The sequence below is a fragment of the Pseudooceanicola algae genome (assembly GCF_003590145.2).
Classification (GTDB): Bacteria; Pseudomonadota; Alphaproteobacteria; order Rhodobacterales; family Rhodobacteraceae; genus Pseudooceanicola; species Pseudooceanicola algae.
Genome location: NZ_CP060436.1, coordinates 1,298,880 through 1,750,230 on the forward strand (window position 1 = coordinate 1,298,880; position 451,351 = coordinate 1,750,230).

The 451,351-nt window shown below is 64.5% G+C and carries 417 protein-coding genes, 6 tRNA genes and 4 pseudogenes (1 of these 427 running past the window's edge); 193 read left to right on the forward strand and 234 right to left on the reverse strand.

The genetic code is table 11. The features are described from left to right. Nucleotides 1–35: 35 nt before the first annotated feature. Entirely contained in the window at nt 36–203 is a 168-nt protein-coding gene (locus PSAL_RS06140) for a hypothetical protein (RefSeq protein ID WP_196222883.1), read from the reverse strand. Nucleotides 204–529: 326 nt separating this feature from the next. Here PSAL_RS06140 and PSAL_RS06145 point away from each other — a divergent pair, with 326 nt between their 5' ends. Next, on the forward strand, nt 530–937 hold the full coding sequence (locus tag PSAL_RS06145) for a hypothetical protein (RefSeq protein ID WP_147407669.1): 408 nt from the start codon (nt 530–532) through the stop codon (nt 935–937). Nucleotides 938–1,108: 171 nt separating this feature from the next. On the opposite strand, the gene PSAL_RS06150 is transcribed toward PSAL_RS06145, so the two are convergent. Further along, nucleotides 1,109–2,359 (reverse strand): sarcosine oxidase subunit beta family protein, encoded by a 1,251-nt coding sequence (locus PSAL_RS06150; RefSeq protein WP_119840627.1) that lies wholly within the window; start codon nt 2,357–2,359, stop codon nt 1,109–1,111. Nucleotides 2,360–2,817: 458 nt separating this feature from the next. Between PSAL_RS06150 and ccmI the strand changes: the two genes are divergently transcribed. Genes ccmI through PSAL_RS06165 form a run of 3 tightly spaced genes read left to right on the forward strand, consistent with a single transcriptional unit; the run spans nt 2,818 to nt 4,807 of the window. Beyond that, nucleotides 2,818–4,077, forward strand: coding sequence for a c-type cytochrome biogenesis protein CcmI (ccmI, locus tag PSAL_RS06155; protein ID WP_119840628.1), 1,260 nt, complete (start codon nt 2,818–2,820; stop codon nt 4,075–4,077). After that, nucleotides 4,074–4,553 (forward strand): Holliday junction resolvase RuvX, encoded by a 480-nt coding sequence (ruvX, locus tag PSAL_RS06160; protein WP_119840629.1) that lies wholly within the window; start codon nt 4,074–4,076, stop codon nt 4,551–4,553. Before ccmI ends, ruvX begins: the two co-directional genes overlap by 4 nt. Continuing rightward, entirely contained in the window at nt 4,550–4,807 is a 258-nt protein-coding gene (locus PSAL_RS06165) for a DUF1289 domain-containing protein (RefSeq protein WP_269212603.1), read from the forward strand. Before ruvX ends, PSAL_RS06165 begins: the two co-directional genes overlap by 4 nt. A gap of 22 nt (nt 4,808–4,829) precedes the next feature. Here PSAL_RS06165 and PSAL_RS06170 read toward each other — a convergent pair whose 3' ends face one another. After that, entirely contained in the window at nt 4,830–5,654 is an 825-nt protein-coding gene (locus PSAL_RS06170) for a sulfite exporter TauE/SafE family protein (RefSeq protein WP_119840630.1), read from the reverse strand. Nucleotides 5,655–5,871: 217 nt separating this feature from the next. Here PSAL_RS06170 and PSAL_RS06175 point away from each other — a divergent pair, with 217 nt between their 5' ends. Next, nucleotides 5,872–7,050: a multidrug effflux MFS transporter gene (locus PSAL_RS06175; protein WP_119840631.1), complete on the forward strand. Its 1,179-nt coding sequence runs from the start codon at nt 5,872–5,874 to the stop codon at nt 7,048–7,050. 22 nt (nt 7,051–7,072) lie between these two features. Here the strand turns inward: PSAL_RS06175 and dusA are convergent, their stop codons facing one another. The 10 genes and pseudogenes from dusA to PSAL_RS19235 all read right to left on the reverse strand — a co-directional run. Then, nucleotides 7,073–8,071 carry a tRNA dihydrouridine(20/20a) synthase DusA gene (gene dusA, locus PSAL_RS06180; protein ID WP_119840632.1) on the reverse strand — a complete coding sequence of 333 codons (999 nt, stop codon included), beginning with the start codon at nt 8,069–8,071 and terminating at the stop codon, nt 7,073–7,075. 1,249 nt (nt 8,072–9,320) lie between these two features. Further along, nucleotides 9,321–10,007, reverse strand: coding sequence for a cysteine hydrolase family protein (locus PSAL_RS06185; protein ID WP_119840633.1), 687 nt, complete (start codon nt 10,005–10,007; stop codon nt 9,321–9,323). A gap of 50 nt (nt 10,008–10,057) precedes the next feature. Further along, nucleotides 10,058–10,447, reverse strand: a complete 390-nt coding sequence (locus PSAL_RS06190) for a VOC family protein (RefSeq protein WP_147407670.1) — start codon at nt 10,445–10,447, stop codon at nt 10,058–10,060. Between the two features lie 9 nt (nt 10,448–10,456). Further along, nucleotides 10,457–11,440, reverse strand: coding sequence for an isopenicillin N synthase family dioxygenase (locus tag PSAL_RS06195; protein WP_119840635.1), 984 nt, complete (start codon nt 11,438–11,440; stop codon nt 10,457–10,459). 33 nt (nt 11,441–11,473) lie between these two features. Next, entirely contained in the window at nt 11,474–12,361 is an 888-nt protein-coding gene (locus PSAL_RS06200) for an ABC transporter permease (protein WP_119840636.1), read from the reverse strand. After that, nucleotides 12,361–13,467: an ABC transporter permease gene (locus PSAL_RS06205; RefSeq protein WP_196222884.1), complete on the reverse strand. Its 1,107-nt coding sequence runs from the start codon at nt 13,465–13,467 to the stop codon at nt 12,361–12,363. Before PSAL_RS06205 ends, PSAL_RS06200 begins: the two co-directional genes overlap by 1 nt. Nucleotides 13,468–13,477: 10 nt before the next feature. Beyond that, complete coding sequence (locus PSAL_RS06210; RefSeq protein WP_119840638.1) at nt 13,478–14,968, reverse strand: ABC transporter ATP-binding protein; 1,491 nt, start codon at nt 14,966–14,968, stop codon at nt 13,478–13,480. 27 nt (nt 14,969–14,995) lie between these two features. Continuing rightward, nucleotides 14,996–16,081 carry a BMP family ABC transporter substrate-binding protein gene (locus PSAL_RS06215; RefSeq protein WP_119840733.1) on the reverse strand — a complete coding sequence of 362 codons (1,086 nt, stop codon included), beginning with the start codon at nt 16,079–16,081 and terminating at the stop codon, nt 14,996–14,998. A gap of 343 nt (nt 16,082–16,424) precedes the next feature. Beyond that, nucleotides 16,425–16,505, reverse strand: a pseudogene (locus PSAL_RS19415) (IS6 family transposase); the annotation flags it as partial. A gap of 104 nt (nt 16,506–16,609) precedes the next feature. Next, nucleotides 16,610–16,871: pseudogene (locus PSAL_RS19235) on the reverse strand (hypothetical protein); the annotation flags it as partial. A 119-nt stretch (nt 16,872–16,990) separates the two neighbouring features. On the opposite strand from PSAL_RS19235, the gene PSAL_RS06220 reads away from it, so the two are divergent. After that, a complete protein-coding gene (locus PSAL_RS06220) occupies nt 16,991–18,811 on the forward strand; it encodes an SLC13 family permease (RefSeq protein ID WP_119840639.1) in 1,821 nt (606 codons plus the stop codon). Nucleotides 18,812–18,831: 20 nt separating this feature from the next. Here PSAL_RS06220 and PSAL_RS06225 read toward each other — a convergent pair whose 3' ends face one another. After that, entirely contained in the window at nt 18,832–19,662 is an 831-nt protein-coding gene (locus PSAL_RS06225) for an aldo/keto reductase (protein ID WP_119840640.1), read from the reverse strand. Between the two features lie 181 nt (nt 19,663–19,843). On the opposite strand from PSAL_RS06225, the gene PSAL_RS06230 reads away from it, so the two are divergent. The 6 genes from PSAL_RS06230 to PSAL_RS06255 all read left to right on the forward strand — a co-directional run bounded on the left by PSAL_RS06230 (nt 19,844) and on the right by PSAL_RS06255 (nt 25,458). Continuing rightward, nucleotides 19,844–20,296 carry an NUDIX hydrolase gene (locus PSAL_RS06230; protein WP_119840641.1) on the forward strand — a complete coding sequence of 151 codons (453 nt, stop codon included), beginning with the start codon at nt 19,844–19,846 and terminating at the stop codon, nt 20,294–20,296. Nucleotides 20,297–20,826: 530 nt separating this feature from the next. Further along, a complete protein-coding gene (locus PSAL_RS06235; protein WP_119840642.1) occupies nt 20,827–21,741 on the forward strand; it encodes a metal ABC transporter substrate-binding protein in 915 nt (304 codons plus the stop codon). 23 nt (nt 21,742–21,764) lie between these two features. Further along, complete coding sequence (locus PSAL_RS06240) at nt 21,765–22,688, forward strand: manganese/iron ABC transporter ATP-binding protein (protein WP_119840643.1); 924 nt, start codon at nt 21,765–21,767, stop codon at nt 22,686–22,688. Nucleotides 22,689–22,833: 145 nt separating this feature from the next. Then, nucleotides 22,834–23,724 (forward strand): metal ABC transporter permease, encoded by an 891-nt coding sequence (locus PSAL_RS06245; protein WP_119840644.1) that lies wholly within the window; start codon nt 22,834–22,836, stop codon nt 23,722–23,724. Further along, entirely contained in the window at nt 23,721–24,575 is an 855-nt protein-coding gene (locus PSAL_RS06250; RefSeq protein ID WP_119840645.1) for a metal ABC transporter permease, read from the forward strand. Before PSAL_RS06245 ends, PSAL_RS06250 begins: the two co-directional genes overlap by 4 nt. Before the next feature lie 325 nt (nt 24,576–24,900). Further along, nucleotides 24,901–25,458 (forward strand): pseudouridine synthase, encoded by a 558-nt coding sequence (locus PSAL_RS06255; protein WP_119840646.1) that lies wholly within the window; start codon nt 24,901–24,903, stop codon nt 25,456–25,458. A 31-nt stretch (nt 25,459–25,489) separates the two neighbouring features. Here PSAL_RS06255 and PSAL_RS06260 read toward each other — a convergent pair whose 3' ends face one another. The 9 genes from PSAL_RS06260 to phnG all read right to left on the reverse strand — a co-directional run bounded on the left by PSAL_RS06260 (nt 25,490) and on the right by phnG (nt 32,921). Next, complete coding sequence (locus PSAL_RS06260) at nt 25,490–26,302, reverse strand: hypothetical protein (protein ID WP_119840647.1); 813 nt, start codon at nt 26,300–26,302, stop codon at nt 25,490–25,492. A 188-nt stretch (nt 26,303–26,490) separates the two neighbouring features. Next, complete coding sequence (locus PSAL_RS06265) at nt 26,491–27,651, reverse strand: alpha-D-ribose 1-methylphosphonate 5-triphosphate diphosphatase (protein WP_119840648.1); 1,161 nt, start codon at nt 27,649–27,651, stop codon at nt 26,491–26,493. A 42-nt stretch (nt 27,652–27,693) separates the two neighbouring features. Next, nucleotides 27,694–28,245 (reverse strand): phosphonate metabolism protein/1,5-bisphosphokinase (PRPP-forming) PhnN, encoded by a 552-nt coding sequence (phnN, locus tag PSAL_RS06270; protein WP_119840649.1) that lies wholly within the window; start codon nt 28,243–28,245, stop codon nt 27,694–27,696. A gap of 1 nt (nt 28,246) precedes the next feature. Continuing rightward, a complete protein-coding gene (phnL, locus tag PSAL_RS06275) occupies nt 28,247–28,930 on the reverse strand; it encodes a phosphonate C-P lyase system protein PhnL (RefSeq protein ID WP_119840650.1) in 684 nt (227 codons plus the stop codon). A gap of 42 nt (nt 28,931–28,972) precedes the next feature. Continuing rightward, complete coding sequence (gene phnK / locus PSAL_RS06280; RefSeq protein WP_119840651.1) at nt 28,973–29,776, reverse strand: phosphonate C-P lyase system protein PhnK; 804 nt, start codon at nt 29,774–29,776, stop codon at nt 28,973–28,975. Further along, nucleotides 29,773–30,636 carry an alpha-D-ribose 1-methylphosphonate 5-phosphate C-P-lyase PhnJ gene (locus PSAL_RS06285; protein ID WP_119840652.1) on the reverse strand — a complete coding sequence of 288 codons (864 nt, stop codon included), beginning with the start codon at nt 30,634–30,636 and terminating at the stop codon, nt 29,773–29,775. The genes phnK and PSAL_RS06285 overlap by 4 nt, the downstream gene beginning before the upstream one ends. Nucleotides 30,637–30,760: 124 nt before the next feature. Beyond that, a complete protein-coding gene (locus tag PSAL_RS06290) occupies nt 30,761–31,858 on the reverse strand; it encodes a carbon-phosphorus lyase complex subunit PhnI (protein WP_119840653.1) in 1,098 nt (365 codons plus the stop codon). Next, a complete protein-coding gene (phnH, locus tag PSAL_RS06295; protein ID WP_196222889.1) occupies nt 31,858–32,436 on the reverse strand; it encodes a phosphonate C-P lyase system protein PhnH in 579 nt (192 codons plus the stop codon). Before phnH ends, PSAL_RS06290 begins: the two co-directional genes overlap by 1 nt. A gap of 5 nt (nt 32,437–32,441) precedes the next feature. Continuing rightward, nucleotides 32,442–32,921 (reverse strand): phosphonate C-P lyase system protein PhnG, encoded by a 480-nt coding sequence (gene phnG / locus PSAL_RS06300; RefSeq protein ID WP_231388632.1) that lies wholly within the window; start codon nt 32,919–32,921, stop codon nt 32,442–32,444. A 106-nt stretch (nt 32,922–33,027) separates the two neighbouring features. Between phnG and phnF the strand changes: the two genes are divergently transcribed. After that, nucleotides 33,028–33,783, forward strand: coding sequence for a phosphonate metabolism transcriptional regulator PhnF (gene phnF, locus PSAL_RS06305; RefSeq protein WP_119840655.1), 756 nt, complete (start codon nt 33,028–33,030; stop codon nt 33,781–33,783). A gap of 109 nt (nt 33,784–33,892) precedes the next feature. Beyond that, nucleotides 33,893–35,146, forward strand: coding sequence for an alpha-D-ribose 1-methylphosphonate 5-triphosphate diphosphatase (locus tag PSAL_RS06310; protein ID WP_119840656.1), 1,254 nt, complete (start codon nt 33,893–33,895; stop codon nt 35,144–35,146). A gap of 97 nt (nt 35,147–35,243) precedes the next feature. Here PSAL_RS06310 and PSAL_RS06315 read toward each other — a convergent pair whose 3' ends face one another. The 5 genes from PSAL_RS06315 to phnC form a co-directional block, all read right to left on the reverse strand. Continuing rightward, entirely contained in the window at nt 35,244–35,861 is a 618-nt protein-coding gene (locus tag PSAL_RS06315) for an LbetaH domain-containing protein (protein ID WP_119840657.1), read from the reverse strand. Between the two features lie 83 nt (nt 35,862–35,944). Next, nucleotides 35,945–37,267: a phosphonate ABC transporter, permease protein PhnE gene (gene phnE, locus PSAL_RS06320; RefSeq protein ID WP_119840658.1), complete on the reverse strand. Its 1,323-nt coding sequence runs from the start codon at nt 37,265–37,267 to the stop codon at nt 35,945–35,947. Next, a complete protein-coding gene (gene phnE / locus PSAL_RS06325) occupies nt 37,264–38,151 on the reverse strand; it encodes a phosphonate ABC transporter, permease protein PhnE (RefSeq protein ID WP_119840659.1) in 888 nt (295 codons plus the stop codon). Before phnE (PSAL_RS06325) ends, phnE (PSAL_RS06320) begins: the two co-directional genes overlap by 4 nt. A 66-nt stretch (nt 38,152–38,217) precedes the next feature. After that, the gene (gene phnD / locus PSAL_RS06330) at nt 38,218–39,123 is read right to left on the reverse strand and encodes a phosphonate ABC transporter substrate-binding protein (protein ID WP_119840735.1); all 906 of its coding nucleotides are present in this window, start codon (nt 39,121–39,123) and stop codon (nt 38,218–38,220) included. Nucleotides 39,124–39,180: 57 nt separating this feature from the next. Next, the gene (gene phnC, locus PSAL_RS06335) at nt 39,181–39,990 is read right to left on the reverse strand and encodes a phosphonate ABC transporter ATP-binding protein (RefSeq protein WP_119840660.1); all 810 of its coding nucleotides are present in this window, start codon (nt 39,988–39,990) and stop codon (nt 39,181–39,183) included. 442 nt (nt 39,991–40,432) lie between these two features. Here phnC and PSAL_RS06340 point away from each other — a divergent pair, with 442 nt between their 5' ends. Together PSAL_RS06340 and PSAL_RS06345 are read left to right on the forward strand one after the other, a co-directional pair. After that, entirely contained in the window at nt 40,433–41,992 is a 1,560-nt protein-coding gene (locus PSAL_RS06340) for a sensor histidine kinase (protein ID WP_119840661.1), read from the forward strand. Next, the gene (locus PSAL_RS06345) at nt 41,989–42,408 is read left to right on the forward strand and encodes a response regulator (RefSeq protein WP_119840662.1); all 420 of its coding nucleotides are present in this window, start codon (nt 41,989–41,991) and stop codon (nt 42,406–42,408) included. The genes PSAL_RS06340 and PSAL_RS06345 overlap by 4 nt, the downstream gene beginning before the upstream one ends. A 196-nt stretch (nt 42,409–42,604) precedes the next feature. Here the strand turns inward: PSAL_RS06345 and PSAL_RS06350 are convergent, their stop codons facing one another. After that, nucleotides 42,605–43,264 carry a response regulator gene (locus tag PSAL_RS06350; RefSeq protein WP_196222885.1) on the reverse strand — a complete coding sequence of 220 codons (660 nt, stop codon included), beginning with the start codon at nt 43,262–43,264 and terminating at the stop codon, nt 42,605–42,607. Between the two features lie 268 nt (nt 43,265–43,532). Here PSAL_RS06350 and PSAL_RS06355 point away from each other — a divergent pair, with 268 nt between their 5' ends. From PSAL_RS06355 to hisH, 3 genes are all read left to right on the forward strand, one after another. Beyond that, on the forward strand, nt 43,533–44,267 hold the full coding sequence (locus PSAL_RS06355; protein ID WP_119840664.1) for a sensor histidine kinase: 735 nt from the start codon (nt 43,533–43,535) through the stop codon (nt 44,265–44,267). A gap of 159 nt (nt 44,268–44,426) precedes the next feature. After that, on the forward strand, nt 44,427–45,014 hold the full coding sequence (hisB, locus tag PSAL_RS06360; protein ID WP_119840665.1) for an imidazoleglycerol-phosphate dehydratase HisB: 588 nt from the start codon (nt 44,427–44,429) through the stop codon (nt 45,012–45,014). Further along, on the forward strand, nt 45,015–45,659 hold the full coding sequence (hisH, locus tag PSAL_RS06365) for an imidazole glycerol phosphate synthase subunit HisH (RefSeq protein ID WP_119840666.1): 645 nt from the start codon (nt 45,015–45,017) through the stop codon (nt 45,657–45,659). 54 nt (nt 45,660–45,713) lie between these two features. Here the strand turns inward: hisH and PSAL_RS06370 are convergent, their stop codons facing one another. Further along, complete coding sequence (locus PSAL_RS06370; RefSeq protein ID WP_119840667.1) at nt 45,714–46,103, reverse strand: DUF2147 domain-containing protein; 390 nt, start codon at nt 46,101–46,103, stop codon at nt 45,714–45,716. A 195-nt stretch (nt 46,104–46,298) separates the two neighbouring features. Between PSAL_RS06370 and hisA the strand changes: the two genes are divergently transcribed. The 4 genes from hisA to PSAL_RS06390 are packed head-to-tail and all read left to right on the forward strand — an operon-like array spanning nt 46,299 to nt 48,517. Further along, nucleotides 46,299–47,021: a 1-(5-phosphoribosyl)-5-[(5-phosphoribosylamino)methylideneamino]imidazole-4-carboxamide isomerase gene (gene hisA / locus PSAL_RS06375; protein ID WP_119840668.1), complete on the forward strand. Its 723-nt coding sequence runs from the start codon at nt 46,299–46,301 to the stop codon at nt 47,019–47,021. Nucleotides 47,022–47,039: 18 nt separating this feature from the next. Then, nucleotides 47,040–47,381 (forward strand): hypothetical protein, encoded by a 342-nt coding sequence (locus tag PSAL_RS06380; RefSeq protein WP_119840669.1) that lies wholly within the window; start codon nt 47,040–47,042, stop codon nt 47,379–47,381. 57 nt (nt 47,382–47,438) lie between these two features. After that, nucleotides 47,439–48,200, forward strand: a complete 762-nt coding sequence (hisF, locus tag PSAL_RS06385; RefSeq protein WP_119840670.1) for an imidazole glycerol phosphate synthase subunit HisF — start codon at nt 47,439–47,441, stop codon at nt 48,198–48,200. Next, entirely contained in the window at nt 48,197–48,517 is a 321-nt protein-coding gene (locus PSAL_RS06390) for a phosphoribosyl-ATP diphosphatase (protein ID WP_119840671.1), read from the forward strand. The genes hisF and PSAL_RS06390 overlap by 4 nt, the downstream gene beginning before the upstream one ends. Before the next feature lie 28 nt (nt 48,518–48,545). Here PSAL_RS06390 and PSAL_RS06395 read toward each other — a convergent pair whose 3' ends face one another. Next, a complete protein-coding gene (locus tag PSAL_RS06395; protein WP_119840672.1) occupies nt 48,546–48,983 on the reverse strand; it encodes a CoA-binding protein in 438 nt (145 codons plus the stop codon). Between the two features lie 256 nt (nt 48,984–49,239). Beyond that, nucleotides 49,240–50,016, reverse strand: coding sequence for a 23S rRNA (guanosine(2251)-2'-O)-methyltransferase RlmB (gene rlmB, locus PSAL_RS06400; RefSeq protein WP_119840673.1), 777 nt, complete (start codon nt 50,014–50,016; stop codon nt 49,240–49,242). Nucleotides 50,017–50,239: 223 nt separating this feature from the next. Between rlmB and PSAL_RS06405 the strand changes: the two genes are divergently transcribed. The 4 genes from PSAL_RS06405 (at nt 50,240) to PSAL_RS06420 (ending at nt 56,180) form a co-directional block, all read left to right on the forward strand. Continuing rightward, nucleotides 50,240–50,323: transfer RNA gene (locus tag PSAL_RS06405), tRNA-Tyr, on the forward strand. A 272-nt stretch (nt 50,324–50,595) separates the two neighbouring features. Then, entirely contained in the window at nt 50,596–51,582 is a 987-nt protein-coding gene (locus tag PSAL_RS06410) for a hypothetical protein (RefSeq protein WP_119840674.1), read from the forward strand. A 160-nt stretch (nt 51,583–51,742) separates the two neighbouring features. Beyond that, on the forward strand, nt 51,743–54,013 hold the full coding sequence (pilP, locus tag PSAL_RS06415; RefSeq protein ID WP_119840675.1) for a type IV pilus biogenesis protein PilP: 2,271 nt from the start codon (nt 51,743–51,745) through the stop codon (nt 54,011–54,013). A 274-nt stretch (nt 54,014–54,287) separates the two neighbouring features. Next, nucleotides 54,288–56,180, forward strand: a complete 1,893-nt coding sequence (locus PSAL_RS06420) for a monovalent cation:proton antiporter-2 (CPA2) family protein (RefSeq protein WP_119840676.1) — start codon at nt 54,288–54,290, stop codon at nt 56,178–56,180. A gap of 6 nt (nt 56,181–56,186) precedes the next feature. Here PSAL_RS06420 and cobT read toward each other — a convergent pair whose 3' ends face one another. Further along, the gene (cobT, locus tag PSAL_RS06425; protein WP_119840677.1) at nt 56,187–57,197 is read right to left on the reverse strand and encodes a nicotinate-nucleotide--dimethylbenzimidazole phosphoribosyltransferase; all 1,011 of its coding nucleotides are present in this window, start codon (nt 57,195–57,197) and stop codon (nt 56,187–56,189) included. Between the two features lie 67 nt (nt 57,198–57,264). On the opposite strand from cobT, the gene PSAL_RS06430 reads away from it, so the two are divergent. Further along, nucleotides 57,265–58,020, forward strand: a complete 756-nt coding sequence (locus tag PSAL_RS06430) for an adenosylcobinamide-GDP ribazoletransferase (protein ID WP_119840678.1) — start codon at nt 57,265–57,267, stop codon at nt 58,018–58,020. A gap of 64 nt (nt 58,021–58,084) precedes the next feature. Here the strand turns inward: PSAL_RS06430 and PSAL_RS06435 are convergent, their stop codons facing one another. The 5 genes from PSAL_RS06435 to PSAL_RS06455 form a co-directional block, all read right to left on the reverse strand. Continuing rightward, nucleotides 58,085–58,594 (reverse strand): CarD family transcriptional regulator, encoded by a 510-nt coding sequence (locus PSAL_RS06435; RefSeq protein ID WP_119840679.1) that lies wholly within the window; start codon nt 58,592–58,594, stop codon nt 58,085–58,087. 229 nt (nt 58,595–58,823) lie between these two features. Then, nucleotides 58,824–59,162, reverse strand: a complete 339-nt coding sequence (gene fdxA / locus PSAL_RS06440) for a ferredoxin FdxA (RefSeq protein WP_119840680.1) — start codon at nt 59,160–59,162, stop codon at nt 58,824–58,826. Nucleotides 59,163–59,212: 50 nt separating this feature from the next. After that, entirely contained in the window at nt 59,213–59,569 is a 357-nt protein-coding gene (locus PSAL_RS06445) for an RNA-binding S4 domain-containing protein (protein ID WP_231388633.1), read from the reverse strand. A 27-nt stretch (nt 59,570–59,596) separates the two neighbouring features. Next, a complete protein-coding gene (locus tag PSAL_RS06450; RefSeq protein ID WP_119840682.1) occupies nt 59,597–62,608 on the reverse strand; it encodes a helicase-related protein in 3,012 nt (1,003 codons plus the stop codon). 83 nt (nt 62,609–62,691) lie between these two features. After that, nucleotides 62,692–63,267 (reverse strand): tetratricopeptide repeat protein, encoded by a 576-nt coding sequence (locus PSAL_RS06455; protein ID WP_231388634.1) that lies wholly within the window; start codon nt 63,265–63,267, stop codon nt 62,692–62,694. An 81-nt stretch (nt 63,268–63,348) separates the two neighbouring features. Between PSAL_RS06455 and PSAL_RS06460 the strand changes: the two genes are divergently transcribed. Both PSAL_RS06460 and PSAL_RS06465 read left to right on the forward strand, forming a co-directional pair. Further along, nucleotides 63,349–63,645 carry an SCP2 sterol-binding domain-containing protein gene (locus tag PSAL_RS06460; RefSeq protein WP_119840683.1) on the forward strand — a complete coding sequence of 99 codons (297 nt, stop codon included), beginning with the start codon at nt 63,349–63,351 and terminating at the stop codon, nt 63,643–63,645. 158 nt (nt 63,646–63,803) lie between these two features. Further along, complete coding sequence (locus PSAL_RS06465) at nt 63,804–64,742, forward strand: alpha/beta fold hydrolase (protein WP_119840684.1); 939 nt, start codon at nt 63,804–63,806, stop codon at nt 64,740–64,742. A 76-nt stretch (nt 64,743–64,818) separates the two neighbouring features. On the opposite strand, the gene PSAL_RS06470 is transcribed toward PSAL_RS06465, so the two are convergent. Further along, a complete protein-coding gene (locus tag PSAL_RS06470; RefSeq protein WP_119840685.1) occupies nt 64,819–65,646 on the reverse strand; it encodes a fumarylacetoacetate hydrolase family protein in 828 nt (275 codons plus the stop codon). A 168-nt stretch (nt 65,647–65,814) separates the two neighbouring features. Here PSAL_RS06470 and PSAL_RS06475 point away from each other — a divergent pair, with 168 nt between their 5' ends. Together PSAL_RS06475 and PSAL_RS06480 are read left to right on the forward strand one after the other, a co-directional pair. Continuing rightward, nucleotides 65,815–67,668, forward strand: coding sequence for a M3 family oligoendopeptidase (locus PSAL_RS06475; protein ID WP_119840686.1), 1,854 nt, complete (start codon nt 65,815–65,817; stop codon nt 67,666–67,668). Nucleotides 67,669–67,675: 7 nt separating this feature from the next. Next, nucleotides 67,676–67,933: a hypothetical protein gene (locus PSAL_RS06480; protein ID WP_119840687.1), complete on the forward strand. Its 258-nt coding sequence runs from the start codon at nt 67,676–67,678 to the stop codon at nt 67,931–67,933. Here PSAL_RS06480 and PSAL_RS06485 read toward each other — a convergent pair. The 3 genes from PSAL_RS06485 to PSAL_RS06495 form a co-directional block, all read right to left on the reverse strand. Continuing rightward, nucleotides 67,922–68,914 carry a Gfo/Idh/MocA family protein gene (locus PSAL_RS06485; protein ID WP_119840688.1) on the reverse strand — a complete coding sequence of 331 codons (993 nt, stop codon included), beginning with the start codon at nt 68,912–68,914 and terminating at the stop codon, nt 67,922–67,924. The genes PSAL_RS06480 and PSAL_RS06485 overlap by 12 nt on opposite strands. 98 nt (nt 68,915–69,012) lie before the next feature. Then, nucleotides 69,013–69,909, reverse strand: a complete 897-nt coding sequence (gene rpoH / locus PSAL_RS06490; RefSeq protein WP_119840689.1) for an RNA polymerase sigma factor RpoH — start codon at nt 69,907–69,909, stop codon at nt 69,013–69,015. Nucleotides 69,910–70,193: 284 nt separating this feature from the next. Continuing rightward, nucleotides 70,194–71,225 (reverse strand): RluA family pseudouridine synthase, encoded by a 1,032-nt coding sequence (locus tag PSAL_RS06495; RefSeq protein WP_119840690.1) that lies wholly within the window; start codon nt 71,223–71,225, stop codon nt 70,194–70,196. On the opposite strand from PSAL_RS06495, the gene PSAL_RS06500 reads away from it, so the two are divergent. Continuing rightward, a complete protein-coding gene (locus tag PSAL_RS06500) occupies nt 71,224–71,520 on the forward strand; it encodes a DUF6476 family protein (protein WP_119840691.1) in 297 nt (98 codons plus the stop codon). The two genes, PSAL_RS06495 and PSAL_RS06500, sit on opposite strands and share 2 nt — an antisense overlap. A gap of 33 nt (nt 71,521–71,553) precedes the next feature. On the opposite strand, the gene PSAL_RS06505 is transcribed toward PSAL_RS06500, so the two are convergent. The 4 genes from PSAL_RS06505 to PSAL_RS06520 all read right to left on the reverse strand — a co-directional run bounded on the left by PSAL_RS06505 (nt 71,554) and on the right by PSAL_RS06520 (nt 75,156). Next, nucleotides 71,554–72,651, reverse strand: a complete 1,098-nt coding sequence (locus PSAL_RS06505; RefSeq protein WP_119840692.1) for a LuxR C-terminal-related transcriptional regulator — start codon at nt 72,649–72,651, stop codon at nt 71,554–71,556. A 212-nt stretch (nt 72,652–72,863) separates the two neighbouring features. Next, complete coding sequence (locus PSAL_RS06510) at nt 72,864–74,111, reverse strand: surface lipoprotein assembly modifier (RefSeq protein ID WP_119840693.1); 1,248 nt, start codon at nt 74,109–74,111, stop codon at nt 72,864–72,866. An 88-nt stretch (nt 74,112–74,199) separates the two neighbouring features. Continuing rightward, nucleotides 74,200–74,757 (reverse strand): HupA family protein, encoded by a 558-nt coding sequence (locus PSAL_RS06515; protein WP_119840694.1) that lies wholly within the window; start codon nt 74,755–74,757, stop codon nt 74,200–74,202. A gap of 322 nt (nt 74,758–75,079) precedes the next feature. Further along, nucleotides 75,080–75,156 (reverse strand) — tRNA-His (locus PSAL_RS06520). 187 nt (nt 75,157–75,343) lie between these two features. On the opposite strand from PSAL_RS06520, the gene PSAL_RS06525 reads away from it, so the two are divergent. Beyond that, nucleotides 75,344–75,544, forward strand: a complete 201-nt coding sequence (locus PSAL_RS06525; protein WP_119840695.1) for a DUF6324 family protein — start codon at nt 75,344–75,346, stop codon at nt 75,542–75,544. Here PSAL_RS06525 and PSAL_RS06530 read toward each other — a convergent pair. After that, nucleotides 75,541–75,996 (reverse strand): MmcB family DNA repair protein, encoded by a 456-nt coding sequence (locus PSAL_RS06530; protein ID WP_119840696.1) that lies wholly within the window; start codon nt 75,994–75,996, stop codon nt 75,541–75,543. The two genes, PSAL_RS06525 and PSAL_RS06530, sit on opposite strands and share 4 nt — an antisense overlap. Nucleotides 75,997–76,220: 224 nt before the next feature. Here PSAL_RS06530 and PSAL_RS06535 point away from each other — a divergent pair, with 224 nt between their 5' ends. After that, nucleotides 76,221–77,600, forward strand: a complete 1,380-nt coding sequence (locus PSAL_RS06535; RefSeq protein WP_231388676.1) for an AAA family ATPase — start codon at nt 76,221–76,223, stop codon at nt 77,598–77,600. Then, nucleotides 77,597–78,364: a COG3904 family protein gene (locus tag PSAL_RS06540; protein WP_231388635.1), complete on the forward strand. Its 768-nt coding sequence runs from the start codon at nt 77,597–77,599 to the stop codon at nt 78,362–78,364. The genes PSAL_RS06535 and PSAL_RS06540 overlap by 4 nt, the downstream gene beginning before the upstream one ends. 404 nt (nt 78,365–78,768) lie before the next feature. Here the strand turns inward: PSAL_RS06540 and PSAL_RS06545 are convergent, their stop codons facing one another. The 6 genes from PSAL_RS06545 to PSAL_RS06570 all read right to left on the reverse strand — a co-directional run bounded on the left by PSAL_RS06545 (nt 78,769) and on the right by PSAL_RS06570 (nt 82,932). Then, nucleotides 78,769–79,080 carry a hypothetical protein gene (locus PSAL_RS06545; RefSeq protein ID WP_119840697.1) on the reverse strand — a complete coding sequence of 104 codons (312 nt, stop codon included), beginning with the start codon at nt 79,078–79,080 and terminating at the stop codon, nt 78,769–78,771. A 256-nt stretch (nt 79,081–79,336) separates the two neighbouring features. Further along, nucleotides 79,337–79,828, reverse strand: a complete 492-nt coding sequence (gene nusB / locus PSAL_RS06550; protein WP_119840698.1) for a transcription antitermination factor NusB — start codon at nt 79,826–79,828, stop codon at nt 79,337–79,339. 31 nt (nt 79,829–79,859) lie between these two features. Then, the gene (locus PSAL_RS06555) at nt 79,860–80,402 is read right to left on the reverse strand and encodes a 6,7-dimethyl-8-ribityllumazine synthase (protein ID WP_119840699.1); all 543 of its coding nucleotides are present in this window, start codon (nt 80,400–80,402) and stop codon (nt 79,860–79,862) included. A gap of 3 nt (nt 80,403–80,405) precedes the next feature. Beyond that, on the reverse strand, nt 80,406–81,536 hold the full coding sequence (gene ribB / locus PSAL_RS06560; protein WP_119840738.1) for a 3,4-dihydroxy-2-butanone-4-phosphate synthase: 1,131 nt from the start codon (nt 81,534–81,536) through the stop codon (nt 80,406–80,408). 138 nt (nt 81,537–81,674) lie between these two features. After that, the gene (locus tag PSAL_RS06565) at nt 81,675–82,256 is read right to left on the reverse strand and encodes a hypothetical protein (protein ID WP_119840700.1); all 582 of its coding nucleotides are present in this window, start codon (nt 82,254–82,256) and stop codon (nt 81,675–81,677) included. An 85-nt stretch (nt 82,257–82,341) separates the two neighbouring features. Then, entirely contained in the window at nt 82,342–82,932 is a 591-nt protein-coding gene (locus tag PSAL_RS06570) for a riboflavin synthase (RefSeq protein WP_119840701.1), read from the reverse strand. A gap of 266 nt (nt 82,933–83,198) precedes the next feature. On the opposite strand from PSAL_RS06570, the gene PSAL_RS06575 reads away from it, so the two are divergent. From PSAL_RS06575 to PSAL_RS06585, 3 genes are all read left to right on the forward strand, one after another. Next, complete coding sequence (locus PSAL_RS06575; protein WP_231388636.1) at nt 83,199–84,479, forward strand: capsule biosynthesis protein; 1,281 nt, start codon at nt 83,199–83,201, stop codon at nt 84,477–84,479. A 102-nt stretch (nt 84,480–84,581) separates the two neighbouring features. Beyond that, the gene (locus PSAL_RS06580) at nt 84,582–85,706 is read left to right on the forward strand and encodes a polysaccharide biosynthesis/export family protein (RefSeq protein WP_456239197.1); all 1,125 of its coding nucleotides are present in this window, start codon (nt 84,582–84,584) and stop codon (nt 85,704–85,706) included. A gap of 16 nt (nt 85,707–85,722) precedes the next feature. Beyond that, the gene (locus PSAL_RS06585) at nt 85,723–87,810 is read left to right on the forward strand and encodes a capsular polysaccharide biosynthesis protein (protein WP_119840704.1); all 2,088 of its coding nucleotides are present in this window, start codon (nt 85,723–85,725) and stop codon (nt 87,808–87,810) included. A 4-nt stretch (nt 87,811–87,814) separates the two neighbouring features. Here PSAL_RS06585 and ribD read toward each other — a convergent pair whose 3' ends face one another. Continuing rightward, entirely contained in the window at nt 87,815–88,930 is a 1,116-nt protein-coding gene (gene ribD / locus PSAL_RS06590; RefSeq protein WP_269212604.1) for a bifunctional diaminohydroxyphosphoribosylaminopyrimidine deaminase/5-amino-6-(5-phosphoribosylamino)uracil reductase RibD, read from the reverse strand. A 57-nt stretch (nt 88,931–88,987) separates the two neighbouring features. Then, a complete protein-coding gene (gene nrdR, locus PSAL_RS06595) occupies nt 88,988–89,455 on the reverse strand; it encodes a transcriptional regulator NrdR (RefSeq protein ID WP_119840705.1) in 468 nt (155 codons plus the stop codon). 272 nt (nt 89,456–89,727) lie between these two features. Here nrdR and PSAL_RS06600 point away from each other — a divergent pair, with 272 nt between their 5' ends. From PSAL_RS06600 to PSAL_RS06610, 3 genes are all read left to right on the forward strand, one after another. After that, entirely contained in the window at nt 89,728–91,137 is a 1,410-nt protein-coding gene (locus PSAL_RS06600; RefSeq protein WP_119840706.1) for a cytochrome ubiquinol oxidase subunit I, read from the forward strand. 12 nt (nt 91,138–91,149) lie between these two features. Then, nucleotides 91,150–92,154 carry a cytochrome d ubiquinol oxidase subunit II gene (cydB, locus tag PSAL_RS06605; RefSeq protein ID WP_119840707.1) on the forward strand — a complete coding sequence of 335 codons (1,005 nt, stop codon included), beginning with the start codon at nt 91,150–91,152 and terminating at the stop codon, nt 92,152–92,154. 67 nt (nt 92,155–92,221) lie between these two features. Then, the gene (locus PSAL_RS06610; RefSeq protein WP_119840708.1) at nt 92,222–92,329 is read left to right on the forward strand and encodes a DUF2474 family protein; all 108 of its coding nucleotides are present in this window, start codon (nt 92,222–92,224) and stop codon (nt 92,327–92,329) included. A gap of 32 nt (nt 92,330–92,361) precedes the next feature. On the opposite strand, the gene PSAL_RS06615 is transcribed toward PSAL_RS06610, so the two are convergent. The 4 genes from PSAL_RS06615 to PSAL_RS06630 form a co-directional block, all read right to left on the reverse strand. Then, nucleotides 92,362–93,336, reverse strand: a complete 975-nt coding sequence (locus PSAL_RS06615; RefSeq protein WP_231388678.1) for a diguanylate cyclase domain-containing protein — start codon at nt 93,334–93,336, stop codon at nt 92,362–92,364. Between the two features lie 80 nt (nt 93,337–93,416). Beyond that, nucleotides 93,417–94,004 carry a heme NO-binding domain-containing protein gene (locus tag PSAL_RS06620; protein ID WP_119840710.1) on the reverse strand — a complete coding sequence of 196 codons (588 nt, stop codon included), beginning with the start codon at nt 94,002–94,004 and terminating at the stop codon, nt 93,417–93,419. A gap of 164 nt (nt 94,005–94,168) precedes the next feature. Continuing rightward, nucleotides 94,169–95,797, reverse strand: coding sequence for a trimethylamine methyltransferase family protein (locus tag PSAL_RS06625; RefSeq protein WP_119840711.1), 1,629 nt, complete (start codon nt 95,795–95,797; stop codon nt 94,169–94,171). A 132-nt stretch (nt 95,798–95,929) separates the two neighbouring features. Beyond that, nucleotides 95,930–96,643, reverse strand: coding sequence for an HAD family hydrolase (locus PSAL_RS06630; protein WP_119840712.1), 714 nt, complete (start codon nt 96,641–96,643; stop codon nt 95,930–95,932). A gap of 141 nt (nt 96,644–96,784) precedes the next feature. On the opposite strand from PSAL_RS06630, the gene PSAL_RS06635 reads away from it, so the two are divergent. Continuing rightward, complete coding sequence (locus tag PSAL_RS06635) at nt 96,785–97,243, forward strand: MarR family winged helix-turn-helix transcriptional regulator (RefSeq protein WP_119840740.1); 459 nt, start codon at nt 96,785–96,787, stop codon at nt 97,241–97,243. Nucleotides 97,244–97,271: 28 nt separating this feature from the next. On the opposite strand, the gene PSAL_RS06640 is transcribed toward PSAL_RS06635, so the two are convergent. Next, nucleotides 97,272–97,556, reverse strand: coding sequence for a DUF3572 domain-containing protein (locus PSAL_RS06640; protein WP_119840741.1), 285 nt, complete (start codon nt 97,554–97,556; stop codon nt 97,272–97,274). A 115-nt stretch (nt 97,557–97,671) separates the two neighbouring features. Here PSAL_RS06640 and PSAL_RS06645 point away from each other — a divergent pair, with 115 nt between their 5' ends. Continuing rightward, nucleotides 97,672–99,108, forward strand: a complete 1,437-nt coding sequence (locus PSAL_RS06645; RefSeq protein WP_119840713.1) for a GGDEF domain-containing response regulator — start codon at nt 97,672–97,674, stop codon at nt 99,106–99,108. A gap of 137 nt (nt 99,109–99,245) precedes the next feature. Here the strand turns inward: PSAL_RS06645 and PSAL_RS06650 are convergent, their stop codons facing one another. The 4 genes from PSAL_RS06650 to PSAL_RS06665 form a co-directional block, all read right to left on the reverse strand. Continuing rightward, nucleotides 99,246–99,806 (reverse strand): periplasmic heavy metal sensor, encoded by a 561-nt coding sequence (locus PSAL_RS06650; protein ID WP_196222886.1) that lies wholly within the window; start codon nt 99,804–99,806, stop codon nt 99,246–99,248. 4 nt (nt 99,807–99,810) lie between these two features. Then, nucleotides 99,811–100,278 carry a hypothetical protein gene (locus PSAL_RS06655; protein WP_119840715.1) on the reverse strand — a complete coding sequence of 156 codons (468 nt, stop codon included), beginning with the start codon at nt 100,276–100,278 and terminating at the stop codon, nt 99,811–99,813. Next, nucleotides 100,271–100,864 (reverse strand): RNA polymerase sigma factor, encoded by a 594-nt coding sequence (locus tag PSAL_RS06660; protein WP_119840716.1) that lies wholly within the window; start codon nt 100,862–100,864, stop codon nt 100,271–100,273. The genes PSAL_RS06655 and PSAL_RS06660 overlap by 8 nt, the downstream gene beginning before the upstream one ends. Nucleotides 100,865–101,119: 255 nt before the next feature. Beyond that, a complete protein-coding gene (locus tag PSAL_RS06665; RefSeq protein ID WP_196222887.1) occupies nt 101,120–101,782 on the reverse strand; it encodes an EF-hand domain-containing protein in 663 nt (220 codons plus the stop codon). A 277-nt stretch (nt 101,783–102,059) separates the two neighbouring features. Between PSAL_RS06665 and PSAL_RS06670 the strand changes: the two genes are divergently transcribed. Both PSAL_RS06670 and PSAL_RS06675 read left to right on the forward strand, forming a co-directional pair. Beyond that, on the forward strand, nt 102,060–102,524 hold the full coding sequence (locus tag PSAL_RS06670; protein ID WP_119840718.1) for a DUF983 domain-containing protein: 465 nt from the start codon (nt 102,060–102,062) through the stop codon (nt 102,522–102,524). Nucleotides 102,525–102,597: 73 nt separating this feature from the next. Continuing rightward, nucleotides 102,598–103,287, forward strand: a complete 690-nt coding sequence (locus PSAL_RS06675; RefSeq protein ID WP_119840719.1) for an NUDIX hydrolase — start codon at nt 102,598–102,600, stop codon at nt 103,285–103,287. Nucleotides 103,288–103,299: 12 nt separating this feature from the next. Here the strand turns inward: PSAL_RS06675 and PSAL_RS06680 are convergent, their stop codons facing one another. After that, the gene (locus tag PSAL_RS06680; protein ID WP_119840720.1) at nt 103,300–104,247 is read right to left on the reverse strand and encodes a fatty acid desaturase; all 948 of its coding nucleotides are present in this window, start codon (nt 104,245–104,247) and stop codon (nt 103,300–103,302) included. Beyond that, a complete protein-coding gene (locus PSAL_RS06685; protein WP_119840721.1) occupies nt 104,240–104,458 on the reverse strand; it encodes a DUF2061 domain-containing protein in 219 nt (72 codons plus the stop codon). Before PSAL_RS06685 ends, PSAL_RS06680 begins: the two co-directional genes overlap by 8 nt. Before the next feature lie 110 nt (nt 104,459–104,568). Between PSAL_RS06685 and PSAL_RS06690 the strand changes: the two genes are divergently transcribed. Further along, the gene (locus PSAL_RS06690; RefSeq protein ID WP_119840722.1) at nt 104,569–105,429 is read left to right on the forward strand and encodes a helix-turn-helix domain-containing protein; all 861 of its coding nucleotides are present in this window, start codon (nt 104,569–104,571) and stop codon (nt 105,427–105,429) included. A gap of 6 nt (nt 105,430–105,435) precedes the next feature. Here the strand turns inward: PSAL_RS06690 and PSAL_RS06695 are convergent, their stop codons facing one another. Next, the gene (locus tag PSAL_RS06695) at nt 105,436–106,482 is read right to left on the reverse strand and encodes an aldo/keto reductase (RefSeq protein WP_119840723.1); all 1,047 of its coding nucleotides are present in this window, start codon (nt 106,480–106,482) and stop codon (nt 105,436–105,438) included. Nucleotides 106,483–106,682: 200 nt separating this feature from the next. Here PSAL_RS06695 and PSAL_RS06700 point away from each other — a divergent pair, with 200 nt between their 5' ends. From PSAL_RS06700 to metG, 3 genes are all read left to right on the forward strand, one after another. Next, nucleotides 106,683–107,402 (forward strand): hypothetical protein, encoded by a 720-nt coding sequence (locus tag PSAL_RS06700; RefSeq protein ID WP_196222888.1) that lies wholly within the window; start codon nt 106,683–106,685, stop codon nt 107,400–107,402. Nucleotides 107,403–107,423: 21 nt separating this feature from the next. Next, complete coding sequence (locus PSAL_RS06705; protein ID WP_119840724.1) at nt 107,424–108,650, forward strand: MFS transporter; 1,227 nt, start codon at nt 107,424–107,426, stop codon at nt 108,648–108,650. 111 nt (nt 108,651–108,761) lie between these two features. Continuing rightward, a complete protein-coding gene (metG, locus tag PSAL_RS06710) occupies nt 108,762–110,474 on the forward strand; it encodes a methionine--tRNA ligase (RefSeq protein ID WP_119840725.1) in 1,713 nt (570 codons plus the stop codon). 97 nt (nt 110,475–110,571) lie between these two features. Here the strand turns inward: metG and PSAL_RS06715 are convergent, their stop codons facing one another. Continuing rightward, nucleotides 110,572–113,121 (reverse strand): methyl-accepting chemotaxis protein, encoded by a 2,550-nt coding sequence (locus PSAL_RS06715; protein ID WP_119840726.1) that lies wholly within the window; start codon nt 113,119–113,121, stop codon nt 110,572–110,574. Between the two features lie 193 nt (nt 113,122–113,314). Continuing rightward, nucleotides 113,315–113,884, reverse strand: coding sequence for a hypothetical protein (locus tag PSAL_RS06720; protein ID WP_119840727.1), 570 nt, complete (start codon nt 113,882–113,884; stop codon nt 113,315–113,317). 338 nt (nt 113,885–114,222) lie between these two features. On the opposite strand from PSAL_RS06720, the gene PSAL_RS06725 reads away from it, so the two are divergent. Further along, nucleotides 114,223–116,724 carry a cation:proton antiporter gene (locus PSAL_RS06725; RefSeq protein WP_119840728.1) on the forward strand — a complete coding sequence of 834 codons (2,502 nt, stop codon included), beginning with the start codon at nt 114,223–114,225 and terminating at the stop codon, nt 116,722–116,724. A 40-nt stretch (nt 116,725–116,764) separates the two neighbouring features. Here the strand turns inward: PSAL_RS06725 and PSAL_RS06730 are convergent, their stop codons facing one another. Beyond that, entirely contained in the window at nt 116,765–117,310 is a 546-nt protein-coding gene (locus PSAL_RS06730) for a YaeQ family protein (protein WP_119840729.1), read from the reverse strand. A gap of 218 nt (nt 117,311–117,528) precedes the next feature. On the opposite strand from PSAL_RS06730, the pseudogene PSAL_RS06735 reads away from it, so the two are divergent. Continuing rightward, nucleotides 117,529–117,675 (forward strand): annotated as a pseudogene (locus PSAL_RS06735) (IS5/IS1182 family transposase); the annotation flags it as partial. Between the two features lie 305 nt (nt 117,676–117,980). Here PSAL_RS06735 and PSAL_RS06740 read toward each other — a convergent pair. The 8 genes from PSAL_RS06740 to PSAL_RS06775 form a co-directional block, all read right to left on the reverse strand. Next, nucleotides 117,981–119,009 (reverse strand): IS110 family RNA-guided transposase, encoded by a 1,029-nt coding sequence (locus PSAL_RS06740; protein ID WP_119837610.1) that lies wholly within the window; start codon nt 119,007–119,009, stop codon nt 117,981–117,983. A 1,559-nt stretch (nt 119,010–120,568) separates the two neighbouring features. Continuing rightward, on the reverse strand, nt 120,569–120,913 hold the full coding sequence (locus PSAL_RS06745; protein WP_119840824.1) for a hypothetical protein: 345 nt from the start codon (nt 120,911–120,913) through the stop codon (nt 120,569–120,571). A gap of 24 nt (nt 120,914–120,937) precedes the next feature. Further along, nucleotides 120,938–121,474, reverse strand: coding sequence for an N-acetylmuramoyl-L-alanine amidase (locus PSAL_RS06750; RefSeq protein ID WP_196941907.1), 537 nt, complete (start codon nt 121,472–121,474; stop codon nt 120,938–120,940). A 61-nt stretch (nt 121,475–121,535) separates the two neighbouring features. Continuing rightward, complete coding sequence (locus tag PSAL_RS06755) at nt 121,536–121,823, reverse strand: hypothetical protein (protein ID WP_147407626.1); 288 nt, start codon at nt 121,821–121,823, stop codon at nt 121,536–121,538. Further along, nucleotides 121,798–122,238, reverse strand: a complete 441-nt coding sequence (locus PSAL_RS06760) for a hypothetical protein (RefSeq protein WP_196941908.1) — start codon at nt 122,236–122,238, stop codon at nt 121,798–121,800. The genes PSAL_RS06755 and PSAL_RS06760 overlap by 26 nt, the downstream gene beginning before the upstream one ends. A 24-nt stretch (nt 122,239–122,262) precedes the next feature. Next, the gene (locus PSAL_RS06765; RefSeq protein ID WP_196941909.1) at nt 122,263–123,096 is read right to left on the reverse strand and encodes a hypothetical protein; all 834 of its coding nucleotides are present in this window, start codon (nt 123,094–123,096) and stop codon (nt 122,263–122,265) included. 11 nt (nt 123,097–123,107) lie between these two features. Further along, a complete protein-coding gene (locus PSAL_RS06770) occupies nt 123,108–125,435 on the reverse strand; it encodes a hypothetical protein (protein ID WP_196941910.1) in 2,328 nt (775 codons plus the stop codon). A 12-nt stretch (nt 125,436–125,447) separates the two neighbouring features. Next, nucleotides 125,448–127,229 (reverse strand): phage tail protein, encoded by a 1,782-nt coding sequence (locus PSAL_RS06775; protein WP_196941911.1) that lies wholly within the window; start codon nt 127,227–127,229, stop codon nt 125,448–125,450. Here PSAL_RS06775 and PSAL_RS19240 point away from each other — a divergent pair. From PSAL_RS19240 to PSAL_RS06810, 8 genes and pseudogenes are all read left to right on the forward strand, one after another. Continuing rightward, nucleotides 127,189–127,278 (forward strand): annotated as a pseudogene (locus tag PSAL_RS19240) (HNH endonuclease); the annotation flags it as partial. The gene PSAL_RS06775 and the pseudogene PSAL_RS19240 sit on opposite strands and share 41 nt — an antisense overlap. A 69-nt stretch (nt 127,279–127,347) precedes the next feature. Next, a complete protein-coding gene (locus PSAL_RS19310) occupies nt 127,348–127,479 on the forward strand; it encodes a hypothetical protein (RefSeq protein ID WP_269212609.1) in 132 nt (43 codons plus the stop codon). A gap of 277 nt (nt 127,480–127,756) precedes the next feature. Continuing rightward, nucleotides 127,757–127,978, forward strand: coding sequence for a hypothetical protein (locus PSAL_RS06785; protein ID WP_147407608.1), 222 nt, complete (start codon nt 127,757–127,759; stop codon nt 127,976–127,978). Between the two features lie 2 nt (nt 127,979–127,980). After that, complete coding sequence (locus PSAL_RS06790; protein WP_119838307.1) at nt 127,981–128,229, forward strand: helix-turn-helix domain-containing protein; 249 nt, start codon at nt 127,981–127,983, stop codon at nt 128,227–128,229. Between the two features lie 213 nt (nt 128,230–128,442). Further along, nucleotides 128,443–128,685, forward strand: coding sequence for a DUF2188 domain-containing protein (locus PSAL_RS06795; protein WP_119838308.1), 243 nt, complete (start codon nt 128,443–128,445; stop codon nt 128,683–128,685). A gap of 204 nt (nt 128,686–128,889) precedes the next feature. After that, a complete protein-coding gene (locus PSAL_RS06800; protein WP_119838309.1) occupies nt 128,890–129,276 on the forward strand; it encodes a hypothetical protein in 387 nt (128 codons plus the stop codon). 356 nt (nt 129,277–129,632) lie between these two features. Further along, nucleotides 129,633–132,113: a coiled-coil domain-containing protein gene (locus PSAL_RS06805; protein WP_119838310.1), complete on the forward strand. Its 2,481-nt coding sequence runs from the start codon at nt 129,633–129,635 to the stop codon at nt 132,111–132,113. Then, complete coding sequence (locus PSAL_RS06810; protein ID WP_119838311.1) at nt 132,110–133,900, forward strand: nuclease domain-containing protein; 1,791 nt, start codon at nt 132,110–132,112, stop codon at nt 133,898–133,900. Before PSAL_RS06805 ends, PSAL_RS06810 begins: the two co-directional genes overlap by 4 nt. A gap of 340 nt (nt 133,901–134,240) precedes the next feature. On the opposite strand, the gene PSAL_RS06815 is transcribed toward PSAL_RS06810, so the two are convergent. The 6 genes from PSAL_RS06815 to PSAL_RS06840 all read right to left on the reverse strand — a co-directional run bounded on the left by PSAL_RS06815 (nt 134,241) and on the right by PSAL_RS06840 (nt 139,679). Continuing rightward, nucleotides 134,241–135,023: a DpnII family type II restriction endonuclease gene (locus PSAL_RS06815; RefSeq protein WP_196941912.1), complete on the reverse strand. Its 783-nt coding sequence runs from the start codon at nt 135,021–135,023 to the stop codon at nt 134,241–134,243. Between the two features lie 62 nt (nt 135,024–135,085). Beyond that, complete coding sequence (locus PSAL_RS06820) at nt 135,086–136,075, reverse strand: DNA adenine methylase (RefSeq protein ID WP_119838374.1); 990 nt, start codon at nt 136,073–136,075, stop codon at nt 135,086–135,088. A gap of 379 nt (nt 136,076–136,454) precedes the next feature. Next, nucleotides 136,455–137,417, reverse strand: coding sequence for a tyrosine-type recombinase/integrase (locus PSAL_RS06825; RefSeq protein WP_119838313.1), 963 nt, complete (start codon nt 137,415–137,417; stop codon nt 136,455–136,457). A 140-nt stretch (nt 137,418–137,557) separates the two neighbouring features. Next, nucleotides 137,558–137,641: transfer RNA gene (locus PSAL_RS06830), tRNA-Leu, on the reverse strand. Nucleotides 137,642–137,792: 151 nt separating this feature from the next. Beyond that, nucleotides 137,793–138,581, reverse strand: a complete 789-nt coding sequence (locus PSAL_RS06835) for an inositol monophosphatase family protein (protein ID WP_119838314.1) — start codon at nt 138,579–138,581, stop codon at nt 137,793–137,795. A 171-nt stretch (nt 138,582–138,752) separates the two neighbouring features. Further along, complete coding sequence (locus tag PSAL_RS06840; protein ID WP_119838315.1) at nt 138,753–139,679, reverse strand: LysR family transcriptional regulator; 927 nt, start codon at nt 139,677–139,679, stop codon at nt 138,753–138,755. 88 nt (nt 139,680–139,767) lie between these two features. On the opposite strand from PSAL_RS06840, the gene metF reads away from it, so the two are divergent. Continuing rightward, nucleotides 139,768–140,634 carry a methylenetetrahydrofolate reductase [NAD(P)H] gene (gene metF / locus PSAL_RS06845; RefSeq protein ID WP_119838316.1) on the forward strand — a complete coding sequence of 289 codons (867 nt, stop codon included), beginning with the start codon at nt 139,768–139,770 and terminating at the stop codon, nt 140,632–140,634. A 143-nt stretch (nt 140,635–140,777) separates the two neighbouring features. Here the strand turns inward: metF and PSAL_RS06850 are convergent, their stop codons facing one another. Next, nucleotides 140,778–141,839 (reverse strand): DUF2235 domain-containing protein, encoded by a 1,062-nt coding sequence (locus PSAL_RS06850; protein ID WP_119838317.1) that lies wholly within the window; start codon nt 141,837–141,839, stop codon nt 140,778–140,780. Further along, nucleotides 141,820–144,114 carry a xanthine dehydrogenase family protein molybdopterin-binding subunit gene (locus tag PSAL_RS06855; protein WP_119838318.1) on the reverse strand — a complete coding sequence of 765 codons (2,295 nt, stop codon included), beginning with the start codon at nt 144,112–144,114 and terminating at the stop codon, nt 141,820–141,822. The genes PSAL_RS06850 and PSAL_RS06855 overlap by 20 nt, the downstream gene beginning before the upstream one ends. A 334-nt stretch (nt 144,115–144,448) precedes the next feature. Here PSAL_RS06855 and PSAL_RS06860 point away from each other — a divergent pair, with 334 nt between their 5' ends. Then, a complete protein-coding gene (locus tag PSAL_RS06860; RefSeq protein ID WP_119838319.1) occupies nt 144,449–147,607 on the forward strand; it encodes a valine--tRNA ligase in 3,159 nt (1,052 codons plus the stop codon). Between the two features lie 142 nt (nt 147,608–147,749). Here PSAL_RS06860 and PSAL_RS06865 read toward each other — a convergent pair whose 3' ends face one another. Beyond that, nucleotides 147,750–148,016 carry a DUF2842 domain-containing protein gene (locus PSAL_RS06865; RefSeq protein ID WP_119838320.1) on the reverse strand — a complete coding sequence of 89 codons (267 nt, stop codon included), beginning with the start codon at nt 148,014–148,016 and terminating at the stop codon, nt 147,750–147,752. Between the two features lie 110 nt (nt 148,017–148,126). Beyond that, entirely contained in the window at nt 148,127–149,422 is a 1,296-nt protein-coding gene (locus PSAL_RS06870; RefSeq protein WP_119838321.1) for an adenylosuccinate synthase, read from the reverse strand. Nucleotides 149,423–149,693: 271 nt separating this feature from the next. Between PSAL_RS06870 and secG the strand changes: the two genes are divergently transcribed. Together secG and PSAL_RS06880 are read left to right on the forward strand one after the other, a co-directional pair. Continuing rightward, on the forward strand, nt 149,694–150,080 hold the full coding sequence (secG, locus tag PSAL_RS06875; protein WP_119838322.1) for a preprotein translocase subunit SecG: 387 nt from the start codon (nt 149,694–149,696) through the stop codon (nt 150,078–150,080). A gap of 196 nt (nt 150,081–150,276) precedes the next feature. Beyond that, a complete protein-coding gene (locus PSAL_RS06880; protein WP_119838323.1) occupies nt 150,277–151,920 on the forward strand; it encodes a CTP synthase in 1,644 nt (547 codons plus the stop codon). A 444-nt stretch (nt 151,921–152,364) separates the two neighbouring features. On the opposite strand, the gene PSAL_RS06885 is transcribed toward PSAL_RS06880, so the two are convergent. Further along, the gene (locus PSAL_RS06885; RefSeq protein ID WP_119838325.1) at nt 152,365–153,267 is read right to left on the reverse strand and encodes a LysR family transcriptional regulator; all 903 of its coding nucleotides are present in this window, start codon (nt 153,265–153,267) and stop codon (nt 152,365–152,367) included. Between the two features lie 265 nt (nt 153,268–153,532). Between PSAL_RS06885 and PSAL_RS06890 the strand changes: the two genes are divergently transcribed. From PSAL_RS06890 to PSAL_RS06965, 16 genes are all read left to right on the forward strand, one after another. Beyond that, the gene (locus tag PSAL_RS06890) at nt 153,533–154,588 is read left to right on the forward strand and encodes an ABC transporter substrate-binding protein (RefSeq protein ID WP_119838326.1); all 1,056 of its coding nucleotides are present in this window, start codon (nt 153,533–153,535) and stop codon (nt 154,586–154,588) included. After that, complete coding sequence (locus PSAL_RS06895) at nt 154,585–155,412, forward strand: ABC transporter ATP-binding protein (protein WP_119838327.1); 828 nt, start codon at nt 154,585–154,587, stop codon at nt 155,410–155,412. The genes PSAL_RS06890 and PSAL_RS06895 overlap by 4 nt, the downstream gene beginning before the upstream one ends. Next, entirely contained in the window at nt 155,412–156,242 is an 831-nt protein-coding gene (locus PSAL_RS06900; RefSeq protein WP_231388637.1) for an ABC transporter permease, read from the forward strand. Before PSAL_RS06895 ends, PSAL_RS06900 begins: the two co-directional genes overlap by 1 nt. A gap of 94 nt (nt 156,243–156,336) precedes the next feature. Next, the gene (locus PSAL_RS06905) at nt 156,337–157,716 is read left to right on the forward strand and encodes an FAD-dependent oxidoreductase (RefSeq protein WP_119838328.1); all 1,380 of its coding nucleotides are present in this window, start codon (nt 156,337–156,339) and stop codon (nt 157,714–157,716) included. 3 nt (nt 157,717–157,719) lie between these two features. Next, nucleotides 157,720–158,889 carry a CaiB/BaiF CoA transferase family protein gene (locus PSAL_RS06910; RefSeq protein WP_119838329.1) on the forward strand — a complete coding sequence of 390 codons (1,170 nt, stop codon included), beginning with the start codon at nt 157,720–157,722 and terminating at the stop codon, nt 158,887–158,889. Further along, complete coding sequence (locus PSAL_RS06915) at nt 158,886–159,659, forward strand: enoyl-CoA hydratase-related protein (RefSeq protein WP_119838330.1); 774 nt, start codon at nt 158,886–158,888, stop codon at nt 159,657–159,659. The genes PSAL_RS06910 and PSAL_RS06915 overlap by 4 nt, the downstream gene beginning before the upstream one ends. A 16-nt stretch (nt 159,660–159,675) precedes the next feature. Further along, nucleotides 159,676–160,023, forward strand: a complete 348-nt coding sequence (gene fdxA / locus PSAL_RS06920) for a ferredoxin (protein ID WP_119838331.1) — start codon at nt 159,676–159,678, stop codon at nt 160,021–160,023. Between the two features lie 12 nt (nt 160,024–160,035). After that, complete coding sequence (locus PSAL_RS06925; protein ID WP_231388638.1) at nt 160,036–160,506, forward strand: deoxycytidylate deaminase; 471 nt, start codon at nt 160,036–160,038, stop codon at nt 160,504–160,506. A 148-nt stretch (nt 160,507–160,654) separates the two neighbouring features. Continuing rightward, nucleotides 160,655–161,590, forward strand: a complete 936-nt coding sequence (gene ppk2, locus PSAL_RS06930; protein WP_119838332.1) for a polyphosphate kinase 2 — start codon at nt 160,655–160,657, stop codon at nt 161,588–161,590. An 87-nt stretch (nt 161,591–161,677) separates the two neighbouring features. Then, the gene (locus PSAL_RS06935) at nt 161,678–162,121 is read left to right on the forward strand and encodes a tellurite resistance TerB family protein (RefSeq protein ID WP_119838333.1); all 444 of its coding nucleotides are present in this window, start codon (nt 161,678–161,680) and stop codon (nt 162,119–162,121) included. A 70-nt stretch (nt 162,122–162,191) separates the two neighbouring features. After that, on the forward strand, nt 162,192–162,959 hold the full coding sequence (locus tag PSAL_RS06940; protein WP_231388639.1) for a phosphate/phosphite/phosphonate ABC transporter substrate-binding protein: 768 nt from the start codon (nt 162,192–162,194) through the stop codon (nt 162,957–162,959). Between the two features lie 323 nt (nt 162,960–163,282). Continuing rightward, nucleotides 163,283–164,599 (forward strand): glutamine synthetase family protein, encoded by a 1,317-nt coding sequence (locus PSAL_RS06945; RefSeq protein ID WP_119838334.1) that lies wholly within the window; start codon nt 163,283–163,285, stop codon nt 164,597–164,599. Between the two features lie 196 nt (nt 164,600–164,795). Further along, nucleotides 164,796–165,476, forward strand: coding sequence for a type 1 glutamine amidotransferase (locus PSAL_RS06950; protein WP_119838335.1), 681 nt, complete (start codon nt 164,796–164,798; stop codon nt 165,474–165,476). After that, on the forward strand, nt 165,473–166,834 hold the full coding sequence (locus tag PSAL_RS06955; RefSeq protein WP_119838336.1) for a glutamine synthetase family protein: 1,362 nt from the start codon (nt 165,473–165,475) through the stop codon (nt 166,832–166,834). Before PSAL_RS06950 ends, PSAL_RS06955 begins: the two co-directional genes overlap by 4 nt. Nucleotides 166,835–166,989: 155 nt before the next feature. Continuing rightward, on the forward strand, nt 166,990–168,294 hold the full coding sequence (locus tag PSAL_RS06960; RefSeq protein ID WP_119838337.1) for an NAD(P)/FAD-dependent oxidoreductase: 1,305 nt from the start codon (nt 166,990–166,992) through the stop codon (nt 168,292–168,294). Nucleotides 168,295–168,417: 123 nt separating this feature from the next. Next, nucleotides 168,418–169,632: a DegT/DnrJ/EryC1/StrS family aminotransferase gene (locus tag PSAL_RS06965; RefSeq protein ID WP_119838338.1), complete on the forward strand. Its 1,215-nt coding sequence runs from the start codon at nt 168,418–168,420 to the stop codon at nt 169,630–169,632. Between the two features lie 121 nt (nt 169,633–169,753). On the opposite strand, the gene truA is transcribed toward PSAL_RS06965, so the two are convergent. Beyond that, nucleotides 169,754–170,524 carry a tRNA pseudouridine(38-40) synthase TruA gene (gene truA / locus PSAL_RS06970; protein WP_119838378.1) on the reverse strand — a complete coding sequence of 257 codons (771 nt, stop codon included), beginning with the start codon at nt 170,522–170,524 and terminating at the stop codon, nt 169,754–169,756. A gap of 111 nt (nt 170,525–170,635) precedes the next feature. Here truA and PSAL_RS06975 point away from each other — a divergent pair, with 111 nt between their 5' ends. The 4 genes from PSAL_RS06975 (at nt 170,636) to ileS (ending at nt 176,824) form a co-directional block, all read left to right on the forward strand. Then, entirely contained in the window at nt 170,636–172,045 is a 1,410-nt protein-coding gene (locus PSAL_RS06975; protein ID WP_119838379.1) for a YcjX family GTP-binding protein, read from the forward strand. A gap of 29 nt (nt 172,046–172,074) precedes the next feature. Then, nucleotides 172,075–172,521 carry a GNAT family N-acetyltransferase gene (locus PSAL_RS06980; protein WP_196941913.1) on the forward strand — a complete coding sequence of 149 codons (447 nt, stop codon included), beginning with the start codon at nt 172,075–172,077 and terminating at the stop codon, nt 172,519–172,521. Next, complete coding sequence (locus PSAL_RS06985) at nt 172,518–173,546, forward strand: YcjF family protein (RefSeq protein WP_119838340.1); 1,029 nt, start codon at nt 172,518–172,520, stop codon at nt 173,544–173,546. The genes PSAL_RS06980 and PSAL_RS06985 overlap by 4 nt, the downstream gene beginning before the upstream one ends. Before the next feature lie 269 nt (nt 173,547–173,815). Beyond that, a complete protein-coding gene (gene ileS, locus PSAL_RS06990; RefSeq protein ID WP_119838341.1) occupies nt 173,816–176,824 on the forward strand; it encodes an isoleucine--tRNA ligase in 3,009 nt (1,002 codons plus the stop codon). A 142-nt stretch (nt 176,825–176,966) separates the two neighbouring features. On the opposite strand, the gene PSAL_RS06995 is transcribed toward ileS, so the two are convergent. Next, entirely contained in the window at nt 176,967–177,398 is a 432-nt protein-coding gene (locus PSAL_RS06995) for a hypothetical protein (protein ID WP_119838342.1), read from the reverse strand. A gap of 243 nt (nt 177,399–177,641) precedes the next feature. Here PSAL_RS06995 and PSAL_RS07000 point away from each other — a divergent pair, with 243 nt between their 5' ends. After that, the gene (locus tag PSAL_RS07000) at nt 177,642–178,097 is read left to right on the forward strand and encodes a methylated-DNA--[protein]-cysteine S-methyltransferase (protein ID WP_119838343.1); all 456 of its coding nucleotides are present in this window, start codon (nt 177,642–177,644) and stop codon (nt 178,095–178,097) included. Nucleotides 178,098–178,177: 80 nt separating this feature from the next. On the opposite strand, the gene phaZ is transcribed toward PSAL_RS07000, so the two are convergent. Then, complete coding sequence (phaZ, locus tag PSAL_RS07005; protein WP_119838344.1) at nt 178,178–179,494, reverse strand: polyhydroxyalkanoate depolymerase; 1,317 nt, start codon at nt 179,492–179,494, stop codon at nt 178,178–178,180. Nucleotides 179,495–179,637: 143 nt separating this feature from the next. On the opposite strand from phaZ, the gene phaC reads away from it, so the two are divergent. The 4 genes from phaC (at nt 179,638) to PSAL_RS07025 (ending at nt 184,165) form a co-directional block, all read left to right on the forward strand. Further along, nucleotides 179,638–181,446, forward strand: a complete 1,809-nt coding sequence (phaC, locus tag PSAL_RS07010; protein ID WP_119838345.1) for a class I poly(R)-hydroxyalkanoic acid synthase — start codon at nt 179,638–179,640, stop codon at nt 181,444–181,446. Nucleotides 181,447–181,759: 313 nt separating this feature from the next. Further along, on the forward strand, nt 181,760–182,206 hold the full coding sequence (locus PSAL_RS07015) for a phasin family protein (RefSeq protein WP_119838346.1): 447 nt from the start codon (nt 181,760–181,762) through the stop codon (nt 182,204–182,206). Nucleotides 182,207–182,604: 398 nt separating this feature from the next. After that, complete coding sequence (gene phaR / locus PSAL_RS07020) at nt 182,605–183,177, forward strand: polyhydroxyalkanoate synthesis repressor PhaR (protein ID WP_119838347.1); 573 nt, start codon at nt 182,605–182,607, stop codon at nt 183,175–183,177. A gap of 7 nt (nt 183,178–183,184) precedes the next feature. After that, on the forward strand, nt 183,185–184,165 hold the full coding sequence (locus PSAL_RS07025) for a LysR family transcriptional regulator (RefSeq protein ID WP_119838348.1): 981 nt from the start codon (nt 183,185–183,187) through the stop codon (nt 184,163–184,165). Here the strand turns inward: PSAL_RS07025 and PSAL_RS07030 are convergent, their stop codons facing one another. The 4 genes from PSAL_RS07030 to PSAL_RS07045 form a co-directional block, all read right to left on the reverse strand. Beyond that, entirely contained in the window at nt 184,166–185,119 is a 954-nt protein-coding gene (locus tag PSAL_RS07030; RefSeq protein ID WP_119838349.1) for an ABC transporter ATP-binding protein, read from the reverse strand. Continuing rightward, nucleotides 185,116–187,023, reverse strand: a complete 1,908-nt coding sequence (locus PSAL_RS07035; RefSeq protein ID WP_119838350.1) for a dipeptide/oligopeptide/nickel ABC transporter permease/ATP-binding protein — start codon at nt 187,021–187,023, stop codon at nt 185,116–185,118. Before PSAL_RS07035 ends, PSAL_RS07030 begins: the two co-directional genes overlap by 4 nt. Before the next feature lie 12 nt (nt 187,024–187,035). Further along, nucleotides 187,036–187,983 (reverse strand): ABC transporter permease, encoded by a 948-nt coding sequence (locus PSAL_RS07040; protein ID WP_119838351.1) that lies wholly within the window; start codon nt 187,981–187,983, stop codon nt 187,036–187,038. A gap of 198 nt (nt 187,984–188,181) precedes the next feature. Further along, a complete protein-coding gene (locus PSAL_RS07045; RefSeq protein ID WP_119838352.1) occupies nt 188,182–189,762 on the reverse strand; it encodes an ABC transporter substrate-binding protein in 1,581 nt (526 codons plus the stop codon). A gap of 104 nt (nt 189,763–189,866) precedes the next feature. Here PSAL_RS07045 and PSAL_RS07050 point away from each other — a divergent pair, with 104 nt between their 5' ends. Further along, nucleotides 189,867–190,562 carry a DUF1028 domain-containing protein gene (locus PSAL_RS07050; RefSeq protein ID WP_119838353.1) on the forward strand — a complete coding sequence of 232 codons (696 nt, stop codon included), beginning with the start codon at nt 189,867–189,869 and terminating at the stop codon, nt 190,560–190,562. 99 nt (nt 190,563–190,661) lie between these two features. On the opposite strand, the gene PSAL_RS07055 is transcribed toward PSAL_RS07050, so the two are convergent. The 8 genes from PSAL_RS07055 to PSAL_RS07090 form a co-directional block, all read right to left on the reverse strand. Next, the gene (locus PSAL_RS07055; RefSeq protein ID WP_119838354.1) at nt 190,662–191,375 is read right to left on the reverse strand and encodes a FadR/GntR family transcriptional regulator; all 714 of its coding nucleotides are present in this window, start codon (nt 191,373–191,375) and stop codon (nt 190,662–190,664) included. Between the two features lie 220 nt (nt 191,376–191,595). Beyond that, complete coding sequence (locus PSAL_RS07060; protein WP_119838355.1) at nt 191,596–192,594, reverse strand: ABC transporter substrate-binding protein; 999 nt, start codon at nt 192,592–192,594, stop codon at nt 191,596–191,598. Nucleotides 192,595–192,635: 41 nt separating this feature from the next. Then, entirely contained in the window at nt 192,636–193,481 is an 846-nt protein-coding gene (locus PSAL_RS07065) for an ABC transporter permease (RefSeq protein WP_119838356.1), read from the reverse strand. A gap of 79 nt (nt 193,482–193,560) precedes the next feature. Next, complete coding sequence (locus tag PSAL_RS07070) at nt 193,561–194,475, reverse strand: ABC transporter permease (protein ID WP_119838357.1); 915 nt, start codon at nt 194,473–194,475, stop codon at nt 193,561–193,563. Further along, complete coding sequence (locus tag PSAL_RS07075; RefSeq protein ID WP_231388640.1) at nt 194,472–194,894, reverse strand: GNAT family N-acetyltransferase; 423 nt, start codon at nt 194,892–194,894, stop codon at nt 194,472–194,474. The genes PSAL_RS07070 and PSAL_RS07075 overlap by 4 nt, the downstream gene beginning before the upstream one ends. Nucleotides 194,895–194,934: 40 nt before the next feature. Beyond that, nucleotides 194,935–195,717: an ABC transporter ATP-binding protein gene (locus tag PSAL_RS07080; RefSeq protein WP_408004204.1), complete on the reverse strand. Its 783-nt coding sequence runs from the start codon at nt 195,715–195,717 to the stop codon at nt 194,935–194,937. Nucleotides 195,718–195,727: 10 nt separating this feature from the next. Next, complete coding sequence (gene hydA / locus PSAL_RS07085; RefSeq protein ID WP_119838360.1) at nt 195,728–197,188, reverse strand: dihydropyrimidinase; 1,461 nt, start codon at nt 197,186–197,188, stop codon at nt 195,728–195,730. 119 nt (nt 197,189–197,307) lie between these two features. Next, nucleotides 197,308–198,558, reverse strand: coding sequence for a Zn-dependent hydrolase (locus tag PSAL_RS07090; protein ID WP_119838380.1), 1,251 nt, complete (start codon nt 198,556–198,558; stop codon nt 197,308–197,310). 256 nt (nt 198,559–198,814) lie between these two features. On the opposite strand from PSAL_RS07090, the gene PSAL_RS07095 reads away from it, so the two are divergent. Continuing rightward, on the forward strand, nt 198,815–199,432 hold the full coding sequence (locus PSAL_RS07095) for a TetR family transcriptional regulator C-terminal domain-containing protein (RefSeq protein WP_119838361.1): 618 nt from the start codon (nt 198,815–198,817) through the stop codon (nt 199,430–199,432). On the opposite strand, the gene PSAL_RS07100 is transcribed toward PSAL_RS07095, so the two are convergent. The 3 genes from PSAL_RS07100 to PSAL_RS07110 all read right to left on the reverse strand — a co-directional run bounded on the left by PSAL_RS07100 (nt 199,429) and on the right by PSAL_RS07110 (nt 202,791). Next, complete coding sequence (locus tag PSAL_RS07100; RefSeq protein WP_408004205.1) at nt 199,429–199,791, reverse strand: YigZ family protein; 363 nt, start codon at nt 199,789–199,791, stop codon at nt 199,429–199,431. The genes PSAL_RS07095 and PSAL_RS07100 overlap by 4 nt on opposite strands. 230 nt (nt 199,792–200,021) lie before the next feature. After that, entirely contained in the window at nt 200,022–200,342 is a 321-nt protein-coding gene (locus PSAL_RS07105) for an H-NS histone family protein (RefSeq protein ID WP_119838362.1), read from the reverse strand. A 277-nt stretch (nt 200,343–200,619) separates the two neighbouring features. Then, entirely contained in the window at nt 200,620–202,791 is a 2,172-nt protein-coding gene (locus tag PSAL_RS07110; protein WP_119838363.1) for an anthranilate synthase component I, read from the reverse strand. A 351-nt stretch (nt 202,792–203,142) separates the two neighbouring features. Here PSAL_RS07110 and PSAL_RS07115 point away from each other — a divergent pair, with 351 nt between their 5' ends. Further along, complete coding sequence (locus PSAL_RS07115; protein WP_119838364.1) at nt 203,143–204,189, forward strand: ketopantoate reductase family protein; 1,047 nt, start codon at nt 203,143–203,145, stop codon at nt 204,187–204,189. 54 nt (nt 204,190–204,243) lie between these two features. Here the strand turns inward: PSAL_RS07115 and PSAL_RS07120 are convergent, their stop codons facing one another. From PSAL_RS07120 to PSAL_RS07130, 3 genes are read right to left on the reverse strand one after another with little or no spacing between them, the layout of a single operon-like run. Further along, nucleotides 204,244–204,822: an amino acid synthesis family protein gene (locus PSAL_RS07120; RefSeq protein WP_119838365.1), complete on the reverse strand. Its 579-nt coding sequence runs from the start codon at nt 204,820–204,822 to the stop codon at nt 204,244–204,246. Next, the gene (locus tag PSAL_RS07125) at nt 204,815–205,681 is read right to left on the reverse strand and encodes a UPF0280 family protein (RefSeq protein WP_119838366.1); all 867 of its coding nucleotides are present in this window, start codon (nt 205,679–205,681) and stop codon (nt 204,815–204,817) included. Before PSAL_RS07125 ends, PSAL_RS07120 begins: the two co-directional genes overlap by 8 nt. Beyond that, the gene (locus PSAL_RS07130; protein ID WP_119838367.1) at nt 205,681–207,156 is read right to left on the reverse strand and encodes a 6-hydroxynicotinate reductase; all 1,476 of its coding nucleotides are present in this window, start codon (nt 207,154–207,156) and stop codon (nt 205,681–205,683) included. Before PSAL_RS07130 ends, PSAL_RS07125 begins: the two co-directional genes overlap by 1 nt. An 87-nt stretch (nt 207,157–207,243) precedes the next feature. Between PSAL_RS07130 and PSAL_RS07135 the strand changes: the two genes are divergently transcribed. Next, entirely contained in the window at nt 207,244–207,735 is a 492-nt protein-coding gene (locus PSAL_RS07135; protein ID WP_331274421.1) for a MarR family winged helix-turn-helix transcriptional regulator, read from the forward strand. Between the two features lie 8 nt (nt 207,736–207,743). Here the strand turns inward: PSAL_RS07135 and PSAL_RS07140 are convergent, their stop codons facing one another. The 7 genes from PSAL_RS07140 to PSAL_RS07170 form a co-directional block, all read right to left on the reverse strand. Further along, nucleotides 207,744–208,451 (reverse strand): ABC transporter ATP-binding protein, encoded by a 708-nt coding sequence (locus PSAL_RS07140; RefSeq protein ID WP_119838368.1) that lies wholly within the window; start codon nt 208,449–208,451, stop codon nt 207,744–207,746. Beyond that, nucleotides 208,438–209,175, reverse strand: a complete 738-nt coding sequence (locus PSAL_RS07145) for an ABC transporter ATP-binding protein (protein ID WP_119838369.1) — start codon at nt 209,173–209,175, stop codon at nt 208,438–208,440. Before PSAL_RS07145 ends, PSAL_RS07140 begins: the two co-directional genes overlap by 14 nt. After that, entirely contained in the window at nt 209,172–210,107 is a 936-nt protein-coding gene (locus tag PSAL_RS07150) for a branched-chain amino acid ABC transporter permease (protein WP_119838370.1), read from the reverse strand. The genes PSAL_RS07145 and PSAL_RS07150 overlap by 4 nt, the downstream gene beginning before the upstream one ends. Further along, complete coding sequence (locus tag PSAL_RS07155; RefSeq protein WP_119838371.1) at nt 210,104–211,042, reverse strand: branched-chain amino acid ABC transporter permease; 939 nt, start codon at nt 211,040–211,042, stop codon at nt 210,104–210,106. Before PSAL_RS07155 ends, PSAL_RS07150 begins: the two co-directional genes overlap by 4 nt. Before the next feature lie 7 nt (nt 211,043–211,049). Beyond that, entirely contained in the window at nt 211,050–211,430 is a 381-nt protein-coding gene (locus PSAL_RS07160) for a VOC family protein (protein WP_119838372.1), read from the reverse strand. Between the two features lie 52 nt (nt 211,431–211,482). Further along, complete coding sequence (locus tag PSAL_RS07165; protein WP_231388641.1) at nt 211,483–212,844, reverse strand: ABC transporter substrate-binding protein; 1,362 nt, start codon at nt 212,842–212,844, stop codon at nt 211,483–211,485. A 148-nt stretch (nt 212,845–212,992) separates the two neighbouring features. Then, the gene (locus tag PSAL_RS07170; RefSeq protein WP_231388642.1) at nt 212,993–214,285 is read right to left on the reverse strand and encodes a hypothetical protein; all 1,293 of its coding nucleotides are present in this window, start codon (nt 214,283–214,285) and stop codon (nt 212,993–212,995) included. 269 nt (nt 214,286–214,554) lie between these two features. Here PSAL_RS07170 and PSAL_RS07175 point away from each other — a divergent pair, with 269 nt between their 5' ends. The 4 genes from PSAL_RS07175 (at nt 214,555) to PSAL_RS07190 (ending at nt 220,452) form a co-directional block, all read left to right on the forward strand. After that, entirely contained in the window at nt 214,555–216,615 is a 2,061-nt protein-coding gene (locus PSAL_RS07175) for a hydantoinase/oxoprolinase family protein (protein ID WP_119840742.1), read from the forward strand. 46 nt (nt 216,616–216,661) lie between these two features. Then, nucleotides 216,662–218,395, forward strand: coding sequence for a hydantoinase B/oxoprolinase family protein (locus PSAL_RS07180; RefSeq protein WP_196941915.1), 1,734 nt, complete (start codon nt 216,662–216,664; stop codon nt 218,393–218,395). Nucleotides 218,396–218,539: 144 nt separating this feature from the next. Further along, nucleotides 218,540–219,517: an NAD(P)H-dependent flavin oxidoreductase gene (locus PSAL_RS07185; protein WP_119839815.1), complete on the forward strand. Its 978-nt coding sequence runs from the start codon at nt 218,540–218,542 to the stop codon at nt 219,515–219,517. Between the two features lie 320 nt (nt 219,518–219,837). Further along, nucleotides 219,838–220,452, forward strand: coding sequence for a TetR/AcrR family transcriptional regulator (locus PSAL_RS07190; protein WP_119839816.1), 615 nt, complete (start codon nt 219,838–219,840; stop codon nt 220,450–220,452). A gap of 57 nt (nt 220,453–220,509) precedes the next feature. On the opposite strand, the gene PSAL_RS07195 is transcribed toward PSAL_RS07190, so the two are convergent. The 13 genes from PSAL_RS07195 to PSAL_RS07255 all read right to left on the reverse strand — a co-directional run bounded on the left by PSAL_RS07195 (nt 220,510) and on the right by PSAL_RS07255 (nt 234,489). Continuing rightward, nucleotides 220,510–221,580 (reverse strand): DUF1513 domain-containing protein, encoded by a 1,071-nt coding sequence (locus PSAL_RS07195; RefSeq protein ID WP_119839817.1) that lies wholly within the window; start codon nt 221,578–221,580, stop codon nt 220,510–220,512. A gap of 57 nt (nt 221,581–221,637) precedes the next feature. Further along, on the reverse strand, nt 221,638–222,636 hold the full coding sequence (locus tag PSAL_RS07200) for an imelysin family protein (protein ID WP_119839818.1): 999 nt from the start codon (nt 222,634–222,636) through the stop codon (nt 221,638–221,640). After that, the gene (locus tag PSAL_RS07205) at nt 222,636–224,231 is read right to left on the reverse strand and encodes a di-heme oxidoreductase family protein (RefSeq protein WP_231388643.1); all 1,596 of its coding nucleotides are present in this window, start codon (nt 224,229–224,231) and stop codon (nt 222,636–222,638) included. Before PSAL_RS07205 ends, PSAL_RS07200 begins: the two co-directional genes overlap by 1 nt. Before the next feature lie 220 nt (nt 224,232–224,451). After that, entirely contained in the window at nt 224,452–224,937 is a 486-nt protein-coding gene (gene bfr / locus PSAL_RS07210) for a bacterioferritin (RefSeq protein ID WP_119839819.1), read from the reverse strand. Continuing rightward, complete coding sequence (locus PSAL_RS07215) at nt 224,903–225,178, reverse strand: (2Fe-2S)-binding protein (protein ID WP_119839820.1); 276 nt, start codon at nt 225,176–225,178, stop codon at nt 224,903–224,905. The genes bfr and PSAL_RS07215 overlap by 35 nt, the downstream gene beginning before the upstream one ends. A 114-nt stretch (nt 225,179–225,292) precedes the next feature. Next, entirely contained in the window at nt 225,293–226,573 is a 1,281-nt protein-coding gene (locus PSAL_RS07220; protein ID WP_196222822.1) for an imelysin family protein, read from the reverse strand. Between the two features lie 23 nt (nt 226,574–226,596). Further along, nucleotides 226,597–226,953 carry a hypothetical protein gene (locus PSAL_RS07225; RefSeq protein ID WP_119839822.1) on the reverse strand — a complete coding sequence of 119 codons (357 nt, stop codon included), beginning with the start codon at nt 226,951–226,953 and terminating at the stop codon, nt 226,597–226,599. Nucleotides 226,954–227,501: 548 nt separating this feature from the next. Next, nucleotides 227,502–227,720 carry a formate dehydrogenase subunit delta gene (locus PSAL_RS07230; protein WP_119839823.1) on the reverse strand — a complete coding sequence of 73 codons (219 nt, stop codon included), beginning with the start codon at nt 227,718–227,720 and terminating at the stop codon, nt 227,502–227,504. Next, entirely contained in the window at nt 227,710–228,528 is an 819-nt protein-coding gene (fdhD, locus tag PSAL_RS07235) for a formate dehydrogenase accessory sulfurtransferase FdhD (RefSeq protein ID WP_331274422.1), read from the reverse strand. The genes PSAL_RS07230 and fdhD overlap by 11 nt, the downstream gene beginning before the upstream one ends. Then, nucleotides 228,525–231,401 carry a formate dehydrogenase subunit alpha gene (gene fdhF / locus PSAL_RS07240; RefSeq protein ID WP_119839824.1) on the reverse strand — a complete coding sequence of 959 codons (2,877 nt, stop codon included), beginning with the start codon at nt 231,399–231,401 and terminating at the stop codon, nt 228,525–228,527. Before fdhF ends, fdhD begins: the two co-directional genes overlap by 4 nt. A gap of 115 nt (nt 231,402–231,516) precedes the next feature. After that, nucleotides 231,517–233,034 carry a formate dehydrogenase beta subunit gene (locus tag PSAL_RS07245; protein ID WP_119839825.1) on the reverse strand — a complete coding sequence of 506 codons (1,518 nt, stop codon included), beginning with the start codon at nt 233,032–233,034 and terminating at the stop codon, nt 231,517–231,519. After that, nucleotides 233,031–233,495, reverse strand: a complete 465-nt coding sequence (locus PSAL_RS07250; RefSeq protein WP_119839826.1) for a formate dehydrogenase subunit gamma — start codon at nt 233,493–233,495, stop codon at nt 233,031–233,033. The genes PSAL_RS07245 and PSAL_RS07250 overlap by 4 nt, the downstream gene beginning before the upstream one ends. 103 nt (nt 233,496–233,598) lie before the next feature. Continuing rightward, complete coding sequence (locus PSAL_RS07255; RefSeq protein WP_119839835.1) at nt 233,599–234,489, reverse strand: LysR family transcriptional regulator; 891 nt, start codon at nt 234,487–234,489, stop codon at nt 233,599–233,601. A 220-nt stretch (nt 234,490–234,709) separates the two neighbouring features. On the opposite strand from PSAL_RS07255, the gene PSAL_RS07260 reads away from it, so the two are divergent. Continuing rightward, on the forward strand, nt 234,710–236,101 hold the full coding sequence (locus tag PSAL_RS07260) for a bifunctional enoyl-CoA hydratase/phosphate acetyltransferase (RefSeq protein WP_119839827.1): 1,392 nt from the start codon (nt 234,710–234,712) through the stop codon (nt 236,099–236,101). Then, nucleotides 236,098–237,270 (forward strand): acetate/propionate family kinase, encoded by a 1,173-nt coding sequence (locus tag PSAL_RS07265; RefSeq protein WP_119839828.1) that lies wholly within the window; start codon nt 236,098–236,100, stop codon nt 237,268–237,270. The genes PSAL_RS07260 and PSAL_RS07265 overlap by 4 nt, the downstream gene beginning before the upstream one ends. A gap of 84 nt (nt 237,271–237,354) precedes the next feature. Here the strand turns inward: PSAL_RS07265 and hemP are convergent, their stop codons facing one another. Continuing rightward, the gene (gene hemP / locus PSAL_RS07270; protein ID WP_119839829.1) at nt 237,355–237,516 is read right to left on the reverse strand and encodes a hemin uptake protein HemP; all 162 of its coding nucleotides are present in this window, start codon (nt 237,514–237,516) and stop codon (nt 237,355–237,357) included. Between the two features lie 716 nt (nt 237,517–238,232). Between hemP and PSAL_RS07275 the strand changes: the two genes are divergently transcribed. From PSAL_RS07275 to PSAL_RS07295, 5 genes are all read left to right on the forward strand, one after another. Further along, a complete protein-coding gene (locus PSAL_RS07275; RefSeq protein WP_119839830.1) occupies nt 238,233–239,354 on the forward strand; it encodes an extracellular solute-binding protein in 1,122 nt (373 codons plus the stop codon). A 152-nt stretch (nt 239,355–239,506) separates the two neighbouring features. After that, nucleotides 239,507–240,622, forward strand: a complete 1,116-nt coding sequence (locus PSAL_RS07280) for an ABC transporter ATP-binding protein (RefSeq protein ID WP_408004206.1) — start codon at nt 239,507–239,509, stop codon at nt 240,620–240,622. Beyond that, nucleotides 240,619–242,037 (forward strand): ABC transporter permease, encoded by a 1,419-nt coding sequence (locus PSAL_RS07285; RefSeq protein WP_119839831.1) that lies wholly within the window; start codon nt 240,619–240,621, stop codon nt 242,035–242,037. Before PSAL_RS07280 ends, PSAL_RS07285 begins: the two co-directional genes overlap by 4 nt. Then, nucleotides 242,034–242,867, forward strand: coding sequence for an ABC transporter permease (locus PSAL_RS07290; protein ID WP_119839832.1), 834 nt, complete (start codon nt 242,034–242,036; stop codon nt 242,865–242,867). Before PSAL_RS07285 ends, PSAL_RS07290 begins: the two co-directional genes overlap by 4 nt. Before the next feature lie 9 nt (nt 242,868–242,876). After that, the gene (locus PSAL_RS07295) at nt 242,877–243,599 is read left to right on the forward strand and encodes a hypothetical protein (protein WP_196941916.1); all 723 of its coding nucleotides are present in this window, start codon (nt 242,877–242,879) and stop codon (nt 243,597–243,599) included. Between the two features lie 112 nt (nt 243,600–243,711). Here the strand turns inward: PSAL_RS07295 and PSAL_RS07300 are convergent, their stop codons facing one another. Beyond that, nucleotides 243,712–244,260: a tetratricopeptide repeat protein gene (locus tag PSAL_RS07300; protein ID WP_119838849.1), complete on the reverse strand. Its 549-nt coding sequence runs from the start codon at nt 244,258–244,260 to the stop codon at nt 243,712–243,714. Nucleotides 244,261–244,370: 110 nt separating this feature from the next. Between PSAL_RS07300 and PSAL_RS07305 the strand changes: the two genes are divergently transcribed. Beyond that, on the forward strand, nt 244,371–245,303 hold the full coding sequence (locus PSAL_RS07305) for a CehA/McbA family metallohydrolase (protein WP_119838848.1): 933 nt from the start codon (nt 244,371–244,373) through the stop codon (nt 245,301–245,303). Between the two features lie 301 nt (nt 245,304–245,604). Here PSAL_RS07305 and PSAL_RS07310 read toward each other — a convergent pair whose 3' ends face one another. Further along, nucleotides 245,605–246,156 carry a MarR family winged helix-turn-helix transcriptional regulator gene (locus PSAL_RS07310; RefSeq protein ID WP_196222758.1) on the reverse strand — a complete coding sequence of 184 codons (552 nt, stop codon included), beginning with the start codon at nt 246,154–246,156 and terminating at the stop codon, nt 245,605–245,607. Between the two features lie 295 nt (nt 246,157–246,451). On the opposite strand from PSAL_RS07310, the gene PSAL_RS07315 reads away from it, so the two are divergent. Further along, a complete protein-coding gene (locus PSAL_RS07315; protein ID WP_196941917.1) occupies nt 246,452–247,015 on the forward strand; it encodes a hypothetical protein in 564 nt (187 codons plus the stop codon). A 128-nt stretch (nt 247,016–247,143) separates the two neighbouring features. Here PSAL_RS07315 and PSAL_RS07320 read toward each other — a convergent pair whose 3' ends face one another. After that, the gene (locus PSAL_RS07320) at nt 247,144–248,388 is read right to left on the reverse strand and encodes an amidohydrolase family protein (protein WP_119838845.1); all 1,245 of its coding nucleotides are present in this window, start codon (nt 248,386–248,388) and stop codon (nt 247,144–247,146) included. A gap of 168 nt (nt 248,389–248,556) precedes the next feature. Here PSAL_RS07320 and PSAL_RS07325 point away from each other — a divergent pair, with 168 nt between their 5' ends. The 4 genes from PSAL_RS07325 (at nt 248,557) to PSAL_RS07340 (ending at nt 253,096) form a co-directional block, all read left to right on the forward strand. After that, the gene (locus PSAL_RS07325; RefSeq protein ID WP_119838855.1) at nt 248,557–249,759 is read left to right on the forward strand and encodes a M24 family metallopeptidase; all 1,203 of its coding nucleotides are present in this window, start codon (nt 248,557–248,559) and stop codon (nt 249,757–249,759) included. Next, on the forward strand, nt 249,756–250,568 hold the full coding sequence (locus tag PSAL_RS07330; protein WP_119838844.1) for a maleate cis-trans isomerase family protein: 813 nt from the start codon (nt 249,756–249,758) through the stop codon (nt 250,566–250,568). Before PSAL_RS07325 ends, PSAL_RS07330 begins: the two co-directional genes overlap by 4 nt. Nucleotides 250,569–250,704: 136 nt before the next feature. Beyond that, entirely contained in the window at nt 250,705–251,799 is a 1,095-nt protein-coding gene (locus PSAL_RS07335; protein WP_119838854.1) for a carboxynorspermidine decarboxylase, read from the forward strand. A 58-nt stretch (nt 251,800–251,857) separates the two neighbouring features. Further along, nucleotides 251,858–253,096 carry a saccharopine dehydrogenase family protein gene (locus tag PSAL_RS07340; protein WP_119838843.1) on the forward strand — a complete coding sequence of 413 codons (1,239 nt, stop codon included), beginning with the start codon at nt 251,858–251,860 and terminating at the stop codon, nt 253,094–253,096. 45 nt (nt 253,097–253,141) lie between these two features. On the opposite strand, the gene modC is transcribed toward PSAL_RS07340, so the two are convergent. The 4 genes from modC to PSAL_RS07360 all read right to left on the reverse strand — a co-directional run bounded on the left by modC (nt 253,142) and on the right by PSAL_RS07360 (nt 256,121). Continuing rightward, nucleotides 253,142–254,215, reverse strand: coding sequence for a molybdenum ABC transporter ATP-binding protein (modC, locus tag PSAL_RS07345; RefSeq protein ID WP_119838842.1), 1,074 nt, complete (start codon nt 254,213–254,215; stop codon nt 253,142–253,144). Then, nucleotides 254,212–254,904 (reverse strand): molybdate ABC transporter permease subunit, encoded by a 693-nt coding sequence (modB, locus tag PSAL_RS07350; RefSeq protein ID WP_196222760.1) that lies wholly within the window; start codon nt 254,902–254,904, stop codon nt 254,212–254,214. The genes modC and modB overlap by 4 nt, the downstream gene beginning before the upstream one ends. After that, nucleotides 254,900–255,670, reverse strand: a complete 771-nt coding sequence (gene modA, locus PSAL_RS07355; protein ID WP_119838840.1) for a molybdate ABC transporter substrate-binding protein — start codon at nt 255,668–255,670, stop codon at nt 254,900–254,902. Before modA ends, modB begins: the two co-directional genes overlap by 5 nt. 61 nt (nt 255,671–255,731) lie before the next feature. Next, nucleotides 255,732–256,121, reverse strand: a complete 390-nt coding sequence (locus PSAL_RS07360; protein ID WP_119838853.1) for a winged helix-turn-helix domain-containing protein — start codon at nt 256,119–256,121, stop codon at nt 255,732–255,734. 233 nt (nt 256,122–256,354) lie between these two features. Between PSAL_RS07360 and PSAL_RS07365 the strand changes: the two genes are divergently transcribed. After that, nucleotides 256,355–256,732 carry an AtzH-like domain-containing protein gene (locus tag PSAL_RS07365; protein ID WP_119838839.1) on the forward strand — a complete coding sequence of 126 codons (378 nt, stop codon included), beginning with the start codon at nt 256,355–256,357 and terminating at the stop codon, nt 256,730–256,732. Between the two features lie 66 nt (nt 256,733–256,798). Here the strand turns inward: PSAL_RS07365 and PSAL_RS07370 are convergent, their stop codons facing one another. Next, a complete protein-coding gene (locus PSAL_RS07370) occupies nt 256,799–259,312 on the reverse strand; it encodes a calcium-binding protein (protein ID WP_196222757.1) in 2,514 nt (837 codons plus the stop codon). A gap of 480 nt (nt 259,313–259,792) precedes the next feature. Continuing rightward, nucleotides 259,793–260,668, reverse strand: a complete 876-nt coding sequence (locus tag PSAL_RS07375) for an aldose 1-epimerase family protein (protein ID WP_119838837.1) — start codon at nt 260,666–260,668, stop codon at nt 259,793–259,795. Between the two features lie 239 nt (nt 260,669–260,907). Here PSAL_RS07375 and PSAL_RS07380 point away from each other — a divergent pair, with 239 nt between their 5' ends. From PSAL_RS07380 to PSAL_RS07405, 6 genes are all read left to right on the forward strand, one after another. Beyond that, entirely contained in the window at nt 260,908–262,011 is a 1,104-nt protein-coding gene (locus PSAL_RS07380) for a DUF475 domain-containing protein (protein WP_119838836.1), read from the forward strand. A 577-nt stretch (nt 262,012–262,588) separates the two neighbouring features. Then, on the forward strand, nt 262,589–263,656 hold the full coding sequence (cyoA, locus tag PSAL_RS07385) for a ubiquinol oxidase subunit II (protein ID WP_231388645.1): 1,068 nt from the start codon (nt 262,589–262,591) through the stop codon (nt 263,654–263,656). A 1-nt stretch (nt 263,657) separates the two neighbouring features. Beyond that, a complete protein-coding gene (gene cyoB, locus PSAL_RS07390; protein ID WP_119838834.1) occupies nt 263,658–265,652 on the forward strand; it encodes a cytochrome o ubiquinol oxidase subunit I in 1,995 nt (664 codons plus the stop codon). Continuing rightward, on the forward strand, nt 265,649–266,269 hold the full coding sequence (gene cyoC / locus PSAL_RS07395; RefSeq protein WP_119838833.1) for a cytochrome o ubiquinol oxidase subunit III: 621 nt from the start codon (nt 265,649–265,651) through the stop codon (nt 266,267–266,269). The genes cyoB and cyoC overlap by 4 nt, the downstream gene beginning before the upstream one ends. Then, complete coding sequence (gene cyoD, locus PSAL_RS07400; RefSeq protein ID WP_119838832.1) at nt 266,269–266,688, forward strand: cytochrome o ubiquinol oxidase subunit IV; 420 nt, start codon at nt 266,269–266,271, stop codon at nt 266,686–266,688. The genes cyoC and cyoD overlap by 1 nt, the downstream gene beginning before the upstream one ends. 72 nt (nt 266,689–266,760) lie before the next feature. Then, nucleotides 266,761–267,492 (forward strand): SURF1 family protein, encoded by a 732-nt coding sequence (locus tag PSAL_RS07405; RefSeq protein ID WP_119838831.1) that lies wholly within the window; start codon nt 266,761–266,763, stop codon nt 267,490–267,492. Nucleotides 267,493–267,520: 28 nt separating this feature from the next. Here PSAL_RS07405 and PSAL_RS07410 read toward each other — a convergent pair whose 3' ends face one another. From PSAL_RS07410 to PSAL_RS07450, 9 genes are all read right to left on the reverse strand, one after another. Further along, on the reverse strand, nt 267,521–267,970 hold the full coding sequence (locus PSAL_RS07410; RefSeq protein ID WP_119838830.1) for a hypothetical protein: 450 nt from the start codon (nt 267,968–267,970) through the stop codon (nt 267,521–267,523). 157 nt (nt 267,971–268,127) lie between these two features. Further along, nucleotides 268,128–268,364, reverse strand: a complete 237-nt coding sequence (locus tag PSAL_RS07415; protein WP_119838829.1) for a hypothetical protein — start codon at nt 268,362–268,364, stop codon at nt 268,128–268,130. A gap of 93 nt (nt 268,365–268,457) precedes the next feature. Further along, nucleotides 268,458–270,224 carry a PP2C family protein-serine/threonine phosphatase gene (locus PSAL_RS07420; protein WP_119838828.1) on the reverse strand — a complete coding sequence of 589 codons (1,767 nt, stop codon included), beginning with the start codon at nt 270,222–270,224 and terminating at the stop codon, nt 268,458–268,460. Nucleotides 270,225–270,229: 5 nt separating this feature from the next. Next, nucleotides 270,230–270,910, reverse strand: coding sequence for a hypothetical protein (locus tag PSAL_RS07425; RefSeq protein ID WP_119838827.1), 681 nt, complete (start codon nt 270,908–270,910; stop codon nt 270,230–270,232). Beyond that, nucleotides 270,911–271,966 (reverse strand): ABC transporter substrate binding protein, encoded by a 1,056-nt coding sequence (locus PSAL_RS07430; protein WP_119838826.1) that lies wholly within the window; start codon nt 271,964–271,966, stop codon nt 270,911–270,913. It lies immediately after the preceding gene. Then, entirely contained in the window at nt 271,944–274,040 is a 2,097-nt protein-coding gene (locus PSAL_RS07435; protein ID WP_119838825.1) for an MFS transporter, read from the reverse strand. The genes PSAL_RS07430 and PSAL_RS07435 overlap by 23 nt, the downstream gene beginning before the upstream one ends. Continuing rightward, nucleotides 274,037–275,314: an ATP-binding protein gene (locus tag PSAL_RS07440; protein WP_119838824.1), complete on the reverse strand. Its 1,278-nt coding sequence runs from the start codon at nt 275,312–275,314 to the stop codon at nt 274,037–274,039. The genes PSAL_RS07435 and PSAL_RS07440 overlap by 4 nt, the downstream gene beginning before the upstream one ends. A 48-nt stretch (nt 275,315–275,362) precedes the next feature. Continuing rightward, on the reverse strand, nt 275,363–277,042 hold the full coding sequence (locus PSAL_RS07445; RefSeq protein ID WP_196222756.1) for a solute carrier family 23 protein: 1,680 nt from the start codon (nt 277,040–277,042) through the stop codon (nt 275,363–275,365). Between the two features lie 113 nt (nt 277,043–277,155). After that, on the reverse strand, nt 277,156–277,509 hold the full coding sequence (locus tag PSAL_RS07450; RefSeq protein ID WP_119838822.1) for an STAS domain-containing protein: 354 nt from the start codon (nt 277,507–277,509) through the stop codon (nt 277,156–277,158). A gap of 425 nt (nt 277,510–277,934) precedes the next feature. On the opposite strand from PSAL_RS07450, the gene PSAL_RS07455 reads away from it, so the two are divergent. Both PSAL_RS07455 and PSAL_RS07460 read left to right on the forward strand, forming a co-directional pair. Further along, nucleotides 277,935–278,609 carry a hypothetical protein gene (locus PSAL_RS07455; protein ID WP_119838821.1) on the forward strand — a complete coding sequence of 225 codons (675 nt, stop codon included), beginning with the start codon at nt 277,935–277,937 and terminating at the stop codon, nt 278,607–278,609. Between the two features lie 10 nt (nt 278,610–278,619). Then, nucleotides 278,620–280,254, forward strand: a complete 1,635-nt coding sequence (locus PSAL_RS07460; protein ID WP_119838820.1) for a Na/Pi cotransporter family protein — start codon at nt 278,620–278,622, stop codon at nt 280,252–280,254. Nucleotides 280,255–280,274: 20 nt separating this feature from the next. On the opposite strand, the gene PSAL_RS07465 is transcribed toward PSAL_RS07460, so the two are convergent. Next, nucleotides 280,275–280,994, reverse strand: coding sequence for an FCD domain-containing protein (locus PSAL_RS07465; protein WP_119838819.1), 720 nt, complete (start codon nt 280,992–280,994; stop codon nt 280,275–280,277). Nucleotides 280,995–281,191: 197 nt separating this feature from the next. On the opposite strand from PSAL_RS07465, the gene dctP reads away from it, so the two are divergent. Genes dctP through PSAL_RS07490 form a run of 5 tightly spaced genes read left to right on the forward strand, consistent with a single transcriptional unit; the run spans nt 281,192 to nt 285,283 of the window. After that, a complete protein-coding gene (dctP, locus tag PSAL_RS07470) occupies nt 281,192–282,190 on the forward strand; it encodes a TRAP transporter substrate-binding protein DctP (protein ID WP_119838818.1) in 999 nt (332 codons plus the stop codon). Nucleotides 282,191–282,197: 7 nt separating this feature from the next. Next, on the forward strand, nt 282,198–282,716 hold the full coding sequence (locus tag PSAL_RS07475; RefSeq protein ID WP_119838817.1) for a TRAP transporter small permease: 519 nt from the start codon (nt 282,198–282,200) through the stop codon (nt 282,714–282,716). Beyond that, nucleotides 282,713–284,002 carry a TRAP transporter large permease gene (locus PSAL_RS07480; protein ID WP_119838816.1) on the forward strand — a complete coding sequence of 430 codons (1,290 nt, stop codon included), beginning with the start codon at nt 282,713–282,715 and terminating at the stop codon, nt 284,000–284,002. The genes PSAL_RS07475 and PSAL_RS07480 overlap by 4 nt, the downstream gene beginning before the upstream one ends. 19 nt (nt 284,003–284,021) lie before the next feature. Next, on the forward strand, nt 284,022–284,891 hold the full coding sequence (locus tag PSAL_RS07485) for an alpha/beta hydrolase (RefSeq protein WP_119838815.1): 870 nt from the start codon (nt 284,022–284,024) through the stop codon (nt 284,889–284,891). Then, nucleotides 284,888–285,283, forward strand: a complete 396-nt coding sequence (locus tag PSAL_RS07490; protein ID WP_119838814.1) for a RidA family protein — start codon at nt 284,888–284,890, stop codon at nt 285,281–285,283. The genes PSAL_RS07485 and PSAL_RS07490 overlap by 4 nt, the downstream gene beginning before the upstream one ends. Nucleotides 285,284–285,287: 4 nt before the next feature. Here the strand turns inward: PSAL_RS07490 and PSAL_RS07495 are convergent, their stop codons facing one another. The 9 genes from PSAL_RS07495 to PSAL_RS07535 form a co-directional block, all read right to left on the reverse strand. Further along, entirely contained in the window at nt 285,288–286,169 is an 882-nt protein-coding gene (locus PSAL_RS07495) for an alpha/beta hydrolase (RefSeq protein WP_119838852.1), read from the reverse strand. A 16-nt stretch (nt 286,170–286,185) separates the two neighbouring features. Beyond that, entirely contained in the window at nt 286,186–286,887 is a 702-nt protein-coding gene (locus tag PSAL_RS07500; RefSeq protein WP_119838813.1) for an ABC transporter ATP-binding protein, read from the reverse strand. Next, the gene (locus PSAL_RS07505; protein WP_119838812.1) at nt 286,881–287,639 is read right to left on the reverse strand and encodes an ABC transporter ATP-binding protein; all 759 of its coding nucleotides are present in this window, start codon (nt 287,637–287,639) and stop codon (nt 286,881–286,883) included. Before PSAL_RS07505 ends, PSAL_RS07500 begins: the two co-directional genes overlap by 7 nt. Then, complete coding sequence (locus tag PSAL_RS07510) at nt 287,636–288,622, reverse strand: branched-chain amino acid ABC transporter permease (RefSeq protein ID WP_119838811.1); 987 nt, start codon at nt 288,620–288,622, stop codon at nt 287,636–287,638. The genes PSAL_RS07505 and PSAL_RS07510 overlap by 4 nt, the downstream gene beginning before the upstream one ends. A 3-nt stretch (nt 288,623–288,625) precedes the next feature. Continuing rightward, the gene (locus PSAL_RS07515) at nt 288,626–289,540 is read right to left on the reverse strand and encodes a branched-chain amino acid ABC transporter permease (protein WP_119838810.1); all 915 of its coding nucleotides are present in this window, start codon (nt 289,538–289,540) and stop codon (nt 288,626–288,628) included. A gap of 109 nt (nt 289,541–289,649) precedes the next feature. After that, the gene (locus tag PSAL_RS07520) at nt 289,650–290,801 is read right to left on the reverse strand and encodes an ABC transporter substrate-binding protein (RefSeq protein WP_119838809.1); all 1,152 of its coding nucleotides are present in this window, start codon (nt 290,799–290,801) and stop codon (nt 289,650–289,652) included. Nucleotides 290,802–290,911: 110 nt separating this feature from the next. Beyond that, the gene (locus PSAL_RS07525; protein WP_119838808.1) at nt 290,912–291,460 is read right to left on the reverse strand and encodes a 3-hydroxyanthranilate 3,4-dioxygenase; all 549 of its coding nucleotides are present in this window, start codon (nt 291,458–291,460) and stop codon (nt 290,912–290,914) included. A gap of 13 nt (nt 291,461–291,473) precedes the next feature. Continuing rightward, complete coding sequence (locus tag PSAL_RS07530) at nt 291,474–292,430, reverse strand: dihydrodipicolinate synthase family protein (RefSeq protein ID WP_119838807.1); 957 nt, start codon at nt 292,428–292,430, stop codon at nt 291,474–291,476. After that, complete coding sequence (locus PSAL_RS07535) at nt 292,427–294,610, reverse strand: xanthine dehydrogenase family protein molybdopterin-binding subunit (protein ID WP_196941918.1); 2,184 nt, start codon at nt 294,608–294,610, stop codon at nt 292,427–292,429. The genes PSAL_RS07530 and PSAL_RS07535 overlap by 4 nt, the downstream gene beginning before the upstream one ends. A 143-nt stretch (nt 294,611–294,753) precedes the next feature. On the opposite strand from PSAL_RS07535, the gene PSAL_RS07540 reads away from it, so the two are divergent. Further along, complete coding sequence (locus PSAL_RS07540; protein WP_196941919.1) at nt 294,754–295,725, forward strand: LysR family transcriptional regulator; 972 nt, start codon at nt 294,754–294,756, stop codon at nt 295,723–295,725. Nucleotides 295,726–295,742: 17 nt separating this feature from the next. Here the strand turns inward: PSAL_RS07540 and PSAL_RS07545 are convergent, their stop codons facing one another. Then, nucleotides 295,743–296,798 carry a diaminopropionate ammonia-lyase gene (locus PSAL_RS07545; RefSeq protein WP_119838805.1) on the reverse strand — a complete coding sequence of 352 codons (1,056 nt, stop codon included), beginning with the start codon at nt 296,796–296,798 and terminating at the stop codon, nt 295,743–295,745. Nucleotides 296,799–297,031: 233 nt separating this feature from the next. On the opposite strand from PSAL_RS07545, the gene PSAL_RS07550 reads away from it, so the two are divergent. After that, nucleotides 297,032–298,189: a lytic murein transglycosylase gene (locus PSAL_RS07550; protein ID WP_119838804.1), complete on the forward strand. Its 1,158-nt coding sequence runs from the start codon at nt 297,032–297,034 to the stop codon at nt 298,187–298,189. A gap of 47 nt (nt 298,190–298,236) precedes the next feature. Here the strand turns inward: PSAL_RS07550 and PSAL_RS07555 are convergent, their stop codons facing one another. The 10 genes from PSAL_RS07555 to PSAL_RS07600 form a co-directional block, all read right to left on the reverse strand. Beyond that, nucleotides 298,237–298,605 (reverse strand): response regulator transcription factor, encoded by a 369-nt coding sequence (locus PSAL_RS07555; protein ID WP_196222755.1) that lies wholly within the window; start codon nt 298,603–298,605, stop codon nt 298,237–298,239. 62 nt (nt 298,606–298,667) lie between these two features. Continuing rightward, a complete protein-coding gene (locus PSAL_RS07560) occupies nt 298,668–299,291 on the reverse strand; it encodes a response regulator transcription factor (RefSeq protein ID WP_119838802.1) in 624 nt (207 codons plus the stop codon). A gap of 84 nt (nt 299,292–299,375) precedes the next feature. After that, nucleotides 299,376–301,433 carry a sensor histidine kinase gene (locus tag PSAL_RS07565; protein WP_119838801.1) on the reverse strand — a complete coding sequence of 686 codons (2,058 nt, stop codon included), beginning with the start codon at nt 301,431–301,433 and terminating at the stop codon, nt 299,376–299,378. A gap of 109 nt (nt 301,434–301,542) precedes the next feature. After that, nucleotides 301,543–303,024 (reverse strand): tripartite tricarboxylate transporter permease, encoded by a 1,482-nt coding sequence (locus PSAL_RS07570; protein ID WP_119838800.1) that lies wholly within the window; start codon nt 303,022–303,024, stop codon nt 301,543–301,545. A gap of 25 nt (nt 303,025–303,049) precedes the next feature. Then, nucleotides 303,050–303,676, reverse strand: coding sequence for a tripartite tricarboxylate transporter TctB family protein (locus PSAL_RS07575; RefSeq protein ID WP_119838799.1), 627 nt, complete (start codon nt 303,674–303,676; stop codon nt 303,050–303,052). Nucleotides 303,677–303,700: 24 nt separating this feature from the next. After that, on the reverse strand, nt 303,701–304,639 hold the full coding sequence (locus PSAL_RS07580) for a tripartite tricarboxylate transporter substrate binding protein (protein ID WP_119838798.1): 939 nt from the start codon (nt 304,637–304,639) through the stop codon (nt 303,701–303,703). A gap of 65 nt (nt 304,640–304,704) precedes the next feature. After that, nucleotides 304,705–305,223: a hypothetical protein gene (locus PSAL_RS07585; protein ID WP_119838797.1), complete on the reverse strand. Its 519-nt coding sequence runs from the start codon at nt 305,221–305,223 to the stop codon at nt 304,705–304,707. A gap of 21 nt (nt 305,224–305,244) precedes the next feature. Next, the gene (locus PSAL_RS07590; RefSeq protein WP_119838796.1) at nt 305,245–307,212 is read right to left on the reverse strand and encodes a primary-amine oxidase; all 1,968 of its coding nucleotides are present in this window, start codon (nt 307,210–307,212) and stop codon (nt 305,245–305,247) included. Between the two features lie 254 nt (nt 307,213–307,466). Next, a complete protein-coding gene (locus PSAL_RS07595; protein ID WP_119838795.1) occupies nt 307,467–308,492 on the reverse strand; it encodes an AraC family transcriptional regulator in 1,026 nt (341 codons plus the stop codon). 105 nt (nt 308,493–308,597) lie between these two features. Next, nucleotides 308,598–309,464 (reverse strand): MurR/RpiR family transcriptional regulator, encoded by an 867-nt coding sequence (locus PSAL_RS07600; protein ID WP_119838794.1) that lies wholly within the window; start codon nt 309,462–309,464, stop codon nt 308,598–308,600. A gap of 109 nt (nt 309,465–309,573) precedes the next feature. Between PSAL_RS07600 and PSAL_RS07605 the strand changes: the two genes are divergently transcribed. The 5 genes from PSAL_RS07605 to PSAL_RS07625 all read left to right on the forward strand — a co-directional run bounded on the left by PSAL_RS07605 (nt 309,574) and on the right by PSAL_RS07625 (nt 314,594). Further along, the gene (locus PSAL_RS07605; RefSeq protein ID WP_119838793.1) at nt 309,574–310,599 is read left to right on the forward strand and encodes an ABC transporter substrate-binding protein; all 1,026 of its coding nucleotides are present in this window, start codon (nt 309,574–309,576) and stop codon (nt 310,597–310,599) included. Between the two features lie 119 nt (nt 310,600–310,718). Then, nucleotides 310,719–311,783, forward strand: a complete 1,065-nt coding sequence (locus PSAL_RS07610; RefSeq protein WP_119838792.1) for an ABC transporter ATP-binding protein — start codon at nt 310,719–310,721, stop codon at nt 311,781–311,783. Beyond that, nucleotides 311,780–312,670 carry an ABC transporter permease gene (locus PSAL_RS07615; protein ID WP_119838791.1) on the forward strand — a complete coding sequence of 297 codons (891 nt, stop codon included), beginning with the start codon at nt 311,780–311,782 and terminating at the stop codon, nt 312,668–312,670. Before PSAL_RS07610 ends, PSAL_RS07615 begins: the two co-directional genes overlap by 4 nt. After that, nucleotides 312,667–313,485 (forward strand): ABC transporter permease, encoded by an 819-nt coding sequence (locus PSAL_RS07620; protein WP_119838790.1) that lies wholly within the window; start codon nt 312,667–312,669, stop codon nt 313,483–313,485. Before PSAL_RS07615 ends, PSAL_RS07620 begins: the two co-directional genes overlap by 4 nt. Further along, the gene (locus PSAL_RS07625; protein WP_119838789.1) at nt 313,482–314,594 is read left to right on the forward strand and encodes a DmpA family aminopeptidase; all 1,113 of its coding nucleotides are present in this window, start codon (nt 313,482–313,484) and stop codon (nt 314,592–314,594) included. The genes PSAL_RS07620 and PSAL_RS07625 overlap by 4 nt, the downstream gene beginning before the upstream one ends. 69 nt (nt 314,595–314,663) lie before the next feature. Here PSAL_RS07625 and PSAL_RS07630 read toward each other — a convergent pair whose 3' ends face one another. From PSAL_RS07630 to PSAL_RS07655, 6 genes are all read right to left on the reverse strand, one after another. Further along, nucleotides 314,664–316,250, reverse strand: coding sequence for a 5-guanidino-2-oxopentanoate decarboxylase (locus PSAL_RS07630; protein WP_119838788.1), 1,587 nt, complete (start codon nt 316,248–316,250; stop codon nt 314,664–314,666). Then, entirely contained in the window at nt 316,247–317,056 is an 810-nt protein-coding gene (locus PSAL_RS07635; protein WP_119838787.1) for an ABC transporter permease, read from the reverse strand. The genes PSAL_RS07630 and PSAL_RS07635 overlap by 4 nt, the downstream gene beginning before the upstream one ends. Beyond that, nucleotides 317,053–317,847 (reverse strand): ABC transporter permease, encoded by a 795-nt coding sequence (locus PSAL_RS07640; protein WP_119838786.1) that lies wholly within the window; start codon nt 317,845–317,847, stop codon nt 317,053–317,055. The genes PSAL_RS07635 and PSAL_RS07640 overlap by 4 nt, the downstream gene beginning before the upstream one ends. Before the next feature lie 58 nt (nt 317,848–317,905). Continuing rightward, nucleotides 317,906–319,018, reverse strand: a complete 1,113-nt coding sequence (locus PSAL_RS07645) for an ABC transporter substrate-binding protein (RefSeq protein ID WP_119838785.1) — start codon at nt 319,016–319,018, stop codon at nt 317,906–317,908. A gap of 24 nt (nt 319,019–319,042) precedes the next feature. Beyond that, the gene (locus PSAL_RS07650; protein ID WP_231388646.1) at nt 319,043–320,092 is read right to left on the reverse strand and encodes an ABC transporter ATP-binding protein; all 1,050 of its coding nucleotides are present in this window, start codon (nt 320,090–320,092) and stop codon (nt 319,043–319,045) included. 120 nt (nt 320,093–320,212) lie between these two features. Continuing rightward, complete coding sequence (locus PSAL_RS07655) at nt 320,213–321,106, reverse strand: LysR substrate-binding domain-containing protein (protein ID WP_119838783.1); 894 nt, start codon at nt 321,104–321,106, stop codon at nt 320,213–320,215. Between the two features lie 111 nt (nt 321,107–321,217). On the opposite strand from PSAL_RS07655, the gene PSAL_RS07660 reads away from it, so the two are divergent. Beyond that, nucleotides 321,218–322,582: an FAD-binding oxidoreductase gene (locus PSAL_RS07660; RefSeq protein ID WP_119838782.1), complete on the forward strand. Its 1,365-nt coding sequence runs from the start codon at nt 321,218–321,220 to the stop codon at nt 322,580–322,582. A gap of 7 nt (nt 322,583–322,589) precedes the next feature. On the opposite strand, the gene PSAL_RS07665 is transcribed toward PSAL_RS07660, so the two are convergent. Next, a complete protein-coding gene (locus tag PSAL_RS07665) occupies nt 322,590–323,444 on the reverse strand; it encodes a LysR substrate-binding domain-containing protein (protein WP_196222754.1) in 855 nt (284 codons plus the stop codon). Nucleotides 323,445–323,591: 147 nt separating this feature from the next. Between PSAL_RS07665 and PSAL_RS07670 the strand changes: the two genes are divergently transcribed. The 4 genes from PSAL_RS07670 to PSAL_RS07685 all read left to right on the forward strand — a co-directional run bounded on the left by PSAL_RS07670 (nt 323,592) and on the right by PSAL_RS07685 (nt 328,414). After that, the gene (locus tag PSAL_RS07670) at nt 323,592–324,572 is read left to right on the forward strand and encodes a fatty acid desaturase (protein WP_119838780.1); all 981 of its coding nucleotides are present in this window, start codon (nt 323,592–323,594) and stop codon (nt 324,570–324,572) included. Next, the gene (locus PSAL_RS07675) at nt 324,569–325,420 is read left to right on the forward strand and encodes a sugar phosphate isomerase/epimerase family protein (RefSeq protein WP_231388647.1); all 852 of its coding nucleotides are present in this window, start codon (nt 324,569–324,571) and stop codon (nt 325,418–325,420) included. Before PSAL_RS07670 ends, PSAL_RS07675 begins: the two co-directional genes overlap by 4 nt. A gap of 230 nt (nt 325,421–325,650) precedes the next feature. Beyond that, nucleotides 325,651–326,844, forward strand: a complete 1,194-nt coding sequence (locus PSAL_RS07680; protein WP_196222753.1) for a YcjF family protein — start codon at nt 325,651–325,653, stop codon at nt 326,842–326,844. Then, nucleotides 326,837–328,414: a GTPase family protein gene (locus PSAL_RS07685; protein WP_119838778.1), complete on the forward strand. Its 1,578-nt coding sequence runs from the start codon at nt 326,837–326,839 to the stop codon at nt 328,412–328,414. Before PSAL_RS07680 ends, PSAL_RS07685 begins: the two co-directional genes overlap by 8 nt. A gap of 73 nt (nt 328,415–328,487) precedes the next feature. On the opposite strand, the gene PSAL_RS07690 is transcribed toward PSAL_RS07685, so the two are convergent. Next, nucleotides 328,488–329,723, reverse strand: a complete 1,236-nt coding sequence (locus tag PSAL_RS07690) for an HlyD family secretion protein (protein WP_119838777.1) — start codon at nt 329,721–329,723, stop codon at nt 328,488–328,490. A gap of 3 nt (nt 329,724–329,726) precedes the next feature. Continuing rightward, on the reverse strand, nt 329,727–330,137 hold the full coding sequence (locus PSAL_RS07695; protein ID WP_196222752.1) for a hypothetical protein: 411 nt from the start codon (nt 330,135–330,137) through the stop codon (nt 329,727–329,729). 626 nt (nt 330,138–330,763) lie between these two features. Here PSAL_RS07695 and PSAL_RS07700 point away from each other — a divergent pair. Then, the gene (locus PSAL_RS07700) at nt 330,764–331,984 is read left to right on the forward strand and encodes a Hint domain-containing protein (RefSeq protein ID WP_119838776.1); all 1,221 of its coding nucleotides are present in this window, start codon (nt 330,764–330,766) and stop codon (nt 331,982–331,984) included. A gap of 65 nt (nt 331,985–332,049) precedes the next feature. Here PSAL_RS07700 and PSAL_RS07705 read toward each other — a convergent pair whose 3' ends face one another. Further along, nucleotides 332,050–332,694 carry a GntR family transcriptional regulator gene (locus PSAL_RS07705; protein ID WP_196941920.1) on the reverse strand — a complete coding sequence of 215 codons (645 nt, stop codon included), beginning with the start codon at nt 332,692–332,694 and terminating at the stop codon, nt 332,050–332,052. Between the two features lie 332 nt (nt 332,695–333,026). Here PSAL_RS07705 and PSAL_RS07710 point away from each other — a divergent pair, with 332 nt between their 5' ends. The 4 genes from PSAL_RS07710 to PSAL_RS07725 all read left to right on the forward strand — a co-directional run bounded on the left by PSAL_RS07710 (nt 333,027) and on the right by PSAL_RS07725 (nt 339,737). Next, nucleotides 333,027–334,241 carry an NAD-dependent epimerase/dehydratase family protein gene (locus tag PSAL_RS07710; RefSeq protein ID WP_196941836.1) on the forward strand — a complete coding sequence of 405 codons (1,215 nt, stop codon included), beginning with the start codon at nt 333,027–333,029 and terminating at the stop codon, nt 334,239–334,241. 287 nt (nt 334,242–334,528) lie between these two features. Further along, nucleotides 334,529–336,169 (forward strand): hypothetical protein, encoded by a 1,641-nt coding sequence (locus PSAL_RS07715; RefSeq protein ID WP_119839204.1) that lies wholly within the window; start codon nt 334,529–334,531, stop codon nt 336,167–336,169. Further along, entirely contained in the window at nt 336,169–338,112 is a 1,944-nt protein-coding gene (locus PSAL_RS07720) for a glycosyltransferase (protein ID WP_119839205.1), read from the forward strand. The genes PSAL_RS07715 and PSAL_RS07720 overlap by 1 nt, the downstream gene beginning before the upstream one ends. Before the next feature lie 347 nt (nt 338,113–338,459). Continuing rightward, on the forward strand, nt 338,460–339,737 hold the full coding sequence (locus PSAL_RS07725; protein WP_196222761.1) for a Hint domain-containing protein: 1,278 nt from the start codon (nt 338,460–338,462) through the stop codon (nt 339,735–339,737). A gap of 3 nt (nt 339,738–339,740) precedes the next feature. Here PSAL_RS07725 and PSAL_RS07730 read toward each other — a convergent pair whose 3' ends face one another. From PSAL_RS07730 to uraD, 3 genes are all read right to left on the reverse strand, one after another. Then, nucleotides 339,741–341,297: a serine hydrolase domain-containing protein gene (locus PSAL_RS07730; protein WP_119838859.1), complete on the reverse strand. Its 1,557-nt coding sequence runs from the start codon at nt 341,295–341,297 to the stop codon at nt 339,741–339,743. 136 nt (nt 341,298–341,433) lie between these two features. Further along, on the reverse strand, nt 341,434–343,275 hold the full coding sequence (gene ilvD / locus PSAL_RS07735) for a dihydroxy-acid dehydratase (protein ID WP_408004207.1): 1,842 nt from the start codon (nt 343,273–343,275) through the stop codon (nt 341,434–341,436). Between the two features lie 215 nt (nt 343,276–343,490). Beyond that, nucleotides 343,491–344,039, reverse strand: a complete 549-nt coding sequence (gene uraD, locus PSAL_RS07740) for a 2-oxo-4-hydroxy-4-carboxy-5-ureidoimidazoline decarboxylase (protein WP_196222762.1) — start codon at nt 344,037–344,039, stop codon at nt 343,491–343,493. A 305-nt stretch (nt 344,040–344,344) separates the two neighbouring features. On the opposite strand from uraD, the gene PSAL_RS07745 reads away from it, so the two are divergent. Continuing rightward, the gene (locus PSAL_RS07745; protein WP_119838861.1) at nt 344,345–345,010 is read left to right on the forward strand and encodes a class I SAM-dependent methyltransferase; all 666 of its coding nucleotides are present in this window, start codon (nt 344,345–344,347) and stop codon (nt 345,008–345,010) included. Between the two features lie 91 nt (nt 345,011–345,101). On the opposite strand, the gene PSAL_RS07750 is transcribed toward PSAL_RS07745, so the two are convergent. The 14 genes from PSAL_RS07750 to PSAL_RS07815 form a co-directional block, all read right to left on the reverse strand. After that, nucleotides 345,102–345,176: transfer RNA gene (locus tag PSAL_RS07750), tRNA-Phe, on the reverse strand. Nucleotides 345,177–345,306: 130 nt separating this feature from the next. Further along, entirely contained in the window at nt 345,307–345,507 is a 201-nt protein-coding gene (locus tag PSAL_RS07755) for a DNA gyrase inhibitor YacG (RefSeq protein WP_119838862.1), read from the reverse strand. After that, nucleotides 345,504–346,577 (reverse strand): ribonuclease E/G, encoded by a 1,074-nt coding sequence (locus PSAL_RS07760; protein ID WP_119838863.1) that lies wholly within the window; start codon nt 346,575–346,577, stop codon nt 345,504–345,506. Before PSAL_RS07760 ends, PSAL_RS07755 begins: the two co-directional genes overlap by 4 nt. Beyond that, entirely contained in the window at nt 346,574–347,152 is a 579-nt protein-coding gene (locus PSAL_RS07765) for a Maf family protein (RefSeq protein ID WP_119838864.1), read from the reverse strand. The genes PSAL_RS07760 and PSAL_RS07765 overlap by 4 nt, the downstream gene beginning before the upstream one ends. Nucleotides 347,153–347,167: 15 nt before the next feature. Next, nucleotides 347,168–347,386, reverse strand: a complete 219-nt coding sequence (gene infA, locus PSAL_RS07770; RefSeq protein WP_007792573.1) for a translation initiation factor IF-1 — start codon at nt 347,384–347,386, stop codon at nt 347,168–347,170. A gap of 83 nt (nt 347,387–347,469) precedes the next feature. Then, nucleotides 347,470–348,342 (reverse strand): carbon-nitrogen hydrolase family protein, encoded by an 873-nt coding sequence (locus tag PSAL_RS07775; protein ID WP_119838865.1) that lies wholly within the window; start codon nt 348,340–348,342, stop codon nt 347,470–347,472. Continuing rightward, complete coding sequence (locus tag PSAL_RS07780) at nt 348,339–348,923, reverse strand: GNAT family N-acetyltransferase (protein WP_119838866.1); 585 nt, start codon at nt 348,921–348,923, stop codon at nt 348,339–348,341. The genes PSAL_RS07775 and PSAL_RS07780 overlap by 4 nt, the downstream gene beginning before the upstream one ends. Then, the gene (locus tag PSAL_RS07785) at nt 348,920–349,318 is read right to left on the reverse strand and encodes a ketosteroid isomerase-related protein (protein WP_119838867.1); all 399 of its coding nucleotides are present in this window, start codon (nt 349,316–349,318) and stop codon (nt 348,920–348,922) included. Before PSAL_RS07785 ends, PSAL_RS07780 begins: the two co-directional genes overlap by 4 nt. Nucleotides 349,319–349,329: 11 nt before the next feature. Beyond that, nucleotides 349,330–349,791, reverse strand: coding sequence for an arsenate-mycothiol transferase ArsC (locus tag PSAL_RS07790; protein WP_119838868.1), 462 nt, complete (start codon nt 349,789–349,791; stop codon nt 349,330–349,332). A gap of 6 nt (nt 349,792–349,797) precedes the next feature. After that, entirely contained in the window at nt 349,798–350,277 is a 480-nt protein-coding gene (locus PSAL_RS07795; protein ID WP_119839069.1) for a UPF0262 family protein, read from the reverse strand. 123 nt (nt 350,278–350,400) lie between these two features. Further along, nucleotides 350,401–351,705 carry a histidinol dehydrogenase gene (gene hisD / locus PSAL_RS07800; RefSeq protein WP_119838869.1) on the reverse strand — a complete coding sequence of 435 codons (1,305 nt, stop codon included), beginning with the start codon at nt 351,703–351,705 and terminating at the stop codon, nt 350,401–350,403. 131 nt (nt 351,706–351,836) lie between these two features. After that, nucleotides 351,837–352,310: a DUF2948 family protein gene (locus PSAL_RS07805; protein ID WP_119838870.1), complete on the reverse strand. Its 474-nt coding sequence runs from the start codon at nt 352,308–352,310 to the stop codon at nt 351,837–351,839. A 3-nt stretch (nt 352,311–352,313) separates the two neighbouring features. Beyond that, a complete protein-coding gene (gene murA / locus PSAL_RS07810; RefSeq protein WP_119838871.1) occupies nt 352,314–353,585 on the reverse strand; it encodes a UDP-N-acetylglucosamine 1-carboxyvinyltransferase in 1,272 nt (423 codons plus the stop codon). Beyond that, the gene (locus PSAL_RS07815; RefSeq protein ID WP_231388648.1) at nt 353,586–353,828 is read right to left on the reverse strand and encodes a hypothetical protein; all 243 of its coding nucleotides are present in this window, start codon (nt 353,826–353,828) and stop codon (nt 353,586–353,588) included. A gap of 115 nt (nt 353,829–353,943) precedes the next feature. Here PSAL_RS07815 and PSAL_RS07820 point away from each other — a divergent pair. Both PSAL_RS07820 and PSAL_RS07825 read left to right on the forward strand, forming a co-directional pair. Beyond that, a tRNA-Thr gene (locus PSAL_RS07820) sits at nt 353,944–354,018 on the forward strand. 29 nt (nt 354,019–354,047) lie between these two features. Beyond that, the gene (locus PSAL_RS07825; RefSeq protein WP_119838872.1) at nt 354,048–355,010 is read left to right on the forward strand and encodes an O-methyltransferase; all 963 of its coding nucleotides are present in this window, start codon (nt 354,048–354,050) and stop codon (nt 355,008–355,010) included. Between the two features lie 78 nt (nt 355,011–355,088). Here the strand turns inward: PSAL_RS07825 and PSAL_RS07830 are convergent, their stop codons facing one another. The 3 genes from PSAL_RS07830 to PSAL_RS07840 all read right to left on the reverse strand — a co-directional run bounded on the left by PSAL_RS07830 (nt 355,089) and on the right by PSAL_RS07840 (nt 360,738). Further along, a complete protein-coding gene (locus PSAL_RS07830) occupies nt 355,089–356,525 on the reverse strand; it encodes a TrkH family potassium uptake protein (protein WP_119839071.1) in 1,437 nt (478 codons plus the stop codon). 245 nt (nt 356,526–356,770) lie between these two features. After that, a complete protein-coding gene (locus PSAL_RS07835) occupies nt 356,771–358,669 on the reverse strand; it encodes an acyl-CoA synthetase (protein WP_119838873.1) in 1,899 nt (632 codons plus the stop codon). 284 nt (nt 358,670–358,953) lie between these two features. Further along, entirely contained in the window at nt 358,954–360,738 is a 1,785-nt protein-coding gene (locus tag PSAL_RS07840; RefSeq protein ID WP_119839072.1) for an ABC transporter transmembrane domain-containing protein, read from the reverse strand. A gap of 381 nt (nt 360,739–361,119) precedes the next feature. Here PSAL_RS07840 and PSAL_RS07845 point away from each other — a divergent pair, with 381 nt between their 5' ends. From PSAL_RS07845 to PSAL_RS07900, 12 genes are all read left to right on the forward strand, one after another. Next, complete coding sequence (locus PSAL_RS07845) at nt 361,120–361,581, forward strand: (2Fe-2S)-binding protein (protein WP_231388682.1); 462 nt, start codon at nt 361,120–361,122, stop codon at nt 361,579–361,581. Between the two features lie 51 nt (nt 361,582–361,632). Next, nucleotides 361,633–364,992 carry a molybdopterin cofactor-binding domain-containing protein gene (locus tag PSAL_RS07850; protein ID WP_119838875.1) on the forward strand — a complete coding sequence of 1,120 codons (3,360 nt, stop codon included), beginning with the start codon at nt 361,633–361,635 and terminating at the stop codon, nt 364,990–364,992. Between the two features lie 202 nt (nt 364,993–365,194). Next, nucleotides 365,195–366,169, forward strand: a complete 975-nt coding sequence (locus tag PSAL_RS07855) for a ketopantoate reductase family protein (protein WP_196222765.1) — start codon at nt 365,195–365,197, stop codon at nt 366,167–366,169. Further along, the gene (locus PSAL_RS07860) at nt 366,166–366,918 is read left to right on the forward strand and encodes a class II aldolase/adducin family protein (RefSeq protein ID WP_119838877.1); all 753 of its coding nucleotides are present in this window, start codon (nt 366,166–366,168) and stop codon (nt 366,916–366,918) included. The genes PSAL_RS07855 and PSAL_RS07860 overlap by 4 nt, the downstream gene beginning before the upstream one ends. A 163-nt stretch (nt 366,919–367,081) precedes the next feature. Continuing rightward, a complete protein-coding gene (locus PSAL_RS07865) occupies nt 367,082–368,272 on the forward strand; it encodes an amidase (protein WP_119838878.1) in 1,191 nt (396 codons plus the stop codon). After that, on the forward strand, nt 368,272–369,453 hold the full coding sequence (locus PSAL_RS07870; RefSeq protein WP_119838879.1) for an acyl-CoA dehydrogenase family protein: 1,182 nt from the start codon (nt 368,272–368,274) through the stop codon (nt 369,451–369,453). The genes PSAL_RS07865 and PSAL_RS07870 overlap by 1 nt, the downstream gene beginning before the upstream one ends. Before the next feature lie 49 nt (nt 369,454–369,502). Beyond that, a complete protein-coding gene (locus PSAL_RS07875; protein WP_119838880.1) occupies nt 369,503–369,859 on the forward strand; it encodes a hypothetical protein in 357 nt (118 codons plus the stop codon). Nucleotides 369,860–369,880: 21 nt separating this feature from the next. Next, nucleotides 369,881–371,149: an aromatic ring-hydroxylating oxygenase subunit alpha gene (locus PSAL_RS07880; RefSeq protein ID WP_119838881.1), complete on the forward strand. Its 1,269-nt coding sequence runs from the start codon at nt 369,881–369,883 to the stop codon at nt 371,147–371,149. After that, nucleotides 371,146–371,637: an aromatic-ring-hydroxylating dioxygenase subunit beta gene (locus tag PSAL_RS07885; protein WP_196222766.1), complete on the forward strand. Its 492-nt coding sequence runs from the start codon at nt 371,146–371,148 to the stop codon at nt 371,635–371,637. Before PSAL_RS07880 ends, PSAL_RS07885 begins: the two co-directional genes overlap by 4 nt. Nucleotides 371,638–371,654: 17 nt before the next feature. Beyond that, a complete protein-coding gene (locus tag PSAL_RS07890; RefSeq protein WP_231388649.1) occupies nt 371,655–372,398 on the forward strand; it encodes an SDR family NAD(P)-dependent oxidoreductase in 744 nt (247 codons plus the stop codon). Nucleotides 372,399–372,404: 6 nt separating this feature from the next. Then, nucleotides 372,405–373,349 (forward strand): PDR/VanB family oxidoreductase, encoded by a 945-nt coding sequence (locus PSAL_RS07895; RefSeq protein ID WP_119838884.1) that lies wholly within the window; start codon nt 372,405–372,407, stop codon nt 373,347–373,349. Between the two features lie 10 nt (nt 373,350–373,359). After that, complete coding sequence (locus tag PSAL_RS07900; protein ID WP_196222767.1) at nt 373,360–373,860, forward strand: flavin reductase; 501 nt, start codon at nt 373,360–373,362, stop codon at nt 373,858–373,860. Between the two features lie 15 nt (nt 373,861–373,875). Here the strand turns inward: PSAL_RS07900 and PSAL_RS07905 are convergent, their stop codons facing one another. Then, nucleotides 373,876–374,376 (reverse strand): MarR family winged helix-turn-helix transcriptional regulator, encoded by a 501-nt coding sequence (locus tag PSAL_RS07905; RefSeq protein ID WP_119838885.1) that lies wholly within the window; start codon nt 374,374–374,376, stop codon nt 373,876–373,878. A gap of 154 nt (nt 374,377–374,530) precedes the next feature. On the opposite strand from PSAL_RS07905, the gene PSAL_RS07910 reads away from it, so the two are divergent. The 3 genes from PSAL_RS07910 to PSAL_RS07920 are packed head-to-tail and all read left to right on the forward strand — an operon-like array spanning nt 374,531 to nt 377,397. Beyond that, nucleotides 374,531–375,547: a TRAP transporter substrate-binding protein gene (locus PSAL_RS07910; protein WP_119838886.1), complete on the forward strand. Its 1,017-nt coding sequence runs from the start codon at nt 374,531–374,533 to the stop codon at nt 375,545–375,547. Then, nucleotides 375,544–376,083, forward strand: a complete 540-nt coding sequence (locus PSAL_RS07915; RefSeq protein ID WP_119838887.1) for a TRAP transporter small permease — start codon at nt 375,544–375,546, stop codon at nt 376,081–376,083. The genes PSAL_RS07910 and PSAL_RS07915 overlap by 4 nt, the downstream gene beginning before the upstream one ends. A gap of 15 nt (nt 376,084–376,098) precedes the next feature. After that, nucleotides 376,099–377,397, forward strand: coding sequence for a TRAP transporter large permease (locus PSAL_RS07920; RefSeq protein WP_119839074.1), 1,299 nt, complete (start codon nt 376,099–376,101; stop codon nt 377,395–377,397). 97 nt (nt 377,398–377,494) lie between these two features. On the opposite strand, the gene adh is transcribed toward PSAL_RS07920, so the two are convergent. Then, nucleotides 377,495–379,015: an aldehyde dehydrogenase gene (gene adh, locus PSAL_RS07925; RefSeq protein ID WP_119838888.1), complete on the reverse strand. Its 1,521-nt coding sequence runs from the start codon at nt 379,013–379,015 to the stop codon at nt 377,495–377,497. Nucleotides 379,016–379,163: 148 nt separating this feature from the next. Continuing rightward, complete coding sequence (locus PSAL_RS07930; RefSeq protein WP_119838889.1) at nt 379,164–380,093, reverse strand: GAF domain-containing protein; 930 nt, start codon at nt 380,091–380,093, stop codon at nt 379,164–379,166. Between the two features lie 256 nt (nt 380,094–380,349). On the opposite strand from PSAL_RS07930, the gene PSAL_RS07935 reads away from it, so the two are divergent. Then, nucleotides 380,350–380,423 (forward strand) — tRNA-Gly (locus PSAL_RS07935). Between the two features lie 70 nt (nt 380,424–380,493). Here the strand turns inward: PSAL_RS07935 and PSAL_RS07940 are convergent. The 6 genes from PSAL_RS07940 to PSAL_RS07965 all read right to left on the reverse strand — a co-directional run bounded on the left by PSAL_RS07940 (nt 380,494) and on the right by PSAL_RS07965 (nt 385,594). Beyond that, on the reverse strand, nt 380,494–381,738 hold the full coding sequence (locus PSAL_RS07940) for an NAD(P)/FAD-dependent oxidoreductase (RefSeq protein WP_119838890.1): 1,245 nt from the start codon (nt 381,736–381,738) through the stop codon (nt 380,494–380,496). Between the two features lie 273 nt (nt 381,739–382,011). After that, nucleotides 382,012–382,431, reverse strand: a complete 420-nt coding sequence (locus tag PSAL_RS07945; RefSeq protein ID WP_119838891.1) for a phage holin family protein — start codon at nt 382,429–382,431, stop codon at nt 382,012–382,014. A 7-nt stretch (nt 382,432–382,438) separates the two neighbouring features. After that, on the reverse strand, nt 382,439–382,789 hold the full coding sequence (locus PSAL_RS07950; protein WP_119838892.1) for a DUF883 family protein: 351 nt from the start codon (nt 382,787–382,789) through the stop codon (nt 382,439–382,441). A 105-nt stretch (nt 382,790–382,894) separates the two neighbouring features. Further along, the gene (locus PSAL_RS07955) at nt 382,895–383,560 is read right to left on the reverse strand and encodes an SOS response-associated peptidase (protein WP_119838893.1); all 666 of its coding nucleotides are present in this window, start codon (nt 383,558–383,560) and stop codon (nt 382,895–382,897) included. Between the two features lie 5 nt (nt 383,561–383,565). Beyond that, nucleotides 383,566–383,874: a DnaJ family domain-containing protein gene (locus PSAL_RS07960; RefSeq protein ID WP_119838894.1), complete on the reverse strand. Its 309-nt coding sequence runs from the start codon at nt 383,872–383,874 to the stop codon at nt 383,566–383,568. Nucleotides 383,875–384,022: 148 nt separating this feature from the next. After that, the gene (locus PSAL_RS07965) at nt 384,023–385,594 is read right to left on the reverse strand and encodes a bifunctional metallophosphatase/5'-nucleotidase (RefSeq protein WP_119838895.1); all 1,572 of its coding nucleotides are present in this window, start codon (nt 385,592–385,594) and stop codon (nt 384,023–384,025) included. Between the two features lie 397 nt (nt 385,595–385,991). On the opposite strand from PSAL_RS07965, the gene PSAL_RS07970 reads away from it, so the two are divergent. From PSAL_RS07970 to arsC, 3 genes are read left to right on the forward strand one after another with little or no spacing between them, the layout of a single operon-like run. Next, the gene (locus tag PSAL_RS07970) at nt 385,992–386,330 is read left to right on the forward strand and encodes a DUF952 domain-containing protein (RefSeq protein ID WP_119838896.1); all 339 of its coding nucleotides are present in this window, start codon (nt 385,992–385,994) and stop codon (nt 386,328–386,330) included. Further along, entirely contained in the window at nt 386,327–387,409 is a 1,083-nt protein-coding gene (locus tag PSAL_RS07975) for a quinone-dependent dihydroorotate dehydrogenase (protein WP_231388650.1), read from the forward strand. The genes PSAL_RS07970 and PSAL_RS07975 overlap by 4 nt, the downstream gene beginning before the upstream one ends. A 58-nt stretch (nt 387,410–387,467) precedes the next feature. Next, on the forward strand, nt 387,468–387,809 hold the full coding sequence (gene arsC / locus PSAL_RS07980) for an arsenate reductase (glutaredoxin) (protein WP_119838897.1): 342 nt from the start codon (nt 387,468–387,470) through the stop codon (nt 387,807–387,809). A 46-nt stretch (nt 387,810–387,855) separates the two neighbouring features. Here arsC and PSAL_RS07985 read toward each other — a convergent pair whose 3' ends face one another. Genes PSAL_RS07985 through PSAL_RS07995 form a run of 3 tightly spaced genes read right to left on the reverse strand, consistent with a single transcriptional unit; the run spans nt 387,856 to nt 390,175 of the window. Then, entirely contained in the window at nt 387,856–389,208 is a 1,353-nt protein-coding gene (locus tag PSAL_RS07985) for an MATE family efflux transporter (RefSeq protein ID WP_119838898.1), read from the reverse strand. Further along, nucleotides 389,205–389,714, reverse strand: a complete 510-nt coding sequence (locus PSAL_RS07990) for a PaaI family thioesterase (protein ID WP_119838899.1) — start codon at nt 389,712–389,714, stop codon at nt 389,205–389,207. The genes PSAL_RS07985 and PSAL_RS07990 overlap by 4 nt, the downstream gene beginning before the upstream one ends. After that, nucleotides 389,711–390,175 (reverse strand): PaaI family thioesterase, encoded by a 465-nt coding sequence (locus PSAL_RS07995; protein WP_119839076.1) that lies wholly within the window; start codon nt 390,173–390,175, stop codon nt 389,711–389,713. Before PSAL_RS07995 ends, PSAL_RS07990 begins: the two co-directional genes overlap by 4 nt. Nucleotides 390,176–390,396: 221 nt before the next feature. Between PSAL_RS07995 and PSAL_RS08000 the strand changes: the two genes are divergently transcribed. The 10 genes from PSAL_RS08000 (at nt 390,397) to PSAL_RS08045 (ending at nt 401,450) form a co-directional block, all read left to right on the forward strand. Continuing rightward, a complete protein-coding gene (locus PSAL_RS08000) occupies nt 390,397–390,771 on the forward strand; it encodes a MerR family transcriptional regulator (RefSeq protein ID WP_119838900.1) in 375 nt (124 codons plus the stop codon). Nucleotides 390,772–391,281: 510 nt separating this feature from the next. Beyond that, entirely contained in the window at nt 391,282–391,689 is a 408-nt protein-coding gene (locus PSAL_RS08005; RefSeq protein WP_119838901.1) for a MerR family transcriptional regulator, read from the forward strand. Between the two features lie 42 nt (nt 391,690–391,731). Then, complete coding sequence (locus PSAL_RS08010) at nt 391,732–393,510, forward strand: acyl-CoA dehydrogenase C-terminal domain-containing protein (RefSeq protein ID WP_119839077.1); 1,779 nt, start codon at nt 391,732–391,734, stop codon at nt 393,508–393,510. 472 nt (nt 393,511–393,982) lie between these two features. After that, nucleotides 393,983–394,621 carry a glutathione S-transferase family protein gene (locus PSAL_RS08015; RefSeq protein WP_119838902.1) on the forward strand — a complete coding sequence of 213 codons (639 nt, stop codon included), beginning with the start codon at nt 393,983–393,985 and terminating at the stop codon, nt 394,619–394,621. A gap of 103 nt (nt 394,622–394,724) precedes the next feature. Further along, nucleotides 394,725–395,936, forward strand: coding sequence for an acetyl-CoA C-acetyltransferase (locus tag PSAL_RS08020; protein WP_119838903.1), 1,212 nt, complete (start codon nt 394,725–394,727; stop codon nt 395,934–395,936). Beyond that, nucleotides 395,936–396,424 (forward strand): cupin domain-containing protein, encoded by a 489-nt coding sequence (locus PSAL_RS08025; protein WP_119838904.1) that lies wholly within the window; start codon nt 395,936–395,938, stop codon nt 396,422–396,424. The genes PSAL_RS08020 and PSAL_RS08025 overlap by 1 nt, the downstream gene beginning before the upstream one ends. Continuing rightward, nucleotides 396,421–398,610, forward strand: coding sequence for a 3-hydroxyacyl-CoA dehydrogenase NAD-binding domain-containing protein (locus PSAL_RS08030; protein ID WP_119838905.1), 2,190 nt, complete (start codon nt 396,421–396,423; stop codon nt 398,608–398,610). Before PSAL_RS08025 ends, PSAL_RS08030 begins: the two co-directional genes overlap by 4 nt. Before the next feature lie 213 nt (nt 398,611–398,823). Then, nucleotides 398,824–399,204 (forward strand): MFS transporter, encoded by a 381-nt coding sequence (locus tag PSAL_RS08035; RefSeq protein ID WP_119838907.1) that lies wholly within the window; start codon nt 398,824–398,826, stop codon nt 399,202–399,204. A gap of 570 nt (nt 399,205–399,774) precedes the next feature. Continuing rightward, on the forward strand, nt 399,775–400,419 hold the full coding sequence (locus PSAL_RS08040; protein ID WP_231388651.1) for a DUF1007 family protein: 645 nt from the start codon (nt 399,775–399,777) through the stop codon (nt 400,417–400,419). Further along, on the forward strand, nt 400,416–401,450 hold the full coding sequence (locus PSAL_RS08045) for a nickel/cobalt transporter (protein WP_231388652.1): 1,035 nt from the start codon (nt 400,416–400,418) through the stop codon (nt 401,448–401,450). Before PSAL_RS08040 ends, PSAL_RS08045 begins: the two co-directional genes overlap by 4 nt. 114 nt (nt 401,451–401,564) lie before the next feature. Here the strand turns inward: PSAL_RS08045 and PSAL_RS08050 are convergent, their stop codons facing one another. Next, entirely contained in the window at nt 401,565–402,158 is a 594-nt protein-coding gene (locus PSAL_RS08050; RefSeq protein WP_196222769.1) for a Hint domain-containing protein, read from the reverse strand. A 756-nt stretch (nt 402,159–402,914) separates the two neighbouring features. On the opposite strand from PSAL_RS08050, the gene PSAL_RS08055 reads away from it, so the two are divergent. Then, complete coding sequence (locus tag PSAL_RS08055; RefSeq protein WP_119838910.1) at nt 402,915–403,937, forward strand: hypothetical protein; 1,023 nt, start codon at nt 402,915–402,917, stop codon at nt 403,935–403,937. A 66-nt stretch (nt 403,938–404,003) separates the two neighbouring features. On the opposite strand, the gene upp is transcribed toward PSAL_RS08055, so the two are convergent. From upp to PSAL_RS08080, 5 genes are read right to left on the reverse strand one after another with little or no spacing between them, the layout of a single operon-like run. Next, nucleotides 404,004–404,645 carry a uracil phosphoribosyltransferase gene (upp, locus tag PSAL_RS08060; protein WP_119838911.1) on the reverse strand — a complete coding sequence of 214 codons (642 nt, stop codon included), beginning with the start codon at nt 404,643–404,645 and terminating at the stop codon, nt 404,004–404,006. After that, nucleotides 404,642–405,640, reverse strand: coding sequence for an adenosine deaminase (gene add / locus PSAL_RS08065; RefSeq protein ID WP_231388653.1), 999 nt, complete (start codon nt 405,638–405,640; stop codon nt 404,642–404,644). Before add ends, upp begins: the two co-directional genes overlap by 4 nt. Continuing rightward, nucleotides 405,637–406,836 (reverse strand): phosphopentomutase, encoded by a 1,200-nt coding sequence (locus PSAL_RS08070; protein WP_119838912.1) that lies wholly within the window; start codon nt 406,834–406,836, stop codon nt 405,637–405,639. Before PSAL_RS08070 ends, add begins: the two co-directional genes overlap by 4 nt. Beyond that, nucleotides 406,833–408,140 carry a thymidine phosphorylase gene (locus tag PSAL_RS08075; protein ID WP_119838913.1) on the reverse strand — a complete coding sequence of 436 codons (1,308 nt, stop codon included), beginning with the start codon at nt 408,138–408,140 and terminating at the stop codon, nt 406,833–406,835. The genes PSAL_RS08070 and PSAL_RS08075 overlap by 4 nt, the downstream gene beginning before the upstream one ends. An 11-nt stretch (nt 408,141–408,151) precedes the next feature. Beyond that, entirely contained in the window at nt 408,152–408,544 is a 393-nt protein-coding gene (locus PSAL_RS08080) for a cytidine deaminase (protein WP_119838914.1), read from the reverse strand. 476 nt (nt 408,545–409,020) lie between these two features. On the opposite strand from PSAL_RS08080, the gene PSAL_RS08085 reads away from it, so the two are divergent. Together PSAL_RS08085 and PSAL_RS08090 are read left to right on the forward strand one after the other, a co-directional pair. Beyond that, the gene (locus PSAL_RS08085; protein ID WP_119838915.1) at nt 409,021–411,300 is read left to right on the forward strand and encodes an NADP-dependent malic enzyme; all 2,280 of its coding nucleotides are present in this window, start codon (nt 409,021–409,023) and stop codon (nt 411,298–411,300) included. Nucleotides 411,301–411,577: 277 nt separating this feature from the next. After that, the gene (locus PSAL_RS08090; protein ID WP_119838916.1) at nt 411,578–413,488 is read left to right on the forward strand and encodes an AMP-binding protein; all 1,911 of its coding nucleotides are present in this window, start codon (nt 411,578–411,580) and stop codon (nt 413,486–413,488) included. 109 nt (nt 413,489–413,597) lie between these two features. Here the strand turns inward: PSAL_RS08090 and PSAL_RS08095 are convergent, their stop codons facing one another. Together PSAL_RS08095 and PSAL_RS08100 are read right to left on the reverse strand one after the other, a co-directional pair. Further along, nucleotides 413,598–413,798 carry a CsbD family protein gene (locus PSAL_RS08095; protein WP_119838917.1) on the reverse strand — a complete coding sequence of 67 codons (201 nt, stop codon included), beginning with the start codon at nt 413,796–413,798 and terminating at the stop codon, nt 413,598–413,600. 150 nt (nt 413,799–413,948) lie between these two features. Then, on the reverse strand, nt 413,949–414,710 hold the full coding sequence (locus PSAL_RS08100) for an NAD kinase (RefSeq protein WP_119838918.1): 762 nt from the start codon (nt 414,708–414,710) through the stop codon (nt 413,949–413,951). Nucleotides 414,711–414,938: 228 nt separating this feature from the next. On the opposite strand from PSAL_RS08100, the gene glyA reads away from it, so the two are divergent. Genes glyA through PSAL_RS08120 form a run of 4 tightly spaced genes read left to right on the forward strand, consistent with a single transcriptional unit; the run spans nt 414,939 to nt 418,732 of the window. Further along, nucleotides 414,939–416,222 carry a serine hydroxymethyltransferase gene (gene glyA / locus PSAL_RS08105; RefSeq protein WP_119838919.1) on the forward strand — a complete coding sequence of 428 codons (1,284 nt, stop codon included), beginning with the start codon at nt 414,939–414,941 and terminating at the stop codon, nt 416,220–416,222. 46 nt (nt 416,223–416,268) lie between these two features. After that, a complete protein-coding gene (locus PSAL_RS08110) occupies nt 416,269–417,207 on the forward strand; it encodes a bifunctional riboflavin kinase/FAD synthetase (RefSeq protein WP_119838920.1) in 939 nt (312 codons plus the stop codon). Between the two features lie 16 nt (nt 417,208–417,223). After that, nucleotides 417,224–417,691 carry a YcgN family cysteine cluster protein gene (locus PSAL_RS08115; RefSeq protein ID WP_119838921.1) on the forward strand — a complete coding sequence of 156 codons (468 nt, stop codon included), beginning with the start codon at nt 417,224–417,226 and terminating at the stop codon, nt 417,689–417,691. Then, nucleotides 417,692–418,732, forward strand: coding sequence for a threonine aldolase family protein (locus PSAL_RS08120; protein WP_119838922.1), 1,041 nt, complete (start codon nt 417,692–417,694; stop codon nt 418,730–418,732). It abuts the gene before it with no gap. A 67-nt stretch (nt 418,733–418,799) separates the two neighbouring features. Here PSAL_RS08120 and PSAL_RS08125 read toward each other — a convergent pair whose 3' ends face one another. Both PSAL_RS08125 and PSAL_RS08130 read right to left on the reverse strand, forming a co-directional pair. Beyond that, a complete protein-coding gene (locus tag PSAL_RS08125; RefSeq protein WP_119838923.1) occupies nt 418,800–419,624 on the reverse strand; it encodes an alpha/beta fold hydrolase in 825 nt (274 codons plus the stop codon). Further along, nucleotides 419,624–420,226, reverse strand: coding sequence for a 2-hydroxychromene-2-carboxylate isomerase (locus PSAL_RS08130; protein ID WP_119838924.1), 603 nt, complete (start codon nt 420,224–420,226; stop codon nt 419,624–419,626). The genes PSAL_RS08125 and PSAL_RS08130 overlap by 1 nt, the downstream gene beginning before the upstream one ends. A gap of 100 nt (nt 420,227–420,326) precedes the next feature. On the opposite strand from PSAL_RS08130, the gene PSAL_RS08135 reads away from it, so the two are divergent. Continuing rightward, nucleotides 420,327–421,343, forward strand: a complete 1,017-nt coding sequence (locus PSAL_RS08135; protein ID WP_119838925.1) for a ribose-phosphate pyrophosphokinase — start codon at nt 420,327–420,329, stop codon at nt 421,341–421,343. A gap of 183 nt (nt 421,344–421,526) precedes the next feature. Here PSAL_RS08135 and PSAL_RS08140 read toward each other — a convergent pair whose 3' ends face one another. Beyond that, a complete protein-coding gene (locus PSAL_RS08140; protein ID WP_119838926.1) occupies nt 421,527–421,976 on the reverse strand; it encodes a nucleoside deaminase in 450 nt (149 codons plus the stop codon). 61 nt (nt 421,977–422,037) lie between these two features. Here PSAL_RS08140 and PSAL_RS08145 point away from each other — a divergent pair, with 61 nt between their 5' ends. From PSAL_RS08145 to dtd, 6 genes are all read left to right on the forward strand, one after another. Beyond that, complete coding sequence (locus PSAL_RS08145; RefSeq protein WP_119838927.1) at nt 422,038–423,261, forward strand: pseudouridine synthase; 1,224 nt, start codon at nt 422,038–422,040, stop codon at nt 423,259–423,261. Nucleotides 423,262–423,400: 139 nt separating this feature from the next. Further along, nucleotides 423,401–423,607: a hypothetical protein gene (locus PSAL_RS08150; RefSeq protein ID WP_119838928.1), complete on the forward strand. Its 207-nt coding sequence runs from the start codon at nt 423,401–423,403 to the stop codon at nt 423,605–423,607. Beyond that, on the forward strand, nt 423,604–424,485 hold the full coding sequence (locus tag PSAL_RS08155) for a 5-bromo-4-chloroindolyl phosphate hydrolysis family protein (protein WP_119838929.1): 882 nt from the start codon (nt 423,604–423,606) through the stop codon (nt 424,483–424,485). Before PSAL_RS08150 ends, PSAL_RS08155 begins: the two co-directional genes overlap by 4 nt. Beyond that, a complete protein-coding gene (locus PSAL_RS08160) occupies nt 424,482–425,777 on the forward strand; it encodes a toxic anion resistance protein (RefSeq protein ID WP_231388654.1) in 1,296 nt (431 codons plus the stop codon). Before PSAL_RS08155 ends, PSAL_RS08160 begins: the two co-directional genes overlap by 4 nt. 9 nt (nt 425,778–425,786) lie before the next feature. Next, the gene (locus tag PSAL_RS08165; protein WP_119838930.1) at nt 425,787–426,812 is read left to right on the forward strand and encodes a DUF2927 domain-containing protein; all 1,026 of its coding nucleotides are present in this window, start codon (nt 425,787–425,789) and stop codon (nt 426,810–426,812) included. 63 nt (nt 426,813–426,875) lie between these two features. Continuing rightward, nucleotides 426,876–427,313 carry a D-aminoacyl-tRNA deacylase gene (gene dtd / locus PSAL_RS08170; RefSeq protein WP_119838931.1) on the forward strand — a complete coding sequence of 146 codons (438 nt, stop codon included), beginning with the start codon at nt 426,876–426,878 and terminating at the stop codon, nt 427,311–427,313. A 110-nt stretch (nt 427,314–427,423) separates the two neighbouring features. Here the strand turns inward: dtd and urtE are convergent, their stop codons facing one another. The 9 genes from urtE to PSAL_RS08215 form a co-directional block, all read right to left on the reverse strand. Next, nucleotides 427,424–428,119, reverse strand: a complete 696-nt coding sequence (gene urtE, locus PSAL_RS08175) for an urea ABC transporter ATP-binding subunit UrtE (protein WP_119838932.1) — start codon at nt 428,117–428,119, stop codon at nt 427,424–427,426. 2 nt (nt 428,120–428,121) lie between these two features. Beyond that, the gene (gene urtD / locus PSAL_RS08180) at nt 428,122–428,862 is read right to left on the reverse strand and encodes an urea ABC transporter ATP-binding protein UrtD (RefSeq protein ID WP_119838933.1); all 741 of its coding nucleotides are present in this window, start codon (nt 428,860–428,862) and stop codon (nt 428,122–428,124) included. Then, the gene (urtC, locus tag PSAL_RS08185) at nt 428,862–430,091 is read right to left on the reverse strand and encodes an urea ABC transporter permease subunit UrtC (RefSeq protein WP_119838934.1); all 1,230 of its coding nucleotides are present in this window, start codon (nt 430,089–430,091) and stop codon (nt 428,862–428,864) included. Before urtC ends, urtD begins: the two co-directional genes overlap by 1 nt. A gap of 245 nt (nt 430,092–430,336) precedes the next feature. After that, nucleotides 430,337–432,349: an urea ABC transporter permease subunit UrtB gene (urtB, locus tag PSAL_RS08190; protein WP_119838935.1), complete on the reverse strand. Its 2,013-nt coding sequence runs from the start codon at nt 432,347–432,349 to the stop codon at nt 430,337–430,339. 133 nt (nt 432,350–432,482) lie between these two features. Next, nucleotides 432,483–433,745, reverse strand: a complete 1,263-nt coding sequence (gene urtA / locus PSAL_RS08195; RefSeq protein ID WP_231388655.1) for an urea ABC transporter substrate-binding protein — start codon at nt 433,743–433,745, stop codon at nt 432,483–432,485. A gap of 597 nt (nt 433,746–434,342) precedes the next feature. Further along, nucleotides 434,343–435,077, reverse strand: coding sequence for a proteasome-type protease (locus PSAL_RS08200; RefSeq protein ID WP_119838937.1), 735 nt, complete (start codon nt 435,075–435,077; stop codon nt 434,343–434,345). A 51-nt stretch (nt 435,078–435,128) separates the two neighbouring features. Beyond that, the gene (locus PSAL_RS08205; RefSeq protein WP_119838938.1) at nt 435,129–435,932 is read right to left on the reverse strand and encodes a transglutaminase family protein; all 804 of its coding nucleotides are present in this window, start codon (nt 435,930–435,932) and stop codon (nt 435,129–435,131) included. A gap of 3 nt (nt 435,933–435,935) precedes the next feature. Beyond that, nucleotides 435,936–436,880, reverse strand: coding sequence for an alpha-E domain-containing protein (locus PSAL_RS08210; protein ID WP_119838939.1), 945 nt, complete (start codon nt 436,878–436,880; stop codon nt 435,936–435,938). Nucleotides 436,881–436,886: 6 nt separating this feature from the next. Beyond that, nucleotides 436,887–438,314 (reverse strand): circularly permuted type 2 ATP-grasp protein, encoded by a 1,428-nt coding sequence (locus PSAL_RS08215; protein ID WP_119838940.1) that lies wholly within the window; start codon nt 438,312–438,314, stop codon nt 436,887–436,889. A gap of 777 nt (nt 438,315–439,091) precedes the next feature. Between PSAL_RS08215 and PSAL_RS08220 the strand changes: the two genes are divergently transcribed. The 6 genes from PSAL_RS08220 to PSAL_RS08245 all read left to right on the forward strand — a co-directional run bounded on the left by PSAL_RS08220 (nt 439,092) and on the right by PSAL_RS08245 (nt 449,691). Then, nucleotides 439,092–440,786 carry an autotransporter assembly complex protein TamA gene (locus tag PSAL_RS08220; protein WP_196222770.1) on the forward strand — a complete coding sequence of 565 codons (1,695 nt, stop codon included), beginning with the start codon at nt 439,092–439,094 and terminating at the stop codon, nt 440,784–440,786. Between the two features lie 10 nt (nt 440,787–440,796). Continuing rightward, nucleotides 440,797–444,951, forward strand: coding sequence for a translocation/assembly module TamB domain-containing protein (locus PSAL_RS08225; RefSeq protein WP_119838942.1), 4,155 nt, complete (start codon nt 440,797–440,799; stop codon nt 444,949–444,951). Nucleotides 444,952–445,126: 175 nt separating this feature from the next. Beyond that, nucleotides 445,127–446,407 carry an MFS transporter gene (locus PSAL_RS08230; protein ID WP_231388656.1) on the forward strand — a complete coding sequence of 427 codons (1,281 nt, stop codon included), beginning with the start codon at nt 445,127–445,129 and terminating at the stop codon, nt 446,405–446,407. Nucleotides 446,408–446,571: 164 nt separating this feature from the next. Then, nucleotides 446,572–447,006 carry a MarR family winged helix-turn-helix transcriptional regulator gene (locus tag PSAL_RS08235; RefSeq protein WP_119838944.1) on the forward strand — a complete coding sequence of 145 codons (435 nt, stop codon included), beginning with the start codon at nt 446,572–446,574 and terminating at the stop codon, nt 447,004–447,006. After that, on the forward strand, nt 446,996–448,657 hold the full coding sequence (locus PSAL_RS08240) for an efflux MFS transporter permease (RefSeq protein WP_119838945.1): 1,662 nt from the start codon (nt 446,996–446,998) through the stop codon (nt 448,655–448,657). The genes PSAL_RS08235 and PSAL_RS08240 overlap by 11 nt, the downstream gene beginning before the upstream one ends. After that, nucleotides 448,654–449,691: an HlyD family secretion protein gene (locus PSAL_RS08245; RefSeq protein WP_119838946.1), complete on the forward strand. Its 1,038-nt coding sequence runs from the start codon at nt 448,654–448,656 to the stop codon at nt 449,689–449,691. The genes PSAL_RS08240 and PSAL_RS08245 overlap by 4 nt, the downstream gene beginning before the upstream one ends. 140 nt (nt 449,692–449,831) lie before the next feature. Here PSAL_RS08245 and prfB read toward each other — a convergent pair whose 3' ends face one another. Then, nucleotides 449,832–450,953, reverse strand: coding sequence for a peptide chain release factor 2 (prfB, locus tag PSAL_RS08250; RefSeq protein WP_119838947.1), 1,122 nt, complete (start codon nt 450,951–450,953; stop codon nt 449,832–449,834). Nucleotides 450,954–451,087: 134 nt separating this feature from the next. Next, nucleotides 451,088–451,351 carry the 3' portion of a penicillin-binding protein 1A gene (locus PSAL_RS08255; RefSeq protein ID WP_119838948.1) on the reverse strand. Its footprint extends 2,265 nt past the window's final position, so the window shows 264 of its 2,529 coding nt (coding positions 2,266–2,529); the start codon falls outside the window, past its right edge; its stop codon occupies nt 451,088–451,090.

Genomic DNA, 451,351 nt, shown 5'->3' on the forward strand with positions numbered 1-451,351 from the left:
GGCCGAAAGGCAGGGTTGCAGGGGGCGTGAAACGGTCAGGAATCGCCGGGAAGGTCGATCTGGATCTCCGGTTCGGATTCACCCGGAAGCTCACCACCGGAATAGACGTACCAGACGACGCCCGCCAGAACGACGACGACAACGCCGAGGATGAAGGCAATCCCGACGGTGCCCGAGCCGGAGTTTCCAGAGTGATCAGCCATGTTATTTCCCTTTCACAATCATGTGTCGGGGAGAGAACGCGCCGTGGATCAGCCCGGTTCCCGAGCCCAACCATCGGGACGACACTGGCCGTAAACCCGGTGACCGATACAAGCAACGGCGCCTCTGTCAGGGCCTCGGCCTGTTGGGCACTTTTATACAAATGCCGGGAACCCACGGCGATCTTGCCGCGTTTCATAGCATAGAAGGACCGGTTGGCCCTCAAATAGCCTCTATTGCGTGGTGGCGTTAACACCTCCACAAGATTCTGTAGTACTCTTGGACGCACGGCCCTATGGCCGGCCAATTGCGAAAGAAGGTGGGCAGCATGACTGACACGATCGACTTCTCGCTCGACCTGAAGGGTTCGCGGCTGAAAACCGTCCCCTTCCGGGTCCTCGACAGCCTCGACGAACTTCCTGACACATCCGGGCTTTACGTTCTGATGGGCGGACAGCCGGGAAACAGCCCGAAGGCCCTCGCCTTCGGTTATGTCCCGACGGATCTGTCCCGGCATCTGGTTCAGCAACCCGAATTCGCCGCCGCCATCCGCGAAGGGCTGAGCTTTGTCGCCATTGCGGATCCCCTGCCCGGCGCCGATCCGCATCTGCTGGTGGACCGGTTGGGCAGCATCCATCACGCGCCGATCAACGCCTTGCGCGCCGCGATGCGCGACATTGACGACGCGCAGCTTGCGCCCGGTTCGGCCTTCATCGCCCCGCTCGCAGCGGAATAGAAGGGGCGGGACCGATTTCACGCCGGGCCCCGCTACAGGGGCCGGGCGGCAGCCGGCGCGTGCATCACCTTTGCCGGGCCTCGCCGCGCCGCGCGGCGAATACCCATCGCGGCGCAGCGAGGCGCGGCGTATCGTCGTTGCAAGGGGGCCTTCAAACGCCATTGCCGGGCCTCAATGCGCGACGCCGGCGGCGACGCTTTCGTCGATAAAGCGACCCTCACGGAACCGATCAAGGCCAAAGCCCCTGGCAAGCGGCCCCGGTGTGCCCTTGGCCATCATGTCCGCCATGGCCCAGCCCGACCCCGGGATTGCCTTGAAGCCGCCAGTGCCCCAGCCGCAGTTGATATAGCAATTGCCCAGAGGCGTGGACGAGATGATCGGGGAGCGGTCGCCGGTCATGTCGACGATCCCACCCCATTGCCGCAACATCTTGAGCCGCGAGATCATCGGGAAGGTCTCGACCAGCGCCCGCACGGTTTCCTCGACATGGTGGAAGGACCCGCGCTGCGTGTAATTGTTGTAGCCGTCCGCCCCCCCGCCGATGACCATTTCGCCCTTGTCGGATTGCGACATGTAGCCGTGCACGGTGTTGGCCATGACGACCACATCCATGCAGGGCTTGATCGGCTCGCTGACCAGCGCCTGAAGCGCGACGCTTTCGATCGGCAGACGGAAACCCGCCATTTCAGCCAGAACGCCGGAATGCCCGGCGACCACGATCCCGAGGCTGGCGCAGCCGATGGCGCCCTTCGTAGTCTGTACGCCGCTGACAGACCCCGTGGCGTCGCGATCGATGCCCGTCACCTCGCATTGCTGGATGATGTCCATGCCCATGTCCGAACAGGCGCGCGCATAGCCCCAGGCCACCGCATCGTGGCGCGCCGTGCCGCCCCGCGCCTGCCAGAGCGCACCGAGCACCGGATAACGCGGTCCGTCGATGTTGATGATCGGCAGGATTTCCTTGACCTTTTCCGGCCCGATGAATTCGGTCGTGACGCCCTGATGGGCATTGGCATGGGCGGTCCGCAGCCATCCGCGCTTTTCATGTTCGGTCTGGGCCAGCATCAGCACGCCACGTGGACTGAACATGACGTTGTAGTTCAGATCCTGGCTGAGCGTTTCATACAGGCTGCGGGCCTTTTCAAAGATCGCCGCCGAATCGTCCTGCAGGTAGTTGGACCGGATGATCGTGGTGTTGCGGCCCGTGTTGCCGCCGCCAAGCCAGCCCTTTTCGATCACCGCAACATTGGTGATGCCATGGTTCTTGCCGAGGTAATAAGCCGTCGCCAACCCATGCCCGCCGGCGCCCACGATGATAACGTCATAGCGCGGCTTGGGCTGCGGAGAGCGCCAGGCGCGTTCCCAGCCCGTGTGATGGCGGGCGGCTTCCCGGGCAATGGCAAAGGCGGAATAGCGTTTCATCGATACCTCGCGATAGGCATTTGGACAGGGCACGGCCCTGCCATGTTTCGTCGCGAACCTAGACCTTTGCGGCCCGCGCCCACGCCGCAAACCGTCACAATTCGGTGCGCTTGCGACATGTGTCAAAATGGTCCCTGCGGGGCGACGTTGACGTGCGGAAAATGTCGGAAAAGATCCGGCTCCGGCGACATTATGGCCCGCCGTTGCACAAAAATCGCCCCTTTTTCCCGCGCCCCGCAGGTATTAAGTCAGTAGGCAGCCCGTCTCATCACCGGCCCGGCGCAGTGCCATGGCCGGAATGCGACCCCGCCAATTGCCGACCCAGCCAGTTTCCGATCCGGCCAGTTTCCGATCCAGCCAGTTTCCGATCCAGCCCGTCTCCGACCCAGCCCGTCTCCGACCCGCCGCACACCACGATCCCGCTAACCCGTTCTGTTCCAAGCCCCGAGGCCGCCCGCATGTTTTTCTGGATCACCTGCTCTGCCCTAGCGCTTGGCGTGGCCGCTGTACTGGCGCGCACGATGATGACGCGGACGGCGCCGGGCCCGGACTCTCCGGCCAGTTTCGACCTTCAGATCTACCGCGACCAATTGGCCGAGGTCGACCGCGATCTGGCCCGTGGCGTGCTGCCCGAAAGCGAAGCAGGACGGCTGCGCACCGAAATCTCGCGGCGGATCCTGACGGCAGACAGCGCAGACCGCACGCCTGCAACCATCGCCACCGCAAGGGGCCCCGGCCGATGGGCAGCCCTTGCCGGATCCGGTGCCGTTCTGGCATTGGCGGTGGGGCTTTATGCCTGGCTCGGCGTGCCAGGACAGCCGGACCTGCCGCGCGCGCAGCGCATCGCCACCGCCAAGGGGCTGCTCGACTCGCGCCCCAGCCAGGCAGAGGCCGAAGCCGCCATCGGCGGCGCCATGACCTATGCGCCGGCCGTCGAGGTCTCGGAAGACTTCGAGACCCTGATGACGCGGTTGCGCAGTGCCCTGGCCGAACGCCCCGACGATGAACAGGGCCTGCGTCTGCTGGCCCGCAACGAAGCGGCCCTTGGCAACTTCCAGGCAGCCTACGACGCACAGCGCCGCCTGCTTGCGGTCGCCGGCACGCGCGCCACCGCGCAGGACCATGCCGATCACGCCGACATGCTGATCCTGTCGGCCGGTGGCACGATTTCGGCCGAGGCGGCAGAGGCGCTTCAGGCCGCGCTGCGGCTGGATCCCGGCAATGGGGCGGCGACCTATTATTCCGGCCTGCTGATGGCCCAGACCGACCGGCCCGACATTGCCTTCAACCTGTGGAACCGGCTGCTGCGGACCAGCCCCACCGATGCGCCCTGGATGGCGCCACTGCGCGCGCAGCTGCCGCAGGTGGCGCGGATGGCCGGGGAAAGCCGCTTTGAAATGCCCGCGCCGCCGGCCTCGGCCCTGACAGACCCGTCCCTGCCCGGCCCCTCGGCGGGTGATATCGCCGCGGCGCAGGACATGAGTGCGCAGGACCAGCAGGACATGATCCGCGGAATGGTCGACGGGCTGGCCAGCCGTCTGGCCAGTGACGGCGGCGTGGCCTCGGAATGGGCCCGGCTGATTGCCGCACTCGGCGTGCTGGGTGAAACCGACCGCGCCCGCGCGATTTACCAGGAAGCAGAGCAGACCTTTGCAGGCAATCCCGGTGACCTGGCGGTGATTGCCCGCGCCGGCCAGCAAGCAGGGCTTGACCAATGATCCACGAAGACGTTGCAGATTTCGCCACCGCCCTGCCGCCGTTCCGCGCCATCGCCGGGCTGGATCTGGGCGAGCGCACCATCGGCGTCGCGGTCAGCGATACCCTGCTGGGTGTCGCCACACCGCTGGAAACCATCCGGCGCAAGAAATTCGGCGTCGATGCCGCCGCGCTGATGGCGATCCTGTCCAAGCGCAACATCGCCGGGATCGTGCTGGGCCTGCCGCGCAACATGGACGGCTCCGAAGGCCCGCGCTGTCAGAAGACCCGCGCCTTTGCCCGAAACCTGCTGCCCCTGACCGACCTGCCGATTACCTATTGGGACGAACGCCTGTCCACCGTCGCCGCAGAACGTGCGCTGCTGGAAGCCGATGCCTCGCGCAAGCGCCGGGCCGAGGTCATCGACCACGTGGCGGCCTCCTACATCCTGCAAGGGGTGCTGGACCGGCTGGGACATCTGAAACGGGGGGCCTCGTGACCACTGGCAAGGAGATCTGGCATCGCGAAGAGATCGCTTCGCCTTGCGTGAATATCTGCGTGATGCACCCGCAGGCGGGTCTTTGCACCGGCTGCCTGCGCTCGCGCGACGAGATCGCGCAGTGGTCCACCCTGTCGCAGGACGAACGCCGCGCCATCATGGCAGAACTGCCCGAACGCGGCCCGCTGAAGACCAGCCGCCGGGGTGGTCGCGCCGGCCGGCTACAGCGCGAACGCGACGGCAGCGGCAGCTAGACCGCCCCTGCCGCACGGGTTTTCAACCGAACCAGGCCTTGCGCAGCATGTTCAGCGCCACCAGGAACAGGAAGCCCGCAAAGAACCTCTTCAGCGGCTTGGGGTCGGTGGCATGGGCCAGCTTTGCACCAAGCGGCGCGGTCAGGGTCGTCATGCAGATCACGACCAGAAAGGCCGGCAGGTTGACCGCCCCGACAGACCCCGGCGGAAAGGCCCCTTCGGGCACCTTCACCAGCAGGAAACCGATCACCGAAGGCACCGCGATCGTCAGGCCAAATCCCGCCGCGGTGGCCACCGCCCGGTGAATGGGCCGCCCGTACAGCGTCATGATCGGCACGCCGAAGGACCCGCCGCCGATGCCCATCATCGCCGAAAGGAAGCCCACGATCGGCGACAGGACCGAACGTGTCACGATCCCCGGCATCTGGTCCGAGATCTGCCATTCCGATTTCCCGAAGGCCATGTAGAGACTGATCAGCAGCCCGATACAGCCGAACATCACCTGCAATTCGGCCGACCGCAGTTGCGAGGCGACCAGCACCCCCAGCAGGGCCCCGATGATGATCCCCGGCGCCCAGGTCCGCAGGATCGTCCAGTCGACCGCTCCCTTGCGGTTGTGACTTGCGATGGAGCGCATCGAGGTGACGACAATCGTCGCCAGCGAGGTCCCGAGGCAAAGCTGCATCAGGGCCGGGCTGTCATATCCAAGCGACTGGAAGGTGTAGAAGAACGCCGGCACCAAGACGATCCCCCCGCCGACACCCAGCAATCCCGCCAAAACGCCCGCGACCGCGCCGATCACGATCAAGACGCCCAGCAAGGACATCAACAAGCCGATATTTTCCATGGTCTTCCCCGTTCATATTCTGGCGCCGAGCAAAATCAAGTTTCCGGCCGGCGCGCAAGGTGTCGCCGCGGGTTCTGCACCGCAGCAGCCCAAGGATCGGCGGTTGTGTGATTGCGAAGGGAAATTGCGTCGCGGGTCGGACTTGGCCTTGACGTGAAGCACGGCTAGCATCGGGGCTTTCTGAGATCCCCCCATTCCAGTCCCGCGCGGTTACCCCATGCTTCGTTTTGCCCTCGTCCTGGGCGTGCTGTCCCTGACCAGCCCGCTTGCCATCGACATGTACCTGCCCGCCCTGCCCCAGCTGGCGGCCGATTTCGGCGCCAGCGAAGCGGCAGTGCAGGCGACCCTGATCGGCTATTTCATCCCCTTTGGTCTGGCCCAGTTGTTCTACGGCCCGCTCGCCGATGCGACCGGGCGCCGCCTGCCGCTGCTGATCGGCCTGTCGGTGTTTTGCCTGGGCGCCATCGGGTCGGTCTTTGCCCACAGCCTGCCCGCGCTTGTCGCCTGGCGGGTGCTGCAAGGTCTGGGCGGAGCCAGCCTGATGGTCATTCCCCGCGCCGTGATCCGCGATCGCTATACCGGGACCGAGGCGACGCGGCTGATGGCGATGGTGATGCTGGTGATCTCGATCTCGCCCATGCTGGCACCGCTGTTCGGCACGCTGGTGCTGGCGTTCGGCAGCTGGCGGGCAATCTTTGTCAGCCTCGCCGGGCTCAGTCTGCTGGGCATCCTTCTGACGCTGTTCGCGCTGCCCGAAACCCTCGGGACAGCGGCGCGGCGGCCCGTCTCGCTGGCCGAGATGCGGCGCGGCGCGCGGATCCTGTTCACCGATCCGGTGTTCCTCGGGCTGACGCTGGTGGGCGGCTTCGGCATGGCCAGCTTCTTTGTCTTCATCGCCTCGGCCTCTTTCGTCTACATGCAAAGCTTCGGCCTGAGCGAGACGCAGTTTTCCATCGCCTTTGCCTGCAATGCCGTGGGCTTTTTCGGGGCCAGCCAGGTGGCCGCCGGACTGGCGCTGCGGATCGGCATGTCGCGGATGGTGCGGCTGGCGGCGACGGGTTTCTGCGTCTTCACCCTGCTGCTGTTGCTCATCGCGCTGGCCGGTGCGGCGAATGTCTGGACGGTCGGAGCCTGCCTTGTCATCGCCAACAGCTTCCTCGGGCTGATCATCCCGACGACCATGGTTCTGGCCCTTGATGATCACGGAGAGATCGCCGGGCTGGCGTCGTCCATCGGCGGGACATTGCAGATGGTGGTCGGCGGCATGATGATCGCCGCAACCGGCCCCTTCTTTGACGGCACCGCCCTGCCGATGGCCGGGGCAATCGCGATCTGCGGGGTGATGGCCTTGCTGCTGACGACCCTTGTCCTGCGCCGCCGGGCCGAGCTGGCCTGAAGCCCGAGGGGCACGGGACGCATCACCCGACGTTGCGGGCCCCTTCGGTAACGGCGGCAAGCGCCTCCAGCACCAGGGCGGGACCGGCGTCCTTGCGATGCGCGCCTTCGGACAAGATGCGGCGCCAGGCCCGCGCGCCGGGCCGCCCCTGGAACAGCCCCAGCATGTGCCGCGTCACCTGCGCCAGCTTGCCGCCCTGGGCAAGATGGTCCTCGATATAGGGCAGCATCGCCAGAACGGCCTGTTCGGCGTCAAGGCAGGCGGCCTGCGTTCCGTAGATCCTCTGATCCGCACCGCAAAGGATCGTCGCGGGATCATGATAGGCCGAGCGCCCGATCATCACCCCGTCCAGCCCCGCCGCCAGAAAGGCCTCGGCCTGGTCGAGCGAGGTGATCCCGCCGTTGACCGAAAGATGCAGCGCGGGAAACCGGTCGCGCATCCGCAGCACCAGATCGTAATCCAGCGGCGGCACATCGCGGTTTTCCTTCGGGCTGAGCCCTTTCAGCCAGGCCTTGCGCGCATGGATAGTCACACGTTCGCAGCCCGCATCCGCGATCCGCGCCAGGAAATCGGGCAGCACGGTTTCGGGATCCTGATCATCGACCCCGATGCGGCACTTCACCGTCACGTCGACATCGACCGCATCCCGCATCGCCGTGACGCAATCCGCCACCAGGGCCGCGTCCTTCATCAGGACCGCGCCGAAGGTCCCTGATTGCACCCGGTCAGACGGGCAGCCGCAATTGAGGTTGATCTCGTCATAGCCCGCATCCCGCCCCAGTTCGGCGGCCGCGGCGAGTTCCACCGGATCCGATCCGCCCAATTGCAACGCCAATGGATGTTCGTCCGCATTGAAGGCCAGCAGATGCAGCGCCCCGCCCCGCACCAACGCCGGAGACGTTACCATCTCGGTATAAAGCAGGGCCTCGCGGCTGAGCAGCCGATGCAGGTATCGGCAATGGCGGTCGGTCCAGTCCATCATCGGGGCGACGGAAAGCCTAGCGTGTTGACTAATCTTCATTTCTCTTTACATTCAACCTGTTGCGGGGAAATGTTGCTACGCAAGGATACGTCCCAATGTCCCCCGGCTTGCCCCTTTACGACGACCTACTGCACACTCGGCCCACACGATATAGCCACTATAGGCAAGCGCCCCTCCGATGGGTACCGGGTCCGGATCAGGCCGACGGGCGGCTATGCCAACGAGACCTTTCACTGCTCGAGCGACGCCGCCGAACGGGCCCGTCAGGCAGAGACGCGCGTTGCACAGGGCCCGTCGCCAAACAAGCCGTCCGCCGCGCGCCTTGCAGCGTTTGGCGATCTCGTTGACCTGCATATAGACGACATGAGCGCGATTGGGAAACCACCTCGCAGAAGCAGGGCCGCAAGCCTCGCCACCTAGAATAACGATCGCGGCAATTCCCGGCCAGGCCATATAGATCGTGCGATGCTGAACGCCTATGGCCGCAAGCGTGCAAATATGAGGGCCGGTCCCGCGACGCTTGACTGACGATTGGGTGGCATCAAGTTGATCAGCACGCAGGATGAAGCCGTGAAGGGGCGCGATTTTACCTCGAAGCGGGATGACCTCGCGCGCATCGACTTGAAGCGGTTGGAGGGATTGGCAAAGGTCCGGAACGCGACAGACGGCCGGCAAGGGAAGACGTAAACTGCCTGTTCCGGGACATGGATGACAAGGAAGGCCTGTCCCGACCGATGACACGAAGCGTGAAGTTCGCGGTAGTCACGGCCACGCGCCTTGATGAGATCTGCCGCCTTGAATAGCGCGATTTGGACGTCGAACGCCGGATGCTCCTGATCCGGGATCGCAAGGATCCCAAAACAAGACCGGAAATGACCAGTGCATTCCACTGTTTGATGCCACGGGTTTTGACGCTTGGGCCATGGTCAGGGCGCGGGACAAGCATCCGGGGAAGTGTGAGGGCAAGATAATCCCCTAGCGCTCTTGATCCGTTGGCCCGGCCGTCCGTTGCGTTTGCAGGGAGGTCCCCAGGCGGTCGGCCGCAGACCTACAGCGACACCGCCATCCAGAGATGCCCGACCACTGAGCCGCAGGATATTGCGAAGGAATGCCCCTAGAGCGGATGAAGGCTCAGTTCGGCAAGGCGATGCGCCATACGACCGGGTTCGTCGAGCCCCTGATGCGCCTGAAGTGGAAACATGTGAGCGGGCCAGATTTCATCATGACCGAAGGCCAGGGAACCACCCTGCGCGCCTCAACTCGGATCCTTCCGGAAAGACCCCTGTGCCTATTGATCGCAGGCCGACCAAACCGCCAGAATGTCTGCCGCATTCATTACGACACCCGTATGTAGCGACACCATCTTGAGCGCAGCTTCTTCCATTTCGGGAAAACTGCCGCGGACAAGGTCTGCGGCGACACAGACCCGATATCCAAGGTTGGACGCATCAAACGTCGCGTTCAACACACAGCAATCGGCCATGCCACCGTTGAACACGACCCGCTTGATCCCCATCGAACGCAGCAGGAAATCAAGGTCGGTGGGGTAGAACGGCGACAGGCGGCGTTTGGTTTCGACAATCAGGTCACTGTCCAGAACCTCTGTCGCAAACTCTGTCCATCTTGTGCCTTGGATCGCATGTTCATCCATGCCGGGAATATCGCCGACAGTCAGCGGGAACACTGTGCGCCACGCGGCGGGGTGTAGCCCTTTGATGTCATCCTCGCCAGTTCTGCGCAGCACGGAGCGCACGTGGATGATCGGCACGGACAACGCACGGGCTGCGCGATGGAAATCATTCACAGGCGCGATAATCTCGCGCCCACGCGGGGCGGGACAGGGGCACATCGGGTCAGTCGACAAATGACCCTCATGCATGTCAATCGAGACGACGGCGGTATCCGTGCGCGCCACCCATTCGCCGAAGGTTTCATCGGGCAGGTCCCGTTCAACCCCATAGACAATCGCCTTCACATCGCGCCCCCTGATAGGTGTGGGGCGGGAAGACCCCGCCCCACTGTTGCTTACGGATTGGTGCAGGCCAACCGAATGGCGTTGCCATCAGGGTCGCGCAGAACCGCCATGTACCAATGATAATAGGTCATGAACTGCTCCTGAACCATCGTGGCGCCCAGGCCCTTGGCCTTCTCTACAATCTCGTCCAGCGATAGTTTGCTTTCGCATTTGAACGTGAATGCAGTCTGATCCCCTTCGCCGGCCTTGCGCGGGGTGAGGCCCAGCATGTCATACGCGGCCAGCGCGCTAAACCCGACCATGACATCGCCCGCCATATAGCCCCGGAACACATCTGACCTCAGACTTTCGTTTTCGGTCAGATCAAAGCAATCCCGGTAGAATTCGGACAGGGTGACAAAGTCCTCCGAAAAGAGGCTGACCTGCATCAATAAGTTCATAGTCTCGCCCTATGCTGCTGTGCCGAAGGTTTTTTCAAACTGCGCCCGCAGGTGTTCACCAGCGGTCATCGGCGGGTGAACGGCGTGGCCGTCATGCTCCAGGATCGTCGGAGCGACCTCTACCTTGTAGAAATATTCCGGGTCACAGAACGTCGGGCAGGAATAGCGCACCTTGTCGGTCGTGTTGTTGAGCACGCGGTGATAGGTCGCCTTGTAGCGGTCATTGGTGATGACCGGCAGCATTTCCCCGAGGTTGACGATGTAGGCACCGGGGATTGGCGGAGCAGAAATCCACGCACCGTCCGCGTTGCGCACTTCCAGCCCGCCCACGTCGTCTTGCAGCAAGAGGGTGAGCAGACCCCAATCCGTATGCGCGCCCGCGCCCAACTGGTTCTCAGCGGCGTCTTTCGGCATCGGGGGGTATTTCAGGATACGGCAGTAATGCAGCGGCTCTTCCAACGACGCATCAAAGTAGTCCTCAGGCAGATCAAGCGACAACGCCACAAGTCGGGCCAAATGGCGACCCAGATCCAGCGTCTTTTCCACATAGGCCTCATATTGCGGGCGGAAGTCGGGGAAGGTTTCGGGCCATTGGTTCGGTCCGGTGCCCGGGACGTTCATCTTGGTGTAACGGTGATCCGGCCCGGCCTCCACACTCGACATGTACCCCTCTTTCAGATCGGGTGGCGACCCTTCGTCCAGCGTTTGCGCCGCCATCGCCTCATAGCCACGGGTCGAGTCCTGATTCACGCTGTCGAGCTTGGTCTTCTCGTCCATCGGAAGGTCAAAGAACCGCGCGGCAAGCTCCAGTTGGTTGTCCATCACCTCTTGCGGGATCGAGTGGTTCTTCACGTAGAAAAATCCAGTATCGACGCAGGCCTTGTGGATTTCCCACGCCACTTTCCTGCGCTTCTCGATGTCGTCCGAATAGCTGTCGGCGAGGTCGATAACCGGAATTTCCGTGGCGGCGTGTGGGGGTTCATAGATAATCATTGGGTCTCCTTCCCAGTCAGGTGTTCTTGCGCACTAGGTACGCTCTTCTCGGATGTGATGCTGGCCAAGGGCCGCCGGTTGCGACCAACGGTCCGTGCCGCGTGCCGCTGCCCAAACCATGACCACAAGCGTTGCCAGGTAGGGCGTCATCTGCAGGAAGTACTTGGGGATATCGACGCCGAGCGCAGCAACGCGCGGGATCAGCGCTTCGATACAGCCAAAGAGCACCGCGCCGACCAAGACCCGCCACGGATGCCAGCGCGCAAAGATGACCAGCGCAATCGCGATCCAACCGCGCCCGCCAATCACCCCGTCCACCCAAATCCGCGACACGACCACGGTCAGATACCCGCCCGCCAGTCCGATCAGCGCCCCCCCCAGCAAGATGGCCATGAACCGCATCGCGGTCACGTCGATCCCCGCTGCATCCGCCGCCGCCGGGTTTTCGCCGACAGCGCGCAAGCTCAGACCAAAGCGCGTGCGGTTGAGCATCCAGACCACCAGCGCGCAAAGCACCGGTGTCGCATAGACGATGATGTCCTGGCCAAGCAGGATTGGCTGCAAACCCTTGATCGCTTGGTTTGTCCAGCCTTCGGCAGAAGCAATATAGCTCGTCAAGGCCTCTGCGAAGAACACAAGCGCCAGCCCCGCGATTACATGGTTGATCCGCAGGCTCGCCGCCATAATCGCGAAAATGAAGCTCATCGCGACCCCGGCCAAAACCGATCCCGCCAGCGCAACAAACGGGGAATAGCCCACGATCATCAACCCAACCCCCGCAAGCGCACCCGCGAGCATGAACCCTTCGGCGGCGAGGTTCAGGACCCCTGCCCGCTCGCTGATGATCAACCCCATAGCGGCCAGAGCAAAGGGGGTCGCAAATCCCGGAATATTGACGAGCCAGTTCAGCAGGAAATCCATCACACCGCACTCCGCCAATGCATGTTGTACGTCAGGAAAAACTCAGACGCGGCGACGCAGATGATGAAGATGCCCTGCACCAGTTGGACCAGCGCGGAAGGCACGCCAAAGAACACCTGAAGACTTTGGCCAACAAGGATCAGGAGCGCCATCAAGAAGGCCACGATCACCACACCGAACGGCTGGTTGCGCCCAAGGAACGCGATGAGGACGCCGGAAAACAGATAGCCGCTGAAAAAGTCCTGCGTCATGCGGCCCTCGACCCCGGCTGAGATCACAAAACCCGTCAGGCCGCCGACAGCACCGGAGGCCAGGATCGAGGCAACCGAAAGCCCAAGCACGGGCACTCCTACAGCAGTCGCCATCGTCGTGTTGGACCGCAGAATGTCGATCAAGTAGCCGACACGGGATTTCGAAAACACCCACCATAAGACGACCGCCAGGATGATCGCCAACGGCAGCCCCCAGTTGAGATTCTGCCAGCCAAGCTGCGGCAAACGCTCAAACGGCTCAAACTGTGCGGAATGCGGGAACGAACTTACCGGGTCTTTCCACGGGCCGTAAAGCAGATGAAGCAACAGGTTGAACGCTACGTAATTCAGAAGCAGCGTCGTAATGACCTCATTTACCTGCAACCGCAGCTTCAAATACGCCGGCCCGGCGATCCAGATGATCCCGCCCAGACAGGCCGCCAGCGCCATTGACAGCAACCGCAGACTCTCGGGTCCGATATCCCAGACCGCAACCGCCGTTGCAAAGATCGCGCCAAGGATCATCTGCCCCTCCAGCCCGATGTTCCAAAAGCTCGACCGAAACGCGATGGCCGTCGCCAAGCCTGCCACGATCAGTGGCGTGGTCTGTGCCAGTACTGATCCAAGCGCACGGGGGCTGGAAAACGCGGTGGTGGCAATTTCGCGGCCAAGGTCGCTGGGTGCCACGCCCGCCAACCAGAGCAAGCCAACGGACAGGGCCGTCGCAACGGCCAGGCTCGCCATGTAGACCAGAACGTTGAAGCGATCCGACACCCTCTGGCGCGGCTCCAACAAAGGCACCAGTCGCAAACGGGGTTTGGCGGTCGGCGTCACGGGCATCGCCGTCTTGTCCAAGGTTTCCGAATTAGTCATGAGACACCATCGCCCCCCCCACATCACTGCGGTTCGTAGGGGCGTGGAACTCGGCCGAAAGCCGCCCGCCCGTCAGCACGCCGATCCGGTCGGACAGAAGCAACACCTCATCCAGGTCTTCGCTGATCAGGATAACCGCGGCCCCACGATCCCGTGCGCGGCGCAGGTGATCATGCACGGCCGCCCCTGCCCGCACATCCAGGCCGCGCGACGGGCTGTGGGCCAGGATGACACGCGGTTCGCCTTCGAATTCCCGGGCAATAACGAGCTTTTGGGCGTTTCCACCGGACAAGAGCGCTGCCTTCTGCCCAGTGCCCCGAGCACCCTGCACATCGAAGGTTTCAACCGCTGCTGCCGCTGCCGCCCGCGCTTTTTTGCGTGCAAACCAGCCCCAGCCGCCATATTTCCCGGCAAGCACCCCGTTGATTGCGTAATTATCCGAAATTGCAATCCCGCCCGCCAGTCCATGACGATACCGATCCACCGGAATGCTCGCCATCCCGTGTCGTCGCCGATGCGCGGGACCAGCGCGGGTGACATCGCCGAAACCCGCGATCTCGATCGATCCCTCGCTGGGGATGCTCAGTCCCATCAGCAACTCAGCCAGTTCGTTCTGACCATTGCCTGACACACCGGCGATCCCGTAGATCTCGCCATCTTTGACCTCAAAGCTCACATCGACCAGACCCTTGCGCCCGCCTTCGCCTGCAAATCTGAGCTTGTTCATTCGGATACGCGTTCCGCCCACATGCTTGGACGGCTTGGGGGTTTCAACGATGCTTTCCCCCACGATGAGGGTGGTAAGCCGCATCCGGTCCATTTCAGCGGGCCGCGTTTCTGCAATCTTCGATCCCTGCCGCATCACCGTAATCCGGTCGGAGTGCTCCAGCGCCTCATGCAGCTTGTGGGTGACAAGGATTACTGCACTGCCCCCCTCTGCCAGCCCGCGCACCAACGACATGAGCGCGCGACCATCGTCTTCGCTCAGAACCGCTGTGGGTTCGTCAAGGATGATGACGCGGGCGCCCGCGACCAATACCTTCAGAATTTCAACGCGTTGCTGTTCGGAGATACCAAGCAATCCGGCTCGGGCGCTCAGATCGATATCGAACCCCATTTTTGCAGCGATCTCCCCCGCCTGTCGGGCGACTTCGGCGGCGGGACGACCCGGATTAAAGAGCAGAATGTTCTCGAGAACGCTAAAGGCAGGCACCAGTTTGAAGTGTTGATGCACCATGCCGATCCCCATCGCAGCCGCATCCCGCGCGCCAGCAATCGTCACGACCTTGCCGTCCACCTCCACATGCCCCTCATCAGGCGCGTAGAGCCCGCAGGCTATATTCATCAGAGTGGACTTCCCTGCCCCGTTTTCCCCCAAAAGCGCGTGGACTTCGCCGGGTTGCACCGAGAAGTCCACGCTATCAAGGGCCCTGAAGCCCCCGAAGCTTTTAGACACAGAGCACAGGCGCAGAGCGTCTTGCATGTGTAGATCCTTACCGATGAGAGCCGGTTACTGGCCCGAAACACCTTCGACGAACCAATCCATGCCCCAGAGAGCGCCGTCATCGAGCACAGCACCCGCCGCGACACGTTCGGTGCCATCACGGTCCATTAGCGGCCCGGCAAAGATCTGTTTGCCCGCGATGATCGCGTCGCGTTCGGCCATCACTTTTGCTTCAAGCTCTTCCGACACAGCGTCGCCGCAGCACGCGATATCAATCGCGCCTTCGGAGATGGACAGGAAGGCACCGTAAGGCGCGGCCTCAAACGCACCTGCGGAGATGCGCTCAATTTCCGGCTCGAGGAATTCGTCCCATGTCCAGATCGACGAACACTGGGTTGCGGCGCTGAATTCGGACAAATCACGGTGGTGGCCGGTGGCATAGATGCCCTTTTCGGCGGCAACGATTTGCGGTGTCGGCGTGTCAACGTGCTGACCAACGACATCCACGCCCTGCTCGATCAATGCTTCCGTCGCAGCCCGTTCTTTCACCGGATCACCCCAGGCGCCCGTGAACACGACGTTCAGCTCTGCATCCGGGTTCACCTGGCGCGCGCCCAGGAGATAGGCGTTCACAGTCCAGTTCACGAGACCAAAGGGGTTGGCTGCCACAAAACCGATCTTGTTGGATTTGGTCAGGCCGCCCGCCACCATGCCACACAGATACTGTGTTTCGTAGGTGCGCCCATATACGCTTTTGAGGTTCGGGCCATTGGTCGTCCCGGCCGGGTTGATAAAGACGATGTCGGGATATTCTTCCGACAGCTCTTTGAACGTGTCGGAGTAACCAAAGGCCGACCCGATGATGATGTTCGCGCCGCGTTCAATGAACAGTTCCGCCGCGGGACGGATCGCGGTAGCGCTTTCGGGAATTTCGGCAACTTGCGGAATCCGAAGACCCAAATCGCTTTCAATTTTGACACGGGACTCGTCAATCGACTGTGACCAACCGCCGTCATTGGTCGGTCCAAACAGGATAATTGCAGGTTTGGGGTCGCCAACGGCAGCCAACTCAGCCTGCGCGGCACCGGCCATCTGCGCGGCGACAAGAACACCGGCGGCAGCGGCACGGGTAACTGTGCGTAAGAAGTTCATATGTATATCTCTGCTTTTTTCATAGCCCGACGGGCGCGGCCCATACCGGCCGATCAAGGACATCGAAGTGGGTCATGTGACGAGCAGTCCAGACAGAACGTCCCGCGTCCAAAAAATCTATGAACCGGGCCGGAATTCGGTCAAGGCAATTGCGATATGCCAGAAAACAGCCACTCAATAAATTTGACCGTTTGCTCAAAAAGAGGCCGGATGGTCAGACCTGACAGATTTTTCTGCACAAAATGAAACGTGCCTGGACAAAGGTTGAAGGGGTCACCCTTAGTGTCGGAGAGGCGGATGGAGTTCAAATGTCACCTTCGTCCCGTCTGAAAAGAAGCCTTCATCGAAGCGCCAGTGGGAAGCCAACGTACAGCATGACCGCCCGACGGATGATTTCGGGACTGCTGTGAAAATACCTGAACAGGTATTTTTCCCCAACGAAGGCTACGCAGCCGTCCTGCCGCCTCAACCCAATTCGCTCGGACAATCCCTGCGCGATATGTTCGGCTATCTGGAACAGGGTTCAACGATGTGATGGCTGACCTGTCGGTCGGTGATGCACGGGTCGACCGGCCGCCCCTGAGTGTCGCAGAGAGCCTGCAGCTTGGTGTTCATGACGCCCTTGGTGCGCGCCCTCTCGGAACCTTGCTACGCAATGCCCCCTCTCGGGCAGTGGATCAGGCGACAATGCCCCCATTTTGGCGGCCATGCTGAACGCCGCGCGGCCGTCCTTGAGATATGTCGCGTCGATCATCACGGGCTTCTCTTCGCCGTGCTCCACCGCCAAGCCGGGGCCTGTGAACCGACCTCTTGCCACGACTCGAAAAGCCGCGCAAAGACAGCCTTGGAAGGAGCCGAGCGCTGCCCTGGCGGGGCCGCATCCGCCTCCCTCTCATTTGGATCGCCACCATGCTTTTCGATCTCGGCTCTGCCTCGCCCCTTGTTGCCCCGATCCTGGCCACCGCCGTGATCCTGGTGGTCTTCGCGACCTTCATGACGGAACGCTTTCCGGCAGATGTGGTGGCGCTTTGCGGCGCGGCTGCCGCGTTGTTCCTTGGCCTTGCGGATGACGACGACCTGCTGTCGGCGCTGGCAAATCCGGCGCTGGCGACCATCGGCGCGATGTTCCTGATCTCTGCGGGATTGGTGCGGACCGGCGCGTTGGAAGGGCTGATCGTGCTGCTGACGCGCCTGTCTCGGCGCAATGCGCCACTGGCGGTGCTGGCGTTGTTGCTGGTGGCTGCCGGAGCGTCGGCCGTTCTGAACAACACGCCGGTTGCGATGGTACTGATCCCGGTCACCATCGGGCTGGCCCAGCAGATGAAGTCCGCGCCGTCGCGCCTGCTTATGCCGTTGTCCTTCATGGTGATCCTGGGCGGCACGGTGACGCTGATCGGGACCTCGACCAACCTGCTGATCGACGGGGTGGCGCGCGACCTCGGCTTTGCCCCCTTCGGCCTGTTCGAGATCGCGCCGATGGGCCTTATCCTGGCGGCGGTCGGCGGAACATTCCTGGCCATCCTTGCACCCCGCCTGCTGCCCGATCGGCCCACCGTGGCGGCGCATCTGGGCGCGCGCGAAAGCCGGTCCTGGCTGACCGACCTCTTTATCCCCGAAGGCTCTGCCCTGATCGGGGCCAACCCGACGCAGATCCCCGCGCTGCGCCATGGTGGCGGTAGGGTGGTCGACGTGATCCGCGGCGATGCATCCCTGCGGCGCGTGCTGACAGAGGCACGGATCGAGGCGGGTGATATCCTGATCCTGCGCACCCGCGACAGTGAAATCGCCGGGCTGCGCGATGGCGCCGCACGCGGCGCGCATCTGGCCCCGGCCGGTGCACTGCCCCCCGCCGAAGCCGCCCCGGCCCGCCTGCGTCGCGCCAGCATGGCCGAGCTTCTGGTGGCGCCGAGGTCCCGCGCCGAAGGTCAGAGCCTGGGCGCGCTGCGCTGGCGTCGCCGCTTCGGAGTTTATCCGCTGGCCCTGCACCGGCGCGGCGCCGACATCCGCGCGCGGCTGGAAACCACGCCCTTGGCGGCCGGCGACACCCTGCTGATAGACGGCACCGCCGAAGACATCGCGCGGCTGGCAAAGGATCAGGACCTGATCCTGCTGTCCCCCAGCCCGTCCCGTGCCTTTCGCCGGGGCAAGGCCCCGGTGGCAGGGGCGATCCTTCTGGGCACCGTCCTGCTTGCGGCGTTCAACATCGCGCCGATCCTGCCGCTGTCCTTCATCGGAGCGGCGCTTATGCTGGCCACCGGCTGTATCAGCGTCGAAGAAGGGCTTGGCGCCGTGGACGGCCGGCTGTTGCTGCTGATCATGTCGATGCTGGTGCTGGGCAAGGCACTGGACGGCTCCGGCGCGGTCGCAATCGCGGTCAAGGCGCTGGCCCCGCTGCTGCAGGACAGCTCGCCCTGGCTGGCGCTGGCGCTGACCTATGCAGTGACCTCCATCGTGACCGAGATGATCACCAACAACGCGGTGGCCGTGCTGATGACCCCTGTCGCGGCCGGCCTGGCGGTCGGCCTCGGCGTCGATCCCCGGCCCTTCATCGTGGCGGTGATGTTCGCGGCCTCGGCCAGCTTTGCCACCCCCATCGGCTATCAGACCAATACACTGGTCTATAACGCCGGGGGCTACAGGTTCACCGACTTCCTGCGTCTTGGCCTGCCGATGAACCTGGTCTGCGGGATCGTCACCGTGGCGGCGATCCCGCTGTTCTGGCCGTTCTGACCCAATGGGCCGAGGGCCGATCAGGAATCTTCGTAGTCATCCGGATCCGGCGCGATCCGGCTTCCGGTCTCAAGTTCGGCCAGCGACGCCATGTCCGCCGCGCTCAGTTCGAAATCGAACAGGTCGAAGTTCTGCGCCAAGCGCCCGGCATTGGACGACCGCGGGATCACCGAAACGCCGATCTGAAGATGCCAGCGCAGGATGACCTGCGCCGGGGTCTTGCCGGTCCGCTCCGCGATCGCGACGATCTGCGGCGCCTCGAATGTCATGCTGCGCCCAAGCGGCGACCAGCTTTGCGTGACGATGCCATGCCGGTCGTTTTCGGCGCGCATTTCGTCCTGCTGGAACAGCGGATGCAATTCGATCTGGTTCAGCACCGGCGCCTCGCCGGTTTCGGCAACCAGCCGGTCGATATGCGGCCCCTTGAAGTTCGACACACCGGCCGAAAGGATCTGGCCATCGGCCTTTGCCGCCAGAAGCGCCTTCCAGGTCTCGACGTAAAGGTCGTGCTTGGGGCGCGGCCAGTGGATCAGGCAAAGATCAAGCTGATCGACGCCGATGCGCTTCAGGCTGCCATCGATGGCGCGGCGGGCCGCGTCATAGCCCTGGTCCGCATTCCAGACCTTTGAGGTGATGAACAGGTCCTCGCGCGCGACACCCGACTGGGCAATGCCCTTGCCCATGCCCTCTTCGTTGCCATAGACCTTGGCGCCGTCGATCAGGCGATAGCCAAGGCCTATCGCGGTCTTGACGATCTCGGTCACCTCGGGTTCCGGCACCTGCCAGACGCCCAGCCCGAGACGCGGGATGGCATGTCCGTCGTGAAATTTCAGCGGGGATAGATCGGTCATGGGCTTGTCCAGTCTCTGATCGGTGTTTCGAAAAGGGTCGAGGCCGGTCCTGGCCCCGCCCCTATGTAGGGGGACCAGGACCGGAAGAAAACGCCTTGGCCTCAGGTCACCGTCCCTTTCGCCCCGGCGCAGGACTGCTAGCATGCAACGATGCCCCCGAACGCCCGGAAAGGCCCGCGCCATGCTGCCCAAGATCCTGCCCGTCCCCGCCGTGCTTGCCGTGGTGCCCCGGTTGGGCCCCGATGACCTGCCCGAGATCCTGCTGGTCCGGCGCGCCAATCCCCCCGATGCCGGGCTGTGGGGCTTTCCCGGTGGCCATCTTGATCCCGGAGAGCCCCTTGCCACGGCGGCCCTGCGCGAACTGTGCGAGGAAACCGGCGTCTCTGCCAGCGCCGGACCGGTGCTCGACGCCCTCGACGCCCTGGACCGGGACGAAGCCGGGGCGCTGCGGTGTCATTTCGTACTGATCGCGGTGCTCTGCCACTGGCAATCCGGCACCCCGGAGGCCGCCGATGATGCGCTTCAGGCCGCCTGGGTCCCCCTGTCACAGCTTCGTGAAGGCACCCTGCCCGCCAGCGCCGGGGTTCTGGCCCTTTCGGAAACCGCCTGCGCCCGGTTGATCGAGAAAGGCTGATCTCACAGGGACCCATCCCAGCCACGGAAACACCGCACTTTCGCCTTTTCGGGTAAACCCGACCAAATTACTTGCTCCGCCAAATTGACAAAAATAGTCAACTATTTGTTTTTATTAAATTTTATTGCGTACCGGCTTCGAATCGTTCTAAATTCCCATAACGAAAGCCAGCCTTCCGCCAGCAAGCAATCGCCAAGATTACGCCAGCCGAGGCACATCGCCAGGCAGCCCACGGATCCAGGAACCCAGCTCTCGCCAGGTCCCCAGACACGCGCAGCCCCCAAGCCAGAATTTGCCACGCCGCCATCCCCTGCGGGAAAGCCACGTAGCTTGTTGTGCACTCGGTGCCCCCCTCCCGACTTCCTCCTTCACGCGGCGCAATGCTTAAATTGCGCAAGGCGCTCGCGGTGAAATCGCAATTGCACTGGATCTTGCACATTCTTTGTTGCGAATGCTTCTCAGGTGCATTAAAAAACTATTAAATGTTGACGGACTGGACCCGCGCCGAAACCGCATTTGAAGGAGTGATTATGAAACCTGTTACCCAGAAGTACCTCAGCCTTGCCCTGCCGGCCCTGGTCACGGCCGGGCTGTTTGCCGGCCCCGCCTCGGCCGAGGATCGCCTGAAGGTCGTGACCACCTTCACCGTCATCGCCGATATGGCGAGCCATGTGGCAGGCGATGCGGCCGAGGTCGTGTCGATCACCAAGCCCGGCGCCGAAATCCACGGCTATGAACCCACGCCTGGCGATATCGTCGGGGCCCATGATGCCGATCTGCTGCTTTACAACGGGCTGAACCTGGAACTTTGGTTCGACCAGTTCATCCGCAACCTCGGCGATATGCCCTCGGCAACCATCTCGGATGGGATCGACCCGATGCCGATCGCCCTCGGCGCCTATGAGGGCAAGCCGAACCCCCATGCCTGGATGGGCCTCGAAAACGCACAGATCTACATCGACAATATCGCCGCCGCCCTGTCCGAAGCTGACCCGGAGCATGCCGATCTCTATGCGGTCAATGCCGATGAATACAAAGCCGAAATCCGCCAGACCATCGAGCCGCTCAAGGCCCGTGTCGCCGAAATCCCCGAAGGTCAGCGTTGGCTGGTGACCTGTGAAGGGGCGTTCTCCTACCTCGCCCGCGATTTCGGCATGCAGGAGCTTTTCCTCTGGCCGATCAATGCCGACCAGACCGGGACGCCGCAGCAGGTGCGTCAGGTGATCGATGGGGTGCGTGAACATGATATCCCGGTGGTCTTCTGCGAAAGCACCGTCAACACCAAGCCCGCCCAGCAGGTCGCACGTGAAACCGGCGCCCATTATGGCGGCGTTCTCTATGTCGACAGCCTGTCGGAACCGGATGGCCCGGTGCCCAGCTACCTAGATCTGCTGCGGGTGACCTCGCAGACCATTGCGGATGGTCTCGAAGCCGGTATGCAATAGGCCAACAGCAGCCAGGATAAATCATGTCATCCAGCCCAGCCCCCCGGACCAGCACGCCCCCCAACGGGGGCTTGCCCGCGCCTGATGCCCTCGACAGCGGCATCCGCGCCGATCATGTCTCTGTCACCTACCGAAATGGTCACACCGCCCTGCGCGATGCCAGCTTCCAGATCCCCCGTGGCACGATCACCGCACTCGTCGGCGTGAATGGCGCCGGGAAATCCACCCTGTTCAAGGCGATCATGGGCTTCGTTCCCGTGGCAACCGGCGACATCCGCCTGCTTGGCCGGACAGTGCGCGAGGCGTTAAAACAGAACCTGGTCGCCTATGTCCCCCAGTCCGAAGAAGTCGACTGGGCCTTTCCCGTATTGGTCGAAGACGTGGTAATGATGGGACGCTACGGCCACATGGGCTTCTTGCGCCGCGCCTCGAAAGCCGATCACGCCGCCGTCGAAGAGGCCCTCGCAAGGGTCAGCATGACAGACTACCGCCACCGACAGATCGGAGAGCTCTCCGGGGGCCAGAAGAAACGCGTCTTCCTGGCCCGCGCCCTGGCGCAGGAAGGTCAGGTCATCCTGCTCGACGAACCCTTCACCGGTGTCGACGTGAAGACCGAAGAACAGATCATCACCCTGCTGCGCGCCCTGCGCGACGAAGGTCGCGTGATGCTGGTTTCCACCCACAACCTCGGTTCGGTGCCCGAATTTTGCGACCGCACCGTGCTGATCAAGGGCACCGTGCTGGCCTACGGCCCGACCGAGGAAACCTTCAACCACGACAATCTCGAACGCACCTTCGGCGGCGTCCTGCGCCACATCACCCTCGGCGGCACCTACCTGCACGACGACGACGACCCGCGCGAGGTGCGCATCTTCACGGATGACGAACGCCCGCTGGTCCATTACGGCGACCAGTTGCATCGCCGCGAAACCGAGCCCGAAGAATGACCCCCGTCCTCACCCGGCCTCGCGCTGCGCCTCGCACAATCGTTTCCCTGTCCGAAATATCCCGGGGGAGTCTCCGGAAAGGAGACGGGGGCAGCGCCCCCTTCCCCGTCCGCCGGCACCCAGCCGACCAAGGTCCGGCCACCTTATGAATATACTTCTGGAACCCTTTTCCTACGGCTACATGACCAATGCCATGTGGGTCTCGGCCCTGGTCGGCGGCGTCTGCGCGTTTCTTTCAAGCTACCTGATGCTCAAGGGCTGGTCCCTGATCGGCGATGCCCTGTCCCATTCCGTCGTTCCCGGCGTCGCGGGGGCCTACATGCTGGGCCTGCCCTTCGCCCTCGGGGCCTTCCTGTCCGGCGGGCTGGCGGCGGCAGCGATGCTCTTCCTGTCGGACCGTTCGGGACTCAAGATCGACGTCATCATCGGGATGATCTTCACCGCCTTCTTCGGGCTGGGGCTGTTCATGATTTCGGTCAACCCCATGGCGATCTCGATCCAGACCATCACCATGGGCAATATCCTGGCAATCACGCCCGAAGATACGCTGCAACTGGCGTTGATCGGTTTTGTCACCCTGGCCGTGCTGCTGGTCAAGTGGAAGGACCTGATGGTCACCTTTTTCGATGAAAACCACGCCCGCTCGATCGGATTGCGCCCCCGCCTGCTGAAGGCCGTGTTCTTCACATTGCTCTCGGCTTCGGTCGTCGCAGCCATGTCGACGGTGGGCGCCTTTCTGGTGGTCGCCATGGTGGTCACGCCGGGCGCCACGGCCTATCTGCTCTGCGACCGCTTCCCTCGGCTGATCCAGACCTCGGTCCTGATCGGTACCACGACCAGCTTCCTTGGCGCCTATGCCAGCTATTTCCTCGACGGGGCCACGGGGGGCATCATCGTTTCATTGCAGACGCTGATCTTTCTCGTGACCTTCACCTTTGCGCCCAAGCACGGCATCCTCGCCAGCCGCGCCCGCGCCCGGGCCGAGATCGCCGCGGCCGTGCCCACGGACACGGCCCGGCCGGAAGAGAGCTCATGACCGATACCCTGCTATTGCCCTTCCAGTTTCCCTTCATGCAGAATGCCTTCTGGATTTGCCTGATGGTCTCGATCCCGACTGCCCTGCTCAGCTGCTTTCTGGTGCTCAAGGGCTGGGCGCTGATGGGCGATGCGGTCAGCCATGCGGTGCTCCCCGGCATCGTGATCGCCTATGCCGTCGGCTGGCCACTGATCCTGGGCGCCTTTGCCGCCGGGATGTTCACATCACTGCTGACCGGCTTCCTGTCATCCAACAGCCGGGTCAAGCAGGACACCGTGCTGGGTGTCGTCTTTTCCGGCATGTTCGGAATCGGCATCGTTCTTTACACCTCGATCGACACCAACGCGCACCTCGACCACATCCTGTTCGGCAACATGCTGGGCGTCGGCGCCGAGGACCTCTGGACCGCTGGCGTCATCTCGGTCGTCGTCACCCTGGCGCTGAGCCTGAAATGGAAGGACCTGTTGCTGCACGCCTTCGATCCGGCCCAGGCGCGGGCCTCCGGCCTGCCGGTAGGGCTGCTGCACTACGGGCTGCTGACGCTGCTTTCGCTGGTGATCGTCGCGACGCTGTCGGCCACCGGGTTGATCCTGGCGGTGGGACTGCTGATCTCGCCCGGCGCCATCGCGTTCCTGACCGTGCGACGGTTTGGATCGATGCTGATCGTCGCCTGCGTGACCTGCTTTGCGGCCATGATCTCAGGCACCTATCTCAGCTTCTGGATAGATTCCGCGCCAGCCCCGACGATCATTCTGATCCTGACGGCGGTGTTCATCCTGGCCCTGGTGCGCCGACAGTTCCAGACGCGCCGGGCCTCGGCCCGCGCGGCCGAGGCAGAGGCTGGGGCCTAGTCCAGTTGGCCCCGGATGTATCCGATCAACGCTTTTGCGGTTCAGCCGCGCGGCGCGATGCGAAAGCGTCGGCGCAGCCAGGTCATGCGACTGTCCCGGCGCGGCTCGAACAAACAATCCAATACGAAGCGAAAAGCGGAAATCTCGGCCATGGTATCCCCCGAAGCCAACCCCTGTCGCGCAACCGGATACCTTTAGCCGGTAACGCAACCGTGACGCGATTGTGGAGATTTCGTGACCGCCCTTGACGCCGACCGCCCAAGGACCAGGGGCTTTGGGCGCGCGCCAACTGGATTTCCTCCCCGACTTCCTCTAGGTCGAAGCCATGAGCCGGGTGATCCTTTTCAACAAGCCTTTCGACGTCCTGTCCCAGTTCACCGACCGGGGCAGCGGCGATAGCCCGCGCCGCACGCTGAGCGATTTCATCGACTTGCCCGGTGTCTATCCCGCCGGGCGGCTGGATCGTGATAGCGAAGGGCTGATGGTGCTGACCGACGACGGCCGCCTGCAGGCCCGGATCGCCGATCCGAAGCACAAGCTGCCAAAGACCTACTGGGTGCAGGTCGAAGGCCTGCCCGAGGATGCGGCCCTGGAACAGCTGCGCCGGGGCGTCCCCCTGAAGGACGGCCCGACACGCCCCGCCAAGGCCCGCCGGATCGACGCGCCGCCTGCTCTATGGCCGCGCAATCCGCCCATCCGGGTGCGTAAATCCATCCCCGATTGCTGGATCGAGATCACGATCTCCGAGGGGCGCAACCGTCAGGTCCGCCGTATGGTCGCCCATATCGGCCACCCCTGCCTGCGTCTGATCCGGGCCCGGATAGGGGACTGGTCGCTTGGCGACCTGCCCCCCGGCGCATGGACTGACGCCCCGCAGCGCTGACGCCCCGGGCTTTGGCCCGAACTGCCTATACTCACTCTTCGCGGAAATCGTGGCTGTAGCTGATGGCCCGCGCCAGTTTCGGCTGATCGAGGTCATTGGCCCAGGCAATGGCGGCGTCGCGGATCGCCTCCGGTGCCTCGTCCTGCCGGGCAATCGCCTCCTCGACCATCTCGGGCGGGATCGCCTTGATGCAGCGGAACAGCGTCGTGCCGCCGTAATCGACCGTCGCCAGATGCTCGAAGTAGTCGCGCAGCAGGTACATGGTCGAATGCAGCCAGTAGAGGCCCGAATTGATCGCGTAATCCTGATGCACAAGGTAGGAATCCCCCGGGATCAGCGACGGGTAGAACATCCGCATGCAATGATCGTTCAGGGGCTTGGTCTTGGAACAATCCAGCATCAGGATCTCGATCTTGCGGTCGCTCCAGCTGCGCTGCGTGATGTCCCCGGCATAAAGCACCGTCATGAAGTCGTTCTCGCCCAGTTGATCGTGGTAAAGATCGACCGTCGATTGCCCTTCGGCCCGCGCATCCCATTCCTTCAGCTGCGACGGCAGCCAGTTCCCCTTGCGAAACAGGTCATAGCTGTGGATCCGACAATCCTTGCGCGTGACCTTGCGATTGATCCGCAGACCGGCCGCGAAGCAGGCCGCCGAGCCGCCAAGAAAGGCCCCCGCATCGACGATCTCGCCCGCGCCGGTGTAGACGGTCGAGGCCAGCCAGGTCATCAGCTTGCGTTCCTCGGGATGGAGAAGGGCAAGCAGCTTGCCGATCCGGTCGTAATTCACCCGCCCCCAGGGACGACTTGAAAATTCGGGCGGGGGGCTGGTGTCGAAATCGCGCATGCAAGGTCCTGTCTGCCGGGGTTCACTGCGGGCACTCTTGCGGCGATTGGTTGATTTTCGGTGTAGATCCGACCCCGCCGGGCTGGGTCCAAGCCCGCCCGAAGACGCTGGCGCCCACCGAAACCCAAGGGAAGCCCCGCGAAAACAGCGTTTCGCGGGGCCAGAAATTCCAGTCAACAAAGGATCAATCAGCCGACGCGGCTGCCCTGCACATAGACCCCGCGCAGCGCCGGCACGCCGCCGCGCAGCGCAAAGCGGATCATGTCGGCGCGCTGCCCTTGTTCCAGCGCGCCGCGATCCGTCAGACCTGCGGCCCGCGCAGGCGACCTTGTGACCGTGGCGATTCCGCGCGCCATGTCGTCCCAATGCTGGCCCAACCGGACCGCCGCCAAAAGCAATGCCGAGGGCACGTAATCCGAGCTGAGGATATCCAGCAGCCCCAGATCCGCCAGTTCCATGGCCGAGACGTTCCCCGAATGCGATCCCCCCCGCACCAGGTTCGGCGCCCCCATGATCACCGCGATGCCGTGATCACGGCAGGACTGAGCCGCTTCGACCGTGGTCGGGAATTCCGCCACCCGAATACCATGGGCAAATGAGGTCGCGACCTGTTCATGGGTGGAATCATCATGGCTGGCCAGCACGGCGCCAAAGGTCCTGGCCGCCTGAACCGCCGCCGCTTCATGGCGGGCACCGACGCGGTCATTCAGGTCGAACAGGAATTGAACGTATTCCTCAAAGCCTTCCCGGTTCAGCCCGTGCTTGCCGCAGACGTAATCTTCGAACTTCGAAATATCGCGGAACTGGCGCTGTCCGGGCGTGTGGTCCATCAGGCTGACGATGCCGACGCGGTCATCGGGGCCGAATTCCGACAGTTCCTCGATCAGCGTCTCGGAACAGGTCTCAGCGCGCAGGTGCAGCATGTGGCTGATCTTCAGGGCGCCCTGATCACGCATCGACAGGATCTCGTCCGCCATGGGGCGGGCATAGCGCCGATAGTCGCCGCGATGGTTTTCCACGATGGAGCCGACGCGGATGGCGTCGAAGACAGTGGTGATCCCGACCCCGCAAAGCTCTGCGTCATGGGCGACGATGGCGGCGTGATGCGGCCAATGCACCTTGGGGCGCGGCGTGATGTGGCGTTCAAGGTTGTCTGTATGCAGCTCGACCAGACCTGGCGTCAGGAAATCGCCCTCGCAATCCACATCCGGTGTCCGGGTCGCGCCGCTGCCGATCTCGGCGATCTTTCCGTCGCGGATCACCACGTGGCCCTCGATCACCTCGTCCGGCAGGACGACGCGGGCATTGCCGAGGACCAGTTCGCCGGTCTGTTCAGGGTTGTCTTTCATGTCTCGACCTTTGGTTGAATTCTTGTGGGGTACCGGCTGGGGTCAGGGTACCGGGCTCTCTTCCAGCAGGGCAAGCACCGCCGCCACCGCCTGCGCCAAAGCGCCGTCATTTCGGACCACCTCCGCCCGGATCCCGGGCGGCAGGGCGAAACCGGCACGGGCCAGCCGGCCGGCGATTTCCTCGGCGCTTTCCCGTCCGCGGGCGGCCAGACGCGCCGCCAGTACCGGCGCAGGCGCGGTCAGCAGGATGGTGCGAAAGCCCGGTATGCGCGCCTGGGCTTCGGCCAGCACGCTGCGCGACAGGTTGACCAGCAGATCCTCGCCCTGCGCCAGAAGCTCTGTGACCTCGCAAGGGATCCCGTAATGCAGCCCATGCGCGCGCCATGACAGGAGGAACTGACCAGCAGCTTCGCGGTGCAGAAATTCGGCTTCGGTGAGCGAGCTGAAATCCTCGCCCCCCGCATCAGCCGGTCGGGTGATGGCGCGCCGCACCAGACCGATGCCCGGTCGGGCGGCGGCCACGGCCTGCATGACGCTGTCCTTACCGACACCCGAAGGCCCGACGATCCCGATCAGCCGCCCCTGCTGCGCCATCTCAGGCAACCCGCGCAGGGGTGAAGCCGGTCACATCGACGACCCGATCACAGACCCGGTCGCGCGCCGCGTGATCGTGGAAAATCCCGATGATCGCGGCCCCGCGCTGCTTGGCCTCCTCGATCAGCGACATGACCTCTTCGCGGTTGACCGCATCAAGGCTGGCCGTGGGTTCATCCAGCAGCAGCGCAGGGTACTCATGGGCAAAACCGCGCGCGATATTGACCCGCTGCTGTTCGCCGCCAGAAAAGGTCGTCGGGCTCAGCTCCCAAAGTCGTTCGGGGATGTTCAGCCGCGCCAGCAGGGTCTCGGCGCGGGCAAGCGCCTCCGCCCGCCCACAGCCCAGCGCCAGCAGGGGTTCGGCCACGACCACGCGCGTCGGCACGCGGGGCACCACGCGCAGGAACTGGCTGACATAGCCGAGCCGTTCGCGGCGCAGCGCCAGGATCTCGCGCGGCGCGGCACGGGCCACGTCCACGTCGCCGATCATGATCCGCCCAGAGGCGGCCAGGTAATTGCCGTAGATCATCCGCATCAGCGTCGATTTGCCCGCCCCGGAGGCCCCGACAAGCGCCACGCATTCACCCGGCGCCACGGTCAGCGAGGCGCCTTCCATGACCGGGATCACCGCCCCACCCTGATTGTGCAGGGTAAAGGTCTTTGACACGTTCTCGATCGCTATCATCTTGTTCTCGCTCCAATGGTACCGGATAGGATCCGGTGATTGTCAGACCTGCAGGACCGAACTGACCAGCAATTGCGTATACCCGTGCTGCGGATCATCCAGCACCTGATCGGTCAAGCCCGTCTCGACCACATGTCCCGACTTCATCACCATCAAGCGGTCCGCCAGCAGGCGCACGACGGCCAGATCATGGGTCACGATGATGGCGCTCAGCCCCATCTCGCGCACAAGGCCCCGCAACAGGTCCAGAAGGCGTGCCTGCACGCTGACATCCAGCCCGCCGGTCGGTTCATCCATGAAGACCAACCGCGGCCCCGTGACCAGATTGCGTGCGATCTGCAACCGCTGTCGCATGCCCCCGGAAAACGCGGTGGGACGGTCGTCGATCCGATCCGCCTCGATCTCGACCCGGCCAAGCCAGTCCGTCGCCTGATCCCGGATCGCCCCGTAATTTCGCGCACCGATGGCCATCAGCCGTTCACCGACATTCCCCCCGGCGCTGACGTTCATGCGCAACCCGTCCTGGGCATGCTGATGCACAAAGGCCCAATCGGTCCGCCCCAGCAAACGACGCTCGGATTCGCTCATGCGAACAGTGTCCACCATGCCGCGCCCTCGGGTGTCGAACTGCACAGCACCGCTGTCCGGCGCCTGGTGCCCCGCGAGACAATTCAGCAGGGTCGTCTTGCCCGACCCGCTCTCGCCCACGATCCCCATCACCTCTCCGGGATAAAGATCAAAGTTCACCTGCGAACAGCCGATCCGGCTGCCATAGAATTTCGCCAGATCTGTCACCCGCAACAGGGGTCCGGCCTGTGTCACGCTCGAAATGTCCAGGTCCTTCATGCCATGTCCTCCACCGCGGCCAGACGCCCGGCATGTCCATCTGCCCGGCGACCGGCGCAGAAATCCGTATCCGAACAGACGAACATCCGCCCGCCCGCGTCATCGGTGATCACCTCGTCAAGGTAACTCTCGCCCGCCCCGCAAAGATCGCAATCATGCGCCGCCTTGCTGGCCTCGAAGGGATGGTCCTCGAAATCGAGGCTTACCACCTCGCACCAGGGCGGCAGCGCATAGATCCGTTGTTCGCGCCCGGCGCCAAACAGCTGGATTGCGGCCATAGACAACTTCGGGTTGTCGAACTTCGGGATCGGGCTCGGGTCCATCACATACCGCCCCTCGACCTTCACCGGATAGGCATAGCTGGTCGAGATCTCTCCGTGCCGCGCGATATCCTCATACAGCTTCACATGCATGAGGCCATATTCCTCCAGCGCATGCATCTTGCGGGTCTCAACCTCGGACGGCTCGAGGAACCGGAGGGGTTCCGGGATCGGCACCTGGTAGACCAGGATCTGCCCCTCGCCCAGCGGCTCTTCGGGGATCCGGTGCCGTGTCTGGATGACCGTCGCCTCCCGCGTCTTCTCGGTCACCGCAACCCCGGCCGTCTTTTCAAAGAACCGCCGGATCGACACCGCGTTGGTCGTGTCGTCGGCCCCCTGGTCGATAACCTTGAAGCAATCCTCGGGCACCATGACGGCGGCACTCACCTGCACCCCCCCGGTGCCCCAGCCATAGGGCATGGGCATCTCGCGGCTCGCAAAAGGCACCTGGTATCCCGGTACCGCCAGCGCCTTCAGCAGGGCCCGCCGGATCATCCGCTTGGTCTGCTCGTCCAGATAGGCGAAGTTGTACTCTTCCATCACGCGGCTCCCGCCCCGCAGGGTGCCGCGATCAACAGATTGCCCCCTGCCGTTTCCCTGTTCCAAATATCCCCGCCTGAGGCATCGGCGCCCCGCGCCGATCCCCCTGCACAAACTTGCCGGCTCATTCCGCGGCCTCCTGCTGCACACGCCCTTCCGTCTCGCGCCGCAAACGGCGCACCAGTTCCAGCTCGGACTGGAAATCGACGTAATGAGGCAGCTTGATATGTTCGAGGAACCCGGTCGCCTGGATGTTGTCACAATGGTACAGCACGAATTCCTCGTCCTGCGCCGGTGCACCCTTGTCGTCCTCGCCCAATTCCTTCCAGCGCAGCGCCCGGTCCACCAGCGCCATCGAGATCGCCTTGCGCTCGCTCTGCCCGAAGACCAGGCCATAGCCTCGGGTGAATTGCGCCGGCTCCAGCTTGGACCCGGTGAACTGGTTCACCGTCTCGCATTCCGTCAGGACCACTTCGCCGACCTCGACCGCAAAGCCCAACTCGGGGATCTCGACCTCGACCGGAACGGTGCCGATCCGCAGTTCCCCCACGAAGGGGTGGTTCTTGGCATAGCCACGCTGCGTCGAATAGGCCATCGACAGCACAAAGCCCTCGTCCCCCCGGCTCAGCGCCTGAAGACGCAGAGGACGCCCGGCAGGCAGTTCCAGCGGTTCGCGGGTCAGGTCCCTCGGCGCGGTGTCGACATCGGGACGCGGCTCGGTCTGGATCAGACCTTCCTGGTTCAGGAACTCGGTCACCCGCGGCATTCGGGGATGCGCCGCTTCTCCGGCTTCCCGTTCCGGCGCCTCCAGCCCCTCGGCCTCGAGCGCGAAATCCAGCAGGCGGTGCGTGTAATCGAAGGTCGGGCCCAGCACCTGCCCCCCCGGCACATCCTTGAACGTGGCCGAGATCCGGCGATCACAGGCCATCTCGGTGGTTTCCACCGGCAGCGAGGCCCCGAAGCGTGGCAACGTCGTGCGATAGGCCCGGATCAGGAAGATCGCCTCGATCATGTCCCCGCGCGCCTGCTTGATCGCCAGTGCGGCAAGATCGGGATCGTATAGCGAGCCCTCGGCCATCACCCGGTTCACCGCCAGGCTCAGTTGTTCGCGGATCTGGGGCACCGACAGTTCGGCGACATCAGGGTCGCCGCGCCGCTCCTCGGCCATCCAGTCATGGGCGCTGTCGATCGCCTTCTCGCCGCCCTTTACAGCTACATACATCAGTTCGCCTCCCGCAGGGTGATCCGGGTACTGCGCGGCAGCGCCATCAGCGCCGCGCCCTCGGTGAAATAGAAATCAAGTCCCAGCGGATAAAGCGCCGCATTCTCCTGCAGCGCCGCGACGCCCGGCAGGGCAGCCTCGGTCACGCTGCGGATGCCCGGCCCGGCCAGCGTCACCGCCTGCACCGCCCCCGGCCCTTCGACGATCAGCGTAGCCGACCGGTCGGGATATTCCGCCGTGCCGATGGCATAGGCCGAAAGCGGGCCAAGCGCCCCCCAGGTCCCCAGCGCAAAGGTGGCCTGTTCCGGCCCCACGATCGGCGCGCCGGTATGGAAGGTGATCCAGTCCCGCACCGCAGGGCTGTCGTGATCACCCGCCAGATGGACCGGCGTGCCCGGATCGCACAGCACCAGCATCAGCGTCGCCGCCGCCGGGCTGACAGGCGCCGGCGCCGTGGCAAGATCCGTCAATTCATGAACCGACCCCGGACGCCCCATGGCCTCCAATGCCGCCCGGAAGGCGCGGGCCGACTGGCGCGGCGCATCCTCGAAACCGCCGCTCAGGGCCTCTGCTGCCATCGCCATCAGTCTTCTCCCCGTACCATGGTAAAGAAATCCACTTTCGTCTGCTCTGCCCGTGCAGCGCGTCCAGCGGCCCTTGCGGCCATCCCTTCGCGCAGCGGGGTCAGAAGCACCGCCCGCAGCAGATCTGCACGGTCGCCCTGCATCAGCGCGTCGACCAACGCCGCGATACGTGCCTTATCCCGCGCCCGCCCCTGCACCACCGCATGACCGACCTCACCCGAGACCAGCCGCAGCGCACAGCGCGTCACCGTCATCTCGCCCAGATTGAACGCCGTCCCGGTGCCCCCGGCGCGACCACGCAACATCACGCCACCGATCTCGGGGGAGCGTAGCCAAGCGAACTCCGGCTCGCCATCAAGGGCCGGCAAGACCGCTGCCCAAAGCCGCGTCACTTCGCTGGCCGGAGCCTTGGCCAGAAGCGACATCCAGCCCCGCCGGTCCGGGCTTCCCCGGTCTTCTTCCACCGCATCTTTCGCCATTGGACACCTTGCCGATTTGTCTATTCATCTATACAACTAGACAAATGCATACGCCTCGCGCCCCTCAGGCGCAAGACGGCGACCTCTGGCGAATGGTGAAATTTTCATGACAGCAACACCCGTAAATGCCGTCGAGACCCGTGGCGGCAAGACCCCGCTCTGGCGCTCGATCTCGCAGGCCTTGCGCGCCGATATCGCCGCCGGGCGCTACGGCCCCGGTGACCGCCTGCCGACCGAGGCCGAGCTTTCCGCACGGTTCGGCGTCAACCGCCATACGGTCCGCCGGGGCCTTGCCGACCTTGCCGAAGCGGGCCTGACACATGCCCGGCGCGGCGCCGGGGTCTTCGTGGCGCAACAGGCCACCGATTATCCGATCGGGCGCAGGGTCCGCTTTCACCAGAACATCCGTGCGGCGGGACGCCTGCCCTCGCGCTGTATCCTGCTGATCGAGACCCGCACCGCCGACCCCACCGAAGCCGAGATGCTGCAGCTTGCTCCGGGCGGCCGTGTCATTTCCACCGACGGCCTGTCTTCGGCGGATGGTCAACCGCTGGCCCTGGCCCGGTCGGTCTTTCCCGCCGCGCCGTTTCCGGAGCTTGCCACCGCGCTGGAACGGCTGACCTCGATCACCGAGGCGCTGGCCGAAAGCGGTGTGACCGATTACACCCGCGCCTTCACCCGCGTGAATGCAAAGATCGCAACCGCCACCCAGGCACTGCACCTGCAGATCCGCGAAGGCGACCCGATCCTGCGCACCATTTCCCTCAGCCTCGCACCCGACGGGACCCCAATCGAATACGGCCGAACCTGGTTCTCGGGCGACCGTGTGACCCTGACATTGGGCGAAGACGAGGCCCCCTAGACCCGTCCGCAAGCCCAGGCCCCCGGCATTTCGCAAAACCTCCGGCGAACCGTCACGCCTGCGATACAATCCCAAGCTACCCACAGGGCCTGAGGAAAGAGCACAAATCATGCCAGCGACCCAGCCCAGCCTTCGCCTGACCGGCGCCTCCATTTTGCAGGACGGTCAATTCCAGTCCGGTTCCCTGACCTTCGCGGCAGGGCAGATCACCGATCTTGCCTGCGCGGGCCAAGCGACACAGATCAGGGACACATCCGTCCCGATCACGCCGCTGTTCCCGCCCCGCCAGGATACGACGGTGGATCTGTCGGGATACCTCTTACTGCCCGGCATCATCGACCTGCATGGCGATGCCTTCGAACGCCATGTCGCCCCCCGCCCAAGCGCCGAATTCGACCTCTCGATCGCCCTGCGGGCGACGGATCGGGACGCGGCCGTCAACGGTGTTACAACCGCATGGCTCGCCCAGTGCTGGAGTTGGGATGGCGGCGCACGCAGTCCCGAAACGGCGGTCCGCATGGCCGAGGCGCTGCGCGACTACTCTGCCCGCCACGCGCTGACCGATCTGCGACTGCAGATCCGCTGCGAAACCCATATGGTCCCGACCGAAGCCCGCCTGCTCGAAACCGTGCGCAACTTCGGCATCGACTACGTGGTCTTCAACAACCATCTCCAGGAAAGCCATGCCGAGCTTTCCTGCAATACCGAACGCCTCTGCATCGCGGCCCGGCGCGCTGGCCGCACCCCTCAGGATCACCTGCAAAGCCTGCGCGACGCGCGCAAGCAGACCCGCGAGGTCCCGCGCTTCCTCTGCCGCCTCGCCCGCGAATTCGACGCGCTTGGCGTGACCTACGGCAGCCATGACGACCCCGACGGCGAAACCCGAGAGACCTATTCGATGATCGGCGCGAAGATCTGCGAATTCCCCACGGCCCGCGCCGCGGCCGCCCTTGCTCGCACCGTCGGGGACCCGATCCTGATGGGCGCGCCCAACGTGGTGCGCGGCGGCTCGCAAGCCGGAAACATTAGCGCGACGGAACTGATCCGCGCCGATCTCTGCGATGCGCTCGTGTCGGATTACTACTACCCGGCTTTGGCCGAAGCGGCCTTCCGCCTGGCCGATACCGGCACCCGAACGCTTGCTCAGGCCTGGGCTCTGATCTCCTCCGGACCGGCCCGTGTCCTCGGCCTTCACGACCGCGGCACACTCGCGCACGGGAAACGCGCCGACCTGGTCATCCTGAACGAAGAGACCCGCGCAATAGAGGCCACGATCTCCGGGGGGCGCATCGCACATCTGTCCGGCGAAGTCGCACATCGCTTCGCCTTCGCGCCACAGCGACACGCCCTGGCGGCTGAATAAACCAGCCCGTCTCTCTCCAGATGTTTCCCTGTAAAAAATATCCTCGGGGGGAGTCGCCCATTGGGCGACGGGGGGCAGACAGCCCCCCTGCACCGGTTCAACCCCGGTATTTTTCCAAAAAAGCCATGACGCTCAACGTCCGGAAATCCAATAGGGCCGCGCGCAACCGGCCATGATCCCAATCCCACCAGGCCAGCGCCGTCAACCGTTCGGCAACCTCAGCCGATTGGCGCCGGCGCAGGACCCGTGCGGGCATGCCCGCGACGATCGTGTAGGGCGCGACATCTCGGGTGACCACTGCGCCGGAGGCGACGACAGCACCGTTTCCCAGAGAGACGTCGGGCTTGATCATCGCGCCATGGCCGATCCAGGTGTCATGCCCGATATGGGCCGTTCGACCCCGCCGATGCACAAAGAAGTCCTGATCGTTTTCAGCGTCATCCCAATAATCTGCCGACCGATAGAGAAAATGGTGGCAGGCCGCCGTGTCCAGCGGGTGATCCGTGGCGCCGATGCGGACCTGACTCGCAATATTGGAGAACTTGCCGATCTCCGCATTGGCGATATCGGCGTAGCGGTCGCAATAGGAATAATCACCCAAGGTCACGTTCGAAAGACGGCTGCCCCGGCCCACTTCGGTGAAACGACCAAGGGAGGTTTCGGACAACTCGACATCCGCATGCAGAAAGGGGGCTTCTTCGCTCAGACGGGCCATTCAGGGTCCAGTGTTGCGCCGGAAGATTTCAAGCCTCCGGCGGGGATATTTGGCGACAGGGAAACATCAAAAGGGGCGCGCGATCAGTGACCGGCTTCATCCCCCTTGATCAGCTTGCGCCGCAGCCAGCCAGAGAAGCTGTCCATGGCAAAGACCGTCAGGATGATCAGGATGATGAAGTAGGTGACCTCTTCCCAATCCTTCTGGGTGATCATGGCCTGGGTCAGCAGCAGGCCGATGCCGCCGCCGGTGATTGCCCCGATGATCGTCGCCGAGCGCGTGTTGCTTTCGAAAAAGTAGAGCACCTGGCTGAGCAGCACCGGGAAGACCTGCGGCAGCACCCCGAAGCGGTAGCGCTGGATCGGGCTGGCCCCGGTAGAGCGGATGCCTTCGATCTGCTTGTCGTCGACGTTTTCCAGCGCCTCCGAGAACATCTTGCCGAAGCTGCCGGTATCGGTCAGCAGGATCGCCAGGGCACCGGTCAGGGGGCCGGGGCCGAATGCGCGTGACAGGATGATCGTCCAGATCAGCGCATCGACCCCGCGGCAAAGGTCGAAGACCCGGCGCGCGGCCTGGCGCAGAAGCATCAGGGGCGTGAAGTTGCGCGCCGCCAGGAAGGCCAGCGGCAGGGCGATGATCGCGGCGCCGAAGGTACCGAGGAAAGCCATGAGGACCGTCTCGACCATGGCCCAGGCGACATCGGCATGGTGCCACATCTGGTTGTACCAGAAGCCGTTCCAGATCATCGGGTACTCCCCGGCCCAGGCCCGGGTCACGATCTCTCCCAGGCCAAGACCGTGGTAGGGACTGTCGAGGGTGAAGAAGAACAGCTCCCAGCCATAGGAATAACGAAAGACCTCGGTCCGGTTGCGGGTGATGGTGACCCGGCCGGCCTCGGTATCGGTACTGAGGCGATTGGCGCTGGCGTTGATCCAGTCGGGCACCGGACCGGCCGGCAGGATCGCGTTGATCCCGCTGCGCCCCGGTGCGGCGCTGATCGTGCCGTAGTCGGGCACCTCGTATTCCACGTGATCAGGATAATAGCGCACCTGGTGGCCGTGCGGCATGTCGATCACCGTGACATCGCCGTCGATCGTCACCCAGTCGGGATGTTCGCCGGCGGGGTATTGCCCCTTGCGTTCGCCCTCGATCGAGAATGCCACGGCGCCATCGCGGTTGTCGCGCGTCGCATGGGTCTTGTAGCTGTAGGTGTCCTCGATCAGCCGCGCACCGTTCTCGAACCGGGCCGAGGACAGCAGCGAGGCCACGTCGAAGGCGATTGCCGCGTAGATGAGATAGGCCAGCACCAGGATGGGCATGGCCAGCGACCACATCCGCTTGCGCCGGAACAACTCGGTTGCCTGGTCCCGCAGATCTGGCCCCGCCTGGGCCGATGTCATGGTCATAGGAAGACGCCTTTCTTGCGGCCATGGGTCAGCATATCGCGGAAATAGCTGCTGATCTGGTCCACCGCGACGATGGTCAGGAACAACAGCAGGAAGATCGCGGCGGCCTCGTCGAACTTGCCGATGCCCCAGGACATGGAATTCTTGAGCTCGTAGCCAATCCCGCCCGCACCGACGAAGCCGAGGATGGCCGAGGCCCGGATGTTGATTTCAAAGCGAAGCAGCGCATAGCTGAGGTAATTAGGCGCGACCTGCGGCATGACGCCCAGCACCATGCGTTGCGTCCAGTTCGCCCCGACAGACGACAGCCCGTCGACCGGCTTGAGCGAGGCGTTCTCGTTCACTTCGGAGAACATCTTGCCCAGCGCCCCGGAGGTATGGAAGGCAATGGCAATCATAGCCGGGACCGGGCCACCGCCCAGCACGAAGATCAGCACCAGCGCGATGACGATTTCCGGCACCGCCCGCATCACGTCCATCAACCGGCGGAACACCGGGATCAGACGGGGCCAGCGCGCCATGCCCCGGGTGGAGAGCATCGACAGGCCGGTGCCGAACAACGCCCCGATCAGCGTGGCGACGGCGGCGATATTGATCGTCTCGATCAACGCCGGGAAATAGCGGACGAGGTGACCGGGCAGCAGCGCGCGCTTTTCCCAGGCTTCGGAAATCACCAGCGTGGGGAAGACGAAGACCGAACTCAGCCCTTCCCAGAAGCCGCCCGCGTTGCGCGCATCGGCTACCATGAACCCCGACACCATCAGGGCGAAGAAGATCACCAGCAGGATGGTGGAATAACTGCGCTTGCGGCGCATCTGGTCCAGGTAATCCGCGCGGATCTGCGCGACGGGCCCCGTGCCGGGGGAAGCGGTCAGGTCAGCCATGAAAATGCCTTTGGGGGAGACGTGTGAAGGGCCCGCGCAACGCAGGCCCTTCCCGTAGTTTCAGGATCAGTTGCTTTGCGACAGGCGCGCGGCGACGACCGATTCATAGGTCTCGTGGGTGACGGGGATGAAATCCTTGGCGTCGCCCGAGGCCACGCCATAGGCGCAATCGGCGTCGTTTTCCCACAGGTCGGCGGTCAGCTGGGTGACGGTTTCGCGCACATCGGCCGGCAGGGCCTTGCGCACGACCATCGGGCCTTCGGGGATGATGTTGGACTGCCAGATCTGCACCATGTCGTTCATGTCGACCAGGCCGCCGTCAACCGCCTTGCGCAGCGCACCGGAGTTGTAGCCGTCTTCCCAGTCACCCAGGCCGTCGGCCCAGGTCACGCCGCCGTCCACGTCGCCATTGGCCACGGCGACGATGGTCTGCTCATGCCCGCCGGTGAAGACGACATCCTTGAAGTAGTCGCCCGGCTCCATGGTGATCTCTTCGCCCGCCTTGGGGATCTCGATCGAGGGGATCAGGTAGCCCGAGGTCGAATTCGGATCGCCGAAGCCGAAGGTCTTGCCCTTCATGTCCGCCAGCGAGGTGATGCCGCTGTCCTTGCGCGCGAAACCGACCGAGTAGTAGCCGATCGAGCCGTCGAGGTTCTGCTTGACGAGCACCGGCTCGACCGCTTCGGGATCGGCGATATAGGTGGCGGCGTAACCCGAGGCGCCCATCCAGGCGAGGTCGATGGTGCCGCCCAGCAGGCCCTGGATGATGCCGTTGTAGTCGGCCGGGGTAAAGACGCGCACCGGCACGCCCAGCGCGTCGGCAATCTTGTCGGCGTAGCATTGGTTGGAGGCCATGCGGTCCTGGGCGTTTTCGCCGCCGAGGATGCCAAGGCGGAATTCGGTGATCTCCTGGGCGGAAGCGGCTCCGGTCAGGGCAGTGGTGGCCAGCGCGGCCGCGATCAGTTTCTTCATCATGGGAAGCTCCTTTGAAGAAATCCCCGGACGATTGCGACCGGGGCGGGATTGTTTTCAGGCTGTGACGGGGGTGAGGCCGACGCGATCCAGCGCCCCGATCTCGGTCGAGGTCGCGGCTTCGGAAAAGCCGGCGTCCGCGCCGTAGATGTCGCGCGCGACACCGGTGGTCAGCTGCTCGGGCGTGCCGTCAAAGACGATGCGACCGTCGCGCATGCCGATCACGCGGTCGCAATAGCGCCGCGCCGTGTCGAGCGTGTGAAGGTTGGCGATGACCATGCGGCCGTCTTCTTCGTGGATGCGGCGCAGCGCCTCCATGACGACCTGGGCATTCATCGGATCGAGGCTGGCGATGGGTTCATCGGCCAGGATGATCCGGGGATCCTGCATCAGGGCGCGGGCAATGGCGACACGCTGCTGCTGGCCCCCCGAAAGCGCCTCGGCCCGCTTGGGTGCATGTTCGGCAATGCCGAGCCGTTCCAGGATGTCGATGGCACGATGGATGTCTTCCTGCGGATAGAGATTCAGCAGCGAGGCAAAGGTCGAGCGCCGGTTCAGCGTACCATGCAGTACGTTGCTGACCACATCCATGCGCGGCACCAGGTTGAACTGCTGGAAGATCATCGCGCATTGCGCCTGCCAGGCACGCTTTTCGCCGGTCTTGAGGCTGGTGATCTCGCGCCCCTCGAAGTGGATCGCACCCGAGGTGCTGTCCTCGAGCCGGTTGAGCATACGCAGCAGGGTCGACTTCCCCGCGCCGGAGCGCCCGATGATCCCGATCATCATCGATCGATCGATGCTGATCGTGGCATTGTCCACCGCGTTGTTGCGGCCGAAGGTCTTCGTCAGTTGTTCTATCTGAAGCACGCGGCATCCCCCAAGTCCTGTCCGGCGTCGTAGAAGCGGATCGAGACGAGTCTGTATCGTTTTCTTGAAACATTTGTGACGCGGGGCTCGCATGGCCTGCCCCCCTGCGATCAGGACCGACAGCGCCGGAATGCGCGGCAGTGGATATCTGCCGCGCGGTCCCGGCCCGCGGTTCGCAACGCAGTCTCCAAGGTGGGCCGCAAGGTCGCCAAAGGGACGGTCCACCGCAGGCGCGCGGCTCGGGGACCTCACGTCATATCGCCGTGGATGGACCCAATTTGCCCTATCCCGCCCGGCCCGATTAACAGATCGGCAATGCCTGTTGTCTATTTCATAAGCCAGATCAGGGCTTCGGGGGGAGCCATCGGCATAAGATCACGCACTGGCAGGGCAACCGGCCAGGGTGCTGTCGCCCCGGGAGTCCCAGAATAGGGAACCAGGAATGACGCTTGCCTCGTCAACGACAAGTGGAGCCGCGGGTCGCTACCCGCCAGGTGCCCTGCATCAGGGGACGGAAGCCGGTTTTGCGACCGCTGTCGCCCTGACACCGGTGCCCTCGCTGCTTGTCGCTCAGGACGGGCAGATCCTGCTGACCAACGCCCCGCTGGAACACTTGTTCGGCTACCCACCAGAGGCCTTGAACAATGCGCCCCTGGACCAACTTCTGCCCGGCAATATCCGTCAGCGCCATCCTGAGCTGATTCACGCCTTCTGGCGCGATCCGACACCGCGCAGGTTGGGCCAGGGCCGCGAATTGTTCGGCCGTCGCCTCGACGGCAGCCTGATCCCTCTGGAAATCGGCCTGACCCCGGTCCGGGTGGATGGACAGGCCCAGGTCTTTGTCACCATCTTCGACATTTCCGCACGGACGATCAGCGAAACCCGGCTGTTGGCCGCGCTCGACGCCTCGGCGGCGGCGATGGTGATGATCAACGACCAGGGGCGGATCGATCTGGTGAACCGGGCCGCCTGCGACATCTTCGGCCTCGAAGCCGCCGCACTGGCCGGAAGCCAGTTCGACCGCTATGTCGCCGATTCTGCCCTGCAGGTCTTTTATGCCTGCCGCGAAGCCTTTCTCACCCAATCCCGGCCCATTCGGATGAGCCAGGGACGCGTGATCGCGATCCGCCATCCTTCGGGCAAGGAAACGCCGGTCCAGATATCGCTGGCGCCCATCGACGGTGGCACGGACGGCAATGTGATGGTGACGCTTGTGGATATGACCAACCGTTTGGCCCATGAACGCGAGTTGAAAAGCCGCAATGATTCTCTGGCCGCGCTGAACGATGAATTGCGCCAATTTTCTTATTCGGCCAGTCATGACCTGCGCGCGCCCCTGGCGACCATCGCCGGGCTCCTTGACCTCTGCCTTGAGGATTTCGACGCCGGTGACGATGTGGAATGCCGCCGCAATATCGCCGAAGCCCTGGCCACCAGCCACCACAACATTCACAAGGTCGAAGCGGTGCTGACCCTGGCCCGATCCGGGCAGGATCTTGAAAGACCGGAAACATTCGATCTGGCCCAGGCCATCCGCAACTGCTGGGAAGACCTGCGTGCCGACCTTGAAGCCGAAGCCGAGGCGGCCGATGCGATCCACCCGACCGAGGAGACGGGCCCGTTTCCGACCTTCACCTTCACGATCACCGGAGAGGCCGTGGTCCGGACAGATTCCCAGATGCTGATGACCGCCATAGAAAACCTTCTGTCGAATGCCTGGAGGTTTCGGGACCGCAAGAAGCGGCACCAATGGGTGACGGTCCGCCTGCGCCTTCATCCGCTGTCCATCGCCGTTTCGGACAACGGCCTGGGCATTGCGGAGGCCGAAATCCCGCGGGTTTTCGAGCTGTTTCGCCGATCCTCGGGCAGTTCCGGTCATGGGCTTGGCCTTGCGCTGGTCCAGAAACACGTGCGCCGCCTCGGCGGGTCCGTCGCCGTCAACAGCGGCCCGGACGGAACCAGTTTTATCCTGACTTTCCCAAGTATGGAGACCGTTTCATGATTCCGACTTACATCGTCGACGACGTCGGCTCGGATCGATACATCGCGCGTCGCCGGTTGCAGAAGGCCGGTCGGTTTGCACCACTGAACGAGGCGACCGATGGGCTGAATTTCCTGGCGACATTTTTTTCCGACGACAGCTTACCCACCGACTCCGGCATCCCGCCGTTGATCCTGATGGATATCAACATGCCCGAGCTGAACGGCTTCGAAACACTGAATGCCATGAAGATCCGCCTGTCCAAGGGAACCTCTGCCCGCCCGGTGGTTGCAATGTTCTCCTCTTCCGACAATGAACGGGACATCCAGCGGTCTGCCGCAACAGGCGTGGTCGAGCATTACTTCACCAAGCCCATCAATGACGAAGCCATCCAGACGATCCTGGAAACCTTCCGCGCCCGTGGCTTTGCGGTCTGACCACACGATGCGACGCCAGCCCTGCCGAACAGGTGCGCCTGCTTGGCCATGCAGAAAGTCTGCGCCAGCCGAGCGGTAGCGCTTTCAATCTCCGGCCTTGCCGGCGCGCGGACTTGCAAAGGAGATCCGCCCGAAGACCGGCAAGGAAGGGGCTTTGCAGCACGCCCCTGCCCTGACTTCGGTCACAGGTGCGCCCTCAATGGGTTCGGAAAACAAAGTTTGTTGCGGGGTTGCGGAAGATCTCTTCCCAATCCGTATCTCCATCCTCCGCGATCATGCCGTAGCTTTGCAGCACTTCGCGGATCTGGCCGGACTCGCCCTTTTGACCAGAAATGCCCAGTTCCTGCCGGATCACATCGCGCATGGCCGAAACAATGTCCTGGCGCTGCGCATCCAAAGCCTCTTGCAGATTTGCCTTGTTGACCTGGGCCCCGACTTCCAACGCCCGCAGGATCAGCTGTCGCAGGGCATCGGGTGTCAGATCGGACTTTGCCTTGTAGTCGATACAGCCACCCTTCATCGCCTCGACCGCAACGTCATGACGGGCCTCGCCACTGATCATCACAACCGGCGCGGATTCGTTCTGGCTACCGTCTTTCATCATCTCGCGTGCAGCCAGCCCGTCGCCGTCAGGCAGCAGGTAGTCGATGAAGACAAGATGATAGGGCCGTTTGGACAGCATCTCGCGAAACTTGGCCATGTCGGGGGCAATGGATACCCGAACCGGCAATTCGGTCCGGCGGCATTCGCGCTGGATGAACATCGCATCGAACCGGCTATCGTCAAGCACCAGAACGTCGATCACCTGCGGCTGGGGTTCACCCCGCGTGACGGTCACCGAGGTACCGGGGGTCATGGGCAGCACCTGTTTTTCACTTGTCTCACCTTGCAATCGCATCGTCATTCCCTCCTGAATGCCGCCCCTCTGTTCAGGAAGGCGCGTACGCCCGAAAGTGTCCCCAAACCCGCTTTCCGAAAACTTAATCAAAACCTCCCGAATGGTTCGAATTCTCCCTTAATTCTGCAAAATTTTCTTTGGGATGAGCACGTATTCCCGGTCCAACCCCGGCCTTTTCTTCGGGATCTTGAACCAATGTTAGGGAAGTATCGCGCAACCTCGGCGCATGTCGGATCAAATCACCACGTCGCACCAGATCACGCCCGCCGCCTCCGTCACCGCTGACGAGGTGGAAGAGCTGATTTATGTCATCACCCACGACCTGCGCGGCAGTTTCCGCGCCATCCAGCTGATCCCCGACTTCATTCGGGAGGACCTCAGCGGGCTCCCCCCGCTTCAGCAAGAGGTGCTGGATGGGCACGTCGGGATGCTGAAGACAATTGCCGGACGCTGCGACCGCATGCTTGTGGATCTGCGCGATTATTCCCGCATCGGGCGCTGTGCCGATCCCGTATCCGATCATGCAGTCAGCGCATTGCTGGACCACGCACGGGCCGACCTGGCCCTGAGCGAAAGTTTTGATCTGACCTCTGCAGGCAGCGGAATCGTGACCGGACCGCGCAACGAACTCAACCTGCTGTTCGCCTGCCTGATTTCCAACGCGGTCAAACATCACGATCAGGACAGGGGTACGATCCGGGTGGCGATCACGACCTCGGGCCAGATGCAGCAGATCAGCATCAGCGACGATGGCCCCGGCATCCCCGCGCATCTGCGCGAAGAGGCCTTCGGCGTACTCCGTACCCTGAAATCCCGCGATGTCTGCGAAGGCTCGGGCATGGGCCTGCCCATCGCACGCAAGATCATCACGCGCCTTGGCGGCTCCGTCACGATCGGTGACAATCCGGCCGGCCGGGGCACCCGGATCACCCTGACCTTGCCCGGTCATCCCGGACAATAGGTGCGCGTCTCCCATTCGCATCCGCACCAACGGCCGGATCGGCACGCAGGATAGGCTTGGCCGCAGCATTCCGGCCACGTCACGCCGCACGCCTGCCCCGCCCCCTTGGCGGCCTGACCTCCGCAGCCTATAAGCGCCCCAGTCAAACCGGAGACCAGGATGCGCAGCGCCGAGATCACCCGCACCACAGCGGAAACCAAGATTTCCGTCACCATCGACCTTGATGGCAGCGGCACCTACGACAATGACACCGGCGTGGGGTTCTTCGACCACATGCTGGATCAACTGTCGCGCCATTCGCTGATCGACATGACGATCCGTTGCGCCGGCGATACCTTCATCGACGATCACCACAGCGTCGAGGATGTCGGCATCGCCCTTGGTCAGGCCCTGACCCAGGCGCTTGGCGACAAGCGTGGCATCCGGCGGTACGGCGATTGCCATCTTGCCATGGACGACAGCCTTCTGCGCGCCGCCCTCGACCTGTCGGGCCGGCCCTTCCTGGTCTGGAATGTTGATTTCCCGACCCAGAAGATCGGCAATTTCGACACCGAACTGGTGCGTGAATTCTTTCAGGCCTTTTCGACCCACGGTGGGATCACCCTGCATGTCGACAGGCTGCACGGGCTCAATTCCCACCATATCGCCGAGGCCGCTTTCAAGGCCGTCGCCCGCGCCCTGCGTGTCGCGGTCGAAGCCGATCCGCGCAAGGGTGACGCGATCCCGTCGACCAAAGGCACGCTTTGAATGCTGACGGTTCTCATCGATTACGAAAGCGGCAACCTGCATTCCGCCGAAAAGGCCTTCCAGCGCATGGCCCGCGAGGTTGACGGCGGCGAAGTCATCGTCTCGGCCCGCCCCGAGGACGTGGCACGCGCCGACCGCATCGTGCTGCCCGGCGACGGGGCCTTTCCGGCCTGTCGCGGTGCACTCGCCGGAGCCGGTGCCGGGTCTGTCCTGGAAGCGCTGAGCGAAGCCGTGGAAACCCGCGGGCGGCCGTTTCTGGGGATCTGCGTCGGCATGCAGTTGATGGCGCGTCAGGGGCATGAATATGCCGAAACCCCCGGCCTTGGCTGGATCGACGGCGAAGTCGAAAAGATCCGCCCCGGCGATCCCGGCCTGAAGGTGCCGCACATGGGCTGGAACGACCTTGTGATCGACACACCCCATCCGGTGCTAGCGGGCATCGAAACCGGTCAGCATGCCTATTTCGTACATTCCTACCACATGGTGGTGAACAGCCCCGAACAGCGGCTGGCCCATGTCGATTACGGCCAGCCGGTGACGGCCATCGTCGGACGCGACACCATGATCGGCATGCAGTTCCACCCGGAGAAAAGCCAGGCGACGGGCCTGCGCCTGATCGCCAACTTCCTGACCTGGGCGCCCTGAAACCGCACCAGCCGGGCCGCAACCGGCCCGGCCAGAAGACTTCTTGCACCCGGCTTATTGCACCCGGCGCCAGCTCTGGCTCTTGCAGAAGGGCCCGACGCAGCCGGAGACCTCCAGCACATTACCCGTCATTTCCATCTTCGAGCGATAGACCTTGCCGGTCGAAGGTTGCCAGATCTTGCCCTCCGCATAGGCCCCGCCGCCCTTGGGCTGCATATCCCAGACGATGGGTTTACCCTTGTTTTCGCTGGAATATTCGCCGCCTGCATTGAAGGTTCGGCTGATCACGCCGCAATACTTGTCGGCGCATGGCGCGATCGTGACATGGGCATAGGCGCCCTCGTCGACCTCGGTCTGCCAGATGCCTTCGACCGGATCGGCCAAGGCGCCCCCGGCGAAGACGGCCAGACCGGTGGCGGCCAGTATCCTGGTGAATTTTCTCATGCGCGTGTCCTCCCTTGCGCCTCTCCTCGCCAAAAGGCTGCCCGCGCGGGGGCGATGCGGCAAGCAGAGCGCTGCGTCACAAGCACCGGCGCGCCCGTCTCCCGGTGCATTGCAATCCCCTGCCCGGCGTTGCAAAAGTCCTGAAAAGACCAGCCACCATGCCGGTCCCGTCAGACAAGCCGAAAGGGCAAGCCGATGATCCTTTACCCCGCCATCGACCTGAAGGACGGCCAGGCCGTACGACTGTTCAAGGGCGACATGGACAAGGCCACCGTGTTCAACGACGACCCCGCCGCCCAGGCGATGGAGTTTGTCGAGGCGGGTTGCGATTGGCTGCACCTGGTCGATCTGAACGGCGCCTTTGCCGGTGCCCCGGTCAATGCCGCCCCGGTCGAGGCGATCCTTGAGCGCACCAAGGTGCCCGCCCAGCTGGGTGGCGGCATTCGCGACATGGCCACGATCGAGACCTGGCTGAAGAAGGGCCTCGCGCGGGTCATCCTTGGCACCGTTGCGGTCGAGGATCCCGCGCTGGTGAAACAGGCCGCCGCCGCCTTCCCCGGTCAGGTTGCCGTGGGCATCGACGCCCGCAACGGCTTTGTCGCGACCAAGGGCTGGGCGACCGAGACCGAGGTCACGGCGCTCGACCTTGCCCGCCGGTTCGAGGACGCGGGCGTCGCGGCGATCATCTACACAGACATCAACCGCGACGGCGCCATGCAGGGACCCAATACCGAGGCCACCGCCGATCTGGCCCGCGCGGTGTCGATCCCCGTCATCGCCTCGGGCGGGGTGTCGTCGCTGGCCGATCTTCAGGCGCTGAAGGATTGTGGCGCGGCGCTGAACGGCGCAATCTCCGGTCGCGCCCTCTACGATGGCGCCATCGACCTGCGCGAGGCGCTTGCGCTTCTCAAGGCCTGAGCGAAAGGGAACCGCGCAATGAAACCTGTCCTGATCTCTACCCTGATGGTGCTGATCCCGGTGATCGCCTATTTCGCCGCGCGTTTTGCGCAAAGCCGCGTCGCCTGTTGGCTGCTGCGGATCGGCGGGCTGGTCTTTGCGCTGACGGTGGCGCTGTCGGTCATCGCCTCGAACCTCTGCGTCGGGGACCTGATGACCGGTTTCGCCGCCTGCTCCGGCCCCGGTTTCGTCGTGCAGGCCTTCAACATGTTCGCGCCCCTGATCCTGATGGGCATCGTTGCCTACCTGTCGCTGGGTCCGGTACTGCTGGTCGTCGCGCTGATTTTCGAGGCCCTCGCCCGCCGCAATCGGCCGGCCTGAGGGCTGGCCAAGCCCGCCCGACGCCGTTAGACCGCGCAGCAACCCCGAGGAACGCCCATGCTGAAGACCCGCATCATCCCCTGCCTCGACGTGGCCGATGGCCGCGTGGTCAAGGGCGTGAATTTCGTGGATCTGCGCGATGCCGGCGATCCGGTGGACGCGGCCCGCGCCTATGATGCCGCCGGCGCGGATGAACTGTGCTTTCTCGACATCCATGCCACCCATGAAAACCGCGGCACCATGTTCGATGTGGTCACCCGCACGGCCGAGCAATGCTATATCCCGCTGACAGTGGGCGGCGGTGTGCGCAGTGCGGCCGATGTGCGCGCCCTTCTGCTGGCGGGGGCGGACAAGGTCAGCTTCAACTCCGCCGCCGTGGCCGACCCGGACGTGATCGCGCGGTCCGCCGACCAGTTCGGCAGCCAATGCATTGTCTGCGCCATCGACGCCAAGACCGTGGCCCCCGGCAAGTGGGAAATCTTTACCCATGGCGGGCGCAAACCCACGGGTATCGACGCGGTGGAATTCGCCCGCCTGGTTGCCGCCAAGGGCGCGGGGGAAATCCTGCTGACCTCGATGGATCGCGACGGCACGCGGTCTGGATTCAACCTGCCCCTGACCCGTGCGATTTCCGATGCGGTCCCGGTGCCGGTAATCGCCTCGGGCGGGGTCGGCAACCTGGATCACCTGGTCGAAGGGGTCACCGAGGGCGGTGCCTCGGCCGTGCTGGCCGCCTCGATCTTCCATTTCGGCGACTACACCGTCCGGCAGGCCAAGGACCACATGGCCGCCGCCGGCATCCCGATGAGGCTGACATGACCGACACCCTGACCCGCCTTGCCGCCACCATCGACGCCCGCAAGGCCGCTGATCCCGACAGCAGCTGGACCGCCCGGCTGCTGGCCAAGGGACCGGAAAAATGCGCCGAGAAATTCGGCGAAGAGGCCATCGAGGCGATCATCGAGGCCACCAAGGGCGACAGGACGCGCCTGACCTCGGAAGCGGCGGATGTGCTTTACCACCTGCTGGTGATGCTGGCGGCGCGCGACGTGCCGCTTGGCGATGTCCTGGCAGAACTGGACCGCCGTGACGGCACTTCTGGAATCGACGAAAAGGCCTCCCGCCCAAAGGGTTGAGCATCGCTCCTGATGTCTGAAAGCCTGGTTAAGCTGCGCCGAGCAGTCGCGGATATTCGATCTTCGGGCAGCGATCCATCACCACACCCACGTCCCGCAGATGCGCCAGCGCCGCGCCCTCCGGACTGACGACGCCCAGTTGCATCCAGATCGCGGAGAGCTTGGGGAAACGCTCCAACGCCTCGGCGACGAGGTCCGGCACGGCCTCGGGGCGGCGGAAGATATCGATCATATCGACTTCCGGCCCGTGGTCGGCGGCCACCTCTTCCAGCGAGGCATATACTTTTTCCCCGAGGATCTTCTGGCCGGCCTGTCCGGGATTGACCGGCAGAACCCGATACCCCGCCGATTGCAGGAATCCCATGACGCCGTGACTGGGGCGATCCCGGCGCGGCGAGGCCCCGACCATCACGATCACGCGGCTGCGTTGCAGAATCGATTTGAGATATGAATCGCTGTATTCCATTCACCAAATCTGGACTTCCGGACGCAAATGGCAATGCCTGCAGCGCCAAGAACCCGCTCTCAGCAAGCAAAAAAAAGGCGCCCAAGAAACTTGGGCGCCAGTGCGGAACGAGGGACAGTGAAAGAAAGCTTCGGCGTTCCGGGCCGTCGCTTCACAACAATAGGTAATGAAAGCCCATTGGATGTGAATAGGTTGTAATATGAATGTGAACGAAACCTTGCACAAAAGACACGCTTAAGGTGACTTGGCCCGGGAATTAACGAATTGTCGCGTAAAGCGAGACCGCCGCTGCATTGGACACGTTGAGCGATCCGAAAGCCCCGGCAAAGTCGATCCGTACCAGAGCATCACAGGTCTCGCGGGTTTTCTGCCGCAAGCCCGGCCCTTCGGCGCCCAGCACCAGTGCGACAGCGCGGTCCTTCTGACCTTCAAGCGCGGTTTCGATCTCTTGCTCCGCTTCCCCGGCCAGTCCCAGCACCAGATAGCCCATCTTCTGCAACTCGGTGATCGCATCGGACAGGTTGCGCACCTGTAGATAGGGCTGGCGTTCCAGCGCCCCGCTTGCGGTTTTGGCCAGCGCGCCGGTTTCGGGGGCGGAATGATGGCGCGGCGCAATCACGGCACAGGCGCCGAAGACCTCGGCCGACCGCAGGATTGCGCCGACGTTATGCGGATCGGTCACCCGGTCCAGCAACAGCACGCGCGGCGGGCGCGTCCCGTCGCCAAGGCAGCAATCCGCGATTCCACCCCAATCCAGCGGTTTCACTTCCAGCGCGGCGCCCTGGTGCACCGATTGCGGATCAATGGGGGCGGCGAAATTACGCGGGTCGCTGATTTCGGGCTCGATCCCGGCCTGGGCAATCGCCTCGGCCAGCTTGTCGGCGGCGTTGCGGGTCAGCACAAGGCGCAGTTTTTCGCGCGCCGGGTTTTCAAGCGCATCACGCACGGCATGCAATCCGAACAGCCAGACGGTTTCGGCCGCGCCGGCCCGTTTCGCCTGTTCCTTCTCGATCACCCATTTGGGTTTTTTCATCGTCTTCACCCCATGCTGCGCAACGCCGCGATCCTGCCCTTATAACGGTCTGGACCCGGTCGGGTACAGTCGTGGATTTCCCACGATTTCAGGGCGTCTCGCCCTCTACGCGCTGCGCGTTTGCGCTGCAAGCTTCCCAAGTGCGAATTTCCTGTTGACGCCCCCCGGAGGCATCGGTAATCACCCCCCACGGTCGACGGAGGCTGAGGCTTCCGACAGATCAGGGCGACGGGCTGCAAGGTGCGGCAGCGGACTGTAACTCCGCCGGGGAGACCCACGCCTGGTTCGATTCCAGGGTCGCCCACCATTCCCCCAGAATGGTGTCTGATGCAGAAATGGTTCAATCCCATAGGCATTTACGCCGACTTTCCCTTGCGGTTTACAGGCCTGGACAATAGGCGCGCTGCCTTGATCATGACGCGGTTTTGGCCGCCAGGGTCCGGCAGGGGGTAAAATTCTCTGGCAATTCCCTGATCGCGACAAACCGGCACTTTTCACAAGCGCATTCGGCGGATATGCTCGAGCCTGTTAAATGTCTCGCTTTTTCACCGCCTTAGAGACCTGTTCCGGGGAACACGAATGACCTCGAAATTCAACATCGTGATTGTCGGGCAGAGCGGCCGACTGCAATATGAAGCGGTGCTTTTCGCCGCCTCGTTGCGTGCCAGTTCTCCGGGGTTCAAGGGCCGTCTTTTCGTGGCAGAGCCCCAGCCCGGCCCGCTCTGGTCGCGTGATCCGCGGATGAACGACCTGGCCGCGCGCGCGCTTCTTGTCGCCTACGGCGCCGAGATCCTGCCATTCGACACGCATCATTTCGGTGACAGCTATCCCCATGGCAACAAGATCGAATGCCTTTCGGCCCTGCCGCCGGGCGAACCCTTCGTGTTCTTCGACACCGATACGCTGATCCTGGACGACATCACCTCGGTTCCCTTCGATTTCGACCGGCCCACCGCATCGCTCCGGCGTGAAGATACCTGGCCGGAGATCGAACTTTACGGCCCCGGATATACGCAGATCTGGAAAAGCCTTTACGACAAGTTCGGGCTGGATTTCGAAAGCTCGCTGGACCTGTCCTGGCCGGACGAATTCTGGCGACGGTACCTTTATTTCAACGCCGGCTTCTTCTATTTCAGCGATCCGGCGCAGTTCGGTGCCGTGTTCCGCGATTATGCCGTGGCGATCCGCGACGACCGCCCGGACGCGCTGGTCTGCCAGACGCTGCAGCCCTGGCTGGACCAGGTGACGTTGCCGCTGGTGGTGCACAAGCTGGGCGGCGGACGCGATGCCCTGCCCGAAGGCCATCTGGATGGCCGGGTCAGCTGCCATTACCGTCATCTGCCGCTGCTTTATGCGCGGGAATCCGATCAGATCGTCAACTTCCTGCATGAGATCTCGCGCCCCAACAAGATCAAGAAGGTGCTGAAGGCCCATGAGCCGATGAAGCGGATGATCTATCAGGAACGCGGACTGAAGGTCCGGGCGTTGTTCGACCGAAACAACCTGCCCGACAAGGAAAAGGCGATCCGCAACAAGATCCGGCGCGAAGGCTTCTGGATGCGCTGACCCGCGCGTCGGTGCCATGGGCGGAAACCATCCGGCGCAGTTGCGTTTTACTTTCGCGACACCCATCCTTACGCTATCCTCAGCCTTCTTCAGACCCCGCGCGGCCGCCTTACTGTCGGTTGCCTCGCTCGGCGGGTCGCAGCCATTCCGATGATCGAACATGCGCCCTGACCTTGCTCTGAAATTCTCTGAAACCGGCCTTGAGCTTCTGCGTCGCGACGACGCGGGATGGCTCAGCGTGGGCCGCGCCGACTTTGACGCCGCGGGCTTTGACGTCAAGGTCGCCGGCCTGTTGCGCCGTGCCGAGGCCGCCGGGTCCGGTCCGTCACGCAGCAAGGTCGTGATACCGGAAAACCAGGTGCGCTACTTCTCTGTCCCCACCAGCGCAGAGGAAACCGAGGCCCCTGACGAGGGCGCGCAGGCCCGCGCGGCGCTGGTCGGGGCGACCCCCTATGCCGCCGAGGACCTTGTGATCGACTGGGTCCGCGACGGCGCGACCCTGAAGATCGCCGCCGTGGCCCGCGAAACCCTGGCCGAGGCGGAAACCTTCGCGGCCCGCTGGGGCTTTATGCCGGTAGCCTTCGTCGCCGCACCCGAAGATCCCGCCGCCTTCCCGCGAGAGCCGTTTTTCGGCCCCACCAGCCTGGCGGCCGGGCTTCTGGGCGAGACCCCGGTGGAGGGCGACGAAAGTCCCCTGCCCCGGATCACCGAAGACCTGCCCCCCCCGCCCGAGGCGGCGACAATCGCCACCAGTCCGGCGCCGTCGAAAACCGCCGCACTTGCAGCAGACGCGCCGCCCGCGCCACAGGTGCAGCCCGTCTCGCCGACGCGTCCGGCACAGGCCCCTGTGGAAGCGTCCGTGACACCTGTCGCCACCCAAGCGGCTGAACCCGAGACGTCGGAACCAGCCAAGACAGAACCGATTGGGCCCGAAACGATTGGGCCCGAAACGATCGACAATGCTGCCCCCGCAACGGGTCCCGCAGATTCTGTCCCGGCCGAGACACCGACGCCTAGCGCGCCCTATGCCCCCCGCGTGGTGCCGCAGCCGGATAGCGAAAAGGATCGCATGACGATCTTCGGCGCACGCGAGGTCGAAAAGAAGAAAAACCGCCTTCTGCCGATGCTGGTGATCGCTGCGGCTCTGCTTCTGTGCGCCGCCGGGGCCTGGGCCCTGCTCAGCGGTGCGCCGTTGGCGATCTTCGACGAACCAGAGCAGCTGTCGACCCTTCAGCCTGAACCGAACGTGTCGCCGGAAGCATCTGACGGAATCACCCCGGAAATCGGTGCGCCCCCGGAGGCACCTTCAGGGGATCTGCCGCGCCAAACCTTGCCAGAGGCCCGAACGACCGCTCCGGAGGCGCAATCGCCTGCGCCCGAAACGCCCGGCACCCTGGCCAACGCGCCCGCACCGACTGCGCCCGGCACGCCGCCGCAGCCCTCGGTGCCGGCCGCACCCTTTACCGAACCACCCGCCCGCGCCGCGCCTGCCACCCCGGTCGAGGCCGCCGCACGCTACGCCGCGACCGGCATCTGGCAACGCGCGCCCATGCCTAGCATCGCCCCGCCGGGCAGCACGCTGGACGCGCCCGATATCGCTGTCGTCGCGGCTGTGGAACACCCGCCCGTGGTGACCGGTGCCCTGCCCGACCCGCTTGCGGTGCCGACCCCGGAAGCGGCGCTTCAGGAACCACCCCTGCCACCCGCGGCTGATCAAAGCTTTGCGCTGGATGATCGCGGCCTGGTGATTGCGACACCCGACGGGGCGGTCAGTCCGGCAGGGCACATGGTCTACCTAGGCCGCCCGGACAAGGTGCCGCCCGCGCGCTCCGTCCCGGAGGTCCCCGAGCATCAGACCGATCCCGCGACAAGCGCCGACGCGGACCGCGACCCCGAGGACCCGGCCTTCGACGGGCCGGAGACGCAAGTGGCCGAAAGCCCCCTGGGCGATGTCCGCCCCAAGGCCCGCCCGAACGACTTCCTGCCCGAACCGGAGGCCGAAGAGCTGGCCGATGCGGAACCCGATGCCGATGAACCGGAACTGGCCGTTCCGACGATCTTTGCCATCCGCCCCCATGCACGACCCCGGGATTTCGAAACACAGATCGCCGCTGCCCGTGCCGCCGCTGCAGCCGCCGAAGCCACAGCAGTCGCCGTTGCGCCCACGCAGACCACCACCCCGCCGTCCCCGTCGCAGGACAGCGTCACACGCGTGGCGACTGACAAACGTGCGCTGAACCTGAAGGATCTCAACCTGATCGGGATCATGGGAAAAAGCTCTGACCGATCCGCGCTGATCCGGATGCCAAATGGGCGTATCCTGAAGGTGAAGGTCGGCGACCGCCTTGACGGGGGCCGTGTCGCGGCCATCAGCGAGGACCAGTTGAGATACGTGAAATCCAACCGGAACCTTCTGCTGGAAATGCCCTGACACGGCCCGCTGGCCTGTCAGGAACGTGATCGCTCGGCCCTCGGCTGTTGCCAGTTGCCGCCAGATATCTATCATTCAAGACGGATACGTACCGGCGCAGGCATTGCCCCACGGCGCGCGGCGGGTCACGGCGCGGGCAACGAAAACACACAGCGCTGCCGGGGCCGTCAGGCGGCGCGAGATACCAAGCCTGCAGGGAAACCAAGCGGGCATGACGGGTTAGCCGGTGAGGTTAGTAACCTGACCGGAAAGGGAAAAGACAGCAAGGACGCGCATGGAAAGTTTCCTCTATCAGGCCACGATCTATCTGACGGCTGCGGTGATCGCGGTGCCGATTGCCGCGCGGCTCGGGCTTGGCTCGGTCCTGGGTTACCTCGCCGCCGGGATGCTGATCGGCCCGGTGCTGCATCTGGTCGGGCACGAGACCCACAGCCTGCAGCATTTTGCCGAATTCGGCGTCGTGATGATGCTGTTCCTGATCGGGCTGGAGCTTGAACCCCGTGCGCTTTGGGATATGCGGCACAAGTTGGTGGGGCTTGGGGGCCTGCAAGTGGTGCTGACCATGCTGGCGGTCATGGGCACCAGCATGGCCTTCGGTATGGTCTGGAACAGGGCGCTGGCGATCGGGATGATCTTTGCGCTGTCCTCGACGGCCATCGTCCTGCAGACGCTTTCGGAAAAGGGGCTGATGCAGACGCAGGGGGGGCGGTCGGCATTTGCGGTGTTGCTGACCCAGGATATCGCGGTGATCCCGATGATCGCCTTCCTGCCCCTGCTCGCGCTCTCTGCCGCCACCGGCAGCCCGCAGGAGGCCGCAGTCCTGACAGAAGGCGTCGCGCCGGGCCCCGAAATCGTCACCGCCGCAACCGAAGCCGCCTCGCTGATCGGCAACCTGCCGGGCTGGGGCATCACCCTGGTGACGCTGGCGGCTGTCGGTGCGATCATCCTGGCCGGGAATTACCTGGTTGGGCCGGTCTTCCGCTTCATTCATTCCGCCCGCCTGCCAGAGATGTACACGGCCCTTGCCCTGGCAATCCTGATCGGCACCGCGTCACTGATGAACATCGTCGGCCTGTCGCCGGCCCTCGGCGCCTTTTTGGCCGGGGTGGTGCTGGCCAACAGCGAATTCCGCCACGAGCTGGAAAGCGACATCCAGCCCTTCAAGGGTCTGCTGCTGGGGCTGTTCTTCATCACGGTCGGCGCCGGGATCGACTTTGCGATCTTCCTCAATGATCCGGTCAGGATCGTCGGTATCGCGCTTTGCGTCATGGCGCTGAAAGGCGCGATCCTCTGTCTGCTCGGCTACATCTTCAAGCTGCGTCACCGCAATCTGGTGCTGTTCACACTGGGACTGGCGCAGGCCGGTGAATTCGGCTTCGTGCTGATTGCCTTCTCGCGCCAGCTTGAGGTGCTGCCTGCGGATCTGGCGGAATCGGTGCTGTTGTCGATCACCCTGACCATGCTGCTGACTCCGTTGTTCTTCATCATCTACGATCTGATTTCACGCCGGATGGACGAAACCGCCGACCCGACCGAGGATGAGGCCTTTGAAGACGAAGGGATCGTCATCATCGCGGGCATCGGCCGTTTCGGGCAGATCGTGAACCGCATGGTGCAGAATTCGGGGTTCAAGACGGTGATCCTGGACAATGACCTGGAAACCATCGAGGTCATGCGCCGCTTCGGCTTCAAATGCTACTTCGGCGACCCGACCCGCCCCGACATCCTGCATGCCGCCGGGTTGTCCAAGGCGCGGGTGCTGGTCGCGGCGATGGATGACAATGACGCGGTCACCAAGCTGGTCAAATACGCCCGCTCCGAAAGGCCTGAGCTGCATATCATTGCCCGCGCCTATGATCGCAGCCATGTCTACGGCCTGTTCCGCGCCGGTGCGGATGACATCGTGCGCGAGACGTTTGACAGTTCCGTGCGCGCCGGTCGCTATGTGCTGGAAAACATCGGGTTGACGAATTTCGAAGCGGCCGAGGCCGCCAAGATCTTTTACCAGCATGACCGCATGACCATGCGCGAACTGGCCGAGCTTTGGGATCCCGACACGCCCACCAAGCAGAACGCCGAATATATCGCCCGCTCCAACGAACTTGAAAAGGACCTTGAAGCGGCGCTGCTGGCGCGGCTGTCCCCGAACGAGGACGACGCCGCCTGACCGTCCCTATCCGTCGGCAACACCCGCTTCGGCAAAGGTGGCCATACCGGACAGGCAGGCAATCGCAGCGCGGATCAGCGGGATCGCCAGCGCGGCCCCCGACCCTTCGCCAAGGCGCAGACCAAGGCCCAGAAGCGGCGGCTTGCCGAGCTTTTCCAGCAGCGCGGGATGCGCGCTTTCGGCGCTGGCGTGACCGGCAACCGCGTGATCCAGCGCCGTCGGGCTTTCCGCCGCAAGGCAGGCGGCCGCGGCGCAGCAGATGAAGCCATCGAGCAGCACCGGAATGCCCAGTACCCGCGCCCGCGCCATCGCCCCGGCCATCGCCACGATTTCACGCCCTCCCAGACACCGGAGCGTTTCCAGACCGGTCCCGGGGTGATGCAGGGCAACGGCGTCAGTCACCACGGCGGCCTTGCGCGCCACGCCGCTGTCATCCAGACCCGTGCCGCGCCCGACCCAATCAGCGGCCTCTCCGCCGAACAGCGCCAGGGCGATGGCGGCGGCCGAGGTCGTGTTGCCGATGCCCATTTCCCCCGTCACCAGCAGGTCGGCCTGCGGGTCGACGGCGTCCCAGCCGCAGCGCAGGGCTGCAAGCAGTTCATCTTCGTTCATCGCCGGGGCTTCGCAGAAATCCCGCGTGGGTCGGTCGAGATCCAGCGCATGCACGGTCAGTTCCGCGCCTGCAACCGCCGCCAACTGGTTGATCGCTGCGCCACCTACCTTGAAATTCGCCACCATCTGCACCGTCACCTCCGGCGGAAATGCCGAAATACCGCGCGCGGTTACCCCGTGATTCCCTGCAAAGATCAGCACCTGAGGCCGGTTCAGCGCCGGACGCTCGGCGCCCTGCCAGCCAGCGTACCAGATCGCCAGATCCTCAAGCCTGCCAAGCGATCCGGCGGGTTTGGTCAGCTGCGCATTGCGCGCACCCGCCGCCTGTTGCGCGGCGGCATCCGGGCCCGGAGCCTCCGCCAGAAGGCTGCGAAATTCGGCGAGCGAGGTAAAGTCCGGGGTCATGGCAGATCCATTGCAATTCGATGTGCCCCCGTGTCTAAAGCCCGTGAGACAGGGAGCAACCGGAAAGATGACCCCACCCGACAAAGGCCCTTCGCCGGTGCAGGACCTGTTGGCCAGCCTCGGGCTGCTCAGTCGCCTGCCGCTGCCCACCCATGTGTCGCGTGGCGGCGCGGCAGCCTGGGCCTATCCGCTGGCCGGGGCAATCCTCGGGGCGCTGGCCGGAATGGTCGGGCTGATCGCCACAGGGATTGGCCTGCCTGCCGAGGCCGCGGCGCTGCTGGCGCTTCTGACCGCGGTCCTGCTGACCGGTGGCCTGCACGAAGACGGTCTGGCCGATAGCGCCGATGGGCTTTGGGGCGGGATGACAGTCGCGCGGCGGCTGGAAATCATGAAGGACAGCCATATAGGCGCCTATGGCACCATGGCGCTGATCCTTGGCCTGCTGGCGCGCTGGCTGGCCCTGACTGCCCTTTTCGAAGTCGGCGGGACCGAAGGTCTGGCGGCTATGTTCACCGCGGGCGCCCTGTCTCGCGCCGGGATCACCGGCCTGATGGCCCTGATGCCGCATGCGCGACCCGATGGCCTGTCCCGCTCGATCGGGCCCGTGGCGCGCGGGACCAGCGCCCTGGCACTTGGGCTGGGTGCGGTCATTGCGATTTTGCTCTTCGGGGGGGATGCCGTACCGGCCGTGCTGGCGGGCGGGGTCGTACTGTGGCTTTTTGCGCGGCTGGCCAAGGCCAAGATCGGTGGTCAGACTGGCGATATCCTCGGGGCCGGACAGCAGTTGGCCGAGATCGCCGTACTTTTCGCGCTGATCGCCTGAGCCCAAAGAAAAAGGCCGCAGCTTGCACCACGGCCCGATCCTGGTAACGGTTGTCGCGCGCCGATCAGGCGGCGCGGCTGACCAACACTTCGTCAACCTGACGGGCTGCGGCCACTTCGTCGCCACCGGCAACGGCAGCCACTTCGCGGGTCAGGCGTTCCAGCGCGGCTTCGTAAAGCTGACGTTCGGAATAGCTTTGTTCGCGCTGATCGTCGCTGCGGTGCAGGTCGCGCACGACTTCGGCGATGGCGATCAGGTCACCGGAGTTGATCTTCTGTTCGTATTCCTGGGCACGGCGCGACCACATGGCCCGCTTGACCTTGGCCTTGCCTTTCAGGGTCGTCATGGCGCGGCTGACCACATCCGGGCTGGAAAGCGAGCGCATGCCCACCTCGGTCGCCTTGTGGGTGGGGACGCGCAGGGTCATCTTGTCTTTTTCGAAGGAGATCACGAACAATTCCAGTTCGATACCAGCGATTTCCTGGCTTTCGATGGACATGATCTGACCCACACCATGGGCCGGGTAGACAACATATTCGTTCGGGCGAAACTCGGATTTCTTCGTTTTGGTCATTCAGGTTCTTCCTCACAAACCCTCTCTTCCGAGGGCACGAAACCGTCCGGCGCCGACCAGCGGCACCAAACGCGATTCGATTGCTCATCAGATGTTGGTCCGGCGGTCAGCAGCGCCCGCGAACCGGCAAAGGGTCGTCATTGTCATATGTAACGACAATATATACCACAGAATCGGGCATTCTGGAAGGGCACTGCTACGCGGCCCTTACCGATGGGTAAATGTGGCCTCAGCCGCCCTCGCCCGGCGCTTCCGAGAAATACTTTTCCAGCTTGCCGGATTCGCCGTCACGATCGGCAGCATCGGGCATCGGTTCTTTCTTGGAGATGATCACCGGCCAGAGTTCGGCATATTTGCCGTTGAACTCGACCCACTTTTCCATGTCCGGCTCGGTATCCGGGCGGATCGCATCGGCCGGGCATTCCGGTTCACAGACGCCGCAATCAATGCATTCGTCGGGGTGGATCACCAGCGTGTTCTCGCCCTCGTAGAAGCAATCCACCGGGCAGACTTCGACGCAGTCGGTGTATTTGCAGGCGATGCAGTTATCGGTGACAACGTAGGTCATGGCTTACTCTTCAGGCTCGGTCAGAGGTCTAGCTAGACCAGCGCAACGGATCATTCAAGCGCCCCACGGCGATCAAGATCGAGTTTCCTTCGGTCACGCTTGGTCGGACGAGAATTGCCCTCGATCCGGGCAATAGGTGGAACGGGTTTCTTCGGCGGATCTTTCGGGCCGAGGTCTTCGTAAAGGCCCTGGGCTTCGGGCGCGGGACCGCGACGGGTGCCAAGGGCGGTGATACGGATCACCCGCACGGTGTCGCCCTGCGTAAATGTCAGAACATCGCCCAGCCCCACGGCCGAGGCCGCCTTGGTGGCATGGCGGCCATTGATCCGCAGATGGCCCCCGATGGCGCAACTGGCTGCCAGACCGCGGCTCTTGAAGAACCGGGCCTGCCAGAGCCATTTGTCCACGCGGAGCTTCTGCGTTTCAACCAAGGATCAGCTCTTGTCTTTCAGCCCCATCAGCGCCGCGGCGAAGGGGTTGTCGGGGTCGATCCGATCCTTCTTCTTCGGCGGAGCGGATTCAAAGACCTTGGCCTTGTTGCCACCCTGCGGCTTGCCACCGGGTTTGCGCGGCTTGCCCTTGGAGCGGTTGTCGCGCCCGCGATCGCCGGACGCCTTGTCGCCCCCCTGCCGATCGCCACCCTGACCTGCGGATTTGTCGCCGCCGGTTTTCTGACCACGCGCCTGCGGCTTGCCGTCATTGCGGCGATTGCCGCGATCCCGGTTCTGCCGCGCCGCCCGTCCACCCCAGGTGAAGGTAAAGAAGGTCTCGGCTTCGGGCTCCTCAGCTGGAACAGAGGTCGCATCGGCAATGGCGTCGCTCGTCTCCGCAGGGGCCTCGGCCTCTGCGGGGGCTTCGGCGGCGGGCTCTGCTTGCGCAACTTCCGCTTCGGGCTTCGCGGCATCGGCATCGGAAACAGGTGTTTCCGTCGCAGCAACCGGGTCCGTCTCAGCGCCAGCTTCCGCAACCGGATCAGTCGAACCTTCTTCGGCTTGTTCCGTGTCAGGCTTTTCCGATTCCGCTTCGGTCGTGTCGGCTTTGGCGGCCTCGGGCGTCGCAGCCTCGGGTTTCACCTTGGCCCGCTCGCCCTTTTCGGCCTTGTAGCCAAGACCCTGCATGAGGTCGGCGAATTGTTCCAGCGTCATGCCGGTGATCGACAGCATATCGGCCTTGGCTTCGAAACCAGCCCGGCTGTCTTCGGGACGCAGCATGTCGGCCAGACGTTCCAGCATGTCGATGCGGATCGCCCGTTCGCCGGCGGCACGGTAGCCGGCCATGGCGTAATAGCCCTGCGGCAGGGATTTCTGCGCCACGACGGTCACCAGACCGGGGGGCGGCGCTTCGGGGAATTCCTGCAGATCACGGGCCAGCGACCAGAGCACCAGGCGCAGGCGCGTCGGCGCGGGCTTCAGCAGCAGCGGCTGGAAGATCGTGTACTGACCGAAACGCACGCCATGCTTGCGCAGCGCGCCCCGGGCTTCCTGATCCAGCGCCTTCACGTCATCGGCCACCTCGCCACGCGGCAGGATGCCGAGCGCTTCGACCAGCCGGAAGGCAAAGCCGCGCGCCAGACCCGAAAGGGCCTCGTCACGGCCTAGATTCAGCAGCGGTTCGAACAGCGCGGCAATCTTGCGGTCGATGAAGTGCTGCAGGCGGCGCTGCACCTTCTGAGCCACGTCGGGACCGGCTTCGTCATCGACGAAGGCCACGATCTGCGGCTTCAGGGGCTCGTCGCCCTTGGCCAGCTTTCCGACCGCCTGGTCGCCCCACATGAGGCCCCCCTGCTCGGTAAAGTCGATCTCGGTGTCGGGGGCGTTGTAGAAACGGTCCGCGCGCAGGTTGAAATGCGGCACCAAAGCCTGAAGGCTTGCCTGGCGCAGCGTCTTGGCCTCCTGTCCGGAGGCCTCCTTGTCCTGACGGAACCGGAAGCCTTCCAGACGGCCTACGAATTCGCCTTCGACGGTGACCTCTCCGGTCTCACTAACTTCGGCCAAGAGGGCCTCCTTCTGCTTGAGCCGCCGCAACAACACGCTGGTGCGCCGGTCCACAAATCTTTGGGTGAGACGCGCATGAAGCGCGTCCGACAAGCGGTCTTCTACCCCGCGCGTTTCGCCGCGCCAATGACTTTCGTCACGCAGCCAGTCTTTGCGCTGTGCGACATAGGTCCAGGTGCGGATGAAGGCCAGCCGCTTGGACAGCGCATCGATATCTCCGTCGACCCGGTCGATGCGCTTAACCTGCGTGGCAAGCCAATCGTCCGGCACCTGCCCCGATTCGTGCAGGAAACCGAAGATCCGCATCAAAAGGGAGGCGTGTTCACTATGACTGATTCCCCGGAAATCGGGAATGCGGCAGACGTCCCAAAGCAGGCGGACAGACGCCGGATCGCTGGCACGGGCGCTGACTTCGGCATCCGACGCCATGTTCTTGAGCGCCAGAATGTCATCCGCATCGCGGGCGCGCAGCAATCGCTCATGCGCCGGGGGCCGTTCCAGCGAGTCGATCAGCGATGTGATTCCCCCGAAGTTGAGCTTGTGGTTGCGCCACTGCAACTTGCGGATCGGGGTAAAGCGGTGCTCGGTGATCGCCTCGATCACCTCCTCGTCCAGGGGCGAGGCTTCGCCGGTGACGCCGAAGGTGCCGTCGCTCATGCCCCGGCCCGCGCGCCCGGCGATCTGGGCCAGTTCGTTGGGGGCCAACATGCGCATCCCGCGGCCATCGAATTTCGTCAGCGACGAAAAGGCGACATGTTTGACATCAAGGTTCAGCCCCATGCCGATCGCATCGGTGGCCACCAGGTAATCGACATCACCGTTCTGATATAGTTCGACCTGGGCATTGCGGGTGCGGGGCGACAGCGCGCCCATGACGACCGCCGCGCCGCCCTTCTGGCGCCGGATCAGTTCGGCCATGGCATAGATGTTGTCGACCGAGAATCCGACGACCGCGCTGCGCGCCGGCATGCGCGAAATCTTGCGCGACCCGGTATAGCCAAGCTGCGACATCCGCTCTCGTTTCAGGAAAGAGGCCCCGGGGACCAGTTCCGCGATGACGCCGCGCATGGTCTCGGCCCCGAGGAACAGGGTCTCCTTCTGTCCGCGTGCCCGCAGCAACCGGTCGGTGAAGACATGGCCGCGCTCGGGATCAGCGCAAAGCTGGATCTCGTCGATCGCCAGAAAATCGCAGCCCATCCCTTCGGGCATGGCTTCGACGGTGCAGACCCAATACTGGGTGCGCGGCGGAACGATCCGTTCCTCGCCGGTGACCAGCGCCACGACCGAAGGCCCCCGCGCCGCGACGATCTTGTCGTAAACCTCGCGCGCCAGCAAGCGTAGCGGCAAGCCGATGACGCCGGAACGATAGCCCAGCATCCTGTCGATCGCATAATGGGTCTTGCCGGTGTTGGTCGGGCCAAGCACGGCCGTCACGCGGGCCTGTGCCGACATCGAAGCGGACGGGGCCGAAAAAGCTGCTGTCACCTGCTACCTCCCTCTCACCGGGCCACGGGGCGGGCCCTGATTGAGCGGTCTCAGATATCGCTGCCCCCGAGGCCGCGTGCAAGCCGATCCCTTCCGGCAAGGGCCTCTTCATGGGCCGGGTAGATCGCCAGGATCGCGGAATAGCCCGCAAAGGCGGCCTCGACACGGCCGGTCTGTTCCAGGATCAGCGCCATGCCGTAGACCGCCTGAAAGTTACGAGGATTGAGGGCAACGGCGTTTTCCAGGTCCGACAAGGCAAGGCCAAGTTCCTCTTGCTGGAAGAAGGCCTGCGCGCGCAAGTGCCAACCTTCGGCGAAATCCGGCGCATGGTCTATCAGGGCCGACAGATGACCGACAGCGGCCGGCAGATCGCCGGCCTCCAGCGCGTCCTTGCCCTGACGCAACAGCAGATCCATGGTCGGGGAACCGGATCGCGACCAGATCATCCCCAGTTCGCGCACGATTCTGCGCGCCTCAACCGGCTCGGCATCGGCCAGAGCGTCCATCAGGGCGATTTCCGGTTCAGTGGCGGGCGCCTGGCCCGAACCCTGGGCCAGCCCGCCCCCGGTTGAGGCGAGGAGTGACGCAGCGGCACATGCCGCCAGGACAAAATTGCGATATAACAACTGGGCGATCATATTTTAGAAATTACCTTGTTCAGGATCGAATGTGACCCCCGAACACTAATAATTGATGGAAGGCACAAGATGAGCGACGTTATTTCGAAAGTCATTGCTGCTCTGAAGGACAAATTGAGCGGCGAGACCTTGGACGGGTCGGCCAAATTCATGATCGAGGAAGAAGGTGCCGTGATCGTCGACGGCTCCGACATCCGAGCCAGCGACGAGTCGGAGGCCGCAGATGTCACCCTGACGGCCGATGCGGAAACTGTCGAGGACCTGCTTTCAGGGGATCTTAACCCGACCTCTGCATTCATGACCGGCAAGCTGAGCGTCGACGGTGATATGTCCAAGGCCATGCAACTGGCCGCAATCCTCAGCTGACGGGTCCCCTGGGACCGGCCCGGGCTTGCCGGGATGCGGTCCCTCGCCCCGTCCGGACCCTCCGGGCTGCTCGTATGCCCGGATGGCGCCTCAGTCTGCGTGGATTGCGCCCCCGACGCTCTGCCACGACGCCAATTGACCGCAAACCGGATGTTTCCATGGACCCTGCCCCGTTCTTTTCCGATATCGACGACGGCCCCGAAGGCGCTCATGCGGCCTGGTTGAAAACGCCGGACGGTCTACGCCTGCGGGTTGGGATCTGGCCTGTCGAGCAGGCGCGTGGGACAGTTCTGCTGTTCCCCGGCCGCACCGAATATGTCGAGAAGTACGGCCGTGCGGCGCAGGATCTGGCCGGGCGCGGCTACCAGACGCTGGCGATAGACTGGCGTGGCCAGGGCTTGTCGGATCGCGTGGCGGGGGATCCCGCCCTTGGCCATGTGGCGCAATTCGCCGATTACCAGATCGACGTGCAGACCCTGCTGGCCGCGCTGCCCGATCTTGGCATCACCGGCCCCTGCTACCTGCTGGCCCATTCCATGGGCGGCGCCATCGGGCTGCGGGCGCTATATGAAAACCTGCCGGTTCAGGCCGCCGCCTTTACCGCGCCGATGTGGGATATCGAACTGCATCCCCTGCTACGTCCCATCGCCTGGGCGATCAGTTCTGCCTCGACCTCCTTCGGCTTGCCCGAAGCGCTCTCCCCCGGCACGAGGTCCGACACCTATGTGCTTTACGAGGATTTCGCAGACAACAAGCTGACCACCAACGCCGAAATGTACGACTACATGCGAAGGCAGGCCCGCGCGCACCCGGAGCTGATGATCGGTGGGCCGACGATGAAATGGCTGTTCGAGGCGCTGCGGGAGACCCGCGATCTGGCCCAGATGTCCGCCCCACCGGTCCCCGCATTGGCCATCCTCGGCACCGGGGAATCCATCATCTCGTCCGAGCGGGTGGTAAAGCGCATCACCGCCTGGTCCGGGGCGCGGCTTGAATGGGTAAAAGGCGCGCGCCACGAGGTCATGATGGAGGGGCCGGCCATCCGTGCCTTCACCTTTGACCAATGCGCGGCCCTTTTCGACAGCCATCCCGCTTAGGACGGCCCGCCCGACGGGTCAGGCGCCCAAGTCACGCGGGCGGCAGGCCGGACCTGGCCCGCCGCCCGCGCGCGTCCTAATCCTGACGGACCTCCTGGCGCTGATGGCCGAGGCGCTCGATCCGCAAATCCATCACATCGCCTTCCCGCAGATAGCGGGGCGGGGTCATCCCCATGCCGACGCCCGGCGGGGTGCCCGTGGCGATCACGTCGCCGGGTTCCAGCCGCATCATCTGGCTGAGGTAGGACACGATCTGACGGACCGAAAAGATCATCTTGGCGCTCGATCCGGTCTGGGCGCGTTCACCGTTCAGGTCAAGCTCCAGCGCAAGGGACTGCGGGTCACCGACCTCATCCGCACTGACCAGCCAGGGACCGATCGGCCCGAAGGTGTCACAGCTCTTGCCCTTGGTCCAATTGCCACCGCGTTCGATCTGGAAGGCCCGTTCCGAGACATCGTTGACGATGGTGTAACCGGCGACGTAGTCCAACGCGTCCTGTTCCGAGACGTATTTGGCTTCGCGCCCGATCACGATGCCCAGCTCGACTTCCCAATCTCCCTTCAGGGCGCCGCGCGGCAGGTAGACCGGATCATAGGGGCCGGAAATGCAACTGGTCGCCTTCATGAAGACGATGGGTTCGCTGGGTTCGGCCATGCCCGCCTCGGCGGCATGATCGGAGTAGTTCAGGCCGATGGCGACCAGCTTGCCGATCCCGGCAACCGGCACGCCGATCCGCGGGGAACCTTCGACCAGCGGCAGGCTTTCGGGATCGGGTTGGGGCAGCGCGCCCAGAACCTTGCCCGAGAGATCGCCGATCACGCCGGACAGGTCACGGATGCGGCCTTCGCCGTCGAGCAGGCCGGGTTTCTCGGCCCCGATCTCTCCGTATCGCAGATAGCGCATTGATGTCTCCTTCATCACTTCGGCCATAGGTATGCGGCGCAGCTTGGCCATTCTCGGGCCGATGACAAGGCACTTGGCAGGCAGATTGGCCTGCCGCCCTTGCTGGATGACCGGTCAGGGCCTATGTCCAAGACCCGGAATGACTTGATCGGAGTATCCATGCGACCCATGACACTGACCGCCCGCGCCCTGCCCCTTCAGGATCGGGCCCTTCCGGTCCGGGATGCCAATGCAGGTGGCGGCGACGACGCCAGCCCCTTCGGCGCCCTGCCCGAATGGGATCTGACCGACCTTTACGCCGCCCCCGACGCGCCCGAGATGAAGCGCGATCTGGACTGGCTGGAAGAGGCCTGCCGCAGCTTTGCCGAGGATTACGAAGGCAAGCTGGCCGATCTTGGCGCCGAGGCCTTTCTTGATTGCGTCAAGCGCAACGAGCGCATCGACGCCATCGCCGGGCGCATCATGTCCTACGCCGGCCTGCGCTATTACCAGCTGACCACCGCCGGGGACCGGGTCAAGTTCATGTCCGACATGCAGGATCGGATCACCACCTTTACCACTCCGTTGGTCTTCTTCACGCTGGAACTGAACCGCCTGCCCGACGACCATCTGGACGGTCTTTTCGCCGAAAACGCCGAACTGGCACGTTACAAACCGGTTTTCGACCGCATCCGCGCCATGAAGCCCTATCAACTGTCCGATGAGCTGGAAAAATTCCTGCATGACCTCGGCGTGGTCGGGGATGCCTGGCAGAAGCTGTTCGATGAAACCATGGCCGGGCTCAGCTTTTACGTCGACGGCGACGAAATGGGCATCGAATCCATCCTGACCCTGTTCCAGGACCACGACCGCGATACGCGCGAGGCAGCGGCCCGCGAAGTCGCTCGTGTCATGGCCGACAACCTGCGCACCTTTGCCCGCGTTCACAACACGCAGGCCAAGGAGAAGGAGGTCATCGATCGCTGGCGCGGCATGCCGAACGCCCAGACCGGTCGCCACCTGTCGAACCACGTCGAACCCGAGGTGGTCGAGGCCCTGCGCAATGCTGTCGTGAACGCCTATCCCCGCCTCAGCCACCGGTATTACGAGCTGAAGCGCAAGTGGCTCGGGCTGGACCGAATGCAGGTCTGGGACCGCAACGCTCCGCTGCCCGGCGGCGACCAACGGGCCATCGGTTGGGAAGAGGCGCAGGAAACCGTGCTCTCCGCCTATGCGGGCTTTTCGCCCAGGATGGCCGAGATCGCGCAGCCCTTCTTCGACAAGGGCTGGATCGACGCTGCCGTGAAGCCGGGCAAGGCCCCCGGTGCCTTTGCCCACCCCACGGTGACAGAGGTCCATCCCTACGTGATGCTGAACTACCTCGGCAAACCGCGGGACGTGATGACCCTGGCGCATGAACTGGGCCACGGCGTGCACCAGGTGCTGGCTGCCGGGCAAGGCGAAATGCTGTCTTCGACCCCGCTGACCCTGGCCGAAACGGCATCGGTCTTTGGCGAGATGCTGACCTTCCGCGCCCTGCTGGCCAAGGCCGAGACCCAAGCGGAACGCAAGACCATGCTCGCCGCCAAGGTCGAGGACATGATCAACACGGTCGTGCGCCAGATCGCCTTCTACGACTTTGAATGCAAGCTGCACGAGGCCCGGCGCGGCGGCGAACTGACCCCCGAGGATATCAACGCGATCTGGATGTCCGTGCAGGCCGAAAGCCTGGGCCCGGCCTTCGATTTCATGGATGGCTACGAGACCTACTGGGCCTATGTCCCGCACTTCGTGCATTCACCCTTCTATGTCTACGCCTATGCCTTCGGTGACAGCCTTGTAAACGCGCTCTATGCCGTTTACGAAGACCAGCCCGCAGGTTTCCAGGACAAGTACTTCGACATGCTGAAGGCCGGAGGGTCTAAGCACCACAAGGAGCTTCTGGCGCCCTTCGGTCTGGATGCCACCGACCCGGCCTTCTGGGACAAGGGACTGTCGATGATCGAAGGCTTCATCGACGAACTTGAAGCCATGGAAAACTGAGCAGCCCTTGACCGAGACCCCGCGCCGCACGGTCAGATCACGATTACGGCGCGGGCTGGTCAGGCTGCGCCGACGCATCCCGCCGGGCTATCGCGGCCCGGCCGGGGTCCTGCTGGTGATCGGCGGGATCTTCGGGTTCCTGCCGATCCTCGGGTTCTGGATGATCCCGCTAGGCGTCGCGCTGATTGTCATGGATGTAAAGTCGCTTCGGGCGCGCTCTGCCCCGCGCCCGAAACCACTTGAAGATACGCCATCAAGTCCCTGAAACTGCTGCATCAAGTGACGCGATTGCATCGTCGATCATGGCTTGCGTGCCCTTCGCCTTCTCCAGCGGCCAGGGCCATTCCGCCTGCCCCCGGATCGCCGCGCCGAAGGCTTCGACCTGCAGCACATATTGATCCATACCGTTGAACCGCTCGCTGAGAACCGTCTTGTCGGGGCGTATCAGATGCACCTCGGACTGGGCAAAAAGCCCCGGATTGAAGGGGCTCGGCAGCGCGATTTCCCCGTCCGCTCCATGGAAACGAAGCGATTGACGCCGCCCCATCCGCGTGCTGACCAGGGACGACAGGGAAAACCCATCGAAATCAAAAACGTTGTAGGAATAGGTGTCGACGCCATTGACCGTCTCGGCCTTGGTATGGGCCAGACGGATCGGCTCCGCCCCGGTGGCATGGCGAACCGAGCCAAAGGTATAAACGCCCACGTCCCGCAATCCGCCACCACCGGTTTCAGGGCGGTTCCTGATATCCCCCATATCATCATTCATATAGGTAAATTCGGCGCTTACATGGCGAAGCTCACCTATCGCACCATCTTGCAACAAGGCGCGCACGCGGGCCCATTGGGGGTGGTGCACAATCATGAAGGCTTCGGAGATCAGCTTGCCGGTTTCGTCACGCAGGGCGATAAGATCATCAATCTCGGCTGCCTTCATCGCGATCGGTTTCTCGCACAACACATGCTTGCCCGCGCGCAGCGCCTTTCCCGCCCATTCAACATGAAGATGGTTGGGCAGCGGAATATAGACCGCGTCGATACCCGGATCGGCCAACAACGCCTCATAGCTTTCGACATAGCGCGTCGCCGGGGAAAAGGCCTGAAATGGTGCGACCTTGGCCGCGGCGCTGGAAGCGACGGCGACAAGCTCCGCCCCCCTGGCGGCGTGGATTGCCGGTGCCATGGCGCCCAGTGCGAAATTTGCAGCGCCCAGAATGCCCCAGCGGATCGGAGTCGGATTGGCCATGAAAAAGCTCCCTTGCGAAACGGCGTCGCAAGGGAGCTTAGGCAGGCTTGTCACCAAGCGCAAACCGATCCGGTCAGATGGCCCTGACCCGGCTTCTATCAGGCCGAGGCAACCATGCCCTTGTCATCGGCCAATTCGCGCATCCGGCTTTGCAATTTTTCAAAGGCGCGGACCTCGATCTGGCGGATGCGTTCGCGGCTGACCTCGTAGCGCGAACTCAGGTCTTCCAATGTCACGGTTTCCTCGGACAGACGGCGTTGGGTCAGGATGTCCTTCTCGCGCTCGTTCAGCACATCCATTGCCTCAGCCAGCATCGCACGGCGTGCGTCCAGCTCGTCGCGCTCCTCGTAATCCGTGGCCTGGTCGGCATTGTCGTCTTCCAGCCAGTCCTGCCATTGCATCGTGCTGTCGGCATCCGACCCGACGGTGGCATTCAACGAGGCATCGGACCCCGCCATGCGGCGGTTCATCGAAATCACCTCGGCCTCGGTCACGCCAAGGTCGGTGGCGATGCGCTTGACGTTGTCGGGATGCAGGTCGCCTTCTTCCAGCGCGCCGATACGGGCCTTGGCCTTGCGCAGGTTGAAGAACAGCTTTTTCTGACCCGAGGTCGTGCCAAGTTTCACCAGGCTCCAGGACCGCAAGATGTATTCCTGGATCGAGGCGCGGATCCACCACATGGCATATGTCGCCAGGCGGAAACCCTTTTCGGGGTCGAAACGCTTGACCGCCTGCATCAGACCGACATTGGCCTCGGAAATCACTTCGGCCTGCGGCAGACCATAGCCTCGATAGCCCATGGCGATCTTGGCGGCGAGCCGCAGGTGAGAGGTGACCAGCTTGTGTGCGGCCGCGGTATCCTGATCCTCGACCCAACGCTTGGCGAGCATGTATTCCTGCTCCGGTTCAAGCATGGGGAACTTGCGGATCTCCTGCATGTAGCGGTTCAGCCCACCTTCGGGCGTCGGCGCAGGGAGGTTCTTGTAATTGCTCAATTCCTCGTCCTTCCCCTGTATATGGCCTTCATGTAAAGACCGTTAACATAAAGATAGGTGTGGTGGAAAATGCTTTCAAGCACTTGCCATGGTTCATTTAACGAATGCTGTACTGTTTTCCGTCGCGGCGATTTCACGAGACCAGCAAGATGTCGCCGCGGGCCGCAAGACAGGAATACGCCCTCAGGCGGCACCGGCACAAGGACAGAGACCCTGCACATTTGCACAACGGCCCGCGCTTTTTGGTTTAAGTGAGCGAATGCGCAGGGTTAGCGCAAACAACGTCACGCGCTGCGCGGCAGGCTTTTGATCAACGCGGCCATGTCGGAAGGCAGGTTTGCATCAAAGCGCAGCGCCTCGCCCGTCACCGGATGCACGAAACCCAGGGTGGCGGCATGCAGGGCCTGGCGCGGGAATGCATCGACCAAAGCGGCCACATCGGCGCCAAGCGCCCTGGCCGAGGCCTTGCGCCGCCCGCCATAGACAGGGTCACCGACCAGCGCATGACCGGCATGGGCCATATGGACACGGATCTGGTGGGTGCGCCCGGTTTCCAGCCGACATTCCAGCAGCGCCAGCGCCGGAGGCGTCCCGAAACGGTCAAGCGACCGGGAACGGGTCACCGAATGGCGCCCCTGGGTAAAGCTGACCGCCTGTTTCTGGCGGTCGCTGCGGTGGCGCCCCAGCAGCGTGGTGATCTTGAGCACCCCGCCCGGCTCGAACGACGTCCCCTTGATGCCACGCAGGCGTGGATCGCCAGGATCGGGCACCCCGTGGCACAGCGCAAGATAGGCGCGCTCGGCGGTATGCGCCTCGAACTGGGCAGCAAGGGCATGGTGGGCGCGGTCGGATTTCGCGACCACCAGCAGGCCGGAGGTTTCCTTGTCGATGCGGTGCACGATGCCGGGGCGTTTTTCGCCCCCGATCCCCGACAGGGTATCGCCGCAATGGGCCAGCAGCGCGTTCACCAAGGTCCCCGAAGGCGATCCCGGCGCCGGATGCACCACCATGCCGGCGGGCTTGTTGACCACGATCAGCTCGTCGTCCTCGTAGGCGATGTCGAGCGGGATGTTCTGGGCCAGGGTCTCGATCTCGGTGGCTTCGGGCAGCGTGATCTCGATCACGTCCCCCTCGGCCACCCGCGCCTTTGGATCGCTCAGCACCGCGCCGTTCCGCGTCACCTGCCCGTCCCCGATCAGCCGCGCAAGGCGGGTGCGCGACAGGGAGGCCTGCTCTGGCACATCGCGGGAAAGCGCCTTATCAAGGCGGGCGGGCGGATCTTCCGAGATCGTGACGGTAAGGACGTTAAGAGGCATGCAAGATAATCCAGAGGCGGAACCGGCGAATTTGCGGCTGTTGCGGCGGCTGGTGACCGCGCTTATGTTGGTGATGATCTTCGGCCTTCTAAGCCTGGTCGGCCTGATTGTCATCCGCTTTGCGCAAAGCCCCGCCCCGGCCCTGCCCGCGCAGATTTCCCTGCCCGATGGCGTCACCGCCGAGGCCGTGACCATGGGCAGCGGCTGGTTCGCCGTCGTGACGAAGGACCAGCGCATCCTGATTTTCGATGCCGACAGCGGCAAGCTGCGCCAGGAGATCGATATCGCGCAGTAGACAGCGCCAGGCCCGTAACCTGCGAAACCCGGTTCAGGGCCGGACAAGGCCCAGCCTGAAGGCAATCGCGATCACCTCCGGCAAGGTCCGCGCGCCCATCTTGCGGCGCAGGCTGTTGCTGTGGAAATCCACCGTCGGCACGGACACTCCAAGGTCGTGGGCCAACTGGTCCCGGCGGCGCCCCCGGATCAAGCCATTCAGGATGTCGCATTCCCGCCTGGTCAGCCGGATCTGGTCTTCGGGGGTCTCGAAGCTCGCCCGCAGGCCGACCTCTTCCCGCGTGGTGACAATGACCAGCACGCGGCGGCCACCTTCGTAGCGCGGTAAAAAGTTCAGCCGCAGCCCCGGCAGGATCCGACCATCCGCAGCGCGCTGCTGCGCCAGGTCCAGACACCCGGCCGTACATTCCTTTTCGCGCGTTGCACGGCCGACGGATTGGCGAAAAGCCTTCAGCACCGGCCCGCCGATGCTCAGCACGCCGTCGGACTGCAATCTGAGGAGGGGATGCAGCATCAACAGCTTTTCCCCCATGCCATTGACCCGCAGCAGCCGGCAGTCGTGATCCAGTTCGAAGATCGGCACGTCGTCGGCCAAGGTCCGGTCCGCATCGGCAATCGCGCGGATATTGTTGCGCACCAATTCCCGGCGAATGGCATGCAGCCGGCCAAGATCGCGGGCATGGCGATTGACGTATTTCAACTGGGCGTCGGAAAAGTCCCCGGCGCTCTTTCCCTTGTGAAAGGCGCTGACGACCATGCCGTCGCGGGTACCCTGAACCATCCCGAGGCACCAATACCGTTCAAGCCGGTTCTCGACGATGTAATCATTGTACATCGCGCTTTTCTCGAACACCTTCGGCGAGACGTAATCAGTCAGCCGGAAAGCCCCGATCCCCATACGCTCATCCTTGACCTCGGCCATCCAGAGATCCTGACGCAGGAATTCCTCGTAGTGCGAATTGGCCTCGGGCTGGGTGCCGGCCGAGACCTCTTGCACATCGCCCGGATGGATCCAGAAGAACATGGCCGAGGGCACCTGCATCTCTCCGGCCATGCGGAGAGGAAGCAATTGGAACAGGTCGTCATCCAGCGCCGCGTCGTAGATTTCGTGGTGCGAAAGCGATAGGGTCATGCGTTCGATAGCTCGTGTCTTCAGGGCGTCTCAGCCACCGCCAGACGTCTGGCATTCAAAGGTCGGGACCTCACCTTATCCCTGCCAAAGTCAAGTTTTCAATCATTTATGCCAGCCAGGCGCTTGCCTCGTCGCGCCCGACAGGCATGGCACGGCGACCAGCCCGCCCGGCACCGAAGCGAAAAGACGAGACAGAGCGCGGAAACCTCCGGTCAGAACCGGTAGGACCATCCGATACGGCAATTCACGGAAGACATCGTGTAAAGCGCGATGTTGGAGTTCTGAATCTGGTATTCACAGGACAATTTCGGGGTGCCCCCCATCACCTTGATGCGACTGTCGGACAGTGACAGGCCCGGTCGATAGACCACATCCTTGCGGCTGAAGTTCACGGCGGCAAAATCCGTGTCGTATTGCCGAAAACTGGCCCGCATGCTCAGCCCGCCCCGCAGGGTCCGCGTCAGGTTCTGTTCATAACCGGCCCGAAGATCCCCCCCCCAATACCGATGGTAATCCAGCCGGGGGCGCAGCCGCTCGACCGAAGCCCCAAGGGTCAGGGTGCCGCTGTCTCCGATACGCCTGGACCAGTTCAGGCCGACCTTGCCGAAGGGGCCGGTGAAACTGGGTCGGTTCAGGTAGTCGCGAAATTCCGTCAGGCCGTAGACGGCAATCCTGTTTCGCGCGTCCAGCACCCATGACCAGCTGCCATGCACCCCCGTCGCCGTGCGATCCGGGCTGGACCGGGCAATATCGGGATAGAATGTCCGGTCGTAATGCAGCCCTACCCGGCTTTCGCCGACGGGCGTCAAACGCCTTATGTCCACAGTCACCCGGCCCTGCCAGAGCCGCAGTTCGGGGGCATCGTACCATGTATGGGAAACCGCGCCGCCAAGTTCCAGGGACAGCCCATCGTCGAGCGCAAATCGATAGCTGCCCTGCCCGCTCACCTCGACCCCGATACCGGAGACCGCATTGCCACCATTTTCAATCGTGAACCGGCCGAGCAACGTGTCGAAATAGGGGCTGGATGAAGCGTTCGCGACATTCGTACTGGGCAGGATCGCAAAGCTGCCGGCACCGGTGACCGGATAGCGGTCCTGCAAGATGCGGATGGCCGCAAGGTAGGCCGCGGAATTGGCGCGTCGTGCAGGATCCAACAGCAGATGGCGCAGATAGGCTTCGGCCCGGCGGACCTGCTTCTGGCGGGCAAAGGCCTCGGCCAGGGAAAGTTGCGCCCGAAGGCTGCCTGGCGCAAGGCGCAAGGCCTGACTGAAATAGGCTTCGCCCTGTTTCGGGTCACCTTCGGACAGGGACGCCTGCCCCAGTTGCATGAGATCGCTGAAGACCTCGAAAGGCGTCTTGCCGTCCTCGGCCAGAACACCCAGCGGAAAAATCGCCAGTAAAATGACCACGAGCATGCGGTGCGGGGACTGACACCAGGCGAAAAATATACGCAACATGCTCGGGTCTATTCAAAAGGACTTCGCTGAAAATCGCGTGCCGCCGGATTGGGGATGGCGGCACGCGATGGGTTGCGGGATCAGGGGATCAGTCTTCGATGGCCGCAAAGCCCCCCTCGACATCCTCGCCGTCGATGGTGCCGGTGACATCGCCATAGGTCGCCAGATCACCTTCGTAATCATAGAAGCTGCCGTCCAGATGCAGATCGAGCGCGTGGTCTTCATCGTCGCTGAGCGTCCCGATCGCGGTGGCCGCAAGGCCGCTGCCCGAAATCGTGCCTGCCACGTTCAGCGCCCCGGCAAGGCTGGTGTCCAGCTCCTGCGTGTCCTCATCGTAGAGGCCGACATCGGTGACAGATCCCGTCAGGGTCCCGCTGGTGAAATCCGCCGAAAGATCGAGATCGCCCAAGGCGGCCAGACCTTCACCGACATCGCTGACTTCCAGCGCACCGGACAAGGTCGCGGTGCCCGTCATCATCCCGGCATCGGCATGGGCAAGGGAGTCGTCTTCGACCGCTGCCACGAAGCCTTCAAGATAATCATACTTGGCCGGCAGGTCGACCTCCGACATATCATCATCGCTGGAAGAACAAGCCGCGAGGCCGAGCGTGACAACCGAAAGGGCCGCAATGGAGAAATTCCGCATCTTCAAATTCCTATGGCTATGCAACCTCCGGGTGAGGTCGTCCTAGATACACCGGAAGTCTTCCATCGCTCGGAAATTGGAACAACCTATGGAAAGTCATAGGTAGACGAAGGCCCACTGACCTGCCACGGCACAGCGCCCCCTCCCTCGGCAAGGCCAGGTCGCCGTATCGCGGTCGGCCGCGCTTTGGGATGTCATGATGCCGTCGCGCCGCCTCCCGAAGCTTTGGGGAACCGGGCCGCGCGAACCAGGCGCCCCCAGCATCGGAAGCGGCCTCAAGGGAACCGCCATGCGTTTCTGAAAATCCGATGGGGGGGGGAGATGGTACCGCCTTCCCGGTTTGAACGGGAGACCTCTGGATCCACAATCCAGCGCTCTAACCAACTGAGCTAAGGCGGCACTTGGGGGCTCACTTACCGAGGCCGCCCGACGATTGCAAGAGGTCCCTTGGCGAAAAATGACAGTCCTGCGACTTGCCCGGCCAAGCGGCGCGGCGCCGGGGTGGTTCCGGCGCGCCGGCATGGCACGACTTGAAAAAACCCGCGCCAGGTTGTAGCGCAATCCGATCACTCTGGGAGAATGCGCAATGGGAATCGACACAGAACGCGAAATCGAAGCCAACCTGCAGATCGGCCCCACCGATGCGGGCATGGTTCGACTTTTCATCGAAGCCACCGGCATCGAGATCCCGATGGATTTCGAACCCGAAGAAGCCGAAGAGATCGCCGAGGAAATCCGTGCCGCCGCGCAGGCGGCAAGAAGCGCGGGCGGCAAGAAGCGGCGCTAGACCCTCGGGTCGCGCCAGCCCTGCAGCCGGCGGGCCGCGTCGCGGGCAAACTTCAGCGTCAGCGCCTTGCGCCGCGCCCCGGCCAGCTTGCTTTCGTCCGGCATGCGGATGATTTCACCGCCGTAGCTGTCGGCCAGGATCAGGCCGGTGCCCCCGGGCAGCAGATCCAGCGGGAAATCCGCATCCACGGCCCAGAAAAAGCGGTCGCACCAGTCAAGATAGCCCTGCCATTTACCGTCGGACAGGAAATCCGCGCGCGAGCTCTTGCACTCCACGCACCAGATTTCGCCTTTCGGGCCAAGGCCCAGCACATCCATGCGCTTGCCGCGCTCGGGGACAAATTCCTCGAGGCTGGCAAAGCCATGGGTGATCAGCATTCGGCAGACGCCGCGGGCCAGCAACTGGCCCGGTTGCGGCGCGGCGGGGTCGGGAACAAGGGTGGTAATCGGCATGGGCACATTCTGAACATTCCGCGAACAAAGGCAAGACACATGGTGTTTGCCGCCAGAACCCCTATCTTTTACCCCGACGGACCTAAATCCGGCCCGGTCCGGTTCCAGGACCGCACCAGAGTGACAGAGGAGGAGAAACCGACTTGAGCGATCAGGACAGCAATGCCCGGCAAGACCATGACGCCGCGACCGCAGGCAACAGGCGCGGGGCCCCCGGGGCCCGGATGGCGCGGGAACTGGAAGGGCACCTGGGGTTTCTCGAAACCTTCACCGGCACGGCCCTTGGCGTGCTTTCAGTCGCCTCGGGGATCTATACCTACCTCGGCGTATCCTCGCTGCTGGACGGGGACGGCGCCATGCTGGTCTTCGCGGCCATCGCCTATTCGGTGGCGGTCTCGACCGGGATCTTCGTCTTCTGGTCCTACATGATCCGGCTGTTTCCCGCGATGCAGACCGCGCGCGCCCGGGTCGGGCTGCTGGGAGCCATGGGGCTGGGGTCGCTGGCCATCGTCGCCATGTCGTCCTGGCTGAATGCCGCCGCGCTGGCCGGCGGGGCCGCCGTCGAACAGCACCTTGCCGAGACCGTGCAGGACTATCAGGAGGCGCTGGAGCGCACCCATGAGATCGCCCTGTCGGCGCAAGGTCTGGAACGCGACGTGGCCCGCGCGCAACAAAGCTTTGCCGATCTCAGCGAACAGGAGGCGGCGGGCGGGCTGTCGGGTCTTGCCGGACGTGGCGCGGTCTTTCGCGTGCTGCGACAGAAAAGTCAGGAGCTGACCGCGCTTCAGGCCCAGATCGCCGAACAGGCGCCGCTGGTCGACAGCGCCTTCACCGAAGGCAACCGCCTGCTGAGCGAGATGCGCGCCCTGACGGTCGAACCCGGCCCGGTCGAGGCCCGGTCGGTCGAGTTCAGCGAAAAGGCCGTGCGCCTGGCAGGTATCCTTGCAGAACTGCGCCAGCTGAGCGTCGCCCCTCTGGTCGCCCGCGCCGCGCAGGATCTGTCGGCTTCGGTCGTACTGCCCGAACTGGACGGGACGACAGAGGAAATGCGCGGTACTCAGGGCGCTACCATCACTTCGGTCCTTGACGTTCTGGTGCAGCGCGCCGCCACCCTCGACACCGCCGCGCAAGAGGTCATGGCGATGCAACCGGCCGAGGAAACCACCTATACGCCGATCTCCTCGGCGGATGCGGTGATCCGGTATGCCGGGAACTTCATCCCCTCCTGGGCCGGGGCGATTGCCATCGACCTGCTGCCGGCGGTGCTGGTGCTGATCCTTGCGGTGACGCAAAGCGCGATCCGCGCCGGGCGCGATACCGCCCCGATCGAGGAACGGATGACCATCGCCGACCTGCGGGCCGCGCTGGCCGCCGCGCGCGATGTGGATGCCGCCCTGATCGAAGGGCGGCAAAGTGCGCGGGCCGAAGCCGCCTACCCGCCTGCCCCGCAGCCGCCCGCGCCGTCAGAGCCGCCCCTGCGCCCTGACCCAAGCGCGCCGGAGGCACCGGAGACCAGAGAAAGAGACACTGGCCCTGGCAACCGCTCTGGCACTGGCGCAGGCAGTGGCAGTGGCAGTGGCAGTGGCAACGAGGCAAGCTCGTGAGCGCCAGCAAGGAAGGGCGCAATATCGGGCGCATCATGGCCGGGGTGCTGCTGTTTCAGCTGGTGCTTGGCCTGCTGCTGTTCTTCGGGGATCTCGGGCGTGGGTTTTCGCTGCCCAGTCGCGGCCCCGCCGCGCCAGGGTTCGACCTGCCGGTCAGCCCCGGCGACCAGACCCGCAAATACGACCCCGCCGAAATGCCTGTCACCGGCCCCGGCCCATCTGGCCCCATGCCCGACAGGCTGGTGCTGGAGGAATTGACCGGGGCCTGGCGTCTTACCGGACGGATCGCCGAAGGCGACGCGGAGCGGATCGCGGCCCAACTGACCGAGCGCCTGCAACCCGAGACCGCCGCGCAGGCCCCCGACACCCTGTTCCTGAACTCGCCCGGCGGCGCGGTCGCCGAGGCGTTGCAACTGGGCCGGGTGATCCGCGACGCGGGGCTGTCCACCGACATGGGCGCACGCGACATCTGCCTGTCTGCCTGCCCCTACCTGCTGGCCTCCGGCGTGACCCGCAGCGCCGATACGGGCGCCCGCATCGGTGTGCACCAGCATTATTTCGGGGAAAATACGCTGTTGCCCGCCTTCACCGCCGTCAAGGATATCCAGCGCGGACAGGGCCAGGTGATGCGCTACCTTCAGGATATGGGCGTCGACCCCATGCTGATGAGCCACGGCCTGCTGACCCCGCCGGACCAGATCTATCTGCTGTCGCGGGATGAGCTGGAAACCTATGCGTTGCTGACCCCTGATGAGGACGGCTAAGGCCCCATCCAGAGGCGGGGGAGATTTCGCCGAAACCACCCCCGCCCCTTGCCCTGCGCCATGCAAAGCCCTAGATGCAGTCGAGGCGGGTTCTGCCCTTCTCGTGAACGGTTACATTCCAGTGGCCTTAAGCAAATCCGAGGGAGCTGGCTCTGTCCGGGCCCTGGTCCGGTTATCTGGCGCCCACCTGTACAACAGGTCCTCGGGAATGCACTAACCAAACGGCCGCGTGCGGGCCCGCCACTTTCCCCACCCGAATACGGCCGACACCATCAGGCAGGTGCACTGCCGCGCGATGACAGCGGGTGCCTCTGCAAGGCAGCCCCGCCTGCTTTCGCGCCAGCACCTTCTGCGAAGAAGCCCTGGGCGCGGCTATACCGACGCCCGGACCAACCAGCCTGCGATCAGAAGCGGCGCTTGTTTTCGGACTTGGTTTCCACCCGGACCGGCAGAAGTTCATGGGTCATCTCGCGCAGCCCGCTGCGCGGGGTGCCATCGTCGCGCAGCGCCATGACGGCAATCGCGAACTGGACGCCGCCAAAGACGATGCCGTTGAAGAAGAATATCATGAAGGCCGCCAGGGGTCCGTCGCGGGTTTCCAGCACCAGGTGACGCAGCCCAGCCACGTCGAAACCGATCAGCGCCACGGTGAACAGCGCTGAAATCGCGAAGCCGATGGCGATCTGGGTGATGTAGAGACGGACGAGCTTTGGCATCGGGACCTCCCGCAGATGACCTCTGGCCAGCTATCCGAAGTGATTCCGGACGTCGCGCCAGAGAATGCCCCTAGGATAGTCTGTAACGCGCAGATGTCATCCCTTTGCGTCTGATGCGCCTTGTCGCAGGTTGGATTACGTTGCGACACCTTTTACGTGAAGGGGTCGGCGGGGCTGTCTGCCCTGCCGAAACACCGAGAAAGTCACAGAAATTCGCTGAAAACGGGCAAATTCTGCCCCGGTCACCCCGCCCCGATCAGAAGGCTTCGGGCTTGGCCTCGCGGGCCATGTGGTCGAGCACGGCATTGACGAAGGCCGGCTCTTTCGTTTCCGGGAAGAAGGCCTGGGCAACGCCGACATATTCCACGATCACCACCTTGGGCGGGGCATCGCCTTGCAGAAGCTCGGCCCCGGCGGCGCGGAACAGCGCCCGCAGGGTCGGGTCGATCCGGGCGATCGGCCATTTCGCCACCAGCGCGCGGTCGGTCATCTGGTCGATCCGGGCCTGCCAACTGACGGCTTCGCCAAGGATCATGCGGAACAAGGTCACATCGCCTTCGGCAAATTCACCCTCGTCATAGGTGGCGCCGAAACGGTGATCTTCGAATTCCACCTGGATCTTCTCGACCGTCTGACCGGAGGCTTCCATCTGGAACAGCGCCTGCACGGCATAAAGACGCGACGCCGAGCGCATCTTGCGCTTCTGGTTGCCCGAAAGGGGCTGCGGGATCTGGGGTTCGTCGCTCATTACTGGCCTATCGGGTCACGAAGGTGGGGCCTTACGCAGGGGTGCTTCCCCCGGCAAGGCGGTATTCCTCAGTGGCGGGACGAAAGCCCACGCCGCTTTTCGGAGCGCCCCATTTGCGCGAAAGCGCCAGAAGATGCAAGGCCGCAGCGGCCGCGCCCGCACCTTTGTTCTGATCCGCCACACGGGCGCGTACCAGCGCCTGTTCGCGGGTCTCGACCGTCAGGATGCCATTGCCGATGCAGAAGCCCTGCAGGCCCATCAGGGTCAGCGCGCGCGAACTGTCGTTGCAGACCGTGTCGTAATGGGTCGTCTCGCCCCGGATCACGCAGCCAAGCGCGACATAGGCGTCGAAATTCGACATCCGCCCGGCGATGGCGATCGCCGAGGGCACCTCGAGCGCGCCGGGCACTTCGATCAGCTCCTGCGTGGCGCCCCAGGCGTCGATTTCGGCACTGGCGCCTTCGATCAGCTGATCGGCCACGTCCCGGTAATATGGCGCGACGACGATCAGGACCTTCGCGGGCTTGTCGAGGCTGCCGCGCGGCAGGGAATAATGAAGTTCATTGGCAGCCATGTCTCAGTCTCCGATCCGGCGGGTGCCGGTGATTTCCAGCCCGTAGGCCTCCAGCCCGACAACGGTGGGTTGCGGCGAATTGGTCAACAGGATCAGCTGTGACAGCCCGAGCGAAGACAGGATCTGGGCCCCCAGCCCGTATTGGCGCAGGGTGTGGGGCGATACCTCGCCTGCCGTCACCAGCTTCATGTGCAGATCGCGCAGCAGCACGACAACGCCGCGACCTTCGTCGGCCACCGCCATCATCGCATCGCGGAACTCATCCGCCCGCCCTGCCGGGCCCGCGCCAATCACGTCCTTCATCGGGTCCAGCGCATGCATCCGCACCAGCACCGGTTCCGGGGTCGAGATATCGCCCTTGCTCAGCACGATATGTTCGGCCCCCTGGGTTTCGTCGACATAGATCCGCAGATCCCAGTCCCCGCCGAATTCTGTGTTGATGCTGCATTCCTTTTCGATCCGCACCAGATTGTCGTAGCGGCGGCGATAGGCGATCAGATCCGAAATCGTGCCGATCTTCAGCCCGTGCAATTGCGCGAAGGCGATCAGTTCGGGCAGGCGCGACATGGTGCCGTCCTCGTTCATGATCTCGCAGATCACGCCCGAGGGGTTCAGCCCGGCCAACCGCGACACATCGACAGCCGCTTCGGTATGCCCGGCGCGCACCAACACGCCGCCGGTGCGCGAGCGCAGCGGAAAGACGTGGCCCGGCGTCGCGATGTCGGCCGCGCCCTTGCCCCCATCGATGGCCACGGCCACGGTCCGCGCCCGGTCATGGGCCGAAATCCCGGTGGAAACCCCTTCGCGGGCCTCGATGGACACGGTGAAATTGGTCTCGTGGCGCGACGAATTCTGCGACGACATCAGCGGCAGGCCCAACTGGTCGACACGGTCGCCGGTCAGGGACAGGCAGATCAGGCCCCGCCCGTGGGTCGCCATGAAGTTGATCGCCTCAGGCGTTGCCATCTGCGCCGGGATCACCAGATCGCCTTCGTTTTCACGGCTTTCGTGATCGACCAGAATGAACATGCGGCCGTTGCGGGCGTCCTCGATGATGTCCTCGACCGAGGAAATCGCATCGGACCAGCTTTGCTCGACGGGTCCCGGCTGTTCAAATGTATTGTCATTGGGCATGGTATGATCCTCGTGTTGCCCGAGCAGATACCGCAGGCGGATTTGGAAAGCCAGTCCGACGGGGCGTGCATCGTCGGACAGCCTCTGTGCATCGGCCCCATCGGCGCGCGGCACAGCACCGCGCCCGCGGCGCCGCGTTCAACATGCACTGGCCGGGAAAAGGGCCTCTGCCCCCAAAGCGCCGCCCAGGCGGCCTGCAGCGACCCAGTCGCGTTCCAGCGCATGGCCCGAAATCAGCACCAGTCCCGCCGGTGGCAGCCCGCAGCCCGCCCGCGCCAGGGCATCGCGCATCCGCGGGAACGCCCCAAGCAGCGGCGGGGCGGCAAAGACCGCATCCAGGCCGGCCACCCCGTCCAGAAGCGCCTCGGGGCGCAGCGGTGGCAGGGCCAGACCGATACGGCGCACATGGCGCAGGCCTTCGAGCCGCTCGACCGTGCCCTCCTGCGGGGCAGTATGATGGGCATAGACCCCGAGCGCGTTCGAGGAAATCAGGTAGCCCGCGATATCACGCCCCGAGACGGCCCGGATCGCGGCGTAGTCACGATATCTCAGCCCCAGTTCGCGGGCCCGCGCGATCCGCAGACGTACCAGTTCGACCGGCAGGTGGGCCTCAGAGTGCTGCTGACGCGCCTTTGTCCATTGGTGCACGCGCCAGGCGTGCCCGGGATCCATCGAGGGGCCAAGGTTGTGGCCCATGCCATGCAGGGGTTTGTCGGCCATGCCGTCCTTCAGAGAGGTCATCTGCGCAAGGGACCAGCCGGCAAACGGGCGGTGCGCAAGCGGCGCATGCCTGGCCCCGGCCCGCTCAGATCGCGGTCTCTTGCAGGCGGGCGACGTAGCGCGCCATGGTATCGACTTCCAGGTTGATCTGGTCGCCGGTCTTCACCAGCCCCCAGGTCGTGGCGATCTTGGTATGCGGGATCAGGTTGACGCCAAAGACCGCCCCCTGAACCTCGTTCACCGTCAGCGAGGTGCCGTTCAGCGCGACGGACCCTTTGGGGGCGATGAAACGCGCCAGATCTTTGGGCGCGCGGAACCGCACGCGGGTGCTGTCACCGTCCTGCTCCATCGAGATCACCTCGGCGAGGCCATCGACATGACCCGAGACGATATGCCCGCCCAGTTCATCCCCGACCTTCAGGGCGCGTTCCAGGTTGATCTGCTTGCCATCGGACCAGCCGCCAAGACTGGTCTTGGACAGGGTCTCGGCACTAATTTCGACCGCGAACCAGTCGGTGCCCAGTTCGACCACCGTCAGGCAGACCCCGTCGCAGCAGATCGAGGCGCCAAGGTCGATACCGTCGATGTCATAGCTGCACTCGATCTCGGCCCGCAGATCGCCCTGCTGGTCCAGACGGCGGATGGTGCCGATATCAGTGACAATTCCGGTGAACATGGAAAGCCCCGTCGCATTTTCATTTCCTCTGGCCTAGCGTCAATGCATGCGGGTCGCAAGCGGGCTTTACCTTCTGTAAGTATCCGGTACGAAATAGTGATCCTGCCGCGCCGGGGTCCCGCGCGGCACGGCGCCCGGCATGGAACAGGCCCTGCGACGCCCATGAAGCGCAGTCAGACCGGATGGTACCGGGACACGTCAGGTCGCGCCGTGACAAGACGAAACCGGGAGCAATCCCGCAGGAAAGAGGCGAAAGGCGGCATGAATTGACGACGAAACGTGTGTTTCTGTTCCTTCAAGGGCCCCATGGCCCCTATTTCCGCCAGCTTGCCCATGTGCTGCGCCTGGCCGGTGCCGACGCCTGGCGCGTGGGGTTCAATACCGGGGATGCCATGTTCTGGGGCCAGAAGGACAGCTACATCCCCTTTCCCGGCCCGTTAGAGGACTGGGACGCCACCCTGATCGGCATCCTTGAAGACAAATCCGTCACGGACATCGTCCTTTATGGCGATTCCCGCCCCATTCACGCCCGCGCCCTTGCCTGTGCCCGCGAACGGGGTCTGGGTATCCACGTCTTCGAAGAAGGTTATCTGCGGCCCTATTGGGTCAGCTATGAACGGGATGGTTCCAACGGGAATTCCCGCCTGATGCAGATGCAGGTGCCGGACATGCGCGCGGTGCTGGCCAGTACTGCGGCCGAACCCCCTGTATCCCCTGCGCGGTGGGGCGACATGCGCCAGCATATCTTCTATGGCGCGCTCTACCATTTCTTCGTCATGGTCGCCAATCGCCGCTACGGCGCGCTTCCGCCGCATCGCGGAGTGCCCGTCAGCCGGGAATTCCTGGGCTATCTGAAGGGTCTGCTGCTCATGCCGGTCAGCGGGGCGGAGCGGCGCATCGCCTCCTGGCGCATCCGAAGGGGGCGCTTTCCCTATCACCTGGCGCTGCTGCAACTGGATCACGATTCCTCGTTCCAGATGCATTCGCCCTTTGCCACTTCGATGGAGTTCCTGACCGAGGTGCTGCAGGCCTTTGCGGCAGGCGCACCGCAACACCATCACCTTGTCATCAAGACCCATCCGCTGGACGACGGCGGCGCCGGCCTGCGCCGCGACATCCGCCGCCTGACCCGGCAGGTCGGGTTGACCGGGCGGGTGCATTTCCTGCGCGGGGGCAAGTTGGCGCAATTGCTGGCCGATACCCGAAGCGCGGTCACGGTGAATTCCACCTCCGGACAGCAGGTGCTGTATCGCGGCATCCCGTTGCGCAGCTTCGGGGCTGCGGTCTACAACAAGCCGGAATTCATCTCGACCCAACCCCTGCCGGACTTCTTTGCCGGGGCGCTGCGGCCCGACCGTCAGGCCTATGGCGATTACCGGCGCTATCTTCTGGAAACCAGCCAGGTCGCCGGAGGGTTCTATTCCGCCCGCGCACGCCGCCAGCTTTTGCGTCAGATCGTCGACATGATGCTGGCCCCGGAAGACCCCTACGACGCCCTCAAATCAGGCAAAGCCGCGCCACGCCAACAATTGCGGCTTCTACCCTGACAAGAGCAAGCAGCACACTAGTCAAGACGACGACGCTCTGACAGGATACAGTCAGTGGCGCGCCGCCCCAGGCCGGCTACGTCCTGCAAGGGAGAGATTACATTGACAAATTCCAGAACCGCTTGGGTCAAGTCCGCGACGATGCTCGCCACGACTTTGCTGCTGGCGTCCTGCGCGGCACTACCTCAGGTTGGGCCGAACAAGGACCAGATCTATTCCGGTTCCACCCTGGAACAGGGCAATGCCCATATCGTTGCCGTCGACAGCCGCATCGCCAAGGTCACGGACACCACGCCGGCGCTCGGGTTTTCCAGCGGGTTCCGCAATGTCGACGTTCTCGGCCCGGACACGATCCGCCCCGGCGACATCCTGAGCCTGACCATCTGGGAAAATGTCGATGACGGCCTGCTTGTGGGCGAAGGCCTGAACGCCACGCAGCTTACCGGCGTGCAGGTGGATGGGGACGGCTTCATCTTCGTTCCCTATGCCGGCCGTATCGAGGCAGCCGGAAATACCCCCGAAGCCATCCGCCGGATCATCACCGAGAAACTGCAGGAACAGACCCCCGAACCGCAGGTCGAAGTGCGGCGCGATTCCGGCGACGGGGCCACGGTGACCATCACCGGGTCCGTCGGTGCGCAGGGGGTCTATCCGATCGAACGACCGACCCGCACCCTGTCGTCGATGATCGCGGCCTCGGGCGGTGTACTAATCGATCCGCAGACCGCCATCGTCACCATCCTGCGCAGCAACCAGCGCTCGGCGATCTGGTACGAGGATATCTTTGAAATCCCCGACTACGACATCGCCCTGCGCGATGGCGACCGCATCAACATCAAGGAGGACGAACGCGAATTCACCGTGCTCGGCGCCATTGGCGCGCAATCGGTGATCCGCTTCCAAAGCCCGGACCTGACCGCGATCGAAGCCCTGGCACAGGCCGGTGGCCTGCGCACCAACGCCGCCGATCCGACCGGCATCTTCATCCTGCGCAAGGAAGATCAGGCCGTCGCCCAGGCCGTGCTGGGTCAGGCCACCACGGGCGAGCAGAACATGGTCTACGTCCTGAACCTGACCGAGCCCAACGGGTTGTTCACCGCACGCGATTTCAAGATGCGGGACGGAGACCTCGTCTACGTGACCGAAGCGCCCTTCACCCAGTGGGACAAGGCCATCTCGGCAATCTTCGGATCCCTGGCAACCGCCGGGTCGATCTCCAGCCTGTAACCGCCGGGACCGGGCCATGTCCAAGCCCCCGCGCGCCCCCGCCCCGCCAGAGGCCGTCTTGCCTGAAGGCGGCCCCTGGGGGCGCGACGGACGTGGCACCGGGGCCCTGATTCCCCTGCATGTCCGCTCGGCCGGCTTCCTGACCCAGGCGCCCCTGCGCCGGATGCTGCGACTGGCGGGCTACCGCGTCACGCTCGGCAAGCCCGGTCCCGGCGATCTGGTGGCGGTCTGGGGCCATGCGCCCTCGGCCCGGCGGGCCGAAGCGCTGGCCAAGCGAACCGGAGCCAAGCTGCTGCGCATCGAAGACAGCTTCCTGCGCTCGCTGTTTCCGGGGCGGGCCAGGGGCTCGGCAGGGGATCCCCCCGTGGGGCTGACCCTGGCGCGGCAGGGCTGCCATTTCGACGCCACCGGCCCGTCTGACCTGGAAACACTGCTGCGCGACCATCCTCTGGACGACCCTGCACTGCTGGCCCGCGCAGAAGGCCTTTGCGCCCGCCTTCAAGACGCCCATCTGTCGAAATACGCCGCCACCCTGCCCGCCGGAGATCCCGGCGCGGGCGACCTGCCGGCGCCCGGCTATGTGCTGGTCATCGACCAGACCCGCGGCGATGCTTCGATACGGCTGGGCGGCGCGGATGCCGGGACCTTCACGACCATGCTCGCCGCCGCCCGTGCCGAACATCCGGGCCGTGACATCCTGCTGCGCGGTCACCCCGAAACCGCCGCCGGCCTGCGCCCCGGTCATTTCGACGACATCCCCGGCGTTATCCGGCACAGCGCGCCCATAAGTCCCCGGGACCTGATGCGCGGCGCCCATGCGATTTATTGCGTGACCTCCCAGATGGGGTTCGAGGCGATCCTGGCGGGCCACCGCCCGCAGGTCTTCGGCCGGCCCTTCTACGCCGGCTGGGGGCTGAGCGATGATCGCCACCCAAGCCCGCTGACGCGCCGCAACCGACTGCTCGGCCGCGCGCAACTGGTGGCCGGGGCCCTGATCCTTTACCCGCTGTGGTATGACCCCGCACGGGACCGGCTTTGCAGCCCCGAAGAGGCGGTCGAGGGCCTTGCCGCCCGGGCCCGCGCCTGGCGCGAGGATCACCAGGGCTGGAACGGCGACAACATCCGCCTGTGGAAGCGGGGGCATTTCCAGGCCTTCTTCGGCGGTACAAAGCGGATGACCTTCGAGAGGGAGACAGCCCGCCGAACGCTCCACTGGGGGCCAAGCGAGGCACCGGTCACACGGGTCGAGGACGGCTTCCTGCGCTCGCGCGGGCTTGGCGCCGAACTGGTGCCGCCGCTGTCGCTGGTGCTTGACGATCTTGGCGTGCACTACGATCCGAACCGCGAAAGCCGGCTGGAGCGCTTGATCGCGGATCGCGCCGTTCTGCGCCCCGATCAACTGGTCCGCATCCGTGCGGTGATCGACCGGCTGATCCGCGACGGGCTGACCAAGTACAATACCGGCGGCCCGCCCCCGGATCTGCCACAAGGGCAGCGCATTCTGGTGCCGGGTCAGGTCGAAGACGATGCCTCGATCCGGTTCGGCGCCGGACAGATCGCCACCAATGCCGCGTTGCTGCGCCGTGTGCGGCAGGCCAATCCGGGCGCCGTGATCCTGTTCAAGCCCCATCCGGACGTCGAAGCCGGCTTGCGCCCCGGCGCGGTAGACCGCCCCGGCGACTGGGCCGACATGGTGCTGAGCGACACGGATACCGGCGCGCTTCTGGCCGAGGTGCAGGAGGTATGGACCATGACCTCAGGCCTGGGGTTCGAGGCGCTGATCCGCGGCCTGCCCATCACCGTGACCGGCCGGCCCTTCTACGCGGGTTGGGGACTGACCCGCGACCTCGGCGCGTCGATCCCGCGTCGGGCCGCGCTTGTGCAGGGACCTTCCGGAAGCCTGTCGCTGGAAAGCCTGGCCCATGCGGTGCTGATCGATTACCCACGCTATCGCGATCCGGTCAGCGGTTTGGCATGTCCGGTCGAAACGGTTCTGGATCGGCTGGCCAGCGGCAAGACAGGTCGCCGGGGACCTGCCCTGCGCCTGTTGGCAAAGACCCAGGGGGTGTTGGCCTCGCGCCCGGGCCTCTGGCGCCGAGGGTAGCCTGTCAGGCGATGGGCCGGCGCCAGCGGGTCATCACGTCCGGGCCGATGATCCGGCTTTCCACCAGATCCAGGCGCGGGGCTTCGGCCAGCCGGTCAATCCCCATGGCGCCAAGCGCCGGGCGCCCTTCGGCCCCCAGCAGCAGGCCGGCGGACATCACGACAAGCTCATCGACCAGATCGGCGCCGAGCAGGGTCGCGGCCAGCGCCCCGCCGCCTTCGCAAAAGACCCGCGTCAACCCCGCCGTACCAAGCGCGCCCAGGACCGAGGCAACTTCAAGCTGCCGCCCCGAAACCTCGCAGGGCAGCAACGTCGCGCCCAGGCCCTGCCAGGCCTCGACAAGGCTTGGATCGGCGTCGCGACCATGGCAGATCCAGACCGGGATATCCTTCGCGGTGCGGGCCAGATGGCCCATCAACGGCAGGTCGATCCGGCGCGAGACCACCACGCGCACGGGCTGCCGGGTGACGCCAAGGCCGCGCACGGTCAGCGACGGGTCGTCGATCCGCGCGGTGCCGGCCCCGACCATCACCGCGTCATGGCGCGCGCGCATGGCATGGACCTGACGGCGGGCTTCGGGGCCGGTAATCCACTGGCTTTCGCCGGTCGCGGTGGCGATCCGGCCATCCAGCGTCAGCGCCAGTTTCAGTGTCAGCAGGGGCCGCCCCTGTTCCCGATTCAAAAAGAACCCGGCGTGATCCTGCGCTGCTTCCGCCGCCCGGACGCCGGTGGTGACAGCGATCCCGGCGGCGCGCAGCATGGCAAATCCCTTGCCTTCGACACGAGGGTCCACATCTTCCAGCGGGGCCACGACACGGACAATACCCGCCGCGATCAGGGCCTCGGCACAGGGCGGTGTGCGACCATGATGGGCGCAGGGTTCAAGACTGACGTAAGCGGTGGCGCCGCGGGCGTTCGGCCCGGCCTGGGCCAGCGCCTGTACTTCGGCATGGGGACGCCCGCCCGGGCTGGTCCAGCCGCGGCCCACGACGCGCCCATTTGCGACGATGACGCACCCAACCGCCGGATTGGGCCAGGTCTGCCCCTGCCCGCGCCGCCCCAGCGACAGGGCCAGCGCCAGATAGCGGTCGTCCTCGGCCTTGGTGGCTCCGACAATCACGGATGCGCCCCCCTCCCTGCCGGCCCCGATGCGTTCACCGGGCCGGATGCATTGCGATCATTCGTCTTTCGGCAGGTTCGGGCGCAATTCACTGACGAACTTGTCGAAATCATCGGCCGCCTGGAAATTCTTGTAGACGCTCGCGAAACGGACATAGGCCACGGTATCGATCCGCGCCAGCGCCTCCATCACGATTTCACCGATGGCCTTGGACGGAATATCGGTTTCGCCCATGCTTTCCAGCCGCCGCACGATCCCCGAGATCATCTGATCGATCCGTTCCTGTTCGACGGGCCGTTTCTGCATCGAGATCCGGATCGAACGTTCCAGCTTGCTGCGGTCGAAATCCTCGCGCCGGCCATTGGACTTTATGACCACGAGGTCGCGCAGCTGCACCCGTTCATAGGTGGTAAAGCGCCCGCCGCAAGCCGGGCAGAACCGGCGCCGACGGATGGAAACATGATCCTCCGCTGGTCGCGAATCCTTAACCTGCGTGTCGATATTGCCGCAAAATGGACAGCGCATCGCCTGGCACCCCTTTTCGTCCGACCCCGCCGATAGGGGGCCTCCCCGATTTATCCACAGCCACTATAGGGGGTCTACCGTAAATTGGGTAGCAGGGAATTCCCCTGGCCAGATATATGAAAAATAGCCTGAATTCCCCCCGAATTGCCTGAATACCACCAGGAAAGCACAGTGTTCCGGGCCGCTACAATCTGTCCTGTCGCCCTTGCCCGTCAGAGGGTTAAGATTACCATGATGACAAACGATACAGTCAAGCTGGCAAGGATCCACCGATGCTCGAAAGCTTCTCCGCCGAGACCCTGGCGCGAATGCAATTCGCCTTCACCGTTTCGTTCCATATCATCTTTCCCGCCTTTTCAATCGGTCTGGCCAGCTACCTGGCCGTGCTGAATGCGCTCTGGCTGAAGACCCGGGACGAGACCTATCTGCATCTGTTCACCTATTGGAAAAAAATCTTCGCCATGGCCTTCGGCATGGGCGTCGTCTCGGGCATCGTGATGTCCTACCAGTTCGGAACCAACTGGGCGGTCTTTTCGGACAAGGCCGGCCCGGTGATCGGCCCATTGATGGGATACGAAGTCCTGTCGGCCTTCTTCCTGGAGGCCGGTTTCCTTGGCATCATGCTGTTCGGGCGCAACCGTGTCGGCGATGGCCTGCATATGTTCGCCACCGCCATGGTGGCGGCGGGCACGCTGTTCTCGGCCACCTGGATCATCGCGGTGAACAGCTGGATGCAGACCCCGCAGGGCCATGGGATCAACGAACTGGGGCAATTCGTGCCCGAGGACTGGATGGCAATCATCTTCAGCCCCTCCTTCCCCTACCGGCTGGTGCACATGGTGCTGGCGGCCTACCTGACCACCGCGCTGGTGGTGGGCGGTGTCGGCGCCTGGCACCTGCTGCGCGACCGGCTGGACCCGACGGCGCGGCGGATGTTCTCCATGGCGATGTGGATGATCCTGTTCGTGGCGCCTCTGCAGATCTTTGCGGGCGACCAGCACGGGCTGAACACCCTGGAACACCAGCCCACCAAGGTCATGGCGATGGAGGGGCATTTCGAAAGCCATCCGGATGGCGCCCCGCTGATCCTGTTCGGCTGGCCCGATCAGGAGGCGCAGGAGATGAAATATTCGGTCGAGATTCCCAAGCTGTCGAGCCTGATCCTGAAGCACTCCTGGGACGCGCCGCTGGACGGGCTGGATACGGTCGCCCGCGAAGATCAGCCGCCCGTGGCAATCGTCTTCTGGTCCTTCCGGGTCATGGTCGGGCTTGGGTTCTGCTTCCTGGGCCTGGCGATCTGGTCGGTGACGAAACGTGCCATGGGACGGCTTTACGACAGCCCCTGGCTGCAACGGGTGGCGGTGCTGCTTGGACCGACCGGTTTCATCGCCGTGCTGGCCGGCTGGATCACGACCGAGGTCGGGCGCCAGCCCTTCACGGTCTACGGGCTGCTGCGCACCTCCGACAGCCTGTCGCCGGTGCAGGCCCCGGCCGTCGCCGCATCGCTGGCCGGCTTCGCGGTGGTCTATTTCTTCGTCTTCGGGGCGGGCACGATCTATATCCTCGCGATGATGGCCAAGCCTGCCGCAACCCCCCGCCTTGGTCTGCGCGACGGACCGATCCGTACCGCCGGGCTGACACCCGCGCAGCAAAGCAACCCCGATGCCCTGCATGATGATTGAGGAAACAGACCCATGATCTTTGAACTCTCCTTCATCTTCGCCGGGATTATCGCCTTTTCGGTGCTGACCTATGTCGTGCTCGACGGCTTCGACCTTGGCCTCGGCATCCTGTTCCCGCTGGCACGGGACCACAAGGAACGCGGCGTCATGATGAATTCCGTCGCCCCGGTCTGGGACGGCAACGAAACCTGGCTGGTGCTGGGCGGCGGCGGGCTGTTCGCGGTCTTTCCGCTGGCCTATGCGGTGGTCATGCCAGCGCTCTACATGCCGATCATCGTGATGCTGCTGGCCCTGGTGTTCCGCGGCGTCGGTTTTGAGTATCGTTGGCGGTCAGAGCGTTGGCGCCCCTTCTGGGACATGGCCTTCTTTGGGGGGTCGCTGGTGGCGACCCTGATGCAGGGCATCTCGCTCGGAGCGCTGGTGCAGGGCATCCAGGTCGAGGGGCGTGCCTATGCGGGCGGCTGGTGGGACTGGCTTTCGCCGTTTTCCATCGGTACAGGCATCGCGCTGGTGCTGGGCTATGGCCTGCTGGGCGCGACCTGGCTGGTGATGAAGACCGAGGGGCCGCTTCAGGCCCGCATGCGCGGCCTTGCGATCTGGCTGGGCATCGGTACGCTGCTGGCCATCGGCGCGGTCAGCCTGGCGACGCCTTTCCTGCATCCGCAGTATCTGAGCCGCTGGTTCACCTTCCCCGCCGCCTGGTACAGCGCCGCCGTTCCGCTGCTGCTGCTGATCGCGGCCTTCCTGCTGTTCACGGGGCTGCGCCGGGGCAAGGACATCCAACCGTTCCTGGCTGCGCAGAGCCTTTTCGTGCTCAGCTTCATCGGCATCGGAATCAGCTTCTATCCCTATATCGTGCCCCCGGACCTGACCATCGCCGCCGCCGCCGCACCAGATGAAAGCCTGCGCTTCATTCTGGTCGGCACGGTGATCCTGGTGCCGATCATCCTGGGCTATACCGCCTATGCCTATTGGGTGTTCCGCGGCAAGGTCGATCCCAATGAGGGCTATCACTGATGCGGTCAAAGGTCGGACATCGCGGCGCGTGGGTGCGGACAGGATCGGCATTGATCGGGGCAGGCACATGAAAAGCGGGCCAAAACGTCTGCTGTGGTTTGCCGGTCTCTGGCTGATCAGCGTCGCAGCGCTGACAGTCGTGGCTTTGCTGATCCGGATGGCCTTGCCGACCTAGGCCAGGCCGAGGCCAAACGCCGTCGCCCGGCCTCAGCCCGCGTTGCGCCCTTCATCGGGGCGCGCGACGGGGTCCGGGTCAAAGAACCTGTGCTGCGCCCTGCCTGCCTTCTTCGACAGGTAAAGCGCGCGATCCGCATCGGCCAGCATCTGCTCGGCCCGAGGAGGATCGTAGAAGGTCGACAGGGTCGTGCCCATGGAACAGGAAATCCGGCAGATCCGCCCATCGTATTGCACCGGCACCTCCAGCCGGTCGATCAGGCGGCGCGCGATTTCCTCGATCCGGTGACGTTTGATCAGGCGCGGGAAGATCAACACGAATTCATCGCCCCCCACCCGCGCCACGATATCGGCCTCGCGGGTTTCGCCGACCATCAGGGCTGCGACATGCTGCAACACGAAATCCCCGGCGGCATGTCCATGGGAATCGTTGACCTGCTTGAAGTAATCCAGATCCAGATGCGTCAGGGAAAAGCTCTGCCCGCTGCGGATCAGCCGCGCCAGGACATGATCCATCGCGCGGCGGTTCTTCAACCCGGTCAGCGTATCGGTATAGGCCTGTTCCTCGGCGGCGATCTTGGCGCCCTGCAGGCGCAGGCCGAGCTTGCGATAGGCCTGGGTCACAGCGGCATTCGCCTCGGCCAGATACAACAGTTCGATCGTCAGGTCGGTCGGGGCAAAATCGCCCGAATGCAGCGGGTACGTGCGCAGGGCATCGCCAAAAGAAATCCCGAAAGAGGCATTCAGGATCGCGCCGCCATCCTCGACCGGCACAACCAAGCCCTTCAGCGCCGTACGCGGCGCATCGCGCAACCGCAGCCGCAGTTTTCGCCCCACTTCGGCCAGCAGATCCGGCATCGAGGCGATGGCGCGTCTTTGGGTCAACTCGAACATGTCAAGGAAAGCCCGCCCGACGAAGGCCTGATCGGGGCGCAGTTTCTGCATGGTCGGGCCAGCGTGGCAGATCATGCCCGCCGCATCGATGCGCAGATGCATCGGAAACAGCATGTCCAACGCTTTGGCCGAGAGCTTTGCCGGGTCGGCAGCCTCGGCAAAGGCTCCGGCAGGTGGCAAACGGTCCTGCCCCGTCATACCGCCCGCGCCCCGAGTTCAAAGGTGCGGCCTTCGGCGAATTCGGTTTCGATCAGGGTGATCTCGATCGCTTCGCCCTCCTGCCCCTCGCCCAGGTGGTCCAGCATCACCAGCGCGCCGTAGTCATCCGCCATGGCCCGCAGCACCCCGACCAGCACATGCCCCAGCCCCGGCAGCCCGGCGTCGCAGGTCAGCCGGAACCGGTTTACCCCCTGCTGACGCAGGTCGAGCCGGGGCAGGTCCAGGTCTGAAACCGCAAGGCGGGTGCGGTCCGGCAGATCCTCGAGCGAGAACAGGAAATCCTCGTAGCTGAGCCCGGCAAAGCGCAGCAAGCGACGCAGCCCTTCGTTGTTGGCATGTGACACGAGATAGGTCCCGATATCCTCGAGCAGGCCCTCGGGCGGGCGGCCAAGGCGGATCGCCGCAGCCGCAAGAACCCGTTGCGTGATATCGTCCTCGTAGGTCAGCATCGCCTCGAAGTCGCCAAACGGCAGATCGGCGGCCAGCACCACATCGCTCCAGACCGCTTCACCATAGGTGTCGCGCAGGAAGGACTGGATGGATTTGTTGATCAGACCGTGCATGTCGCCTGTGCCCGCTTCATTTGGCGCAGCATGGGCCTCAGAGACTTAAGATAGTTTCAACAGCCGCGGTGCCGATTGGGTGACGTGGCGACGATCGGCGCCCTTTTGCCCGCGCAACATGCTGCAGGTGGCGGGGCCGATCTGCGTCGCCCCGACGCGCGCGCCTAGTAATCGGTCGGCGCGCCACCTTCCTGCTTGCGGCGGATGACGAAGTCTTCCAGCGCACCCCGGCAGCTGTCCGGCATCGGCGGCGGGGTGAAATCATCTAGGATCTGCAGGTACTTGGTATGGGCCCGCTCGGGCGTCCAGACGGCGCCGGATTGTTCCCAGGATTCATAGTTGCGCCAGTCCGACAGGAAGGGCTGGTAAAAGGCCGTGGCATAGCGGTCCTGGGTATGCTGAATGCCGAAAAAGTGACCATCCTGGCGGACTTCGCGCATCGCCTCCAGCGCCAGGTCTTCGGGGGTCGTGGCGCAGATCGTGGGTTCCAGATAGCGCTGGATCTGCTGGATCACCTCGCAATCCATGATGAATTTCTCAGGCGAGGCGATCAGCCCGCCTTCCAGCCAACCCGCCGCATGATAAACGAAATTCGCCCCCGATTGTACCGCCGACCACAGCGCGTTGGAGGTTTCCCACATCGCCTGCCCATCCGGGACATTGGCCGCGCAGGACCCGGAGGCGCGCATCGGCAACCCGTAGTGGCGGCACATCTGACCGGTCATCTGGGTGGCGCGCATGTATTCCGGCGTGCCAAAGGCAGGCGCGCCGCTTTTCATGTCGACGTTGGAGGTAAAGGTGCCAAAGGCGCAGGCCACGCCGGGGTTGATGTATTGCGCAAGCGCAATGGCCGACAGCCCTTCGGCCAGGCTTTGCACCACGGCGCCCGCCATGGTCACCGGCGCCATGGCCCCGGCCAGGGTAAAGGGCGACACGATCAGCCCCTGACCGCGCCGCGCCAGCCGCATCCAGCCGTCCAGCATCGGGTAGTCGTGCTTCAGCGGCGAGGTGGAATTGATATTGGTGTACATATGCGGCGTGGCATCGAATTCCGCCTGGTCCCAACCGCCGGCAAGGCGGACCATCTCGATCACGTCCTCGACCCGCTCGGCACCAAGGGAATAGGCATGGGGAACCTTGTCCGTCAGGGTCAGCTTGTCGAACAGCACGTCGAGATGCCGGACCGAGGCATGAATATCCACCGGCTCTACCGGGTAGCCACCGGCGAAATGGATGCAGTTGAAATACTGCGTCAGGCGCAACAGGTTGGCGCAGTGTTCGCGGGTGCCGGGCACCTTGCGGCCCAGGGTCATGTCCCAGTAATTCGGCGGCGACGAGACGTTGCCGAACAGGATATGCCGCCCGCCGATCGGCAGGGTCCGGTCGGGATTGCGCGGCGTCAGGGTCCATTCCGAGGGCGCATGGGACAGCATCTCGATGATGAAATCGCGGCCCATGCGGACGATCTCGCCTTCGACGATACAGCCTGCTTCGGCCAGGATCGCACGTGCCTCGGGGTTGAGAAAGGCGATGCCGATCTCTTCCAGCACCTGCATGGCGGCGTCATGGATCGCCGCGATGCCTTCGGCTGTCAGAGGTTCGGTGGGGGCATCGGTATTGACCGGGATGCGCCAGGGTGATTGCTGGATCGCCGCTGTGCCGCGCCGCGCTGCCGATCCGGCCCGCCCCCCGCTGCGCCGCCGCACGGGTTTGTCGGGGGCCGCCCCGGTCGGGGCCGATTGCTGCGTCGAGGGGCTGTGATGTGCCGCCGTGTCCGGTCCTGCCTTCTCCATGTCGCGCCTCCGCTGCCATGGGGTCAGCAGAGCGCCCAAGCTGGGCCACTTCCGTTCCGGATGCGACGCGAAAGGTCGGTTTCGGGTCAAAATTGGGGCCAGACCCCGGTGTTTGACCCCGGCTGCGCAGGCTCAGCCGGTTGGCGTGGCCCGGTCCGTGCGGGCCAGCCATGCGGGCAGATGGCCGATATGGGGCAGGATCACATCGGCGATCGGGGACAGTTCCTGCGATCCGGCGAGGCCGGTCAGCACCGCGACGGTGGTCATTCCGGCCGCGCGCCCGGCCAGCAGGTCATGGGTGCTGTCGCCAACCATCAGCGCATCACCCGCCGCATGACCGCCCCCGGTCAGGAAGGCCCGCAGCGGCGCCGGATCGGGCTTCGCCCCATGGCCGCTGTCGGACCCGGCGACAAAACTGAACAGCTCCAGGATGCCCGCCCTGGTCAATTGCGCCACCGCGCTGGCCTCGCTGTCATTGGTCATCACGCCCAAAGCGATGCCCTGACCGGCGAGGTCCTCAAGCAAGGGTTCAAGCGGCACGACCGGCACCAGTGGCACTTCGGCGGCGCTGCGGCTGAGGTAGGTCTCGATCTCTTCGAGCGGCGCGCCGGGCAGGACGGTGCCGATCAACTCGGCCACCTCGCGGTTGCTGCCCGCGATCACCGGGCTGTCGGCGTGGAAGCTGCCTGAGGCCAGATCAAAGCGCAGGGCCCCGGCCAGGGTATCGGCCAGATGCGCCTCTCCGCCCGACAGTTCCGCGATCACGACCTGCGCCCAGGCGTTCCAGCTGGCGCCGAATTCGAACAGGGTGCCGTCCTTGTCGAACAGAATTGCCGTCACCGCCATCACGCGCCTCCCTCTGGGTCAGGGGAACCTGAGGCATCTTGTGCGGCGATACAAGACAGACCGTCGCCAATGCCCGCGTCAAAGAGCGCGACCGGATCTGTCACGCTTGACTTTCCCCGTCCGGTCGGGCTGAAAACCTGCATGAATTCCCAACCCCCCGGATATCGCCTGCACCAGTCTCTTGGCTATTGGTTGTCGCTTGCCGCCCGCCTGCAGGAACGCCGGCTGGATGAAAAGCTGCGCGAAATCGGCCTGACCCGGATCAATTGGTGCATTCTGCTGGGGCTGGCCAACGAAGGGCTGACGCAGCCTTCCGAACTGGCGGACTTCGTCGGCATCGACCGCACAGCCACGTCCCGCGCCCTGCGCCAGATGGAGGCCGCCCGCCTGATCGAACGCCGCTTCGGCACCGACGACCGGCGCACGCGGCTGATCACCCTGACCGACGCGGGCCGCGACGCCGTCCGGCTGGGCACCCCCTTTGCCCAGGCCAATTCCGAGGTCATGACAGAGCGTCTTGGACCAGAGGACGCCGCGCAGTTGCGCCAGCTGCTTCAGGCGTTGACAGAGGGCGAAGAGGCCAAGCTGCGCCACCTTTGATAAGGGTGACGCAAGGTCCTGCGGACCGTCAGGTCCAATGCACCTGTTCGCCGCCCGGCAAACTGGCCCGCGCCTGCATCGGCAGGTCATAGCCAAGATTGCCCGCCTCGCAGCAGGCCCGGACCCAGGCATCGTCCATCAGGATGAAATCCAGCACCGCCCCAAGGAATTCAGGGGTTTGCGCCGCCTGTCGCAGTTCGTCGACGGCCAGGCCACTGGCCCCCAGAAAGACCGGAAGCAGGTCTTCGTTGCCGGCCAGCCAAGTCAGGCAGGACAGGGCGATTTCTTCGGCGCGGCGCTCGCTCAGCATCATCATCGCAGGGCTCCCACCTTCTTGTGACTTCGGGAAGAAATGGATTCTTAACCAATTTCACCAATTTCTAGGTCAAGCAAGCCGCAACCCAGATCAGAAAAAGACCGGGACCGATATGCCAGGAAGAATTCTAATTGTTGACGACGACGTGTCGCGCCGCATCACGCTGGCGGCCCGCTTGTCCGGGGCGTTCTACGACATCCGCATCGCCGGGTCGGATGAAGAGGCCTTTGCCCTGATGCAGCAATGGAAGCCTGGGGTGATCCTGGTTTCCGACCAGTTGGCCGCGCCGCCGATCCTGTCGTTCCTGCGGATCGTGCGCAAGGATCCCCGCTGCAGTGACACGACGATTTTCGTGGTAACCGCCGCCTGGGCCCAGGGGGGGCGTGCCGCGCTGCTGGCGGCTGGGGCGGATGATGTCATCCCGCGCAGCGAACCAGAAGAGGTCTTTCATGCCCGTCTGCGGTCCCATGAGCGCGCGCGCGCCATGATCGAGGCGTTGCAATTGCGCGGCGATGACGGCGATACCCCGCCGCTGCCCGGTTTCTTCGAGGCACCGGCCCATTTCCCCGGCCTTATCCCGGTCACCATCGTGCCGCCGGATTCCGCCGCCTCCGCGGAATGGGAAATCGCGCTGTCCGATCAGAAGGCCCTGAGCTTGCGCATGGTGCCCGTCGACCGGATCGCCACCCGCAGCAGCGTCGCCGAGGAAATGGACGACAAGCCACGTCTGCTGGTCCTCGGTCTTGCGCCTGGCAATGAACGCAAGATGCTGCGCGCCATCGCAGAACTGCGGTCACAGCGCAACGCCCCGGAAACCGAGATCCTGCTGATCGCCCCCGATGCCACGCCCGAAACCGTTCGTCAGGGGTATGACATCGGCGCAAGTTCGGTCATGATCGGCCAATTCGAGCCGGTCGAGGTCATCGCGCGGCTTGGCAATCTGCAACGGCGCATGTCGCGGCGCAAATGCCTGCGTATGGCGCTGACGGACGGGATGCGCGCCTCGGTGATCGACCCGCTGACCGGGCTCTACAATCGCCGTTTCGCCCTGCCCCGGCTCAGCCAACTTGCCCAGAACGCGGGGCGCAACGCATCGCCCTATGCCGTCTGCGTGTTGGATATCGACCATTTCAAGACCGTGAATGACCGTTTCGGCCATATCGTCGGGGACATCGCCTTGCAGAACCTGGCCGGCCTGTTGCGCGACAACCTGCGGCCCTGCGATCTGCTGGCACGGATCGGGGGCGAGGAATTCCTTGTCATGCTGCCGGAGACCGGGCCGAATGAATCGCTCTATATCGCCGGGCAATTGTGCGAGACGATCCGCCGGTCCCCGATCCCGATCGGCGAAGGACAGGCGCCGCTGAACCTGACGATCTCTCTGGGGCTGACCATCGGCCATCGGGGTCAGCGCAGTGCCGAAGAACTGATCGCGGATGCCGACAGCGCGCTTTACTCCGCCAAGCGCAGCGGGCGCGATCAGGTCGCGCTGCATGCCCGGACCAGCTATCTCTGCAATCCCGGCACCCAGTTGCGTGCCACGTCCTGAGCCCCATGCCTGCGGCCCGACCAGAACCGAGGGTCGCCAGCGCCGATATGCAACTATCCTGACGGACTGAACACATCCCCCGTCAGCGCAGGACAGTGCAGTCAGGTGAAACAGTCAGGCACAGCGATTTCGCGCCCTCACTTGTGGCGGTCTGCGGGTGGCTGGCTCAGGGCCTCTTCCAGCCGGTCGGCGACGGCCAGGCGATCGGCGCGGGACATGCCGGCGATCCGTTCCAGCAGAACCTTCTGGCCAAGGGCCTGACGCCGCATCGCCTCGTCCAGCTGCCGCTGCACGCTCACCTCCAGGGCATCGGGGTCGAAAGGCTCGGCGCGCAGGACCATCAGCAACTTGTCGAACTCGGCCCTGACGTCGTCCCGTTCCGGACGGTCAGAGCGCAGCTCGCGACCGATTTCACGTCCGATTTCGCGGCGATCCTCGCGGCTGAGCGCATAGGCGATCACGCCCCCGACCCGATCCGCGGGGGGCGGGGCGCTGCCCGGTCCCGGCCCGCTCGGGCCGCGCATCACAGCGCCGATCACCAAACCGGCAACGGCCAGGTTCAGCGCCAGCGAAATGAAGAAGGCGATCCGGAGCCCCATGCTCTGCGTCGGGCTCTGCGTCGGCTCTTGCTTCGGGCCGGGTGTCTGTTCGGGGCCGCCTGTGCCACCTGCCTGACCCGCCGTCTTGTTCTCGACCATGCGCTTAACCCTCAACCTGACCGAAATCGTAGAAATCCGTGCTGTCGACCACATAATATTCGAACAATTCCTCGTTCGACGTGGACCCGATCATGGCTTGCATGCCGGTCTGCAAGGCCGTTGGCGGCGTGATCCCGATCCAGACCCCGGCCATGGTGGCAGCCGCCAGACCCGCCAGCGCCGGTGCGCCGCCGATCGCCCCCAGGATCCGGGCCCAAAGCCCCCTGAGCCCGGTCTGGCGCGCCGGTTCCCGGTCCACCGCACCCGACGCTGCCCGGTCCGCCGTCGCCCGATCGGCCAACGCGGTCTCGGCATCGGCCAGGATGCGCGCCGTCAGTGTATCTGGCAAAGACCCGGTCTGGCCGCCGGCCCGACCCGCCTCCTGTTCGCTGCGCATTTCGGCAAAGAACGCCTCCATCGCGGCGTCCGAAAGCCCGGTGGAAAGCCCGGTGTCGTTGCTTCGGTCAGTCATCCTGATACCCCAATTCATCGCGCCGTCCTGCCAGGATCTGGCTGAGCGCCCTCTTGCCCCGCGCCGTGAGACTTTCCACGGCTTCGGTGCTGATCTCCATGATCTCGGCGATCTCAGGATTGCCGAGTCCTTCCAGGTGACGCAAGATCACCGCCTGTTTCTGTCGGTCGGGCAGCGCATCGAGCGCGCCCTGCAGGGCCGCCATGCGGCTGCGCTGCTGCATTTGTTCGTCCACCGGTTTGGCCGGATCGGCCGGTTCCGGCACATCGTCGATATCCGTGGTGCCGCCCCGCCGACGACGCAGCCGGTCGGTGCACAGGTTTGCCGTGACCCGGTAGAGCCAGGTGGTCACCCGCGCTTCGCCCTGGCGCCAGTCCGGAGCGATCTTCCACAGGCGCATCATGGCTTCCTGGGTGACATCCTCGGCTTCGGCCCGGTCGCCCAGCATGCGCCAGGCCTGCGACAGGACCCGCGGGCCAAGGCGCGCCGTCAGGATTGCCGCGGCCGCCTGGTCACCATTGGAGAACAGCACCAGAAGCGCGTCGTCCGGTATGGCATCTGGGTCATCGAAGGCCATGTCATTCATGCCTTGGCGAGGTATCCGTTCGCGCAAGTCCTGGCAATCGGTTCCGTTTGAAAAGACGTCATGTGCTGTCCTTCGGCTGTCGTGCCGGGCCGGGTGGCGCGGCTGTCTATTGGTGGTGACCCAACCTGCAGGGACTGGGGATGCAGGCTCTGCAGGTCGGATCACCGTTCTTCGGAAGGTACGCCCCGAAGAAAATCCCGGCCCCGTCCCGCGCGGTGTTACCTGGTGCGGGACGGGGCCGGATATTGCTGCGGCTTAGCCCCGGTCACCGCCAAAGGGCCAAAGCGCCGGACCATCACCGCGGGAGTCATCACGGTGCTCGTCGTCCTGATGGCGCGGCCCGTGGTCGTCCCCGCGACGGTCGTGGTCACTGCCGCGCCGGTCATGGTCGTCATCGCGTTGATCGCCACGGGGCGGCCCGCGCCGGTCGTCCTTGTGCTCGGCCATGTGGTCCTGCATGGCCTGGAACTCCTCGGCCGAGATCACCCCGTCGTCGTTCTTGTCGACACGAGAGAACATCCGCTCACCGCGATCATCCTTTGGCGTCAGTTCTTCCAGGCTCAGCACGCCGTCGTCATTGGCGTCGCGGGCATCGACCAGCCGGGCGATCCGGCGGCTTTCCCTCTCGGCCCGGCGTTCGGCCCGCTGGGCTTCCAGCGTGGCGGCGATTTCATCGGCGTCCAGTTGACCGTCGCCATTGGTGTCCGCCTTGGTAAAGCGGTCCTCGATGCTGGCGCCGTGGCGGCTCTGGATTTCCTCGAGGGTCACCGAGCCGTCGCCATCCGTGTCCAGATCCGCAAAGCTCATCGCCGGTCCCGGCGGCGGCGTTGTATCACCGGTGTCCTGCGCCAGGGTCGTAGCTGCGAACCCGGTCAGGGACAGGGCTGTCAGCCCGCTCAGCAAAATGGCCTTGTTCATGGCTCTCTCCTTCATGTTCCGTCTTCAGATCGGGCCAGCCTCCGTGGCCGTCATCTGCTAATAGATACGGGGGGGCCGCCGGGTTCCGTCGCGGGGAGGCACGCTTTTTTCCGCATCTCCCTTTCGCCGGCCGCTGCGCCTGCGCAATACGGGGGGCCAGCCCGCCCCCATGACAGCTTTGCGACATCGCGACGCGGAGACGTCGGACCACCTAGGCATTCCGCCCCGGCTGGGTCATGGTCCGCCGCGATGCGAACCCCGACAAAGGAGGCGCCAGATGCGGAACGATCCTTCCCCAGACCTCAGCGAGCAGGCCTCTTTGCGAAAGGTCCAACCGTCGGACCCAACCGATACGCGCCCCCGGGGACAGCCCCCGGAAAGGCCCCTTTGGCCGGCATTGAGGCGTGGCTGGCAGCGGCGTTGCCCAAATTGCGGCAGCGGGCCGCTGATGCTGTCCTATCTGAAGGTGCGCGACAGTTGTCCGGTCTGCGCCGAGGTCTATTCCCATCACCGCGCCGATGACGGCCCGGCCTATCTGACGATCCTGATCGTCGGCCATATCGCGGCGCCGGCGCTGCTCAGTACCTGGCTGGCATGGCGTCCCGATCCGATGGTCCTGTTCACCGGCTTCGCTATTGGCACGGTTGCGCTGTCGCTCTATCTTCTGCCCCGGCTCAAGGGGGGGCTGGTCGCCTTCCAATGGGCCCGGCACATGCATGGCTTCGCCGCCTCCGAGGGCTGACAGGCAGCGGCGCAGCCCCGGCATGAAGGATCGGCCTGAAGGATCAGCAAGCAGGTTCAGCACGAAGGATCACATGCAACAGACCCCTCCGATCCGCGATGCGGCCAGTGTCATTGCCCTGCGCGACCGTGCAGGGACGCCGCGTATCCTGATGGGACAGCGCGGCGCGGCGGCGGTCTTCATGCCGATGAAATTTGTCTTTCCCGGCGGTGCCGTCGATCCGGGTGACGCCCGGATCCCCCTGACCGCGCTGCCCGAGCCCTGCGCCACCCGGCTGGCCGAGGCCAGCGCGCCCGGCATGGCCCCGGCGCTGATGGCCGCCGCGATCCGCGAATTCTGGGAAGAAACCGGGCTGATGCTGGGCCGCCCCGGCGCCTGGCCCGACGCCCCCGGCGATTGGCAGGACTTTGCCGCCTCCGGCCACCGCCCGGACCCGAGCCTGCTGCGGTTCATCTTTCGCGCCGTGACACCGCCGGGCCGGCCCCGGCGGTTCGATGCGCGGTTCTTTCTGGTGGATGCCGATCGGGCCATTGTCGGCGACCCGGATGATTTCACCCATGCGTCGGACGAATTGTCGCTGCTGCAGTGGATCCCGCTGAGCGAGGTGCGCAATTTCGATCTGCCCTTCATCACCCGCGTTGTCCTGGCCGAGGTCGCCGCGCGCCTCGATCAGCCAGGCCCGCCCGAAAGCGTGCCCTTCTTTGCCCAGGATGAAGAAACGCAGATGTTCCGCCGGTTGAACGGCATCGCCCCGCCCCTTTGATGCCCCTTGCGGCTAGTCCGTCGGCGGGCACCAGATCGGGTGTGGCACAGGGTCCTTGGCGCGACGGAAATACCTGCGGAAGACCTCGGCATATGAGCGATAGAAATAGCCGCCGTTGCGCCGCAGGTAATGCGCCTTGCGGGCCCGGTAGAGCGCAGGCAGCTGGTACCATGGACGGCGCGGATGCATGTGATGGACGACATGCAGGTTGTTGTTCAGAAACAGCCAGGCCAGCGGGCCGCGATCTTCGATGATGACCGTCCGCCCCGAGGCGCGATCATGCGCCTGATGTTCAAGAAAGGTGCGGATCTTCAGGATCGACAGGCCCGCGTAGCTGCCCGTCAGAAAGGCCCAAAGCGGCATCTGCGACAGGCTCGCCTGCCAGACAATCACCACGCCCAAAGCCGGAAGATGCCCGAGCCAGCCGCGCAGCACGGCAGGATCCCCGGCCCTGGCGCGGCAGATTTCGCGGCCTGCAAAGCCCAGCATTCCCAGCGTCGGACCGATCAAGATCCGCCCGGCCAGCCGGTTGTTGAATCGCAGAACCGCCTGCTGCCAGGGCGCGAGGCCATTCCAGACACGGGGGTCGGTAAAATTGCTTTCGGGGTCGTCATAGGGGTCGGTGATGACCTCGTCCCGGTGATGCGCCAGATGCGTCGCCTCGAAGCGCAGATAGGGCACAACCAGGCTCAGCGCCGGAAAGACCAGGGCCGCGTTCAGCCAGCGGAGCGCGAAGGGATGGCCATGAAGCGCCTCGTGGCTGAGCGAAGAATGCAACGCCCCGGTCACCGCGACACCGCAGATCGCCAGCGGCAGGGCCTGAGCAGCCAGCCAGGTGGTCGAAACCGCCCAAAGCGCGTAGCAGAAGCCGATCAGTGCCAGCGTCGGCCATTCGATCCCGTGGCGCGCGCCCCCCGAAGCCGGGCGTGGGGGGGCCAGTTGCCGGGCCCGCTCAGCCATGTGCCTTGCCGTCAAGGCGCCCCCAGGACACCCGCGCCCAAAGCCGCTCATAAAGGAAATAGCAGGCCATCCCGAGGCCCGCATTGACCAGCGCCATACCCCCGCCAAGCCGCAAGGACCCGGTGAAGGCCACCCCGACCAGCGCCATGATCACCAACCCGATCCCGGTCCAGACCCCCGCCTTCACGATGCTTCTTGCGCGCGTTTCCACCTTCCGTCCCCTTGTCCTGACCCTGTCGGGCCAAGGCTATGGGCGGCTGATCCGTGGGGGAATCCCGTGTATGATTAACAAATCTCGCAATATGTGATATTTGACACCATATGCTGGATAAAGTTGACAAACGCTTGCGCGCCGAACAGTTCCGCCGCCGTCTGCGCGATGCCATGGCGCTGCGCGGTCTCAGCCAAAGCGCGCTTGCCCGCCGGATCGAGGTCGACCGTTCGACCATTTCGCAACTGCTGGGCGGTGACGGCGCGCGGTTGCCCAATGCGCAGGTGGTCGGCGAATGTGCTGCCGCGCTCGGGGTGTCTGCGGATTGGCTATTGTCGCTGTCGGAAAGGCCAGAAACGGCCGCCGACCTGCTGGCCACGTCCCTGACGCTGACCACTGCCCAGCGGGCGCTGGTCGATGAACAGATCTTTGCCTGGCATCAGGAGGCTGCAGGATACAAGATCCGCCATGTGCCGGCCTCCCTGCCGGACATGCTGAAAACGACAGAGCTTCTTGAGTGGGAATATTCGCCCCACCTGGGACGGACAACGACCCAGGCCATCGGGGCCTCGGCAGACCGGCTGGAATGGATGCGGCATTCCAATTCGGATTACGAAATCGCCCTGCCCCGACACGAGATGATCGCCTTTGCCACCGGCACAGGCTATTACGCCGACCTGCCCGCCGATCTGCGACGGCGCCAAATCGACCAGTTCATCACCCTTAGCGAATCCCTTTATCCTCGGCTCAGACTGTATCTGTTCGATGCCCGGCGCCTGTTTTCCGCGCCAATCACCGTTTTCGGGCCACTGCTGGCGGTTCTATACGCGGGCCAGAACTACATCGCCTTTCGCGACATCGAACGGGTCGAGGCCCTGTCACGACATTTCGATCAACTGGTCCGCGAAGCGGCGATCACCGCGCGTGAATTGCCCGGTTTCCTGCGCGAATTGCGGGTCTCGATCCGCTAGCACGCATCAGAAGGGCATGGGGTGTTTCCTGTGCACCTCGTCGAGATCCTTCAGCACCTCTTCCGACAGGGTCAGGTCGAGACCGGCAAGGATATGCGACAGTTGGGCCGTATTCGTCGCCCCGAAGATCACCGAGGCGGTGAAGGGCCGCTGCGCCACCCAGGCCAGAGCCATCTGGATCGCATCCAGATCATGCTTGAACGCGATATCCAGGTAATCATCCACCGCCGGGAAGGCCCGTTTGGAGACGCGCCCGCCAAGTTCCGGCGACAGGGTGATGCGCGACCCGGCCGGTTTGGCGCGGCCCTGGTACTTGCCCGTCAGCAAGCCTGCAGCGAGCGGCGAAAAGGCCAGAAGGCCGACGTCTTCGTTCAGGCAAAGCTCTGCAAGATCGGTGTCGAATTGCCGGCACATCAGCGAATATTCGTTCTGGATTGTCGCCGCGCGGGGGCGTTTGGCGGTGGTCGACTGATGAAGCCATTGGGCCATGCCCCAGGCGGTTTCGTTCGACAGGCCGAAAGCGCGGATCGTGCCCCGCTTGCGTTCCTTTTCCAGCGCATCAAGGCAGCCCTGCATGTTCTCGATCACCGCTGCCGGGTCCTGCGCCGAGGGGTCGTAGCGCCAGTTCTGCCGGAAATGGTAGGAGCCGCGATTGGGCCAGTGGAACTGGTAAAGATCGATGTAATCGGTCTTGAGGCGGCGCAGCGCGCCTTCGATCTCTTCGGGGATGGTCTTGGCGGTGATCGGCTCGCCATCGCGGGAATATTTCATCCCGGCGCCGGAATGCTTGGTGGCGATGACGATCTCGCTGCGGTGGCCCCGGGATTTTTCCAACCATAGCCCGATGATGCGCTCTGTCCGGCCAATGGTTTCCTCGCGAACCGGATTGACCGGGTACATTTCCGCCGTGTCGATGAAGTTGATCCCGGCCTCCAGCGCCGCGTCAAGCTGGCGATGCGCCTCGGCACTGCGGGTCTGGTTGCCCCAGGTCATCGTCCCCAGACAATAATTCGAGACTTCGATGCCGCTGCGGCCAAGTTCATTCATGCGCATATGTCACCCGTCTCTCACCATGGTCCTGCAATATCCCGTGAAAGTTACGAATTTCCTGCGGCGCGTCACCCCGGAAATCTTCATTTTCAATCAATCGCGTCCTTTTTGGAAAGGCCCCGCCCGTCTCCACGTCCTCGAATCCTCGCCGGGGGCCTGTCGCACGGCTTGAGAACATTTGGCGAACATGTCAATCTGATCCCATGATTGCCCCTGCTTCCTCTCTTCTGACAGGACGTGACCTGGCGCGCGCCGGTTCCGGCGACCCGGCTGCCCGGCTGGTGCTGGATGCCGGGCAGCAGATCACCCTGCGCCTGGCCCGGCTGCATGAATTCTGCGGCCCGGCCCGCGACACCCTGGCCCTGATGACGGCCGCCCGCGCCCTGGCGCGTGGCGACATCGCGGGGCCGCTTTACTGGATCAGCGGGTCCTGGCAGCAGGACGCACTGCATGCAGCCGGCATCCTGCCCTTTCTCGATCCTGCGCGGCTTCTTTTCTTGCAGGCGTCGCGGCCCGCGGACATGCTCTGGGCGATGGAAGAGATCCTGCGCTCGGGGGTTGTGCCGGTGGTCGTGGCCGACCTGCGCGCGCCCCCCGGACTGACCCAGGTACGCCGGCTGCACTTGGCCGCAGAGACCGGCGCGGCGGCGGGTGGCATCGCGCCGATCGGGTTGATCCTGACCCCGCAAGACGGTGGCGCGCCGGGGGTCGAGACCCGCTGGCACATGGCCCCGGCCCATGCCGGACCCGACCCCACCCGGGGTCGATGGCGTCTGGAACGCCGCCGCGCCAGGATGGAACCTCCGCGCGGCTGGTACCTGCACCATGGCCCCAAGGGCGCCGAACTCAACCCCAGCACCGACCCGCAGCGCCATCCGACAAAATCGTCACCGGATGTCGCCAATGAGCGGGCCGACGGGTGAAACGAAAGCGAAAACAGAGCCATGCGCCTGATTCTGAGCCTCTCTGCCCTGTTTCTGTCGGTCATCCTGCTACAGCTTTCCTCGGGAACGGTAGGACCGCTCGATGCCCTGTCGGGGAGCGCCCTGGGGTTTTCGCGCGGCGAGATCGGGATGCTCGGCTCGTCACATTTCATCGGGTTCTTCATCGGATGTTGGGGCGCGCCGCGTCTGATGGGGCGGGTTGGCCATGCCCGGGCCTTTGCCGCCTTCACCGCGCTTGGCGCCATGGGGCTGCTGGCGCACATGCTGGTCACCAACCCCTATGCCTGGGCGCTGATGCGCATCGCCTCGGGGCTGTGTATCGCCGGGTGCTACACGGTGATCGAAGGCTGGCTGATGGCGCGGATCACCAATGCCGACCGGGGCCGGGTGACGGGCATCTACCGGGTCGCGGACATGAGCGCCTCGCTCGCCGCGCAATTGCTGATCGGGGTTCTCGCGCCAGCGTCCTATGTCTCCTACAATATCCTGGCGATCCTGTGCTGTGCCGCCCTGCTGCCGCTGGCCCTGTCCCGCGCCCCTGCCCCCGAAATGCCCGAAGCGCCCCGGTTGCGGCCACGCCTGGCGCTGGAACGCTCGCCGCTGGCGGTGGTCGCGGTGGTGGTCTCGGCGCTGTCGGGCGCGACCTTCCGGATGATCGGCCCGATCTACGGCCAGGAAATCGGTCTCGACAAGACGCAGATCGCCTGGTTCCTCGGCTTCTACGTACTGGGCGGCGCGCTGGTGCAATACCCCGCCGGCTGGCTGGCGGACAAGTTCGACCGCCGCTGGATCCTGATCGTGATTTCCCTGCTGACCATGGCAAGCTGCCTTGCCTCGGCGCTGACCTCGGGCAGCCCGGCCTCGGCGCAATGGAACGCCTTCATCTTCGGCGCGACCAGCTTTCCTGTCTATTCCATCGCCACGGCCCATGCTCATGATTTCGCCGATACATCCGAGCGGGCCGAGCTGTCGGCTGCCCTGCTGTTCTACTATGCCGTCGGCGCCATCGCCGCACCCTACCTTGCCTCGCAACTGATCGTGCTATACGGGCCGGCCGCCATCTTCGGAATGATCGCGCTTGGCCATGCGGCACTGCTTGCCTATGGGTTCAAGCGGATGCGCATCCGGCCCTCGCGCCCCATCGCGGAGCGCACGCGCTATACCTATGCGCCGCGCACCTCTTTCGTGATCGGGCGTCTGCTGCGCGGTCGCCGCGAACGGGACTGATCGCCCGCGCCCGCACCGTCCCGCAGGAAACCCCGCAACACCGCCTCGGCACTGGCGCTTCGCGGCGTGCAATTGTATGGGGGGCGGACAGCGAAAATCGAAGGGCATCTCATGGCACGGCATCTCATCACCTCGGCCATTCCCTATATCAACGGGATCAAGCACCTCGGCAATCTGGTCGGCTCTCAATTGCCGGCGGATGTCTATGCCCGGTTCCAGCGCGGCCGGGGCAACGAGGTCCTGTTCCTTTGCGCCACCGACGAACACGGCACCCCCGCCGAACTGGCCGCCGCAAAGGCCGGCAAGCCGGTCGCAGAATACTGCGCCGAGATGCACGAGGTTCAGGCCCGCATCGCAGAAGGTTTCCGGCTGAGCTTCGATCACTTCGGACGTTCGTCTTCAGAGCGCAACAAGGCGCTGACCCAGCATTTCGCCGGCCGTTTGGCCGAAACCGGGCTGATCCGCGAAGTGTCCGAAACGCAGATGTATTCCGCCGCCGATGGCCGGTTCCTGCCCGACCGCTATATCGAGGGCACCTGCCCCAACTGCGGTTTCGAAAGCGCGCGCGGCGATCAATGCGACAATTGCACCAAGCAGCTGGACCCGGTGGACCTGATCAACCCGCATTCCACGATCTCCGGCTCGACAGAGCTGGAAATGCGCCAGACCAAGCATCTGTACCTGTGCCAGTCGACCCTGAAGGACCAGATCGACGACTGGATCGAAAGCAAATCCGACTGGCCCGTGCTGACCACTTCGATCGCCAAGAAATGGCTGCACGACGGCGATGGCCTGCAGGACCGTGGCATCACCCGCGATCTCGACTGGGGTGTGCCGGTGAAACGTGGAACCGAAGACTGGCCGGGCATGGAGGGCAAGGTCTTTTACGTCTGGTTCGACGCACCGATCGAATACATCGCCTGCGCGCAGGAATGGGTCGATGCGGGCAAGGGCGCGGATTGGGAACGCTGGTGGCGCACCGACAAGGGCGCCGACGAGGTGACCTATACCCAGTTCATGGGCAAGGACAACGTCCCCTTCCATACGCTGACCTTCCCGGCGACGATCATCGGCTCCGGCGAGCCCTGGAAGATGGTCGATTACATCAAGAGCTTCAATTACCTGAATTACGAGGGCGGCCAGTTCTCGACCTCGCGCGGGCGCGGGGTCTTCATGGATCAGGCCCTGTCGATCCTGCCGCCCGATTACTGGCGTTGGTGGCTGCTGAGCCATGCGCCAGAAAGCTCGGACGCAGAATTCACCTGGGAGAACTTCCAGGCTTCGGTGAACAAGGACCTGGCCGACGTGCTGGGCAATTTCGTCAGCCGGGTAACCAAGTTCTGCCGGTCGAAGTTCGGCGAGACCGTGCCCGAAGGGGGCAGCTACGGCCCCGCAGAAGAGGCGCTGATCGCGGATATCACCAGCCGTCTGGCGCGCTACGAGGCCAATATGGAGGCCATGGAGGTCCGCAAGAGCGCCCAGGAGTTGCGCGGGATCTGGGCGGCCGGGAACGAATACCTGCAATCCGCCGCGCCCTGGACCGCCTACAAGGAAGACCCGGACCGGGCAGCAGCCATCATTCGACTGTCGCTGAACCTGATCCGGCTCTACGCCAGCCTGTCGGCCCCCTTCATCCCCGATTGCAGCGCCACCCTGCAAGAGGCCTTCGGATTGGAAAGCCTCGACTGGCCGCAGGATGTCGCCGCCTCGCTTGCCGCCCTGCAGCCGGGCATGGCCTTCAGCGTGCCGGAAAATCTGTTCCGCAAGATCACCGATGACGAACGGGATGCCTGGCAGGAAAAATTCAGTGGCATCCGCAGCTAGGATCATCGAGCGGCCGCAAACACAAAGGCCCGCCAATCGGCGGGCCTTTTGGTGTCATCCTTGCCAGGAAATTTCCCAACCGCAGTATACCCGACGCTCAGAATTCCTCCCAGGTCTTCCTGCTGGTTCCGGCAGATCCGCCGCGCGCGGCTGCAACCTTTCCCCCGTCCGTGGGCGGGATGATGCGCGGGGCCGCTCGTTTCACGCGTGGCGCGCTGACCTTGAACTTGCTTGCTGCATCGACAAGAGAATTGGCCTCGACCGTCAGGGAATGGCTGGCGGCGGTGGTTTCTTCGAACATGGCCGCGTTTTGCTGGGTCACCTGGTCGAGATCGTTCATCGCCGAGTTGATTTCGTGCAGCCCCATGGATTGTTCCCGCGCAGACGAGGCAATGGCCGAAACCCGCGTCGAAATATCGACGACCGAGGTGACGATCTCTCCCAGAGCCTCGCCCGTGCGGTCAACAAGATCGACCCCGGATTTCACATGCCCCCCGCTGGCCGAGATCAGCTGATTGATCTCGCGCGCCGCCTCCGAGGACCGCTGAGCCAAGGCCCGGACCTCGGTCGCGACGACGGCGAAGCCACGTCCGGCATCGCCGGCGCGTGCGGCCTCGACCCCGGCATTCAGCGCCAGAAGGTTGGTCTGAAAGGCGATATCATCGATCACGCTGGTGATCTTGGAAATTTCCTGTGAGGATGCCTGGATCGCATCCATCGCCGCGATGGCCTGGCGCGCGACCTGGCCACCGGTTTCCGCCTTTGATTGGGCGCTTTCGGCAATCTGACTGGTCTCATCCGCGCCCGAGGCCGCGGATTTCACCGAGGCCGTCAGTTGATCCAGTGCAGCGGCGGTTTCTTCCAGCGTGGCGGCCTGCTTTTCGGTCCGACGCGCCAGCTCGTCGGCGGCATTGCTGATCTCGCCCGTTTCGCCGCGGATCGAATCGGCATTCTGGACCACCGCGCACATGGCGGCATGCAGCGCCTCAACCGCTTGGTTGAAGTTGGTGCGAAGCTGTTCGTAGTCTTCCCGGAACGGCTGAGAAATCGTGCTGGTCAGATCACCCTGGGCCAGCCGCCGCAGACCTACCTTCAGCGTATCGACAACCAGTTGCTGCTGCTCGGTCGTTTCTCGGTTCTGCCGTTCTGCATCCGCCCTGGCGACATGACTGTCTGTCACATCCGAGCCCACGAACACACAGCGTTCGATCCCGCCCTTGCTGTTCATGATCGGACTCAAGCTACCCTCGAAGAAATGTGTCTGCTCCGCTGTCGCGGTAAAGACAAATTTACCGCTCAGCGACTTGCCCTTCTGAAGGGCTTCGAACCCGGTCTTGAGCTCTTCATCCGTCTCCCCCAGAATGCGAAGGATCTGGACCCTGCGGGCGCCCTTCAGGGCCTCAAGCCCCGCACCTGCAACCTCGGTCATGCGGCCATTCCAACCGATCAGGGTGAACTTCTCGTCAAATTCCATCCGGACCTGCTGGGCATCAATCGCCGCCAGAACCGTCTCGTTCAGCTTACGTTGCGAGATGTCCTGCAATTCCGCCACATAGCCAAGGACGGACCCGTCGGCATCCAGGATCCTGTCCATCCACAGAAGGATGCGGGCGCCACCCCATTTTACCTCGATCTGTTTCGGCAGAGATAGGTGCCCCGACCGGATGCCATCGCAAAGCTCGTCCAATCCCGGCAAAGACCGCATGGGCTGTCCCAGCAAGGCGTCGGGATCGAAGTCCATCCAACTGCTGCGAATGGCATCGGCGGCGCTGATCAGAAGCTTTTGACTGGCGGTATTGGAGAAAGCAATGTTCAGCTTGTCATCCAGCAGGATCATCGCCGAACCCGCCGTTTGCAGCGCCGCGCTCTTGAAGGCATTTTCTGTCTGGCTGGCCTTGGCCGCCATGAGGTCCTGACGGAATTCATCAAGACGCTTGGCGATGCCGCCGATTTCATCCGCCCGATCCCGGCTCTTGATGACTTCTTCGAAATGTCCCTTTGCCACATCGCCCATCTGATCCGCCACCTGGCCGAGCGGGGCCGAGATGAAGCGATAGAAAAGGACCGCCGCGACGGAAACTGCTGCCATAAAGACCAACAAGGCCACCAGAATGGCCTGCAGGCGGTCCGCCATGGCTTCGGCAACGCGATGTTCGACGCTCCATTGCGTAACCAGGGCGCCGGCCACCTCCCGGCCGGCGCCGAACCGCGCCGGGGCCGCCCAGATCAGGGCCTCGTGATCGACATAAAGCTGACCGGTTTCGATTGCCCGCTGCGCGGCGGAAAGGGCGGTGGTGCTGTCAAAATCCGCAACACGCAGTTCGTTCATGACATCGCCGTTCTGACGCACGGCCATGAGTCCGCGGATATCCTCGCCGACGTTGCCGACAAAGCCGCTCAGTACCGTGTCGACACCTTCCCGACGGTCGAACTTCAGAGCGCCGCCGATCTGGGAGGCCAGTCCGCTGGTGGCTTCCTCGCCCCGGATTTCCGTCCAGTCGTTGATTGATTGGCGCACCTTGCCGAATGCGATGATTTCGGTCGTGGTGACGACCGACAGCACGCAGACCGCCACGATAAGGGTCGCCCGGAACAAGGTCGACTTGAAAAAGGGTATGGCACGACTGTCGCTGGCTGATCGGGGCATCCTGGTTTCCTTGGTCTGGCTCGGTTTCGGCGGGTTTGCGCATTCCGGCGGGATTTCCCGACATTCTGGCCGAACGGCCCGGAAAGGCGGGCGCGCGCCAGGCTGGTTGCGCGTCTTCCGGGCAGCGCCGGATTGCGACGCGCAACGGCCCGGACCAAACGGCACGCATGGCGCCGTGTTTCAAAATCGGGTCTTAGTAGAGCATCTCGGCATTCAGACCGACGGTCATCGCCCCGATCGGTTCATTCGTTTCCGGATCGGTCAACGTCAGAGAGACCTGTCCCAGATAGGCCTGAACGGATTCATCAAACTCGACCTCGTCGACAAAGACAGCACCAGGACCGACATCGAAGGTTTGCTGAAACTTCGCCTCGTCGCCCTGCCAGTAATCCGATGTGGGCACGGCCGCCGCGACGTTCAGCCCATTGGCGTCCATGATGAAGACCTCGACAACCGTTCCGGCCGAGGCCTCGATCTGGGCGCGCAGGAAATCGGAAGCAATGTTGTTCAGGACCGGGCCGATGGTCGGCTGGTTGGCCGACCCGACCTCGGCCCGCCAGCGCAGATCGGCCGCGTCGATCCAGGCCTGGTCGATCCCGGCGGTTTCCACGTTATGGGCGCGGACCGCTTCGATGATCACCGGATCGAAGGCCCAGATCAGAAGCTCGCTTTCCAGATAATCCCGCATCGAGGCTTCATAAGGATTGGCAAGACCGGGCGTGGCGAGAGCGGCCAACGCAAGGCCGGCAAGAACAGATTTCATGAGGTTCCCCTTGTTTACGAGCTGGATCGTCCGGGGGCACCATTGAGCAAAAGAATTTCCGGCGGCTTAATACCGTCATGGGCTCAGAAAGCGCTTTTAGCTAAAATGCAGAAATAGAAGCGCCGCACGTCCGCCGCGCCCGGCATCGCATCCCGGCACAAGAACCGTCCCTCGCAGCCCGGTCGCAGCCCTGTCGTTGCTTCACTGAAAGCCCTTTCTTCCAGCAAGGGACCCGCGAGAAGGGCGACCGCCTGAAGAGACCCCGGCAGGGTCACTTTCCCGCTTCAAAACCTCGAGAACCCCAGTGCGCTTCCGGCAATTTCTGATATTCCCGAAGCATGGACATAATCCTTATCACCACGGTCATTGCCTCCCTCTTCGTCGTCATCGGCGCGGCAGAGCCCTTTGCATCGCGCGTGCGGCTTCCCTACAGCGTGATCCTTGCGGTTCTCGGCATCCTGATCGGGGCCGGAGCCACCTTTTTCCTGCGAACAGACCTGACGGATGCGCTCAACCCCGTCGCAGAGGCGATCCTTGGCCTGCCGATCAGGTCCAATGTCTTTCTATATGTCTTTCTTCCCATGTTGCTGTTCCAGGCCACGCTGGGGATGAACCTGCGGCGCATGCTGGACGATTGGGTGCCCATCCTGGTGCTGGCGGTGGTGGCCGTCGTGGTGGCGACGGTGTCCATCGGCTACGCCCTGTCCTGGGCCAGCGCGCTGCCGCTGGCGGCCTGCCTGCTGATCGGCTCCATCGTCTCGACAACCGATCCCTCGGCGGTGGTCTCGATCTTCCGCTCGATCTCGGCGCCGCGACGGCTGGCGCGGATCATCGAGGGCGAGAGCCTGTTGAACGATGCCGCGGCCATCGCATTGTTCGGTCTTTTCATGGGCTTCGTGATGCTGGGCCTGCCGGATCCGGACCTTGGCGATGCCCTGGCGCAATTTCCCGTCCTGATCGCGGGCGGCGCGCTAACCGGCTGGGTGGCCGCGCGCCTCGCGGTCTGGGTGATGGCGTTGTTCAGCCGCCATGAACTCGCCCAGCTCACGATTTCGGTCGCCTTGCCCTATCTCGCCTACATCGTGGCGGAGCAAAGTGTCGGGGCCTCCGGCGTCATCGCCGTGGTGGCTGCCGGGCTGACGCTGAACCTGACGGCGCCCGGACGCCTGCCGCCGCAGGCCTGGACCAGCCTGCGCGAGTTGTGGGACGTGCTGGCCCATTGGGCGGGCGCGCTGATCTTCATCCTGGCCGCCTTGCTGATCCCCCGCCTGCTTGAATCGGTCCAGCTTGAGGATTTCTTCCTGGTCGGCGTGGTCATCCTGTCCGCCATCGCCGCGCGCTCGGTGATCCTGTTCGGGCTGATGCCGATCCTGACGATGCTGAAGCTGTCCCCGACCGTCGAGCGCCCCTACCGCGTGGCGATCCTATGGGGCGGGTTGCGCGGCGCGGTCACGCTGGCGCTGGCCCTTGCGGTGACCGAAAGCGTGCGCGTCCCCGACGATATCCAGCGGGTGGTCGGCATCCTTGCCACCGGGTTCACCCTGTTCACGCTGCTGGTACAGGGGACAACCCTGCGCTGGATCATCGGCTGTCTCGGGCTGGACCGGCTGTCCCCGATCGACGAGGCCCTGTCCCGGCAGGTCGTCGCCGTCGCCCTGCAGACCGTGCGCGAGGATCTGGCGCGGACCACGGAAAACTATGACCTGAACCGCGAAACCGTGCGCGCCGAGGCCAAGCGGTTCGGCGAGCGCCTCGACAAGGCCGTGAACATGGCCGAGGAAAACGCCGATATCCTGAAGCGTGACCGCATCGCCCTGGGCCTGATCGCCCTTGCCGGCCATGAACGCGACACGATTCTGGCGCGGGTGCGGGAACGCACGATCTCGGCCCGGATGGCGGATCTGGTGCTGTCTGACGCCGACCGGCTGATCGAGGGCGCGCGGACCCAGGGGCGCAGCGGATACCAGCGCGCGGCGCGCGAAAGCCTGGCCTATGGCCGGCCCTTTCAGGCTGCGGTTCAGCTGCATGGCCGCCTGCGCCTGTCGGGCCCGCTGGCACGCATGACCGCCGACCGGTTCGAACTGCTGCTGTCGCGCCGCCTGATCCTGCGCGACCTCGGGACCTTCATCAACGGGCGCATCCGGCGCATCCACGGACGCCGGGTCGCGGATCTGCTGCACGAACTTCTGTCCCGGCGGATCGAAGCCGTGGAAACCGCACTGGAAGGGCTGCGCCTGCAGTACCCCGGTTATGCCGAGGAACTTGAACGCCGTTTCATCCGTCGCACCGCGCTGCGGATGGAAGAACGCGAATATGTAGCGATGCGCGAGGACGGGTTGATCGGCGCCGAGGTCTACACCGCGCTGATGCAGGAACTCGCCGCCCGCCGGGTCTTTGCCGAGGAGCGCCCGCCGCTGGATGTCGCGATCCAGCGTGCCGCCTTCGTCCGGCAGTTCCCGTTGTTTGCGGATCTCGATGATGGCGCGATGAAACGCCTCGGACGGTCTCTGATGACGCGGTACGTCAATGCGGGCGAAATGGTCCTGCGCAAGGAAAGCATGGCCAAAAGCGTGTTCTTCATCGCCTCCGGTGCCGTGGAACTGGAAAGTGCCGGCCATACCTGGCGTCTGGGGCGGGGCGAGATGTTCGGCCAGATGGCCGTGCTGACCAGAAAGGCCCGCCGTGCCGATGTGCGGGCCATTGCGCCGACGACGCTGCTGGTGCTGGACGAAGATAGGTTCCGCCGCCTGCTGTCGCGCAGTCAGGGCCTGCGCGAGGCGGTGCGCAACAGCGCCGAACAGCGCGGCATTGATCCCGCAGGCCTGTTGCCCGACGAATGAGGCCGGGACAGGGCTGGCGATGGTCAGACCCCGACGGGGATCAGGCCGCGCCCTTCCAGGTCTGCGGCGTGACATAGACGACGTTTTCGCCTTCGCTGATCATCACTTCGCCATCCTGTATATTGACCTGGATCTTCATCGCCCGGCTCGCCATCCGGGCCAGGGCGTCCGTGTCGGCCTCGGCAAGGTTGACCACCTGAAGATTGTCGAATCGGGTGGTGCCGTTGCGGACCTTGTCCCACCAGACCTCGGCCACCCGGCCGCCGTAGGGATAGACGATCACCTTGGCGGCCTTGCTGCAGGACTGGCGCAGCACCTTTTCGCTCGGCAGCCCCAGGGCAACCCAAAGCTCGATTTCGCCGCTCAGGCTTTTCTGCCAGATGTCGGCTTCGTCCTCGGCCGACAGACCCTTGGTCATTTCCAGATGCTCATGGGCGTTGAGGGCAAAGGTGATGATGCGGACCATCAGGCGTTCATCCGTTTCCGAAGGATGCTTGGCCACGGTCAGCTTGTGGGTCTCGTAGTAGTGGCGATCCATGTCGGACACGGAAAGCTCGATCTTATGGATGGTGGCATTCTGCGCCATGGTCTGTCCTGACTCTGCGAGCCTCGGTAGGCATGTTCCACCCGGCGACCCTTGGAAATTTGCATTGTATCTTGAATATGGTACCCGCGGCCGGAATTCCGCACTTATTTGAAAACAGTACCTTGCACGAAATTTTGCGTAACCGATGCGGGCTCAACGTCCAAATCTGCTACTTCCCAGTAGATCCACATGTCAACTGTGCCCCTTCTGCCCGCAGCGCCGAGACCAAGATGCATTGCGTCGAACTGCTCGGGCAGTGCCTCATGGCGCGGGACTTCGACCGACAAGTCGCCGAAATGCAAGTCTGCATCGCCATCATGAACGGTTACACAGCCCCTGGTACCCCTATCACAGATAGCCGTGGAAACAATCCGTCCGGGGAGAGGGGAATCTCGGGTATCACAATCTTTGTGCAACATGTATAACCGCCCCTTGCGCAAGAGATATTTCCAGAGCTGATTTTAGCGCGTCATCGGGTGCTGACATGTATCCGGCCTCACGATGCGGCGTCACACATGCCGCGGGCCCGTATGGTGTTCGAGGGTCGGGTCCAGATCAAAGCCGCGTGCTCGAAGGCACTCTGTTGCACACTGGTTCTCCCGATCCCGTCTCACGACGATTGCGCCAAACTGCTCCTTCCGCTCCGACGTCCTCGCGACCTACAGCGGGCTTACGCCGCCGCGGCCGGAGCTTTGTAGACGCCACCTCGGGCCATTAGGGCCCAGACGATCCGCGCCATTTTATTTGCGAGCGCCACCCGCACCAGCATCGGTGGCTTGCGCGTCAGCATCCCGCCCAGCCAAGTGCCGGGCTTGGCCGTAGCATGGACATGCCGCTTGATGATGACGCTGTTGGCCCCGATGATGAGCAACCGTCTCAGGGATCGCTCACCCATCCTGGTCGTGGCCCCGAGCCGCTGCTTGCCCCCGGTCGAATGCTGTCGCGGCACCAGACCAAGCCACGCCGCAAAGTCTCGTGCTTTGCGGAAGGTCTCAGGCGGTGGCGCCAGCACTGCGATGGCCGTGGCAATCAGGGGCCCAATGCCTGGGATCGTCATCAGTCGTCGGGCCACGTCATTCTCTTTGGCCCGGCGGGCAATCTCTGCGTTCAGTTTCCCGATCTCCGCCTCGAGGTGAGCGAGTGCCAGAACCAGCACCTTCAAAGTGGCAATGGCATCGGCGTGTATGCCGCTGTCCGGGTCCTCGACGATGGCGATCAGCTTCGAGGCGTTGGCCGCCCCTTGCGGCACAATCTGGCCGAATTCTGTCAGATGACCGCGCAGAGCGTTGATCGCCTGTGTCCGCTGCCGGATCAGCAATTCCCGCACGCGGAAAACCATCGCCGCACCCTGAACCTCTTCGCTCTTGACCGGAACGAAGCGCATTGTCGGACGCACAGCCGCTTCACAGATTGCTTCGGCATCTGCCGCATCATTCTTCTGGCGTTTGACGTAGGGCTTGACGTAGGCCGGTGGGATGAGCCGAACGTCATGCCCCAATTTGCCGATCTCGCGCGCCCAGAAGTGAGCGCCGCCGCATGCTTCCATCGCGACAACGCAAGGCGGCAGCTGGCTGAAGAACGCCAACACCTGCATTCGCCTCAGCTTCTTACGCAGCACTGCACGACCCGCGCCGTCCGCTCCATGGACTTGAAACACATTCTTTGCCAGATCGAGTCCGACCGTGATAATCTCCGACATGACCGCTCCTCTTTGTGGATCCTCGCAGACACACCTTGGCACACAGATGTCGTCGGGGGGCGGTTACATCATCAGAGACGAGTGACCTGCTCTGTCCATTCAAGCCTTGGTGCCAAGCTGGATCCCCTCAAGGAACCAGCTCGCTTTTACGAGGCCAAGAGAAGACTTGCCGGGGCTCAGGTCATCGCGAAGACGAGAAACACCAATAAGACGAGCAATATTGCCGCCGCGAACAACCATGGCTTCAAGGATTGGTAAGGAAGTTTAAGCGCGTAACATCTCCCGCAGTTGTCCCCGCCAATTCTCATTTTATGTCCACACTCGTGACATTTAAAAACTCTCATACTCCTACAGCCCACATCATTTACAAAACCAAATAATTTCGCGCACCAAAAGTATCCCGCAATTTAAAATCACTAGATCCCGTTACTGACATTATACAGGAAAAGCAAGAGGTTCCATGGGCAATTTGGGGTAAAAATGAAGTTCTGACATGCCAAAATATTAGCCATGTCTTTACTAAATTGAGCAACCTGGAAAATAGAAACAACCGAAGATAGTTGGAGAGATGTCATTTCCGGCAGTATGCATGAAAAACGACCAATTTCGCACCGATACTTTCATGATAAATGAAACGGCATTAACAATGCGCCCCATGAGGTTGGGGTAACCACGTGGCGGGCTCTGAAACATTTTCCCAACGCCCTATCCTATCGGCTTAATGCTCCACGGCTCTGCCCCAGCCCCCGGTCACCATCTTGAGGATTGCCTCGGGCCGCGCTGAACGCGGGCAATCGAAAGCGCTGCCCCGCCTCATCCCAGACCAGCTCTGCGCTGTCGTCCCAAGTATTCTCGTCATAGCCATCCTTGGTGCCGGTCATCATCTCATGTGCCGGGTAGGTATCACCCGAGATCAACACTTGGTTTTCGGCGCAGGTGACCGTGACCACATCGTCAAAGCCCGCCGTCGCGACCGAGGCAGTTACGGGCTCGCAGTGAAATGTTGCCTCCTGGGCTTGCCCAGGGGGGCGTAAAGACAGGCGAGGACGGCTAAGCCGGGCGAAAGGATGACATGACGCACAGGGTTTCCTCTGAAAAGGTTCGTGACCGTATGAAAGCTTAAACGCTGTGTTCGGGCTTTTCCGTCGGTTCTAAATAGATTTTTTTTGCGACGGGAGGCTCGGCCAGCAGCTACGCTTCCGTGCAAAATTCGACGTTGCAATTGCTTCGCTTCATAGGAGGGAAACAGTGTTCGTCAATTCAAGCCAACGGCCGCAAAAAGCGCGCCTCGTCTTTCTGAAACCGCCTTGGGCGCGGCGAAAAAATCCACTCTCTCCACAGAGAGATGATCAAGCATATAAGATACTTCAGGACGAACGATCACCGGCTTTTGCCAAGCTGCGGCGCGGCACCAGGTGTGCCGGTGAAAGGCGGCTGCTGGCCGGAGGCGTCGTCTGAGTTGGGAGCGGATGCTCCCGAAGCCAAGGCAACTTCCTGCGCAGAGCTGCCGCCTCCAGCTAAAGGTGCTCACAGGCCTTTCAGCTGCGAATGATGTGCCTTTAAGCGCCTGCGTCAAGCACCTCCGCGACCTTCGCGGCCGCGATACTCGCCAACGCCCCCGGATCCGGCTTCAGCGCCTTGAGCGCGTCCGGCACACTGCGTTCGGCATGGGCAACGGCCGCCGCCACCAGCGCATCCTTGTCCACCCGCCCGCATTCCAGCGCCGCGCGGATCCCGGTCATCAGCGCCGTGTGCAGCGCCCGCTGGTGCTTTTCCTCGATCTGCACGCCGGTCCATTTCTGGAATCGCGCGGCCATCCAGCCTATTACAGCCAGAGCCATAACACTGACCACTTCGGTTAGCGCGGGCTCGAGCGCCGCGGGAATGAAAGCTTGGAAAGACATGGAAGGTCCTTTCGGTCGATGGGCTCACGCCCGGATGAGGCGCCGAAACAGCGCAAGGAAGGATGCGAGGGGGCTGACCGGTGCCTCGGCAGGGTCCGGCGTCCAGTCTGCCTTCGGCGCGGCCATCGGCACGGCGGCATACCAGGACGGCACCCGGAATCCGGGACAGGCCTTGGCGGCATATTGATTGTGGCCGGTCACCGGCAGCGCGCCAAAGCGGTCCTGCAGGTCTGCCAAGAGGCTGCGCAGCGCGCGCTCCTGGGCCAACGTGAAGTGATCGCCGAAGGCGTCGTCGGCGGATGAGCCGTGGCCCCCGAAGAGCGAAATCCCGATGGTCCCGGTGTTTTGTCCGGCGACATGCGCCCCGGTGCGATCGAGCGGCCGCCCGGTGGCCAGGGTCCCGCCCCTGTCGATCAGGTAGTGATAGCCGATGTCGCTCCAGCCGTTGTCCTGGACGTGCCAGCGCCTGACCTCGGCCACCCGCTGCGCGGTCGTGGCGCCGGGCATGAAATCGGGCTTCGTTGCGGTGCAGTGGACGATCAGTCCGGTGATCTGCCTCATGGTGTTGCTCCAATGCTGGAAACCCCGCTGGCGGGGCATGTGGGTCAAAATTTAAAGAAGGTCAGTCGCGTCTGGTGCGATCCTCAAGGCGGACCACGATGTCGCGAACTTCACGCATTTCGCGGGTCATGTCTCGATCGTGCTCGTCCAGACGGTGGACAAGAGCCGACAGGATCGGGCGCATCTCCCCGACCTCACAAGCCGAGATAGAAGCAACCGCCTGCGCGGCCGGCGTCGGCTTTCCCCTTGCGGCTCCGCGCCATGCAACAAGGATTGTCGCGATGAACGCCGCAAACCCGGATCCAAATATCACCGCGTCTTGTTCAGTGAGACCGAGAGGCTCTAACATCGGCACCGCTCCTGTAGGCTGCGAGGAAGTCGAACAGGGCAAGCGTCCCATAGGTCGCCGGCCCTGTGCTTAGGGCGATGTTCGAGTGCGTGATCCAATTCCATGCAAAGGTGATTGTCAGCATGGTAAAGACGGTTGCGCCGACCACGGCCCCGACTGCCCGAAGCATCGGTGTGCGCTGCCAGGAGCCGTTGACGTAGAGCGCCACCAGCCGCATCGAGGCGAGCAGAGACAGCGGCGTTGATATCGCTGCTTCGTCAAATCCGAGGTTTCGAAACCCCTGATATGAAGGACTCATTGTGAAAGTGTCGCCCGGCAGCGCCAGAGTCATAGCGAAGCCCAGAAGCACCAGGCTGGTCAGCCACTCAGTCGCGCGCCCGTGTTCGATCCGCGCAAAGGCTATACGGCGGGGCATCAGCTTTCCCTCCTACCTAACCAGTCAGGCCGACCAGCTCACGACCGCCCCGACATGCGCCCGCAGGATCGCGTCCAGCGCTTCCACCTCTTCTGGGGTCAGACCCGCGCCGACAAACCATGCCCCAGCGTTGGCGGGCCCGTAGGTTGCGCTCTGTCGGCCGATCACAAGGTCGCCGTTCCGGACAGCGGCGCTCGCCCCCGTTCCCGTCAGGAGCGACGAACCGTTGCGGTAGAGCGCCGTCGCAGCGGCCCCGGTGCGCGAGGCTATCCAAAGACCCTCTTGCGCGGCGCCGCCGACACCCCCGGCAAGGTCAGCGCCAGACTGGATACGCGTTGCAACTGAGCCGCCGGTGGTGATGGCCCGCAGGTAGTTGTCCGGGGTTCCCGAAATCTCCATCCCCAGCAGGTAGTCATTGGAGGCGAAGCCGCTGCCGTCGAGAACCTGGATGCCGAAGCTCGCGCTGTTCTGGCTCAGATTCCCTGCGGTCGAGGGGTTAACGCCCATCGTGATGTAATCGCTGATGCCATCGCAGGTGAATCCGGTGGCACTGTCCCAGGTGGCGCCGTTATTCGCGCTCGCCGCGCCGCCGGTCCAGTCGATCAGACTGTCGGCTTCCGTCCGACCGTGGATGCAGAGCTGATCGAGCTTCGCCAGCAATCCGGCGTCCGTCAGATCCAGCCACGTCTTGCCGAGCGTAAGGCGCTGCATCGCCGTGTAGGTGCCCGTGAGTTGGTCCAGGATGTTCTGGAACGACTCGGTCACATGCCATGCGTTCTGCAGGTTGGTCAGGGGGTTCGTCGCGGCGCCATCCGGGGCAGCAACGTCGAAGACGACTTCAAAGGGATAGGTGGTCATTTATGCTGTCCTTAACCGATGCTGATTTCTTGGTGGCAGAGGGGCTTGTGCATGGGAGCGCCCGTGAGGAAGGTCCCGGTCTGTTCGACCGCACGGATGGTGCTGCGGGGGATCGTGGCCTGTGCGCGCGGGCCGGCGCCGTGCCCGACCATAGCGGCCTGCACCGCCGTCGCACCGCTGGCAGCATCGCTGGTCGTGATGATCAATTCATCGCCGGCGACCGCCACGCCCGAAACCGTGGCGCCGACCAGCGCGATCCCCGAATTTGCAAGACCGGCTTCATCGACAAGCCAGCCCGTGACGCTTTCCGCGTCTTCGGACAGCGTGACCGTGACCTCGTTTGCCCCGGTGAACGAGGCGCTGACCATGTGAAGCGGAAGCCAGCCCAGACCCTGCTCGATGCGATAAATCGCGGCCTGCTCCATTTCCCCGCGCATCGCGTGCCCGACGCTGGTGTTGTGCAGGAAATCGTAGTCCGACCAGGGGAAGATATAGGAAGGCCCCGTGCAGAAGAAAACGCCATCCGTATCGGCCAGCGCTTCATCCAGGATCGACCGGCACCCCGCGCTGCTGTTGTAAAAGCTCGACGCCTGCGTCGAGACCATCCGCACCGGCGTTTGCTGCCCGAGGATCGCCTGCGCCTTGGCCTGCGTCTGCGCCCGCAGCAGGTTGTGATTGACGCCAAGCGTCGGAGTGGCAGGGTCAGATTCTCCCTGCTGCATCAACATCCAGTCATAGACCGCGCTGATGCTGAGATCCGCGATCGAAGTCAGCACCGTGGTCATATTGGCCGCGTAATATTCCCCGGCGGGCGCGCCATCGAGCATGCTCGCGATGAACTCGCCGCCCTCGGCATTCGACCAGGCCAAGATATTCGGCACCCAGTCGCCTAAGGCCGCATGGCCCGCAGCCGCATGCGCCCGCGCGGCCGCGCTGACCGAGATCGTCCCGTGCTTGTCGGCCGCCGAAATCGTGTCGACCAGATCCGTAACACCCGTGATGGCATCCGACGCCAGTTCGACAGACGCCCCGCCCGAGGTTGCGATGCCGAGCCAGACATCCTTTGCCGCCGTCATAAGCATGGAAGGGCGATGCGCAAACTCCAGCGGGCCGGGAAACACCACGCTGCGGTCGTCGTTGGCCGTGCCCTCGGCATTGGACTGCCCGTCATTGGTCCAGATGCGATACCCGCCGAAGCGCCAGATAGATCCATCAGACAGCGCAACGCGGACACTCACAGGAACACTGTTCTGGTCAAGGTACGTACCAATGACGCTGTTTCCGAAGACCTTGGCGGAGATCCAAGTCCGGTCAGCGCTGTCATCCAGCAGCCGAGCGCCGCCCGTGCCGGTGGATACGTAGAGCGCCCCGTCAACCACGTAGGCGTCACCCTGCGTCGGTCCGGGGTCAACCGGGGCCAAAGAGACAATGTACCCGTCCTGATCCACCTCTCGAACAGAAATGGCCCCCTCCCCCTCCATGTACCCAAGAGTGCGGCGCATTTCGGCCAGGCTGACCTCGACGATAGTTTGATCCACGGCAACACCCCCGGAAAGTCGCAGAGAACGGATGACGATGCCGTTGATGTCAACCAGTTGGGGAACCGCATTCAAGTTGAGCCCCTCCCCGGTCATGCGGCCAAGCGTTGCTCGCATCGTCTTGAGCGCGATTTCCTCCTGCGTCGCACGCGAAGAAAAGGCATCCGCGTCCTGAGCAGCAGCCGTGCCCACCTCCGCCTGCTGCACCGCTGTCTCTGCAAGGGCGCCCTGCGCGGCCGTGGCATAGGCCGCCGAAAGGCTGGCGAGATCGAGGAAGGCCGTAAAGCTGACAGGGTCGGTCCCGACTGAATTGATCGCGCTTGTGCAGACAAAGACCTGGTTGGCGTAGGTGCCGCCCGTGATCTGGATCGCCGCATTGGCGAACTCGCCCGCCTCGTCCATGTCCGTTGCGCGGGCCCATGCGCCGGCGGCCGTAATGTATGGCCCATTTTCTGCCGGGTTGGCCTGCCCGGCGACAAGAACGCGGCTCGCCGAGGTCATCACGCCGCTGACCGCCTGCTCTCCCGACAGGGCGATATCGCCGGTCGATACCGTGACAGCCGGAAGGCGCGGCGAAAGCCCCGCAGCCGAGATCGCTTGCAATTGCGAGATCTCGCCCTCGGCGGCGGCGACGCGATTGTCGAGCGCCGTCACCGCCTGAGCCTGCACCACCAGCCCTTGCTCGGCCGCTTCGATCGCAAGGTTCTGCTCTTCGCCGAACCGCGTCGCATCCTGGGGCAGCGGCTGGTGCAAGGAGGAATTTCCCTCCCAAACCTCCTGGGGTGTTTTCGTAAGTTGCATGCTCGACCCTCGTCAGATGATTGTGATTGTTTCAGGCCCGGAGGCATTTGCAGGCAGCCCCCCGCCGGCGGATGGCACGCCCGAGGCGTTTATGGGCACCGCCCAATAAGTGTATGATCCCGAGGCCAGCCCGGTATCGGTCCAGGTATCCGCATTCCCCGGCAATCCGTATTCCGTCCGCACCAACGCCGCGTCCGCGAAATCCGTGCTGGCATCGGCCCGGTAGATCCGGCTGGTGTAGTAATTGGGATCGTCAGGCGCCTCGATATCGATCACCGCCTGCGCGGCGCCGGCTGTTGCCGTGAAGGCGTCCAGCGCTCCTGGTGGCGTCGGGTTCGCCGTCGCCAGGACAGAAAGCGAGGCGGTCCAGTCCGACACCCGCCCCGAGCCGGTACGATTGCGCGCCTGCACCTCATAGGTCGCGCCGTCGACCAGGCCGCTGATCACCTGGGACGTGACCCTCGTCGTGCCGGATCCGGCCGGGACATAGGTATTCTGCCAATCAGCGATCCCGGCACCAGGCGCGCGGTATTGGATATCCTGCCCGACCCCCGAGGCCTGTTCATCCCACTCAAACAGCACCCGCGCGCCGCCGCCGGATCCCGCGATCCCGGTGAAGCTGAACCCGGTCAACGCCTCCGGCTCGCCGTCCTCGGTCAAGACCTCATAGGCCGGGCGATCGGGTTCCTCGGTCGCGGCCAGGAAATCGAAATCCTCGGCGATGACACTTGATGCCTCAAGGTCGAAGGTCAGCCGGTCCTGCCCGCGCGAGAGCTTGTCGATCTCAAACGTCATTTCGATCCCCAGTTCGGAATGCGAAAACCGGAAGAACCGCTTACCGACCAGATTGTAGCCGCCCAGCTTGACGGTCCCGCGCAGCCGATACTTCGCATGGGTCTTGCGGGCGCGGCGCTTGTTTAGCCGGCTTGCCTGGTTGTGGTTACTGCAGGCAAGCACCGTGATCTCGTCGCGGCTTTCGCTGTTGATCCCTGCGACCTCGAAAGCCCCGGAAGGCGTTTCCTGCCAATCCTGCAGCGGCTCGACATAGCGAATTGAAAAGCTGTCGGCCGCCCCGAAGTCTGCCCCTTCCGAGATCTCCAGGGCGATAAAATCTGCATCCGTCAGCGTCACATCCGGCGCGATGTAGCGCCCCACATAGAAGTCGGTCACGCCATCAGGGCGCTCGCAGAGGTAGCCATCACAAGCCGACAGCATGCGCACCAACACCGCGCCGTGTTCTTCATCATCCTCGCACCAGGTATCAATATGCCAGCGCGGCCGGTCGGCCCCCGCCGCATCCGTCAACAGCACATCCGAGGCATCCGCCTCGATCGCCACTCGATCCCAATCAACCGCATGGCCCTGATAGACAGAAAGCTCATGGGCGATAATCAAGGCCGCGTTGCGCGTCCAGCCGTAGCTGCCACTGCGCGGATCAAAGATCCGATCATTCCCATCCCAGACCGGCGCATAAGCCCACTCGCGGCCGTTCGGATAGCGCGTGTTGAAATCCGATTGCGCCACCCGGCGCGCCCGGATCGCGGCGTAGCTGATCCCGGCCAGGTCATGCGCGACAGTCCACTCGGGAAGCGCGCCGACCAACGTGCTATCGGCCGCCTGCCCAGGCTGGCCCGTATAGGTCCGCACATAGGCGATCGACCCCGAGAACCGCGTGACCTCGACACCCTCGTCGGTCTCAGGCGTAGCCAGGTCGTCGCCTTCGTCTTCGGTCAGGTAGTCGCCGAACGGCCAGGTGAACCCGTATACGGGCGCGAAGACCCGGCCGGTCCACAAGCATCGTTATCTCTGGGAGCAGGAGAACGGGCCCATCCCCGCGGGCCATCGTCTGAAGTGCCTGGACGGCGACAAGACTAACACCGATCCGTCCAACTGGAAGCTCATCCCGATCGCCATGGCGCCCCGCTTGAACGGGCGCTTCGGGCGAGGCTATGACCAGGCACCGGCCGAGATCAAGCCCGCCATCATGGCCGTGACCGAGCTGGAGCATGCGGCGCGTGAGGCGCGCAAGAGAGGCCAGGAATGATCCGCACCTGCGCCATGCGCGGCTGCGCAAACGTCCTCAAGCCCTCGAACCGCTCTGGCGTCTTCTACCGGCACAGCCACAGCGCCAAGTGCCGATGCGACAAGTGCTGCCGCCGGCGCGGAGAAGCCCCGCCGGACGCCGTCAGGCTGCCTCAGCAGCCAGCGCCCACAACCCGCACCGATCGCAGGAAGGCCACCGTCACATATCCCACCGGCAACTCAGGGATCGCTGGCAAGGTCGCCGTCACGGTAGGCCGCGCGCCATGGGAGGGCGACCCGTGACTGACCGATACCTCAGCAAGACCCCGGCGGGCAGTGACGCAGACGAGAGAGCCACCGGCGTGGAATATCGCGCCCCTCAGGATCGAGCCACCAGGGACGCCCACGACGAAAGCGCGCAACTGGCCGATCTGCGCCACCGGCTCATCAGCCGGATCATGACCGCCGAAGAGTTTACCTTGGTCGTGATCGCCAACATCCTCGACATGAAGGAGCGATAAAAATGGGAACGCAGCAGACCTTCGTCATGGTGCCGGCAGAGGATTTCGCCGCCCTTCGCTCCGAAATCCGCGCGCTGCGAGACCAGATCGACGGCGCCACCATCACTCCACGAGCCGAGTGGATCAGCATCGCTGAAGCTGCCAAGGCCAAGGGCGTCAATCGCAGCACAATCCACCGCTGGATCTCGTCCGGCAGGTTGGAAGCCCGGGGCAGCGGTCGGCTCCGCCAAGTCAAAACACGATATTCCTAAACGGCTATCCGGCCCTTAGTGGCGATCGTCGTAAACTGCCCTATGCGGCCATTCATTGGGAGCCACCGCGCTGCGGCACAGCTTCGCCGAAGCGGCCGTTCGCGCCAGGGCGCAGCATCCGTATAGGTCGAAATCGCAGAAACTCCTTGATGGGACAGCGCTGCTACTGGCTATAGTTATCCATGTAGCAACGATAACCGTGATTCTGCGAAAATGGCTGATTATCACATTTCGAAGGATGCAGCTGGGTGGAAGGTCACCAAAGCAGGGGGTCAGAAAGCTTCCGCATCCGCTAGCACAAAAGCCGAAGCACAAGATATTGCCAAGAAATTGGCAATATCGTCAGGTGGCGGTGAGGTAAGAGAGTATGCTTCACGAGATGGTTCGGTTCACAAAAGAGGCCAGATCATTGATAGCGACACGCACGGAAAACCCGATCCGAAAGGCAACGGCTGACGGCCCGAAGCCGACACTCGCCGCTTCTTAGTTTGCCGCATTGCAGCTCGACTTATCGAACCTTCGCGGCGGGCGGACAGCTTGAGGCTGCTGAACCGCTTTACGCGCAATGCAGGGGCTCTCGCGTCACCCTCCTGCATTCGGATCAATTGACGCTGCAAGCCGCGTGAGGTAGCCGCTACACTGGCTAAAGGGATTGGCGAGATGTGGAAAAATATCTTCTTTGCGGCGCTTCTGCTTGGCATCGGCTACATCGGCTACGATGCGTACCGGCATGCAGTCTTTGATAAGCCAGCCGATTTGCCGGAAGGTGCTTGGACAGTCGCAGTCCGAAGCGGGTTCCGCGGCATGGTGACGGAAGTGCCTGAGGATCGCGACGCACGCCGCTATCTCGTATACCCGAACGAAGAGACGCCTAAATGGTACCTGAAGACGTGGGCAACATGCCGCGCCATTACAGATCAGGAGCGTGCGCAATACGAAGAGCATAGAGCACGCGAACCGGGGCTTCGCTGGGAGGCCGTGTGCGAGATTGATGCCGACGGCGAGACTTTCATTCGCGGCTGGATTGCGTCTGTTCCGCGACTCTGAGCTTCGTTTGGGCGTTCGCCCACCAGCAATAACTTGCTATTCTGTTTAGGAAACCCGCGTCTCCTGAGACTTGGGTGGAGCATCAACGGCCCGAAGCCGACCTTCGTGCCACGCGCGACGAATGACCGGTGTCAGCCCAATTCGCCGTTCTTGCCGTGCAATAGGTTCGACTGGAGGCCAGCCGTCGGCCAGGCGCCATGCAGCATCTACTGACGTCCCGAAGTGCAATCCGGATAGATCTGTCTCGAGCGCGATCATTGACCTTGGTCTGAGAAGTTCCCACTATGTAAGCCCAGGCAAAATCAAGATTTGTGTTATTAGAATACTTCTTTTCAGAAGATATCAGGGGCAGGCCGTTGGCGTCAAAAGATAAGAGATACTTTTTTTCAGTTGGGCAGAAGAGCTTTGAGGCCGGCACTGGCCCAAACCATTTTTCCACCGTCGTTCCGATTGCCGATGTGAACGGAGAGATCATCGGTGACCGCTTGGTGGAGTTCCCTAATCGCGGCCGGGTCTGGTGGATGCTGCGCGGCGAAGCTCGCGTGACCCATGCGCCGCCAGGCTGTCTTATCATGTCTGGCATTGAGGACTCGATGGACCTGTCTTCGTCGCCAGAAAAGGACGTCTATCAGCTTCTACAGCCCACCCTTCCCGGCCCGAAGGACTTAATTGAGGTCCTGACACCGGGCGCCGAGATCACCGATCCGAACGCCTTGCTCGACGGTTTCCGGATGCGCTGCGATCATGAGCCGACGCGACATGTCCTCGTGCGGATCGGCGATCACCTTTATGGGCCGCTGAAGGTCGAATTGGACCGCCCCGAGAATGACCGGTTGATCGAGCCAGAAATCCATTTCAGCAAGCCGGTCGCGCCGCATGTTGTCTATAGGATTGCCGTTGGCGACGCGGAGGGACGCACTGGCCACATTCGGCACAAGGTGATCGTACAGCGTGACGCCAGCAAGCCGGACGATCAGATCGGGCACACTGTTCGTTACGAGGCGATCACCGGCGCTTTGTATGAAGACCTGCGGGAGGGGGCACAGGAGGTTGATCTCGTTTCCCTGCAGGATGCTGTCCGGCAGATTTCGCGCGATTTTTTGTCGCGAAAAGAGCGACGTGAGTTCATGGAACGGCTCAACCGATTTGCCGACGAGGCGCAGTCAGGGCCGACCGTTATCGCACGGATTCAAAGCTTTCTGGACCAGCAGAACAAGGAACTCGACAGACTTGATCAGATTTTCGAAGCTCTCCTGACTGACGAGAGCTTCAAGCCAAAGATCGATCAGGCCGTCGCGACTGAGGTCGAAAAGCGCGTGGACGCGCAAGCCGCACGAATTGACGCCCTTGCGAAAGAGCGAGTCGCCAAGCTGACCGCGGAACTCGAGCAGCTTGAAGAGGTATTGCGAACGAAACGCGACGATTTCGATAGGGAAGCCGATCGCAAGCTGAAGGCTCTGGACGCGGAAATCGTCGCTCAGCATGAAGCAGCAAGAGAGAAGATCGCAAACCAGAAAGAAGAACTCGTCTGGCAGGAGCAAATCCTGGAAGAGAGTCTGAAGGAGATATCCGCCAAGCTCTCAGAGAACCGTATGGGGGTGGTGAACGACTTCCTTGCATTGGAGCCGCTTCTTTCGCGCCTCGGTCTCGGCGGATCGGCGCGACCGGATGATCGGAGGGACGCAGGAACGGTGAAGGAGGCGGCTGCACCCGCCTTGCACCTACCTGAGTATGCAACCCCAACCGAAGAGCGTGCAGCCCTACTCGAAGAGGACTTCTTCGAGCGGTTTGCTACGCATGTTGAGGAGAGCGGCTTCATCTTCGACCGCGGGGACCTTCTGGCTTTCCATCTATGCGCCAAGGAGCGTGCGCCTGTCATTCTGGGCGGTGTGTCCGGGTCCGGTAAATCGTCTCTGCCTGTGCTCTATGCAGAAGCAATTGCCGGGCAGGACGCCGACCAGAGCCATCTGGCTGTGGACGTGAACCCATCGTGGACTAGCCCTGCAGACCTACTCGGCTATACCGATGCACTGGAACACCGTTTCATTCCGGCGGCGTCGGGATTGCTGAATCAAATGATCCTCGCCTCTCATGCGCGCAAGGTTCTTAGGGCGTCTGCGCCGGTATTCTCCGTCTGCCTCGAAGAACTGAACCTTGCGCAGCCCGAGCACTACCTTGCCGATGTGATTCAGGCGATATCACGAGCGCCGGGGAACCAGTTCATAAGCGTCTTCGATCCCAACGCAGTGCGGATCGACGATCCCTTCCGGCCATACGCACGCCTCGAACTTGCGCCGAACCTGATAATCGTCGGGACAGTGAACTTCGACGAAACGACGCGACCGTTGTCGATGCGCCTTCTTGATCGGTGCAACCTGATCGAATTCGTCGTGGATGAAAGTCTTCCCGTTCTCGGAATGTCTGCACAGACCGGCGCGCGGGTGGTTGAGGGACCAGGCGTGCTGCAGGCGGACCGGGACCGGTGGACACGGAACAGCAACGTCCCTGCGCGGGCAATTGAGATCTTGGGGAAGATACAGCCTGAACTCAGTGTGCTTGGCTGCGGGCTCACCCACCGGCGCCAGACCTCGATCTGCCGATTCATCGCCAATGCTCCCGAGAGCCTTTGCAACTTCGATCAGGCATTGGACATGCAATTGCGCCAACGCATCCTGCCGCAGATCCGGGGGCTGTATCGGCCGGGGGCGATGGAGGCCTTGGGACGTCTTGCCGAAAAGCTCGAGAAGGCAACCGATATTCCGAGGACCCTTCAATCGCTCGCCCGACTGGAGTCTGACGCACGAGCATCCGACGATATGTTCCTCGGTGAAGAATGACAGACTTCGTCATCTTCTCAGGTCGCTCGACGCTGCTCGAAGTCCCTCTTGGCAAGTCTCAAGCCGTACACAGCTTCGAGGTGCCGGAGACTGCGCGCATCGGTTTTGAGGTCGACGATTACGAAGAGGGCGTGATCTACCAAATAACTGTTGGGGACATTCCGATCGCTGAACGACCGCAGGAGCGCCGATCGCGTCTGGAGTGGCAGGCATCGCCTTGTCTGGATGGCGCATTCGGCGTGACCCCAATCAGTCTTCGGGATGCCACAAATGGCGAAATACTTGCCCGAACTCTCGCGCTTGTCGAGCCCAGCAAGCTGACCGTAAACGCTTATGACGCCATGTTCGAAGACATGCGGCGCATCAGTGTCGAGTTGTTGCTCGACCTGATCTCGAAATCCCGTCTGGCGCTTGCGCAGCTTCCCTCGTCGCGCGATGGCGGTGTGCAGCCCCTCACGGCACGTCTGGAACTGAGTCAGATCCGGCTCTTCTGGAAACGCTTCTCCCCAATCTTGGCGGATATTCTCGAGGATCCTCACACGGAGCTGCGACCACGACAAGTTACCCGGCAGCTTAAGCCGGGAGAGCGACTCACGCCCGACGTCTTGCGACGGTTTGCCCACAGAGGGCAAACCGCTCGCGACGCCGTGCGATCAGGTGGTCTCGTGGAACTTTCGACAGCAGTCCAGGACAGGAACACCAGCGAGAACCGGGTGATCGTCGCGTTCATGGATCTCCTTCGGCGGCGGGTCGACCATAGCCTCAGGCGCGCCCGGTCAGAACGCGAGATGCGGCTTGCGCGTAAGAATGGCTATGGAATCTCTGACGCAGGATTAGCCCGATTCGTACAACTGCGAGAGGACCCTAAGATCGCGAGGCTGCAGGAAATCGTCGACGCCTGCGAAGGCACGATGTCCGAGATCCACAGGGCGATGCAGAGTTTCGCCGTGCCTGTCACTCGCATGGGGCGGCAGGACTTTCTCGCCAGCTTCAACTGTCCCTTTTTCCGAAGCCATCCGCTGTATGCGCGTGCTGCACGATTGATGTTGGCGTTCCTGAACAACACTACGATCGTCGTAGAGCAAGGAGACGTGGAAGGCGCCAAGTCGATCGAGACCATCTTCGAGCAGTGGGTTTTCTTCCAGGTATCCGCAGCTCTCCAGGCCGCTGGGTTGTCCTGCATTTCGCACAATTCAATTTTTGAACCGATTGCAAGAGATCGTTTCTCGGTCGATCTGGATCGGAATGCGGCGATCGATTTTGAGGCCCCGGACAAGCGTATCGCGCGCCTGCGCTATGAGCCCACAATCCTCCCGCGCGGAGCAGCGCAGGGCATGGATACTCTTTACCGCGGAAACTCGGCGTCTCCATGGACGCCGGATATAGTGTTGGAGATTTTGGCCCCGAGCTCCGATCTGCGCGACTACCGGGTCACATATGCCGCCGTGATCGACGCAAAATACACAACAGCGGGAAATGTGTGGGATCGTCTGGAGAAGATCGAGAAATATCGCGAGATCAGAAGCGTCGATACCGATAGCCAAATTGCTCGCCAAGTTTGGATCGCGGCACCGATCGCGCCATCGCTACGACCGCGCGACGAAGCCGTAACCTGGTCAAAGAGCGGCTATGTAGGTGCCGATCCCCTTGACGTTATTCTGGGGGTCATTGGGGCAGATCCGGCCGATCGGGATGAGACCCGATCCATGCTTAAAGCCTTTATCTTGGGTTTACTAAGGCATTCCAAGGAGTACGAAAAGGCCACCAGTCGGAATGTAAATAGTTAAGTTGTTCCTATCCCGGCAAACAGTCTGCAATGCTCGCCGCAGGCGGTTTCGCCCGGGCGGTTGGGATCAACAGTGATGATACCGCTGAGAAATGGTCGCACTCTGCGCATAGCTGCCACTCATGATCGGCGCAGCGAAAGTCAGCTTCCCGCCCTTCGTGTCGACAGACGTGAACGGCCCTGAGTTGACCTTGGCCAGTCTTCGCCTTGCTGCGGCGCAGCTTCCCAAAAGGGGACGTCTAACGACGCACCAGATCTAAGCATCATCTCCACTGCCGGATTTTGCTGGGCCTCTTCTAATGGTCCATAAGTCATGACATATGCACCATTTTTCACTTGGGTTATGGCAATCCGTACTCGGCTCTGAGCGTCATCAAGTCAGCTATTAGCTGCTCTGCCATTTGCTTCGTATAGATACGCGTGATCCGCCCATCGTGTTGTCTCTGGATGAGCTTGCGCAGATCGTTCGCACGCGCCTTCCAGGTCAGACCGTCGGTAATCAACAGAAGACTGGCATCATTGCGCTTGGCGCCAATGATTGCATCAACATCACCGATGATATCGCTCATCTTGGACCCTGTTGCCCCGTAACCTTTCGCTTCAATCAAGATTAGTGGTGTCGCCTTGTTGGGAATGGCGAAGTCGCATTTCGCCGTGCCGTTTACGCCTTGAAACGTACATCTAGGCTCATAGCTGGGTCCAAAGACTTGCTGGATAATCTCTTCAACAAAATCTTCGAGCCCCCTACCCCTTTGTTGCCCCTGTATAGCACTTCCACGCCCAGATCTCAGCCGTTCGCGCAAGACATCGCTCCAGACAGGCTCTCGATTGACGATCGCTGTCATGGCGTCGCGAAGCCCCATCTCTTCGAGAACGTCGAGATATTCTTCACGGCCTGCTTGAAAACGTTTGACGCCGGTCCCACCTGGGCCAAGTTTTTCGGCCAACTCGCCATGCAATTTGTCCTTCGAAAACCCGAGGAACAAGCCAACGCAAAATCGAGACACCTCGAATGCTTTCCCATCGTTTGCCTCGATCAAGGCGGCGATGTCGTCGCGACCATATTCACGCTTGATGGGAACCGCATGGATCCGATCCATGATGTCTTGCGCCATATCGTCCATCCAGCTCGCCTCAAGTGGCGATAAACTGGCAATTATGTCATCGAAGTGCTGAACGACGGGTCTCATACCTGACCCACGATGAGGTATTCCTCTACGGCTGCGCGTTTCACCTTGCTATGCGTCCCAAAGTGATAGGTGTGATCACGACGGAACACTCGAACATCTCGTTTGGTCTCGCCCATGAGAGATGTGAGCTCGTCCAGATCAGGATATCCATTGGAGCTATAGGATAGGACGATCGTCTGATGTTTGAAACGCGCGAAAAGGCGCCTGAACGCATCCACGGCTTCCTTGCGATAGCTAAAGGGGGTGAACTTCTTTGGTATTTTTCGCACTTTGGTGGAGTAGTCGATGTCCAGTCCTTGCCAGTAGCAGGACAACCCCTCCAAGAAATGGTAGCGCTTGATGTAGCAGTTATCGTCAGCGCGCGGGACGTAAGGCGGATCCAGATAGACTAGATCAATGCCTTTGGTCGCCACCTTAAACACATCGTTTCGTTGTGCATGGTTTCGGCGGCCGTTCGAAAACACAGCCTCGTTGAACGCCTCTACTTGCTCGAAAAAGTGTTCTTCAACGGACAACCGAAGGTCCCGGCGGCCATCATCGTACTTGGAAAGATCCCCCGAGATCGTGAAAACCCCGCGTGGTTGCCGTTTGGCGCAGGATCGCATTAAGGCCGACATAGCGAGGGCCTGCTGATGGGTGTTGTCGAGCTGGCGAATGTTGCACGAGATGCGATCAAGGAATCTAAGATCGGCATCGGTATAAAAAATCCCAGAGAACGTCTCTTCGATGAAGTTATGTGTGTTCGCAGGCCGTGACATGAGGGTTTTCATGGCAGGACCGTCAAGATGGACAGAGTTGTTCTGGATAAGAGCCTTTCCGATAGTGCTCGATAGGTTCAGAAAGTCAGAGGAAACTGTACGTTTATCCATAGATTTCAGTAGGTAAGCAACTGATGTACTTCCGCTAAAAGCATCTAGAGCTGTTTCGAACTCAAGAGTACTCAACACGTCATGGATCCAGGGCAACAAACGCTTCTTGGAGCCCATGTACCTGATCTCAGGGAACATGCCTATCTGATCCAGAGGGGGTCTTGTGAGATGTGAATGCTTTGTGACGGTTAGTGAGTCGTCTGGTATTACTTGAGGTTTCATACTGGATCCTGTTGCATGACATCGAGTTTAAGCTAACTGTTGCACCAGAGCCAGTTGGTTAGGGCATCTGTCGCAACCCAGACTAGAATGTGCCCTGCTAAGTTCATTTAGGCGTATGAGCCCTTGTATGTGATCTGTAGCACATCACCAAGCCGCGTATGAATCGCTGGCCGAAAGTCCGCTCTATCAGCATCGCCATGATCGGCTCGCACTCGCAACGGAGGTCCGGTTTCCGCCCTACTTCCATCATCATCTCGCTCTCACGCGCCGGATGCTAGTCCAGACGTCGGGCCAACTCCTCGGCCGTTTCGTCATAGTAAATCATCAGCATCTTGATATCCCGGTGCCCCACCATCTTTGCCAGGGCCAAAGGATCCAGCTTCCGCGACAGCCGCGTGATCGCCTCATGCCGGGAGTCGTGGAAGTTCAACCCTTCAATAGCCGCCAAGCCGCGCAGCTTACGCCAGTTTGCATCCAACCGGGCCGAGGTCATCCCGAACACAGGCTCCGCCTTCGGTAGCGCTTCCAGAAGTCGCACCGCTTCCTTCGACAGGGGCACGTCGCGGCCCGCCCCATTCTTCGTCAGGTGCAGCCGCGCAACGCGCCGCTCGAGGTCCAGGTCAGCCCCCCGCAAGCCGCAAATTTCGCCCGCCCGCATGCCGGTCTCGATCGCGAACAGGAAGGCAGCATGGGCGCGGGCCTGCGCCCGCGTCAGATCCTCGCCAGCCACGAAGGCCAGGCGGTCCAACTCATCCTTCGACGGCCGTCGTTCGCGCTTGTGCGGGGCCGTGGGGCGGCGCACGTCGGACATGGGGCTGGTCTTGATCATCCCCCACTCGCGTCGCGCCTGAGTCATCACCGCGGACAGCAGGTTCATTTCCCTGTTCACCGTCGCAGCCTGCACCGTGCGCAAACGACCATCCCGCCAACTCGCGAAATTCTCGGCCGTCAGATCGGCCACCATCTTGCGGGCCAGGTCAGAGCGCTTGAGCCGGTCGATTTGCCGGACCTCCCAAACTTCGCTGCGCTTGGTGACAGAGACCTCCCTGGCGTATCGCTCCAGCACGTCGCCGAAGAGTGTAGCGGCAGCGACAGCCTCGCGGTTGAGGATCAGGTATTCCTGTCGGGCAGCCCAGTCCTTGGCTTCCCGTTGTGTTGGGAATACCTTCGAGGCGCGAACACCCTTGCGGGCGATCTCAGCGCGCCACCCCTTGGCCAGTTTCCGAATCGAAGCCACGTTTACGCATCCTGCGGAATTTCTGCGTAATGAAATGCGAACATAGGGCCTTCAGATGCAACCTTTTTGCGATACACATTAGGCTAGGAGCCATATTTGCAACGCTCTGCGACAGCGTCGATTGCATCCTGCTGCTATGGTGGTACCCGCGGCCGGACTCGAACCGGCACGGCTTGCGCCTGAGGATTTTAAGTCCTCTGTGTCTACCATTCCACCACGCGGGCCCGTTTCCGGGTGGCCGCACAATAGTGGCCCGCCCGGCAGAGTAAAGACGCAGCGCCCGCCCTGCCGGCCCGGAAGTCCGGGCCGTGATGCAGCCTGCCTTTCACGCGCACAGGCGCGCGCGGAAGAAAAAGAAGAAGAAGCCGACAGGGATCAGGCGCGGCGGATGATCTTGGAGAACTTGTCGAACAGGGCCTCGTTGGCACAGATCACTTCGCCGTCAGAGACGATGTCGCCTTCGGGGTTCAGCGGCTGGATCAACCCGCCCGCTTCGCGCACGATGACGATCCCGGCGGCGATGTCCCAGGCGTTCAGGCGGCGTTCCCAGAACCCGTCATAGCGCCCCGCGGCCACATAGGCCATGTCCAGCGCGGCCGAGCCCCAGCGCCGCACCCCGGCACAGACCGGCAACAGCTGCGACAGGTCCTTCAGGGTTTCGGGCAGATCGGCCCGGCCCCCGAAAGGCAGCCCCGTGGCATAGATCGATTCGATCATCCGCGTTCGGCCCGAAGCCCGGATCCGCATGTCGTTCATCCAGGCGCCCTCGCCCTTTTCAGCCATGAACATCTCGTCCTTGGCCGGGTCGTAGATCACCCCGGACACGATCTGGCCCTTGTGTTCCAGCGCGATCGAGATCGCCCAATGCGGCAACCCGTGCAGGAAGTTCGTGGTGCCGTCCAGAGGATCGACGATCCAGCGTCGTGTCGGGTCCTCGCCCGCGATGGAGGTGCCCTCCTCGCCCAGGAATCCATAGGTGGGCCGGGCGCCCATCAGTTCTTCCTTCAGGATGTTCTCGGCGGCGACATCCGCGCGGCTGACGAAATCCCCGGCGCCCTTCATCGACACCTGAAGGTTCTCCACCTCGCGGAAATCCTTGACGAGGGACCGGCCGGCCTTGCGGGCGGCTTTCATCATGATGTTGAGATTGGCGCTGAAAGTCATCTGGGGGCTCCGTAGATCGGGGGGCGAGATCCGAAAAGGCCGTATAGACCGCGTAAACCGCCTTGCCAAGAGCAGGTTTCAAGGCTGGCGCCGCCTACCCGGCCCCTGTGGTGCGCCAGCTTGTCGACCCGGGGTGACGCAAGGGCGACAGCCCGAGCTTGCGGGGGATGTCTAGCCCGCCGTAGGCGGTTCGGCCCCGCGTTGCAGCTTGACCGCTTCGGTACGCGCGAGCCGGGTGAAATGCGCCATATAGGGCTTTGCGGCCTCGTCGGCCCGGCAAGCGGCATACATGCGCCGCGTCACCTTGCCCGAGGTCAGCGGCCGGATGGCGAAATCCGCACTGCTGCGGATCTTGCGCGTGACCCAGTCGGGCAGCACGGCCACACCGCGCCCCGAGGCAACCAGCAGCAGGATCACCTCGGTCAGTTCGACCTGACGGATCGCGGCCGGATCGATGCCCGCCGGGTCCATGAGCATCTTGTAGACATCGAGCTTGCCGCGATCGACCGGGTAGGTCAGCAAGGTCTCTGTCTGCAGATCCTCGGCCTCGATAAAGGGCTTCGCAGCCAGCGGGTGATCGGCGGCGCAGATAAAGACCGGGGAATAGTCGAACAGCGGCGCGAAGGTCAGGCCGGGAATGTCCTCGGGGTCCGAAGTGATAACCACATCGACTACCTCGCGCTCCAGCGCCTCCAGCCCCTGGAAGGCCAGGCCGGGCCGGATGTCGATATCCACGTCGGACCAGGCATGGCGGAACAGTTCCAGCACCGGCAGCAGCCATTCGAAACAGGCGTGGCACTCCAGCGAGATATGCAGACGCCCGGCGCTGCCGTCGCGCAGGCCTTCGAATTCGGCTTCCATCGCCTCGATCTCGGGCAGGACCCGTTCGGCGGCGCGCAGCATCCGCAATCCGGCCGCCGACAGGCGCATCGGCTTGGTCCGGCGCACGAACAGCTCCATCCCCGCCTGATCCTCCAGCCCCTTGATCTGGTGTGATAGCGCACTTTGGGTTATCCTGAGCAGATCTGCGGCCCGCGCCAGGCCGCCGGACTCGTGGATCGCCCGGATGGTCCTGAGGTGGCGCAATTCAATATGCATGGGTCGACCTCATGATGATCGTGAATTTTATGAAGTTGTCTCATTTCGCCGGGTTTGCCACAAGAGACCAACTCCAAAGAGGTTCCAGATGACGACGCCCGCCGTATCCTTCGAATTCTTCCCGCCGAAAAATCTCGAGGCCTCGTTCCGGCTTTGGGATACGGTCAACGTCCTTGCGCCGCTGAACCCGCGGTTCGTTTCGGTGACCTACGGCGCCGGCGGCACGACCCGCGACCTGACCCGCGACGCAGTGGCGACGCTGCACAAGCACATGGGGCTGAACACCGCCGCGCATCTGACCTGCGTCAATGCCACGAAGGAAGAGACCCTGGCGATTGCCGACGGCTTCGCCGAGGCCGGCGTGACCGAACTGGTCGCCCTGCGGGGCGATCCCCCCAAGGGCGAAGGCGCGTTTTCCGTCTACCCCGGTGGCTTTGCGAATTCCGTCGATCTGGTCGAGGCGCTTGCTCAGACCGGAAAGTTCACCATCCGCGTCGGCGCCTACCCCGAACCGCATCCCGAAAGCGCCGAGACAGCGGCCGATGTCGCCTATCTGGCGCGCAAATTCCAGGCCGGGGCGGACGAGGCGCTGACCCAGTTCTTCTTTGAGACCGACACCTTCCTGCGCTTCCGCGATGCCTGCGTGAAGGCCGGGATCGACAAGCCCATCGTGCCCGGCATCATGCCGATCGAGAACTGGAAGGGCATGCAGCGCTTTGCCAAGGGCTGTGGTGCCAATTTCCCCGCCTGGCTGGCCGAGGCCTTCGAGAAGGCCGACCGCGACGAGCGCGCCGACCTTCTGGCCACTGCGCTTTGCACCGAAATGTGTGACAAGTTGCTGGCCGAGGGTGTCCAGGACCTGCATTTCTACACGCTGAACAAGCCCGAGCTGACCCGCGATGTCTGCCATGCCCTTGGCGTCACTCCGCAGGGCAAGCTGGAAAACGTCGCGTAGGATTTGACGCCAGGGGGGTCAGAGGCCCTTCCGTCAGCCGGCCCCCAGGACAAGGACACGCCGAGCCACGACCGGCCCGGCCCTTTTTACCGGCCCCGGCCCTTTTTACCGGCCCGGCCCTTTTTACCGGCCCCGGCCCTTTTTCAGGCCAATTGCCCCTGCGTGGGATAGCTGCCGCGCGCCAGGGCGCTGTCATGCAGGCGCTCCGAAAGATCGGCGCCGACACTCCTTTGCCGGCGCAGCAGGAACAGCTTGGAATAGCCGCTCCATTGCCCGACCGAGGGCGCATCGACATCCATCGGAAAGCGCCCCCGCCAGCCATCGGGAAGCGGCAGGCCGCGCATCTCGGCCTGCCCGAGGATCCAGACCAGCGGTATATTCGCCAGCGGGCGCGCCGCCTCGAAACCACCTAGCTGACCGCCGACATCGCCATGGGTGCCCGCGAACCAGACCTGTTCCAGTCGTCCGGCCCAGGCGGGATCGCTTTGCCACATGACGGGGGCGTAGACCTGCCGGGTTTCTTCCAGTGCCAGCGCGTGAAAGCCCGATTTCACGCAGGCCGAGAGCGCGTGATTGTGGAACCCGTGCTTGGTCTCGGCCATCCGCCACAGGAAAGGCAGCCGCAAGCCGAGGCTTTTTACCGTGTCAAAGGCGCCGATCATCTCGATCTGGGTCGTTTCATGGCTGAAGGCGCGGCGAAAGGCATCGCATGTCAGCGGATCGCCCCCATCCTGATACAGGCGATAGGCCTGACGCACATTGCGCTCGGTCGCCTGTTCGGCCCGCAACAGGCCGACCCGGTCGATCATTCCGGTCAGCGAGCGCGCCGCATAGGCCCCGCGCGAATAGCCGAACAGCATGATCCGGTCACCGGGTCGATAGCGCGACGCCAGCCAGCCATAGGCGCGCCGTATCTGCCGGTTTATCCCCCGGCCCAGAAGCACGTCCAGGGTGGACCGCCAGCTTTGCCACTGGATGCCCGCCTCGTAATAGACCGACAGCCCCGGTCCGGCCTGGTCGGTCAGCATCCGGTAAATCAGCCCGGCATTGCTTTCCTCGCCCGGTTCCAGTGACGACATGGTGCCGTCGAGCACGATGACATGCAGAACCGGATCGCGCAGCTTGCCCCCCGGACGGCGGCGCCTGCGGCGCAGCCAGGGCGGGCGCAGCCCGACAAGTATTCGTCTACGCAGCCGTGTCAGCATCTTGCAGCATCTTCCAGACCCGCGCCGGGGTGAAAGGCATGTCCGCCCGGCGCACCCCGCGCCGCATCAGCGCATCCATCACGGCATTGGCCCCGGCCGCCATGGAACCGACGGTCCCCGCCTCGCCGCAGCCCTTCATGCCCATGGGATTGGCGGTCGAAGGCACCGGCACCGAGGTAAAGCCGATCATCGGCACATCATCGGCCCGCGGCATGGCGTAATCCATGAAACTGGCGGTCAGAAGCTGGCCATCCGCGTCGTAGACGGCGTTTTCCATCAGGACCTGCCCAAGGCCTTGCACCACCCCGCCATGCACCTGCCCTTCGGCCAGCACCGGGTTGATGAGATTGCCGAAATCATCGACGACCGTGTAGCGTTCCAGCGTGACGGCGCCGGTGTCGGGATCCACCTCGACCTCGGCCACATGGACCCCGTTAGGATAGGAACGGCCCGGCAGCGTCGCGGATCTTTCATGGGTCAACAGATCGCTGCGCCCGGCCTCGGCCGCCATTTCGGCGACGTCCAGCATGGTCGGCGCGGCGTTCGAGCCCTTGATGCGGAAGCTTTCGTCGTCAAAGCTGACGTCCTCGGGGGCGACCTGCATCTTTTCGGCGAGGAAATCCGTGAAGACCTGGATGATCTGCCCGGTCACCGCCAGCGTCGCATTGCTTTGCGTGGTGACGGAACGCGACCCGCCGGTCCCGCCGCCCTTGGCGATCAAGTCGCTGTCGCCCTGAATGACGCTGATCAGTTCCATCGGGATGCCGGTCTGGTCAGACAGGAAACGGGCATAGACGGTCTCGTGACCCTGCCCGTTCGACTGTGTGCCCACATAGATATTCACCGTGCCATCCTTCAGGAATTCGACCTTTGCCGTTTCCTCAGCATCGCCCAGAATGCTTTCGATATAATAACAAAGCCCCATGCCGCGCAGTTTTCCCGCCGCCTGAGAGGCTTCCAGCCGCGTGGCAAAGCCCTTCAGGTCGGCTTCTTCGGCCGCGCGGTCCAGCAGTCGGGGGAAATCACCCACGTCATAAAGCTCGCCCGAATAGCTGCGATAGGGGAAGTTGCCCGGCTGGATGAAGTTGCGTCGCTTCAACTCCCACGGGTCGACGCCCAGTTCGCGCGCGGCGTAATCCATCATGCGTTCCAGCGCAAAGATCGCCTCGGGGCGGCCGGCGCCGCGATAGGCATCCGTGGGGGTGGTGTTGGTGTAATATCCCTCGGCCTCCAGCAGCGCCTCGGGGATGTCGTAGACGCCTGTGAAGACCTTGGTGAACAGCGTGCTCTGGATCATCTGGCCGAAGTTGGAATTATAGGCCCCGAGGTTGTATTTCGTCTTCACGTGATAGCCGGTGATCTTCAGATCCTTGTCGAAGGCCAGGGCAATGTCGTGGTCCAGATCGCGGGCGCCATTGTCGGCAAGCATCGATTCCGTCCGATCCGCGATCCAGCGCACCGGGCGTCCCAGGGCGCGGGCGGCAAAGGCGCAGGCGGCATATTCGGGGTAAAGCTTGGCCTTCATGCCGAAACCGCCGCCAACGTCCGGATGGGTGACGCGCACCATCTCGGGCTCAAGACCAAGCAGGCGGGCCAGTTCCCTTTTCGGGGCCCAGACGCCCTGCCCGTTATAGGACAGGTGGATGCGGCTGCCATCCCATTCGGCGAAACAGCCGCGCGGCTCCAGCGCGACGACCATGACGCGATTGTCGACAAGACTGGCGCGCACGACGTGGTCGGCCTGATCCATCACCGATTGCATCGCCTCAGGATCGCCCATGCAGAAATCGACACCCCGGTTGCCCGGCGCCTCGGGATGCAGGTCGGTCACCGCATCGCCCAGGGCCATCTGCACCGGCAGGTCGTCGTAATCGAATTCGATCAGTTCAAGTGCGTCGCGGGCGGCGGCCGGGGTCTCGGCCAGGATCAGCGCGAGGGGTTCACCGACGAAGCGTACCCGCCCCTCCGCAAGGATCGGATAGCGGGGATCGGACCCCTTGCTGCCATCGCGGTTTTTGGCCTGGGTCGAGGACAGCCCGAGGGTCAGCCCGCCTTCGGCCAGATCGGCCGCGCTCAGCACCGCATGGACACCGTCAAGGGCGCGAGCCTCGTCAAGGTTCAGGCCGGTGATCGCGGCATGGGCGACGGGCGAGCGGAAGAAGATCGCATGCAGCGCATCCTTCGGAGCGATATCATCGACATAGACCCCCTTGCCGGTGACGAAACGAATGTCCTCGGTGCGCTTGACCGGCTGGCTTTTTCCGAACTTGTCCATGACACGATCCTTCTGACTGACCTGGCCTGCTGACGGGCTTGGGGTCTTGATAAATACCTGCTGACGGTCGGGCAATTGCATGGGGCTGCTTCGGGCCACCCAAGGCCCGGTCCCGACAGGGGGACACTAGCCTTTCGCGCCCCCCTGTCCAGACCCGTCCGACACCATGTGGCGCGGCCCGGCCAATTCCGCCACCCGGCGCAGGCCAGACGCCAGCCAAACGCCGCCGCTGCCCAACCGGAAGGCGGGGGCGGAACGGGATGCTCTTTCCCTTTCCGGTGAAATTCCGTATCCCGACGCCTGACAGGAATGCGCTGCAAGACGGGGAACCGACATGGCCATGGACAAGACATTTGACGCAGCCGCCGCAGAGGCGCGCATCTACGCCGCCTGGGAAGACGCCGGGGCCTTCAAGGCCGGCGCCAATGCCAAGCCCAAAGCAGACGGCTCCCCTGCCGAAAGCTTCTGCGTGATGATCCCCCCGCCCAACGTGACCGGGGCGCTGCACGTCGGCCATGCCTTCAACAACACCCTGCAGGACATCCTGGTGCGCTGGCACCGGATGCGCGGCTTCGACACGCTCTGGCAGCCCGGCCAGGACCACGCCGGTATCGCCACACAGCTTCAGGTCGAAAAGATGCTGGCGGCCCAGGGTGGCGAAACCCGCCGCGAGATGGGACGCGAGAAGTTCCTCGAAAAGGTCTGGGACTGGAAGGGCCAGTACGGCGGCACCATCGTCAACCAGCTGAAGCGCCTTGGCAGCAGCTGCGACTGGTCGCGCAACGCCTTCACCATGGCCGGCGCACCGGGCGATCCCCGCACCGGGCACGAGAATTCCGCCGATTTCCACGATGCGGTCATCAAGGTCTTTGTCGACATGTACGACAAGGGCCTGATCTATCGGGGCAAGCGTCTGGTGAACTGGGACCCGCATTTCGAAACCGCGATTTCCGATCTCGAGGTCGAGAATGCCGAAGTCGCGGGCCACATGTGGCATTTCAAGTACAAGCTCGCCGGGGGCGAAACCTATACCTATGTCGAAAAGGACGAAGATGGCGCGGTCATCCTGTCCGAGGAACGCGACTATATCTCGATCGCCACGACGCGGCCCGAAACGATGCTGGGCGACGGCGCCGTGGCCGTGCACCCCGAAGACGCCCGGTATGCGCCCATCGTCGGCAAGATGGTGCATCTGCCGCTCTGCGACCGGCTGATCCCGATCATCACCGACGAATACCCTGACGCCACCTTCGGCTCGGGTGCGGTGAAGATCACTGGCGCGCATGATTTCAACGACTATCAGGTCGCCAAGCGCGCGGGCCTTCCGATGTATCGCCTGATGGACACGCGTGGCCACATGCGCGCCGATGGCCTGCCCTATGAAGATTGCGTCGCCCGCGCCCGTCAGATCGCCGAAGGGGCGGATGCCGGCGAGATGGAGATCGACAGCCTGAACCTCGTGCCCGAGAAATATCGCGGCATGGACCGCGCCGAGGCGCGCGAAGCGGTCGTGGCCGACATCAACGCCGCCGGCCTTGCGGTCATGACCACCGCCGCCGATCCTCGCCTTGGTACGCCCAAGCCGAAGAAGGGCGAGGAACCAAGCGAAGAGGATCTCGCCCGGCCCGTTCCGCTGGTCGAGGCGAAACCGATCATGCAGCCCTTCGGGGACCGCTCCCGCGTCGTGATCGAACCGATGCTGACCGACCAGTGGTTCGTCGATACCGCGCAGATCGTCGCCCCGGCGCTGGACGCCGTGCGCGAGGGGCGCACGAAGATCATGCCGGAATCGGGCGAAAAGGTCTATTTCCACTGGCTCGAGAATATCGAGCCCTGGTGCATCTCGCGCCAGCTGTGGTGGGGGCATCAGATCCCCGTGTGGTACGGGCTCGACCTCGGCACGCTGAAACAGGGCGGCGACGGGGACATGGACCTTGTCGACATGCTGACGCTTTTCGTCGACGAACACCTCGCGCACATGGGGCCCGTGCAGGCCTGCGGCGCGTCCTTCGACAGCGTGGTCGAGACCTTCCGGGACGAGATCGCCGACACGCCCTCGCCCATCTCGCACGCGCGCATCGTCGAGGTGGCGGACCGCAAGGAAGCCCAGCAGATGCTGGCCGAAAGCCTGGCACAGTTCACCGCCACGCAGGATCCGACCAGGCTGGTCTACCCGGTCTGGCGCGATGCGGATGTGCTGGATACCTGGTTCTCGTCCGGCCTCTGGCCGATCGGCACGCTCGGCTGGCCGCAGCAAACCCCGGAACTCGCCCGCTATTTCCCGACCTCGGTGCTGATCACCGGCGAGGACATCCTGTTCTTCTGGGTCGCCCGGATGATGATGATGCAGCTTGCCGTCGTCGATCAGGAACCCTTCCACACCGTCTACCTGCACCAGCTTGTCCGCGATGCGAAGGGCAAGAAGATGTCCAAGACCACCGGCAACGTCATCGACCCGCTGGAAATCGTGGATCAATACGGGGCCGATGCGCTGCGCATGACCAATACTTCCATGGCGGCGATCGGTGGGGTGCTGAAGCTGTCCGAGGAACGCATCAAGGGCTACCGCAACTTCGGAACCAAGCTCTGGAACGCCACCCGCTTTGCCGAGATGAACGGCGTCTACGAAGCCGGCGCGCCCTCGGGTGAGCTGCCCGAAGCGACGGCGACGGTGAACCGCTGGATCATCGGTGAAACTGCCCGCATCCGCGAAACCGTCGATGCCGCCCTGAATGACTATCGCTTCAACGAGGCCGCCCAGGGGCTTTACGCCTTTGTCTGGGGCAAGGTCTGCGACTGGTACGTCGAACTTGCCAAACCGCTGTTGACCGAAGGCGCGCCCGAACGGGAAGAGACACAGAAGGTCATGGGCTGGGTCATCGACCAATGCCTGATCCTGCTGCACCCGATCATGCCCTTCATCACCGAAGAGCTCTGGCAGGTCACCGCCCCGCGCCCCAACCTGCTGATGCTGCAGGACTGGCCTGCCTATGACGCCACGCTGATCGACGCCGCGGCAGATCGCGAGATGAACTGGGTGATTTCGCTGATCGAGGACATCCGCTCGGCCCGCGCCACGATGCATGTGCCCGCCGGGTCCTATGTGCCGCTGCTGGCGACCGAACTTTCCCACGCCCCCCAGGCCGCATGGAACAGCAACGAAACGCTGATCAAGCGCCTCGCGCGGATCGAGAGCCTTGAGCAGGTTGCCGATTTCCCGAAAGGCACGATCACCCTGCCCGCCGAGGGCGCGACCTTCGGCCTGCCACTGGCCGGAATCATCGACGTGGCCGAGGAAAAGGTCCGGCTGGAAAAGAGCTTGGAAAAGCTGGCCAAGGAAATCCGTGGCATGGCCGGGCGCTTGAACAACCCCGCCTTCGTCGCCTCGGCCCCTGACGAAGTGGTGGAGGAAACCCGCGAAAACCTTGCCGCCCGGCAGGACGAAGAAGCCAAGCTTCAGGGCGCTCTTGCTCGGATGGCGGAACTCGGCTGAAAATAGCAAGCCTGCACGGGCCGCTTGTTGCAGGCGGCCCGACGCCTCCGGCGGGGATATTTGGAACAGGGAAACCTGGGGTATGGTGCCAAATTTGCACGACCGGGACTAAGCCGCCCGCGCGGCACGACATCGTTCCCATTTAGCCCCGACTCTGATCCTGATCGACAGCCGCTTGCTTGCCCGTTTCGGGTGCGGCATCCGGATCCGCCTTGCCGATGCCGGAGAATACCAACTTGAACGGCACCGCCCAAAGCAGACCAAGCACGACGTAGACCAGCAGTTCGATCAGGATCGGCGGGCGTTCAAACAGCCCGATGATCGTCACCGCCAGCACGATATATAGTGGAAGTCCCACCACCAGGATCAACAGCGACCACCTGCGGCGCGCTTTGTAACTCAGTGCCATGCTCCGCCTCCCACGCCGCTTTCGGCGTTTCCCTGTTTCAAATATCCCGGGGTGGGCGACGGGCTGCCTGCAGCCTGTCGCCCAGGGGCAGAGCCCCTGCCCGCCCGCCCTCAATCCGAGAAGGGGTCGGTGACCAGGATCGTGTCTTCGCGTTCGGGGCTGGTCGACAGCAGCGCAACCGGGCAATCGATCAGTTCTTCTACCCGGCGCACATACTTGATCGCGGCCGCCGGAAGATCCGCCCAGCTGCGCGCGCCTTCAGTCGATTCACTCCAGCCTTCAAGCTCCTCGTATATCGGGGTGCAGCGCGCCTGAGCTTCGGTGGCGGTCGGCAGGTAATCCTGCCGCACACCGTCAAGATCATAGCCCACGCAGATCTTCAGCACCTTGAACCCGTCGAGCACATCGAGCTTGGTCAGCGCGATGCCATTCATCCCGCTGGTCGCCACCGTCTGGCGCAGCAACGCGGCATCGAACCAGCCGCAGCGACGCTTGCGCCCCGTGGTGGTGCCAAACTCGTGCCCTCGTTCACCAAGACGCTGGCCATCTTCATCCAGCAGTTCCGTGGGGAAAGGACCTTCGCCGACGCGGGTCGTATAGGCCTTCACGATACCCAGCACGAAATCGATCGCTCCGGGGCCCATGCCAACACCGGTCGCCGCCTGGCCCGCGATGACGTTCGAGGAGGTCACAAAGGGATAGGTGCCGAAATCGATGTCGAGCAGGCTGCCCTGGGCGCCTTCGAACAGGATCCGCTTGCCTGCCTTGCGCTTCTCGTTGAGCACTTTCCAAACCGGGGCGGCGTAGGGAAGGATCTGGGCTGCAACCTCCTGCAGGCTCGCGATCAGGGCCGCACGGTCCACCGGCTCCATCCCGAGGCCGAGACGCAGCGCATCGTGATGGGTCAGCGCGCGGTCGACGCGGGCTTCCAGCGTTGCCGGATCCGCCAGATCGGCGACCCGGATCGCGCGGCGCCCGACCTTGTCTTCATAGCAGGGCCCGATGCCTCGCCCGGTCGTGCCAATCTTGGTGCCCTTGCCGGCGGCCTCTTCACGGGCGCGATCCAGCTCTCCATGGATCGGCAGGATCAGTGGCGTGTTCTCTGCGATCATCAGCGTCTCGGGAGTGATTTCGACACCCTGGCCTTGAATGGTCGCGATCTCCTTCAGCAGGTGCCAGGGATCCAGCACCACGCCATTGCCGATGACCGACAGCTTGCCGCCACGCACCACGCCCGAGGGCAGCGCATGCAGCTTGAAGACCTCACCGTCGATGACCAGCGTATGGCCGGCATTGTGGCCGCCCTGGAACCGCGCGATCACATCCGCGCGCTCGCTGAGCCAATCCACGATCTTGCCCTTCCCCTCGTCACCCCATTGGGCGCCGACGACAACTACATTGGCCATTTCCCGGTCCTTTCGACTTGGCAGGTAAACCCGCGCCGGTATAGCGAAGCGTCCGGCCCGGCGAAACCGGAATCTCCGGGCCCGCGCAAATCCCGCGGCTGGTGGCCGGTCCTGCCCTTGCTGCCCCGGGCCTGCATGCCTATTTCACCTTGCGAGCGGGGGGCACTTGTCCTAGAACCCGCCCATCCTGCCGTTGGTCCCCGGTCCAAGCGGCTGTCATGAATGCGAACCAGCGCCGAAACGATCCGCGCCGAAGCTCCGAAGGTCCAAGATGGAAAACGTCGTCCTCATCATCCACCTGATCCTCGCGCTTTCGCTGATCGGCGTCGTCCTGGTTCAACGCTCCGAAGGCGGCGGCCTCGGCATGGGTAGCAGCGACGGCGGCGCGGTCTCGGGCCGGTCTGCGGCGACAATGCTGTCGCGCACCACCTGGGTGCTTGCCGGCGCCTTCATCATCACCTCGCTGGCGCTGACCATCATCGCGGCCGAAAAGTCCGCCGGCAGCTCGGTTCTGGACCGGATCGGCAACCTGACGGCCCCCGCTGCGGAAGCGCCCGCCGAAACGACCGACCCCGCCGACACCCCGGACGACAGCAGCCTGCTGCCGCCCTCTGCGGGTACCTCGGACCCAAGCAGCCTGACCCCCTCGGCCGACTAAGGCCGACCCCGCACATCCACAAGACCTTGCGGCGCAGCCTGTGCCCGGGTCAGCATCTTGCGGATACGGTTGCCCAATCCCTCCGAATCTGTTATCGGTCAAATCCCGTGATGCTGCGGTCCATCGGGCTGCTTTGGGCATTCTGAATCGCGCTTTTGCGCCGTCATCGCACGACCACTCACGGGAGCCAGAGCACATGGCCAGATATATTTTCATCACGGGCGGCGTCGTGTCGTCCCTTGGTAAAGGCTTGGCCTCCGCTGCGCTCGGAGCCCTCCTCCAGGCGCGCGGTTTCTCGGTCCGCTTGCGCAAGCTCGACCCCTACCTCAACGTCGATCCCGGCACGATGTCCCCCTTCGAACATGGCGAGGTATTCGTCACCGACGACGGCGCCGAAACCGACCTCGACCTCGGCCACTACGAACGCTTCACCGGGGTGGCGGCGCGGATGACCGATTCCGTCTCCTCGGGACGGATCTATTCCAACGTGCTGGAAAAGGAACGCCGCGGCGACTACCTCGGCAAGACGATCCAGGTGGTTCCCCATGTCACCAACGAGATCAAGGATTTCCTCCACGTCGGTGATGACGAGGTCGATTTCATGCTCTGTGAAATCGGCGGCACGGTGGGCGACATCGAAGGCCTGCCCTTCTTCGAGGCGATCCGCCAGTTTTCCCACGACAAGCCGCGCGGCGAATGCATCTTCATGCACCTGACGCTGCTCCCCTACCTCGCGGCCTCCGGCGAACTGAAGACCAAGCCGACGCAGCACTCGGTCAAGGAGCTCCAGTCGATCGGCATCGCGCCCGACATTCTGGTCTGCCGCTCCGAACAGCCAATTCCGGAAAAGGAACGCGAAAAGATCGCCCTGTTCTGCAACGTGCGCAAGGAACATGTGGTTGCCGCCTACGATCTGAAATCGATCTACGAGGCCCCGCTGGCCTATCACCGTGAAGGCCTTGACCAGGCGGTTCTGGATGCCTTCAGCATCTCGCCGGCGCCGAAACCCGACCTCACGGTCTGGCAGGATGTGCAGGACCGAATCTACAACACCGATGGCGAGGTCAATATCGCCATCGTCGGCAAGTACACGCAGCTTGAAGATGCCTATAAGTCGATCAAGGAAGCCCTTGTGCACGGCGGCATGTCGAACCGGATCAAGGTCAATGTCGAATGGGTCGACGCCGAGGTCTTCGATCACGAAGACGCCGCCCCGTACCTCGAAGGCTACCATGCGATCCTGGTGCCCGGCGGCTTCGGCGAACGCGGCACCGAGGGCAAGATCAAGGCGGCCCAGTTCGCCCGGACCCGCAAGATCCCCTACCTCGGGATCTGCCTCGGGATGCAGATGGCGGTGATCGAAGCGGCCCGCAACCTGGCCAATATCGAAACCGCCGGTTCCGAGGAATTCGACCACGAATCCGGCCAGAAACGCTTTGAACCCGTGGTCTACCACCTCAAGGAATGGGTGCGCGGCAACCATGCCGTGAAACGCCGCGTCGATGACGACAAGGGCGGCACCATGCGCCTTGGCGCCTATACCGCCAATCTCGCCGAAGGCTCCAAGGTGGCGCAGGTCTACAAATCCACCACGATCGAGGAACGCCATCGCCACCGCTACGAGGTCGACATCAAGTACCGCGAGCAACTGGAAACATGCGGCCTGACCTTCTCGGGCATGTCCCCCGATGGCCGCCTGCCCGAAATCGTCGAGGTCAAGGACCACCCCTGGTTCATCGGCGTCCAGTTCCACCCCGAACTGAAATCCAAACCCTTCGCGCCGCATCCGCTCTTTGCCGACTTCGTCCGCGCTGCCAAGGACGTCTCGCGCCTGGTGTGACCTGCGCCTGGCTCGGGCCGAGGAGACCCCTGCAAAGGTTTCCCTGTTCCAAATATCCCGGGGGAACGCCGGACCGCAGGCAAGGCCTGCGGTCCGGCGTGGGGGCAGAGCCCCCCGGCACCTCGCCCCAAACTCTCTCTTCAGTCGAAATCGTGACCCAAGCGCACCGCCCGACGGAACCGTTTCGCCCCTGCACCGTTATATCCGCAGAACACGTGAAGCAGGAGACGCGGCGAAGACCCCGCCCTCCCGAATTTTAGGAGAGAGTCATGAATTCCATTATCTACCTCGTCGGCCTCGTTGTTATCGTTCTGGCCATCGTCGGCTTCGTCCTCTGACCCCCCGGGTGCCCTTGCCGGCGCCTGGAAGACTTCCGAAAAGACGGCTCCCCTTTCCGGGCGGGCCGTCTTTTCCATTTCACCCAACTCCCACCGACCCAAAGCCTCAGCCGGTCAGATCCAGCGTCCGGATCACCTTGTCGAGGCAGGCGGCGAACATGTGCTTTGCCGGGCCGATTCCGGCAGAGTCGGACGCAATCCAGCCAATTGTGTTCTGCATCAATTCCGGCGCGACGATCTGCGCAAAGTGGATCTCTCCGCGATCGATTTCGTCCAGAAACCCGATCCTTGTGTAGATCCCGATGCCCCGGTTCGCCACGATCATCGCCTTGGCGAGGTTTAGGTTATTGGCCACCAGCTTTGTCTGCATCGCCGCGCCCTGAGCCACCCGATCCAGCACCGAGGTCCGGGATTCCGCATCCATCGAACGCAGCAGCGGATAGCCCTCCAACTCTTCGACAGTCAGGCTGGGGCGCTCGGCCAGCGGGTGATCGGGACGCATCAGCGCACCGATCGGGGCCAGCTTCTCGGACAGGATCCGCACGCCCGGCGGCAGGTCCCGACAGTATAGCGTCACTCCAAGATCCGCCTTGCCCGAAATCACCGCCTCGGAAATCTGGTCACGTTCGGCGCTGACCACGCTGAAGGAAATTCCGGGATATTGCTCCGAAAAGCTGTTGATCGCCGCCGGCAGGATGCGCCCGGCAAAGGCGTCGATGGAGTAGATCACCATATGCCCGCTGCGCATGTCGCGGATGTCCTCGATCAGGCGCCGCACGTTCTGGAAATCATAAAGGGTCCGGCGGCAGTGTTCGACCATGACCCGCCCGACCGATGTCATCTCGACCCCCTCGGGATGGCGTTCGAACAGGCGCACGCCCAGTTCTTCCTCGACCGACAGGATCTTGCGATTCACCGTGGTCGAGGACACGTTCAGCACATTGGCCGCCCGCCGGATCGACCCCTGCCGCGCGACCTCGTCGACATAGCGCAGGAATACACTGTGCATCTTCTCTGTCCTCCCCGTGGGGTCAAACTGCCCCGAAATTACGCATCTATCCGAACCATGCCCAAAGGCGCGCATTTGCCGCCATCAGATCTGGCCTTGCAACGCCTGCCCCGCAAGCCTGCCGCAGACCAGCCCCGGGGGGCGAGGCAAAAAATGCACCACTGCGGGCAAGTTTTAATCCTATGCCCTTGCAGTGCCCCGTGCCTATCCTCGGAGAAAGAGCATCCAAGAGAGATGCCCATCCAGCCAACAGCGAGGATTTGAAATGACAGAATTTTCCGCAAACCGCCTTTCGGACAGACTTTCCGGCAAGCTTTCCCGCCGCGCCTTCCTGGCCGGCAGCGGCGCTCTGGCCGCCGGGTCGATGCTGCATATCGGTCCGCTGCGCGCCGATGGGCTGCGCAGCCTCAACCTGCAACTGGGCTGGCTTGCCTCCAACGGCATTCTTGGCGAAATCTGCGCGGACGAGCTTGGCTATTTCGCCGATGCCGGCATCGCGCTGGACGTGATCGCGGGCGGTCCCAATATCGACGGCGTGGCCACCGTGGCCGCCGGACGCGCCTCCATGGGTCAGCTGTCCTCCAGCCCGTCGCTGATGATGGCGCGCAGCCAGGGCATTCCGGTGAAATGCATCGCCGCCGGGTACCAGCAACACCCCTATACCTATTTCTCGCTGGAAAAGAGCGCCATCCGCACGCCTCAGGACATGATCGGCAAGCGGATCGGCACCCAGGCCACCGGACGCATCCTGCTGGACGCGCTTCTGGCCTACAACAATATCTCGCAGGACGATCTGGAAATCCAGATCATCGGTTCGGACATGACCCCGCTGATGACCGGCCAGGTCGATGCGATCACCGGCTGGACCACCAACGTCAACGCCCTGTCGATCCTCGGGGACGAGCGCGTCGACCTGTCCCTCTGGGATGCCGGCATCCAGCTTTACGCCAATCCCTACTACGTCACCGACAAGAGCCTCGAGGAAGACTTCGACTTTGTCGCCGCCGCGCTTGGGGCCATCGCCAAGGGCTGGGGCTGGGCCCGCGAAAACCCCGAAAAGGCCGCCGAAATGCTGGTGGCGCGCTATTCCAACCTGAGCCTCGAGGCAGAGCTTCAGGCGGTGCCACTGGTGCTGGACTATTCCTTCAACGGCACCACTGCCGACAGCGGCTGGGGCGCTATGGACCTGGAAACGTGGGCGGCGCAGATCGAGATCTACGACCAGCTTGGCCAGTTTCCCGATGGCGCGCCCAAGGTCGAAGACGTGGCCACGCTCGACGTGCTTGAAGCCACGGCAGCCCAGCGTCCGAAGATCGGATGAGCGCCGTGCTGGACCAGGCCCCAACCACAAGCTCGGCCCTGACCTCGGCCACAGGAACGGGGGACAGCGGTCACGCTGTCTCCCTGCGCAATGCCCAGGTCCGCTTTGACCGGTTCGTCGCCTTGCAGGACATCTCGGTCGACCTGGAACAGGGCGGCTTCTATTCGATCCTCGGGCCCTCGGGCTGCGGAAAATCGACCCTTCTGCGGCTGATCTCGGATCTGGTGCCGGCGGATCGGGGCGAGGTCACGATCCATGGCAAGCCGACCGAAGAGGCGCGCCTGGCGCGGGAATTCGCCTTTGTCTTCCAGGATGCGACCCTGCTGCCCTGGCGGTCGGTACTGGCCAATGTCTGCCTGCCGCTGGAAACCGGACGCAAGCGCGGCGTTGCCATCAACGCGACCGAAGACGACGCGCGCCGCCTGATCCGCATGGTCGGCCTGGAGGGGCGCGAAAAGGCTCTGCCCCATGAACTGTCCGGTGGGATGCGCCAGCGCGTCGCCATTGCCCGCGCCCTGATCTGCAAGCCCAAGGTGCTGCTGATGGACGAACCCTTCGGTGCGCTGGACGAGATGACCCGCGACCGCCTGAACCTTGAACTGCTGGATATCTGGCGCGACAGCGGCGTGACCGTCGCCTTCGTCACCCATTCGATTTCCGAAGCGGTTTTCCTTGGCACCCATGTGCTGACCCTGGCCGCACACCCCGGCCGGGTCCGCGACCTGACCCGGATCGAGCTGAGCCACCGCAATATCGACATCCGGGAAACCCCTGAATTCAACGCCTATTGCGGCCGCTTGCGGCGCGTACTGGAGACCTGCTGATGACCATGGCGACGTCTTCCCACACCCCCACCGCGCAAGAGCTGGATGATGATATCCGGGCCGAGCGCCGCGCCTCCCGCCGGGCCAGCCTGCGCGCGACGATGATCCCGATTGCCACGGTCACGGCGCTGATCCTGCTTTGGCAGGGCGTGGTGACCTGGCTTCAGGTGCCCTCCTACATCGCGCCCGCCCCGACCCAGGTGGTCGGTGTGATGATCAGCGACTGGGACAACCTGCTGGCCAATCTGTGGCCGACCCTGATCGAAAGCCTTGCCGGTTTTGCCCTTGGCAACATCATCGCCGTCATCCTGGCCACGGTCTTTGTCTATTCGCGCACCGCCGAACAGGCCTTCTATCCGCTGGCGGTCTTCGTGAACACGATCCCGATCCTGGCCGTCGCGCCGATCCTGGTGCTGCTGTTCGGCCCCGGCATGACCGGCAAGGTGGTGATCGCGGCGCTGATTTCCTTCTTCCCGACGCTTGTGAACATGGTGCGCGGGCTGCGGTCCCTGTCGCCCCAGATGCTGGAGCTGGCGCGGATCTGTTCCGCCACCCCGGCCGAGGTCTTCTGGAAATTCCGCCTGCCCGCCTCGCTGCCCTACCTGTTCTCTGCCCTGCGCATTGCCGCCACCACCTGTGTGATCGGGGCGCTGGTCGGGGAATGGATCGGCTCTGACAAGGGGCTGGGCGCCTTGATCATCGAGGCCACCTTCAACTACCGCTCCGGCCTGCTTTACGCGACGGTGATCCTGTCGTCGGGCCTGTCGGTCTTCCTTTTCGCCATGGTCGCGCTGGCCGAGCGCGTGTTTCTGCGCTGGCGTCCCGAATGATCCCTTACCGCCTTTCCTAGATCCCGCGCGGCGGCCACCACGGCCTCCGCCCCCCATTCCCACAGCAACGGGCCCTTGCCCGGCAGGAGAAGCCATGTCCGATACCTTGACCCTTAACCGCTCCGAAACGATCCCCGTCGTGGCCGATTGCGATGTCGTCGTCGTCGGGGGTGGCCCCGCCGGTCAGACCGCTGCCGTTTCAGCCGCCCGCAATGGCGCCAACGTGGTGCTGTGCGAACGCTATCACCACCTAGGGGGCATGGCGTCCGGCGGGCAGGTGCTGGTGCTGGACGACATGGTGAACCCCCGCTACGGCAGCGACCTCGGCCCGGAAATCGTCACCACCGGCATCGTGTCCGAAGTGGTGGAACGCATGGACCGCCTTGACGGCGCGGTCTTTCCGCCGCCCGAGGATTGCATCAAATCCTGGGAAATGTGGAAGAAATGGTCGCGCTGGGGCGCCATCGACTTTCACCAGACGGGCATGCCGCAGCCGATCATCCACGCGGTCGCCTTCGACCCCGACGCCTGGAAGCGCGTTGCGCTGGACCTGGTGCGCGAAGCCGGGGTGAACCTGCGCCTGCATTCCTGGTTCTCCGAAGCGCTGGTCGAGGATGGCAAGATCACCGGCGTGATCCTGCAGACCAAGATGGGCCGTCAGGCCGTGCGCGCCAAGATGGTGATCGACGCGACAGGCGACCTTGACGTGGCTGCCTCCGCAGGGGCCGAATTCCTGACCGGGCAGTTCATCGTCACCACCGTCTTCCGGCTGGCCGACGTGGATACCGACAAGGCAACCGCCTTCGAATACGAACACCCGGAGAAGTACAAGAAGCTCGACCGCGAGGCCCGGCGCGTGATCGGTGGCGCCTGGGGCATGTGGTGGTTGAAGACCCCGCTGCCCGGCATCGTCTGGTGCAATTGCCCGCATATGCCCGGCTATGACGGCATGTCGCCCGAACATATGGTCGCTGCCGAATACGAGGGCCGCGACCGGATGCAGAAACTGCTGCATTTCGCCCGCGCCAATATCCCCGGCTTCGAGAACGCCAAGATGCTCGGCGCCGCCGAACAGATGGGCATTCGCCAGACCCGTCTGCTGCAGGGCGAATACGTGGTGACCAAGAAGGACGTGACCTCACGGCGCTGGTTCGAGGATTCTGTCTGCCGGGGCCGCGACTACTACACCCCCTACCGGGCGCTGCTGCCCAAGGGCATCGACAACCTGATCGTTGCCGGGCGGCATTACTCGGTCGAAAGCGATGCGCAGAAGACCTCGCGCGAAATCCCGCCCTGCATGTCTCAGGGCGAAGCCGCCGGCATTGCCGTGGTCCAGGCCCTGCAGGCCGGTGTTGCCCTGCGCGACGTGGATGTCTCGGGCATCCAGAAACAGATGCGCGCCCAGGGGGCCGATCCCGGCGACCAACCTGCCAGCAACGCCCTGGTCCAAACCACCGAAGAAATCGAGGCCTGACCCATGACGACCCAACCTGCCCCCCTGCCCCTGGATCATATCCGCGTGCTCGATTTCACCCAGGTCATGCTTGGCCCCTGCGCCACCCAGACGCTGGCCGATCTTGGTGCCGATGTGATCAAGGTCGAACGCCCCGGCGCCGGCGACCTGTCACGCAATTTCTTCGGGGAAGGCACCGAAGCCTCGATGAACAACGCGGTCTTCGCCTCTCTCAACCGCAACAAGCGGTCGATGGAGGTGGACACCAAGTCCGAAGAAGGCCGCCGCATGATCCTGGACCTGGTGGCGCATTGCGACGTGGTGGTCGACAATTTCCGTGCCGGGGTGATGAAGCGGCTCGGTTTCGACTACGCCAGCCTGGCAAGGATCAACCCCCGCATTATCTGCGCCTCTGGCACCGGATATGGCCCCGTGGGACCCCATGCGCGCAAGGGGGGCCAGGATGTGCTGGCCCAGGCGATGACCGGCACGATGGAAAAACGCTCTGATCCCTCGATCCCGATGTCGGTATATCCCACGACGATCTGCGATTATTCCGCCGGTCAGCACCTTGTGCAGGGGATCATGGCCGCCCTGTTCCAGCGCGACAAGACCGGGCGTGGGCAGCAGGTGAATGTCTCGCTCTATGATTCAATGCTCGCCTGCCAGATGCAGGAAGTCGCCCAATGGACCGCCCACGGCCAGGTGCTGAACTGGGCCGACATGCCGCTGACCGGGGTCTTCCCGACCTCGGACGGGGCACTGGTGCTGGTGGGGGCGTTCAAGGCCAATCCGCTGCAGGACATCTGCCGCGCGCTCGGGATCGAGGATCTGTCGACGCTTTATCCCGATGTGCCCACGCAACGCCCCGTGAAGCCGATGCTGCAAACCCGCTTTGCCGAGGTCTTTGCCACCGACACCACCGATCACTGGCTGACACAGCTTGAGGCCGAGGACCTGCTTTGCGCCCGGGTCCGCAGTCTGGGCGAGGCGCTGGAGGATGAACAGACCGAAGTGAACGGCATGTTGGTGGATTACGACCATCCCTTCCTTGGCCCGATCCGGCTGGCCGGACTGCCGCTGCATCTGACCGATGCGCCGCTGACAATCCGGCGCGGCCCGCCGCGTCTTGGCGAGCACACCGATGAAATCGTCGCCGAATTCGCCCTGGCCCAGAAGGCCGAAGCGCAATGACCGTCCTGTTCGAAAAGGACGGCGCGGTCGCGCGGGTCACCATCGACCGGCCCGAGCGGATGAATGCCGTCGATCCCGCCACCGAGACCGAGCTGATGCGGATCTGGGACGAGATCGACGCCGACCCTGCCCTGCGCGTCGCGGTGCTGACCGGCAGCGGGGAACGGGCCTTTTCCGCCGGAGCGGACATGAAGGCCACGGGCAATGCCACCGGGCTGGAATATTGGTGCGCCCAGAACCCCGATGGGTTTGGCGGCATATCGATGCGGCGCCTGCGGGTGCCGCTGATCGCGCGGGTGAACGGGCTGGCGCTTGGCGGCGGCATGGAAATGGTGCTGGGCGCCGATATCGTCATTGCCGCCGAAACCGCCCGCCTTGCCCTGCCCGAGGCCAAGGTGGGCCGGATGCCGCTGGACGGCGGCATGGTGTTGCTGGCGCGGATGATCCCGGAAAAGATCGCCCTTGGCCTGATGATCACCGGCCGGATGATGGGCGCCGAGGAAGCTCAGCGGCTGGGTCTGGTGAATGCCGTGGTCGCGGCTGGCGATCTTGACGCCGAGGTCACGCGCTGGTGCGACGACATCCTGTCTTGCGCCCCGCTGTCGGTGCGCGCCATCCGCGCACAGGTCGCCGAGGCCCGCAGCGCGCCCCCCGCCGAGGTCCGCCGCCGGCTGACCCCGGAATTGCGCGCCGCCCTGCTCAGCCCGGACGCGGACGAAGGCGTCGCGGCCTTTGTCGAAAAACGCGCTCCGGTCTGGACCGGGGAATGAATCGGACAGCCCGCCCATGGCCCTTGTAATCACCTCAGCCTGCATCGACGTGAAGGACGGCGCCTGCACCAAGGTCTGTCCGGTGGACTGCATCTATGAAGGCGGGCGGATGTTCTATATCCATCCGGTGGAATGCGTCGAATGCGGGCTGTGCGAAACCATCTGCCCCGTCGATGCCATCGCCTATGACGACGAGTTGACCCCCGAGATGCTGCCCTTTGCCACGATCAACCGCGATTATTTCTCGGACGCGGTGACGCGGCTCGGGGAGCCCGGCGGCTGGAGCGTCGAGACCACGACGACCCTGGACCACCCCACCGTGAGCGACTGGCAGGCGAACGGACAGGAGAAGCCCCAGACATGAGAAGGCCGCGACTTGTGTGACCTCTGGCACGCCCGCTTCATGCAGGTCTGCGATCTGATGGCCAGCTTTTCCGAAGACCCGCAACGTCAGGTCGGCGCGGTGATCACCGGTCCCGGCCATGTGATCTGCGCCACCGGCTGGAACGGGCTGCCGCGCGGCGTCTCGGCCAGCGATCCGGCCCGTTTCGACCGCGATAGCGGCGAGAAATTCCACTGGGTCGAACATGCCGAGCGCAACGCCATCTTCAACGCCGCCCGTATCGGAACCCCGCTGGCCGGCACCCGACTATATACCAACGTCTTTCCCTGCGCCGATTGCGCCCGCGCCATCGTCCAGTCGGGCATCGCCGAGGTCTGCACCCCCGATGCCCCGCCAGCGGACAGCAAGCTTGGCCGCAGTTTCGCCGTCTCGGAGCAGATACTGCAGGAAGCCGGGGTGCGCGTGATCCGGTTGGAATCTGCCCGCCCGCAGGTCACGATCTGACCGTCAGGGGCGCATGGCCCGCCCGCCGGCCCGATCTGCCGATCTTCCTTGGCAAACAAAGCAAAACTGTCACACTCCTCTGACATAACGGCCGGACCCGGCACAGCCCCTGCCGCCGGGTCTTCCTGCTTGCGTGAAAGGAGCCACCATGCCCGATGATGATCTGACAGGACCCGCGACCGGGACGGAATACGAAGATTGGCTGGAAGCCGAGCTGAAAGACGAGCTCGACGAGGATTACGAGATCGAGCTGGAAGATGCTGTCCTGTCGATGAAGATCCGCGAAATCTATCGCAAGGCGCATGGCCCCTCGATCCCGCGCCCGGAATATTTCCGGTCGCTCCTGCATCTTCAGGCCGAACTGATCCGGCTTCAGGATTGGGTCATCCATTCGCGCGAAAAGATCGTGGTGATCTTCGAAGGCCGTGATTCGGCCGGCAAGGGCGGCGTGATCAAGCGGCTGACCCAGCGGCTGAACCCGCGCGTGGTGCGCACCGTGGCGCTTCCCGCCCCGTCCGACCGCGAAAAGACCCAGTGGTATTTCCAGCGTTACGTGCCGCATCTGCCCGCAGGCGGGGAAATCGTGCTGTTCGACCGCTCCTGGTACAACCGCGCCGGGGTCGAGCGCGTCATGGGCTTTGCCGATGAAGACCAGGTGCAGGATTTCTTCAACGACGTGCCCGAATTCGAACGCATGTTGGTGCGCTCGGGCATCAGGGTGGTCAAATACTGGTTCTCGGTCACCGACGAGGAACAGCAGATGCGCTTCCTGATGCGCATTCACGACCCCCTGAAGCAGTGGAAACTGTCGCCCATGGACCTGCAGAGCCGGGTGAAATGGGAAGATTACACCAAGGCCAAGGAAGAGATGCTGGCGCGCACCAATATCCCCGAGGCGCCCTGGTACATCGTGCCGGCCAACGACAAGAAACGCGCCCGGCTCAACTGCATCGACCACCTTTTGTCCCTGATGCCCTACGAGGATGTCGAACAGGAGGAAGTCACGCTGCCGGACCGCGTCTACAACGGTGATTACGAACGCGCCGTCCTGCCGCCCGAGCTGTACGTTCCCTCGAAATACTGATCTCAAAACGCGCACCCACGCGACAGTGAAACAGCCGTGACCTTTTTGCGGATTGGCGGGGCGGCAAAATGCGGGCTATATGGCGAAATGTTTGCAGATTTCCTCACCCGCCTCACCGCCCCGCGCCCGGATCCGCTGACCGATGGCGACGCCCGTCTGGCTTTGGCCGCACTTCTGGTGCGCGTTGCGCAATCGGACGGGATCTATGAAACCGCCGAGCGCAAGACGATCGCCCGCATCCTGGCTACCCGCTATGCTCTTGGGACCGCCGATTGCGAGGCGCTGATGCAGAATGCCGAAACCCTGGAAGGTCAGGCCCCCGACACGGTCCGCTTCACCCGCGCGATCAAGGATACCGTGCCTTACGAGGACCGGCTGTCGGTGATCGAATCGCTCTGGGCCGTGGCCCTGTCGGATGGCGAACGCGAGGCCGAGGAAGACGCGCTGTTGCGGGTCGTGGTCAGCCTGCTGGGAATTTCCGACCCTGACAGCGCGCGCGCCCGCCACATGGCGCAGAACAACCTGCAGTGACATCCCAGGCGTCGGCAGGCCCTGACGCCGCTGTCCGGACCCCGGGGGCCTTGTTGCGGGTGACCTGGCCTTGAACGGCCTGATCGCCTCCTTCCCGATGTATGACCGGCCCGAAACGGCTCCGGTCTATGACCGGCTCTGGTCCGGCATCCGCGACAGCCTTGGCGAGGGACCGGTCCAGCTGACACGGGATGCCGACCTCTGGGCGCAATGGCGCAGCCCCGATCTGCTGCTGTCACAGACCTGCGGCCTGCCGTTTCGGTCGCGCCTCAAGGGCCGCGTCACCCTGGTGGGCACGCCCGACCCCGGCTTTCCCGGCCTGCCGTCGGGCCAGTACCAAAGCGCCCTCATCCTACGCCGAGATGACCCGGCACGGGAATTTGCCGAACTGGATGGTGCTCCCTTCGCCTACAACGACGCGCTGTCGCAATCGGGTTGGGCTGCGCTTCAGACGCTCTGCGCCGCGCAGGGCGTCATGCCGGGCGGACTGCTGGAAACCGGCAGCCATGCGGCCTCGGCCCGCGCCGTCGCGGCGGGGCAGGTCCGCGCCGCCGCGCTCGACCGCCATAGCTGGCATCTGATCGACCTTTTCGATGACATCGCCCGCGACCTGCGGGTGCTCTGCCTCACCCCGCCGACCCCGGCCCTGCCGCTGATCACCGCCACAACGCGCGACCCCGAGCGGCTTCGCTACGCGATCTCCGCCGCCCTGACCGCGCTCTCCCCGGACGAACGGGCGCTGATCGGCTTTCACCGGCTGGTGCGCATCCCGTCCGATGAATACGACCAACAGCCCCTGCCCAGCCCCCCCGCTTCCGGTACAAATTCGCCCGAATGATCGGGCTCCCGCGCCCGAATGCCCCGGCGCGGCGATTTTCGCGCGGAAAGACTTGCCACGGCACGCCGGGGCTGAGATCATGTGTCCACCCGATAATTTGATCATGTTTTGCAAACTCCCCCTCCAGGCGCCCCTGCGACGCCGCTTTGCCGCGATGGCAATGACACAGCCCCCGGCCCGCCTCTGGCGCGTTCCATGGCTGCGAAGCGGGTATCTTTCCCCCGATACCCTTACCTGCAAGCGCCGTCGGCCCCGCCCTCCCTGGGGTATCGGCGCCCTGACCCGGCCAGCTCGCCCTTCGCAGACCCAAAACCGTGAGACATATGCAATTTGATCAATTCCGCACCTTCCGCGTTGCCGCCAGTGACCTGAACGGTCAGATGCGTGGCAAGCGCGTGCCCGCCAATACCTATGCCAAGCTCGATACCGAAGGCTCCCGCATGCCTCTGTCGGTGCTGAATGTCGACATCTGGGGGGCGGATATCGACGACAGCCCGCTGGTGTTTGCTTCCGGGGACGAAGACGGCGTCCTGAAGCCCACCGAACACGGGCCGGTGCCCATGCCCTGGCTCGACAGCCCCTCGGCTCTGGTCCCGATGTGGATGTTCCACGACGATGGCCGCCCCTTTGCCGGCGATCCCCGCCACGCGCTGGCCCGCGTGCTGGCACGCTACGCCGAACGTGGCTGGACCGTGCAGGCGGCGGTCGAGATGGAATTCTACCTGGTCGACGACACCGGGCATCAGCTTTCGGCGCCGCAGAACCCGATCTCCGGACGCCCGGTGTTCGGCAATGCGATCTTGTCGATCCGTCAGCTTGATGCCTTCGACGGCTTCCTGACCGACCTCTACGAGGCCTGCGACGCCATGGACATCCCGGCGGACTCGGCCTCCTCCGAAGCCGGGCTCGGCCAGTTCGAAATCAACCTTGCCCATCGCGACGCCATGGCGGCGGCCGATGACGCCTGGCTGTTCAAGGCGCTGGTGCGCGGCATGGCGCGGCGCCATGACATGGCGGCCACCTTCATGGCCAAACCCTTCGAAAACGACTCCGGCAACGGGATGCATGTACACTTTTCGGTATTGGATGAAGACGGCAACAACATCTTCGACAATGGCGGCCCCGAAGGCACCGACCTGCTGCGCCACGCTGTGGCAGGCTGCCTCTCCGGCATGCCCGGGGGCACGCTGCTCTGGGCACCGCATGAAAACTCCTACGCGCGCTTCGCCCCCGGCGCCCATGCGCCCACCGGGGCCTGCTGGGCCTATGAAAACCGCACCGCCGCGATCCGCATCCCCTCGGGTCCCGCCCGCGCCCGGCGCATCGAACACCGCGTCGCCTGCGGTGATATCAACCCCTACCTGGTCCTCGCCGGCATTCTCGGCTCCGCCCTAGCAGGGATCGAGGATCAGGCCGAGCCGCCCGCCCCGATCACCGGCAATGCCTATGACCTCGACCTGCCCGGCCTGATGCCCGACTGGTCCTCTGCGGTGGATCGCTTCGAAACAGACCCCCTCATGGCCCGCATCTTCACGCCAGAGCTCATCCGCAATTTCAGCATGACCAAACGCCAGGAAATCCTGCGCCTTGCCGAAATTCCCCCCGAAGAACACTGGATGGTCTACCTCGAAACCGTGTGACGCTTTGCAAACCCAAGGCCGAACGCTTGCAAACCGCTCCCCCCGGGCCTGTTTCCCTGTTCCAAATATCCCGGGGGAGTCGCGGCCTGCCGCGACGGGGGCTGGCCCCCGCGACCCTTCCGCATCCCGCAACGCCGCGTGCCCTTGCCGGCCCCCGTCCGCTCCACTACGCTCGCCCCACAACAATCGGTGTTTCATGAAAATCGGCATCCTCCAGACCGGCCATGCACCGGATGACATGCGCGAAACGATCGGCGATTACCCCGCCCTTTTCGCGCAGCTTCTCGATGGCCATGGCTTCACCTTCGAAACCTATGCGGTGGTCGATGGTATCTTTCCCGACGGCCCCGGGACCTGCGATGGCTGGCTGATTACCGGCTCGCGTCACGGCGCCTACGAAGATCACCCATGGATCCCCCCGCTCGAGGACCTCATCCGCGCCATCCGCGACAGCCACCGACCGCTGGTCGGGGTCTGTTTCGGTCATCAGATCATTGCCCAGGCCCTTGGCGGTAAGGTCCAGAAGTTCTCCGGCGGCTGGTCTGTCGGCCCGACGCGATACGGCGGCGAAACCGGCAGCACGACGCTGAACGCCTGGCACCAGGACCAGGTGACAACTCCCCCCGGCGGCGCCCGCACCGTGTCCTCCTCGCCCTTTTGCGAACATGCCGCGCTGATGTACGGCGACCAGATCTATACCCTTCAGGCCCATCCGGAATTCACCACGGCAGTCATCAGTTCCCTGTTGGCCACCCGTGCGCCGGGCGTCGTGCCTCCCGATCTCATCGCTGCGGCCACCGACGCCGTCGACACCCCCACAACGGCTCAGGCCGAAGCCGACCGCATGGCCGCACTCTTCAAAGGCATCCCTTCATGACCGACGACTGGACCAAACGGATCCCGCAATCCGCGCAGGATTACCTCGCCAACCGCCGCCTGGACGAGGTCGAATGCATCATCTCGGACCTGCCCGGCATCGCGCGCGGCAAGGCCGTCCCGGCGACCAAATTCGCCCGGCAAAACTACTTTCACCTGCCCAATTCGATCTTCTTCCAGACCATCACCGGCGATTGGTCCGATGCTGCCGGCGACGAAGGTTTCATCGAACCGGACATGATCCTGAAGCCCGACTTCTCGACCGCCACCGCCGCCCCCTGGACCGGGGACTGGACATTGCAGGTGATCCACGACGCCTATGACCGCAAGGGCGAGGCGATCCCCTTCTCCCCCCGCAACGTCCTGAAACGCGTGGTCAAACTCTATGAAGATCGCGGCTGGAAACCGGTCGTCGCGCCGGAAATGGAATTCTACCTTGTCGCGCGCAACATCGACCCTGCCAAGCCGATCCAGCCGATGATGGGCCGCTCGGGCCGCCCCGCCGCCGCCCGCCAGGCCTATTCCATGACGGCCGTCGACGAATTCGGCCCCGTCATCGACGACATCTACGATTTCGCCGAAGCCCAGGGCTTCGAGATCGACGGTATCACCCAGGAAGGCGGCGCCGGCCAGCTGGAAATCAACCTGCGCCACGGCGACCCGGTCAAGCTCGCGGACGAGGTCTTCTACTTCAAACGCCTGATCCGCGAAGCCGCCCTGCGCCACGATTGCTTTGCCACCTTCATGGCCAAGCCGATCGAAGGCGAACCCGGCTCGGCCATGCATATCCACCATTCGGTTCTGGATATCGAGACCGGCAAGAACATCTTTGCCGGGCCGCAGGGCGGGGAAACCGATGCCTTCTTCACCTTCATCGGTGGCCTGCAAAAGCACCTGCCCGAATGCATCCCGCTGCTGGCGCCCTATGTCAATTCCTACCGCCGATACGTCAAGGACCACGCCGCACCCATCAACCTGGAATGGGGCCGCGACAACCGCACCACGGGCATCCGGGTGCCTATCTCGGACCCCGAGGCACGGCGCGTGGAAAACCGCGTCGCCGGCATGGACTGCAACCCCTACCTCGGCATCGCCGCCTCGCTCGCCTCGGGCTACCTCGGCCTGATCAAGGAAGAGCGCGCCGAAAAGCAATTCCGCGGCGACGCCTATGAAGGCGACGGCGACTTCCCCCGCACCCTCGGCGAAGCCCTGGACCAGATGGACGCAGCTACCGCCCTGGCCGAAGTCCTCGGGGCCGAATTCCTGCGCGTCTACTCGATCGTGAAGCGTACCGAATACGAGGAATTCCTGTCGGTGATTTCCCCTTGGGAACGCGAACACCTGCTGATGAACGTCTGATCGCCCCAACTGGCGGACAATCGGACCGGCCAGATGACGGCACCCAAATGCTCTTTCATCTGGCCATAAATACTCCCGCCGGAGGCCCGACCCTGGCCCGGGGCACTGCCTCTGGCCCTCAGGTCGCCTCCCGCGCGGTTTCTCAGGAGACCAGAATGAAACTGCTCTACTCCAACGATGCCCCGCGCAGCTATCCGCAAAGCTGGTACGCGGCCACGGCGCAACCGCTGGCGCCCTTCCCCGCCCTCGACACGCCGATACGGGCCGATCTTTGCGTCATCGGCGGCGGTTTCACCGGGCTTTCCGCAGCCTTGCATGCCGCCGAAGCCGGGCTGACCGTCGCCCTGCTGGACGCACAGCGCGTCGGCTTCGGCGCCTCGGGTCGCAACGGCGGGCAACTCGGCTCCGGCCAGCGCCCCTATCAGGACGACCTTGAAAAATGGCTGGGGCCCGATGAGGCCCGCGCGCTCTGGTTCCTGGCCGAAGATGCCAAGACCCTGGTGCAAGACCTCTGCGCCCGCCATGACATCGATTGCGACCTGAAGCCGGGTGTCGCCTGGATCGGTTGCTCGACATCGGACAGCGATCACCTGCACCATTACGCCGACCACCTGCACGACCGCTATGGCTATGACCAGATCGAACCGCTCTCGCCCGAGGCCTGCGCCCGGATCTGCCCGTCGCCGGCCTACCACGGTGGCATCCTCGACCACGGTGCCGCACATCTGCACCCCTTGAAGCTGGCCCTTGGCCTGGCCCGCGCCGCCCGCGACGCCGGCGTTGCCATCTACGAGGGAACCGAGGCCATGTCCCTCACCCCCGGCAGCCCCGCCGTGGTGAAGACACCCAAGGGCCAGGTGACAGCCGATCACGTCATTCTGGCGGGCAATGGCTACCTCACCGGATTGCACCGGGAACCGGCCCGCCGGGTCATGCCGATCAACAATTTCATTGCCGTGACCGAGCCCCTGGGCGATGCGGCCGCGCAAGTGCTGACCCGCGATATCGCCGTGGCGGACAGCAAGTTCGTGGTGAACTACTTCCGCCTCACGCCGGATATGCGGCTGCTGTTCGGAGGCGGCGAAAGCTATGGCTATACCTTCCCTGTCGACATCGCGGCCAAGGTGCGCAAACCGATGGCCCAGATATTCCCGCATCTGGCCAAGACCCGGATCGACTATGCCTGGGGCGGAACCCTCGGAATCACGATGAAACGCGCGCCCTTCCTGTCTCGTCTCGGGCCGAACATCCTGACTGCGGGGGGCTATTCCGGCCATGGGGTCGGCACCGCGACCCATGCGGGACAGCTGATGGCCCTTGCCCTGACCGGGCAGGCGGCGGGTTTTGACACCATGGCGCGGATGCCCGCGCCCCCTTTCCCCGGCGGCCCTGCCCTGCGCACACCCCTGCTCACCCTCGCGATGACCTGGTTCTCGCTGCGGGACCGCCTCGGCATCTGACCCGCCCAAACGACGCAATCGGAACAGCCCTCCCAAGCGTGGGCTGTTACCATTTTTTCATTTTGCATCCTGCGGCAACTCGTTTAGGTTTCCTGAAGGTAAAATTCAGGAAAGCCGAAGAACATGACCCTGCCGCCGAATGTCTACGACGCCGAGCCGATCCCCGAAACCGCACGGGCCGAGATCGAGCGGCTTTTGCAGACCGGCGACCTGTTCCGCTATACCGCGCCGGAAAACGCGCCGGTCACCCTGCTGGAATCCGAATTCGCCGAGATGATGGGCACCCGCTACGCGCTGGCCGTGTCCTCCTGCTCGGCAGCGCTCTTCCTGTCGCTGAAATCGCTGGACCTGCCACGCGATGCGCGCGTCCTGCTGCCCGGCTTCACCTTCGCCGCCGTGCCCTCGGCCGTGGTGCATGCCGATTGCCGGCCGGTGCTCTGCGAAGTCGGCGACAACTACCGCATCGACATTCCTGATTTCGAAAGCCGCCTGGACGGTATCGGCGCCGTCATCATCTCGCATATGCGCGGCCATACCTCGGACATGGACAAGATCATGGCGCTCTGCGACCAACGCGGCATCCCCGTGATCGAAGACGCAGCCCATTCCCTTGGCACCCAGTGGCGCGGCCGCAATATCGGCACCATCGGCCAGATCGGCTGTTTCTCCTTCCAAAGCTACAAGATGGTGAATTCCGGCGAAGGCGGCATCCTGGTCAGCGATGACGCGGACCTGGTGGCCCGGGCAATCATCATGTCGGGCGCTTACGAACACATGTGGAAGAAGCACAAGGCCCGGCGCGGCGAGAACTCCGATGACCTGGTGCAGGCGCTGGAACGCTGGCAGAATCAGCTGCCGCTCTACAACCTGCGCCTGTCGAACCTCTCGGCGACGATCATCCGCGCCCAGTTGCCCGAAGTGCCCCGCCGCATCCGCGACGGCCGGCGCAACCACGACCATACCGCCGCGCGTATCTCCGAAAGCCCCTGGCTGAGCGTTCCCGCGAAATTCCCCCCCGAGGACCGCGCCCCGGATTCGCTGCAATTCAATCTCGACGGGCTGACGGACGAGCAAACCCTGGCCTTCCAGTCCGCCGCCGCCCGTCATGGCATCAAGGTACAGGTCTTTGGCATGTCGAAGGACAATGCCCGCGCCTTCTGGAACTGGCAGTTCATCCCCGACCTGCCCGAGCTTCCGCGCACCCGCACAATGCTGATGCGCGCCTGTGATTGCCGCCTGCCCGCCCGACTGACTTTGGAAGAGTGCGACATGATCGCGGACGCGCTTATCACGGCTGCCGAAGATGTCATGGGGGCCACGCAGGCCTACGGCACCTGATACCGCCTCCGGCGGGAGTATTTTGGGCCAGATGATAGAGAGCCATGCTCCCCGTCATCTGGCCAGAAATACTCTGGGGGAGGCTCCGGTACGGAGACGGGGGCAAAGCCCCCCGTTCGGATCACTCCGAAAAGGGCGGATCGCTATATTCCACTTCGGACAGGTACAGCCCCTGCGGCGGGCTGACCGGCCCGCAAGCAGAGCGCTCCCGGGCAGCGAGCGCTGCTGCAACACGTTCGGGCGGCCAGCTGCCGGCACCGACCCGTTCAAGCGTGCCGACGATGGAGCGCACCTGGTTGTGCAGGAAACTGCGGGCGCGCAGGTGGAAATGCAGCTCGGTTCCGCCGGGTGTTTTGACGCTCTCCATGCGCAGCTCATCCAGCGTCTTCACCGGGCTTTTCGCCTGACAGATCGTGCTACGGAAGGTGGTGAAGTCATGCAGGCCGATCAACGCTTTGGCCGCGTCCCGCATCAGGTCGATGTCGAGGTCGTAGCGCACCTGCCAGACCAGCCCGACCTGGTGGGTGGCGGGCGCACGGCGCATCAGCAGGCGGTAGAGGTAGCGCCGCTCCAGAGCCGAGAACCGTGCGTGCCAGTCGTCGGCGACGCGCGCCGCGCCGACGATGGATACCGGCGCGGGCTTCAGATGGTAGTTCAGCGCTTCGGAAAGCCGGAACGGATTCCAATTCTTCTGCAGGTCGCAATGTGCCACCTGCCCCAGCCCATGCACCCCGGCATCGGTGCGCCCGGCGGCGGCGATCGTGTGCGGGCCAGGCTCCAGCCGCGCCAGCGCGGCCTCGATCGCGCCCTGCACGGAGGGCTGGTCCGCCTGCCTTTGCCAGCCGGCAAAAGGGGCGCCATTGTATTCGATTTTCAGTGCATATCTCGGCATGGGCCGCATCTACGCAATCCCCGGCCAGCGGGCAAGATGGCAGAGGTTGGAAAGCGCGACGCCGGCCTCTATCTATAGGGCAACAACAGGCAGGAACCGCACCTTTTGGATCTGAGATTTACTTCCCTCGCCGACGGTGTCACCCGGCAGATAGAATCTCTGGGCGACAGCCTGTCAGAGACCTTCTTCGAGCCGGTGATCCGGATCGGCGTCACAGGCATGGCGCGGGCGGGCAAGACGGTGTTCATCACCTCGCTGGTGGCCAATCTGCTGAACCGGGCGCGGATGCCACAGCTGACCGCCCAGTCCGAGGGGCGCATTCTGGCCGCCTACCTGCAGCCCCAGCCCGACGATACGCTTCCCCGGTTCGACTACGAATCCCACCTGGCGGCGCTGACTGGCCCCACACCTCATTGGCCTGACAGCACCCGGTCGATCTCGGAGTTGCGGATTTCCTTCCGCGTCCGTCCCTCGGGGCTGCTTGGCGGGATCTCGGGGCCTCGGGTGGTGCATGTCGATATCGTCGATTACCCCGGCGAATGGCTACTGGACCTCGGGCTGATGGAAACCTCCTACACCGAGTGGTCCCGTCAGGCGCTGGAACGCGCCGAAAAGCGCGCCATGGCGGCGGATTTCCTGACCACCTGTCGTGGCGCCACGGGCCTTGACGACTGGCAGGAACCCCTCGCCCAGGGATTGGCGCGCAGCTATACCGCCTACCTGGCGCAGGCGCGGGCCGAGGGCTTTTCCGATGTCACACCCGGCCGCTTCCTTTTGCCCGGCGATCTCGAAGGCTCTCCCGTGCTGACCTTCGCCCCGCTCCCCCCCGAGGACCGCCCCGCACGCAAGGGCCTCTGGCGCGAGATGGAGCGCCGGTTCGAGGCCTACAAGGCCCGCGTGGTCAAGCCCTTCTTCCGCGATCATTTCGCCCGCATCGACCGCCAGGTCGTGTTGGTCGACGCGCTTTCGGCCATCCACGCCGGCCCCGCCGCCGTCGCCGATCTGAACCAGGGGATGGAGGCTGTCCTGTCCGCCTTTCGCCCCGGCCAGAATGCCTGGCTGTCCCGGCTGATGCTTGGCAAGCGGGTGGAAAAGATCCTGTTCGCCGCCACCAAGGCCGACCACCTGCACCATGCCCAGCACGCCCGGCTGACCGCGATCATGGAATCCCTCGTCGCCGGCGCCGCCTCGCGCGCCGATTTCGCCGGCGCGCGCACCGGGGCGCTGTCCATCGCCGCCCTGCGCACCACGGTTGAAGAGGTCATCCGACACGATGGTCAGCCGCTCGACGCGGTGCGCGGACGCCTCGCCGATGGCCGCCAGGTCGCGCTCTATCCTGGTGCCCTGCCCGAGGATCCGACACGGATCACCAAGGGCCATCTTTCGGGCGATCACTGGCTCGACGAAGATTATTCGATCATGAATTTCTCGCCCGCGGTGATCTCCCTCAAGCCCGGCGAAGGGCCGCCGCATATCCGGCTCGACAAGGCCGCGCAGTTCCTGATCGGGGACAAGCTGTGACCCAAGCCCCTAAAATCACCAGGGCCCGATTGCGCGATACCTATGCCGTGGCCCGCGTTCTCTGGGATTACACCAAGACCGAAGGCTGGCTGCCTGCGCGCCGCAGCCCGGCGCAGGACCTGCTGCTGCTGGCGCGCCTGATCCGCCGTGGCGCGGTCCGCGCGATTCGCGACGCAGAGGGCATCTGCGCCTTCATCGCCCGCGAAGACAGCCGGATTCAGGCGCTTTACGTCCATAGCCGGGCGCGGCGGCGCGGCCTTGGCCGCCAACTGCTGCGCGATGCGAAATCGGCCAGCCCGGAGCTAGCGCTCTGGGCCTATCAGGCCAGCAACGCCGCCCGAGGCTTCTACGCTGCCGAAGGCTTCGCCCCCGCCGCCTGGGGCGATGGACGCGGCAATGACGAAGACCTGCCAGAGGTGCTGATGCTCTGGCGACGCCCGCACGCCGCCACTTACCGACCCGAGGACGCCGCATGACCGACGAGCCCCCGAAACGCCGCGGCCCCGTGATGGTCGATCTCGATGGCACCGCCCCCGGCCCCGATACCGCCCCACCGGTACCGGAAAACGGGGCACAGGATGTCCACCCCACAGGCAGCGCGATGCAGACCGCAGCCCTGCTGGCCTCCCGTCGCGGTTCGCGCCTGGCGCGCTGGTTCTGGGCGTTGTTGTCGGCGCTGATCGGCGTCGCGGTCTCGGCCGCCGCCTGGAATGCGCTGACCGGCCTGCTAGCCAGCACCCCCTGGCTCGGATGGATGATCACGGCCCTTATCGCCGCTTTCCTGCTGGTCGTGCTGGCCATCCTGATCAAGGAAGCCACCGCGATCGCCCGCCTCGCCCGGATCGACAAGCTGCAATCTGACGCAGCCGAGGCCGGCACCGCCGAAGATCTTGGGCTAGCCCGCAAGGTCACGACATCCCTCGCCGCCCTTTACGCGCATCGCGCCGAACTGCGCTGGCACCTCGACCGGTTCAACGACCGCAAGGACGAACAATTCGACGCCACCGCCCTGCTGTCCCTGGCGGAAACAGAGCTTATGACCCCGCTCGACGCCGCCGCCCGCCGCGAAGTCGAAACCGCCGCGCGTCAGGTTGCCACGGTCACCGCACTGGTGCCGCTAGCCTTCGCCGATGTGATCGCCGCGCTGACGTCCAATATCCGCATGATCCGCCGCATCGCCGAAATCTACGGCGGCCGCTCCGGCACTCTGGGCAGCCTGCGCCTGCTGCGCGCGGTGATGACCCATCTGGTCGCCACGGGCGCGGTCGCCATGGGCGACGACATGCTGGGCTCGGTCCTCGGGGGCAACCTGCTGGCCCGCCTGTCCCGCCGTTTCGGCGAAGGCGTGGTGAACGGCGCATTGACGGCCCGCGTTGGCCTTGCCGCGATGGAGGTCTGCCGTCCGCTTGCCTTCTCCCCCGGCCGCCGCCCGCGCGTGACCTCGATCATCCAAAGCGCGCTTGCGGGCCTCTTTTCCAAGGAAACCACCGCCGCGAAATGACGGTGGACCGGCTCTCTCATCTGGCCGAAAATACTCCCGCCGGAGGCATCCACGATCCCGGCTTGGTGCCACTCCGGCAGCGACGCATCTGCCCCCTCTGGACGCTCGCGGATGAGCCGCGTATAAGCGCGCCATGATGACCCGAGCCCACGCCATCATCATTCGAATTACATGCCCGGCGCTCTGAGACCGAGCTGCCGGGACAAGGCGTATGCGACGACGCGCCGCCCTTCCTCCGACATTGTGACGAATTGAACGGACCGCGATACATGTGCGCCGAAACGCCTGACTACAAGCAAACCCTGAACCTTCCCAAGACCGATTTCCCGATGCGGGCCGGCCTGCCAAAGCGCGAACCGGCATGGCTCGACCGCTGGGAACAGATCGGGGTCTACGACCGCCTGCGCGAAAAGCCCGGTCGCACCCCCTTCATCCTGCATGACGGGCCGCCCTATGCGAACGGCCACCTGCATATCGGCCACGCGCTGAACAAGACGATCAAGGACATGATCGTCCGGTCCCACCAGATGATGGGCCATGATGCGCGCTACGTGCCGGGTTGGGATTGCCACGGCCTGCCGATCGAATGGAAGATCGAGGAACAATACCGCGCCAAGGGCCGCGACAAGGATGACGTGCCGGTCATCGACTTCCGTCAGGAATGCCGCAAGTTTGCCGAAGGCTGGGTCGACATCCAGCGCGCGGAATTCAAGCGCCTCGGCATCACCGGCAATTGGGAAAACCCCTACCTGACGATGAACTTCCACGCCGAACGCGTCATCGCCGAGGAATTCATGAAATTCCTGATGAACGGGACGCTCTACCAGGGCTCCAAGCCCGTGATGTGGTCCCCGGTCGAGGAAACCGCCCTGGCCGAGGCCGAGGTCGAATACCACGACAAGGAAAGCCCGACGATCTGGGTCAAGTTCCGCGTCTCGGATTTCGATCTCGACGAATCCGACCGGGCCGAGGAAGAAGAAAGCATCGAGTCCCGCCAGGCGGTGATCGAGGCAGTCGAGGCCACGCGCCGCAAGTTCATGGGCGCCTACGTGGTGATCTGGACCACGACCCCCTGGACCATCCCGTCCAACAAGGCCGTCGTCTTTGGCGCCGGCTACGATTACGGTCTTTACGAGATCACCGGCACCCCCGAGGAATGTTGGGCCAGCACCGGCGAACGCTATATCCTGGCCGACAAGCTGGCGGCGGGCACCTTCGCCCGGGCCCGGCTCGACGAAGGCATGTACCGCCGCATCGGTGACGTGACGGCAGATCAGCTGGCCGCCATGTCCCTGACCCACCCGCTGGCCGGGGCCGAGGGCGGCAAGGGCGAATGGGACGACATCCGCGATTTCCGCGCCGCCGATTTCGTCACCGACGAGGAAGGCACCGGGTTTGTTCATTGCTCGCCCAGCCACGGGCTTGAGGAATACGAGCTTTACCGGTCGCTGGGGATGCTGGAACAGGTCATCACCTACAACGTGATGGACGACGGCTCTTTCCGCGAAGATCTGCCCTTCTTCGGCGGCAAGCGCATCCTGAAGCCGAACGGTAAGGAAGGCGACGCCAACAAGACCGTGATCGAAAAGCTGACAGAGGTCGGCGGTTTGCTGGCACGCGGCAAGATCAAGCACTCCTACCCGCATTCCTGGCGCTCCAAGGCGCCGGTGATCTACCGCAACACCCCGCAATGGTTTGCCGCCATCGACCGCAAGGTCGGCGACGGCAACGACGCCCACGGCGAAACGATCCGCCAGCGTGCGCTGACCTCGATCGAGGAGTTGGTGAAGTTTACCCCGCAATCGGGGCGCAACCGGCTGCATTCGATGATGCAGGCCCGCCCCGACTGGGTGCTGTCGCGCCAGCGCGCCTGGGGCGTCCCGCTCACCTGCTTTACCCGCAAGGGCGTGCTGCCGACCGATGCAGACTTCCTGCTGCGGGACCCGGCCGTCAACGCCCGCATCGCCGCGGCCTTCGAGGTCGAGGGCGCCGACGCCTGGTATGCCGAAGGGGCCAAGGAACGGTTCCTCGGGGCGGATTACGACGCGGCCGATTTCGATCAGGTCTTCGACATTCTCGATGTCTGGTTCGATAGCGGCTCGACCCATGCCTTCGTGCTGCGCGACCGCGAAGACGGCGCGCCGGACGGTATCGCGGACGTCTACATGGAAGGGACCGACCAGCACCGCGGCTGGTTCCATTCCTCGCTTCTGGAAGCCTGCGGCACCCTTGGCCGCGCGCCCTATCGCAACGTGGTGACCCATGGCTTCACGCTGGACGAAAAGGGCAACAAGATGTCCAAATCGCTCGGCAATACGATCCTGCCGGAAAAGGTGATCCAGCAATATGGCGCGGATATCCTGCGTCTCTGGGTGGCCCAGGCCGACTACACCGCCGACCAGCGGATCGGGGACACGATCCTGAAGGGCGTCGCCGACAGCTATCGCCGGCTGCGCAACACGATGCGCTTCATGCTCGGCTCGCTGGGGGATTTCCGCGAAGAAGACCGCGTCGACCCGGCGGATATGCCGGAACTGGAACGCTGGGTGCTGCATCGCCTGTCCGAACTGGACGAAACCGTGCAGTCCGGCTACCGCGCCTTCGACTTCCAGGGCGTCTTCCAGGCGGTGTTCAACTTTGCCACCATCGACCTGTCGTCCTTCTACTTCGACATCCGCAAGGACGCGCTGTACTGCGATGGCGACACGCAGCGGGCCCGTGCTGCGCGCACGGTGCTGGACATCCTGTTCCACCGCTTGACCACCTGGCTGGCGCCGGTACTGTGCTTCACCATGGAAGAGATCTGGCTTGAACGCTTCCCCGGTGAGGAAAGTTCGGTCCACCTGATCGACTTCCCCGAAACCCCCGCCGCCTGGCGCAACCTCGCACTTGCCGCCAAATGGGCAGAGGTCCGTCAGGCCCGCCGCGTCGTCACCGCCGCGCTGGAAGTGCAGCGTGTCGAAAAGGTCATCGGTGCCTCGCTCGAGGCCGCGCCGGTGGTGCATGTCGAAGACGAGACCATGCTGGCCGCGCTGAAATCCGTCACCTTCGAGGATATCTGCATCACATCCGGCCTGTCGCTGACCGCCGATCCCGTCCCGGCCGAGGCCTTCCGCCTGTCGGAGGTGCCCGGCGTCGGTGTGGTCTTCGAAAAGGCCGATGGCGCCAAGTGTCAGCGCTGCTGGAAGATCCTGCCGGATGTGGGGAACCACACCCATGACGGTGTCTGCGGGCGCTGCGATGCGGCCCTGTCAGAGGCCGGTGTGCCGGCAGCCTGAAGACGGGCCGGGTGCATCCGGGCCTTTCGGAAATAGAAAAAGAACCCCCGTCGGCCTGCGCCTGCGGGGGTTTTTCTTTTCAGCGCGCCGGGCCTCGGGGGCCGATACGGAATGCTGGACAGGGGTCGCACTGCGGTAGGATCTAGTGGACCGAGCTTTGCTGTGCGCCTTCCATCACCGAATAGATCTGCTGCACCAGCGCATATAGCCGTGCAGAGGTGCCCGGTGCCTTGGCCCCGCTTTGCGCGGCCGAGGCGATCAGCCCCTGAAACAGGCTCATGGGATCGACGCGGGACGGATGCTGAAGGGTCACGGCCGCGCGGTCCTCGTCCGGTCTGACCTGCAGCGCGACCTCTCCATCGCCGTCTTCGGCCGCAGCCAGCGCCAGAATGGGCCGTCGTTCCGGCAGGGGCAGCGGTTGCAGCCCGGCCTTTTCAAGTTCCTCGGGGGCCTGCACCGGGGGCATTGCCCCGGCCGGGTCCTGCATGGCGGCCGGGTTGGCCTCCTTGCCCGTCGGCACTGCCCGAACTTCGGTCGGGGTTACTGGACGGGCGGAAAAAAGAAGATCCGTCATCTGGAACGCTCCATCCGTTTCTTGGTCCACGCATCAAAGGGGACCATGGCGTCATTTCAGTCTTGGTCACAAATCTTACCGCCATCTTAAACGCTGAACCGTTTCAGAAACGTCGCGAGCCATATTTTCGGGGAAACCGGCATCTCGGGGCGACTTCGGCCCGCTGATCTGGCAGGAAGGTGGCTAAGATTTCGCGACCATCCGGGGGAATATCCCGGAAAACGATCCGCCTGGGGGCCCTTCATGCCGACAATTCGCATAGAAAGCCCATTGGGGCCGCTGTTCCTGACCGAAGAGGCGGGCGCGCTGACGGCCCTGTCCTGGCAGGCGCGGCCTTGCGACGGGGGCTCGGCCCTGCTGGAAGACGCGGGCGCACAGCTGGCGGCATATTTCGCCGGTGCCCGCCGCGATTTCCACCTGCCCATGCGTGTAGAGGCCTCTGATCTGGTGCAGGCCGTTTGCGCCGAAATGCGCGCGATCCCCTTTGGCGAAACCCGGACCTATGGGCAGATCGCGAGCGCCCTCGGCCGCCCGCCCCAGGCCATCGGGCAGGCCTGCGGCGCCAATCCCCTGCCGTTGCTGATCCCCTGCCACCGGGTGCTGGGGGCCAGCGGCCTTGGCGGGTTCTCCGGCGATGGCGGGGTCGAGACCAAGGTGCAGCTTTTGAAACACGAAGGCGCGGCCTCCCTGCTGATCTGAGCGCGACACCCCAGGCGCGCGAATGAAAAAGGCCCCACAGGGGGGCCGTTTCCGTCCACTCCACGTGCCGCGCGGCGCGTTCAGGAATTTACCGCCGTCAGGTTGGGCTGGCCACCGGCCTTCTTGGGCTTTTCGGCCGGAGCCGCCTTTGCCTCGGGCTTGGGCTTGGCGGCGTTCTGGTCGATGAACTCAAGCACCAGCGGGCGGATGTTGTTGCGCCAGGACGAGCCGGCGAAGATGCCGTAATGCCCCGCGCCCGGTTCCAGGTGGCTGGCCTTCTTTTCATCCGCCAGACCCGTCAGCAGATCCAGCGCCGCGACACATTGGCCAGGCGCCGAGATGTCGTCATTGGCGCCTTCGACCGTCTTGACGGCCACAGCGGTGATCTTGCCGATATCGACCTGATGGCCGTTGATGGTGAAGGTGTTCGATGCGATCTCGGAATGCTTGAAGATCCGCTCCACCGTCGACAGGTAGAATTCGGCCGTCATGTCCATCACCGCCAGGTATTCATCGTAAAAGCGGTTGTGCGGATCGCCGTCGGTGGATTCCCCGCGCGAAACACGGAAGATCTGTTCCGAGAATGCCTTGGAATGGCGATCGAGGTTCATGGTGATGAAGGATTGCAGCTGCAACAGGCCGGGATAGACGCGCCGCCCGATCCCCTTGTACTTGGCCCCGACCCGCTGGATCATCGTCTCTTCCAATTGGCCCATCGAAACGCGGTTGCCGAAATCCGTGACTTCTGTCGGGGTGGCATCCGGATCGATCGGGCCACCGATCAGGGTCAGGGTGCTGGGCTGGGCATCGGGGTCGATCTCCGCCAGATAGGCCGTGGCCGCAAGGGTCAGCGGCGCGGGCTGGCAGACGGCGATGACGTTCACGTCCGGTCCCAGCTCCTTCATGAAATCGACAAGGTAGAGCGTGTAATCCTCGACGTCGAACTTGCCTTCGCTGACCGGGATGTCGCGGGCATTGTGCCAATCGGTGATGTAGACTTCGCAGTCGGGCAGCAGCGAGACCACCGTGGACCGCAGGAGGGTCGCGTAATGGCCGGACATCGGCGCCACCAGCAGCACCTTGCGCGGCATCGTCTCGCGGCCCTGCACCTCGAAATGGATCAGGTCGCCGAAGGGACGTTCGATCACTTTCTCGATCGAGATCAGGTGATCACGCCCGTCCGCGCAGGCCACCGAATGAATGTTCCAGCCCGGCTTGGTCACCATCCGCTTGAAAGCACGCTCTGTCACCTCGCCCCAGGCGGACATCATCGTCAAAGCCGGATTGGGCACCAGTGCGAAGGCCGGGTAGGAGCCGAGGCTGGACGCAGAGGCACCGAGCCATTGCTGCGTGTTGCGCATCGTCTCCATAAGGTCGTAGCTTGCCATGAAACGCATCTGTGTCTCCTTCATAGGAACCCGGCGACCGAAGCGGACCGGTTCTGCCCGGACCACTGCCCGGACGAGGTTTGCACAGGACGTAACACGTATTGCTGCTGCGCCATATGCTGCAAAGCAGAAAATAGGGGGAAATCGTTAACATGACAACACAAGAGACCGGTGATATTTCAACGGACTCGGGCGAGAACCTCGAAAAACTAAGTGAAAACTTGGAACGGCTCGACGGTCTGACACAACGATTTCTTGCTGCACTACAGCAAAAGCATCCTGCTCGGGCGGCGCTAAACGGGCCGGATCCCACGCTTTTCACCCGAGCCGCCGGGGCCTACTGGACCGAAATGCTGCACAATCCGGCGCGGATCTTTGAACACCAACTGTCTTTCTGGGGGGAATCGGTCCAGCATTTCCTGAAGGCACAGACCGCCCTGGCAGAGGGTAAAATTCAGGCACCCGAGGATGACGGCCCCGACGATCCCCGCTTTGCCAACCCGCTTTGGAAAAGCCATCCCTATTTCAACTTCATCAAGCAGCAGTACCAGCTGAACGCCCGCGCCATCGCCGATGCGGTCGAGGATTCAGAGGATCTGGCGCCGCTGGAAAAGACCCGGCTGCGCTATTTCGCCGATCAGATCATCGACATGATGGCGCCGACGAATTTCCTGGCCACCAACCCCGATGCCCTGGAACGTGCGCTGGAAACCGATGGCGAAAGCCTGGTGAAGGGGCTGGAAAACCTGGTCGCGGATCTTGAACACAATCACGGCGAAATGCTGGTCCGGCTGGCGGACGACACCGCCTTTCGGCTGGGCGAGAATGTCGCGACCTCGGACGGGCAGGTCATCTATCGCAACCGCATGATGGAGATCATCCAATATGCGCCGCTGACCGAACAGGTCCATGCCACGCCGCTGATCCTGTTTCCGCCCTGGATAAACAAGTTCTACATACTCGACCTGAAGGAGAAGAATTCTCTGATCCGCTGGATTACCGAACAGGGGTATACGCTGTTCGTGGTGTCCTGGGTGAACCCGGACCGCGGCTATGCCGATATCGGGCTGGAGGAATACATTCAGGAAGGCTTTCTCGAGGCGATCCGGGAGGTGAAGGCGATCACCGGCGAAGAGAAGGTCAATACCGTCGGCTATTGCATCGGGGGCACCTTGCTGCACCTGACGCTGGCCTTGCTGAAGAAGCGCGGCGATACCTCGGTCAACTCCGCGACCTTCTTTACCACCCTGACGGATTTCTCGGACCAGGGAGATTTCACGCCCTTCCTGCAGGACGACTTTGTTGACGGGATCGAAGCCGAGGTCACCGAGGCCGGGATCATGCGCAGCAACATCATGGCGCGCACCTTTTCGTTCCTGCGCTCCAACGACCTGATCTACCGGCCCGCGATCCGGTCCTACATGATGGGGGAAACCCCGCCTGCCTTCGATCTGTTGTTCTGGAACGGCGACGGCACCAACCTGCCCGCCCGTATGGCGGTGCAATACCTGCGCCTGCTGTGTCAGCGCAACCTGTTCACCACCACCGGGATCGAGATCCTTGGCGAGACCCTGCATGTGCGCGACGTGGATCTGCCGGTCTGCGCCATCACCTGCGAGACCGATCATATCGCGGCCTGGAAATCGGCCTATCGCGGCTTTCAGGCGACCAGCACCACGGACAGGACCTTCATCGTATCGCAATCAGGTCATATCGCCGGGATCGTGAACCCGCCGTCGAAGAAGAAATACGGCCACTACGTGAACCCCGCCCTGCCCCCGACGGCCGAGGAATGGTGGGATGGCGCCAGCTTCACCCCCGGCTCCTGGTGGCCGCGCTGGGGCGAGTGGCTGACTGCGCGGTCAGGCGACATGGTCCCGGCCCGCCAACCGGGCGACGCAGACCATCCGCCGCTTTGCCCCGCGCCGGGCACCTATGCCCGCGCGCCCCTGCCCGCTTGACGCGAAAACTTCACACAGACGCAATCCATAGGGGTGGACCCATGTCGGCAGGTCGCACGCCCCTGCCCCGGGGCACCTGGAAAGACAGCGCGGTCAAGGGCTTCGCCGCGCGCGGCGGCCATCGCGCGGGGGCACCGCCCACACGCGCGGAGGCGGATGCCGCGGGCCGTTGGCGCCCTGTTCCTGGGCCGGCTTTCGCTGCAACGCAGAAAAACCTTGATTTGCTGCACTGCAGCATTCATACTCTGTCATGAAGAATCGGGAACGACCCCAGGCTCACCGGGGCGTTCAGATACCAGAAGAGGATGGACCAATGGCCAAGACCCAAGATTTCAACGCAATCATGAAAGACTTCATGGGCGCTTTCCCTGTCGACACGTCCTCCATGGACGAAGCCTTCAAGACACAAGCTGATCTGGGCGAAAAACTTTCGGCCGTCGCAATCGACGCCGCCGAGAAATCCGCCGAGCTGACCACCAAGTGGACCAAGGATACCCTGTCCAAGATCACCGAACTGTCCAAGGCGAAATCCGATCCTGCGGATTATGCCAAGGCGATGACCGATTTCGCTTCGGCCTATGCAGAGATGTCGGCCGAGAACATGGCGTCCTTCGCCGAGATCGCCAAGAAAGTCCAAACCGACACCGTCGAACTGATGATGGCTGCCGGCAAGGACATGACCGAAGAAGCTTCGGCAGCGGTTCAGAAGGCCACCAAGGACGCCACCACGGCGGCCAAGAAGGCCTCGACCAGCAACTGATACAGGGTTCAGGCCCGCGTCGTCAGCGCTGCGGGCCACCAAGTTATTTAGCGCTCCTGGTGCTCCTCCCCTTGAATGATCCGGGGCGCGAATAGGAAGGGCGGGTCTTCGGACCCGTCCTATTTCGTCCGACGCGACCAACGATCGATCCCCGCGGATCGACAGACGCCCCGGCCCCCTCGGTCCGGGGCGTTTTTTGGTCCGGAAATGCGGCCCATGACAACCGGCATGACCGATCCATACCACGGCGCAGGGTTCACCCCCCTTCCGCCAGGGCAGCCCGAATGCAGCTGCAGTATTCCAAAGATTGCGTGGTGACAGGGCGTTACTGTGCTTTCATTTTGCACAATGGTGCCTTAGGCTGCACTGCAGCACTGCACCTTCGGGAGGGTTGACTTGTGGCTGATACCAACGCCCCGCTGCTGATCAAACGCTACGCGTCCAGGCGGCTCTACAATACCGAGACAAGTGATTACGTGACGCTCGAGGATATCGCGGGCTTCATCCGCGAAGGCCGCGAGGTCCAGATCGTCGATCTGAAATCCGGCGACGACCTGACGCGGCAATACCTGCTGCAGATCATCGCAGAGCATGAAAGCCGGGGCGAAAACGTCCTGCCGCTGAATGTGCTGACGGATCTGGTGCGCTCTTATACCACCAACGCCGGATCGGTGGTGCCGCAGTTCCTAGCGGCCTCCTTCGAGATGCTGCGCGATGGTCAGTCCAAGGTCATGGAAAACATGTCCACGCTCAACCCGATGATGGCCAACATGCCCGGCTTCGATGCCATGGCCGCGCAGCAGGAAGCCTTCATGAAGGCGATGACCGGCGGTTTGTCCGGCAATTGGAGCGGCCCGTCCCCCGAGGATGGCGCGCCCGGTTCCGGGGCCTCGTCATCGGGCAAGGACGATCTTGAGACCATCAAGAGGCAACTTGCCGAGCTTCAGCAGAAACTCAACAAGATAAGCTGACGGGGCGATGACCGGCAGTCCCGGACGGATCACCCTGTGGGGGATCGAGGTCTTTGTCGCCACGGCCGAGGAACGCTCGATCTCGGCCGCGGCCCGGCGTCTGGGGGCCAGCCCCTCGGCTGTGTCGCAGCAATTGACCAACCTCGAAACTGCGCTGGACGCAGAGCTTTTGCTGCGCTCGGCCCGCCCCATCCAGCTGACCCGCGCCGGAGAGGCCTTTCGCCGCCGCGCCGCAACCATCCTGAACGAAGCCGCCCAGGCCCGCGCCGAACTGGCGCTGAGCGGCGGCCCGGCCCTGACCCGGCTGCGCCTTGGCGTGATCGAGGATTTCGAGGCCGACATAACCCCGCGCCTGCTGACCCGCTTGGCCGGGGTACTGAGCGATTGCCGGTTCCTGCTGGAAACCGGGGCCAGCCATCTGCTGCATGATCAGCTCGATGCCCAGGCACTGGACGTGGTGGTCGCCGCCGAGATGGGCGCGCCCGCCGATTGGGCCGAGACCCATCCGATCCTGACCGAGGATTTCGTCGTCGCCACCCGGCGCGGCACGATCGACCCGGCGCAGGACATCCTGGGGCAACTGAAATCCCTGCCGATGATCCAGTACACGACGCGGCATTACATGGGGCGGCTGATCGCCACGCATCTGGCGCAGCAGAACCTGAAGCTTGATCACCGCTTTGAACTGGACAGCTATCACGCAATCCTGGCGCTGGTGCGCGGCGGTACCGGCTGGACGATCCTGCCGCCCCTGGCGCTGCTGCGCGCGCGCCAGTTCCTGTCGCGGCTGGAAATCCATCCCCTGCCCTTTGCACCGCTGTCGCGCCACATCGTGCTGACCGCCCGCGCCGGGTTGTTGGAGGATGTGCCCGCCCGCCTCGCAACGGATCTGCGCGCCCTGCTGCGCGACATGGCCGCCGAGCCGGATCCGGCCGACCTGCCCTGGCTGGAAAGCTCGGTCCGCATTGCCCCCGAAAAAAGCGGGTGATCAAAGCGGGTGATAGCAGGCCACCGCGTGACTTCCGTTTTCGTGCCCCAACGCCGGCGGCGCTTCGGCGCATCGTTCGGTCGCACGGGGGCAACGCGCCTTGAAGGCGCAGCCGGGCGGCGGGTTCAGCGGATCGGGCAATTCCGTCTCTCGTCCCTCTGGCGCGCTCAGGGCACGGCCCACGACCGGGGCGCTGTCGGCCAATAGCCGGGTATAGGGATGCCTTGGAGCGCGAAAGATCCCGGCTGCCGGGCCGATTTCGACCACCGCGCCGAAGTAAAGCACCGCCACGCGGTCCGAGACCGCCTCGACCACCGCAAGGTCATGGCTGATGAACAGATAGGTCAGCCCAAGCTGCACCTTCAGATCGGCCAGCAGGTTCAGCACCTGCGCCTGCACGCTGACATCCAACGCCGAGACGGGTTCGTCCAGGATCAGGATATCGGCCTCGGCCGCCAGGGCCCGCGCAATGCCGATCCGCTGTGCCTGCCCACCGGAAAATTCATGCGGATAACGGTCCAGGAACTCTTCGCGCAGGTTCACGGCAGCGAAGATCTCGCTGATCCGCCGGCTCCGTTCGGCGCGGTCCATGCCATGCAGGCGCTTCAGCGGCGCCTCCATCACCTGCCGTATGGTCTTGCGCGGATTGAGAGAGCTGATCGGGTCCTGAAACACGTATTGGATCTTCTTGCCGAAGGCGGCGGGGTCGGCCGTATCCAGCGGGGTGCCGTTGATCTCGATCCGCCCGCCCGTCGGGGTCAGCAGACCGACCAGCATCCGCGCCAGGGTCGATTTCCCGCATCCCGATTCCCCGACGATGCCCAGGGTCTCGCCCTTCTGCACAACCAGATCCACGGGGCGCACCGCATGAACCATCCCGCGCGGCGTCCCGAAAAGGCGCTTGCCGACGGGAAACGTCTTGGTCAGTTGCTCAAGCTTCAGAACCTCGGTCATGGCATGTCCCTTTCTGAAACGGCAGCGGTTTCGGGGTAAAGGCAGCGCACCTCACGATCCGTATCGGGGCTGTTCGCAGGCCCCTTCAGCGCGATCTCGCCCGCGCGGCATTCAGCGCGCGTCTTCAGGCAGCGGGGCGCAAAGGCACAGCCCGCCTCCAGCCGGTCCACCGCCGGGGGCAAGCCCGGGATCGCCTCCAGCCGCCGTCGCCCGGCGCCCAGTTCCGGCACGCAGGCGATCAGCCGTGCGCTATAGGGATGCGCCGGTGTCGCCAGGACGGCCTGCGTTGGCCCGGTTTCGACGATCCGGCCCGCATACATCACCGCCACCCGGTCGCAAAGCTGGGCCACCACACCGAAATCATGGGTGATAAAGACGATGGCCAGCCCCCGATCCCGCCGCAGGTCATCCAGCAGTGACAGGATCTGCGCCTGCACGGTCACATCCAGCGCGGTCGTCGGTTCATCGGCGATGATCACATCCGGGTCATTGGCAAGCGCCATGGCGATACCGACCCGCTGGCGCATGCCCCCCGACATCTCGTGCGGATAGCTGCCCGCGCGGCTTTCGGGATTGGGGATGCGCACCTGTTTCAGCAGCGCGATGGCTCGGGCCCAGGCCTGGGCCTTCGGAATGGGATGATGAACCCGGATCGCCTCGGCCAGCTGGTCCCCGACCTTGTAAAGCGGGTGCAGTGTCGCCAGCGGATCCTGAAAGATATAGGCGACACGGTCCCCGCGCAGCCGCCGCAAGGCCTCATAAGGCGCGCCCACCAGGTCCTCGCCCCGGTAGCGCACCGCCCCGCCGGTGATCACGCCGGGGGGCGAGGCCACCAGCCCCATGATGCTGAGCGCGGTGACCGATTTGCCCGACCCGCTTTCGCCGATCACGCCAAGGCATTCGCCGGGCTTCACCTTCAGGCTGACACCGCCCACGGCCTTGTAGACCCGGTTCTTGACGTGGAACTGGGTATGCAGGTTCTGCAGCGACAGGATGGCCCCGTCCCTTTCGGCCTCGGGTACCGGGCCATTGCGATCAACGCGGGTCGTCGGACGGGGCCGGGTCAGCGCGCCCGACCGCAGCCGCGGGTCAAGCGCGTCGCGCACCCCGTCGCCCAGCAGGTTGATCCCCATCACGATGATCAGGATCATCGCACCGGGCACCACGGAGGTATGCGGATTTGTGATCAGCGCCGAGCGCGCCTCGCCCAACATGCTGCCAAGATCGGCCTGCGGCGGCTGCGAACCAAGCCCGAGAAAGCTCAGCCCGGCGGTTTCCAGGATCATCCACCCGATGGTGGTGGACATGGCAATGACGATCACCGGCAGCACGTTTGGCAGGATCTCGGTCAGGATGATGCGGGTGTGGCCCAGCCCGGCCAGACGTGCCGCATCGACGAATTCCTTGTGCGCAAGGCCAACGGTGATGCCGCGGATGTTGCGGGCAAAGAAGGGCACGTTGACGGCCGCCACGGCGATCAGCGCATTTCCAAGGCCCGGCCCCAAGGCGGCGACGATCGCCAGCGCCAGAAGGATATAGGGAAAGGCCATCAACATATCGACGGCCCGCATGATCAGGTTGTCAGTGCGCCCGCCGAAATAGCCCGCTATGATGCCGATGGCAGCCCCGAAGAAGGCGGCAAAGATCGCCGCCGCGAAGCCCACGGCAAGGCTTAGCCTTGTGCCCCACAACAGCCGGCTAAGCAGGTCGCGACCAAGGTGATCGGTGCCCAGCAGATGCCCTTCGGCCAGCGGGGTCAGGAACCGGTTCGCCGTGTCGGTGACATTGGGCGCCTGCAGCGGCAGCACCGGCACCGCCAGCGCCAGCAGGACAACCATCGTCAGAAGAACACCGCCTGCCGCCGCCAGTCGGTTGCGCAGCAGAAGTGTCAGGAATTGTGCCATGCCGCCCGCCCCTCAGGTCTTGATCCGCGGGTCGAGAAGGCTTTGCGCCACGTCCACCGCGATATTGAAAAGCACGTAGCAGGCGGCGACAAAGACCACCCCGCCCTGCACCAGAAGGATGTCCCGCTTCAGGATCGCATCCACCAGCATCCGGCCGATGCCGGGCCATTGAAACACCATCTCGATATAGACCGCGCCAGACAGGACAAAGCCCGCCTGGATACCCAGCACCGGGATGATGTTGACCATGGCGGCGCGCAGGGCATGGCCCCATATCACCCGGCCCTCACCGACGCCCTTGGCCCGTGCGGTGCGGATGAAATCCTGGCGCAGCACCTCCAGCATGGCAGAGCGGGACAGCCGCGCCACGACCCCCGTCGCCACCACGGCCAGCGCCAGCGACGGCATCACCAGATGGTTCAGAACATCTCCGACCCCGCCGCCGCCATAGGCCATCTTCATCCCCGATACCGGGAACCAGCGCAGGCGCACGGCAAAGATCAGGATCATCATCATGCCAAGAAAGAAGCTCGGGATAGAAATCCCCAGCAGTACCGCAAAGGTAATCCCCCTGTCGGCCCAGCCATATTGGCGCGCTGCGCTGACCACCCCGGCGGCGATCCCCAGAATGGCGCAAAGCACAAAGGACACCCCCGCCAGCAACAAAGTCGCCCCGAAGCGTTCCAGCACCTCGTCCAACACCGGCCGGTTCAGGGCGAAACTGGTACCGAAATCCCCCCGCAGCATATTGCCGAGCCAGATGAAATAGCGCGCCAAAAGCGGCTCGTCCAACCCCAGATCCCGGTTCAGCTTGGCGACATTGTCGGGGGTTGCGTAACTGCCCAGGATCGCCAATGCGGGGTCGCCGGGGATCATCGCCATGATCAGAAAGACGATCACCGTGATCCCCAGCAAGACCGGAATGGCGGAGACAAGGCGCTTCAGAATGTAGCCGGTCATGGGCTTCTCCTTGCTGGGACATCCGCCATCCCGCTATTGCTTCGTCCATCTGTCCGGGGCTTGCAGCACAGTCCCGACCACCAGATGCAAAAGCCCGCCGGCTTCCCCCATCTGGCCCGGAATACTCCCGCCGGAGGCAGCGCGCCGCCGTCCGGCGGCGCGCAGATCGGACCGGTTCACCCGGTCCGATCCGCTGGTTCAGTTCTTCACCACGTCCTTCAGCAACAGAAAGAACGATGGCTCCAGCTCAAGCCCTTCGACCGCATCGCTCGACACGGCATTCTGCTTCCAGTTGGCAACAAAGACCCAAGGCGCATCTTCCTGCACGATGACCTGCATCTGCTTGTAAAGCGCTGCGCGGTCTTCCTGATCCGTCGCCACCCGCGCCTGTTCCAGCAGGCTGTCGACCTCCGGGTTGGAATAATAGCCGGAATTGAAGCCACCCTTGTCCGGGAAGGCATCCGTGCGCAGCGCCAGGTATGGCAGAGTGTCGGGATCGTTGGTCATCCAGGCCATCTCCGCCATGTCCGCCTTGCCTTCCAGACCGGGGTTCACCTCACCAAGGAAGGTGTTCCACTCATAGGTCTCGATGGTGACATCGAATCCAACGGCCTCCAGGTCCGCCTGGATCGCGGTGCCCATGGCGATCGGATCCAGCATGCCCGACCCGCCTTCAGTGACAAAGAACTTCACCTCCGGCGCCTCGACCCCGGCTTCGGCCAGCAGGGACTTGGCCTTTTCGGGATCATAGGGATAGGGCTCGAGATCCTCGTTATAGGCCCATGCAAAGGCCGGCGGCGTCGGACCGGCCGCAACTTCGGCCGTCCCTTCCAGCACGTTTTCAACCAGTGCCGTCTTGTTCACCGCGTAATTCGCCGCCTGACGCACCAGCTTTTCGGCAAAGGGCCCTTCCTTGGCATTCAGGATCAGGAACCAGACATGTGGCCCCGCCTGCTCATAGACCTGGAACGCTTCACCTCCAAATTCGCCCAGGGAAACGGGCGGCACCTCGACCATCAGGTCGATCCCCCCGGCCAGCATCTCGGCGGTGCGGGTATTGCTGTCGGTGATCGGGCGGAAGACGACTGTGTCCAGCCCCGGCTCGCCATCCCAGTAATCGGCATTCTTTTCCAGGATCACATGAGTGTTGGATTGCCATTCCACGAACTTGTAGGGGCCGGTGCCGCTCGGGTTGCGCCCGAAATCGGCGCCGCCGGCCGCGACGGCCTCGGGTGAAACGATCAGCCCGGTCGGATAGGCCAGGTTCGACAGGAAGGGCGCATAGGGCGCACTCAGGGTAAATTCGACCGTCGCCGCGTCAATCACCGCCACCTCTTCGACCGAGGAAAAGAAGAAGGCCAGCGGGAAGGGCCCGGTGTCGTGATAGGGATGCCCCTCGTCCAGCATCCGGTCGAAGTTGAACTTCACCGCTTCCGCATCGAAGGCCGATCCATCGTGGAACGTGACCCCTTCGCGCAGATGGAAGGTATAGACGGTGCCGTCCTCGCTGATCTCCCAGCCTGTCGCCAGCGCCGGCTCGACCTCCAGCGTACCGGACTTGTAGCGCACAAGCCCGTCATACATGTTCAGCAGGATGCGGAAATCATTGACCGCGGTATCCGCCGCCGGGTCCAGGGACTTCGGCTCTGCCACCTGCCCCACCACAAGCACCCCGGGCGGCGTCTGCGCGGCCACCGGGCCGCCTGCGCCCAGGGCCAGCAAGGCCACGCCTCCGGCAAGGACTCCCCTGCGGGTCCATCCAAGAATTCCCTGTGTCATGAGCCACTCCTATGTCTCGCGGGCTTCATTTATTAATCATGATAAATTGAAGTCATCCAAATTTTCATGATAAATTCAAGAGGCAAGTCAGACGGGGGATCTTCATGACCTTTTCCATTCTCGCCCGTGATGCGGAAACAGGCAGGATCGGCGGCGCCGCGGCGACAGGTTCGCTCTGCGTCGGCGGCTGGGTGCTGCGCGGGCGGCTCGGCGCAGGCCTCTCCGCCAGCCAGGGCACGGCGCCTTCGACCCTCTGGGGCGAGGCTGTGTTGGACGAAATGGCTGCGGGCCGGACCGCAGCACAGGCCGTCGCGCAGGTCACGAACCCCGACAGCGGCCGCGCCCATCGGCAACTTTCGGCTCTCGACATCACAGGCACCACGGCGGGCTTCACCGGATCGGCCTCGGTCCCGGCCTGCAACCACCGCGCCGAAACGGATTTCATCGTCGCCGGCAACATGCTGACCAGCGAATCGATCCTCGACGCCATGGCCGAAACCTGGACCTCGACACCGGGGCACTTCACGACGCGCCTCCTCGCCACCCTCGCCGCGGCTGAAAAAGCAGGCAGCGATTCCCGTGGCCTGCTCTCTGCCGCCCTGCTCTGCCTCGGCCCCGAGATGCCGCCGCTTTCGCTACGGATCGACCATTCAACCACGCCGCTCGCCGACCTCGACCGCCTGCACCGGCGCGCCACCACCGGCACCTACGCGGAATGGAGTCGCCTCGTCCCGACCCGGACACATCCCCAGGCCGCCCCGAGCGCCGCCGACATCGCCCGCCTCGCGCCGGAGACCTGATCCAATCGTTTCCCTGTTCCAAATATCCCGGGGGTGAGCGACCTGTCGCGAGGGGGCAGCGCCCCCTGCCGCAAACAACACTGGCGCAAGGCCCGCCCCTTAAGCGCTCAGGAACCGCTTGAGCATCAGTTCTTCCTGACCTTCCATCAAGGCCTCGGCGGTGGCCATGTGATCGCCCATCACCTGGCGCGCACGCGGCCCGTCCCCGGCCCGAAGGGCCGCGACAAGCTCGACGTGATAGGCCCGCCCCCGCGCCCAAAGCTCATGGTTCACCGGCTCGTAAAGCCGCCGATAGACCGTCAGATCCGACAGGATCTGCGCCATGAAACCGATGATGAACCCCAGAAGCTCGTTCTCGGCGTATTCCGCCAGATGCTGATGAAAGCGCAGGGATTGCACCTGCTGTTCGCGCTCTTCCTCCGGGCTGCGGGACGGCATCGCATAGGTGGCGATCACCTGATCCAGCGCCGCCAGTTGCGCGGCATCCAGCCGCCCGGCCAGACTCGCCGCCAACTCCGGCTCCAGCAAACGGCGCAACTGGTAGATATCCTTCAGCGTCAGATCGCGGAAATAGAAATAATTGCCCAACAGGGCCCGCGCCCGTTCCCCCGAGACCTCGTGAACGAAACTGCCGCCGCCCGGACCGGTGCGGGTCTTGACCAGGCCCTGCGCCTCCAGAATGCGCATGGCCTCGCGGATCGTGCCCTTGGACATGCCAAACCGCGCGATCATCTCGGCCTCGCCCGGCAGGCGGTCGCCCATGCGCAGCCCCTGCTCGACGACCCAATCCTTGATCTGGTCGGCGACCTGCACGGGGCGCGACCGACGCTGTGCGCCGGGCTTCTTTTCCGGGTCCTTCAGGGTCTTTCTCCTGCCATGACGCCCTGCCGGGGCCGGTCCTGCCTGCCCGCCTCACCGGGGCACGGATGGCCTGCGAGGATGGCAAGAAAAGGGCCGGGACACAATGCCCGGCCCTTTCGTCATTCCACGGTCGCGATTGCGCCGGATCAGTCCAGCGGATCAGTCCAGCGGATCAGTCCAGCGCGACGTCGGTGATCGCCATCGTATAGGCGCCCTCGGGCTGCTTGGTGATCGCGGGGTTATCCTCGGACACGGCCGACAGCAGCGTCGCCACGGTCTGATCGTAATCCGCCGGGTCAAGCGCGCCGTTGGAGCCTGCGGTCAGTTTGGCCACCTGGCCCATCATGTATTGCTGATGCTCCAGGGTCTGAGCGCCGGTCTCGTCGAATTCGATGATGATCTCGGCGGCCTCGTCGGGGTTTTCCTCGGCGTATTTCCAGCCCTTCATCGAGGCGGCGACGAAACGCGCCATCTCGTCGGCAAAGGCGGGGTCTTCCAGCTTGTCTTCAAGCACGTAAAGACCGTCTTCAAGCATCCCGAAACCCATGTCGAGATAGTTGAAGTTCACCAGCTCGTCTTCGCTGATGCCGGCATCCAGAACCTGACCGTATTCGTTGTAGGTCATGGTGGAAATGCAATCGGCCTGACCCTGGATCAGCGGATCGGCCGAGAAGGCCTGCTTGATCACCGTGACGCCGCCTTCGGAGCCATCGGTCGCCAGACCCAGCGATGCCATCCAGGCATAGAAGGGATATTCGTTGCCGAAGAACCAGACGCCAAGGGTATGGCCAGGGAAATCCTCGGGGCTTTCGATACCGCTGGATTTCAGGCAGGTCAGTTGCAGACCGCCGGTCTTGAAGGGCTGGGCGATATTGACCAGCGGCACACCCCGTTCGCGCGCGGCCAGGGCCGCGGCCATCCAGGTGGTGATGACATCGGCGCCACCGGCGGCAATCACCTGCTCGGGCGCGATATCGGGGCCACCGGCCTTGATCGTCACGTCCAGCCCGGCGTCGTCATAGAACCCCTTGGCTTCGGCGACGTAATAGCCGGCGAACTGCGCCTGGGTCACCCATTTCAGCTGCAGCGTCAGCTCTTCTGCCGCCGCGCCCGAGGCAAGGCCGGTTCCAGCGGTGGCAAGCGCGAGGCTCCCTGCGATCCAGTTTTTCATTTCATAACTCCCAAGTTTGCTTTTGTTGTCGTCTTTGATTTTTATCGTCTTTGCGACGGGTGCCAGAAGGTCACCCAGTGCTCCAGCAGGGACAGCGCCCCGTAGAACAGGGATCCCGCCAGGGCGGCGACAAAGATCTCGGCCCAGACCATGTCCAGAGAGAGCTGCCCCACCGAAACGGAGATCCGAAAGCCCATTCCCGCAATCGGGGACCCGAAGAATTCCGCAACGATGGCACCGATCAGCGCCAGCGTCGAGGAGATCTTGAGCCCGTTGAAGACAAAGGGCATGGCAGCGGGCAGCCGGAGTTTCCAGAAGCCCTGCCAATAGCTTGCGGCCCAGGTTTGCATCTGGTCGCGTTGCATCTGCGTGGTTTCCTGCAGGCCGGCAGTGATGTTCACCAGCATCGGGAAGAAGACCATGGCGACAACGACGGCCGCCTTGGATTGCCAGTCATAGCCATACCACATCACCAGGATCGGTGCGGTGCCCACGATCGGCAGCGCGGCGAGGAAGGACCCCACCGGCATCAGGCCCCGGCGCAGAAAATCGCTGCGATCAACAAGGATCGCCACCACGAAGGCAGCCGCGATCCCGATGGCAAAGCCCGACAGCGCCCCCTTGACGAAGGTTTGCACGAAATCACCCCAGAGCATCGGCAGGCTGTCGCCCACCTTGGCGGCAATGACGCTTGGCGCGGGCAGGATGACCAGCGGCACCTGAAGCCCGCGCACGATCAATTCCCACATGGCAAGGATGGTCAGCCCGAACAGCACCGGCACCAGCAGCTTGACCGCCTGACGGTTGGCGGCGGGGCCATTGGCAAGGCGCACGTTGACGGCCCAGAGGCCGGCCCACATCAGAAAGGCCGCGATGACAAGGATCATGTGCGTGCCTCCCGGTCCGTCAGGCAGGCGCGATGCGACTGCGCGGCGCGGTCCTGCCCTGCGGCAAATGAAATGTTCATCATGCCAGCCCCATCCGCTTCAATACATTGCGTTCGATGGCACCGATCAGCGACACCAGCCCCGCCGCAAGGATCGCCGTGGCGAACAGCGCCGCCCAGATCTGCACCGTTTGTCCGTAATAGCTGCCTGACAGCAGGCGCGCGCCCAGCCCCTGGCCGCCACCGGCCGGCAGTTCGGCCACGATGGTCCCGACCAGCGACGAGGCGACGCCGATCTTGAGCGAAGCGAACAGGTAGGGCGCCGAAGCCGGCATCCGCAGCTTGGCAAAGGTCTGGGTCCGCGTTGCGCTCCAGGTGCGCATCAGGTCGAGGTCCATCGGCGAGGGGCTGCGCAGCCCTTTCACCATGCCGACCACCACCGGAAAGAAGCTGAGGTAGGCACTGATCAGCGCCTTGGGCACCAGCCCCTGCAACCCGACCGAGGCCAGCACCACGATGATCATCGGCGCAATGGCCAGGATCGGGATCGTCTGGCTGGCAATGGCCCATGGCATGACGCTCATGTCCATGGCGCGGCTGTGCACGATGCCGATGGCCAGCAGAATCCCCATGGTCGAGCCGATCAGGAACCCCAGACCGGTCGCCGACAGGGTCACCCAGCCGTGAAAGACCAGGCTGCGCTTGCTGGTCGGTGCGACCTGCATGGTGGTTTTCCAAAGCTCGTTCACCACCTGATGCGGGGCCGGAAGACGCGGTTTCTGCTGAGACCAGCTTTGCCCCCAATAGGCCGGGTTCCCGATCGCCAGAGCCACGGCGGGCATGTCGCGCCGGGCTGCATTGCCCTCGGGGTGGACGACGGCGCCTTGCCGTTCGGCCATGCTGAGGCCCAACTTGATGTTCATCGGCACGCAGGCCAGGTACCACAGCCCGACCAGCACGGCGACCACGACAAGAACCGGAGCAAGCCGCCTCATGGCCGCCACTCCATCCGGATCTCGGTCAGCGTCGCGGGCGGCGTGGGCAGGTAGGACCCGGTCACCACAAAGCCTTCGCGGTGGTAGAACCGTTGCGCGGCTTCATTTGGCGCATGAGTATGCAGCCAAAGGAAATCGCGCCCCTGCTTCACCCGGTCCATCAGCGCCCGCCCGACACCCCGGCCGGGATACGCGCAATAAAAGCCACCGATCTTCAGGGTTTCGGGATCCAGCGACAGGTAGGCCTCGACCGGGTCGCCGGCGACCCAGATCTCGCGCTTTGGCAGGGCAGCGGCGATGCCGGTTTCCAGTTCGTCCCGGCTGGCGTCGCGGGGCATCCAGTCGGTCGCCTCGATCCACTGATCGACCACGGCAGCGCAGGCCACCACGTCATCGGCCTGCGCCCGGCGGATCGTCACTGGGTCGGTTAACGGGTCAGTCCCCGGGTCCGTCACAGAACTAGTCATAGGCATGACCCGCCCGCAGACCTTCACGAACTCTTTGAGCGATTTCAAGGAATTCCGGCGTGTCCCTGATGTCCAGCGGGCGCTCTTTCGGCAAGGGGCTGTCGATCACATCGGTGATCCGTCCGGGGCGCGGGCTCATCACCACGATCTTGGTGCTCAGATAGACCGCTTCGGGGATCGAATGGGTGACGAAGCCGATGGTCTTGCCGGTGCGCGCCCAAAGCTTCAGCAGCTCCTCGTTGAGGTGATCGCGCACGATCTCGTCCAGCGCCCCGAAGGGTTCATCCATCAGCAGGATATCCGCATCGAAAGCCAGGGACCGCGCGATGCTGGCGCGCTGCTGCATCCCGCCGCTCAATTGCCAGGGGAACTTCTTGCCGAAGCCCGCGAGATCGACGAGGTCCAGCACCTTTTCCACCCTCTTGGCCTGCTCAGAGCGGGAAAACCCCATGATCTCCAGAGGCAGGCGGATGTTCCCGGCGATGGTGCGCCAGGGATATAGCCCTGCTGCCTGGAAGACATAGCCATAGGCGCGCGCCTTGCGGGCCTCCTCGGGGGTCATGCCATTGACGGTCAGGGCCCCACCGGTGGGGGTTTCCAGCGCCGCGATACAACGCAGGAATGTCGTCTTGCCGCAGCCCGAAGGCCCAATGAAACTGACGAAATCGCCCTTGCCGATGGCCAGATTGACATCCTTCAGGGCTTGCACCGGCCCGTCATTCGTCTCGAAGGTCAGATCAAGGCTTTTCGCCTCGATCACAGGTACTTGCACCACGTTTCTAACCTTAAATCCCGGCCGGAATATTCAGCGGATCACGCTGCACGGAGCGCGGCGAATTCAGCTCCTTCCATTTCGTCAGCGCTTTCGCGGCCGAACTGAAGGCAGGGCGTGGCACGAACCGTCCGCGTCCCGGCTGCGGCTGGCTGTTCTGCCCCCAGGCCCAGATCACCTCGCCCCGCGACAGGGTATAGCGTGCCTGGGCGCTCACTTCCTTGCCCTCGAAGACGTTGTAATCGATGATCGAATGGTGATTGCTCGCCGAGATCGTCTTGGAGATCTTCGGATCCCAGACCACGATATCCGCATCCGCGCCCGGCACCAGAGCACCTTTGCGGGGATAGATATTCAGGATCTTCGCCACATTGGTCGAGGTCGCCGCGACGAATTCCTCGGGTGTCAGGCGCCCGGTCTCGACACCATAGGTCCAAAGCATCGCAAGCCGTTCTTCCAACCCGTTGGACCCGTTGGGGATCTTGGTAAAGTCCTGTAATCCCATGCGCTTCTGCTCGGTACTGAAAGCAGCATGATCGGTGGCAACGACCTGCAGGGAGCCCGACTGCAGCCCGGCCCACAGGCCATCCTGATGCTCCTTGCCACGGAACGGCGGCGACATCACGCGCTGCGCTGCGTGGTTCCAGTCGGTGTTCAGGTATTCGCTTTCATCCAGCGTCAGGAACTGGATCAGCGGCTCGCCGTAAACCCGCATCCCCTTCTGGCGCGCGCGCCGGATCGCCTCATGCGCCTGTTCGCAGGACACATGCACGATATAAAGCGGCGTCCCGGCAGCATCCGCGATGGTGATTGCCCGGTTGGCTGCCTCGCCCTCGAATTCAGGCGGGCGCGACCGCGCATGCCATTCCGGCCCGGTCTTGCCCTCGGCCAGGAATTTCTTCTGCATCAGATCGACAAGATCGCCGTTCTCCGCATGGACCATGGGCAGTGCACCCAATTCCTTGCAGCGCGCGAAACTGGCGAACATCTCGTCGTCCTCGACCATCAGCGCGCCCTTGTAGGCCATGAAATGCTTGAACGAATTCACGCCGTTGTCCACGGCATATTTCATCTCGTCAAAGATGCTCTCGTTCCAGCCGGTGATCGCCATGTGGTAACCGATATCGGAACAGATCTGCGGCGCGCTCTTGCGATGCCATTCGTTGATCGCGTTCTTGATGCTGCCATCCGCCCCAGGCAGACAAAAATCCACCAGCATGGTCGTCCCGCCGGTCGCCGCCGCCCAGGTGCCGCTTTCAAACGTCTCCGCAGCCGTCGTCCCCATGAAGGGCATCTCAAGATGCGTATGCGGATCGATCCCGCCGGGAATCACATAGGCCCCTTCCGCATCGACATATTCGTCGCCCTTCAGATCCGGCCCGATCTCCTTGATCACCTCGCCCTCGACGAGGATATCTGCCTTCCACTGACGGTCCGCGGTGACGACAGTGCCGCCCTTGATAACCTTGCTCATCGTTTGTCTCCCTGTTCTGACCCCGGCTGTTTCCCTGTCGGAAATATCCCGGGGGACAATGCGCAAATTTCAATTTGCGCGTTGGGGGGCAGCGCCCCCTGAATTCCCCGCAATCGGCGTTACGCCACGATCCCCGCGGTCTCGACCACCGCGTGCAGCAACACATCCGCCCCGGCCTTGGCCCAATCCTTGGTGATTTCCTCGGCCTCATTGTGGCTCAACCCGTCCACACAGGGGCACATCACCATGGCGGTCGGTGTGACCTTGTTCATCCAGCAGGCATCATGCCCCGCCCCCGAGACGATGTCGCGATGCGAATAGCCCAGACGTTCGGCCGCATCCCGCAGCGCGCCCACGCAGGTCTCGTCGAAGGTCACCGGATCGAAATGCCCCACCGGCTCGATGGCAATCCCAAGCCCAAGCTCTTCGGCAATCTTCGGTGCCTCCGCTTCAAGCCGGGCGCGCATCGCATCCAGCTTTTCCTGCTCGGGGCTGCGGAAATCGATGGTAAAGACCGCCTTGCCGGGGATCACGTTGCGCGAATTAGGATAGACATTGACCTGACCGATGGCCCCGACCGCGTCAGGCTGGGCCTCCATGGCAATCTGATGCACCAACTCGGTGATCCGCGCCATGCCCAAACCCGCGTTGACCCGCATGTTCATCGGGGTGGAGCCGGTATGGGCATCCTTGCCCGTCAGCGTCACCTCCAGCCACCAAAGGCCCTGACCATGCGTCACGATCCCGATGTCCTTGCCCTCGGCCTCCAGGATCGGCCCCTGCTCGATATGCAGCTCGAAGAAGGCATGCATCTTGCGCGCACCCACGGGTTCATCGCCTTCCCAGCCGATCCGCTTCAGCTCGTCACCAAAGGCCTTGCCCTCGGCGTCGACCCGCGCCTTGGCCCAATCTTCGGTATGGATGCCCGCAAAGACTCCGCTGGCCAGCATCGCAGGGGCATAGCGCGTGCCCTCTTCATTGGTCCAGTTGGTCACGACGATCGGGCGTTTCGTCTTCACGCCCAGATCGTTCAGCGTCCGCACCAGTTCAAGCCCGCCAAGCACCCCGAGGATACCGTCGTATTTGCCGCCCGTGGGCTGCGTATCGAGATGCGAACCGACATAGACCGGCAGCGCGTCGGGGTCCGTCCCGGGCCGCGTCGCAAACATGTTGCCCATCGTATCGACGCCCATCGTACATCCGGCCGCCAAGCACCAATCCTGAAACAGCGCCCGCCCTTCGGCATCTTCGTCGGTCAAGGTCTGGCGGTTGTTCCCCCCGGCGATCCCGGGGCCGACCTGCGCCATTTCCATCAGGCTGTCCCACAGCCGATCCCCATCGATCCTGAAATTCTCTCCGGGTGCTGACAGCGGTGCTGACATGTCACTGGCTCCTTGACTTTTTACGCATTCCTTTTGACCTTTTGGTCAAAGCCACGCTAGCAGAGCCCAAAGGCCAGTCAAGAAAATCGCCGCCGCGTCCGCCCCATGACGCTACACGACCGCCCCCCGCTGATTATTCCATCAGCACTCGCCCGTACCTCGCAAGAAGGTGAACCGGGATCAGCTTGCCACGCCCCATACCCCAGCCGCGTGATCTTCGCGCAAGGATGAACAGGATGACAGAATGAACCAGCCCGTTGCGCGAACCCGGATCCAGCGCAAGAACATCAAGCTCATCTCGGATGCCGCGCTCAGCGTCTTCTCGGCCAACGGATTTCGGGGCGCGACGGTCGACCAGATCGCCCGCGAAGCAAACCTCTCAAAACCCAATTTGCTCTATTACTTCCCCACCAAGGAGGCGATCCACAGGCACCTGCTGTCGACCCTGATGGACACCTGGCTCGACCCGCTGCGCGACGTGGATCCTGCCGGCGAACCGCTCGATGAAATCCTGACCTACCTGCAGCGCAAGCTGCAGATGAGCCGCGATCACCCCCGCGAATCCCGCCTCTTCGCCAACGAGATCCTGCAGGGCGCGCCCCATATCCTCGACCTGCTGGCCAGCGACCTCAAGGACCTTGTCGACGACAAGGCCGCCCTCATCACCACCTGGATGAACTCGGGTCGCATCGCGCGCGCCGACCCCTATCACCTGATCTTTTCGATCTGGTCCCTGACCCAGCATTACGCCGACTACGATGTCCAGATCCATGCGATCCTCGGCCCCAAGAAACCCGACCCCTTCCCCGAAGCCGAGACCTATCTGACAGAGATGTTCACCCGGATGCTGACCCCGCCCTAAGGGCCGATCTCTTCAAGGTAGGCGCGCACGCAAGCCTGCACATGGCGAAACCGGTCTCCGCCCAGATGGGTGCCGCCAAACCAGCGCGTCACCACGATCAGGTGCCCCTCCAGCCCTTCGCGTTCCAGCATCCGCAGAATCACCATTCCGGCCCCGGATTCGCCGTCGTCCGCCTTCAGCGGGCCATCGGGCAGCAAAACCGCCCAGGAATTATGCGTCGCCTTGGCAAACTTCTTACGCCGCTTCAGCTGCTTCACCAGCGCCTCCGCTGCCGCGCGACTGCCCGCCGGGCCGCCCGCCACCGCATACTTCGACCCCCGGTCGCTCAGCACCGCTTCGATGATCCGCAAATCCGCCATGGGCTCCCCTGCCACGCGCCGGGCCTCCGCACCACCCCGCCCGGTTTCCCTGTACCAAATATCCCGGGGAGGCTCCGGCACGGAGACGGGGCAGAGCCCCATTCATCCCGCCCCCTCTCCCGCCCAAGAAAAAAGGGGCCGCGGGGGCCCCTTTGTCCTTACATGCCGGGCGAAAAACTGTCTTCTCGCCCTGGGCAAATCTCGCCGGACCCGTGCGGAGGCCCCGTTTCTTACTTCACGATCAGGAACTGATCGAGAGATTCACCCTTGGCCAGGGCATCCTTGATCCAGGCCGGTTGACGACCGCGGCCGCTCCAGGTCTGGGTGCCATCTTCAGGATTGCGGTACTTCGGTGGGTTCACCTTGGACTTGCGACCGGGCTGGCCGGTCAGATCTGCGAGGGAAAAGCCCATTTCCGCCGCCTTCGCCTCGAGCTCGGCCAGGGCAGTTTTGCGCTGACGATCCTCATAGGTCTTGATGGCATTGGAAACCTTGGCCTGCAATTTCTTCAGGTCGCCAAGATCCATGGCGTCCAAATCAAGATCAAGCATAGTCCTACTTCCTTCAGTGACAGGAAATGAAATGGCATTTCCCAAATGACGCCAGATACAATGCCATTCCCCCATTGAACAAGCTAAAAAATCTGAATGCCCCTTCTATATCGGCAAGAAATCACCTGTCATCGCATAGGCGGAAAGCTTGAGGCCCGCCTTCTGCATCTGCGCGCCATGCAAATAAGGCCCCGACACCGCAATTCAAATCGCGATGCCAGGTTCTGACCACTGGCGCAGAATGATTTAAATGACGTTAGTTAACCAAACGTCAATATCAGAGCAGCACATCGGCCTTGTCTTTGATGCCGAGACGCTCCACCACATTTTCGATGATCCGCATTCCCGCATCCTGCCCGAGCGACATGATGGATTCCGGATGGAACTGGACGGCTGCAATGGGCAGATCGCGATGTTCAATCCCCATGACAATTCCATCAGAAGTTGTTGCCGTTACCCGAACCTCGCCCGGCATACTTTCCGCTGCAGCGTATAGCGAATGATAGCGGCCGACCGTTACCTGTTCATCCAGGCCCGCAAAGACAAGGCCGGGGTCCTTGATTGCAATCCGCGACGGCTTGCCATGCATCGGATCATCAAGCTGGCGCAATTCAGCACCAAAGTATTCGGAAATGGCCTGCAATCCCAGGCAGACGCCGAATAGCGCCACATTGCGATCCAATGCGCGCTTTATCGTTTCGGCGCATTGGAAATCCGACGGCTTCCCCGGGCCCGGCGACAATACGATCAGGTTCGGCTTGTATTCCTCGAGGACCTTTTCGGCCAAGGGACTGCGGGTCGTCATCACCTCTGCCCCGGTCTGGCGGAAGTAATTGGCCAGCGTATGAACAAAGCTGTCTTCGTGATCGACCAGCAAAATCCGCCGGCCCTTGCCCCTGGGCAGCCGTGTGCCATCCCCTGCCCCGTCATTGACCCGCACGTCGCCGCGAATGGCCGCGCGCATGGCGCTGGCCTTCAGCTCGGTCTCGGCCTCTTCGGCATCGGGATCGCTGTCGTTCAGCAGGGTCGCCCCGGCGCGCACTTCGGCAACGCCGTCCTTGATCCGGATGGTGCGCAGGGTCAGGCCGGTGTTCATGTCGCCATTGAACTGTACGGCACCCACGGCCCCGCCATACCAGAACCGCGTGCTCTTTTCGTGCTTCTCGATAAAGCGCATCGCCCAGAGCTTGGGCGCGCCGGTGACCGTTACCGCCCAGGTGTGGCTGAGGAAGGCATCAAAGGCATCCATCCCGGCGCGCAACCGGCCTTCGATATGATCGACCGTGTGAATCAGACGCGAATACATCTCGATCTGGCGGCGTCCGATGATCCGCACCGAGCCGGGTTCGCAAACGCGGCTCTTGTCGTTGCGGTCCACGTCGGAACACATGGTCAGCTCGCTTTCATCCTTCTTGGACTGCAGCAGCTTCATGATCTGTTCGCTGTCCTCGATGGCATCCTTGCCACGGGCGATGGTGCCCGAGATAGGACATGTCTCGACCCGGCGTCCGGTGACGCGAACGAACATCTCGGGGCTGGCCCCGACCAGGTATTCCTGATCCCCGAGATTCATGATGAACCCGAAGGGGGCCGGATTGATCTTCTTCAGGCGCTCGTAAATGGCCGAAGGGCTGTCCTTGCAGGCTTCGTAAAAAACCTGTCCCGGCACGACCTCGAACAGGTCGCCGCGACGGAAGCTTTCCTTGGCCGAAACGACCAGCTTGGCGTACTCCCCCGGCGCATGATCGCCGCGCGGCAGATCTTCGGGACCTTTGACAAAGGGATCGGCAGCACTGCCGCCGGGGATGTCGACCGTGTTCAGGCCGTCCTTTTCAAAATCATACTGATACCGCATGGCCGAGGTCGAATAGTGATCCCCGACCAGGATGTGATCGGCGAAGAACAGCACCAGGTCGCGCTGATCGTCGGGGCGCGGCAGGTGGAAATCGATCGGCTCGAACTGGAAGGTCAGATCATAGCCGAAAGCGCCATAAAGCCCCAGGTGCCCGTCCTCTTCGGAAAAGAACAGCGCCACGATGGCCCGCAGCACCGAAAAGACCGACGGCGCGCGCGAGCGTTCCTCTTCGTTGAAGACCCGCTCGGGTTCGCGGATCTTGAGGATGATCTCGGTCTCGGCAACCCGCGCCTCGGCGACCGCGTCCAGGCCCTGCACGCAGGGCGCAACGATCTTCAGCAGCACCTCGCCGCGTGCGTTCAGGGCGGCAATCCGCATGTCGCGACCCCGGCTTTCGATCACCAGTGGCGGTGCGTCGAAACCGAAATCCCAACGGGTATACCGCCCCGGATATTCGTAGTTCGACGACAGCAACACGCCGCGATGGGAATCCAGCCGTTTGGCCAGGGCATCGGTGTCGGTCATGTAGGTCGCGGGCAGTTCGCGGCGGGTGACAGTGACACCCCCCTTGGTCTGGAAAGTGAGGTCGGTCATCTTGATATGTCTCTATGCGGGGGCAACACCGGGGTCGCGGCCAGCCTGTGCTGGCACCTGCGCGGCAGGTTGCCGGATCTTGGGGGAGTCGTGACAACGGGGCGATGGCTTCACCATCGCCAGATCAAATGCTTCCTCGCCATCGCATCCCGGTCATACCGTTCCTGTCATCGGTTCGATCTTCGCACCCCGTGATGGACCATGGCGGTCGGCACCCTCGGGCAGTGTGATGTACCAAGCAACGCCGCCCTTGTAAATCCGCCCGTGTCGCGAGGCGGCGTCGACGCAAACTTGCGATGCGCCGCGCAAGCTGCGACACCATGGCGGACGTTTCATTGCAAGGATTTCCCGATGTCCCAGACCGTTTTGCCGCCCCTGCCCGAAGGCCCCCTGTCGATCACGATTCTCGGGGCCGGCGCGATAGGCGGCGCGGTCGCGGCCTCTCTCGCCGAGGCGCTTCTGGAGAAGGGTCCGGCAAGCGGGCTCGCCAGCGTCTCGGTCGTGGCGCGGGGCGCGCATCTGGCGGCGATCCAGTCGGGCGGGCTGCGCCAGATCACGCCCGCACGCCCCGAGGCACGCGCCCTGACCGTTCGGGCCGTCGAGGACCCCGCCGACCTGCCGCCTCAGGATCTGGTGATCACGGCGCTGAAGGGGCATCAGCTTCCCGCCATGGCGGGCAAGATCCGCGGCCTGCTGAAACCCCATACCCGCGTCGGCAGCATCGTGAACGGTGTGCCCTGGTGGTATCCGATCTCCGATGGCGCCGGCGGCACCAGAGGCGCTGAAGAGGTCGACCCCGGCGGCGTGCTCTGGCGCGAGGTCGGGGCGGAACGTGCCATCGGCGTCATCGCCTTTCTCAGCGCCTTCGTGGCCGAACCCGGCCTGATCACTGTGAACAACGACGGCTATTACGATATCGGCCGCCTGCCCGGTCAGGATCGCGCCGACGTGGCGCGGCTGGCCACGATCTGGGAAAACGCCGGGCTGAAAGTTCAGGAAACCCAGCCCTACCAGAACGCGATCTGGACCAAGCTGATGGGCAATGCCGGGATGAATTCCACCTGCGCGCTGGCTCAGGCGACGATCACCGAGGCGCTTGCCGACCCGGCCCTGTTCCGCCTTGCCCTTGGCATCATGACCGAGGTCCACCAGACCGGCCTCGCCGAGGGCGCGGTCTTTCCCTATGGGCCCGAACAGCGCGCCAAGGTCGCCCGCGACACGCTGAACATCCGGCCCTCCACCCTGCAGGATCTCGAAGCAGGCCGCCCGATGGAGATCGACCCGATCTTCGCCGCCGCGATCGCCGTGGCGCGCAGCCATGGCATCGACTGTCCGAACCTGGAGCTTGTCACGGCGCTTCTGCGCTCCATCGACCGGAACCGCTTTGGCAACGCCTGAGCGGGGGCGACGGCGGGGAAACGGCGGGGGTCGCCCCCCGCCGGGACTGATGGGTTAGCGCAGACCGTCGAACTTCGAGATCTGGTCGACTTCCAGCCCGCCCATGCGGGAATGGATGCGGGGGCCACGGCTCATCGCCAGGGCGAAAAGCAGTTCGTCGGCGCGCGGACCTTCGGGCAGGCCGACCTCCATCGCGTCGAAATGGCTGCGCACATAGGCCGCGTTGATATGGCCAAGCGGCACGTCGATCCGGGTGCCCGGTCCGCCCTGCTTCATCGACGAGGGCACGATGGCCAGCGCCTCGCCCAGGCGTTCGCGCATGGCATAGCCGCCGGGCACATGCCACAGCGCGGTATGTTCCAATTCCCCGTCCGTGCCGCACATGGCCGCCTTGCCGTAGCCGTCGATGCCATCGGTCCCGCCCATGGCCGCGATCAGCTTGTCCGTCATGGCAAGGCCAAGCGGTTTCAGGTCATCCATCGCGCCGCTCAGGTCCTGCTGGTAAAGGCCCGCGAAGGGGTTCTTGACCAGTGCGACAATCGCGCCGCGCTGGCGGGGTGCCGCATCCGGGCCGCCGTCATGCAGGGTTTCCTCGAGAAAGATCATCGTCTTGCGCAGGGTGAAGTCAGCCATGCTCGTTTTCCATTTCTGCAATTTGCAACATCGGGGTGGTCTGGGTCGGGCTGTTGAGGATCGCGGACCCAAGGTCAAGGGGACCGATGGTCCGGCTTTGCCCGCCCAGGGTCAGGCAAGCGGCACCGATCAGGCCCCGGTCCCGCAGGATTTCACCGTAGCGCAGCCCCCGCTCCAGCGCCAAGGCGATCTCTGCCGGGGTCAGCGCGCCTAGACCCACCGTCACCAGCCGCGCGCCAAGGTCACTGTCCGGGGCAAGGTCCTGCGCAGGCTGGCGCTGCACCGCAGGATGGCCGGGCAGATCGACCTGGTTGGCGATCATGGTGGCGGCGGCATCGGCCTCGGCGGCCCCGCGTGCCAGCACCGTCACCGCATCGGCAATGCCAAGCGACAGGCTGCGCCCGCCCCGCCCCGAAGTGGCGCAACCCCGCCAGGGGCTGTCGGCAGGCACCGCAACCACGCCGCCCGCCATGGCCAGCCGCATTTCAGCCGTCGGGCTGTGCCAGGCGATGTCGCCGCCATTGTTCACCCAAAGCTTCGCCTCAGGGGCGATCGCCGCCATAACGCTCAGAATTTCTTCGGCGACGGCTCCGGCGACGGCGGCCATTGGGGTGATGAAATCGGGCGCAAAGGGCGCAACGGCCGCTGCCATGCCTTGCGCGACAGGCCCTTTAGGCACTCCATCCGGACGGCGCAGGGTAGGCAATTCGGCAACCAGTTCTTCAAGCAACCCGTCGAAACGGGTCATGGCAGCGCGGTAGCAAGCCGGGCGGTGCGGCCCCTCGGCCCGGATCACCAGGTCGATCGGACCAGCCTGCAGATGCAGGCGCTGGCCATCGGGAAGCAGCGCCGCCTGCATCAGTCGTTCGCCGATCCGCTGTCGGGACCCGTCTCATCATCCTGCCGATCCTTCGGCCCAAGCGCGCGGAATTCGCTGCCGTATTCGCCGCCCTCTACCAGCACCTGCTCCAAAGGCCGGATCGCCGCGCCATAGCCCCCGAGGGCAAGGTAATCGGCGCGTGGCATGGTGAATTCCAGCGGCGCGACAATGGCCGGGGTCGGCACATGGCCAAAGCTGTCGGCGGGCATGTCCAGCACATCGACCATGACCGTGATCCCCCCGCCGGGCCACAGAAAGGCCTCGGCGCCGCCAAGGGTCACCTTCGCGATCCCGCTTTGCACCGCGCGGGTCAGGCGCACCGGGTTGGTCGTCGCCCCGGCACGCAGCGACCCCCCCGCCCCGGCGCAGAACATCACCGTGCAAAGCGCCGGTTCACAGTTCTCGGCAATCAGGTCGACCGTCGGGGCCAGATCCGCCGGCATCGGGCGGCGCTGCGGCACGAGGTCATCACCCAGGACGAAATATTCCGCATGTTCCCCGGTGGTCGAAACCATCAGCAGGGTCAGCCCCGGACGCGCGCCTTTCCTGGGCAGCCAATCGCCGAGAATGCTCAGTGGATCGACGATGTCGGTGCCGCCCCAGCCAAGGCCCGGCTCCGCGACCTGGAAATAGCGCCCCGGTGTGGACCTCCGCCCCTTGATGCGGATGCCGGTATCGGGCCAGCCGATGACCTTGCCGGCCTGATGTTCGGAAACGACGCCGGTGATATGGTCATCGACCACCACGACTTCATCCACGAGGCCCTGCCACTGGGCTGCGAACATGCCGATGGTGGCAGAGCCACAGCCGACCCGCATCCGCTGTTCGCGCGCGCCATCGACGATGGGCGCCTGGCCCGCCTGAACGATCACCGTCGATCCGCCGTCGATCTGCAATTCGACCGCCGCGCCATTGCAAAGCCGCATCAGCGCGTCACAGGTTGCGCGCCCCTCGGGCTTGCTGCCCCCCGTAAGGTGATCGACCCCGCCAAGCGACAGCATCTGCGATCCGTATTCAGCCGTCATCACCATGCCGATGGGTTCGCCCCCGGCCCGCACCACGGCGCGTTCGTCCCCGATATGGCGGTCGGTGTCGATCTTCACCTTGGCGCCGCAATAGGAATAGATCGCCTCTGTCACCACGGTCACCGTATCGACGCCCTCGATCTCGCGGCTGACGATGAAGGGAGCGGGTTTGAAATCGGGATAGGTCGTCCCCGCCCCGACGCCCGAGACGAACAGGTCGCCGCCCGACAGGCTGCCATCCCAGTCACTGCTCAGAAACGGGCGGATTTCGCCGCCATCGGCGATGCGGCGGTCCAGCAATGTGACCGGGTCACAGCGCACGATCCGGCCGTTTTCATTGGCATAGCGGTCACAGGCACCTGTGCGCCCTTCGGCCACGAAGCACATTACCGGGCAGGCGTCACATCTGACCTTGTCGACCGCTGCCATATGCTTCTCTCCTGCCGTGCCGCGAACCACTTCGGATCCGCAATTATCGTTGGTATGCAAATGGATTTTGAGCAAGGTGACCCGCCCGTGTCAATCTCTTTCACCCTTGCCATCCGCCCCGCGGATCGGGATACCTCGATCATGCATTATGAGTTCAAGGATAAGGCAGCCAATGCCTACCGTCTGGAAGCGCAGGTCGGGTTTCTCCTGCGGCGCACCACGCAACGCCACCTGTCCATCTTTTCGCAACTGGTGCCGGATCTGACCTCGACCCAGTTCGCGGCGCTGGCGAAACTATGCGAGATGGGGCCGACATCCCAGAACGCCCTGGGCCGGTCGGTCGCCATGGACGCCGCGACGATCAAGGGGGTCGCCGACCGCCTGCGCGCCCGCGGGCTGGTCGAGGCCAAGAACGATCCCGAAGATCGCCGCCGCCACTACCTGTCCCCCACCGCAGAAGGCCGCGCGGTCTATGAACGCACGACCCGCGCCGCCATTGCGGTGACCTCGGAAACCCTGGCGCCGCTCAGCGAGGCCGAGCAGCAGCAATTGGTCAACCTGCTGCTGAAACTGTGCTGAGCCGCTGATCACACGCCCAGATGGGCGCGCAGGCGGGTTTCACCGCCCGCGAGGTCCGCGCGGGCAAAGGTTTCGGCATTGCGTCCGTTTTCGATGACCTCGACCCGGTCCGCGAGGCTGAGCACCGCGTCGATGCGCTGTTCGACCAGCAGCACCGCCAGCCCCTTGTCGCGCATCGCCAGCATGACCTGGCGGATCTGTTCGATCATCGAGGGCTGAAGCCCCTCTGTCGGCTCATCCAGCAACAGCAGCCGGGGCCGCAGGCACAGGGCCCGCGCGGTGGCCAGCATCTGCTGTTCGCCCCCAGACAGGGTCCCTGCCCGCTGACCCATGCGTTCGCGCAGACGCGGAAAGATCTCGAGCACCTCGGCACGGCTGGCCGCGCGCGTGGCCGTATCGGATGGTCCGGCACCAAGGCCGATTTCGATGTTCTGGGCCACGGTCAGTTCCGAAAACAGCCGCCGACCCTGAGGCACATAGCCGACGCCCTGACGCGGCACCCGGTGCGGCGGCAGGGTCGCAAGGTCGGTCCCGTCCAGCGTGACCGTCCCGCTGCGTGCGGCCACCAGCCCCATGATCGTCTTCATCAGGGTGGTCTTGCCCGCGCCGTTGCGCCCCATCAGCACCGTGATCTCGCCCGCTTCGGCCTGAAGACGAACGTCGCGCAGCACCATGGCCTGACCATATCCGGCTGTCAGTGCCTCAATTTTCAGCATCGGCCACCCCCGTTCCAAGATAGGCGGCCTGCACCGCCGGGTTGTCGTGGATCTGCTGCGGGCTGCCCTCGGCCAGGATCTGACCGAAGTTCAGCACCGTGATCCGGTCGGCCAGTTCCATGACGACAGACATGTTGTGTTCGATCAACAGGATGGTGGTTTCGGCCGCCAATTCCCGGATCAGGGTCTTGAAACCGGCGATCTCGTTCTCGGCCAAACCCTGGGTGGGCTCATCAAGGATCAGCAGGCGGGGGTCCTGTGCCAGGCCCATGGCGATTTCCAGCAGGCGCTGATGGCCATAGGACAGATCGCCCGCGATGGTGTCGGCGCGCGCGGCCAGGCCGACGCGGGCCAGCGCATGGGCGACCTCCGCGGCGACGGCCGCGCGGTCCCGGCCAAGGCGACGGCGCGCCGCAAGGGCGACGTTTTCGAAGGCCGAGAGCCGGGCAAAGACGCTGGTGATCTGGAAGGTATAGGCCATGCCTGCCCGCACCCGGTCCTGCGCTGCCATGCCCGTCACGTCGCGCCCGTCAAAGCGGATGCTGCCCTCGGTCGGCACCAGCCGCCCGATCAGCATCGACACGAAGGTGGTCTTGCCCGCGCCATTCGGCCCGATCAGCGCCCGGATCTGGTTGCGGGGCAACGCAAATGTGATGTCGTGATTGGCCCGCAACCCGTCAAAGCTTTTGCCCAACCCGGTGGTTTCGAGGATCAGATCGCTCATGGCAGGTCCTTCCACAGGCGCCGCAGTCCACCGGCAATGCCGCGCGGCGCAAACAGCGTCAGCAGGATCAGCACCAGCCCCGCGATCAGCATGTAGGCATCGGTGATCCCGGTCGCATAGTCCACGAGGTAGTACATGAACAGCGTGCCGATGAAGGGCCCGATCACCGTCCCCGCCCCGCCCAGCAGGACCCAGAGCAGCGGCAGGATGGAATATTGCACCCCGGCAAAGCTGGCCCCGACGTAGCCGAACAACAGCGCATAGGCCGCCCCCGCCCCGGCCGAGATCCCGCCCGAGATCACCAGCGCGCCCAGCTTGCGCCGGTTGGTGTCATAGCCCAGCAGGCGCGTGCGTTCCTCGTTCTCGCGGATCGCGACGAAGACCCGGCCGAAGGGCGCGCGCACGACCCAGAGCGTGGCGATCAGCACGGCCGAGAACAGCCCCCAGGCGATCAGGTAGCGCAGGCCCGCATCGCTCAGCGCATGGCCGGCAATCTGGCGGGCGTGGTCGGGCACGACAAAACCGTCGTCGCCATGGGTGATGTCCCCGAAGTAGAGGATGCCGAGGTAGAAGGCCTGCGCAAACATCAGCGTCACGATCATCAACGACACGCCCGCCGTGCGCAGGGCCAGCAGCCCCGTCACCAGCGCCAGCGCCAGCCCGCAGATCAGGCCGAATCCCCAGGCCGGGATCGCCCCGACATCGGTATAAAGCGCCACCAGCCCCGTGCCGTACATGCCGGCGGCGAAATACATCGCATGGCCAAGGCTCAGCAGGCCCGTGTAGCCGAAGGCGATATTGTAGCCCATGGCGAAGACCGCCAGGACCATGATCCGGGCAAAGACCCCGTGGTGATAGGTGGGCAGAATCCAGTTCAGCGCCAACAGGGCGATGACCAGCCCCAGATGCAGGCTCCAGTCCTTGCGGCTCATCGTTGCTTGGCTCCGAACAGGCCCTGCGGGCGAAAGACCAGCACCAGCGCCACCAGAAGTGTCGCGATGATCTTGGCCAGTGTGGGCGAGAAGAAGACCGAGATGATGCCATCGCTCATCCCGATCAGCACCGCGGCGACGACCGTTCCGGCCAGGCTGCCAAGCCCGCCGATGATCACCACGATGAAGCTGAGCAACAGCGCGTCGCCCCCCATCAGGTAATGCGCCTGCTGGATCGGCACGATCAGCACCCCGGCCAGCGCGGCCAGCGCAGCGCCTGCGCCGAAGACCACGGCATAGACCCGTTCGACCGGGATACCAAAGGCGGTGGCCATCTCTCCGTCCAGCTGGGTGGCGCGCATGATCAGCCCGGCGCGGCTATGGGTCATGAACAACCGCAGGGCGACGATCAGGACCACGGCCGCCACGATCACGAACAGCTTGTAAGAGGTCGTCGACAGCCCCCAGGGGTAATAAAGACCCAGACCCGTCTCGGTCCATTCGATCCAGGGCAGTGCGATACGGTCGTTGAAGGGCGCGACCACCGGGCGGGCATCCGCGCCATAGGTCATAAGCACCGCCTGCTGGATCACGTAAAGCAGACCGATGGTCGCCACGATCGTCCGCTCGGGGTCGTAATCGAGGCGCTTCAGGATCAGCACATCCGCCCCGGCGGCCAGCACCCCCACCAGCAGCGGCGCCAGGATCAGCGCGGCGATGAAATTCACCCCCGCGCCGGTCCCGAGCGCGCTGCTCATCATCGAGGTGACGGCCCAGGCGACCACCGCGCCCAGCATGTAGAATTCGCCATGGGCGACGTTCACGACCCGCATCACCCCGAAGACAAGGCTGAGGCCGCTTGCCATCAGGGCCAGCACAGCCGCCAGCACCGCGCCTTCGAGACAGGCGAGCAAAAGGTAGGGTCCGAATTCCATGTAAGTCTTATTCCGTTGGGGAAATCCCGATTTGCCAGGACAGGCCGAAACGGTCCGTCAGCCAGCCATACCAGGGGCTGAACGGGTATTCGCCCAGCTCCATCAGTGCCGATCCACCGTCGATCAGCGCCCCGTACAGGTGATCCACCTCTGCCCGGGTGTCGCAATCCACCTTCAGCGAGAAGGTCGGCGTGAAGCCGAAGGCATGCGGCACCGGGCTTTCCAGGAACGACAGATCCTGCCCGCCGATCGAGACCTTCAGCAACATGGCCTCGCCGTCGGGTCCGGCCTGTTCGATCCGGAAACTGCCGTCCGGGAACAGCCCGGCGTAGGTCTCGGCGGCTTCTGCCGCCGTTCCCTGGAACATCAGAAAGGGCTGTACCCGCATGATCACATTCGTCCTTTGTCCGGGGCGCGTGACCACGCGGGTCAGGGCCTGTTCAGAAGCTCATCGTGGTGTAATCCACCTCGTCGGGATAAAGCGTATCCTCGATCGACGCCGTATGCACCAGCGACAGCTTTCCGTTTTCGACCTTGGAGATGTACTGCGGGCCGAAGGCCTGGTGGGTCTTGCCGTTGAACAGCTTGTCGCCCTGGGGATGATCCGGCCCGGCGGGCATCTCGGTCATGGCTTCGACCGCTTCGATCAGCGACTGACGGTCGTCGGTGGATTGATAGCCCGACGCCTCCATCCCCGCCTTGATCACATGCAGGGTTTCCCAGCAGGCGAACATATGCGCGGCCGTGGACACATCGCTGGGATCGCTGGTGCTGGCACCGTTTTCATCCAGCCCGACCGCATCGCGGTAGGCGGTGACATAGGCGGGCGCCTCGGGTTGCAGGTAGCGCGGCATGCCTTCCCACAGATAGGTCCCGTCGAGGAATTCCAGACCCGGAGAGTTCAGATCCACCGCTTCGAGCGAGTCGATGAAGCCAAAGATCTCGGGGCGCGACGGGCCGAAGAACTCGCCCAGTTCCTTGACGAAGGTCAGAACGGCGGGGCCGACCATGACGTGATAGATCACTTCGGTCTCGCGCGGGATCTGCGGGAAGTACTTGGTAAAGGAGGTCTCGGTCGGCGGAATGGCGATCTTGGCGACGACGTCACCACCCAGAGCCTCGATGGCCGGAATGAGGTTGTCGCGGTGATCATAGCCAAAGCCGTAATCGGGGAAGATCATGGTGACCTTCTTGCCCAGCATGTCGGTGATGAACGGGGCCATGGCGACGACCTGGCTTTTCACATCCGTGATGCCGGGCTGCATGGTCCAGCGGTTCAACATGCCGCTGGCAACGTGGTGCCCCTCGGAGGCGACGAAATAGGGCAGCTTCAGTTCCGCGGCGCGCGGGGCGGCGCCGATGACCACATGACTGAACAGCGTGCCGAAGGCGACGTCGCAATTCGACTGGCTGGCGAATTTTTCCAGCAGTTCGGCAGCACGGCGGGGATCGGTGCCATCGTCTTCGGTCACCAGTTCGACCATGCGGCCGTTGATCCCGCCCTCGGCATTGATCTTTTCGACCGCCGCGACCGATGTCCGGTCGTACCAGCGCCCGTAGGCGGCGCCGATTCCAGTGGCGTGCTTGCCGAAACCGATGCGGATCGGTTCGGCGCTCTGGGCAGAGGCATAGCGCGACCAAAGCGGCATGGTCGCCGCCGCGCCGGCCCCGGCGGCCAGCGTCTTCAGCGCCTGACGGCGCGTCGGCCCGGCGGCAAGATCCTTGTTTTCAACGCTTTTGCCCCGACCGGAGAGATCCCCTGCGCCGGTTGCCGTACTGGTCTTCTTGTTCATGTCGCTCATGATCGGACAATCCCTGTTGAGAATGGTTATGGCGGTCTTATTACGCTGACCCTGCGTTTCAGTCTGTAGGTGCGCCAACAGACCTGTCCAGATTCTCCTGAGCCGGAAACTCGTTTGCACACATTCTTTTTTCGCCTCTGCCCAAGGATCAGGCGCCGCGTGGCGAGGCCAGCAACCAGAGGCCGAAAAGCGTATAGAGTATCATGAACAGGGCCAGTGGCGTCTGGCAAAGCACGGCCTTCGCGTGATCTCCGGTCAGGCGCAAGGCGATGGTATGGCTCATCAGGATGGCAAGGATATGGCCCAGCACCACGGCGCCCGCCTGCGCCAGGAACAGCAGCCGGACCTTTGCGGGCACGAAAAGAAAGCCGGTGGTGACCTCGATTTCCGGCCCACCAAGGTGATGGCTGATCATATCGGCGAAATACTGGCCTTCGACCAGGGCGACGGGCAGGTAATGGGCCAGGTGGTAGGCAAAGGCGATCGGCAGGATCGCCGGGGCCAGTGCGCGGAAATAGAGACCAAAGCGTTGATCCCCGATCAACCCCAGCCCCGCCTGGATGGTCATCCCATAGGCCGCGACCAGCAGCGCGATTGCCAGGGCCAGCCCGACGGCGTTCTCGGCAATCACCTGACTGCGCCCTTCGAAGGCCAGCGGATTGACCCCGATCCAGGACAGCCAGCGGAAGGTCTCGTTCAACCCGTCGAAGCTGCCCGTGCCCAGCAGGACCAGCATCAGAAGCGCCAGCGACCAGCCCGGTCGCGGGCCGGAGGCCAGGCCCCAACCCGGCATGCCGATGCGTAGGCGCCCGCCGATGCGGCGCAGCGGGGCGAGGCGTGCATACTGGCGCAGGACAACCGAAATCCCTTCACCGCGCGCCAGCCAGACCGGCCCGAAGATCAGGCACCCAAGCAGGGTCAGCACCCAGTATCCCGCCACGATACGCGCCAGCCGGTCGGGATCGGTCGGGGCGATGTCGATCATCAGCAGCGCCGAAAACGCCAGCCAGACCAGCAACGCCGGCCAATGCCCCAGCGCGCGCGGCCAGCGCAGCAGGGGTCGCAGCCCGACCAGCCGCAACAAGGCCAGTGGCGCGCGAAACGGGCTGAGCCAGCGCCAGAGGTCCCCCAGAACACCCTGCCCGGCGAACAGGAACACCCAGCAGCCCGTCCAGATCAGCAATGGCAGCGGGTTGTGGGTCGGGTCCTGAGACCCCCGCCCCCCTTCGATCAGCGCCCAGACCAGCAGCAGCGCCGACAGGCCCGAGGTCAGCACCGACCAGCGCGCCCGCCCCGAGGCCCGCATCACGGCCCGCATGCCGGCGATGGGCCGGAACATGGCCCGCGCCCAGGGATCGGGCAGCAGCAGGATCAGCAACACCGTGGCCACGACGCTGGCCACCCCGCCGGCAATGTAAAGGTCGGTCGGCAACAACAGCACAACCCCTCCTTCCGAGGCATGGGCCAGCGCCGCCCCCGGCCCCCGCCGTCCCCGCCGCAAGCGTCGCCACCGCGCCCATCCGGAAGTTCTGCCCTTTACCCATGTCCGCCCCGTCCCTGCCTGTCATCCTGCGCCGGCGGCAATCCTGACCACGGCCTGTTCCGGAGGCAACCGGCGAATGATCCCACCCATCCGGCACGGGGTGGATTGACAGCAGGCTGCCCATCGGAAAATCATTTGCACACATATATTACCAACCGGGGACGGACATGAACGAAAAGACAGGCGGAGCGGTCATCGGCGTCGATGTGGGCGGCACCTTCACCGACCTCATCCTGATGGACCCGGCCACCGGCGCGGTCCGCCTGGCCAAGGTGCCCTCGACGCTGGACGACCAGTCGCGCGGGGTGATGAACGCGCTCGAAGAGGCGGGCGCCGACCTGCCCGCCACGGCGCTGATCGTCCATGGCACCACGACCACCACCAACGCGGTGCTGGAACGCAAGCTGGCACGCACTGGGTTGATCACGACCCAAGGGTTTCGCGATGTGCTTGAGCTCGGCCGCCGCACACGCCCGCAAGCCTATGGGATGAAGGGGGATTTCAAGCCCCTCATCCCCCGCGATCTAAGGCTTGAAATCCCCGAGCGCATGGATGCCGAGGGCCGCGTGGTCACGCCGCTGGACGAAACCGCGCTGCACAAGGCGGCAAAGGCGCTGATCGACAAGGGCTGCACCTCGCTGGTCGTCCACTTCCTTCATGCCTATCGCAATCCCGCCCATGAATTGCGCGCTGCCGAGATCCTGCGTGACCTCTGGCCCAACAACTATATTACCCTCGGCCATGCCCTGCTGTCGGAAAGCCGGGAATATGAGCGCGGCGTGACTGCGGCGGTCAATGCCTCGGTGCAGCCGATCCTGGATCTCTATGCCCAGAACCTGGCCCGCAGCCTCGCCACCGGTGGCTACAAGGGCGAACTGCTGGTGATGAACGGCAATGGCGGCATGGTCTCGGCCCGTCGCGTCGCCCGCGAAGCCGCGCGCACCGTGATGTCGGGCCCCGCCTCGGGCGTCATGGCCGCCGCCTTCACCGGCCGCGCTGCCGGGATGCCGGACCTTCTGACCTACGACATGGGCGGCACCTCGACCGACGTGGCACTGATCCGGGATGCGCAACCCGCCGTCTCGAACGAAATCGAGGTCGAATATGCCATGCCGATCCATGTGCCCATGGTCGATGTGCGTACCGTCGGCGCCGGGGGCGGTTCGATCGCGCGGGTCAATGCCGCCGGTTTGCTGGAGGTCGGCCCCGAAAGCGCCGGCGCCAGCCCCGGCCCGATCTGCTACGGGCGCGGCGGTACGGAGCCGACGATTTCGGATGCCAACCTGCTGCTGGGGCGGCTGGACCCGTCGCGGCTGAAATCCGTCGAAGGCGGGGTCACTTTGCAAACTGTACGCGACATCTTTGCAAAACGCCTGGGCGCACCGCTTGGCCTGTCCCCCGAGGAAGCCGCCGAAGCAGTCATTCACTTGGCCAATATCAAGATGGCCGGGGCCATCCGCATGGTGTCACTGTCGCTTGGCGCCGATCCGCGTGATTTCGCCCTCTTCGCCTTTGGTGGCGCCGGTCCCCTGCATGCCGCCGCCCTGGCGCGCGAACTGGGCGTGCCGAAGGTGCTGGTTCCCGCGCGCCCCGGCATCACCAATGCGCTCGGCTGTCTGGTGGCCGACCTGCGTCATGATTTCACCCGCACCCTGGCGACCCCGCTGGATGCGCTCGACATGGATCACCTGGCCGCGACCCTGACCGCGCAGGCTGAAGAAGGCCGCCGCCTGATCGAAGGCGAACAGGTCTCGGTCACCGGGATCACTGTTCTGCACAGCCTCGACATGCAGTTCATCGGCCAGACCCACCTGCTGCGCGTCACCCTGAAGGGGCCGAAAATCACCCGCGAGGCCCTGCAAGAGGCCTTTGAGCAGGTCTATTGGCAACGCTTCCGCACCCGGCTCGACACGATCCGCGCCGCGGTTGTCAATGCAAATACCTCGGTCATCGGCAGCCGCCGCGCCCTTGACCCCGCGACGCTCATCCCGGCCGCAGAGCGCAAACCGACCCTGGCCGAGGCACAGCGCGGCACCCGGCCTGTACGCTTTGACGGCGTCCTGCACGACACGCCCCTCCTGCGCCGCGATCATCTGCCACTGGACATTGCCTTCGACGGCCCGGCGATACTGGAACAGATGGACACCACGACCCTTGTCCCGCCCGGCGACAGCGTCACCCAGGATGCGATCGGCAATATCGTGATCCACGTAGGGGGCGCGGCATGATCCCTGCCACCCCATCCACCGAATTCCCGACGCCGGAGACCTCGCAATGACCCTTGATCCCCTGACCCTTTCGGTCATACAGGCCGGCCTGCAACAGGTCTGCGACGAGATGGACCTGACCTTCTCCCGCGCCGCCTTCTCGCCCGTCATCGCCGAGGCGAACGACAGGTCCGACGGCATTTACGCGGCCGAAGACGGCGCCCTGATCGCCCAGGGCACCCAAGGCCTGCCGGTCTTCGTCGGCACGATGCAATATTCCACCCGCGTGCTGACCGAACGGATCCGCGACGGCATCACAGCCGCTCCGCAGCCGGGCGATATCTACATCGTCAACGACCCATACCTCGGCGGGACGCACCTGATGGATGTGCGGTTTGTCACGCCCTTCTACCGGAACGGCAAGATTTTCTGCTGGCTCTCCAATACCGGCCACTGGCCGGATACCGGCGGCACGGTTCCCGGCGGTTTTTCCGCCTCGGCCACTTCGGTCGAACAGGAAGGCCTGCGCCTGCCCCCTGTCAAGCTGTTCAAACAGGGCGAGATGGATACAGAGATCTACCAGATCATCTGTTCCAACATCCGCGTCGCGGACCAGCGCATCGGCGACGTCAAGGCGCAGGCGGCAGCCCTGTTGGTCGGCGCCGACCGCCTGACCGCCCTGCTGGACCGTTACGGCGATGCCACCGTATCGGGCGCCATTGCAGAACTGCGCCAGCGCGCCGCAACGCAGATGCGCGCCTGCCTGTCCCTGCTCCCCGAGGGACGCTATCAGGCTTCGGCCTTCCTCGACAGCGACGGGGTGGTGAACGAACCCCTGGAAATCCGCCTTGCGGTGACCCGCCGGGGCGATCAGGCCATCTTCGACTTCACCGGATCCTCCGCGCCCTGCATGGGCCCGATGAACTCGGTCCTGGCGACGACGCTTTCCTCGGTCTACCTCGCCATGCGCCATATCTTCCCCGAGGTGCCGATTTCCGCCGGCGCCTTCGATCCGCTGGCCATCACCGGCTACCAGGGCACCTTTCTGGACGCGCAATATCCCCGCCCGGTCTCGGGCTGCGCCGCCGAAGTCAGCCAGCGCATCGCCGAGGCGGTCTTCCTCACCCTCGCCCCGGCCCTGCCTGATCGCGTCACAGCCGCCCCGGCCGGCACCTCGGGCAATTTCGCCCTAGGCGGCCATGACCCCGAAAAGGCCCGCGATTTCGTCATGTATCAGATCTCGGGCGGTGGCTACGGGGGCAATGGCGACCACGACGGGCTGTCCAACGGCTGCTCGACCATCGGCATTTCCAAGGCCCCTCCGGTCGAAATCATGGAGGCGCAGTTTCCCGTCCTCTACCGCCACTACGCCCTGCACGAAGGCTCCGGTGGGGCGGGCTACCATCGCGGCGGCTTCGGCCTCGACTATGCGCTGGAACTGCGGCGGGGGGCGGCAACGGCCAGCTTCGTCATGGACCACGGCCGCTTCGGCCCACCGGGCACGATGGGCGGCACACCGGGCCTGCCCAACCGTGTCGAGATCCACCGAAACGGCCGCACCCATGTCCCTGAACACCTTTCCAAGGAACAGGACATCCCTCTGGCCCCCGGCGATGTTGTCCATGTCCGCACCCCCGGTGGCGGCGGCTATGGCGACCCCAGAACCCGCCCGCCCCACCTCGTTGCCGAAGATGTCCGCCTCGGCCGGTACACCGCCGCCCAGGCCGAGGCGCTCTTCGCCGTTGCCCTGACCGCAGAAGGCCAACCTGACAGCGCCCGTACCGCCGCCCTGCGTGCCTGACCCCCGGTTTCCCTGTTCCAAATATCCCGGGGGAGCCGTCGCGCAGCGGCGGCGGGGGCAGCGCCCCCACCCCGGTGACGCAGCGAAAAGGCTGACAGATCCCGAGGGCCATGCCACCCCTTGATCCAAGAAGGAGGAGACCCCATGACCTTGCCAAAGCTTTTGGATACCCTGCGCCTGCCCCTGGTCGGCAGCCCGCTGTTCATCATCTCGAACCCCGATCTCGTCATTGCCCAGTGCAAGGCCGGAATCGTCGGCAGCTTTCCTGCCCTGAATGCCCGCGAAGCCGCGGGCGAGCCGCCGCAGCTCGACGCCTGGCTGACCCGCATCAAGGAAGAGCTCGACCGTCATAACCAGGCCAACCCCGACACCCCCGCCGCGCCTTATGCGGTGAACCAGATCGTGCACCGCTCCAACACCCGGCTGGAACGCGATGTCGAGATCTGCATGAAGCACGAGGTCCCGATCTGGATCACCTCGCTCGGCGCCCGCCCCGAGGTGAACGAGGCCGCCCATGCCGCCGGCGGGCTGGTCTTTCACGACGTGATCAACGACCGCTTTGCCCGCAAGGCCATCGAAAAGGGCGCCGACGGGCTGATCGCCGTGGCCGCCGGCGCCGGGGGCCATGCGGGCACCCTGTCGCCCTTTGCGCTGGTGCAGGAAATTCGTGCCTGGTTCGACGGACCGCTGCTGCTGTCAGGGGCCATTGCCGGGGGCGACGCGCTGCTGGCCGCGCTCGCCATGGGCGCGGATGCGGGCTATGCAGGTTCGGCCTTTATCGCGACGCAGGAGGCGCATGCCGACCCGATCTACAAGCAGATGATCGTCGACAGCGGTGCCTCCGATATCGTCTATTCCGACCTCTTCACCGGGGTCGCGGGCAATTACCTCAAACCTTCCATCGCGCGCGCCGGTCTGGACCCGGATCAGCTTGAACGTTCGGACCCCACCAAGATGGATTTCGGCACCGCCAAGGCCTGGAAGGAAATCTGGGGCTCGGGCCAAGGGATCGGCGCGGTCCATGCCGTGGAAAGCGCCGAGGCCGTGGTTGCCCGGATCGAGGCCGAGTTCAACGCCGCGCAGGAGTGCCTTGCCGGACGACTGGGCTGGTCACGCCGCTGACGCCCCACCCGCGGCTCCCCACCGGTCTGACCGGGGACCGCGGGCTTTTTTCCCGAAACCTCCGGGCGCAGGTCCACGCATCGTCAAGTCCCGCCCCCTATCGGACCCGTTATGTCACCACCCGGTTGACCCGTTCCTCTGCCAAGCGTTAATGAACTGACTTAACGTATCCGTATTATTGTCAAATCCCTTCCGGCCCGCACCCGATCAAGTGCATCGCCATCCCGGCAGATCTTCTTGTCCGGTCGGGAATTGGCACTAATTGGCCGATCTTGTGACGAGTGCTTTGTACCTTCCCGACCCATATTTCAGAGGAAAAAATGTCGAACTGGAACGGAGAGGTGGCCTCTCGTGCACAGATCAGGGATCAGAAGCGGCGCGCCGCGCTGCGCATCGCGTCCCGCTTGTTCAACGAAAAAGGATACCACGCGACATCCCTCGAGGAGATCGCCGAGGAAATCGGGGTCACCAAGACCGCGCTTTATTATTACTTCCGCAACAAGGAAGAACTGCTTTACGAATGCCTGCAGGTGACCTTTACCTGCGGCGAACAGGCCCGTGCCGAGGCCGACGCGCTTGGGCTCGATGAATTCGAGACCTTCCAGGCCTTCTACAAGGACTTCGTCGCCTGCGCCCTGCGCCAATCCGGGGCCTACCTGTCGCGCCCCAATATCCTGGCGCTGCCCAAGGGCTTGCAGCAGGATCTGACGGACCGCAAACAAGAGCTTGTCAGCTATATCACCCGTCTGCTGGACCGCGCCATACAGGATGGAAAATTGCGCGACGTCGACAGCGATGCGGCGGCGAATTACCTGATCAGCACGATCAACTGGGTCCTGTCCTGGTATACCGAAAGCCGGGAAACCCGTGACCCCGAAGAGGTCTCGGAGCTATTTCTGTTCCAGATCATGAACGGCATGGCGCAGCGAAACTGACCGCCGCCGCCGCGTCCTGCGCCGGGCCAATTGCGGCCCGTGCGCGAAAAACCGACCCTAAAGCGTCACCACATGGTTGTCCCAATGACAGCCGAAGCGCTGGCCCTGCCCAAGGGATTGCACCCCGGCCTGCCAGATCCCGCCCTGCCCGTCCGTCGCCAGGAAACCGCTGTCGCGCCTGGCCAGCCCGCAGATATCGGAACGCGCGTGACTGGCGACAAAGCCGCCATCGGCGTCAAAGACATGCAGCCGCCCCCCGACCGGAGAGGTAATGCCGACGAAATCGCCACTGCCATCGAAGGCGACCGAGCCGGCATAGCCCTGCATCGCAAGCTGTTCGCCGAGGTCCGCTTCGGCAAGTTGCGCGATGCCGCCCCGCCGGTGCAGGCCAAGCAGCGGCACACCGTCCATCGGCTCACCCTGCCACTGCATCGCAAAGGCCACCAGCCCATCGGGGCGCGCTGCGATATGGCGGATCGAATTGCGGTGCAGGTCTTCGGGCAACTCGACCATGTCCAGCAGCGTGCCATCCGGCGTCAGATAGGCCAGACTTGGCCGCATGGTCGGGATGTTCAGCTTTTCGCGGCCATGATCGGGATGGGTCAGAATGCCGCCATTGGCCACCACCAGCACGTCGCCTTCCAGCGCCAGGATTTCATGCGGACCGATGGCATGGCTGGGGATCTCGCCGATGCGCCGATAGCCCTGTGCACGCGACCAGAGGCCGATGACACCACTGCCCGTGGCAAAATCATTCTCGGCGGTGCACAGGATGTCGCCCCCGGCGATAAAGCAACCGTGGCCGTAGAAATGCCGCCCCTCCGGGCTTTCCAGCACCGCCTGCACCTTGCCCGCGACGCAGTCGATCACCAGTCCGAAGGTGCCCGGACGGCGCGCAAAGGCCACCGCTTCGGGGGCCGTGGGATGGGCCGTACCCGCATGGCCGCGCGCGGGCAGCGGTATCCGGAACAGATCCGCCCCATCCCCCGCCAGCCCATGCAGGGCGTAGCTGCCATCTGCCTCTTTTGCCGCTGCGAGGAAGGCCGGGTTGCCGGCGTCGGCCCAACTCAGGGTCGGGGTTGCGGCGGCCGCGGCCAGGGCAGCCAGGAACTCTCGACGTCGGATCATCGGCTTCACTCCATCTTTCAGTACTCCCTTTCGGGATCGCAGCCCCGCTGCGCCGCCTCAGTCGCCGTCGGCCGAGTTGAAGCCTTCGGTCAGGCCAAGCGCCTCGCCGATCTCGCCTTCGATCGTCTGGCGCAGGGACTGGATGCGTTGTTGCAGGATCTCGATCTTCAGGCGGCCCGTCGGATCATCGACCCCGGCAAAGACCGGATCATCAAGGTCTTCTGCCTCGGTCAACGCGGTATCAAAGGCCGCTTCGGTCAGCGGGATCGGCTGGTCGGTCAGATGCCGCGCCAGATCCCGCAGGGCGATCAGCGACAATTCGACATTCTGCAGCGACCGGCCAGAACGCCGCGCCTCGGCCCGCAGCGGGCGCGGCCGGTCGAAGGTGCCAAGCGGACGGCCAAGCCGTTGATCCGCCGTGAATTCCAGCCCCGACAGAAGCGAGGTATAGAAGACTTGCAGGGCCTCGTCGGCGCTGAGATAGAAGTTGTTCCAGGGCTCGCCAGCGCTTTCCATCAGCGGGGCCTGGCGGTCCTGCCAATCGGCCTCGATCCCTTCAGCCATTCGGGCGAGGTCCGCCGACAGCCGCTGCACCAGCGCGCAGGAATAACTGCCCGTCTCATAGGCGAAGGTCGGGTCATACAGCATCGCCTCGAGCGCGAAGAGGCCGCGCGCGGCGACCGAGACATGGGCGAACTCCTCTGGCGCCTGCACGGATGGATCTTCGTCCCCGATCAGGCCGGTCAGCTGGCGCGGGGTGAAGCCACGGGTATCGGGCCAGAAGGCGATGGCATTGACCCGGCCATCGGTTTCCAGCGGGCCGAACCGCAGGTGCGATATGCCGAGCCAGGCGTCAAAAGCCGCGTTCCAGGGCGCATGCAGGCCGGGGGCGGCACAATCGGCGGCGGCGGCATTGGACAGGGCGGTGCTGGCTTCGGTAAAGCGCGCGGCACCGGGCAGCACATGATCGCGGATCGCCGTTTCGGTCCCCGCCCTGGCCATCGGTGCCAGCAGGGTCAGCCCGGCTCCGAGAGCCGCATAGAACAGGTGTCGCATCAAAGGCTCTCCAGGAAGGCTATCAGATCGGCCCGCGCATCGGGGGCAAGGGTCACGACATGGTCCCGCGCCGCCTGCGCTTCGCCGCCATGCCAAAGCACGGCTTCCAACAAGCTGCGCGCCCGCCCGTCGTGCAGAAAGGCCCGGTGGCCCGAAACCTGTTCGGCCAGCCCGAGGCCCCATAGCGGCGGCGTCTTCCATTCCTGCCCGTCGGCACGCCCTTCGGGGCGATTGTCCGCAAGGCCGGGGCCCATGTCGTGCAGCAGAAGGTCGGTATAGGGCCAGATCAGCTGAAAGCTCTGCTCGGGCTGGTCTTCCAGCCGGGCGGTCACGTATTTCGGAGTGTGGCAGGAGGCACAGCCGGCCTCGTGAAAGACCTGCTTGCCACGCAGAACGGCGGGATCGTCGAGGTTGCGACGTTCCGGCACGCCGAGGTTGCGGCTGTAGAAGGTCACGAGGTCGAGCCCTTCGGCGTCAATTTCCGTCCCGCGCGCATCGCCGCCGCCATGCGGGGCGGCCCGGCAGGCGACCTGGGCTTCGGTGCAATCGCCCCAGTTCGACGGAAAGATCGGGCTCGAGATCCCGATATCGCCGGAAAAGGCCGCTGCACTTTGTTCGCGGATCGTCGCCGCCCCGGCCTTCCAGCCGAAACGCCCCAGCATCGGACGGTCATGTTCGAAGGACCAGACCACCTGGGCCCGGCCGGAAATCCCGTCGCCATCGGCATCCTCGGGGTCTTCCTGGGCCAGCAGATCCGCCGCCGGAATAGCCTCCAGCAGGCCAAGGCCGATCATCTGCGGCGCAAGGCGCGGCGACAGCATCGCGCCGGGGGCCAGCGGCCCGTGGCCAAGGTTGTCGGCGCGCCATGTCGGGTGCTGCAGCTCGGCCGTCTCGCCACCCGCAAGGGTCAGGGTTTCATAGGTCCAGTCGACGCCCAGCCGGTATTCCGCGGCCTGTCCGGCGACCCCGAAGTTCTGCAACTGGCCGCCATAGACCGGGTCGGGGCGCACGCGCAAAGGCGTGTCGCCGCGCGACAGCAGGAAGGATTCGATATCGCTCATCGCGGTGTCATCGGTCGCCGGGACCGAGATCCGCAAGAAGATCGATGCGGCGTCCTCACCGGGACCCGGCAGATGCCCGCGCCCGTCCTTGATATGACAGCGCTGGCAGGAGCGGGTATTGTAAAGCGGCCCCAGGCCGTCGCTGGCCAGGGTCGAACTGGGCGAGGAGACCCAGAGCTTCTTGAACAGCCCATTGCCGACCTTGAAGTCCAGCTCGCGCTCAAAGGGCATATTGCCCGAGGACATGGAAAACGCATCCGCATCGTCGCGCGCCCGCACGCTGGCTGCGCCACCGGGGTTCTGCTCGAAGGCCTCGGGGGCAGAGAAATCTTCCGGAGGGGCCACGACACGGGCGATCCGGGAAGTCTCGCTTTCGGTGCGCGGCACTTCGGCGAGGAAGGGCCGAAGAAGCGCATCGTCCCGTTCCGGCGCGGAAGAGCCCGCCTGTTGGGCGCTCGCGCCCGAGGCAAGAAGCATGGCCGAGACGACCAATGCGACGCTGTTTCCTGCCCGTTGTGAAGCTGTTTTCGGCATGCGGCCTCCCGCCCGTCGATTGCCACGCTAACCCGAGAGAATCAATCGGAATTTGACTCACACCCGATGCCGGAGCCGTGAAAACCGGACCGACGGGGCCCCCAACCCTGCGGGAAGGCACCGGTCACTCCCGCGCAGCGAAAGCGGCAAATGCAAAGGGCCCGCCTGACGGGCGGGCCCTTGCGATATCCTGCGAACGGCCCCGGCCGCCCGTCGCGTCCTACTCGGCCGAATCGGCCGGAGTCGCATTCAGCATGCCGTAGTTCTGGGCGCCGATGGTGCCGTAAAGGTCCAGCTGCGTTTCGAGGAAATCGATATGACCTTCCTCGTCCGCCATCAATTCCTCGAACAGGTCCTTGGTCACGTAATCCCCGACAGATTCGCAATATTCCCGCGCTTCCTTGTAAAGCGCCCGCGCCTCGAGCTCGGCTTCCAGATCCGCTTCCAGCGTTTCCTTCAGGTTCTCGCCGATGCGCAGGGAATCGAGTTTCTGCAGGTTCGGGTGACCTTCCAGGAAAATGATTCGTACGATCAGCTTGTCGGCATGCTGCATCTCTTCGATGCTTTCCTCACGCGATTTCGCCGCGATCTTGCCGAAGCCCCAGTCTTCCTGAAGCCGATAATGCAGCCAGTATTGATTGACTGCGGTCAGCTCACTGCGCAGCGCTGCGTTAAGGTACTCGATAACCTTTGCGTCGCCCTTCATCCGAGGTCTCCTTTGGCGTTGCGCGGCGAAGGCCGCGCAGAATTTCCGGTACCTCGAAACTATCGCACTGGCGCATGGTGTCCATGAAAAGCGGCAGGCAGCCGCCGCATTCGGTTTTCTTTCCAAGCGCCCGGTAGATCTTGCCCGGCGTGATGATGGTGTCGGGATCGGACGCGCGCATCCAGTCCACCGCAGAGCGGATGTCGCGGTCGCTGATCGACATGCAGTGGCAAATCATCATGGTCTCGGATCCTCGTTCTTGCGGGCGGCGCCCGATCTTCTGTCCGGTCGTCTTTCCGGTCCTTCCGTCCGGGCGGCGGGTCTGCCCCGCCGCCCGGAATGCCCTATGTCCGGATCACTGGAAAACGGCGTCGGGGTTGTCGAGGCTGTCGGAGCCTTCAAAGCCGATTTCGTCCAGTTCCAGCGCAGCAACAGCGCGTTCGATGCTGCGGGTCTGGGTGACCAGACCTTCCACGGCGCCCATGATCAGGGCCTCACCGGCGGCATTGCCGCGTTCCAGCATCATGTCGTAGGAAAAGCCCGCTTCTGCCGCGACCTTCAGCTCTGTCAGCTTGACCATGGTGGCGTCCAGATCGGCGGTCAGGGCAGCGTCGACCTCGGGGTCGGCGGCGGCGACCAGATCGCTCAGAGACGGGCCTTCGGTGACGTTGCCGTCGATGCCGACATAGCGCCCGGTATAGACGTTGCGCACGCCGAGACCGTCGTAGAAGTGGCTGTTGTAGGTATTGTCCGAGAAGCAGTCGTGCTCTTCTTCGGGATCGTTCAGCAGCAGGCCCAGCTTCATCCGTTCGCCGGCCTGTTCACCGTAGGACAGGCTGCCCATGCCGGTCAGCATGGCGATGATGCCCGCATCCGGATCGGCCATCAGCGTCTCGCGTGCTTCACCGCCCTCGGCCCATTGCGCGGTCATCCAGTCGAGGTCGCTGATCAGCAGGTCGCTGGCCGCCGACAGGTATTCGCCTCGCCGGTCGCAATTGCCACCGGTGCAATCCTCGCCGCTGGCGAAATCGGTCCAGGGCCGCGCGCCGGCACCATGGTCGGTACCGTTCAGATCCTGGCCCCACAGCAGGAACTCGATGGCGTGATAACCCGTGGCGACGTTGGATTCGACGCCGTCGGCTTCCTGCAGCGTGTTTTCCAGAAGATCCGGCGTGATCGCGCTGGCGTCGACCTCTTCGCCCGAGAGTTGGAAGGCGGGGTTGGCAATGACATTCAGCACGGCATATTCGTTTTCATCCGTCGCGCCACCGTAGGAGCCATCGACATAATCGATCAGCCCTTCATCCAGCGGCCAGGCATTCACCTTGCCTTCCCAGTCATCGACGATGGCATTGCCGAACCGGAAGGCCTCGGATTGCTGGTAGGGCACGCGGGCGGCCAGCCAGGCCGCCTTGGCGGCTTCCAGGGCAGTCGCCGACGGATTGGTGATCAGCGCATCGATGGCTGCATCCAGGACCTGGGCGCTGGACAGACTGTCGCCATAGGTGGCCTCGGCGATATCCGCATAGGTGGCCAGCACGGCGGTCTTCTCCGGGGCCATGTCCTGGGCCAGGCCAAGGCCGGGCAGCAGGCTTAAGGTTGCGGTCGCCATGAGAGCGGTACGGATATGTGACATGAGGTCTCCTGTTGTATTTCTTGTCAGTGTAATCTTTGTCCGGCAGGCGGGCCCTTTTCGGGGCGCTCTGCCGGAATCTGGCGCGTCAGCTCCAGCCCAAGGGTCTGGGCAGGCGAAACGACAATCGGCGCAACATCGGCCCGCACCAGCAGGCAGGCCGTCAGCATGGCATCTTCCCGGTCCCCGCTGGTCGCGATGGACACAAGATGGGCCAGAACGGCTTCATCCGCGCCGACGCAGGAACAGTTCGGCCTATGGCGCATGACCGGCCGGCGCACATGGCGCAAGGTCAGGCCAGAGAATTCGTCCAGACGCTCCGTCAGCCGGCCAAGCCGCGGCGCCCCGAAAAGCGTCGCCAAATCGCTGGTGAATGAGGCCATCGCCCCCGCTCCTGCGCAACGGGCCCGCAACGCAATGACGGCAACCGGCTCGGATCCGCGTTCAAGCCTCATGACGCCGCAACATCCCGGCACCGATCCGTGCCCCGCGCCCCATCCAGGCGATCAGCCCGGACCACCGGCCCGGATCGGGCGGCAGCAGGTCTGCAGGCTTTGTCATCAGGGCGGATCATGGCGGATATTCCATGGAAGGATCGGAAGACTGTGGTCGCCTCATAACTGACCAAAAAACTCAGCTAAGTCAATCCCGACTATTTCGCTTACCTTTGGCCGCTTGACATCAGGTCAGACCGCACAGGGGGCCAGCCCCCGCCTCCGTTCCGGAGGCCCCCCGGAGTATTTCGGGCCAGATGATAAAGAGCCTTGTTGGTTTCCCTGTTCCAAATATCCCCGCCGAAGGCATCGACACCGGCAAGAGGCGCCCGATCTGAATGGCGCGGCGGGCAAACCCTTACCAAAGGCGACCGGCCAGCCGCCGCGCCACCGAGCGCGCAGTCATCAGGCCTGACCTGGTGTCAGAACCCGCCAGATCAGTCAGCGGGTAGGCGCAGGAATGCAGCGGCCTTGATCACCAGCGGATCGCAGCCGTCGCCACCGGCGGCGACATGGTCCAATAACTGTCGCCGCATCCGGGGTTCCCAGAAGTCGTTGATATGATCAGCGACCTTTTCTGCCTGGCCCTCGCCCGGCTGGCTGTGAAAGAAGGTGGCGATCTGGTTGGCCATCAGGACCAGCTTGTCAGACGTCATCGGAAGCTCCGGTTCGGATACGGTCGGGGTGGGCGTAGAGGTCAAAGGCATCGCCGCGCGCGAAGGCGGCAAGGGTCAGCCCGGCGCCCTCGGCCAGACGCACGGCATGGGCCGTGGGGGCCGACACGCCGATCAGGATGGCACATTGCGCCACCGCGGCTTTCTGGATCAGTTCGACGGACAGCCGGCTGGTCATGACAAGGGCCCCGTCGGAAGGGCTGATCCCCGCCAGTGCCAAGGCACCTATCAGCTTGTCGAGCGCATTGTGCCGCCCGACATCCTCACGCACCATCAGCAGACCTTGCCCCGGCAGCAGGAACCCTGCGGCATGCACGGCACGGGTCCGATCATGCAAGGGCTGCTGACCGCGCAGGGCCTCTACTGCGCGGGCCACGTCCCCGGCAGACAGGCGCGGACCCTCCGGCACCTGCGGCAAGGCCCGGTTTGCCGCCTCCAGTGAATCGATCCCGCAAAGACCGCAGCCCACCGGGCCGGCAAAGGCGCGGCGGCGCGTGGCCAGCACATCACCCTGCGTGTCGACCAGCCAGAACCGGCATTCGGTCCCGGCCTCATGCTCTGCCATCTCGAACTCGGCAATGTCGTCCAGGGTCCGGATCACCCCTTCGCTCAGCGAAAAGCCGATGGCGAAATCCTCCAGATCCTGAGGCGACGCCATCATCACCGCCAGGGTCGTACCGTCATGCACGATCGCCACCGGCCATTCCTCAGGCAGGGTTCGGATGACTTGGCGGCTACCTTCCGGAGTGACCGCGCGGCCCGGTATGCTCTTGAACGGATCCACCATCATTCCGCCGCAGGCAGGATCCGGCGCGACTGATCGGCCTGTGCCGCATAGCGCTCCTGCCAGTCACTCGGCCCGTTCGACAGGCTGACCTGCACCGCCGTCACCTTGTATTCCGGGCAATTCGTCGCCCAGTCGGAAAAATCGGTGGTGATGACATTCGCCTGCGTGTCCGGATGGTGGAAGGTCGTATAAACGACGCCCGGACTGACCCGGTCGGTGATCTTCGCGCGCAGGCTCGTCTCGCCCGACCGCGAGGCCAGCCGCAGCCAGTCACCCGCCTTCACCCCGCGCAATTCCGCGTCATTGGGATGGATCTCCAGCACGTCTTCGTCGTGCCAGACCGAATTTTCGGTCCGCCGGGTCTGCGCACCGACGTTATATTGCGACAGGATTCGCCCGGTGGTCAGCAGCAACGGGAACCGCGGCCCTGTCCGTTCATCCGTCGCGACATATTCCGTCACGATGAACCGCCCCTTGCCACGTACGAAGCCATCCACATGCATCAGCGGCGTGCCATCGGGGTGGTCTTCGTTGCAGGGCCACTGGACGGAACCCTTTTCTTCCAGCACCTCGTACGTCACACCGGCAAAGCTTGGCGTGGTGAAGGCGATTTCCTCCATGATCTGGGAAGGGTGGCGATAATCCCATCCGGCGCCCATCGCATTGGCCAGCAATTGCGTGACCTCCCAATCCTCGTATCCGTTCAGCGGCGCCATGACCCGGCGCACCCGGTTGATCCGGCGCTCGGCATTGGTGAAAGTACCGTCCTTTTCCAGAAAACTCGACCCCGGCAGAAAGACATGGGCGTAATTCGCCGTCTCGTTCAGGAAGAGGTCGTGCACGATGACGCACTCCATCGCCGCCAGCCCGGCCGTCACATGCCTGGTGTCGGGATCCGACTGCAGGATATCCTCGCCCTGGCAATAAAGCCCCTTGAAGGTGCCCTCGACAGCCGCATCCAGCATGTTGGGTATGCGCAGCCCCGGTTCGGGGTCGATCTCGACACCCCAGGCCTTGCCGAAGATCTCGCGCACCGCCTCGCCTTTCACATGACGATAGCCCGGCAGTTCATGCGGGAAGGACCCCATGTCGCAGGATCCCTGGACGTTGTTCTGCCCGCGCAGCGGGTTCACCCCGACGCCGGGACGCCCGATATTGCCCGTCAGCATGGCAAGGTTGGCGATCCCCATGACGGTGGTCGACCCCTGGCTGTGCTCGGTCACGCCCAGCCCATAGTAGATCGCGCCGTTGCCGCCGGTTGCGAACAGCCGTGCGGCCTTGCGCAACTCGTCCGCCGGGACGCCGGTCAGCATCTCTGTCGCCTCGGGCGCGTGACGCGGGTCCTTGATGAATTCGGCGTATTCCATGAATTCATCCCAGTCGCAGCGCTCCTGGATGTAGGCCTGATCCATCAGCCCCTCGGTCACGATCACATGCGCCATGGCGCTGACCACCGCGACATTGGTACCGGGGCGCAGCGGCAGGTGATGTGCGGCATGGATATGCGGCGATTTCACCAGATCGATGCGGCGCGGGTCGATGACGATCAGCTTCGCCCCCGCACGCAGCCGCTTCTTCAGCCGCGAGGCAAAGACCGGATGCCCATCGGTCGGGTTCGCCCCGATGACAAGCACCACATCGCTGTCCTCGACGGAATCGAAATCCTGCGTGCCCGCGCTGGTCCCGAAGGTCTGGCCCAGCCCGTAGCCCGTGGGCGAATGGCAGACCCGCGCACAGGTATCCGTGTTGTTGTTGCCAAAGACCGCCCGGGCCAGCTTCTGCACCAGGTAGGTTTCCTCGTTGGTGCAGCGACTCGAGGTGATGACCCCGATGCTCTTCTTGCCGTATTTTTCCTGCAGGCCCCGCATCTTGTCGGCGGCGAAGGTCAGCGCCTCGTCCCAGGAGACCTCGCGCCAGGGCTCGTCCACCCGGTCGCGGATCATCGGGTTCAGGATGCGGTCCTTGTGCATGGCATAGCCATAGGCAAAGCGCCCCTTCACGCAGCTATGCCCCCGGTTCGCCTTGCCATGCTTCCAGGGCACCATGCGCACCAGCTGGTCGCCGTTCAGCTCGGCCTTGAAGGAACAGCCCACGCCGCAATAGGCGCAGGTTGTCACGACCGACCGCTCGGGCGTGCCCAGCTCGATCACGCTCTTTTCCTGCAAGGTCGCCGTCGGGCAGGCCTGCACGCAGGCGCCGCAACTGACGCAATCGGACGCAAGGAAATTCTCGGCCGCCACGGAAACCCGACTGTCGAAGCCGCGCCCCTCGATGGTCAGCGCAAAGGTCCCCTGCACTTCTTCACAGGCCCGCACGCAGCGGCTGCAGACGATGCACTTGGCCGGATCATAGGTGAAATAGGGGTTGCTGTCGTCCTTCGGCAGCCACTCCGGGTTCGCGGAACCGGTCGTGTCGCGCACCTCGAAATGGTTCTGGCCGGGTGCATAGCGCACCTCGCGCAGCCCCACGGCCCCGGCCATGTCCTGCAACTCGCAATCGCCATTGGCCGCGCAGGTCAAGCAATCCAGAGGGTGGTCCGAGATATAAAGCTCCATCACCCCCTTGCGGATCTTCTGGACCTTCTTCGATTGGGTCTTCACCACCATCCCGGCCGCAACCGGCGTCGTGCAGGAGGCCGGCGTGCCCCGCCGCCCCTCGATCTCCACGACACACAAGCGGCAGGACCCGAAGGCCTCCAGGCTGTCGGTCGCACAAAGCTTCGGCACCTGGATCCCCGCCTCCGAGGCCGCCCGCATGACGGATGTCCCCGCCGGAACCGTGACCTCGATCCCGTCCACCTTCAGCGTCACGGGCTTGCCCACCTTCGCAGGCGTGCCCTTGTCGCTGTCATCCCAGGGAATGATGAAATCCTTCATGCCTCGACCCTCCACATGGGCGCCGAAGCTCCCATAGTTTCCCTGTTCCAAATATCCCGGGGGAATCGCGCCACCGGCGCGATGGGGGCAGCGCCCCCATGACCACGCGCACCGCTCATTCCGCCGCCTCCTTCACGCCTGCGAACTCTTCGGGAAAGGCCTGCAGCGCCGACATCACCGGATAGGGCGTGAAGCCGCCAAGCGCGCATAGCGAGCCGTCCTTCATCACCTCGCAAAGATCCGTCAGAACCTCGACCGCCGCGCTGTCTCCGGCGGCGATCCGGTCCAGCGTCTCGACGCCGCGCACGGCACCGATGCGGCAGGGCGTGCATTTGCCACAGCTTTCCACCGCACAGAATTCCATCGCGAAGCGCGCCATCTTCAGCATGTCCGCGCTGTCGTCGAAGACCACCAGGCCCGCGTGGCCGATCAGCCCGCCCTGCCCGTCGAAATCCTCGTACCCGAAGGGCGTGTCGAACTTGTCCCGTGCGAAATAGGCGCCCAGGGGCCCGCCGATCTGCACCGCCTTCACTGCCCGCCCCGAGGCCGTGCCGCCCGCCACCTCTTCGACCAGTTCCCCAAGGGGCATGCCGAAGGCGGTCTCGAACAGCCCGCCACGGGCCACGTTGCCCGCGATCTGCACCGGGATCGTGCCCTTGGACCGGCCCAGCCCGAAAGCGGCGTAGAAATCCGCCCCCTTCTCAAAGATCACCGGCACCGTCGCGAGGGAGATTACGTTGTTCACCACCGTCGGCCGGCCCAGGAAACCTTCCAGCGCCGGCAGCGGCGGCTTGGACCGCACCACGCCACGCTTGCCTTCAAGGCTGTTCAGAAGGCTCGTTTCCTCGCCACAGACATAGGCCCCCGCGCCCGAGCGGATTTCCATGTCGAAGGTCCGACCGGAGCCGAGGACATCCGCCCCCAGAATCCCGGCTGCGCGCGCGCGCTTCACGGCCTCTTCCATCACGGCAATCGCATCGGGGTATTCCGAACGCAGGTAGACATAGCCCCGCGTCGCCCCGGTCGCGAGCCCGGCAATCGCCATGCCCTCGATCAGCGTATAGGGGTCGCCTTCCATGATCATCCGGTCGGCAAAGGTGCCGCTGTCGCCCTCGTCGGCGTTGCAGACGATGTATTTCTGCGCCGCCCTAGCCAAGCGCACCGTGTCCCACTTGATCCCGGTCGGGAACCCCGCGCCCCCGCGCCCCCGCAGGCCCGAGACCTTAACTTCGTCGACGATCTCTTCGCCGCTCATGACAAGTGCCCGGCGCAGGCCGACAAGCCCCCCATGGGTTTCGTAGTCGCTCAGGCTCAGCGGATCGGTCACGCCGCAGCGGGCGAAGGTCAGCCGGGTCTGGCGGGCGAAAAAGGGGATCTCCTCGGTCAGCCCGAGGCTGTCGATGCGCCCGCCCAGCAAGGCGGGCACATCGTCGGCGCTGATCGGGCCATAGGCCATGCGGCCCTGCCCCGCGTCGATCTCGACAAGGGGTTCCAGCCAGACCATACCGCGCGATCCTGTGCGAATGATCTCGCCCCGGATGCCACTGGCGTCGATTTCAGCGGTCAGCGCCTCGGCCACCTCGTCCGCCCCAAGGGCCTTGGCAGCGGAATCGCGGGAAACATAGATTTTCATGCCAGCGCCTCCACCAGACGTTGGGCCCGTGCTTCGGTCAGCGCGCCATGCACCCGCCCGTCCAGCATCGCCGCCGGAGCACAGGCACACAGACCAAGGCAATAGACGGGCTCGACCGTGATACGGCCATCGGTGGTGGTACCATGCCAGTCCACCCCCAGCAGCGACAGGATGCGGGCCGCCAGCACCTCGGAGCCCATCGACTGGCAGGCCTCGGCGCGGCACAGCTTCAGCACATGCCGCCCCGCCGGGGCCTTGCGGAAATCATGGTAGAAACCGATGACACCGGTCACCTCTGCCACGCTCAGGTTCAGCGCCTCGGCGATCACCGGCACGGCGGTTTGCGGCACGAAGCCAAAGCTGTTCTGGATATCGTGCAGGATAGGCAGCAGGGGCCCTTCCAGATGCAGATGCCTGCCGAGCAATTCCCGGATGTCCTCTGCGGATGGCTGCGGGTGCATGTCGTCCTCCCTCGCTGGCTTGCCTTGGCCTTGCCGGGATTTGGATGTCGTTTCAATATCGAATTTCCGTCAAGCGATAGGCGTTACCTATCAAGCGGGTCGATCAGTCCTGCGGTGCGGCGACCTTGGCGGCGGCGTCCAGCAGGGCGCGGATCACCGGGGTATGGGGTTCCTGCCAGGGCGCAACCAGCCCGACCGAGGGCCCCGGTTCACCGATGGCCAGCGGCACCATCGCCAGGTCCCGACCCGAAACCAGCCGGCAGGCCAGTTGATCGGGCAGCACGGTGACAAGGTTTGCCTCTTCGACCTGGCTGGCCAGCACCACGGTGGAATTGGATTCCAGCACCGTCTTCGGCTGCATTCCGGCCTCCATGAAGGCCTTGTTGATGATACGGCGGTTCTGCATGTCCGGCGTCAGCAGGCACAGGGGTTCGCCCGCCAGATCGCTCCAGTCCAGGCCCTTCTGCCCGGCCAACCGATGCTCGGGTCGGCAGAGCACCGCATAGGTCTCGCGGTACAGAAAGGCGGTCGAGACATGACCGAGCGGTTCATTGTCCAGGTAGGAAATCCCCGCATCGACGTCGAAGTTTTCCAACATATCGAGGATCTCGGCCGAATTGCGGCTGAGGATGGTGAAATTCACATTGGGATGGGCCCCGCGAAAGGCGCTGGCCAGATGCGACGCCCAGGTCAGCGCAGTGGGGATCACGGCGATGCGCAGATGCCCCGAAAGGCCTTCGCGGCTGAACCGCATCTCTTCACGCAGGCGCCGCGCATCGCCGACGATCCTGCGTGCCCAGATCAGCGTTCGCTGCCCTTCCGGCGTCAGCCCGCCATAGCGCGACCCGCGCAACACCAGCTTCACGCCCAGCTGGTCTTCCAGCTGGCGGATGCCGGTGGACAGCGACGGCTGGGTCACCCCGAGGCTTTCAGCCGCACGGCCAAAGTGCTTTTCCCTGGCCAGCGCGATGAGCATTTCGAGTTTGGCGATCATGCGGTCATCTGACATGGCGGCGAAAGCCTTGCAAAGCGGCAAATGCAGATCAGCTGGACCACGGCGGGTCTTTCCCGGTCTGCAAAGGGCCATTCTTTTCGCGGGTTACCCATGGTGACGCAAGGTCATGTGCTGGAGACCATCCGACAGTGATCCATGTCACATCCCGGGCGCAGCCTTTGTCTATGCTGCGGACCAGCGACGGAAACAGGAAGGCGCCATGCAGATCGAGAACAAGACATTCGACGAACTCGAAGTCGGGGCCAGTGCCGAATTGCGGCGGCTCTGCACCGCGGACGGTCTGGCGGAATTTGCCAGCGTGTCGGGCAACCACAATCCGCTGCACCTCGACAACCAGGATGGTGACGGCGACGGCCGGCCCGAGGCGATCGCGCCCGGCATGTATTCCGCCACACTGGTTTCGGCGGTGCTCGGCTCGATCCTGCCCGGCGCCGGAACGCTTTACCGATCCCAGAGCGTCATCTTCCACGAGACCGCCCACGCGGGGGATGAGCTTGTCGCCCGCGTCACCATCACCGCCAAGCAACCGGGGGATCAAAGCGTCACCCTGACGACCGAGGTCCGTCGCCTGGCCGATGACGCGCTGATCCTGGACGGAGAGGCCATCGTGCGGGCCCCGGCGCGCAAGATACGCATGGACAGCAGCGAATTGCCCGGCTTGATCCTGCAACGACACCGCCATTTCGAACGGATCCTGGCGCTGGCCGAACCGCTGCCCGCCCTCGGCACCGCCGTCGTCTGCCCCGAGGAAGCCCATTCCCTTGGCGGCGCCCTGCTGGCGCGCAAGCACACGCTGATCGACCCGGTGTTGATCGGCTCGGCCCGCCGCATCGCCGAAACCGCCGCGGAAATAGGCGCGGATCTGACGGGGATCGAGGTCATCGACCTGCCCCTGCCCCGCGATGCGGCCCGCCATGCGGTCGAACTGGTCCACGCCGGGCGGGTGCATGCAATCATGAAGGGGCATCTGCATACGGATGAACTGCTGCGCCCGATGCTGGACAAGCAGACCGGGCTGCGGATCGGACGGCGCTTTACCCATGTCTTCGTCATGGATGTGCCGGGGCTGGATCATCCGCTGCTGGTCACCGATGCGGCGATCAACATCGCGCCCGACCTGCGTACCAAGGTCGACATCGTCCAGAACGGCATCGACCTGGCGCGCTCCATCGGGATCGAGCAGCCCAAGGTCGGTGTGCTTTCCGCGGTCGAGACGGTGAACCCCGACATCCCGTCTTCGCTGGATGCCGCGCTTCTGTCGAAGATGGCGGATCGCGGTCAGATTACCGGCGGGCTGGTCGATGGGCCGCTGGCGATGGACAATGCGGTCGACCTGGCCGCCGCGCGGGTCAAGGGCATCCGGTCTCCGGTCGCGGGCAAGGCCGATGTGCTGGTCGTGCCCAACCTCGATGCGGGCAACATGCTGGCCAAGCAGTTGACATATATCTCGCACGCCGAAGCCGCCGGGCTGATGCTTGGTGCGCGGGTGCCGGTTATCCTGAACAGCCGGGCCGACGACGACATGGCCCGGTTGGCTTCCTGCGCGGTGGCGGCCCTGCATCACGCGCGCATCAGCGGGGGCACGGCATGACCGGCGCCATCCTGACCCTGAACGCCGGTTCGTCTTCGCTGAAATTCGGTCTGTTCGACCTTAGGGCGCGCGCGCTGGCCGCCGGACTGGTCGATCATGTCGGCACCCGCCCGGTGCTGCGTCTGACCGACACCGCCGGCACCCTGCTGGCGGACCGGCAGATGAGAGACGACGAAGGGCAGGATCACGGCGCCGCGCTGATGGTGGCCCTTGGCGCGATCGCCGGGGCCTTCCCCGACGCCCGAATCGAAGCGGTCGGCCACAGGGTCGTCCATGGCGGTACGCAGTTTTCCGATCCCGTCCGGCTGGACGCCGCCGCGCTTGCCTATCTCGACAGCCTCGTGCCCTTCGCGCCGCTGCACCAGCCCCACAACCTGTCCGGCATCCGCGCCGCGATCGAGGATTTCCCAGATGCGGCGCAGATCGCCTGTTTCGACACCGGCTTTCACCGGGGCCACCCCTTCGTCAACGACACCTTCGCCCTGCCGCGCAGCTATTACGACGCGGGTATCCGGCGCTACGGGTTCCACGGGCTGAGTTACCGCTACATCGCCGGCACCCTGGCCGAGGGCTGGCCCGAACTGGCCGCCGGCCGGGTCATCGCCGCGCACCTTGGCAATGGCGCCTCGATGACGGCGATGCGGGACGGGGCTTCGGTCGCCTCGACCATGGGGTTTTCGACGCTGGACGGGCTGCCGATGGGCACGCGATCAGGGCAGATCGATCCCGGCGTGCTGCTGTACCTGCTGGAAAACGGCATGACGACCGGGGATCTTGCGGATCTGCTTTACCGGGATGCCGGGCTGAAGGGGATGTCGGGCATCGGCCACGACATGCGTCAGCTTCTGGCGGCCCCGGAACCGGCGGCGGCGGATGCCATTGCCTATTTCGTCGCCCGCATCCGGCGCGAGATCGGCGGCCTTGCGGCCGAGTTGGGCGGGCTGGATGCGCTGGTCTTCACCGGTGGGATCGGAGAGAACGCACCCGAAATCCGCGCCCGGGTCTGCCAGGACATGGCCTGGCTTGGCCTGACGGTCGACCCGCAACTGAATGCGCGCAACGCGACCGAGATTTCGGGACCGGACAGCAGGGTACGGACCCTGGTCATCCCGACGAACGAGGAGCTTGTGATCGCGCGGGCCGCCGCGATGATCGCCGCCAAGGGCTGAGACCCGGACGCGCGAAACCGCCGGACCTGCCGGCGGTTTCGGAACCTATCCCTGCCCCTGGCCCGCCACGCGGGGGCGTCAGGATCACTTGGTCAGGATCAGTTTTCCGGCGCGGGTGATGCGCAGGGTATAGACCTGATCGTTCAGCACGATCTGCGCGGTCGAGCCGCCGCCGGTCAGTTCCACGGCATCATGCTGCGGGATTGCGGGGATCGCGGTCTTGCGGTCGATCTTTTCGTTCATCATGGTGGTGTTTCCTTCTTGTCCAGCCGCGCGGTCGGATATGCCGTCAAACGGGGCACCGTTCCGAAGCCGTTTCCTGTCTGTATTGTCCTGCATCGTGGCCCTAGGCCCTGCCGGGCCGACAGATTGGCCGCTTCGCTGAAAGCGCGCGTCCCTTGCGGGGCGGCGACATCCGGGGGCAGGCAGCTTGGTGTCCCGAAGGGACAGGCGCAGCGCAGGTCATCGTCAGATCCTAATGGTTTCAGAATCGGGCTTCCCCGCGGATCGCGAAGTGGCTGGATGGTGAAAAGTTGACTTATATTATCAGGATTGTCAATCCGACTGAATTAGTCAATTTTACCAGACCCCGTCGATGCGCAGACAAATGCCGCGCAAGACGGCAGCAGAGCTTTCCAACCTGGGCGAGCGGAGATCCCGCAGACCTTGCCTGGGCCCGCCCCTGCCGTTCGGTGGCTTTTGGGGAGCCTGCAGCCCATTCCGGCCTTCAATGCGCGGAATCTCAGCCAAATTCATTGACCCATTGGTTAACTTCCGGCTTTCATATGTCTGTAACAAAACCATCATCCAAAGGAGTCACTGCACGTCTATGCGGAGCCGGTTCGTACCGGGCAGCGACCTCGCAATCCGGACGGGCAAAGCTTCATCCGACAAACGTCACAGACGATACGTCATGGACGAGACAGTCACAGACGACAACAGTTACAGACAGGGGAACCAGAATGTCCTTTACCCGCCGCAACGCCCTTAAACTGACGGCTGGCGCCGTCGCCGCGCCGGCTCTTCTGCGCGCATCGGATGCGCTGGCCTCCTCGGGCACGGTCAAGATCCTCGCCTGGCAGGATTACATCCAGCCCGATATCGCCGAGAAATTCGAAGCCGAGACCGGCATCACCCTGGATCTGACCACCTTCGGGTCCAACGACGAAGCCGAATCCACCGTGCGCGCCAATGGCGGCAAGGGGTTCGACGTGGTCTTCCCCTCGATCACCAACGTGTCGAACTACTACGACGATGACAACGAGCACTTCTTCCAGCCGATCCCGGAAGACGTGAACACGGATGCCGTGATCCCGGCCTTCCTGCGTGACAGCGCGGCCCTTGGCGGTGTGCAAAACGGCGAACAGGTGGTCCTGCCCTTCGACTGGGGCACCGAGGGCATCACCCTGAACCGTGCCGCCCTGCCGATTTCGGATGCGGATCTGTCCTATGGCGATCTGTTTGCCGATGGCACCGAGGGCAAGTCGGCCTTCCGTCAGAAGTCCGCCCTGATCGGCGTCGGCCTCTACCTCGACTCGATCGGCGAAGTGCAGTCCAACCGCATGTACGACGTCTACAAGTCCGAAGAAGACGCCCGCCGCATCTTTGGCGCCATCGTCGAATACATGGTCGCCAACAAGGACCACTTCGGCGCCTTCTGGAACAATGCGACCGAGGCCACTGCAGCCTTCAAGGACGCCGGCTGCATCATCGGCCAGACCTGGGACACCACCGGCTTGCTTCTGAACCGCGAAACCACCGATTACGTCTATCGCGCGCCCAAGGAAGGCATCATCACCTGGCTCGACAGCTTCGGCATCCTGCGCGGCGCCGAGAATACCGATCAGGCCGTGGCCTTCATGAACTTCATGCTGACACCGGAAGTGGGCGGCATGTTCTCCAACAACACCGGCTACAATTCGGCAGTGACCGGCGCGGCCGATTTCGCCAGCGACGAGTTCAAGGCGCAGTTCAACGAGACCTATACCCCCGAGGTCCTGGGCAACATGTGGTGGTGGCAGTCCGACACCCCCTTCTATGCTCCGGTCGTCAACGAGATGGTCGAGATCATCACCAACGCCTGATGGTGATGCGGGGCGCGTCCGGAGACGGGCGCGCCCTTTTTCGTGCCCTTTGCACGGGCGGGACACGCCGGAGCCTCCGGCGGGGATATTTAAGACAGGGAAACGGGGCGGGATGCGCCCCCGGTTCCCGGTGACAGTTTCAGGGGTGAGCCATGAGCGGGTTGGAAATGCGCGGGCGGGATGTGCGGCTGGAGGGGGTGTCGATCACCTATCCGAACGGGTTCACCGCCGTGCAACCGACCGATCTGACGGTCGAGGCCGGCGAGTTCTTTTCGATCCTCGGGCCGTCGGGCTGTGGCAAGACGACGATCCTGCGCACCGTCTCGGGCTTTGTCGAGCCAAGCGCGGGGCGGGTGTTGATCGGGGGCGAGGATCAGGCCGGGATCGGGCCGAATGCGCGCCCGACGGCGCTGATCTTCCAGAACCTCGCGCTGTTTCCGCTGATGCCGGTCTGGGAAAACGTGGCCTTCGGGCTGGAAGCGCGCGGCATGGGCAAGAAGGCGCGGCGCCAGCGGGCGCAGGAATTGCTGGAGCTGGTGGCGCTTGGCGATCAGGGAGAGAAGCTGCCGTCCGAGCTTTCGGGCGGGCAGCGGCAGCGGGTCGCCATTGCACGGGCGCTGGCGGTCGAGCCGGCTGTGCTGCTGCTGGACGAGCCCCTGTCGGCACTCGATCTGAAGCTGCGCCAACACATGCGGGCCGAGCTGCGCGATATCCAGAAGAAGACCGGTGTGACCTTCATCTACATCACCCATGACCAGGGCGAGGCGCTGACCATGTCCGATCGCATCGCGGTGATGAACAATGGCGTGGTCGAGCAGGTCGGCACCGGGGACGAGATCTATTCCGCGCCGCAAAGCGCCTTTGCTGCCTCCTTTGTCGGCGAGGTCAATGCCATGGCCGGTCGGATCGTCGCGACCGAAGGCCATCTGGCGCGGATCGAAACCGCCTCGGGTCAACTGGTGGGGCGCAATGCCAAGGGCCTGGGGGTCGGCGATCAGGCGATCCTGTTCGTGCGCCCGGAACAGATGGTCTTTGGCGATCCGGGCAACAGCTTTACCGCCCGACTGAAGCGACGTGACCTGGAAGGCGCCTTCGTCACCTATGAATTCGCTACGGCAGAGGGGCAGAGTCTGACCCTCCACCAGACCAACAGCGGCGCGCCTTCGCCGGTGGCCGAGGAGGCACGGATCGGTTTTGCTTCCGAAAGCGCGGTGATCCTGCCGGAGGGGCCGCTGGCCCGCACCGGACAGGAGCTTGCAGCCCAATGAAGGCGCTGTTTCGCGGATACGGGAAGGGGCTGACCGCGCTGTTCTTTCTGGCGGTGGCCTGCTGGGGGCTGGCGCTGATCATCCTGCCGCAGTTCTCGATGCTGGAACGGGCCGTGACCGCGCCAAAGCGGCAGCTCGACAGCTCCATCGCCCTGAGGGTGGCAAGGGATGCACAGACCTGCGCCACCCTGCTGGAGCGGGTGATGGAAACCACCACCCCGCCGGCAAGCACCGGGGGTATGGCGGTGCCGTCCATCGGCGGCATGGGGTTCCCGACCATCGGGGGGCCCGCGCCGTCCTCGGGCGGCATGGGGATGCCCTCGATCGGCGGACCTGCGGCGGGCGGATCGGAGCGCGGCTTTATCATCCAGTGCGACCGGGCGACGACCCATTCGCGCCTTGTGCGTGACGGCGGAACCGAGCCGGTCTACCTTGACCGGCTGCATGGCGTGCCGGACCTGTCGGTGCCCGACGACGCCCCCCTGCCCCGGCAGTTGGACGCCGCAGAGCAGATCGCGACGGTGGCCGATGCGCTTTACACCCGGTTGACAGGCGAAGAGGCCGAGGCCTTTCCCCTGACCCTGTCGAATTTCCGTACCCTTGCCGCGCCGCGTATGATCCCCCTTGGGCCCGAGCAGCAGGCCGCCGAAGACGCCCGCCTGTCGAACCGGCTGCTGGGGCTGATCGGTCTGCGCTATTCGGTCGACGGGCAGACCTACGAGCGGCTCGGCCTTGTCACCCTGGTGCGAACCATCGTCTTTGCGCTTTGTGCCACGGCGCTGGCGCTGGTGTTGTGCTATCCCATTGCCTACAAGGTCGCGCTGGCCACCCCGCCGGACAAGGCCACCTGGCTGTTCCTTGGCCTGGTGATCCCCTACGCCATTGTCGAGCTGATGCGGATCTATGCCTGGACCACGATCATCGACAACCAGGGCGTCCTGAATTCCCTGCTGATGTGGAGCCACCTGATCAGCGAGCCGATCCAGTTCAAACGCTTCCCCGGCACGATCTTCGTGGTAATTGTCTATACCTACGTGCTGTTCATGGTCTTCCCGATCTTCAACGTAATGACGACGCTTGACCGCAACCAGATCGAAGCTGCCGAGGATCTGGGCGCGAAGACCTGGCGCGTGCACTGGCGGGTGATCATGCCCCATGCCAAGCCGGGCATCGCCGTGGGTTGCATCGCCACCTTCATGCTGAGCGCCGGGGCGTTCTCGGTCCCGCGCATCATCAGCCGCGGGTTGCAGGCGGAATGGTTCAGTCAGACGATCTACAACAAGTTCTTCGAAAGCGAGAATTCCAACGTCGGCGCGGCCTACTCCTTTGCCTACACGATCCTCTGTTTCCTGCTGGTGGCGCTGTTCATGTGGGCCATGCGCACCCGCCTCAAAGATTTTGCGAGGGTGCAATGAAGTCCGAACGCCTTCTGAACATCTATACCGGGATGTTCCTGATCTTCATGTTCGGGCCGCTGCTGCTGATGATCCTGTCGTCCTTCAACGACACCTCGCCCCCGAGCGTCACCGACTGGCAGGGGCTGACCGGCAAGTGGTACAGCTTCTTCTGGATGCCCGAAGACCAGCTGCGCGCCGATCCGGTGCTTCGGGTGCTGGACCGGGACCGGCTGATCTCCTGCTTCGGGAACTCGATCTGGGTGGCGCTGATCGTGGTGCCGCTGTCGCTGTTGCTGGGGCTTTCGGGCGCTGTGCTGCTGACCCGCTGGCGGTCGCGCGCCAACGGGCTGCTGTGGTGGGTGCTGCTGTCTCCGATGCTGGCGCCCGGCGTGGTGCTGGGGCTGGGGGCGCTGGTCTTCTGGGCCCAGGTCGGTATTAATGCGGGGCTCTTCACCATCATCATGGCGCAGACGACGTTCATCTCTTCCTACCCGATGCTGATCCTGATGGCGCGCCTGCAACGCCAGCCGATCGAACTGGAAGAAGCCGCGCTTGACCTCGGCGCCACACCGCTGCGGGTTTTTCGCCGCCTCACCCTGCCCTATCTCGCCCCGGCGCTGATCTCGGCCGGGGTCATCGCCTTCATGGCCTCGATCGAGAACTACAACACCACGATGTTCGCCAAGGGCGGCGCCTGTACCCTGGCAACCGAGATCGGGGCGATGGGACGCAATCCCAATGGCCACCCGCCGGTGATCAATGCCATCGGCACGGTCATCATCGCAATCACCGTCGCCGGAGCCCTGCTGCACACTTTCCTCTTGTCGCGCGAAAAAAAGGCGGGCTGAACTGCGAAGATGACCCAGCCCGCCACACCCCCTCCGCCACGGATCACCGCCCGCTGCCACCCGGCGCTTGAACCGCTGCTGCCAAAGCCCGTCCCGGCCCGTCAGGCCCTGCCCGACTGGCTGCGCGCCATGCCCGCCGAAACGCCCGCCACCAGCCTCGCGGGGGCCGAGGTCCGCACGCTAAAACACTGCCCGCCGATCCTCGACGCGCTCTCGCTCGGGCTGATGATCCCTCTGGCGGCAGATCTTCATATCGAAAAGGGAGAGGTGAGCTGGGACTGGGACCTGCCGCCGCTGCCCGATACGCTGATCTCACGCGCGCCCATCGGACTGCATGTGCCCGAACAAGCCAGCGGCGTGCCCTGGCACCTTGCCCACAATGCCATCCTCAAGTTCATGAACTTCTGGACGCTGGAGGCACCACCGGGCTGGTCACTGCTCTTCACCCACCCGCTCAATCGCGAGGACCTGCCCTTCCGCACCCTCTCGGGCCTCGTAGATTGCGATCTCTTCCGCGACGGATATGTGCATTTCCCGGCTCTCTGGACGGACAAGGACTTTTCAGGAACACTGCCCGCCGGCACTCCGGTCGCCCAGGTGATCCCCTTGCCCCGCACAACACCCGACCTCACCACAGTCCCGATGGCCGAGGCCGAGATCGCCGCAAACCGAAAGATGCAGGAAGCACTCGGCGAGGAACCCGGCACCTACCGCAAGAACTTTCGCCACTGATCCGTTTCCCTGTCGGAAATATCCCGGGGAAGGTCTCCCACTTCGGGAGACCGGGGGCAGAGCCCCCCGCACCCCCGCCGCCCGAAACACGCCCGAAGCAGAAACGCGTCGGCTACAGGTCCAGTTTCAACCGCCCCTTGGAGGCCCGCGTCACAGCCTTCAATGCCCGCGCGGGATCACGCTGCCACAGCGTATCGCGCAGTGCCTCAGCCTCAGGCAGGCGCAGTTCTGCCGCCGCCCGGTAAAGCATCCCGTCCACTTCGCCATCCCGCCAGGCCATTGGCGCAAGCGCTTCTCGGACCTTCACATACTCCCCCAGCCGCAGGGCGACCCGGCCAAGACTGATCCGCGCGTCGGGATCTGCGGGCGCCAGCGCCAGGGAGCGGGCAAAACACTGGCAAGCGGCTTGCAGATCACGCATCTCAAGCCGCGCACGACCCAGTTCATACCACCCATTGGCATGGGACGGATCGGCGGCAACCGCGCGCTTCAACCAGGTTTCGGCCGGCCGCATCTTCCCCTGCTCCATCATCACCCGTCCAAGATTATAAAACACCGACGCCGGAGCCCCCTTGCCCTTCGCCGCCCGAAGCAGCAGCCTTTCCGAAGAGGTCCAATCCCCCGCGGCCAGCAAAGCCGGTAATTGGTCCAAGCCTTTCATGCCAGCCTGCCGCCCCCTGTCCTCAAGCGATGGACACCTTTGTCCCGCTCCGTCATCAAACCATCGCGTTCGCCGCGTAACCAGCCCGCAACCCTCCCGGAGCCTGCCCCATGCACCCTATCGCCTTTTCCCGCCCCGGCCAATTCTGGCGCGGCAATCTGCACACCCATTCGTCTCTCTCCGACGGTGTTTTGCCGCCCGAAGAGGTCTGCCGCCGATACCGCGCCGAAGGCTATGATTTCATGGCGCTGACTGATCACTTCATCGGCCAGTACGGCTATCCGGTTGCCGATACCCTGAGCTACCGCGATGCAGGCTTCACCACCTTGCTGGGCGCTGAGCTGCATTCGGGCGCGATGGAGAACGGCGAGCTTTGGCATATCCTCGCCGTTGGACTGCCCGCCGATTTCGCCCCCGGAGACGCGCCGCATTTCCGCCCTGTCGAGGGGCAGGAAACCGGCCCCGAGATCGCCGCCCGTGCGGTCGCCGCCGGCGCCTTCGTCGCCATCGCGCATCCGCAATGGTCCGGGCTGACCCTGGCTGATGCGCGTTCGATCAGCGCCGCCCATGCGGTCGAGATCTACAACCATGGCTGCGCCACGGGCTGCGACCGACCCGACGGGTTCTCGGTCGCGGACCTGCTGCTGAGCGAAGGGCGTGACCTCAGCCTGATTGCCACCGACGACGCGCATTTCTCGGAGCCCGACCATTTCGGCGGCTGGGTCATGGTCAAGGCCAAAGCCAACAGCCCCGAGGCGCTGTTGCAAGCGCTGAAGGACGGTGCCTTCTATTCCAGCCAGGGGCCTGAGTTGCGCGATATTCGGATCGAGGACGACCGGATACTGGTCGAAAGCTCCGCCGCTGTTTCGGTGATCCTGCAGGGCGCGGGCTCTGCCGCGATCGCCCGGCATGGCCAGTCGATGACCCGCAGCGAATTGCCGCTGGAGCGCTTCGCCACCTCGCCCTGGCTGCGGGTGACGGTGATTGATGCCGGCGGCAAGCGCGCGTGGTCCAACCCGATACGCCTCGATCACGCAGGTTGACCACGGCAGCGCGAGGCAAGATCTGGGGCCTGTCCAACTGCGTACCGCCCGACTTCGCGGTTTCGGTAACTGGGGTGCGGGGGGCTTTGCCCCCGACACGCGGCGACCGCTCTAGGCGGTCACCGCGTGTCTCCCCCAGGATATTTTTGAACAGGGAAACCCTGGGAACCCCGTAAAGAAACAAGGCCGGGCAATATCAAGCTGGCTGTTTTCAGATCTTGCTTGCCGACAAGAGCATCGGCTCATGGGTCAGATTGTCGTTGACGGCCATCCGCGAGTCCCCGGCCTTCTCCTGGTGCCGTCAGGTCATTTCACGCGCGGCGGCTTCGCCCAGCAGAATGCCTTCGGCATTCAGTTCTGCCATGACGCCCATCAGCTTCGACAGCGACCGATAAAGCGTCTTCCGCTCCGTTGCCGACAGCTTCTGCAAAAGAAACTTCTGCCGGGCCTGGCCGATGCGAATGACCTCTTCCGCGACGCTGCGGCCTTCTTCGGTCACTTCGAAGATCGCACGGCGGGCATCTTTCGGGTCATTGCCCTTGCGGATGTAGCCGCGTTCGGCCAGCGCGGCGGCAGCCCGGCTGATCTGGGCGCCATCAAGCAGCAGTTTCTCGCAGATCTCGCCATAAGACGCCGGTCCGCTGTTGCCCAGCCGCGCCAGGACCCGCCCCTCGGCCAGGGTTAGGCCGAAATGACGCGAGAAATACTTGGAAATATTGCGGTTGAATTCGCCCGACAACATGCCGATACGATAGGTCAGGTAGTCTTCGTGTGGCATCTCGGCATAATCGTCACCGGCCGGCACACCTTCGAGGAAGGCAGGCGTCGACCAATAGGGCTGGCTTTTGGGCATGTCGGTGCTTTCTTCGGTCCTGTTCCGCACAAGGTATGGCGAAGTGATTGACATGTCAAACAACCTGCAGCGCGACGCCGGGTAACAGAGCGTTTTGTCGATCATACGCCAGCGCATTGGGCATTCACACCGGTAATCGCCTTTGGCAGTTGCAGATTTTGATGTTTCTGCCCCGGAACCTGGCGGGGGCAAGGTCGGCCAACGGCCTGGGCGCCCGTCTACCTTGTGTTAGCGATTTCCGCCTAGCCTGAAGCAAGACCAAAGCCGGAAAGCCTCCATGAAACCTGTCATCCTTTTGCTGATCCTCATGCTGCTCGTTCCGCCGGGAACGGGGAGCCGTGCGCAGAGGTACGTCGAGATCCGCGAAATTGCCCGCTGGGGGCATGGCAACTGGCAGGTCCGGAAGGTCGAGAACACACATTTTCAAATGCGCAACTGCGAGATCTGGACGGGTGGCGACGGGATCGGCACCCTGCGACTGACCGTCGGTGACGGCGGCGCGGATGCCTCGCTGACCTATCAGCCCGTGGTCTTTCGCGGCATGCCGCTTCCCATGACCGATCAGGATGATTTCCTGATGTTGTTCGACGGCAAGCCAAACTGGATCGCCGCTGAGGTAACGATTTCCGAATGGGTGGACGACTGGGAGATGTTCCGGGTGGATGCCTCGCTATCGAACGAGGGGGTCGCGGAAGCAGTGCAAAACCTGCGCGACGCGAACACCTTGCTGGTCGGTACCCAAGGGCGCGGAAAACCGCATGTGATCGACACATTCCTGCTGGATGGCTTTACGGCCACCTGGCTGAAAGCTGGCGAATGGTGTGGGTTTGATCCCGAGAAACGTTTTCGAACGCTGTGACGCCGGGGGCACACCAGGTCCGGACCGGCAGTTCTGAGGCCTGAGAGGAGCCAAGAGGCCCCCGCGCAGTCGGTAGGGCGATCTCTGGACAGGCAAGAGCCGACAGGCGTTTCAACCCTACCCGTCCGTCAAGCCCAGCCTGTCGCCAATTCGGGCTTGGGCGCACGGGTGCGTGACACGACCTTGCCGCGCGAGATCACTGCCAGGCGGGTCGCCCGTGTGCGGATCGCCTCGACCGGGCTCTGCGCATCCAGCAACACAAGGCTCGCCACTTTGCCCGCCTCGATCCCCCAGTCAAGACCGAGGATGCCGGCGCTGCTTTGCGTCACCAACCCGAAACACCGCGCCATCTGCGCCGGAGAGGTCATCTGCGCAACGTGCAACCCCATGAAGGCAACATCCAGCATGTCCGCCGTGCCAAGGGGATACCAGGGGTCCATCATGCAGTCCTGCCCAAAGCCGACGCGGATACCCTGTTCCAGCATCTCGGGCACACGGGTCATGCCGCGCCGCTTGGGATAGCTTTCCATACGGCCCTGCAACGTGATGTTGATCAGTGGATTGGGGATTGCGGAAACCCCTGCTTCCGCGATCAGCGGCAGCAGTTTCGCGACATAGTAATTGTCCATCGAATGCATCGAGGTCAGATGCGACCCCGCAACCCGCCCCTGCAGACCGCAGCGCAGGGTTTCGGCGGCAAGCGTTTCGATATGGCGCGACATCGGATCATCGCTTTCATCACAATGCAGATCGACCATCAGCCCCCGGTCGGCTGCCAGTTCGCAGGCGGCCCGGACCGATGCGGCGCCATCGGTCATGGTGCGTTCGAAATGCGGGATCCCGCCGACCACATCAACGCCCATGTCGAGCGCGCGGATCAGGTTCTCTTCTGCCCCCGGACTGCGGTACCAGCCGTCCTGTGGGAAGGCGACCAGTTGCAAGTCTATGACATCCTTCACCTTCTCCCGCACCTCCAGCAACCCTTCAACCCCGGCCAGGCGCGGATCGGTCACATCCACATGGCTGCGGATCGCCAGGATCCCCTTGCTGACGGCGATGTTGCAATATTCCAGCGCCCGCGCGACCACCTCGTCCGGTGTCAGCACCGCGCGCAATTCCCCCCAAAGCCCGATGCCTTCCAGCAGCGTGCCGCTCTTGTTGATCCGAGGGGTGCCGTAGCTGAGCGTCGCGTCCATGTGAAAATGCGGATCGACGAAGGGCAGCGACACCAGCCGGCCCCCGGCCTCGATCACCTCGCCCGCTTCGGCGGTGATCTTGGGGGCGACCTCGACGATCTTTTCGCCGGCAATCGCGATATCCACCACGCGCCCATCCGGCAGGGTGCCCCCTTGGATCAGAAGATCAACAGCCATGGCAATGCTCCTTTGTTTTCGGGACCCTAGCCCGCTGCGGCGCGCAGGGAAAGCAGCGCCGCTACCAGACGCCCGAAAGCGCGGCGGATGCTGTTTGTACGGGCGCTTGCGCATCTCCACGGCGACCCTGCGCTTGACGCGACGACCGGCGAGTGCAGGCATGAAAAGATGACCGCACCAGCTTCATCCCCTCTGCCCACGCCCCGCGGGTTCCCCGAGGCAGAGTTGCGCGCCCGCACCGCCGCGGCGCAGGCCCGCATGGCCGAGGCCGGGCTGGAGGCGCTGCTGCTGACCACCGAACCCGCCTTGCGGTACTTCACCGGCTTCCTGACCCGGTTCTGGGGAAGCCCGACACGACCCTGGTTCCTGGTGATCCCGGCCAGCGGCGATCCAGTCGCGGTCATTCCCGCCATCGGCGCCCACCTGATGGGGCAAAGCTGGATCAGCGACGTCCGCAGCTGGTCCAGCCCCGAGCCCGGCGACACCGGGCTGCGGCTTCTGTCCGATTGTTTGGTGGAAAAGGCCCCGGAGGGCCGCGTCGGCCTGCCCTCCGGACCCGAAACCCATCTGCGCCTGCCGCTGTCGGATTGGGCCCGGTTGCGCGCCTTGCTGCCCCGGCATCACTTCACCGATGACGCCGAGATCCTTGCCGACCTGCGCCTGCTGAAATCCCCCGCCGAGGTCGCGAAGATCGAAACCGCCTGCGCCATTGCGACCCGCGCCTTTGACCGGGTGCCCGAAATTGCCGGGCCCGGCGTTGCGCTGGATCAGGTGTTTCGCCGCTTCCAGATGCTCTGCCTCGAGGAGGGCGCGGATTGGGTGCCCTATCTCGCCGGTGGTGCCGGACCGGGCGGCTACGGCGACGTGATTTCCCCCGCCACGCCTGCGCCCCTGCAAAAAGGCGACGTGCTGATGCTGGATACGGGGCTGTGTCATGATGGTTATTTCTGTGATTTCGATCGCAATTTCTCGGTTGGGGCGCCGTCACCCGAAACCGTCCGCGCCCATGCCCGGCTGATCGGGGCCGCGCGCGCGGGCTTTGACCTTGCCCGTCCCGGCGCGACCTTTGCGGATCTTTTCGGGGCCATGAACCGCGTTTTGACACCCGGCGGAACCACGCCCGGCAGGCTGGGCCACGGCCTTGGGATGGAACTGACCGAAGGCCCGTCGATTGTCCCCTGGGAGGGCCGCGACCTGCAGCCAGGCATGGTCCTGACACTGGAACCGTTGCTGACCCTACCCTCCGGTCAGGTGATGGTGCACGAGGAAAACATCCTGATCACCCCCACCGGCGCGCGCTGGCTGTCGCGACCAAGCGGACCGGAGATCGCCCTATTGCCCGTGCCCGAAGCGGCAAAGGCCGCCCCATGACCCGGTTCCCCTATGACCTGTCGTCGGAATCGCCACCCCGCCTCGGGCTGATCGTCCTGCAGGCAGATGAAACCATCGAGCTGGATTTCCGCCGCCTGATCCCTGCGCCGGTCGAACTTCTGACCACGCGCATTGCCTCTGGCGCAGAGCTGAACGCGGCCAGTATCGCCGCGATGGAGGCCCGGATCACCGCCGCCGCTGCCCTTTTGCCCGAAGGCGCGGAGTTCACTGCGATCGGCTATGCCTGCACTTCGGCCTCGGCACAGTTGGGGCCGCTGCGAGTCGCCGGGCTGATCCGCGACGGGGCCTGCGCCGCCCATGTGACCGAACCTGTCACGGCGCTGGTCACCGCCTGTCGCGCGCTCGGGCTGCGGCGGCTGGCGGTGCTGTCGCCCTATGTCGCCCCCGTCTCTGCCCGGCTGCGCGCGGTGCTGGCCGAGGCCGGGATCGCCACGCCGCGCTTCGGCTCCTTCGAGGAATCCCGCGAAGCTCTTGTCGCCCGGATTTCTGCCCCTTCGATCATCGACGCCGCCCTGGCGCTGGCCCGCGACAAGGATCCCGCGGCGCCCTCTGGTCCCGACGGGCCGGAAGGGCCGGACGGGATCGATGGGATCTTCCTGTCCTGCACCAATCTGCGCGGCCTCGACCTGATCGCGCCGCTCGAGGCGGAGCTCGGCCTGCCGGTGCTGACCTCGAACCAGGTGCTGGCCTGGCACATGATGGGCCTCGCCGGGTTGGCCGCGCCGGTGCCCGGGCGTTTGCAGGGTTTGCGATCCTCGGACACGGCCCTGCGCAGCCCGGCGACGTGAAACCGTCATGTTGGCGGCCTAGATCAAACGGGGAAACCCTGCGACCTTGCCGGGACCGCGCAATGCCCCAAGTCTTGCCCGGCGGGGTCATGCCGCCTATACGCCCGACCAGACCAATCGCCAGAAGGCCCGGATCATGCTTCAGACGCCCTATTACCTGATCGACAAGTCCCGGCTGCTGCCGAACATGGAAAAGATCGCCTGGCTGCGCGAAAACTCCGGCGCAAAGGCCCTGCTGGCGCTGAAATGCTTTGCCACCTGGTCAGTCTTCGATTTCATGAGCGACTACATGGATGGCACCACCTCGTCTTCGCTCTACGAGGTCAAGCTGGGGCGCGAAAAATTCCCCGGCGAAACCCATGCCTATTCCGTCGCCTGGGCCGATCACGAGATCGACGAGGTGCTGGCCAATTCCGACAAGGTGATCTTCAACACCGCCGCGCAATTGCAACGCTTCGAAGGCGTCAGCCGCGACCATACCCGCGGTCTGCGGGTGAACCCCGGTGTCTCGACCTCGGATTTCGACCTGGCGGACCCGGCGCGGCCATTTTCGCGCCTTGGAGAACATGATCCCGAAGACATCGCCCCGGTGGCCGACCTGATTTCGGGCTTCATGTTCCACAACAATTGCGAGAACGCCGATTTCGACCGGTTCGACGCCATGCTGGGCGCGATTGAGCAGCGTTTCGGCCACCTGATCCGCAAGATGGACTGGATCTCGCTCGGGGGGGGCATCCATTTCACCGGCGCCGATTACCCGCTGCACCGCCTGGCCGAACGCCTGCGCCGCTTTGCCGGCGAGAACGAGGTGCAGGTCTATCTTGAACCGGGCGAGGCGGCGATCACCGGCTCAACCACGCTGGAAGTCTCGGTTCTGGACACGCTTTTCAACGGCAAGAACCTGGCCATCGTCGACAGTTCCATCGAGGCGCACATGCTGGATCTGCTGATCTACCGCGAAAGCGCAAAGATGGCGGAAAGCGGCGACCAGAACTGGATGATCTGCGGGAAATCCTGCCTTGCAGGGGACATCTTCGGGGAATTCCGCTTTGACCGGACCCTGAAACCCGGCGACCGCCTGTCGATCGAGGATGCGGCAGGCTATACGATGGTCAAGAAGAACTGGTTCAACGGCGTGCAGATGCCCGCCATCGCGATCCGCGAGCTGGACGGGACCGAACGCCTCGTGCGGGATTTCGACTATGGCGATTTCGTCTCGGCCCTGTCCTGAGACCTGACCCTGAAATCCCGTCCTGAAAACTGATTTGCAAAGGGGGAAACCCGAACTGATGAAACGCAATGTCCTCATCATCGGCGCCGGCGGCGTCGCCCAGGTCGTCGCGCATAAATGCGCACAGAACAACGATACGCTGGGGGATCTTCACATCGCCAGCCGGACCCGCGCCAAATGCGAGGCGATCATCGCCAGCGTGCATGAGAAATCCGCGATGAAGGTGGATGGGGTCTTTGACGCCCATGCGGTCGATGCCATGGACAGCGCCGCCGTGGCCGCCCTGATCCGGCAGGTCGGCGCAGAGATCGTCATCAATGTCGGCACTGCCTTCGTCAACATGACCGTGCTCGACGCCTGCATCGAAACCGGCGCGGCCTATATCGACACGGCGATCCATGAAGATCCCGAAAAGATTTGCGAAACCCCGCCCTGGTACGGCAATTACGAATGGAAGAAGCGCGATCTTTGCGCGCAAAAGGGCGTGACCGCGATCCTTGGCGCGGGCTTCGATCCGGGCGTGGTCAATGCCTTTGCCCGCTTTGCCATCGACGAATACATGGACGAGGTCACCTCGATCGACATCGTCGACATCAATGCCGGCAGCCATGGCAAGTATTTCGCCACCAATTTCGACCCGGAAATCAACTTCCGCGAATTCACCGGCACCGTCTATTACTGGGAAGACCAGCAATGGAAGGAAAAGAAGATGTTCGAAAGCGGCCGGGACTGGGATCTTCCGGTTGTCGGCACGCAGCGCGCCTACCAGTCCGGCCATGACGAGGTGCATTCCCTGGCGGCGAACTACCCGCAGGCCGATGTGCGTTTCTGGATGGGCTTCGGAGAGCATTACATCAATGTCTTCACCGTGCTGCAATCGCTCGGCCTGCTGTCCGAACAACCCGTCAAGACCGCCGAGGGGCTGGAGGTCGTGCCGCTGAAGGTCGTGAAGGCCGTGCTGCCCGATCCCTCGTCCCTCGCGCCCGATTACACCGGCAAGACCTGCATCGGGGACCTGGTGAAGGGGCGCAAGGACGGCAAGGATGTCGAGGTCTTCGTCTACAACGTCGCCGATCACGCCGAAGCCTATGCCGAGGTCGGCTCGCAGGGGATTTCCTATACCGCCGGTGTGCCCCCCGTGGCGGCCGCGCTGCTGATCGCCTCGGGCGATTGGGATGCGGGCACCATGAAGAACGTCGAAGAGCTTAATCCCAAACCGTTCTTCACCATTCTCGACCGGATCGGCCTGCCCACCCGCGTCGAATTCAACGGCACCGACACCGCCTGGAACGCCTGAGAACGGCTCCCCCTGCCTGAACTGGGGCGCCCGTTTCGGGGCGCCTCAGCCTACGTCGCCGGGGGCAATGGCGACGCTTTTGACCACCGCATGACAGACCTGTCCCGGCGCCAGATCCATGGCGGCGACGGAGCGTTGCGTGACCCGGGCCAGCACCCGACCGGCCGGTGTCTCCAGCGCGACAAGGCAACCCGGCCCCGAGCCGGCGCGGATTTCCCGGATGCGGCCCGGCAGGATGTTCAGCGCAGACAGGCCCTCGGGCCGGGTCTTCGACAGGATCACCTCGCTGGCGGCGATACGGATGCGCAGCACCCCGCTGTCCTGCGTCACGCGCGGCAGGAACAGCGGCACGCCCCCGGCGCGCAGTTCGGTCATGCCATCGGCGTGATGGGCGACGATCTCTGCCTGCAACACCGCCCCCGCTCCACGCACCCCCGCCGGCAGGACGCCGGGATCCCCCAGCACATCGACCGCCGGCCCCTGGCGCAGGACCCGGCCGTTTTCCAGCGCGACAATGGTAGTGGCCAGGCGCGCGACCTCGGCCGGGGCATGGCTGACGTAAAGGATCGGCACCTTCACCTCGTCCCGCAACCGTTCGAAATAGGGCAGGATTTCCGCCTTTCGGGCTTCATCGAGGGCGGCGAGCGGTTCATCGGCCAGGATCAACTGCGGCTCCGACAAAAGCGCCCGCCCGATGGCGACACGTTGCTTTTCCCCCCCCGAGAGCGCGGCCGGGCGCCGGTCGAGCAATGCACCTATCCCCAGCATCTCGACCACTCGCGCCTCTTCACCGCGCTCGGGCAGGCGGGCGAACCAACGCCCGTAGCGCAGGTTCTGGCGCACCGAAAGATGTGGAAACAGCCGCCCTTCCTGAAAGATACAGCCCAAGCGGCGGCGATGCACCGGCAGGGCCAGCCCCGCGCCCGTGTCCAGCAACACCCGGTCGTTCAGCGCGATCCGGCCTTGCTGCACGCGCAGCAGCCCGGCAACCGCGTTGATGACGCTGCTTTTCCCGGAGCCGGAGCGGCCGAACAACACCGTCACCCCCGGCGGCGCGTCGAAGGCGGCCCGAAGCTGAAAGCCCCCGAAATCGTGGGAAATATCGACAGAAAGGCTCATCCCCCCGCCACCCGCCGGGCGATGCGGCGCCCGATGACCTCTGACAGCAGCAGCGCCCCCATCGCGATGAAAACGGAGATCACCACCAGCCGCGCCGCCGCACCTTCGCCATCCGGCACCTGCAAAAAGGCATAGATGGCCGAGGGCATCGTCTGCGTCTGGCCGGGAATGTTCGACACAAAGGTGATCGTCGCCCCGAATTCGCCCATGGCCTTGGCAAAGGCCAGAATGGCGCCCGCCACGATGCCGGGCAAGGCCATGGGCAGGGTCACGGTCGCAAAGATCCACATCGGCCGGGCCCCCAGCGTCGCGCTGGCCTGTTCAAGCCGCAGATCGACCGCCTCGATCGACAGGCGGATCGCCCGGACCATCAGCGGAAAGCCCATGATCCCCGCCGCCAGCGCCGCGCCGGTCCAGCGAAAGGCAAAGACCAGTCCGATGCGCTCCAGCGGCGCGCCGATCGGCCCCTGCGGCCCCATGGTCAGCAACAGGATGTACCCCGTCACCACCGGCGGCAGCACCAGCGGCAGATGCACCAACCCGTTCAGCACCTGCCGCCCCGGAAACCGCCAGCGCGCCAGGGCATGGGCGGTCAGGATACCGAAGGGCAGGCTGACCAGCGTTGCCCAGCTTGCCACTTTCAGCGACAGCAGAACCGCCTGCCATGCCTCGGGTCCCAGCATGTCAATCGCCCGCCAGCAGGGTAAAGCCCTGGGCCGCAAAGGCCGACCCCGCCTGGTGACCGGCAAGATAGGCCAATGCGTCCGATTTCAGCGGGTTGTCGCTGCGCGCAAGGCCCGCCATGGGGTAGATGATCGGCGGATGGCTGTCAGCGGGAAAGCGGCCCAACACCGAAACCCGTACCGCCGCCACCGCATCGGTGGCATAGATCACCCCCAGCGGCGCCGCACCCGAGGTGACCAGGGCCAGGGCTGCGCGGACATTGTCGGCCTGCGCCACCTGCCGCGCCACGCTGTTCCAAAGGCCAAGGGTTTGCAGCGCGGCCTTGCCGTAGATCCCCGCAGGCACCGCATCAACCAATGCCATGGCGAGGTGGCCCCGAGGTCCAAGCAGCCCGGCGAGATCCAGATCCGGGCCGATGGTGACCGGACCCGCCTGCGTATCCTGCCCCACCAGCACCAGCGCATTGCCCAGCAGTTCGACGCGGCTGCCGGGATCGGTCAGGCCTCTGGCCTCGAGTTCATCCATCCAGCCCGGATTGGCCGAGATGAAGATATCCGCCGGGGCGCCCTGTTCGATCTGCCGGGCCAGCGCCGAAGACCCGGCAAAGGACAGGTCCATGTGGTTGCCGGTCTGCGCCTCGTACCCCGCCGCGACATCCTCCATCGCGGTTTTCAGGCTGGCGGCCGCAAAGACAAGAACGTCATCGGCATGGGATACCTTGGGGCCAAGTGCCAGCCCGAGGATCAGCGCCACGCCTGCCGGGAATTTCATGATGCCTCCAGCGATATGTTTCGTGGGGAATATCGTCCTGCGCCACCCTGCTGCGCAAGGGCTATTTTCGGTCCGCAGCCTCGGCGGGGGTATCGCCCGAGGGTGCGTCCAGCAGCGCCTGCAACCGGTCGACATGATCGCGTCCCGCGTCGCGCGCGGCCTCCTCCAGCCCCCGATAGGCCTCCAGTACGGCCTGCCCGGTTTCGGTGACGCGCGCCCCGCCGCCCTTCGACCCGCCGCGCGACGACGCCACGAGAGGGGTGGCGAACATCCGGTTCATGACTTCGACCAATTGCCAGGCGCGCTTGTAGCTCATCCCCATTTCGCGCCCCGCCGCAGCGATGGAGCCTGTCTCGGCAATGCGTTCCAGCAGATCGGCCTTGCCCGGGCCCATCATGCGCTCTGGTCCGAACAGGATCCGGATGCGGAAACGTGGTGCCTCGTCGTTCATGCTGCGGTCCCCGATATTGCGCGCCGAGGCGCCCGGCCTTGGCCCAAGCTGACCGCTGCCGCAAACCGGTTCAAGCCGAAAGACCGCTTCACCCAACCAGGGACCCACCCATGTTCACCCCGAACCGCAGTCCCGCCCATGTCGAATTTCCCCCTCACCGAGGCGCGGGGGCTGTTGCACTTCTGTCATGAATGGCGTTCCTATCCGCCTCAGGAGACGGGAAGGGAACATCCATGGAAGACTTTGATCGCAACGCAGTAGAGGCCGAGATTCGTACGGCCTTTGACGCCTATGAACGCGCCCTGTCGGAAAACGATGTTCCCGCGCTGTCGGAATTCTTCTGGGAAGACCCCCGCGCGGTACGGCTTGGCCCGGATGGCGGTCTTTACGGTCACGACCGCATCCGCGCTTTCCGGCGGGGCCGCGACGTGTCCGACATCGCCCGCGACCTTTACGAGATCCGCATCCTGGCGCTTGGCCCCAATACCGGGTCGGCGACCTGCGAATACCGCCGGATCGGATCGGGCAAACGCGGCGCGCAAAGCCAGGTCTGGAAGCGGTTCCCGGAAGGCTGGCGCATCGTATCGGCCCACGTCAGCCTGCAGGGCTGACGGCAGGACCCTGCCCCGCCGCGATAGTCGGCCCCCGGTCCGCGCCGCAGGGCAGGATCCCGGGGATCAGAACAGAAAATCGGTTTCATCCAGATCGGCGACCGAGACATTTTCAAGGATGATCCGGTTGCCATTTCCGTCGTCGATCACCGCATCGGCATTCTGCTGGCTCAGGTGATTGGCGACGAGGTCCTCGAAATCCGGGATCTCGGGCACGGCACTGAGGTCGATCTTTTCATAGGGGTTGCGGGCCTCGAAGTCGCGGATCCGGTCGACGCCGAATTCCCCGGCAAAGACAAAGATGTCGGCATTGAAGGCCCCGATCAGCAGATCGTTCCCCGCGCCCCCGTCCAGCCGGTCGAAACCGGCGGCGCCGTTCAGCACGTCGTTGCCGCTGCCGCCCTCGACCAGATCCTGACCGGCGCCGCCATGCAGCCGGTCGTTGCCGGTCTGGCCTTGTAGAAGGTCATTACCGCTGCCGCCGAACATGGCGTCCGTTTCGCTGCCCCCCGTCAGTACGTCATGACCCTGGCCCCCGAACAGCCGGTCGAAACCGGCGCCGCCGTCCAGTCTGTCCTGCCCCGCCTCCCCGTGAAGGTTGTCTGCCTGGTGCCCCCCGAACAGCAAGTCATCGCCCTGACCGCCCTTGATCATGTCGAACCCGTCGCCCCCCCGGATCGTGTCCCCGGCCTCTCCGCCGATCAGATGATCGTTGCCGGCCCCACCGTCGATGTAATCGCGCCCGGCCCCGCCCGACATCCGGTCCTGACCCTCGCCCCCGAACAAGGCGTCATTGCCGTCCTCGCCGTAAACAAGGTCATCGCCGGCCGCCAGATTGATGTTGTCGCTGCCGCCGCCGCCCAGCACCGTGTCTCCGGCCGTGGTGCCATAGACCCGGTCCCGGCCACCGCCAGCGTCGAAAATGAAACTGGGAAAGACCTGGAATTCCGCGCCCTGATCATCATCCACCAGCACATTCGCGGTCCGTGCCGCGTCGGCGGTGAAATCCGCGTTCAGCCGCGCGTCGAAGGCCGCGCCGGTCGCGAAGGTAAAGGTGTCCCCGCCAGCACCCGAGGGGACCACCACGTCTCGGTCCTCGGTGATCGAGATCACGGTCATTTCCCAGGCCTTCAGGTCCACCGAGATCGTGTGATTGACGCCCGCCAGGATCTGGGTGCGGCCGACTTCCAGAACGGGCTGGTCTTCGTCGTGGGCCGCCGCGCCCAAAGTGGCCACATGGGCCTCTGTCGCATCGGCATCGATGCCGAAGGCCCCATAGTCCAGATCCAACTGCTGGTCGTGAGCCGATGTCGCGAAGGTCACGACGTTCTTGCCCTGCACGAAGTTGTAGATGAACAGATCATCGACCCCGTCGCCATCGCTGTCATACCCCGTCTGGCCATCGTCGGCGGCATATCCGGTGACAAGTTCGCGCAACAAGGTGAAGGTCGCGCCGCCGAACTGGATGTCCTGCGCCCCAGTGCCATCCTGATCGACAAGGGTCGAATGGGTGTTTTCCAGCACCGGCCAGACGTCCATTTCATCGACCCCTTCGCGCACCATGGTATGAAACAGGGACGCGGTGGCAATTGCCGCCTGGGCGCCATCGACCGCCCCCGACTTGAAGGCCGCGTTGCTGACGTTCCATTCGGTCGCATAGGCGTCGAGCTGTCTGGGCTCCAATCCCGCCTCGCTCGCGAAATCATCGAAGAAATCCTGCCAGTTCTCGATCAGGCTCAGATCATCCATCACGTCCTGCGCCCCCTCGGAAGAGGCATCCTCCCAAGGGGTTTCGGGATAGAAATGCGCTGCGACCCCGTCGATGGCGGCATAGAAATCCTCGACGCTTTCAAGCGGGCCATAGTCGTCGCCCAGATCCTCGTCCAGCAGCCCCTTCACCAGCTGGTTGTTGCCCCTTTCGCCGGATTTGAAAAAGGCCGCCTGGGCGATGATGTCGGGGCCGTCGGTCAGTCCGAGATCGTCGAGTTCCTCGCGCACCCAGACCGCAAAGTTGCGGGTGATGGCCGCGAAATCCCGCGCATGGGTCAGCACGTCGCCATTGTGCCCGTCGATCCAGGAGGCAAATTCATTGCCCAGTTCGAACCCCGAGATCACATTGCCGTTGGAATAGTCCATCGCGGCGCGGACAAAGCCCTTCACCTCGGCTTCCAGGGCGGCCATGTCGACGCCGGACCCGGACTTGATGATCTCGAAGAAGCGCACCGTCGGGATCACCACCTTCACCTCGGCGCCGTTCAGCGCGGCGTAATCCAGGAAGGTACTGAGGCGGGTGAAATTGGTGCTGTCGCCCGCATCGTTGAAGTTCACCGCGTCGATGGCACCCGTGGCCCCGGCTTCGAAATGGCGCGGATCGGTTATGTCGAAATATTTTTCGGCGATCGAGCCGCCCGGATAACGCAGGTTGTTGACCCCAAGCCATTCGGAGGCAGCCCCGAAACCGCCGCCCTCTTCCAGACCTTCGTCATGTCTTTCGCGATTGGCCAGGTAGTTCGAACCGAAATGGCGGTCGGTCACGTAGGCTTCTGCCTGTCCCGCCCGCAATTGGATAACGCTTGCCATTCCAAAACCCCATATAAGCCAGCCGGATCCGGCCCTGACGACCCGCGACCAACGGGGTGGCCCTGCTGGGCGCCCCGGTCCGGGTTCACATGGTGGCGTTGGCTTCCCGGACTCTGGCCCCGGGGAAGCAGACGGCAGTCTGCACGAAACGTCCCACATCTCCGGAACGGCCACCCTTTGCGGTACGGCCCCCGATTGCGGATCGTTCAGCGTCTGCGAAACCTGCGGGCCCTGCCCTGTGTCCGGTTCATGCAGATCGTTCAGGTCTTGCAGGTCATTCGGATCTTGCAGATTGCGGCCCCCTTGCGAAGCCGCTTTCCGTTGCGGATCATTCACCCGCGCGCGCGTCGGATTCCCCCAAAGAAACCACGGCCACCGCAGGTAAGATAGGTCCCCAACAGCCCGTGCGGCAAGCCGCATCGCGCCAATTGGTTTCCAATTTCTTACCATCACCGCGCGGGCATCAGGGGGAGCATCGGATCACTCCACGTTGACCTCGTAGCCGAAGCGCTGCGTCGCGCCGGGGGACAGGCGGACGGTGTTCGGGCGCTCGGTGATCTCAGGCCCGGCGCCCTGACGCGCGGCCATGCCATGCCAGGGCTCGATGCACAGGAAGGGCGCGCCGGGCTTCGTCCAGATCCCGAGGTTGGGCGTGTTTTCGAACCGAAAGCGCAGCGCCGGCGCATCGCCACCCTGAGCGGCATAAAGCAGCTCGGACCCGCTGCCTTCGGGAAAGATCATCGCGTCCGCCTCGAACAGGTCCGGCGTCACGGTCAGCAGACCCTTGTCGAAGGGCGAGGGCAACCGGTCGTCGGTCAGATAGCCATCGGTCAGACGCGCCAACGCCGGTTCGGCGTCGTCGCGCAGCAGGATGTGATGGTCCTCGCCTTCCGCGCCGGGCAGCGGCCAGGCAAAGGCCGGGTGGAAACCAAGGCCGAAGGGCATGTCGTGGCTGTCGCGGTTCTCGACCTCGGCCAGTACCGAAAGTTGCGCGCCCTCGACCCGGTAGGTCAGCGTCAGGCGAAAGAGAAAGGGATAGACCCCGCGGCTTTCGTCGCTGTCGGTCAGCACGAACCGCGCGAGCGAGGCGGTGGCCTCTTCCAGCTCGAAGGTACTGCGACGGGCGAAACCGTGCTGTTTCATCGGTGCCTCCACCCCGCCCGAAGACAGGATGTCGTCCGGCGCGCGCCCGACGATCGGGAACAGGACCGGCGCGCGGCCCGACCAATGCGCCGGATCGCCGTGCCAGAGCAATTCGCGCCCATCCGCAAGGGTGATGGCCTGCATCTCGGCCCCGAGGGGGGACAGGGTCACCGAAAGATCGGGGCTGCTGATCGTGGTCAAATCCTGGGTCATCGCGGGGTCTCCGAGGTTGCGCGCGGCTGTCGGTTCAAGGGTTAGGGGGCCGGAGACGTCCCTGCAACAGTCAGCACACCCTTGCCGCAAGGCGCGCGTTTACGCAGGCTGCCTTCTTGTCTATGATGCCACTATCGGATGCAGGCATCCGTGCAGCGACCGGGCCCCTCTGACGGAAGTGACGGCGCTTCCGTGATGTCGGCGCTGCGACCCGATCCAGCCGTCTGGACCAAATCCTTATGGACAAGACTACGATTCGAGACCGCGTCTCCGCGCCTGGAGCGTCGGGCGCAGGTGCGCGCGGCCTACTGGGCTATTTCCGATGGGCCTTCCTGGTGACCTTCCTCGGGCTCGTGCTGGGCACCTGGCTGGGCTGGCTGTTCACCGGCACCCTGTCGGGCGCGCTGACATCGCTGATGATCTGTGCCGTTCTGGCGGTGCTGGAAATCAGCCTGTCCTTCGACAATGCCATCGTGAATGCCAACAAGCTGAAGACCATGACCCCGGTCTGGCGCCAGAGATTTCTGACCTGGGGCATCCTGATCGCCGTTTTCGGCATGCGCATCGTCTTCCCGCTGCTGATCGTGGTGATCGCGGCCAACGTCGGCCCCTGGCAGGCGCTGGTGATGGCGGGCTCGGACCCGGCCGCCTACAGCCACATCATGCATGACGCCCATCTGCCGATTGCGGCCTTCGGGGCCACCTTCCTGATGATGGTCGGGCTGAAGTTCTTCTTCGACGATGAAAAGGACATCCACTGGCTGCCCTGGATCGAACCCCGGCTGGCGCGCTTTGCCTCCATCCGCTCTGTCGAGGTGGCAGTGGTCCTGCTCCTGATCCTGGGCTTTTCGCACTTTCAGCATGGGCCGGACCGGACGATATTCCTCGGCGCCGCGCTCTGGGGGCTGGCAACCTTCGTGCTGGTCGATGTCATGGGACAGTTCCTCGACCACCGCGATGCCGCGCTCGGGACGGCCGCCAAGGGCGGGCTTGGGGCCTTTTTGTACCTCGAAGTGCTCGATGCCTCGTTTTCCTTTGACGGGGTAATCGGGGCCTTCGCGCTCAGCAAGAACCTGTTCGTGATCGCCATCGGGCTGGGGATCGGAGCGATGTACGTCCGGTCCATGACCATCATGCTGGTCGAGAAGGGCACGCTGACCCAGTACCGGTTCCTGGAACATGGGGCCTTCTACGCGATCATCGCCCTGTCGGTCATAATGTACATCCAGACCCTGACCGAGATCCCCGAAGTGGTGACCGGCCTTGGCGGCGCGGGATTGATCGGCATATCGCTTTGGTCCTCGCTGCGCTGGAACCGCCGGCACGGGACCGAAGCGGCCTGACCTGCGCGGGAATCGCACCTGTCGGTTCCCGCGCAACCGGCGGCCGTACAACCCGAAGTCCCCTGACTAGTCATGCAAATCCCGCAGGGGTTTTGCAGCTGCACGAATTTGCCATGCAGCGAACACATACCGAGATTCGCGAATTCGCATGACGGGGATTTTCGCCTCTGCGTCTTTGGCGGGTCCATAAGTTTTCTGCTTCGCCTCAATCGGGAAACTGCGCGCACCGCCATACCAAAGGCCGTGCTGCATCGCGGCACGATTTTCCCCGTCTTTACAAATACCTTACCGGCTCCGCGCCGGACAAGCCCCCGTCCTCGGGCGCAGATCTGTAACTGAGTCGCCGACGCATCTTTTTCCCGCTCTCAGAATCGTGATCCCCGTCAGAGGGTTAGTTCCCGCGCCCTGCCCTACTTGCTTGCGTCGGATTGCCGCCTCGTGTCCCGCGGACTGCGGGCCTAATCGCTGGGGGTCATTACGATTTCCGGCTTCCGCCCGCCCCCTGACCCGCTCCGGGTCCGGATTTCAGCGGGCCGTCCCGTCAGGGCACTGCCGGACAAGCAATAAGAGGCTTACATTGCTCAGATTCGTCAAACTCCCCATGATTGCGGCTTCGGCCCTGTTGCTGGCGGGGTGTCGCTATGACGTTCTCGCGCCCAGTGGCTGGGTGGCGGTGCAGGAACGCAACCTGCTGATCATCTCGACCCTGCTGATGCTGATCGTCATCATCCCGGTGCTGTTCCTCGGGATCTACCTGCCCTGGAAGTACCGCGCCGACCGGCCCGACCCCTCGGATTACGATCCCTCCTTCATCCATTCCACCAAGCTGGAGGTCCTGATCTGGGGCGTGCCCGTCGCGATCATCGTGGCGCTTGGCGCGGTCACATATGTCTACACCCACCGGCTGGACCCCTATCGCCCGCTCGACATCGCCGGCACGCCGCTGAAGGTCGAAGCGGTCTCGCTCGACTGGAAATGGCTGTTCATCTACCCCGAAGAAGGTGTCGCCGCGGTCAATGAACTGGCCCTGCCCGCCGGGCGCCCGGTCGAGATCAGCCTGACCTCTTCGACGGTGATGAACACCCTGTCGATCCCGGCGCTGAGCGGCATGGTCTATTCCATGGCCGGGATGGAGACCAAGCTGCACCTTGTGGCCGATCACGCCGGCACCTTCGCGGGTCGGTCGGCCCATTATTCGGGGCCGGGCTTCAGCCAGATGACCTTTGACACGCTGGCGATGGAGGAAGGCGATTTCGACGCCTGGGTGCAGAAGGCACGCAACGGCGACACGGCCCTGACGCGCGCCGCCTACATGGAGCTTGAAAAGCCCAGCATCGCCGCTCCGGTCCAGCATTTCGGCAATGTCGCCGAGGGGCTGTTCGACCGGATCGTCGGGCTCTGTGTCGAAGACGGCAAGGTCTGCATGAGTCAGATGATGATGCAGGACATGCATGGCGGCGGCGGCAAGGAAGGCATTCCCAATGCCGCCGCCTATGAATACGACAACCCGCGCCGCATCGACGGGCACGGCAACCTGATGCCACCGCTGCCGGGGTCGCAGTCCGATCACGACCTGCTGTCGCAATATCCCTGGAACGATCCCGATCAGCTTTGCGGTCTGCCCGCCGAGCAGGAGAAAGTATAACATGGCAACGGAACATGCACTTCCGGCCCAGACGGTGTCGCCGATCTTCGGCCGCCTCAACCTGGACTGGATCCCCTACCACGAACCGATCCTGATCGGCACCTTCGCAGGCGTCGCCCTTGCCGGTCTGATCGGGTTCTTCCTGATGACCTATTTCCGGCTCTGGATGCCCTTCTGGAAGAACTGGGTCACCACGGTCGACCACAAGAAGATCGGCATCATGTACATGGTGCTGGGCTTCATCATGCTGGTCCGGGGCTTTACCGATGCGCTGATGATGCGCGCCCAGCAGGCCATGGCCGCCGGGGGCGCAGAGGGCTACCTTCCGCCGCACCACTTCGATCAGGTCTTCACGGCGCATGGGGTCATCATGATCTTCTTCGTCGGCATGGCCTTCATCACCGGCTTCATGAACTTCGTCATGCCGCTGCAAATCGGCGCGCGGGACGTGGCCTTCCCCTTCCTGAACAACTTCTCGTTCTGGATGACGGTCTCCGGCGCGCTGCTGCTGAACCTGTCGCTGTTCATCGGTGAATTCGCCCGGACCGGCTGGCTGGCCTTCCCGCCCTTGTCGGGGTCGAGCTATTCGACCGGGCCGGGGATGGATTACTATCTCTGGTCGCTTCAGATCGCGGGGGTCGGCACCACCCTTTCGGGGATCAACATGCTGGCCACCATCTTCAAGATGCGCGCGCCGGGCATGAGCCTGATGAAGATGCCGATCTTCACCTGGACCACGCTGTGCACCAACGTGCTGATCGTTGCCGCCTTCCCGGTGCTGACGGCCACGCTGACCCTGCTGACGCTGGACCGCTACCTGGGCATGCACTTCTTCACCAACGACTTCGGCGGCAACGCCATGATGTACGTGAACCTGATCTGGATCTGGGGTCACCCGGAGGTCTACATCCTGATCCTGCCCTGCTTCGGCATCTTCTCGGAAATCGTCGCGACCTATTCCGGCAAGGCGATCTTCGGCTACAAGACCATGGTCTGGGCCACCGCCTGCATCATGGTGCTGTCCTTCCTCGTCTGGCTGCACCACTTCTTCACCATGGGCTCGGGCGCCAATGTGAATACCTTCTTCGGGATCACGACGATGATCATCGCCGTGCCGACAGGGGTCAAGGTCTTCAACTGGCTGTTCACCTTCTACAAGGGCCGCGTCCGGTTCGAGACCCCGCTTCTGTGGACCCTCGGCTTCATCATCGTCTTCACCATCGGGGGCATGTCGGGTGTGCTGCTGGCCGTGCCGCCGGTCGATTTCCAGCTACACAATACACTGTTCCTTGTCGCCCACTTCCACAATGTCATCATCGGCGGGGTAATCTTCGGCATCATGGCCGGGGTCAGCTACTGGTTCCCCAAGGCCTTCGGCTTCCGGCTGAACGACACCTGGGGGCGGCGCAGCTTCTGGTTCTGGTTCACCGGGTTCTTCTTTGCCTTCGTGCCGCTTTACGCGCTTGGGCTTATGGGGGCGACCCGGCGTCTGAACAGCTACATGGACACCGGCTGGCAGATCTACTTCATCGTGGCCGCCTTCGGCGCGGTGCTGATCCTGCTGGGCATCATCTGCACCTTCGTGATGTTCGCCGTCTCGATCCGCGACCGCAAGGCGCTGGCCGTCGGTGGCGATCCCTGGGGGGGCCGGACGCTGGAATGGGCGACGCAATCGCCGCCCGCGCCCTATAACTTCCCCGAGGAACTGCATGTCGTGGAACGCGACGAATGGTGGCGGATGAAGGCCGATGGCTTCCAGTGGTCCGAGCGGTACAGCCCGATCCACATGCCCCGGGGCACGGCCACCGGCGTGATCCTGTCCGGTGCGGCCCTGGTCTGTGGCTTTGCCATGGTCTGGTACATCTGGTGGCTGGCGATCGTCTCCTTCCTGGCCTGCATCGGCATCGCCATCGCACATACCTTCAACTACGACCGCGACTACTACATCCCCGAAGAAGAAGTCGCCCTGACCGAAAACAAGGAGGCCCTGGCATGACGTCCATGGATGTGAACCACCCGGTGGCCCATGCGGCGACCGGCGGGCATGACGCCCATGCCCATGCCAGCCCGACGCCGATCGGCTTCTGGATCTACCTGATGAGCGATTGCATCATCTTCGGCTGCCTCTTCGCGACCTTCGCCGTTCTCGGCGGAGGCTACGCCGGCGGCCCCGGTCCGCTGGATCTGTACGAACCCGGCTTCGTGGCGGTGGAAACGGCGCTGCTGCTGATCTCGTCCGTGACCTTCGGCCTCGCCATGTTGCAGGCCGAGGCGCAGAAGCTGAACAACACGATCCTCTGGCTGGCGGTGACCGGGCTTTTCGGTCTCGCTTTCATCGGGATGGAAATCTACGAATTCCACCACCTGATTCACCTCGGCGCAGGCCCGGACCGGTCGGCCTTCCTGTCGGCCTTCTTCACGCTGGTCGGCACCCACGGGCTGCACGTCACCGCCGGGATCATCTGGCTGGTCACCCTGATGGTGCAATTGCGCCAGAAGGGCCTGACCGGGGCCAACATGCGTCGGCTGTCGACGCTGAGCATGTTCTGGCACTTCCTCGACCTGATCTGGATCGGGGTCTTTTCCTTCGTTTACCTGGTGGAGCTGGTCTGATGAGCGACTCAACACATTCCCATGGCGGTGCAGCCCATGGCGGCGGCGGTCACGGCACCCTTGGGCGGCTGATGATCGGTTTCGGCCTTGCCGTGATCCTGACGGTGATCCCCTTCTACCTGGTGATGGGCGATGTCGACCTGCCCCGCCGGACGATGATCGGAATCATCATGGGCCTCGCGGCCGTGCAGATCATCGTGCACCTGGTCTTCTTCCTGCATGTCAACGGCAGCGCCGAAGGCGGCTGGACCCTGGCGGCGACCGGCCTTGCGGTGGTCATCCTTGGCATCGTGCTGGCCGGGTCGCTCTGGGTGATGCACAACATGAACGAAAACATGATGCCAATGCCCGAAGGCCACGACATGATGCAGATGCCCGATGCACCAGCCCTGCACGGCACGCCTGAAAACCACAGCTGAGCGGCCCTGCCGTTCACGATGACAGACCAACGGGGGCCGGATCTTCCGGCCCCTTTTCATTGGAGATCCCCGATGTCGACCCGCCTGCGCTGGCCCCGCCTGATTATCGTCACCCTTGTTGCTGCCCTTGGCCTTGCCGGGTTCCTTGCCCTCGGCACTTGGCAGGTGCAGCGCCTGCACTGGAAAGCCGCGCTGATCGAACGGGTCGATGCCCGTGTCGATGCCCCTGCCGTCCCCGCCCCCGGCCCGCAGGACTGGCCCCGGATCACCCGCGAAAGCGATGAATACCGCCATGTCACCCTGAACGGGCAATTCCTGAACGCGGACGAGGTGCAGATCTACACGCCCTCGGACCTCGGCCCGTCCTACTGGGTGATGACGCCGCTGCGGCGCGATGATGGCAGCGTGGTGATGGTCAATCGCGGCCTTGTCCCCGAAAGGCTGAAGGACCCCGCGACCCGCACCGCCCCGGCGGGCGACCAGCAGGTGACCGGCCTGCTGCGGATATCCGAAGACGAGGCCTGGCTGTTTTCCCGCGACAGCGACCCCGAGGCGCGGCAATGGTATCGCCGCGACATCGGTTCGATCACCGAGGCGCTTGGCCTTGCCCCCGCCGCGCCCTATTTCGTCGATGCCGAACTGGTTGATGCCGATGCCTGGCCGCTGGCCGGGCAGACCGTCGTCAGCTTCCGCAATGCCCATCTGAGCTATGCGCTGACCTGGTACGGGTTGGCGTTGATGGTCCTGGGCGGCTACGCCTTGTTCCTGCGCAGCGAAGTGCGCGGCGAAGGCGCGGCGGACTGACCAGAGGCATGACCGAAGGCGTTCCGGTTCAATGCAACATATGCGGCGCCGGAACCGCGACCCGCAGGTTGAGCCGGCCCGCGACTTCGCGCAGCTCGGTCTTCAGATCATCGCCGGGGATGCCAAGGGCAACCGCTAGGATTTCCCGCGTGGCCGTCAGGCGGCGTTCCATGCCAAGCGCGGGCACCGCGTCTTCGCGCCAATCGGGCAGCACATCGCAGATCAGCATGGACGGTGGGCGCGGCGCATTTTCCAGCAATGCGCGCAAAGCCAACCCCGTCTCAAGCACCGAAGCCGCACCGGGGTTTAGGTCGGTCACCCGCCATTCGCCCTTTGTGGGTTTTCGGACGCGGACCCAGAAGACCGGGTCATCAACCAGACTGACGCAGCGCGAAAACTCGTCCTCTTCGATCAAGAGATCGCGAAAGATCTGCTGACGTCCAAGCGGCTCTGATCCCGGCAAGCTGATCTCCTGCATCGCGGCCCACAGCCACACGGCAGCAAATCGGGCATCCCGCCCCAAGCATGCACGCATGACGTGCAGGGATCAATCCCGCGATGGATTGCATTTTCCGTACCCTGCGCAGTTGGCCGCGCTTTCGGCGGGACATTGGCACAAAGTCACCAGACTGGCTTCAGGGCCGGGTATCCAGCCGGTTCAAGGGCGCGGTCTGCGCCTTGCCCGGGACGCAGGGCGCACGGTTGAATTCATCCAGCACCACCTGATCCTCCATCTCGCGCAGGCAGCGCACCAGATCCAGAACCGAGCGCATGTTCACATGCGCCATGGCCAGCAGCGTACCGCCCCCCCCCGCAGGCTTGCCTCTGCGACGCGATACCTTGCAGGACGGAAAATCGACGATCTGGCTCATGAAGGCCCCCTTGGCTGACAAGAGGACTTCAGGAGATATTGGTTAATAATTGGTTGAAATTCGCTTGATCCGCCCAGCATCCCGGCACAGGTGTCAGCCCCGCGACACGGGTTCGCGCTGGATTGCCAGCAGCGTGATGTCATCGGCCTGCGAGGCGCCATCGGCGAAGCTGTCGATATCCTGCTGGATCGCCTGAACCAGATCCTGCACCGCGATGCGCCCATGACGACCGGCGATCTCTTGCGCGCGGGCATCGCCCAGCAATTCGCCGTCGGGATTCTGCGCCTCGTCGAACCCGTCGCTGAAGACCAGCAGCGTGTCCTCGGGGCCGATTTCCAGTGGCGCGGTCTGGAACGGAAAGTCGTCGAAGGCCCCGAGCACGATGTTGTTGGGCGGCGTGATATGGCGGGCGCCGCCGTCCGGGCCAACCACGAAGGGCTGGCAATGCCCGCAGTTCACGCAGGTTCCCTGCCCGGTCGCAGGGTCGATGGCCGCAAGGAACAGGGTGATGAACAGGTCCTCTGTATTGTGTTCGCAAAGCTGGTCATTGGTGGCGCCGACGATCTCGGCCAGGTCCGAGAACTTGCTGGCATTGGCGCGCAGCACCATGCTGGACCGTGCCGCGAACAGGGCCGGGCCGATGCCCTTGCCCGAGACATCCGCGATCAGCAGCGCGATCCGCCCGTCCTGCATCTCGAACAGGTCGAAGAAATCACCGCCGACCTCTTCGGCCGGCTGCATGGACCCGAACAGCGAAAGGCCGGGAGCGAGGTCGAATTTCGACGGCACCAGAGATTGCTGCACATTGCGCGCCGCAGCCAGTTGGCTGTCCAGCTTGACCAGCCGGTCGCGCGCCTCCTGCCCTGCCCGCACCCGTTCCACCGTGTCGATCAACGCCGAGATCTCGGCGGAGGCTTCCATCGGTTTCAGGGTCAGGCTGGTCGACCCGTCGGCCATCTGCTGCAGCAGCTTGACCACCGCGCCAAGCGGACGGAAGGACACCCGCACGACCCGCATCAGCGTGCCGAGCGTCAGCAGGATCGCCAGCACCAGCGTGACGGCCGCGACACTCCCGTAGATGAAATGCCGCTGGCTGGAGGCGGTCACGTCGCGCAGGCTGATGAATTCGCCCAATTGGTCGCCATTGCCATTCAGCAACGGGATCGCGGCGGTGATGTAGCGGGCCCCGTCGTCGCGGAAACTGACGCTGGAGGCGACGCCGGAACAGCAGGTCGCGACCATATCGGACAGGCGCGCCGGGGCGGGGCGGTTCATCTGGATGCCCGAGGGCGTCAGCACGCCGATTGCGGCGGCAGAGCTGAAGAAACGCCCCGTGCGCCCCAGCAGATCCAGTGAGGTCACCACTGTGCCGGTGACCCGGTTGCCTTGCCGCACCGGTTCCACGGCAGCCAGACGAAGCGCGCCCTCGGCGGTGGGGTTCAGCCCGTTCTCGGCCTTGTCGGCCTCGATCGCATCACCGGTCAGGGCCGAGCCGAGCCGCGCGGCCACCCCGCCCCGCGCATCGAGGATCGTCACCGCCAGCCGCGCGCCGGTGGCATCCGTCGCCGCCGCAACCAGGGATCGCAACTGCGCCAGGGCGGTCTCGTCGCTGCTGGCCAGCACCGCATCCATCGCCGGCTGGTTGGCCAGATCCGAGGCGATGCGATGCAGCAGCGCCGTGTCGAGATCGATCACCGTGGACAGCAGTTCCTCGCTGCTGGCCAGCTGATCGGCGGCATAGCGTTCGCGTTGCAGCGTCGCGCGCCCCTCCGCGTAAAGCAGCAGGATCGCCGTGACGATCAGCAGGGCCGCCGTGGCAATCAACGCAATACGGCCGCGAAGGGAATGGGTCCTCAGCATTGGATCTACCGCCGATACAGCATCTGGGGCCGCGCCATGTCCATCCCGCGCCACCCGCTGGCCAGCAGATGCCGGTGGTCCTCCAGGTCCCCATCCGGCGGCAGGGTCAGGGCCTGCGTTTCGCCCGCGCCCAGTGCCCCCCAGCCCTTGGCGGGGCGTTCCACGATGAAGCGGTGGCGCTGGTAATAGCTGAAATCATGGCTCACCACCGCAAAGCCATCGCCCAGCAGATTGGTCAGCGAAGCATGGTTCCAGGGCGAGACAAAGGCCTTGGCGCCGCCAAATCCGGCCGCGAACAGGGCCGCGCATCGCAGGCGGATCATCCGCCTCTGCCAGCCCTGGCCGCGCAGCCCGGCGCGCAAGGCGGTGCCGAACAACAAGCCCTTGTCGTCCTCCCCGGCAAACAATCCGGCCATCTGCGCGGCCGGACCGACCACGGAATAGCCTTCGGGGATGTCGTGGCGCAGGATCTGAAGGATCACCGCGCCCCGTTCCCGTATCGAGGCGAAGAAGGCCGCGTCCTGCAGGCCGAAGACATCGAGACCGACGAATGCCGCCGCTTCGGCGCTGATGGCCGCAAGCGCGTCGAAATCCTTCGGCCCCGCCAGCGCCAGGCGCTGCCCCGGCGGGCACTGGGCCTGCGCGGCCTTCAGACCGGCCTGCATGGCGTCTTCCAGTCCGGTCATCTAGCGGCTGCCATCGACGATTTCGGCGTAGTCCATCAACGACATCGCCGGCAGGATGCCAAGGCGCTGTGCCACGTCCAGACGCACGCGGTAGGAAAATCTCGGCAGGGTTTCGGCCGGGATGGTACCGGGATCGACGCCTTGGAACAGCACCTGTTCGGCCTTCTGCGCCGCGAAACGCCCCACGTCGTAGTAGGGTGCGACCAGGCCATAAAGCGCGTCCGACGAGGCAAGCGGCACCTCGGTCGCGGCGAAGGTGGCCAGCCCTTCGGCATTGGCCGCATCCGCGATTTCGGCGGCGTATTCGCCAAGGAAGGAATCCGGACCGAGGTACAGGAACTGTGGACCGGCGGCGGCCGCTTCGGCCACAAGCGCCGGTATCGTGGTCGGATCGGGCTGGCCTTCGCCATCCAGTGGGACCTTGTAGCTGTCGATCCGCAGCCCGTAGGATTCCCCGATGGCGCGCAGTTGCGCAACTGCCTGGACCGAATTCACTTCGGCATCGGTATAAATCACGGCGATGCGGTCGACGGGCATATAGGCCTGCATCGCCTGGATCTGGGTCTCCATCGGCACCACGTGGCTGACCCCGGTCACATTGCGCCCGCTCAACTGGCTTTCCCCCACCACGCCGGATTCCACAGGCTGCGAGACCATGGCGAAGACGATGGGCCGATCTGTGATCTGTGGCGGATAGTCCGCAGCCCCGGCCACACCCGGATCCCGGCCCGCGATGCCAAGCGTGTTCGGTGTGCCCCAGGAGTAAACCAGATCGGGGTCGGCCGCCTCGATCTGCTTCAGGATCCCGGGCAGATGCGAGACATCGCGATCGACCGAGACGACCTGATAGGTGACGGGCAGATCGCGTTCGGCGAAATAGTCGCGGAACCCCTGTTCGACCTCGGTTTCACCGCGCCAGAGCACCATGAAGATCGACTTGGGCTCCTGTGCGTGGGCCCCTACCGGCAGGATTGCAAGGGACGCGACCGTCAGCAGGGACCGCAGCGCGCGCCTGCAGCGGGACAGGGTGTAATCAGGTACGGACAAGCAGCGCATCTATGGCCTCTTCTTCGTCGCATTCACCGACGATCAGGAAATATGTGCTCGCCAGTCCTGCCAGCAGCATGGCGACAAGGCCAAGGCACAGCAGCGACTGGGTCGGGGTGAGAATGGTCAGCAACGCCGCGCCGATGATCGGTCCCGCCAGCGAACCGAGCCGCTCCATGAAGCGGTACTGGCCGATGACCGTGGCAGCGCCGAAGCGGGTCTGTTCACTGGGCGTGAGATGCAGAAGAAAGCTCATCTGCGAAGGCACCGACAGGGCCTGCCCGAAGGCAAAGATCGCGACGCATGGCACCAGCGCCCAACTGCTGCCGACCAGTTCCGGCAGCGCCAGCGCAAGGGCGGACATGATGGTGCCGATGCAGACCACCGGGGCAACCAGGTTCCAGCGGTCGATGGCGCGGGCGATCAGCGAGGCGCTGAGCAACACGACAAGCCCGTAGATCATGAACAACTGCCCCGCCGCCGCCGCGCCGCCGCCAAGCGAGGCCACCGCCAGCGGCAGGCACAGGAACAGACCGCCGTTCAGCAGTAGTTTCGCCGGGATCGCCATGCCGAAGATCAGCCCGATGTAGCGCCGGTTGCGCAGGATCGCGCCGGTGGGGTGCAGGCTTTCGCGGAACGAGGGGCGCGGCGGTTTCGGCAGCGGCTTTTCCGACGGCAGAATGCCGAGCGTGGTCATGAAGGACAGCGCCAGCGCCGTGGTCGCCATGTAGAAGGCCGCATCGACGCCCAGCCGGTCCGCGAGGATGCCGCCGATGGCCGGGCCGACGATGTCGGCACCGACCACGGCGATGAAGAACAGCGAAAAGCCGGTGGTGCGGCGGCGACGGTCGGAATGTTCGACGATATAGACCTGGGCGGCGGCATAGACGATGCCATAGCCCAGGCCCGCGACGCCCCGGAACAGCGCGGCCTCGGCCACGGTCGCGACGATCACATGGCCGAAGGTGCCAAGCGCGCTGACCACGACGCCCAGCAGGATCACCCGCTTGACCCGCGCCCGGTTGCAGAACCGTGCGCCGACCACGATCCCGATCAGCGAGGCCAGCAGGAAGGCCGCCATCGCCAGCCCGACCTGAAGATCCTGCCCGCCCTGCCCCACCGGCAGGATGCCTTGCAGGAACAGCGGCAGCGAGGGGCGCAGGATGGCTTCGGACAGGAAGAACAGGATCAGCGGCAGCCGGATCAGATGCGCCACCGGCGCGCGCCACAGGGTCGGATGGCCACTGCCGGGCAGCGACAGCCCGGTGATGCTGCCCCCTTGCGCCGCCGCCCGAGTGATGGTGTTGCGGATAAACCGGTTGGTCTGCCGGATCAGCTCGGCCGTGCCGAAGGGGCCGGAGGCGCGGGCCGTGTGGCGCAGATCCCCGTCGCTCAACTGCTGTTGCAGGAACCGAAGCGCGGTCAGCGGCCGCAGCAGGCTGACGCCGGCGATCAGCAGCAGGCATTCAAAGCCCAGCAACATGGCGGCGGCAAAGACGATCAGCATGTTCAGCGACAGATCACGGCGCAGCGAATCCAGCAGCGTCGTATCCGTTCCGAGGTAGACGTAGCCCGCCGGATCGGCCGCATCCCCGATGGGGCGGCGCGAAATCAGGTAGGACTCGTAGATATGGCTCCAGCCTTCCTCCGCTTCGGGCGGGGCCGGAAAGATCAGATCGAAGGCCCGTTCGACCCGCGTCTCGATCAGTTTGTTCAGGCCCGAACCGCCGCTGTCGTCGGTGACCAGGATCATCTGCTGGAAATTCGCCACCACCGGGGGATCCTGCGCGATCACCTGGCCGGCGGCATCCGTCACCACAAGAAAGGCGGTCTGGGGCGAATTGTCGGCGGCATTGGCAAGGATCTCGTCGATGTCGCGCAGCGCCGAAAGCTCTCCGAACAGGCGCAGGCCCAGGCTGAGGCGGCGTTCGATACCGCTGGCCACCACGTCGGCGCGTTCCTCGTATTGCGGCAGCAGGGCGCGTTCGTAGATGCCGAAGGTATAGACCCCGAACAACAGGAAGGGCGCCAGAATGGCGGTGGCCAGGACCGAGGCGGCGAGCCAGGCAAGCAGGCGGGTCATGAGCGCGGCGCCTCGGCGGTGGAAACCTGAAGCGCGATGGCATCGGCTGCGCGCAGCAATGGCCCGTCGCGCGGGTGCAGCGGGCGGTCCAGCCCGTCGGCCATGTCATGCATCCCGTCGGCCTGATGCTGAAACCGGCGGTCGAACGGGATCATGATCAAAAGCGCGATCAACCCGATCAGCGGCAGGGAAATCAGCGCCACCACCGGCGCGGCCGAGGCGACTTCGCGGCGCAGGTCGGCGGTGACCTCGAACAGGTCCTGCGAGGGGAAGACCAGCAGCAATGTACCGATCTCGCCTCCGCCCGCCAGCAGCGGCGCGGCGGTCAGGAAGGTTTCGTCATCCATGCCGTGGCGCAGGTCGGATTGGTCATCCGTCATGCCTGCCAGCGCGGTGGCAAAGCTGTCGGGCCGCGTGGCCGCACCGCCCGCGCTGGCATAGATCGTGCGCCCCTCGGGATCGGTGACGTAAAAGCGGATGAGGGAATCGTGCAGCGCCTCGCTGCGGTCGATGGCCACCTGGATCGCCTGGTTCGACCCCAGCGACAGCCCGGCCCCGAAGCTGCTGGCGATGGTGTCGCTCAACTCGCGGGCCACGGAATCATAGCGGATCTGCGCCGCGTCCTGAAACGCGCGTTCAAGCCGCAGCACGTTCAGCCCGGCGGCCATGATCAGGCTGGCGGTCATGATGGCGGCGACAGGAAGCAGGATACGCAGGAAGAAGGCAAAGAAGACGCCCTTGCGTTCGCGATCCGAAGGCGCGTGCAGCCCCGGGGCCTTGCGGCGCGGGGTGGGGGTGGGCGCAGGTGCGGCCGCTGCCGATGGGTCCTCTGCGGGGACGGTGCGGAAGACCAGCGTCAGGCGGTTGACCCCTGCCGTACGTTCATAGGTCTGCGCATCCGACAGGCTGCGGATCAGATGCAGACCCAGCCCGCCGATGGCGCGTTCGTCGATTTCCATATCGAGATCGGGTTCCGGGGCGCTGGCCAGTGGGTCGAAGGCGGCCCCGTCGTCCTCGATCTGCAGGGTCACGTCGCGGTCGCTGGCGATCAGCGCCAGGCGGACCTCTCCTTCCCCATCGGCATAGGCGTGGTTGGCAAGGTTCAGGAACAATTCCTCGACCACTAGGTCAAGCTTGCCGGCCAGCCCTTCCGGGGCGTCCTGCAGGATCGTGCTGCCCAGCAACCAGTCCGAAACCTGCGGCAGAAGCGCCGCCTGCGCGGGCAGCGCAAGGGCGTCACGTCGGGGGCCGTCCTGATGCTGGTCTTCGCTCATCGTGTAACTTCCCGGCTCAGCCCGTATCGCGTCAGCGATACCCTGATGTCAGTGATTGAACTCCAGCAACAGGCTGGCCTTGCCTGCCTTGTCCGACACGCTGACCCGATCGGCCAGACGCCGGATGAGGTTAGATGACATCTCGCTTAACTTGGCGTCAAGCAGGCTGTCGTCCTCGTCTGCCATCAGGGCTTCGAGGTCGATCTGGGTGGCCGCATCGATCTGCGGCGCGGTCCCCTGGTAGGTCAGGGTGCTGCGCAGATTGACCTCGTCAAAGCGCAGGGTCAGCAGGACGTCGCCTTCCACCAACCCGGTGTCGGTCAGCACTTCCAGCGCCTCGCCCACGGCGATGCCGCAGCGCATGACCACGTCCTGCCGGGCGCCCCATTCGCCCCCCCAGTGCTCCAGCAGTTCGGAGGCCTGATGCGATAGCGGCCGGTCCCTGTCGAGGGTGACGCTGACCGTGCGGCTGGTGCCGATGCGGAACAGCGCGTTCAGCGCAATGGCCGTCACAACGGCGAAGGTCAGGCCGGAGCCGACGATGGCCTGGCTCCATTGTGGCAGGTTCTCGACCAGGTAGGGCAGGTTCACCACGGTGAAGCCGACGACGATGGAAAAGCCGACGGTGAAGGAACGCTTGGAATTCATCATCCGCGACAGGATCAGTTCCATGCCCGCGATCAGCATGAAGGCGGCAGTGTATAGCAGCACGCCGCCGACCACCGGCTCCGGCGTCAGGGTTATGATCAGCGCCACGGCCGGAACGAAGGCCATGGCCATCATCGCCAGCCCTGTGCCGATGCCGACATAGCGCGACATCACTCCGCAGGCGTGCGAGAGCCCGATATTCGCGGTCGAGGTTGCGCCCGACAGCGTCCCCAGCCCGCCGCAGATGATGTTGCCGATGGCATTGGCGGTGACCGACCGCGAGGTCACGGACATATCGGCCCGCACCCATTTCTTGTCCGTCAGCTTGTCCATGGTCAGCGCCGAGGCAACCTGATCCATCGCATGCACCAGTTCGATGATCGTATAGGCCATGATCGCCGAGGGCACGATAAGCGGCCAGGCGACCTCGGTCGTGGGGCGCGGGATCGCAAAGATCGGCAGGTCGGGCAGCGAGGCCATGACGCCATGGTTCACCGCACCAAGCAGTACCGCCACGATGGTGCCCATCCCCGCCCCGACGATCAGCGACATCACCCGCAGCTTCGTCCCGCCCCAGATCGAGGCGGCGACGATCACCCCCAGCGTCACCACAGCGGCAATCGCCGCCGGAATCGAGGCCAGCCCCTGTTCATCCGGCGCAAGGCTGTGCAGCACCCCGTCGGGGATGATCGTGACGCCGATCATGAAGACCGCGACGCCGGCCACCTCGGGCGGGAAATAGCCACGCAGCTTGGGCAGTTGCGGGGCAATGAACAGGATGATGATATTCGCGATGATGACCGAGGCCACCGCCGCGCCCGGCCCCCAGGCCGCGATGATCGCGACATAGGTCCCGAAGGCCACGGGGCTGGGAATCGCCACCATCAGCATCCCCGGCGACAAACGCGACCGTATCCCCTGTAGCAGGGTCGAGGCGCCGAAGCCGAAAATGCAGGTGCTGGTATAGCGGACAGTCCCCGCCGGATCGAGACCGATCTGCTGGGCGGTGATCACCGCATAGATCAGCAGCATCAACGTCAGCAGGACCTGCTGAAGCACCGCGATGCTCGCAACACTCAACGGGGTACGGTCGTCTATACCATACAGAATGTCGTCCGGTCGCGTCTTTGGCGCGCTGAAGGGGACGTCGAAAAGCCAGTCACGCAGCCTTCCGAACGGACCGGACGCAACGCTCATGCGCCGTCGCCGCCGGTCTGCAGGAGACTGGACACTGCTTCCTTGCTGTTGTCGTGGATTTCAAGGACCGAGGAAAAGCCGCTGATGTCGAAGACTTCGCGCACCTGCGGCGTCAGCCCGGCCAACACCAGCCGCGCGCCCGAGGCCTTTGCCGCCTTGGCAGCCTTCAGGATCACCCGCAACCCGGCGGAACTGACGTAATCGACGTGCTGCAGATCGACCACCAGGGCCGGCACTTCGGCCAGACGCGCCAGGATCGCCGTTTCGGCCTCGGCAGAGGTCGTGCCGTCGATGCGACCGCCAACCCCGGTCACCGCGATATCTCGGTCCGTGTATTCGGTAATATTCATTGTTCCCCGCCGGATCTGATCCGTATTCTTGTTTGTCATCTTATCGCCCCGGTCATGGCGATTCCGCAAGCCCGTGGGCCGGATCGGAAATGCGCCCAACCGAAACGCCCAAACCAAAACGTCTGGTTCAAATCGCCCAAACCCAAACGCCCAGCCCAAAACGCGGACCGGGTAGACGATCTATCGTTTCTGCCAGTGAAGGTTTCACAAATCCATTGACTGCGTCAAGTTGGCAGCACTGCCAAGCCATCGGGAATAACTGATTCTGCAATCGTTTCAATCGCCTTTCGCCCCGAATTGCGGCGAGCAATCCCCGCCCGCCCAAACCCGACCGACGATTGTCGCCCTGCAACATCAACTCAATTGCGCCTTGTAGGGACCAGACCTTAGGCTTAACGATAATCGAGCTTCGCAATCAGGTCCCCATGCCCAGAGAAACCCAGCCCAGTGCGCGATTTGTCGGCCTGCTGTTCCTGGCCGTTCTTTTTCTGGCCGGAGTAGGTCTTTTCAGCGCCAGCTACATGCAAAGCCGCAGCGATGCCGCATTGCGCGACGCCATTCACAGCGCCGAATTGCTGGACGAAGCGCGCTCGGCCCAGGCGAATTTCAAGATCCAGGTCCAGCATTGGAAAAACCTTTTGCTGCGCGGTCATGATCCGGAAGATTTCGAAAGCTACCGGACCCGCTTTGCCGAACAAGAGGCGGTGGTGCAGGACAATCTGTCCCGCATGCTGGATTTCCCCGAACTCGACACCGCCCAGAAAAACGAGATTGCCGCGATCCGCGACGAACATCGGCGTATCGGCGAAATCTACCGCGAGGCCATGGGCCGGTTCACCGTCGGCGATCTTGCTTCCAGCTTCGACATAGACCGCTCCGTGCGGGGGATCGACCAGGACCTGACCCAGCGGATCGATACCAGCGCCGAGACGATCCTGACAACCGAACGCGCCCGTGTCGAAGACATTTCGGCAGATCTTGATGCGCTGTTCCAGAAGACCCGCCTGATCACCAGCCTGACGACGGGGCTGGTGCTGCTGCTGGTCATCCTGCTGGTCTGGCGTCTGCGTGCGCGAAACCGCCCCAGTCCCCGAAGGTAGCCGCACTGGCATGATCGAACTTTCCGCCCTTTTCCTCGCCGGTCTGAGTCTTTTCTTCACCGGGGTCGCGGGCGTGAAAGCCCAGTTGCAACGGATGAGCGGGCGCCGCCTGCGCAAGATGCTGTCGCGCACCGCCGGCAACCCCGTGTTGGGCACCGGCCTCGGCATCGTCGCAGGGGCGATTTCGCAAAGCGCCTCGGTCGTGGCCTTCATCCTGTCGGGCATGGTCGCCACCGGGCTGATCACCGTGCGCCGCGCGCTGCTGGTGGTCGCGGCGTCGAATATCGGCACCGCGGTGCTTGTCTTTCTGGCGGCCATCGACCTGCGTATCGCCATCCTCTACATCATCGGGCTGACCGGACTGGCGATCAACTTCAAGGTGGCGATCCGGCTGACCACCCTGTTCGGAGCGCTGTTTTCCATCGGACTGCTGTTCTTCGGCCTCGACATGATGAAACAGGGCTTCGCCCCCCTGCCCCAGATGCCGGGCTTCATCGCCCTGGCTGCCTTCCTGCAGGATTGGGACATCGCCGCCCTGATCCTGGGCGCGGCCTGCCGGATGTTCATCCAGTCGTCCTCTGCCATCGGGGTCATCGCCATTACCCTGCAGACCGGCGGCATCTTTACCGAGCTTCAGGCCATGCTGCTGATCTGCGGCTGCGGCCCCGGCGTCGCCCTGGCGGGGATGTTCCTGTCCAGCAACCTCAGCGGGGCACCGCGCCAGATCATCATCTTTCAGGGAATGATCAACTTCATCGCCGGGGCGGTGATCGGCGGGCTGCTGATGGTCGACAACGCGCTCGATCACGGCAGCCTGCTGGGGTACCTTGATCTGATCGCCAACACGCCATCGCAACGAGTGGCCCTGCTGTTCCTCGCCACCATGACGACCTGCTGGCTGGCTGGACTGGCGCTGCTGCCCTGGATCGAACCGCTGCTGAACCGTATAGAGCCGCCGACCCAGACCGAGGACGTGTCCCGCACCGCCTATATCCATGACGAGGCGCTGGAGGTCCCCGAAACCGCCACCGAACTGGCCGAGCGGGAACAATTGCGCCTGTTCAACCTGATGATCCAGCTTCTGGATTGCGTGCGCGACGATCGCACCACCGGGGAATACGACGACCCCGAGGCCCTGCACGAGGGCATGCAGATGCTGCGCCCGGAAATCGACGCCTTCATCGCAGAGTTGATCAACCGCGAGCTTGACCGCGAAACCGCGAACGAGATCCTGGGGCTGGAACGGCGGCAGGAACATCTGGATGCACTGGAAGACAGCATTGCCGAATTCGTCGCGATCCTGCGCCGCAACAGCTTCAGCGGGCGGGCGGCAGACCTGATCGACCGGCTGACGGAATCCATCAGTGTGATCCTGCTGACCACCCAGGACGCCTGGGAACACAGCGATGCCTTCGAGACCGAGACGCTGATGACCCTGACCGCCGACCGGGGCGACATGATGGAGCGGATCCGCATCGCCTTCCAGGACGGCTCCCGTGCCGGGCTGGAGGAGGAATCGGCGATCTTCCATGCCACCATGCTGTTTGAACGCATCGTCTGGCTGGTCCGCCAGGTCGGCAAGTCGCTGAGCGGATCGGCCCGGCATCAGATCGCGCGCGATATCTCGGCCACCGCAGCGGAATAGGGCCGCCTGCGCGGGCCACCCTATTTCCCTGAGGGACGGTCGCGCAGATAGGCTTCGACAAAGCGGCGGCTGCTTTCGAAATGCTCTGCAAGCATCTCGGGGGCGGCAGGGTCGCGGGCGATCACCGCATCGCGCAGCGCATCGTGTTCGGCGACGAATCCGGCGATATTATCGGCGGTGAACTGGGTCAGGCGCAGGGCCCGATAGCGTTCGGTCTGATCCACCATCTGTCCGATCAGGCGCAGCAGCCGGGGCGCCGGGGCCGCCGCGATCAGGCTGGAATGAAAGGCCCGGTGGCGGGCTTCCCAATCGCGCAATGCCGGGCCGCTGGCAGGCGAGTCCGGCAGCGGCGCGTGGGCCAGACGGTGGGCTGCAGACAGGATCTGCCCTTCCCAGTGGTCGTCGCCATGGGCCATCGCCAGCATCAGGGCCTCGCGCTCCAGCGCGATGCGAATGCGGTAGATGTCGTTCAGGTCCTCGACCGTCGGCAACGGCACGCGGACGCCGCGATGGCGCACCGCCTCCAGCAGACCTTCGGCGACCAGCCGCGCCAGCGCCTCGCGCAGGGGGCTGATGCCGCAACCGTAGCGTTCGGTCAACTCGCGCGTCAGCAGGGATTGCCCCGGCAACATGACCCCGGTCAGCACGTCTTCCTTCAACGCGCCATAGGTCGTTTCGGCGATTGTCCGGGCGGCGGGACGGTCCCCGTTTCGGGGCGTGGCGGGGGGCGAGGTGTTCATTATTTGACATAGGCCCGAGCCTGCACAGGAAGTCAACGTTCCGGCCGGGATCCATTTTCCAAAACGTCGAGATTTTGGAAAATGTCATTGACCTGTCGCAAAAGCACGCTCTAGCCTGACCGGAGGCGACCCGCAGGAATGAGGTCGCATGCCCCAGAACGGCGTGAAGCCACGCCCTGCAACACGGAGTCCCGCGAATGACACGTTCCAAGTTCCCCCTTGCCCTGACGCGCCGCCTGGCTGCCATCGGCACGGCTGCCCTGCTTGCCGGCACCGCCTATGCCGAAGACGTCACCCTGCGCTTTTCCACTGCCGGCCCGGCAGTGGATTTCCTGGCCGTTTCCATGGAAAGCTTTGCCGACAAGGTGGCCGAAGCCGACGTCGGGGTGACGGTCGAGGTCTATCCCGGCTCCTCCCTGGTACGCCAGGGTGCCGAGGTTCCCGCCCTGCAGCGCGGCAACCTTGAAATGAGCACCATGAACACCTTCGAGATCTCGGGCCAGGTGCCGGAGTTCGGCTTCCTCAACCGGGCCTTCCTGTTCGAGGATTACGACCAGATGAAGGCGGCCATGGACGGCCCCGTGGGCGAGGCGCTGAAGGCCGCCACCGCCGAGATCATGGATATCGAGATCCTGTCCGTCGCCTACCTCGGCTCGCGTCAGCTGAACCTGCGCGACCTGCACGAGGTCTCGGGCCCCGATGACCTTGCCGGTGTGCAGATGCGTATGCCCGCCTCGCCCGAATGGCTGCTGCTTGGCGAAAGCCTTGGCGTCTCTCCCACCCCGATGGCCATGTCGGAAACCTATGTCGCGCTGCAGACCGGATCGGTCGACGGACAGGAAAACCCGCTGTCGATCCTGAAGGCGGCGAAATTCGACGAGGTGACGAAACAGGTGATCCTGACCTCGCACCTGGTGCAGCCGGTCTTCTATGCCATCGCCAAGCCCGCCTGGGACGAGATGAGCGCCGAACAGCAGGAGGTCGTCAAGACCGCCGCCATCGCCGCGGCCGAGGAAAACAACACCGCCCGTCTGGCCGACGAAGCCAAGGTTGCCGATCTGCTGACCGAAGAAGGCCTGCGCGTCGATGCCATCGACCTGACCGCCTTCCGCGAAAAGGCCGATGCGGTCTACGGGGCCTCGGACCTGGCAGCCGCCTGGGATCAGGACCTGATGCAACAGGCAATGGGCAAGTGATCCGGGTATGACCGACACAAGCATCACCATCCTGCGCCGTCTCGACAGGGCCGGCGCAGGGGTGCAGCGGGGGGCGGAAATCCTGACCTCGCTCGGCTTCCTCGCCGTGTCCGGCTGTTTCATCTGGACCGTCATCTGCCGCTACCTGCTGCGCGACCCCTCGACCACCAGCGAAGAACTGTCGATCGTGATCTACCTCTGGGTCATCACGGTGGGCGCCTCGCTTGCGGTCAGGCTGGAAGAGCACGTGGCCTTCGACCTGTTGGCCAGCCTGCTGCCGCCGCGTGGCGCGGCGCTGCTGACCGGGGTGGGCGCGCTGATCGCCGGGGCGATCCTGCTGGCCACCCTGCCCTTCACCATCGACTTCATTGCCTTCCTCTGGCGCGAGAAAACCACCGTGATGCGTATCCCCCTCAGCCGGCTTTACGCCTGTTTCGCCATCCTGCAGGGCGGCCTTGGCGCCAAGCTGCTGATCGAGGCGCTGCGCCAGGCGGTCATCTTCCGCCAGCAAGGACGCCCGTCATGAGCCTCGGACTGACCACCCTGATCGTGGCCTTTGCGGCGCTGGCGCTGGCCCGCGTGCCGATTGCCGTGGCCATGCTGACATCCGGTTTCGCCTATCTTGCGGTGACCGGGCAGGACCTTGGCATCGTCACCGACCAGGTGATGAATTCGCTTTACGGCAGCTACGTCCTGCTGGCGGTGCCGATGTTCATCCTGGCCGCCAACATCATGACCGCCGGGTCGATCGCCGATCGCCTGTGGAAGGCCGCCGATGCCGCCGTGGGCTGGCTGCCCGGTGGGCTTGGCCATGTCACGGTGCTGACCTCCATGCTGTTTTCCTCGATGAGCGGCTCGGCTCTGGCCGATGCGGCGGGGCCGAACCTGATCGCGCTGAAGATGATGCGCGACATCGGCGGGTTCCGCGCCGGTTTTGCCACCGCGCTGACGGCCGCTGCGGCCGTCATCGCACCGATCATCCCGCCTTCGGTGCCGATGATCCTTTACGCGCTGAACTCCGGCACCTCGGTTGGTGCGTTGTTCCTTGGCGGCATCGTGCCCGGCCTGATGCTGGGCGTGGCGCTGATGACCGGGCTGGCCCTGATGGCCGGGCCACGCAACCTGCCACGCGGCGAACGCCTGTCCTGCAAGGAGCTGGGCCCCATCATGGGCCGCGCGGTGATCCCGATGTCGATCCCCGTGGTACTGCTTGGCGGGATCTGGACCGGGGTCTTCACCCCGACCGAAGCCGCCGCCGTCGCTGCCCTTTACGCGCTGATCCTCGGCGTGGTCGTCTACCGTGCGATCACCTGGGCCGGGTTCTGGGCCGCGATCACCGATTCCATGCGCACCTCGTCCTCGGTCATGCTGCTGATCGCCGGGGCCTATATCATGAATTACGCCATCACGGCCGAACGGCTGGACCGCGACCTTGCCGCCTTTATCGAGGCCGCGGGCCTTGGCCATATCGGCTTCCTGCTGTCGGTCAACATCATCTTCCTGGCGCTTGGCTGCGTGATCGATACCGGCACGCTGATCCTTGTCTTCGTGCCGATGCTGCTGCCCACGGTGCGCCAGCTGGGCATCGACCCGGTGCACTTCGGCGTGCTGATGACGGTCAACATCATGATCGGCCTCGTCACCCCGCCCTTCGGGATGCTGCTGTTCACGCTCAGCAAGCTGGGCGAGGTCCCGCTGCGCGAGGTGATGGGGGAGATATGGGCCTTCATCGGCATCCTGATCGTCGTGCTGGCAATCATCACCTTCGTTCCGGGCACCGTCCTCTGGCTGCCCCGGCTCTTCGGTTTCTAGGCCGAAAGGACCCCAATCAATGATCGAGACCTTTAAACTGGCGCCTCAGCCACCCCTGCCGGTTGCCGCCGCCAATGCCTATGCCGAAGCCGCGCTTGAGGCTTCGCGCGGCGGCTGGCCCGGCGTGGACGAAAAGCGCGACATCGCCTTCGGCCCCGCCCCCTGGCAAAGCTATGACCTGTTTGCCCCTGCCGCCCCGCCACCCGGTGGCGCGGATGTGCTGATCTTCTTTCACGGCGGCGGCTGGACCAATGGCTACAAGGAATGGTGCGGTTTCATGGCCCCTGCCCTGGCCGCACGCGGTGTCATGCTGGCCGCGCCCAGCTATCGCCTGGCGCCCGAGACGCGCTATCCGCTGATGCTGGAAGACGCGCTGGAGGCCACCGCCGCGATCATCGCCGAGGTGGCGGCGCATGGCGGCAACCCGAACCGCATCTTCGTGGCGGGCCATTCGGCGGGCGGTCAGCTTGCCGCGCTGACCGGGCTGCGCCACGATCTGTGGGCGGCCCATGGCATCCCCGAGGGCGCGCTGCGGGGTTGCTGCCCGATCAGCGGCATCCTTGACCTGCACCATCCCGACCCCGCGCCCGGCAGCCTCGAAGCCATGGTCTATGACAAGATCCTGTCCGACCCGCGCGACGACCGCGCCGCAAGTCCGCTCAGCTGGGTCGAAGGGCGCAAGACGGCGATGTTCCTCAGCTGGGGCGCGCAGGATACCGACCGGGTCTGCCGTGCCAACCTGGCGGCACGCGACCGTCTGGACGCCAGCCCCCTGCCCGGCCGCAGCCTGACGATGGAGGCCGACCATTTCGGCACCCACCTGGCGCTGCGCGACCCCAGCCATCCCTGGTACGACATCCTTGATGACATCCGAAAGGCCACCTTATGACCCACAAAGAAGCGCTCGACATCGGGCTGCCGACACCGGGCCAGCCCTTCAGCTGGGCGATCCGCAGCGGCGAGATGATCTATACCACCCATGCCGCCGTCACCCCCGAAGGCGGCATCCTGCAGGAACCGGTCGAAGCCCAGGCGCATCTGACCTTTCAGCATCTGGCGCGCACGATGGAGGTCGCGGGCGGCAGCATGGCGGATTACCTGCAATTGCAGATCTTCCTCGTCGACGGGGCCGACATGGCCATCGTGGACAAGGTCTATGCGCAGTATTTCCAGGCCCCCTATCCCAATCGTGCCACGCTGATCGTTGCCGGTCTGGTCGGGCCGGGCATGCTGATCGAGGTCACGGCCATCGGCCGCGTGCCTGTCAGCCCCGAGGCGTAAGGGTCTAAGCCCCGATCTGTGCGATCAGCGCCCGGGACAGTACAGTGCTTGCATCACCCAGCTCTGCCAGGATGTCGAAATGGTTGCGCCCCGGCACCTCGAGACAGCGGGCCGGGAAACCGGCCTGGGCCCAGGCGGCGGCATAGGCCACCGACTGACGCTTGAACCCGGCAGGATCGGTTTCCGCCCAGGCGAGGGTGATTGGCGCCCCCCGGCGCGGCAGGTTGCGGATCGGGCTTAGCGCGGCGACGTCGTCTGCGCTCAGCGACAGCCAGGCCTGCGGGGCGCTGGCGGCAATCGGGGTCAGGTCGAACAGCCCGCTGATCGGCAGGGCCGAGGCGATAACGCCCTCGGGCAGACCCGCTTCGGCCTGCCAGCCGCCCGCCAGAACCGCCCCTGCAAGGTGCCCCCCGGCCGAACTGCCGCCGACGTGGATACGCTGCGGATCAAGGCCCAGCCCGCGCCCTTCGCGCCACAAGAACCCGACGGCGGCGCGGACCTGGCGGGTGATTTCCGTCAGGGAGGCCCCCGGCGCAAGCTGGTAATCCAGCACCGCCGTGGCGATCCCCTGCCCGGCCAGCATCCCTGCCATCATCGCGGAATCGCGCTTCGACAGGGCCCGCCAATAGCCCCCGTGGATGAAGACGAAGACCGGGCAATCGCGCAGGACTTCGGGGCCGAACAGGTCCAGCGTCTGGCCGCTTTGCCGGTCGTAAACCAGGTCGAAATGCCGTCCGAAGGGCGCGCGCATGGCCTCTGACGTGCTGCGATAGGAGGCCATCTCGGCAGCAAAGCGGGCCTCGCTGATCGTGCCGCGCGGCTGGTAATCCGCGTCGAGCCGATCTGCCGGCCAGCCCCCTTCGGACGCCAGATCAATGCCGGTCATCCCGGGCAAGGTCGCCTCAGATCCCGACATAGCCACGCACTTCGGCCTGATCGCGGTCCAGCGCGGCACCGTCGCCGGACCAGACAGTGCGGCCCTTTTCGATGATGTAATGCCGGTCGGCAAGGCGTTTCAGGACCGCGAGGTTCTTGTCGATCAGCAGGATCGACTGGCCTTCCGCGCGCAGCTTTGCCACCACCTGCCAGATTTCCTGACGGATCACCGGGGCCAGCCCTTCGGTCGCCTCGTCCAGGATCAGCAGGCGCGGGTTGGTCATCAGTGCCCGCCCGATGGCCAGCATCTGCTGTTCGCCCCCCGACAGGGTCCCCGCCGCCTGCCCGGCGCGTTCGCGCATCCGGGGGAACAGCGTATAGATCCGCTCCAGCGTCCAGGGATCGGCGCGCTTCAGGCGATTGGCGGCCGTCGCGACAAGGTTTTCGCGGACCGTCAGCGTGGGAAAGACCTGCCGCCCCTCGGGCACCAGCCCGACGCCGAGCCGCGCGATCCGTTCGGGCGCAAGGCCGGTGACCGGCCTGTCGTTGATCGACACCTGACCGCCCTTGGCGCCGAGCAACCCCATGATGGTGCGTATCGTCGTGGTCTTGCCCATCCCGTTGCGCCCCATCAGCGAGACCAGTTCGCCATCCCCGACCCGCAGGGAAATATCGAACAGCACCTGGCTCTGCCCATAGGCGGCCTGAAGGTTTTCGACGTTCAGCACAATTCGTCCTCTCCGCCCAGGTAGGCTTCGCGCACCTCGGCGCTCTCGCGGATCTGATCGGCGGTTCCGGTCAGGATCACCTTGCCGTAGACCAGGACCGAGATCCGGTCGGCCAGGGCAAAGACCGCCTCCATGTCGTGTTCCACCAGCAGGATCGTGACCTTGCCGCGCAGGCCAAGCAGGAAGTCCACCATTTCGCGGCTTTCAACGGGTCCCAGCCCCGCCATCGGTTCATCGAGCAGCAACACCTTGGGATCACCCGCCAGCGCCAGCAACAGCTCAAGCTGCTTGCGTTCACCGTGGGACAGGTCCGCCACCGGATCATCGCGCCGCGTGGCAAGGCGCGATCCCTGCAGCAGCGCATCGGCCCGGTCCCAGACGCGGGTGCGCCCCGAAATCCGGTCCCAGATGCGGAAATTCCCCCCCATATGCGCCTGGACCGCAAGGCCGACATTCTGGCGCACGGTGAAATCATCCAGAAGCGAGGTCACCTGGAACGTCCGCCCAAGGCCAAGCGCTACCCGGTCGGCGGCCGCCACATTGGTGATGTCGCGTCCCTCCAGCGTGATCTTGCCCGCGTCCGGGGACAACTCGCCGCAAAGCTGGTTGATCAGAGTCGACTTGCCCGCCCCGTTGGGTCCGATCAGCGCATGGATCAGCCCTTCGCGCAGGTCGAGCGTTACGTGGTCGGTCGCCAGCAGGCCGGAAAACCGTTTCACCAGCCCGTCGATGTAAAGGATCGTGCTGCTCATGGCTGCTCTCCCCGGATACGGGCGATCAACCCCATCAGCCCGCCGCGCGTGCCCAGCACCACGACCAGCAGGATCAGCCCGAAGACCAGGTGCCAATGCTCGGTCCAGGCCGACAGGTAGGTCTGCAGGAACAGGAAGGCCGCCGCGCCAAGGATCGGACCGAAGAAGGTGCCGACCCCGCCGAGGATGACCATGATCATCAGCTCTCCGCTTTCGGTCCAGTGCAGGGTGTCGGGCGAGGCAAAGCGCAGGAAGACCGCCATCAGCCCCCCCGCAAGCCCCGCCCCCATGCCGGCAAGCACGAAACCGTAAAGCTTGTAGCGATAGGTCGAGATGCCGAGGGCGTTCATGCGGCGTTCATTCTGGCGGATGCCGGCCAGCATGGTCCCGAAGGAGGAATTCACCACCCGCCAGAGCCCGGCGAAGAAGGCCACCATGACCACGAGGATCACGTAGTACATCACCGTCTTGTCGCGCAGGTTCAGGCCGAAAAGCTGGTTCGACTTGCGGATGATCAGCCCGTCTTCGCCGCCGTATTGCTGCAGCGAGACGAAGAAGAAAAAGATCATCTGCGCAAAAGCCAGGGTGATCATGATGAACTGGACCCCCCCGGTGCGCAGGGCCAGCGCGCCGACGATCAGCGCCGCGAACCCCGCCACCAGCACTGCGGCCGGCAGTGTCACCAGCAGCTGGTCACTGCCCGGTATCAGCCCCCAAAGCGGGGCCTCTTCGGCGTGGTGCACGTAAAGGATGCCGACCACGTAGTTGCCGATCCCGAAGAAGGCCGCATGCCCGAAGGAGATCATGCCACCATAGCCGAGGATCAGGTTCAGGCTGGCCACCGCGATGGCATAGATCATGATCCGCGCGATCAGGCTGGGGAAGGCACGTTCGCCTAGCGCCTCGGCGATCGGCGGGATCACCGCCAGCAGAAGGATGGCAAGGGCGATACCGATCAGGATTGCGGGTTTGCGTGTGCTCATGGCTCAGCCCTCCACCGGAAACAGGCCCTTGGGCCGGAACAGCAGCACGATGGCCATCAACAGGTAGATCCCCATCGAAGCGATGCCGATGCCGAGGCTGTGCGCCTCTGGCCCCGGCATGAAGCTGGCGAGGATGCCGGGCAGGAAGGCGCGCAGGCAGGTATCGACCACCCCCAGCACGATCCCCGCCACGAAGGCCCCCTTGATCGATCCGACGCCACCGATCACCACCACGACGAAGGTCGCCAGCAGGATCTGTTCACCCATGCCGACCTGCACCGCCAGCAGCGGCCCGGTCATCACCCCGGCCAGACCGGCCAGCAGCGCCCCCAGCCCGAAGACAGCCGTGTAGAGCAGCCGGATATCGACGCCGAGCGCGCGCACCATCTCGCGGTTGGTGGAGCCGGCGCGCACCAGCATCCCCACGCGGGTCTTGTTGATCAGCAGGTAAAGCCCGAAGGCCACCAGCAACCCGGCCAGGATGATCAGCAGCCGGTAGGGCGGATAGGGCAGCCCCGGCAGGATCTCGATCGGGGTGGCGAGGGCATCGGGCAGCTGGGAAAAGATCGGCTGACGGCCGAAGATCAGCGTCGTCAGCTGATTGAAGATCATGATCAGCGCGAAGGTCGCCAGCACCTGGTCCAGGTGGTCGCGGGCGTAAAGCCTTCGCATGACCCCCAGTTCGACAATGAACCCGGTCACCATCGCTGCCAGCAATGCGGCTGGAATACCAAGCCAGAAAGAGCCACTTTCATTGGCGACCCAGGTCCCGACGAAGGCCCCGATCATGTAAAGCGCGCCATGGGCCAGGTTGATCACCCCCATGATCCCGAAGATCAGGGTCAGTCCCGCCGCCAGCAGGAACAGCATCACGCCATAAAGCAGGCCGTTCAGCAATTGTTCGAAAATCAGGGTCATTGAGGTCTCACGTCAAACCGGCCCGAACGGCGACATGCCCCCATCGGGGCACCCTGTCGTCGGGCCGGGTCATGTCGGAATGGGGCGGCACGCTGGCCGCCCCGGCGCCTTACATCTCGCACTGATCCGCGTAGACGTCGCCATATCCCTCGACCAGCTTGGACTGCATGACCGTCGTCGGCACGCCGTTCTCGCCCATCTCGACCTTCACCAGGTACCAATCCTGCACCGGGTGCTGGTTCTGTCCGAAGGAGAAGTCGCCACGCACGCTGTCGAAATCGGCTTCGCGCAGGGCCTCGCGGAAGGCGTCGATGTCATCGACCCCGCCGGTCTTTTCCAGTGCCGAGGCGATCAACAGCCCGGTGTCGTAGCCCTGGGTGCCGTAATAGGTGATCGGCCGGTCGCCGTACTTCTCTTCCCAGGCCGCGACGAAGGCGGTGTTGGCTTCGTTGTCGAGGTCAGGCGACCAGTGACCGGTGGCATATAGCCCCACGACCGCCTCGCCGAGCGCCTTCAGGATCACGCCGTCCGCATTGGGTTCGGACATCACCATCGGCGTCGTCTCCAGCAGGCCGGCCTGCTGGTACTGCTTGGCAAAGGCGATGCCGAGGCCGCCGGGATGGAACTGGAAGACCACGTCCGGCGCGGCGGCGCGGATCTGCGCCATTTCGGTGGAATAATCGGTCTGGTCAAGCTGGGTATAGCCTTCGCCGACGATCTCGCCCTCGAAGGTGCGCTTGAACCCGGTCAGCGCATCCTTGCCCGCCTGGTAGTTCGGCGCCAGCAGATAGGCGGTTTCATAGCCAAGTTCGTTCGCCGCAAGGCCCGAGGCCTCGTGCAGGGAGTCGTTCTGCCAGGAGGTCACGAAGTAGTTCTCGTGACAGCCCTCGCCCGCCATGGTGGACGGCGCGGCATTGGGGCTGATGTAGATCGCGCCCTCGTCGACCACATCGGGCACCGTGGCGCCGGCGATGTTGGAAAAGATGATGCCGGTGACGATCTTGATGTCGTCGCCGTAGACGTAATCTTCGGCGATCTGGCGGGCATGGGCGGGGTCGCGGCCATCGTCGGTGACCACCAGTTCCACGGGCGCGCCGGACATCTCGATCGCAAGGGCCATGCCATCGCGCACATCGGCCCCAAGATAGCCCGCGGGCCCGGAAAGCGTGGTGATGACCCCGACCTTGACCGGATCGGCGGCCATGGCAGCCCCGGCCAGGGCGCCCATCGCGAGGGCAAGGGGAATGGAATGCAGTTTCATGTTAACTCCCTGTCTTTGATGTTTTCTGTTGGTGTATCAGTCTTCTTTGTTGCGGCAACGCCCCAAAGGGGCGGCACCGGGTCTTTTCCGGCAAACGAACCCCGCAGGGCCTAGAGATTCACCCAGCCTTCGGGTGCCTGCTTGCCCGGATGCAGGGCGCCGCATTCGTGGCAGGTCCGCGCGGCTTCGTCGCTGTAGAAGGCCTGGTATATCGGCGGTAGGTCGTCGACGATGGATTCCAGGTCGACTTCGGCGCGGTGGACGCGGGCATTGCAGTCAAAGCAATACCATTCGATCGCATCCAGCGCGCCTTCGGGACGGGCCGGTTCGATCACCAGCCCGATGGAGCCTTCCTGCGGGCGTTGCGGCGAATGGCGCAGATGCGGCGGCAGCAGGAAGATATCGCCTTCGCGGATCGGCACATCGTAGAATTCGCCGCTGTCGGTGTCGTGGATCTTCAGCAGCATGTCGCCCTTCAGCTGATAGAAGAATTCCTCGACCGGATCGTCATGGTAATCGGTGCGCCCGTTGGGGCCGCCGACCACCGTGACCATCATGTCGGAGTCCTGAAAGACCATCTTGTTGCCGACCGGCGGCTTCAGCAGGTGCTTGTGCTCGTCGATCCATTTCTGAAAGTTGAAGGCGCTCAGTTTTCCCATGGGTCTCTCCTGTTCAGGACGGCGTCAGTCCGCAGCCATCGAAGGCCGCGCGGATCGCCGTCTTTTCGTCTTCGGTCAGTTCCAGCATCGGCGCGCGCACCGGGCCGCCGACCTGCCCCAGCAGTTCCTGCCAGTATTTCTGATGCGCAAAGGGCTTTTCGTCCGGTTTCGACGCCTTGATCGCGGCGCGCACCGGGTCGAGGCTGGCGCTGACCGCGCGGGCTTCCTCGGCCTTTCCGGCGAATGCCAGTTCGGTGTATTCCTTCATCCGCAGATCCCCGGCCGTCTGCAGCAGGTAGGGCGGCGAGGAACAGAGGTAGAGCTGCCAGCCAAGCTCCAGCACATTGTCGAGCCACTCGTCCTCCGACGCGGTCGAGACGATGATCCTGTCGCCCGCAAGCCGGGTCAGTTCCGCGTACATCTCGCGCGGGACGGAATACTTGATGGCCACGACGGTCTCGATCTCGGCCAGACGCGCGCAAAGCTGTGGGCTCATCAAATAGCCGCTGTCGGGATGGGACCAGAGCGCGATGCCGATGTCGACGGCGTTGGCGATGGTCTCGTAGTAGCGGATCAGGGTCTGTTCCCGGTCCTTGAGGAAGTTCAGCACCGGGGCATGGACGACAATGTAATCGGCACCGCAATCCTGCGCGTGACGGGCCAGATCCAACACCACGTCCAGATTCTGATCCGAACAGGACATGATCGTCTGGGCGCGATCCCCGCAGATCTCGACCGCAAGGGACATGATCCGCTTGCGCTCTTCCAGCGACATGGAAAAGAACTCGCCCTGCTTGCCGGCAACGAAGAAGCCGTCGATCTTCAGGTCCTCGATCCAATGTTCCATGTTGGCCCGGAACCCGGCCTCGTCGATGGAGCCATCGGCGGCGAAGGGCGTATTGGCAGCGGCCCAGATGCCGCGCATGGTGGCGCGGGAATGGGACTTGGCGGTGGCGCGGGTATAGTTCATCGGCTCTCCTCCTTGGCGGGGTGCATTGCCCGCCAGATATTTTCGGATGTCAGCGGCAGGTGCAGATCCTGCCGGGTAAAGGGGGACAGCGCGTCCTGCACCGCATTGACCAGCGCCGGCGGCACGCCGATGCAGCCGGCCTCGCCCACGCCCTTGGCGCCAAGGTCATTGGCCCCCGACAGGGTGGGTTCACTGTGCAGGTGAAGGTCACGCGGCATGTCGCCGGCACGGGGCACGGCATAATCCATCAGCGATCCGGTCAGCAACTGGCCGTCGTCGTCATAGGCGATCCGCTCCATGAAGACATGGCCCAGCCCCTGCGCCAGCCCGCCCATCATCTGGCCTTTCAGAAGCATCGGGTTGATCACCCGACCCGCGTCATCGACCCAGATGATGCGTTCAACCAGCGGCACGCCGGTGTCGGGATCGACCGAAACCTCGGCCAGGACCGCGCCGCTGGCCCAGGCTTCGCGCGGGGCGGTGTAGGTTTCCTCGACCGCGAGATCCGCGAAACCGGGCAGGCAGGCGATCTCGGGCCAGCCGAGCAGGCGATTGCCCACCAGCAGGCCGCCTTCGCCGGGCAGGATGTCGTCCCGCGCCAGCCCCTGAAGATCGGCAAGCCGGGCGCAGGCCTGATCCAGGAACCTCCGGGCGGCGCGCAGCATCGCGCTGCCGCCGATGGCCGTGCTGCGGCTGGCCAGCGCGCCGAGGCCATTGGACAGCGCGGCGGTATCGCCTTCGCCCACCTGCACGCATTCGGGCGCGACGCAAAGGACGTCGGCGGCGATCTGGGCAAAGGCCGTCTCGCGTCCCTGCCCCTGCGCCGAGGCCCCGGTTTGCGCGGCAAAGCTGCCGTCGGCACACAGACGCAGCCGCGCGGTTTCCCAGCCCTGTCCGCAGGGTTCGATATATAGCGCAAGGCCGATGCCGACCACCTCGCCTTCTGCGCGGCGGCGGGCCTGGCGGGCCCGCAGCGCGGCGTAATCGGCTTCGCGCTCCAGCCGATCCAGCAGGGCGGCAGGGTTGCTTTGATCCAGCAGTTCGCCGGTCGGGCTGGCATAGGGGAAATCGCCGCTGCGCAGGATATTGCGACGGCGCAGGTCCAGCGGGTCAATCCCGGCGGCAAGGGCAGCCTTGTCGATCAACCGCTCGGTCAGCATCACCGCTTCGGGGCGCCCCGCCCCGCGGTAGATGCCCATGGGGGCACGGTTTTCGAAGCGGGTGGCAAGGTGGATATCGACGGGGCCGCAACGGTAGGGGCCCGGCAGGATCCGGGCCGCGTTGCGCGCCGGGGCATAGGCCGAATAAGGTGTCCAGCTGCCAAGGGAAAAGGTCAGTTCGGCCCGAAAGGCGGTGATCAGCCCGGCGGCGTCCAGCCCGATCTCGGCGCGGGTCTCGGCCCCGCGCCCATGGGTGGCCGCCATCAGGTCGTCCGACCGCGTCGCGGTCCATTTCACCGCTCGTCCCAACTGGTGCGCGGCAAAGGCCAGCGCCACTTCCTCGGGGTAGATCGAGGCCTTGCCACCGAAGGCCCCGCCCACATCCGGCGCGATCACCCGCACCTGCGCCAGCGGCAGGCCGAGGATACGCGCCAGGTCTTCGCGGGCGCGAAACGGCGTCTGGGTGGACAGGTGCAGGGTCAGCGTCTGGCCATCCCAGTCAGCCAGCGCGGCGCGGGGTTCCAGCGCCATGGGGGCGAGGCGCGCATGGTTCAGCGCCGCCTCCACCCGGACCGCCGCGCTGTCCAGCGCCGCCCCGGCATCGCCACTGGCATGGTGCGCCGTGGGGTGGGGGGCGGAATCCAGGGTCTCGCCCGGCTCGATCTCGACCAGCAGGGCCTCGGCCCCGTCCAGCGCCGCGGCCCGGTTTTGCGCGACGACCGCCACGACCGGCTGACCGAGCGCGGTGACGACATCGCCGGCCAGCACGTCGAAGGGCCGCTGTCGCGCACCCTTGATCAGCATGTTGACCGCCGAGCTCCCCTTCAGCGGCAGATCCGCCGCGCCGAGCACCGCAACCACGCCTTCGACCGCAAGGGCATCGGCCTTGTCGATCGACAGGATGCGTCCGCTAGGTTCGGGGCTGCGGAAGAAGTCCATCACAAGGCAACCGGGCGGCGATAGGTCATCGACATAGTGTCCCGCGCCCTTCAACAGGGCCGGGTCTTCGCGCCGCTTCATGGCAGCGCCGGTCCATTTGGTCTTCTGGCCCGCGAACAAGGGTGCCTCCCCAAGGATCATTCCCCATCTGGCCCGATATTTTTCCGTATCAAAACCCATTAAGTTCTCATAAATTCATGAGTGCAGCTTCATGAAAGACCCAGATGCCCGATCGCCAGGACGATATGCCCCCGTCGCCCACGCCCGATCCGACCCGCAAACCGGGCCAGCGGATCAGCCTGCGGCAGATCGAATGTTTTCGCGCCGTCGTGCAGCTGGGGAACTTTTCCCGCGCCGCCGACCGGCTGGGCGCAAGCCAGACCGGCGTGTCACATATGATCCGCGACCTCGAGACGACACTGAATGCGCGGCTGTTCGACCGCACCACGCGGCGGGTCGACCTGACCGAGGCCGGGCGGCTGTTCGCGGAGAATGCGCTTCCGGGGCTTGATGGTATCGACCGGGCGGTCGAGCGGATCCGCGACCTGGGTGCGCTGCGCCTCGGCCAGGTGCGCATCGCCGCGCCGCCGCTGATCGCGGCGACCGTGCTGCCGGAACTGCTGCGCCGGTTGCGCGCCCGGCATCCCGAGCTGAAACTGCGGGTCGAGGATTCCGGCACCGATCAGATCATCGCCAGCCTGCGCGACGGGCGCTGCGATCTGGGGGTCGGCAGCTTCGATGACGGGATCGACGGGGTCGACCAGCAGACCGTCCTGCGCGACCGGCTGATGGTCTTTGCCCCGGCCGACCACCCCCTGCGTCAGCGCCAGGACGTGCCTTGGACGGCGCTGCGCGATGAACCCATCGTCGCCCTGACCCGCGAAAGCAACATCCGCCTCCTGACAGCCGTCGGGTTTGAAAGCGCCGGCCTGCCCTTGCGCCCGGATTTCGAGGTGCACCAGATCTTTACCGCCCTGTCGCTGGTCGAAAGCGGCGCCGGGCTGGCGATCCTGCCGACCTATGCCTTTGCCGCGCTGCGCACCCGTCAGATTATCGCCCGCCCGCTGAGCGGACCCGATATCACCCGCGAAATGCGGATCGTAACCCCCCGCGACCGCGTACCATCCGCCGCGACCAACCGGGTGCGCGACATGCTGCGCCGGGTGCTGCGCGACATGGTGCCCGAGGTCAGCTGACTCCGCCTGAAAAGACCTCAGGCCTCCTCCGGCCCTTCCGAGATGATCACCATGCAAGAGGCCCCTGCCCCCAGCCCAAGCTGGGGTAGCGCGGCAAGCCCGGCCGCGCCGCTTGGCGTGCTGGCCAGCCCGGCAGTGGAAAGGGTCGCGACCGCCTGGTCGGCCTCGGCATCGCTGATGGTGACGAAGACATCCCCGTCCCGCCTCAGCGTCTCGTAGGCCAGCAGCGAGGCATCCTTGCAATCGAGCCGCCCCATATTCGATACCGGACCCGGCGCATGGGCAGGGCGACCGGCCTTCAGGCTGGCCATGAGGCAGGGCGCGGCCTCGGGTTCCACAACGACGATCCGGGGCTGGTGATCCCAGAAGGCGCGGATATGGGCCGCCGTTGCGGCAGCAAGTCCGCCGACACCGGCCTGCAGGATGACATGGCTCGGCCAGGCCCCAAGGGCAGCGAAATGCCGTCGGCATTCCTCGGCCAGCACGGTGTACCCTTCCATCACCAGGGCCGGAGCCTCGGTGTAGCCCTCCCAAGAGCCATCAGCGAGGTGGATCCAGTCGTTTTCGGCGGCCAGGCGCGCGGCCTCGGCAACGCTGTCTTCGTAGGAGCCCGGCACCCGGATCACCCCGGCCCCGGTCTGGCGGATACGGTCGGCAAAGCCTTCGGGGACGCTTGCGGACAGGACGATCCGGGCATGGCCCGAAAAGACCCGCGCCCCGGCAGCGACCGAAAGCCCGTGGTTTCCCGCGCTGGCGGTGATGAAGGTCATGCCCGACGCGGCCCTTTGCGCCGCCGGGGCCATGGGGTCGTCGCCCCCGGCCCGATCCAGGATCATCTGCGCCACGGCAAAGGCCCCGCCAAGCGCCTTGAAACTGCCCAGCCGCATCCGCGCGGTTTCATCCTTCAGCCAAAGCGTGCCAACCCCGAAGGTCGCGGCCAGACCGTCTGAGGCAGACAGCGGCGTCGGAGCATATGCGGGACAAGCGGCCAACAGGGCGCCGGGCCGGTCGGCGGTGGTGCGGTACCCCGCAGGGCGCGGCCCGCGCAGGGCCTGGTCATTCTCATGTATCATCCCGCGACTATGCATGAAATCGCCGCCCCTTCACCGAGGGAATTCACGGGACGGCGCAGAATTCCATGCAAGGGCCCGCCTCTGCCGCGCTGTTGGTCACGGGGCCCCGGCAAGGCCTTGCCGGCGGTGCAAACCCGAGTTGAATGCGCCGGTGCATGGTCTACTCTGCAGGGCAACGGTCGCGCGACAGGACAGCGGCATAGTCAACGACAACCCGACAGGCAGGCCACATCATGACGACAAGACGACAGTTCACCTTCGGTCTCGGCGCTTCGGGCGCATTGGGCGGTCTCGGCCTGTTGGGGCTTTCGGCCTGTGGCGCGCCCGGTCCCGGCACGCGGTCCGGCGCCTTGCCCGATGACCTCCGCCCGGTGCGCAACACTGCCTATGACGCCTGGGTCGCCGCCTTCCGGGGCCGGGCCTCCGCGCAGGGGATTTCGGGCTCGACGCTGGCCACCGCCTTCCGCAATGCCGGATATGTGCCCGGCGTCGTGACCCGCGACCGCAACCAGCCCGAAACCTCGCGCACGCTTGAGGATTACCTGTCCATCGCCGTGTCGGACGAGCGCGTCAGCAAGGGTCGCCAGGCCTATGCGCGTCAACGGCGGACCCTGAACGCGCTGGAAGCCCGCTATGGCGTCGAGGCAGAAGTCATCACCGCCGTCTGGGGGCTGGAAAGCTTTTACGGGGAACGGCGCGGCGATGTGCCGGTAATCTCTGCCACCTCGACCCTGGCCTATGACGGGCGGCGCGGGGCCTTCTTTGAAAAGCAATTGATGGCCTCGCTGCGGATCCTGCAAAACGGCGACATCGACGCGGACCGGATGACCGGAAGCTGGGCCGGTGCGATGGGGCATACCCAGTTCATCCCGACCTCCTATCTGGCCTATGCGGTGGATTTCACCGGCGACGGGCGGCGCGACATCTGGTCGGACGATCCGACGGATGCGCTGGCCTCGACCGCGGCCTACCTGTCGCGCAGCGGCTGGAAACACGGCCTGCCCTGGGGCGGAGAGGTCGGCTATGGCGCGCCACAGGGGCGGATCATACAGCCCCAGCCCGGCGGGCCCAGCTTTGCCGTCACCAGCAACTTCAACGCGATCAAGCGCTACAACAATTCCGATCACTACGCGATCGGCGTCGGACACCTGGCCGACCGGATCGCCGGAGGCGGCCCGCTGAAGGGCAGCTTCCCGCCCGATGAGAACGGCATGACCAAGGCCGATCGGGTGGCCCTGCAACGCAAGCTGACCGCGCGCGGGTTCGACACCGGCGGGGCAGATGGCGTGCTGGGACCGAACAGCCGCGCCGCCATCGCGTCCTATCAAACCAGCATCGGGCAAAGCCCGACCGGCGAGCCTTCGCAAGCGCTGCTGCGCAGTCTCGGCTAGCACAGAGGGGCGGTGAAGGGCAGGATCACGACAAGATCAGCAGGCGATCACTGCGGCAGGTTCAGCACCGACATCAGGGCCGAGGCGGCAAAGGGCTTGGTCAGAAAGGCCACCGCCCCGGCCTGGCTGCATTTGGCCGCCGTCCCGGTTTCGGCAAAGCCCGTCATCACCACGACCGGCAGATCGGGGCGCACCGCATGGGCGGCCACCATGGCCTCGATCCCGGTCAGGGCGGGCAGATGCAGATCCATCAGGGCGCAGTCGAAATCGAGCGAGCCGAATTCGGCCAGAAAGGCCTCTGCCGAGGCAAAGCCCACCGGGTCGAGCCCGTGCAGCCGCAGCAGTCGCGTCAGCGACGAGCGCAGCTTGTCATCATCATCTATGATGGCGATACGAGGGAGCGAAGGCGCATTCATGCCCATAGCCTAGCGCGCCGCGCCGTTGGTGGACAGTCGGCCCTCGGTCTCATATCGTGGCCTCATTCGCGCATCAGCCAGACCTTGCGGAAAAGATCCGCCAGGGTCCGCACGCCGAGCTTCTTCATCACCCGGCCGCGGTGCACCTTGACGGTCTTCTCCGCAATCCCGAGTTCCGCCGCGATCTGCTTGTTGAGCAGGCCCTTTTCGACCCCGTCCAGCACGTCGCGTTCGCGCGGTGTCAGGCTGCCGAGCGCGCGGTCCAGATCCTGACGTCCGGCGGCGTCGGTCGTGTCGCGGCGATAGCGGTCCTGTGCGTCGTCGATGGCCGCCAGCAGGGCCTCGGCGCTGATTGGCTTGCTGAGGAAATCCACCGCACCGGCCTTCATCGCGCGTACACTGGCGGGGATCGACCCTGCGCCGGTGATGAAAATCACCGGGCAGCGCGCATCAAGGGCGGCCAGGCGCGACTGGACCTCGAACCCGTCCATGCCGGGCAGGTTGATGTCGATCAACGCGCAGGCGGGACGGCTGGGGTCATAGGCGCCCAGAAAGGCCTCGGCGCTGCCATGCAATTCGCAAGCGTAGCCTTCGGCGCGCAGCAGGCGACCAAGGGCCACACCCAGCGACCTGTCGTCATCGACAAGGTGAACCGTGGTGTCCCGTATCGTCGTCTCAGCGACCATCTGCGTCCTTCCCTTCTATCCCGGCCCTGCCCATAGCAGCCCTGCCCCGCGCTGCGAAGACGTTGACCGACTTTTCCCGCCCCCTCATGCGGCGCGCAGGATCAGGGCCACGCGGGTGCCTGTCGGGCAGCCCCGGTCCAGGTCGATCACCCCGTCGTGGGCCGTGGCGATGGTGCGGCAGATCGACAGGCCCAGACCCAGCCCGGCCGCCTTGGAGGACACGAAGGGACGAAAGGCCTCGGGCGCGAGAGTTTCGGGAAAACCGCGCCCGGAATCGATCACGGCCATCTCGTAGCGTCCGTCGTCGCGGGCGATCACCTCGATCACCAGCGACCGTTGGGAGGGATCGACGCTGTCCATCGCATCCAACGCATTGGTGACCAGGTTCAGCAGCACCTGCTGAAGCTGGGGGCGATTGCCCAGCACCATCGCGGGTCTGGCTGTCGGGCGGACCTCGAACCGGGTCTGGCGATTGGTCAGTTCGGACCGCACCAGCGCCAGAGTGGCGCTGACCACCGTGTTCAGGTCCAGCGGCTCCAGCGTGATGTCGCCGCGCGCCATGAGGCTGCGCAACTGGCGGATGATCTCGGCGGCGCGCATGTCCGCTTCGATGATGTCCTGCATCACCCCGCCCATTTCCGCGATGTCCAGGGGGCTGCGATCCAGCAGGCGGCAGCCGGCCTCGGCATTGGCCAGGATCGAGGCCAGCGGCTGATTCAGCTCATGCGCAAGCGCACCGGACAATTCGCCAAGCTGGGTGGCGCGGGCCAGGTGGATCAACTCCATCCGGTCGCGCATATGGGCCTCGGCCAGGATCTTGCGGCGCTTTTCCTGAATGATCAGCGCGGTGATCGTGATGCTCTGGGCCAGGATCACGGCCAGGGCGATGCCGATCTCTATCCGGTAGCGTTCAAGGAAACCGGGGTCGTAGTACAGCAGTTGCGCGCCCTCGGGCACACGGGCCTTGTCGATGCCGAAGCGATCAAGCTGACGCCAGTCGACAAGCGGACTGCGCGGGGTTTCGAGAAACTGCGGCAGCTTGACCTTGCCCGTGGCCACATCCCCCGCAAGCTGCCCCGCCGCCAGACCCATTCCGTGAAAGGTATGAACCACCCCGCCCGTCGCCCCGTCACCGATCATCGTGTCGTAAAGCCCGTAAACCGGCGCGCCGGAGAACTCGGAAATGGTGGCCAGAGCCTCCTTCGGGACAAAGACCTTGCCGTCGGGCCCCGCAAAGATCGTGGTCACCAGCACGATGGCCTCGCTGTCGAGATCGGCAACGGTGTCGAGGATTTCCTCCATCGGGCGGGCCGTGACATAGGTGACCGGCAGCCCGTGGTAGCTTGTGCCAAGCACCGCCCGCGCCTTCCTGTCCCAGGCCCGGTCGAAATTTGCCGCCCCGCTGATGACGTGGATCCGCTTTGCCTGCGGCTGCAATGCCCGCGCCAGGTCGATGGTCGCGGAGACTTCAAAGACGCTGCTCACCCCGCCGACCTGGTCGCCCAACAGCGTCATGTTCTCGGTTTCGGGATTGGTCGCACCGAAGATCACCGGCCCGTCCAGCCAGGCTTCGTTGCGATGATCCAGAACGAACTGAAGGGCCAGCGTGCCAAAGGCGACCAATACATCCGGTTCCCGGTTGTCGTATTTCGCCGCCATGGCGGTAAAGATGCGCTGCTGGGATTCGGCGTCGGAAAAACGCGAGATATCAAGGTATTCCGCAAACAGTTCGACCTGGCTGCCGATGGTTTCGGCCAGCCCGTCCTGAAGCCCTTCCGCGACGATGATATTGGCCGGCAGCAGGCTGTCTTCCCCGAAGATCGCCAGAATGCGGATCGCATCGTCGCTTGCCGGGCGGTCTTTGGTCGGATCGGGCGGACTTTCTGCTGCGAAATCACCCGGCGGCTCGTCAGCCAGGGGCTCGGCTTCAGACTGGGGTTGGGCTTGGGGTTGGGCTTGAGCCTCGACCGCAACGAAAGCCGCGCCTGCCAGCCAAAGCGCAAGACCCAGCAAGAGCATGACCATGGCCCGCGCAAGCAGACCAGCCGGAGCCCCATGGCAACCCGTCACGCCCAGCGCAGCCGCGACCCGGCCTCGCCCGCCCAGCCCTTTGGTCGATCCTGTTCCCCGGCTCCGCCCCATGCGCCCTTCCGTCTCTACGTGTCCGTCCCATGACCTGATCCAAGTAGACGGGGCAATGGAATCTTTTACAAGTCACTCGCGTGGCCCCGCCCCGCCGGATCAGCCTGTGTCAGGTCCGGCCGGCCTCTTTTTCACGGTAAAGGGCGGCGAAATGGCCGATGACAAGGCACAGGATCGCCAGTCCCAGGATGGCGGCGACGGGCCGGGTAAAGAAGTCGGCCAGCACCTCGACCCGCGTCATGGCGGGGCGGAACTTGGTTTCCATGATGCCGCCCAGCACGAGGCCGAGAATGATCGGCACCGCCGGCAGGTTCTGCCGCTTCAGGATCAGGCCGAACCAGCCGAAACCGGCGGCCACGGCGCAATCCACCACCGAATTGCGCAGCGAATAGACCCCCACGAAGCTGAGCGTCAGGATCATCACGCCAAGAAATCGCGTCGGGATGCGGATGATCCGCAGCAGCAGGTTGGACGAAACAATCATGAACAGCACCACGATCACGTTCAGCAGGATCATCGCAACATAAAGCGCATAGACGAAATCCAGCTGGCCCTGAAACAGCTGCGGCCCCGGAATGACGTTGTGCACGTAGAAGACCGACAGCATCATCGCCGTCAGCGCCTCGCCCGGAATGCCGAGCGCCAGCAGCGGGATCATCGCCGCCGCCGGGACCGCGTTGTTGGCCGCTTCCGAGGCAACCAGCCCCTCGGCGCTGCCCTTGCCGAAGGCCTCCGGGGTCCTGGAGGTCTTCTGCGCATAGGTGTAGCTGAGGAATTGCGCAGTGAATTCCCCGACGCCGGGGACCATGCCCATCAGAACGCCAAAGCCGGTGCCGACGGCCGCGACACGCTTGTAACCCAACACCTTGGTCATGGCGCGCGCCATGGAGCCCTTGATCGGCGCGGCCTCGGGGGCGGTTTCCGGTTCGGTCAGCAGGGAAAAGGCCTGTGACAGGGCGAACAGCCCCAGCACCACGACGATCAGCTCGAACCCCGAGCCCAACCAGTCCTGCCCGAAGGTATAACGCTGCGTGTATTTCAGCGGCTCAAGCCCGATGGTGCCGATAAAGATGCCGAGCCCGGCCAGCATCCCTGCGGCCAGCGTCTGACCGCGATGCGCGATGACCACCAGCACCAGCCCCATGAGCGCGGCCAGGAAGATCTCCTTTGAGCCGAACATCGGCGCGATCCGGGCCAGCACCGGCGACAAAAGGATCAGCGCCAGGATCGACAGGATACCGCTGACGAAAGAGGCGCCATAGGCCAGACCAAGCGCCTTCAGCGCCTCGCCCCGTTTGGTCATTGGGTGACCGTCATAGGTGGTCAGAGCATTGACGGCCGTGCCGGGGGTATTGATGAGGATCGCGGGCAGCGAGCCGCCGAACATCGACGACCCGTAGATCCCCAACAGCATCACCAGCCCGACCAGCGGCGGCAGCGAAAAGGTCGCGGGCAGCAGGATGGCGATAGCCACCGCCGGGCCGACGCCGGGAATGGCGCCGATGATCACGCCTCCGACCGAGCCGATCAGCAGGGCGATCATCACGTCGAGATGCATCAGCATCCCGATCCCGGAAAGCAGCATGTCCATCAGGTAGCCTCGGTTCGGTTCATGGTCAGAAGTTGGTCATCAGGAAAGAGCGCGCCTCGCCCGGCGGCAGCAGGTCGTAGATGTCCCCGGCGGGGATGTTGACGCCGAGAAAGCCCTTGAACAGCGCCACCACCGCAAGGCCGAACAGTGCCGACAGGCCCATCCAGCGGGCATTGCGGTAGCCCATGCGCCAGCTCAGCGTGCAACAGAATGCGATGGTGGCCAGCAGGTAGCCGATCACCGGCACCAACCAGACATAGGCGATGAACCAGACCATGAATTCGCCCGCCCGCGCCCAGGCGCCCAGTTCTGCCCGCAACCCCGGCAAGCGATGCGAGCCAAGCGCCACCACGAGGTAGCCGCCCGAAAACACCAGCATCACGAAGAGCGCGATCGCAGGCCAGAAGGCAGGCTGCACGTATAGTTTCGTGCGCGGCACCCATTGGGTCTGCCAGGGCAGCAGGATCAGCAACAGCAGCGACAGGGCAAAGAAGGCCGCCGCAAAGACGGCCTCGCCCGCGCGGCCATGGCGCTGAAACAGGTCCTGCAGGGTGCGCGTGCGGATCAGGGTCTGGAACCGGGTGCCGAAGCGTTGCCCCGGACGTGGCGGAATATCCACGCCCGGAACTGGCCGGCGGTTTGCCTTACTCATGGCGCGATGTGCTCCTGTCGGGCATCATTCGTCCAACAGCGCACCGATGGCGCCACGGGCGGTCATGTCGGCCTCGATCTGGGCCTCGGATTCGGCTGCATCCTGCCAGTAGATCAGCGCACCGGTATCTGCCGCCAGCGTTCTGGCCGCCTCCGACGCCATGACCTTTTCCGCGACGGCGGCGATCTTGTCACGGGCCTCCTGGGGCACATCGGCGGCAACGAACAACCCGTTCCACAGCGCCAGATCCAGTTCCGGCAGCAGTTCGCCCACCGTGGGGGCGTCAGGGGTCAGGGGGATACGCTCGGACCCGATCGAGGCCAGCACCTTGATGCTGTCGAGGCAGGGAAAGACCTGTTGCAGGGTGGTGTTCATCACGTCCACGTCGCCCGAAGCCAGCGAGTTGCAATCCAGCGCATCGAAGGCGGCTTCATAGGCAAAATCGAAGCCCTTGGCCTTGGCCACAGCAAAGGTGATCTGCGTCGGGGTCAGCATGGCGCCGAAATGGCCCAGGGCGACGTCGTTGTCCTGCGCATAGGCGGCCAGTTCGTCCAGCGTGTCATAGGGCGCATCGCCCGAGGTCGCGATAACGAAGGGATAGGTGACGAAGATGCCGATCGGTTCGAACGGATTGGGTGACAGGGCGGGGATGCCGATATCGGGGCCCGACAACGGCACATCCGACACGAAGGAGCCGATGGTGTAGCCATCCGCATCCGCATTGGCCACATCGACCGCCCCGGGGAAGGGCCCGCCGCCGCCGCCGGGCTTGTTCACCACGGCCGCCGCGACGCCGTATTCGGACTGGAATTCGTCGGCGATCATCCGGGTCAGGATGTCTTCCAGGTCGCCCGGCGGGAAGGGCACGACGAATTCGACGGGCTTTTCGGGGTATTCGGCCAGGGCCGCCACCGGCAGGGCGGCAAGGGCGGTGCCAAGGGCCAGCTTTGCAAATCGGGTCATGGGGTCTCTCTCCTGTTGGTGGTTTGTTGTTTTTCTTCGGTATTCGGGCAGTCAATCGGCGGGGATCAGTTCAGTCCGACCCCCATTCCGAGCGTGGCAAGGGTCATCGGCGCGACCTCCCACAGCAGGGCGCGTTGACGGCACAGGGCGGCGCGCAGGCACAGGGCGCCAGCGAAGGCCGCATAGGCCGCCAGTGCCAGAACGGTCAGGATCAGATAGCTTTCGGCAAGGGCGGGCAGCAGCAATCGGGTGATCCCCGCAGGCGTCACCAGGGGGATGGCCGCCGCACCGCACAGCCCTGCTCCGTTCAGCACGAAAAGCGCCACCAGAACCCCGGCCATGGTCAGGTGCGAAGCCGCCCGGTGGGCGCATAACGCCGGGGCCGCGCCGCGCAGCGCCCCCGGCGCGATGGCCACCAGCACCCCCGCCCCCAGCACCAGCCCGACCAGACCGCAGGTCATCGCCACACCCATGGCCGCCAGCGCCAGCAGCGCCTCGACCCGCTGGCGGCGCGACCCGGTCACGAGGCAGGCACAGGTGCCCAAGGCGGCAAGCCCAAGCAGGCTCAGGTGATATGGCGACATGGCTGCGACCCCGGCCCGCGATCACTCGGCCGCGGCCTTGTTGGACCGGCAGCACTGGGCGCCGTTGGGGTCCTTGGGCAGATCAAGCGTCGGGTTGCGGTCAAAGAAGTTCTCGGGCCGCAGCTTGAAGCCCGCATAATCCACCGGCATCACCGGCCAGTCTTCGCTGCGCGGGAAATGGGTCAGCCCGAAGCTGTGCCAAACGACGATATCCTCGCCATCCACGTTGCGGTTCCCGGCGGCATAGGCCGGCAGCCCCGCCCCGCCCGGATGCTGGTTCGGCGTATAGCCCGCCGCCCAGAGTTCATCGCGGTCGAACTGCGTGACCCAGAGCGATCTGGTCGCGAAACCCGCCCGCTGGGTAATCGAGGCCGCCTCGTCCGCCAGCAGCAGCGGCAGCCCCTCGGGGGCCAGCACATAGGCGGTGGGCTCTCCGACATGGTTCGTCGCCTCGGCCGAGGAAATCCGCCAGACCCGGCCCAGGTCGTTGCGCGCCACACGTTGCGCATCGCCTTCGGTTGTCAGGCGCGTGATCTGGCGGGTAAAGGCATTGCCGACCGGGTTGCCCGCGCCCATCGGCACGCGTTTCACGTCGATCTCGTCGACCTGGTTGCGCAGCCCGTCGATGGCGAAATCCAGCCGCGCCGAGAACAGGTGCTGGTGTTGCGGCGCGCCCAGACGCGGCGACAGTTCGGTCGCCCATTCGTAGTCGCCTTCCGGGCGGCCAGAGGTAAAGACGATGCCGGTCGCCTTGCACTCCATCTCGATCTTGCCGTCGAGATAGAAGTACCAATAGAAACCGTAGTCGTAGTTCCCGACCGTGACGAAGAAGGACACCACCAGCCGACGCTGGCGGCGCACCTCGACCCGGCCCGAGAAGATATCCGTGTGTTTCCAGATTGTTCCGAAGTCTTCTTCGTGGATGCAGATCGCGTTCTTGATCTCGACCGGGTTGCAGAAATCATCCACCACCGTCGCATCGACATAATGGATCTCGCCCAAGCAATCACAGCCAAGCACCAGCGAATTGGCCAGCCGCCCGAACTGATATTCCCCGGCGTCGAAATAGTTCTGCCATTCGTGGGTCGGTTGCGGTTCTCCGTAGGGCACCACCATTTCCGACACCGAGGCGCGGTTGAGGATCGAACGCTGGCGATCCCCGTCCCGGAACGAGATATCGTGCAGGGTCAGCCCCTCGCGGCCATTGAAGCCGACGCGGATCGACCACTTCTCCCAGTCCAGCACGTTGTCCTTCATGGTAAAGGACGCGCCCTCGGGTTGGGTGATGTTGAGCGGCTTCATCGTCTCGCGCGGCACGATGGCGGGGTCAAGGTAATCGCCCGTCTCCTCCGGCACATGCAGGTAACCGGTATCCACGAAACGCAGCACCCTGTGATCGCTCAGATCGACATGGCAGACGATGCCTTCGATCGGATGCGCCCACAGCTCATGGATCGCGTTTTCATCCGGCGCGTAGAAGCTGAGGACCCGCAACATGCGGCGTCCGACCTCGTCCTCGTCTCCGAAGACACCGGCGGACAGCGGGCAGCAGAACACCTTGTCCAGATCGGTGATGCCACGTTTCGCCAACGCCTCGACGAAACGCGGATCGGCTTTGCAGATCTCTTCGGCGGCGACGTAATCTTCGTCCAGAACCGGGCCCCAGCCGTCCTTTGCCGGATCAAGCGCGCGGCTGTGGATGACCTTGCCCGCCGGGATATCCACGACGATCTCTGTCACCTTGCGGGCCGTGACATCGGTGACCAGCACGCCGATTTCACGCGGCACCGGGGCGCCGGCGGTGAAGCCCGCAAGGGTGTCGCGGCTGGGTTCGCGCAGCATGACATAGGAATAGCGCTGGCTGTCCCCGCCGTGTCCGGCCGCCAGAAGGACCTCTTTCAGGCGCAGGATTTCCGCGGCCGCGATCGGGTCCAGCGGGTGCTGCACCGCTGCGGTTGCGGCTGTCTGTTCCGGGGCTGCGTCGCTCATTCGTCCATCCTTCGGTCGGTGTTTCCAAAAGGCTTTCAGACCGCGCCCCGGCGCAGCCATTGCCATCGGCGCCAAGTGTTCGATAATTTGCGCCAAACAGCCCGGAAACGTCAGAAATCGGCGCCAGAGCCCCCGGTCTGCGCCCTGCAACGGAAATGCGGTTTTTCGGATGCCGGTTTTCTGACCCGGTTTGACCTGCCCATGCGGCATTCGGCAGCAGGCTGAAAAGCCCCCTTGCCGAAGTTGCCCCCTGCCTAGCCCCGATTCTCTTTCGACGGTGCCTGTCCCGTCCAGCCGCGATAGGCCCGCCAGAAGACCGTGCCATCGGAATACCCCAGCGCCTGTGCCATGGCCTTGAGGCTGCCCGAGCGCGTGCCGAGATGGGTTTCCACGATCTGCTGACGATGCGCGCGGACGATCTGGCGCAACGATGTGCCTTCGGCCGCCAACCGCCGTTGCAGGCTGCGCGGGGCCTGACCCAGTTCGCGCGCGATACTGTTCAGGTCGACGGGGCGCTGACCCAGGTTGCGGCTGACCACCAGCAGCACCTGGTCGGCCATGGTCGCCTCCGGATCCTGCGCCAGCACCAGGTCGGCGACGTGATGTTCGATGAGACCGATCAGGGCCATATCCTCGACCCGGTGATGCCGGTCGAGGCCCTCTTCGCTGAACAGGATGCGATTGGCGCTTTGCCCGAACAGCACGGGCGCGCCGAAGATCCGTTCCAGAAGATCGGGACGCGCCGAAGGGGCATGGGTGAAATGGACCTCTTCGGGGGACCAGCGCGGATCAAAGGACATCCGCATCAGCCGACAGAGGCCGGAAAGGGAAAATTCCGCGTCCTGCGGCAGGCCCGTGACCCCCGGCGACTGGATCTGGTAGGTGAAGCCCAGCCAGGTCCCGGCCTCGGTCAATTTCATCTCGGTCGCGCTTTGCAGGGCGGAAAGGCTGTCGTGAAATCGCTGCAGGCCACGTCGCGCCGTCGAGGATTGCAGCATCAGCAGGCCCGTCGGACCCAGGTCCGCCGGGTTGATCCGCGCCCCGATGCGCGCGCCCAGCACCGGGTCCCGCGCCTGGCGGGCGGCGTCTTCGAAGACCTGAAGGTAGGCGGAGAGGGCGATGACCTCGTAAGGGTCCTGCACGCGCTGCGGGTCCAGCCCGTTGCGCCGCAGGATGCCGGATATTGCCGCGACGTTGCCGTCGAAATGCCGGATGATCGGCGCCAGAGCGGCCGCCCGCAGGACGGGATGGCGAAGGCTGTCGGCTGAGGATGGGGGCATGGCGCGGGGTTCCGTTTGCAGGTGGCCCAAGTATCGACTGCCCGCGCGCCCCCCGCAACCGGGCCGAGTTCCCCTTGACCGGCAGGTCAAGCGCGGAGCACAGGATCAGAACAGCTTCATCTTGTGCGACATGCGCCGCCAGTCCCGCATCCGGGTCGAGACATCCCAGGGGCCATTGGTCGCCGTGGCATGGACCAGCAGGCTGAGCGCCGCGTTCAGCCCGATGATGGATTCCAGGAACAACCCGGTCTTGGAGGGCACGTTGATCACCGCATCCGTGATCTCATGCGCCCAGTGGCAATATTCATCTGTCACGACCACGACCGACCGCCCCTGTTCGCGGGCCAACCGCGCGATGACCTCGCTTTCGGCCGCATAGGGAATGACGTCGATGATGACGACGCAGCCCGGCGCGCCCTCTTCCGGATCGAGCCATTCGGACATCATGCTGTCATGCCCGGACAGGAAGCGCACGCGGGGCCGGGCCAGCGCCAGGCGCCGGGCCATGTCTTCGGCCAGCCCCCGCACGGTCTGAAAGCCGGTGACATAGACTTCGCTGGCCGTGGTCAGCCTGGCTTCGGCAGCCTTGAAGGCAGGGCTGTTCATCTTGGAATAGACGGTGCGGACGCTGAGAAGCTCGGCGCTCATCTGGTCCTGCCAGTCCGGGGTCAGTTCTGCCCCTTCCTCGGGCAGGCTTTCGCCGGTCACCGAATAGCGGTGCCGCAGCATGGCCTTGAAGTCCTTCATCCCCGCGCAATCGAACCGGCGCAGCATCCGGCCCACCGTGATCTCGGCCACACCGGCCTTTTCGGCGATGGATTTGCCGGTCTCGAAGGAAATCGAATGCAGGTTCAGCAAAAAGTACTGTGCAACCTTTGCCTCTTGCCTGGGCAAATCGGTCAGTCCCTCTTCGATTTTGCGCACGAATTCATCAAGCGGCGAGTTCGAATAGGAGGCAAAGCCCTGAGACATGCGGTTCCCCCCGATGACAGAAAACTAACATTTGACGAAAATGACAGTAACGCATCATTTTCACGACTCAAGAAGAAACGACAAAGCCACCCCAGGGGAGATCTCTGCCATGAAGACCCATCATCTGTTGCTGACCACCGCGCTGGCGCTGACGCCACTGACCGCCGCCGCGCAGGAAACACTGTCGCTTTACAATTGGGGCGACTACATCAACCCCGCCGTGCTCGAGGCCTTTACCGAGGAAACCGGGATCGCGGTGACGCTGGACGTCTACGGCTCCAACGAAGAGATGCTGGCCAAGATCCAGGCCGGCGCCACGGGATACGACATCGTCTTCCCCTCGGTGCACATGCACGACATCATGTTCCAGCTCGGCCTGCTGGCGAAAACCGATATCGGCAGCGCGCCGGGCTTCGAAAACATCGATCCGCAGTTCATCCGCGCCGCGACCGACCCGGATGCGGAATACTGCCTGCCCTATGCCTGGGGCAATGTCGGGATCTTCTACAACAAGGCGCTGGCCGGCGATATCACCGGCTGGGAGGACTTCTTTGCGCTTGGCGAAGAGGGCAAGAAGATCACCCTGCTGGACGATCTGCGCGAAACCATCGGCATCGGCCTGATCATGAACGGCAACTCGGTGAACTCGACCGATCCCGACCAGATCACTGCGGCGGCCGATTACATCATCGACCATATCAGTGGCGTCACGGCCTTTACCTATGACTCGGCCCCTCAGGTGATCTCGGGCGATGTCGCGGCGGCGCATTGGTACGTCGGCTCCAACCTCTATGTCTCGGAGCATCCCGACGAGGTCGGCTACATCATCCCCAAGGAAGGCGCCACGATGTATCAGGAAGACATCTGCGTGCTGGCTTCGGCCCCCAACATGGAAAATGCGAAGACGTTCCTCGAATTCTACCTGAAGCCGGAAATCGCCGCGATGAATGTCGAGCAGCAGATGAACGGCACGCCGAACCTGCCTGCCAAGGCGCTGATCCCGGCCGAAATCGCCGAGAACGAGTCGATCTATCCGCCGCAGGACGTGATGGAAAACCTGCAGCTTTTCGAAGATCTGGGGCGTGATCTGGCGCTTTACAACGCCGAATGGACGCGGATCAAGACCGCCCAGTAAGCCCGGCCAGTAAGCCCGGCCAGTAAGCCCGCCCGGCAAGCGATACCACTTCGGGGCGCGGGGGATCTTTCCCGCGCCCCGCCCGGCCTGAGACAGACCCGGCAACAGGACATCAGACCATGACCGCTCCGCTAGAGATCATTGACGCCTGCAAGGCGTTCCGAACGCCCGAAGGCAGCGTGATGACCGCGCTCGACCATGTGTCGCTGAAGCTGTCGCGCGCCGAATTCGTCACCCTTCTGGGGCCTTCGGGCTGTGGCAAGACCACCCTTTTACGCGCCATCAGCGGATTCGAGACGCTGGATGCGGGCGATGTGCTGATCGACGGCATGGCGGTGACGCAAAAGCCCGCGCATCGCCGTCCCGTCAACACCGTCTTTCAACGCTACGCCCTGTTCGGCCACATGAGCGTTGGCCGCAATGTCGGCTATGCGCTGGAACTGGCGGGCAAGGACAAGCGCGCGATCCGCGCCCGCGTGGCGGAACTGCTGGAACTGGTCGGCCTGTCGGGGCTGGAAAAGCGCAGCATCGGCCAGCTGTCGGGCGGACAGCAGCAACGCGTCGCCCTGGCTCGCGCCCTTGCCGGGCAGCCCAAGCTGCTGTTGCTGGACGAACCGCTTTCGGCGCTCGACAAGAACCTGCGCCAGAAGATGCAGCAGGAGCTGAAGGCGATCCAGCGCGAACTGGGCATCGGTTTCGTCTTCGTCACCCATGACCAGGAAGAGGCGCTGACCATGTCGGACCGCATCGCGGTGCTGGCCGGCGGGCGCATTCAGCAGATCGGCGCGCCCGGCGATCTTTACCAGACGCCGGCGAACCTGTTCACCGCCGAGTTCCTTGGTGAAAGCAATCTGCTGCCCGTGACCCTGGACGGCGCCCGCGCCAGCCTGTCCGATGGTCAGACCTTCGATGCACCCCGTGCCCCCGGCGCGGCAACCCTGCTGCTGCGCCCCGAAGCGCTGAGCCTTGCGCCCCCCGCCGGTCCCGCCCTGACCTTCGAAGGCACGATGCGCGAGACATTCTATACCGGCAAGGATCACCAGATCGCCTTTGACAGCCCGGACTTCGGCCCGATGCAGGCGCTGCTGCGGTCCGGCCCCGCCCTGCCCAGGATCGGTGCGCCGGTGACGCTGCATGCCCCGACCCAAGGGCTGCACCTGATCGACGCCACGGTGCCCGCATGAGCCTTGCCCGCCGCAAATTGCTCAGCCTGATTGCCCTTCTGGGCGGGCCGACCCTGTTCCTGCTGGTCTTCTTCTTCTGCCCGCTGCTGATCATGGTGATCTACAGCTTTCTGGAACCCGGCCTTTACGGCGGCGTGGTCTGGAACTTTTTCCACCTGAACTACGGCCGCATCCTCGGCTGGGCCGACACGCGCTATGAAAAGTTCGACCCGGTCTTTCTGATGATCTTCCTGCGCTCGATCCGGCTGGCCGGGCTGACGGTGCTGACCAGTTTGCTGATCAGCTATCCGGCGGCCTTCTGGATTGCGCGCATGCGCCCCGCGCGACGGGATTTCACGATCTTTCTCGTGACGTTGCCGTTCTTTGTCAGCCTGATCGTGCGGCTGTTTGCATGGGTGCTGATCCTGCGGCCCACCGGGTTCCTGAACCAGGGCCTGATGGGGCTGGGCCTGACCCGCGCCCCGGTCGAGTTCCTCTATACCGATTTCGCCGTCATCCTCGGCATGACCTATGTCTTCATCCCCTTCATGTTCCTGCCGCTTTACGGCGCCATCGAAAAGCTGGACATGGCCCAGATCGAAGCCTCGGCGGATCTGGGGGCGACGCGGGTGCAGACCTTCGTCAAGGTCATCCTGCCCGCGACCACGCCGGGAATTCTTGGCGGGGCGATCATCACCTTCATCCCCGCGCTCGGCAATTTCATCGTGCCCTCGGTGCTGGGCGGGGCCAAGGTGCTGATGATCGGCAACCTGATCGAACAGCAGTTCCTGTCGGCCCGCAACTGGCCCTTCGGCGCGGCGCTGTCGATGATGGTCATGGCCGCGGTTCTTGTCCTGCTTGTGCTGCAATTGCGCCTTGCCCGCGCCCGCCGGGAGGTCCGGACATGATCCTGCGTCGCCTGCTTGGCCTTTACGGCCTGCTCTTCCTTGTCTTCATCTATGCGCCCATCCTGCTGGTGGTGGTCTATTCCTTCAACGCCAACACGGTGAACATGATGATCTGGGACGGCTTTACCTTCGACTGGTATCGCCAGATCTTCGGGTTGGAGACTTCGGTCACCGAAAGCGCCACCTATATCGACAGCACGGCACAGCTTTATGCTTCGATCCGCACCAGCCTTGTGATCGCGCTGTCGACCTCGGCGCTGTCGACGGTCTTTGGCACGGCACTCGCGTTGGCGGTGGCGCGCTATCGCTTCCGGCTGGCGGGGCTTTACCGCACGCTGCTGATGGTGCCGATGATCATGCCCGACATCGTGCTGGGGATCGCGCTGCTGATCTTCTTCATCACCATCGGCATGAACCTGTCGATGCTGACCATCATCATCGGGCAATCGACCTTCCTGATTTCCTATGTCTTCGTCACCGTCTCGGCCCGGCTGGCCGAATTCGACACCAGTGTCGAAGAGGCCTCGGCCGACCTTGGGGCGACACCGGGCCAGACCTTTCGCAAGGTGACCCTGCCCGGTATCGCGCCGGGGGTCATGGGGGGCTGGCTGCTGGCCTTCATCATCTCGATGGACGATCTGGTCATCACCTATTTCATCGCCGGCACCGGCAATACCACCCTGCCCATCCATATCTGGGGAATGCTGCGCCGTGGCATCAAGCCCGAGATCAACGCCATCGCGACCCTGATGCTGCTGTTCACGATCCTGATCGCGGGCATCGGCCTATACCTCAGATCGAGACGCCAGAAATGACCACGCCTTCCCCCAAACCTCGTGCCCGCGCCCTTGGCATCCCGCTGCCCGGCACGCCCGGCCCGCTGAACGCCATCACCGATGTCCCCGGCATCGAGGTCGGCATGACCGAGATCCTGTCGTCCCGCGATCCCGCCCGCGCCACCCGCGGCATTCCCGTGCAGACCGGGGTGACGGCGATCCTGCCGCGCGGCCGCGACCCCGAACCCAAGCCCCTTTGGGCCGGGCAGTTCAGTCTGAATGGCAACGGAGAGATGACCGGCGCCCATTGGATCCGCGACGGCGGCTGGCTAAGCGGGCCGATCCTGATTTCCAATTCTCACGCCATCGGCCCCTGCCATGGGGCCGCAGTGCGCTGGATGATCGAAACCTATGGCGACATCTGGGAAGACAACCACCTATGGGCCATGCCCGTGGTGGCCGAGACCTATGACGGGTTGCTGAACGACATCAACGGCCTGCACGTCACCGAGGCGGACGCCCGCGCGGCGCTGGATGCCGCCCGCCCCGGCCCGGTCACCGAAGGCAATTCCGGCGGCGGGGCCGGCATGGTCTGCTATGAATTCAAGGGCGGGACCGGCACCGCCTCGCGCCTGCTGGAAGTCGACGGCCAGGGCTTTACGCTCGGTGCGCTGGTGCAGGCCAATCACGGTCTGCGCCCCTGGCTGACCATCGCAGGGCGCCCCGTCGGTCAGCAGATGACAGAGGCGCGGATTGCCGACATGATCAAGGAACAGGGGTCGATCATCGTGGTTCTGGCGACCGACCTGCCCCTGTCCTCAAGTCAGCTGGAGCGGCTGGCGCGGCGCGCCTCGATCGGGATCGGGCGCGGAGGCACGCCGGGGGGAAACAATTCCGGCGACATCTTCCTGGCCTTCTCGACCGCCAATGAAATGCCCCTGCCGCAGCTATCCGGCCCCTGGCGGCAGTTCACCTGCCTGAACGACGAATTGCTCGACCCGGTCTATCTGGCGGCCGTCGAAGCGGTGGACGAAGCGGTCCTGAACGCGCTTTGCGCCGCCGAGGACGTGCCGCTTGCCCGCCCCGCCAGAGGCACCTGCCGGGCGATGGACACCGACCGCCTGATGGAATTGCTGCAAGACGCCTGAGGCCAGTGGCCGGGGATGGATCCCGGCCCCGACAAGACACCGGGCGGGACAGCCCCGCCCGGCACCCCGTCAAAGACTGCGGCGCGTGACCTCGTCGAGGTAGATCATCACCGGAGTCTCGGCCTCGGCGGCCTGTTCCAGCGCCTGCGCAAAACCGGTCTCGGCCGCGCGGATTACCTGCCAGCCGCAGGCGGCAACTATGGCGCAAAGATCGGGCGTCAGGATATCGACGCCGATGGTCGGAATATCGCGTCCTTCCATATAGCTGCGGATCTCGCCGTAGCCCTGGTTGTCATGCAGCAACATGATCACCCGGGCCTGCGCCTCGACCGCCGAGGTCAGCTCGCCCAGGCAGAATTGCAGCCCGCCATCCCCGGTGATCGCCACGGCCGGGCCGCCATCGGCCAAGGCCGCCCCGATCGCCGCCGGCAGGCCATAGCCCAGCGTGCCGAACCCGGTGGCAGAGTTGAAATAGCCGCCCGGCTGCGCCGCCGCGAAACCGGAATTGCCCGTATAGACGATCTGCGTGCTGTCCCCGACGATCCGCGCGCCCGGCAGGCGGTCGCGGATCTGGCCGAGCAGCCGGAAATCCGATTGCATCGCTGCCGTGAAGGCATCAAGCGCGGCGCAACCCTGTGCCGCCCGCGCAGCCCCATCGCCCTTGCGCGGGGTCAGGCCCCGGATCAGCCGGGCGGCGGTTGCCCCCGCCTCGCCCAGCAGGCCGATCACCGTGCGGTCATTGGCACCATGGGCCACCTGTCCGGGATCAAGATCGACCCGGATCAGCGTCCCGGGCAGGACAAAGCCGCCGTCTTCGTTGAAATCGTAATCGGTCGAGCCGAATTCCGTACCAAGCGCCAGGGCGACATCGGCCCCGGCGATCATCGCGCGGACCTCGGGCAACGAAGGGCTGAAGGGTACGGCCAGCGGATGGTCGGGGGGCAAAAGCCCGCGCCCGTTGGTGGTCATCACAACCGGCGCATCCAGCGCCTCTGCCAGGGCCACCACGTCGGCGCCCTGGGCCCCGCCACCGGCCAGGATCACCGGACGATGCGCGCCCTCAAGCGCGACAAGCGCCGCGTCGAGGGACGCCGCCGAAGGTTCGGGCGCGGGCGCAACCTGCGGCGCGGCGGCGCGGGGCGTCAGTTCCATTTCCAGCACATCGACCGGGATTTCGATATGGACCGGGCGCGGGCGGGCCGAGGTGAAGACCGCAAAGGCCGCATCCAGCGCCGGTTCAAGCTCGTCAGGCGACAGGACCGTGCGGCTGAAGGCGGCAACACCGGAGACCGTGTCGCTCTGGCGCTGCATCTCGTGCAGCCAGCCTTCGCCCTTGCCCATGCGGTCGCGGTTGATCACGGTCGAGATCACCAGCATCGGGATGCTGTCGCCATAGGCCTGCCCCATGGCGGTCATGATATTGGTCATGCCTGGGCCGGAAATTATGAAACAGACGCCGGGCTTGCCTGCCGCACGGGCATAGCCATCGGCCATGAAACCGGCGCCCTGTTCATGGCGCGGCGTGATGTGGCGGATGCCGCTTTCGGGCAGGCCGCGATACATCTCGACCGTATGGACGCCGGGGATACCGAAAACCATCTCTACCCCACGTGCAGCCAGCAGCGCGGGCAGGATCGTACCAAGTTTGCGGGTCATTCTGTTTTGTCTTTCCGATATTGCAACAGGGCACGGCCAAGGATGGCCAGCGTCACCACCCCTATCAGCAGAACCGAGACCGAAGCCACCGCCGGGTCGATATTGTCGCGCAATTGCATCCACATGCGGCGCGGCAGGGTGACCGCGCGCACCGAGGTTATGAACAGGGTCACGCCGATTTCGTCCCAGGACAGGACGAAGCTCAGCAGGAAGGCTCCGGCGATGCCGAAGCGGATATTTGGCAGGATCACATGGCGGATGCGGGTCCAGGTCCCGGCCCCCATGGATTGCGCCGCAAGGTCGATGCGCCGGTCAAGCTGTGACAGGGCGACCATCAGGATGACCACGCCATAGGGCACGACCATCACCGCATGGGCCACGGCCACGCCGAGCCAGCCGTCATAGACGATCAGGCTGTTCCATTCGGTCACCTTGCGCAGGAAATAATACAGGGTCAGCGCCGAAACCACCGGCGGCGCGACCATCGGCAATAGCGCGATCCCCGCCAGCATCCCGCCGAAACGCGGCCGGTTCATCCAAAGCCCAAGGGTAAATGACAGCGCCAGCAGCGTCGCCAGACCCGCCGCCGCCAGCCCGACCTGCAAGGACAAAAGCGCGCTTTCCAGCCAGTCGGAATTGGTCAGCAGGCTTTCGTAGTGGCGCAGCGACCATTCGCCCTGCGGCACGCTGAGATAGCGTTTCGGCGTAAAGCTGACCGGCACCACCGCCAGCAGCGGCAGCAGCAGAAAGACCGAGACGAGCGCACCCAGCACGGCCGTCACAGGTCCGGGGCGATACCTGGTCATGTTCTTGTCACCCCCGAGCGGCGGATCAGCACGACGAGGAAGCCTCCGACGCCGATCATGATCATCGTCGACAGCGCAGCCGCCAGACCCCAGTCGGGGATCTGGAAGATCCGCAGGTAGATCAGTTCGGCGATCATGACCGTGCGGCCCCCGCCAAGCAGTGCGGGGATGATGTAGAAGCCCAGCGAGAAGACAAAGACCAGCAGCGTCGCGCCGGTGATCCCGCTGCGGGTCATGGGCACGAAGACCTGCCAGAACACCCGCAGGCGCGACGCCCCCATGCCTCGGGCCGCCATCAGCGCGCGGTCATCGACCTCGCGCATGGTGCTGGCCAGCGGGAAGACCGCGAAGGGGATCAGGAACTGGACCATGCCCATGATCACCCCGAATTCGTTGCGGGTCATGGTCAGCGGTTCGCTGATCAGCCCGATATTCTGCAGGATCGTATTGGCCAGCCCCCGGTTCGACAGCAGCGACAGCCAGCCGAAGGACCGCGCCAGCACCGACAGCCAGAAGGGGATCATGATGCACAATTCGACCAGCAGCCGCGTGCCCCGCGATCCCCGCACCCAAAGCAGGGTAATCGGATAGGCACAAAGGACCGAGATCACCGACGAAGCCAGACAGACCCGCGCGGTCTGCCAGAGCACGCCCCAGACCATCGGATCGCCCAGGGCCTTGGTGTAATTGCCCAGGCCGGGCTCGGGATCGGTGACGCTCAGCCACAGGATACCGGCCAGCGGCACCAGATAGGCAGCCAGCAGGAACAGGGTCAGCGGGGCAAGCAGCATGTAACGCAAGGCAGCACCTCTTCGCCGCGGGCGTACCCGCGGCGAAACCTTGAAGGGATCAGGAAGAAATCACACCGAGATAGGTATCCAGTGCGGCACCGTAGTTTTCCTCGTACCACTCCATGTCCAGCGGGATCTGCTGGACAAAGTTGGCCGGATCGACGGGGTTGTATTTCTTGTCCTCGTCCGGGACCAGGGCATCCGCTTCCGGGTTGGCCGGACCATTGCCGAGAAGTTCGAACAGCTTGACCTGCTTGGCCGGATCCTGGGTCGAGGCGATGTATTTCATCGCCGCCTCTTCGCCGCCGGGGTTGTTCGCCAGCACGCCGGTCGAACCGGGCGCGACGATGCCTTCGGCCCAGGTCATCTTGATCTCGCCCTCAGTGTCCTTGTCCAGAAGCGAAGCACGGGTGCTCCAGATCAGCGCCATGGAAACATCGCCGTTCAGCAGCAGCGACTGGCTTTCGGCGCCACCGCCCCAATAGGCTGCCACGTGGTCCTTGAAGGCGTCGATCTTGGCATGTGCCCGGTCAAGGTCGAGCGGATAGAGGTCCTCAGGCGCGACACCATCGGCCAGCAGCGCCGCTTCCCACATTCCGACGCCCCATTTGTACATGGACCGCTTGCCGGGGAACTTGTCGGTGTCGAAGAAGTCCGCCATCGAGGTCGGCGCCTCGTCATACTTGGTGCTGTCCCAGGCGATGATGTAGCTGTAGAAATAGCTGCTTGCGGCATAGTCCCACTGGAAGCCGTCGCGGATCTTGCCCGGATCGACGATATTCCAGTCGATCTTGCGCATCAGCCCCTTGTGGCCAAGCGCCTGCCCCGAGAAGGGATCGCAATCCACCATGTCCCAGGTCGGGCTGCCGCCTTCGGCCTGTGCGGTGATCGCGCCTTCGGTCGGGCCGGTGCCGTCATAGCGGATCACGATGCCGGTTTCCTCGGTGAAGCTGTCGCCAAAGGCTTCGGCCATGGCGTCGATCGCGTCACCGCCCCAGTTGACGAAGATCATCTCTTCGGTATCGGCCAGCGCGGCCCCGGCGTTCAGGCCAAGCGCCGATGTGCCCGCCAGCAGGGACATGCCCTGCACGAAGCTGCGGCGCGACATCTTGCCGGTTTTCAGGCGTTCGGCCAGGATCAGCGCCTGGTCCTTGCGGAAATGGGAATTCATCTGGTGGTTCCTCTCTGTTTGGCCTCAGAAAACGAGGCTGTCGGCCCGATCCCAGCTGACCCAGATCTGGCGTCCGGGTTCGGCAAGGTCAGGCAATTGGGCTGTCGGCATGTCCATCACCACCGGCGTTCCGGCGGGATCGGTGTCCAGCTGCAGGCGCGTGACGGCGCCCATGTAGACGCGGTCGCTGACCCGGCAGGCGATGGCGCCGGGCTGCGGCGCGGTCAGCAGCTTCATGTGTTCGGGACGCACGGCCAGGTGCGCCGCCCCCTTCGGAGCGGCCTCCGACAGGGCCAGCGCCTGTCCGGCGACCTGCGCCTGCGCGCCACTGAATGCGGCAGGGAAGATGTTGATATCGCCCAGAAACTCGGCCACGAAACGGTTCGCGGGGCGGTCATAGACCTGCTGCGGCGCCCCCATCTGTTGCAGGCGTCCGGCCTCGAAGATGGCAACGCGGGACGACAGCGCCAGGGCCTCGCTCTGGTCATGGGTGACAAAGACGAAGCTGGTGCCCATCTGGCGGTGGATGCGGCGCAACTCGTCCTGCATCTGGCCGCGCAGGTTCTTGTCGAGCGCCGAAAAGGGTTCATCCAGCAGCAGAACAGGTGGTTCATAGGCCAGCGCGCGGGCCAGGGCGACGCGCTGCTGTTGACCGCCCGACAGGCCCGATGGCTTCTTGTGGCCGTGCCCGGAGAGGCCGACCATCTCGATCATCTCGGCCACCCGCGCACGGATCTGCGCGGCCGAGCGTTTCTGCACCTTCAGCGGAAAGGCAATATTGTCCTCGACGCTCATATGCGGGAACAATGCGTAGCCTTGGAAGACCATGCCGAAACCGCGCGCCTCGGCGGGGCTGTTGCTGCGGTCGATTCCCTCGACCAGCAGCTTGCCGCGTGTCGCATCGACGAACCCGGCGAGGATCATCAGAAAGGTCGTCTTGCCCGACCCCGAAGGCCCCAGAAGGGTGACGAATTCCCCCGGCTCGATCCGCATCGACACGGCGTCGAGGGCGGTGAAATCTCCGAAGTCCTTGCCGATGGACAGGGCTTCGATGGCGGCCGCCTGAATGCTCACGTGGTCAAATTCCCGTTTGGTCGATCTGCTTCGAGCCATTAGGACCGCAGGGCAGCAAAGTGACAAACGAAACTTCTTGATCCTCAGAACAAACAAAATTTGCCACGCAGGCAGAAGTTTTCATTCCGCGTAACGGTTGCGCAGGGCGCCCCGCAACCAGCCGAGGAAAGTGGCAACGACAGAATTTTCCGCCCGATCCGACGGGGTGACAAGATAATAGGCGCTTTCCGTCGGCAACGAGACGTCGAAGGGCCGGACAAGGGCGCCCCGGGCCAGGGCCTCTCCGCACACAAATTCATCACCAAGCGCGACGCCCTGCCCGGCCAGAGCCGCCGAGTAAACCAGGTTCATGTCCGTAAAGCGGATTCCATGCTGCGCGGTTTCCGGGCCCATGCCGACGAGACGCATCCAATCCACCCATTCATTGATGGCATCCAGATGCAGCAGTGTCGCCTTTTGCAGGCTGCGCAGATCCGCAAAGCCGTCGTGGCGGTTCAGGTAGGCCGGGCTGCAGACCGGCGTGAAGTCGATGCGTTGCAACAATTCCACGTCCACATCCCCGGGAAATTCGCGCCCGAAGGCAATAAAGACATCTGCTTCGGGGTTGCTGACATCATTCAGGCGGCGTGGTGTGGTGATGTTCAGGATCACATCCGGATAGGCCTGCGCAAACCCGTCGATGAAGGTGCAAAGCCAGTTGCTGGCGATGCCGGGCGGGCAGCTTAACGTCATTTCACCGCTGACGCCCTGTGTGCCGGACCGCGCGGCGGCGGCGGAAATAAGGTCCAGCGCCTTGCGGATATCGCGGGCGAACCCGCGCCCCAGGGGAGTGAGTTCCAGCCGCGCCCCTGCCCTGTTCAGCATCGGAAAACCCAGGTCGCGTTCCAACAGGCGCAACTGGTGGGTGACCGCGCTTTTGGTCAGGTGCAGGTCTTCGGCCGCCTGCCAGACGGTGCCGAGCCGTGCGAAACTTTCCAGGGCCCTCAGCGCCTGTGTCGATGGAGTCCGCCGCATTGCGCTTCCCTCTTGCCAATCCTGCCCTCAATGGTGAACAAATTCGTTTGTCACGCAACCCATGCATTGATTTTCCGCGGTCTCGCGGCGCCCCCGGGCGGAAGGAGCCTCATGACCACCAATACTGCCCCTCCTTCGGAGGCTCTATCCCGTCTTGCAGCCCTTCTGGGCACCGCCGGATGCATGACCGGCGACCAGATCCCCGCCGCCTGTCGCAGTGACGCGAGCATGACGGGCCAGCAGGGTCCGGTAGCGCTGTTGCGCCCGGCTTCGGTCGAAGAGGTTTCGCAAGCGCTGGCGATTTGCTCTGCCGCCGGGCTGTGCATCGTGCCCCAGGGCGGCATGACCGGGCTGGCAGGCGCTGCCAATCCCGGCAAGGGACAGGTCGCCCTGTCGATGGCGCGCTTTCATGGGGTCGAGGCGCTGGACGCCACCGCTGGCACGATCACCCTGCGCGCCGGCACGATCCTGCAACAGGCCCAGCAACAAGCCGAAGCCGCAGGTGCCCTGTTTCCCATCGATCTCGGCGCCCGCGGCAGTTGCCAGATCGGCGGGCTGATCGCCACAAATGCGGGCGGGCTGAGGGTGCTGCGCTATGGCACGACGCGGGACAACCTGCTGGGGCTCGAGGTCGTGCTGGCCGATGGCACGGTGCTGAGCCATCTGAACGAGGCGGTAAAGGACAACACCGGGCTGGACCTGAAACAGGTGATCCTTGGCTCCGAAGGGACGCTGGCCGTGGTGACCCGCGCCGTGTTTCGCCTGGCGCCGCAACCGGCCCCCATTCACAGCGCAATCTGCGCCCTGCCCAGCCCCGAGGCCGCGCCGGACCTGCTGCGCCGCGCCCGCGAAGCCCTGCCCCTTCAGGCCTTCGAAACCATGTGGCCCAGCTACCTGACACTGGTCGAAGGGCTGGAACAGACCCGGCTTTTCGACGAAACTCCGGGCCTTGCCGTGCTGATCGAGGCCGAATGCCCGCTGGAAAATTTCCTTGAAACCGCTTTCGAAGATGGTCTGATAGTGGACGCCCTTCTGGCCCAGTCGTTGGCCGAGGCGCAGACCTTCTGGGCGCTGCGCGAAGGCCACCGGATCGACGCCGCCCTGCCCGGCCTGATGAATTTCGACGTCAGCCTGCCGATCGGAGAGATGGCCGCCTATGTCGCCGAAACCACCGCCGCTATCGGGAATATCGACGCAGGCGCTGCCGTGCATTTCTTTGGTCATATGGCGGATGGAAACCTGCATGCGGTGCTGCATGCCCCCGGCGCCGATGCCGCAGGCCTGCACGGGATGGAGGCCGCGATCTATGGAGGCATCCGCGCCCGAGGCGGCGCGATTTCTGCCGAACATGGCATCGGCACCCTGAAACGCGACTGGTTGGAGCATTCCCGCAGCGCCGATGAAATCGCCCTGATGCGCCGGATCAAGGCGGCCTTCGACCCCGGGGGCCTGCTGAACCCCGGCAAGGTCTTCTGACCGGGCTTCAGCCCGCCATTTCCTGTTTGATCCAGGCGGCAAAGGCCGCAGCGGGCGCCGTCAACCCGCCCGGCGGAGGGGTGATCCAGTAGCCCGCAGGGGCCGGCATCTCTTCCTCAAAAGGCCGCACCAGCCGCCCTGAACTCAGCGAGCGCGCACAGGTCAGGCTGTCGCCCAGACAGATGCCCAGCCCCGCCTCGGCAGCAGCATACATGGCCAGCAGCCCGGTAAACCTCAGCCCCCCGCCCCGTGGCGCCCAAGCAGGCCCGGCGACCTGCAACCAACGCGCCCAGTCAGAGCGATCATCAAGATGCATCAGCATGTCCGCGCTCAGATCATCCGGCGTCAAACCCCCGGCATCATAAAGGAAATCCGGGCTACAGACAGGAAAGAAGGCGACGGCAAGCAGCAGTTCCGCCGTCTTGGGCGGGGTTTCTGTAAAGCTGATCCACAGATCGCAGTCCGGCACCTCCTCGCCCGAGGCGAGGCTGGTCAGGGTCAGCGAAATCTCCGGATACAGGTTCAGGAACCGGCGCAGGCGGGGCGCCAGCCAGGTCGCCGCCAGACCAGAGGACACGGCCACGTCCAGTGCGCCCCGCGTTGCCCCGACCCCGCGATGCGCGTCCCGCAACAGCGCCAGCGCCGGGCGCACGGCAGCCACATATCGCCGCGCCTCGCCGGTCAGCACGATCCCGCGCCCCCGCGTTTCGGTCAGGGCAAACCCCAACCGCGCCTCAAGGGCCTTCAGCTTGTGACTGACCGCGCTCTGGCTCAGGTTCACGGCCCCGGCGGCGGCGCGCAGGGTCCCGGCCCGTTCAAGGGCGTCGAGGGCTTCCAATGCGGCGAGGGGCGGAATATTCATGCAAATACTGCACCGTTCAGCGACGAAAATGTCAATAGTCATGAAAATATTTCATGATTAAGATGGGCGCGATCCCAACCGGCACAATCTGCCCATCAGAAGCCGAACTGCCGGATCCCCCGATGACATCAACAGGAAGAGACCAGGATGGAAGCCAGTTTTTCACGCCGCAAGCTGCTTGAACCGCAGGAGCTGAAGTATCTTAACCAACGCTCGGATCTGCGCGGCTGGCTGCAGATGGGCAGCCACATCGGGGCCATCGTGCTGGCCGGTATTGCCCATGCGATGGTGATGGGCACCTGGTGGGTGCTGCTGACCGGCTTCGTGCTGGGGGTCCTGCTGAATTTTCTTTACGCCGCGCAGCACGAGCTGTCCCATTCCACCGTCTTTGCCAATCGCAAGCTGAACGAGATCTGGGGCCGCATCATCGGCTTCCTGATGATCTTTCCGCGCGATTTCGATCAGGTCATGCATTTCGCCCACCACAAGTGGACCCAGGACTGGAACCGCGACGGCGAGTTGGTGCGCGAACCCTACACGCTGCACAGCTACCTGCTGTGGCTGGTCGGGGTCAGCTATTGGCGCAACCGCTTTGTCGGGCTGGTGCGACGCGCCCGTGGCGTGATCATCGAACCCTATATCCGCCCCGATGAAGAAGCCAAGATCATCCGCGAAGCCCGCATCCATGTGGTGCTGTACGGTGCCATCATCCTTGCCTCGCTGGCCTTCGGAAGCTGGGCCTGGGCGACCTTCTGGATCCTGCCGATGCTGCTGACCAAGCCCGTGCATCAGTTGCAGAACACCATCGAACACCTCGGCCTCAGCCACGAAGACAACATCCTGGAAAACACCCGTTCGACCCGGACCAACGCGGTGATGCGCTGGCTTTGCTGGCAGATGCCCTATCACACAGCGCATCACACCTTTCCGTCCGTGCCCTTCTGGAAGCTGCGCGAGCTGAACAGCAAGATCGAGGACAAGGCCGGCGAGGTCTGGCGCATGGGCTGGATTGAATTCCAGATCGAGGTGATCGGCAAGCTGCGCCAGAAGGACGAAAGCCAGTACCCGATGAACGAGGTCTGGGTGATCCCCCACGCCGGCCGCAGCCTGCGGATGCCCGCGGAATGAGCCGGTCTCTGGATGTCTATACCTCGCTCTGGGCCATGCAACCGCATGATCCGACGGGGGTAAAGCTGCCCTATGAGCAGGTCGTCGACATGGTGGCGGATGCGGGCTATCGCGGCATGGCGCTGGATTTCGGGGCCACCTCGGCCGAGGATATCCATCGCATCCTGCCGATGATGTCGCGCGCCGGGCTGCGGCCCTTCCTGGTCGATTTTCCCAAGACCATCGAGTCCCTCCGCCCGGTGCTGCGCCTCGCGAAAAAGCATGACGCGCCCTTCGTCGTGGTGATCGGGCAGGTGATGCCCTTGACGGTCGCAGGCATGATCCCGGTCATCCGCGCCTGGATCGCCATGTCCGAAGAGGAAGGCATGCCGATCCTCTTCGAGACCCATCGCAACTGCATCACCAATGACCTTTACGCAACGCTCTGCCTGCTGGACGCGGTGCCCGAGATGCGGCTTTGCGCGGACCTGTCGCATTATGTCGTGGGCCGGGAAATGACCTTGCCGATCCCGGAGCGCGAAATGCAGCACATGAGCCGCATCCTTGCACGCTCCGACAGCTTTCAGGGCCGGGTCGCGGGGCGACAGCAGGTGCAGCTTCAGCTTGAGTTCCCGCAGAATGCCAAGTGGGTCGACCTGTTTAGGGACTGGTGGGCAGAGGGGCTGGCCTCATGGCGGGCGCGAAACGACGAGGGAAGCTGCGTCTATCTGTGCGAACTTGGCCCGCCCGATTACGCCATCACCGGCCCGGATGGGCGCGAGATGTCGAACCGCTGGGACGAGGCCCTGACGATCAAGGGCTGGGTGGAAGAGATCTGGGCCGGGCTTGAGGCGGCTGAGCGCGTTTAGCGCCCCCACGTCTTCCCGGGAAGGTCCACCGCCAGAACGGTCGCTGCTTTTTCATCAAAGCGGCGGCCGTTTTCATGTGCGCGCGCTGCCCCAGCGCGCGTGCCCCCTTGCAATACCGGGGCCCGAGGCGGAAAGATCATCGTGATCTTGAAGGGAACGCGACCGGGGCTGCCGCGTTGGTCCTGAGATGGGGTCCTGCCCCGACATCGACAGCCCATAGGACCAGCCTGATGCCAGACGCACATGACAGCGAAACGGCCACCGCCGAAAAGGTGGTGCGCGATGTGCCCGTGCTTTGGCTTCTGGGCAAGACGGGGGCCGGGAAAAGCTCTCTCATCCGGGCCCTGACCGGGCTTGACCGCGTCGAGATCGGCAATGGTTTCACCTCCTGCACCCAGACCTCGCGTCGCTTCGATTATCCGGCCGATGAACCGCTGCTGAGCTTTCTCGACACGCGGGGCCTCGGCGAGGCGGGGTATGATCCGGCCGGGGATCTGGCGTTCTGCGAAGGCCACAGCCATGCGGTGCTTATCGTCGCCCGCCTCGACGATCAGGTACAGGGAGAGGTCGCGCAGGCCCTCGGCCGTGTTACATCGGGGCGTCGGCGCGTGCCGCTGCTGGTGGTGCATACCGGCGCCGACCTGATCCCCGATGCCGCCGCCCGCGACCGGGCCCGCGCCACGACGCAGCGCCGTTTGGAGAAGGCTGCGGGAACCGAGCTTCCCAGTGTCATCCTGGCGCTGCCCTCGGACATCATCAGAACTGAAGCGTCCGATCCCGAAGGACTTGAGGATCTGCGCGACGCCATCGACCAGATCCTGCCCGCCGCGGGCCTGCTGCTGCGCCGCGAACAGGGCCGCGGTGCCGAAGCCCGCGCCTATGAGGACATTCGCCACCGGGTGCTTTATCACGCCGGGATTGCCAGCGCGTCGGATACCATCCCGGCGCTGGGGCTGGTCGCCTCGACCGGGGTGCAGGTGAACATGCTGCGCGAACTTGGGGCGCATTACGGCTACCCGATGACCCGCGCGGCGCTGAAGACCTTTGTCGCGGCCCTCGGGGCCGGGATCGGCGCACGCTTCGCGCTTGGCGTCGGGGCGCGGCAGGTGGGCAAGGTGATCCCGATCTTCGGACAGACGGCGGGGGCGGCATTGGCCTCGACGCTGACCTTTGCCGCGACCTATGCGATTGGCCGTGCCGCGGCCTACTACCTGTTCTGGACCGCGCGGGGCGAAACCCCGCCCCCAAGCCGCGTGCGTGAGGTCTTTGCCGCCGCAATGAAGCGGGCAACGCCGCATGATGCGCGCGCGAACCGCGCACCTTCACGGGCCACAAAGGCAAGACGCGCCGCGACGCAGGCCATCCGGGCAAGACGCGCCGCGACGCGGGATGGCAAGACCGGGGACACATCGCCGGATGCTTGACCGGATCCTGTCCCTGCTGCTGCGCTGGCGCGTGCTGGGACCGGCGTTCATTCTGGTTCTGCCCGTGGCGCTGCTGATCGTGCTGGGGGCGGTATGGCTGTTCCAACAGGGTTTTCTGCTGATCTATGCCGTGGTGACGGTGGGCCTCGTGCTGGCGCTCGCCGTGCTGATGCGGCTGCTGCAATGGCTGCACAGCCGCCGTCTGGCCCGCGCCGAGCCGGCCTCGACCGGGGCGCGGCCGCAATTGCCCCCCGACCCCGGCTGGAGCGACAATGAACGCAGGGCCTTTGCCACTGCTCAGGCCCTGATTGCCGACCGGCTGGGCGACCCCCTGCCCCTTGACGCCTATCAGCCCTTCGGTCTGGAACTGCTTGAGACCATTGCCGCGGCCTCGACCCGGGCGGGCAAGCGGGGCAAGACACCGCTGGATTTCACGATCCCCGAAGCACTGCTGCTGATCGAACAGGTCTCGGGAAGGCTGCGCGATACCCTGCGACGGCGTCTGCCGCTGGCCGATCATGTCTCGGTCCGGCTCGTGTTCTGGGCCGCCCGCCATCAGGCGAGAGCGCGGCAATTGTTCGGCCATGGCTATACCGGCTGGCGCGTCCTGCGCGCCGTGTTGAACCCGCCCGGCGCGGTCCTGCGCGAGGCCGGTGAACTGGTCTCCAGCGGGTTCGGCCGGATGCTGCGCGATGAAACCCAGGTGATCCTGCAGGTCGCCTTGTTCGAGGAACTCGCCCGGTCCGCAGTCGAACTGTACTCCGGACGCCTGCGCCTGTCGGACGCAGAGATCCTGCATCACCTTTCCGAGGAAGGCGCTTATGATCAAAGCCGCGGCGCCTCCCCCGACGCCCCCCTTCGGATCGCCATCGCCGGTCAGGTCAGCGTCGGGAAAAGCAGTCTGATCAATGCCCTGCTCGGGGTCGAGGCCGCCGAAACCGACGCACCGCCGACCACCGACCGCGCCACCACCCATATGACCGAAATCGCCGGCCTGCCCTGTGTCCTGCTGGACCTTCCGGGCCTTGACGGCGACGGCTCCGCGCAAGAGGCCATGCTGCGTGATCTGGCCGAGGCCGATATCGTGCTGTGGCTGGTGGCCGCGTCCCGCCCGGCGCGGGACATCGACCGCAGGGTGCTGGCAGCCTGGCAGGCGCTATACGCCGATCACCCGGTGCTGCGCGCGCCCCCGGTCATTGCACTGGCCACCTTTGCCGACCGGCTGGTCGAGGGCTGGCCCTACCCCGAACATGTCATGCCCCGCGCTGCGCAGGACCGCATCCAGCAGGCGGTTGCCGCCATCGCCTCGGATACCGGGCTGCCCCAGCCGATCCCGGTCTGTCTGGCGCAACCCGACTGGAACCTGACAGCCGTCGACCGCGCCCTGTCGGCGCAGTTGGAAGAAGGGCTTCGGGTTCAAAGGGCACGGATCCGCCATGCGCGCTCGGTGCTGGATCTGCGTGGGGATGCGGTCCGTTCGGCCCTCAGCCTGGGGCGGAACCTGAAATGGTTCACACGGCAAATGGGGGCGCGGAAAGCGACGCAGGCTGCCAGAGACCCCGATCAGTAGACAGGTGGGCCAGGAAGCCGGTCATATGGCCCGAGGCGCCGCAAGGGGCGCATCGGGCCAGCGTCTTCGCCGATCAGTGACTGCCGGAGAAGACCAGCACGGTGAACGGGGTCATGAACATGCGGATCCTGAGGCCTGCAGCATGGACGACACCGATGGTGTCCACCACATGCAGGAAGATCCGCTTGCCGGTGCTCAGGTCTTCGGTCTCGAGCCGGTGGTGATTGTCGGTATAAAGCATCACCTGACAGCTGCTGCCCGGCGGCACCATGTCGGCCTCGCCCGCATAAAGCGGCTCGAGGTAGACCGTGACCGTGCCGGGGCGCACATCGTCCTGCGGATCGCGCAACTGGTCGCTTGGACGGAACTGCCCCGACGGGATGACGCTCTGGATATCGGTTACCACCACCGGAATGATATCCAGCGGTTTGCTGATGCAGGCCATCTCGCCGACCATATGCTCATGGATGACCTGCGAGCCGATCTGGTTGAAACCGGCCTGGAAACGGCGGCTTTCGATCGAGCTGGGCACCAGGATACCGGCCGGGCGCAGGAACGGGTTGACGAAATCGCCAAGCTGCACGGCAAGCTGTTCGATATGGCCATCGACGCCTGCCGAGATCAGGGTCTTGTCCTGCTCGGCCAGCGCCAGTTCAAGCTGCGCATCCGCACTGGCAAGCTGGGCGGGCAGGACATCGTCCAACTGCTGCTGTGCCGCGGCCATCTGCAACTCGGCCGCCTCGACCTGTGCGGTCCGCTGCGCGACCAGGTTTTCCAGCCGTTCGATTTCCGTCAACCGCACCGCGCTGGAGCCTTCGTCGCGCAGGGTCTCGTTGCGCTCCAGTTCCTGACGCGACTGGTTCAGCGCGGCGCTGGCCTGGGCGATCCCGGCACTGGCCTGCGCCAGCGCGGTTTCGGCCAGTTTGCCCGACGCCTCGGTTTCCGCGAGAAGGGCGCGCGCCGCATCGACCTGCGCGGCCTGCTGCAGACCATCAAGCTGGATCAGCGGATCGCCCGCTTTCACCTGCTGGCCATTGCTGACGTAGACCTCGGACACCCGGCCCGACACCTGCGGCACCAGCGTCACGGTCCGGAAGTAGGACGACACCGACACGCTGGCCGGATGGTAGTAGAACAGGACGGTGATCAGCGAGACGGTCAGGAACAGCCAGACCGTCAGCCCCCAACGCAGCTCATACCAGGCCGAATAGATGTTGATTTCCTTGCCCAGGCGCTTGCCCTGGGCATAACGGCGATAAAGATAGTCCGGCAGCAGCGAGACCAGAGAACAGATAAGTGCCTCGAGCATGGGTCAGTGTTCCTCTGCCGGGGAAGTCGCGGTGGCGGCGACCGGGGTCTGTTGCGGCGTGGCGGCCGTGGTGGCGGATTTGCCTCCGGCCATTTCGCCCAGGGAGCGCGCCATGGATTGCAGCGGCGACAACATGTCGGGGAACTGGAACCCGGCCAGGATGATCGCGGCGACCCAGAACATGCCGTTATGGGTAAACAGCGCCAGCAAGGCCAGAATGCCGACGATCTGCATCTGCGGATGGCTGGCCTTGTGGGCCATGCGTTCCGGAATCGAATGCAGCGTCAGGTACATCACGCCGATACCAACGGTCAGCACGATGGCGAATATCGCCATGATCGTGAACAGCGGATCGCTGCCATCGGCGCTGGCCACGTAGCCCGGGATATGCTCCGGGGCCGCAGGATGGATCATATGGGGCTCCACCGTTTTCTCCCTTGTGCTTTCGTATCCGGCAGGGAGTAGGCGGATTCGGCGCAAAAGGTTAGTTCTATGTGGGCCAGGGGTCCTCTTGACCGTCCCGCCATGGCGCAATTGCAACGGGACCGGGCAGCGCCGAAGTTGCCCTCTGTCCGGCCGATCCAAGACCTTGAAGCCACGGGCTGCGCCCGCTGGGACCAGTGGGCCTCCGGTCTGGCGCCCGCGCGCGTGGCCTGATCCTTCTCCGATCAAGGGACCGGCAGCGGCGACTCAAATCTCCTTTAAGATGCTCATTTCCCCGGATGACCGACGAGCAAGGCGCACCTCAAGGATGTGCTTACCCGGAAGTCACGAACACCAACAAACATAACTCGCAAAAGCGGGCTTGCGGAACATGCCCTCAAAGGCGCCTGTTTTCCGTCAAATTCCGCGATCCTCAGAAAAAACAGGCCTTTGGCAAAAACACGCTTAACGAGAGTGCATTTCCAACCAATCCCCAAAAACTGAAGGTCTTAATATTTACTTAACGGAGCCCGAAATGTACGCTCAGGGTTGAATATCCTTCCTGCGCGGCCTGGCCGACTCCCCTCCGTTTCCAGACCTTCCGAAAGGATGCAATCATGGCGACCCTTACCTTCAAGGCCGCGGATCTTGCCGTGCTGCAACAGGCGGGCGACGGCACCACCGATTGGGTCGTCCAAAGCCTGCCCGTCGTGGATTTCCTGAACAATCAGGGCTATTCCGACACCTCCAACGCGGTCTTCACCATCGAGATCCCGGACGAAGACCTGATGTATTCGGATGTGACCGGCGACGGGATACCGGAATACTGGATGCCCAGTGGCACCCAGGCCGCGGCCATGTACATTGACGCCGACGGCGACGGGACCCCGGAATACGAGGTCAAGGGCCAGAACCCGAACTCCGAATTTGTCCGGGACAACCAGTCCGGCGATGAACTGGCCAAGATCAACCAGAACCTGATTGTCTACGAGTACCCCTATTCCGACGGCGACCCGCAACTCGCGGATTTCGGCGGCAACGTCTATTTCGCAACCGACGGCGACGACTTTACCGTCGGCGAGCATCGCCCGATCGACGAAAGCACCGTCGCGCCGAACGACCAGCTTCTGCTCAGCGGCGGTGTGGTGGTCTGCTTTACCCGCGGCACCCTGATTGCCACGCCGTCCGGGCAGCGCCGGATCGAGGATCTGAAGGTCGGCGACCTGGTCCTGACCCTCGACCGCGGTGCCCAGCCGATTCGCTGGATCTCGTCCCGGCGGCTGGATCGGGCGCGCCTGCGCCTCAGGCCCGAGCTTTATCCCGTCCGAATCCCCGCCGGCGCACTTGGCGAAGCACTGCCGGAGACCGACCTTGTGCTATCTCCGCAACACCGTCTCGTCCTCGCCTCCCCCATCATCCGGCGCATGTTCGACGAAGAAGAAGTGCTGATCCCCGCCAAGCTGCTGATCGGATATGGCGGCATCGACGTCGATCTCGTCGAGGAGGTGGAGTACTTTCACTTCGTGCTCGATCACCATGAAATCGTCTGGGCCAATGGCGCTGCCTCCGAAAGCATGCTGACCGGCCCGATGGCATTGCAGGCCCTCGGTGCGGCCCAATGCCGGGAGCTGGCCGAGATCTTTCCAGAGCTTTCCCTGCCAGGCTACACGCCCCCTCCTGCGCGTCGGATTCTGAAGCGCAAGGAGAAGGAAAAGGCGTTGATGCGCCATGAGAAGAACGGCAAGCCTCTTTACATGCGGCCTGATGTCCGGCCCGAAACGCCTGAAAGCACCCGACCGACTTCGGGGTCGGTACAGGATCGGGCTCGCCTGACCTGACGCACCGCATTCAGGCCGACGGCCGTTTTGCCCCCCGTCCTTCCCGTTGTCGGGGGGGCGCCCTTTCAGGCGGCCTTGTTCCCGCTCCAGATGTGTCTGTCGGTGAGGCCTGCGATGCGTTCGATGAGGGTTGAGAGGGCCTGTCCTTCGGCGGCGATGCTCAGGGCCTGCATGCTGGAGGTGAACAGGGGCCAGTGGGCTTGGGGATCCGTGCGGATATCATGCGCGCGCCAGCGCATCACGCGCCAGAAGGCGGCCGTTCCGGCGGCGCGGATGACCTGGTCGGGGACGTCCTCGACGATCGCCATGTGAACGCCGGTAGTCAACCTGACGTAGTCGTCCGCCGTCTTGTCTCCGGCGCCGTTCAGAACGGCCACGACGCCGCTCAGCTCGATCCGGGTTCTGGCTTGCAGGGGGATGCCGTCGCAGTGCCGCGCCGCGATCAGCATGAAGTCCCGGTAGAGCGCCAGGCAGCTTTGACGCGAATCCTTGGAAAGGCGCACAACCTCTGCCCCGATGCTGGGCTTCACTTCCACCAGCCCTTCGCGGACCAGCTGCTGGACGACCTGACGGACCGGAGTCCGCGACAATCCGAACTCCTGCGCCAGCTTGCTTTCGAACAGCGCAAAGCTCTCCGTGGGCGGCGTCAGGCAGATCCGCATGCGCAGCGCATCCAGGATGGATTGATGTGTGGCGGTCTCTAAGGGCATATGCCGATCTCCCATGTTTCGCGTATAGCGGTATACAGGCGACCCGATTTCCGGACAAGCCCACTGCCCCCCGACTATCCGTCCAAAGGGCCGACCTACCCCTTCGGATAGGCTTTGGAGCAAAGGAGTAACCATGTTTGTAGGGGTTTGACAGCCGGTCCGACTTGGCGCTAAACCGCCAACACCAGTATACAGGTTGTTAACCAACCAAAGCTGGACGCAATTGCCTGAGGGACCCGGACAGCGCAGCGACATCCGCCGCGCCTCCCCCGATCAGGCTTAAGGTAACTTGGTTTGATGGTCGGACCTGTCCCGGCCCAAAGGATACGAACATGAACAACATCCTCGTACTCGGCGGCGACGGTTTCTGCGGTTGGCCGACGGCTCTGCACCTCTCGGCCCAGGGCCATCGCGTCACCATCGCCGACAACCTGTCGCGCCGGGACATCGACGTCGCGCTTGGCGCCGACAGCCTGACCCCGATCGCCTCGGCAGAAGAGCGCGTCGCAGCCTGGAAAGAGGTCTCCGGCAAGGACATCGCCTTCCACAAGGTCGACGTATCCGACTTCGACGCCCTGCACGCCCTGCTGGCCGAGCTGCGTCCCGACACCATCATCCAGTTCGCCGAACAACGCGCCGCGCCCTATTCCATGAAGGACGCCGCCGGCAAGATCTACACCGTCAACAACAACATCAACGCCACCCACAACCTGCTGGTCGCCACCACCGAGCTGGGCCTGGACGCGCATATCGTCCACCTCGGCACCATGGGCGTCTACGGCTATGACGGCGACGGCCTGGAGATCCCGGAAGGCTATCTCGACGTCTATGTGCCCGGCGACAACCGCGAGATCTTCAAGCGCTCGATCCTCTACCCGACCAACCCGGGCAGCGTCTACCACATGACCAAGTCGATGGATCAGCTGCTGTTCCAGTTCTACGCCAAGAACGACAAGCTGCGCATCACCGACCTGCACCAGGGCATCGTCTGGGGCACCCAGACCGAAGAGACCCGGATGGACGAGCGTCTGGTGAACCGCTTCGACTATGACGGCGACTACGGCACCGTGCTGAACCGCTTCCTGATGCAGGCCGCTGTCGGTCACCCGCTGACGGTGCATGGCACCGGCGGCCAGACCCGCGCCTTCATCAACATCCAGGACACCGTGCAATGCGTCGCCCTGGCCGTGGCCAACCCGCCCGAAGCCGGCTCGCGCGTCGAGATCCGCAACCAGATGACCGAGACCCACCGCGTCCGTGATCTGGCCCACATGGTGGCCCGCGTCACCGGTGCCACCGTCGCCATGGTCGACAACCCGCGCAACGAAGCCGCAGAGAACGACCTGCGCGTCTCGAACCGCTCCTTCATCGACCTCGGCCTCGACCCGATCACCCTGGAGCAGGGCCTGCTGGGCGAAACGCTGGAGATCTCGCGGAAATACGCGGATCGCTGCCGTATGGACATGATCCCCTGCCTGTCGACCTGGACCCAGAACCAGCGTCCCGGTGTCGTCACCGCCGAAGAGGCCATCCACAACGCCGCCTGAGCGTCCTCGGGTCGCCATGGGATCGCCACAGGATCGGGCCCGCATCCGGGCCTGACCGCAAGATCCCGCGCGCGCACCGCCTGAAATGCAGATGCCAGATCCCGGCTCCGGGGTCTGGCCACATGCCTGCCCTGCCGGTCTCCTCCCGGCCCTCTGGTCCCTCTCCATCTGGCCTCTCCTTCTGGCCTCTCCTTCTGGCCTCTCCATTCTGCTCCCCCGGCGCCCACCTGCCGTGCGGAGACTCTGCACATCCTCCGGGTCTGCTCCGGTAAAAGGTTCTTCTTGCCATGCGTATGATCGGTCTCGCCCTTGTCGTCTTCATCTTCGCCGGAGCCGCCGTGGCCCTGTCCATGATCGGTGTCCGCGATCTGGGCGCGCGGGCGGAAGCCCTGCTGCGCCCGACCGGCCTGGTCTTCGAGGAAACCGTCGCCCAGGACGCCCCCGAGGGCGAAGAGGCGACCATCCTGCGCGCCTGGCCGCGTCAGGCCATGGTGATGTCGGGCCTGCCCGCCTACCAGGGCGCGCGCTTTGCCCTGCCCCGGGACGCCCGCCCCCTGGGCGGGATCCTGCATGTCGATGCCACCGCCCAGGTCAGCGACGGCGCCGACGCCATGCTGCGGATCTCGATCGACAACATGCGCCGCGCCGAAGTGCTGCTGGCCCCCGGTGACACGCGCCGCAGCTTCCAGATCCCGCTGACGGCGATGGAACTGTCCGGCGGCCTGCTGCCGGTCTCCTTCAGCCTGCAGGGCCGGGGCGCCGAAGGCCCCTGCTCTGCCCCCGGCATCGGCGCCGTGGTCGAGATCGAGCCCACCACCCGCATCGAACTGATCGTCGACGAACCGCTGGACAGCGTGACCGACCGGGCCATTTCCTGGGGCTCCGTCGCCCGCGTCGGCTGGCCGCGCTGGCTGGTCGCCTCCGAACAGCCCAAGCGGCTGGCGCTGGCGGCCGACCTGCTGCGCGACGGTCAGCCCGTCCAGTTCTGGGACGGCCCCGACGCCGAAGCCCTGAGCACGGACGAGCTGCGCGCCCTGGCCACCACCCTGGCGGCCAATGGGTCCGCCCTGCCCGGCGTGGCCACCGACACCAGAACCCGCCTCGGCGTCCCCGTCGGCTTCCCCATGGCCCTGACCGATCAGGCGGCCAATGACGGGCTGCGCCGCTTTACCCGCAGCACCACCTGGCGCGCCCGGATCGAAGCCGAGGACATGCCCGCTAGCGAAGTCCCCGGCCGCCTGGACCTTGGTCTCTACCTCGGCCCGCTGCCTGCCCAAGCCCATTGGACCGTGACCGTGCAGATGAACGGCCGCCTCGTGCAGGCCGACCGGGTGACCGGTGGCGAACACGATTACCAGCGCCGCATCACCCTGCCGACCATCGCCCCGCGCGAAGCGGCCAGCCTGGAGATCACCGCAAGCTCGGATTACGAGATCGAAGGCATCTGCAACGACGGCCCCGAACTGCTGGCCGAGATGCGCCCCACGACCCTGCTGCAGGGCGCAGGCGCCGCACAGGATGACCTCGAGGTCCTTCGCATGACCCTGGCGCAGACCGAAAGCCAGCTGGACGTCGCGCTCGGCTCGGCCCTGACCGCGCCCGAAGCGATGCGCGCGGCCCGGATGCTGACCGCCCTTGCCCCGCAGGGTCTGGCCCTGGTGGCGGGGGCCGATGACAACCAGCCTCAGGCCCACCCTCAGGCCCTGGCCCATGCCGGCCTGCCGCCCGCCGAGATGCTGACGGCCGCGCTTGACCGGGACGACGAAAGCCATTGGCTGCTCTGGAGCGAACCGGTCAGCGGTGTCACCTATGCCCGCGCCCTGCGCGACGCCGGGGACCTGACCGACCTGCCCGCCCGTCCCGTCACCCTGTTCGTCACCCTGCCGGTGCGCAGCCTGGCTGCGGGTGATCTGCGGAGCACGCAATAATGGCCGACACCGCCAGCCCAAAGGACACCGCCACCCCGGAGACCGCCGCCCCTGAGGCCATTGCCGCCCCCGAAGGCGCCGGGTCCGAAGGCACGACCGGATCGGAAAGCGCCGACGCCGCGGACAACCGCGACCAGATCGCCTTTCATTCGGTCGACAGCGCCCCCAAGCGCTTTGCCGTCTTCGTGCCGCAATGGAAGGGCCTCGCGGTCCTCGGCCTGTTCTGCCTGGTCTCGACCCTGCTGCTCTGGCTCAAGTCCGCCTACCTGACCAACAGCATCTTCCCCCATCACGACCTCGTGGTCACCCAGTTCGCGGGTAACCATTCGATCGCCGTGCGGATCTTCGTGATCTCCTTCTACATCGCCTTCTCGGCCTTCGCGGCCGCCTCCCTGCTGGGCCGGGTGCTCTTTGCGCTGGACCTGCTGCTGACCTATGCGGTGCTCTGCGCGGCCTTCGACATGACCGGCGCCCTGGCGGCCTGGAGCCTCGATCTGACCTATTCGCTGCACTTCGTGGAAATCGTCAGCGGCATCACCGGCTTTGCCGTCTATTCCTTCAAGCTGATGGAACGCGGCCATATGCCCTCGCGCATTCCCGTCGAACACCGCCCCAAGCAGATGCGCCGCGCCTTCCTGAGGCTCGGCTTTGCGCTGATCCTGGCGGGCGGCCTGTCGATCTGGGTCGGCGGCATGGACCTGGAAATCGTGAAATGGATGCGCGAAGTCACGCTTCTGGGCGGCATCGGTCCCGGCGTCTTCCTGTTCCTGCCGGTCTGTTTCTTCACCCTCTACGGGTTTGCCCTGTGGGACGACTGGCGCCAGCGGCACCGGGTCTTTGCCCCCGACATCAGCGTCATCGTGCCCGCCCACAACGAAGAATACATCATCGAGCGCACCATCCAGGGCCTCGACCGGGCCGCCGCGAACTATGCCGGTCAGGTCCATATCCTGATCATGGAGAACAACTCCACCGACGACACCGCCGCCATCGCCGCCCGGGCCCTGGCCGCCTGCGAAAGCGCGACAGGCCGGGTCATCCCGGTGCCCACACCGGGCAAATCCAATGCGCTGAACGCCGGGCTGGACGCGGCCGAGACCGAATTCCTGGTCCGCGTCGATGCCGATACCGTGCTGGGCCAAGACAACCTGACCCGCGCCATGCAGCACTTTGCCGACCCCGCGGTCGGCACCGTCGGCGGCGTGCCGATCCCCCCGGGCGGCGCCCTGTTCGACCGCCCCCGCCTGCTGGAAGTGCTGGTCAAGCACGGCTTCTACTCCGTCGCCTTCAGCGCCGTCGAAAGCGTCGTCGGCATCCCCGGCATGTTCGTCGTCTACCGCACCGAACACCCGCGCTACCTCGGCGGCTTCGTCGAGGGCATGAACGGCGAGGACACCGACATCTCGCTGCGGATCGGAGAGCTCGGCTTTCATTCCGTGGTCGATCCCAAGATCCGCTATGTCTCGGAAGTGCCGGCAACCTATGGCCATATGCGCGAACAGCGGATGCGCTGGTTCCGCTCGGTCTACCACGTCAGCTCGCGTTGCCGCGACCTGATCTATTCCGACTGGCCCACCCTGCGCGGCAAGGTGCTGCTGCCCTTCATGCTGGTCAATTCCGGCCGCCGGGCCATGCTGGTGCCGCTGATCCTGTTCGGCGTCATCGAATACGCCGGCGGCTTCAACCCCGGAAGCCCGCTTGCCTGGCAGGCCGTCGTCGCCGTCATGATCGGCGCCCCCGCCATGATGGCCGTCGTCGCCGCCCTCTTCAACGGCATGCCAAAGGCAATCCTCAACCTGCCACACTACCTCCTCTTCCGCATCCTGCGCGCCTACTTCACCCTCGAATCCATGCTCTCAATCTCGATCCGCACAAACCGGGAAGACATCGCACGCGCATACCTGCGAAACATCATCCCGGATAAACCCGTCAGGGTCGCATGACAAAACAACTCAAAATCTGAAAATACAAAAACGTCAAAAAAACCGAAGAAGGCTCAGCCCCTTCCCTTACCCGATCCATCCCTGACAGCTGCACATCCCGGCACCGCCCCACCGGTGCCGGGATAAAGCATGAAAAATCCGCGGCAAGGACATGCCTGCCCTGCGCGACGGACATTTTTTTACCCGTCCAGCCGAAAAATGCCCGGTAACCTTTCCGAGTTACTATGCTTTGGGTTGCATTTCGCTACAACTTACCAAAAAGTTAATTTACTATCGTAACACCTAAGGTGGTGCTGCCGTGACCGGCATCCATCAAGTGCGGCTTCACGATGCGGGTGGTCACCCCTATGTCCAGATATGATATCAACATCAGGCCAGTCGGGATTGTTGCACCGGCCCGCACCGGTGGTCTGCCCGGCGAGACCCCTCTCGGTAACCGGATCAGCCCGCAGGCCTGGCAGGATCTGAACCGGGCCGTTTCGCATCTTGATCCGGCGATGACGATCAATGTGACCGACCGGTTGGCGGCCCCGGCATCGCAAACGGGCTCCGCAATGGCCCCTCGGGCGGGTCGACACGACGATGGCACGCGGCAAACGCTGACCAGCGACACCAAGATCAACGGTATCACCTATCCCGCAGGCACCCGGATCGAGGACGACTACCAGATCCAGGTCACCGACGGAGATTCCGTCTACCGCATGGTGGGGCTTTCGATCGACGAAACCCTCGTGGGCTTCATGTGGGAAGGCGAGGCCCCGGCCGGCGACACCTACAGGATCGTCGCGGGATCGGTGACACCGCCTCCCTCGTCCGGCGGCGCCAGCGCGCCATCTGTACCCGGCGATCCAACCGGCATCGCGGAAAACAGGATGGCATCCGCGGACCCTTCTTTCGACCGCGTCGACGGTCCGGCCTACCTGCGCGACCACAGCGGACCGGACACGGCCGGGAAGGTAAAGACACCTCCTGGCGAAATCGTCGAAAACTTTACCTTCAGCGAAATCGAAAACATCATCTGTTTCGCCGCCGGGACCAGTATCGCGACCTACGAGGGAGCGGTGGCGGTCGAGGATCTGCGCCTCGGGGACCGTGTCCTGACCCGCGACAACGGCTTTCAGAAGATCCGCTGGGTCGGCCACCGCCCGTTGAAACCGCAGGAGTTGGCGGAACGCCCGAACCTTGTGCCGATCCTGGTGCCGCGCGGCGCCTATGGCAATGACCTGCCCGAACGCGATCTGACGATTTCACCCAATCACCGGCTGCTGATCCATGGCCCTCAGGCGGATCTGCTGTTCGGTGAAACCGAGGTTCTCGTTGCCGCCAAGCACCTGGTCGATGGCGGCCGGTTCCGCCGCGCGCCCTCTCGGGCAGTGACCTATGTGCATTTCATGTTCGAGTGCCACGAAGTGGTTCTGGGGAATGGCATCTGGAGCGAAAGCTTTCAGCCCGGCGACTTTTCCCTGAAGGGACTCGGCCTCGAACAGCGACGCGAAATCTTTGCCCTGTTCCCCGAACTGGCGACGCAGAAAGGCGTGGCGGACTTCACCGCCGCCCGGACGTCTCTTCGTCACTACGAGGCGCAGGTGCTGCGGACCAGTCTGGCAAGGACCAAGAAGATCTGAAGCCTATCGCCGCCAGTGCGCCAGCCCATTGGCGTCGAGATACTGCACATGCAGAGCCGTCGCCAGATCTCCTTCAATCGTGAAGGTGACAGAGGACAGCGAGCCGAGCGGCTGATTTTCCCCCAGGGGCGCCACGGCAAAGCGGTCTCCGTCCCAGGGTTGCAGGGCCAGGCGCAAGGGGCGCGGTCCCAACAGCAGCGCGAGTCCCTCGGGCCCCTCGACGACCTCGGCGGGGCCGAAATAGGCGTTGTCATAACTCCCGAGATAGCGGCTGGCCGGACCGGCAGGCGCCGGATCCTGCGGGGCGGCCTGACCCACCAGGTCGCCTACGGGGTCGAACATCGGGGCCATCAGGGACTCGTACCCGGTCAGCCAGTCGCGGGTGGAACGGCCGAATTGCACGACGTCCATGAACTCGGCCGCGATGGATTCGACCGCGCCGACAGGGGCGCCGTTGGACAGCACGACGATGCCGATCCCGGCATCGGTCAGCAGCTTGAAATGGGTACCCGCCCCCTTGATGAAGCCGCCCGAATGATTGCGGATCGGCCGCCCTCCGGCCGTGGTTTCGACGTTGAAGCCATAGCCATAGGCACCGCTGCGATCATTCGCCCCCCGGCCCGGAGAATTCACGATCTGCATCCGCATTGCCGGGTGCAGCACCGCCGGGTCGATCAGCGGCATGCCCTGCCATTGCCCATCCGCCAGCAGCAGGATCATCCATTTCGCCAGATCGTCCACGGTCGATGACACGCCCCCCGCCGGGGCCTGGGCATCGGCGTCCCGATCATAAAGCGGCTGGAACATGCCATGTTCGTAGGCATGCAGCACGGCGCGGTTCCCGGCTGCCATGGCATCCGCATGGCGATAGCTGGTCGCGGTCATGCCGAGCGGGCCAAACAGCTTTTCCTGCGCAAGGTCGGCCCAATCCCGGCCGGCCGCCGCCGCCACGGCCTCGGCTCCTGTGGTCAGGCCCATGTTGGCATAGTGATAGGTGACGCGGAAGGGATCGAGTGGCAATTGCCCCAACCGGTCGAGGATCTGATCCCGGTCGTGTCCTATGTCTTCCAGGTCATCGCCGGCGGCAAAGGGCAGCCCGGTCCGATGGGCAAAGAAATCCCCCACGGTCGCATGGGCGCCGACATAGCTGTCGGACAGTTGCAGGTCGGGCAGATAGTCAGAGACCGGGTCGTCCCAATGAAGCGCCCCGTCGGATATCGTGATCGCCGCCACCGTGGCGCTGATCGATTTGGAGACCGAGGCGATCTGGAAAACGGTTTCCGGTGTCACCGGATCGGGCAACCGGATGTCCCGCCGACCGAAGCCCTGACGAAACACCACTTCGCCTTCGCGCACCACCGCCACGGCCATGCCCGGCACTCCGCTGCGCACCATCGTGCTTTCGACAAGCCGCGGCAGCCCCGCCAGCGCCGTTTCAAGGCCCATCGGTGCCATGGGCGACACATCCGACGCTGGTGTCGGGCCGGGCAGGACATCCTGCGCGCGCCCCGCCCCCGGAAAAGCCGCGATCAGGGCGACGACAAGCAGGAAAGGACGCATCGGGGAACCTCAAGCAGCAGTGACCTAAGGGAACCTTGCATGACGAACCGTCGAAGTCGAGACTCTGCCAACCACTTCCTCTCAGGCAGGGCACCCCGGCCCCGCATCGCGGGACCGGGTATCTCTCTGACCCGTTTCAGGGGTCGAGACGGACCGCCCCATGGCTGGCATTTGCCACCAGCGACGCATAGGCCCGAAGCGCGCGGCTGACCTTGCGCTTGCGCGGCTTGGCAGGTTTCCAGGCGGCATCGCCGCTGGCCTCCATCTCCGCCCGGCGGGCGGCAAGGTCCGCATCGCTGAGCGCGACGTTGATGGTCCGGTTGGGGATGTCGATCTCGATCATGTCGCCTTCGACGATCAGGCCGATGTTGCCGCCTTCGGCCGCTTCGGGCGATACATGCCCGATCGACAGGCCCGAAGTCCCGCCCGAGAACCGACCATCGGTGATCAGCGCGCAGGCCTTGCCCAGTTTCATCGCCTTCAGGTAGCTGGTCGGGTAGAGCATTTCCTGCATCCCCGGCCCGCCGCGCGGCCCTTCGTAGCGGATGATGACCACGTCTCCGGCCTGAATTTCCTTGCCCAGAATGCGGTTCACCGCCTCGTCCTGGCTTTCGCAGACCTTTGCGGGGCCGCTGAATTTCAGGATGCTGTCATCGACGCCCGCGGTCTTCACCACACAGCCTTCCAGCGCGATATTGCCGAACAGGACCGCAAGGCCGCCGTCCTGGCTGAACGCATGTTCCTTGGACCGGATCACGCCTTTTTCGCGGTCCGTGTCGAGACTGCGATAGCGGCTGGCCTGGCTGAAGGCCTCGGTGGTGCGGACACCGCCGGGGGCGGCGCTGAACAGTTCATGCACCTGGTTGTCCTTGCTGCGCGCGATGTCCCAGTGGTCGATGGCATCGCCCAGGGTCGGCATGTGCACGGTCGAGACATCGCGGTTGATCAGCCCGGCATCCGACAGCTGGCCGAGGATGCCGAAGATTCCGCCCGCGCGGTGCACGTCCTCCATGTGTACGTCGGCGACCGCCGGGGCGACCTTGCAGAGACAGGGAGTGATCCGGCTGAGCCGATCCATGTGATCGAGGGTGAAGTCGACCTCGCCTTCGCGGGCAATGGCCAGCAGGTGCAGCACCGTGTTGGTCGACCCGCCCATGGCGATGTCCAGCGTCATGGCGTTCTCGAAGGCCGCCTGGGTCGCGATGCCGCGCGGCGTCACCGACATGTCGCCACCTTCGTAATGGCGTTTCGCCAGGTCGACAATTTTGCGCCCCGCTTCCAGGAACAGCCCCTTGCGGTCCGCGTGTGTCGCCAGCGTCGAGCCGTTGCCGGGCAGGGCCAGACCCAGGGCTTCGGCAAGGCAGTTCATGGAATTGGCGGTGAACATACCCGAGCACGACCCGCAGGTCGGGCAGGCGTTCACTTCGAATTCATTGACCTGCTCGTCGCTCATGTCGGGATTCGCGGCCTGCACCATGGCGTCGACCAGGTCGACCGCGATGTCCTTGCCGTCGACATTGACCTTGCCGGCCTCCATCGGGCCGCCCGAGACGAAGATCGCCGGCACATCGAGGCGCATCGCCGCCATCAGCATCCCCGGCGTGATCTTGTCGCAATTGGAAATACAGATCATCGCATCGGCGCAATGGGCGTTCACCATGTATTCGACGCTGTCGGCGATGATCTCGCGCGACGGCAGCGAATAGAGCATCCCGTCGTGCCCCATAGCGATCCCGTCATCGACCGCGATGGTATTGAATTCCTTGGCGACCCCGCCTGCTGCCTCGACCTCTCGGGCGACCATCTGGCCCAGATCCTTCAGGTGGACATGCCCCGGCACGAATTGGGTGAAGGAGTTCACGATGGCGATGATCGGTTTGCCGAAATCGCCGTCTTTCATGCCCGTGGCGCGCCAGAGCGCCCGTGCCCCTGCCATGTTCCGTCCGGAGGTCGATGTCTTTGAACGATACGGTATCACGTTTACTGTCCTTCGTGGAATGTGGCTGGCAAGGCGCGTGCTGCGGCAATTCGGGCCTGCGGGCGCGCCGGGCGCCTTCAGACTCAGGCCCGTTATTGCGCCAAGCGCCCATTCGCTGCAACCCCACGCGCAAAAAGCGCCGCCCGGCACCATACGTCGGGGGCTGATCGCCGGGCCCTGATCGCCGGGCCCAGTTCGCCAGAGAAGGAAGGTCCTTAAAGGGACGTGTCCTGCGGGCAGGCCGTCTGGGCAGGCCTGGGGTCCCCTTCCCCCGCCCCGAAGGCCGCCGCCGTGCGGTCACCGATCACCGAAGCGATTTCGGCGAGGGTCGTCATGTGCTCTTCCAGCGGCGAGGCCTGCAAGCGCTGGTCGAAGATCGCGAAGAGCGCCGCAAGGTCGGGCACCCGGTGCAGCGCCAGGATGAAGGGATGGCTGAACCGCGCCATATAGGCCACATTCAGCCGCGTCAGCCGTTCGGCGTCCTGCGCGCTGAGCGACATCAACCCAAGGCGGGCCTGTTCACTGGCGGATTCATCGGTCATGCGCCCGGCCACGGCTTCGCATCCGGCCAGTTCGGGATGCACCCGGAACAGCGCCAGACGGCGGGCGGGACCGGCGGCCAGGATGCATTCGACGAGCGCGGCCGCAAGGGCTTCGGTGCTGGCAAAGGGGCGCTGAGCGACGACATCCCGCGCGACCCATTCCGAGCGTTCGACCAGGGGGGCAATCCGGGCGATGGCCGTCCGGGCCGGGGCTGAGTTCAAGGCATCGAGAGGGGAAATCATCAGGTCTTTCTCTGGCTGTGTTGAGATGGAAAACACCGCCGTAGCGGGTGTCACGGCCAGAATGCGACAGGAGGCCATTCCAATCCATGACATTGTCAGCAACCATGCATTCTGAAAAAGAGAACGGATAGACTGAACGCCGGAGCGTCTCGCACCCCTCTCCGGACCCTTTCGAAACACGCTGCGCCCCATGCCGCGCGCCTCCTTGGTCACGGCCAGATCGGTTGACTTACATCTGAAAACGGGCGCATGGGGACCCAACCGCACCCCGGAGACCTCGCACCGTGTCCACCAACCCCTATGAAGCAGACGGTTTCTACGATGAGGCCATCGCCGCGGGGCGTCACCGCGCCATCGTCGGGGGCCGTTGGGATGAAACCGGGCGCATCCAGATGTCGGTACTGCGCGACGCCGGCCTGCTGCCGCATCATCATCTGCTGGACATCGGCGCCGGGGCGCTGCGGCTGGGGTGCAAGGCGGTGCCCTACCTCGAGCCGGAGCACTACTGGGCCACCGATGCCTCGCGCGCGATCCTGCTGGCCGGGCATAGGGCCGAACTGGCAGCCCCGGACCGGCTGGATCCGCAGCACCTGATCGAGGACGCGCGCTTCGATTTCCCCGGCGTTCCCGGCAACATCACCCATGCGATCGCCTTCGCGGTCTTTCCGCATCTGCCGATGGTCTACCTGCGCCGCGCCCTGACCAGCCTGCGCCGCTTTGCAAAGCTGGAGCGTTTCCTGTTCACCGTCTTCCTTGCCCCCGACGCGACCAGCGCGGCGGCGCCCTGCCGGCAGCCGGATGGTGTGGTCACCCACGACCTCCGCCCCCCCTATCACCTGCTGCCCGAAGACGTCACCCACATGGCGCGCTGTACCGGCTGGCAGGTCACGCGCAGTGACGTGATGCTGCCACGCGGTCAGGTGCTGTTCACGGCTCAGCCAGAGGTCTGAAAGGGCAACAGGCGGCGCGCGCCACGGCATCGGGACAGCCGCAGCGCAGGGCGCGCAACGCGTTCGGCCAGCCTGTGCATTTTGCTGAAAGTGGTGCCCGGGGGCGGAATTGAACCACCGACACGAGGATTTTCAATCCACTGCTCTACCCCTGAGCTACCCGGGCACGGGTGACGGCCTCGCCGTCGGGTGGAGGCGTTCTAGGCGAGGTGGCTGGCGGTGTCCAGAGGGTTTTTACCAAAATCCCGCAACAATCCGCAGCGCCCTGCCTGTCTTTGCGTAAGCCCCTGAAAGGATCAGGAAAAACGCCCCGATTGCAGGGCTTTTTCAACCTCTGCCTCGACCGCATCCATTGCGGCTTCGATGTCTTCGGGGTCGCGGGATGGGACGGCATAGCTGCCGTTCATCCAACGCGCCAGATCGCGGTCTGCGCAGCGCGCCGAGCAGAAGGGACGATAGGCCGCGTCACTGGCGGATTTGCAGATCGGACAGGTCATCCGGCCAGCTTGGCAAGGATCGCAGCCAAAGGCAAACGGGCGCGTTTGCGCTGCAGCTCGTAGTTGCCCATCGGGGTCCAGCCAGCCAGCACCGTCTCGACCGGATCGGCGCGGAAGGCCGCGCGCAAGGCGCTTTCGAACTGGCGGCGATCCTTCTTGCCCATCGGCGCGAGATCGACGTAGACGATGCCGCCGAGGCCGCGCACGCGCAGCTGGCGAGGCAATTCGCGCATCGCAGCCAGGTTCGCCTTGAACCCCGCCGCCGGGCTGCTGTCACCGCCGGTGTTCACATCGACGCTGACGCAGGCGCGGGTGGCCTCGACATAGATCCGGCCACCGCCGGGCAGATCTGCTCCGCCGAGGAAAGGCTGCAACAGGTCCAGCACGCCTTCAGCCTCGAAAGGACCAAGCCCGTCGCTGCTGCGTCCTTCGACGATCTTGCCGTCCCAGTCCCGCAGGGCAAGCTGATGCGCCGTGGGGCCGTCCAGCAGCAGTTCCGGGTCGCTGCCCGTATCGGCCAGCACCTGGGCGGCCAGATCAGCCATGGCGGCGACATCTTCGGCCACCGCATCCAGGTCCGCGCCATCGCAATTGGAGCGCAGGATCAGGCCCGCACCGGCGGCTGCGACGGGGTGTTCGGCGAAGACCTCATGCGCAATTTCCATCAGGCTGTCGCGCAGATCGTCGTCGCGCAGCGCGCGCGAGATATTCATGCCCGGTGCATCGGGGGTCACGATGGCATAACGGCTCTTGAACAGAACCTTGGTGGTCAGCGGCACGGCCTTGCCCGGTTCGGCGTAGCCAGTGACCTGCACCAGCAGCGGCTGGCCGGGCTTCATGCCGCGCAATTGGCGCAGGAAGCCGGACCCTTCGGGGGTCTTGACGAACATGCCGCCCTGCCCCTTTACGGGCCGGTCGGTGATGGCACGGTAAATGGTTCCGGGCGCGGGGACGTCCGGCGTGTCGACCAGCAGGTCGGTGACCCGACCGTCTTCGATCAGCGCCGCCATTTCGACCTCGGTGTCACCATCGCGCGTGGTGTGGTCCAGGATGATCCGCTTGTCGGTCATTGTCTTTCCTTCCAGATCGGCCAGCCTGCCGCCGTCAACAGGGTCGCGGTTTCCGCCACGGGCAAGCCCATGACCGCAGAATAGGACCCCTGAATCCAGGGCACCAGCGCACCGGCCAGCCCCTGAATGCCATAGCCGCCGGCCTTGCCCTGCCAGTCGTTGCTGGCAAGATAGCCGTTCACCTCGTCATCCGAGAGGCATTTCATGCGGACCTGGGTCACCACGTCCTTTTGCCACAGCCGGTCCCCGGCCTTCACCGCAATGGCCGTGACCACCCGGTGACGACGCCCGGAAAGCGCCCATAGGAATTCAGCCGCCTGCCCCGCATCCTCGGGCTTGCCCAGGATCCGGCGGCCAAGCGCGACGGTGGTGTCGGCGCAAAGCACGATTTCGTCCGCCGCCGCCGTCACGGCCGCCGCCTTTTCCCGCGCCATGCGCGCGCAATAGGGGCGTGGCTGTTCGCCGGGCAGCGGGGTCTCGTCGATATCAGGGGGACGGATGTCGTCGGGAACCACCCCCAGCTGAGCCAGAAGCTCGAGCCGCCGGGGGCTTCCCGATCCAAGGACGAGTTTCAACCCGGCCTCGATCGATTACTTGAAACGATAGTTGATCCGACCCTTGGTCAGATCATAGGGGGTCATTTCGACCTGTACCCTGTCGCCCGCGAGGACACGGATGCGGTTCTTGCGCATCTTGCCTGCCGTATGTGCGATGATTTCATGGCCGTTCTCAAGTTCAACCCGGAATGTCGCATTCGGCAGGAGTTCCTTCACGACGCCGGGGAATTCGAGAATATCTTCCTTGGCCATGTGGTCTCCTGAATTAGTGAGCCGCCCTTGCGGACGGATGACGGGTAAATGATCCTTTCCGGCGCGACTTTCAAGCACTGAATCTAGGCCAGAACGTGATGTTCAACCTCTATTTCGCCGGTTTGCTCGGCCCAGTGGGCGCGATTGCGGACATTTCCGGCCGTACGGGCGCGGGTGATGTCGGCCAGCGCGACCTCGGCGATGGTCCAGCCGGGCTGGTTCATCTGCCCTTCGGCCAGCACGCCGGTGGGTGGAAAGCCCTTGTCGGGAGGACCGAAGATGCCGCCGGTGCCGGTGCTGGTATCGACCGCTTCAAGCAACGGGTACTCCCCCACGACCGAGGCCATGACAGCCACGCATTGCCCTTCCAGTGCGCGGGCCATGGTGCCGATCCGCACCCGCCAATAGCCTTCCAGCGCTTCCGTGCAGGAGGGGACGAGCAACAGGTCCGCCGCGCTCTGGGCGCGGGCAAGCAGGGGGAATTCGCTGTCATAGCAGATGTTGATCGCGATCCGCCCCAGGGCGGTTTCAAAGATCTTCAGCGGTCCCTGCCCGATCACCCCCCAGGGGTCGCGCTCCCACAGGGTCATGATGACCTTGTCCTGATGGCCGCTTTGCCCCGAGGGCGTGTAAAGACAGGCGCGATTGACGATCCGGCCCGCGTCGATCACCGGGGCCGAAGCGCCAAGGATGTGCACCCCGTAGCGCGCCGCCAGCGCCAGGTGCAGCGCGCCCACCCGTGGCATCAGGTCCGAGATATGGCGACTGGCCGCCTGCAGATCTGCGCAAAGGTCCGCGCCGCCGAGCGAGGCAAGTTCCATCGCACCGTATTCAGGAAAGACCAGCAGGTCGGCCCCCTGCCCGGCTGCATCGGCCACCCAGGCCGTCAGCTTGGCCTCATAGGCGGCCCAATCGGCCAGTTCATCCAGCGGATAGGCAGCAGCAGCAAGTTTCATGACAGTTCTTTCATCCAGAATTGCAGCGCATGGTCGCTGGGACCATCCGCGTCGATATCGGTCCAATTGAAATGCGCCACCACACCCGGCAGCGGCGCATACCCCCGCTTTTCCCAGAAGGCGTCCAGCGGGCGGTACCCTTGCGGGCGGCGCGGGTGATCTCCGGGCCGGATCACGCTGCAAAACGCCGACCAGCGGCGACCTATCAGGCGGGCATGGGCTTCGCGGGCATCAAAGAAGGCGTGCCCGATCCCCTGACCGCGATAGTCTGGCAGCAGCACGGATTCGGCGCAGTAGAAAATCTGGTCCAGAGGTTCGGGCCGGTCCGCGAAAGGGGCGGCGAAATCACTGACATGATGCTCCATGCCAAGGCCGGTCGCGGCCCCGACGATCCGATCCCCATCGCGGGCCACGACCACCACCGCGCTGTCGCTCAGATAGGCGCGCAGGTAGTCGCGTTCATAGGCCGCATCGCCGTCGTAGAGATAGGGAAAGGCGCGGAACACTGTCATCCGCAGCGCCGCGATGTCGTCCAGCGCCGCTTCCAGCCCGGCGCCCGTCAGCAGTTCGGTCGTCATCATGCCGCGACCTGAGCCATCCAGTCGGCAAGGTTGTAATAGGTGGTGACCCGCGTGATCCGACCTTCATGGTCCAGATCAAAGAAACTTCCCGCCGGCAGGCGGTAGGTCTGGTTGCGGGCCACGGGCAGACCCTCGTCGGTTGCCAGATAGGTGCCGTTGACCACGTATTCCGCCGCCGCCCGCAGCCCGGCAGCGGCTTCGAAGATCACGATGTCGGTCAGGTCCTCGCGGTAGCAGCGGGTCATATGGGCGCAGAAATCCGCAAAAAGCGCCTTGCCGCGCCGGATCTCGCCTTCGTTGACGTGATGCGCCACGTCGTCTGACAGGCAGGCCAGCATGGCCTCGGTATCGCCGGCATTGAAGGCGTCGAAATAGTGCCGGATGGTCTCGGTCATTGGCAGTCCTGTCAAATCGGAAAAGAGCTTGGGCCGAACTTGTCTGTCAGCCGTGAAATGATCTGATCGCGGGTCTGGCGATAGGCCCCCAGCTTCTGATCACGGGTCTCGCCGATGCCGGTAGGATCCATGATCGGCCAGTATTCAACCGTCAGGTGGAAAAAGCGCGTCAGTTCCAGCGCCGAGCGCTGGCTTGCGGGGGACAGGGCAATCACCAGATCGAAACTGCTCAGGTCATCGCCCCATTGCTGCATTTCCTCGAAGGACCGAGACCGGTGGCGGGACAATTCCACACCGACCTCGTTGCAGACCGCGATGGCAAAACCGTCGATTTCCAGGTCGTTGTGCACGCCGACCGATTGCACGTAGGTTTCGGCCCCGAAAAGGCGCTTCATCAGCCCCTCTGCCATGGGGGACCTGACCGCGTTGTGATCGCAGCAGAACAATACCGATTGCGGGAACTCCGCTGACAAGCCGTCCTATCCTCCGAAGTGCAGCACGCAGACCAGAGTGAACAGCCGGCGCGCCGTGTCGTGATCCACGATCGCCTTGCCGTCAAGACGTTCGATCAGGATACGTGCGCCTTCATCATGGATGCCCCGGCGGGCCATGTCGATGGTTTCGATCTGCGCGGGGGGCAGATTCTTGACCGCGTCGAAGTAACTTTTGCAGATGGCGAAATAATCCTTCACCACCTGACGGAACGGCCCCAGCGACAGCAGGAATTGCGTCGCGGGTTCATCCCTTTCGGACAGGATGTCAAAGACCAGGCGCTTTTCCCGGATCGACAGGCCGACCTTGTAGGGGCCATCGGGCACGACGCGGTCATCCCGCCTGGGCAGGGTGAAGGAGTTTTCCTCCAGCAGGTCGAACAGCGCGACACGGCGTTCCTGTTCGATCTCCGGGGTCGGAGGCGGCAGGTTGCGGTCGTCCAGTTCTATTTGTGCAATACGGGACATTTCCATGTTATCCCCTTCAGCTGCGGATGAGTCTAGGCTCGCAAGAAGATTATGCTGCAACGCAGAAAATTGCCACTGGAACTTAACAAAAAGTTAACATCCGGACCCCGAAGCCACAGAACGTCACGTCGCGTTCAACTTGTCGAGGCGGGCACGTACCGAAAGCCCATGCGCTTCAAGGCTTTCCGATTTCGCCAGGGTTTCGGCCGCCGGACCGATAGCCGCCAATGCTCCGGGTGACATCTTGGCGATGGTGCTGCGCTTGAGGAAATCCAGCACCGACAGGCCCGAGGAAAAGCGCGCCGACCGCGCGGTCGGAAGCACATGGTTCGGCCCGCCGACGTAATCGCCGATAGCCTCGGGCGTCCAGGCGCCCAGGAAGAGCGCCCCGGCGTGGATGCATTTGTCGGCCAGCGCATCGGGGTCGGCCACGCAAAGCTCAAGGTGCTCGGGCGCGATACGATTGGACAGGGCCGCGGCCTCGTCCAGCGAGGCGACCTCGATCACCGCACCGAAATCACGCCAGCTTTTCCCGGCAATCTCGCGCCGTTCCAGCGTCTCGAGCCGCTTGTCCACCGCCGCCACCACGGCGCGCCCGAATTCGGGGTCCGTTGTGATCAGGATGGACTGCGCGCTTTCGTCGTGTTCCGCCTGGCTGAGCAGGTCGAGCGCGATCCAGTCGGGGTCGTTGTCGCCATCCGCGATCACAAGGATTTCCGACGGGCCGGCGATCATGTCGATGCCGACCTTGCCGAAAACCCGGCGCTTGGCCGCCGCCACATAGGCATTGCCGGGGCCGGTGATCTTGTCCACGGGGGGGATGCTGTCGGTGCCATAGGCCAGCGCTGCAATCGCCTGCGCCCCGCCGATGCGGTAGACCTCGTCGACGCCTGCCAGCCGGGCGGCCATCAGGACCAGCGGATTGGCCTGCCCGTCCGGGGTCGGCACCACCACGGCCAGACGCTCCACCCCGGCCACCTTGGCGGGGATCGCGTTCATCAGCACCGAAGACGGATAGGAGGCAAGCCCCCCCGGCACGTATAGCCCGGCCGCCGAGACCGCCCCCCACCGCCAGCCCAGCGTTGCGCCATCCGGATCCGTCCAGCGTTCGTCTTCGGGCATCTGGCGGACATGATAGGCGCGGATACGTTCGGCGGCGCGTTCCAACGCACGCTTTTCCTCGGGCGGGACATCCGCGATCAGCGCGTCGATCTCGGCCTCGGAAAAGCGCAGGGTTCCCGGCGTCAGGTCGAGGCGGTCGAATTTGGCCGTCAGTTCGATCACCGCCGCATCGCCACGGGCGCGCACATCGGCGATGATCCCGGCCACGGTATCATCCACATCGGGGCTGTCTTCCCGCTTTGCGCCCAGAAGCGCGGCAAAGCGGGTTTCGAAATCGTCCTGGGACGTGGTCAGGAAATAGGTCATGAAAGCCCTCCCCGGGGCCGGAGCGTCTCGGTTCAGGTTCCTTACCCGCCGCGCCCCCTCGCATCAAGGACGGGGCGCATCAGAGATCGGACGCATCAGGCGGACCGGCCCCTGAGGCGCCCTGCCCCGCTTTAGTCAGAGTGGTCGGGCACCTTGCCGGAGGGCGCACCATAGGGGCGCGTCACGTCGCGCAGCACGGCCTCCAGCGCCTCGACCCGCAGACGGATCGCGCCGTCCCCGGCCAGCGTCACGAGGACCTCGCCCGAAGGCGGTTCGGCGTCGGGGGTGAAGCTGAGTGCAAGGATCGACAGCACCAGGTCGGGATCACCCCGGTCAAGGCCCTGGGACGAGACGCCCATCACATGTTCGAACATCATCACCGATTGCACCCGCTCCGCCCCATGGCGGTCGCGGCCCGTGTCTTCCCAGCGAAAGCGGTTCAGCAACAGGGCAAAGCGCCGCTCCTTGGGCAGATAGCGCATCTCGGCCGCGGGGATCACCGCGTCCTGGATCAGGGCCGAGACGACCTGCAGATCGGCATCTTCCAGCACGCCAAGGTTCAGAGGGACCTCTCCGCCATCTTCGAAACGAGCGTCTTCCACCATGATCTATCCCCTGTCCGACACGCGTTCGATGCGGGCGCCGACGCCCTGCAGCTTTTCCTCGACCCGTTCATAGCCGCGATCAAGGTGATAGACGCGGCTGACCACGGTTTCGCCTTCGGCCGCCAGTCCGGCCAGGATCAGGCTGACCGAAGCCCGCAGATCCGTTGCCATGACCGGCGCACCCTTCAGCTTTTCGACGCCGGTGACGGTGGCATGACCGCCGTGCACGTCGATCTGCGCGCCCATGCGGATCAGCTCCGGTGCATGCATGAAGCGGTTCTCGAAGATCTTCTCTTCCAGAACGCTGGTGCCTTCGGCGGTGCACAGAAGCGCCATCATCTGGGCCTGAAGGTCGGTCGGGAAGCCCGGATAGGGTTCGGTGACCACGTCCACGGCGCGCACCCGATTGCCGTTGCGGGCCACGACAAGGCCGGTTTCGGTCTCTTCGATCTCGACGCCGGCCTGTTCAAGCTTGTCGCAGAAGGCTCCAACCAGATCGCGGCGTCCGCCCAGCAATTCGACCCGCCCGCCGCAGATCGCCGGGGCCAGCATGAAGGTGCCAAGCTCGATCCGGTCGGTGACGACGGGGTGCGTCGCGCCGCCCAGGCGGTCGACGCCCTGGATGGTGATGGTGCTGGTGCCTTCGCCGTCGATCTGCGCACCCATGCGGCGCAGGCACTGGGCCAGGTCGACGATCTCGGGTTCGCGGGCGGCGTTTTTCAGCACAGTGGTGCCCTTGGCCAGCGACGCCGCCATCAGCGCGTTCTCCGTGGCGCCCACGGACACGATGGGAAACTCGAAGGTGCCGCCCTTCAGCCCGCCGGGGGCCTTGGCATGGACATAGCCGTCCTTCAGCTCAAGCTCGGCGCCAAGGGCCTCCAGCGCCTTAAGGTGCAGGTCGACGGGCCGCGCGCCGATGGCACAGCCACCGGGCAGCGAGACGACAGCATGGCCATCCCGCGCCAGCATCGGCCCCAGCACAAGGATCGAGGCCCGCATCTTGCGCACGATGTCGTAGTCGGCCTTGTGGTTGTCCAACCCGTGGCTCGACAACGCCAGCACCTTGCCCTCGTTCATTGAGGTCACTTCCGCCCCGAGGCTTTGCAGCAATGCCGTCATCGTGCGGATGTCGGACAGACGCGGCGCATTGGTCAGCGTCAGCGGCTCTTCGCTGAGCAGCGTCGCCGGCATCAGCGTCAGACAGGCGTTCTTTGCCCCGGCAATCGGGATCTGCCCGTTCAGCGGGCCATTGCCCGTCACCAATATCGAATCCATCTACTCTCGGTCCTCGTTATCTTCCTCGCCGGTGTGCTCCGACGTTTGGTCTGTCTCTGTTTCGGGCGCGAAGGCGGCCTCAGGCTCGCTCTCGGTCTCTGCGCGGGCACGGGCCTGCGCCTTGCGCCGTCCCAGATTGGCCTTCAACGCCGCTTTGAGGCGAATCTCGCGTTGCGACCCCGGAGAATCCCGCTTTGTCCCCGACACCGCGCCCTCTCCCGTCCTGCCCGTTTTGCCTGTCATGACCCTTCTGTAAAGCAGTGCCCGAAAAGGGTCCAGATTATGCTTGCACCCCTTTCGGTTTGCGTCTAATCAGCCGCCCACGGCACCGGGACGACAGCGTCCACAGGCAGCCAGCGCCGCAGTAGCTCAGTGGTAGAGCGCGTCATTGGTAATGACGAGGTCGGGAGTTCAATCCTCCCCTGCGGCACCATAAATTCTCCTGAATTCACATGTTGATCTATGCCTGAGAGTGGCAATTCACGCCTCGGCGACCGTCTGTCTGAACCCAGGTCCGGTTTCGCGATAGCCCTGCGCAGCAAGCGCCTGTGTTTCACCCCCTGTCTGGCCCTCACCGAACCACAACCGGACGGTGTTTCTGGCCACCATCCTTCTCCGCAAGGTAAATATTCATTTGGTAGAATTGAAATGTTGGGCCAATGTTCTCGGCAAGCCGAAACAGAGGATTGGATCAACATCTTGAAACTGGATTTGAAACACCTTCACGGTGAGAGCGCCCTCAACCACGATTTGATCATGGGCTACAATTCTCAGCAGGATGCGTTTGTCGAGCGTGAAGTAGACACATTTTCACGGATCGAAGAGGCAATCTTCGAAACCGAGGAAAAGGGCAAGATGCCTCTCTGGCAAGGGTATGACGAGATAACGGACTACCCCCGCAGGACTGGCCCCAACTCGAAACGGAAGGTGTCCCAAGTCCGGACAGGGCAAGGCATCTGCATGTTCTACGCCTGGCTGGCGTTGCAGAAGAAACCGGACACCATTCTGGAATTCGGCGCAGCTTTCGGTGCAAGCGGCATGTACTGGCTCGCCGGTCTTGCCATTGCAGGACAGGGCCGTCTGGTCAGCTTTGAGCCGAACGAGCTGTGGTGCTCCATTGCGCGCGAGAACTTCTTGAAGATCAGCGATCAGTTCACGCTGACAGCAGGAACATTCGAGGACAACCTGCCCCTGGTCACCCCCAAGGCAACAATCACGCTGATCGATGCCATCCATACGAAGTCTGTCGTGCTTGCGCAATTCGAGCTTGTGAAGCAGGTCAGCCAACCCGGGGCCCTGGTCATTCTGGATGATCTCGCGTTTTCAGACGACATGCGCGAATGCTGGAAGGAAGTGCGCGAGTCAGCCGACGTCTCAGCCGCCTGGCAGATCGGAAACCGTGTCGGCATCGTCGAATTGGTTTGAACAGCGTGTAGTTGATCCCAAGCCTGCTTTCCCACCGATTCTGTTTTCACGTCCGGCAGGCAGGGTTTGCCCCGCGCATCAGACCTGTCGCTCCGCCCGGTGCGTTTCGCGCCAGAAGGCCGGCATCAGCAGCACGTAGACCGTCAGGATCTCGAGCCGGCCCAGGTACATGCCCGCAGTCAGAACCAGTTTCGCCGCCCAGCCGAGCGGTTCGAAATTGCCAGCCGGGCCGATGACCGCGCCCAGGCCCGGACCGACATTGGCCAGCGCCGTCAGCGCACCGCTGACGGCCGCCACCAGATCCATGCCGAGAAAGGCAAGGATCACCGACAGGATCGAGGCCGTGACTGCGTAGAAGACGAAAAAGGCCATCACCCCGTTCAGCACATCCGGGGTCACGCGACGGCCTTCGTAGCGGATCTGCTGCACGCTGTGGGGGGCATGGACCTTGCGCACCGCGACCCGCAGGGCGCGAGCGAACAGCAGCCAGCGCATCGCCTTGGCCCCGCCCGAGGTCGAGCCGGTGCAGCCCCCCACCAGCGTCAGCGCCAGGAAGGCCACCTGCGCCACCGGCCCCCAAAGGGTGTAATCCGTGGTCGCGTAACCCGTGGTCGTCACCACCGACACCACATTGAAGGCCACCAGCCGCAGCGCATCTGGCAGCAGGATATGATGGCTCCAGCATAGCCAGGCCGTCAGCACGGCAATCACAACGGCGAGGGTCTTGAACATCGCTGCGACCTGTTCGCTGGCGATGGCGCCACGCCGCCAGGCCCGGATGTACCAGGCAAAGGGCAGCGCCCCGGCCAGCATGAAACCCGTGGCGACCCACTGCAGGTAGCTGCCGGTGAAATGCCCGAAAGAGGCATCGTAATTCGAATAGCCCCCGGTCGACAGTGTCGTCATCGCATGGGTGATCGCGTCAAAGACCCCCATGCCCCCCGCCGCGTAGAAGACCGCGCAAAGGCCCATCAGCCCAAGGTACACCGCCAGCGTCGCCAGGGCGAAGGTCGCTGCTGTGCCCGTGACCTTGTCGCTGCGGTCAGAGCTTTCGGTCTGGAACAGCTGCATGCCCCCGACGCGCAGCACCGGCAGCAGCGCGATACCGGTCACGATGAAACCGACGCCCCCCACGGCCTGAAGGGTCGCACGCCACAACAGGATACCGCGCGGCGTTGCGTCCAGCCCGCTCATTACAGTGGCGCCGGTGGTGGTGATGCCCGACATGGCTTCGAACAGCGCATCCACCGGTGTCAGCCCGAACATCGCCAGTGGTACCGCGCCGGCCAGGGCCGCCGTCACCCAGATCGACGAGGTCAGCAGGAAACCATGCAGACGCGTGACCTCGGAAAACCGGCTGGCCGAGGCCAGGGCGAGTATGACCCCCGGAAATCCGGTCAACAGGGCGCTTTCGACGAACAATGTCCTGGTGGCAGGAAAGATCGCCGCGTCCATCAGCATGAGAGCCGCCGAGAACAGCAATCCCACACCGTTGACGAAGACGACGAAATTCATAACTGGCACCGACGCGGAGCGGCCTTCGACGGCATGCCAAAGGCCCGACTCGGGGCCCATCGGCCCCTTTCGTCGACTTACGCCTGCCCGGCCAGATTGACAATCTGCCGAGCCGGTTTGGCAGAATTGCAAAGATGGTGCCGCCGTGAAGGGCTGGCGCTGCCCCCTTCCTGCATCCCCGGCAGGTCAGCGCCGGTTTTCGGCGTGCCGCCCCCGCCGCCATTGCGGCAAGAGGCAAACAGGGATCAGGCCTGCGGTTTCGGCTCGGCCCATTCCCAGGGGCGGGTGAAATTGCCCAGAAGCTGCACCAGCTTTTCATCATCGACATCGGCGCCGCGTCGCAGGCGGGCGGTCAGCCCGCGTTTCCGGTCATCGACGACCTCCTGCACGGTCACGTCCAGCCCGGCTTCGGCCAGGGCGGCATCATAGACCCGCTTGATGGCCTGCTTGCGCAGCTCGGGTTTGAAGACCTTGCCGACGGCGGTCTTGGGCAGTTCGGAAAGGATTTCCACATGCTTGGGGATCGCGGCGCGTTCGTGGACATGCACCTTGCAATGAGCCAGCAGTTCCTCTGGGGTGACATCGGCCCCGGCGACCAGTTCGACATAGGCGCAGGGCAATTCACCGGCCCGGCTGTCGGGCTGGCCGATGGCGCCGGCAAAGGCGACGGCCTTGTGGGTCAAAAGGGCCTCTTCGATCACGGCCGGGTCGATGTTGTGACCGCCCCGGATGATCAGGTCCTTGGCCCGTCCGGTGATGAACAGGTAGCCATCCGCATCCAGCCGCCCCAGGTCGCCCGTGCGCAGATACCGGTCGTAGTGGAACAGATCGGCGTTTTTCGCAGCCTCGGTATAGGTCGAACCGGCAAAGACGCCCGGGCTCGCGATGCAGATCTCGCCGACCTCGTCGACACCACATTCGCGCAGATCACCGTGGGAGTTGTCCAGAATGCGCACCTCGGTATAGGGCAGCGGCACCCCGACCGAGCCGAACTTGCGCTCGCCCATGTCCGGGTTGCAGGACACGAGGCAGGTCGCCTCGGTCAGACCGTAGCCTTCCAGGATCTTGACGCCTGCGGCCTCTTCGAAGCGGCGGAACAATTCATGCGGCAGCGGGGCCGACCCGGAAAAGGCCAGCTTGACCGTCGACAGATCGGCATCCACCGGGCGCTGCATCAGCGCCGAAAAGGCCGTGGGCACGCCGGTGATGAAGGTGATCTTCCAGCGCTCGCAAAGTTTCCAGAAATTGTCGAAGACCCCGTCGCCGCGATAGCCCGCCGGGGTCGGCAGGACCACATGGGCGCCTGAACTCGCCGCGCCCATCAGCATCACCTGGCAGGCAAAGACATGGAACAGCGGCAACGGGCACATGATGTTGTCTTCCTCGGAAAACAGCAGCGTCGCGCCGAGCCAGCCGTTGTAGACGATCCCCGAGGCAAGGTGCCGGGCGATCTTGGGCATACCCGTCGTTCCCCCCGTGTGGAAGAAGGCCACCACACGGTCTTCGGGATCATCGACAAAGGTCAGGTGATCGGGTTGCTTCGCCAGTTCCGCCGCGAACTGGCGGACATCCACATGCGACCGCCCCGGCATCTTCGGCCGCATCAGCGGCACCAGCCAGCTCTTGGGCGGCGAAAGATAGCGGTTCAGGTCGATCTCAAGGACGGTCTGCACATCGGGTGCATGGCGCACCGCTTCGGCCGTCTTCTGGGCCACGTCCGACCGGGGGAAGCTTTTCAGCGTGACCACCACCTTGGCCCCGGTTTCGCGCAGGATGGCTGCGATCTGTTCGGGCTCCAGCAGCGGGTTGATCGGGCTGACGATGCCCGCGACCATGCCGCCGAGCACCGCAAAGGCGGTCTCTGTCGTATTGGGCAGCAGCAGCGCCACCACGTCCTGCGGCCCGATTCCGAGACTGCGGAACAGGTTTGCCGTCCGGGTGACCCCCTGGGTCAGCTCGGCCCATTTCAGTGTCTCGGCGCGGGCTGCGGGTCCGGATTCCAGCTGGAAGGACACGGCGTCATTGCCGGGATAGGCCGTTGCCGTCCGCGTCAGCATCTGGTGCACGGTCGCGGGCACGTCGCGCGCCGACCACGGCATCTCGCTGCCGAGGCGATCCGTCTCTTCTTTACCTGTAAAAGCCAATTGGTTTCCTCCCGTTCCGATCCCTTCTGCTCCTCCTCAGAAACATGTCAGGGACGGCTAAAGATTTTACGGACAGCGAAAATCCGCAAGTGTAACGCTGCGTTGACCTCTTCCGACGTGACGTTGCCACGGAAAGATCGACGGGCGCTACAGAAAGCTTGACCTGCCCCGCATGCCGCATCGGGCCGCCTGTCCGCCGCCCCTTGAACCACACCGAACAGCCGACAGGGCACCGGGCGCAGCCGGTCGCGGCCTTAGGCAAAGTCCGATGCCGGCGGCGCGGTTCAGACGCCCGAGCCGTCGGTGAACTGCAACCGCGCCAGCCGGGCATAAAGACCGCCTTCGGCGACAAGTTCATCGTGACTGCCTTCGGCGACGATCCGGCCTTCGTCCATGACGATGATCCGGTCGGCCTTCTTCACGGTGGCGAGACGATGCGCGACGATGACCGTGGTGCGCCCCTCTGCAAGCAGGTCGATGGCGTCCTGCACCAGGCGTTCGCTTTCTGCGTCCAGCGCGCTGGTGGCTTCGTCCAGCAGCAGCACCGGCGCATCGCGCAGGATGGCGCGGGCAATGGCAATGCGTTGCTTCTGCCCCCCCGACAGCATCACGCCGCGCTCCCCCAGCGGACTGTCGTAGCCTTCGGGCAAGTTTCTGATGAAGGCATCGGCGGCGGCGGCGCGGGCGGCCTCTTCGACCTCGTCATCCGGGGCTTCGGGCCAGCCGAAGCGGATATTCTCGCGCGCCGTGGCGGCAAAGATCACCGGGTCCTGCGGCACCAGCGCGACCGACCGGCGGAAGGCGGCACGGGCCATGTCCTTCAGACCCACGCCGTCCAGCCGGACCTGACCCGATGCCGGGTCATAGAACCGCTGGATCATCTGGATGATCGTCGACTTGCCCGCGCCCGAGGGCCCGACCAGCGCCACGGTTTCGCCCGGGCGGATGCTCAGGCTGACATGATCCAGCGCCGCGACGCCCGGCCGCGAGGGATAGAAGAAGGACACGTTGTCGAAGGTGATCTCGCCCCGCATTGGCAACGGCGGATCGATCGGGCGGGCCGGATCAAGCACCGTGTCGGTGACCGTCAGCAGCTCCACCAGCCGCTCGGTCGCGCCAGCGGCACGCTGCAATTCGCCCCAGATCTCGGACAGGGCAGCGACTGCGCCCGATACCATGACCGCGTAGATCACGAATTGCACCAGCGCGCCCGACGACATCTGCCCGGCGCGCACATCCTGCGCCCCGATCCACAGCACGCCGACGACGCCGCCGAAGACCAGGAAGATGACGATGGCGGTCATCAGCGCACGGGTCGTGATCCGCGACAGGGCCGAGCGATAGCTTTCCTCGGTCACCCGGTCGAAGGCCGCGCGGCTGAGTGCCTCGTGGGTGAAGGCCTGCACGGTCTGCACCGACAGCAGCGCCTCGGAGGCATTGCCCGACGAGGCCGCGATCCAGTCCTGGTTGGCCCGCGACAGGTGGCGCAAACGGCGGCCCAGGGTCAGGATCGGCACCACAACCAGCGGCACGATCAGCAGCGCCAGCCCGGTCAGCTTGGCCGAAGTCACCAGCATCAGCACCATGCCCCCCACCAGGATCAGCACGTTGCGCAGGGCGACCGACACCGAGGACCCGATAACCGACTGGATCAGCGTGGTATCCGTGGTGATCCGGCTCAGCACCTCGCCGGTCATGGTGGTTTCGTAGAAGGCCGGGCTAAGGCCGATGACCCGCCCGAAGATCGACTTGCGGATATCGGCGACCACCCGTTCGCCCAACCGGGTGACCAGCGCGTAGCGCAGCCCCGTCCCCACCGCCAGAAGCGCCGCAATGCCGAGGGCGGCGGCGAAATACTGATCCAGCAGGTACAGGCTTTCGGAATTGAAATTGTCCACCACCCGGCGCACCGCCAGCGGCAGCACCAGCGAGACGGTCGCGGTCAGCACCAGCGCCGCGAAGGCGCCAGCCATCATGCCGCGATAAGGCCGCAGGTAGGGCCAGAGTTCACGCAGGGCACCGACTTGTCGCGATGGGTCACGGTCAAGGGCGGCGCTGTCCAGTGTCACGGGTCCTCGGGCCACGGCAGCCTCCAATATTTCAGCAGAGGTTTCATGACCGCGCAGGCCCCCGGGGTCAAGGTAATGGCGGGAATTGCCGCGCAAACGGTCACTTTGTCCCGCCCCCGCCACGGTCGCACCGCCAGAAGGCGCCTGCAGGCGCAACCTCCTTGACCTCGCACGGCGGAAAGTTGTTTCCCTACATACGATATTTGGTCGGGCGATCTGGCGATGGTCGACGCCCGACGGGGCACCCGCCGGTCCGAGGACAGCCGGGACCGACGGAACAGTTGAGCCGGGGCGCATTCCGTGCCTCACTGACGAAACACTGCGGCGGGGCCGCTGACGAAGGGGGGCGAGGACAGCGTGCGCAAGGCGATAACCTTGACGGTGAACGGAAAATCCCGTCCCGCCGATGTCGATACCAACCTGTCGCTGCTGGATCTTCTGCGCGCGGAGCTTGGCCTCCGGGGGCCGAAATACGGCTGTGGGATGGCGCAATGTGGTGCCTGCACCGTGCTGATCGACGAGGTCCCCGCCCGCGCCTGCATGCTGCGCGCCGCCCGCATCGATGGCGCTGCGGTCACCACGCTGGAAGGGCTGGCAGATGCGGAGACCGGCGCGCTGCACCCGGTCCAGCAGGGGTTCCTGAAGGCCGAGGGCGCGCAATGCGGATACTGCCTGAACGGGATGGTCATGACGGCCGTGGCGCTGCTGCGCCGGACCCCCGACCCCAGCGACGCCCTGATCCGGGACGCCCTGCGCCACAACATCTGCCGCTGCGGCGCGCATCTTGAAATCGTCGCCTCGGTCCGCGAAGCCGCCAGGCTGCTGCGGGGTGCCGATGTCTGACCGCCTGCCTGCGCCCCTGCCCGGCGCCCCCCGCAAATGCAAGGCCCGCCCATGCCGCTGACGATCTACCGCGAGACGGCAACCGGTCGCGAGACCTTCCTGATCCTCGACACCGATGGCACCGCCCGTGGCTTCAACGGTCATGTCGATCTTGGCACCGGCATCGAAACCGCGCTGGCCCAGATCATCGCAGAGGAGCTTGACCTGCCCCTTGCGGCCGTCGCCGTGATCCTCGGGCATACGGCCAGCACGCCGGACCAGGGGCCCACCATCGCCTCTGAAACCATCCAGATCACCGCCCGGCCGCTGCGCATCGCCGCCGCCCAGGCGCGGCTCTGGCTGGTCGAAGCCGCCGCACTACGCTTCAACGCGCCCGCCTCGGAGGTCGAGACCGACAGTGGCGCCCTGCGTCATGGCGATCACACGCTTCCCTACGCCGCGCTGCTGACCGGGGATGCCGCCCTGACGCTGGACGAGAACACGCCGGTCAAGGATCCCTCCGCCTATCGCGTCGTGGGCCGCCCGGCCCCGCGCCGCGACCTGCCGGCCAAGCTGCGGGGCGAGTTCGACTATATCCAGGATGTGCGCCTGCCCGGCATGTTGCATGGGCATGTGATCCGCCCGCCCTATGCGGGGCGGGATTCGGGCGATTTCATCGGTCGGTCGCTGCGCGGTTACGATGAGGCGGCCATCGCCGGGCAGGACGGATTCGTCGCGGTCCATGCCCAGGGCGATTTCCTGGCCGTTCTGGCCACCAGCGCCGCCCGCGCCCGTATCCTCGCCGAGGCCCTGCCGGTACATTGGGCCCTGCCGCCCGAATTGCCCGACATGGAAGCCCGCGACGACACGATTCGCGCCCAGCCATCGACCCCGCGCCTGCTGGAACAGACCGGCGACATCGACCGCGCCCTGAGCGAAGGCCCGTGCCTTGAGCGGACCTATTCCTGGCCCTGGCACATGCATGGCACGCTGGGGCCCTCCTGCGCCCTGGCGGATTGGAACGCGGGCCAGCCGATTGTCTGGTCGGGCACCCAGAACCCGCATATGCTGCGCGCCGACCTTGCCCAGTTGACCGAACTGCCCGAAACCTCGATCGAGGTCCGCCGCCACCAGGCCGCCGGCTGCTACGGCCGCAATTGCGCCGACGATGTGGCGGGCGATGCCCTGCTGCTGGCGCGGGCCTCGGGCCGCCCGGTCTCGGTCCAGCTGACCCGCGCACAGGAAACCCTGTGGGAGCCCAAGGGCGCGGCCCAGGTGATGCAGGTTGCAGGCGCGCTGAAGGGCGGCGACTTCCACGCCTACAGGCACGACAGCTGGTATCCCTCCAACCGCGGCCCCAACCTGGCGCTGTTGCTGACCGGACGGATCTCGCCCGAGCCGCGCCCCTCGGACATGGGTGACCGGACGATCATCCCGCCCTATCGGATCCCGCACAAGCGCATCACCGTGCATGACATGGCCCCCATCGTGCGCGCGGCCTGGCTGCGTGGGGTCTCGGCCCTGCCCAATACCTTTGCCCATGAAAGCTTTACCGACGAACTGGCGACAGAGGCGGGCGAGGATCCGGTCGCCTTCCGCCTGCGTCACCTCGACGATCCCCGCGCCGCGCGGCTGATCCGCGAAACGGCCGAAAAGGCCGGTTGGGAGGCGCGCAGCGGCCCGCGCCTGCGCCGCGACGGGCGCATGGCCTATGGGCAGGGCTTTGCCTTTGCCACCTATGTGCATGGCCCCTTCCCCGGCACTGCCGCCGCCGCCGCCGCCTGGGTCGCGGATGTCGCCGTCGACACGGTGACCGGCGAGGTCACCCTGACCCGCGTCGCCATCGGCCAGGATCAGGGGCTGGTCATCAACCCCGACGGCGTGCGCCAGCAGATCCACGGCAACGTGATCCAGACCGCCTCACGCGTGCTGCAGGAAGAGGTCAGCTTTGACGCCATTTCTGTCAGCGACCGCAGCTTTGCCGATTACCCGGTGGCGGGCTTTGCAACCCTTCCCGAGATCCGCAGCCATATCATCGCCGAACCATCGGACCCGCCGCTCGGCACCGGCGAAAGCGCCGCCGTGCCGGCCGCCGCCGCCATCGCCAATGCGATCTTCGACGCGACCGGGGTACGGATGCGCGCCGCCCCCTTCACACCCGAAAAGATGCGCGCGGCGCTCGGCGTGTCCGATGCCCCGACACCCATTGCGCCCCCGGCCCGCCAACCCCGCCTCCGTCGCAAGCTCGCGCTTCTGGGCGGGATCGCCACCCTTGCGGGGCTCGGCCTGTCCCTGCTGCCCGGAGCCCGCGCGATTGCGCCCGCGCCCGCGCCTGCCGCGACACTTTACAGCGCCGAAACCCTGAGCCGCGGAGAGCAGCTTTTCGCGCTTGGCAATTGCGCGGCCTGTCACACCGCGCCGGGCGGCATCGCCAATGCCGGGGGGCGGATGATGCAGACGCCCTTTGGCACGCTGGCATCGACCAACCTGACGCCGGATGCAGAGACAGGCTTGGGCAACTGGTCCTATGCCGCCTTCGCCCGCGCCATGCGGCAGGGGATTTCCCGCGACGGACGGCACCTTTACCCGGCCTTCCCCTATACCAGCTTCGCCCGCATGACCGACCCGGATCTGCAGGCGCTATACGCCTATCTGCAAACGCTGGAGCCAGTGCGGGCCGAAACCGCTGCGGCACAGATGCGGGTGCCCCGGACCGTACTGCCGCTCTGGAACATGCTGAACCTCGACGCGACGCCGCTGGTGCCGGAACCCGCGCAGGATGCGGAATGGAACCGGGGGCGCTATCTGGTTGAGACCGTCGGTCATTGTTCCGCCTGCCACACGCCGCGCACGGCCCTCGGGGCGGAATCCAAGGCCGCGCTCTCCGGCGCCGAGGTCGATGGCTGGTTCGCCCCGCCCCTTGCCGGCATGGCCGCCGGAGCCCGTGGCTGGGATGCGGCCAGCCTGCGCAGCTATCTGTCGACCGGTGTCGCGCCCGGCCTTTCGGCCGCCTCCGGCCCGATGGCCGAGGTGGTGGCAGGCCTTGCAACCCTGCCCGAGAGCGACATTGCCGCCATGGCGACCTATCTGGCGAGCCAGGTCAGCGGCGCCGCCACCCCCTTGCCGCAGCAGGTTGCCCCGCAGCCCGATCGCATGCACCGGATCTATGAAAGCGCATGTGCCAGCTGCCATGAGCCGGTCTTTCCCGACAGCGCCAGCGTGGCCCAGGTCCCGCTTGGCGCGGCCCCGGCCCTGCGCGCGCCCAGCGCGGCGGCGGCGATCCGCAGCATCACCGATGGGCTGCGCGGCCCCGATGGCACGTCCCTGCGCGACATGCCCGCATTTGCGCAAGAACTGTCGACGCCGGATATTGCCGCCCTCGCCCGCTATCTACGCCAACGCTATGCGGCGGATCTGCCCGCCTGGGATTAGGCGCGGATTGGCCGGGCATGCGTCACGGCAAAGACCCGGCCGCTTGGGCCACTTGCCCCGTTCCCCGGCAGCCTGACGCATTTTTCACCGTCAGACCCAATTTGCGAACCACTTCCCGGCAGAAACCCTGCAGAAGGCTTGCCGGAAAATGCCGACTCGGGATTACTTCAATAATCACGTAACATGTAACGTAAGGGCGAAGATGCTCCGACCTTCCATCGCCATTCTGGGCGCCGGCGCCATCGGATCGCTGCTGGCCGCACGCCTTGCGGCCGCCGGATCGGATGTGACGCTGGTGGCGCGGGGACCGCGTCTGGCGCAGATCCGGGCCGAGGGCCTGAAGATCCGCGATCTGGACGGGCCGCGCGCCATCACCCTTCCGGTGACAGAGGCCTTGCGCAGCCCTGTCAGTGTCCTATTCCTCTGCGTCAAGGGCCCGGCGATCGAAGCGGCCCTGCGCGGCAACCTCGACGGCATCGGGCCGGACACCCGGATCGTGCCGCTGGTCAATGGCATCCCCTGGTGGTTCTTCGACGATCTCGGCCACCCGGTACGCGCCGTCGACCCGGACGGCGCGCTTTTCCGACTGGTGCCGTTCCAGCAGATTGTCGGCGCTGTCACCATGATGACCGCCGGATTCGAGCCCGATGGCACCGTGGTTTCGACCATTCCGCATTTTCTGGCGCTTGGCCCCACCATCCCCGACGGCCCCCGCCCCGTCGACCTGGCCGATGAACTGACCGCCGCCGGCATTGCGCTGGACCGGGCCGATTACATCCGCCCGCTGGTCTGGGAAAAGCTGGCGCTGAACGCGGCGACCAACCCGCTGTCGGCCCTCACGGGTCAGACGCTGGCGCAGATCGCCGCCGACCCGGCGTCCTGCACCCGCGCCACGGCGCTGGCCCGCGAGATCGAGGTGCTTTCCGCCGCCTATGGCAATCCCATCGTGGTCAGCGACAGCCTTGCCGCGCGCCTGACCAAGGCGGGGGCTTTCCGCACCTCGATGTTGCAGGACGCCGAGGCCGGGCGGGCGCTGGAACTTGCCCCGATCACCCACGCACCGCTGGAGCTTGCCGGGGCGCGGGGTGTCGCCATGCCCGAAACCGCCCGCCTTCTTGCCGACCTTCAGGCCGTACGCCCGACCCAGACCCTCAGCTTCCAGGACATTCCCTCATGAACATCAAGGCCGATCCCCTTGCCGGCAAGACCGAAGCCGAATTGCGCGCCCAGCTTGCCGATTTCTACCACCTGGTCAGCTACCTTGGCTGGACCGAACTGATCTTCAACCATATCTCGGTCAGGGTGCCGGGCGCCGAACATGCCTACCTGGTGAACCCCTTCGGCCTGCATTACGACGAGGTCACGCCCGAGAACCTGATCAAGGTCGGCACCGATGGGCGCAAGATCGAAGACAGCCCCCATAACGCCAACCCCGCCGGTTTTGCCCTGCACGGGGTGATTCATGAACACCGTCCCGATGTCGGCTGCGTCGCCCATACCCATACCACCCCGATCTCGGCCATCACCATGAAGGGCTTCGACATAGATCACGACAGCTTCTATGGCGCGCAGCTTTTTGGTCGGGTCGGCTATCATACCTTCGAAGGCATCACCCTATACGACGAAGAGCGCGCGCGGATGCTTGCCTCGCTCGGGGACAAGCATGTGCTGGTGCTGAAGAACCACGGCGTCGCGGTTTGCGAAGCCGATATTCCGCTGACCTTCTTCCTGCTCTGGACCGTTCAGCGCGCGGCCGAAATCCAATGTGCCGCAGCAGGCATTCCCGGCCCCAACACGATCCTGCCCGAAGAGGTAAAGCGCAAATGCGCTGCCGACGCCCAGGCGCTGAAGGAAAATGCAGGCTTTGCGACATTGCTTTTCGACGCCATGGTACGAAAGATGAAGATGGACCGGGCGGGGTCCTGACCTTCGGGCACAGGCCGGGCTCGGTTCCGGCCTCTGACCGGACGCGGCGCCCGCAAAACATGCATTTTCACGTTTTTACACCGTCACGCCCCCTGAAATCCGCCGGAACGCTTTGGATAAACGGATATTACGGTAAAAGTAACGCAACCAGACCGGAGAGATCATGCCCGCCGAATCCCCCACCCCGCCAGACGCCACCGCCGCGCTGACCCGCGCGCTGGATCTCGGCACGCCGGGGGGGGCGAGGGTGGCGGTGAAGGAATGCCTTGCGGTGGCCGGGCTGCCGACCCGCGCGGGATCGGCCGCCTTCGAGGACGCGCCCCCAGCAACAGATCATGCCGCCGTTGTACAGGCGCTGCTGGATTCGGGCGCGCAGATCATCGGCCTCGCCAACATGCACGAGCTTGCCTATGGCATGACCGGCGCGAATGCCCATACCGGGACGCCGCAGAACCCGCTCTGGCCGGATCGCATCCCCGGCGGGTCTTCGTCGGGCTCCGCCGTGCTGGTGGCGCAGGGATCGGTTGATTTCGCCATCGGGACGGATACCGGCGGCTCGATCCGTCAGCCAGCCTGCTGCTGCGGGGTCTTCGGCCTGAAACCCAGCTTTGCGCGGATTTCGCGCGCCGGAGCACTGCCGGTCGGGTCCTCGCTGGACTGTATCGGGCCCTTTGCCCAGAACATGGCGATGCTGACACGTGCGATGCAGATGCTCGACCCTGATTTCGCGCCTGAAACCTGCGACAGCCCCCCGGCGCTGGCAATGGTCCAGACCGAGGCCGAAGCCGACATTCAGGCCGCGCTCGACGCCGCCCTGACCGGGTTGGGGGATCTTCCGACTGTCCCCCTACCGGGCATGGAAGACGCCTTTGCCGCCGGCATGACCGTCATCGGCGCCGAGATTGCGGCGGAATTCGGTGCGTTGGCGGCCAGCAATGCGACCCTTGGCGCGGATATCCGCACGCGCGTCCTGGCCGCGCGCGACATCACCGGCGCTCAGCTGGCCGAGGCCGAGGCGATCCGCACCCGTTTCACCGACAGCTTCGATGCCGCCCTTCTGGGGCGCGATGCGCTGATCCTGCCGACCCTGCCCATGGTGCCGCCCACCTGGGAACAGGCGCAGGACCCGGCCCATGTGTTGCCGCTGACCCGCTTCGTGCGCCCCTTCAACCTGTCGGGCCACCCGGCGCTGACGATCCCGATCCTGACCGCCGACGGCCTGCCGGCCGGTCTGCAAATCGTCGGGCACAAGGGCGCGGATGCGCGTCTCTGCGCCGTGGCCAGCTGGATCTGCGACCAAATCCCCGCGACCTGCCTTGTGCAAGCGGGCCTCTGCCAGAAGGAAACCGCCTGATGTCCGATCTGCTTGCCCAAGCCGCGCCCCCGCAGGCCGCCCCGCTGCCCGCGCCCGGCGCGCTGCCGGATGTCACCCTTGACGAGGTCCTGGCCGAGATCCGATCCCGGCGGTCGGAATTCGAGGCCAAGGCCCATGTCCCCCGCGACATGGTGGCAAAGCTCAAGGCCATCGGCGCCTATCGCGGTATCGTGCCCGCACGTCTTGGTGGCGATGCCCTGCCGCCACAGGATTACCTGAAACTGATTGAAAAACTCGCCGCCGCCGATGCCTCGACCGGCTGGGTCGCAAGCTTCGGCATTTCCTGCACCTACCTTGCGGCCCTGACGCCGGCGGTCTTCGACCAGATCTATTCCAACGACCCCAATACCACCTTTGCCGGGGCGATGTTCCCGCCGCAGATCGCGGTGCCCGAAGGTGATGGACTGCGGGTTTCCGGGCGCTGGCCCTGGTGCTCGGGGTCCATGGGGGCGGACGTGATCGCGGTCGGCATCAAGATCGAGGGCGAAAAGACGCCCCTTCCCCGCGCCGCCGTCTTTCCCGCCGCCGAGGTGACCATCGACCAGACCTGGGACACCATCGGGCTGCGCGGCACCGGATCGCATGACGTGGTGCTGGACGGGGCGCTGGTCGACATGGACTGGACCTTTATCCGCGGGGGCAAGCCGCAGCAGGACGACCCGATCTATCGCTACCCCACCGTGGCCCTTGCCGCCCATGCAGTTGCTGTCGTCGCCCTTGGCGCGGCCCGCGAGGCGCTCGACTGGCTGAAATCGGACGCGGCGCAGAAGGCCTCGATCACCGGGGCGCCGAACCCCGGGGCGCGGCCCTATGTGCAGGCCGATCTGGCCAAGGCCGAAGCCCGCCTGCGCGGTGCCCGCGCGCATTTCTTCGAAACCATCGAGGAAGCCTGGGACCAGTTGCTGACCAAGGGCGAAGTCGATCCCGAACTGACCCTGCGCACGCGTCTTGTGTCCACCCATGCCGCTCATGACGGGGCCGAGGCCGCGCGCATGGCCTTTGCCCTTGGCGGATCGGATTCGATGCGCGCCGGCCATACCCTTGGCCGCTGCATGATCGACAGCGCCTGTGCCGCGCAACATGCCTTCATGAACACCGGGACCTGGACCAGCGCCGGGGCGGGCATGTTCGGCCAGCCGACCCCGCCCGGCTTTCCCTGACCCGGCCCCGCGCCCCAACCCGCCATTTCCGCAAACAACAGGATCCGCCATGACCGAGCCGCTTCGCACCCTTCTGTGCTTCAACAACCACCCGACCTTCTTCAGCCTGCCCTTCGACCAGATCGGCCCGGTCTGGAAGGCCACACAGGAACTGATGTCCGCGATTTCCAAGCTTGACGGGGTCCAGATCGTCGGCACCTTCGACGACGATCAGACCATGGTCGGCGCCAGCCAGGGATTTCCCTTCACCTGGTACATCCTGGCCGATTTTCCCAACCGCGAAGCCGTCCAGGCCGCCTGCAACCTGCTGCGCACCATCGTCGTGGGCGAGGGCAACGACCGGCTGTGGAAATACATGACCGTCGAGGCCCGCATGGGCCGCGCGCTTGAAATCCCCGATCTCTGACCCCTTCGACAGGAGAACGCCATGACCCTCGACAGCGTCACCAAGGACCCGCAATACGCCGCCCTCGCCAAGGGCGATCGCGTCGCCACGCCGCTTTACGAAGACCCGGCCATCTTCGATGTCGAGATGGAAAAGATCTTTGGCAAGGCCTGGGTCTGGGTGGCGCATGAAAGCGAAGTGCCCGGCAAGGGCAACTTCAAGCTGTCCTGGGTCGGCACCCAGCCGGTGATCGTGTCGCGGGACCGCAAGGGCGCCCTGCATGTGCTGGTCAACCGCTGCCGCCACCGCGCGGCCTCGGTCTGCGAGGTGAAGAAGGGCAAGACGTCGTCCTTCCAGTGCCCCTATCACGGCTGGGGCTATGCGCTGGACGGATCGCTGCGCGCAATTCCCTATGCCGAAGGCTACGCGGGCGAATTCGACAAGTCCCAGCTGGGCCTGCGTCAACTGCGGGTCGGGACCTACCAGGGCATGATCTTTGCGACCTTCGACCAGGAGGCCGAGCCGCTGGAGGATTTCCTGGGCAACGCCAAGCCCTGGATCGACCTGTTCATGAAACAGGGCGGTGGTTTCCCGATCAAGACGCTGGGGGAACATCAGTTCAAGGTGCCGATGAACTGGAAGATCCAGCTGGAAAACACCACCGACGCCTATCACTTCCCGGTGGTACACAAGTCCTTCCTGCAATCGCTTGACGGCGAGACCAACCAGACGTTTTCCTTCATGGATGACGATGACGGCTGGGTCGAGGATCTGGGCAACGGCCATTCCGTCATGGTCATGATGCCCGAGCTGATCGACCTGGACGAGAACCTGGACGAGCCCATCCCCGAGCGGTTCAAGGCCCTCGCCGCCAGCCTCGAGGACCGCTACGACGACGCCCAGATCCGTCGGATCGTGCGCGCCGTGGGCGGATGCGGCTTCAACCTGAACCTGTTCCCCAACGCGGGCTGTTCGCTGTCCTTCTTCCGCATCCTGCGCCCCGTCTCGGTCGCGGAAACCGAAATCCGTCACATCGCCCTCGGCATGGACGGTGGCCCGGCCGAGGCCAACCAGATGCGCCTGCGCCTGCATGAACATTTCCAGGGCCCGATGGGCTTCGGCTCGCCCGATGATGCCGAGGTCTGGGAACGGGTCCAACGCGGCTCGGCCGGGGGCGTCGACATGGACGTCATGGTGCACCGGGGCCTCGGCCTTGAGGAAGACAGCCCCAATGGCCTGCCCAAGGGCGACATAAGTGCGGAAACCGGCATGCGAGCGGCCTATGCCAAGTGGCAGGAGATGATGGCGTGAAGGATTTGCCAGACACCGAGATCACCCTCGACCAGGCGGTGAAGTTCCTCTGGGAAGAAGCCGACATTCTCGACCGGCAGGATTATGACGCCTGGATCGGCCTCTGGGACGAAGCGGGTCTTTACGTGATCCCGGTCGATCCGGATACAGAGGATTTCGCCGATCACCTGAACCTCGTCTATGACGACCACCAGATGCGGCGCGCCCGTGCGCAGCGGCTTCAGGGCGGCTTTTCGATCTCGGCCGCGCCCCCGGCGAAGACCGTGCGCACCCTGTCGCGCTTTGTCGTCACCGCCTCTGAACCGGGCAGCCTGACCCTGCGGTCTGCCATGCATGTGGTCGAGGACAAGTTCGGCCGCCAGCGCCTGTTCGCGGCCAATGTGGAGCACCGGCTGATCGCCACCCCCGAGGGCCTGCGCATCGGTCAGAAGGTCGTCCGCCTGCTGAACTCCGACGGGGTGCTGACGTCGATCAGCTACCTGTTCTGATGGGAGGGCCCCTGCCCATGGAGACCCAGACCGCCGTTGTCACCGGTGCCGCCAGCGGCATCGGTGCGACCATTACCCGCGCGCTGCACGGGGCGGGCTTTCGCGTCATCATTACCGATGTGGACGAGGCCGGCTGCTATGCCCTGGCCGAGGAACTGGATCTTGCCTCCGAACTGGCGCTGACGGCCACGCTGGACGTGGCAAGGCCCGAGGATTTCCAGAAAGTGCTGGATCGCACGGTGGATCGCTGGGGCTCGGTCGAGGTGCTGGTGAACAATGCCGCCGTGACCCGCGCCCAGCCGGTGCTGGACATCACGCCCGAGGATTTCAATGCCGTCATGGCGGTGAATGCCGGGGGTACCTTTGCCGGGTCGCAGATCTTTGCCCGCCACTTCAAGGACCGCGGCTATGGCCGCATCGTCAACATGGCCAGCCTTGCGGGTCAGAACGGCGGCACCGCGACAGGCGCCCATTACGCGGCCTCAAAGGGGGCGATCATGACCCTGACCAAGGTCTTTGCCCGCGATCTTGCGCCCTTCGGGATCACCTGCAACTGCATCTCTCCGGGGCCGATGGACAGCCCCATGGTGCATGACATCGTCGGCCCCGACCGGATGGAGGGGTTCCTGAAGAACATCCCCACCGGGTCGCTTGGCGATCCGGCCTTCGTGGCCAGCCTCGTCACCCTTCTTGCCTCTCCTGCTGCAAGTTTCGTCACCGGCGCCTGCTGGGACGTGAACGGCGGCCTGTTCATGCGCTGATCCCAGATGACGTCAAATCCCCTTACCCTGACCATCACCGCCCGCCAGGACGCGCCCGGCGACATCATGTGCCTGACCCTGGCCGATCCCGACGGCGCGCCGCTGCCTCCGGTGACAGCCGGGGCACATATCGACATCGCGATCGGCGACCAGTGGCGGCAATATTCCCTGGCCGGTGATCCCGCCGACCGCAGCCAATGGACGCTCGGCATCCTCAAGGACCCCGAAAGCCGGGGGGGATCGACCGCGCTGCATGCCGGCGCCCGGCCCGGCCAGACCGTGACCGTGACCGGACCGCGCAATCACTTTGCCCTGGTCGAGGCCGACCGCAGTTGCCTGTTCGGCGGCGGCATCGGCATCACCCCGATGCTGGCCATGGCGCATGAACTGGCGGCCAGGGGCGCGGCCTTCGATCTGCATTACTGTACCCGCAGTGCCGGGCGCACCGCCTTCCTCGACCTGCTCGGGGCCGCGCCCTTTGCCGGGCATACCCGGTTGCACCACGACGACGACGCCACGAAGCTGACGCTTGCGGCCCTGCCCGCCCCGGCCCCCGGCACGCATATCTACATCTGTGGCCCCGAGGGCTTCATGGACTGGCTGATCGCGGCGGCAGAGGCCATGGGCCATGCGCCGGACCATATCCACCGCGAATATTTTTCGGCCGAGGTCGATGTGACGGGCGAGACATTCGAGGTCGAAGCCCGGGAAACCGGCATCACCGTCACCGTCGGTGCCGAAGAATCCATCGTCACGGCCCTTGCGCGCGCCGGCATATCGGTAGACGTCAAATGCGAAGAGGGAATCTGCGGCACCTGCCTGACGGATGTGCTGGAAGGTCTTCCCGACCACCGCGACCATTTCCTGACCGACGAGGAAAAGGAAGATAATTCAGAGATGTGCCTGTGTTGCTCGCGCGCCAAGTCGGCGAAGCTGGTGCTGGACATCTGAGGGGGGCAGCATGAGCGCACCGAACGAAACCGAGATAAGCACCTTTCGTGAAGGCATGGCCCGGCTTGGTGCCGCCATCACGGTGCTGACCACCGACGGCCCGGCCGGTCGCCACGGCATGACGGCCTCGGCGGTCTGCTCGGTGACCGACAGCCCGCCCACCCTGCTGGTCTGCGTGAACCGGCAAAGCCGCAGCCATGACATCTTTGTCGAAAACGGGGTCATCGCTGTCAACGTGCTGGCCGGGCGGCACCGGGACCTGTCGGGCATCTTTGCCGGCAGCAAGGCCGGGGAAGACCGCTTTGACGCCGCCGAATGGCGCCAGCTTGCCACCGGGTCACCATTGCTGACGGATGCGCCCGTGGCCTTCGACTGCCGGATCTCGAACAGCAGCACGGTAGGATCGCACACGGTGTTCTTCTGCGAAGTCCAGGCCATGGAGCTAGCCGAAGGTCAGGCCGAAAGCCTGATCTGGTTCGGCCGCGATTTTCATCAGCTGACGGTGGACTAGGGCATGACGCGGGCGTCAGACATCTTCCAGACTGGTGAAGACGCGCTGCAGCATGGCGTTCAGAAGCACCTGTTCCTCGACCGAGAAATCCCCGAAGCTGGCGGCAAAGACCTGCTCTGCAATGGCATGGGCCTCGTGTCGGCGGGCATCGCCCTTCGGGGTCAGGGCAACCTCGGTGACGCGGGCATCCCGGGCGCGCGGCCGGGTGGTGACAAGATCGTCGGCCACCATGCGCTGGATGATCTTCGTCGCCGTGTTCAGCTTGATGATGCAGACCTCGGAAATCTCGGAAACGCTCAGATGTTCGTCTTCGTAGAGCGTCATCAGCACGCGCCAGCGCGGCACGTCCAGCCCGGCGGCCTTCAGTCGCTTTTCCATCGCCAGCAGATAGCGCGCCGAGGTGCGGGTGATCCAGTAGTAGGGCCAATCCTGCTTTTGAAAGTCCCGCTCGGGTCCCGTCTTTCCCCCCGCATCGCTTTGCGCCGGATCGCTCTTCTCTTGCGGAAGATCTGTCATTTTGCCTCTTTTCTCGTCCCTGCCCGGCCATCTGTGGTCCGGCGTGGCGGCTCTGGAACTTGTTACTCGGAAATACGTCAAAAATACCAAGAATGGTTACGTGAACTTTCCGATATTTCGCAGGAACGACCAACAACTCAACAGGGAAACTGAAATGCTCTTCAAGAAGCTTGCAATGACCGCGACGGCCGCCCTGGCCCTGACCGCGCCGGCGATGGCCCAGACCACGCTGACCGTGGCGAACTGGTTGCCGCCGACCCATCCGCTGGTCTCGGAAGTCATCGTGCCGATGACCGAACAGATCGAAGCGGCCACCGGCGGCAGCGTCACCACCAATATCCTGCCTGCCCCGCTTGGCCCGCCGCCGGCGCATTTCGACTTTGCCGTCAATGGCGTGGCCGATATCACCTTTGGTGTGCAGGGCTATTCGCCGGGCCGGTTCAAGACCACCAACCTGGCCGAGCTGCCCTTCCTCGGGGATAGTGCCGAGGCCGTCTCGGTCGCCTACTGGCGCACCTGGGAAGAGATGCTGAAACCGGCCGGCGAATATGACGAGGTCAAGGTGCTGGCGGTCTTCACCCATGGCCCGGGCGAGATCTTCATCAAGGACGGTGACGTGACCGCGACCGATGTGCTGGACGGCAAGAAGATGCGCGTCGGCGGTGGTATCATTCAGGAAATCACCACGGCCCTTGGCGCCGTGCCGGTCGAAGGCCCCTCCTCCAAGGCCTATGAACTGCTGAGTCAGGGTGTCGCGGACGGGATCTTCTTTCCCTATGAATCCGTCAGCTTCTTCGGTCTGATCCCGCAACTTTCCCAAGGCATCTCGGTGCCCGGCGGGCTGTATAACACCTCGTTCTACATCGTCATGAACAAGGCCAAGTGGGAAAGCCTGACGCCCGAGGAACAGACCCAGATCGACAGCGTGACAGGCGAGGCCCTGGCCCGCATGGCCGGGCAGATGTGGGACCGCGCCGATGCCGCAGGGATCGAAGCCATGAAGGACAAGATCACCGTGACCTCGGCCACCCAAGAACAGGCCGACGCCTGGACCGCGGCGCTGGAACCCATCGTCGAGGCCAAGATGGCCGAGGTCGGTGAAACCGGTGTCGATGCGGCGGCGGCCTTGACCATGATGCGTGCCGAAATCGCAAAGGTCGCGGCTGAATGAGCCCGAGCCCGGCAGAAACCTTTGCCAAGGGCCCGGAGACGGCGACGTCTCCGGGCCCCGGCCACCGGCGCTGGCCCCGCAAGGTGCTGGCAGTGGTCTGCGGCCTGCTGCTGCTGGCCATGATGGGCCTGACCGTGGTCGATGTGCTGGGGCGCTACATCTTCAATTCGCCGGTCATCGGGGCCACCGAACTGACAGAGATCCTGCTGGTGTCGGTGATCTTCATCGGCCTGCCGGCGGTCTGCCTGGACGACGATCATGTCACCGTGGACCTGGTTACCAGCCAGATGCCGGGCTGGATCCAGCCCTGGCGGCGCGCCCTGCTGGCGCTGGTTTCATCCGGGATCTTCGGCGTCGTCGCATGGCGGCTTTGGGTCTATGGCAACCAGATCGGCGGCTATAACGGTGTCACCAATTCCCTGCGCATCCCGGTCGCCCCTTTCGCCTGGCTCTGTGCGGCCTGTGCCGCCGTCGCGGTGCTTGTCACGCTTTACGTGGCGCTGCGCGATCTGCGCTCTGCGCTGCGCCGCCCCTGAGGGATCCTCATGTCCATGTCCTTTCTAGCCTCCTGGCCCACCGGTATGGTGAGCCTTCTTGTCCTGCTGCTGCTCGGCATGCCGATTTCCGTTGCGCTGACCCTGATCGGGCTGGGCGGTACCGTGGCCATCATCGGCTGGACGCCGGCCCTGTCGCTGCTTGGCACGACCTTCTTCGATCAGGGGCGCAGCTATTCGCTGTCTGTGCTGCCACTGTTCCTGCTGATGGGCAATTTCGTCGTCCAGTCCGGGATCGCGCGCGATCTTTATGACGCCGCCCATGCCTGGCTGCGCCACCGCAAGGGCGGGCTGGCCCTGGCCACGGTCATCGCCTGCGGCGGCTTTTCGTCGGTCTGCGGCTCATCGATGGCGACGGCGGCCACGATGACGCGGATCTCGCTGCCCTCGATGCGGCGTTTCGGCTATCCCGACGAGCTTTCCACCGCCTCGATCGCCGCCGGGGGCACCCTCGGCATCCTGATCCCGCCTTCGGTGATCCTGGTCTTCTACGGCATCATGACCCAGCAGGACATCGGCAAGCTGTTCCTGGCCGGGATCGTGCCGGGCCTTCTGGGCGTGCTCGGCTATGCCGCCGCCGTGGTGATTTCCGTCAAGTTCCGCGGGCTGGAACTTGCGACCGAACCCAAGCTGCCGCTGGCCGACCGGCTGCGCGCCCTGAAGGGCACGGCCGGCGCCATCGTGCTGTTCGTCTTCGTCATGGGCGGTATCTACCTTGGCATCTTCACACCGACCGAAAGCGCCGGCATGGGCGCGGCCGGTGCGCTGCTGCTGACGGTGCTGTCGGGCAAGTTCTCGGTCTCGACCGCCTTCGCGACACTGTTCGACGCGGCCAAGACCACGGCAATGATGTTCTTCATCCTGTTCGGCGCGCTGACCTTTACCAACTACGTCAACCTTTCGGGCATGACGCGGGACATCCAGACCTTCGTCACCAGCTTCGGAGACGGGCCGATGACCGTGATCCTGACCATCCTCGTGGTCTATCTGGTGCTGGGCTGCGTGCTGGAAGGGCTGTCGATGATCATGCTGACCGTGCCGATCTTCTACCCGGTGGTCTCGGCGCTAGGTTTCGACCTGATCTGGTTCGGCATCTTCGTGGTGGTGATTACCGAGATTTCCTACATCACCCCGCCGGTGGGCATGAACGCCTTCGTGCTGCGCTCGGTGGTCAAGGATGTGGAACTTGGCACGATCTTCCGCGGCTTGCTGCCCTTCGTGGCGATGGACATCCTGCGCGTGGCCCTGCTGATCGCGGTGCCGGGGCTGGTGCTGTTCCTGCCCAATTCGATGTAGGCCAGCCTGATGAATTGCGGGCAGGACGGATCAGACCGCCCTGCCCGCCGGGTTTGCGGCCATGCCGCAAACCCCAAACCCGAAACCGAAGCCTGCTTCAGAAGAAGCCGAGCTTGTTGGGGTTGTAGCTGACCAGCATGTTCTTGGTCTGCTGATAGTGATCCAGCATCATCTTGTGGTTTTCCCGCCCGATCCCCGATTGCTTGTAGCCACCAAAGGCCGCATGGGCGGGATAGGCATGGTAGTTGTTGACCCAGACGCGCCCGGCCTCGACCCCGCGCCCGAAGCGGTAGCAGGTGTTCATGTCGCGCGACCAGACACCGGCGCCAAGGCCGTACATCGTGTCATTGGCGATCTCCATGGCTTCGGCTTCGTCCTTGAAGGTGGTGACCGAGACCACCGGGCCAAAGATTTCCTCCTGGAAGACGCGCATCTTGTTGTGCCCCTTCAGGATCGTCGGCTGGATATAGTACCCTTTGGCAAGGTCCGCGCCCACATCGGCCGCCGCACCGCCCGTCAGCACCTGCGCGCCCTCTTCGACGCCGATCTGCAGGTAGGACAGGATCTTTTCCTGCTGCTCGGCGCTGGCCTGCGCCCCGACCATGGTGTCGGGCAGGCGGGGGTCGCCCTGCTTGATGGCCTTCACCCGTTCGATGGCACGTTCGATGAAGGCCTCGTAGATGTCTTCCTGGATCAGCGCACGGGACGGACAGGTGCAGACCTCGCCCTGGTTGAAGGCGAACAGCACGAAGCCCTCGATTGCCTTGTCGAGAAAGGCATCGTCCCTTGCCATCACGTCGCTGAAGAAGATGTTGGGCGATTTGCCCCCCAGTTCCAGCGTCACGGGGATCAGGTTCTCGGTGGCGTATTTCATGATCATCCGCCCCGTCGCGGTCGATCCGGTAAAGGCGATCTTGGCGATCCGGTTGGACTTTGCCAGCGGCGCGCCGACCTCGGCCCCGTAGCCGTTGACGATGTTCAGCACACCGGCGGGCAGCAGGTCACCGATCAGCTCGGCCAGCACGAGGATCGCCGCCGGGGTCTGTTCGGCCGGCTTGAGCACCACGCAATTACCCGCCGCCAGCGCCGGCGCCAGCTTCCACGCGGCCATCAGGATCGAGAAGTTCCACGGGATGATCTGCCCGACCACCCCAAGCGGTTCGTGGTAATGATAGGCCACCGTATCCGCGTCGATTTCCGACATGGAGCCTTCCTGCCCGCGCAGCACCCCGGCGAAATAGCGGAAATGGTCGATGGCCAGCGGAATGTCGGCATTCATCGTCTCGCGGATCGGCTTGCCGTTGTCCCAGGTCTCGGCCGAGGCGATCAGGTTCAGGTTCGCCTCGATCACATCGGCAACCTTCAGCAGCAGGTTGGACCGTTCCGCGGCCGATGTCCTGCCCCAGGCCCCTTTCGCGGCATGGGCGGCATCCAGCGCCAGGTCCACGTCCGCCGCGCCAGAGCGGGCGATCTGGCAGACGACCTCGCCTGTGATGGGGGTGATATTGTCGAAATACTGCCCGCCGACCGGGGGCACGAAGGTGCCCCCGATGTAATTGTCGTACCGCGTGCGGAACGGCGATGTGAAATGGTCCGCGAATTGCACCATCTGGTTCATGATAGATCCTCCTCTTTGACCGGGTCCTCCACCCGGTGCTGGATCTATCTGTAGCCGGGCTTGGTCCCCTGTCAGCCCGGGGGCCAGACCCGCGCCGGGCCATCTGTCTCAGGGATGAGACAATCGGACGGGGGATCAGGCGGGTCGGCTAACCTTGTTCGCCGATCCCAAGCCGCTTCATCCGCCGGTACAGGGTCGCCCGCCCGATGCCGAGCGCCCGCGCCGCCTGCGATACATTGCCCCCCGCACGGGTCAGCGCGCGCATGACGGCGGCGCGTTCGGCCTTTTCAAAGCCCGTGGCGCCTTCTTCCCGGCCAAGGATATCCGGCGCCGGGCGCGGCACCAACCGCCCCACCGGTTCAAGCCCAAGCGCGCGGCGGGCATTGCGGGTGGCACCGATCACGATGTCGTCCTTGTCCACCGCCAGCAGCATGGAGCCCGGATGATCGCCACTGTCGGCCACCACGATCCGCGCACCGGGGAAGGAGACACGAAAGAACTCGGCCTCTATGGCACGGGCCGTCTGATCGACCGTCGCCGCGATCAGACGGTTGAAGCCTTCTGTCTGATCCGCACGGGCCGAGGAAATATCCAGCGCCGCGACAAGCTGTCCGTCGGCCCCGAAGATCGGCGCGTCCATGCAGCTCATCCCGATGTTGCGGGCCAGGAAATGTTCGTCGCGGTGGATGGTGACCCGACGCTCCTCGGTCAGGCAGGTGCCGATGCCGTTGGTGCCCTCGGCCGCTTCGCTCCAATCCGCGCCGGGCGTCAGGCCCCAGTCGCAAAAGGTCGCCGCGTCCCCTTCGGTACAGCGCCGGTCCAGCACGATGCCCGTTTCGTCAGTCAGCAGCACCGCGCAGCCCGAGTCCCCGACCAGACCGAACAGTTGGTCCAGCTTCGGCGCCGCCACCTGAAGGAACCGATCATGGCGTTCGCGCCGCAGGGCAAGCGACGTGCCATCCAGCATCCGCGCCTCGGCAGCCCCACCCGGATCAAGCCCGTGCCGCTCCGCCGAACGGCGCCAGGACGCCGCAAGCCAGGATCGCGCCGCCGCCGAACCCGAGCCCACGGCACGCATCACCGTATCGATATGACGCGTCTTTTCTGTAATGATCTCTCCTCCGCTGCCCTACAGATAATGGCTGCGGCGGCATCTGACAATTTGCCTTGTCAATATTTCCCGGCATTTTTCCCGGCAATCTTCCGGGCCGAGGGATCGCGCCTGCCCCGTCGGGACGGCACGGTTTTGCCGCCTCACAGCCGTTTGCATCGATATCCCGCCATTATCCCGCTTGACCCCGCAGCGGCCCCGCAATATGTCTCGGACCCGTTGAGCGGGTATGGTGTAATGGTAGCGCCCTAGCCTTCCAAGCTAGTCGTGCGGGTTCGATTCCCGCTACCCGCTCCAACAATTCCCCGGATAGATGATCTGATGTGCCCCGTGTGCTGGCGGCGTCCCGTGCTGGTGACGTCCCGTGCTAGCGGGTGAAACGCGTTGCGCTATAGGGCGCGGGGTCGACATCTGTCGGCTCTCCCGACAGCAATTGCGCCACCAGTTCGCCCGTTGGCGCGGCCAGCGTCAGGCCCAGATGGCCATGACCGCAGGCCAGCATCACCGCAGGGTGACCCGGCACCGGGCCGATCACCGGAAGGCTGTCCGGGGTCGATGGCCGCAGGCCCATCCAGCGCTTTCCGGCCTCGGGATTCAGCCCCGGCAGGACGCCGCGGGCATGCTCGACCATCACATTGGCTCGCGACCAGCGCGGCGCGGCCTTCAGCCCGGCCAGTTCGACCTTGCCGCCGATGCGCAGCCCCTTGTTCATCGGGCTCATGTAATAGCCGCTGTCCACGACGCAGACCGGCCGGTTCAACACCAGACCCGGCGCCGGCAAGGTGGTGTTATAGCCGCGCTCTGCCTCCAGTGGCAGGCGCAGATCGAGACCACGAGCCAGCGCTGTCGAATGTACTCCGGCGGCGATCACCACCGCGTCATGCCGCCGCTCACCACCATCGCCAAAGCGCAACCGGGCCCCCGCCGCCGTCCCTGCCGTGTCGACGGAACGGACATGACCCGGTTCGAACCGACCGCCTTCGCGCAGGTAATGGGCAAAGAGACGCCGCACGATCTGTTCGGGATCGACCGCCTGATAAACGTCGGTCAGATGATATCCGGCCGCATATTCCGCCGCGATTGCGGGCTCCAACGCGGCGATCTCCGCCTGATCCAGCGGTTCAAAGGGTATACCCCGGCGGGCCATCTCGTCCCATTCCGCATCCTTTGCAGACCGCGCGGTGGTATTGTGAAAGATATGCAAGGCCCCGCTCTTTCGGCGAAGGTCCAGAGCGGCCGCGCCGCTCAGCATCACTTCGCTGTCCGGGGTCACGCGGTGCAGCAGCGCCGAAAGCGCCTCTGTCACCTCGGCCACCCGCGCGGGGCGCGCGGCGCGCAGGGCCCGCAGACCCCAGGGCAGCAACCGGGGCAGATGCCCCAGGCGCAGCGACAGGGCCCCCTGCGGGTTCAGCAGCATTTCGGGGACACGGCGCAGCAGGCCGGGGGTGAATTCGGGGACAACGGCATAGGTGGCAAAGATGCCGGCATTGCGACGCGACGCGCCTGCGGCGGGGCCGTCGTTGTCGTAGATCACCACATCCGCGCCGCGTGCGCGTAGGGAAAGGGCGCAACTGACCCCGATCACCCCGGCCCCGATTACTGCTACCTGCATCGTCTCTTCCGTCGTCAAGCGACTGTAGAAAACGGCAAATTTCGGCCCAACGGAAGCCTATTCGTAGGAGAAAGAAGGAAAACCCGCCTTATCGGCTATGCAGATTGACCCGGCTTGTACGGCGGAAACCGCGATTGCTGAAATAGCAGTCACTGTTAGCGTCATCACCAAAAATTGCGCCGCCAAGGGAGCCGGTGCCCGGCATTCACTGCGCCCACCACTGCGTCCACGCCCCTGCCAATCGCGGGACTTCGCTCAGGGCGGCGCGGCACCTCAGAACCGGGGCGGGCGCTGGTTGTCGGGATAAGGCGCCGGTGGGGGTGCAGGCGGCGCCGGGGGTGGCGGAGGCGGCGCCTTGCGGGCGCCACCCGCGGCGATCCCGGCCCCGATGCCCTGCAGCAAGGCCGCGATCAGCCCGGCAGAGGATCCGGCCGCCGGAGGTTCGTGCGATGCCCTGTGCGCCATCGGGACCGGTCGGTCGACATTTGCCAGGGCTGCCAGCACCAAACCAATGCCGAAATAGGCCCCGCCGATCACCAGGGCGGCAAACAGCGGGCTTCGGATCTCGACCAGGTACAGCCATGCGGCCCCGGTAAGGAAACCGAGGCCGATCAGCATCATCACGATGGCCCCGGCGGAATAGCCCGCCTTGCGCACTATCCGGGCCAGGGAATATTTCAGCGATCCGAACATGATATCCTTAGCGCCGCGACATCAGCAGACCGACGAGAAAGCCGACACCGGAGGCAATCGCGACCGATGCGCCCGGATTTTCGCGGATCTTGCTTTCCGCCTGGGCATAGGCTTCGCGCGCCTGTTCCTCGGCCTTGAAATAGCTCGCTTCGGCGTCGCCTTTCAACTGCTCGGCCTTGGCACGGGCAGCTCCGGTGTAATAGCTTTTCTGCGCCTGTCCGTATTCCCCAAGCAGTTTTGTCAGCTCGGAGACATCGTTGCGCAGTTCACGCAACTGCGCCTGGACATCGGCGCTATCCGTCGGTCCGTTCGGGTTCTTCTCGTCAGCGCTCGTTTTCGCAATGCTGGCCTCGGCCATATCGACACCCTCCTATGAAACCACAATCTAAGGACTAACGGTGACCTCCCCTAAAGGGTTCCACATCCTTCGCTGCAGTGCAACGATTTCGCGCGCCCGTCCGGGTCATGTTTCCAGCGGCTGCATCAGGGCGGGGCCGCTTGCCCGGTTGGAATTGACCGCGCCGCCCACGCGGTAGCGCTCCAGCACATCCTCAGGTGCGGGCACCATCAAAGACGCCGCGCCCTTGCCCTTCTCGCCAAGCCAAAGGGGCCAGTCCGCCGGCGCAAGAACGACAGGCATGCGGTGGTGGATCGGCGCCAGAACCCCATTTGCCGCGGTGGTGACGATGGCGCAGGTCATCAGGCTGGTGTCGCCGCTCTCCCATTCCTGAAAGATCCCTGCCATCACCAGTGGCTGACCATCCCGGCGACGAATGAACCAAGGCAGCTTTTTTTCCCCGGCACGGTGCCATTCATAGAACCCCGCCGAAGGGATCAGGCAGCGCCGGGTCCGGCAGGCGGCGCGAAAAGCGGGCTTTTCGGCAATGGTCTCGGCCCGCGCATTGATCAGCAAGGGGCCGTCGGTCGGGCTTTTGTACCAATGGGGCAGAAATCCCCAGCGCATCGGCGCCAGCAGACGCCGTCCCGTGTCACCAGCGCGCAGGGTGGCGACGGGCGTGGTCGGGCAGACATTGAACTGCGGCACTTCGGGCAGGTCATTGGCCGGGGTGGCCTCGAACAGCTTGACCATGGCCTCGGTCGGCAGGGTCGTGGCGAAACGTCCACACATCGGGCCTAGCGGCTCCAGTCGCGGCGGGCGATGTCCATCCGGGCCTCGGTCATCGACATCTCTTTCAGGATCTCGCGCCGGCGGCTCCGGTCGCCCTCCTCGGCCAGTTCGGCCCGCAGGGTCTTCAGGCTGCGCGCCAGCGTCACGAATTCCGGCGCCCCGCCCGCCTCCTGCATCAGCCGGTTGAGAAGCGCGTTTTCGGGATCGTCGCAATCCGGCAAGGGCTGCCCGGCACCGGGAAGATCATCAAAGGCGCCTTCGGCCTCGGCCTTCTCGATCCGCGCATTGATGAGGTCGATCAACGGGTGATCCATGTCCCCAACTCCCTTTCCGTTTCACGCCCGGGCGCCGCTCCCGGCTCTTTCATCTGGCCGGAAATACTCAAGGTGGCAAGCCGCTCCGGCTTGCCACCCAAGGGGCACGGCCCCTGCATGCCCGCGACCGAAATCGCGGGCGCTGACATCACTCGGCCTTGGTGATGCGACCGTCGGTGTAGGGCTTGTAGGGCGCATGTTCGGCAACATAGGCCGCCAGCACTTCGGCCAGGTCAGGACCGAAATCATAGGCATTTTCGGCATCCGAGAACATCGAATAGCCGTCGCCGCCATTGCGCACAAAGTTGTTCGTCGCCACCAGATAGCTCGCCTCCGGGTCGACCGGCACCCAGCTCTCGCCCTCTGCGACCATCACGTCGCTGATCCGGCTGCCCACGTCTTTGGAAACATCGAAGGTGAACTTGATGCCCGCGACCTGCGGGAAGCGCCCGCCACCTTCCTCGACTTCGCTGACGCCGTTTTCAAGTGCCTCGGCCAAGGTCGCGCCGCTGGTTTCGAAGGTGGCAAGCGTGTTCTGGAACGGCAGCACCGTATAGACTTCGCCCATGGTGACCTCGCCCGCATCGATCGAGGCCCGCAGGCCGCCGCCATTGGTGATCGCGATGGTCACACCCTGATCCGCCACACGGTCCAACATGGCATCGGCCACCAGGTTGCCCATCGGGCATTCCACGGCCCGGCAGACCGTACGGTCCCCTTCGATCGCCTCGGCCGCTTCGCCGATCACCTTGGTGCGGATTTCCTCCAGCGGAGCAGCCGCTTCAGCGATGCGGGCCACGGTGGCCTCGTCCTCGGTCACCATATTGTCCATCGACAGCGGCGCACCGGCGGCTTCCAGGATGTTTCCGTCATCGTCGAAGGTCACGTTCAACTCGCCGAGAAACTTGCCGTAGGCATAGGCCGACACGATGGCCACGTCGTTGACCATGGTCGGATAGGGCCCTTCGGCGCCGTCCATATCACCCAGCAGGGTGTTGGTGTGCCCTCCGACGATCACATCGACGCCCGTCGTTCCGGCAGCCACCGCCTGATCGACGCCATAGCCGGAATGGGACAGCACGACGATCTTGTTCACACCCTCGGCCGTCAGCTTGTCGACTTCGCCCTGAACTGCTTCGATCGAATCTGTGAAATGCACATTCGGACCGGGGGATGAGATTTCCGGCGTGTCCTCGGTCGTCAGCCCGATCAGCCCGATCTTTTCGCCACCCACCTCAAGAACGGTGGACTTCATCAGCGTATCGGCCAGCATCGGTTCGCCCGAAACATCCGCATTGGACATCAGCACCGGGAAGTCGACCGCATCCATGAAGCCGCGCAGAACCTCGGGGCCATCGTCGAATTCGTGGTTGCCCACGGTCATCGCGTCATAGCCTTCCTTGTTCATCATCTCGGCGGCCAGCTTGCCCTTGTAGTAGGTGTAGAACAGCGTGCCCTGGAACTGGTCGCCCCCATCCACGAGGATCGAATTTTCGGCCCGCGCACGCGCGTCGGCGATGGCCGTCACCAGACGCGCGGAACCGCCAAAGCACTTGCCTTCGGTGTTTTCCTCGGACGAGCAGCTGGAATCGTACTTGCTGACCGGCTCGAACCGGGAATGGAAATCATTGGTGTGCAGGATGGTCAGGGAATAATCGGCCATGGCAGCGCTGGCCGAAAGGGCAAGAACGGCGGTGCCGGCAAGAAGGCGGAAAGACATATTGGGGTCCTTTTCCAAGGTACAGTCGGGATCCGGAGGTCAACGAAATCCGGGGTTCAGCGAGGTCCGGGGTAAATCCCGCCCCCCGTCAGATCAGGCGACAAGTTCATCCGATTCCGGGATGGTCCCCGCCAAAGCTTCCCCTGTCAAAGCAGATTTCAGCCACGGACCGATGACATTGCGGTAAGCGGGCACCGGCGATTAGCGCAGCGGCAGAAATGTCATGTTCCCGTTACATTGCGCGCGTGCGCCGTTTCGTTCAAGGGGACCCTGTCCGGCTCTGTCGCGTCGCGGTGAGCGGGCTGGCGAAGACTGACGCCCCCCCTCCAAAGACGCTTGCCCTGCCCCACGGGTGCAATACCTTGACGGGTGACCGATTAGCGGGCATCCGGAGGCCATCATGATTTACAAGATTTTCCGCAAGACCGAATGGGATGAACTTGTCGCGCAGGGCGAAACCGCCGGCGCGCCGATCGACCTGGAAGACGGGTACATCCACTTTTCCTCGGCCGACACCGTGGCCGAAACCGCCGCGCTGCACTTCAAGGATCAGGATGAGCTGATCCTGGCGGCCTGCGATCCCGAGGCCATGGAAGCGGACCTGAAATGGGAAAGCTCGCGCGGAGGCAAACAGTTCCCGCATCTTTATCGCAAACTGCGGATGGAAGATGTCTCCAGCCACTGGGCTCTGCCCCTGTCCGGCGGGCGCCACCTGTTCCCGGACGGCCTGTTGTGACCAGCAAGGGGGGCAGCATCGGCAAGGGGATCGAGGCCCTCGGCCTTGGCCTGCTGCACCGTTGCGATCCCGAGCGCGCCCATGGGCTGTCGCTGCATGCGTTGCGCGCGGGCCTTGTGCCGCTTGGCGGCATGGTCACCTCGGACCGTCTGCGCATTGCGCTGGCCGGGCTGGACCTGCCCAATCCGGTCGGGCTGGCGGCAGGGTTCGACAAGAATGCCGTGGCGCTTGGCCCGCTGGCCCGCGCCGGGTTCGGCTTTGTCGAGGTCGGCGCGGCCACGCCACGCCCGCAACCGGGCAACCCCAAACCGCGCCTGTTCCGCCTGACCGAGGACCGCGCCGTCATCAACCGCTTCGGCTTCAACAATGACGGGATGGAGGCGATCTGCGCCCGTCTCGCGGCGCGCAGCGGGGGCGGCATCGTCGGGCTGAACCTTGGCGCCAACAAGGACAGCGACGACAAGGCGGCGGATTTCGCCCGCGTGCTGTCCCACTGTGGCGCGCATCTTGATTTCGCGACCGTCAATGTCTCCTCCCCCAATACCGAAAAGCTGCGCGATCTTCAGGGCAAGGCGGCCCTTGGCGCGCTGCTGGCCGGGGTCATGCAGGTGCGCGCCGATCTGCCCCGTCCGATCCCTATCTTCCTCAAGATCGCGCCCGACCTGTCCCCGCCCGAGCTTGAAGATATCGCCGAGGTCGCCCTGTCCAGCGGCGTTTCCGGCATCGTCGCCAGCAATACCACCCTGTCGCGCGACGGGCTGGCCTCGGCCCATCGTGGCGAGGCGGGCGGCTTGTCCGGCGCGCCGCTGTTCGAAATCTCCACCCGCGTGCTGGCCCGCCTGTCGCAGCTGACCGATGGCGCCCTGCCCCTGATCGGTGTCGGCGGCATCGCCACGCCCGAACAGGCCTATGCCAAGATCCGCGCCGGCGCCTCGGCGGTGCAGCTGTATTCGGCGCTGGTCTATGAAGGGCTGAGCCTTGTACCCCGGATCGCGCATGGTCTCGATGCCCTGCTCGAACGCGACGGCTTTGCCAATGTCGCCGAGGCTGTCGGGACCGGCCGGCACGAATGGCTGTGATCCGACCGCGCCACCCCTGAGACACGCCCCTGAGACACGCCCCCGAGAGGAGAATCCGATGATCACCATCTGGCACAATCCGCGCTGCTCCAAATCCCGCGAGGCGCTGAAGCTGTTGCAGGACGCGGGCGCGGACCTGACCGAGCGGCGCTACCTCGACAACCCGCCGGATGGCACCGACCTGCGGGTCATCCTGGCGATGCTGGGCGTTCCGGCCATCGCCATGATGCGCGTCAGGGAACCGCTGTTCCGCGAGCTTGGCCTGTCGCGCGACGACAGCGAAGAGGTGCTGATCGACGCCATGTCAAAGCACCCCCGCCTGATCGAACGCCCCATCGCCTTTCAGGGCAAACGCGCGGTGATCGGACGGCCACCCGAAACGGTGCTGGAACTGATTTGACTTCCGCCCGGCGGACCAGCCGCCGGGCTGTCAGATAAAAGGGCAGTCAGGCCCCCGCCGACCTTTCCAGCGCCGGATAGCGCGCGCCAAGGGTCACCCCCCGCGCCACGAAGCTGATCAGGAAGGCCGCCCATAGCCCGTGATTGCCCAGCATCGGCACCAGCACCAGCGCACAGGCCACATAGATCGCGAGGCTGAGCAGCATCATGTTGCGCATGTCCTCGGCCCGTGTCGCGCCGATGAAGACTCCGTCCAGCATCCAGGCCGGGATGCCCAGCACCGGCACCGCAACCATCCAGGGCAGATAGCTGCGCGCCGCGGCCCGCACGTTTTCCGAGGTGGTCATCAGGTCGATCAGCCCGCCGCCGGTCAGGGCAAACAGCCCCGCCAGCCCGAGGCAGATCACCGCTGCCCAGATCGAGCTAAGCAGCACCGCGCGTCGCAGGCCGGTCACATCGCGCCGCCCCATCGCCTGGCCCACCAGCGCCTCGGCCGCAAAGGCGAAACCGTCCAGCGCAAAGGCCGTGATTTCGAGGAATTGCAGCAGCACCTGGTTGGCGGCCAGCTGGATGTCGCCGAAACGCGCGCCGGTGAACATGAAGCTGAGAAAGATCACCTGCAGGGCGAGGGATCGCAACAGGATGTCGCGGTTGACCAGCGCCATGCGGATCAGTCCGGCCCGGTCGAAGACCCGTTCCCAGTCGCGCCAGGACGGCACCCGGAAGGCCGCCCGGCACAGCCACAGCCCAAGGCCGAAGCCAACCCATTCGGCGATGAAGGTCGCCGCGGCCACACCCGGCACGCCCCAGTCCAGCACCAGCACGAAAATCACGTCGAGGCTGATGTTGACCGCGTTCATCACCAGTTGCAGCACAAGCACCGCGCCGGTGCGTTCCTGCGCGATCAGCCAGCCGGTGATGCCATAGGCGGCCACGGCGGCGGGTGCCGACCAGACGCGGATGCCCATGTATTGCCGCGCCAGATCCTCGACCTCGGCCGAGGCGGGCGAGATCAGGAAGGCCAGCCGGAACAGCCCGCCCTGCAGCGCAAGGATCAGGAAACCGGCGGCAAGGCCCAGCATCAGGGCCCGGGTCAGCAGCGCGGCGACCTCGGCCCGGTCACCGGCGCCGGCGGCATTGGCCGTCAGCCCCGTGGTGCCCATGCGCAGAAAGCCGAAGACCCAGTAAAGCGCGGTCAGCACGATGGCCCCGATCCCCACCGCACCGATCGGCGCGGCGGTGCCCAGCTGGCCCACCACGCCGGTATCCACCGCGCCAAGGATCGGCACCGTGGCGTTGGACAGCACGATGGGCACGGCGATCTTCAGGACCCGCCGATGGGTCAGCCGCTTGCCCCCCTCCGGACTTGCCGCCGCTGCGGCCGCCTCGGAAATGCTCATGCGTCGGGCGCCCGCTGCGGCATCAGGAAATGACCCGAGGCCTGGGCAATGGGTCGCGCCCTGTTGTCCTGCCAGGCCTCGACCCGGACCGAGGCATAGCGCCGCCCGGATCGCGACACTTCGGCCCGCGCATAGGCATCACGCGGCAGGCCCGAGCGCAGGTAATCGACCGTTACGCCGATGGTCTTGGGCAGGCGCGGCAGCTTGCCCGCCGCCACGTCGTCGGGGTCCAGAACCCCGCTTTCCAGATCCTGCCACAGCAGGCTCCAGCTCAGGCTGATCAGCGCGGTAACCTCGAGAAAGGCCGCCGTCGCACCGCCGTGCAGCGCCGGCAAGGCGGGATTGCCGATCAGCATCTCGGCGTAGGGCAGGATGCCGGTCAATTCATCCCCGCGCCGGTCAAAGCGGATGCCCATGAAACCGATATAGGGCACCCCGCCGACCAGCGCCTGCAGGGCGGCATCGCGCCGCTGCTTGATGACCTGGACGGGTTCGGGCCGGATCATGCGCCTGCCTCCGGCTTGGGGGAAAGGGCATTGTCCGGGCTCTCGCCCGGCGCGCGGCTCTGGAAGGTAAAGGCCCCTGCAGCACTGGCCACGGGGCTGTCGGAATCGTTGTCATAGGCGTTGGCCCGCACGAAGGCGACCGAGCGGGTGACGTGATAGCATTCCGCCTCCGCCCGCAGGCCCTGCCCCGGCGTGGCGGCGCGCATGTAGTCAATCCGCAGGTCCAGCGTCGCCGTCTGCCCGTTACACAAGGGATGGCTCAGAACCGAGGCGCCGCAGCTGGTGTCCAGCAGCACCGACAGCACACCGCCGGCCATCACCCCGGTCTCGGGGTCGCCGATGAAACGCTTGTCATAGGGCATGGCATAGGTCGCACGCCCCGGCGCCATCGCCTCGGCCGTGATACCAAGGGCGCGGGCATGGGGCAGGCTGGCCGAAAATTTCCGCGCCAGTTGCAGCATGTCGGCATGGGGATCGACCAGCGTTTCGGCCTGGAATTCCCCCGGCGGATCGCGCTGCGGGTCGGTGTGCGGGGTATCGTGTTCTTGCGCCATAGGGTTCCCTTTCGGTCCCGGCATAGAAACTCTTATCCCCGCCAAGGGCAAGACGTCGCTGTTGCCCTTGGCCGGATCACCGACTACCGTCAGGGATGTTGCCCACCCATGCCGGATCCCGATAGCCGATGACCGAAAAACCGCTCAGTTTCCGAGAGATGTGCGAAAAGTTCGAGGTAACGCCCCGGACCCTGCGCTATTACGAATATATCGAGCTTCTCGGCCCCGACCGTGAAGGCCGTGCGCGGTGGTACGGATCGCGCGAAGTGGCACGGATGACGCTGATCATGCGCGGCCGCCGTTTCGGCTTTTCCCTGGAAGCGATCCGCCAATGGCTGGAAATGCGCGAACAGCAGGGCAGCGAAGCGCAGATGCACCTGTGGATCGAGATGGCCGATCAACAGATGAGCGAACTGGCCGAACAGCGCCGCCATATCGACGAGGCCATGGAAGAACTGCAACGCCTGCGCGACAGCACCAAGGCCGAACTGGGCGTCGACTGAAGCACGTTCGCCCGCTCGCAGCCCGCGCCTGAAGGCTTGCGGCATGGCAGACCCTTGCCCGCCCGACTGCCCCCAGACGCGGGATCACGCGCATGGGGCCGCGGGAAAGCGCCGGTGGCTTTGACTTCCCCACCGCGCGAAATACATGAATTCTACATGAAACTTTTACGGCAAGGGATCCCACCTCCGGCGCCGGAACATCGGACTTCGGACGGCCCGGTTGGTCGGCCCGGAACCGGGAAACAGGGTCGGGAACATGTCAGGGAACGGTTCGGACGAATCGTTCCGGACAGCGACGAAATGGAAATGAAACAGGCTCCGGGTGACCGGGGGTCAGCCCTCTCGCTTCTGAACACCTTAGGAAATTTCGAATGTTAGCGCCCGAACGAAATTTATCTAACGTCAAGCAATCCGTGACGTGACGTACCAGTTACGTCAACTCAAAGGGCCTTGTATTCATGAACCGTCGCCTGCATTTCCCGCCAGTCGTAAGAATTCGATAGGTAAGATATGACAGAGACACAGGAACTGATGACGATCCGCAGGATGTGCGACACCTTCGAGGTGACGCCCAGAACCCTGCGGTTCTATGAAGCGAAGGAGCTGCTCTTTCCGATCCGCGAAGGCCAGAAACGGCTGTTCACGCGGCGCGACCGGGCCCGTCTCAAGCTGATCCTGCGCGGCAAGCGCTTTGGCTTCAGCCTGGAGGAGATCCGTCAGCTTCTCGACCTTTACGACTTGGGTGACCAGCAACAGACGCAACTGGTCAAGGCCCATGATCTGGCCAGAGAACGCCTGACGGCGATGGAAACCCAACGTGCCGAACTGGACGTCGCGATCGACGAGTTGAGAGAGCAGATGGAATGGGCGGCCAAGCTGATCGGTTCGAACCAGGAGCCGAAAAAAGCGGCGGAATGATCCGCCGGGCCGCGTGAAAACGAAGGCTTGGGGGAGGACAAGATGCCCAGCTACACCGGTCCGACTGATGATCTGCAATTCGTGATCCACGATGTTCTGGACGTTCCTGCACAGGATGTGCCGGGGTATTCCGATCTGGATCGTGATTTCACCGCGGCGATTCTTGGCGAAGCCGCCAGGATTTCCACCGAGGTTATCGCGCCCCTGAACGCCATCGGCGATCAGCACGGCGTCAGCCTTGAAAACGGAGTGGTCCGCACGCCGCCCGGTTTCAAGAAGGCTTTCGACCAGCTGCGGGAGGGCGGCTGGACGGGTCTTGATTGTGATCCCGATTACGGCGGCCAGGGAATGCCCTATATCCTTTCGGTAGCAACCGGAGAGATGTTCTCGGCCGCCAATCAGGCCTTCATGATGTACCCCGGCCTGACCCATGGCGCCTATTCGGCGATCCATGCCCATGGCTCGGACGGTCAGAAGGCCATGTTCCTGCCCAAGATGGTCAGCTGCGAATGGACCGGCACCATGAACCTGACCGAGCCGCAATGCGGCACGGACCTGGGTCTGATGCGCAGCAAGGCCGTGCCGCAGGAGGACGGCTCCTACAGCATCACCGGCACCAAGATCTTCATCTCTGCCGGCGACCACGACATGGCCGACAACGTGATCCACCTGGTGCTGGCCAAGATCCCCGGCGGGCCGGATGGCATCAAGGGCGTGTCGCTGTTCATCGTGCCGAAGTTCATCGTCAAGGACGACGGTACGCTCGGCGATCTGAACGGCGTCTCCGTCGGCAAGGTCGAAGAGAAGATGGGTATCCACGGCAATGCCACCTGCGTGATGAACTATGACGGCTCGACCGGCTATCTGCTGGGCGATGCACACAAGGGCATGAGGGCAATGTTCACAATGATGAACGAAGCCCGGCTCGGCGTCGGTATGCAGGGCCTGTCCCAGGCGGTCGCGGCCTACCAGAACGCGGTGATCTATGCGCGCGAACGGCTGCAGGGCCGCGACGTGACCGGCGTGAAGAACCCCGATGGACCGGCAGATCCGATCATCGTCCACCCGGACGTACGCAGGATGCTGATGGATCAGAAAAGCTTCATCGAGGGCGCCCGCGCCTTCGGCCTCTGGGGCAGCACGATGATCGACCGGGCCCGCGCCACGGGCGACGAAGAGGCCGAAGCGATGATCTCGCTCCTGACCCCGGTACTGAAGGGCTTCCTGACCGACCAGGGCTACGACATGACGGTGCAGGCCCAGCAGATCTTTGGCGGTCACGGCTATATCGAGGAACAGGGCATGTCCCAGTTTACCCGCGATGCCCGGATCACCATGATATACGAAGGCGCCAATGGCGTGCAGGCGCTGGACCTTGTCGGGCGCAAGCTCGGCCTCAAGGGCGGCAAGACCGCGCTGGCCTTCTTCGATCTGATCAAGAGCTTCTGCAAGGACAACGCCGGGGACGCAGAGATCGACGCCCAGTTCATCGAACCGCTGAAGGCCTCGTCCAAACAGCTTCAGGAAGCAGCGATGTTCTTCATGCAAAGCGGAATGAAGAACCCCAATCACGCGCTCGCCGGATCCTATGACTTCATGCATCTCTTCGGGCACGTCTGCCTTGGGTACATGTGGTCCCGCATGGCTGTTGCCGCGAAGTCAAAGCTCGAAGAGGGCACTGGCGACGCAGCGTTCTACAAGACGAAACTGGTGACGGGGCGCTACTACATGTCCCGCCGCCTGCCCGCGACCGCCATGCACTTGCAACGGATCCTTTCCGGAGCAGATCCAGTCATGGCCCTAGACGAGGACCAGTTCTGAGCCCGCATGTCGGGTGAAACGGGACTGAAAGGCGGAAAATGCCGCACTCACGGACCGGGGAATACATTGGCAATGGTGTGTTCCCCTTTCGTGTTTCTAGGGGGACCTGCCCAGGCGCAGTCCCCAAAAGGCCTGCGCAGCGGCTGAGAACGGTCAATGCCTCCGGCGGGAGTATTTCCGGCCAGATGAAAGAGCCGCGCCTGACGCATCAGGCAGGGGCTCTCAATGTACGGTTTCTTGTAGGGCAAAGTGGCTCCGCCCCGCTCTGCTCCACCGGATTGGCTACCGGATATGTCGGAGCGGGGCGTCACCTGGCACGTCCATCGGCTCTCCAGCCTGTAACGCACGGCAAGCCTGCCCGATGTGTAGTTAAATTATCGTGACCTGCTCTTCATCATCTGGCCATAAATACTCCGAGGGGGTGTGGGGGTGTGAAACCCCCACCTGCCCTGCCAACATCCGGGAGAGCCCCATGACCATCAAACTCCATTGCTTCGGCGAAAGCGGAAATTCCTACAAGGCGGCCCTGCCTTTGGCCCTGTCCGGGCTCGATTGGGAGCCGGTGAAGGTAGATTTCTTTCACGGCGCGACCCGCAGCGCCGAATACCTTGCACTGAACCCCATCGGCGAGGCGCCTGTTATGGTCGATGGCGACCTTACGCTGGCCCAGTCCGGGGTGATCCAGATGTATATCACCGAGAAGACCGGCAAGTTCGGCGGCGCGACGCCGGACGAGGCGCGCGACGTGATGAAATGGGTTTTCTTCGACAATCACAAGATGTCGAGCCAGGCTGGCATGCTGCGTTTCCAAATGAACTTCCTGCCGGAGGAAAAGCGCAACCAGGAGGTCATCGGCTTTGTCACCGCGCGGCTCAAATCCGCCCTTGCAACGCTCAATCGTGTGCTGGAGGGCCGGGACTGGCTGGTTGGGAATGGGCCCACCCATGCGGATTTCTCGAACTGCGGCTACCTCTATTACCCGGAGCCTTTCACCTTTGATCGCGTCGAATGGCCCAATATCGACCGCTGGCTGGACAATATCGCAGATCTTCCGGGCTGGAAGCATCCCTATGACCTCATGCCCGGGCGGCCTTCGGATCGCGGTCTGTGAAACTGCAACGCAACGTCGTGGTGGAAATTGCCGCCCCGCCTGATGAGATAGGCACAAGAAGAGGGCGGAGGAGCCCTGCAGTTTCAATTGGACGGAGGACCCCATGACCGAAGCCTATATCTACGATGCCGTGCGCAGCCCGCGTGGCAAGGGGCGCAAGGATGGCAGCCTGCACGAGGTGACATCTGTCGCCTTGGGCAAGCAGATGCTGAACGCGATCCGCGAACGCTCGGGCCTTGAAGGCCACGCGGTCGAGGATGTGATCTGGGGCAACGCCACCCAGGCTTTCGAACAGGGCGGGTGCCTGGCGCGGACGACCGTGCTGGCCTCGGATCTGGATGAATCCATCCCCGGCCTGTCGATCAACCGCTTCTGTGCCTCCGGCATGGAGGCCGTGAACCTGGCTGCCAACCAGGTGAAGGGCGGCGCGGGCGCGGCCTATATCGCCGGCGGTGTCGAATGCATGAGCCGCGTCGCCATGGGTTCGGATGGCGCCGCCATTGCCGTGGATCCGACCGTGGCCATGGACAGCTATTTCGTGCCCCAGGGCATCAGTGCCGACATCATCGCAACCGAATACGGATTTTCGCGCGACGACGTCGATGCCTTTGCCGTCGAAAGCCAGAAGCGCGCGACTGCCGCTTGGGAAGCCAAGCGCTTTGCCAAGAGCATCATCACCATCCGCGACGTCAACGGCCTGCCGATCCTGGATCACGACGAATACATGCGCCCCGGCACCGATATGCAGGCACTCGGCTCGCTCAAGGCATCGTTCCGCGAAATGGGTGAGGTGATGCCCGGCTTCGACAAGGTCGCAATGCTCAAATACCCGCATCTCGAGGCGATCAACCACGTCCACCATGCGGGGAACTCCTCGGGCATCGTGGACGGGTCGGCGGCGATCCTGATCGGCTCGAAGGAATTCGGCGAAGCGCATGGGCTGAAGCCCCGCGCCCGCATCCGCGCCACCGCCAAGATCGGCACCGATCCGACGATCATGCTGACCGGCCCCGTCCCCGCGACCCAGAAGATCCTGAAGGACGCGGGTATGGAGATCGGCGACATCGACCTGTTCGAGGTGAACGAGGCATTTTCCGCCGTGGTCCTGCGTTTCATGCAGGCCTTCGACGTCGATCATTCCAAACTGAACGTGAACGGCGGCGCCATCGCCATGGGTCACCCGCTGGGGGCTTCCGGCGCGATCATCATCGGCACGCTGCTCGACGAGATGGAGCGCAGCGGCAAAGGCACCGGTCTGGCCACGCTTTGCGTTGCCTCCGGCATGGGCGCGGCGACGATCATCGAGCTGGTCTGATGGTCGTCATCCGCCATGCAGAGGCACGTCGCGACAGCGGCACGCCCGAACAGGCGGCGCATCTGGGTCCGTTTGAAGCGCTGCTTTATTCTGACACCGGCGGCCTTGGCCAGTTCGGCGCCTTTGTCGAGACGCTGCAACCGGGATCGAAATCCTCGGACCGGCACTGGCACGAGCAGGAGGACGAGTTCCTCTACATGCTGAGCGGTGAAGCGACGCTGGTGGAAGACGACGGCACCCATCTGCTGCAGCCCGGCGACGCCTGCTGCTGGCCGGCGGGCGTGGCGAACGGACACCATGTGGTGAACCGCTCGGGCGCGCCCTGTTCCTACCTGATCGTAGGCAGCCGCAAGGCGGACGATGTGGTGCACTATTCAGAGATCGACAAGATCCTCATTCGCGAAAACGGCGCGCGGCGGCTGATCCGCCGCGACGGCACACGGATTGACGGACCCCAGGCCGGGTCCTCTCAAGGGAGCGAGACATGACCGAATTCAACATGGAAATCGACGCCGAGGGCGTCGCGATCATCACCTGGGATCTGCCGGGCAAAAGCATGAACGTCCTGACCCTGGCAGGTGCCGACGAGCTGGGCGCGCATGTCGATGCGGCGCTGGCCGACGAGGCCGTTAGGGGCATCGTCATCACCTCGGGCAAGGACACCTTTGCGGCGGGGATGGACCTGAACGTCATCGCGGGCTTCAAGGAAGAAGGGGTCGAGGGCGTCTTCGACGGCGTCATGGCCCTGCACCACCTGCTGCGCAAGATCGAGCTGGCCGGCGCCGACCTCAAGACCATGAAGGGGGGCAAGCCCGTCGCGGCCGCCCTGCCCGGCACGGCGCTTGGCATCGGGCTGGAACTGCCGCTGTCCTGCCACCGGATCTTTGCCGCCGACAACCCCAGGGCCAAGATCGGCCTGCCGGAAATCCAGGTCGGGATCTTCCCCGGTTCGGGCGGCACCACACGCCTGGTGCGCAAGCTCGGCGTGATGAATGCCTCTGCCTTCCTTTTGCAGGGCAAGCTGAGCGACCCCAAGGGGGCTGCCAAGGCCGGCCTCATCGACGAGGTGGCCGAGGATCCGCTGGCCGCCGCCCGGGAATGGGTACTGGCCGCCGGGCCTGCCGATATCGTGAAACCCTGGGACGCCAAGGGATACAAGGTGCCCGGTGGCGCGCCCTACCACCCGGCCGGTTTCCAGACCTTCGTCGGTGCCAATGCGATGATCATGGCCCAGACCTGGGGCGCCTACCCGGCCCCCAAGGCCATGCTGAGCGCCATCTACGAGGGCCTCATGGTGCCCTTCGATACCGCCCTCAAGATCGAGGCGCGCTGGTTCACCTCAGTCCTCATGAACCCCTCGTCGGCCAACATGATCCGGTCGCTGTTCCTGAACAAGGAAGCGCTGGAGAAGGGCGCGAACCGCCCCGAGGCGCCGGACCAGAAGGTCAGCAAGCTCGGCGTGCTGGGCGCGGGCATGATGGGCGCGGGCATCGCGCTGGTCGCGGCGAATGCCGGTATCGAGGTCGTGCTGATCGACCAGAAGCAGGAGGCTGCTGATCGCGGCCGGGCCAATACGGAAACCTGGCTCGACGAAGGCATCAAACGCAAGAAGGCGACGCCCGAGAAGAAGGAACAGGTGCTGGCGCGGATCACCGCGACCACCGATTACGCCGCCTTGTCGGATGCGGACCTGATCATCGAGGCCGTCTTCGAGGACCCGGCCATCAAGGCCGAGGTCACCAAGGCCGTCGAGGCGGTGATCCCCGAGGATTGCATCTTTGCTTCCAACACCTCGACCCTGCCGATTTCGGAGCTGGCCAAGGCCTCTTCCCGGCCCGGGCAGTTCATCGGAATCCACTTCTTTTCGCCGGTCGAAAAGATGGCGTTGGTCGAGATCATCAAGGGCAAGCAGACCGGTGACCGGGCCGTGGCCAAGGCGCTCGACTTCGTGCGCCAGATCCGCAAGACGCCCATCGTGGTCAACGATGCGCGCTTCTTCTACGCCAACCGCTGCATCATCCCCTACCTGAACGAAGGGGGGCGGATGGTCAGCGAAGGGGTGTCGCCGGTGCTGGTCGAACATGCGGCGCGCATCCTCGGCATGCCGGTGGGGCCACTGCAACTGATCGACGAGACCTCGATCGACCTTGGGGTGAAGATCGCCAAGGCGACAAAGGCGGCCATGGGCGATGCCTATCCGGCGGATGCCGCAGGGGTCGACGCGCTGATGTTCTGGCTGCACGACGAAGGCCGCCTGGGCCGCAAGACCAAGGCGGGCTTCTACAGCTACGACGAGAAGGGCAAGCGCACGAGCCTTTGGGACGGGTTGGAGACGCAATATCCGCTGAAGGATGACCAGCCGAGCCTGATCGAGGTCCAGCATCGCCTGATCTTCTCACAGGTGCTGGAAGCGGTGCGCGCGCTGGAAGAGGGCGTGCTGGAAGACATCCGCGAAGGCGATGTCGGCGCGATCCTCGGCTGGGGCTTCATGCCCTGGTCCGGCGGGCCCTTTGCCTGGCTCGACATGATCGGCACGCCCTATGCCGCCGAACGCTGCGACCAACTGGCCGAGACCTTCGGCCCGCGTTTTGCCTGCCCCGACCTGCTGCGCGACATGGCGGCCAAGGGTCAGAGTTTCTACAAGCGCTTCGGACCGGAAGCAGCCGCTGCCTGAGGCGCGACGACAATATGCAGATCAGGCCGCCCGGAGGGAACTCCGGGCGGTTTTGCCTTGGCGAAGGGCGCCATTGCCAGTGGTTCCGGCAGCAGAACATAGCGGGAAAAACACAGCAGCAGGGCCGTGATTTCGGGGCCCGCGTGGCTGGCCGGGATGCCGCAGTAGGCGATCGTTTTCGATGCTGCCGAGGGGTGGACCGACCTGTCGGTCATGGCCTTCTTGATTGGTATCTGCCTCGGCCAGTTGGTGCTTGGGCCCGTGTCGGTCCGCACTTGCCGCAAACCCGGCGCACTGATGGGCGTCGGGCTGTTCCTTGCCACCTCGCTCGGCGACCTGTTCGTCGCAGGGCCGAACCAGCTGCTGTTCCGGCGCCTTGCCCAGGGTGTCAAAGGCGTGGTCGGGAAGGTGGTGGGCCTGGCCCTGCTGATGGCACCGCTTCTCGGCTCGGCAATCCCGGTGGTGACGCGCCGGCAGGCGATCTTTGCGACACTGGCCGGCTTGGCGGCCCTGGTCTTCGTGCCAATGCTCTTCGTGATGCCCCTTCGTGCCAATGCTCTTCGTGATGCCCCTTCGTGCCAATGCTCTTGGTGATGCCCCTTCGTGCCAATGCTCTTCGTGATGCCCGACACCCGATCCCGCGCGGCCAGTCAACCCTCTTGGGCCCTCGGCACCTACGCATGACGGCGGCTGAAGAAGGACGACTGCGCCCCAAGCCGGGCCCATGGCCATCGTTCAGCGCGGCCTTTTCGCCTGTATCGCGACCGCCCAGGTGATCCTGATTTCGACCTGTGACCCGTCCAGGATGGCCCGTCCCTAATGGCCTGTCGCCGATCGCCCTTTCGCTGGTCTTCGCCGGAAATGCCTGTGGTCTCGCGGTCTGCGCCCGGATCGGCATGAACCTGGCGGTGAAATACCGGGCGCTGCGGGTGCCCCGGCGCGCCGACCCGTTCTGCGCGGTGGTCTCTCTGGTGCCGTCGGGGTCGCCCCTGCCGGCCTTCGGGGTCAGCACATTGGTCTATCCGCGCGGGGGAGGCCCCCATTCGCATCGCAGGGCCCGTTCTTTCCACTTCGTGCCGAGCGAGGGAAAAAGTCCGGCGGCTTCCTGCTGCGGGGCCACGTGATGCCTTCCGCCGCGCCACGTCAGGGCGTAGGATCAGAGCCATGCGCATGCCTCTCACCCTGACCACATCCCTGGCTCTGCCGCTTTTCGTCCCGCTTGGCGCGGCGGCGCATCCGCATATCTTCGTCTCGACCGCTCTGCACATGGTGATCTCACCCGAACAGCAGTTGACGGCGGTCGAGGTCACCTGGGCCTATGACGAATTGTACACCATGCTGGTGCTCGACGAACTGGGTCTCGACCCCGATTACGATGGCGTCCTGACCGAGGCCGAGCTTGAAACCCTGGACGGTTACGACTTGAACTGGATGCCCGGATTCGAGGGCGATCTTTACCTTCAGAAGGACGGCGCGCCCCTGCCCCTTGGCCCCCCGCACAGCCTTGGCGTGGCCTTGCGGGATGGGCAATTCGTCAGCCGCCATGCCCGTGTCCTGCTGACGCCCGTGGCCGCCGACGAGGTCTCTGCGCGGGCCTATGATCCGGGGCTTTATACCGGCTATGATCTGGGGGGGGGCGTGACCCTCGATCAAGGCTGCCAGGCCGAGATCACACCGCCGGTGATGGACACCGCCTACGAGGCATTGGCCCGCAAGATGGCCGAGATCCCGGCCGATGCGCTGGACTACCCCCAGGTCGGAGAGAGCTTTTCCGACGAGATCCGCCTGCACTGCGAGGCCCGCTCGTGAGCCTGTCCAACGATCACCTGCTGCGCCCCGCCGGCGCGCTTGGCCTGCTGGCGCTGGTCCTGCCGCTGGTCCTGCTGTTCGGCATCGGGGCGCTGGCGCTTTATCTGTGGGGCTTCGGCGGTCTCGCGGATCTGTCGCAATGGGCCACTGCCGGGCAGCGCGATGCGCAGAATGCCATTGCCCGCGCCCTTCGGGCGTTGCATGGCGGCGACCCGGGGGCGCTGTCACTGCTGCTGGGGCTATGTTTTTCCTACGGCTTCCTGCATGCGGCCGGACCGGGGCATGGCAAGATCCTGATCGCCGGCTATGGCATGGCGCAGGGGGTTTCGGCGCTGCGCCTGTCCATTCTGGCCCTGCTGTCCGGGCTGGCCCAATCGGCCAGCGCCGTGCTGCTGGTCAGCGCGGGGCTGGCCCTGCTGAACCTGTCGCGCGAACGCCTGGTGGGCGTCACCGAAGCCTGGCTGGCACCCCTTTCCTATGCCGCAATCGGCATGATCGGCCTGTGGCTTGGCCTGCGCGGGCTGACCCATATCCGCCGTGCGCTGACCCGGCCGACGCGTCAGGACGAATGGCATGATCAGGCGCAGGCATCTGGCCATGACGCCGAACCGGATCACGATCACGCACTGCACCACCACAGCCACGAAACCGACAGCTGCGGCTGTGGTCACCGCCACGGCCCCACACCGCAGGAAGCCACCCAAGCCCGCAGTCTGCGCGAAGCGGTCATCCTGATCGCCGCCATCGCCGCCCGCCCCTGCACCGGGGCATTGTTCCTGCTGGTCCTGACGTGGCGGATGGACATTCTGGCCGCCGGGATCGCAGGAACCTTTGCCATGGGGCTGGGGGTCGCCTCGGTCACCATCGCAGTCGCGCTTCTGTCGGTCATCCTGCGCGCGGGCGCCTTGGAGCGTCTGTTGCGCCACCTGCCAAGCGGCGTTGCCCCTGCCGCGCTGCTGGCCCTTGCCGAAACCGCCGCCGGATTGCTGGTCGCAGCCACGGCGCTCGGCCTGTTCCTGCGCGCTGTCTGAGGATATCCGAGGCGGGCAGCATTGGTCGCCGGGCGTGCGGTGCCCGCAGGACCGCGGTTTTCACAGGTTGGTCAGAAAAAAGCGCAAACACCTGGCTGCGCTGGCAATCGGGCTTTACAGCCCATTTACCGCGACATTCCGGTTATGCCGCCAATCGGAGACGAGTTCCTGAATAATCGCATTCAGAAAGGGACGGTCGCTTCGGGCGGTCAGATAACGGTATTCGGATGTGCCGCATTCGGCTTCGCAATTTTCCGAGATTACTTCCGACAGAGCCGGACAACTGGAAAGCGCGCCTGAACTGCAAAATACAACCTGGCCGATTTCAAATTCAGGAAGGCAGATTTCCGGCAAATGCCCTTGCGCCATCCGGGTCACACCGCAATAGCCAAGCAAGCTGCCCGCGTGGATCAGAACCAGCTGCTTGCCATAGGTCTGTTCGGACAGTCGGCTTTTGACCAAAAGCCCCTGCCGGGGCAGAACCTGCATCGTCGCGCAATTCCCAATCACGCCGGCCGGGATTTGCAGAACCTTGGGCAAACCCGCGAAGGTGGTCATCCCGCTCGCCCCATGCCCGGAAACAGTGGTCCTGCGCACCCTGAGGACAGGTTGCAGCCCATTGTCGAACGTCAGGACCTTGTCCCCTGGCTGCAGGGTTTCGACCGGTTGCCAGCCAGCGGCGCCCGCCACCCTGGTGCCCGCCAGCATGCCACCTGCGGCCCAGGCCGTTTCGCACCCGGGAAGGGACAGACCATGCACATGGCTCATCACTTCGGAAAGGCCCGCCCCTGCGGGAGCGCCCTTTCCGATGTCGCGCCGACCATTATGCTTCTGATAACCGATTTCACCCGCTCCGGTTTACGTCTGACCCCCTGAGCAGGAGATCCCACACAAAATTCCATTCCCAACAGGCCGGTATTGCAAATTGCAATGCAAGGCCAGCCGTTTCGTTCCACGGTCATGTTCCGATGAACGCGTCAACGGTGCAACTCGGGACAAGCAGGAAACCGAACATTCCTGAATGTGAACCACCAAACCGAAGCGCGTTTCGCAAGATGCCTCACGCAATGGGCAACAAAACGCCTAAAAGACAATACCTGTGTACAGATAACTGACGCCCCGTAAAAATAACGTGACGCCGTATCGCATCAAGATTTGCATGTACTGACTCAGAGGCGCGTCAGGCCTTTGCGGTCCCGTCCTTGCTCCGACGGCGAGTCACGTCACCCGAAGGCGTCAGGCGAATCGTTATGGCGGGGCATGAACCGATCTGCTTCGCCTGCCCCGCCGCCGGCAGGATTCCGCCCCGCCCCCGCCGGCTGGACGTGGCGGCAACGCCCAGCAAGATTGCGGCTTGGCCACGCCCCATGCTATCCTTTGCGCTAAAGTGCCGGTAACAGGCCCGCGCAGCCGGCCGCGGATGTTTCAGGCCCGCAAGGACAAAGGCCCGAAGAGCAGAACCCGATGACAGCACTGGACAAGTATCAGCGGCTGGAAGCTGCCGCGCTTTGGCGCGACGCCCCAGAGCGCCAGCGCCGCGATGTCATTATCTCGCTCGGCGATGCCACTCTGGTGATCTACGACATGCAGGATCGCCCCCTCGCGCATTGGTCGCTGGCCGCTCTTCAACGGACCAATCCCGGCAACTTTCCCGCCCTTTACCACCCCGATGGCGACCCCGGCGAAACCCTTGAGGTCAGCGCCGCCGAAGGCGACATGATCGAGGCGCTGGAAAAGCTGGGCCGGGCCGTGGACCGGCGGCGGCCCAAACGCGGCCGGGTTCGGCTTTGGTCGGTGGCCGGCTTCATGGCGGTGCTTCTGCTGGTGCTTTTCGTCTGGCTGCCCCCGGCGCTGGAAGCCCATGCGCTGACCCTTCTGGCCCCGGCCCGCCGTCAGGAGATCGGCACACGCATCCTTGACGAGGTGCAGAAGCTGACCGGCGCGCCCTGCGGCGATCCCGCGGGCATGGCGGCGCTGCAACGTCTTGGCACACGGCTGAACCCCAACGACAGCTACCGCCTGCGCGTGGTGCGTGGCGGGCTGGCGGAAACCACCCACCTGCCCGGCAAGATCATCCTGATCAACGAGACCCTGATCGATCAAAGTGGCGACCCGGATGTAATCGCCGGCTACCTGCTGGCCGAACGGCTGCGCGCCGGGGCGCAGGACCCGATGAAGGCACTTTTGCATGCCGCCGGTATCGGCACCGTTCTGAAACTGCTGACCACCGGCGAATTGTCCGACGCCGTGCTGCGCCGTCAGGCCCTGCGCCTGCTCGACGGCGATCACGATCCCCTGACCGAGGCCGAGGTGGTCACCGGCTTTGCCGAGGTCGGCCTGAGCCTGACCCCCTATGCGCGCACCCTTGCCCTGTCCGGGCAGGAGGTCGACGGGTTGATCGCGGGCGACGCCTATCCCGGCGGCGCGCCCGATCCGGTGATGAGCGATGGCGACTGGCTGCGTCTTCAGGCGGTCTGCCGCAGCTGATCGCGCATATGGGAAAGGGCGGGACCTTCGCCCCGCCCTGCCAATCCTGTCACGCTTTGCGCCGCTCTACTTGGTGCCGAACATCCGGTCGCCCGCATCCCCGAGACCCGGCACGATATAACCCTGCTCGTTCAGCTTTTCGTCCAGCGAGGCGGTGATGATCGGCACATCGGGATGCGCTTCCTTCATGCGGGCCACGCCTTCGGGGGCGGCCAGCAGGCAAAGGAAGCGGATATTCGTCGCCCCCGCCTGTTTCAGAAGATCGATCGCCGCGACCGAGCTGTTGCCCGTGGCCAGCATCGGGTCGACCGCGATCACCAGACGATCTTCAAGGTTTTCCGGCACCTTGAAGTAATATTGCACCGGCTGAAGCGTTTCTTCATCCCGGTAAAGCCCGACGAAACCGACCCGCGCGGCGGGCACCAGTTCCAGGATACCGTCCAGCAGCCCGTTCCCGGCCCGCAGGATCGAGATCAGCGCCAGCTTCTTGCCATCCAGCAGCGGGGCTTCCATCTCGCACATCGGGGTCTTGATGGTTTTCGAGGTCATTTCCAGATTGCGCGTCACCTCGTAGGCCAGTAGCTGCGAGATCTCGCGCAGCAGCTGACGAAACTTCGCGGTCGAGGTCTCTTCTTCCCGCATCAGGGTCAGCTTGTGCTGCACCAGCGGATGGGTGACGACTGTCAGGTGGTCGGTTTCGGATGTCATGGGGCTGTCTCCAGTCGTTTCGCCAGTTTCGCCTTCGTTACCGTATCGCAGAAGGCGGCGTCGAGCGCGGTTTTCGCGATTTGCGCAAAGATCTCGTCATCCCAGCCGAAGGTCTTGCGCAGGGCGGCGTATTCCGACGCCATGGACAGGCCGAAATAAGCCGGGTCATCGGTCGAGATCGTCAGCTTCACACCGCTCCGGCGGATCTGTTCAACCGGGTGATGAGCGAGGTCGGGATAAAGCCCAAGGGCCACGCCCGCACCGGGGCAGGCCTCGACCGTGACATCATGCCTGCGCAGCAGTTCCAGTACCGCCGGGTCTTCGACCGCGCGCGGCGCCGGGCCGATGCGGCTGACCCGCAGTTCCTCGACTGCCTCGCGTACCATGCGCGAGGGGCCCCATTCGCCTGCGTGGACGGTCAGGCCCAGCTCTGCCTCGCGGGCCATGTCGAAGGCATAGGTGAAATCGCGGAACTTGCCGCGCGCCTCATCGCCGGACATGCCGAAGCCGACGACGAAATCCCCTGCGGTCTCGGCGGCGCATTGGGCGGCAGCGCGGACCTTGGCAGGCCCTTGATGGCGCAAGGAGGACACGATCAGGCGCAGGGTGACCCCGAGATCCGTCTCGGCGGCCTCGGCGGCTTCGCGCACCGCTTCGGTGATTTCCTTCCAGGCGCCAAGGTCATTGTTGCAGCAATGCGCCGGGCACAGGAAGGCCTCGGTATAGATGACCCCGCCGGCCGCACTTTGTTGCAGCATTTCGCGGGTCAGCCGGGCGTAATCCTCGGGGCTGTCGGGCAAGGCAGCAAGGGCCGCATAGGTCTCCAGCAGTTCGAGAAAGTCGGTGCGGCGATAGTCACCCCCGTCCGTGAACAGCTGTGAGAAGTCCTTTTTCTTTTCCTGCGCCAGACGCCGCATGAAGGCGGCCGGCACGGCGCCTTCCATGTGGACATGCAGTTCCACTTTCTGCAATTCGGGAATCGGGTCTTCGGTCACAGAAGGCTCCGCCCCGTGCCCGCGTTCGGAACGCCGAGATGCGCCGCCACGGTGGCGGCGACATCGACAAAGTCGCAAAGCCCGGCTGATCCTGTTCCGCCCCCTGCCATCAGTACCGGCACCCTTTCACGGGTGTGGTCCGAGCCGCTCCAGCTGGGGTCGTTGCCATGATCCGCCGTGATCACCAGCAGGTCACCGGGCCGCAGCGCCGCGATCACCTTGCCGATGCGCCCGTCGAACCATTCCAGCGCGGACGCATAGCCTGAAATGTCGCGGCGGTGGCCGTAAAGGCTGTCGAATTCGACGAAATTGGTAAAGGTCAGGCTGCCGTCTTCGGCCTCATCCACCAGACGGTCGAGGTGGTCCATCAGGTCCGCATCCGCGCCCTTCACCACATCGTCGATGCCCTGCATAGAAAAGATGTCACCGATCTTGCCCACCCCATGCACGGAACGCCCGGCCCCCTGCACCCAATCGCAAAGCGTCGGGGCGGGCGGCGCCAGCGAGTAATCGCGCCGGTTGGTGGTGCGCTGGAAATCGCCCGGCCTGCCGGTGAAGGGGCGCGAGATCACGCGCCCGATCCGCATGGCATGCAGGCGCGGCGCCAGATCCCGGCACAGCTTTTGCAGCCGTTCGTTGCCAAAGCTGTCCTCATGCGCGGCAATCTGGAACACGCTGTCGGCCGAGGTATAGCAGATCGGCCAGCCGGTACGCATATGCTCGGCCCCGAGGTCGGCAATGATATTGGTGCCCGAGGCATGGCAATTGCCAAGGATACCGTCAGTGCCCGCAAGGCGGCAGACCTCGGCCGTCAGATCGGCCGGGAAGGCCGGGGTTTCGTTCGGGAAATAGGTCCAGTCCCAAGGCACAGGCACACCGGCCAGTTCCCAATGCCCCGACGGGGTGTCCTTGCCGGGGCTGACCTCGGCAGCGGCGGCCCAACGGCCCGAAACCGGCGCATCCCCAAGACCCGGCAGGGCATCCTGCGTGGCCAGTTCCGCAGCGGCCCCAAGGCCAAGCCGCACGAGGTTGGGCAGATGCAACGGCCCCGACCGGCCCTGTTCGGCGCAAGCCTGTGCGATATGAGCCAGCGTATTGGCCCCGGTGTCGGGCAGGCCCGCGTTGAAGAAAGACCCGGCATCCGGCGCGCCGCCGATACCAACGGAATCCATCACGACAAGAAAGGCGCGGCTCATTCGGTAATCCTTTCAAGGACCAGCGGTGCGGGCGTCGGGGCGCCATCGGTGATGGTGATTGCGGACAGGACGGACTGCAATGCCGCCTCGGCGCTGCCTTCGCGCGCGCCATGCACCCGCGCCAGCGGTTGGCCCGCCACCACCGGCTGGCCGATGCGAACAAGGTCCGACAGGCCGACGGCACCGTCGATCACATCGCTTTCCACCATGCGCCCGCCGCCCAGATCCACCACGGCAAGTCCAAGCGCCTCACCGTCGATGGCGCTGACATGGCCCGATCGCGGCGCCGGGACTTCGCGGATCACCGTGGCTTCGGGTAGCAGGTTGCGCCAGCTTTCCAGGAAATCGCGAGGGCCGCCCATGGCCGCGACCATTCGGGCGAACCGCTCTGCCGCTGCGCCGGAGGTCAGGCTGATCTCAAGCTGCATCGCGGCCTCTTCGCGGTCTGGCGCCAGCTTTCCGGCGACCAACAACCCGGCCCCAAGCGCAATGCTCAGCTCTGCCAGGCGTCCGCGTTCCTCGCCGGTCAGGACGCGCATGGCGGCGGCGACTTCCAGCGCGTTGCCCATGTCGGCGGCCAGCGGCTGGCTCATGTCGGTCAGCAGGGCTTCGGTCGGGCATCCGGCGGCATTGGCGGTCGAGGCCAGCGCGCGGGCCAGCGCGCCAGCAGCCTCGCGTGTCTTCATGAAGGCCCCGGAGCCGCATTTCACGTCCAGCACCAGCGCATCCAGTCCGGCGGCCAGTTTCTTGGACAGGATCGAGGCGGTGATCAGGTCAAGGCTGGCCACGGTCGATGTCACGTCGCGCACCGCGTAAAGACGACGATCCGCCGGGGCGATGTCCCTGGTCGCCGAAACAATGGCGCAACCGGTTTGCGCGACGACCCGCCGAAAGGCAGCTTCGCCAAGTTGGGTGGTCAGGCCGGGGATTGCCTCCATCTTGTCGAGGGTCCCGCCGCTATGGCCCAGCCCCCGCCCCGAGATCATCGGCACATAGGCCCCGCAGGCGGCCAGCATCGGGGCCAGCACCAGGCTGACGCAATCCCCGATCCCGCCGGTGGAATGCTTGTCCAGCACCGGGCCAGGCAGATCCCATTCCAGCACCTGACCGGAATCGCGCATGGCAAGGGTCAGGGCCACGCGGCCCTCGTCCCCGATCCCGTTCAGCAGCACCGCCATGGCAAAGGCCCCGGCCTGGGCATCGCTGACCGCGCCATCGGCGAGGCCTTGCGCGAACCAGCCAAGCGCCTCTCGCGACGGCACGCGACCCTGTTGCAGATCCAGCAATATGCGTCTTGCATCCATGGCGCGCGCCCTCAGCTGTTGGCCATGTGGTCTGCGACGAACTTGCCCGGCAGGATATCGGCAAGGGTGGTTTCCAGCGTGCTGCCGCCGCTGGTGACCATGGTCAGCCTCACATCCGGCCCGCCGAATTCCACCAGTTTCTGACGGCAGCCGCCGCAGGGCGGCGTCGGCGTCGGGCTGTCGGCGATCACCAGCACTTCGGTCAGTTCGGTTTCCCCGGCGGCGACCATGGCGGCAATCGCCCCGGCCTCGGCGCAGGTGCCTTCGGGATAGGCCACGTTTTCCACGTTGCACCCCGCATAGACCGCGCCCGAAGCCGACCGGATCGCTGCCCCCACCTTGAAGTTGGAATAGGGCGCATAGGCGTTTTCACGCACAGCGCGGGCGGCATCCAGCAAATCCATAGGTATCTCCTTCCGGCCCCCGCAGGGGCGTTGCGCATCGAATGGGCCGGGTCCGGCTATGCCCGAAGGCAGGGGTGACGGCCCGGTTGCGAATGACCGTTGAGCGCCTCTTGCAAGAGCCAACGACGACCAAGGGGTTCGCCAGCGGCTTCACCGCAGCACAGCCCCCTGCCCGCCGTTCGCGGCAGGTCCGCCCCCGGTGGCAAATCTTCAGCGTCCTCTTAATCTTTGCAAGGCATAACGCCACGACGCAAAGAGGCAAGCGGTTCCGCGCGGTTGCAGGCCAAATGGAGTGGCACCGCGGAGGCAGGTCCAGCCTTTCGGAACGGTCCGGCCAGAACGGTACGACCAGAACGGTACGGCCAGAACGGTACGGCCAGAACGGTACGGCCAGAACGGTACGGGCGCTGCCGGGGCTTTTCCCCGAACGGGAATTGGTTTAGCGCTGAACTACCTGATGAAGGACGAAGCAGATCATGTCTGATACCGACAAGACTTCCCTGCGCGACGCGGCGCTGAATTACCACGCCAACCCCAAGCCCGGCAAGCTGGAGGTCCGCGCGACCAAGCCGCTGGCGAACGGGCGCGACCTGTCGCTGGCCTATTCCCCCGGCGTCGCCGAAGCCTGTCTTGAGATCAAGGCCGACCCGTCGACGGCGGCCAAGTATACCTCGCGCGGGAACCTCGTCGCGGTGGTCTCGAACGGGACGGCGGTTCTGGGCCTTGGCAATATCGGCGCGCTGGCCTCCAAGCCGGTGATGGAAGGCAAGGCGGTCCTGTTCAAGAAATTCGCCGGGATCGATTGCTTCGACATCGAGGTCGACGAAAAGGACCCCGAGAAGCTGGCCGATATCGTCTGCGCCCTTGGCCCCACCTTCGGGGCGATCAACCTTGAGGACATCAAGGCGCCCGATTGCTTCATCGTCGAAAAGATCTGCCGCGAGCGGATGAACATCCCCGTCTTCCACGACGACCAGCACGGCACCGCCATCGTCGTCGGCGCTGCGGCCACCAATGCGCTGCGCGTCGCGGGCAAGGATTTCGGTGACATCAAGATCGTCTCGACCGGCGGCGGCGCGGCGGGCATTGCCTGCCTCAACATGCTGGTGAAGCTGGGCGTGAAGCGCGAGAACATCTGGCTTTGCGATATCCACGGGCTGGTCTACGAGGGGCGCGAAGCGGACATGAACCCGCAGAAGGCGGCCTTTGCGCAAGCCAGCGACAAGCGTCAGCTGGACGAGGTCATGGATGGCGCGGACATGTTCCTGGGCCTGTCCGGCCCCGGCGTTCTGAAACCCGAACTGGTGGCGCAAATGTCCGCGCAACCGATCATCTTTGCCCTGGCCAATCCGACGCCGGAAATCATGCCCGACCTCGCGCGCGCGGTGGCCCCGGATGCGATTATCGCCACCGGCCGGTCGGATTTCCCCAACCAGGTCAACAATGTCCTGTGCTTCCCCTTCATCTTCCGCGGGGCGCTGGACGTCGGCGCGACCGAGATCAACGACGAGATGCAGATCGCCTGCATCGAAGGGATCGCGGAACTGGCCCGCAAGACCACCAGCGCCGAAGCCGCTGCCGCCTATCAGGGTGAAAAGCTGACCTTCGGGATGGATTACCTGATCCCCAAACCCTTCGATCCGCGCCTCTCGGGCGTGGTCTCGACCGCCGTGGCACGGGCCGCGATGGAAACCGGCGTGGCCGAGCGTCCGATCGCGGATCTGGACGCTTATGCCGCGCAACTGAATTCCTCGGTCTTCAAGTCCGCGCTGTTCATGAAACCGGTGTTCGAGGCCGCCGCCACCGCCGCGCGCCGCATCGTCTTTGCCGAAGGCGAAGACGAACGGGTGTTGCGCGCCGCCCAGCAGATGTTGCAGGAAACCACTGAACTGCCGATCCTGATCGGCCGCCCAGAAGTGATCGAGCAACGCTGTCAGCGTGCCGGAATCACCCTGCGCCCCGGCCAGGATTTCGAGGTGGTGAACCCCGAAAACGACCCCCGTTACCGCGATTACTGGACGACCTATCTGGGCCTGATGGACCGGCGCGGCGTGACCCCGGACAGCGCGCGGGCGATCCTGCGAACCAATACCACCGCCATCGGCGCGATCATGGTACACCGTGAAGAGGCCGACAGCCTGATCTGTGGCACCTTCGGGGAATATCGCTGGCACCTGAACTACGTCCAGCAGGTGCTGGGCAATTGCAGCCGCCGGGCCACCGGCGCGCTGTCGATGATGATCCTGGAAGACGGCCCGTTGTTCCTGGCCGATACGCATGTGCACAGTGAACCTTCGCCCGAACACCTGGCCGAAATCGCCATGGGCGCCGCGCGCCATGTGAAACGCTTTGGCCTGACGCCCAAGGTGGCGCTGTGTTCGCGGTCGCAATTCGGCAACCTCGAGGGCGGTTCCGGCGCACGGATGCGGGCGGCGATGGATCTGCTGGACTCCGCGCCGCGCGATTTCTTCTACGAAGGCGAAATGAACGTCGACACCGCGCTGGACCCGGCGCTGCGCGACCGGATCTTCCCCGCCTCGCGTTTCCAGGGGCCGGCCAACGTGCTGATCTTCGGTGATGCGGACACCGCCTCCGGCGTGCGCAACATCCTCAAGATGAAGGGCGGCGGGCTGGAAGTCGGCCCGATCCTGATGGGGATGCGCAATTGCGCCCATATCGTGTCGCCCTCGACCACGGCGCGCGGATTGCTGAACATGTCGGCCATCGCCGGCACGCCTGTCGATCACTACGGCTAAGGCCGGCCAGCCGGGGGCCTGCGGGTGCCCCGGCCGCAAAACCTGTTCCCCAGATGCAGATTTGCAGGGTTTGCAAACTCTGCTGAAACGCAAAACCAACTGCAAACATCCGCCAACTTTGCAAAACTTTGCAATCCGGGCGGGCCATATCCTGAAAATTTATTGACAGGGTCCGGGCCGCACCCCGCCAAGACGCTTGCCCCGGCGCCCCTTCCCCCGCTACCCATCTAGGCACCCCAGGCAGGGAGAGCCGGACGGGGACAGGGAGGAAGATCAGATGGGTTATGCAGAAACCTATGCCGCCTGGCAGGCGGATCCGGAGGCATTCTGGATGGAAGCCGCCGGTGCCATCGACTGGGTTCGCCCCCCCAGCAAGGCGCTGTTCGATGACAAGGCACCGCTCTACGAATGGTTTTCGGACGGGTTGGTGAACACCTGCTGGAACGCGGTGGATCGCCATGTCGAGGCCGGGCGGGGCGACCAGATCGCCATCCAGCACGAAAGCCCGATCACCCATGCGACCAAGGGGATCACCTACGCCGAATTGCAGACCCGCGTCGCCTCCCTGGCCGGGGCGCTGCGTCAGCGCGGCATCACCAAAGGCGACCGGGTCATCATCTACATGCCGATGATCCCCGAGGCGCTGGAGGCCATGCTGGCCTGCGCCCGACTAGGCGCGGTGCATTCCGTGGTCTTCGGCGGTTTCGCGGCCAATGAACTCGCCGTGCGGATCGACGATTGCACACCGAAGGCGATCATCGCCGCCTCCTGCGGGCTGGAGCCGAACCGGGTCGTGCATTACAAACCCCTGCTGGATGCGGCCATCGACCAGGCCGCCCATTCCCCCGACTTCTGCGTCATCTTCCAGCGCGAACAGGAGGTCGCCAAGCTGATCGAGGGGCGCGACCTGTCCTGGCACGGCTTCCAATACGGGGTCGAGCCAGCCGACTGCGTCCCCGTCGAGGGCAATCATCCGGCCTATATCCTTTATACTTCGGGCACGACGGGCCAGCCCAAGGGGGTGATCCGCCCCACCGCCGGACACCTGGTCGCCTTGCAATGGAGCATGACCAATATCTACAACATCGGCGCCGGAGACCGCTTCTGGGCGGCCTCGGACGTGGGCTGGGTCGTCGGGCACAGCTATATCTGCTACGGCCCGCTGATCGCCGGAGCGATGACCGTGGTCTTTGAAGGCAAGCCCGTGGGCACCCCGCATCCCGGCGTCTTCTGGCGGGTGATCCAGAACAACCGCATCAAGAGCTTTTTCACCGCCCCCACCGCCCTGCGCGCCATCAAGCGCGAGGACCCGGACGGCACCTGGATCAAGCGCTATGCCCAGCACGATCTGCAGGCGATCTACCTCGCCGGGGAACGCGCCGATCCCGACACGATCGAATGGGCGGAAAAGCACTTCGGCGTGCCGGTGATCGACCATTGGTGGCAGACCGAAACCGGCTGGGCCATCGCCGCCAACCCGCTGGGGCTGGAATTGCTGCCGTTCAAAAGCGGCTCACCTTCGGTGCCGATGCCGGGCTACGACGTGCAGGTGCTGGGCGAGGACGGTCATCCCGTGGCGCCGGGCACGCTCGGCTCCATCGCAATCAAGCTGCCGCTGCCGCCGGGCACCCTGCCCGGTCTCTGGAACGCCGAAGAACGGTTCCGTGAAAGCTATCTCACCACCTTCCCCGGGTTTTACGAAACCGGCGATGCGGGGATGATCGATACAGAGGGCTATCTTTACGTGATGGCGCGCACCGATGACGTGATCAATGTAGCCGGGCACCGCCTGTCCACCGGCGCGATGGAAGAGGTCCTTTCCGCCCATCCGGATGTCGCGGAATGCGCGGTGATCGGGGTTGCCGATGCGCTGAAGGGGCAATGCCCGGTCGGCTTCCTGTGCCTGACCAGCGGCGTGACCCGCGACCCGGCCGAGGTGGTGGCCGAATGCGTCACCCTGATGCGGGACCGGATCGGCCCGGTGGCCGCCTTCCGCAACGCGGTGATCGTGGATCGCCTGCCCAAGACGCGCTCGGGCAAGATCCTGCGCGCCACCATGGTCAAGATCGCGGATGGCGCCGCCTTCAAGCCCCCCGCCACAATCGACGACCCCGCCATTCTAAACGAAATCGCCGCCGCCCTGCGAACCATCGGCCTTGCGACCGGCGAAGCAGCCCAAACAGGCTGAGCGCCGGCGTGGCAGGCGGGCACGAAAAAAGCGGCCCCCGCAAAGGGGCCGCTTTTGTCAGTCAGGTCTTGTCGTCACATCGTATCGTCAGTGCAGGACGAACGTCGGATCAGACGTTGGTACGTGTGAAATCGTCGACCTGACGTTCGGCTTCGTCCTTGGCAATGCCGTAGCGTTCCTGGATTTTGCCGACCAGTTCTTCGCGGCGGCCTTCGACGACATCGAGGTCGTCATTGGTCAGTTCGCCCCAGTTGGCCTGTGCCTGGCCCTTGAATTGCTTCCAGTTACCTTGAATGCGATCCCAGTTCATCTTGATGCTCCTTCCAGAACGGGCACCTCCATGTGCCCTTCGGATAGTAAACGTGGCAGGGGCGTTGCCGGTTCCCCGGACGAGGCGGCGCATAGGCGGGCAATCGCCATGAGATCAGGGGGCCGCGATCCGCGCTCAGGGGCCGCTGGATCAGACGAATTGTTCCTGGATCAGCCGTTCTTCCAGCCCGTGACCGGGGTCGAACAGGATGCGATGTTCGATGCCCGGTTCGGAATGAACCTCGACCGAGAGCACATTGGTGACCGACCGGCTGTCGGCATCGGCCATCACGGGGCGCTTTTCCGGTTCCAGCACGTCAAAGCGGATCGTGGCGTTCTTGTGCAGCAAGGCCCCGCGCCAGCGCCGGGGGCGGAAGGGGGCGATGGCGGTCAGGGCCAGCACGTCCGTGCCGATCGGCAGGATCGGACCATGGGCAGAATAATTATAGGCAGTCGATCCCGCGGGCGTGGACACCAGCGCGCCGTCGCAGACCAGTTCCTGCATCCGGACCCGGCCATCCACCGAAATCCGCAGCTTGGCCGCCTGCGGCCCCGCCCGGATCAGCGAAACCTCGTTGATCGCCAGCGCCTCGTGCACCTTGCCATCGGCGCGGGTCGCCTTCATGGCCAGCGGGTTCAGCAGGGCCTCTTCGGCCTGCTCAAGGCGCTCGATCAGGTCGTCTTCGGAATATTCGTTCAGCAGGAAGCCCACCGTGCCCCGGTTCATGCCGTAGACCGGGACGTTCAGATGCATGGTGCGATGCAGCGTGGTCAGCATGAACCCGTCACCGCCAAGCGCCACGATCACCTCTGCCTCGGCTTCCGGGACGGCGCCATAGCGGGCGGTCAGGCTCTTGCGGGCCGCCTGTGCCAGCGTGCTGCGGCCGGCCGTAAACGCCAATTTGATGCTCATCGTCGCCTGTTCCCCAACTTCCGGGCCCCACCGGTCCCGGCGGGACGCCCGAAATTTCCGGGGTCCCTGTCCGGTCTTGAAACAATCACAACTTCCCGCCGGGGACCAGAACTTACCTATTGCGAACCATCCCTGCCGTTTTTCAACAAGATCATGACGATTTGGACACTTCCGCACAGGCAGGCAACAGGTTAGGTAGCGCCAAACCTGTTTGATGGAGATGCTGCCATGACCGACACCGGCTTTTTCACCGAGGCGCTGGATTCCCGCGACCCCGAGATCTTTGGCGCGATCCGCAAGGAACTGGGCCGCCAGCGCGACGAGATCGAACTGATCGCGTCCGAGAACATCGTCAGCCGCGCCGTGCTCGAGGCACAGGGCTCGGTCATGACCAACAAATATGCCGAAGGCTACCCGGGCAAGCGCTACTACGGTGGCTGCCAATACGTCGACATCGCCGAGGAACTGGCGATCGAACGCGCCAAGGAGCTGTTCGGCTGCAACTTTGCCAACGTCCAGCCCAACTCCGGCAGCCAGATGAACCAAGCCGTGTTCCTGGCGCTGCTGCAACCCGGTGATACCTTCATGGGTCTCGACCTGAACTCGGGTGGGCACCTCACGCACGGCTCGCCGGTGAACATGTCCGGCAAATGGTTCAACGTCGTCTCCTACGGCGTGCGTCAGCAGGATGAACTGCTGGACATGGAAGACATCCGCGCCAAGGCGCTGGAAAACAAGCCCAAGCTGATCGTCGCCGGCGGCACCGCCTATTCCCGTGTCTGGGACTGGCAGGCCTTCCGCGACATCGCGGACGAGGTCGGCGCCTACCTGATGGTCGACATGGCCCATATCGCCGGTCTGGTTGCGGGCGGTGTCCACCCCTCGCCCATCGGGATCGCCGATGTGGTCACCACCACCACCCACAAGTCCCTGCGCGGTCCGCGTGGCGGCATGGTGCTGACCAACGACGAAGCCATTGCCAAGAAGATCAACTCGGCCGTCTTCCCCGGTCTACAGGGCGGCCCGCTGATGCATGTCATCGCCGCCAAGGCCGTCGCCTTCAAGGAAGCCCTGGAGCCGTCGTTCAAGGATTACGCGGCGCAGGTCGTCAAGAATGCGCAAGCCATGGCCGATCAGCTGATGAAGGGCGGGATCAACGTCGTTTCGGGTGGCACAGACAACCACCTGTGCCTTGCGGACCTGCGTCCCAAGGGCGTGACCGGCAAGGCCGCCGAAAAGGCACTTGGCCGGGCCTGCATCACTTGCAACAAGAACGGCGTGCCCTTCGACCCCGAAAAGCCCTTTGTCACCAGCGGCATCCGTCTGGGCGCCCCGGCGGGCACCACCCGCGGCTTCAAGGAGGCCGAGTTCCGCCAGATCGCGGACTGGATCACCGAAGTGGTCGACGGGCTGGCCGCCAATGGCGAGGAAGCCAATGCCGAGGTCGAAGCCAAGGTCAAAGCCGAAGTGTCTGCGCTCTGCGCAAAATTCCCGCTCTACCCGACGCTCTGATCCGGTGGCTCTTGTCACGGCCCCGGACGCGGTTTAGGCCAAGCGCATGCGTATCGTCCGGGACTATCAATTCGTCACTGATCGCGATCGCGGCGCCGTCGCCGCGATCGGCAATTTCGACGGGGTTCACATCGGTCACCGGCTGGTGATCGACCTTGCCCGCGCCGAGGCCGCGCGCCTTGGCGCGCCGCTTGGGCTGATCACCTTCGAACCCCATCCACGTCAGCTTTTCGCGCCCGCCAGCGGAGATTTCCGCCTGACCAATGCCGCCGCCCGCGCGCATCGGCTGGAAAAGATCGGCGTCGAGATCCTGTACGAGCTGAACTTCAACCCCGCTCTTGCCTCGCTTTCCCCGGCGGATTTCGCCGACAAGGTGCTGCGCGGCGGTCTGGGGCTGCGCCATGTGATCGTCGGCGCAGATTTCCATTTCGGCAAGGGCCGGGCTGGCGGGGTCGAGGATCTGAAACGCTTTGGTGCAGAGATGGGCTTTGGCGTCACCATCGCGCCGCTGGTCGAAACCGACTCGCAAGAGGTATCTTCCACCGCGATCCGCTGCGCGCTTAGCGAAGGTCGCCCGCGCGATGCCGCAGACATGCTGGGCCATTGGCACCGGATCGAAGGCTTGGTGATCCGGGGCGATCAGCGCGGCCGTGACCTTGGCTATCCAACCGCGAACATGTCGCTGAAATCGCTGCACAAGCCGAAATACGGCGTCTATGCGGTGCTGGTCGATGTTCTGGATGGGCCGCACAAGGGCAGCTATCAGGGCGCGGCGTCCCTGGGAATGCGGCCGATGTTCGACGGGCAGGAACCGAACCTCGAGACCTTCCTGTTCGATTTCCGCGGCGATCTTTACGGCAGCGAGATCTCGGTCGCGCTGGTCGACTACCTGCGCCCCGAGGAAAAGTTCGACAGCCTCGAGGCGCTGATTGCGCAGATGGACCGGGATTGCGCGCAGAGCCGCGATATCCTGAACGCGACATGAGCGGGCTGAACGCAACATGAGCGGGATCGACCGAAGCGGCCTGCGGCCCCGGTTCTGGGAAACCGTCCCGCTGAAGAAGATGACCCAGGCCGAATGGGAAGCGCTGTGCGACGGTTGCGGCAAATGCTGCCTGAACAAGCTGGAAGACGACGAAACCGGCGAGGTCGCCATGACCCGCGTCGCCTGCCGCCTGCTGGACGACAGCACCTGCCTCTGCGCGCAATATCCCATCCGGCATCAGTTCGTGCCCGAATGCATCTCTCTGACCGCGAAGAGCCTGGAAAAGCACCTCTACTGGATGCCCCAGACCTGCGCCTACAAACTGCTGCATGAAGGCGAGCCGCTGTTTGACTGGCATCCGCTGATCTCGGGCGATCCCGAAACCGTCCATGCCGCCGGGGTCACCCTGCGTGGCCAGACCGTGCCGGAGTTCGAGATCGATGAAGACGACTGGGAGGATTACATCATAGAGGAACCGCAATAGATGTACTTTGCCTCGGACAACGCCGGGCCGGCCCATCCGTCCATTCTTGCTGCCATGACCGAAGCCAATCAGGGCTATGCCATGCCCTATGGCAATGACGAGATCATGGATCAGGTGCGCGACCGCCTGCGCGACATCTTCGAAGCCCCCGAGGCCGCCGTCTACCTTGTCGCCACCGGCACGGCCGCCAATGCCCTGGCGCTGGCGACCCTTTGTGCGCCCTATCAGACGGTCTTCTGCTCGCCCGATGCGCATATCCAGAACGACGAATGCAATGCCCCCGAATTCTATATCGGCGCGGGCAAGCTGACGCTGGTCGGCACGGGCGACAAGATCACGCCCGACGCCCTGACCGCCGCCATGGGCGACAGCCCCCGCATTTCCGTGCACAGCGCCCAGCCCGGTCCGCTGTCGATCACTCAGGCCACCGAAAAGGGCCGCGTCTACAGCGTTGCCGAAATCGCCGCCCTGACCGACATTGCCGCCGCCGCGGGCCAGAAGACCCACATGGACGGCGCGCGTTTCGCCAATGCGCTGGTGGCGCAGAATTGCACCCCGGCCGAGATGACCTGGCGTGCCGGTGTCGATGCGCTCAGCTTCGGTGGCACCAAGAACGGCTGCGTCGGGGTCGAGGCGGTGGTGATCTTCGATCCGGAAAAGGCCTGGGAATTCGAACTGCGGCGCAAGCGCGGCGCGCATCTGTTTTCCAAGCACCGCTACCTGTCGGCCCAGATGCTCGCCTATCTCGAAGGTGATCTCTGGCAGGACATGGCGCGCGCGGCCAATGCCAACATGGCGCGCCTTGCGACAGGTCTGCGCGCCCTGCCCGGAGCGCATCTGCTGCAGGATCCGCAGGCGAACCTGACCTTTGCCGCCCTGCCCCGCGCGGCCCATCGCCGCCTTCAGGACGCGGGCGCGAAATACTACCTGTTCGGCGCGCTCGACGGCGACCCCGACGAAACGGTCGAGGCCCGCTTCGTCTGTGACTGGTCCCTGCCCGAAACCGAGATCGACCGCTTTCTCGACATCGCCGCCGGTTGAACCACGTAACGGGAAAAGGGGCCACCCGACCCACGCGGCCCCCCTATACCCTGCTGCCCGCCGCGCTTTAATCCTGCGCGTTCAGGAAACTGCGGATCGCCTTCGCCGTTTTTACCGGATGGGTGATCGGCGCCATATGCGCGCCGGGAACCACGACGCGCTCGGCCCAGGGCATTTCCTGCGCCAGAGCCTCGTTGATACGGGCGGCATAGACCGGGCCATCGGCGCTTTCCACCAGCAGGACCGGCAGATCCAGCGCCGCCAGGCGCCCCTCTGCCAGCATTCCAAGCGGATCACCGTAATTGGTCGCGCGCAGCGCCTCGATCAGCCCGATCCGGTCGACAAAGCCCTGTCGTTGGACCTCCGGCAGGCGATCCCAGGCCCGGCCATCGCCCCAGACGGCCATGAAGGCGCGCGCGGCCTCCTCGCGCCGCCCGGCCTTCACCGCCAGATCATAGCCCGCCATTTCATGGTCGTGCTGCGCCTCCAGTTCTGGAAAGGCGCGGAAAGCCGGCGTCATGAAAGGCGGCTCTATCAGGGTCAGGGACCGCAGCAGATCCGGCCTTTCGACCGCCAGCCGCAGGCCGACCGTCGCACCAAAGCTGTGCCCCACCAGATCGACGGGGCCGACGCCCCAGTCGCGGATCAGATCGACCGCCATGGCCATCGTCTGTTCCTGAAACAGGCGATCCGGGTCCCAGGGCCCGGACTTGCCATGGCCGGGCACGTCGAAGGCGCGGCTTTCGGCCATGTCTTCAAGACTGGCCGCCACGCCCTGCCAGGCGCCGGAATGCGCCAGCGAACAGTGGATCATCAGGATCTGACGGCTGGCCCCGTCATCCCCCCAGCGGCGCCAGAATGTCTGCGTCCCGCCGAACGTCGCGGATGGCATCAAAGGCGGCCCTGCAGGTAGAGATCCAGATCCCCCAGGCGATCGTGCCCCCAGAATTTCTCCTGCCCGTCGACGATGTAGAAGGGCGCGCCGAAGACACCGCTGGCGACGGCCTCTTCGGTATTGGATTCGAATGTTTCAGCGCCGGTCAGCATCCCCGACATGGTCAGCGATGTGTCAAATCCGCTGGCCGAGAGGCATTCCTGGATCACCGCGTCTTCGGCGATGTCCTTTTCCTCGGCCCAGCAAGCGCGCAGCAGTGACTGCACCAGCGCGCCAAGGTCGCCTCCCCCCGCCGCTTGCGCCGCAATGATCGCGTAAGAGGCCGGCGCCGGGTTGGTGGGAAAGAATGCCGGTGTCAGAACCATGTCCATCCCGGTCTTGGCCCTGGCCCGGCGCAATTCCTGCATGCGATACTCCTGGCGGGCCGGCGCCCGGTCTGCCGGGGCGACGCCGCCGGTGGCAGCAAAGACCTTACCCAGATTGACGGGCTTGTAGGTGACCGACAGGTCATGGGCCCTGGCCAGCTGCTCCAGCCCGTCGCCGGCAAGATAGGTGAAAGGAGAGATCGGAGTGAAGAAATAATCGATATGCCTGGCCATGGGGATCCCCGCAATGCGCACGTTGTTTGGCAAGACCGTAACGGGGTGTTAATCGGGGTTCAACGTCACGAATCTGTCACTGCCCGGGTCGGAGACCGCCATGCCGAACTATGTCGAACCCAAGCTGATCGCTGGGAATTCAAACACGCCGCTCGCCACGGCGATAGCCCGGCGGATGTCCATGCACCGAGGCATGAGCGTCGACCTGGTGAAAGCCCGTGTCGAGCGCTTCAACGACGGGGAAATCTTCGTCGAGGTTTACGAGAACGTCCGCGGCGAGGACATGTTCCTTGTCCAGTCGACCTCGAACCCGGCCAATGACAACCTGATGGAGCTGCTGATCATGGCCGATGCCCTGCGCCGCAGCTCGGCCTCGCGCATCACGGCCGTGATCCCCTATTTCGGCTATGCCCGCCAGGACCGCCGTACCAAGGCCCGCACCCCGATCACCGCCAAGCTGGTCGCCAACATGCTGGTCGAAGCCGGTGTCGAAAGGGTCCTGACGATGGACCTGCACGCGGCCCAGATCCAGGGTTTCTTCGACATTCCCGTGGACAACCTCTACGCCAGCCCGATTTTCGCGCTCGACATCAAGGAAAAGTTCAAGGACCGGCTGGGCGACATCATGATCGTCTCGCCGGACGTCGGCGGCGTGGCCCGCGCCCGCGAACTGGCCAAGCGGATCAACGCGCCCCTGTCCATCGTCGACAAGCGCCGCGAAAAGCCCGGTGAAGTGGCCGAGATGACCGTCATCGGCGAGGTGAAGGACAAGATCTGCATCATCGTCGACGACATGTGCGACACGGCCGGCACGCTCTGCAAGGCGGCCGAACTGCTGCTCAGCTACGGCGCGACCGAAGTCCACGCCTATGTCTCGCACGGCGTGCTCTCGGGCCCGGCGGTCGAGCGGATCACAAACTCGGTCATGGAAAACCTCGTCATCACCGATTCCATCGCCGCGACTGACCCCGTTCAGAACTGCAAGAAGATCCGCGTCCTGCCCACGGCGCCAATGTTTGCTCAGGCGATACTCAATATCTGGAATGGCACTTCGGTCTCCTCGCTTTTCGAAACCGGCACGATGGAACCGATCTACGAAGGGTTTTTCCGCGGCTGATTCCGGGCGGACCGAAAGTCGCGCGACAAAGAACATCAAAGCCTCCGGCGGGGATATTTCCAACAGGGAAACGGGCAAACCAACCCCGCCGTAGGCCCCTATTGTTTCCCTGTTCAAAATATCCCGGGGGAGTCTCCGGCCCGGAGACGGGGGCAGCGCCCCCTGCGCCTAGTTTGCCAGGTGCTATCTCCTCAGGGCAAAGAAGTCCTTCAGTAGCTTCCCGGCCTCTTCGGCCGCGATTCCGTCATATATTTCAGGAACGTGGTGCGCTTGCGGATGACTGAAGATCCGTGGCCCCTGAAGAATGCCACCGGATTTGGGATCGGACGCCCCGAAATAAAGCCGCGCGATCCGTGCCGAGGATATCACCGCTGCGCAGAACGGACAGGGTTCCAGCGTTACGTAAAGCGCATGGCCCTGCAGGCGCTCGCTGCCAGCTTGGCGGCAGGCATCGCGGATTGCAAGGATCTCTGCATGGGCGGAGGGGTCGCAAAGCTCTCGTGTCCGGTTTCCGGCGCTTGAAACGATCCGGCCACGCGTATCGGCGACCACGGCGCCCACCGGCACTTCGCCACGGCTGGCGGCCGCGCGGGCCTCTGCCAGGGCCAGTTCCATGTGGGAGGTAAAGCTCATGCCTTTCCCTGCCTGCAGTTCTTGGCTTTCGCAAGTCCGCGCGACAAGGTAGAGCCAAAAGATGACCAGCAAACGTCCACCCCGCCTGCACCCCGACACCAAGACCTCCGGCACCCCGCGTTCCGGGGGGCCTGAACCGCGCGGCGCATCCGCGACGCCCGATGGCACTGCCCCCGCAGGCGACCGGATCGCCAAGGTTCTGGCCCGTGCCGGTGTGGCCAGCCGGCGCGACGCCGAAAAGCTGATCGAGGCCGGGCGCGTGTCCGTCAACGGCAAGAAGATCCAGAGCCCGGCGTTGAATGTCACCGCCTCGGATCGCATCCAGGTCGATGGCAAACCGCTGGCCGCCGCCGAGCCCGCGCGGCTCTGGCTCTATCACAAGCCCACCGGGCTGGTGACCACCTCACGGGACGAACAGGGCCGCGAGACGATCTTCGACGCCCTGCCCGAGGACATGCCCCGCGTGATGTCCGTCGGCCGGCTCGATCTGAATTCCGAAGGCCTGTTGCTGCTGACCAATGACGGCGCGATCAAACGCCAGCTTGAACTGCCTTCGACCGGATGGCTGCGCAAGTACCGCGTCCGGGTCAAGGGCGCGCCAACCGATGCCTCGCTGGAGCCCCTGCGCGAAGGCATCGTCGTCGACCGAGAGACCTTTCAGCCGATGAACGTCACCATCGACCGCCAGCAAGGCGCCAACGCCTGGCTGACCATCGGCCTGCGCGAAGGCCGCAACCGTGAAATCCGTCGCGCCCTGGAAAACGTCGGCCTGACCGTGAACCGGCTGATCCGCACCAGCTATGGCCCCTTCCAGCTGGGTCAGCTGAAACCCGGCGCGGTCGAGGAGATCCGCCGCAAGGTCATGCGCGATCAGCTTGGCCTCGAAGCCGAAGAAGAACCCGCCGCCGCGCAACGCCCCCGCCGCGTCACGCGCAAACGCAAGCCCGGCCCCGCCGATGGCGAAGCCCCATGGGAGGTCCCCTCGGACACCCCGGGCCGCAAGCCCGCGGGCTCCGGTGGCCGACCGTCTGGCGATGGTTTCGCGCCCGGAGCCAAGCGGTTCGGTGGCAAGCCCTCCGCCGGTGGCAAACCTTCTGCGGCAGGCCAGAAGGGGGCCAAGCCTGCAAGGTCTGGTCCCGGCAAACCCGGTGGCCCAAAAACAGGTGGCTTCAAGGCGGGCGGGCCCAGGACAGGCAGCCCCGGAACGGGCGGCACCAAAGCAGGGGGCCCCAGATCCAGCGCCCCGCCACGCGGCAAACCCGGCGGTCCGCGCCGGGGCTTCTGATCTCGCCCGGCACCCTCCGGCTACACCCTGTCTCAAACAATCCGGTCAAAACCCCGGCCGAATTTCCCGACTTTGCCGCTGCGGCACTGGAAGCTGCGGGACCCCGGCCCTAGATTGAGGGGAGCAACCGGAGGATCTGATGGCACGGGTGATATTTGCCCTACTGGTGGTGGCGGGCCTGGTGGCCTTGTCGACTGCCCTGCTGGCCGCGCTTGGCCGAAACCGCCGCGACACGGGGCAAGCCGAGGTCGTCCTGCGCCGCACGACGCCGCTGCAGAACCTCGCCTACCTGTTGTTGATTCTCATCATGACCGGCGCCGCCACAGGCCTGATGGTCCTGGAATGAGCGCTGAAACCCGAACCTCACGGCTTGCCAACCGGCTGGGCCTGCCCCGGTCGGGCAGCGCAAGGGTGCGACCGGCAGGCGCCCGGATCAATCTGCTCTACCTGCCCGCTGTGCTCAGCGCGCTCTCGGCACTCTGGTTGCCGCCGGCTGAGCTGGCCTATGGCCTTGGCGCGGCCCTGCTCTGGGGTGGCGCAGCGCGCCTCACCAGCGAAGGGCTGCTGGCCGAGCAGGCCTTCCGGTCACGCCGTCGTGCCCGGCGCCCGGCCCTGCCGCGAAAGCTGATCGCCAGCCTCGCCCTTGGCTGCGGCACCATGATGGCAACGCTGGCCCACGGTGCCACGCCGGGGGGGGCGCTGATCCTTGGCCTGATCACCGGCGCGCTGCATCTGGCGGCCTTCGGCCTGGACCCCCTGCATGACCGAATTCCCGAAGGCGACCCCGATTTCGCACACGACCGCGTGCTGCGGGTAGTGGAACGCGCCGAAACCGAACTGGCCGCGATGCGCGACGCCATTGCAACGCTGAAGGACAGGGCGCTCAACGAGCGCCTGCAGGACTTCGAAGGCAGCGCCCGACACCTGTTGTTGCTGGTCGAGGAAGACCCCCGCGACCTTGGCCAGGCGCGCCGCCTTCTGGGCGTCTACCTTACCGGTGCCCGCGCGGCCTCCGAACGCTTTGCCGAAGTCTATGCCCATCGGCAATCCCCCGCCGACCGGGCAGAATACGAGGCCCTGCTGGACGATCTTCAGGGCAATTTCGCTGCGAGAGCCGAAAAGATGTTGCAGGAGGATGCCATGGATATGACCATCGAGATCGAAGTGCTGCGCGATCGCCTTCGCCGCGAAGGCATCACATCACAGCCTGAAAGGACGGAATGAACCGCATGTCCAGCGACACCCGCACCAGTGACGCCCGCTCTACCGACACACGCCTTCGCGCACAGGATCAACAGAGGCTCGTCGACGAGGTCACCGCGCTGGAACTGCCAGAACCCTCGCCGACCGAGATCCCGCCCGAAGAGGCCGAAGGCAGTGACGAAATCCGCGCCCTGATGGCGCAGATCGACCTGGCGGACAGCGGGTCCATCATGGGGTTCGGGGCCAGCGCCCAGGGCGAATTGCAACAGATCAGCCAGTCCATGCTGGCCGATGTCCGCAACAAGGAAGCCGGCCCTGCCGGGGACAGCCTGCGCGAGATGGTAACCGCCATTCGCGGCTTTTCGGTCAGTGAACTGGACCTGCGCCGGGATCGCACCCTCTGGGAAAGGCTCAGCGGCCGCGCCGCGCCGCTGGCCCGCTTTTCGGCCCGGTTCGAGATGTTGCAGGATCAGGTCGACCGGATCACCGACGACCTTCTGGACCACGAACACCAGCTGCTGAAGGACATCAAGTCGCTCGACCTGCTCTATGAACGCACGCTGGATTTCTACAATGCCCTGGCGCTCTACATCGCGGCAGGGACCTGCAAGCTGGCGGCAATCGACAGCAAGGAGATCCCGGCACTGGAAGCCGTCCTTGCTGAAATGCCCGACGCGGGACCGGATGCGACCAGCCCCGCCGACGGGCCGCTCATGGCGCAGAAATTGCATGACCTGCGCGCCGCGCGGGACGATCTGGAACGCCGGGTGCATGACCTGAAACTGACCCGCCAGGTGACGATGCAAAGCCTGCCCTCGATCCGCATGGTGCAGGAGAACGACAAGAGCCTGGTGACCCGGATCAGCTCGACCCTGATCAACACGGTGCCGCTCTGGGAAAGCCAGCTGGCCCAGACCCTGACCCTGCAGCGCACCGCCGAAGCGGCCGAGGCCGTGAAAGCCGCCAGCGACCTGACCAACGACCTGCTCACCAGCAATGCCCGCACCTTGCGCGAAACCAACCGCCGGGTCCGCGAGGAATCCGAACGCGGCGTCTTCGACATCGACAGGATGAAGGCGGCCAATGCCGACCTGATCGGCGCCATCGAGGACAGCCTTCAGATCGCCGATCAGGGCAAGGCCCGCCGCTCTGCCGCCGAATCCGACCTGGCCACGATGGAGGCGGACCTGCGCAAGGCCCTTGCGGCGGCCCGCGCGGGCGGCGCCCCCTTGACGGGTCCCCGCGCCGAAGCAAATGAGACGGAACGCCAAACCGGCGGGCCGACGGACAAGCAGGCGCCGACACATGGATAAGAGGGCCGGATGGCAAGGGGCAAGGGGCATCGATCACAGACCCGCCTGAAGGCGGTCAGGGCGGGCCATGGGGCGCGCTGGCAACAGGCTTGCCGCCCGATCCTGTTGCCCTCCCTGAGGCTGGCCGTGATGGTCGGCCTTGCAGGCTGCGGGTCGATCTTCGGATCCGACCTGGCCCCCAGCGACGGTCCTCGCCCCGTTTCGCCCCCCGCTCACAGCACCCCGCCAGCCGCAACCGAACGGGACGAGGTCCTGATTGCCTATTACCGTCGCCAGCAGGACGACCTTCAGGTGCGCGGCCTGCTGCGCGTCGATGGGGGCGGCCCCGACACCGACTTTGATGCCGAGGATCTCGCACGCAATTTCGAAGCGGTGGCCTTCAGCGACGAACATTTCATGCGGGCCGCTGCCGGGGGCGCCCAGGTCCTGCGCCGCTGGGACGGTCCGGTGCGCATCGGAATAAGCTTCGGCGCCACGGTCCCCATGGGCGGGTTGCGGCGCAATGACACCGCGACGCTCGGCCACTACGCCAGCCGCCTTGCCCGGATCACGGGGCATGACATCCGCTATGTCCCGTCGGGAGCCAATTTCCATGTCATGGTGATCGACGAGGCGGACCGGCCCGAAGCCATCGCCCAGATCCAGCGCATCGCCCCGGACCTTTCTGCCCGTGCGCAGGCACAGCTTCTCGACCTGCCGATCGGCGTGCATTGCCTGGTTCTGGGCTTTGCCGCGCAAGGCAGCGCGGTCTACCAATCCGCCGTGGTGCTAATCCGGGCCGAACATCCTCCCCTGATGCGACGTGCCTGCATCCACGAAGAGGTCGCCCAGGGCCTCGGCCTGCGCAATGACAGCGCCGAGGCCCGGCCCTCGATCTTCAACGACGACATGGAATTCGCCCTGCTCACCAGCCAGGACGAGATGATGCTGAAAATGCTCTACGATCCCCGGCTTGCCCCCGGCATGACGCTGGAAACGGCTCGGCCCCTGATCCGCGCCCTGTCGCAGGACCTGCAGCCCACCGGACCAAGCTAGCCCTCTTGCCGCGCCTCGATTACCCCCCTACCCTGCCCTCGCCATCACCGGAAAGGGATCGAAATGCGCGCGCTATTGCAACGGGTTACAAGTGCCGAAGTCGCTGTCGAGGGCGAGGTCATCGGCCGTTGCGGAGCAGGATTGATGATCCTCGTCTGCGCCATGCGCGGCGATACCGAAGCCGAGGCCGAAAAGCTGGCAACACGCATCGCCCGGCAGCGGATCTTCAGCGACGAAGCGGGCAAGATGAACCTCTCGGTCACCGATGTCGGCGGCAGCGCGCTGGTCATCAGCCAGTTCACCCTGGCCGGCGATACCAGCCGAGGCAATCGCCCCGGCTTTTCCAGCGCCGCGCCCCCCGAAGACGGCCTGCGCCTTTATACACATTTCGCCGACTGCCTCGCCCAACAGGGTCTGCCCGTCGAAACCGGACGCTTCGGCGCCGACATGCAGGTCACGCTGACCAACGACGGGCCGATCACCCTCTGGATCGAGACCTGATTCCAACACCCTCACCGGCGGCGCACCTGCGCCCCGGCTCTTCATCATCTGGCCGTAAATACTCCGGGGGAATCGCCGCAGGCGATGGGGGCAGCGCCCCCTCCCCGACCTCAGACCGAGACTTCGGCCATCAGCTCTTCCTTGGTCAGATCGCTCTTGGTCCCCGATGCGGTCACCGATCCGCGCCGCATCACGTAGAAGCGATCCGCCAAGCCATAGGCAAACTCGAAATACTGCTCGACCAGGATGATCGCCATATCTCCCTTGTCGCGCAGGTATTCGATCACCCGGCCGATCTGCTGGATGATATTGGGCTGAATGCCTTCGGTCGGCTCGTCGAGCAAGAGCAGCTTGGGCTTGGTCAACATTGCCCGCGCGATGGCCAGTTGCTGCTGTTGTCCGCCCGACAGGTCCCCGCCGCGCCTATGCAGGAAATCCTTCAGGATCGGGAACAGCTCGTAGATCTCGTCGGGAATGAAATGCTCGGATTTCGGCAGGCAGGCAAAGGCCGTCTGCATATTCTCCTCGACCGTCAGCAGCGGAAAGATCATCCGCCCCTGCGGCACATATCCGATGCCCTTGTGGGCCAGCTGATGCGCCGGCAACCGGCCAAGATCCTCGCCATCCAGCGACATGGCCCCGCCAGACCGTGGATGTGTCCCCGAGATCGCCTTCAGCAGCGACGTCTTGCCAACCCCGTTGGTGCCCATGATGCAGGTCACCTGGCCGGTGTGCGCCTCCAGGTCGATCCCGTTCAGGATCTGGCTCTGGCCGTAGTGCAATGTCAGGCCGTTCACGTTCAGCATTTTCAGCGCCCCAGATATACTTCGATGACCCGAGGGTCCTTGGTCACGTGATCCAGGCTGCCCTCGGCAAGGACCGAGCCTTCGTGCAGCACGGTCACCTTGCAGCCCAGCCGGCGGACGAATTCCATGTCGTGTTCCACCACCACGACGGCCCGCGTCTTGGCCGCTTCGCGCAGCAGGTCGGTGGTATGTTCGCGCTCTGCCAGGGTCATGCCCGCAGCGGGTTCATCAACCAGCAAAAGGCGCGGCTCCTGGGCCAGCAACATGCCGATTTCCAGCCATTGCTTCTGACCGTGGGACAGCTCACCCGACTTGCGGGTCAGGGAATCCGACAGGCCCACTTCCTCCGCCAACTCCTCGACCCGCGCCCGGTCCCTGGACCCGGGACGGAAGAACAGGCAGCGGAAGGAGCCGCGCGGGTTCTTCAGCGCCATCATCAGGTTGTCCTGAACGGATTGGTCCTCGAAGACCGTGGGGCGCTGGAACTTGCGGCCCAGCCCGGCCTGGGCGATGCGGGCTTCGGACATCTTCAGCAGGTTGGTGCTTTTCTCGCCCCAGATGACCCGGCCTTCGTCAGGCGCGGTCTTGCCGGTAACGATGTCCATGAAGGTGGTCTTGCCCGCCCCGTTGGGACCGATGATCGCCCGCAGTTCGCGTTCGGCAATGGAGAAGGACAGGTTGCGGATCGCCTTGTAGCCATCGAAGGTGACCGAAATCCCGGAAACTTCCAGAAGCGTTGCCATTATTCGGATCCCTCCTCTTCGCGCAGTGATCCCTTGTCGGGACAATAGGCCATCCCATGGCGGTTCGGGGCGATCCGGTCGCCGATCAGGTCGAACAGCCCGCCGATACCCTTGGGCGCAAACAGCGTGACCAGCACGAAGCTGAGCCCCAGCAGCACCAGCCACCAGTCCACCCAGTCGATGGTGTAGAAGCCGAGCGGCACCGAAGGCACCAGCCCGCCGGTGAACCAGGACGAAATCAGCGACACCAGTGCTGCGCCGATCACCGCACCGTAAAGCCGCCCTCGCCCGCCGATCGCCACCCAGACCGCCAGGTAGATCGAGGCGATGGGGGCGACTTCGCCGGGATTGATGATGCCGGCCTGCGGGTAATAGAGCGCGCCGGCGATCCCCGCGATGATCGCGGTGAAGGTGAAGATGAACAGCTTGTAGCCTTCGACCGAATAACCGAGGAAGCGCACCCGCGCCTCGTCATCGCGAATGCCGCGCACGACCGAGCCGAACTTGCCCGAGACCACCCAGGCGCAGACGAGGTACCCCGCCCCGAGGGCAAAGGCCGCCGCCCAGAAGAACCACATCGAAATCACGGCCTGGCTGGCCTCGACGCCGGGCAGGTTCTGCAGGCCCGAAAGGCCGTTGTTGCCCCGCAGCCCGCTTTCGTTCTGAAACAGGTAGAGCGACAGCCCAAGGGTCATCGCCTGGGTCAGGATCGACAGGTAGACCCCGGTCACGCGGCTGCGGAAGGCCAGCCAGCCGAAGACCAGCGCCAACAGGCCGGGCACGATCACGACAAGGGCCAGTTGCAGGGGCAGCGAATGCGCGAAGTGCCAGACCACCGGGAATTCAGAGGAGCCGACGACGCCGAAGATCTGGCTGCCGATGGCATCGGTGACCTCTGCCGGGGTCGGGGGAATGGCGACGTTGGCCATGGAATCGACGATGATCAGCCGGGTGCGTTCATACATCAGCCACATGCCGACCATGTAGCCGCCAAGCCCGAAGAAGGCGAAGTGACCGAGGCTGAGGATGCCGCAATAGCCCCAGACCATGTCCATCGCCACGGCGATCAGGCAGAGGCAGAGCGTCTTGCCCAGGGTCTTGACGAAGGAGGTCGAGATCAGCCCGGTGCCAGTCGCCTCGCTGAGCAACGTCACCGCGAGGGTGAACAGCGCCAGGCAGGCGATGAAGATCAGGATCGATGGGTTTCGCAAGAAGAAGCTGTTCTTCACGTCCGGTCCTCCGGGGCTTTGTCTGCGGTCTCTGGCTCAGCGGGCACGATCAAGGTCCTGACGGGTTTTCGGTTGCGGGCGGGGCGGGGGCTCTGCCCCGTCTCCCATGCGGGAGACTCCCCGGGATATTTGAAACAGGGAAACGATCAATCGTCGGTGTCGATCTTCTCGGGTTGCCTGCCGCCCTGGACGACGGGCAGCGGCGGGCGGTCGAGATTGGCGGGGCGGCCCTGGATGATCATTGGTCAGTCTCCTGCTGCGCGGCCCTTGAGGGCGATGATGCCTCTTGGGCGGAACTGAATGAAGATGATGATGAAGACGATCATGTAGGTCTGGGCGGCCAGGGTGTTGGAGGGGTTGAAGAATTCGATCCCCTTCTGCAGCCCGCCGATCATCGCGGCGCCCAGCAGGGTGCCCCAGATGTTACCGACGCCGCCGACGACCACGGTCATGAAGCTTTGCACGATGTAATCCTGGCCGAGTTCGGAGGTCACCTTGGCATAGAGGCCGATGGCGACGCCGGCGATCCCGGCGATGCCGGAGCCGAGGCCGAAGGTCAGCATGTTCACCCATTCGGGGTTGATCCCCATGGAGGCGGCCATTTTCGGGTTCTGGGTCACGGCGCGGGTTTCGAGGCCGAGCCGGGTCCGTTTCATGATGAACAGGAAGACCCCGAGGAAGATCAGCGCCAGCACGAAGATCGCGATCCGGATGTAGGAGATCCCTACCACGTCGTTGAGGATCAGCGAGCCATCCAGCCAGGCCGGAGAGGTCAGCGGCCGGGCCTGGGTGCCGAAGATGTTCTTGGCCAGTTGCTGCAGTGCGATGGAGATCCCGAAGGTCGCCAGCAGCGTTTCCAGCGGGCGCGAATAGAGGTGCCGGATCACCAGCCGTTCCAGGGCCACCCCGGCGGCGAAGGTCACCGCGAAGGCCAGCGGGATCGCCACCAGGATCGAGACCGTGTAATTCGGGATCACCTGTTGCACCACGTAGCCGGTATAGGCACCCATCATGATGAACTCACCATGCGCCATGTTGATAACCCCCATCACCCCGAAAGTGATCGCAAGGCCAATGGCCGCCAGGAAGTAGATCGAGCCAAGCGACAACGCGTCGAGCAGGAAATCGGCGAACTGGTTCAGGCCGACGTTGAAGCCGATCGCGGTCAGGGCATCTTCGGCGGCCTCGGTCACGGTGGCATCGGGTTCGGCATAGGTCGCGTAGAAGGTGAAGCCGGCGATGATCTCGTCGATCTCGTCCTCGGTGGCAGCCGGTGGCGCGGCGCCGGAAGCGACGAGGTTGGCATAGGCGGTGACGCGGGCTTCGGGGTTGGAAAGATCCGCCAGGGGCACGCCACCGACCGCGCCATCGGCGATATTGGCGGCCAGGGTGTTGCGCAGATCGGCATTGGTCAGGAGGGGCGGCGCGAGGTCTTCGTCCACCAGCATCGCATAGGCCTGTTCGCGGGTGAAATCATCCGAACCGGGGGTGATTTCGTAAGCGATATTCTCGTCTTCGGGCAGGCTGACTGCGGCATGGGTCGTGGTGGCGACCAGCGGGTTCAGCGTGGCGCGGACATTGACATCGAGGTCGCCGGAGACGCTTTCGATGGCGGCGATGCGGGCCGCGTTGTCGGGGTCGAAACGGATCGTGAGCAGGGTTTCGAGGCGCTCCTTGCGGGCCTTGATCGCCGGATCGCTTTCATCCGCGATGGCATTGCGCAGCGGGGTCAGGTGGCTTGCCTCGCCATTGCGTTCAATCGCGTCCAGCGCGTCGATACGCTTGGCCGGATCGGGGTCGGAGAGCTGGAATTGCACCAGCGCCACGGCGATCAGGGCACGGATGCCGGAATTGGGACGCAATTGTTCAAAGCCGTCGTCATCGGCCAGGGTTTCCGCCACCTCGCCGCTGTCGAGATCGGTCAGCAGGTAATCCGAACCCTCGCGGGTCAGCTTGTAGAAAATGCCGTCGGATTCGCGCATCTGCAAATCGCGGCCAGCCCAGGTTTCCAGCACGAAGACCGCCTGCGGCAGGTCGGATCCGGCGATGGCGTCGATTGCCGGCTGAATCGTGCGGCGCGAGCTTTCCAGAAGGATCTCGGCATTTTCCTGAAGGATCGGCTGGATCGCACCGCCGGTCTGGGCCTCGGCAATCCGGGGCGTGCCGGTCGCGGCGACAAGACCGAATGCAAGGACCAGTCCAAGACCCCTGGTCAGTCGGGAACCTGTGCGAAGAGCCGGGAAAAGTCTTTTGATCATAAGATCCTGCAAACGGAAGGAGGAAAATTCCGGTGGCCGCCTGGCCGGGTTCGGGGTGCAGGCGCACGGATTGCGCACGCCTGCCCCGGAGGATCCGGATCCCCGCGCCGCAAAGGACGCGGGGCAACCGGTATCAGTAGTTGGACTTCAGCTGCACGCAGGTCTCGGTCTCGGTGTTGTACATGCCGCATTCCAGTTCGACCCAGTCAGAGGTCAGAACAGCGGATTCCGGCAGGAAGTCGGTCCATGCATCGCCCGGAACCGGATCGGTTTCCGAGATGATGTCGAACTGGCCGTCATCCATGATCTCGCCGATCAGCACCGGCTTGGTCAGGTGGTGGTTCGGCAGCATTTCGGCCATGCCGCCCGTCAGGTTCGGGAAGGTCTGGCCGACCATGGCCGCGATCACCGCATCCGTATCGGTGGTGCCGGCCTGTTCGACCGCCTGGACCCACATGTTGAAGCCGATGTAATGCGCTTCCATCGGATCATTCGTCACGCGGTCTTCACCGGCATAGGCCTTCCACTTGGCAACGAATTCCTCGTTCGCGGGGGTATCGGCGGACTGGAAGTAGTTCCAGGCGGCGAGGTGACCGACAAGGTTGGTGGTGTCGAGGCCCGAGAGTTCCTCTTCACCGACCGAGAAGGCGACCACGGGGATATCATCCGCCGAGATGTCCTGCGCGGCGAGTTCCTTGTAGAAGCCGATGTTCGCGTCGCCGTTGATCGTCGAGATCACGCCGACCTTCTTGCCGTCCGCCGCCAGGGCAACCACGTCCGAAACGATGGTCGACCAGTCCGATTGACCGAAGGGCGTGTAGTTGACGAAGATGTCTTCCTCGGCGATGCCCTTGTCCGTCAGGTAGGATTCCAGGATGTTGTTCGTGGTGCGCGGATAGACGTAGTCGGTGCCGAGCAGGGCGAATTTCTCGACCCCAAGTTCCTCGAGGAAGTAATCGACAGCCGGGATCGCCTGCTGGTTCGGCGCGGCGCCGGTGTAGAACACGTTGTAGGAGGATTCTTCGCCCTCGTATTGCACCGGGTAGAACAGCAGGCCGTTCAATTCCTCGATGACCGGCAGTGCGGCCTTGCGGGACGACGAGGTCCAGCAGCCGAAGATCACGTCGACGCCGACACCGGCGATCAGTTCACGCGCCTTTTCCGGCCAGATCGGCCAGTTGTCGGTCGGATCGACCACGACCGCCTCAAGCTGCTTGCCCAGGACACCGCCCTTGGCGTTCTGCTCTTCGATGAGCATCAGCATGGCGTCTTTCAGCGTCGTTTCCGAGATCGCGAGCGAGCCGGAAAGAGAATGCATGATGCCGATCTTGATCGTATCGTCCTGCGCCACGGCAGCACCCGAGATCAGAAGCGAGCCCGCGGCTGCGCCCAGCATCGTTTTCAGAAATTGCGACATAGGTTGGAATTTCCCCTTGTGACGCTGCTTGGGCCGGACCCGAAGTCTGCTTGCAATGAAATCAAGACATCCTCCCCCAGGACGCAGCCGTGCAGCTTTAGAATTGCATGCGCTCCGATCCGCGACCTTCCGGAAGCTCCTGGGCGCACCTTCCCTGTTTTGCGCCGGTCACGGACCTTTCACGGTCCTGTCACTGGCGCTTTCGGAAGGTGGCCCGTCTGCTCTGCATTTCCTACGGGGTGACGTAGGGGTGGGTATACAGGTGAGCGGATTCCACCATTCTGCCTGCATAGAAGGCGATTCTGCGCGCCATTGCCGGATATTTAGGCGTTTTTTTGTCACTAAGGCGACATATTGCCGACCTGATACGACTCATACGGGTATTGCGGCGCCGCAAAACTGCCATCGCAATTGTCCCGATACCGGGCCCATGGCGCGTCAGGGGCCTGATCGGGACCATGTCGTCCAGCGGATGGTCGGGGAAGTTGAAAGACGCACGTTCGGGACGGTCAGTCCCCTGCCCGTCCCCGATCCGAAGACGGAAGCAGGCGTGCCGCGACCCCAGGGACGAACAGCCTAGTCGAAGGTGAATGACGGCAGGTTCGAAAAGGCCTCGCGCAGGGCGACACCCCAACCTGAGGAGATTTCCTGGAAATAGGCGTCATCCGCCTCGACCCGGCCCGTGCGGCCCATGGCCAGAGAGCCATTTTCGTAGATGTGGTAATCCAGCGGCAGGGCCACCGACAGGTTCGCCTTGATCGTGCTGTCGAAAGACACCAGCAGCAGCTTCATCGCCTCTTCGAAGGACATGTCCGGCTCATAGGCGCGGATCAGGATCGGGCGGCCATACTTGGTTTCGCCCACCTGGAAGAAGGGCGTGTCGGGGCTGGCCTCGATGAAATTGCCCTCGGGGTAGATCAGGTAGAGACGCGGTTCGCCGTCCCCGATCTGCCCGCCTAGAAGCACCGTGGCATGGAAGGTCGAACTGGCCGTCTGGCCTGCGCCGGCATGTTCGCCGATGACTTCGCGCAGGGTCTGGCCAACAAGCCGGGCGACCTGGAACATCGACGGCAGGCGTTCGATGTCGGGCGAGCGTTCATCGGGACTTTTGCCGCGTTCCTGCAACAGGCTGATGACGGCCTGCGTGGTGGCCAGGTTGCCGGCGGTCATCAGGGTCAGGCAACGGTCACCGGGAACGTCGAAGTGGAACATCTTGCGGAAGGTGGAAATGTTGTCGACACCGGAATTGGTCCGGGTGTCGGACATGAAAAGGATCCCGCGATCAACTTGCATGCCTACGCAATAGGTCATTTCCGGCGCTCCGCTCTGGCCACCGGGGAAGAACCCCCCGGTCAGGGGACCCTATTGCTGAACTTGCACCGAAACGTAAAGCTCTTCTTCCGCATCGCCCTGACGAAGACCGTGCACAGGTGCCGCTTCGCCATAGTCGCGGCCAAGGGCCACGCGCACATAACGGTCATCCGGGCAGACCTGATTGGCAACATCGAAGCCGACCCAGCCAAGCGCATCCAGCCAGACTTCGCACCAGCCGTGGGTGGCACCCTGGTCCATCTGCCCGTCAATCAGCAGATAGCCCGAGACATAGCGCGCCGGCACCCCGAGGATCCGCGCGGCGGCGATCATCACATGGGCCTGATCCTGGCAGACCCCTTCGCCTGCCTTGGCGGCCTCTTCGGCGGTGGTGGTCACGGTGGTGGTCCCGGACTTGTAGGCGACCGCCTCGCTGACCGCGCCGCAAAGCGCGTGCATCCCCGACAACTGGTTGGCCGCACAGGCCTCTTTCACCGACCCGGCCAGCTTGCGGATCATGGCGCCGGGGGTCGTCGCGAACGTCTGCGACTTGAACAGCCACAGCGGTGCCAGCCCGGTGCCTGCCCCGATCACGCCGTTCAGGTTCTGCACCTCGACTTCGCCCTGGGACTGGATGGTGACCGAAGTCGCGCCCTCGTCCATCTCGACCATCTCGGTCACGTTGCGGAAGTGGTCGTCGTAAAGCACCTGCCGGGTGGCCCCGCTGACATTGCTTTGCCAGGACAGGACCTCTTGCCCGGCGGCGGTGCGCGGTGTCAGGCGCAGTTGCAGCAGGGCATAATCGACCGGGCGGTCATATGAATAGGTCGTCGTATGTGTGATGGCGAGGCGCATGTTCTATCCGTAAAAGCGGAAATCTTCCTGGATCTGGCTGGCAAGGTGGCCAGTTTCGATGATCGCGACCTTGAGGAACTCGTGCAGCCCCTCGTCGAGGACGGATTCGATATCCCGCCCTTCCAGCCGCGCCTTGAGCTGGCGCGCCAGATCGAGGCAGGGAAGATCTTCCGGCATCTCCTTGTTGAGGTATTCCAGGTGGCCGACCATTTCGGACAGGCAATAGGCCAGGCTGCGCGGCATCCGCTTGTCGAGGATCATGAAATCGGCGATCGCCTTGGGGCTGACATCGCCTTCGTTCAGCCAGCGGAAACTGCGGTAGGCCGAGACCGAGCGCAGGATGGTTTCCCATTGCACATTGTCCATGGACCCGCCGACATGCGCCGCCGAGGGCAGCAGCACGTAGTATTTCACATCCAGGATCCGCGCCGTGTTGTCGGCCCGTTCGATGAATGTGCCAAGGCGCGAGAAATCGTAGATGTCGTTGCGCAGCATGGTGCCGTGCAACGCCCCCCGCACCAGGCTGGAATGCTGGCGCACCGAGGCCAGCACACTGGCAAGGTTGTTTACCGACACCGGGCGCTGAAGCTGTTCGCGGATGTTCATCCAGGCCTCGTTGACGGCCTCCCAGACCTCGGACGACAGCGCCGTGCGCACCATCCGCCCGTTCGCCCGCGCCGCGTCGATGCAGGACAGCACCGACGACGGGTTGTCACGATCCCGCAGCAGGTAGTTGGTGACATTCGACTGATCGAAGGTCTCCCATTTGGCGATGAAATCCTCGCGGCCACCGGCGGTGGTCACGACGCTTTCCCATTCGCTTTCCGATGACCCCATCGATCCGGTCAACGCGATGCGGAACCCGGTATCGAGAAGCCGTGCAGTATTCTCGCTGCGCTCGAGATAGCGGAACATCCAGTAGAGGCCGCCAGCCGTACGTCCAAGCATGTCTGATCAGTCCCCCAGAACCCAGGTGTCTTTCGTTCCGCCACCCTGAGAGGAGTTGACCACAAGGCTGCCCTCCTTCAGTGCGACGCGCGTCAGCCCGCCGGCGGTGATATGCACCCGTCCAGGTGCCACCAGCACGAAGGGGCGCAGGTCCACGTGGCGTGGCGCAAGCCCCTTCTTGGTCATGATCGGCACCGTCGACAGGGCCAGCGTTGGCTGGGCCACATAGTTGTCGGGCCGCGCGATCAGCTTGTCCTTGAAAGCGGCGATTTCCTTTTTCGAGGCCGCGGGCCCCACCAGCATGCCGTACCCGCCGGAGCCGTGGACTTCCTTCACGACAAGGTCGGCCAGGTTGTCGAGCACGTATTTCAGGCTGTCTTCTTCCGAACAGCGCCAGGTCGGCACGTTCTTCAGGATGGCCTTTTCACCGGTGTAGAATTCCACGATGTCGGGCATGTAGGAATAAAGCGCCTTGTCGTCCGCGATCCCGGTGCCCGGTGCATTGGCGATGGTGATATTGCCGGCGCGGTAGACATCCATGATACCCGGCACGCCCAACATGCTTTCGGGATTGAAGCTGAGCGGGTCGAGGTATTCATCATCGACCCGGCGGTAGATCACGTCGATCGGCTTGTAGCCGCGGGTGGTCCGCATCTGCACCTTGCCGCCGATGACCTTGAGGTCATTCGCCTCGACCAGCTCCGCACCCATCTGGTCGGCCAGAAAGCTGTGTTCGAAATAAGCCGAATTGTGGATGCCCGGCGTCAGCACGGCGACCGAGGGCTTTACCCCGTCGAAATTGGGCGGCGCGCAGTCGGACAGCGACCGGCGCAGCTCGGCCGGATAGCTGGAAACCGGGCGGACCTTCATCTTGCTGAACAGTTCCGGGAACATCTGCAGCATCGTCTCGCGGTTCTCCAACATGTAGGAGACGCCGGAGGGCGTGCGCGCATTGTCTTCCAGAACGTAGAATTCGTTTTCGCCGGTGCGCACCAGATCGGTGCCGACGATATGGGTATAGACCCCGCCCGGAGGCATCATGCCGATCATCTGCGGCAGGAAGGCCGCGTTGCGCGAAATGATATGTTCCGGCAGGCGTCCGGCCTTCAGGATTTCCTGACGGTTGTAGATATCGGCCAGAAAGGCGTTCAGCGCGCGAACCCGCTGTTCGATGCCCTTTTCCAGCACCCGCCATTCCTGCGCGGCGATGATCCGGGGCACGATATCGAAGGGGATCAGGCGTTCCTGCGCATCCTTCTGACCGTAGACATTGAAGGTGATGCCGATCCGCCGAAAGAAAGTCTCTGCCTCGGCGGACTTCTTCAGCAGGGTCCGGGGATCTTCCCCGGAAAACCATTCGGCGTATTCGGCATAAGGCGCCCGGGGGGCTTCGCCCGCTTGCGCCATCTCGTCAAAGAACTTCCGTTCGTCCATCTCCACCCTCAGACCCTTTTCCCTTGGGCATCATTGGAGGGATCGTTGCAGAGGCTCTGCCGGTAAGCGAGAGCGGTTCCGCGTAAACCTCCGAAATGCAAATCGCTTTTGCGCCGCGCTGCACAAAAATCTTGCGCCCTTGTCGAAATCGGCCCGATGTCCCACCTGCGGTCCTCCCCGTCGGTGACACCCTGCCAATCCCTCTTCGTCGCGCGCCTCCCTTGTCCTGCTCCTCGCAATCTGCTCCCCGTGGCGCGACGCCGCCCGGCGGGAAATCCCGCAGGGCCTCAAGGGTTTAGCTAACGGTAACACGCGGCACCCGAAAATCCAGCACAATACGCAGCTTTCCTGTTTCACGGCTGCAAGGCGACGCCAGGGCACCCCCATACCGGGTTGCGGCGCGGCCGGACAGCAGCACGCGGGCAGTGGCAAGGCCAGTTGTCACTCCGTTCACACGGCGGACAACGCCCCTGCGCGCGCCCTTGCGCCAAGGCACCATTCCGCCACGGCCGTGCGAAAGTGATTAACTCTTTCTGGTCAATGGACAGGCATCGCTCTACCGTAGGCCGCATGAGTTCCGCATCGGGCGGCCTGGACGCAATACGGCGTCAGGTCATGACCCGGCGCCAAGCCCCATGCCAGAGGATCCGCGCGACTATGCACAGGCGCCCATCCCTAGCCCGAGCCACCGCTCTAGGCTGCCTTCTTTCCCTGACCCCCCTCACCGCGCCGAACGCCGCCGAAGTCGTCCTGAACGCCGGCAGCGACGAAGACCTGGTGAAGACGCTCCGCGCCGCCTCGCTGTCGGTAAAGGCCGTCGAGACGGACGAGATCACGGATGCGCAGGAACTGATTGCCGCCGCCAAGGCCGATTACAAGCGCATGATCGCCGCCCTGTATGACGAAGGCTATTTCGGCCCCGATGTCTCGATCAAGATCGACGGGCGCGAGGCGGTCGATGTCTCGGCCTTGCAACGCAACGTGACGGCCGAGAAAATTCTGATCTCGGTCGAACCCGGCCCGCTGTTCACCTTTTCGCAGGCCGAGATCGACCCCCTGCCCACCGGATCCGAGCCACCGGCAGGCTTCACCGTCGGGGCTACTGCCAAGACCAGCGTGATCCGCCAGGCCGGACGCACCGGTATCACCGACTGGCGCCAGGCAGGCTATCCGCTGGCCGATGTGACCGGGCAGCAGATCACCGCCAATCACGCCGATTCAAAAGTCGCGGCCAGTTTCGACGTCACGCCGGGGCCGCAGCTGACCTTCGGCACCGTCACCCTGTCGCCCGACAGCTATGACAGCAACGTCCGCCCCGAACGCATCCTCGAAATCGCCGGTCTGCCGGAAGGCGAGGTCTATGATCCCGACGAGGTCTCCAAGGCCGCCGACCGGATGCGCCGCACGGGGGCCTTTTCCTCGGCCGTGGTCACCGAGGACGACCATGCCTCTGCCGGGGATACGCTGGGAACCACCATCGAGGTCCGGGATGCCAGGCTGCACCGGATCGGCGCAGGCGTCGAGATTTCCAGCACCGAAGGCCTCAGCCTCAGCGGCTACTGGATGAACCGAAACCTCTGGGGCGGGGCCGAGCGGCTGCGCTTTGATGCCGAAATCGAAGGTCTGGGCGTCGATACCGGCGGCTATTACGGCGGCATCGACTATTCGCTGGAAGGCAGCCTGACCCGGCCGGCCTTCCACCATCCCGACATGGACCTTGTCTTCGGCTTCGAGCTGAGCCGCGAGGATGAGCCGGATTACCTGTCCGATGTCGGCGCGCTGACCGTCGGGCTGGAACGCTACATCAACGAGGACCTTACCGGATCGTTGGAAGTCGGCCTGCGGCTGAACCGGTCGCGCGATGACCTCGGGACCCGCGATTTCCTGCATTTCACCACGACCGGCGGGCTGACCTGGGACAACCGCAACAGTGAATTCGACGCCACCAAGGGCTTTTACGCCGATGTGGAGGTCACGCCCTTTGTCGGTCTGAACGGGGTCGATTCCTCGGGCGTGCGCAGCGAAGCGGACCTGCGGGCCTACCAGATGCTGGGCAGTGAAAAGCTGGTACTGGCCGGTTGGCTGCAAGTGGGGTCGGTCGTCGGTCCGTCGATCGTCAACACGCCTTCGGACTGGCTGTTCTATTCGGGTGGCGGCGGATCGGTGCGCGGACAGGGCTACAAGTCGCTCGGCGTGACCAACGGATCGGTCACCACCGGCGGACGCAGCTATGCCGCGATCAGCACCGAAGTGCGCAGCAAGTTCACCGACACCATCGGCGGGGCGGTATTCGTCGACTACGGCTATGTCGCCGAGGACGAGACCTTTACCGGCGGCGAATGGCAGGGCGGCGCGGGCCTTGGCCTGCGCTACTTCACGCCGATCGGGCCGATCCGGCTGGATCTTGCAGTGCCGGTGACCGGCGACAGTGACGCGATCTCGATGTACGTCGGGATCGGTCAGGCATTCTGAGGAACGGGCAATGTTGCGTAAATACCTGATCACCCTTGCAGCCCTCACGGCGCTGCTGCTGCCTGCCCCGGTCCTTCTGGCGCAGGATGCAGACGAAGACGACGGCGCGAATTTCCTGTCGCGCACCCTGCAGAAGGTGCTGTCCAGCGCCGGTCGCGAAGTGCGCATCACCGGCTTCGAAGGCGCGCTGTCGACCCAGGCAACCCTCGGCAAGATGACCATCGCCGATGACGACGGCATCTGGCTCGAACTGGACAACGCCGTGCTGGACTGGCGCCGCCTTGCGCTGCTGCGCGGCCGTCTTCAGATCAACGAACTGACGGCCGAAAGCCTGACCATCTACCGCCTGCCACCCACGGTCGAGGATACCTCGGCCCCGGCGCCGGAATCTTCGGGCTTTTCGCTGCCGGACCTGCCGGTATCGATCAACCTCGACCAGATGCGTCTGGACAAGGTTGATCTGCGCGAACCGGTCTTCGGGCAGGCCGCTGTCCTGTCGCTGACCGGCAAGGCCGCCCTGGCCAATGGCGGACTGGATACCGACATCCAGATCGACCGGCTGGACCGCGACGGCGAGATTTCCGTCACCGCCGCCTATGCGCCTGACAACGAACAGATCACCGTCGACCTGACGGTGCAGGAACCCGAGGGCGGGATTCTGGCGCATCTGATGCAGCTTCCGGGTCTCCCTTCGGTCGACCTGACCGTGAATGGCGAGGGCCCGCTGGACAATTTCGCCGCCGATCTGCGCCTTGCCACGGATGGTGAGGACCGCCTGACCGGCAAGGCCGCGATTACCGGGCGCGACGACGGGGGCCGTGAATTCAATCTCAACCTCGGGGGCGACCTGACCGCGCTGGCCGCACCGGATTACCGCGACTTCATGGGCACCGATATCGGCCTAGTCGCCACCGGGAGTCAGGATAGTGACGGGGCGATCAATCTTGATCTGTTCCGCGTCAGATCCGCCGCGCTGAACATGGAAGGCAAGCTGGCGCTGGACGCCGACAAGCAGCCGTCGTTCTTTGACCTGACCGGCCAGATCGCCTCGCCTCAGGGTGCGGACCGGGTCGATCTGCCCTTCGGTGAAGGTATTTCGCTGGCCGGGGCCGACCTGAAACTGGACTTCGACCGCAGCCAGTCGGATGCGATTACCGGTCGGATCGAGGCGCGTGCGCCCGCCGCTCAGGGCTTTGCTGCCGACACGCTGGCGCTGGATATCTCGGGCGCCCTGCCCAAGGACGGCGCAGGCCAGGTGGGCATCGCATTCGATGCCAGCGGCCTTTCGACCGATGATCCCGCCCTGGCCCAGGCGGTCGGGGACGCGGTGACAGGCTCGGCCACGATCGGCTTCGGCGAAGGCCCGGTCGAGATCCGCGACCTTGTGTTCAACAACGATGTCGTGGCCCTGACAGGCTCTGCCAGTTTCGAAACCGAGGAAAAGAAGGCCAATGTCTCGGTCGCGGCTCAGGCCGATGTGTCCGATCTGTCGGCCTTTTCCGCCCTTGCCGGACTGGAAGGCCTCGCCGGTCAGACGGCCGTGGATGTGACGCTCGACATGACCCTGCCCTCGGGCGAGATGCGTCTGACGGCCACCGGGTCGGGCGACAACCTGCGTACCGGGATCGAACAGGCCGATGCCCTGCTGGCAACACCTGTCGCACTGGACGTGGATGTCGAACGCAACGAGACCGGGCTGACGGTCCACAAGCTCGACATCGGCAACGAGGCCCTTCAGGCCACCGCCGAGGGTCGCCTGGCCAGCAATGACGGCGAGATCACCTATGCCCTGACCCTGGCCGATGCCGGGGTGATGACGGGCACACAATCGGGTCCCGTGACCTTTGGCGGCGCCGTGACCCAGACCGAAGAGGCCATGCATCTGACCGGTTCGGGTGGTGGCACCGACATCGCCGTCGGGATCGAAGCGGTCGACAACCTTCTGGCCGGCAAGCTTGACCTGGACTTCGCGCTGAACCTGCCCAACGAGGGTGCACCGGACCTTGAAAACGCCCTGATCGAAACCGGAGAGCTGCGGGTTCAGGCCGACGGCAGCCTTGATCCGGCGGCCATGGCGCTGGACTTTTCGGCGCGCCTTGCCAATTCCGGTGTCTTCACAGGCGGCAATGCCGGACCTCTCAGTCTGAATGGCCAGGTCCGCACCGAGGCAGGCGGCGTGATCCATGCGCAGCTTTCGGGTGGGGGTGACCAGCTTGGCATCGGGATCGAAGCGGTGGACAACCTGTTGCAGGGCCGTCTTGGGCTGGAGGCCGACGCAACGGTCGACGGCACCCTGATCACCCTGCACCGCGCCCGTGTGGAATCGCCGGGGCTGACGCTGAATGCCTCCGGGACGATGGATGACGGCACGCTGGATTTCAGTGCCAGCCTTGGCCTGCCCAATTCCGCCGCCCCGCTTGGCGAACAGGCCGGGCCGGTCGATCTGACGCTGAAGGTCACCGGATCCGAGGGCGCCTATCGCGTCGTCGCCGATGGCAAGGGGCAGGACATGGGGATCGGCAACGATCTGGTCGACTCGCTTTTCGCCGACGACAGCACCCTGCGGGCCGATGTCAGCAGGGCCGCCGGTGGCGGTATCCGCATCGACGAAGCCAGCTTTACCTCGCGGGCGATCACCGCAACGGCCTCGGGTGTCGTGGACGAGGAAGGGCCGAAGATGGACTTCGACGCCCGGCTCGACAACATGAACCGCCTGTCGCCGCAGATGAACGGCCCGCTGACCGTCAAGGGCGCGGTCCGCCCCGACACGAGCGGGGCGATCTCGGTCAATGTGACGGCGGACGGCCCCGCCGGGGCGCAGGCCAGGGTTGCCGGTCTGGTCGCCAAGCCCGATGGCTCGGTCGATGTCACGGTCAACGGCTCGGTGCCGCTGGGGCTGGCCAACGGCTTCATCTCGCCGCGGTCCGTTTCCGGCACGGCAGCCTTCGACCTGGCGCTGAACGGACAGCCCGGCCTTGACGCGCTGAGCGGTCAGATCAGGCTGAGCGATGGCCGCGTGGTTGCCCCCGCTCTGGGCCAGGTGATCAACAACATCTCTGGCACAATCGGTCTGGGTGGCAGCCGGGCCAACGTGCAGATGACAGTCGCGCCACAGGACGGCGGGCGGCTGACCATCGCCGGACCGGTCGATCTGAATGCGCCCTATAACGCCAATGTCGACGTGACCTTCGCCAGCTTCATCGTCAACCAGGGCAGCTTTGCCACCACCGAACTGAACGGCACCGTCGCGGTGCGCGGTGCGCTGACCGGGGGCGGGTCGGTGACGGGTCGCATCGGCCTGACGAATACCGAGATCCGTCTGGCCGACACCGGCCTGGGCGGGCCGGAGGCCATACCCGACATCCGCCATCTCAGCGAACCCAGGGGCAGCTACCTGACGCGGGATCGCGCCGGGCTGGTGCTGACCGAGACGTCGCAGGCCGGCGGCGGGTCCGGCACAGCCGCGCCACCGCTGAACCTCGATTTGCAGATCGTGGCCGATAACGCGATCTTCATCCGGGGCCGTGGCCTTGATGCGGAACTGCGTGGCGGTCTTACGATCCAGGGCACCACTGCCGATATCCGTCCGGTCGGCCAGTTCGACCTGGTGCGCGGACGGCTCGATATCGTGGCAAAGCGGATCGACCTGACCGAAGGCTATGTCCAGCTTGCCGGCAGCTTCGAGCCGATCATCCACTTCGTCGCGGAATCCGAAAGCGGCGACTACGTGATAACCATCTCGATCGACGGCAGCGTGATCGAACCCGAGGTCGAGTTCACCTCGGATCCGGATCTGCCCGAGGACGAGGTGCTGTCGCAGCTGTTCTTCGGAAGCGGGCTGAATTCGCTAAGCCCGCTTCAGGCCGCCGAACTGGCCAGCGCCGTGGCCACCCTGACCGGATCCGGCAATGGCGGGCTATTTGAAAAACTGCGCGCCGGGACCGGGCTGGATGAACTGGATGTCTCGACCAACGACGACGGCCAGACCAGCCTGACCCTGGGCAAGTATTTCGCCAATGGCGTCTATTCAGAAACCGAGGTCACGGGCGATGGCGAAACCAGCCTGACGCTCAACTTCGATGTCTCGGACGATGTGACCGCCAAGGCCGAGGCAACCTCGGACGGCGATACATCTCTCGGGATCTTCTTCGAAAGGGATTACTAGGTCGCGCCTTGCCCGATAGGCTACCCGAACGGGCCGAGGGGGAACCTTCGGCCCGTTTTCCCTTTGCCCGGCGGCCCGTCGGGCACTGGACATTGACAGCGGGGGATGACAGCAGGCCATGCTTGGCCGGTCTTTGCCCGGAATGCCACCGCCCCGCCCTATGAAAGCCCGCCTGATGCCTGAACACGTCCAGCCCTCTGCTTTGCAGCCCCCCGTATCGCCGCCCACCGGAACGGATATGGGTCCGGCACCGGGCCGCTGGCGGGCGCTTGCGCTGATCGGGCTGGGGGTCATCGGGGTGATGTCCACCTGGTTCTCGGCCACCGCCATCGCGCCGGATCTCGCCGCGCTCTGGTCGCTTGGGGCGACACAAAGCGCCTGGCTGACCATCGCCGTGCAGCTAGGCTTTGTCGCCGGTGCCATCGCTGCCAGCCTTCTGAACCTGCCCGACATCGTGCCCCTGCCGCGCCTGATTGCGATCTCGGCGGCCCTGGCTGCCCTTGCCAATCTCGCGCTCCTGATCGTGCCGGGACCCGGTATTGCCATCGCGCTGCGCTTCGTGACCGGGATCGCCCTCGCCGGGGTCTATCCTCCGGCGATGAAGCTGATGGCCACATGGTTCGTTAAGGGACGCGGGCTGGCGCTTGGTCTGCTTCTGGCCGGGCTGTGCTTTGGCTCGTCCCTGCCCCACCTGGTGCGGGCCATGACCTTCGGACTGGACTGGAAACTGGTGGTGATCGCCACCAGCGCGGCTGGCTTCGTGTCGGCACTGGTCTTTGCCGGTGCCCTGCGCGAGGGCCCGCACGGCTTTGCCCGCGCCGTCTTCAACCCGCGCCAGACCTTTGCCATCCTGCGCAACCGACCGGTCATGCTCGCCAATATCGGCTATTTCGGCCATATGTGGGAGTTATACGCCGCTTGGGCCTGGTTGCTGGCCTATGGCGCCGCCGCCCGGTCCGCAGGTCTGACCTCCTTTCCCTTTGCCACCCCCGAGATGCTGGCCTTCGTCGCCATCGCCATGGGTGCACCGGGCAGCCTGATCGCGGGCTGGATGTCCGACCGGATCGGGCGCTGCTACACGACCATCGCCCTTATGGCCCTGTCGGCCGGTTGCGCGGCGCTGATCGGCACGGCCTTTGCCGGGCCGCCATGGCTGCTGGCGGCCATTGCCCTGCTTTGGGGGATGACCGTGCTGGGGGACAGCGCACAATTCTCGGCTGCCGTGTCGGAACTGGCCCCGCCGGATCTGGCAGGCACCGCGCTGACCCTGCAAACCGGCGTCGGCTTTGCCCTGACCATCCCGGCGATCCAGCTGGTCCCGGTGATCGCCGAGTGGATGGGATCCTGGCAATGGGCCTTCCTGCTGCTGGTTCCGGGGCCGCTGATCGGTATCTGGGCGATGGCCCGCCTGCGCCGGATGCCGGAAGCCGCCGCCTTGGCGCAGGGGCGCCGCTAGGTCAACGGGCCGCCCTGGGCTGCTGCCGCCACCAAAGTCTGTTCATTCCCGCACAGGGTGACCTGCACTGGCTGCGGGTCGCTCCCCCTTGCCCGTCGGTCCGCCGCGATTTAGTTACCTAGCTAACAAGTTAGCAAAACAACTAAATCCCCAAGAGGCCCGCCATGACGCAAGAGCGCGATATCCTGGACGCGATCCAGTTGGTTGTCCGGGAACTGCGACGCCAGTTCGATGCCGATGCGCAGCGCACCGGGCTGACCCTGTCGCGCTCAAAGCTGCTGCGCACCCTTGCCCGGATGGAAGGCGCGACGCAGGCGCAACTGGCCCAGGAACTGGAGATCGAAGCCCCTTCGGCCAAGCGGTTGATCGACGCGTTGGAACGCGATGGCTTTGTCGAGCGGCGGGGCTTGGAAGGGGATGCGCGCAAACGGGCACTGTTCCTGACCGAACGCGCCCGCCACGAGCGGGTCGAAGGTTTTGCCGCAAAGATCCGTCAGGAGGCGCTGAAAGGCCTGACGCCCGAAGACCTGACCCAGGCGCGGGATGTGCTGGACCGGATTTCATGCAATCTGACCGAGATCCGCGGCGATGACCGCTGAAGCCTCTTCCCCAAGTGCAGCGCCCGCCGCCGCGCCGGCACAGGTCACCGCCCCGGAAGAGGCGCCGGCGATGTCGTGGAAACGCGCCCTGCCCTATTTCCTTGCCTCGCTGGTTCTGGCGCTCAGCCAGGGGCTGGGCCAGGGTTTCGTGTCGAGCAATATCCAGCAGATCGCGGGTGACCTTGGCGTGACCACCACTCAGGCAAGCTGGCTGATGGCGGCCTACATGATTCCGCGCGCCTCGTTGCCGATGTTGTTGATCAAGATCCGCACCCAGTTCGGGTTGCGCCGGTTTGCCGAGATCGGCGTGGCGATCTATGTGCTGGTCGCCTTCGCTTCGGTCTGGATCTCGGACCTGCGCTCGGCGGTGATCATCCAGTTTCTATCCGGCGCGGCGGCGGCGTCGCTGTCGACGCTGGCCTTTCTCTACATGCTGGAACCACTGAGCCGCGTCTGGAAGATCCGGGGGGGGCTGCCCATGGCCCTGGCGCTGATCCTGTCGGGGTCTAGCCTTGCGCGGGTGGTCTCGCCGGCCCTGATCGGGGATGGCGGATTGGTGGGCATCCACCTGACCGCACTTGGCCTTGCCATGCTGGCGGCGACGCTGGTCTACCTGCTGCCCTTGCAGCCCTTGCCGCGCGCGAAAGTGATCCAGACCACGGATCTTGTCAGCTTTTCCCTGATCGCGATCGGCTTTGGCGGCCTGACCGTGGCCTTCATCCTTGGCCCGCTGCACTACTGGACCTCGGTACCCTGGATCGGCTGGCTGCTGGCCGGATCGGTGCTGGCCCTTGGGCTGGCGGCGGTGATCGAACTGGGGCGGGCGGCCCCGCTGGTCGATATCCGCTGGCTTGCCTCGCCGGCGATGCTGCATCTGACGGCGACGCTGCTGTTGTTCCGGCTGGTCCTGTCAGAGCAAAGCTCCGGGGCCCCACGCCTGTTCAGCACCCTTGGGGTGGCGCCGTCGGCCATGACCGGCTTGTTCGCGGTGATCGTGCTGGCGGGGCTGCTTGGCGGGCTGGCCTGTGTTGCCTGGGTGAAGGCCGAACGCATCCCGCTCTTTCACCTTGCGGCGCTGCTGCTGATCGCGGCCGGGGCCTGGATGGACAGCCAGTCCACCGTGCAGACCCGCCCCGAACAGATGCTGCTGAGCCAGGCGATGATCGCCTTTGCCGGCATGTTGTTCCTGCCGCCTGCGATGATGATCGGCCTTGGCCGCGCCATGGCCAAGGGGCCGAATTACCTTCTGAGCTTCATCGTCGTCTTCCTGTCGACCCAGAGCCTTGGCGGTGTCGTCGGATCCGGCCTGTTCTCGACCTACGTCACCCACCGGCAGGCCGCGCATTACCAACTGCTGAAGGAACAGATCGTCACCACGGATCCGCTGGTGCTGAACCGGATCGCGGCGCTGGTCACGGCCAAGGCCGGGGTGATCACGGATACCAGCCTCGCCAAGCTTCAGGCGGTCAGCGACATCGCCGCCGAGGCCGTCAGCCAATCCTACGTCCAGGCTTATAACGACGCCTTCTTCCTGATCTTCCTGGTGGCCGCTGCCGCCGCCTGCCTGCTGTGCCTGCACCTGTTGCAGATCATGCTGAGCAAGTGGCTTTCCGCCCGCCCGGACCAGACCTCAACCCGAGTAGAGCCATGAAACCTGTCCATATCCTTCCCACTGCAATCGCCACGCTGATCGGTGTCTGCGGCGTTCTGCTGATGCTGTTCGCCTGGCATCTGCCGCCCTTCTCCCCGGCCCAGCCCCGGACCGAAAACGCCTATGTGCGCGGCAAGGTCACGGTGCTGGCGCCGCAACTGTCGGGCAAGCTGAGCGCGGTGCCCGTCACCGATTTCCAAGAGGTTCACGAGGGCGAATTGATCGCGCAGATCGACGACCGCATCTATCGCCAGCAGCTGGCACAGGCCGAAGCCGACCTGGCCTCGGCCGAGGCGGCCCTGCGGGTGGCTGAGCAGAACGTCAAATCCAGTGCAGCGACCGGACGGTCCGCCGAAGCCTCGGTCCGGGCCGCTGAAAGCGCCGAAGAAACCGCAGCAGCGGAATGGAAGCGGATCGAGGCGCTGCAGGACCGCGGCATCACCTCTGCCTCGACGGCGGATCAGGCAGAGCTGTCCTGGAAACAGGCCGTCGCCGCGGCCGAAGTCGCCCGGGCCCAGAGCGAGGCCCAGAACGAGGCGATCGAAACCGCGCGGGTCAGTCTGGCCAGCTACCGCGCCGCGATCACCAAGGCCGAGGCGGCGCTGGAAACCGCGCGGATCAACCTTGAGAACACCCAGATCCTTGCGCCCGTGGATGGCCGGCTGGGGCAGGTGTCGGCGCGGGTCGGGCAATATGTCAGCGCCGGCACATCACTGGTCTCCATCGTCGGGAAAGACATCTGGGTAATCGCGAGTTTCCGCGAGACCGGGATGGGCGGGGTGCAGATCGGGCAGCCTGTGCAGATCGCCGTGGATGCGATGGGGGGCCGTGTATTTTCGGGCCAGGTCGAAAGCCTGTCACCGGCGACGGCCTCGGAGTTCAGTCTGTTGTCGAGCAGCAATGCGACCGGCAACTTCACCAAGATCGCGCAGCGGCTGCCGGTGCGGATCTCGATCAACCCAGGACAGGAAATGGCCCCTGTCCTGACCCCGGGTCTTTCGGTGGAGGTCCAGATCGAGACCGGCGCGCTGTAACCGGGCGGCGGGGGTACGGGGGGATCTGTCCCCCGGACCTTTTTTTACAGGGGGCGCGGGGGCTCTGCCCCCGTCTCCGTGCCGGAGACTCCCCCGGGATATTTGGAACAGGGAAACCGTGAAGTGGTGCGCCGGCAGGCTTAGTCGGCGGCGGCTTCGGCGCGGCTTTTTCCCGAGACGTTCAGGGCCAGGGTGGCCGCCATGAAGCCGTCCAGCGCGCCGTCGAGCACACCGGAGGTATCGGAGGTTTCGTGGTTTGTGCGCAGGTCCTTGACCATCTGGTAGGGCTGCAGGACATAGCTGCGGATCTGGTTGCCCCAGCCGGCAGAGCCCTTGTTTTCATGGGCTTCGTTGATGGCCGCGTTCCGCTTGTCGAGTTCCATCTGGTAGAGCCGCGATTTCAGCGCCTTCATGGCGATGTCGCGGTTCTGGTGCTGGGATTTTTCCGAACTGGTCACGACGATACCAGTGGGATGGTGGGTGATCCGCACGGCGGAGTCGGTGGTGTTGACGTGCTGGCCCCCTGCCCCCGACGACCGGTAGGTGTCGATTCGGATGTCGTTCGGCTGCACCTCGATATCGATATTGTCGTCGACCACCGGGTAGACCCAGATCGAGGCAAAGGAGGTTTCGCGCGTGCCCTTGCCGAAGGGAGAGATCCGCACCAGCCGGTGTACGCCGCTTTCCGATTTCAGCCAGCCATAGGCGTTGTGCCCCGAGATCTTGTAGGCGCAGGACTTGATGCCCGCTTCGGCGCCGCCTTCCTCGGATTGCAGTTCGACCTTGTAGCCACGTTTTTCGGCCCAGCGGACATACATCCGCTGCAGCATCGCCGCCCAGTCGCAGGCCTCGGTGCCGCCGGCGCCGGCGTTGATTTCGAGGAAGGTGTCGTTGCTGTCGGCCTCGCCGTTCAGCAGCGCTTCAAGTTCCTTTTCGGCGGCTTTGGCGCCAAGGGCCTTCAGGGCCTCTTCTGCCTCGGCGACAACTTCGGCGTCGTCTTCCATCTCGCCCATCTCGATCAGTTCGACGTTGTCCGAAAGCTCCTGCTGGATGCTGTCGTGCACGGCGACGGAGTCGACCAGCGCCTGGCGGTCACGCATCAGGGCCTGGGCCTTGGCCGGGTCGTCCCAGAGGTTGGGATCCTCGACGCGGGCGTTGAACTCTTCCAGCCGGTGCTGGACCGTCTCCCAGTCCATCCGCTGGCGCAGAAGCTCCAGGGATTTCTCGATCTCGGCAACGATGTTCTGAGCCTCGGCGCGCATGGGTCACCTTTCACCTTGAATGACAGAGCCGCGTGATAGCAGCAGCCCCGCCCGCGGGCAAGGGAGGGGCCGGGACAGGCATGGCGGCCCGGCCGCTACGCCTTTGTCCCTTGGCCCAAGCGGCGTCCGCAGGGCTAGTAGAGGCCGCCCGACGACAAGGTACCGAAATCGGCGCGCGGCCCGATGGTCGTGGTTTCGCCGGTCGAGGTGGTGACCTGGGTCTGGCCCTGGGCCTGGGCGGCCTCCTCGTAGAGCGGCAGGTTGGAGCCCATGGCGAAACCGCCGTCGAAGGAGACACCGAAGATCGGCTCTTCGCCGTCGCGGAAGTATTCGGCAACCACATTCGCCCCGGAGGCATCGTCGGGCAGACGCGCGCCGGTGAACCTGTCGATCTTGAT

Excerpts from the sequence above, each read along its gene's own strand:
- PSAL_RS06140 (WP_196222883.1), bottom strand. The coding sequence starts at position 203 with ATGGCTGATCACTCTGGAAACTCCGGCTCGGGCACCGTCGGGATTGCC.
- PSAL_RS06145 (WP_147407669.1), top strand. The coding sequence starts at position 530 with ATGACTGACACGATCGACTTCTCGCTCGACCTGAAGGGTTCGCGGCTG.
- PSAL_RS06150 (WP_119840627.1), bottom strand. The coding sequence starts at position 2,359 with ATGAAACGCTATTCCGCCTTTGCCATTGCCCGGGAAGCCGCCCGCCAT.
- ccmI (WP_119840628.1), top strand. The coding sequence starts at position 2,818 with ATGTTTTTCTGGATCACCTGCTCTGCCCTAGCGCTTGGCGTGGCCGCT.
- ruvX (WP_119840629.1), top strand. The coding sequence starts at position 4,074 with ATGATCCACGAAGACGTTGCAGATTTCGCCACCGCCCTGCCGCCGTTC.
- PSAL_RS06170 (WP_119840630.1), bottom strand. The coding sequence starts at position 5,654 with ATGGAAAATATCGGCTTGTTGATGTCCTTGCTGGGCGTCTTGATCGTG.
- PSAL_RS06175 (WP_119840631.1), top strand. The coding sequence starts at position 5,872 with ATGCTTCGTTTTGCCCTCGTCCTGGGCGTGCTGTCCCTGACCAGCCCG.
- dusA (WP_119840632.1), bottom strand. The coding sequence starts at position 8,071 with ATGAAGATTAGTCAACACGCTAGGCTTTCCGTCGCCCCGATGATGGAC.
- PSAL_RS06190 (WP_147407670.1), bottom strand. The coding sequence starts at position 10,447 with ATGAACTTATTGATGCAGGTCAGCCTCTTTTCGGAGGACTTTGTCACC.
- PSAL_RS06195 (WP_119840635.1), bottom strand. The coding sequence starts at position 11,440 with ATGATTATCTATGAACCCCCACACGCCGCCACGGAAATTCCGGTTATC.
- PSAL_RS06200 (WP_119840636.1), bottom strand. The coding sequence starts at position 12,361 with ATGGATTTCCTGCTGAACTGGCTCGTCAATATTCCGGGATTTGCGACC.
- PSAL_RS06210 (WP_119840638.1), bottom strand. The coding sequence starts at position 14,968 with ATGCAAGACGCTCTGCGCCTGTGCTCTGTGTCTAAAAGCTTCGGGGGC.
- PSAL_RS06215 (WP_119840733.1), bottom strand. The coding sequence starts at position 16,081 with ATGAACTTCTTACGCACAGTTACCCGTGCCGCTGCCGCCGGTGTTCTT.
- PSAL_RS06220 (WP_119840639.1), top strand. The coding sequence starts at position 16,991 with ATGCTTTTCGATCTCGGCTCTGCCTCGCCCCTTGTTGCCCCGATCCTG.
- PSAL_RS06225 (WP_119840640.1), bottom strand. The coding sequence starts at position 19,662 with ATGACCGATCTATCCCCGCTGAAATTTCACGACGGACATGCCATCCCG.
- PSAL_RS06230 (WP_119840641.1), top strand. The coding sequence starts at position 19,844 with ATGCTGCCCAAGATCCTGCCCGTCCCCGCCGTGCTTGCCGTGGTGCCC.
- PSAL_RS06235 (WP_119840642.1), top strand. The coding sequence starts at position 20,827 with ATGAAACCTGTTACCCAGAAGTACCTCAGCCTTGCCCTGCCGGCCCTG.
- PSAL_RS06240 (WP_119840643.1), top strand. The coding sequence starts at position 21,765 with ATGTCATCCAGCCCAGCCCCCCGGACCAGCACGCCCCCCAACGGGGGC.
- PSAL_RS06245 (WP_119840644.1), top strand. The coding sequence starts at position 22,834 with ATGAATATACTTCTGGAACCCTTTTCCTACGGCTACATGACCAATGCC.
- PSAL_RS06250 (WP_119840645.1), top strand. The coding sequence starts at position 23,721 with ATGACCGATACCCTGCTATTGCCCTTCCAGTTTCCCTTCATGCAGAAT.
- PSAL_RS06255 (WP_119840646.1), top strand. The coding sequence starts at position 24,901 with ATGAGCCGGGTGATCCTTTTCAACAAGCCTTTCGACGTCCTGTCCCAG.
- PSAL_RS06260 (WP_119840647.1), bottom strand. The coding sequence starts at position 26,302 with ATGCGCGATTTCGACACCAGCCCCCCGCCCGAATTTTCAAGTCGTCCC.
- PSAL_RS06265 (WP_119840648.1), bottom strand. The coding sequence starts at position 27,651 with ATGAAAGACAACCCTGAACAGACCGGCGAACTGGTCCTCGGCAATGCC.
- phnN (WP_119840649.1), bottom strand. The coding sequence starts at position 28,245 with ATGGCGCAGCAGGGGCGGCTGATCGGGATCGTCGGGCCTTCGGGTGTC.
- phnL (WP_119840650.1), bottom strand. The coding sequence starts at position 28,930 with ATGATAGCGATCGAGAACGTGTCAAAGACCTTTACCCTGCACAATCAG.
- phnK (WP_119840651.1), bottom strand. The coding sequence starts at position 29,776 with ATGAAGGACCTGGACATTTCGAGCGTGACACAGGCCGGACCCCTGTTG.
- PSAL_RS06285 (WP_119840652.1), bottom strand. The coding sequence starts at position 30,636 with ATGGAAGAGTACAACTTCGCCTATCTGGACGAGCAGACCAAGCGGATG.
- PSAL_RS06290 (WP_119840653.1), bottom strand. The coding sequence starts at position 31,858 with ATGTATGTAGCTGTAAAGGGCGGCGAGAAGGCGATCGACAGCGCCCAT.
- phnH (WP_196222889.1), bottom strand. The coding sequence starts at position 32,436 with ATGGCAGCAGAGGCCCTGAGCGGCGGTTTCGAGGATGCGCCGCGCCAG.
- phnG (WP_231388632.1), bottom strand. The coding sequence starts at position 32,921 with ATGGCGAAAGATGCGGTGGAAGAAGACCGGGGAAGCCCGGACCGGCGG.
- phnF (WP_119840655.1), top strand. The coding sequence starts at position 33,028 with ATGACAGCAACACCCGTAAATGCCGTCGAGACCCGTGGCGGCAAGACC.
- PSAL_RS06310 (WP_119840656.1), top strand. The coding sequence starts at position 33,893 with ATGCCAGCGACCCAGCCCAGCCTTCGCCTGACCGGCGCCTCCATTTTG.
- PSAL_RS06315 (WP_119840657.1), bottom strand. The coding sequence starts at position 35,861 with ATGGCCCGTCTGAGCGAAGAAGCCCCCTTTCTGCATGCGGATGTCGAG.
- phnE (WP_119840658.1), bottom strand. The coding sequence starts at position 37,267 with ATGACCATGACATCGGCCCAGGCGGGGCCAGATCTGCGGGACCAGGCA.
- phnE (WP_119840659.1), bottom strand. The coding sequence starts at position 38,151 with ATGGCTGACCTGACCGCTTCCCCCGGCACGGGGCCCGTCGCGCAGATC.
- phnD (WP_119840735.1), bottom strand. The coding sequence starts at position 39,123 with ATGAAGAAACTGATCGCGGCCGCGCTGGCCACCACTGCCCTGACCGGA.
- PSAL_RS06340 (WP_119840661.1), top strand. The coding sequence starts at position 40,433 with ATGACGCTTGCCTCGTCAACGACAAGTGGAGCCGCGGGTCGCTACCCG.
- PSAL_RS06345 (WP_119840662.1), top strand. The coding sequence starts at position 41,989 with ATGATTCCGACTTACATCGTCGACGACGTCGGCTCGGATCGATACATC.
- PSAL_RS06350 (WP_196222885.1), bottom strand. The coding sequence starts at position 43,264 with ATGACCCCCGGTACCTCGGTGACCGTCACGCGGGGTGAACCCCAGCCG.
- PSAL_RS06355 (WP_119840664.1), top strand. The coding sequence starts at position 43,533 with ATGTCGGATCAAATCACCACGTCGCACCAGATCACGCCCGCCGCCTCC.
- hisB (WP_119840665.1), top strand. The coding sequence starts at position 44,427 with ATGCGCAGCGCCGAGATCACCCGCACCACAGCGGAAACCAAGATTTCC.
- hisH (WP_119840666.1), top strand. The coding sequence starts at position 45,015 with ATGCTGACGGTTCTCATCGATTACGAAAGCGGCAACCTGCATTCCGCC.
- PSAL_RS06370 (WP_119840667.1), bottom strand. The coding sequence starts at position 46,103 with ATGAGAAAATTCACCAGGATACTGGCCGCCACCGGTCTGGCCGTCTTC.
- hisA (WP_119840668.1), top strand. The coding sequence starts at position 46,299 with ATGATCCTTTACCCCGCCATCGACCTGAAGGACGGCCAGGCCGTACGA.
- PSAL_RS06380 (WP_119840669.1), top strand. The coding sequence starts at position 47,040 with ATGAAACCTGTCCTGATCTCTACCCTGATGGTGCTGATCCCGGTGATC.
- hisF (WP_119840670.1), top strand. The coding sequence starts at position 47,439 with ATGCTGAAGACCCGCATCATCCCCTGCCTCGACGTGGCCGATGGCCGC.
- PSAL_RS06390 (WP_119840671.1), top strand. The coding sequence starts at position 48,197 with ATGACCGACACCCTGACCCGCCTTGCCGCCACCATCGACGCCCGCAAG.
- PSAL_RS06395 (WP_119840672.1), bottom strand. The coding sequence starts at position 48,983 with ATGGAATACAGCGATTCATATCTCAAATCGATTCTGCAACGCAGCCGC.
- rlmB (WP_119840673.1), bottom strand. The coding sequence starts at position 50,016 with ATGAAAAAACCCAAATGGGTGATCGAGAAGGAACAGGCGAAACGGGCC.
- PSAL_RS06410 (WP_119840674.1), top strand. The coding sequence starts at position 50,596 with ATGACCTCGAAATTCAACATCGTGATTGTCGGGCAGAGCGGCCGACTG.
- pilP (WP_119840675.1), top strand. The coding sequence starts at position 51,743 with ATGCGCCCTGACCTTGCTCTGAAATTCTCTGAAACCGGCCTTGAGCTT.
- PSAL_RS06420 (WP_119840676.1), top strand. The coding sequence starts at position 54,288 with ATGGAAAGTTTCCTCTATCAGGCCACGATCTATCTGACGGCTGCGGTG.
- cobT (WP_119840677.1), bottom strand. The coding sequence starts at position 57,197 with ATGACCCCGGACTTTACCTCGCTCGCCGAATTTCGCAGCCTTCTGGCG.
- PSAL_RS06430 (WP_119840678.1), top strand. The coding sequence starts at position 57,265 with ATGACCCCACCCGACAAAGGCCCTTCGCCGGTGCAGGACCTGTTGGCC.
- PSAL_RS06435 (WP_119840679.1), bottom strand. The coding sequence starts at position 58,594 with ATGACCAAAACGAAGAAATCCGAGTTTCGCCCGAACGAATATGTTGTC.
- fdxA (WP_119840680.1), bottom strand. The coding sequence starts at position 59,162 with ATGACCTACGTTGTCACCGATAACTGCATCGCCTGCAAATACACCGAC.
- PSAL_RS06450 (WP_119840682.1), bottom strand. The coding sequence starts at position 62,608 with ATGTCGGCACAGGCCCGCGTGACGGCCGTGCTTGGCCCGACCAACACC.
- PSAL_RS06460 (WP_119840683.1), top strand. The coding sequence starts at position 63,349 with ATGAGCGACGTTATTTCGAAAGTCATTGCTGCTCTGAAGGACAAATTG.
- PSAL_RS06465 (WP_119840684.1), top strand. The coding sequence starts at position 63,804 with ATGGACCCTGCCCCGTTCTTTTCCGATATCGACGACGGCCCCGAAGGC.
- PSAL_RS06470 (WP_119840685.1), bottom strand. The coding sequence starts at position 65,646 with ATGCGCTATCTGCGATACGGAGAGATCGGGGCCGAGAAACCCGGCCTG.
- PSAL_RS06475 (WP_119840686.1), top strand. The coding sequence starts at position 65,815 with ATGACACTGACCGCCCGCGCCCTGCCCCTTCAGGATCGGGCCCTTCCG.
- PSAL_RS06485 (WP_119840688.1), bottom strand. The coding sequence starts at position 68,914 with ATGGCCAATCCGACTCCGATCCGCTGGGGCATTCTGGGCGCTGCAAAT.
- PSAL_RS06500 (WP_119840691.1), top strand. The coding sequence starts at position 71,224 with ATGCAAGATAATCCAGAGGCGGAACCGGCGAATTTGCGGCTGTTGCGG.
- PSAL_RS06495 (WP_119840690.1), bottom strand. The coding sequence starts at position 71,225 with ATGCCTCTTAACGTCCTTACCGTCACGATCTCGGAAGATCCGCCCGCC.
- PSAL_RS06505 (WP_119840692.1), bottom strand. The coding sequence starts at position 72,651 with ATGACCCTATCGCTTTCGCACCACGAAATCTACGACGCGGCGCTGGAT.
- PSAL_RS06510 (WP_119840693.1), bottom strand. The coding sequence starts at position 74,111 with ATGTTGCGTATATTTTTCGCCTGGTGTCAGTCCCCGCACCGCATGCTC.
- PSAL_RS06515 (WP_119840694.1), bottom strand. The coding sequence starts at position 74,757 with ATGCGGAATTTCTCCATTGCGGCCCTTTCGGTTGTCACGCTCGGCCTC.
- PSAL_RS06525 (WP_119840695.1), top strand. The coding sequence starts at position 75,344 with ATGGGAATCGACACAGAACGCGAAATCGAAGCCAACCTGCAGATCGGC.
- PSAL_RS06530 (WP_119840696.1), bottom strand. The coding sequence starts at position 75,996 with ATGCCGATTACCACCCTTGTTCCCGACCCCGCCGCGCCGCAACCGGGC.
- PSAL_RS06535 (WP_231388676.1), top strand. The coding sequence starts at position 76,221 with ATGGCGCGGGAACTGGAAGGGCACCTGGGGTTTCTCGAAACCTTCACC.
- PSAL_RS06545 (WP_119840697.1), bottom strand. The coding sequence starts at position 79,080 with ATGCCAAAGCTCGTCCGTCTCTACATCACCCAGATCGCCATCGGCTTC.
- nusB (WP_119840698.1), bottom strand. The coding sequence starts at position 79,828 with ATGAGCGACGAACCCCAGATCCCGCAGCCCCTTTCGGGCAACCAGAAG.
- PSAL_RS06555 (WP_119840699.1), bottom strand. The coding sequence starts at position 80,402 with ATGGCTGCCAATGAACTTCATTATTCCCTGCCGCGCGGCAGCCTCGAC.
- ribB (WP_119840738.1), bottom strand. The coding sequence starts at position 81,536 with ATGCCCAATGACAATACATTTGAACAGCCGGGACCCGTCGAGCAAAGC.
- PSAL_RS06565 (WP_119840700.1), bottom strand. The coding sequence starts at position 82,256 with ATGGCCGACAAACCCCTGCATGGCATGGGCCACAACCTTGGCCCCTCG.
- PSAL_RS06570 (WP_119840701.1), bottom strand. The coding sequence starts at position 82,932 with ATGTTCACCGGAATTGTCACTGATATCGGCACCATCCGCCGTCTGGAC.
- PSAL_RS06585 (WP_119840704.1), top strand. The coding sequence starts at position 85,723 with ATGTCCAAGCCCCCGCGCGCCCCCGCCCCGCCAGAGGCCGTCTTGCCT.
- nrdR (WP_119840705.1), bottom strand. The coding sequence starts at position 89,455 with ATGCGCTGTCCATTTTGCGGCAATATCGACACGCAGGTTAAGGATTCG.
- PSAL_RS06600 (WP_119840706.1), top strand. The coding sequence starts at position 89,728 with ATGCTCGAAAGCTTCTCCGCCGAGACCCTGGCGCGAATGCAATTCGCC.
- cydB (WP_119840707.1), top strand. The coding sequence starts at position 91,150 with ATGATCTTTGAACTCTCCTTCATCTTCGCCGGGATTATCGCCTTTTCG.
- PSAL_RS06610 (WP_119840708.1), top strand. The coding sequence starts at position 92,222 with ATGAAAAGCGGGCCAAAACGTCTGCTGTGGTTTGCCGGTCTCTGGCTG.
- PSAL_RS06615 (WP_231388678.1), bottom strand. The coding sequence starts at position 93,336 with ATGCTGTTTCCGATGCATCTGCGCATCGATGCGGCGGGCATGATCTGC.
- PSAL_RS06620 (WP_119840710.1), bottom strand. The coding sequence starts at position 94,004 with ATGCACGGTCTGATCAACAAATCCATCCAGTCCTTCCTGCGCGACACC.
- PSAL_RS06625 (WP_119840711.1), bottom strand. The coding sequence starts at position 95,797 with ATGGAGAAGGCAGGACCGGACACGGCGGCACATCACAGCCCCTCGACG.
- PSAL_RS06630 (WP_119840712.1), bottom strand. The coding sequence starts at position 96,643 with ATGGCGGTGACGGCAATTCTGTTCGACAAGGACGGCACCCTGTTCGAA.
- PSAL_RS06635 (WP_119840740.1), top strand. The coding sequence starts at position 96,785 with ATGAATTCCCAACCCCCCGGATATCGCCTGCACCAGTCTCTTGGCTAT.
- PSAL_RS06640 (WP_119840741.1), bottom strand. The coding sequence starts at position 97,556 with ATGATGCTGAGCGAGCGCCGCGCCGAAGAAATCGCCCTGTCCTGCCTG.
- PSAL_RS06645 (WP_119840713.1), top strand. The coding sequence starts at position 97,672 with ATGCCAGGAAGAATTCTAATTGTTGACGACGACGTGTCGCGCCGCATC.
- PSAL_RS06650 (WP_196222886.1), bottom strand. The coding sequence starts at position 99,806 with ATGGTCGAGAACAAGACGGCGGGTCAGGCAGGTGGCACAGGCGGCCCC.
- PSAL_RS06655 (WP_119840715.1), bottom strand. The coding sequence starts at position 100,278 with ATGACTGACCGAAGCAACGACACCGGGCTTTCCACCGGGCTTTCGGAC.
- PSAL_RS06660 (WP_119840716.1), bottom strand. The coding sequence starts at position 100,864 with ATGAATGACATGGCCTTCGATGACCCAGATGCCATACCGGACGACGCG.
- PSAL_RS06665 (WP_196222887.1), bottom strand. The coding sequence starts at position 101,782 with ATGAACAAGGCCATTTTGCTGAGCGGGCTGACAGCCCTGTCCCTGACC.
- PSAL_RS06670 (WP_119840718.1), top strand. The coding sequence starts at position 102,060 with ATGCGGAACGATCCTTCCCCAGACCTCAGCGAGCAGGCCTCTTTGCGA.
- PSAL_RS06675 (WP_119840719.1), top strand. The coding sequence starts at position 102,598 with ATGCAACAGACCCCTCCGATCCGCGATGCGGCCAGTGTCATTGCCCTG.
- PSAL_RS06680 (WP_119840720.1), bottom strand. The coding sequence starts at position 104,247 with ATGGCTGAGCGGGCCCGGCAACTGGCCCCCCCACGCCCGGCTTCGGGG.
- PSAL_RS06690 (WP_119840722.1), top strand. The coding sequence starts at position 104,569 with ATGCTGGATAAAGTTGACAAACGCTTGCGCGCCGAACAGTTCCGCCGC.
- PSAL_RS06695 (WP_119840723.1), bottom strand. The coding sequence starts at position 106,482 with ATGCGCATGAATGAACTTGGCCGCAGCGGCATCGAAGTCTCGAATTAT.
- PSAL_RS06700 (WP_196222888.1), top strand. The coding sequence starts at position 106,683 with ATGATTGCCCCTGCTTCCTCTCTTCTGACAGGACGTGACCTGGCGCGC.
- PSAL_RS06705 (WP_119840724.1), top strand. The coding sequence starts at position 107,424 with ATGCGCCTGATTCTGAGCCTCTCTGCCCTGTTTCTGTCGGTCATCCTG.
- metG (WP_119840725.1), top strand. The coding sequence starts at position 108,762 with ATGGCACGGCATCTCATCACCTCGGCCATTCCCTATATCAACGGGATC.
- PSAL_RS06715 (WP_119840726.1), bottom strand. The coding sequence starts at position 113,121 with ATGCCCCGATCAGCCAGCGACAGTCGTGCCATACCCTTTTTCAAGTCG.
- PSAL_RS06720 (WP_119840727.1), bottom strand. The coding sequence starts at position 113,884 with ATGAAATCTGTTCTTGCCGGCCTTGCGTTGGCCGCTCTCGCCACGCCC.
- PSAL_RS06725 (WP_119840728.1), top strand. The coding sequence starts at position 114,223 with ATGGACATAATCCTTATCACCACGGTCATTGCCTCCCTCTTCGTCGTC.
- PSAL_RS06730 (WP_119840729.1), bottom strand. The coding sequence starts at position 117,310 with ATGGCGCAGAATGCCACCATCCATAAGATCGAGCTTTCCGTGTCCGAC.
- PSAL_RS06740 (WP_119837610.1), bottom strand. The coding sequence starts at position 119,009 with ATGTCGGAGATTATCACGGTCGGACTCGATCTGGCAAAGAATGTGTTT.
- PSAL_RS06745 (WP_119840824.1), bottom strand. The coding sequence starts at position 120,913 with ATGTCTTTCCAAGCTTTCATTCCCGCGGCGCTCGAGCCCGCGCTAACC.
- PSAL_RS06750 (WP_196941907.1), bottom strand. The coding sequence starts at position 121,474 with ATGAGGCAGATCACCGGACTGATCGTCCACTGCACCGCAACGAAGCCC.
- PSAL_RS06755 (WP_147407626.1), bottom strand. The coding sequence starts at position 121,823 with ATGTTAGAGCCTCTCGGTCTCACTGAACAAGACGCGGTGATATTTGGA.
- PSAL_RS06760 (WP_196941908.1), bottom strand. The coding sequence starts at position 122,238 with ATGCCCCGCCGTATAGCCTTTGCGCGGATCGAACACGGGCGCGCGACT.
- PSAL_RS06765 (WP_196941909.1), bottom strand. The coding sequence starts at position 123,096 with ATGACCACCTATCCCTTTGAAGTCGTCTTCGACGTTGCTGCCCCGGAT.
- PSAL_RS06770 (WP_196941910.1), bottom strand. The coding sequence starts at position 125,435 with ATGCAACTTACGAAAACACCCCAGGAGGTTTGGGAGGGAAATTCCTCC.
- PSAL_RS19310 (WP_269212609.1), top strand. The coding sequence starts at position 127,348 with ATGGCGCCCCGCTTGAACGGGCGCTTCGGGCGAGGCTATGACCAGGCA.
- PSAL_RS06790 (WP_119838307.1), top strand. The coding sequence starts at position 127,981 with ATGGGAACGCAGCAGACCTTCGTCATGGTGCCGGCAGAGGATTTCGCC.
- PSAL_RS06795 (WP_119838308.1), top strand. The coding sequence starts at position 128,443 with ATGGCTGATTATCACATTTCGAAGGATGCAGCTGGGTGGAAGGTCACC.
- PSAL_RS06800 (WP_119838309.1), top strand. The coding sequence starts at position 128,890 with ATGTGGAAAAATATCTTCTTTGCGGCGCTTCTGCTTGGCATCGGCTAC.
- PSAL_RS06810 (WP_119838311.1), top strand. The coding sequence starts at position 132,110 with ATGACAGACTTCGTCATCTTCTCAGGTCGCTCGACGCTGCTCGAAGTC.
- PSAL_RS06815 (WP_196941912.1), bottom strand. The coding sequence starts at position 135,023 with ATGGACGATATGGCGCAAGACATCATGGATCGGATCCATGCGGTTCCC.
- PSAL_RS06820 (WP_119838374.1), bottom strand. The coding sequence starts at position 136,075 with ATGGGCTCCAAGAAGCGTTTGTTGCCCTGGATCCATGACGTGTTGAGT.
- PSAL_RS06835 (WP_119838314.1), bottom strand. The coding sequence starts at position 138,581 with ATGACTTTCAGCGCCAATCTCAACATCATGATGAAAGCCGCCCGCAAG.
- PSAL_RS06840 (WP_119838315.1), bottom strand. The coding sequence starts at position 139,679 with ATGCATATTGAATTGCGCCACCTCAGGACCATCCGGGCGATCCACGAG.
- metF (WP_119838316.1), top strand. The coding sequence starts at position 139,768 with ATGACGACGCCCGCCGTATCCTTCGAATTCTTCCCGCCGAAAAATCTC.
- PSAL_RS06850 (WP_119838317.1), bottom strand. The coding sequence starts at position 141,839 with ATGCTGACACGGCTGCGTAGACGAATACTTGTCGGGCTGCGCCCGCCC.
- PSAL_RS06855 (WP_119838318.1), bottom strand. The coding sequence starts at position 144,114 with ATGGACAAGTTCGGAAAAAGCCAGCCGGTCAAGCGCACCGAGGACATT.
- PSAL_RS06860 (WP_119838319.1), top strand. The coding sequence starts at position 144,449 with ATGGCCATGGACAAGACATTTGACGCAGCCGCCGCAGAGGCGCGCATC.
- PSAL_RS06865 (WP_119838320.1), bottom strand. The coding sequence starts at position 148,016 with ATGGCACTGAGTTACAAAGCGCGCCGCAGGTGGTCGCTGTTGATCCTG.
- PSAL_RS06870 (WP_119838321.1), bottom strand. The coding sequence starts at position 149,422 with ATGGCCAATGTAGTTGTCGTCGGCGCCCAATGGGGTGACGAGGGGAAG.
- secG (WP_119838322.1), top strand. The coding sequence starts at position 149,694 with ATGGAAAACGTCGTCCTCATCATCCACCTGATCCTCGCGCTTTCGCTG.
- PSAL_RS06880 (WP_119838323.1), top strand. The coding sequence starts at position 150,277 with ATGGCCAGATATATTTTCATCACGGGCGGCGTCGTGTCGTCCCTTGGT.
- PSAL_RS06885 (WP_119838325.1), bottom strand. The coding sequence starts at position 153,267 with ATGCACAGTGTATTCCTGCGCTATGTCGACGAGGTCGCGCGGCAGGGG.
- PSAL_RS06890 (WP_119838326.1), top strand. The coding sequence starts at position 153,533 with ATGACAGAATTTTCCGCAAACCGCCTTTCGGACAGACTTTCCGGCAAG.
- PSAL_RS06895 (WP_119838327.1), top strand. The coding sequence starts at position 154,585 with ATGAGCGCCGTGCTGGACCAGGCCCCAACCACAAGCTCGGCCCTGACC.
- PSAL_RS06900 (WP_231388637.1), top strand. The coding sequence starts at position 155,412 with ATGACCATGGCGACGTCTTCCCACACCCCCACCGCGCAAGAGCTGGAT.
- PSAL_RS06905 (WP_119838328.1), top strand. The coding sequence starts at position 156,337 with ATGTCCGATACCTTGACCCTTAACCGCTCCGAAACGATCCCCGTCGTG.
- PSAL_RS06910 (WP_119838329.1), top strand. The coding sequence starts at position 157,720 with ATGACGACCCAACCTGCCCCCCTGCCCCTGGATCATATCCGCGTGCTC.
- PSAL_RS06915 (WP_119838330.1), top strand. The coding sequence starts at position 158,886 with ATGACCGTCCTGTTCGAAAAGGACGGCGCGGTCGCGCGGGTCACCATC.
- fdxA (WP_119838331.1), top strand. The coding sequence starts at position 159,676 with ATGGCCCTTGTAATCACCTCAGCCTGCATCGACGTGAAGGACGGCGCC.
- ppk2 (WP_119838332.1), top strand. The coding sequence starts at position 160,655 with ATGCCCGATGATGATCTGACAGGACCCGCGACCGGGACGGAATACGAA.
- PSAL_RS06935 (WP_119838333.1), top strand. The coding sequence starts at position 161,678 with ATGTTTGCAGATTTCCTCACCCGCCTCACCGCCCCGCGCCCGGATCCG.
- PSAL_RS06945 (WP_119838334.1), top strand. The coding sequence starts at position 163,283 with ATGCAATTTGATCAATTCCGCACCTTCCGCGTTGCCGCCAGTGACCTG.
- PSAL_RS06950 (WP_119838335.1), top strand. The coding sequence starts at position 164,796 with ATGAAAATCGGCATCCTCCAGACCGGCCATGCACCGGATGACATGCGC.
- PSAL_RS06955 (WP_119838336.1), top strand. The coding sequence starts at position 165,473 with ATGACCGACGACTGGACCAAACGGATCCCGCAATCCGCGCAGGATTAC.
- PSAL_RS06960 (WP_119838337.1), top strand. The coding sequence starts at position 166,990 with ATGAAACTGCTCTACTCCAACGATGCCCCGCGCAGCTATCCGCAAAGC.
- PSAL_RS06965 (WP_119838338.1), top strand. The coding sequence starts at position 168,418 with ATGACCCTGCCGCCGAATGTCTACGACGCCGAGCCGATCCCCGAAACC.
- truA (WP_119838378.1), bottom strand. The coding sequence starts at position 170,524 with ATGCCGAGATATGCACTGAAAATCGAATACAATGGCGCCCCTTTTGCC.
- PSAL_RS06985 (WP_119838340.1), top strand. The coding sequence starts at position 172,518 with ATGACCGACGAGCCCCCGAAACGCCGCGGCCCCGTGATGGTCGATCTC.
- ileS (WP_119838341.1), top strand. The coding sequence starts at position 173,816 with ATGTGCGCCGAAACGCCTGACTACAAGCAAACCCTGAACCTTCCCAAG.
- PSAL_RS06995 (WP_119838342.1), bottom strand. The coding sequence starts at position 177,398 with ATGACGGATCTTCTTTTTTCCGCCCGTCCAGTAACCCCGACCGAAGTT.
- PSAL_RS07000 (WP_119838343.1), top strand. The coding sequence starts at position 177,642 with ATGCCGACAATTCGCATAGAAAGCCCATTGGGGCCGCTGTTCCTGACC.
- phaZ (WP_119838344.1), bottom strand. The coding sequence starts at position 179,494 with ATGCGTTTCATGGCAAGCTACGACCTTATGGAGACGATGCGCAACACG.
- phaC (WP_119838345.1), top strand. The coding sequence starts at position 179,638 with ATGACAACACAAGAGACCGGTGATATTTCAACGGACTCGGGCGAGAAC.
- PSAL_RS07015 (WP_119838346.1), top strand. The coding sequence starts at position 181,760 with ATGGCCAAGACCCAAGATTTCAACGCAATCATGAAAGACTTCATGGGC.
- PSAL_RS07025 (WP_119838348.1), top strand. The coding sequence starts at position 183,185 with ATGACCGGCAGTCCCGGACGGATCACCCTGTGGGGGATCGAGGTCTTT.
- PSAL_RS07030 (WP_119838349.1), bottom strand. The coding sequence starts at position 185,119 with ATGACCGAGGTTCTGAAGCTTGAGCAACTGACCAAGACGTTTCCCGTC.
- PSAL_RS07035 (WP_119838350.1), bottom strand. The coding sequence starts at position 187,023 with ATGGCACAATTCCTGACACTTCTGCTGCGCAACCGACTGGCGGCGGCA.
- PSAL_RS07040 (WP_119838351.1), bottom strand. The coding sequence starts at position 187,983 with ATGACCGGCTACATTCTGAAGCGCCTTGTCTCCGCCATTCCGGTCTTG.
- PSAL_RS07045 (WP_119838352.1), bottom strand. The coding sequence starts at position 189,762 with ATGACACAGGGAATTCTTGGATGGACCCGCAGGGGAGTCCTTGCCGGA.
- PSAL_RS07050 (WP_119838353.1), top strand. The coding sequence starts at position 189,867 with ATGACCTTTTCCATTCTCGCCCGTGATGCGGAAACAGGCAGGATCGGC.
- PSAL_RS07060 (WP_119838355.1), bottom strand. The coding sequence starts at position 192,594 with ATGAAAAACTGGATCGCAGGGAGCCTCGCGCTTGCCACCGCTGGAACC.
- PSAL_RS07065 (WP_119838356.1), bottom strand. The coding sequence starts at position 193,481 with ATGATCCTTGTCATCGCGGCCTTTCTGATGTGGGCCGGCCTCTGGGCC.
- PSAL_RS07070 (WP_119838357.1), bottom strand. The coding sequence starts at position 194,475 with ATGAGGCGGCTTGCTCCGGTTCTTGTCGTGGTCGCCGTGCTGGTCGGG.
- hydA (WP_119838360.1), bottom strand. The coding sequence starts at position 197,188 with ATGAGCAAGGTTATCAAGGGCGGCACTGTCGTCACCGCGGACCGTCAG.
- PSAL_RS07095 (WP_119838361.1), top strand. The coding sequence starts at position 198,815 with ATGAACCAGCCCGTTGCGCGAACCCGGATCCAGCGCAAGAACATCAAG.
- PSAL_RS07100 (WP_408004205.1), bottom strand. The coding sequence starts at position 199,791 with ATGGCGGATTTGCGGATCATCGAAGCGGTGCTGAGCGACCGGGGGTCG.
- PSAL_RS07105 (WP_119838362.1), bottom strand. The coding sequence starts at position 200,342 with ATGCTTGATCTTGATTTGGACGCCATGGATCTTGGCGACCTGAAGAAA.
- PSAL_RS07110 (WP_119838363.1), bottom strand. The coding sequence starts at position 202,791 with ATGACCGACCTCACTTTCCAGACCAAGGGGGGTGTCACTGTCACCCGC.
- PSAL_RS07115 (WP_119838364.1), top strand. The coding sequence starts at position 203,143 with ATGTCCCAGACCGTTTTGCCGCCCCTGCCCGAAGGCCCCCTGTCGATC.
- PSAL_RS07120 (WP_119838365.1), bottom strand. The coding sequence starts at position 204,822 with ATGGCTGACTTCACCCTGCGCAAGACGATGATCTTTCTCGAGGAAACC.
- PSAL_RS07125 (WP_119838366.1), bottom strand. The coding sequence starts at position 205,681 with ATGCAGGCGGCGCTGCTTCCCGATGGCCAGCGCCTGCATCTGCAGGCT.
- PSAL_RS07130 (WP_119838367.1), bottom strand. The coding sequence starts at position 207,156 with ATGGCAGCGGTCGACAAGGTCAGATGTGACGCCTGCCCGGTAATGTGC.
- PSAL_RS07140 (WP_119838368.1), bottom strand. The coding sequence starts at position 208,451 with ATGCTGAAAATTGAGGCACTGACAGCCGGATATGGTCAGGCCATGGTG.
- PSAL_RS07145 (WP_119838369.1), bottom strand. The coding sequence starts at position 209,175 with ATGAGCGATCTGATCCTCGAAACCACCGGGTTGGGCAAAAGCTTTGAC.
- PSAL_RS07150 (WP_119838370.1), bottom strand. The coding sequence starts at position 210,107 with ATGAGCCGCAAGGACTGGAGCCTGCATCTGGGGCTGGTCATCGCCCTG.
- PSAL_RS07155 (WP_119838371.1), bottom strand. The coding sequence starts at position 211,042 with ATGGAATTCGGACCCTACCTTTTGCTCGCCTGTCTCGAAGGCGCGGTG.
- PSAL_RS07160 (WP_119838372.1), bottom strand. The coding sequence starts at position 211,430 with ATGCGGGTACAGCCCTTTCTGATGTTCCAGGGAACGGCGGCAGAAGCC.
- PSAL_RS07165 (WP_231388641.1), bottom strand. The coding sequence starts at position 212,844 with ATGAGCGACATGAACAAGAAGACCAGTACGGCAACCGGCGCAGGGGAT.
- PSAL_RS07175 (WP_119840742.1), top strand. The coding sequence starts at position 214,555 with ATGAACGAAAAGACAGGCGGAGCGGTCATCGGCGTCGATGTGGGCGGC.
- PSAL_RS07180 (WP_196941915.1), top strand. The coding sequence starts at position 216,662 with ATGACCCTTGATCCCCTGACCCTTTCGGTCATACAGGCCGGCCTGCAA.
- PSAL_RS07185 (WP_119839815.1), top strand. The coding sequence starts at position 218,540 with ATGACCTTGCCAAAGCTTTTGGATACCCTGCGCCTGCCCCTGGTCGGC.
- PSAL_RS07190 (WP_119839816.1), top strand. The coding sequence starts at position 219,838 with ATGTCGAACTGGAACGGAGAGGTGGCCTCTCGTGCACAGATCAGGGAT.
- PSAL_RS07195 (WP_119839817.1), bottom strand. The coding sequence starts at position 221,580 with ATGATCCGACGTCGAGAGTTCCTGGCTGCCCTGGCCGCGGCCGCCGCA.
- PSAL_RS07200 (WP_119839818.1), bottom strand. The coding sequence starts at position 222,636 with ATGCGACACCTGTTCTATGCGGCTCTCGGAGCCGGGCTGACCCTGCTG.
- PSAL_RS07205 (WP_231388643.1), bottom strand. The coding sequence starts at position 224,231 with ATGCCGAAAACAGCTTCACAACGGGCAGGAAACAGCGTCGCATTGGTC.
- bfr (WP_119839819.1), bottom strand. The coding sequence starts at position 224,937 with ATGAAGGGCGACGCAAAGGTTATCGAGTACCTTAACGCAGCGCTGCGC.
- PSAL_RS07215 (WP_119839820.1), bottom strand. The coding sequence starts at position 225,178 with ATGATGATTTGCCACTGCATGTCGATCAGCGACCGCGACATCCGCTCT.
- PSAL_RS07220 (WP_196222822.1), bottom strand. The coding sequence starts at position 226,573 with ATGTCACATATCCGTACCGCTCTCATGGCGACCGCAACCTTAAGCCTG.
- PSAL_RS07225 (WP_119839822.1), bottom strand. The coding sequence starts at position 226,953 with ATGGCCTCATTCACCAGCGATTTGGCGACGCTTTTCGGGGCGCCGCGG.
- PSAL_RS07230 (WP_119839823.1), bottom strand. The coding sequence starts at position 227,720 with ATGACGTCTGACAAGCTGGTCCTGATGGCCAACCAGATCGCCACCTTC.
- fdhD (WP_331274422.1), bottom strand. The coding sequence starts at position 228,528 with ATGATGGTGGATCCGTTCAAGAGCATACCGGGCCGCGCGGTCACTCCG.
- fdhF (WP_119839824.1), bottom strand. The coding sequence starts at position 231,401 with ATGAAGGATTTCATCATTCCCTGGGATGACAGCGACAAGGGCACGCCT.
- PSAL_RS07245 (WP_119839825.1), bottom strand. The coding sequence starts at position 233,034 with ATGAAAATCTATGTTTCCCGCGATTCCGCTGCCAAGGCCCTTGGGGCG.
- PSAL_RS07250 (WP_119839826.1), bottom strand. The coding sequence starts at position 233,495 with ATGCACCCGCAGCCATCCGCAGAGGACATCCGGGAATTGCTCGGCAGG.
- PSAL_RS07255 (WP_119839835.1), bottom strand. The coding sequence starts at position 234,489 with ATGATCGCCAAACTCGAAATGCTCATCGCGCTGGCCAGGGAAAAGCAC.
- PSAL_RS07260 (WP_119839827.1), top strand. The coding sequence starts at position 234,710 with ATGCAGATCGAGAACAAGACATTCGACGAACTCGAAGTCGGGGCCAGT.
- PSAL_RS07265 (WP_119839828.1), top strand. The coding sequence starts at position 236,098 with ATGACCGGCGCCATCCTGACCCTGAACGCCGGTTCGTCTTCGCTGAAA.
- hemP (WP_119839829.1), bottom strand. The coding sequence starts at position 237,516 with ATGATGAACGAAAAGATCGACCGCAAGACCGCGATCCCCGCAATCCCG.
- PSAL_RS07275 (WP_119839830.1), top strand. The coding sequence starts at position 238,233 with ATGTCCTTTACCCGCCGCAACGCCCTTAAACTGACGGCTGGCGCCGTC.
- PSAL_RS07280 (WP_408004206.1), top strand. The coding sequence starts at position 239,507 with ATGAGCGGGTTGGAAATGCGCGGGCGGGATGTGCGGCTGGAGGGGGTG.
- PSAL_RS07285 (WP_119839831.1), top strand. The coding sequence starts at position 240,619 with ATGAAGGCGCTGTTTCGCGGATACGGGAAGGGGCTGACCGCGCTGTTC.
- PSAL_RS07290 (WP_119839832.1), top strand. The coding sequence starts at position 242,034 with ATGAAGTCCGAACGCCTTCTGAACATCTATACCGGGATGTTCCTGATC.
- PSAL_RS07295 (WP_196941916.1), top strand. The coding sequence starts at position 242,877 with ATGACCCAGCCCGCCACACCCCCTCCGCCACGGATCACCGCCCGCTGC.
- PSAL_RS07300 (WP_119838849.1), bottom strand. The coding sequence starts at position 244,260 with ATGAAAGGCTTGGACCAATTACCGGCTTTGCTGGCCGCGGGGGATTGG.
- PSAL_RS07305 (WP_119838848.1), top strand. The coding sequence starts at position 244,371 with ATGCACCCTATCGCCTTTTCCCGCCCCGGCCAATTCTGGCGCGGCAAT.
- PSAL_RS07310 (WP_196222758.1), bottom strand. The coding sequence starts at position 246,156 with ATGCCCAAAAGCCAGCCCTATTGGTCGACGCCTGCCTTCCTCGAAGGT.
- PSAL_RS07320 (WP_119838845.1), bottom strand. The coding sequence starts at position 248,388 with ATGGCTGTTGATCTTCTGATCCAAGGGGGCACCCTGCCGGATGGGCGC.
- PSAL_RS07325 (WP_119838855.1), top strand. The coding sequence starts at position 248,557 with ATGACCGCACCAGCTTCATCCCCTCTGCCCACGCCCCGCGGGTTCCCC.
- PSAL_RS07330 (WP_119838844.1), top strand. The coding sequence starts at position 249,756 with ATGACCCGGTTCCCCTATGACCTGTCGTCGGAATCGCCACCCCGCCTC.
- PSAL_RS07335 (WP_119838854.1), top strand. The coding sequence starts at position 250,705 with ATGCTTCAGACGCCCTATTACCTGATCGACAAGTCCCGGCTGCTGCCG.
- PSAL_RS07340 (WP_119838843.1), top strand. The coding sequence starts at position 251,858 with ATGAAACGCAATGTCCTCATCATCGGCGCCGGCGGCGTCGCCCAGGTC.
- modC (WP_119838842.1), bottom strand. The coding sequence starts at position 254,215 with ATGAGCCTTTCTGTCGATATTTCCCACGATTTCGGGGGCTTTCAGCTT.
- modA (WP_119838840.1), bottom strand. The coding sequence starts at position 255,670 with ATGAAATTCCCGGCAGGCGTGGCGCTGATCCTCGGGCTGGCACTTGGC.
- PSAL_RS07360 (WP_119838853.1), bottom strand. The coding sequence starts at position 256,121 with ATGAACGACGAGGCACCACGTTTCCGCATCCGGATCCTGTTCGGACCA.
- PSAL_RS07365 (WP_119838839.1), top strand. The coding sequence starts at position 256,355 with ATGGAAGACTTTGATCGCAACGCAGTAGAGGCCGAGATTCGTACGGCC.
- PSAL_RS07370 (WP_196222757.1), bottom strand. The coding sequence starts at position 259,312 with ATGGCAAGCGTTATCCAATTGCGGGCGGGACAGGCAGAAGCCTACGTG.
- PSAL_RS07375 (WP_119838837.1), bottom strand. The coding sequence starts at position 260,668 with ATGACCCAGGATTTGACCACGATCAGCAGCCCCGATCTTTCGGTGACC.
- PSAL_RS07380 (WP_119838836.1), top strand. The coding sequence starts at position 260,908 with ATGGACAAGACTACGATTCGAGACCGCGTCTCCGCGCCTGGAGCGTCG.
- cyoB (WP_119838834.1), top strand. The coding sequence starts at position 263,658 with ATGGCAACGGAACATGCACTTCCGGCCCAGACGGTGTCGCCGATCTTC.
- cyoC (WP_119838833.1), top strand. The coding sequence starts at position 265,649 with ATGACGTCCATGGATGTGAACCACCCGGTGGCCCATGCGGCGACCGGC.
- cyoD (WP_119838832.1), top strand. The coding sequence starts at position 266,269 with ATGAGCGACTCAACACATTCCCATGGCGGTGCAGCCCATGGCGGCGGC.
- PSAL_RS07405 (WP_119838831.1), top strand. The coding sequence starts at position 266,761 with ATGTCGACCCGCCTGCGCTGGCCCCGCCTGATTATCGTCACCCTTGTT.
- PSAL_RS07410 (WP_119838830.1), bottom strand. The coding sequence starts at position 267,970 with ATGCAGGAGATCAGCTTGCCGGGATCAGAGCCGCTTGGACGTCAGCAG.
- PSAL_RS07415 (WP_119838829.1), bottom strand. The coding sequence starts at position 268,364 with ATGAGCCAGATCGTCGATTTTCCGTCCTGCAAGGTATCGCGTCGCAGA.
- PSAL_RS07420 (WP_119838828.1), bottom strand. The coding sequence starts at position 270,224 with ATGCTGAGGACCCATTCCCTTCGCGGCCGTATTGCGTTGATTGCCACG.
- PSAL_RS07425 (WP_119838827.1), bottom strand. The coding sequence starts at position 270,910 with ATGACCGGACTGGAAGACGCCATGCAGGCCGGTCTGAAGGCCGCGCAG.
- PSAL_RS07430 (WP_119838826.1), bottom strand. The coding sequence starts at position 271,966 with ATGCGCTGCTTGTCCGTACCTGATTACACCCTGTCCCGCTGCAGGCGC.
- PSAL_RS07435 (WP_119838825.1), bottom strand. The coding sequence starts at position 274,040 with ATGACCCGCCTGCTTGCCTGGCTCGCCGCCTCGGTCCTGGCCACCGCC.
- PSAL_RS07440 (WP_119838824.1), bottom strand. The coding sequence starts at position 275,314 with ATGAGCGAAGACCAGCATCAGGACGGCCCCCGACGTGACGCCCTTGCG.
- PSAL_RS07450 (WP_119838822.1), bottom strand. The coding sequence starts at position 277,509 with ATGAATATTACCGAATACACGGACCGAGATATCGCGGTGACCGGGGTT.
- PSAL_RS07455 (WP_119838821.1), top strand. The coding sequence starts at position 277,935 with ATGCCCAGAGAAACCCAGCCCAGTGCGCGATTTGTCGGCCTGCTGTTC.
- PSAL_RS07460 (WP_119838820.1), top strand. The coding sequence starts at position 278,620 with ATGATCGAACTTTCCGCCCTTTTCCTCGCCGGTCTGAGTCTTTTCTTC.
- PSAL_RS07465 (WP_119838819.1), bottom strand. The coding sequence starts at position 280,994 with ATGAACACCTCGCCCCCCGCCACGCCCCGAAACGGGGACCGTCCCGCC.
- dctP (WP_119838818.1), top strand. The coding sequence starts at position 281,192 with ATGACACGTTCCAAGTTCCCCCTTGCCCTGACGCGCCGCCTGGCTGCC.
- PSAL_RS07475 (WP_119838817.1), top strand. The coding sequence starts at position 282,198 with ATGACCGACACAAGCATCACCATCCTGCGCCGTCTCGACAGGGCCGGC.
- PSAL_RS07480 (WP_119838816.1), top strand. The coding sequence starts at position 282,713 with ATGAGCCTCGGACTGACCACCCTGATCGTGGCCTTTGCGGCGCTGGCG.
- PSAL_RS07485 (WP_119838815.1), top strand. The coding sequence starts at position 284,022 with ATGATCGAGACCTTTAAACTGGCGCCTCAGCCACCCCTGCCGGTTGCC.
- PSAL_RS07490 (WP_119838814.1), top strand. The coding sequence starts at position 284,888 with ATGACCCACAAAGAAGCGCTCGACATCGGGCTGCCGACACCGGGCCAG.
- PSAL_RS07495 (WP_119838852.1), bottom strand. The coding sequence starts at position 286,169 with ATGACCGGCATTGATCTGGCGTCCGAAGGGGGCTGGCCGGCAGATCGG.
- PSAL_RS07505 (WP_119838812.1), bottom strand. The coding sequence starts at position 287,639 with ATGAGCAGCACGATCCTTTACATCGACGGGCTGGTGAAACGGTTTTCC.
- PSAL_RS07510 (WP_119838811.1), bottom strand. The coding sequence starts at position 288,622 with ATGAGCACACGCAAACCCGCAATCCTGATCGGTATCGCCCTTGCCATC.
- PSAL_RS07515 (WP_119838810.1), bottom strand. The coding sequence starts at position 289,540 with ATGACCCTGATTTTCGAACAATTGCTGAACGGCCTGCTTTATGGCGTG.
- PSAL_RS07520 (WP_119838809.1), bottom strand. The coding sequence starts at position 290,801 with ATGAAACTGCATTCCATTCCCCTTGCCCTCGCGATGGGCGCCCTGGCC.
- PSAL_RS07525 (WP_119838808.1), bottom strand. The coding sequence starts at position 291,460 with ATGGGAAAACTGAGCGCCTTCAACTTTCAGAAATGGATCGACGAGCAC.
- PSAL_RS07530 (WP_119838807.1), bottom strand. The coding sequence starts at position 292,430 with ATGAACTATACCCGCGCCACCGCCAAGTCCCATTCCCGCGCCACCATG.
- PSAL_RS07535 (WP_196941918.1), bottom strand. The coding sequence starts at position 294,610 with ATGAAGCGGCGCGAAGACCCGGCCCTGTTGAAGGGCGCGGGACACTAT.
- PSAL_RS07540 (WP_196941919.1), top strand. The coding sequence starts at position 294,754 with ATGCCCGATCGCCAGGACGATATGCCCCCGTCGCCCACGCCCGATCCG.
- PSAL_RS07545 (WP_119838805.1), bottom strand. The coding sequence starts at position 296,798 with ATGATACATGAGAATGACCAGGCCCTGCGCGGGCCGCGCCCTGCGGGG.
- PSAL_RS07550 (WP_119838804.1), top strand. The coding sequence starts at position 297,032 with ATGACGACAAGACGACAGTTCACCTTCGGTCTCGGCGCTTCGGGCGCA.
- PSAL_RS07555 (WP_196222755.1), bottom strand. The coding sequence starts at position 298,605 with ATGAATGCGCCTTCGCTCCCTCGTATCGCCATCATAGATGATGATGAC.
- PSAL_RS07560 (WP_119838802.1), bottom strand. The coding sequence starts at position 299,291 with ATGGTCGCTGAGACGACGATACGGGACACCACGGTTCACCTTGTCGAT.
- PSAL_RS07565 (WP_119838801.1), bottom strand. The coding sequence starts at position 301,433 with ATGGGGCGGAGCCGGGGAACAGGATCGACCAAAGGGCTGGGCGGGCGA.
- PSAL_RS07570 (WP_119838800.1), bottom strand. The coding sequence starts at position 303,024 with ATGGACATGCTGCTTTCCGGGATCGGGATGCTGATGCATCTCGACGTG.
- PSAL_RS07575 (WP_119838799.1), bottom strand. The coding sequence starts at position 303,676 with ATGAGTAAGGCAAACCGCCGGCCAGTTCCGGGCGTGGATATTCCGCCA.
- PSAL_RS07580 (WP_119838798.1), bottom strand. The coding sequence starts at position 304,639 with ATGACCCGATTTGCAAAGCTGGCCCTTGGCACCGCCCTTGCCGCCCTG.
- PSAL_RS07585 (WP_119838797.1), bottom strand. The coding sequence starts at position 305,223 with ATGTCGCCATATCACCTGAGCCTGCTTGGGCTTGCCGCCTTGGGCACC.
- PSAL_RS07590 (WP_119838796.1), bottom strand. The coding sequence starts at position 307,212 with ATGAGCGACGCAGCCCCGGAACAGACAGCCGCAACCGCAGCGGTGCAG.
- PSAL_RS07595 (WP_119838795.1), bottom strand. The coding sequence starts at position 308,492 with ATGCCCCCATCCTCAGCCGACAGCCTTCGCCATCCCGTCCTGCGGGCG.
- PSAL_RS07600 (WP_119838794.1), bottom strand. The coding sequence starts at position 309,464 with ATGTCTCAGGGCTTTGCCTCCTATTCGAACTCGCCGCTTGATGAATTC.
- PSAL_RS07605 (WP_119838793.1), top strand. The coding sequence starts at position 309,574 with ATGAAGACCCATCATCTGTTGCTGACCACCGCGCTGGCGCTGACGCCA.
- PSAL_RS07610 (WP_119838792.1), top strand. The coding sequence starts at position 310,719 with ATGACCGCTCCGCTAGAGATCATTGACGCCTGCAAGGCGTTCCGAACG.
- PSAL_RS07615 (WP_119838791.1), top strand. The coding sequence starts at position 311,780 with ATGAGCCTTGCCCGCCGCAAATTGCTCAGCCTGATTGCCCTTCTGGGC.
- PSAL_RS07620 (WP_119838790.1), top strand. The coding sequence starts at position 312,667 with ATGATCCTGCGTCGCCTGCTTGGCCTTTACGGCCTGCTCTTCCTTGTC.
- PSAL_RS07625 (WP_119838789.1), top strand. The coding sequence starts at position 313,482 with ATGACCACGCCTTCCCCCAAACCTCGTGCCCGCGCCCTTGGCATCCCG.
- PSAL_RS07630 (WP_119838788.1), bottom strand. The coding sequence starts at position 316,250 with ATGACCCGCAAACTTGGTACGATCCTGCCCGCGCTGCTGGCTGCACGT.
- PSAL_RS07635 (WP_119838787.1), bottom strand. The coding sequence starts at position 317,056 with ATGACCAGGTATCGCCCCGGACCTGTGACGGCCGTGCTGGGTGCGCTC.
- PSAL_RS07640 (WP_119838786.1), bottom strand. The coding sequence starts at position 317,847 with ATGCTGCTTGCCCCGCTGACCCTGTTCCTGCTGGCTGCCTATCTGGTG.
- PSAL_RS07645 (WP_119838785.1), bottom strand. The coding sequence starts at position 319,018 with ATGAATTCCCATTTCCGCAAGGACCAGGCGCTGATCCTGGCCGAACGC.
- PSAL_RS07655 (WP_119838783.1), bottom strand. The coding sequence starts at position 321,106 with ATGCGGCGGACTCCATCGACACAGGCGCTGAGGGCCCTGGAAAGTTTC.
- PSAL_RS07660 (WP_119838782.1), top strand. The coding sequence starts at position 321,218 with ATGACCACCAATACTGCCCCTCCTTCGGAGGCTCTATCCCGTCTTGCA.
- PSAL_RS07665 (WP_196222754.1), bottom strand. The coding sequence starts at position 323,444 with ATGAATATTCCGCCCCTCGCCGCATTGGAAGCCCTCGACGCCCTTGAA.
- PSAL_RS07670 (WP_119838780.1), top strand. The coding sequence starts at position 323,592 with ATGGAAGCCAGTTTTTCACGCCGCAAGCTGCTTGAACCGCAGGAGCTG.
- PSAL_RS07675 (WP_231388647.1), top strand. The coding sequence starts at position 324,569 with ATGAGCCGGTCTCTGGATGTCTATACCTCGCTCTGGGCCATGCAACCG.
- PSAL_RS07680 (WP_196222753.1), top strand. The coding sequence starts at position 325,651 with ATGCCAGACGCACATGACAGCGAAACGGCCACCGCCGAAAAGGTGGTG.
- PSAL_RS07685 (WP_119838778.1), top strand. The coding sequence starts at position 326,837 with ATGCTTGACCGGATCCTGTCCCTGCTGCTGCGCTGGCGCGTGCTGGGA.
- PSAL_RS07690 (WP_119838777.1), bottom strand. The coding sequence starts at position 329,723 with ATGCTCGAGGCACTTATCTGTTCTCTGGTCTCGCTGCTGCCGGACTAT.
- PSAL_RS07695 (WP_196222752.1), bottom strand. The coding sequence starts at position 330,137 with ATGATCCATCCTGCGGCCCCGGAGCATATCCCGGGCTACGTGGCCAGC.
- PSAL_RS07700 (WP_119838776.1), top strand. The coding sequence starts at position 330,764 with ATGGCGACCCTTACCTTCAAGGCCGCGGATCTTGCCGTGCTGCAACAG.
- PSAL_RS07705 (WP_196941920.1), bottom strand. The coding sequence starts at position 332,694 with ATGCCCTTAGAGACCGCCACACATCAATCCATCCTGGATGCGCTGCGC.
- PSAL_RS07710 (WP_196941836.1), top strand. The coding sequence starts at position 333,027 with ATGAACAACATCCTCGTACTCGGCGGCGACGGTTTCTGCGGTTGGCCG.
- PSAL_RS07715 (WP_119839204.1), top strand. The coding sequence starts at position 334,529 with ATGCGTATGATCGGTCTCGCCCTTGTCGTCTTCATCTTCGCCGGAGCC.
- PSAL_RS07720 (WP_119839205.1), top strand. The coding sequence starts at position 336,169 with ATGGCCGACACCGCCAGCCCAAAGGACACCGCCACCCCGGAGACCGCC.
- PSAL_RS07725 (WP_196222761.1), top strand. The coding sequence starts at position 338,460 with ATGTCCAGATATGATATCAACATCAGGCCAGTCGGGATTGTTGCACCG.
- PSAL_RS07730 (WP_119838859.1), bottom strand. The coding sequence starts at position 341,297 with ATGCGTCCTTTCCTGCTTGTCGTCGCCCTGATCGCGGCTTTTCCGGGG.
- PSAL_RS07755 (WP_119838862.1), bottom strand. The coding sequence starts at position 345,507 with ATGACCTGTCCGATCTGCAAATCCGCCAGTGACGCGGCCTATCGTCCC.
- PSAL_RS07760 (WP_119838863.1), bottom strand. The coding sequence starts at position 346,577 with ATGACCGACAAGCGGATCATCCTGGACCACACCACGCGCGATGGTGAC.
- infA (WP_007792573.1), bottom strand. The coding sequence starts at position 347,386 with ATGGCCAAGGAAGATATTCTCGAATTCCCCGGCGTCGTGAAGGAACTC.
- PSAL_RS07775 (WP_119838865.1), bottom strand. The coding sequence starts at position 348,342 with ATGAAACTTGCTGCTGCTGCCTATCCGCTGGATGAACTGGCCGATTGG.
- PSAL_RS07780 (WP_119838866.1), bottom strand. The coding sequence starts at position 348,923 with ATGATGACGACCGAACTGCTGACGGGCGCCGGGCTGGAAGCGGCGCTG.
- PSAL_RS07785 (WP_119838867.1), bottom strand. The coding sequence starts at position 349,318 with ATGACCGAGACCATCCGGCACTATTTCGACGCCTTCAATGCCGGCGAT.
- PSAL_RS07795 (WP_119839069.1), bottom strand. The coding sequence starts at position 350,277 with ATGTCCCGTATTGCACAAATAGAACTGGACGACCGCAACCTGCCGCCT.
- hisD (WP_119838869.1), bottom strand. The coding sequence starts at position 351,705 with ATGACCTATTTCCTGACCACGTCCCAGGACGATTTCGAAACCCGCTTT.
- PSAL_RS07805 (WP_119838870.1), bottom strand. The coding sequence starts at position 352,310 with ATGGTGGAAGACGCTCGTTTCGAAGATGGCGGAGAGGTCCCTCTGAAC.
- murA (WP_119838871.1), bottom strand. The coding sequence starts at position 353,585 with ATGGATTCGATATTGGTGACGGGCAATGGCCCGCTGAACGGGCAGATC.
- PSAL_RS07815 (WP_231388648.1), bottom strand. The coding sequence starts at position 353,828 with ATGACAGGCAAAACGGGCAGGACGGGAGAGGGCGCGGTGTCGGGGACA.
- PSAL_RS07825 (WP_119838872.1), top strand. The coding sequence starts at position 354,048 with ATGCCTGAGAGTGGCAATTCACGCCTCGGCGACCGTCTGTCTGAACCC.
- PSAL_RS07830 (WP_119839071.1), bottom strand. The coding sequence starts at position 356,525 with ATGAATTTCGTCGTCTTCGTCAACGGTGTGGGATTGCTGTTCTCGGCG.
- PSAL_RS07850 (WP_119838875.1), top strand. The coding sequence starts at position 361,633 with ATGCCGCTGACGATCTACCGCGAGACGGCAACCGGTCGCGAGACCTTC.
- PSAL_RS07855 (WP_196222765.1), top strand. The coding sequence starts at position 365,195 with ATGCTCCGACCTTCCATCGCCATTCTGGGCGCCGGCGCCATCGGATCG.
- PSAL_RS07860 (WP_119838877.1), top strand. The coding sequence starts at position 366,166 with ATGAACATCAAGGCCGATCCCCTTGCCGGCAAGACCGAAGCCGAATTG.
- PSAL_RS07865 (WP_119838878.1), top strand. The coding sequence starts at position 367,082 with ATGCCCGCCGAATCCCCCACCCCGCCAGACGCCACCGCCGCGCTGACC.
- PSAL_RS07870 (WP_119838879.1), top strand. The coding sequence starts at position 368,272 with ATGTCCGATCTGCTTGCCCAAGCCGCGCCCCCGCAGGCCGCCCCGCTG.
- PSAL_RS07875 (WP_119838880.1), top strand. The coding sequence starts at position 369,503 with ATGACCGAGCCGCTTCGCACCCTTCTGTGCTTCAACAACCACCCGACC.
- PSAL_RS07880 (WP_119838881.1), top strand. The coding sequence starts at position 369,881 with ATGACCCTCGACAGCGTCACCAAGGACCCGCAATACGCCGCCCTCGCC.
- PSAL_RS07890 (WP_231388649.1), top strand. The coding sequence starts at position 371,655 with ATGGAGACCCAGACCGCCGTTGTCACCGGTGCCGCCAGCGGCATCGGT.
- PSAL_RS07895 (WP_119838884.1), top strand. The coding sequence starts at position 372,405 with ATGACGTCAAATCCCCTTACCCTGACCATCACCGCCCGCCAGGACGCG.
- PSAL_RS07900 (WP_196222767.1), top strand. The coding sequence starts at position 373,360 with ATGAGCGCACCGAACGAAACCGAGATAAGCACCTTTCGTGAAGGCATG.
- PSAL_RS07905 (WP_119838885.1), bottom strand. The coding sequence starts at position 374,376 with ATGACAGATCTTCCGCAAGAGAAGAGCGATCCGGCGCAAAGCGATGCG.
- PSAL_RS07910 (WP_119838886.1), top strand. The coding sequence starts at position 374,531 with ATGCTCTTCAAGAAGCTTGCAATGACCGCGACGGCCGCCCTGGCCCTG.
- PSAL_RS07915 (WP_119838887.1), top strand. The coding sequence starts at position 375,544 with ATGAGCCCGAGCCCGGCAGAAACCTTTGCCAAGGGCCCGGAGACGGCG.
- PSAL_RS07920 (WP_119839074.1), top strand. The coding sequence starts at position 376,099 with ATGTCCTTTCTAGCCTCCTGGCCCACCGGTATGGTGAGCCTTCTTGTC.
- adh (WP_119838888.1), bottom strand. The coding sequence starts at position 379,015 with ATGAACCAGATGGTGCAATTCGCGGACCATTTCACATCGCCGTTCCGC.
- PSAL_RS07930 (WP_119838889.1), bottom strand. The coding sequence starts at position 380,093 with ATGCGTGCCGTGGGCTCGGGTTCGGCGGCGGCGCGATCCTGGCTTGCG.
- PSAL_RS07940 (WP_119838890.1), bottom strand. The coding sequence starts at position 381,738 with ATGCAGGTAGCAGTAATCGGGGCCGGGGTGATCGGGGTCAGTTGCGCC.
- PSAL_RS07945 (WP_119838891.1), bottom strand. The coding sequence starts at position 382,431 with ATGTTCGGATCGCTGAAATATTCCCTGGCCCGGATAGTGCGCAAGGCG.
- PSAL_RS07950 (WP_119838892.1), bottom strand. The coding sequence starts at position 382,789 with ATGGCCGAGGCCAGCATTGCGAAAACGAGCGCTGACGAGAAGAACCCG.
- PSAL_RS07955 (WP_119838893.1), bottom strand. The coding sequence starts at position 383,560 with ATGTGTGGACGTTTCGCCACGACCCTGCCGACCGAGGCCATGGTCAAG.
- PSAL_RS07960 (WP_119838894.1), bottom strand. The coding sequence starts at position 383,874 with ATGGATCACCCGTTGATCGACCTCATCAATGCGCGGATCGAGAAGGCC.
- PSAL_RS07965 (WP_119838895.1), bottom strand. The coding sequence starts at position 385,594 with ATGTCTTTCCGCCTTCTTGCCGGCACCGCCGTTCTTGCCCTTTCGGCC.
- arsC (WP_119838897.1), top strand. The coding sequence starts at position 387,468 with ATGATCACCATCTGGCACAATCCGCGCTGCTCCAAATCCCGCGAGGCG.
- PSAL_RS07985 (WP_119838898.1), bottom strand. The coding sequence starts at position 389,208 with ATGAGCATTTCCGAGGCGGCCGCAGCGGCGGCAAGTCCGGAGGGGGGC.
- PSAL_RS07990 (WP_119838899.1), bottom strand. The coding sequence starts at position 389,714 with ATGATCCGGCCCGAACCCGTCCAGGTCATCAAGCAGCGGCGCGATGCC.
- PSAL_RS07995 (WP_119839076.1), bottom strand. The coding sequence starts at position 390,175 with ATGCTGCAACTGGCGCGGAAATTTTCGGCCAGCCTGCCCCATGCCCGC.
- PSAL_RS08000 (WP_119838900.1), top strand. The coding sequence starts at position 390,397 with ATGACCGAAAAACCGCTCAGTTTCCGAGAGATGTGCGAAAAGTTCGAG.
- PSAL_RS08005 (WP_119838901.1), top strand. The coding sequence starts at position 391,282 with ATGACAGAGACACAGGAACTGATGACGATCCGCAGGATGTGCGACACC.
- PSAL_RS08010 (WP_119839077.1), top strand. The coding sequence starts at position 391,732 with ATGCCCAGCTACACCGGTCCGACTGATGATCTGCAATTCGTGATCCAC.
- PSAL_RS08015 (WP_119838902.1), top strand. The coding sequence starts at position 393,983 with ATGACCATCAAACTCCATTGCTTCGGCGAAAGCGGAAATTCCTACAAG.
- PSAL_RS08020 (WP_119838903.1), top strand. The coding sequence starts at position 394,725 with ATGACCGAAGCCTATATCTACGATGCCGTGCGCAGCCCGCGTGGCAAG.
- PSAL_RS08025 (WP_119838904.1), top strand. The coding sequence starts at position 395,936 with ATGGTCGTCATCCGCCATGCAGAGGCACGTCGCGACAGCGGCACGCCC.
- PSAL_RS08030 (WP_119838905.1), top strand. The coding sequence starts at position 396,421 with ATGACCGAATTCAACATGGAAATCGACGCCGAGGGCGTCGCGATCATC.
- PSAL_RS08035 (WP_119838907.1), top strand. The coding sequence starts at position 398,824 with ATGGCCTTCTTGATTGGTATCTGCCTCGGCCAGTTGGTGCTTGGGCCC.
- PSAL_RS08040 (WP_231388651.1), top strand. The coding sequence starts at position 399,775 with ATGCGCATGCCTCTCACCCTGACCACATCCCTGGCTCTGCCGCTTTTC.
- PSAL_RS08050 (WP_196222769.1), bottom strand. The coding sequence starts at position 402,158 with ATGCTGGCGGGCACCAGGGTGGCGGGCGCCGCTGGCTGGCAACCGGTC.
- PSAL_RS08055 (WP_119838910.1), top strand. The coding sequence starts at position 402,915 with ATGACAGCACTGGACAAGTATCAGCGGCTGGAAGCTGCCGCGCTTTGG.
- upp (WP_119838911.1), bottom strand. The coding sequence starts at position 404,645 with ATGACATCCGAAACCGACCACCTGACAGTCGTCACCCATCCGCTGGTG.
- PSAL_RS08070 (WP_119838912.1), bottom strand. The coding sequence starts at position 406,836 with ATGAGCCGCGCCTTTCTTGTCGTGATGGATTCCGTTGGTATCGGCGGC.
- PSAL_RS08075 (WP_119838913.1), bottom strand. The coding sequence starts at position 408,140 with ATGGATGCAAGACGCATATTGCTGGATCTGCAACAGGGTCGCGTGCCG.
- PSAL_RS08080 (WP_119838914.1), bottom strand. The coding sequence starts at position 408,544 with ATGGATTTGCTGGATGCCGCCCGCGCTGTGCGTGAAAACGCCTATGCG.
- PSAL_RS08085 (WP_119838915.1), top strand. The coding sequence starts at position 409,021 with ATGTCTGATACCGACAAGACTTCCCTGCGCGACGCGGCGCTGAATTAC.
- PSAL_RS08090 (WP_119838916.1), top strand. The coding sequence starts at position 411,578 with ATGGGTTATGCAGAAACCTATGCCGCCTGGCAGGCGGATCCGGAGGCA.
- PSAL_RS08095 (WP_119838917.1), bottom strand. The coding sequence starts at position 413,798 with ATGAACTGGGATCGCATTCAAGGTAACTGGAAGCAATTCAAGGGCCAG.
- PSAL_RS08100 (WP_119838918.1), bottom strand. The coding sequence starts at position 414,710 with ATGAGCATCAAATTGGCGTTTACGGCCGGCCGCAGCACGCTGGCACAG.
- glyA (WP_119838919.1), top strand. The coding sequence starts at position 414,939 with ATGACCGACACCGGCTTTTTCACCGAGGCGCTGGATTCCCGCGACCCC.
- PSAL_RS08110 (WP_119838920.1), top strand. The coding sequence starts at position 416,269 with ATGCGTATCGTCCGGGACTATCAATTCGTCACTGATCGCGATCGCGGC.
- PSAL_RS08115 (WP_119838921.1), top strand. The coding sequence starts at position 417,224 with ATGAGCGGGATCGACCGAAGCGGCCTGCGGCCCCGGTTCTGGGAAACC.
- PSAL_RS08120 (WP_119838922.1), top strand. The coding sequence starts at position 417,692 with ATGTACTTTGCCTCGGACAACGCCGGGCCGGCCCATCCGTCCATTCTT.
- PSAL_RS08125 (WP_119838923.1), bottom strand. The coding sequence starts at position 419,624 with ATGCCATCCGCGACGTTCGGCGGGACGCAGACATTCTGGCGCCGCTGG.
- PSAL_RS08130 (WP_119838924.1), bottom strand. The coding sequence starts at position 420,226 with ATGGCCAGGCATATCGATTATTTCTTCACTCCGATCTCTCCTTTCACC.
- PSAL_RS08135 (WP_119838925.1), top strand. The coding sequence starts at position 420,327 with ATGCCGAACTATGTCGAACCCAAGCTGATCGCTGGGAATTCAAACACG.
- PSAL_RS08140 (WP_119838926.1), bottom strand. The coding sequence starts at position 421,976 with ATGAGCTTTACCTCCCACATGGAACTGGCCCTGGCAGAGGCCCGCGCG.
- PSAL_RS08145 (WP_119838927.1), top strand. The coding sequence starts at position 422,038 with ATGACCAGCAAACGTCCACCCCGCCTGCACCCCGACACCAAGACCTCC.
- PSAL_RS08150 (WP_119838928.1), top strand. The coding sequence starts at position 423,401 with ATGGCACGGGTGATATTTGCCCTACTGGTGGTGGCGGGCCTGGTGGCC.
- PSAL_RS08155 (WP_119838929.1), top strand. The coding sequence starts at position 423,604 with ATGAGCGCTGAAACCCGAACCTCACGGCTTGCCAACCGGCTGGGCCTG.
- PSAL_RS08160 (WP_231388654.1), top strand. The coding sequence starts at position 424,482 with ATGAACCGCATGTCCAGCGACACCCGCACCAGTGACGCCCGCTCTACC.
- PSAL_RS08165 (WP_119838930.1), top strand. The coding sequence starts at position 425,787 with ATGGCAAGGGGCAAGGGGCATCGATCACAGACCCGCCTGAAGGCGGTC.
- dtd (WP_119838931.1), top strand. The coding sequence starts at position 426,876 with ATGCGCGCGCTATTGCAACGGGTTACAAGTGCCGAAGTCGCTGTCGAG.
- urtE (WP_119838932.1), bottom strand. The coding sequence starts at position 428,119 with ATGCTGAACGTGAACGGCCTGACATTGCACTACGGCCAGAGCCAGATC.
- urtD (WP_119838933.1), bottom strand. The coding sequence starts at position 428,862 with ATGGCAACGCTTCTGGAAGTTTCCGGGATTTCGGTCACCTTCGATGGC.
- urtB (WP_119838935.1), bottom strand. The coding sequence starts at position 432,349 with ATGATCAAAAGACTTTTCCCGGCTCTTCGCACAGGTTCCCGACTGACC.
- urtA (WP_231388655.1), bottom strand. The coding sequence starts at position 433,745 with ATGCTGGGCGCAGCCGCGGGCTCGCTTCTGATCTCGGGTGCTGCCGTG.
- PSAL_RS08200 (WP_119838937.1), bottom strand. The coding sequence starts at position 435,077 with ATGACCTATTGCGTAGGCATGCAAGTTGATCGCGGGATCCTTTTCATG.
- PSAL_RS08205 (WP_119838938.1), bottom strand. The coding sequence starts at position 435,932 with ATGCGCCTCGCCATCACACATACGACGACCTATTCATATGACCGCCCG.
- PSAL_RS08210 (WP_119838939.1), bottom strand. The coding sequence starts at position 436,880 with ATGCTTGGACGTACGGCTGGCGGCCTCTACTGGATGTTCCGCTATCTC.
- PSAL_RS08215 (WP_119838940.1), bottom strand. The coding sequence starts at position 438,314 with ATGGACGAACGGAAGTTCTTTGACGAGATGGCGCAAGCGGGCGAAGCC.
- PSAL_RS08225 (WP_119838942.1), top strand. The coding sequence starts at position 440,797 with ATGTTGCGTAAATACCTGATCACCCTTGCAGCCCTCACGGCGCTGCTG.
- PSAL_RS08230 (WP_231388656.1), top strand. The coding sequence starts at position 445,127 with ATGCCTGAACACGTCCAGCCCTCTGCTTTGCAGCCCCCCGTATCGCCG.
- PSAL_RS08235 (WP_119838944.1), top strand. The coding sequence starts at position 446,572 with ATGACGCAAGAGCGCGATATCCTGGACGCGATCCAGTTGGTTGTCCGG.
- PSAL_RS08240 (WP_119838945.1), top strand. The coding sequence starts at position 446,996 with ATGACCGCTGAAGCCTCTTCCCCAAGTGCAGCGCCCGCCGCCGCGCCG.
- PSAL_RS08245 (WP_119838946.1), top strand. The coding sequence starts at position 448,654 with ATGAAACCTGTCCATATCCTTCCCACTGCAATCGCCACGCTGATCGGT.
- prfB (WP_119838947.1), bottom strand. The coding sequence starts at position 450,953 with ATGCGCGCCGAGGCTCAGAACATCGTTGCCGAGATCGAGAAATCCCTG.